This is a genomic window from Corynebacterium glyciniphilum AJ 3170 (assembly GCF_000626675.1).
Lineage (GTDB): Bacteria > Actinomycetota > Actinomycetes > Mycobacteriales > Mycobacteriaceae > Corynebacterium > Corynebacterium glyciniphilum.
In genome coordinates, this window is the sequence record NZ_CP006842.1 from 2,052,485 (window position 1) to 2,513,857 (window position 461,373).

The 461,373-nt window shown below is 64.3% G+C and carries 406 protein-coding genes, 3 tRNA genes, 1 other RNA gene, 5 pseudogenes and 1 riboswitch (2 of these 416 only partly in view); of the genes and pseudogenes, 161 read left to right on the forward strand and 254 right to left on the reverse strand.

The features are described from left to right. The 3 genes in view from CGLY_RS09640 to CGLY_RS09650 are tightly spaced (at most 16 nt apart) and all read left to right on the forward strand, a layout consistent with a single transcriptional unit that may run on beyond the window. Positions 1–459: the 3' portion of a BRCT domain-containing protein gene (locus CGLY_RS09640; RefSeq protein ID WP_038549044.1), read on the forward strand. 405 nt of this gene lie to the left of the window's left edge; only the last 459 of its 864 coding nucleotides appear in the window; its start codon lies beyond the left edge, outside the window; the stop codon is at positions 457–459. Positions 460–475: 16 nt separating this feature from the next. Next, positions 476–979 carry a hypothetical protein gene (locus CGLY_RS09645; RefSeq protein WP_052539982.1) on the forward strand — a complete coding sequence of 168 codons (504 nt, stop codon included), beginning with the start codon at positions 476–478 and terminating at the stop codon, positions 977–979. Then, a complete protein-coding gene (locus tag CGLY_RS09650; RefSeq protein ID WP_038549046.1) occupies positions 976–1,953 on the forward strand; it encodes a GTP pyrophosphokinase in 978 nt (325 codons plus the stop codon). Before CGLY_RS09645 ends, CGLY_RS09650 begins: the two co-directional genes overlap by 4 nt. Here the strand turns inward: CGLY_RS09650 and CGLY_RS09655 are convergent. The 7 genes from CGLY_RS09655 to nadA form a co-directional block, all read right to left on the reverse strand. Further along, positions 1,935–2,291 (reverse strand): RNA-binding S4 domain-containing protein, encoded by a 357-nt coding sequence (locus CGLY_RS09655; RefSeq protein ID WP_038549048.1) that lies wholly within the window; start codon positions 2,289–2,291, stop codon positions 1,935–1,937. The two genes, CGLY_RS09650 and CGLY_RS09655, sit on opposite strands and share 19 nt — an antisense overlap. A 3-nt stretch (positions 2,292–2,294) precedes the next feature. Then, positions 2,295–2,525, reverse strand: a complete 231-nt coding sequence (locus tag CGLY_RS09660) for a hypothetical protein (RefSeq protein WP_038549050.1) — start codon at positions 2,523–2,525, stop codon at positions 2,295–2,297. 20 nt (positions 2,526–2,545) lie between these two features. Further along, the gene (locus tag CGLY_RS09665) at positions 2,546–3,181 is read right to left on the reverse strand and encodes an IMPACT family protein (RefSeq protein ID WP_227590235.1); all 636 of its coding nucleotides are present in this window, start codon (positions 3,179–3,181) and stop codon (positions 2,546–2,548) included. Positions 3,182–3,189: 8 nt separating this feature from the next. After that, the gene (gene dnaE / locus CGLY_RS09670) at positions 3,190–6,753 is read right to left on the reverse strand and encodes a DNA polymerase III subunit alpha (RefSeq protein WP_038549054.1); all 3,564 of its coding nucleotides are present in this window, start codon (positions 6,751–6,753) and stop codon (positions 3,190–3,192) included. Positions 6,754–6,903: 150 nt separating this feature from the next. Beyond that, a complete protein-coding gene (locus CGLY_RS09675; protein WP_038549056.1) occupies positions 6,904–7,707 on the reverse strand; it encodes a hypothetical protein in 804 nt (267 codons plus the stop codon). A 98-nt stretch (positions 7,708–7,805) separates the two neighbouring features. Then, positions 7,806–8,711, reverse strand: a complete 906-nt coding sequence (gene nadC, locus CGLY_RS09680) for a carboxylating nicotinate-nucleotide diphosphorylase (RefSeq protein ID WP_038549058.1) — start codon at positions 8,709–8,711, stop codon at positions 7,806–7,808. Beyond that, positions 8,708–9,790 (reverse strand): quinolinate synthase NadA, encoded by a 1,083-nt coding sequence (nadA, locus tag CGLY_RS09685; RefSeq protein ID WP_038549060.1) that lies wholly within the window; start codon positions 9,788–9,790, stop codon positions 8,708–8,710. The genes nadC and nadA overlap by 4 nt, the downstream gene beginning before the upstream one ends. Positions 9,791–9,852: 62 nt before the next feature. Here nadA and CGLY_RS09690 point away from each other — a divergent pair, with 62 nt between their 5' ends. After that, the gene (locus CGLY_RS09690; RefSeq protein WP_052540854.1) at positions 9,853–11,025 is read left to right on the forward strand and encodes an amino acid deaminase/aldolase; all 1,173 of its coding nucleotides are present in this window, start codon (positions 9,853–9,855) and stop codon (positions 11,023–11,025) included. Continuing rightward, positions 11,022–12,329 (forward strand): D-arabinono-1,4-lactone oxidase, encoded by a 1,308-nt coding sequence (locus CGLY_RS09695; RefSeq protein WP_038549064.1) that lies wholly within the window; start codon positions 11,022–11,024, stop codon positions 12,327–12,329. Before CGLY_RS09690 ends, CGLY_RS09695 begins: the two co-directional genes overlap by 4 nt. On the opposite strand, the gene rarD is transcribed toward CGLY_RS09695, so the two are convergent. From rarD to lspA, 4 genes are read right to left on the reverse strand one after another with little or no spacing between them, the layout of a single operon-like run. Beyond that, positions 12,326–13,204, reverse strand: coding sequence for an EamA family transporter RarD (rarD, locus tag CGLY_RS09700; RefSeq protein WP_038549066.1), 879 nt, complete (start codon positions 13,202–13,204; stop codon positions 12,326–12,328). The two genes, CGLY_RS09695 and rarD, sit on opposite strands and share 4 nt — an antisense overlap. Then, positions 13,201–13,866: a hypothetical protein gene (locus tag CGLY_RS09705; RefSeq protein WP_038549068.1), complete on the reverse strand. Its 666-nt coding sequence runs from the start codon at positions 13,864–13,866 to the stop codon at positions 13,201–13,203. The genes rarD and CGLY_RS09705 overlap by 4 nt, the downstream gene beginning before the upstream one ends. Then, complete coding sequence (locus tag CGLY_RS09710) at positions 13,866–14,777, reverse strand: RluA family pseudouridine synthase (protein ID WP_038552388.1); 912 nt, start codon at positions 14,775–14,777, stop codon at positions 13,866–13,868. The genes CGLY_RS09705 and CGLY_RS09710 overlap by 1 nt, the downstream gene beginning before the upstream one ends. A gap of 26 nt (positions 14,778–14,803) precedes the next feature. Further along, a complete protein-coding gene (lspA, locus tag CGLY_RS09715) occupies positions 14,804–15,322 on the reverse strand; it encodes a signal peptidase II (RefSeq protein ID WP_038549070.1) in 519 nt (172 codons plus the stop codon). A 70-nt stretch (positions 15,323–15,392) separates the two neighbouring features. Here lspA and CGLY_RS09720 point away from each other — a divergent pair, with 70 nt between their 5' ends. Continuing rightward, entirely contained in the window at positions 15,393–16,328 is a 936-nt protein-coding gene (locus tag CGLY_RS09720) for a hypothetical protein (protein WP_038549072.1), read from the forward strand. Here the strand turns inward: CGLY_RS09720 and CGLY_RS09725 are convergent. Then, on the reverse strand, positions 16,325–16,909 hold the full coding sequence (locus CGLY_RS09725; protein ID WP_038549074.1) for a hypothetical protein: 585 nt from the start codon (positions 16,907–16,909) through the stop codon (positions 16,325–16,327). The two genes, CGLY_RS09720 and CGLY_RS09725, sit on opposite strands and share 4 nt — an antisense overlap. 80 nt (positions 16,910–16,989) lie before the next feature. On the opposite strand from CGLY_RS09725, the gene CGLY_RS09730 reads away from it, so the two are divergent. Then, positions 16,990–17,880, forward strand: a complete 891-nt coding sequence (locus CGLY_RS09730) for an asparaginase domain-containing protein (RefSeq protein WP_038549076.1) — start codon at positions 16,990–16,992, stop codon at positions 17,878–17,880. On the opposite strand, the gene CGLY_RS09735 is transcribed toward CGLY_RS09730, so the two are convergent. The 23 genes from CGLY_RS09735 to CGLY_RS09845 form a co-directional block, all read right to left on the reverse strand. Continuing rightward, positions 17,877–19,220: a DNA polymerase IV gene (locus tag CGLY_RS09735; RefSeq protein ID WP_038549078.1), complete on the reverse strand. Its 1,344-nt coding sequence runs from the start codon at positions 19,218–19,220 to the stop codon at positions 17,877–17,879. The genes CGLY_RS09730 and CGLY_RS09735 overlap by 4 nt on opposite strands. 35 nt (positions 19,221–19,255) lie before the next feature. After that, positions 19,256–20,584 carry an HNH endonuclease signature motif containing protein gene (locus CGLY_RS09740; protein ID WP_052539992.1) on the reverse strand — a complete coding sequence of 443 codons (1,329 nt, stop codon included), beginning with the start codon at positions 20,582–20,584 and terminating at the stop codon, positions 19,256–19,258. Positions 20,585–20,708: 124 nt separating this feature from the next. After that, positions 20,709–23,915: an isoleucine--tRNA ligase gene (gene ileS / locus CGLY_RS09745; RefSeq protein ID WP_038549080.1), complete on the reverse strand. Its 3,207-nt coding sequence runs from the start codon at positions 23,913–23,915 to the stop codon at positions 20,709–20,711. A 284-nt stretch (positions 23,916–24,199) separates the two neighbouring features. After that, on the reverse strand, positions 24,200–24,358 hold the full coding sequence (locus CGLY_RS17670) for a hypothetical protein (RefSeq protein ID WP_038549082.1): 159 nt from the start codon (positions 24,356–24,358) through the stop codon (positions 24,200–24,202). A gap of 39 nt (positions 24,359–24,397) precedes the next feature. Then, positions 24,398–25,417, reverse strand: a complete 1,020-nt coding sequence (locus CGLY_RS09755; protein ID WP_038549084.1) for a DivIVA domain-containing protein — start codon at positions 25,415–25,417, stop codon at positions 24,398–24,400. Positions 25,418–25,609: 192 nt separating this feature from the next. Continuing rightward, entirely contained in the window at positions 25,610–25,906 is a 297-nt protein-coding gene (locus tag CGLY_RS09760; RefSeq protein ID WP_038549086.1) for a YggT family protein, read from the reverse strand. Between the two features lie 6 nt (positions 25,907–25,912). Continuing rightward, complete coding sequence (locus CGLY_RS09765; protein WP_038549088.1) at positions 25,913–26,515, reverse strand: cell division protein SepF; 603 nt, start codon at positions 26,513–26,515, stop codon at positions 25,913–25,915. A gap of 70 nt (positions 26,516–26,585) precedes the next feature. Then, a complete protein-coding gene (gene pgeF, locus CGLY_RS09770; RefSeq protein WP_407080790.1) occupies positions 26,586–27,338 on the reverse strand; it encodes a peptidoglycan editing factor PgeF in 753 nt (250 codons plus the stop codon). Beyond that, positions 27,310–28,572 carry a cell division protein FtsZ gene (gene ftsZ, locus CGLY_RS09775; RefSeq protein ID WP_038549090.1) on the reverse strand — a complete coding sequence of 421 codons (1,263 nt, stop codon included), beginning with the start codon at positions 28,570–28,572 and terminating at the stop codon, positions 27,310–27,312. The genes pgeF and ftsZ overlap by 29 nt, the downstream gene beginning before the upstream one ends. A gap of 170 nt (positions 28,573–28,742) precedes the next feature. Then, positions 28,743–29,456 carry a cell division protein FtsQ/DivIB gene (locus CGLY_RS09780; protein ID WP_038549091.1) on the reverse strand — a complete coding sequence of 238 codons (714 nt, stop codon included), beginning with the start codon at positions 29,454–29,456 and terminating at the stop codon, positions 28,743–28,745. Positions 29,457–29,462: 6 nt separating this feature from the next. Continuing rightward, the gene (gene murC / locus CGLY_RS09785; protein ID WP_227590446.1) at positions 29,463–30,932 is read right to left on the reverse strand and encodes a UDP-N-acetylmuramate--L-alanine ligase; all 1,470 of its coding nucleotides are present in this window, start codon (positions 30,930–30,932) and stop codon (positions 29,463–29,465) included. Between the two features lie 48 nt (positions 30,933–30,980). After that, positions 30,981–32,081 carry an undecaprenyldiphospho-muramoylpentapeptide beta-N-acetylglucosaminyltransferase gene (murG, locus tag CGLY_RS09790; protein ID WP_038549095.1) on the reverse strand — a complete coding sequence of 367 codons (1,101 nt, stop codon included), beginning with the start codon at positions 32,079–32,081 and terminating at the stop codon, positions 30,981–30,983. 3 nt (positions 32,082–32,084) lie between these two features. Then, on the reverse strand, positions 32,085–33,542 hold the full coding sequence (locus CGLY_RS09795) for a peptidoglycan glycosyltransferase FtsW (protein WP_052539994.1): 1,458 nt from the start codon (positions 33,540–33,542) through the stop codon (positions 32,085–32,087). Then, a complete protein-coding gene (gene murD, locus CGLY_RS09800; RefSeq protein ID WP_038549097.1) occupies positions 33,539–34,981 on the reverse strand; it encodes a UDP-N-acetylmuramoyl-L-alanine--D-glutamate ligase in 1,443 nt (480 codons plus the stop codon). Before murD ends, CGLY_RS09795 begins: the two co-directional genes overlap by 4 nt. A gap of 32 nt (positions 34,982–35,013) precedes the next feature. Beyond that, positions 35,014–36,114, reverse strand: a complete 1,101-nt coding sequence (gene mraY / locus CGLY_RS09805) for a phospho-N-acetylmuramoyl-pentapeptide-transferase (protein WP_038549099.1) — start codon at positions 36,112–36,114, stop codon at positions 35,014–35,016. An 8-nt stretch (positions 36,115–36,122) separates the two neighbouring features. Further along, positions 36,123–37,643 (reverse strand): UDP-N-acetylmuramoyl-tripeptide--D-alanyl-D-alanine ligase, encoded by a 1,521-nt coding sequence (locus CGLY_RS09810; RefSeq protein ID WP_038549101.1) that lies wholly within the window; start codon positions 37,641–37,643, stop codon positions 36,123–36,125. Beyond that, entirely contained in the window at positions 37,640–39,235 is a 1,596-nt protein-coding gene (locus CGLY_RS09815; RefSeq protein WP_227590236.1) for a UDP-N-acetylmuramoyl-L-alanyl-D-glutamate--2,6-diaminopimelate ligase, read from the reverse strand. Before CGLY_RS09815 ends, CGLY_RS09810 begins: the two co-directional genes overlap by 4 nt. A 2-nt stretch (positions 39,236–39,237) precedes the next feature. Next, positions 39,238–41,127 (reverse strand): peptidoglycan D,D-transpeptidase FtsI family protein, encoded by a 1,890-nt coding sequence (locus CGLY_RS09820; protein WP_038552407.1) that lies wholly within the window; start codon positions 41,125–41,127, stop codon positions 39,238–39,240. Positions 41,128–41,401: 274 nt separating this feature from the next. Beyond that, a complete protein-coding gene (locus CGLY_RS16765) occupies positions 41,402–42,109 on the reverse strand; it encodes a hypothetical protein (RefSeq protein WP_052539995.1) in 708 nt (235 codons plus the stop codon). Beyond that, entirely contained in the window at positions 42,106–43,161 is a 1,056-nt protein-coding gene (gene rsmH / locus CGLY_RS09830) for a 16S rRNA (cytosine(1402)-N(4))-methyltransferase RsmH (protein ID WP_038549105.1), read from the reverse strand. The genes CGLY_RS16765 and rsmH overlap by 4 nt, the downstream gene beginning before the upstream one ends. Positions 43,162–43,363: 202 nt before the next feature. Beyond that, positions 43,364–43,795, reverse strand: coding sequence for a division/cell wall cluster transcriptional repressor MraZ (gene mraZ / locus CGLY_RS09835; protein ID WP_038549107.1), 432 nt, complete (start codon positions 43,793–43,795; stop codon positions 43,364–43,366). 467 nt (positions 43,796–44,262) lie between these two features. Then, a complete protein-coding gene (locus CGLY_RS09840) occupies positions 44,263–44,655 on the reverse strand; it encodes a DUF3040 domain-containing protein (RefSeq protein ID WP_038549109.1) in 393 nt (130 codons plus the stop codon). A gap of 131 nt (positions 44,656–44,786) precedes the next feature. Then, positions 44,787–45,224 carry an SAV_6107 family HEPN domain-containing protein gene (locus CGLY_RS09845; protein WP_038549111.1) on the reverse strand — a complete coding sequence of 146 codons (438 nt, stop codon included), beginning with the start codon at positions 45,222–45,224 and terminating at the stop codon, positions 44,787–44,789. 163 nt (positions 45,225–45,387) lie between these two features. On the opposite strand from CGLY_RS09845, the gene CGLY_RS09850 reads away from it, so the two are divergent. Beyond that, the gene (locus CGLY_RS09850) at positions 45,388–45,987 is read left to right on the forward strand and encodes a GNAT family N-acetyltransferase (protein ID WP_038549113.1); all 600 of its coding nucleotides are present in this window, start codon (positions 45,388–45,390) and stop codon (positions 45,985–45,987) included. Positions 45,988–45,996: 9 nt separating this feature from the next. Here CGLY_RS09850 and CGLY_RS09855 read toward each other — a convergent pair whose 3' ends face one another. Beyond that, a complete protein-coding gene (locus CGLY_RS09855; protein WP_052540860.1) occupies positions 45,997–46,986 on the reverse strand; it encodes a methylenetetrahydrofolate reductase in 990 nt (329 codons plus the stop codon). 129 nt (positions 46,987–47,115) lie between these two features. Between CGLY_RS09855 and CGLY_RS09860 the strand changes: the two genes are divergently transcribed. Further along, positions 47,116–48,240: a polyprenyl synthetase family protein gene (locus CGLY_RS09860; protein WP_038549115.1), complete on the forward strand. Its 1,125-nt coding sequence runs from the start codon at positions 47,116–47,118 to the stop codon at positions 48,238–48,240. A 3-nt stretch (positions 48,241–48,243) separates the two neighbouring features. Further along, positions 48,244–49,884, forward strand: coding sequence for an alpha-(1->6)-mannopyranosyltransferase A (locus tag CGLY_RS09865; RefSeq protein ID WP_038549116.1), 1,641 nt, complete (start codon positions 48,244–48,246; stop codon positions 49,882–49,884). Here the strand turns inward: CGLY_RS09865 and CGLY_RS17560 are convergent. Continuing rightward, on the reverse strand, positions 49,798–50,148 hold the full coding sequence (locus CGLY_RS17560) for an Rv2175c family DNA-binding protein (protein ID WP_081804054.1): 351 nt from the start codon (positions 50,146–50,148) through the stop codon (positions 49,798–49,800). The two genes, CGLY_RS09865 and CGLY_RS17560, sit on opposite strands and share 87 nt — an antisense overlap. Positions 50,149–50,335: 187 nt before the next feature. Here CGLY_RS17560 and pknB point away from each other — a divergent pair, with 187 nt between their 5' ends. Next, positions 50,336–52,546 carry a Stk1 family PASTA domain-containing Ser/Thr kinase gene (gene pknB / locus CGLY_RS09870; protein ID WP_038549118.1) on the forward strand — a complete coding sequence of 737 codons (2,211 nt, stop codon included), beginning with the start codon at positions 50,336–50,338 and terminating at the stop codon, positions 52,544–52,546. Positions 52,547–52,570: 24 nt separating this feature from the next. On the opposite strand, the gene CGLY_RS09875 is transcribed toward pknB, so the two are convergent. The 3 genes from CGLY_RS09875 to CGLY_RS09885 are packed head-to-tail and all read right to left on the reverse strand — an operon-like array spanning position 52,571 to position 55,678. Continuing rightward, complete coding sequence (locus tag CGLY_RS09875) at positions 52,571–53,959, reverse strand: class II 3-deoxy-7-phosphoheptulonate synthase (protein ID WP_038549120.1); 1,389 nt, start codon at positions 53,957–53,959, stop codon at positions 52,571–52,573. A gap of 43 nt (positions 53,960–54,002) precedes the next feature. After that, positions 54,003–54,500 carry a polyadenylate-specific 3'-exoribonuclease AS gene (locus CGLY_RS09880; RefSeq protein ID WP_038549121.1) on the reverse strand — a complete coding sequence of 166 codons (498 nt, stop codon included), beginning with the start codon at positions 54,498–54,500 and terminating at the stop codon, positions 54,003–54,005. 11 nt (positions 54,501–54,511) lie between these two features. Then, positions 54,512–55,678, reverse strand: coding sequence for an acyltransferase family protein (locus tag CGLY_RS09885; protein ID WP_052539997.1), 1,167 nt, complete (start codon positions 55,676–55,678; stop codon positions 54,512–54,514). Positions 55,679–55,746: 68 nt separating this feature from the next. Between CGLY_RS09885 and CGLY_RS09890 the strand changes: the two genes are divergently transcribed. After that, entirely contained in the window at positions 55,747–57,111 is a 1,365-nt protein-coding gene (locus CGLY_RS09890) for a glycosyltransferase 87 family protein (RefSeq protein WP_081803867.1), read from the forward strand. Here the strand turns inward: CGLY_RS09890 and CGLY_RS09895 are convergent. The 5 genes from CGLY_RS09895 to CGLY_RS09915 form a co-directional block, all read right to left on the reverse strand. After that, on the reverse strand, positions 57,014–57,796 hold the full coding sequence (locus CGLY_RS09895; protein ID WP_038549123.1) for a lysophospholipid acyltransferase family protein: 783 nt from the start codon (positions 57,794–57,796) through the stop codon (positions 57,014–57,016). The two genes, CGLY_RS09890 and CGLY_RS09895, sit on opposite strands and share 98 nt — an antisense overlap. Before the next feature lie 13 nt (positions 57,797–57,809). Continuing rightward, positions 57,810–58,781 carry an ROK family protein gene (locus CGLY_RS09900; RefSeq protein ID WP_038549125.1) on the reverse strand — a complete coding sequence of 324 codons (972 nt, stop codon included), beginning with the start codon at positions 58,779–58,781 and terminating at the stop codon, positions 57,810–57,812. 56 nt (positions 58,782–58,837) lie between these two features. After that, the gene (locus tag CGLY_RS09905; RefSeq protein ID WP_081803868.1) at positions 58,838–60,022 is read right to left on the reverse strand and encodes a glycosyltransferase family 4 protein; all 1,185 of its coding nucleotides are present in this window, start codon (positions 60,020–60,022) and stop codon (positions 58,838–58,840) included. Positions 60,023–60,044: 22 nt separating this feature from the next. Further along, the gene (locus CGLY_RS09910; protein WP_038549127.1) at positions 60,045–61,166 is read right to left on the reverse strand and encodes an NlpC/P60 family protein; all 1,122 of its coding nucleotides are present in this window, start codon (positions 61,164–61,166) and stop codon (positions 60,045–60,047) included. Between the two features lie 159 nt (positions 61,167–61,325). Further along, complete coding sequence (locus tag CGLY_RS09915) at positions 61,326–61,934, reverse strand: C40 family peptidase (RefSeq protein ID WP_038549129.1); 609 nt, start codon at positions 61,932–61,934, stop codon at positions 61,326–61,328. 422 nt (positions 61,935–62,356) lie between these two features. On the opposite strand from CGLY_RS09915, the gene CGLY_RS09920 reads away from it, so the two are divergent. Beyond that, positions 62,357–62,911 (forward strand): 3'-5' exonuclease, encoded by a 555-nt coding sequence (locus CGLY_RS09920; RefSeq protein ID WP_052539998.1) that lies wholly within the window; start codon positions 62,357–62,359, stop codon positions 62,909–62,911. An 87-nt stretch (positions 62,912–62,998) separates the two neighbouring features. On the opposite strand, the gene qcrB is transcribed toward CGLY_RS09920, so the two are convergent. The 4 genes from qcrB to ctaE form a co-directional block, all read right to left on the reverse strand. Continuing rightward, positions 62,999–64,645: a cytochrome bc1 complex cytochrome b subunit gene (gene qcrB, locus CGLY_RS09925; protein ID WP_038549131.1), complete on the reverse strand. Its 1,647-nt coding sequence runs from the start codon at positions 64,643–64,645 to the stop codon at positions 62,999–63,001. Next, the gene (gene qcrA, locus CGLY_RS09930; RefSeq protein WP_038549133.1) at positions 64,642–65,847 is read right to left on the reverse strand and encodes a cytochrome bc1 complex Rieske iron-sulfur subunit; all 1,206 of its coding nucleotides are present in this window, start codon (positions 65,845–65,847) and stop codon (positions 64,642–64,644) included. The genes qcrB and qcrA overlap by 4 nt, the downstream gene beginning before the upstream one ends. Beyond that, on the reverse strand, positions 65,844–66,752 hold the full coding sequence (gene qcrC, locus CGLY_RS09935; RefSeq protein ID WP_038549134.1) for a cytochrome bc1 complex diheme cytochrome c subunit: 909 nt from the start codon (positions 66,750–66,752) through the stop codon (positions 65,844–65,846). The genes qcrA and qcrC overlap by 4 nt, the downstream gene beginning before the upstream one ends. A gap of 72 nt (positions 66,753–66,824) precedes the next feature. Further along, on the reverse strand, positions 66,825–67,436 hold the full coding sequence (ctaE, locus tag CGLY_RS09940; protein ID WP_038549136.1) for an aa3-type cytochrome oxidase subunit III: 612 nt from the start codon (positions 67,434–67,436) through the stop codon (positions 66,825–66,827). Positions 67,437–67,904: 468 nt separating this feature from the next. Between ctaE and trpD the strand changes: the two genes are divergently transcribed. After that, the gene (gene trpD, locus CGLY_RS09945) at positions 67,905–68,996 is read left to right on the forward strand and encodes an anthranilate phosphoribosyltransferase (RefSeq protein ID WP_038552440.1); all 1,092 of its coding nucleotides are present in this window, start codon (positions 67,905–67,907) and stop codon (positions 68,994–68,996) included. A gap of 126 nt (positions 68,997–69,122) precedes the next feature. On the opposite strand, the gene ctaF is transcribed toward trpD, so the two are convergent. Together ctaF and ctaC are read right to left on the reverse strand one after the other, a co-directional pair. Beyond that, positions 69,123–69,554 (reverse strand): aa3-type cytochrome oxidase subunit IV, encoded by a 432-nt coding sequence (gene ctaF, locus CGLY_RS09950; RefSeq protein ID WP_038549138.1) that lies wholly within the window; start codon positions 69,552–69,554, stop codon positions 69,123–69,125. Positions 69,555–69,582: 28 nt separating this feature from the next. Continuing rightward, on the reverse strand, positions 69,583–70,695 hold the full coding sequence (gene ctaC / locus CGLY_RS09955) for an aa3-type cytochrome oxidase subunit II (RefSeq protein ID WP_038549140.1): 1,113 nt from the start codon (positions 70,693–70,695) through the stop codon (positions 69,583–69,585). 354 nt (positions 70,696–71,049) lie between these two features. On the opposite strand from ctaC, the gene asnB reads away from it, so the two are divergent. Beyond that, the gene (gene asnB / locus CGLY_RS09960) at positions 71,050–72,987 is read left to right on the forward strand and encodes an asparagine synthase (glutamine-hydrolyzing) (RefSeq protein WP_038549142.1); all 1,938 of its coding nucleotides are present in this window, start codon (positions 71,050–71,052) and stop codon (positions 72,985–72,987) included. A 90-nt stretch (positions 72,988–73,077) separates the two neighbouring features. On the opposite strand, the gene CGLY_RS09965 is transcribed toward asnB, so the two are convergent. Next, positions 73,078–73,434, reverse strand: a complete 357-nt coding sequence (locus CGLY_RS09965) for a HesB/IscA family protein (protein WP_038549144.1) — start codon at positions 73,432–73,434, stop codon at positions 73,078–73,080. Between the two features lie 126 nt (positions 73,435–73,560). Between CGLY_RS09965 and CGLY_RS09970 the strand changes: the two genes are divergently transcribed. After that, complete coding sequence (locus CGLY_RS09970; protein ID WP_038549146.1) at positions 73,561–74,265, forward strand: DUF3043 domain-containing protein; 705 nt, start codon at positions 73,561–73,563, stop codon at positions 74,263–74,265. After that, complete coding sequence (locus tag CGLY_RS16770) at positions 74,265–75,182, forward strand: nicotinate-nucleotide--dimethylbenzimidazole phosphoribosyltransferase (RefSeq protein ID WP_052539999.1); 918 nt, start codon at positions 74,265–74,267, stop codon at positions 75,180–75,182. The genes CGLY_RS09970 and CGLY_RS16770 overlap by 1 nt, the downstream gene beginning before the upstream one ends. A gap of 7 nt (positions 75,183–75,189) precedes the next feature. Here CGLY_RS16770 and CGLY_RS09980 read toward each other — a convergent pair whose 3' ends face one another. Continuing rightward, complete coding sequence (locus tag CGLY_RS09980) at positions 75,190–76,326, reverse strand: branched-chain amino acid aminotransferase (protein ID WP_052540866.1); 1,137 nt, start codon at positions 76,324–76,326, stop codon at positions 75,190–75,192. An 89-nt stretch (positions 76,327–76,415) separates the two neighbouring features. Here CGLY_RS09980 and CGLY_RS09985 point away from each other — a divergent pair, with 89 nt between their 5' ends. Next, complete coding sequence (locus CGLY_RS09985; RefSeq protein ID WP_038549148.1) at positions 76,416–78,020, forward strand: leucyl aminopeptidase; 1,605 nt, start codon at positions 76,416–76,418, stop codon at positions 78,018–78,020. A 9-nt stretch (positions 78,021–78,029) separates the two neighbouring features. On the opposite strand, the gene CGLY_RS09990 is transcribed toward CGLY_RS09985, so the two are convergent. Beyond that, positions 78,030–78,422: a hypothetical protein gene (locus tag CGLY_RS09990; RefSeq protein WP_038549150.1), complete on the reverse strand. Its 393-nt coding sequence runs from the start codon at positions 78,420–78,422 to the stop codon at positions 78,030–78,032. Between the two features lie 227 nt (positions 78,423–78,649). On the opposite strand from CGLY_RS09990, the gene sucB reads away from it, so the two are divergent. From sucB to CGLY_RS10010, 4 genes are all read left to right on the forward strand, one after another. Continuing rightward, positions 78,650–80,350 (forward strand): 2-oxoglutarate dehydrogenase, E2 component, dihydrolipoamide succinyltransferase, encoded by a 1,701-nt coding sequence (gene sucB / locus CGLY_RS09995; protein WP_038549152.1) that lies wholly within the window; start codon positions 78,650–78,652, stop codon positions 80,348–80,350. Positions 80,351–80,417: 67 nt separating this feature from the next. Next, positions 80,418–81,155, forward strand: a complete 738-nt coding sequence (lipB, locus tag CGLY_RS10000) for a lipoyl(octanoyl) transferase LipB (RefSeq protein WP_038549154.1) — start codon at positions 80,418–80,420, stop codon at positions 81,153–81,155. Positions 81,156–81,229: 74 nt separating this feature from the next. After that, positions 81,230–82,276, forward strand: coding sequence for a lipoyl synthase (gene lipA / locus CGLY_RS10005; RefSeq protein WP_038549156.1), 1,047 nt, complete (start codon positions 81,230–81,232; stop codon positions 82,274–82,276). A 65-nt stretch (positions 82,277–82,341) separates the two neighbouring features. Continuing rightward, positions 82,342–83,118 (forward strand): DUF4191 domain-containing protein, encoded by a 777-nt coding sequence (locus tag CGLY_RS10010; protein ID WP_038549158.1) that lies wholly within the window; start codon positions 82,342–82,344, stop codon positions 83,116–83,118. Positions 83,119–83,259: 141 nt separating this feature from the next. On the opposite strand, the gene CGLY_RS10015 is transcribed toward CGLY_RS10010, so the two are convergent. Beyond that, positions 83,260–83,808, reverse strand: coding sequence for an RDD family protein (locus tag CGLY_RS10015; RefSeq protein ID WP_081803869.1), 549 nt, complete (start codon positions 83,806–83,808; stop codon positions 83,260–83,262). A 334-nt stretch (positions 83,809–84,142) separates the two neighbouring features. Between CGLY_RS10015 and glnA the strand changes: the two genes are divergently transcribed. Continuing rightward, positions 84,143–85,579, forward strand: a complete 1,437-nt coding sequence (gene glnA / locus CGLY_RS10020) for a type I glutamate--ammonia ligase (RefSeq protein ID WP_038549160.1) — start codon at positions 84,143–84,145, stop codon at positions 85,577–85,579. 77 nt (positions 85,580–85,656) lie between these two features. Here the strand turns inward: glnA and CGLY_RS10025 are convergent, their stop codons facing one another. Continuing rightward, a complete protein-coding gene (locus CGLY_RS10025) occupies positions 85,657–86,811 on the reverse strand; it encodes an acyl-CoA dehydrogenase family protein (protein WP_038549161.1) in 1,155 nt (384 codons plus the stop codon). A 13-nt stretch (positions 86,812–86,824) separates the two neighbouring features. Further along, positions 86,825–87,982 (reverse strand): acyl-CoA dehydrogenase family protein, encoded by a 1,158-nt coding sequence (locus tag CGLY_RS10030; RefSeq protein ID WP_038549162.1) that lies wholly within the window; start codon positions 87,980–87,982, stop codon positions 86,825–86,827. 199 nt (positions 87,983–88,181) lie between these two features. Between CGLY_RS10030 and CGLY_RS10035 the strand changes: the two genes are divergently transcribed. Both CGLY_RS10035 and CGLY_RS10040 read left to right on the forward strand, forming a co-directional pair. After that, positions 88,182–88,844 (forward strand): NAD(P)H-binding protein, encoded by a 663-nt coding sequence (locus tag CGLY_RS10035; protein ID WP_038549163.1) that lies wholly within the window; start codon positions 88,182–88,184, stop codon positions 88,842–88,844. Positions 88,845–88,856: 12 nt separating this feature from the next. Next, on the forward strand, positions 88,857–89,039 hold the full coding sequence (locus CGLY_RS10040; RefSeq protein ID WP_038549164.1) for a GXWXG domain-containing protein: 183 nt from the start codon (positions 88,857–88,859) through the stop codon (positions 89,037–89,039). A 41-nt stretch (positions 89,040–89,080) separates the two neighbouring features. On the opposite strand, the gene thiE is transcribed toward CGLY_RS10040, so the two are convergent. After that, the gene (gene thiE, locus CGLY_RS10045) at positions 89,081–89,788 is read right to left on the reverse strand and encodes a thiamine phosphate synthase (RefSeq protein WP_052540001.1); all 708 of its coding nucleotides are present in this window, start codon (positions 89,786–89,788) and stop codon (positions 89,081–89,083) included. A 19-nt stretch (positions 89,789–89,807) separates the two neighbouring features. Beyond that, a riboswitch (TPP riboswitch) is annotated at positions 89,808–89,920 on the forward strand. Here thiE and thiO point away from each other — a divergent pair. The 4 genes from thiO (at position 89,913) to moeB (ending at position 93,299) form a co-directional block, all read left to right on the forward strand. Beyond that, entirely contained in the window at positions 89,913–91,073 is a 1,161-nt protein-coding gene (gene thiO / locus CGLY_RS10050) for a glycine oxidase ThiO (RefSeq protein ID WP_081803870.1), read from the forward strand. (Overlaps the previous riboswitch by 8 nt.) Positions 91,074–91,075: 2 nt before the next feature. Next, positions 91,076–91,312, forward strand: a complete 237-nt coding sequence (thiS, locus tag CGLY_RS10055; protein WP_081803871.1) for a sulfur carrier protein ThiS — start codon at positions 91,076–91,078, stop codon at positions 91,310–91,312. A gap of 5 nt (positions 91,313–91,317) precedes the next feature. Continuing rightward, positions 91,318–92,136, forward strand: a complete 819-nt coding sequence (locus CGLY_RS10060) for a thiazole synthase (protein WP_052540003.1) — start codon at positions 91,318–91,320, stop codon at positions 92,134–92,136. After that, complete coding sequence (moeB, locus tag CGLY_RS10065; RefSeq protein ID WP_144313663.1) at positions 92,136–93,299, forward strand: molybdopterin-synthase adenylyltransferase MoeB; 1,164 nt, start codon at positions 92,136–92,138, stop codon at positions 93,297–93,299. Before CGLY_RS10060 ends, moeB begins: the two co-directional genes overlap by 1 nt. Here the strand turns inward: moeB and CGLY_RS17390 are convergent. The 3 genes from CGLY_RS17390 to CGLY_RS10075 are packed head-to-tail and all read right to left on the reverse strand — an operon-like array spanning position 93,285 to position 95,665. After that, positions 93,285–93,554 carry a hypothetical protein gene (locus tag CGLY_RS17390; RefSeq protein WP_144313664.1) on the reverse strand — a complete coding sequence of 90 codons (270 nt, stop codon included), beginning with the start codon at positions 93,552–93,554 and terminating at the stop codon, positions 93,285–93,287. The two genes, moeB and CGLY_RS17390, sit on opposite strands and share 15 nt — an antisense overlap. Before the next feature lie 14 nt (positions 93,555–93,568). Continuing rightward, complete coding sequence (locus tag CGLY_RS10070) at positions 93,569–94,873, reverse strand: MFS transporter (protein ID WP_038549166.1); 1,305 nt, start codon at positions 94,871–94,873, stop codon at positions 93,569–93,571. Positions 94,874–94,921: 48 nt separating this feature from the next. Then, the gene (locus CGLY_RS10075; RefSeq protein ID WP_038549167.1) at positions 94,922–95,665 is read right to left on the reverse strand and encodes a sulfite exporter TauE/SafE family protein; all 744 of its coding nucleotides are present in this window, start codon (positions 95,663–95,665) and stop codon (positions 94,922–94,924) included. A 93-nt stretch (positions 95,666–95,758) separates the two neighbouring features. On the opposite strand from CGLY_RS10075, the gene CGLY_RS10080 reads away from it, so the two are divergent. Beyond that, complete coding sequence (locus tag CGLY_RS10080; protein WP_052540004.1) at positions 95,759–97,063, forward strand: glycosyltransferase 87 family protein; 1,305 nt, start codon at positions 95,759–95,761, stop codon at positions 97,061–97,063. Here the strand turns inward: CGLY_RS10080 and CGLY_RS10085 are convergent. The 10 genes and pseudogenes from CGLY_RS10085 to CGLY_RS10125 all read right to left on the reverse strand — a co-directional run bounded on the left by CGLY_RS10085 (position 97,002) and on the right by CGLY_RS10125 (position 108,147). Beyond that, positions 97,002–98,444, reverse strand: a complete 1,443-nt coding sequence (locus tag CGLY_RS10085; protein WP_038549168.1) for a PH domain-containing protein — start codon at positions 98,442–98,444, stop codon at positions 97,002–97,004. The two genes, CGLY_RS10080 and CGLY_RS10085, sit on opposite strands and share 62 nt — an antisense overlap. Beyond that, entirely contained in the window at positions 98,441–98,953 is a 513-nt protein-coding gene (locus CGLY_RS10090) for a PH domain-containing protein (protein ID WP_407080791.1), read from the reverse strand. The genes CGLY_RS10085 and CGLY_RS10090 overlap by 4 nt, the downstream gene beginning before the upstream one ends. A gap of 20 nt (positions 98,954–98,973) precedes the next feature. Continuing rightward, positions 98,974–99,756, reverse strand: coding sequence for a fructosamine kinase family protein (locus tag CGLY_RS17155; protein WP_038552471.1), 783 nt, complete (start codon positions 99,754–99,756; stop codon positions 98,974–98,976). 102 nt (positions 99,757–99,858) lie between these two features. Next, positions 99,859–100,245: pseudogene (locus tag CGLY_RS18090) on the reverse strand (NUDIX hydrolase); the annotation flags it as partial. After that, positions 100,167–100,862, reverse strand: coding sequence for a hypothetical protein (locus tag CGLY_RS10100; protein ID WP_052540005.1), 696 nt, complete (start codon positions 100,860–100,862; stop codon positions 100,167–100,169). The gene CGLY_RS10100 and the pseudogene CGLY_RS18090, both read right to left, overlap by 79 nt. Before the next feature lie 68 nt (positions 100,863–100,930). Beyond that, a complete protein-coding gene (locus tag CGLY_RS10105; protein ID WP_038549169.1) occupies positions 100,931–101,593 on the reverse strand; it encodes a biliverdin-producing heme oxygenase in 663 nt (220 codons plus the stop codon). A 101-nt stretch (positions 101,594–101,694) separates the two neighbouring features. Beyond that, positions 101,695–102,513, reverse strand: coding sequence for a heme ABC transporter ATP-binding protein (locus tag CGLY_RS10110; protein ID WP_038549170.1), 819 nt, complete (start codon positions 102,511–102,513; stop codon positions 101,695–101,697). After that, on the reverse strand, positions 102,510–103,568 hold the full coding sequence (locus tag CGLY_RS10115; RefSeq protein WP_038549171.1) for a FecCD family ABC transporter permease: 1,059 nt from the start codon (positions 103,566–103,568) through the stop codon (positions 102,510–102,512). The genes CGLY_RS10110 and CGLY_RS10115 overlap by 4 nt, the downstream gene beginning before the upstream one ends. A gap of 4 nt (positions 103,569–103,572) precedes the next feature. Then, the gene (locus tag CGLY_RS10120; protein WP_038549172.1) at positions 103,573–106,701 is read right to left on the reverse strand and encodes a bifunctional [glutamine synthetase] adenylyltransferase/[glutamine synthetase]-adenylyl-L-tyrosine phosphorylase; all 3,129 of its coding nucleotides are present in this window, start codon (positions 106,699–106,701) and stop codon (positions 103,573–103,575) included. A gap of 99 nt (positions 106,702–106,800) precedes the next feature. Then, on the reverse strand, positions 106,801–108,147 hold the full coding sequence (locus CGLY_RS10125; RefSeq protein WP_038552478.1) for a glutamine synthetase family protein: 1,347 nt from the start codon (positions 108,145–108,147) through the stop codon (positions 106,801–106,803). A 111-nt stretch (positions 108,148–108,258) separates the two neighbouring features. Here CGLY_RS10125 and panB point away from each other — a divergent pair, with 111 nt between their 5' ends. Continuing rightward, positions 108,259–109,095 (forward strand): 3-methyl-2-oxobutanoate hydroxymethyltransferase, encoded by an 837-nt coding sequence (gene panB / locus CGLY_RS10130; protein ID WP_038549174.1) that lies wholly within the window; start codon positions 108,259–108,261, stop codon positions 109,093–109,095. Between the two features lie 8 nt (positions 109,096–109,103). Here the strand turns inward: panB and CGLY_RS17395 are convergent, their stop codons facing one another. The 5 genes from CGLY_RS17395 to CGLY_RS10145 form a co-directional block, all read right to left on the reverse strand. Beyond that, a complete protein-coding gene (locus tag CGLY_RS17395; RefSeq protein ID WP_144313665.1) occupies positions 109,104–109,274 on the reverse strand; it encodes an SPOR domain-containing protein in 171 nt (56 codons plus the stop codon). Positions 109,275–109,327: 53 nt separating this feature from the next. Further along, positions 109,328–109,789: RNase P RNA component class A (gene rnpB, locus CGLY_RS16985), an RNA gene on the reverse strand. A 37-nt stretch (positions 109,790–109,826) separates the two neighbouring features. After that, positions 109,827–110,480: a histidine phosphatase family protein gene (locus tag CGLY_RS10135; protein ID WP_038552481.1), complete on the reverse strand. Its 654-nt coding sequence runs from the start codon at positions 110,478–110,480 to the stop codon at positions 109,827–109,829. Positions 110,481–110,485: 5 nt separating this feature from the next. Continuing rightward, positions 110,486–111,271 carry a zinc ribbon domain-containing protein gene (locus CGLY_RS10140; RefSeq protein WP_052540006.1) on the reverse strand — a complete coding sequence of 262 codons (786 nt, stop codon included), beginning with the start codon at positions 111,269–111,271 and terminating at the stop codon, positions 110,486–110,488. Continuing rightward, a complete protein-coding gene (locus CGLY_RS10145; RefSeq protein WP_052540008.1) occupies positions 111,264–112,511 on the reverse strand; it encodes a Nif3-like dinuclear metal center hexameric protein in 1,248 nt (415 codons plus the stop codon). The genes CGLY_RS10140 and CGLY_RS10145 overlap by 8 nt, the downstream gene beginning before the upstream one ends. A 107-nt stretch (positions 112,512–112,618) precedes the next feature. Here CGLY_RS10145 and CGLY_RS10150 point away from each other — a divergent pair, with 107 nt between their 5' ends. Next, complete coding sequence (locus tag CGLY_RS10150) at positions 112,619–113,806, forward strand: arsenate reductase/protein-tyrosine-phosphatase family protein (RefSeq protein ID WP_144313666.1); 1,188 nt, start codon at positions 112,619–112,621, stop codon at positions 113,804–113,806. A 31-nt stretch (positions 113,807–113,837) separates the two neighbouring features. Here the strand turns inward: CGLY_RS10150 and bsaP are convergent, their stop codons facing one another. The 5 genes from bsaP to map all read right to left on the reverse strand — a co-directional run bounded on the left by bsaP (position 113,838) and on the right by map (position 118,098). After that, complete coding sequence (gene bsaP, locus CGLY_RS10155) at positions 113,838–114,059, reverse strand: biotin synthase auxiliary protein BsaP (RefSeq protein ID WP_038549178.1); 222 nt, start codon at positions 114,057–114,059, stop codon at positions 113,838–113,840. Then, positions 114,052–115,050, reverse strand: coding sequence for a biotin synthase BioB (bioB, locus tag CGLY_RS10160; RefSeq protein ID WP_038549180.1), 999 nt, complete (start codon positions 115,048–115,050; stop codon positions 114,052–114,054). The genes bsaP and bioB overlap by 8 nt, the downstream gene beginning before the upstream one ends. Before the next feature lie 86 nt (positions 115,051–115,136). After that, a complete protein-coding gene (locus tag CGLY_RS10165; RefSeq protein ID WP_081803873.1) occupies positions 115,137–116,171 on the reverse strand; it encodes an SURF1 family cytochrome oxidase biogenesis protein in 1,035 nt (344 codons plus the stop codon). Positions 116,172–116,238: 67 nt separating this feature from the next. Next, positions 116,239–117,228 (reverse strand): HtaA domain-containing protein, encoded by a 990-nt coding sequence (locus tag CGLY_RS10170; RefSeq protein ID WP_158407386.1) that lies wholly within the window; start codon positions 117,226–117,228, stop codon positions 116,239–116,241. A 108-nt stretch (positions 117,229–117,336) separates the two neighbouring features. After that, complete coding sequence (gene map, locus CGLY_RS10175) at positions 117,337–118,098, reverse strand: type I methionyl aminopeptidase (protein ID WP_038549183.1); 762 nt, start codon at positions 118,096–118,098, stop codon at positions 117,337–117,339. A gap of 38 nt (positions 118,099–118,136) precedes the next feature. Here map and CGLY_RS10180 point away from each other — a divergent pair, with 38 nt between their 5' ends. Further along, entirely contained in the window at positions 118,137–118,412 is a 276-nt protein-coding gene (locus CGLY_RS10180; RefSeq protein WP_038549185.1) for a helix-turn-helix domain-containing protein, read from the forward strand. A gap of 176 nt (positions 118,413–118,588) precedes the next feature. Here the strand turns inward: CGLY_RS10180 and CGLY_RS10185 are convergent. Both CGLY_RS10185 and CGLY_RS10190 read right to left on the reverse strand, forming a co-directional pair. Further along, a tRNA-Val gene (locus CGLY_RS10185) sits at positions 118,589–118,664 on the reverse strand. A gap of 51 nt (positions 118,665–118,715) precedes the next feature. Then, a complete protein-coding gene (locus tag CGLY_RS10190; RefSeq protein ID WP_038549187.1) occupies positions 118,716–119,144 on the reverse strand; it encodes a DUF3052 domain-containing protein in 429 nt (142 codons plus the stop codon). Positions 119,145–119,496: 352 nt separating this feature from the next. Here CGLY_RS10190 and aceE point away from each other — a divergent pair, with 352 nt between their 5' ends. From aceE to CGLY_RS10205, 3 genes are all read left to right on the forward strand, one after another. Continuing rightward, positions 119,497–122,310: a pyruvate dehydrogenase (acetyl-transferring), homodimeric type gene (aceE, locus tag CGLY_RS10195; RefSeq protein ID WP_038549189.1), complete on the forward strand. Its 2,814-nt coding sequence runs from the start codon at positions 119,497–119,499 to the stop codon at positions 122,308–122,310. 78 nt (positions 122,311–122,388) lie between these two features. Further along, a complete protein-coding gene (locus tag CGLY_RS16775) occupies positions 122,389–122,766 on the forward strand; it encodes an acyl carrier protein (protein WP_081804056.1) in 378 nt (125 codons plus the stop codon). A 4-nt stretch (positions 122,767–122,770) separates the two neighbouring features. Further along, positions 122,771–123,634, forward strand: a complete 864-nt coding sequence (locus CGLY_RS10205; protein ID WP_038549192.1) for a serine hydrolase domain-containing protein — start codon at positions 122,771–122,773, stop codon at positions 123,632–123,634. On the opposite strand, the gene CGLY_RS10210 is transcribed toward CGLY_RS10205, so the two are convergent. Continuing rightward, on the reverse strand, positions 123,619–124,620 hold the full coding sequence (locus tag CGLY_RS10210; protein WP_038549194.1) for an SRPBCC family protein: 1,002 nt from the start codon (positions 124,618–124,620) through the stop codon (positions 123,619–123,621). The two genes, CGLY_RS10205 and CGLY_RS10210, sit on opposite strands and share 16 nt — an antisense overlap. A gap of 202 nt (positions 124,621–124,822) precedes the next feature. Then, positions 124,823–124,894: transfer RNA gene (locus tag CGLY_RS10215), tRNA-Asn, on the reverse strand. Between the two features lie 207 nt (positions 124,895–125,101). Between CGLY_RS10215 and CGLY_RS10220 the strand changes: the two genes are divergently transcribed. Next, positions 125,102–125,175 (forward strand) — tRNA-Ile (locus CGLY_RS10220). Between the two features lie 60 nt (positions 125,176–125,235). Here CGLY_RS10220 and CGLY_RS10225 read toward each other — a convergent pair. Next, positions 125,236–125,907, reverse strand: coding sequence for a response regulator (locus CGLY_RS10225; protein ID WP_038549196.1), 672 nt, complete (start codon positions 125,905–125,907; stop codon positions 125,236–125,238). After that, positions 125,904–127,058 carry a sensor histidine kinase gene (locus tag CGLY_RS10230; RefSeq protein ID WP_144313667.1) on the reverse strand — a complete coding sequence of 385 codons (1,155 nt, stop codon included), beginning with the start codon at positions 127,056–127,058 and terminating at the stop codon, positions 125,904–125,906. Before CGLY_RS10230 ends, CGLY_RS10225 begins: the two co-directional genes overlap by 4 nt. Before the next feature lie 406 nt (positions 127,059–127,464). On the opposite strand from CGLY_RS10230, the gene CGLY_RS10235 reads away from it, so the two are divergent. Beyond that, positions 127,465–127,872 (forward strand): hypothetical protein, encoded by a 408-nt coding sequence (locus tag CGLY_RS10235; RefSeq protein WP_038549197.1) that lies wholly within the window; start codon positions 127,465–127,467, stop codon positions 127,870–127,872. Between the two features lie 11 nt (positions 127,873–127,883). Here the strand turns inward: CGLY_RS10235 and CGLY_RS10240 are convergent, their stop codons facing one another. The 3 genes from CGLY_RS10240 to CGLY_RS10250 all read right to left on the reverse strand — a co-directional run bounded on the left by CGLY_RS10240 (position 127,884) and on the right by CGLY_RS10250 (position 130,151). Then, positions 127,884–128,183 carry a metal-sensitive transcriptional regulator gene (locus CGLY_RS10240; protein WP_038552496.1) on the reverse strand — a complete coding sequence of 100 codons (300 nt, stop codon included), beginning with the start codon at positions 128,181–128,183 and terminating at the stop codon, positions 127,884–127,886. A 145-nt stretch (positions 128,184–128,328) separates the two neighbouring features. Then, positions 128,329–129,033, reverse strand: coding sequence for an MBL fold metallo-hydrolase (locus CGLY_RS10245; protein WP_081803874.1), 705 nt, complete (start codon positions 129,031–129,033; stop codon positions 128,329–128,331). Then, a complete protein-coding gene (locus CGLY_RS10250) occupies positions 129,033–130,151 on the reverse strand; it encodes an S-(hydroxymethyl)mycothiol dehydrogenase (protein ID WP_038549198.1) in 1,119 nt (372 codons plus the stop codon). Before CGLY_RS10250 ends, CGLY_RS10245 begins: the two co-directional genes overlap by 1 nt. 165 nt (positions 130,152–130,316) lie before the next feature. Between CGLY_RS10250 and CGLY_RS17785 the strand changes: the two are divergent. Continuing rightward, a pseudogene (locus CGLY_RS17785) lies at positions 130,317–130,559 on the forward strand (hypothetical protein); the annotation flags it as partial. 156 nt (positions 130,560–130,715) lie between these two features. Here CGLY_RS17785 and dnaG read toward each other — a convergent pair. Next, a complete protein-coding gene (gene dnaG, locus CGLY_RS10260; protein WP_174411420.1) occupies positions 130,716–132,701 on the reverse strand; it encodes a DNA primase in 1,986 nt (661 codons plus the stop codon). Positions 132,702–132,866: 165 nt separating this feature from the next. Between dnaG and CGLY_RS10265 the strand changes: the two genes are divergently transcribed. Both CGLY_RS10265 and CGLY_RS10270 read left to right on the forward strand, forming a co-directional pair. After that, the gene (locus CGLY_RS10265) at positions 132,867–134,681 is read left to right on the forward strand and encodes a GMC oxidoreductase (protein WP_052540876.1); all 1,815 of its coding nucleotides are present in this window, start codon (positions 132,867–132,869) and stop codon (positions 134,679–134,681) included. A 25-nt stretch (positions 134,682–134,706) separates the two neighbouring features. Next, the gene (locus tag CGLY_RS10270) at positions 134,707–135,132 is read left to right on the forward strand and encodes a ribonuclease domain-containing protein (RefSeq protein WP_038549203.1); all 426 of its coding nucleotides are present in this window, start codon (positions 134,707–134,709) and stop codon (positions 135,130–135,132) included. Positions 135,133–135,136: 4 nt separating this feature from the next. Here the strand turns inward: CGLY_RS10270 and CGLY_RS10275 are convergent, their stop codons facing one another. Next, positions 135,137–136,441 (reverse strand): deoxyguanosinetriphosphate triphosphohydrolase, encoded by a 1,305-nt coding sequence (locus CGLY_RS10275; protein ID WP_038549205.1) that lies wholly within the window; start codon positions 136,439–136,441, stop codon positions 135,137–135,139. Between the two features lie 15 nt (positions 136,442–136,456). After that, entirely contained in the window at positions 136,457–137,125 is a 669-nt protein-coding gene (locus tag CGLY_RS10280) for a YdcF family protein (RefSeq protein WP_038549207.1), read from the reverse strand. Between the two features lie 50 nt (positions 137,126–137,175). On the opposite strand from CGLY_RS10280, the gene CGLY_RS10285 reads away from it, so the two are divergent. Next, the gene (locus CGLY_RS10285) at positions 137,176–139,251 is read left to right on the forward strand and encodes a TPM domain-containing protein (protein WP_081803875.1); all 2,076 of its coding nucleotides are present in this window, start codon (positions 137,176–137,178) and stop codon (positions 139,249–139,251) included. A gap of 156 nt (positions 139,252–139,407) precedes the next feature. After that, a complete protein-coding gene (locus CGLY_RS10290; protein ID WP_038549209.1) occupies positions 139,408–139,929 on the forward strand; it encodes a dihydrofolate reductase family protein in 522 nt (173 codons plus the stop codon). A gap of 34 nt (positions 139,930–139,963) precedes the next feature. Here CGLY_RS10290 and CGLY_RS10295 read toward each other — a convergent pair whose 3' ends face one another. Together CGLY_RS10295 and CGLY_RS10300 are read right to left on the reverse strand one after the other, a co-directional pair. After that, a complete protein-coding gene (locus CGLY_RS10295; RefSeq protein ID WP_038549211.1) occupies positions 139,964–140,557 on the reverse strand; it encodes a hypothetical protein in 594 nt (197 codons plus the stop codon). Positions 140,558–140,575: 18 nt separating this feature from the next. Next, on the reverse strand, positions 140,576–141,958 hold the full coding sequence (locus CGLY_RS10300) for a glycine--tRNA ligase (protein WP_038549213.1): 1,383 nt from the start codon (positions 141,956–141,958) through the stop codon (positions 140,576–140,578). 433 nt (positions 141,959–142,391) lie between these two features. On the opposite strand from CGLY_RS10300, the gene CGLY_RS10305 reads away from it, so the two are divergent. Further along, a complete protein-coding gene (locus CGLY_RS10305) occupies positions 142,392–142,808 on the forward strand; it encodes a Fur family transcriptional regulator (RefSeq protein ID WP_038549215.1) in 417 nt (138 codons plus the stop codon). A 19-nt stretch (positions 142,809–142,827) separates the two neighbouring features. On the opposite strand, the gene CGLY_RS10310 is transcribed toward CGLY_RS10305, so the two are convergent. The 16 genes from CGLY_RS10310 to CGLY_RS10385 form a co-directional block, all read right to left on the reverse strand. Then, complete coding sequence (locus CGLY_RS10310; protein ID WP_038549217.1) at positions 142,828–143,976, reverse strand: VIT1/CCC1 transporter family protein; 1,149 nt, start codon at positions 143,974–143,976, stop codon at positions 142,828–142,830. Beyond that, the gene (locus CGLY_RS10315) at positions 143,973–144,707 is read right to left on the reverse strand and encodes an isoprenyl transferase (RefSeq protein WP_038549219.1); all 735 of its coding nucleotides are present in this window, start codon (positions 144,705–144,707) and stop codon (positions 143,973–143,975) included. Before CGLY_RS10315 ends, CGLY_RS10310 begins: the two co-directional genes overlap by 4 nt. Before the next feature lie 16 nt (positions 144,708–144,723). Then, the gene (recO, locus tag CGLY_RS10320) at positions 144,724–145,536 is read right to left on the reverse strand and encodes a DNA repair protein RecO (protein ID WP_038552510.1); all 813 of its coding nucleotides are present in this window, start codon (positions 145,534–145,536) and stop codon (positions 144,724–144,726) included. A 46-nt stretch (positions 145,537–145,582) separates the two neighbouring features. After that, a complete protein-coding gene (locus CGLY_RS16780) occupies positions 145,583–146,101 on the reverse strand; it encodes a DUF4282 domain-containing protein (protein ID WP_052540012.1) in 519 nt (172 codons plus the stop codon). 58 nt (positions 146,102–146,159) lie between these two features. Beyond that, the gene (gene era / locus CGLY_RS10330) at positions 146,160–147,146 is read right to left on the reverse strand and encodes a GTPase Era (RefSeq protein WP_407080792.1); all 987 of its coding nucleotides are present in this window, start codon (positions 147,144–147,146) and stop codon (positions 146,160–146,162) included. Further along, positions 147,139–148,545 carry a hemolysin family protein gene (locus tag CGLY_RS10335; RefSeq protein ID WP_052540014.1) on the reverse strand — a complete coding sequence of 469 codons (1,407 nt, stop codon included), beginning with the start codon at positions 148,543–148,545 and terminating at the stop codon, positions 147,139–147,141. The genes era and CGLY_RS10335 overlap by 8 nt, the downstream gene beginning before the upstream one ends. Next, positions 148,538–149,131 (reverse strand): rRNA maturation RNase YbeY, encoded by a 594-nt coding sequence (gene ybeY / locus CGLY_RS10340; RefSeq protein WP_038549221.1) that lies wholly within the window; start codon positions 149,129–149,131, stop codon positions 148,538–148,540. Before ybeY ends, CGLY_RS10335 begins: the two co-directional genes overlap by 8 nt. After that, a complete protein-coding gene (locus tag CGLY_RS10345; protein WP_052540015.1) occupies positions 149,128–150,204 on the reverse strand; it encodes a PhoH family protein in 1,077 nt (358 codons plus the stop codon). The genes ybeY and CGLY_RS10345 overlap by 4 nt, the downstream gene beginning before the upstream one ends. 61 nt (positions 150,205–150,265) lie before the next feature. Then, positions 150,266–151,075 carry a 16S rRNA (uracil(1498)-N(3))-methyltransferase gene (locus CGLY_RS10350; protein WP_038549223.1) on the reverse strand — a complete coding sequence of 270 codons (810 nt, stop codon included), beginning with the start codon at positions 151,073–151,075 and terminating at the stop codon, positions 150,266–150,268. Between the two features lie 14 nt (positions 151,076–151,089). Further along, positions 151,090–152,238, reverse strand: coding sequence for a molecular chaperone DnaJ (gene dnaJ, locus CGLY_RS10355; protein WP_038552542.1), 1,149 nt, complete (start codon positions 152,236–152,238; stop codon positions 151,090–151,092). A 120-nt stretch (positions 152,239–152,358) separates the two neighbouring features. Then, positions 152,359–153,393, reverse strand: coding sequence for a heat-inducible transcriptional repressor HrcA (gene hrcA, locus CGLY_RS10360; protein ID WP_407080793.1), 1,035 nt, complete (start codon positions 153,391–153,393; stop codon positions 152,359–152,361). Between the two features lie 71 nt (positions 153,394–153,464). Beyond that, on the reverse strand, positions 153,465–154,700 hold the full coding sequence (gene hemW, locus CGLY_RS10365) for a radical SAM family heme chaperone HemW (protein WP_038549228.1): 1,236 nt from the start codon (positions 154,698–154,700) through the stop codon (positions 153,465–153,467). 67 nt (positions 154,701–154,767) lie between these two features. Next, positions 154,768–155,433 carry a hypothetical protein gene (locus CGLY_RS10370; RefSeq protein ID WP_038549230.1) on the reverse strand — a complete coding sequence of 222 codons (666 nt, stop codon included), beginning with the start codon at positions 155,431–155,433 and terminating at the stop codon, positions 154,768–154,770. Between the two features lie 154 nt (positions 155,434–155,587). Next, positions 155,588–157,414: an AMP-dependent synthetase/ligase gene (locus tag CGLY_RS10375; RefSeq protein WP_038549232.1), complete on the reverse strand. Its 1,827-nt coding sequence runs from the start codon at positions 157,412–157,414 to the stop codon at positions 155,588–155,590. 253 nt (positions 157,415–157,667) lie between these two features. Then, complete coding sequence (locus CGLY_RS10380) at positions 157,668–157,874, reverse strand: hypothetical protein (protein ID WP_038549234.1); 207 nt, start codon at positions 157,872–157,874, stop codon at positions 157,668–157,670. A 27-nt stretch (positions 157,875–157,901) separates the two neighbouring features. After that, entirely contained in the window at positions 157,902–160,067 is a 2,166-nt protein-coding gene (locus tag CGLY_RS10385; RefSeq protein ID WP_052540016.1) for a M3 family metallopeptidase, read from the reverse strand. Between the two features lie 81 nt (positions 160,068–160,148). Here CGLY_RS10385 and CGLY_RS10390 point away from each other — a divergent pair, with 81 nt between their 5' ends. Genes CGLY_RS10390 through CGLY_RS10405 form a run of 4 tightly spaced genes read left to right on the forward strand, consistent with a single transcriptional unit; the run spans position 160,149 to position 165,534 of the window. Further along, the gene (locus CGLY_RS10390; protein WP_038549236.1) at positions 160,149–160,844 is read left to right on the forward strand and encodes a TetR/AcrR family transcriptional regulator; all 696 of its coding nucleotides are present in this window, start codon (positions 160,149–160,151) and stop codon (positions 160,842–160,844) included. Positions 160,845–160,848: 4 nt separating this feature from the next. After that, positions 160,849–162,360, forward strand: a complete 1,512-nt coding sequence (locus CGLY_RS10395) for a carboxylesterase family protein (RefSeq protein ID WP_038549238.1) — start codon at positions 160,849–160,851, stop codon at positions 162,358–162,360. Positions 162,361–162,406: 46 nt separating this feature from the next. Then, entirely contained in the window at positions 162,407–163,621 is a 1,215-nt protein-coding gene (locus CGLY_RS10400; protein WP_038549240.1) for a MalY/PatB family protein, read from the forward strand. After that, positions 163,609–165,534, forward strand: a complete 1,926-nt coding sequence (locus tag CGLY_RS10405) for an ABC transporter ATP-binding protein (RefSeq protein WP_227590238.1) — start codon at positions 163,609–163,611, stop codon at positions 165,532–165,534. Before CGLY_RS10400 ends, CGLY_RS10405 begins: the two co-directional genes overlap by 13 nt. 145 nt (positions 165,535–165,679) lie before the next feature. On the opposite strand, the gene CGLY_RS10410 is transcribed toward CGLY_RS10405, so the two are convergent. From CGLY_RS10410 to CGLY_RS10425, 4 genes are all read right to left on the reverse strand, one after another. Beyond that, positions 165,680–165,889 (reverse strand): CsbD family protein, encoded by a 210-nt coding sequence (locus tag CGLY_RS10410; RefSeq protein ID WP_038549242.1) that lies wholly within the window; start codon positions 165,887–165,889, stop codon positions 165,680–165,682. A 77-nt stretch (positions 165,890–165,966) separates the two neighbouring features. Beyond that, a complete protein-coding gene (locus CGLY_RS10415) occupies positions 165,967–166,821 on the reverse strand; it encodes a 3-hydroxybutyryl-CoA dehydrogenase (RefSeq protein ID WP_038549244.1) in 855 nt (284 codons plus the stop codon). A gap of 92 nt (positions 166,822–166,913) precedes the next feature. Beyond that, positions 166,914–168,767 (reverse strand): BCCT family transporter, encoded by a 1,854-nt coding sequence (locus tag CGLY_RS10420; protein WP_052540018.1) that lies wholly within the window; start codon positions 168,765–168,767, stop codon positions 166,914–166,916. A 351-nt stretch (positions 168,768–169,118) separates the two neighbouring features. Beyond that, complete coding sequence (locus CGLY_RS10425; RefSeq protein ID WP_227590239.1) at positions 169,119–169,922, reverse strand: S1 family peptidase; 804 nt, start codon at positions 169,920–169,922, stop codon at positions 169,119–169,121. 124 nt (positions 169,923–170,046) lie between these two features. Here CGLY_RS10425 and CGLY_RS10430 point away from each other — a divergent pair, with 124 nt between their 5' ends. Further along, a complete protein-coding gene (locus CGLY_RS10430) occupies positions 170,047–170,649 on the forward strand; it encodes a DUF1990 family protein (protein WP_052540019.1) in 603 nt (200 codons plus the stop codon). 30 nt (positions 170,650–170,679) lie between these two features. Here CGLY_RS10430 and CGLY_RS10435 read toward each other — a convergent pair whose 3' ends face one another. Together CGLY_RS10435 and CGLY_RS10440 are read right to left on the reverse strand one after the other, a co-directional pair. After that, on the reverse strand, positions 170,680–171,627 hold the full coding sequence (locus CGLY_RS10435) for a D-isomer specific 2-hydroxyacid dehydrogenase family protein (protein WP_052540020.1): 948 nt from the start codon (positions 171,625–171,627) through the stop codon (positions 170,680–170,682). A gap of 87 nt (positions 171,628–171,714) precedes the next feature. Continuing rightward, entirely contained in the window at positions 171,715–172,467 is a 753-nt protein-coding gene (locus tag CGLY_RS10440) for a hypothetical protein (protein ID WP_144313669.1), read from the reverse strand. A 380-nt stretch (positions 172,468–172,847) separates the two neighbouring features. On the opposite strand from CGLY_RS10440, the gene CGLY_RS10445 reads away from it, so the two are divergent. Both CGLY_RS10445 and CGLY_RS10450 read left to right on the forward strand, forming a co-directional pair. Further along, complete coding sequence (locus CGLY_RS10445) at positions 172,848–173,135, forward strand: hypothetical protein (RefSeq protein WP_144313670.1); 288 nt, start codon at positions 172,848–172,850, stop codon at positions 173,133–173,135. 11 nt (positions 173,136–173,146) lie between these two features. Continuing rightward, a complete protein-coding gene (locus tag CGLY_RS10450) occupies positions 173,147–173,692 on the forward strand; it encodes a GNAT family N-acetyltransferase (protein WP_052540022.1) in 546 nt (181 codons plus the stop codon). Here the strand turns inward: CGLY_RS10450 and CGLY_RS10455 are convergent. Together CGLY_RS10455 and CGLY_RS10460 are read right to left on the reverse strand one after the other, a co-directional pair. Then, positions 173,674–174,561: a CoA transferase gene (locus CGLY_RS10455; protein WP_038549248.1), complete on the reverse strand. Its 888-nt coding sequence runs from the start codon at positions 174,559–174,561 to the stop codon at positions 173,674–173,676. The genes CGLY_RS10450 and CGLY_RS10455 overlap by 19 nt on opposite strands. A gap of 25 nt (positions 174,562–174,586) precedes the next feature. Then, entirely contained in the window at positions 174,587–175,024 is a 438-nt protein-coding gene (locus CGLY_RS10460) for a hypothetical protein (RefSeq protein WP_144313671.1), read from the reverse strand. 183 nt (positions 175,025–175,207) lie between these two features. On the opposite strand from CGLY_RS10460, the gene CGLY_RS10465 reads away from it, so the two are divergent. Genes CGLY_RS10465 through CGLY_RS10475 form a run of 3 tightly spaced genes read left to right on the forward strand, consistent with a single transcriptional unit; the run spans position 175,208 to position 178,614 of the window. Then, positions 175,208–176,029 carry a PTS sugar transporter subunit IIA gene (locus tag CGLY_RS10465; RefSeq protein WP_038552569.1) on the forward strand — a complete coding sequence of 274 codons (822 nt, stop codon included), beginning with the start codon at positions 175,208–175,210 and terminating at the stop codon, positions 176,027–176,029. A gap of 12 nt (positions 176,030–176,041) precedes the next feature. After that, on the forward strand, positions 176,042–177,646 hold the full coding sequence (locus CGLY_RS10470) for a PTS ascorbate transporter subunit IIC (protein WP_038549252.1): 1,605 nt from the start codon (positions 176,042–176,044) through the stop codon (positions 177,644–177,646). Between the two features lie 35 nt (positions 177,647–177,681). Further along, on the forward strand, positions 177,682–178,614 hold the full coding sequence (locus tag CGLY_RS10475; protein WP_038549254.1) for a 3-hydroxyacyl-CoA dehydrogenase: 933 nt from the start codon (positions 177,682–177,684) through the stop codon (positions 178,612–178,614). 7 nt (positions 178,615–178,621) lie between these two features. Here the strand turns inward: CGLY_RS10475 and CGLY_RS17790 are convergent, their stop codons facing one another. The 3 genes from CGLY_RS17790 to CGLY_RS10485 form a co-directional block, all read right to left on the reverse strand. Next, complete coding sequence (locus tag CGLY_RS17790) at positions 178,622–178,888, reverse strand: DNA alkylation repair protein (protein ID WP_227590240.1); 267 nt, start codon at positions 178,886–178,888, stop codon at positions 178,622–178,624. 21 nt (positions 178,889–178,909) lie between these two features. Next, a complete protein-coding gene (locus CGLY_RS17795; RefSeq protein WP_227590241.1) occupies positions 178,910–179,200 on the reverse strand; it encodes a hypothetical protein in 291 nt (96 codons plus the stop codon). Positions 179,201–179,328: 128 nt separating this feature from the next. Continuing rightward, positions 179,329–181,011 carry an alkaline phosphatase D family protein gene (locus CGLY_RS10485; protein WP_038552572.1) on the reverse strand — a complete coding sequence of 561 codons (1,683 nt, stop codon included), beginning with the start codon at positions 181,009–181,011 and terminating at the stop codon, positions 179,329–179,331. Between the two features lie 351 nt (positions 181,012–181,362). On the opposite strand from CGLY_RS10485, the gene CGLY_RS10490 reads away from it, so the two are divergent. Next, positions 181,363–182,382, forward strand: a complete 1,020-nt coding sequence (locus CGLY_RS10490; RefSeq protein ID WP_038549256.1) for a bile acid:sodium symporter family protein — start codon at positions 181,363–181,365, stop codon at positions 182,380–182,382. On the opposite strand, the gene CGLY_RS10495 is transcribed toward CGLY_RS10490, so the two are convergent. Continuing rightward, the gene (locus CGLY_RS10495; RefSeq protein WP_038549258.1) at positions 182,364–183,074 is read right to left on the reverse strand and encodes a hypothetical protein; all 711 of its coding nucleotides are present in this window, start codon (positions 183,072–183,074) and stop codon (positions 182,364–182,366) included. The two genes, CGLY_RS10490 and CGLY_RS10495, sit on opposite strands and share 19 nt — an antisense overlap. A 118-nt stretch (positions 183,075–183,192) precedes the next feature. Here CGLY_RS10495 and CGLY_RS10500 point away from each other — a divergent pair, with 118 nt between their 5' ends. Beyond that, entirely contained in the window at positions 183,193–184,599 is a 1,407-nt protein-coding gene (locus tag CGLY_RS10500; protein WP_227590242.1) for an MFS transporter, read from the forward strand. A gap of 66 nt (positions 184,600–184,665) precedes the next feature. On the opposite strand, the gene CGLY_RS10505 is transcribed toward CGLY_RS10500, so the two are convergent. Continuing rightward, a complete protein-coding gene (locus tag CGLY_RS10505) occupies positions 184,666–185,058 on the reverse strand; it encodes a hypothetical protein (protein WP_038549262.1) in 393 nt (130 codons plus the stop codon). A 209-nt stretch (positions 185,059–185,267) separates the two neighbouring features. On the opposite strand from CGLY_RS10505, the gene CGLY_RS10510 reads away from it, so the two are divergent. Then, the gene (locus tag CGLY_RS10510; protein ID WP_052540028.1) at positions 185,268–185,681 is read left to right on the forward strand and encodes a YccF domain-containing protein; all 414 of its coding nucleotides are present in this window, start codon (positions 185,268–185,270) and stop codon (positions 185,679–185,681) included. 47 nt (positions 185,682–185,728) lie between these two features. Here the strand turns inward: CGLY_RS10510 and CGLY_RS10515 are convergent, their stop codons facing one another. Beyond that, positions 185,729–186,382, reverse strand: coding sequence for a response regulator (locus CGLY_RS10515; RefSeq protein WP_038552578.1), 654 nt, complete (start codon positions 186,380–186,382; stop codon positions 185,729–185,731). 62 nt (positions 186,383–186,444) lie between these two features. Then, complete coding sequence (locus tag CGLY_RS10520) at positions 186,445–188,160, reverse strand: sensor histidine kinase (RefSeq protein WP_038549264.1); 1,716 nt, start codon at positions 188,158–188,160, stop codon at positions 186,445–186,447. Positions 188,161–188,317: 157 nt separating this feature from the next. On the opposite strand from CGLY_RS10520, the gene CGLY_RS10525 reads away from it, so the two are divergent. Further along, positions 188,318–189,769 (forward strand): CitMHS family transporter, encoded by a 1,452-nt coding sequence (locus CGLY_RS10525; RefSeq protein ID WP_038549266.1) that lies wholly within the window; start codon positions 188,318–188,320, stop codon positions 189,767–189,769. A gap of 10 nt (positions 189,770–189,779) precedes the next feature. On the opposite strand, the gene CGLY_RS10530 is transcribed toward CGLY_RS10525, so the two are convergent. Beyond that, positions 189,780–191,042, reverse strand: a complete 1,263-nt coding sequence (locus CGLY_RS10530) for a PspC domain-containing protein (RefSeq protein WP_038549268.1) — start codon at positions 191,040–191,042, stop codon at positions 189,780–189,782. A 136-nt stretch (positions 191,043–191,178) separates the two neighbouring features. Here CGLY_RS10530 and CGLY_RS10535 point away from each other — a divergent pair, with 136 nt between their 5' ends. The 7 genes from CGLY_RS10535 (at position 191,179) to CGLY_RS10565 (ending at position 197,267) form a co-directional block, all read left to right on the forward strand. Beyond that, positions 191,179–192,486, forward strand: coding sequence for an ATP-binding protein (locus CGLY_RS10535; protein ID WP_052540030.1), 1,308 nt, complete (start codon positions 191,179–191,181; stop codon positions 192,484–192,486). Between the two features lie 62 nt (positions 192,487–192,548). Continuing rightward, the gene (locus CGLY_RS10540) at positions 192,549–193,229 is read left to right on the forward strand and encodes a LuxR C-terminal-related transcriptional regulator (RefSeq protein WP_038552584.1); all 681 of its coding nucleotides are present in this window, start codon (positions 192,549–192,551) and stop codon (positions 193,227–193,229) included. Between the two features lie 19 nt (positions 193,230–193,248). Next, entirely contained in the window at positions 193,249–193,551 is a 303-nt protein-coding gene (locus CGLY_RS10545) for a hypothetical protein (RefSeq protein WP_144313672.1), read from the forward strand. A gap of 35 nt (positions 193,552–193,586) precedes the next feature. Next, the gene (locus CGLY_RS10550) at positions 193,587–194,015 is read left to right on the forward strand and encodes an SRPBCC domain-containing protein (protein ID WP_052540032.1); all 429 of its coding nucleotides are present in this window, start codon (positions 193,587–193,589) and stop codon (positions 194,013–194,015) included. Then, positions 194,012–194,926, forward strand: a complete 915-nt coding sequence (locus CGLY_RS10555) for a nitroreductase family protein (protein ID WP_038549272.1) — start codon at positions 194,012–194,014, stop codon at positions 194,924–194,926. Before CGLY_RS10550 ends, CGLY_RS10555 begins: the two co-directional genes overlap by 4 nt. 72 nt (positions 194,927–194,998) lie before the next feature. After that, entirely contained in the window at positions 194,999–196,732 is a 1,734-nt protein-coding gene (locus tag CGLY_RS10560) for an ABC-ATPase domain-containing protein (RefSeq protein WP_038549274.1), read from the forward strand. 106 nt (positions 196,733–196,838) lie between these two features. Next, positions 196,839–197,267 (forward strand): hypothetical protein, encoded by a 429-nt coding sequence (locus tag CGLY_RS10565; protein ID WP_038552590.1) that lies wholly within the window; start codon positions 196,839–196,841, stop codon positions 197,265–197,267. Here CGLY_RS10565 and CGLY_RS10570 read toward each other — a convergent pair. The 4 genes from CGLY_RS10570 to CGLY_RS10585 are packed head-to-tail and all read right to left on the reverse strand — an operon-like array spanning position 197,233 to position 201,464. After that, a complete protein-coding gene (locus CGLY_RS10570; RefSeq protein WP_052540034.1) occupies positions 197,233–198,072 on the reverse strand; it encodes a hypothetical protein in 840 nt (279 codons plus the stop codon). The genes CGLY_RS10565 and CGLY_RS10570 overlap by 35 nt on opposite strands. 32 nt (positions 198,073–198,104) lie before the next feature. Then, positions 198,105–199,472: a M20/M25/M40 family metallo-hydrolase gene (locus CGLY_RS10575; RefSeq protein WP_227590244.1), complete on the reverse strand. Its 1,368-nt coding sequence runs from the start codon at positions 199,470–199,472 to the stop codon at positions 198,105–198,107. Further along, positions 199,469–200,311: a MetQ/NlpA family ABC transporter substrate-binding protein gene (locus CGLY_RS10580; protein WP_038549276.1), complete on the reverse strand. Its 843-nt coding sequence runs from the start codon at positions 200,309–200,311 to the stop codon at positions 199,469–199,471. The genes CGLY_RS10575 and CGLY_RS10580 overlap by 4 nt, the downstream gene beginning before the upstream one ends. A gap of 55 nt (positions 200,312–200,366) precedes the next feature. Next, a complete protein-coding gene (locus tag CGLY_RS10585) occupies positions 200,367–201,464 on the reverse strand; it encodes a 2,3-butanediol dehydrogenase (RefSeq protein WP_038552599.1) in 1,098 nt (365 codons plus the stop codon). 155 nt (positions 201,465–201,619) lie between these two features. Between CGLY_RS10585 and CGLY_RS10590 the strand changes: the two genes are divergently transcribed. Beyond that, positions 201,620–203,068, forward strand: a complete 1,449-nt coding sequence (locus CGLY_RS10590) for a lipase maturation factor family protein (RefSeq protein WP_038552601.1) — start codon at positions 201,620–201,622, stop codon at positions 203,066–203,068. A gap of 374 nt (positions 203,069–203,442) precedes the next feature. Here CGLY_RS10590 and CGLY_RS10595 read toward each other — a convergent pair whose 3' ends face one another. From CGLY_RS10595 to CGLY_RS10610, 4 genes are all read right to left on the reverse strand, one after another. After that, entirely contained in the window at positions 203,443–204,045 is a 603-nt protein-coding gene (locus tag CGLY_RS10595; RefSeq protein ID WP_320406886.1) for a hypothetical protein, read from the reverse strand. 288 nt (positions 204,046–204,333) lie between these two features. Further along, positions 204,334–205,398: a Gfo/Idh/MocA family oxidoreductase gene (locus tag CGLY_RS10600; RefSeq protein WP_038549279.1), complete on the reverse strand. Its 1,065-nt coding sequence runs from the start codon at positions 205,396–205,398 to the stop codon at positions 204,334–204,336. A gap of 9 nt (positions 205,399–205,407) precedes the next feature. Then, positions 205,408–206,883 carry a GntP family permease gene (locus CGLY_RS10605; protein WP_038549281.1) on the reverse strand — a complete coding sequence of 492 codons (1,476 nt, stop codon included), beginning with the start codon at positions 206,881–206,883 and terminating at the stop codon, positions 205,408–205,410. 91 nt (positions 206,884–206,974) lie between these two features. After that, positions 206,975–208,420, reverse strand: coding sequence for a PucR family transcriptional regulator (locus CGLY_RS10610; protein WP_038549282.1), 1,446 nt, complete (start codon positions 208,418–208,420; stop codon positions 206,975–206,977). A 134-nt stretch (positions 208,421–208,554) separates the two neighbouring features. On the opposite strand from CGLY_RS10610, the gene CGLY_RS10615 reads away from it, so the two are divergent. Genes CGLY_RS10615 through CGLY_RS10635 form a run of 5 tightly spaced genes read left to right on the forward strand, consistent with a single transcriptional unit; the run spans position 208,555 to position 212,781 of the window. Beyond that, complete coding sequence (locus CGLY_RS10615) at positions 208,555–209,277, forward strand: 5-oxoprolinase subunit PxpA (protein ID WP_038549285.1); 723 nt, start codon at positions 208,555–208,557, stop codon at positions 209,275–209,277. Positions 209,278–209,307: 30 nt separating this feature from the next. After that, positions 209,308–209,547, forward strand: a complete 240-nt coding sequence (locus CGLY_RS10620; RefSeq protein WP_038549287.1) for an acetyl-CoA carboxylase — start codon at positions 209,308–209,310, stop codon at positions 209,545–209,547. A gap of 9 nt (positions 209,548–209,556) precedes the next feature. Next, a complete protein-coding gene (locus CGLY_RS10625) occupies positions 209,557–210,912 on the forward strand; it encodes an acetyl-CoA carboxylase biotin carboxylase subunit (RefSeq protein WP_038549289.1) in 1,356 nt (451 codons plus the stop codon). Continuing rightward, positions 210,909–211,799, forward strand: coding sequence for a 5-oxoprolinase subunit B family protein (locus CGLY_RS10630; protein ID WP_038549291.1), 891 nt, complete (start codon positions 210,909–210,911; stop codon positions 211,797–211,799). Before CGLY_RS10625 ends, CGLY_RS10630 begins: the two co-directional genes overlap by 4 nt. Further along, a complete protein-coding gene (locus CGLY_RS10635) occupies positions 211,783–212,781 on the forward strand; it encodes a 5-oxoprolinase subunit C family protein (RefSeq protein WP_038549293.1) in 999 nt (332 codons plus the stop codon). Before CGLY_RS10630 ends, CGLY_RS10635 begins: the two co-directional genes overlap by 17 nt. Before the next feature lie 28 nt (positions 212,782–212,809). Here the strand turns inward: CGLY_RS10635 and acnA are convergent, their stop codons facing one another. After that, on the reverse strand, positions 212,810–215,431 hold the full coding sequence (acnA, locus tag CGLY_RS10640) for an aconitate hydratase AcnA (protein ID WP_144313673.1): 2,622 nt from the start codon (positions 215,429–215,431) through the stop codon (positions 212,810–212,812). 119 nt (positions 215,432–215,550) lie between these two features. On the opposite strand from acnA, the gene CGLY_RS10645 reads away from it, so the two are divergent. From CGLY_RS10645 to CGLY_RS10660, 4 genes are all read left to right on the forward strand, one after another. Next, positions 215,551–216,231, forward strand: a complete 681-nt coding sequence (locus CGLY_RS10645) for a GntR family transcriptional regulator (protein ID WP_038549295.1) — start codon at positions 215,551–215,553, stop codon at positions 216,229–216,231. Positions 216,232–216,555: 324 nt separating this feature from the next. After that, positions 216,556–217,596, forward strand: coding sequence for a Bug family tripartite tricarboxylate transporter substrate binding protein (locus tag CGLY_RS10650; RefSeq protein ID WP_052540036.1), 1,041 nt, complete (start codon positions 216,556–216,558; stop codon positions 217,594–217,596). Positions 217,597–217,610: 14 nt separating this feature from the next. After that, positions 217,611–218,168 carry a tripartite tricarboxylate transporter TctB family protein gene (locus CGLY_RS10655; protein WP_038549299.1) on the forward strand — a complete coding sequence of 186 codons (558 nt, stop codon included), beginning with the start codon at positions 217,611–217,613 and terminating at the stop codon, positions 218,166–218,168. Then, entirely contained in the window at positions 218,169–219,755 is a 1,587-nt protein-coding gene (locus CGLY_RS10660; protein ID WP_052540039.1) for a tripartite tricarboxylate transporter permease, read from the forward strand. Here CGLY_RS10660 and mmuM read toward each other — a convergent pair. Beyond that, a complete protein-coding gene (gene mmuM / locus CGLY_RS10665; RefSeq protein WP_038549301.1) occupies positions 219,749–220,666 on the reverse strand; it encodes a homocysteine S-methyltransferase in 918 nt (305 codons plus the stop codon). The genes CGLY_RS10660 and mmuM overlap by 7 nt on opposite strands. A gap of 36 nt (positions 220,667–220,702) precedes the next feature. On the opposite strand from mmuM, the gene CGLY_RS10670 reads away from it, so the two are divergent. Then, entirely contained in the window at positions 220,703–222,115 is a 1,413-nt protein-coding gene (locus CGLY_RS10670) for an amino acid permease (RefSeq protein ID WP_038549303.1), read from the forward strand. A gap of 18 nt (positions 222,116–222,133) precedes the next feature. Further along, complete coding sequence (locus tag CGLY_RS10675) at positions 222,134–222,991, forward strand: hypothetical protein (RefSeq protein WP_038549305.1); 858 nt, start codon at positions 222,134–222,136, stop codon at positions 222,989–222,991. 18 nt (positions 222,992–223,009) lie between these two features. On the opposite strand, the gene CGLY_RS10680 is transcribed toward CGLY_RS10675, so the two are convergent. Genes CGLY_RS10680 through CGLY_RS10695 form a run of 4 tightly spaced genes read right to left on the reverse strand, consistent with a single transcriptional unit; the run spans position 223,010 to position 227,518 of the window. Beyond that, positions 223,010–224,437 carry an amidase gene (locus CGLY_RS10680; RefSeq protein ID WP_052540040.1) on the reverse strand — a complete coding sequence of 476 codons (1,428 nt, stop codon included), beginning with the start codon at positions 224,435–224,437 and terminating at the stop codon, positions 223,010–223,012. Then, positions 224,427–225,983: a sodium:solute symporter family protein gene (locus CGLY_RS10685; protein ID WP_052540043.1), complete on the reverse strand. Its 1,557-nt coding sequence runs from the start codon at positions 225,981–225,983 to the stop codon at positions 224,427–224,429. The genes CGLY_RS10680 and CGLY_RS10685 overlap by 11 nt, the downstream gene beginning before the upstream one ends. Further along, positions 225,980–226,228 (reverse strand): hypothetical protein, encoded by a 249-nt coding sequence (locus CGLY_RS10690; RefSeq protein WP_052540045.1) that lies wholly within the window; start codon positions 226,226–226,228, stop codon positions 225,980–225,982. Before CGLY_RS10690 ends, CGLY_RS10685 begins: the two co-directional genes overlap by 4 nt. A 6-nt stretch (positions 226,229–226,234) precedes the next feature. Continuing rightward, complete coding sequence (locus CGLY_RS10695; RefSeq protein ID WP_038549307.1) at positions 226,235–227,518, reverse strand: M20 family metallo-hydrolase; 1,284 nt, start codon at positions 227,516–227,518, stop codon at positions 226,235–226,237. A gap of 232 nt (positions 227,519–227,750) precedes the next feature. Between CGLY_RS10695 and CGLY_RS10700 the strand changes: the two genes are divergently transcribed. Continuing rightward, positions 227,751–228,899, forward strand: coding sequence for a helix-turn-helix domain-containing protein (locus tag CGLY_RS10700; RefSeq protein WP_052540046.1), 1,149 nt, complete (start codon positions 227,751–227,753; stop codon positions 228,897–228,899). A gap of 9 nt (positions 228,900–228,908) precedes the next feature. On the opposite strand, the gene CGLY_RS10705 is transcribed toward CGLY_RS10700, so the two are convergent. Both CGLY_RS10705 and CGLY_RS10710 read right to left on the reverse strand, forming a co-directional pair. Beyond that, positions 228,909–230,267: an aspartate aminotransferase family protein gene (locus CGLY_RS10705; protein ID WP_052540048.1), complete on the reverse strand. Its 1,359-nt coding sequence runs from the start codon at positions 230,265–230,267 to the stop codon at positions 228,909–228,911. Between the two features lie 34 nt (positions 230,268–230,301). Then, the gene (locus tag CGLY_RS10710) at positions 230,302–231,786 is read right to left on the reverse strand and encodes a CoA-acylating methylmalonate-semialdehyde dehydrogenase (protein ID WP_038549311.1); all 1,485 of its coding nucleotides are present in this window, start codon (positions 231,784–231,786) and stop codon (positions 230,302–230,304) included. A 140-nt stretch (positions 231,787–231,926) separates the two neighbouring features. Here CGLY_RS10710 and CGLY_RS10715 point away from each other — a divergent pair, with 140 nt between their 5' ends. The 5 genes from CGLY_RS10715 to CGLY_RS10735 all read left to right on the forward strand — a co-directional run bounded on the left by CGLY_RS10715 (position 231,927) and on the right by CGLY_RS10735 (position 239,297). Continuing rightward, positions 231,927–233,504, forward strand: a complete 1,578-nt coding sequence (locus tag CGLY_RS10715; protein ID WP_038549313.1) for a PucR family transcriptional regulator — start codon at positions 231,927–231,929, stop codon at positions 233,502–233,504. A 100-nt stretch (positions 233,505–233,604) separates the two neighbouring features. Then, positions 233,605–234,942, forward strand: a complete 1,338-nt coding sequence (locus CGLY_RS10720; RefSeq protein WP_038549315.1) for a sodium/glutamate symporter — start codon at positions 233,605–233,607, stop codon at positions 234,940–234,942. A gap of 86 nt (positions 234,943–235,028) precedes the next feature. Continuing rightward, positions 235,029–236,135, forward strand: a complete 1,107-nt coding sequence (locus CGLY_RS10725; RefSeq protein WP_038549317.1) for an alcohol dehydrogenase catalytic domain-containing protein — start codon at positions 235,029–235,031, stop codon at positions 236,133–236,135. Between the two features lie 316 nt (positions 236,136–236,451). Continuing rightward, positions 236,452–237,927 carry an APC family permease gene (locus CGLY_RS10730; protein ID WP_081803879.1) on the forward strand — a complete coding sequence of 492 codons (1,476 nt, stop codon included), beginning with the start codon at positions 236,452–236,454 and terminating at the stop codon, positions 237,925–237,927. Positions 237,928–237,989: 62 nt separating this feature from the next. Continuing rightward, positions 237,990–239,297, forward strand: coding sequence for a flavin monoamine oxidase family protein (locus tag CGLY_RS10735; RefSeq protein ID WP_038549319.1), 1,308 nt, complete (start codon positions 237,990–237,992; stop codon positions 239,295–239,297). Positions 239,298–239,319: 22 nt separating this feature from the next. Here the strand turns inward: CGLY_RS10735 and CGLY_RS10740 are convergent, their stop codons facing one another. Then, on the reverse strand, positions 239,320–240,294 hold the full coding sequence (locus tag CGLY_RS10740) for an AraC-like ligand-binding domain-containing protein (RefSeq protein WP_227590246.1): 975 nt from the start codon (positions 240,292–240,294) through the stop codon (positions 239,320–239,322). Positions 240,295–240,509: 215 nt separating this feature from the next. Between CGLY_RS10740 and CGLY_RS10745 the strand changes: the two genes are divergently transcribed. Next, positions 240,510–241,910, forward strand: a complete 1,401-nt coding sequence (locus CGLY_RS10745; RefSeq protein ID WP_081803880.1) for an aldehyde dehydrogenase family protein — start codon at positions 240,510–240,512, stop codon at positions 241,908–241,910. 11 nt (positions 241,911–241,921) lie between these two features. On the opposite strand, the gene CGLY_RS10750 is transcribed toward CGLY_RS10745, so the two are convergent. The 8 genes from CGLY_RS10750 to CGLY_RS10785 all read right to left on the reverse strand — a co-directional run bounded on the left by CGLY_RS10750 (position 241,922) and on the right by CGLY_RS10785 (position 250,060). Further along, positions 241,922–242,668, reverse strand: a complete 747-nt coding sequence (locus tag CGLY_RS10750; protein ID WP_038552633.1) for a vWA domain-containing protein — start codon at positions 242,666–242,668, stop codon at positions 241,922–241,924. After that, entirely contained in the window at positions 242,658–243,797 is a 1,140-nt protein-coding gene (locus CGLY_RS10755; RefSeq protein WP_038549323.1) for an ATP-binding protein, read from the reverse strand. The genes CGLY_RS10750 and CGLY_RS10755 overlap by 11 nt, the downstream gene beginning before the upstream one ends. After that, positions 243,794–244,102 carry a muconolactone Delta-isomerase gene (gene catC, locus CGLY_RS10760; protein WP_038549325.1) on the reverse strand — a complete coding sequence of 103 codons (309 nt, stop codon included), beginning with the start codon at positions 244,100–244,102 and terminating at the stop codon, positions 243,794–243,796. Before catC ends, CGLY_RS10755 begins: the two co-directional genes overlap by 4 nt. A 33-nt stretch (positions 244,103–244,135) precedes the next feature. Further along, positions 244,136–245,233, reverse strand: coding sequence for a muconate/chloromuconate family cycloisomerase (locus CGLY_RS10765; RefSeq protein WP_265101946.1), 1,098 nt, complete (start codon positions 245,231–245,233; stop codon positions 244,136–244,138). Between the two features lie 34 nt (positions 245,234–245,267). Further along, the gene (gene catA / locus CGLY_RS10770; RefSeq protein WP_038549328.1) at positions 245,268–246,119 is read right to left on the reverse strand and encodes a catechol 1,2-dioxygenase; all 852 of its coding nucleotides are present in this window, start codon (positions 246,117–246,119) and stop codon (positions 245,268–245,270) included. A gap of 269 nt (positions 246,120–246,388) precedes the next feature. Next, on the reverse strand, positions 246,389–247,303 hold the full coding sequence (locus CGLY_RS10775) for a dioxygenase family protein (protein WP_038549331.1): 915 nt from the start codon (positions 247,301–247,303) through the stop codon (positions 246,389–246,391). Between the two features lie 5 nt (positions 247,304–247,308). Further along, on the reverse strand, positions 247,309–248,406 hold the full coding sequence (locus tag CGLY_RS10780; protein WP_038549333.1) for a maleylacetate reductase: 1,098 nt from the start codon (positions 248,404–248,406) through the stop codon (positions 247,309–247,311). A gap of 157 nt (positions 248,407–248,563) precedes the next feature. Continuing rightward, the gene (locus CGLY_RS10785) at positions 248,564–250,060 is read right to left on the reverse strand and encodes an ATP-binding protein (RefSeq protein WP_038552636.1); all 1,497 of its coding nucleotides are present in this window, start codon (positions 250,058–250,060) and stop codon (positions 248,564–248,566) included. A gap of 161 nt (positions 250,061–250,221) precedes the next feature. On the opposite strand from CGLY_RS10785, the gene CGLY_RS10790 reads away from it, so the two are divergent. Genes CGLY_RS10790 through CGLY_RS10815 form a run of 6 tightly spaced genes read left to right on the forward strand, consistent with a single transcriptional unit; the run spans position 250,222 to position 255,418 of the window. Further along, a complete protein-coding gene (locus CGLY_RS10790; protein WP_038549336.1) occupies positions 250,222–251,394 on the forward strand; it encodes an acyl-CoA dehydrogenase family protein in 1,173 nt (390 codons plus the stop codon). Between the two features lie 32 nt (positions 251,395–251,426). After that, a complete protein-coding gene (locus tag CGLY_RS10795; RefSeq protein ID WP_038549338.1) occupies positions 251,427–251,789 on the forward strand; it encodes a hypothetical protein in 363 nt (120 codons plus the stop codon). A 24-nt stretch (positions 251,790–251,813) separates the two neighbouring features. Further along, on the forward strand, positions 251,814–253,136 hold the full coding sequence (locus CGLY_RS10800) for an aromatic ring-hydroxylating oxygenase subunit alpha (protein ID WP_052540050.1): 1,323 nt from the start codon (positions 251,814–251,816) through the stop codon (positions 253,134–253,136). After that, positions 253,099–253,647 carry an aromatic-ring-hydroxylating dioxygenase subunit beta gene (locus CGLY_RS10805; RefSeq protein WP_227590247.1) on the forward strand — a complete coding sequence of 183 codons (549 nt, stop codon included), beginning with the start codon at positions 253,099–253,101 and terminating at the stop codon, positions 253,645–253,647. Before CGLY_RS10800 ends, CGLY_RS10805 begins: the two co-directional genes overlap by 38 nt. A gap of 17 nt (positions 253,648–253,664) precedes the next feature. Further along, the gene (locus CGLY_RS10810) at positions 253,665–254,426 is read left to right on the forward strand and encodes an SDR family NAD(P)-dependent oxidoreductase (protein ID WP_038549349.1); all 762 of its coding nucleotides are present in this window, start codon (positions 253,665–253,667) and stop codon (positions 254,424–254,426) included. Positions 254,427–254,467: 41 nt separating this feature from the next. Next, complete coding sequence (locus CGLY_RS10815; RefSeq protein WP_038549351.1) at positions 254,468–255,418, forward strand: PDR/VanB family oxidoreductase; 951 nt, start codon at positions 254,468–254,470, stop codon at positions 255,416–255,418. A 109-nt stretch (positions 255,419–255,527) separates the two neighbouring features. On the opposite strand, the gene CGLY_RS10820 is transcribed toward CGLY_RS10815, so the two are convergent. Genes CGLY_RS10820 through CGLY_RS10830 form a run of 3 tightly spaced genes read right to left on the reverse strand, consistent with a single transcriptional unit; the run spans position 255,528 to position 257,769 of the window. Next, complete coding sequence (locus CGLY_RS10820) at positions 255,528–256,142, reverse strand: response regulator transcription factor (RefSeq protein ID WP_038552643.1); 615 nt, start codon at positions 256,140–256,142, stop codon at positions 255,528–255,530. Then, positions 256,142–256,384, reverse strand: coding sequence for a hypothetical protein (locus tag CGLY_RS10825; protein ID WP_227590248.1), 243 nt, complete (start codon positions 256,382–256,384; stop codon positions 256,142–256,144). The genes CGLY_RS10820 and CGLY_RS10825 overlap by 1 nt, the downstream gene beginning before the upstream one ends. A gap of 47 nt (positions 256,385–256,431) precedes the next feature. Then, positions 256,432–257,769 carry an amidase gene (locus CGLY_RS10830; RefSeq protein ID WP_038549356.1) on the reverse strand — a complete coding sequence of 446 codons (1,338 nt, stop codon included), beginning with the start codon at positions 257,767–257,769 and terminating at the stop codon, positions 256,432–256,434. Positions 257,770–258,129: 360 nt separating this feature from the next. On the opposite strand from CGLY_RS10830, the gene CGLY_RS10835 reads away from it, so the two are divergent. The 6 genes from CGLY_RS10835 (at position 258,130) to CGLY_RS10860 (ending at position 264,333) form a co-directional block, all read left to right on the forward strand. Beyond that, positions 258,130–259,305, forward strand: a complete 1,176-nt coding sequence (locus CGLY_RS10835) for a flavin reductase family protein (protein WP_038549358.1) — start codon at positions 258,130–258,132, stop codon at positions 259,303–259,305. A 52-nt stretch (positions 259,306–259,357) separates the two neighbouring features. Next, entirely contained in the window at positions 259,358–259,918 is a 561-nt protein-coding gene (locus CGLY_RS10840) for a nuclear transport factor 2 family protein (protein ID WP_038549360.1), read from the forward strand. Positions 259,919–260,156: 238 nt separating this feature from the next. Continuing rightward, positions 260,157–261,140 (forward strand): TRAP transporter substrate-binding protein DctP, encoded by a 984-nt coding sequence (gene dctP, locus CGLY_RS10845; protein ID WP_227590249.1) that lies wholly within the window; start codon positions 260,157–260,159, stop codon positions 261,138–261,140. Further along, positions 261,137–261,766 carry a TRAP transporter small permease subunit gene (locus CGLY_RS10850; protein ID WP_081803881.1) on the forward strand — a complete coding sequence of 210 codons (630 nt, stop codon included), beginning with the start codon at positions 261,137–261,139 and terminating at the stop codon, positions 261,764–261,766. The genes dctP and CGLY_RS10850 overlap by 4 nt, the downstream gene beginning before the upstream one ends. A gap of 3 nt (positions 261,767–261,769) precedes the next feature. Continuing rightward, complete coding sequence (locus CGLY_RS10855; RefSeq protein ID WP_038549365.1) at positions 261,770–263,101, forward strand: TRAP transporter large permease subunit; 1,332 nt, start codon at positions 261,770–261,772, stop codon at positions 263,099–263,101. A gap of 101 nt (positions 263,102–263,202) precedes the next feature. After that, the gene (locus CGLY_RS10860) at positions 263,203–264,333 is read left to right on the forward strand and encodes a class II histone deacetylase (RefSeq protein WP_038549367.1); all 1,131 of its coding nucleotides are present in this window, start codon (positions 263,203–263,205) and stop codon (positions 264,331–264,333) included. Between the two features lie 7 nt (positions 264,334–264,340). On the opposite strand, the gene CGLY_RS17800 is transcribed toward CGLY_RS10860, so the two are convergent. The 3 genes from CGLY_RS17800 to CGLY_RS10875 all read right to left on the reverse strand — a co-directional run bounded on the left by CGLY_RS17800 (position 264,341) and on the right by CGLY_RS10875 (position 268,097). Further along, complete coding sequence (locus CGLY_RS17800) at positions 264,341–265,291, reverse strand: helix-turn-helix transcriptional regulator (RefSeq protein ID WP_227590250.1); 951 nt, start codon at positions 265,289–265,291, stop codon at positions 264,341–264,343. Positions 265,292–265,305: 14 nt separating this feature from the next. Beyond that, the gene (locus CGLY_RS10870; protein ID WP_038549368.1) at positions 265,306–266,469 is read right to left on the reverse strand and encodes an MFS transporter; all 1,164 of its coding nucleotides are present in this window, start codon (positions 266,467–266,469) and stop codon (positions 265,306–265,308) included. A 68-nt stretch (positions 266,470–266,537) separates the two neighbouring features. Next, on the reverse strand, positions 266,538–268,097 hold the full coding sequence (locus CGLY_RS10875; RefSeq protein WP_052540052.1) for a GMC family oxidoreductase: 1,560 nt from the start codon (positions 268,095–268,097) through the stop codon (positions 266,538–266,540). Positions 268,098–268,538: 441 nt separating this feature from the next. On the opposite strand from CGLY_RS10875, the gene hisD (CGLY_RS10880) reads away from it, so the two are divergent. Genes hisD (CGLY_RS10880) through CGLY_RS10890 form a run of 3 tightly spaced genes read left to right on the forward strand, consistent with a single transcriptional unit; the run spans position 268,539 to position 271,379 of the window. Then, positions 268,539–269,852, forward strand: a complete 1,314-nt coding sequence (gene hisD, locus CGLY_RS10880) for a histidinol dehydrogenase (RefSeq protein ID WP_052540053.1) — start codon at positions 268,539–268,541, stop codon at positions 269,850–269,852. Then, positions 269,839–270,645, forward strand: a complete 807-nt coding sequence (locus CGLY_RS10885) for an SDR family NAD(P)-dependent oxidoreductase (protein ID WP_052540054.1) — start codon at positions 269,839–269,841, stop codon at positions 270,643–270,645. The genes hisD (CGLY_RS10880) and CGLY_RS10885 overlap by 14 nt, the downstream gene beginning before the upstream one ends. Further along, positions 270,642–271,379, forward strand: coding sequence for an HpcH/HpaI aldolase family protein (locus CGLY_RS10890; protein ID WP_038549370.1), 738 nt, complete (start codon positions 270,642–270,644; stop codon positions 271,377–271,379). The genes CGLY_RS10885 and CGLY_RS10890 overlap by 4 nt, the downstream gene beginning before the upstream one ends. Positions 271,380–271,419: 40 nt before the next feature. On the opposite strand, the gene CGLY_RS10895 is transcribed toward CGLY_RS10890, so the two are convergent. From CGLY_RS10895 to CGLY_RS10955, 13 genes are all read right to left on the reverse strand, one after another. Then, on the reverse strand, positions 271,420–272,409 hold the full coding sequence (locus tag CGLY_RS10895; protein WP_158407387.1) for a LacI family DNA-binding transcriptional regulator: 990 nt from the start codon (positions 272,407–272,409) through the stop codon (positions 271,420–271,422). Positions 272,410–272,537: 128 nt separating this feature from the next. Beyond that, positions 272,538–273,590, reverse strand: coding sequence for an ABC transporter ATP-binding protein (locus CGLY_RS10900; protein ID WP_038549374.1), 1,053 nt, complete (start codon positions 273,588–273,590; stop codon positions 272,538–272,540). A 24-nt stretch (positions 273,591–273,614) separates the two neighbouring features. After that, the gene (locus CGLY_RS10905) at positions 273,615–274,496 is read right to left on the reverse strand and encodes a nitrilase-related carbon-nitrogen hydrolase (protein WP_052540057.1); all 882 of its coding nucleotides are present in this window, start codon (positions 274,494–274,496) and stop codon (positions 273,615–273,617) included. A gap of 9 nt (positions 274,497–274,505) precedes the next feature. Then, positions 274,506–275,696, reverse strand: a complete 1,191-nt coding sequence (locus tag CGLY_RS10910) for a cupin domain-containing protein (RefSeq protein ID WP_081803883.1) — start codon at positions 275,694–275,696, stop codon at positions 274,506–274,508. Positions 275,697–275,782: 86 nt separating this feature from the next. After that, positions 275,783–276,781, reverse strand: a complete 999-nt coding sequence (locus tag CGLY_RS10915; protein ID WP_038549376.1) for a nuclear transport factor 2 family protein — start codon at positions 276,779–276,781, stop codon at positions 275,783–275,785. Continuing rightward, positions 276,778–277,524, reverse strand: a complete 747-nt coding sequence (locus tag CGLY_RS10920) for an alpha/beta fold hydrolase (protein WP_038549378.1) — start codon at positions 277,522–277,524, stop codon at positions 276,778–276,780. Before CGLY_RS10920 ends, CGLY_RS10915 begins: the two co-directional genes overlap by 4 nt. A gap of 7 nt (positions 277,525–277,531) precedes the next feature. Further along, a complete protein-coding gene (locus CGLY_RS10925; RefSeq protein WP_038549379.1) occupies positions 277,532–278,458 on the reverse strand; it encodes a carbohydrate ABC transporter permease in 927 nt (308 codons plus the stop codon). Beyond that, the gene (locus tag CGLY_RS10930; RefSeq protein ID WP_038549380.1) at positions 278,451–279,323 is read right to left on the reverse strand and encodes a carbohydrate ABC transporter permease; all 873 of its coding nucleotides are present in this window, start codon (positions 279,321–279,323) and stop codon (positions 278,451–278,453) included. Before CGLY_RS10930 ends, CGLY_RS10925 begins: the two co-directional genes overlap by 8 nt. 48 nt (positions 279,324–279,371) lie before the next feature. Continuing rightward, positions 279,372–280,679 (reverse strand): ABC transporter substrate-binding protein, encoded by a 1,308-nt coding sequence (locus tag CGLY_RS10935; RefSeq protein WP_081803884.1) that lies wholly within the window; start codon positions 280,677–280,679, stop codon positions 279,372–279,374. Between the two features lie 69 nt (positions 280,680–280,748). After that, positions 280,749–282,059 carry a histidinol dehydrogenase gene (gene hisD, locus CGLY_RS10940; protein ID WP_038549382.1) on the reverse strand — a complete coding sequence of 437 codons (1,311 nt, stop codon included), beginning with the start codon at positions 282,057–282,059 and terminating at the stop codon, positions 280,749–280,751. A 357-nt stretch (positions 282,060–282,416) separates the two neighbouring features. Continuing rightward, positions 282,417–284,078 (reverse strand): purine-cytosine permease family protein, encoded by a 1,662-nt coding sequence (locus CGLY_RS10945; RefSeq protein ID WP_038549384.1) that lies wholly within the window; start codon positions 284,076–284,078, stop codon positions 282,417–282,419. 14 nt (positions 284,079–284,092) lie between these two features. Beyond that, positions 284,093–286,114 carry a hydantoinase B/oxoprolinase family protein gene (locus CGLY_RS10950; RefSeq protein WP_038549387.1) on the reverse strand — a complete coding sequence of 674 codons (2,022 nt, stop codon included), beginning with the start codon at positions 286,112–286,114 and terminating at the stop codon, positions 284,093–284,095. 34 nt (positions 286,115–286,148) lie between these two features. Beyond that, positions 286,149–288,194, reverse strand: coding sequence for a hydantoinase/oxoprolinase family protein (locus CGLY_RS10955; protein ID WP_038549389.1), 2,046 nt, complete (start codon positions 288,192–288,194; stop codon positions 286,149–286,151). A 288-nt stretch (positions 288,195–288,482) separates the two neighbouring features. On the opposite strand from CGLY_RS10955, the gene CGLY_RS10960 reads away from it, so the two are divergent. After that, a complete protein-coding gene (locus CGLY_RS10960) occupies positions 288,483–289,586 on the forward strand; it encodes a transporter substrate-binding protein (RefSeq protein ID WP_038549391.1) in 1,104 nt (367 codons plus the stop codon). On the opposite strand, the gene CGLY_RS10965 is transcribed toward CGLY_RS10960, so the two are convergent. From CGLY_RS10965 to CGLY_RS10975, 3 genes are all read right to left on the reverse strand, one after another. Further along, positions 289,508–291,130: a PucR family transcriptional regulator gene (locus tag CGLY_RS10965; RefSeq protein WP_038549394.1), complete on the reverse strand. Its 1,623-nt coding sequence runs from the start codon at positions 291,128–291,130 to the stop codon at positions 289,508–289,510. The two genes, CGLY_RS10960 and CGLY_RS10965, sit on opposite strands and share 79 nt — an antisense overlap. A 146-nt stretch (positions 291,131–291,276) precedes the next feature. After that, positions 291,277–292,488: an ABC transporter substrate-binding protein gene (locus CGLY_RS10970; protein ID WP_320406887.1), complete on the reverse strand. Its 1,212-nt coding sequence runs from the start codon at positions 292,486–292,488 to the stop codon at positions 291,277–291,279. Beyond that, positions 292,481–292,999: a nucleoside deaminase gene (locus CGLY_RS10975; RefSeq protein ID WP_038552681.1), complete on the reverse strand. Its 519-nt coding sequence runs from the start codon at positions 292,997–292,999 to the stop codon at positions 292,481–292,483. Before CGLY_RS10975 ends, CGLY_RS10970 begins: the two co-directional genes overlap by 8 nt. A gap of 94 nt (positions 293,000–293,093) precedes the next feature. On the opposite strand from CGLY_RS10975, the gene CGLY_RS10980 reads away from it, so the two are divergent. Both CGLY_RS10980 and CGLY_RS10985 read left to right on the forward strand, forming a co-directional pair. Then, positions 293,094–293,999: a LysR family transcriptional regulator gene (locus CGLY_RS10980; protein WP_038549396.1), complete on the forward strand. Its 906-nt coding sequence runs from the start codon at positions 293,094–293,096 to the stop codon at positions 293,997–293,999. A 99-nt stretch (positions 294,000–294,098) separates the two neighbouring features. Continuing rightward, complete coding sequence (locus CGLY_RS10985) at positions 294,099–295,415, forward strand: amidase family protein (RefSeq protein WP_227590251.1); 1,317 nt, start codon at positions 294,099–294,101, stop codon at positions 295,413–295,415. Between the two features lie 114 nt (positions 295,416–295,529). Here the strand turns inward: CGLY_RS10985 and atzF are convergent, their stop codons facing one another. Together atzF and CGLY_RS10995 are read right to left on the reverse strand one after the other, a co-directional pair. After that, a complete protein-coding gene (atzF, locus tag CGLY_RS10990; protein ID WP_038549399.1) occupies positions 295,530–297,341 on the reverse strand; it encodes an allophanate hydrolase in 1,812 nt (603 codons plus the stop codon). Positions 297,342–297,355: 14 nt separating this feature from the next. Next, a complete protein-coding gene (locus CGLY_RS10995) occupies positions 297,356–298,921 on the reverse strand; it encodes an amino acid permease (RefSeq protein ID WP_081803885.1) in 1,566 nt (521 codons plus the stop codon). A gap of 138 nt (positions 298,922–299,059) precedes the next feature. Here CGLY_RS10995 and CGLY_RS11000 point away from each other — a divergent pair, with 138 nt between their 5' ends. The 3 genes from CGLY_RS11000 to CGLY_RS11015 are packed head-to-tail and all read left to right on the forward strand — an operon-like array spanning position 299,060 to position 301,490. Further along, positions 299,060–299,977, forward strand: coding sequence for a putative nucleotidyltransferase substrate binding domain-containing protein (locus CGLY_RS11000; protein WP_081803886.1), 918 nt, complete (start codon positions 299,060–299,062; stop codon positions 299,975–299,977). Further along, a complete protein-coding gene (locus CGLY_RS16790) occupies positions 299,974–300,747 on the forward strand; it encodes a Fic family protein (RefSeq protein ID WP_052540058.1) in 774 nt (257 codons plus the stop codon). Before CGLY_RS11000 ends, CGLY_RS16790 begins: the two co-directional genes overlap by 4 nt. Before the next feature lie 41 nt (positions 300,748–300,788). Continuing rightward, on the forward strand, positions 300,789–301,490 hold the full coding sequence (locus CGLY_RS11015; protein ID WP_052540059.1) for a TetR/AcrR family transcriptional regulator: 702 nt from the start codon (positions 300,789–300,791) through the stop codon (positions 301,488–301,490). Here the strand turns inward: CGLY_RS11015 and uca are convergent. The 4 genes from uca to CGLY_RS11035 form a co-directional block, all read right to left on the reverse strand. After that, on the reverse strand, positions 301,477–305,094 hold the full coding sequence (uca, locus tag CGLY_RS11020) for an urea carboxylase (protein ID WP_038549403.1): 3,618 nt from the start codon (positions 305,092–305,094) through the stop codon (positions 301,477–301,479). The two genes, CGLY_RS11015 and uca, sit on opposite strands and share 14 nt — an antisense overlap. 14 nt (positions 305,095–305,108) lie before the next feature. Then, a complete protein-coding gene (locus tag CGLY_RS11025; RefSeq protein WP_227590448.1) occupies positions 305,109–305,723 on the reverse strand; it encodes an urea amidolyase associated protein UAAP2 in 615 nt (204 codons plus the stop codon). Between the two features lie 98 nt (positions 305,724–305,821). Next, positions 305,822–306,679 carry an urea amidolyase associated protein UAAP1 gene (locus tag CGLY_RS11030; RefSeq protein ID WP_038549407.1) on the reverse strand — a complete coding sequence of 286 codons (858 nt, stop codon included), beginning with the start codon at positions 306,677–306,679 and terminating at the stop codon, positions 305,822–305,824. Between the two features lie 250 nt (positions 306,680–306,929). Beyond that, the gene (locus CGLY_RS11035) at positions 306,930–307,925 is read right to left on the reverse strand and encodes a nucleoside hydrolase (RefSeq protein WP_038552696.1); all 996 of its coding nucleotides are present in this window, start codon (positions 307,923–307,925) and stop codon (positions 306,930–306,932) included. A 94-nt stretch (positions 307,926–308,019) separates the two neighbouring features. Between CGLY_RS11035 and CGLY_RS11040 the strand changes: the two genes are divergently transcribed. The 4 genes from CGLY_RS11040 to CGLY_RS11055 all read left to right on the forward strand — a co-directional run bounded on the left by CGLY_RS11040 (position 308,020) and on the right by CGLY_RS11055 (position 312,174). Continuing rightward, positions 308,020–309,141: an ABC transporter substrate-binding protein gene (locus tag CGLY_RS11040; RefSeq protein ID WP_052540063.1), complete on the forward strand. Its 1,122-nt coding sequence runs from the start codon at positions 308,020–308,022 to the stop codon at positions 309,139–309,141. Between the two features lie 62 nt (positions 309,142–309,203). Continuing rightward, positions 309,204–309,956, forward strand: coding sequence for an ABC transporter ATP-binding protein (locus CGLY_RS11045; protein ID WP_081804061.1), 753 nt, complete (start codon positions 309,204–309,206; stop codon positions 309,954–309,956). Then, positions 309,953–311,581, forward strand: a complete 1,629-nt coding sequence (locus CGLY_RS11050; RefSeq protein WP_038549409.1) for an ABC transporter permease — start codon at positions 309,953–309,955, stop codon at positions 311,579–311,581. Before CGLY_RS11045 ends, CGLY_RS11050 begins: the two co-directional genes overlap by 4 nt. A gap of 2 nt (positions 311,582–311,583) precedes the next feature. Further along, the gene (locus CGLY_RS11055; protein ID WP_227590252.1) at positions 311,584–312,174 is read left to right on the forward strand and encodes a nucleoside 2-deoxyribosyltransferase; all 591 of its coding nucleotides are present in this window, start codon (positions 311,584–311,586) and stop codon (positions 312,172–312,174) included. Positions 312,175–312,288: 114 nt separating this feature from the next. Here the strand turns inward: CGLY_RS11055 and CGLY_RS11060 are convergent, their stop codons facing one another. Together CGLY_RS11060 and CGLY_RS11065 are read right to left on the reverse strand one after the other, a co-directional pair. Further along, on the reverse strand, positions 312,289–313,677 hold the full coding sequence (locus tag CGLY_RS11060; protein ID WP_038549411.1) for an FAD-dependent monooxygenase: 1,389 nt from the start codon (positions 313,675–313,677) through the stop codon (positions 312,289–312,291). 15 nt (positions 313,678–313,692) lie between these two features. Further along, complete coding sequence (locus CGLY_RS11065; protein ID WP_081803889.1) at positions 313,693–315,027, reverse strand: MFS transporter; 1,335 nt, start codon at positions 315,025–315,027, stop codon at positions 313,693–313,695. Positions 315,028–315,163: 136 nt separating this feature from the next. On the opposite strand from CGLY_RS11065, the gene CGLY_RS11070 reads away from it, so the two are divergent. From CGLY_RS11070 to CGLY_RS11085, 4 genes are all read left to right on the forward strand, one after another. Beyond that, positions 315,164–315,946, forward strand: coding sequence for an IclR family transcriptional regulator (locus tag CGLY_RS11070; RefSeq protein WP_038549413.1), 783 nt, complete (start codon positions 315,164–315,166; stop codon positions 315,944–315,946). 207 nt (positions 315,947–316,153) lie between these two features. Continuing rightward, on the forward strand, positions 316,154–317,233 hold the full coding sequence (locus CGLY_RS11075; RefSeq protein ID WP_038552718.1) for a cupin domain-containing protein: 1,080 nt from the start codon (positions 316,154–316,156) through the stop codon (positions 317,231–317,233). A 4-nt stretch (positions 317,234–317,237) separates the two neighbouring features. Then, the gene (locus CGLY_RS11080) at positions 317,238–318,095 is read left to right on the forward strand and encodes a fumarylacetoacetate hydrolase family protein (protein WP_038549415.1); all 858 of its coding nucleotides are present in this window, start codon (positions 317,238–317,240) and stop codon (positions 318,093–318,095) included. Then, positions 318,092–318,859: a maleylpyruvate isomerase family mycothiol-dependent enzyme gene (locus tag CGLY_RS11085; RefSeq protein ID WP_038549417.1), complete on the forward strand. Its 768-nt coding sequence runs from the start codon at positions 318,092–318,094 to the stop codon at positions 318,857–318,859. Before CGLY_RS11080 ends, CGLY_RS11085 begins: the two co-directional genes overlap by 4 nt. Positions 318,860–318,904: 45 nt before the next feature. Here the strand turns inward: CGLY_RS11085 and CGLY_RS11090 are convergent, their stop codons facing one another. Genes CGLY_RS11090 through CGLY_RS11115 form a run of 6 tightly spaced genes read right to left on the reverse strand, consistent with a single transcriptional unit; the run spans position 318,905 to position 324,381 of the window. Next, positions 318,905–319,666, reverse strand: a complete 762-nt coding sequence (locus tag CGLY_RS11090; protein ID WP_038549419.1) for an alpha/beta fold hydrolase — start codon at positions 319,664–319,666, stop codon at positions 318,905–318,907. Next, complete coding sequence (locus tag CGLY_RS11095) at positions 319,663–320,313, reverse strand: CoA transferase subunit B (RefSeq protein WP_038549421.1); 651 nt, start codon at positions 320,311–320,313, stop codon at positions 319,663–319,665. The genes CGLY_RS11090 and CGLY_RS11095 overlap by 4 nt, the downstream gene beginning before the upstream one ends. Continuing rightward, a complete protein-coding gene (locus CGLY_RS11100) occupies positions 320,310–321,035 on the reverse strand; it encodes a CoA transferase subunit A (RefSeq protein WP_038549423.1) in 726 nt (241 codons plus the stop codon). The genes CGLY_RS11095 and CGLY_RS11100 overlap by 4 nt, the downstream gene beginning before the upstream one ends. Positions 321,036–321,043: 8 nt before the next feature. Then, complete coding sequence (locus CGLY_RS11105) at positions 321,044–322,270, reverse strand: fumarylacetoacetate hydrolase family protein (protein ID WP_038549425.1); 1,227 nt, start codon at positions 322,268–322,270, stop codon at positions 321,044–321,046. 36 nt (positions 322,271–322,306) lie between these two features. After that, positions 322,307–323,167 carry a hypothetical protein gene (locus CGLY_RS11110; protein ID WP_038549426.1) on the reverse strand — a complete coding sequence of 287 codons (861 nt, stop codon included), beginning with the start codon at positions 323,165–323,167 and terminating at the stop codon, positions 322,307–322,309. After that, positions 323,167–324,381, reverse strand: coding sequence for a homogentisate 1,2-dioxygenase (locus CGLY_RS11115; RefSeq protein WP_038549428.1), 1,215 nt, complete (start codon positions 324,379–324,381; stop codon positions 323,167–323,169). The genes CGLY_RS11110 and CGLY_RS11115 overlap by 1 nt, the downstream gene beginning before the upstream one ends. 171 nt (positions 324,382–324,552) lie before the next feature. Here CGLY_RS11115 and CGLY_RS11120 point away from each other — a divergent pair, with 171 nt between their 5' ends. The 3 genes from CGLY_RS11120 (at position 324,553) to CGLY_RS11130 (ending at position 327,372) form a co-directional block, all read left to right on the forward strand. Beyond that, positions 324,553–325,173 carry a MarR family winged helix-turn-helix transcriptional regulator gene (locus tag CGLY_RS11120; RefSeq protein ID WP_144313674.1) on the forward strand — a complete coding sequence of 207 codons (621 nt, stop codon included), beginning with the start codon at positions 324,553–324,555 and terminating at the stop codon, positions 325,171–325,173. Positions 325,174–325,336: 163 nt separating this feature from the next. Beyond that, positions 325,337–326,773: a GntP family permease gene (locus CGLY_RS11125; protein ID WP_038549430.1), complete on the forward strand. Its 1,437-nt coding sequence runs from the start codon at positions 325,337–325,339 to the stop codon at positions 326,771–326,773. A 98-nt stretch (positions 326,774–326,871) separates the two neighbouring features. Then, positions 326,872–327,372, forward strand: a complete 501-nt coding sequence (locus tag CGLY_RS11130; protein ID WP_038549432.1) for a MarR family winged helix-turn-helix transcriptional regulator — start codon at positions 326,872–326,874, stop codon at positions 327,370–327,372. Between the two features lie 16 nt (positions 327,373–327,388). Here the strand turns inward: CGLY_RS11130 and CGLY_RS11135 are convergent, their stop codons facing one another. The 6 genes from CGLY_RS11135 to CGLY_RS11160 form a co-directional block, all read right to left on the reverse strand. After that, entirely contained in the window at positions 327,389–329,713 is a 2,325-nt protein-coding gene (locus CGLY_RS11135; RefSeq protein WP_081803890.1) for a cytochrome P450/oxidoreductase, read from the reverse strand. A gap of 210 nt (positions 329,714–329,923) precedes the next feature. Beyond that, the gene (locus CGLY_RS11140) at positions 329,924–331,270 is read right to left on the reverse strand and encodes an MFS transporter (RefSeq protein WP_038549433.1); all 1,347 of its coding nucleotides are present in this window, start codon (positions 331,268–331,270) and stop codon (positions 329,924–329,926) included. Then, entirely contained in the window at positions 331,267–332,730 is a 1,464-nt protein-coding gene (locus CGLY_RS11145) for an FAD-dependent oxidoreductase (protein ID WP_038549434.1), read from the reverse strand. The genes CGLY_RS11140 and CGLY_RS11145 overlap by 4 nt, the downstream gene beginning before the upstream one ends. Beyond that, a complete protein-coding gene (locus CGLY_RS11150) occupies positions 332,730–333,512 on the reverse strand; it encodes an SDR family NAD(P)-dependent oxidoreductase (RefSeq protein ID WP_038549435.1) in 783 nt (260 codons plus the stop codon). Before CGLY_RS11150 ends, CGLY_RS11145 begins: the two co-directional genes overlap by 1 nt. Beyond that, positions 333,505–334,332 carry an SDR family NAD(P)-dependent oxidoreductase gene (locus tag CGLY_RS11155; protein WP_081804063.1) on the reverse strand — a complete coding sequence of 276 codons (828 nt, stop codon included), beginning with the start codon at positions 334,330–334,332 and terminating at the stop codon, positions 333,505–333,507. The genes CGLY_RS11150 and CGLY_RS11155 overlap by 8 nt, the downstream gene beginning before the upstream one ends. Positions 334,333–334,340: 8 nt before the next feature. After that, a complete protein-coding gene (locus CGLY_RS11160) occupies positions 334,341–334,805 on the reverse strand; it encodes a nuclear transport factor 2 family protein (RefSeq protein ID WP_227590253.1) in 465 nt (154 codons plus the stop codon). A 185-nt stretch (positions 334,806–334,990) separates the two neighbouring features. On the opposite strand from CGLY_RS11160, the gene CGLY_RS11165 reads away from it, so the two are divergent. Both CGLY_RS11165 and CGLY_RS11170 read left to right on the forward strand, forming a co-directional pair. Continuing rightward, positions 334,991–335,683, forward strand: a complete 693-nt coding sequence (locus CGLY_RS11165) for an IclR family transcriptional regulator (RefSeq protein ID WP_038549436.1) — start codon at positions 334,991–334,993, stop codon at positions 335,681–335,683. Between the two features lie 151 nt (positions 335,684–335,834). After that, positions 335,835–336,737 carry a LysR family transcriptional regulator gene (locus tag CGLY_RS11170; protein WP_038549438.1) on the forward strand — a complete coding sequence of 301 codons (903 nt, stop codon included), beginning with the start codon at positions 335,835–335,837 and terminating at the stop codon, positions 336,735–336,737. Here CGLY_RS11170 and CGLY_RS11175 read toward each other — a convergent pair. Genes CGLY_RS11175 through CGLY_RS11195 form a run of 5 tightly spaced genes read right to left on the reverse strand, consistent with a single transcriptional unit; the run spans position 336,714 to position 344,015 of the window. Then, entirely contained in the window at positions 336,714–337,859 is a 1,146-nt protein-coding gene (locus tag CGLY_RS11175; protein WP_038549440.1) for an acyl-CoA dehydrogenase family protein, read from the reverse strand. The two genes, CGLY_RS11170 and CGLY_RS11175, sit on opposite strands and share 24 nt — an antisense overlap. 17 nt (positions 337,860–337,876) lie before the next feature. Continuing rightward, complete coding sequence (locus CGLY_RS11180; RefSeq protein ID WP_052540082.1) at positions 337,877–339,154, reverse strand: acyl-CoA dehydrogenase family protein; 1,278 nt, start codon at positions 339,152–339,154, stop codon at positions 337,877–337,879. Then, positions 339,151–340,758, reverse strand: coding sequence for an acetyl-CoA acetyltransferase (locus CGLY_RS11185; protein WP_052540084.1), 1,608 nt, complete (start codon positions 340,756–340,758; stop codon positions 339,151–339,153). Before CGLY_RS11185 ends, CGLY_RS11180 begins: the two co-directional genes overlap by 4 nt. After that, positions 340,759–341,565, reverse strand: a complete 807-nt coding sequence (locus CGLY_RS11190; protein WP_038549443.1) for a crotonase/enoyl-CoA hydratase family protein — start codon at positions 341,563–341,565, stop codon at positions 340,759–340,761. It lies immediately after the preceding gene. Continuing rightward, a complete protein-coding gene (locus CGLY_RS11195) occupies positions 341,562–344,015 on the reverse strand; it encodes a CaiB/BaiF CoA-transferase family protein (protein ID WP_038549445.1) in 2,454 nt (817 codons plus the stop codon). Before CGLY_RS11195 ends, CGLY_RS11190 begins: the two co-directional genes overlap by 4 nt. Positions 344,016–344,820: 805 nt before the next feature. Between CGLY_RS11195 and CGLY_RS17565 the strand changes: the two genes are divergently transcribed. After that, positions 344,821–345,063 (forward strand): hypothetical protein, encoded by a 243-nt coding sequence (locus tag CGLY_RS17565; protein ID WP_038549447.1) that lies wholly within the window; start codon positions 344,821–344,823, stop codon positions 345,061–345,063. A gap of 756 nt (positions 345,064–345,819) precedes the next feature. Here CGLY_RS17565 and CGLY_RS11205 read toward each other — a convergent pair. Further along, complete coding sequence (locus tag CGLY_RS11205; protein ID WP_158407388.1) at positions 345,820–346,605, reverse strand: GntR family transcriptional regulator; 786 nt, start codon at positions 346,603–346,605, stop codon at positions 345,820–345,822. 121 nt (positions 346,606–346,726) lie between these two features. On the opposite strand from CGLY_RS11205, the gene tkt reads away from it, so the two are divergent. From tkt to CGLY_RS11225, 4 genes are read left to right on the forward strand one after another with little or no spacing between them, the layout of a single operon-like run. After that, the gene (gene tkt, locus CGLY_RS11210) at positions 346,727–348,778 is read left to right on the forward strand and encodes a transketolase (protein WP_038549448.1); all 2,052 of its coding nucleotides are present in this window, start codon (positions 346,727–346,729) and stop codon (positions 348,776–348,778) included. A gap of 8 nt (positions 348,779–348,786) precedes the next feature. Beyond that, the gene (locus tag CGLY_RS11215) at positions 348,787–349,245 is read left to right on the forward strand and encodes a PTS sugar transporter subunit IIA (protein ID WP_038549450.1); all 459 of its coding nucleotides are present in this window, start codon (positions 348,787–348,789) and stop codon (positions 349,243–349,245) included. A gap of 5 nt (positions 349,246–349,250) precedes the next feature. Continuing rightward, positions 349,251–349,547: a PTS sugar transporter subunit IIB gene (locus tag CGLY_RS11220; protein WP_038549452.1), complete on the forward strand. Its 297-nt coding sequence runs from the start codon at positions 349,251–349,253 to the stop codon at positions 349,545–349,547. Positions 349,548–349,554: 7 nt separating this feature from the next. Continuing rightward, entirely contained in the window at positions 349,555–350,970 is a 1,416-nt protein-coding gene (locus CGLY_RS11225) for a PTS ascorbate transporter subunit IIC (RefSeq protein WP_038549455.1), read from the forward strand. A gap of 140 nt (positions 350,971–351,110) precedes the next feature. Here the strand turns inward: CGLY_RS11225 and CGLY_RS17805 are convergent, their stop codons facing one another. Both CGLY_RS17805 and CGLY_RS11235 read right to left on the reverse strand, forming a co-directional pair. Further along, positions 351,111–351,347, reverse strand: a complete 237-nt coding sequence (locus CGLY_RS17805; protein ID WP_038549457.1) for a hypothetical protein — start codon at positions 351,345–351,347, stop codon at positions 351,111–351,113. After that, a complete protein-coding gene (locus CGLY_RS11235; RefSeq protein ID WP_038552741.1) occupies positions 351,344–351,607 on the reverse strand; it encodes a ribbon-helix-helix protein, CopG family in 264 nt (87 codons plus the stop codon). The genes CGLY_RS17805 and CGLY_RS11235 overlap by 4 nt, the downstream gene beginning before the upstream one ends. A gap of 453 nt (positions 351,608–352,060) precedes the next feature. Between CGLY_RS11235 and CGLY_RS16795 the strand changes: the two genes are divergently transcribed. Then, positions 352,061–355,441 (forward strand): AAA domain-containing protein, encoded by a 3,381-nt coding sequence (locus CGLY_RS16795; protein ID WP_052540086.1) that lies wholly within the window; start codon positions 352,061–352,063, stop codon positions 355,439–355,441. A 237-nt stretch (positions 355,442–355,678) separates the two neighbouring features. Here the strand turns inward: CGLY_RS16795 and CGLY_RS11245 are convergent, their stop codons facing one another. After that, a complete protein-coding gene (locus CGLY_RS11245; RefSeq protein ID WP_038552747.1) occupies positions 355,679–357,190 on the reverse strand; it encodes a class I adenylate-forming enzyme family protein in 1,512 nt (503 codons plus the stop codon). A gap of 113 nt (positions 357,191–357,303) precedes the next feature. On the opposite strand from CGLY_RS11245, the gene CGLY_RS11250 reads away from it, so the two are divergent. The 4 genes from CGLY_RS11250 to CGLY_RS11265 all read left to right on the forward strand — a co-directional run bounded on the left by CGLY_RS11250 (position 357,304) and on the right by CGLY_RS11265 (position 362,316). Further along, positions 357,304–357,918, forward strand: a complete 615-nt coding sequence (locus CGLY_RS11250) for a TetR/AcrR family transcriptional regulator (protein WP_038549460.1) — start codon at positions 357,304–357,306, stop codon at positions 357,916–357,918. Next, positions 357,915–359,546 carry an acyl-CoA dehydrogenase family protein gene (locus CGLY_RS11255; protein ID WP_038549462.1) on the forward strand — a complete coding sequence of 544 codons (1,632 nt, stop codon included), beginning with the start codon at positions 357,915–357,917 and terminating at the stop codon, positions 359,544–359,546. The genes CGLY_RS11250 and CGLY_RS11255 overlap by 4 nt, the downstream gene beginning before the upstream one ends. Before the next feature lie 529 nt (positions 359,547–360,075). Then, the gene (locus CGLY_RS11260) at positions 360,076–360,975 is read left to right on the forward strand and encodes an SMP-30/gluconolactonase/LRE family protein (RefSeq protein ID WP_038549464.1); all 900 of its coding nucleotides are present in this window, start codon (positions 360,076–360,078) and stop codon (positions 360,973–360,975) included. 9 nt (positions 360,976–360,984) lie between these two features. Continuing rightward, positions 360,985–362,316: an MFS transporter gene (locus CGLY_RS11265; protein ID WP_038549466.1), complete on the forward strand. Its 1,332-nt coding sequence runs from the start codon at positions 360,985–360,987 to the stop codon at positions 362,314–362,316. A gap of 95 nt (positions 362,317–362,411) precedes the next feature. On the opposite strand, the gene CGLY_RS11270 is transcribed toward CGLY_RS11265, so the two are convergent. From CGLY_RS11270 to CGLY_RS11310, 12 genes and pseudogenes are all read right to left on the reverse strand, one after another. Next, a complete protein-coding gene (locus CGLY_RS11270) occupies positions 362,412–363,947 on the reverse strand; it encodes a class I adenylate-forming enzyme family protein (RefSeq protein WP_038549468.1) in 1,536 nt (511 codons plus the stop codon). Then, a complete protein-coding gene (locus CGLY_RS11275) occupies positions 363,944–365,071 on the reverse strand; it encodes a glycerate kinase (protein WP_265101947.1) in 1,128 nt (375 codons plus the stop codon). Before CGLY_RS11275 ends, CGLY_RS11270 begins: the two co-directional genes overlap by 4 nt. A gap of 8 nt (positions 365,072–365,079) precedes the next feature. Continuing rightward, positions 365,080–366,450, reverse strand: coding sequence for an MFS transporter (locus CGLY_RS11280; RefSeq protein WP_081803893.1), 1,371 nt, complete (start codon positions 366,448–366,450; stop codon positions 365,080–365,082). 48 nt (positions 366,451–366,498) lie between these two features. Beyond that, on the reverse strand, positions 366,499–367,695 hold the full coding sequence (locus CGLY_RS11285) for a thiolase family protein (protein ID WP_038549472.1): 1,197 nt from the start codon (positions 367,693–367,695) through the stop codon (positions 366,499–366,501). Between the two features lie 44 nt (positions 367,696–367,739). Then, positions 367,740–369,203, reverse strand: coding sequence for a CoA-transferase (locus tag CGLY_RS11290; protein ID WP_052540087.1), 1,464 nt, complete (start codon positions 369,201–369,203; stop codon positions 367,740–367,742). Continuing rightward, positions 369,203–369,961: a 3-oxoacyl-ACP reductase FabG gene (gene fabG, locus CGLY_RS11295; protein ID WP_052540090.1), complete on the reverse strand. Its 759-nt coding sequence runs from the start codon at positions 369,959–369,961 to the stop codon at positions 369,203–369,205. The genes CGLY_RS11290 and fabG overlap by 1 nt, the downstream gene beginning before the upstream one ends. After that, positions 369,958–371,034, reverse strand: a complete 1,077-nt coding sequence (locus CGLY_RS11300; RefSeq protein ID WP_158407390.1) for a LacI family DNA-binding transcriptional regulator — start codon at positions 371,032–371,034, stop codon at positions 369,958–369,960. The genes fabG and CGLY_RS11300 overlap by 4 nt, the downstream gene beginning before the upstream one ends. A gap of 137 nt (positions 371,035–371,171) precedes the next feature. Then, a complete protein-coding gene (locus CGLY_RS18095) occupies positions 371,172–371,348 on the reverse strand; it encodes an allophanate hydrolase-related protein (RefSeq protein WP_407080794.1) in 177 nt (58 codons plus the stop codon). A 100-nt stretch (positions 371,349–371,448) separates the two neighbouring features. Further along, a pseudogene (locus CGLY_RS18100) lies at positions 371,449–371,562 on the reverse strand (allophanate hydrolase-related protein); the annotation flags it as partial. A gap of 730 nt (positions 371,563–372,292) precedes the next feature. After that, a pseudogene (locus CGLY_RS18160) lies at positions 372,293–372,565 on the reverse strand (IS1634 family transposase); the annotation flags it as partial. A gap of 407 nt (positions 372,566–372,972) precedes the next feature. Further along, the gene (locus CGLY_RS11305; protein WP_052540095.1) at positions 372,973–373,980 is read right to left on the reverse strand and encodes an IS3 family transposase; all 1,008 of its coding nucleotides are present in this window, start codon (positions 373,978–373,980) and stop codon (positions 372,973–372,975) included. After that, positions 373,931–374,278, reverse strand: a complete 348-nt coding sequence (locus CGLY_RS11310; RefSeq protein WP_038549474.1) for a transposase — start codon at positions 374,276–374,278, stop codon at positions 373,931–373,933. The genes CGLY_RS11305 and CGLY_RS11310 overlap by 50 nt, the downstream gene beginning before the upstream one ends. 55 nt (positions 374,279–374,333) lie before the next feature. Between CGLY_RS11310 and CGLY_RS18165 the strand changes: the two are divergent. Further along, positions 374,334–374,540, forward strand: a pseudogene (locus CGLY_RS18165) (IS1634 family transposase); the annotation flags it as partial. A gap of 1,191 nt (positions 374,541–375,731) precedes the next feature. On the opposite strand, the gene CGLY_RS17405 reads toward CGLY_RS18165, so the two are convergent. The 3 genes from CGLY_RS17405 to CGLY_RS11335 form a co-directional block, all read right to left on the reverse strand. Continuing rightward, entirely contained in the window at positions 375,732–376,745 is a 1,014-nt protein-coding gene (locus CGLY_RS17405) for a hypothetical protein (RefSeq protein WP_144313676.1), read from the reverse strand. A gap of 4 nt (positions 376,746–376,749) precedes the next feature. Further along, positions 376,750–378,600, reverse strand: a complete 1,851-nt coding sequence (gene lepA / locus CGLY_RS11330; RefSeq protein ID WP_038549481.1) for a translation elongation factor 4 — start codon at positions 378,598–378,600, stop codon at positions 376,750–376,752. Positions 378,601–378,780: 180 nt separating this feature from the next. Next, entirely contained in the window at positions 378,781–379,209 is a 429-nt protein-coding gene (locus CGLY_RS11335) for a hypothetical protein (protein ID WP_038549483.1), read from the reverse strand. A 221-nt stretch (positions 379,210–379,430) separates the two neighbouring features. Between CGLY_RS11335 and CGLY_RS16800 the strand changes: the two genes are divergently transcribed. From CGLY_RS16800 to CGLY_RS11370, 7 genes are all read left to right on the forward strand, one after another. Further along, on the forward strand, positions 379,431–379,904 hold the full coding sequence (locus CGLY_RS16800) for a hypothetical protein (protein WP_052540098.1): 474 nt from the start codon (positions 379,431–379,433) through the stop codon (positions 379,902–379,904). Positions 379,905–379,931: 27 nt separating this feature from the next. Then, on the forward strand, positions 379,932–380,465 hold the full coding sequence (locus CGLY_RS11345) for a type II toxin-antitoxin system PemK/MazF family toxin (protein WP_052540893.1): 534 nt from the start codon (positions 379,932–379,934) through the stop codon (positions 380,463–380,465). Positions 380,466–380,498: 33 nt separating this feature from the next. After that, positions 380,499–381,167 carry an alpha-ketoglutarate-dependent dioxygenase AlkB family protein gene (locus tag CGLY_RS11350; RefSeq protein WP_038549488.1) on the forward strand — a complete coding sequence of 223 codons (669 nt, stop codon included), beginning with the start codon at positions 380,499–380,501 and terminating at the stop codon, positions 381,165–381,167. Next, positions 381,164–381,796 (forward strand): DNA-3-methyladenine glycosylase I, encoded by a 633-nt coding sequence (locus CGLY_RS11355; protein WP_038549489.1) that lies wholly within the window; start codon positions 381,164–381,166, stop codon positions 381,794–381,796. Before CGLY_RS11350 ends, CGLY_RS11355 begins: the two co-directional genes overlap by 4 nt. A 46-nt stretch (positions 381,797–381,842) precedes the next feature. Beyond that, positions 381,843–382,862, forward strand: coding sequence for a hypothetical protein (locus CGLY_RS11360; RefSeq protein WP_038549491.1), 1,020 nt, complete (start codon positions 381,843–381,845; stop codon positions 382,860–382,862). Positions 382,863–383,058: 196 nt separating this feature from the next. Next, positions 383,059–383,325 (forward strand): 30S ribosomal protein S20, encoded by a 267-nt coding sequence (gene rpsT / locus CGLY_RS11365; RefSeq protein WP_038549493.1) that lies wholly within the window; start codon positions 383,059–383,061, stop codon positions 383,323–383,325. 232 nt (positions 383,326–383,557) lie between these two features. After that, entirely contained in the window at positions 383,558–384,172 is a 615-nt protein-coding gene (locus CGLY_RS11370) for an alpha/beta hydrolase (RefSeq protein ID WP_038549496.1), read from the forward strand. 11 nt (positions 384,173–384,183) lie between these two features. Here the strand turns inward: CGLY_RS11370 and CGLY_RS11375 are convergent, their stop codons facing one another. After that, positions 384,184–385,197 carry an ABC transporter substrate-binding protein gene (locus CGLY_RS11375; protein WP_038549497.1) on the reverse strand — a complete coding sequence of 338 codons (1,014 nt, stop codon included), beginning with the start codon at positions 385,195–385,197 and terminating at the stop codon, positions 384,184–384,186. Between the two features lie 172 nt (positions 385,198–385,369). Here CGLY_RS11375 and CGLY_RS11380 point away from each other — a divergent pair, with 172 nt between their 5' ends. Beyond that, on the forward strand, positions 385,370–388,228 hold the full coding sequence (locus CGLY_RS11380; protein WP_038549500.1) for a PD-(D/E)XK nuclease family protein: 2,859 nt from the start codon (positions 385,370–385,372) through the stop codon (positions 388,226–388,228). Next, entirely contained in the window at positions 388,218–391,649 is a 3,432-nt protein-coding gene (locus CGLY_RS11385) for a UvrD-helicase domain-containing protein (protein ID WP_038549503.1), read from the forward strand. The genes CGLY_RS11380 and CGLY_RS11385 overlap by 11 nt, the downstream gene beginning before the upstream one ends. Before the next feature lie 17 nt (positions 391,650–391,666). Here the strand turns inward: CGLY_RS11385 and CGLY_RS11390 are convergent, their stop codons facing one another. Beyond that, positions 391,667–392,827: an acyl-CoA dehydrogenase family protein gene (locus CGLY_RS11390; RefSeq protein WP_038549505.1), complete on the reverse strand. Its 1,161-nt coding sequence runs from the start codon at positions 392,825–392,827 to the stop codon at positions 391,667–391,669. 96 nt (positions 392,828–392,923) lie between these two features. On the opposite strand from CGLY_RS11390, the gene CGLY_RS11395 reads away from it, so the two are divergent. Continuing rightward, on the forward strand, positions 392,924–394,108 hold the full coding sequence (locus tag CGLY_RS11395) for an acyl-CoA dehydrogenase family protein (protein WP_052540103.1): 1,185 nt from the start codon (positions 392,924–392,926) through the stop codon (positions 394,106–394,108). Here CGLY_RS11395 and CGLY_RS11400 read toward each other — a convergent pair. From CGLY_RS11400 to CGLY_RS11410, 3 genes are all read right to left on the reverse strand, one after another. Then, positions 394,092–395,621: an NCS1 family nucleobase:cation symporter-1 gene (locus tag CGLY_RS11400; protein ID WP_038549507.1), complete on the reverse strand. Its 1,530-nt coding sequence runs from the start codon at positions 395,619–395,621 to the stop codon at positions 394,092–394,094. The genes CGLY_RS11395 and CGLY_RS11400 overlap by 17 nt on opposite strands. Positions 395,622–395,813: 192 nt before the next feature. Next, entirely contained in the window at positions 395,814–397,229 is a 1,416-nt protein-coding gene (locus tag CGLY_RS11405) for an MFS transporter (RefSeq protein ID WP_081803896.1), read from the reverse strand. Between the two features lie 154 nt (positions 397,230–397,383). Next, positions 397,384–398,580, reverse strand: coding sequence for a helix-turn-helix domain-containing protein (locus CGLY_RS11410; protein ID WP_038549509.1), 1,197 nt, complete (start codon positions 398,578–398,580; stop codon positions 397,384–397,386). 151 nt (positions 398,581–398,731) lie between these two features. Between CGLY_RS11410 and CGLY_RS11415 the strand changes: the two genes are divergently transcribed. From CGLY_RS11415 to CGLY_RS11430, 4 genes are all read left to right on the forward strand, one after another. Beyond that, positions 398,732–400,414 carry an amidohydrolase gene (locus CGLY_RS11415; protein ID WP_052540107.1) on the forward strand — a complete coding sequence of 561 codons (1,683 nt, stop codon included), beginning with the start codon at positions 398,732–398,734 and terminating at the stop codon, positions 400,412–400,414. Then, positions 400,411–401,676, forward strand: a complete 1,266-nt coding sequence (locus tag CGLY_RS11420) for a M20 family metallo-hydrolase (RefSeq protein ID WP_038549511.1) — start codon at positions 400,411–400,413, stop codon at positions 401,674–401,676. Before CGLY_RS11415 ends, CGLY_RS11420 begins: the two co-directional genes overlap by 4 nt. 33 nt (positions 401,677–401,709) lie before the next feature. Beyond that, positions 401,710–402,774 carry an alpha/beta hydrolase family protein gene (locus CGLY_RS11425; protein ID WP_081803897.1) on the forward strand — a complete coding sequence of 355 codons (1,065 nt, stop codon included), beginning with the start codon at positions 401,710–401,712 and terminating at the stop codon, positions 402,772–402,774. 170 nt (positions 402,775–402,944) lie between these two features. Next, a complete protein-coding gene (locus CGLY_RS11430; RefSeq protein WP_052540109.1) occupies positions 402,945–403,958 on the forward strand; it encodes an alpha/beta hydrolase family protein in 1,014 nt (337 codons plus the stop codon). 15 nt (positions 403,959–403,973) lie between these two features. Here the strand turns inward: CGLY_RS11430 and CGLY_RS11435 are convergent, their stop codons facing one another. Next, complete coding sequence (locus CGLY_RS11435) at positions 403,974–405,800, reverse strand: NAD(P)/FAD-dependent oxidoreductase (RefSeq protein WP_038549513.1); 1,827 nt, start codon at positions 405,798–405,800, stop codon at positions 403,974–403,976. A 224-nt stretch (positions 405,801–406,024) separates the two neighbouring features. Next, complete coding sequence (holA, locus tag CGLY_RS11440; RefSeq protein WP_038549516.1) at positions 406,025–407,005, reverse strand: DNA polymerase III subunit delta; 981 nt, start codon at positions 407,003–407,005, stop codon at positions 406,025–406,027. A gap of 58 nt (positions 407,006–407,063) precedes the next feature. On the opposite strand from holA, the gene CGLY_RS11445 reads away from it, so the two are divergent. Then, entirely contained in the window at positions 407,064–407,420 is a 357-nt protein-coding gene (locus tag CGLY_RS11445) for a VOC family protein (protein WP_038552781.1), read from the forward strand. Between the two features lie 11 nt (positions 407,421–407,431). Here CGLY_RS11445 and CGLY_RS11450 read toward each other — a convergent pair whose 3' ends face one another. From CGLY_RS11450 to nadD, 6 genes are all read right to left on the reverse strand, one after another. Further along, a complete protein-coding gene (locus CGLY_RS11450; protein WP_227590254.1) occupies positions 407,432–409,444 on the reverse strand; it encodes a ComEC/Rec2 family competence protein in 2,013 nt (670 codons plus the stop codon). 115 nt (positions 409,445–409,559) lie between these two features. Further along, on the reverse strand, positions 409,560–410,450 hold the full coding sequence (locus tag CGLY_RS11455; protein ID WP_052540112.1) for a helix-hairpin-helix domain-containing protein: 891 nt from the start codon (positions 410,448–410,450) through the stop codon (positions 409,560–409,562). A gap of 94 nt (positions 410,451–410,544) precedes the next feature. After that, complete coding sequence (locus CGLY_RS11460; protein ID WP_038549519.1) at positions 410,545–411,801, reverse strand: DegV family protein; 1,257 nt, start codon at positions 411,799–411,801, stop codon at positions 410,545–410,547. Then, positions 411,798–412,448 carry a histidine phosphatase family protein gene (locus CGLY_RS11465; protein ID WP_265101970.1) on the reverse strand — a complete coding sequence of 217 codons (651 nt, stop codon included), beginning with the start codon at positions 412,446–412,448 and terminating at the stop codon, positions 411,798–411,800. The genes CGLY_RS11460 and CGLY_RS11465 overlap by 4 nt, the downstream gene beginning before the upstream one ends. A gap of 123 nt (positions 412,449–412,571) precedes the next feature. Then, positions 412,572–413,060 carry a ribosome silencing factor gene (gene rsfS / locus CGLY_RS11470; protein ID WP_038549521.1) on the reverse strand — a complete coding sequence of 163 codons (489 nt, stop codon included), beginning with the start codon at positions 413,058–413,060 and terminating at the stop codon, positions 412,572–412,574. 97 nt (positions 413,061–413,157) lie between these two features. Continuing rightward, on the reverse strand, positions 413,158–413,937 hold the full coding sequence (gene nadD, locus CGLY_RS11475) for a nicotinate-nucleotide adenylyltransferase (protein WP_038552793.1): 780 nt from the start codon (positions 413,935–413,937) through the stop codon (positions 413,158–413,160). A gap of 146 nt (positions 413,938–414,083) precedes the next feature. On the opposite strand from nadD, the gene CGLY_RS11480 reads away from it, so the two are divergent. Next, complete coding sequence (locus CGLY_RS11480; RefSeq protein WP_227590256.1) at positions 414,084–415,022, forward strand: YwiC-like family protein; 939 nt, start codon at positions 414,084–414,086, stop codon at positions 415,020–415,022. Here the strand turns inward: CGLY_RS11480 and CGLY_RS11485 are convergent. The 7 genes from CGLY_RS11485 to CGLY_RS11515 all read right to left on the reverse strand — a co-directional run bounded on the left by CGLY_RS11485 (position 415,012) and on the right by CGLY_RS11515 (position 424,903). Next, a complete protein-coding gene (locus CGLY_RS11485; protein ID WP_144313677.1) occupies positions 415,012–415,821 on the reverse strand; it encodes an alpha/beta hydrolase family protein in 810 nt (269 codons plus the stop codon). The two genes, CGLY_RS11480 and CGLY_RS11485, sit on opposite strands and share 11 nt — an antisense overlap. Before the next feature lie 203 nt (positions 415,822–416,024). Continuing rightward, complete coding sequence (locus CGLY_RS11490) at positions 416,025–417,365, reverse strand: glutamate-5-semialdehyde dehydrogenase (RefSeq protein WP_081803900.1); 1,341 nt, start codon at positions 417,363–417,365, stop codon at positions 416,025–416,027. A gap of 72 nt (positions 417,366–417,437) precedes the next feature. Then, entirely contained in the window at positions 417,438–418,745 is a 1,308-nt protein-coding gene (gene proB / locus CGLY_RS11495; protein ID WP_038549527.1) for a glutamate 5-kinase, read from the reverse strand. Between the two features lie 140 nt (positions 418,746–418,885). After that, on the reverse strand, positions 418,886–420,400 hold the full coding sequence (obgE, locus tag CGLY_RS11500) for a GTPase ObgE (RefSeq protein ID WP_038549529.1): 1,515 nt from the start codon (positions 420,398–420,400) through the stop codon (positions 418,886–418,888). A 184-nt stretch (positions 420,401–420,584) separates the two neighbouring features. Continuing rightward, on the reverse strand, positions 420,585–420,851 hold the full coding sequence (rpmA, locus tag CGLY_RS11505) for a 50S ribosomal protein L27 (RefSeq protein WP_038549531.1): 267 nt from the start codon (positions 420,849–420,851) through the stop codon (positions 420,585–420,587). A gap of 59 nt (positions 420,852–420,910) precedes the next feature. Beyond that, positions 420,911–421,213 carry a 50S ribosomal protein L21 gene (gene rplU, locus CGLY_RS11510; protein ID WP_038549533.1) on the reverse strand — a complete coding sequence of 101 codons (303 nt, stop codon included), beginning with the start codon at positions 421,211–421,213 and terminating at the stop codon, positions 420,911–420,913. A 294-nt stretch (positions 421,214–421,507) separates the two neighbouring features. Beyond that, on the reverse strand, positions 421,508–424,903 hold the full coding sequence (locus CGLY_RS11515; RefSeq protein WP_038549535.1) for an Rne/Rng family ribonuclease: 3,396 nt from the start codon (positions 424,901–424,903) through the stop codon (positions 421,508–421,510). 447 nt (positions 424,904–425,350) lie between these two features. On the opposite strand from CGLY_RS11515, the gene CGLY_RS11520 reads away from it, so the two are divergent. Then, the gene (locus CGLY_RS11520; protein WP_038549537.1) at positions 425,351–426,148 is read left to right on the forward strand and encodes a hypothetical protein; all 798 of its coding nucleotides are present in this window, start codon (positions 425,351–425,353) and stop codon (positions 426,146–426,148) included. Positions 426,149–426,165: 17 nt separating this feature from the next. Here CGLY_RS11520 and ndk read toward each other — a convergent pair whose 3' ends face one another. Both ndk and CGLY_RS11530 read right to left on the reverse strand, forming a co-directional pair. Beyond that, the gene (ndk, locus tag CGLY_RS11525) at positions 426,166–426,576 is read right to left on the reverse strand and encodes a nucleoside-diphosphate kinase (RefSeq protein ID WP_038549540.1); all 411 of its coding nucleotides are present in this window, start codon (positions 426,574–426,576) and stop codon (positions 426,166–426,168) included. A 34-nt stretch (positions 426,577–426,610) separates the two neighbouring features. Continuing rightward, the gene (locus tag CGLY_RS11530; RefSeq protein WP_038549543.1) at positions 426,611–427,288 is read right to left on the reverse strand and encodes a YoaK family protein; all 678 of its coding nucleotides are present in this window, start codon (positions 427,286–427,288) and stop codon (positions 426,611–426,613) included. Between the two features lie 109 nt (positions 427,289–427,397). Between CGLY_RS11530 and CGLY_RS11535 the strand changes: the two genes are divergently transcribed. Further along, positions 427,398–427,754: a GNAT family N-acetyltransferase gene (locus CGLY_RS11535; RefSeq protein WP_038549545.1), complete on the forward strand. Its 357-nt coding sequence runs from the start codon at positions 427,398–427,400 to the stop codon at positions 427,752–427,754. A gap of 47 nt (positions 427,755–427,801) precedes the next feature. On the opposite strand, the gene CGLY_RS11540 is transcribed toward CGLY_RS11535, so the two are convergent. From CGLY_RS11540 to CGLY_RS11565, 6 genes are all read right to left on the reverse strand, one after another. Next, positions 427,802–428,233, reverse strand: a complete 432-nt coding sequence (locus CGLY_RS11540) for a DUF4233 domain-containing protein (RefSeq protein WP_038549549.1) — start codon at positions 428,231–428,233, stop codon at positions 427,802–427,804. Continuing rightward, a complete protein-coding gene (locus CGLY_RS11545) occupies positions 428,230–428,880 on the reverse strand; it encodes an LOG family protein (protein WP_052540114.1) in 651 nt (216 codons plus the stop codon). Before CGLY_RS11545 ends, CGLY_RS11540 begins: the two co-directional genes overlap by 4 nt. After that, the gene (gene folC, locus CGLY_RS11550) at positions 428,877–430,403 is read right to left on the reverse strand and encodes a bifunctional tetrahydrofolate synthase/dihydrofolate synthase (RefSeq protein WP_038549553.1); all 1,527 of its coding nucleotides are present in this window, start codon (positions 430,401–430,403) and stop codon (positions 428,877–428,879) included. Before folC ends, CGLY_RS11545 begins: the two co-directional genes overlap by 4 nt. A gap of 9 nt (positions 430,404–430,412) precedes the next feature. Next, the gene (locus CGLY_RS11555) at positions 430,413–433,220 is read right to left on the reverse strand and encodes a valine--tRNA ligase (protein ID WP_038549557.1); all 2,808 of its coding nucleotides are present in this window, start codon (positions 433,218–433,220) and stop codon (positions 430,413–430,415) included. Positions 433,221–433,269: 49 nt separating this feature from the next. Further along, positions 433,270–433,659: a helix-turn-helix domain-containing protein gene (locus CGLY_RS11560; protein ID WP_052540115.1), complete on the reverse strand. Its 390-nt coding sequence runs from the start codon at positions 433,657–433,659 to the stop codon at positions 433,270–433,272. Positions 433,660–433,801: 142 nt separating this feature from the next. Next, entirely contained in the window at positions 433,802–434,440 is a 639-nt protein-coding gene (locus CGLY_RS11565) for a metallophosphoesterase (RefSeq protein WP_052540116.1), read from the reverse strand. A gap of 201 nt (positions 434,441–434,641) precedes the next feature. Here CGLY_RS11565 and CGLY_RS11570 point away from each other — a divergent pair, with 201 nt between their 5' ends. Then, on the forward strand, positions 434,642–436,021 hold the full coding sequence (locus CGLY_RS11570) for an NAD-dependent succinate-semialdehyde dehydrogenase (RefSeq protein WP_038549560.1): 1,380 nt from the start codon (positions 434,642–434,644) through the stop codon (positions 436,019–436,021). A gap of 218 nt (positions 436,022–436,239) precedes the next feature. Further along, entirely contained in the window at positions 436,240–438,177 is a 1,938-nt protein-coding gene (locus CGLY_RS11575) for a solute carrier family 23 protein (RefSeq protein WP_038549565.1), read from the forward strand. 14 nt (positions 438,178–438,191) lie between these two features. Here CGLY_RS11575 and CGLY_RS11580 read toward each other — a convergent pair whose 3' ends face one another. Genes CGLY_RS11580 through CGLY_RS11590 form a run of 3 tightly spaced genes read right to left on the reverse strand, consistent with a single transcriptional unit; the run spans position 438,192 to position 440,631 of the window. Further along, a complete protein-coding gene (locus CGLY_RS11580) occupies positions 438,192–438,491 on the reverse strand; it encodes a DUF7218 family protein (RefSeq protein ID WP_038549569.1) in 300 nt (99 codons plus the stop codon). Then, complete coding sequence (locus tag CGLY_RS11585) at positions 438,484–439,596, reverse strand: alpha/beta hydrolase (RefSeq protein ID WP_227590257.1); 1,113 nt, start codon at positions 439,594–439,596, stop codon at positions 438,484–438,486. Before CGLY_RS11585 ends, CGLY_RS11580 begins: the two co-directional genes overlap by 8 nt. Positions 439,597–439,644: 48 nt before the next feature. Continuing rightward, a complete protein-coding gene (locus CGLY_RS11590; RefSeq protein ID WP_038549577.1) occupies positions 439,645–440,631 on the reverse strand; it encodes a malate dehydrogenase in 987 nt (328 codons plus the stop codon). 319 nt (positions 440,632–440,950) lie between these two features. Here CGLY_RS11590 and CGLY_RS11595 point away from each other — a divergent pair, with 319 nt between their 5' ends. After that, a complete protein-coding gene (locus CGLY_RS11595) occupies positions 440,951–441,889 on the forward strand; it encodes a TetR family transcriptional regulator (RefSeq protein ID WP_081803902.1) in 939 nt (312 codons plus the stop codon). Between the two features lie 4 nt (positions 441,890–441,893). Here CGLY_RS11595 and clpX read toward each other — a convergent pair whose 3' ends face one another. Continuing rightward, positions 441,894–443,171, reverse strand: a complete 1,278-nt coding sequence (clpX, locus tag CGLY_RS11600) for an ATP-dependent Clp protease ATP-binding subunit ClpX (protein WP_038549580.1) — start codon at positions 443,169–443,171, stop codon at positions 441,894–441,896. A 290-nt stretch (positions 443,172–443,461) separates the two neighbouring features. Between clpX and purU the strand changes: the two genes are divergently transcribed. After that, entirely contained in the window at positions 443,462–444,337 is an 876-nt protein-coding gene (gene purU, locus CGLY_RS11605; RefSeq protein WP_038549583.1) for a formyltetrahydrofolate deformylase, read from the forward strand. A 116-nt stretch (positions 444,338–444,453) separates the two neighbouring features. Here purU and CGLY_RS11610 read toward each other — a convergent pair whose 3' ends face one another. From CGLY_RS11610 to CGLY_RS11620, 3 genes are all read right to left on the reverse strand, one after another. Beyond that, a complete protein-coding gene (locus CGLY_RS11610; protein WP_227590258.1) occupies positions 444,454–446,265 on the reverse strand; it encodes an FAD-dependent oxidoreductase in 1,812 nt (603 codons plus the stop codon). 216 nt (positions 446,266–446,481) lie between these two features. Beyond that, positions 446,482–447,129 (reverse strand): 3-oxoacid CoA-transferase subunit B, encoded by a 648-nt coding sequence (locus CGLY_RS11615; protein WP_038549589.1) that lies wholly within the window; start codon positions 447,127–447,129, stop codon positions 446,482–446,484. A 2-nt stretch (positions 447,130–447,131) separates the two neighbouring features. After that, on the reverse strand, positions 447,132–447,893 hold the full coding sequence (locus CGLY_RS11620; protein WP_038549594.1) for a CoA transferase subunit A: 762 nt from the start codon (positions 447,891–447,893) through the stop codon (positions 447,132–447,134). A 73-nt stretch (positions 447,894–447,966) separates the two neighbouring features. Between CGLY_RS11620 and CGLY_RS11625 the strand changes: the two genes are divergently transcribed. From CGLY_RS11625 to CGLY_RS16805, 10 genes are all read left to right on the forward strand, one after another. Beyond that, a complete protein-coding gene (locus CGLY_RS11625; RefSeq protein WP_052540117.1) occupies positions 447,967–448,764 on the forward strand; it encodes an IclR family transcriptional regulator domain-containing protein in 798 nt (265 codons plus the stop codon). A 55-nt stretch (positions 448,765–448,819) separates the two neighbouring features. Next, the gene (locus CGLY_RS11630) at positions 448,820–450,106 is read left to right on the forward strand and encodes an acetyl-CoA C-acetyltransferase (protein WP_052540119.1); all 1,287 of its coding nucleotides are present in this window, start codon (positions 448,820–448,822) and stop codon (positions 450,104–450,106) included. 48 nt (positions 450,107–450,154) lie between these two features. After that, the gene (pcaD, locus tag CGLY_RS11635) at positions 450,155–450,949 is read left to right on the forward strand and encodes a 3-oxoadipate enol-lactonase (RefSeq protein ID WP_038549597.1); all 795 of its coding nucleotides are present in this window, start codon (positions 450,155–450,157) and stop codon (positions 450,947–450,949) included. 23 nt (positions 450,950–450,972) lie between these two features. Next, positions 450,973–451,776, forward strand: coding sequence for an IclR family transcriptional regulator (locus CGLY_RS11640; RefSeq protein WP_052540121.1), 804 nt, complete (start codon positions 450,973–450,975; stop codon positions 451,774–451,776). 123 nt (positions 451,777–451,899) lie between these two features. Beyond that, a complete protein-coding gene (locus tag CGLY_RS11645) occupies positions 451,900–453,372 on the forward strand; it encodes an MFS transporter (RefSeq protein ID WP_081803903.1) in 1,473 nt (490 codons plus the stop codon). Between the two features lie 22 nt (positions 453,373–453,394). Continuing rightward, on the forward strand, positions 453,395–454,507 hold the full coding sequence (locus CGLY_RS11650; protein WP_038549601.1) for a Gfo/Idh/MocA family protein: 1,113 nt from the start codon (positions 453,395–453,397) through the stop codon (positions 454,505–454,507). Then, entirely contained in the window at positions 454,504–455,337 is an 834-nt protein-coding gene (locus tag CGLY_RS11655) for a sugar phosphate isomerase/epimerase family protein (RefSeq protein ID WP_052540122.1), read from the forward strand. Before CGLY_RS11650 ends, CGLY_RS11655 begins: the two co-directional genes overlap by 4 nt. Continuing rightward, positions 455,334–457,049 (forward strand): FAD-dependent oxidoreductase, encoded by a 1,716-nt coding sequence (locus tag CGLY_RS11660; RefSeq protein WP_038549604.1) that lies wholly within the window; start codon positions 455,334–455,336, stop codon positions 457,047–457,049. Before CGLY_RS11655 ends, CGLY_RS11660 begins: the two co-directional genes overlap by 4 nt. Further along, a complete protein-coding gene (locus CGLY_RS11665; RefSeq protein ID WP_038549607.1) occupies positions 457,050–458,513 on the forward strand; it encodes an L-lactate permease in 1,464 nt (487 codons plus the stop codon). 50 nt (positions 458,514–458,563) lie between these two features. Beyond that, complete coding sequence (locus CGLY_RS16805; RefSeq protein ID WP_144313678.1) at positions 458,564–461,131, forward strand: helix-turn-helix transcriptional regulator; 2,568 nt, start codon at positions 458,564–458,566, stop codon at positions 461,129–461,131. A 66-nt stretch (positions 461,132–461,197) separates the two neighbouring features. On the opposite strand, the gene CGLY_RS11675 is transcribed toward CGLY_RS16805, so the two are convergent. Continuing rightward, on the reverse strand, positions 461,198–461,373 hold the end of the coding sequence (locus CGLY_RS11675; RefSeq protein WP_038549610.1) for a shikimate dehydrogenase. The gene runs 688 nt beyond the window's last position; only the last 176 of its 864 coding nucleotides appear in the window; its start codon lies off the right edge, out of view — the gene reads right to left on this strand; it ends in the stop codon at positions 461,198–461,200.

The following is a 461,373-nucleotide window of genomic DNA, read 5'->3' on the forward strand; positions in this document are numbered from 1 at the left end:
GCCGGAACAGCGACATCGTCGGCGCCCGAGTCGACGCAAGAGACATCAGCACAGTCGTCGCAGTCGTCGCAGCCGTCCCAGTCCTCGCCACAACAGACCTGGCAACGCGTCGCGACACCGGACACCGTCCCGGAGGCCAACACCGAGGCCGACGCGAACGGACCGATCTTCGGACAGAACGTCACTGTCACCGGAGACTTCGCTCCGTACGAGAAGGGTGAGGTGTGGGACATGATCGCCGAAGCCGGCGCCACCGTGGGCAAGAACGTGACCAAGAAGACCACGCTGCTGGTCATCGGCGAATGGGGGTCGGTGACCAGCAAGGAGAAGCGTGCCCGCGAACTCAAGGACAAGGGCCAGGACATCACACTGTGGAGCTTCGATGAATTGCTCTCCGCCGTGGGAAAGTCCCGTCGCCCCGATCTGGACGAGGTGAAGGGAACCTCCGCGCCCTTCTAGGAGTCTCTCTACCGGTATGAACCGGAAACTCCATCTGCACGTCGTCACCACCGCGGCCGACCACGACCCCTATGACCCCACCTGCATAATCACCGTCCCGCTGGGTAGCGGTCTGGGTGCCACCGTGCAGGACGGTTCCCGCCGTCTCACCGTCGCCGACCTCGGAGATCGCCACACCAGTGCATCACTCCTGTGGCAGGACGCGGCCACCGAAATGCTCGCGACCCTCGGCAACCTCACCTCCGTGCACGGCACCGCCCTGCGGCACCGTGATGTGGATACCGGGATCCGGGAGATTGCGGTTATCGGGACCCCCTTCCCTGCCGCGGGGCTTCTCGCTCACCCTCTCCTTGCCGTGCCGACGCACCGCATCCTCGCCGACGGTCCCGGCCCCGCCCTGTTCTTCGTCACGGACAACCAGCAGCTGTTCATTTCGTCCGGGGCGACCCCCTCAGTACCCTGCACCGGGCCAATCGACATCTCGGAAGGCCACTGTCAGACGCTAGAGTCGGTGCCATGAAAGATTCCACCGTCCTGCGCGATTTCGACACGTGGCTCGCCGACCACCCCACGGTGGTTACGGACATCCAGAAAGTCCTTTCCGACGAACTGTCCGACGCGGGCATCGCCTTCGACCAGGTTTCAGTGCGAATCAAAGACCGCGGCAGCTACCTGGCCAAGATCCATGACACCGTCCACCCCGACTACCACGACTTCGACTCCGCCTACGACGTTCTGGGCGTCCGAGTCACCGTGTACACCACCGCAGACATCGTGCTGCTCGTGGGAGTGATGCGCAGTCTCTTCGACGTGGTCTCCGTGACCGACAAATCTGCCCAGACCGCAGAGCGTGGCGAATTCGGCTACGCCTCCTCGCATGTCATCGCCAGGGTCTCGAGTTCCACCATGCCGTCCTTGACCGACCTGGAGGGCAGGTTGATCGAGATCCAGATCAGGACGGTGTTGCAGCACGCCTGGGCGGAGTTCGAGCACGACGTGCGCTACAAGAATCCAGGGCACGAGATCAGTCCGGAGGTCCACCGTGCCTTCACCCTGGCCGCCGGTCTGATCGAGCTTGCCGACGAGCAATTCGACACTATTGCCCGTGCCACCAGCGCTGACGGCGACACGACTGATGACACCGAGCTCACCGCCACCATGCTACCGGGTGTGCTGACCATGCTCGCCGGCAATGAATACCCCATGTCCAAAGCCGACTACTACCGGTTCGCGGTGGACATGCTCGCAGCGAACGGGGTGACGACCATCGGTGAACTCACGGCCCTGTGTGCGCCAGAAGCACTGACCCAACTGCAGGAGACGATGGGCTACGGCTATCCTCCGGGACAGGTCCGTCTCATCGACGACCTGCTGTTGTTTACCTACGGGCGCGACCATATCCGCCGCACGGTGCATATCGGCGACCACGCCTCGTCGCGGCCGGGTCGCCTGGGCAACCGCTGGCAGCGGATGGGTCAGCGGCCGCGCAACTGATCGATCTGGCGACGCTCCCGCTTCGTCGGACGCCCTGCTCCCCTGTCTCGTCGAGGAATCGAGGCCAGGATCTCCTTCGAGGGTGGCGGCGGAGAGTGGTCCACGTAGCACTGCCGGGCCCGCGGAGCACCGACCCGTTTCGACACCAGTTCAGTGACTTCGACGACATACTCGCGGTGATGCACCCAGGCTCGCACCCGGTCCCCCACTGCCACAGTCTGGGCAGGTTTGACTGAGACGTCATTGACTTTCACATGCCCGGCACGGCAGGCGTCAGCGGCAGCAGACCGAGTCTTGTACAGACGGACGGCCCACACCCACGCGTCGATCCGGGTCACGGATCACCACTGGTCCTTGTGGTTGAGCACCTCACGGACCTTCACTACGTTCCACCCGAGGACCACCAGAGCGACCACCGCGATCGTCAGAAACAGTGCCGTGGCGGATGTCAGCACCGCCAGCACGCCCCCGGCGACCGCGATCCCCCCGGACACCTGGATCGACCGCGAACGTTTACGGACGTCTGCCTTACGACGTGCAACGGGATTGTCGGAGTAGTTGTCCATGGTCATGGCCCCGAGTCTACCCCGGTTCACCCCGCCTTGACGTCGTCCCAGTGGGACCCGTCCCGTACAACTTCCAGTGTGCCTGCTGATATTTCCCTGACAACGTCACCAGGGTCTTCTCCGGCAGCGACGGTGAGGGTCAACGTCACGGTCGGTCCGTAGGACGCCTCAACGTCCAGGCCGCGAGCCCGAAGTTCCGCCTCGATCTTGCCTGCCTCCGCGTGGTTGACCTCCAGAACCCACACATCCCGGGGCTCACGGCGCATTACCGTGACGTCCTCCAGGACGGCGCGGGTAGCATCCTGGTACGCGCGGACCAGGCCACCGGTGCCCAGTTTGACCCCGCCGAAGTAACGGACCACGACAACGGCGACATCCTGCAGTCCCGATCCGCGGAGCACCTCGAGCATCGGCTGTCCCGCCGTGCCCGCGGGCTCCCCGTCGTCACTCGAGCGTTCCACCGGGTTGGCCCCGTCGACGTGCAGGATGTAGGCACTGCAGTGGTGCCGGGCGTCAGCGAACCCGGCCCGGATCTCAGCCAGGAACGCCCGAGCAGCGTCCTCATCGGGCACTCTGGCCGCGCAGGCGATGAACCTGGACCTCTTGACCTCAGTTTCGGCTACCGGACGATCGCTGCCGGGGCGCAGGTACGCCTGACTCACCGGTTGTGTCACCCGAGGACGCCGGCCCAGGTCGACGCTTTGAGGTCACCCATCAACGACGACGTGCGGGCCACCCGGAGGTCCGGGGGCAGCATGTACTGCAGCTCCTCGGTACCGTCGGTGAGGGTGAGGTAGACGTCAGAGTCACCGCGGTTGTTGTGCAGCACGCCCTTCAGCCGGTCCATGTTGTCCGGGGTGCACTGGTCAATGCGCATCCGCAGCCTCAGGGGTACACCGGCACCGGCACCGACGGAGAGTTCCGCGAGCTTGAGGTCATTGCAGAACAGGCTCGTGCGGTCATCCCGGATGCTCACCTCGGCCTGGGCGAGGATGATGTTGTCCTCGGCGATCATCGGCGCAACCATTGAATAGGTCCGGGAGAAACACAACAGTTCGATCTGAGCACCGTGCTGGTCCTCGATCGTGACGATGGCCCAGGGGTTGCCCTTCTTGTCCACACGGCGGTCCACGCTGGAGATGATCCCGCCGACCTTGATCGTGCGCTTGTCCGGCAACTCACCGGAGATCACGGTGGTCAACGGCGTGTCGATCTGCGAATCCAGCGACGCCTCGAACCCGTCGAGAGGATGCCCCGAGACATAGAGACCGAGCATCTCGCGCTCCAGCGTGAGTTCGTGTTTGCGTTCCCAGTGCTGATCCGGGACATCCACCTTGAAGGCGTCGTCCTCCACCGCATCGAGCCCGGAGAACAGGTCGTACTGGCCACGCGCCGCCGCCTTCTTGGTCGAGGTGACCGAATCCACGGCGTCCTCGAATACCAGCATCAGGCCCTTGCGGGGGTGTTCGAGAGAGTCGAAGGCACCTGCCTTGATGAGAGACTCCGTGACCCGCTTGTTGCAGGCCGTGGCGTCGATCTTGTCGAGATAGTCGGAGAAGTCTCCGAAGGCCCCCTTCTCTTTCCGTGTCGCCACGATCGAGTCAACAACATCCTCGCCGACGTTACGGACAGCACCCAGGCCGAAACGGATGTCCTGGCCCACTGGCTTGAAGGTGTAGTCGGATTCGTTGACGTCCGGCGACAATACCTTGATCCCCAGGTGACGGCAGTCGGCGAGGTAGATCGCGGACTTGTCCTTCTTGTCCGCCACCGAGGTCAGCAGAGCCGCCATGTACTCGGCGGTGTAGTGCTCCTTGAGATAGGCGGTCCAGAAACTGACCAGGCCGTAGCCGGCGGCGTGGGACTTGTTGAACGCGTAACCGGCGAACGGGAGGATGGTGTCCCAGAGTGTCTTGATCGCCTCGGCGGAGAACCCGTTCTCCTTCATCCCTGCCTCGAAGTTCTCGAACTCCTTGGCCAGGACCTCCGGCTTCTTCTTACCCATGGCCTTACGGAAACCATCGGCCTGACCGGCGGTGTAGTTCGCGACCTTCTGCGAGATCCTCATGATCTGCTCCTGGTACACGATCAGACCGTAGGTCTCCTCCAGAATCTCCTCGAGTGCCTCGGCGAGCTCCGGGTGGATGGGCTCGATGGGCTTACGCCCGTTCTTACGGTCGGCGTAGTCCCAGTGGGCACCGACACCCATCGGTCCCGGCCGGTACAGCGCGAGCGCGGCGACGATGTCATTGAAGCCGGTCGGCTTCATCCGCTTCAGCAGCTCCTGCATGCCGCCGGAGTCGAGCTGGAAGATACCGAGCGTGTCACCGCGGGCCAACAGCTCGTATGATTGCGGATCGTCGGTGGTCAGGCCCTCCAGGTCGAGGTCCTCGTCCCGGTTCTTCTTGATGTTCTCGATGCAGTCGCCGATGACGGTGAGGTTGCGCAGCCCCAGGAAGTCCATCTTCAGCAGCCCGATGGCCTCACACGCGGGGTAGGGCCAGCCGGTGATGATCGCACCGTCCTGCTGACGCTTCCACATCGGGATGTGGTCCAGCAGGGGCACGGACGCCATGATCACCGCGCACGCGTGCACACCGGCCTGGCGGACGACGCCTTCCAGGCCGAGGGCATCGTCGTAGATCTCCTTGACGACCGGATCAGTCTCGATAAGGGTGCGGATCTCCGCAGCCTCCTGATACCGATCATGGTTGGGATCCATGATTCCGGACAGGGGGATGTCTTTAGCCGCCTGGGCCGGAGGCAGTGTCTTGGTGATCCGGTCGGCAATCTGGAAGCCCGGCTGTCCATGGTGGGCACGGGCAGCATCCTTCAGCGCCTGCTTGGTCTTCACCGTGCCGAAGGTGATCACCTGGGCGACCTTGTCCTGGCCCCAGTTGTCGGCGGCATAGCGGATCATCTCGCCACGACGGCGGTCGTCGAAGTCGATGTCGATATCCGGTGCCGAGGGACGCTCCGGGTTGAGGAATCGCTCGAACATCAGGCCGTGGTCGATGGGATCAATGTTGGTGATGGTCAGTGCATAGGCGACCAGGGCTCCGGCGGCCGAGCCACGACCCGGCCCGACGCGGATGCCGATGGACCGGGCATGCTTGATCAGGTCGGCGACGACGAGGAAGTAGGACGGGTAGCCCTTCATGTCGATCACGTCGATCTCGTACTCGGCGCGGTCGATGTACTCCTTCGGGATCTCCCCGCCGTGGAACCGTTCCTTGAGCCCGTCGTGGACCTCACTACGCAGCCAGGTGGTGGGGGTGTGCCCCTCAGGGACGTCGTAGTTCGGCATGCGGTCGTGGGTGTGTTCCTCCCACAGTTCGCCGTAGTCCTGGACGCGCTCAGCAATCCAGAGGGTGTTGTCACACCCGTCCGGGACGATCGGGTCCCAGTACTTGCGCAGCTCCTCAGCCGGCTTGATGTAGTAGCCGTCGCCGGAGAACGCGAAACGCCGCCCACCTTCATCGAGGGTAGGTTCGTCCATGGTGGCGCCGGTCTGCACGCACAACATGACCTCATGAGGCTTCGCCTGCTTCTGCAGGACATAGTGGCAGTCGTTGGTGACCAGCGGGGGCAGGTCGAGTTTCCGGCCGATCTCCAGCAGTTCGTCCCGGACACGCTTCTCGATCTCCAGGCCGTGGTCCATCAGCTCGAGGAAGTAGTTGTCCTTGCCGTAGATGTCCTGCCACATCGCGGCGGCCTCGAGAGCCTTGTCGAACTGACCGAGGCGCAGACGGGTCTGAACGTCACCCGACGGGCAACCAGTGGTCGCGATGATGCCCTCGGCATGCTCGGCGACAATCTCGGCGTCCATACGCGGGTACTTCGAGACCTGTCCTTCATAACTTGCCAGCGAGGACAGTCGGAAGAGGTTACGCAGTCCAGTGGCGTTCTCCGCCATCATCGTCTGGTGCAGGTAGTAGCCGCCGCCGGCGACGTCATCGCGCTTCTGCTCCGGCTCACCCCATTTGACGCGGTCCTTGATGAGGCGGGACTCGGGCGCCATGTAGCACTCGATGCCGATGATGGGTTTGATGCCGGCTCCGGTCATCGCGCGGTAGAAGGCGTCGGAGCCGAACATGTTGCCGTGATCGGTCATGCCAACCGCGGGCATCCCCTGGCGTGAGACTTCTTCGGCGAGCAGGTCCACCTTCGCCATCCCGTCGAGCATGGAGTACTCGGTGTGATTGTGCAGATGGACGAAGGAAGACTTCTTCATGCGGGACAGTCTACCGCCGGGGGCAAGTCGCCCCACCTGTGCGGTGCAGCCACTGGCAGACTCTCAGGCCGGGTGGCAGAGGCACGGGGCAGTTTCAGCCTCTTCAATGACCCGTTCCCCCAGCCTGGCAGCCGGATGCTCTGCCGCACGTTACAGATAAAGCCCGCCACTCACACCACGGGCGCACAGCAGAGTCCGCTCGACCTGTCCGGCACGGAACCCTTCATCACTCTGCTCCACGGTGACGCGCAGGCGTTCACCTGCCTGGGCATCGTCCGGCATACCGGTGACATCGACCCGGTAGGCACCGTCCCCAGTGTCGTCCGGAGTGGTGACGACCGCCCAACGTCCCATCCCGTTGGTGGAGCGCTCCCCGATCATGCCGAGCACCCTGTAAGGATCATCCGCCGACCCAATGTCCGCATACTCGCCGGTGACATCCTCGACCCCACCGAAGTAAAAGAGGTGTGCGCTGGGCATCCAGCCCTGGACCCCGTCGAGGCTGACTTCAGCCCAGTAACCCTCGTCCGGCAGGGTGGTGTTGTTCCACTCCCTCCCGGCAAGTTCCACAGACCCGGTGCGCCACACCTGGGAGACCTGTCCGGCCTCGAGGCTTGGCTGCGCCCTGATGATCTCGGGGGCCATCGCAGCATCGAGGCCGGCGACCCCGACCACAGCGCCCTCGTTGGAGAAATAGGTCTCCACCTGCTCGCCGGGCACCGTCACCTCGCCGGGCGGAGTGCCACTGCCACCGGGATCGGGTTCACCAGGAGCGATACTGCCTGACTCTCCACCGTCGTCGTTGTCGGCAGGCACCATGGTCTCGGTGACGGTGGTCTCCGAGGCACCGTCGTCTCGTATATCAGCATCGTCCCCGCCGTTTCCGCACGCCCCCAGTATCAACGCGGTGCATGCCCCCAGGGTCAGAACCGGTCCCCTTCTTCGGTCCCACATTACAGCTCACCTTCGATCATCATCGTGTGTTTCTGTACTACCCATACAATCGGGGTGACGTGGACAAACGTTAGCGACCTGCACCCGCAGGCGCCCCGCTACAGGTCCAACCCGATGTCCAACGCCGTGACCGAATGGGTCAACGCCCCCACGGCCAGCGAATCCACCCCGGCCGCGGCATACTCGCCGGCGACGTCCAGAGTCAGACCACCGGACGATTCCAGCAGCACACCCGGCGCGATCCCGTCGCGCATCCGCACCGCTGCCACAGTGTCGGGTACCGCGAAGTTATCCAGCAGCACCTGGTGTGGCGGCACGTCCACCGACAGCACCGCACGCAACTGGTCCAGGTCATCGACCTCGACCTCGCACCACAGTTCCGGGTTGTCCGCACGCACCGCCAGATAGGCGGCGACGACTCCCCCACCGGCGACAACATGATTGTCCTTGACCATGGCCTGGTCGGACAGGTTGTAGCGGTGCGGGGTCCCTCCGCCGTGCACGACGGCCCGCTTCTGCAGCAGCCGAAGCCCGGGCAGTGTCTTACGGGAGTCCCGCACGACGGTGCCGGAGCCAGGAACCGAGACCGCCTCCACCCATGCGGCGGTGTGCGTCGCCACGCCCGAGGCATGGGACAGCACGTTGAGCACGGTGCGCTCCAACTGCAGGATCGCCCGCACCGGCCCGCTCAGGGTTCCCACCACCGAACCCGCAGTGACCTGTCTTCCGTTCGCCACCGGCTCCTTCAGGTCCACCCTGCCACCAAGGACGGGGTAGGACGCGCCCGCCTCAAGTACCGCCTGGACGGCGTCGATGCCGGAAACGACTCCGCGCTGGCGTGCCACCAGACGTCCACTGCCGATCAGGTCCTCCGGGATCGTGGCCAGCGTTGTGGCGTCCCCGGAGGCAATGTCCTCCTGCAGCGCCGCCCACGCCAGAGCCGAGAACAGCGTGGGGTCACCGTCGAGCGCACCGAGGTCGGTGTCGGGAACTGTGACCGTCACTCGCCTCCTCCCGGCGTGCCGACCGAGATCATCCGTTCGACGGCCCGCCTGGCCTTGTCAGCGACGTCGACCTCGACGTCGACCTCGTCGGTTCCCAGCGCCAGGCACCGCAGCAACGCCGCCGGGGTGATCATCTTCATGTAGGGGCAGGACGCCCGCTCGTTCACCGGCGCGAAGTCCACCTCCGGCGCCACGCCGCGCAGCTGATGCAGCATACCGACCTCAGTGGCGACGAGTACCGTGCCGCGCCCTGCCTCACCGGCGGTCTTCGCACTGGTCAGCATCTCACCGGTGGAGAGCATGTGGACCCGTTCCGGATCGATCACCCCTTCCCCCGCCAGGTAGATCGCGGAGTTCGCGCATCCGCATTCCGGGTGGATGAAGAGGTCTGCGTCGGGGTTTTCCTCGGCACGACGCGCCAGTTCCGGCCCGGAGATTCCGGCGTGGACGTGACATTCCCCGGCCCAGACGTGGATGTTGTCCCGGCCGGTCTGGCGTCGCACATGGGCGCCGAGGAACTGGTCGGGGCCGAAGAGGATCTCCCGGTCCGCGGGCAGGCCCGCCACAACGTCCACGGCGTTGGAACTGGTGCAGCACACATCGGTGAGCCCCTTCACTGCAGCGGTCGTGTTAATGTAGCTGACGACCACGGCATCGGGGTGTTCGGACTTCCACTCCGCGAGTTCGTCTGCGGTGAGGGAGTCCGCCAGGGAGCACCCTGCGTCCTCGTCGGGGATCAGGACGGTCTTGTCCGGGGAGAGGATCTTGGCCGTTTCAGCCATGAAGTGCACCCCACAGAAGACGATGACGTCGGCGTCCGTCTCGGCGGCGATCCGTGACAGGGCGAGGGAGTCCCCGGTGTGGTCGGCGATGTCCTGGATCTCCGGCAGCTCGTAGTTGTGGGCCAAGATCACCGCGTTGCGCCGTTCTTTGAGACGACAGATCTCCGCGGCCCACTCCTCGTCGCCGACGACGCCCTCCCACCGTCCGATGTCGCCCTCGGGACCGGTGTGGCCCGGAGCGCGGAAGACCCTCTCCAACAGGGGACTCCCGAATTGTTCAACAGTCGTCACAGTCATGTCCGGTGATGATATCCGAAACCACCGCGCGCCGGGTGGTTTCGCGACGTATCCTCAACCTCGTGAGTACTCCACGACCCGCGGTGCGCGAGGCGGTAGCGCACCTTGACGCCCCGTTTTCCGTCCTCGACCTGGACAATGCGCTGGCCAACGCTGGCGACATGGTCCGGCGTGCAGCAGGCACCCCGATCCGGCTGGCAACCAAGTCGGTGCGTATCCGCCCCCTGATTCAGCGGCTGTTGACGATCGACGGCATCGCGGGGCTGCTGTCCTATTCCCTCGGCGAAGCGCTGTGGTTGGCGGACGAGGGCATCTGTGACGACATTCTCGTCGCCTACCCCAGTGCTGACCGCCAGTTGCTCCACCAGCTGATGTGCGGCGAAGCCTACCTGCGCTCGATCACGGTGATGGTCGATTCGGCGGAACACCTGGATTTCATCGACGCCGTCGTCCCACCCACCGAACGCGGGAACCTGCGGGTGTGTATCGACATCGATGCCTCCCTGGCGGTCGGGCCGGTGCATCTGGGCGCACGACGGTCTCCGGTACATACCGTCGGCCAGGCACGTGCCCTGGCCGAACTCATCAGTGACCGCGACGGTTTCACCCTGGTGGGGCTGATGGCCTATGAAGGTCAGATCGCCGGCACGACGGACTCCTCACCACTGGTCTCGGCAGTGAAGCGTCTCTCGGCGAAGGAACTGGCGGGACGGCGTGCCGCAATTGTCGCGGCCGTCAGCGCGGTGGACGGCGACCTGGAGTTCGTCAACGGGGGTGGTACGGGGTCGATCGAGTCCACCGTCGCCGAGGACGCCGTCACGGAGATCGGCGCGGGTTCGGGTGTCGTCGGGCCGGGCCTGTTCGACAACTACTCGTCCTTCCGCCCCCTGTCGGCCGAGTGGTTCGTCCTGCCGGTTGTCCGACGTCCGGCACCGGACTTCATCACTGTCGCCGGGGGTGGACGCATTGCCTCGGGTCCTCCCGGGGCCGACCGGGTACCGGTCATCGACTACCCACGGGGCCTGTCGCTGACCTCGGCAGAGGGCGCCGGCGAAGTACAGACGCCTTTGCGCGGCGACGTAGCCGCGGCGATGAACCTCGGTGACCATGTGTGGTTCCGCCACGCCAAAGCCGGAGAACAGGCCGAGTTCACCGACTCCGTGCTCGTCGTCAGTGACGGCGACATCATCGACGAATGGCCCACCTACCGGGGTGAGGGAAGGATCTTCACATGAGATGGCACAACTGGTCCGGCGGTCAGACTGCCGACCCGGCGCGTTTCGTCCAGCCGACAACCGAGGCCGAGGTCGTCGATGTCGTCCGTCGCGCGGCCGAGGACGGTCTGCGGGTCAAGGCAGTCGGTGCCGGCCACTCCTTCACCCCCGTCGCGGTGACCGACGGTGTCCTGGTCAACCTCGACCACCTCAGTGGCGTTGTCTCGGTCGACAGTGATGCCCTGGAGGTCACTTTCCTCGCCGGCACGCGATTGCGGGACGTTCCCGCCCTGCTACGCCCCCACGGCCTGGCCCTGGCCAATCAGGGGGACGTGGACCCGCAGTCCCTGGCCGGTGCGGTGAGCACCGGAACGCACGGCACCGGGCTCGGATTGACCGGATTCGCCGGGATGGTCCGTGGACTGCGTACCGTCACCGCCGACGGCTCCGTGCACGACGTCAGCCCCGGCGATCCACTCTTCGACCTGGGGAGAGTGTCGCTGGGAGCGTTGGGGATCACTACCCGGATCACGATGTCGGTCGTGGATTCCTTCGTCTTGTCCGCGGTGGAGAAAGCCGAACCGCTGGCTCCCCTGATCGATGAGTTCCCCACCCGTGCCTCGGTCGTGGACCACCTGGAGTACTACTGGTTCCCCGGCACCGACGTGGCGCACGTCAAGACCAATACGCGCTACAGTCTACGGTCTGCAGCCACCGCCGGTCTGCCTCGTCCGGTTCCGCGCTGGCGGTCGGTCATCGACGACGAGCTGGTCAGCAACGCCGCCTTCGGGGCGATGTGCGGACTGATGCACGTGGTACCGCGCACGACCGGAGCGATGAACCGCCTGGCCGCAGCGACGCTGGCACAGCGCGAGTACGCCGACACCGCGCACAATGTATTCGTCTCTCCTCGCCGGGTCCGGTTCAACGAGATGGAGTACGCTGTCCCCCTCGCTGACGCGACCGAGGTCCTCGCCGAGGTGCACCGGATCATCGACGCCTCACGCCTGCCCGTCGGGTTCCCCATCGAGGTTCGCTGCACCGCAGCGGACACCGTCCCGCTCTCGACTGCCAACGGGCGGGATTCCTGCTACATTGCGGTGCACCGCTACCACCGCGACGACTACCGTGAGCTCTTCTCCGTCGTCGAGCCGGTGCTCGTCGCCGCCGGCGGACGTCCACACTGGGGCAAGTTGCACACCCTCGACCACGCCGGCCTGGCCGCCGTGCACCCCGATCTGGGTGCTGTCGCTGACCTGCGCAACCGTGTCGACCCGGACGGGATGTTCCGCAACGCGATGGTCGACCGTGTCTTCGGCCTTTAACTGATCCGTCTCAACCGGTTCGTCCGGCGCGCATGCAGCAGCGTGTCGGTGATGAAGACCAGCAGAGCGACCCAGATGATGGCGAAACCGACCCACCGGGCCGGTTCAATGTGTTCCCCGACCACCAGCACAGCCCAGAGCATCTGCATCACCGGCGTGAGATACTGCAGCATCCCGAGACTGGTCAACGACAGTTCGTGGGCGGCGCGGGCGAAGCACAGCAACGGGAGTGCCGTGATCGCGCCCGCGGTGATCAGCAACAGGGCGTGGCTGACCCCGTGTCCGCCCTGGAGCATCGTGTTTTCGCCCTGGGTCTGCAACCACGCCAGGAACAGCACACCGATCGGCGCGAGTACCGCAGTCTCCGCCGTCAAAGACTGCAGTGGCGTCAGCGGTACACGCTTCTTCAGGAGTCCGTAGCCGGCGAAGGACAGAGCCAGGCCGAGCGACACCACCGGCGGCGAGCCCAGTGCCACCGTGAGGATCACAACGGCCACTCCCGCGATACCGACGGAGACCCACTGCAGGGCCCTCAGCCGCTCCCGCAGCACCAGCACAGCCAGTAACACGCTCACCAGCGGATTGATGAAGTAGCCCAGCGCAGCGTCGGCAACATGGTCATTGTTGACCGCGTAGATGTACAGCCCCCAGTTCCCCGCGATGAGCACCGCGGCCGCCGTGATACGCAGCCAAAGCGACAGAGGAATCCGTCGCGCCCACCGAAAACCGGTGGTGCACGCCATGACCACGACAACGAACGCCAACGTCCACACGAAACGGTGGGCCAGAATCTCCATCGGCACCGCCGGGCGCAGCAGGGGGAAGAAGGCGGGGAAGAACCCCCACATGAGGTAGGCGAGGACACCCCAGATCATCGGAGCTCCTCCCGGTCGGCCACGGTCACCGGACGCAACCCGAACCGTCCGTACGCAGCATCCGGCGGCAACGCCTCCACGGCGAGCACTCCAGGACGCTCACTGAGTGCCTGCAGGTCCGCAGATGTGCCGTGGACCAGAACGCCGAGAACGTCCAGGGAAGGGTCATCCAGCTCGACCCCCGCACTCGCTGCGACCTGTTCGCGGGTGGCGGCGAAGACGTCCGCGCGCCGGTGGCCGTCCGCCGGTTCCGGTATCTCCCACCGTGACTCCGCAGACAGCAGAGTGGAGACCCGCAGCGCGGGCATGCTGGAGAAGATCTCGGCGAGTTCATCCGGGTCGGCCGGCTGCTCCGGAGTCACCAGCGCCCACCGGGCGGCGTCGGAAGGTTCCGCGTCCTGCACCGATTCAGCGGCACGGACAAGATACTCGTCGACGGTCTCACTGTTGTCCGGCCCCAGGACGTCACCGTTGATCGCCTGCGGACGGGACATACGTTCCGAGCTCGCGAGAGCGATCACCGTCACCGCGAGACACACCAGACACACCACTGACAGCCACATGACCCACGCCGGCCGGCGGGTGTCCTCCCACTCACGCCGACGGCGTATCTTGCGGTCCGGCGCGATCCTGCGGGACGGGCGGGATCCGGAGGCCGCCATCAGTTCACCTCCCGCAGCCGGTCGAGAGCCTCGCGGAGATCCGCCGGGTACGGTGACTCGATGTCCATCCAGCTGCCGTTCGGATGGGTGAACCCCAGGTGGACGGCATGGAGCCACTGCCGGTCCAACCCGAGGAACTCGGTGAGCGCCGGGTCGGAGCCGTACATGGGGTCGCCGCAGCACGGATGGTGCAGGGCGGAGAAATGGACGCGGATCTGGTGGGTCCGACCGGTCTCCAGATGCACTTTCACCAGCGTCGCCTGCCGGAATGCCTCGAGAGTTTCGTAGTGGGTGACGGCGTGTCGGCCGTCCTCACGCACCGCGAACTTCCATCCCGCGCCGGGGTGCCGCGCGATGGGCGCATCGATCGTCCCCACCGTCGGGTCCGGATGCCCCTGGACCAGCGCGTGATAGGTCTTGTCCACGGTGCGGTCACGGAACGCCCGCTTAAGCACCGTGTAGGCACGCTCACTGGCGGCGACGACCATCACGCCGGACGTCCCCACGTCCAGCCGGTGCACGATCCCCTTGCGTTCCGGGGGACCGGACGTGGAGATGCGGAAGCCTTCCGCCGCCAGACCCGAGGTCACGGTCGGCCCCTCCCACCCGATCGTCGGATGCGCGGCGACTCCCACCGGCTTGTTCACGGCGATGATGTCGTCGTCGGCGTAGAGGATCTCCATCCCCTCGACGTGCTCCGCGGGCTCGTCGGCGAGGTCCCGCACAGGCTCGGGTAGCGTGACATCCAGCCATGCGCCGGCCACCAGCCTGTCCGACTTGCCTGCCGGACGGTTGTCCTGCGTCACGTCGCCCGCCTCGGCAAGCTCAGCGACGATGGTGCGAGACAGACCGAGCAACTTCGACAGTCCAGCGTCCACACGCATGCCCGCCAACCCGTCGGGCACCGGCATCATGCGGGTCTCCCTGGGACCTGCACTCACGAGGCCTGCACCTCCTGCTCCTCATCCCGCTCCTGTTGCCGACTCTTCTTCGGTTCGATGATCAGGGCATACACCAGGTACACCACGACCCCGACACTGATCGCAGCATCCGCCACATTGAAGATCGCGAAACTGCCGACCGACACGAAGTCGACGACATGGCCATGCAACCCACCCGGGTCCCGGAAGACCCGGTCAATGAGGTTCCCGGCCGCACCGCCACCGATCATCCCCACCGCAGCAACCGCCCAGGGGTTACGCACCCGAAACGCCAGGACGACGCAGATCACCACGGCAATCATCTGGATCACGGAGAACACCACTGTGGCCCCCTCCCCCATGGAGAAGGCCGCACCGGAGTTGCGGATCAGGTACAGCCGGGCGATGTCGCCGATCACCGGGTACGCCGTCGTCGGCTCGAGGTTCTCCACGACGAGCCACTTGGTGAGTTGATCGACGGCGACGATGCCGATCAGCGGGAAAAGCGCCCAGGGTCGGACGTTGAAAACAGTCACGGCGTCGATCTTATCGCGTCTCCACCTCTGGACCTCAGTTGGTGCGCCGCCAGTTGGTACGCTGACGGGCGTGCGCACTCTACGACGCGTGTCCCTGCGACGGGCACTTCTGCCGACACTGATGACCACCCTGCTGACCGGATCGGTCCTCACCGCGTGTTCCTCCGATGATGACGCCTCACCCGAAGCCCCCGTCGATGCCCCGGTCTCCGGGGTGTCCGTGACCGTCGACGACACCGGCGACGCCCCCAGGGAGCCGTTGGTCTGGTTCAGCGACCCCGGGGAAAAAGAGACGGTCTTCCGGGCGACGCAGGGCTGGGGCCAGACCACCGAGGGTGACGACGATGAAGAGGGAGAGGACGACCTCCCCTACGACGATGTCACCATGGAAGTCCCAGTTAGCGCGTCGAGCTCGACGGACGGGAATGAACTGGAAGCCACCGTGGTCGCCGGGCGTCCCACCGGAGACAACACCGACGGAAACGACGACCTGGCCACGGCCGAAGGGTTCACCATGAACCAGAAGTACAACCAGGACGGGAGGGTGACATCCCGTGGATTCTCCGCCCCGGAAGGCGCATCGGACGCAGCGCGGTCCAATGTGGAACGGTCTTTCACTCAGATGACGGACATACCGGTCGTCTTCCCCGCCGACGATCTCGGCGTCGGCGCACGATGGACCGTGACCGGACAGGTCGACGACCAGATGCTCGGGGTCTCGATGAGACAGGGGGTTACCTACACTCTGCTCTCACGAGAAGGGTCGCGCATCGAACTGGACGTCAATGTCGAACGCACCCCGTCAGTTCAGAGAATGTCGGGTTCCGACTTGACGGTCACCGATTCCAGCAGTGAATCCAACGGGAACATCACCGTCGACCTGCGCCGCCCGGTGCCCGTGTCAGGGATGATCGAGACCACGACCAGCGTGACGTACGGTGAGACCGACTCCGCGGTCACCGTGGTGCAGACCTCGCGCACGAGGTCGAGCTGGGAACCGGCTTAGGCCGCGGGTTCTGCAGCCGGAGCGTCACCTTCCGGTGCAGGGGCGTCACCCTCCGGTGCCGGGGCGTCCTCAAGGAACGGTGCACATGAATCGGGTACCTGGTCCGGCGCCACGTTACTGACCAGGGTGCACGCCCATTCCTGGGACAGCTTCCACTGGCCGTTGTCGTTGACAAATTTCACGCCGTCCATCCTCACCGGTTCGGCGTCCGGCTGAATGAGATTCATGGTCGCGGTGACCTCCTGTGGCGTGATTCCCGGGAGGATAGGATCAACGACCTCGAACGTTGCGCCGGACTCCTGCTGTGACTGCATCATCACGTCAAAGAGCTCCACGGCTTGCTCCCCGTTCTCCACGGTGTCAGCCTTCTCCTCGGCCGGCACGTCCGGGGCTACGGCGCGGTCAAGAATCTCCCCGAGTTCCTGGGCCGTAGGCAGCGGGGTCTGCTCGGTCGTCTGCTCGGCAGTGGTCTCGGCGGCAGTGTTGTCGTCGGCGTCGTCTGAGGAACAGGCGGTCGCGGACAGCCCGGCGGTGATGGCGATAGCTGCAGCGATAGCGCGGGTTCGCTTCAATGATCTCACGGTGACGAGGCTCCTTTTGCGTGTGGATGTACAACGGATGACGAGAGTCTACCGTCGATCAGACGGTAGCCTTGAAATCCGTGACTGACACGACTGCTGACACGCCCACCGTGCTCGCCACCGGCGGCACGATCTCCTGCGCCTCTGACTCTCACGGGGACCTGGTGCCCACCCGTGGCATTCGCACCCTTCTCCACGATGCCGGCATCCCCTGTTCCTCCGTGACGGCCCGGGACGTCCTACGGCTGGATTCGTCAACGATGGGGCTTGCCGACCTCGACGCGCTTCTCACCGAGATCCATGCCGCACAAGAACACGGGCCTGTGGTCGTCACCCACGGCACCGACTCCATGGAGGAGACGGCGATGGCCGTCGACCGTCTGGTCGGCGGCCGGGTCGTCCTCACCGGTGCCCAGCGCCCTGCGGACGACGCCTCGCCGGACGGACCCGGAAACCTCCGTGATGCCGTGGCAGCAGCGCCGCGCATTGACGCCCCGAGCGTGGTCTTCGGCGGCCGGACGTCGCCCGCCTACGGCGTCCGGAAGATCCACACCACCGCGGATGTGGCATTCGACGCCCCCACCATCCTCCGTCCGGCCCCTCTGTCTGTCGCACCAGTGCCGTTGGACGGTCTCCGCGTTGACGTCATCGCCGCGTACCAGGGCGCCGATCCCGCCGCGGTCGAGTCTGCGCTGGGCGCCGGGGCCGACGGTATCGTCATCGCCGCGTTCGGGTCAGGCAACGTGGGGGTCCTGGCCGACGGCGTCGCCGATGCCTTGGCCGACGGGTTTCCGGTGGTGGTGGCCAGCCGCGTCCCAGCAGGTGGAGTACAGCTGGTCTACGGCGGCGCCGGCGGCGGACGCAGTCTCGCCAGGGCAGGAATCCGGCCCGCCGGCGAACTCACGCCGCCACAGGCGCGGATGGAGCTCCTGTGCGAACTGGCGGTGAAACGCGCACAGCTGCTCCGCTAGCGAAGACTGTCCAGCGGGTCAGCAGGACGGAGATCCGGATCATCGACGGCCAGTGACCTCGCTTTTCCGGGGCCTGTCGACCGGGTCTCGAACCGCACGCTGACCACTCCTGCCCCGGTACCCTGGACCCAACCGTGCCCGAACTCCACGTGGTGCACATCCACAGTCGGGCGCCAGGACGCCGGCTGCACTTGGTGTTCTTCCGTCTCCTCGTCCGTCGCCCCATCGACCTCTGACTCGGTGGTGACCTCTGCTCCCGGGTCGAGCGAACCGGGTTCGGGGAAGAGAACGGCCTGCCGTTCCTCGGTGAGTCCGGAGAGGCTCACACCGACGAGCCGTACTGCGCCCGAGACCTCGGGACGCGGGACGACCGAGCGTGCTGCGGCGATGATCTCGTCCAGATCATCTGTCGGTGTGACCAGCGTCGTGGACCGGGTGTGAGCCTTGAAATCTGCGGTCCGGGTCTTCACCGTGACCGTCCTCGCTGCACGCCCGTCGCCGAGCAGACGGTGCCGTGCCGCAGTCGCCGCACGCACCAGGACCGGGTCCACTTCCACGGTCGTGGTCGCGTCAGTCTCAAGCGTGCGCTCCGCAGACACCTGCTTGGCCCGAGCGCGAGGAGCGACAGGTCGTGAATCACGGCCGCGTGCGTACCCTTGAACCTGCAGACCGACCGAGCCGAGTAATCCTTTGACGTCGATATCGTCCATGTCGGTGAACTCGCCGATCGTCGTGACCCCGACCTCAGCCAACTTGTTCTGTGCAACCGGGCCGATGCCCCACAACTCACCGACTGGACGAGACGCGAAAACCTCCGCCCGTCGTTCGATACCCACGACTGTCACACCATGGGGTTTGGCAAGGTCGGACGCCATCTTGGCATCCAGTTTCGTGGATGCCACACCGATGGAGCACGGCAGTCCGACCTCGCCGTCAACTCGGGACTGCAGATCCTGCGCCCAGCGCTCGACCTCCTGCGGAGTGCATCCCGCCAATGATTCGGGCTCAACGAAACCTTCGTCGACACTCAACTGCTCGACGGTGTCGCCTTCTCTACCGAGCAACTCGAAAACCTGTGCGGACACGGCGGAGTACACCGCGAACCGCGGCGTCACGACGACGGCTTTCCCACGGCACAGCCGGACCGCCTGCTGCATGGGCATAGCAGACCGAGCTCCGTACACACGGGATTCGTACGAGGCACCCGCAACAACCCCACGCCCTGACGCACCACCCACCAGGACCGGACGCCCGGCCAGCGTCGGCCTGGTCAACTGCTCGACAGAAGCGAAGAATGCGTCCATGTCGAGGTGGACCACCCACCGCTGCCTGGTGTTCATGCCTCCGATTCTAGGCAGTACGTTGTCCGGTGCCCTCAAAAAGGCACCAGCTCTTCCGCCTCCGCCGCGGCGGCTTCGATGTCTGCGAGCCACTGCATCCTCGCCTCGTTATGGCTCGCCAGCGTCCGGACCTTGCGGTGCAGGCGTGCATCAAAGTCAAGGACAGCCTCCGCCAACGGTCCTGTCGGCATCGAGACATAGACGTGCCCGTCCTCCACGCTGGTCCACCAGTCCGAACCGTCCGGATTGAGAGTGACGTCGTACAGGCCCCGCGTCTTGAGACTGTGACACCCGGGGCATAAGGAATGCATCGCCCACGTCGCAGTCTTCCCGCCCGGACAGGCGTCCTCAACGTCTCCGTCGACCCACCGGGCGACATGATCGAGCTGGGATGTGGCGGCAGGACTGTCGCATCCCGGGAACCTGCAGGTACCGTCCCTGCCGGTATCGGTCGCGCGCTGATGCTCGGACGGGGAGTATCCGGAGACCTCACTGTGACCGACGACGCACAGGTCTGTGACCCGCGCCATCCACCGCTCAGTGGCAACTTCATGCAGCCACGTACTCTCCAGGTGCATTCGGCCATTGTCCAGGTTCCGGTAGCAGTTCAGCGTGACAGCCACATCGCCGGCCCTCCCGTGAACCAGGTCAAGTAGCGCACGGGCCCGACTACACTTCCGGGCGGCTGCGACTGCGTCAATAATGCGGATCATGCCCACCCCCTCGTCTGTCGGAACGGTGACGTGGAACGTCGTAGCCGCATCCCGGCGTGCATCCACACCGAAATCGAGCTGATGCTGCGGCGGTGGTGGTTCACCTCGGCCTTCCGGGTCAAGAGGACGTGCCGACGGCTGGATCTCAGCAATGACCTGCTGCGCCAGCCGGCGCAGTGTAATCACTCCGGGCACCACCTGACGTGGCATGACAGGGGTCACTAGAGCCACGATGCCGCGCTCAACCTCCTCGAGGTGCTCGTCGTCCACCGCCGCGACCGAGTCAGCAAGCGCCCGGAGGTGATCAAAGGAGAACGCGCCACCCTGCAGGTGTCGCCCCAACACGCTCATCCGGGTGATCATCGTGCCAATGTCGCAGTAGGCCAGCGCTTTCCCCTTGGACACCCCGAGCCCCCCAGACAGCATCCTGACATGTCTGGACACCTCACTGGACGGCGTCGGCGCCGCGTCGCGCGCAATATCGAGTTCGAGTCGGTTGATCTCCCTCTTCGCGCTGTACATAACCTCCTGAGCACTCACCGCCCAGCACGGCTCATCAAGATTCTCCTCGACATATTCGACATCGCAGTCGAGACACAGCTCCTCGTAATCGCGTTCGATGACACCCAGATCTGCTCCGCCCTGCACCATGTTCTTCCCCTCACCGCTACGGATACCACCCTTAACCGCTCTCAAGTTTACCGAACGGGTGTTCGATACGCAAGGACGAAAAGAGCCCCCGAACAGTTTCCCTGCCCGGGGGCCCTACGTGCAGCTACGCCTTGACGAGATCAGCAGACACGCCGTCACCCACGTCGTGGGGCAAGGTCTCTCCGACAACCACCGACACGGACGTCGCCAACACTTCACCAGCGATCGTCTCGGTGTGTTCGTCGGCCCAGACCTTCTTCTCCTCCGGCACCGACAGCGTCAGCGTGATGCGGTCGGAGACGTCAAAGCCGGATGCCTTACGCGCATCCTGCACGCCACGGACCCGATCAGCGGCCCACCCCTCTGCCTCAAGTTCCGGAGTCACGGTGGTGTCGAGGACGACGAGGCCGTCCCCACCCGGGATCTCGGCAGTATTCTCCGGGTCGACCGCCACGAGCTTGCGGTTGAACTCGCCGTCGACCAGCTCGATGCCGTCGGCCGTCACCGTCCCGTCCTCCGCAACGGTGTAGTTGCCGGTCTTGACCGCCTTGATCACCTTCTGGACGTCCTTGCCCAGCCGCGGCCCGGCGGCGCGAGCGTTGACCACCACGTCGAAGCGCCCTACGGACGATACGTCGTCAGTCAGTGTTACATCCTTGACATTCACCTCGTCACGGATAATCGACGCGAAATCTGCCAACGCATTGGACTCGGGCAACGCCACGGTGAGCCCCGGCAGCGGGAGCCGGTTGCGCAACTTGTGCGACTTGCGCAACGACGACGTTGCCGAGCACACGCCACGCACCGCATCCATGGAGGCCACCAGTGCCTCGTCCGCCGGGAGGTCGTCCGCGGAAGGCCAGTCGGTGAGGTGCACCGAACGTTCGCCGGTCAAGCCCCGCCAGATGACCTCCGTCGTCATCGGCAGCAACGGTGCCGCAACGCGGCACAGCGTCTCCAGCACCGTGTACAGCGTGTTGAACGCTTCCGGGTGCCCGTTCTCGCCGGAGTCACCAGCCCAGAAACGGTCGCGGGAGCGCCGTACGTACCAGTTGGTCAACACATCACAGAACTGACGGATCTCATCAGTGGCGGAGGCGATGTCCGTCGCGTCCAACGCACCGGTGACCGCCGAAACAGTGTCGTGCAGCTTGGCCAGAATGTACCGGTCCAACACATTCGACGACGTGGTGTCCCGACGCGCCGGAGTGTGCGCGTACAGCCGCAGGAACGAGTAGGCATTCCACATCGGCAACATCGCCTGGCGCACTCCCTCACGGATGCCCTGTTCAGTCACAATGAGGTTGCCACCACGCAGGATCGGCGAACTCATCAGGAACCACCGCATCGCGTCCGAGCCGTCGCGGTCGAAGACTTCGTTGACGTCGGGGTAGTTCCCCTTCGACTTCGACATCTTCAGTCCGTCGTCGCCCAGCACAATGCCATGCGACACAACCTTGGTGAAAGCGGGACGGTCGAACAGTGCGGTCGACAACACGTGCAGGAGGTAGAACCACCCGCGGGTCTGCCCGATGTACTCCACGATGAAATCTGCCGGTGAATGGGAGTCGAACCACTCCTTGTTCTCGAACGGGTAGTGCACCTGTGCGAACGGCATCGAACCGGAGTCGAACCACACGTCGAGGACGTCCGGAACGCGACGCATCGTCGACTGCCCTGTGGGGTCGTCCGGGTTGGGCCTGGTCAGCTCGTCGATGTAGGGACGGTGCAGCGACTCCGGGCGCACTCCGAAGTCTGCCTCCAACTCATCGAGCGAACCGTACACGTCGATGCGCGGATACTGGTCGTTGTCCGACACCCACACAGGAATCGGCGAGCCCCAGTAGCGTGAGCGGGAGATGTTCCAGTCACGGGCACCCTCGAGCCATTTGCCGAACTGTCCGTCACGGATATGCTCCGGGATCCACTCGATCTGTTCGTGGTTCAGCTCCACCATCCGGTCCCGGAACGAGGAGACGGACACGAACCAGCTCGGCAGTGCCATGTAGATCAGCGGTTCACCGGAGCGCCAGGAGTGCGGGTAAGAGTGCTCGATGGTCTGGTGACGCACCACCCTTCCCGCAGCCTTGAGGTCACGGATGATGTCCTTGTTCGCGTCGAAGACCAACTGGCCCTCATAGTCGGGTACAAGGGAGGTGAACTTGCCGTCCATGTCCACCGGCACCACGGTGTCGATCCCTGCCGCATTGCAGGTGGTCATGTCGTCCTCACCGAAGGCAGGTGCCTGGTGGACGACACCGGTACCGTCCTCGGTGGTGACATAGTCCGCAGCCAGGACACGGAACGGCCGCTTCTCCCCCCACTCGGCGCGGTCCGCGAAGTAGTCGAAGATCGGCTCGTAGGTCAGCCCGACCAACTGCTCGCCGACGAACTCCGCCACCACCTCGGCAGCCTCACCCAGCTCACTGTTGTAGGCAGCCATCAGGTCCTTCGCCAGCAGGACGGTACGACCGACGACCGCATCAGCTCCGCCTTCGGCGACGCTAACCAGCACATAGGTGACCGACGGGTTAACTGCCAGGGCAAGGTTCGACGGCAACGTCCAGGGTGTCGTCGTCCACGCCAACGCTGACGCCTCAGCAAGCTCCGGGTGTGCCGCCAACGTCTCCACCGCGGCGGTGCCCGGGTGGGCGCCGGTGACCGGGAATGTCACGGTCAGAGTGGGGTCCTGGCGCATCTTGTAGGAGTCGTCCAGGCGGGTCTCCTGGTTCGACAACGGGGTGTGCTCCGCCCAGGAATAAGGCAGCACCCGGAAGCCCTGGTAGATCAGGCCCTTGTCGTACAGGTTCTTGAACGCCCAGATCACCGACTCCATGTACGACAGGTCCATGGTCTTGTACCCGTTGTCGAAGTCCACCCACCGGGCCTGGCGAGTGACGTATTCTTTCCATTCATCGGTATACCGCAGCACCGACGTCGCGCAGTACTCGTTGAACGACGCCAGGCCCATCTTCTCGATGTCGCCCTTGTCGGTGATGCCGAGCTGCTTCTCCGCCTCCAGCTCCGCGGGCAGGCCGTGGGTGTCCCAGCCGAAGACTCGCGGGACGCGGTAGCCGCGCATGGTCTTGTAGCGCGGGACGATGTCCTTGACATATCCGGTCAGCAGGTGACCGTAGTGCGGGAGACCGTTGGCGAACGGCGGGCCGTCGTAGAAGATGTACTCCGGCGAACCCTCACGGTTGTCGAGGGACGCCTGGAAGGTGTCGTCCTGCTTCCAGTAGTCGAGGACGGAGCGTTCCATCGTCGGGAACGAGCTGGTGCCGTTCGACATGTCGGTGTGCGGGTACGCTCCGCCGGCGGGGGTGGTCATCGCGGACTCCTCGTAAGGTCGTGTGCTTTGTCACGGTCCGCGGGGACGTCGCCTGTGCGGCAACGCGGTACCACCCCGCTTGGGTTCCCCGGCGACACCGCCGTGCCGGGAAATCCCGCTTGTTCCTACGGCTGTGACGTGCCGCGACGACGTCCGGTTCTACTCGACCCACCCCGTCCCGGGGCAGACCTTTCTTCCGGATCGCTCCCCGGTGATGGCCGGATCACTGCGATTGAAAAACCCCGCACGGCGGTGCGGGGCCGGTCAGATATGGAGTATACGCCTCACCGTCTCCGGTGGAGAAACAGGTCGACGACGAAAATGACGATTCCCACCACCGCCACCCCGATGCAGATCCACGCCCACAGCGCCGACCCCACGTACAGGGCGACGAGCAGGGCTAGGAACCCCAGCAGGGACATCAAGAGAGACAGTGCGAGCATCGTTACCGCCGTCCGCCGTTTACGTCGTAGACCGGAGAACTACTTCTCGCCGAAGTCGATGTTGGAGTTCGGGGCCGCGGTGCTGCGGCTGTTGAGCTCCTCCAACTGGGACTCCAGGAAGGTCTTCAGACGGGTACGGTACTCCCGCTCGTAGGTGCGCAGTTCCTCGATACGGCTTTCCAGCGCGGTCTGCTGCTTCTTCACCGTGGTCATGATCTCGGTGTGCTTGCGCTCGGCGTCCTGCTGCAGGGCATCCGCCTTCTCCTGGGCGGCGCGGACCTGTGCCTCGGACTGAGCGGTTGCGTCGGAGATCAGGGTCTCGGACTTCTGCGTTGCGTCTGCGACCAGCGTGTCAGCCTTCTGCTGTGCCTCGGCGACCGTCTTGCGCGCTTTCTGGTCCGCCTCGGCGAGCTGCTTCTCGGACCGCTTCTGCGCGTCAGACAGCTGCGAGCTGGCCTTGGAGTTCGCATCCTCGAGGGTGCGGTTGGCCTCACCACGTGCATCGTCCAGCATGGCCTGGGACTCGGACTTGGCGTCTCCGGTGAGTCGGTCCGCCATCTCCTGGGCCATACTCAGAACGCGGGCGGCCTGCATGTGGGTGTCGGCGTTAGCGGTGCCGGACTCCTGCGCCGTCTCCGTGACCGGTGCCTGGGCAGCGGCGGCCGCCGGGGCCTGAGCTGCCTGCGACGACGCGGCCTCGGCACGCTTCTCTGCATCGGCAGCCTTGTTCTCCGCCGCCGCAGCACGCTTCTCGGCCGTGGCGGTGGCGTCCTGTGCCTTCTTCAGCTCGGCTTCGAGCTCGGTGACCCGGGCACGGGCCTCCTCAAGCTCAGCCGCCACCTCGGAATCATCGGACGACGCAGAGGCAGCAGCCGGGGCCGCGACAGCTGCTCCCGACCCCACCTGCCCACGAAGGTCATCATTCTCGTCTTGGAGCTCGGCAAGTGTGTCTTCGACGAGATCGAGGAACTGGTCAACCTCGTCCTCGTTGTAGCCACGCTTGCCGATCGGCGGCTTGCTGAATGCCACGTTATGAACGTCAGCGGGAGTCAACGGCATCGGTAGTTCCCTTCACAGTCGATATGTTCCGCCGGCCGAGGAGGCCGGACAGCGAGTCAGTCACGATCTTATCAGCGACTACGTCCACAAGGCTTCAGGTTCAACCTTATGTGCAGTCTTTCAGGTCAGTTATACAGCAGGGGTTTTCCTACCTGCAAGAATGTCAGGACAGAAGCACACCCACACGGTCGGTCACGCCTGTGCGGCGATACTCATCAGGATCGTGATGAGAATCGAGATCCCGAAGAAGAGTACGAGAACCGACACATCCAGCGCCACCCCGCCCAGCCGGAGAGGCGGGATCACCCGGCGCAGGGGGCGGACCACGACGTCGGTAAGCACGAATACAGGCTCAGCGATCAGCGCGAACCGGCGCGACGGACGCCATTGGCGGGAGAAGGAACGGATCATCTCGATGATGACCCGTGCGAGGAGGATGAACCAGTACAGCCTCAGGAGCAGTGCGATGAGATAGAGAGTTGTGGCCACGGTGTTCTACTGGTCCTCCACCAACTGGTCGAGCTGGCTCTGGTCTAGGGTCACGGAGGCGGGGATCAGCGCGAAATTACGCAGCCCGCCGAGCTTCTTCAGTGTACCGTCCAGACCCTTCGCGAGCCCGACGGAGAAGTCCAGCACGCGACTGGCCTCGGCTTTCTCCATCCCGGAGAGGTTCAGGACGACGATATCCCCTGCCTTGAACTCCATCGCCAACTCCCCTGCCTGCTGGAACGAGCTCAATGCCAGTCGGACGACCTGCGGCTCGCGAGCGGGTGTCGCCGGCACCGGCGCGACAGGAGGCGTACTCACGTCGGCGCGGCGGGAGGGCCGGGCCGGGCGGTAGTCGTAGTCGGTCCGGTCAACTCGGTCGGTCCGGTCAGCACGACTCCCCCGGTCTGAACGTTCGGAGCGGTCGATCCGCTCACCCCGGTCACGGTCGTAGTCCCGCTCCCGATCGTCCTCGCGGTCCTGGTACCGCCCCGACTGCCGGTAGCCGCCCCGGTCCTCCTCGAACTCGTCGCGGTAATACGGGTCATCGAAGCTGTCAACGTCACCGAAGCCGAAGAAATCCTTGACCTTCCCGGTGATTCCGTCTGCCATGGTCTGTCTCGCTTTCTCTGGGATGTGTCGTACGCGGGTCGTCTGCTGTCAAAAATACCGGGAAGTGGCGTCAGACGTCGGTAATCCAGACCACCGAAGCCTGGCGTCCCGTCTGTCCTTCTCTACGGTACGAAAAGAAGTTCTCCTCGGAGATCGTGCTCCGCGGGTCCGCGTCGACTGACGTGATCCCGGCGCCGAGCAGCTGGCGGGTGATTCCGGCGCGGATGTCCAGGCCCGCAGTGCCCCGGGTCGTGGTCGTGCGGGATCCGGGCAACCGGTCCTCGACGTTCCTGGCCATCTCTTCGGGTACTTCGTAGTCCTCGCCGGCGGCCGCCGCACCGAGCAGTGCGTGGACCCTGGCGGGGACGGCGCCGAGCTCCGTCATCGCGGCGATCGTCGCCGGGACCACTCCGTTGCGCGCACCCATGCGTCCGGCATGCACGGCAGCGACAACACCGGCGTCCTCGTCGGACAGGAGGACCGGAACGCAGTCGGCGGTCAGCACGACCAGTGCGACGCCGGGCTCCCGGGTCACCAAGGCATCGGTGAACTCTACCGGCCCACCGTCAAGGGAATCGAGCAGTTCACCGGTGACCTCCGTGACATTCGGCGAGTGGATCTGCTCCATGTAGACCATCCGTTCGGGCGGTACACCGATCAACTCCGCCAGCCGCAGGCGGTTGGCCGCCACATCGGCAGCATCATCACCGACATGGTCGGCGAGATTGAACGAGGAGAAGTCTCCGGACGACGACCCACCGTGCCGGTCGGTCACCACCTTACGGACGCGACGCTCAGAGGAAGGTCGGGACATCGAGGTCATCATCCCCCTCATCACCACGGTCATCACGGCGGGTATCCCGACGGTCGCTGTTCGAGGTGAACAGCCCCGAGGAACTCGGCGACTCCGACGACCCCGGGACACCGGAGCGCGACCGGCGGGTGAAGCTGGTCGAGCCGGCGCTCTGCGGCTGAGCCTCGGTCCGTTGGGCGGCGGGGGCATCCTCACCGTTGAAGATACCGGGCTGGGACTGTTCGGCAGCGGGAGCGGTGCTGGCACCGTTCTCCGGCGCGCGGTGCTGGCCCCGACGCGGTGTGGAGGTCACGTTCGGCGAGTCATCGAATCCGGTGGCGATGACGGTCACACGAACCTCGTCGCCGAGCTGGTCGTCAATGATGGTACCGAAGATAATGTTGGCGTCCTCGTCCGCGAGATCCTGGACGATCGTAGCCGCCTCGTTGACCTCGAAGAGCCCCAGGTCGGACCCACCGGCGAAGGAGAGCAACACGCCCTTGGCCCCCTGCATGGTCGTCTCCAGCAGCGGGGAGTTTATCGCCAGCTCGGTCGCCTTGCGGGCACGGTCGTCCCCACGTGAACTGCCGATACCCATCAGCGCCGAACCTGCGTCGGTCATCACCGAGCGCACATCGGCGAAGTCCACGTTGATCACGCCGGGAGTAGTGATCAGGCGGGTGATGCCCTCGACACCGGAGTGGAGGACCTCGTCGGCCTTGCGGAAGGCGTCCATCAACTGGAGATCAGCGTCGCCCATCTTCAGCAGGCTGTCGTTCGGGATGACGATGAGCGTGTCGCAGACGTCGCGCAGCGCTTCGATGCCCTCAAGCGCCTGCTTGGAACGACGCTGCCCCTCGAAGGTAAACGGCCGGGTGACGACACCGACGGTCAGCGCGCCCTTCTTCTTGGCGATGTTCGCAACCACCGGTGCAGCACCGGTCCCGGTACCGCCGCCCTCACCACAGGTCACGAAAACCATGTCGGAGCCTTCGATGACCTCCTCGATCTGCTCCTTGTGATCCTCTGCCGACTTCCGGCCGACCTCGGGGTTGGCACCGGCACCGAGACCGCGGGTCTCGGCCTGACCGATGTCCAGCTTGGTGTCCGCATCAGTGAGCAGGAGTGCCTGCGCGTCGGTGTTGATCGCAACGAACTCCACACCCTGGAGATTCGCGTCGATCATCCTGTTCACGGCGTTGACACCACCGCCACCGACACCGACGACGGTGATCTTGGCGAGGTGGTTGTCGTAGAGGGTCATGGTGTGCGCTCTCTTTCCCGGTGTGCCTGGCGGTGCCTGGCGATGTCTGCCTGTTGTGCTGTCGCTCTAACTCTGCGACCAATTGTGTGTGACACGACGGTGATTTCCGCGGACATTTTTCTTGCGTGTCGTATCCCTCAACGTCGGGTTGAGACTTATCGAGGGTTATTTCAGTCCCGGACCGAGGGCAGCGCCGGGTTCGAGACATTCCACCGCTGTCCCTCCCTCGTGAGTACCACCCGTGTCGCCTCAGCCTTCTCCTCGGCACGGTCGGCGGAACCCCAGTACACCTCGCGTCCCTCGGCGAAGCGCAGGGTGACTTCCTCCGCAGACGACGCGTCAACCTCCTCCACTGTCCCGCGGAGCTCATCCGGCAGGGCCCCGAGCACCGTTCCTGCCGCTTCGAGGGCACCGGAATCATCGGCAGACGCCTGCACCGGCACAGCTCCCTCCGGGCTCTCGCCGCGGAGGAAGACGCGGCCACGTTCGTTGATCACCAGCGGGCCGTCGTCCCCGTCGACGACCCCGACAGCGTTGTACTCGGTGATGTTCACCCGGACGCCCGACGGCCACTCACGGGAGACGGTCACTTTCTCGACCCAGGGCAGCTCGGAAACGGACTTTGCTGCGTCACCGGTGTCAGCGAACAGCAGATTCTGTCCCTCCACCGGCGATGCCGCCGAGATGACCTGCTCCGGTGTGAGGTGCCCGGTCCCCTCGACCTCGATGGTGCGGACCTGGAACAGGGGACTGAACACGACCACGGCCGCCACGACCACGAGCAGGCCGAGCACCCCCAGGACGACGGCGAGCCTGCGCCGTCGACGGGGATCCCGCCGACTCTTCCGCCGAGCCCGCGTGGCACGGGTGTCACTGCTCGCCATCGGGAATCAGCCTTCGTCCGGGGCGGTTGCGTCGAGCACCCGCAGAATTTCATCGGCAAGCATCGTGACTGTCCCCGCCCCGACCGTCAGCACGACGTCACCGTCCTCCGCCACCTCTGCGACACGCGCGGGAGCATCGGCGAAGCGAGGTTCATAATGGACCTCCGTCGTCGTCCTGTCCACCCGGTCGGTGATAACCCGACTGTCCACACCCTCGACCGGTTCCTCCCGCGCGCCGAAGATGTCCAGCACCACGACAACATCCGCCAGGGACAACGCCTCGGCGAACTCCGCGGCGAAAGCCAGGGTGCGGGAGTACAGGTGCGGCTGAAACACGGCGACGACACGGCCGGACTGCCCGGTATCCTCGTGACGGGCACGCACTTTCTCACGCGCCGCCGTCACGACCGCGCGGACCTCGGTCGGGTGGTGGGCGTAGTCGTCGTAGACCTCCACCCCACCGACACGTCCGTGGTACTCGAAGCGTCGACGCACCCCGTCGAAGGACGCGACACCGGCGGCCATCCCGTCGACCGGGGCGCCGACCAGGATGCCCGCAACCAGCGACGCCACACCGTTGATCAGCATGTGCTGGCCGGGGGTACGCACGGTCACGTGGACGGTGTCCACGGAACCTGCGGTGAGCCGTACCTCCGCGTCGGTACCACCGTCAGACAGCGTGCCGGTCGACAGAATCTCCGCGGCCACGGGGACGGCCGGGTGAGCTGCAGCAGCGGCGGAGGTGCCGTAACCGAGCACGCGCACCCCCTCGGCGACATGGACCTCGCCCGCGACGATAGACTCCGCCAGCCGCGCGCTCCCGTCGTCGTCCAGGCACAGGACGAGGGCTCCACCGGGGACGACGCGTCCGGCGAACTGCTCGAACACCTCGCGGTAGGCCTGCTCTGTCCCGAAGAAGTCGAGATGGTCCGGCTCGATGTTCGTGACCACCGCGACCTCCGGCGAGTAGGACAGGAATGAGCCGTCCGACTCGTCGGCCTCCGCGACGAAGACATCGCCGGTGCCGTGGTGGGCGTTCGTCCCCGCCCGGTTGAGCTGTCCGCCGATGGCGAATGACGGGTCCATACCCGCGTGCTGGAGCGCAACCACCGCCATCGAAGTCGTCGACGTCTTGCCGTGGGTACCGGCCATCAGCACGGCGCGTCTGCCCTCCATCAGCAGTGCGAGGACGTCGGAGCGCCGCAACAGCGGGACACCGGCCTCACGTGCCGCCACGAGCTCCGGGTTGTCCTGCGGAATAGCGGCAAAGGACGTCACCACCGCGTCCGGCAGGCCGCCGTCCGGCATGCCCACCGTGAGGTTCTCCGCACGGTGCCCCACAGCGACGTCGGCGCCCGCCGCACGTAGCGCCAGCACGATCCGCGACTCCTTCATGTCCGATCCGCTGACCGACACTCCACGGTCCAGCAGGATCCGTGCAATGCCGGACATCCCGGCGCCGCCGATCCCGACCATGTGGACGTGACGGAGGTCTTCCACCGAACTCACCGTTGTGCTCACCTGCTACTCCCCTGCCTCACTGATGACGATCTGTGCGATGCGGTCCGCTGCGTCGCGGTGGCCGGCCGCCGCTGCGGCGTCACCGGCGCGCCGCAACCTCTCCTTGTCCCGCAGGAGCGGGACGACCTCGCGCGCGACACGCCCGGGGTCGAGCTCGGAGTCGGGGACGATCACCCCGCCACCGGCAGCGACGACGGGACGGGCATTGAGCTCCTGCTCTCCGTTGCCGTGCGGCAACGGAACGTATACGGCGGGCAACCCGCAGGCCGAGATCTCCGCCACCGTCATGGCACCGGAGCGGCACAGCACCATGTCAGCGGCCGCCAGCGCGAGATCCATGCGATCGATATAGGGCACTGCGACGTACGCCGGCGCCCCCTTCACCGAGGACACCGACGGTGCCTCGTTCTTCTTCCCGTACGCGTGGAGGACGCCGATGCCGGCGTCAGCGAAAGTACCCGCGGCTCCGCTGACGGCGCCGTTGATGGACGACGCACCCTGGCTCCCCCCGGTGACCAGCAGGACTGGCCGTTCCTGGTCCAGGCCGAAGAACTCACGCGCCTCATCACGCAGTGCCGGACGGTCCAGCGCCAGCAGTGAGTCACGGACGGGGATACCGACGACGTCGGCATCCAGGCCCGAGTCAGCCGTTGCGGCGAGAGCACGGCCCCCGAGCCGCACACCGAGCTTGTTGGACATGCCGGCCCGTGCATTGGCCTCGTGCACCACGATCGGCACACCCAGTGACTTGGCCGCCAGGTAGGCGGGGGCGGAGACATAGCCGCCGAAGCCCACGACCACGTCGGCCTTGAGGTCCTTAAGCGTGCGGCGAGTCCGCCGCAGCGCTCCGACAAGACGGAAAGGCAGCGTGAAAAGGTCTTTGTTCAGCTTACGCGGTACCGGCACTGCAGGGATCAGCTCAAGATCCACACCGCGGGCGGGTACAAGGGTCGTTTCCAGGCCCCGGGTCGTTCCCAGGGCAGTCACGCGGGCGTCCGGACGCACCCGCCGGATGGACTCGGCCACGGCGAGTGCGGGCTCGATGTGACCCGCCGTCCCACCGCCCGCGAGGACGACGGAGAGTGGACGGGATGAGGGGGACACGGCTTAACGCCTCCTGCGGTTGTGCTGCTGACTGGTGCGGTGACGGGGTTCCGGCAACGGTTCCCGGGCCCCACGGTGACGTGAGGTGCCGGGCCGGACCGGCTCTCCCGGCGGCGGCTGCCGTCGCCGGGTCACCGGTTCACCGTACCGCTTCGGTTGTTCACGGACGCGCTCACGACGCTCCTGCCCGGGCTTGTAGGGTTCCGGCTCCGGCAGGAACAGAATGCGGTCGATCAGCGGCCGTCCTTCATGCTGCATCGACGATACCGTGGCAGGTTCATGCCGGGCGATGTTCGCCAGCAACCCAAGAGACGCGAGCGTGACCACCGCAGAAGAACCGCCTGCTGAAATCAGCGGGAGCTGCACACCGGTCATCGGGAACAGTCCCACGACATAACCCATGTTGTAGAACGCCTGGACGGTGATGCCCATCGTCAGTGCCGCAGCCAGGAGTCGCAGGAAGGGGTCATTCTGTGCCATCGCGGTGCGGATGCCGAACCATGCCAGCACCCCGAACAGAATGACGACAAGTCCCGCACCGAGCAGTCCGAGTTCCTCGCCGATGATGGCGAAGACGAAGTCGTTGGCTGCCTCAGGGAGATAGAGCCACTTCGCGCGCGACTGCCCCAGCCCCTGGCCGAGCAGTCCACCGTCAGACAGCGAGAGGATCCCCTGCCGCGACTGGAACGTCGCGCCACGGGACGTCGCCTCGTCGAAGCTCAGGGTGAACGTCTCAGTCCAGGAACTGAACCGCGCGCTACGGAACGCGTGCTGGAGGCTGAAGATCACGCCTGCCACGCCGGCAACAGCGAGCACCGACATCAGTGCGGTCGTGCTGACACCGGCGAAGAACAGCATCGCAGCGACCACGGCAGCCAGTGACAGCATCATGCCCAGGTCATCCTGCAGGAGCACCAGGCCCAGAATCACCGCTGCGACGATGAGGAACGGGTTCAGGACAAAACGTGCTGAACTGCTCACCCTGGACCGGGCTGCCACGACGGCCGCACCCCAGACCGCCAGCGAGAACTTCGCCACCTCCGACGGCTGGATACCGACGCCGGCAAAACGGATCCAGGAGTTCGAACCGACCTCGGTTCCACCGACGCCGATCCCGGGGATCAGCACCAGAATCAACAGCACCACCGAGATCCCCAGGAAAATCACCGAGAGGTTACGCACGGTGGACGGCGTCACCCGCAGGAAAAACCACATACCGACGAGGCCAGCGGCCACGACGACGGCCTGCTTCATGAACTCGCCGAAGACACCGGTGTCGCTGTCGATGGACGTCACCATCGACGACGAGAGAACCATCGTCAGTCCGATCACGACGAGGATCACGGTCACACTCATGAGGACCTTGTAGTTGAACTGCGGCGTGTTCAGCACACGACGGAACTTTTCGCCGAGTCCGCGCCACGGCGACTCGGTGCGTCCGGAATCGTTCTTCACCGTCATCGGCCACTATCCTTTCCCGCCGTGCGTCCCGCCAGCTCCGCGAAGAGGTCGCCTCGCTGCGACATGCCCTCGTACATGTCCAGTGACGCCGCCGCCGGGGCGAGGACGACGCTGTCGCCGACGCCGGCGATCGACCGTGCCGCCGCAACGGCCACGGTCATCGCGCCGACCGGGTCAGTGTCGTCGACAACGGTCACCGGGAGATCCGGCGCCACTGCAGCCAACGCGTCTGCGAGGATCTGCCGGTCGACACCCAACACTACGGCTCCGCGGAGCCCGGGCGCGACCTCGGCGACAAGGTCGTCGACGGCCGCGCCCTTGAGTTGACCCCCGGCCACCCAGACGACACGGTCGAGGCCGCGCAGTGCGGCCGATGCGGCGTGGGGATTGGTCGCCTTGGAATTGTCCACCCACCGCACACCGTCGGTCTCGGCCACGACCTGGCCGCGGTGGGCCTGGACGCGGAAATCTGCCAAGGCCGCAGCGACCGCCTCTGCGGATACACCGATGCTGCGCGCCAGCGCCGCCGCGGCAGCGGCGTCAGCAACACCGGCCGGACCAGGCGGGGAGATGCCCTCGGCACTGGCGAGGTCTGTGAGCCGTCCGGTGGCCGAGTCGAGCTCGACGATCCGGCCGTCGCGCACTCCGGTGACCACGCTCACGGACAGGTCTGACGGCACGGCACCGGGATCGCCCGTGGTGAAGGCCCGATGGTCACCGGGGGCCGCCTGCGCGCCCGACGTGACGACCGGGTCATCAACGGCGATCACGGCAACCGCACCGGTGAGAACACGCATCTTGTCAGCGGCATAGTTCTCGAACGATCCGTGCCAGTCGAGGTGGTCCTCGGCGAGGTTGAGCACACATCCGGCGTCCGGTCCGAACTCCGGGGCCCAGTGGAGCTGGAAACTCGACACTTCGGCAGCCAGGACATCGATCCTCGGATCGGCAAGCAATGCCTCACCCGGTGGCGTTCCGATGTTGCCTACCGGCCGGGAGCGACGGCCGTCCGCCTGCAGGATCGCGTCAAGCATGGCCGTCGTCGTGGTCTTACCGTTGGTTCCGGTGACCGCCAGCCAGGTTCTTGGTTCACCGAACAGTGCAGCCCTGTCCGCCAACCAGGCTGCTTCGACATCGCCGATCACGGCCACCCCTGCCTCTGCGGCGGCGGCCGGGACCGGACCGTCCGGGCGCCACCCCGGCGAGGTGATGACAAGATCGATACACCCGTCCCCCAGCTGTGCCAGCGCTTCAGCAACAGTCACGGAGCGGGCACCGGTCTCCGTGCCCAGCGTCCCCGCGGCGACGATGTTGTCATCAGCGATGGTCAGCGCACACTCCAGGTCGCCCAGCATACGGGCCACCCCTGCGCCGGCCACGCCGGCGCCTGCGACGAGGACGTTACCGCCTCGCATCGCTTCGACGACCTGGTTCACCATGTGATCGTTCTCCTGTCGTGGGACTGTAGGTATCAGAGTGGTGAGTTACTCAGCCACTCGGAGTAGAACACCGCCACGCCGACGACGGCGAACAACGCCGACAGCAGCCAGAACCGGACGGTGACCGTGGTCTCCGCCCACCCCCCGGCCTCGAAGTGGTGGTGGAACGGCGCCATACGGAAGATGCGTCGCCCGGTGGTCTTGAAGGACACGACCTGGATGACCACGCTGGCCGCCTCCATGACGAACAACAGGCCGACGATGATCATCAGCAGCTCGGTCCGGGACGCGATAGACAGGCCAGCGACCAGGCCACCGAGGGCCAGCGAACCGGTGTCACCCATGAAGATCTTCGCTGGGGCGGCATTCCACCACAGGAACCCGACACAGCCACCCAGCCCGGCAGCGGCGAGCATCGACAGATCCAGCGGATCCCGCACGGCGTAGCATCCCGCCTCCGCGGCGCCGGAGCACGAGTTACGGAACTGCCAGAAGGTGATGACCACGTAGGCCGACAGGACCATCGCCGTGACACCGGATGCCAGTCCGTCGAGGCCGTCGGTGAGGTTCACGGCATTCGACCAGGCGGAGATGACCAGGTAGATGAAGATCAGGAAGAGGATCGTGCCGATGACCGCTCCGCCGACAGCGAGGTCGAGAGTGTTGATGTCCCGAGTGAAGGAGAGTTTCGTCGACGCCGGCTTCAACCCGTCGGCGTTGGGGAACTGCAGCACCAGGAAACCGAAGATCAAGGCGGTGACCAGCTGGCCCGCGAGCTTCGCCTTCGCGTTCAGCCCGAGATTCCGCCCCTTGACGACCTTGATGTAGTCGTCGGTGAACCCGAGTCCACCGAGTGCGAGTGTCAGCCCGAGGACGAGCCAGCCGGAGACCCCGGGGCCGGTGCCGTTGGTCACCAGGCCGACAAGTACCGCGACCACGTAGCCGGCGGTGATGCCCGCCAGGATCGCGATACCACCCATGGTGGGGGTGCCGCGCTTGCGCAGGTGCGATTTGAGTCCCTCTTCACGGATCTCCTGGCCGATGCCTTCCGCGGAGAATCGTCGGATCAGCACCGGGGTGAGGAAGATCGAGACAAAGAACGCCACAAGTGCGGCGACGATGATCTGTGTCATGGCTTGGGTTACCTGCTCTCTTCTTCGCCGACGAACAGACCTTCGGCGACACTCCACAGGCCGTCGGCGTAGGACGCCTTGACCAGGACGACATCATTGGGTTCGACGTTGAGGTCGAGGACGTTGACGGCGGCGTCGGCGTTCTCGACCTGGCGCACGGAAACGCCGTTAGCCTCCGCTGCCTCCGCCAGCGCACTCTGGTTGACCCCGTTACCCACGATCACGGCGTTACCGATACGTCGTTGGGCGAGGACTTCACCGAGGTGGGCATGCTCGTCACGGGCACCGTCCCCCAGCTCGGCCATCTGTCCCAGCACAGCCCAGCTCTGCACGTCAGAGCGACCTGCTGCGGTGTAGGCCAGGGCATCGATCCCGGCACGCATCGAATCCGGGTTCGCGTTGTAGGTGTCGTTGATGACGGTCACCCCGTCCGCCCGGGTCCGCACGTCCATGCGGTTCGCGCTGGCGGCGACATGACTGTTCAGAGCTCCGGCGACGGTGGCGGCGTCCAGACCGCATTCCATCCCGACGACGGCGGCGGCGAGGGCGTTGGAGACCTGGTGTGCGCCGAACACACCGAGCGTGACCTGTACCGGATCCCCGTAGGGATGGTGCATCGTGAACGAGGCGCGGGCGACCTCGTCCAAGGTGATGTCCGAGGCGTAGTAGTCGGCCGCGGCGCGCCCCTGCTCCGACATCGAGAAACGGATGATCCTCGCATCGGTCCGTGTCCGCATCGCCGAGACGTGGTCGTCGTCGGCGTTGAGTACGGCCAGCCCGCCGTCCACGGCGGACGGGAGTGATTCCACGAGTTCACCCTTCGCCCGCGCGATCGCCTCCCGGGAACCGAACTCGCCCAGGTGTGCCGTGCCGACGTTCAGGACGACACCGATCCGGGGCGGTGCGATCCGTGCGAGGTGCGCGATGTGCCCCTGGCCCCGGGCCGACATCTCGGCGACGAGGAACCTGGTGCTGCGCCCTGCCTTCAGTGCGGTATACGGGTGTCCGATCTCGTTGTTGAAGCTTCCGGGAGGTGCGACGGTCTCGCCTGCACGGGTGAGGACGGCTCCGAGGAGGTCCTTGGTCGAGGTCTTTCCCGCTGAGCCTGTCACACCCACGACGGTGAGCCCTTCCTCAGCGACCAGGGTGTCGGTGTTGTAGCGGGCGAGACGTCCGACCGCGGTGAGCACACGTTCGCCCACACCCTCCGGGTCGTTCTCGAGGTAGGCCGCATTGCGCTGGGCTGAACCCGCGACCGGATCGACGGAGTCCTCGGTCGCCTCACAGAGCAACGAGGGCTGCCCGACGGGACGTCCGACCATGGCCAGTGCCGCCCCGTCACGCAGTGCTCCCGGGACGAAGTCATGTCCGTCAACGCGCTCACCGGGCAGCGCCATGAAGACGCTGCCCGGGGTGATCCGTCGTGAATCGAACTCGACGGGCCCGGTCACGACAGTCTCTGCCGTGGCACCGTCGACCAGGTGTCCTCCGGTGACCTCGGCGATGGTGCCGCTTGTCATCTCAATCATCGTGTCGGTTCCTGTCTGTCCTGTCGGTCCCTGAGTGCTTGTGCAAGTACGGCCACGTCGTCGAACTCGAGGACGGTGTCACCGACGATCTGTCCGGTCTCGTGGCCTTTGCCGGCGACTATGACGATATCGCCCCGACGGGCCCAGGTGACTGAGGCCCTGATCGCGTCGGCCCTGTCACCGATCTCGCGGAGGTCGACACCCCGACTGTCTGCGATGTCCCGGGCTCCGGCGAGAACCTCGGTACGGATGTCCGCAGGTTCTTCATCGCGGGGGTTGTCGTCGGTGACGATCACGAGGTCCGCACCCTTCGCCGCCTCAGCCCCCATCAATGGGCGCTTCTCGTGGTCGCGGTTGCCTCCCGCGCCGAGCACCACGCCGATGCGGCCCCCGTGTCCCGCCCGGTCCAACTGGTCCGCGAGGGTCGTCAGCGCGGCGGCCACGGCGCCGGGTTTGTGGGCGTAGTCGACCAGTGCCAGGAACTCCCGCGGGTAGCGGGCGTCACCCTCACCGACGGTCACCGCCTGCATCCTGCCGGGAACGTGGAGGTCGCCGAGCTTCGGCGCCGCAGTGGGAACGTCGATACCGGCCTGTCCGGCACATGCCAGTGCTACGACGGCGTTCGCGACATTGAACACCCCCGGCAAGGAGAGCGGGAAACTGAAAGGGCGGTCGGGAAGCCCCGGGGCCTCCGGATGCGTCACCGTCACATGCTGCACACCGTCGGTCCCGATCTCGACCGAGTCGACCGACCATGACGCTGGTGCCACGCCGGTGGTCGTCACCGTCGTTGCGTCGTCCAGCGTCTCCGCCAGTTCCCGTCCCCACGCGTCGTCGACGCAGACGACGGACGCCGGGAGTACCCCACCGGGATCCTGCGGCACGGTGAAGAGAAGTGACTTCGCCTGGAAGTAGTCCCGCATCGTGGGGTGGAAGTCCAGGTGATCCTGGCTGAGGTTGGTGAAACCGGTGACATCGAAGTCCACCCCACGCACCCGGCCCATCACCAGGGCATGGGAGGACACCTCCATCACGACGTGGGTGACCCCCTCGTCGCGCATACGGGCGAAAAGCCCCTGGAGTGTCGGCGCTTCCGGTGTGGTCAGGGATGTCGGGACGGCGCGGCCGTTGATTCTGGTCCCGGTGGTCCCGATGAGGCCCACGCTGTGGTCGTCGAGCAGCATCCGCTCGATCATGTACGACGTGGTCGTCTTACCGCTGGTACCGGTGACACCGATCACCGTCATCGACCGCGACGGATGTCCGTGGATCTCGGCGGCGACTGGTCCGAGCCAGGCACGGCAGTCGTCGACCACCAGTGCGATGGTCTGCACACCGTCCGCCCGGAGCACCTTCAGTCCGTCTCCATCGGTGAGAACGCAGCTGCCCGCCGACTGGCCGGCGAAGGACGCCCCGTGGGCACGGGTCCCCGGCACCGCCATGAACATACCGCCCACCGCCACCGAGCGCGCGTCGATCGCGGCGTCCGTCACGAGGACGTCTCCGGCCCCACCGGGAACGGTTGACTCACCGAGCGCCACAAGACGCCCTCCGGTCAGGTCCGCGAGTGCGGACAGGGTGGGTGGTTTCACGGTCACTGCGCCTCCAGCGTCAGTCGGGGTGCTGCCTCCGGGGAAAGCGGCACGTTGTAATGGTCAAGCAGCCAGGACGTAATGTCCCGGAACAGCGGTGCGGCGGACTGACCACCGCTTCCGTCGGTCCCGCGCTCGGGGTCGTCCAGCATGATGGCGACAACGAAGCGGGGGTCGTCCGCCGGAGCGATCCCGGCGTAGGTGATCCAGTAGTCGGAGTTAGAGTACGCCCGCGTCTCGGGGTCGATCTGCTGGGCGGTGCCTGTCTTTCCACTGGTCTGGTATCCCTCAATACCGGCAGTCGGCGCAGTGCCCTGCTGGACTCCTGTCGGATCCGACTGGTTGACCGCGCGGAACATGTCGACCACCGTGCGTGCCGTCTCCGGCGAGACCACCTCCACCGATTCCGGCTCGTCCTGCGGGATGTCATTGCCGGCGGCGTCGGTCACCGACTTGATGATGCTCGGTGTCACCCGGACACCGTCGTTCGCCAGCGCCTGGTAGATACTGGCCATCTGCAGCAGACTCATCGACATGCCCTGCCCGATCGGCAGGTTGGCGAAGGTACCACCTGACCACTGCGACAGATCCGGAACATACCCGCTGGTCTCACTGGGCAAGCCCAGATCCGTGGCCTGGCCTATACCGAACTTCTGCACGTAGTCCCAGAAGCTCTCCTCACCCACGCGGTCCGCCAGCATCAACGTGCCGACGTTAGAGGACTTACCGAAGATACCTGTCGTGGTGTAGGGCACCACCCCGTGGTCCCACGCGTCCTTGACCGTCACACCGGACATGTCGATACTGCCCGGGACCTGCAGCACCTCGTCCGGGGTGGTCTTGCCGTCCTCGATGGCCGCCGCGGCGGTCATCACCTTCGCCACCGACCCGGGTTCGTAGGCGTCCTGCACAACCCGGTTACCGAAGACCTTGCCGTCCTCGAGCTGCTCGTCGATGTTGCCCTGGGGATTGATCGTGTCCGAGGTGGCCATCGAGACCACCTCGCCGCTCGTGGCGTCGAGCACCACGGCGGAGGCCGATTCGGCGCCGGACCTGTCCTTGGCCTGCTGTACCAGTTGCTGAATGTAGGTCTGGGCCTCCAGGTCAAGGGTCAGCTCGTAGGCGTCGCCGTCGACGGCCGGGTGTCGGTCGCGGGTCGAACCGGGGATGGCGAGGCCGTTCGCCCCGACGTCGACGGTGCGCGAACCATTGGTGCCCTGCAATCGGGAATCCTGGGACAGTTCCAGACCGAACTGGCCCTCATTGTCACGGCTGATCTTGCCGATGACGTTCTGCGCCACGGCACCGTTGGGATACTGGCGGATGTCCTGTCGTTCCACGGTGATCTCCGGGTATTCCTCGGAGACCTTCTCCGCGACATCAGGATCAACGTCGCGGACCAGGACTTCGTAGGTCGAATCGGCGGTGAGTTTGTCCCGGATGTCGTCGGCTTTTACCCCGTCAGCGTCGTCGGATGAGGACCCGGAACCCGAACTCGACTCAGACTCCGCATCGGGGTCGGTCTGGTTGTCGGATTCATTGAGCAACTCCGGCAGTCCTTCGGCGATCTCATCGATCCGTTCCTCCGGTGCGGAGACGCTCTCGGGATCAAGCTCATGACGGTCCTCCATGAAGGACTCGAGAAGGTGGGGGTGCACCGACAACGACCGAGCCTCCATGGTGTAGGAGAGCCGCTGGCCGTTCCTGTCGACGATACTGCCCCGATGGGCCGGCTCGGTGATCACCGCCGTGCGCTGTTCACTGGCCATCGCGGACAACTCCGGCCCCTTGACCAGCTGTACCCAGGTCAGTCTGAGCAGCAGTGCGAGGACCAGGACGACGACAATGATCAGCACCGCGGCACCACGCTTGCCGAAACTGGCGGCACCGATGTCGAGAGTCTGCCAGGAGTTCCCGGGAACCCCTGACCTGGTGGACCGGGACGACGGTCGCGAGGGACGCGAGGGTCGCTGAGGTCGGGGGTCACGTCCGGCGTACTGCCTTCGGTCCCTGTCCTCGGCCAATGTGACCTCTCCCTTCCACGATGCTCACCGCATGATCCTGTCGACCGGACATGAGACCCGGTCGATTCATCCCGTCCATTGTCCTAGCACGGGCACCGCACCCGGGGCATTGGACGCCGGGCGTGTCTTGTCGGCTGCGCCGTCAGTATGGAAGTTCGCCGGTTGAGTCGGAACCACGCTGCGCCTCGCCGGCCGGTGCCACAGAGTCACCGTCCGGGTTGTCGCGCCCGTTGCCTCCGTTGTCCAGCGCCTGCGGAGCCAGCCCCGGGACCTGCCCGGTAGCCTCCGGGTCACTGGTCGGGCGCTGCGCCCGGACGTCACCGTTGATGTCCGTGACCGGCAGGGTTGCCTCAGGGTCTGCGGCGCGGAGTTCGTTGACGTCGTCACCGTTGACGTTGAGGACGCCCGCCTGACCGGGGACGACCATTCCCAGACGCGATGCCTCAGCCGCGATGCGTTGAGTGGAGGACGCATCCTCCACATCGCGGTGCAGCGACTCCAGTTCATTGGACAGCGTCGTGCTCGTTGCTTCAGCCTCAGAGAGCTGGAAGGACTGTTCCGTCGTCTTTCCCGACAGATACATGGCGAAAGCAACTCCGGCGACGAACAGAGCGAGTAGGACCACCCAGGTCCGCACCACCGAGCGCTCAGCGGCGGACGGGACGGCGATTCGACGTCCCCGAACCGTCACCTGCTGCCTCGAACCTCGCCGCCGGACCGGACTGGCGTGGGTGCGGCGGGGATCCTCACGACGGGGTGCCGGAGTGACGACGGCGGACCTGTGATCGTCATTCCCGGTTACGCTGGTGCGTTGGCGGGTGCGCTGACGGGCTGCGGTGGCGGTGCTCATCTGGTTCCTCGCTGTGCGTCTCGGTGTGTCTGCTGAATGCGTCGGACTGCCCTGACCCGGACGGGCGCCGCCCGCGGGTTCTGCTCGATCTCCGCCTCGGAGGCTTTCTCCGAGCCTCGGGTGACAAGCTCGAAATCTGGGGCGTACTCGGGCAGCGCGACCGGTAGTCCCGCCGGCGTGTGGTCCACCGTCAGGTCAGTGAGAGCCTTCTTGACGATGCGGTCCTCCAGGGACTGGTAACTCATGAAAACCGCGACGCCTCCGACATGGAGACGTGCCGTTGCCTCGGGAATGACGGCAGCCAGAGAATCCAACTCGGCGTTCACTTCCACGCGAAGGGCCTGGAATGTGCGCTTGGCGGGATGTCCCCCGGTGCGCCGGGAGGCTGCCGGAATCGTGCGGTAGAGCAGTTCAACCAGGCGTCCGGAGGTCGTGAACGGCTCCGACTCCCGTTCCCGGAGGACGGCCGAGGCGATCTTCCCCGCGAAACGTTCATCCCCGTAGGACTTGAGGATCCGGGCCAGGTCCCCGTGTGCGTAGTTGTTGAGGATGTCCGCCGCAGTGGTGGGCAGGTCCGGGTCCATCCGCATGTCCAACGGTGCGTCCTGGGCATAAGCAAAACCACGGTCCGCCTGATCCAACTGCATCGACGACACTCCGAGGTCGAAGAGATATCCCGAGACACCGACCTCCCGGACCGACTCCGGAAGTTTTCCTTCATCCACCAGCGTGTCCAGCGCCTCCCCGAGACCGTCGAACCTGGTGCGGTGAGCGAGGAACCGGTCACCGAAACGCGCCAGACGCTCCTGTGCCTGCGTGAGCGCGGCAGGATCACGATCGAGGCCGACGACCACTGCCCGGGGGAAGCTGTCGAGAAAAACCTCGGTGTGTCCTCCCGCCCCCAGCGTCCCGTCGACGATGACAGGGATGTCCAGCGCTTCGGACGAGGTCACCCCCTCACCGACGAGCTCCACCATGCGGTCGCGCATGACCGGGACATGCCCGTGCTCGCCAGAGACGCGTGCGTTCTTGTCGTCATCGGCGACGGTCATCGAGGAGGTCCTTTCTTCAGGGGCGGTTGTCCGGTCCCGTTCACGTGGTCATCACAACGCCGCCGGGACTGTACACAGGGCCTCACCTGCACGGGCCCGTTTGATGTCGGGGAAGTACATCAAAACAAGGTCGTCCGCGCAGATGAGGGCCGGCACACAGTCCCACCGGCGTCGCGGGGGCATACGGCAGTCACAACGCCTGTCAGAGGATCCCGGCGAGCGAGTCGTCATCACCGTCGGCGAAAGTGGACTCGTGCTCCTCCAGGTAGGCCTCCCAGGCGGCAGCGTCCCAGATCTCGATGAAGTCGACCGAGCCGATGACGACGCAGTCCTTGTTGAGGCCCGCGTAACTCCGGTGCCCGGCAGAGAGGGTGATCCTCCCCTGCTTGTCGAGCTCCTGTTCATCGGCACTCGCCGCCAGATTCCTGACATATGCCCTCGCCTGCGGGTTCGCCCGTGACGCTGCCGCTGCTTTCGCGGCACGCACCTGGAACTCCGCTTTGGTGTGGACAGCGAGGCTGTGGTCCTGACCGTTGACGACGACCAGCCCGTCCGCCAACTGCTCGCGGAACTTGGCAGGCAAGGTCAACCGACCTTTGTCGTCGAGCTTCGGGGTGAAGGTGCCGAAGAACATGTCGGCCCCCTTCCCCGGTCATCCGGACATCTGAGACATTGTTGCCGTATGCGTTCTCTGTGAAGTTGTCCCGGGACCAATCTGCCCCAGTGCGCCCCACAGTACCCCACTTCCAACCACAGTGACTAGCCCACAAGCCACAGAAGGCCACAAAAGTCGCACAACACGTCATCCTGATGGAAGATGTCCGGGGACATCACCGTTCTGAACTGTGATTATATGAATTCAAGCATAGTGGGGGAAGGTGGGGACTTTTTGTCACCCCTGTCGCGAATGTCGGGAGGATCGGGACCTTTCCGCACACCTCGACCGGTCCGTGGGGGCCCGGTGGGGCATTGTGGGGACTACGGGAGCATCGGGGCGACAGGTCGTCGGGCATGATAAAACGGGCGGGCTCCGATCGATGATCGGAGCCCGCCCGTGAGTCGGCGCGTACGGCGGGCGAGGTTACAGCACCTCGCGGTGAATTATTCGAACCGCTTGCGGAAGCTGTCCTCCATGCGGTCGGCGACGCCGCCACTCTTCGGGCCGGGGCCCGACTTCCCGGAGGGTGAGCCGGATCTCCCGGCGCCGGAGCCCGATGACCCGGCCCCACGGAAGGCCAGCAACCCCCCGCCGAACATCACGAGAAATCCGACGACCCCGAGCGCGACAAACCAGAGGCTGTTCTGGGACAGTGCGATCCCGGCGATGAGGAGGCACACACCGAGGAGAAACACCGCTACCGAGCGGATTCCAATACTGAAGCCACCGCCGACCGGCCCGTCTCCCGCGGCCTGCCTGGCAAGGTTGGGGTCGTCGGCAATCAGCGCCTGCTCGATCTCCTGCAGCATGCGCCGTTCCTGTTCTGAAAGGGCCACGATCGTCCTCCCCTGAGGTGTCGGGTGTCGATATTTACCGGATGTTCTGTCTCTACCGTCTCAACGCACGATGAGCGGAAAAAGTTCCGTACTGATGCCATTAATCCTACCCCAGGACCACCCTCCGCCTGTCACGCAACCTCAGGCAGGTAGCCGACGCGACCACGGACAGCGTCAAGGAAGTTGCAGGCATCCTGGTACACCTCGGTCACCTGCTCTTCTGACAGTTCAGGAACCAGCCCCATCTCCACCTGAGCCACCAGCCGGGCATGGGGAGCAAAACGGAGACACCAGGTCTCCATCTCCTCGTCCCCGGTGAGCGCCCGCACCTTTTCCCAGGCGCTTCCCGGCGGTAACCGTCGCCGCTTCTTCCTGGCAAACTGGATGACCGCACCCGCAGCACGGAGCGCAGCACGGTACGCCCAGGTCAGCCGCTCCTCACGCACGAGATCAGTGCGGCTGAGCTCAAGTAGTCGCTCCGCCTCGATCACGAATGTCTCCGGCGGAACGGCCCCGCCCTTATGCGACCTGCTCATCCTGGCAACACTGCCGGTAGCTCCCTGTGCCATGACCGCCTCCTTCTCGGACCGTCCCGTCCACTGACCCGTGGTAACGCCTTTCACCATACGAAGGCCCCCGGACGTGAAAGCCGGACGACGCCACCCTATAGAACATGTGTTCTATTTTGCCCGTTTGTGTCAGCTCCGCCGCCCCGTTTGCCACAATGGAGAAGTGACCGACGACCACCAGATCAGCGTGTGCACCCTCCCGGTGCAGGACTATGTCCGCCGCATCGACCAGCTTGTCGACATTCACCTGAGGGCGATGTCGTACCCTCCGGAGACTTTCCACCAGCGTCGACAGCTGTGGTTGGACAATTCCCGGAAACCAGGATTCAGCTGCGTGGTCGCACTGTCTCACCCGACCCGATCCGCTCCGGACCCCGGACACTCGGGGCACCGCGCAGTCGGGGTGGCCTATGGTTTTCCGGGCGACCGTTCCAGTTGGTGGTACAGGGAAGTCCATCGCGGCCTGGTCTCCACGGGACTCAGCAACGACGCCGCCGACGCCCTGCTCGCAGACTACGACGAAATCTCCGAAGTCCACGTTCACCCTGACCACCAGGGACAAGGAATCGGGCGGAGGCTGCTCAGCACGCTGCTGCCCCACCTCCACCGACCGGTTTCACTGCTCTCCACCCCGGAAGTCGACGGCGAAGCCAATGCCGCATGGTCCCTCTACCGTGCCACCGGCTTCCGGGATGTCCTGCGGGGGTTCCGCTTCGGCTCCGACCCCCGCCCTTTCGGCATCCTTGCCCTCACGAGGGAGTGACGAGGGACCTTAGCGCACCATGTCCTGGCCCAGTTCGGGGCCCCACGCAGGCGCCATTCCCAGGTTATGGAGCACCTCCTGGGTCGCGCGGACATTGTTCATCGTCATGAAGTGCAGGTCGGGCGCCCCCTCCGCAATGAGTCTCTCCGCCATCCTCGACGTGACCTCGATACCTGCTTCACGGATCCCCGCGGCATTCTTCACTTCGTCGCCGGCGGCCGCACGGGTCAACAGCTCGTCGATATCCGTCGGCAGCGAGGCCCCGGACAGTTCCAACTGGCGACGCACCGACTTCAGCGAGGTGATCGGCATCAGACCAGGGATGATCGGTTTCGCGCCGTGCACGGGGTCAGCCGCTGCCAGTCGGTCCCGTAACCGGAGGTAATGGTCGACGTCGAAGAACATCTGGGTAATGGAGTAGCTCGCCCCTGCCTGTAGCTTCTGCAGTGTATAACGGGTATCGTCCTCCAGGCTCCCGGCGCGGTAGTGCCCCTCGGGGAAGGACGCTATGCCGATGTCGAAGTCGACGCATTCGGGCATGGACCGCACGAGTTCGATCAACTCGTGAGCGAAATTGAGCCCCCCGTCGACCGGCGTCCAGTCCCCCATCGGGTCGCCGGGCGGGTCCCCCCGCAACGCCAACAGGTTCGTCAGACCCAACGACGCGAACTCGCGCAGAATGTCCCGGAGCTCCTCTTCCCTGTGGTCGACCAGGGTGAGATGGAGCAACGTGGTCAACGGTTTCACCGCCAACCGGGACGCCACCCGCTCCGTCCGCTCCCTGCTTGATCCCCCGGCGCCGTAGGTGACCGAGACGAAACTGGCGCCGAGGTCGTGAAACGCCTCTGCGGCGGACCAGAGACGCTGCTCTGCAGCATCGTTACGAGGGGGCATAAACTCCACCGAAAAAGGCACGCGTCCAGGCGTACCCCACTTGAGGGTGTCTGCGACGGCGACCTGCAGGCTCGCCGGGGCGGGGCGGTGAATTTCATTGACCATAGGGCCCCATCCTAGAAGACCGTCCCCCGCGTCCGGCAGGTCGAGGTCTGCTTTCCTCACCCCGGTCCCTACTATTGGGTTGAACCGGACGCGAATGCGCTCCCCCACCTAGTTACGGAGGACCCACCGATGGCCGACGCCGCCCCGATGAAGACCTGGCACGTCGACGCTCCGCTGACCGACGTCCCCCCCGTCGTCGACGACACCCTCACGGAGTTCCTGGCTGCCCGGCACGCGGAGTTCGACGGCATCGATCCTGTCATCGCCCAGGGCATCAGCGAACTCGCGGGGTTCGTCGTCGGAGGCAAACGGCTCCGCCCTCTCTTCGCCTGGGCAGGTGTCCGCGCCGCCTTGGAAGGCGGGGGCGGGCGGCTCGACCACGTGACCGACGCCGACAGCCTGATCACCGCCGTCAGTTCCCTGGAGTTCATACAGGCGTGCGCCCTGATACACGACGACATCATCGATCACTCGGACACCCGGCGTGGGCGTGCGACCGTCCACCGCGCATTCGAGTCTCGGCACCGTCGCGACCAGTGGCACGGTGACGCCGGTGACTACGGTGTCAGTCAGGCGATCCTGGTCGGTGACCTCGCTTTCGCCTGGGCAGATGACATGCTCGCCGACTCCGGGATCTCCGCCGAGTCCCTGCTGCGTGCGCGCACGCCCTGGCGCGCGATGCGCACGGAGGTCATCGCCGGGCAAATGCTCGACATCTCCGTGGAAGCCAGCGGTTCTGAAGATCCTGAGGCATCGGCGAAGGTCAACACCTACAAGACCGCCGCCTACACCGTGGAACGACCTCTGCACCTCGGGGCCTCCCTCGCTGACGCGCCCGAGCGGACGGTACAGATGCTGCGGGCCGCAGGTCGAGACATCGGCATCGCCTTCCAGCTGGAGGACGATTACCTCGGGGTCTTCGGTGACCCGGTGGTCACCGGGAAGGCCTCCGGCGACGACCTCCGTTCCGGGAAACGGACATACCTGGCGGCGACGGCGCTCCGCGCCGCTGACGCCACCGACCCTGCTGCCGCAGCACGGTTACGGGCCGGCATCGGCACCGCCACGTCTGAGTCAGAGGTGGACGACCTCCGTGCAATCATCGTGGACTCCGGAGCCGCTGACGACACCACCGCACGGATTCGGTCTCTCACCGACCGCGCCATAGGGACCCTGCGTCGAGGCGGACTTGGCGCATCGGTCACAGAGGAACTCGTCACCGTCGCCGAACAGCTCACCGAGCGGAGGAGCTGAACCGTGTTGACAACGATCGCAGCCCGGGTCCGCGACATGCCGCGTCGCCGCGCCATCCTGCTCGGGGTGATCGGTTCAGTCCTGTTGGCGGTGTGTTCCCACTCGGTCGGCGCGACCCGCAACCGCGGAGGTGTCCTCCAGGAACTGGGATGGTCGAACCTGGGTTTCGGCCACCTCTACGGGATCGTCGTCGTGTTTATGTGGGTGGCCATCCTGCTGATGATCCTGTCGTGGATCGTGATCGGCGGTCGCATCGTCCGACTCGGCGAAACACTGGGAAACCGGACGGTCATCGCCTGGGTCGCACCGTTGTTCTTCGCCGGGCCCCTGATGAGCCGTGACATCTACTCCTACCTGATGCAGGGCACCCTCGCCCGGGACGGGCTCAACGCCTACGACGTCGGTGCCTCCGCCAATCCCGGTCGTATGTTCTTCGAGGTGAGCGGAGACTGGAGAAACACGACGACCCCCTACGGTCCTCTTCACCTGTGGATCGGCGAGGGCATCACTCGGATCATCGGGGACAACATCACCGCCGGGATCATCGTCTACAAGATCCTCTCGCTGGCCAGCTTCGCCGTCCTCGTCTGGGCGGTGGCCGGCCTGGCCCGGCGCCTCGGGTCCTCGCCCCACCTGGCCGTATGGATCGGTGTGGCCAATCCCCTGGCCGTCATCCACTTCATCGGCGGCATGCACAACGAGGTCACCATGATGGCCCTCGTCTGCGCCGGACTGCTCCTCGGCCTGCGGGCCGCACCGGTGCGCGGCCTGCTTTACGGTTCCGCTCTGATCGGCGCCGGCGTCGCCTTGAAGGCGACCGCACTCTTCGCACTGCCGTTCCTGGTCTGGGTGTTCGTGGCGCGACGTGCCGGCATATTGCCGGGTGAGGACGGCCCCCGTCGTCGCGTGCGCGAGATCCTCCGCGATCTCCGCCAGTTCACACCCGCCCGTCTGGCGACAATACTGCTGGGTGGACTGGGCTCCGCTGTAGTGATGCTGGCCTCCGTCGTCGTGATCACCTGGGCAAGCGGTCAGACCTGGGGTTGGGTCGCCGAGATCAGTGGGAACACCAAGGTCATCAACCCCCTCTCCCTGGCATCGCTGCTCGCCGGCTTCCTCGTGCGCCCGTTGAGCCTGATCAACGAGGAGATCTACTTCAACGAGATCGTCGCGGTCCTCCGGCCGGTCACCATGGCCCTGATGCTGATCGCACTCGTGGTCTGCTGGTTCATCTGGCGTCGCGGCCCGCGGGACGCAATGGTCGGTGCGACAGCCGCCTATGCGGTGACCTGTGTGCTCAATGCCGTCGTCCTGCCGTGGTACTACATGGCACCATTGGCGCTCTTCGGGGTCTGGGTCCGCGACCGCAGGGCGGTGATTGTCGTGGCCTGGTTGTCGATGGTCATGTCCATGACCTTCGACGGGGGCGGTAACAACCGTCTCTACTCACTGTGGTGGCTCATCGTCGTCGGAGTGGTGATGTGGTGGGCCGCCACCACATGCCTCAAAGACTCCTCCGGACGTTCCGACGAGTCAGCAGAGGATTCAGGCGAGGATTCAGGCGATGGCCATCGCCTGGGCGCGACGCATGACCTCCCTGGCGAGGTGGCCATGGAGCGCATCGACAGGGCGCCCCGGCAATGACCCGTCCTCGGTGAACAGGAATTCCAGGATCTCCTCGTCGGAGTAACCTCCGTCCGCCAGCAGGGCGATGAGACCGGGCACGAAGCGGTTGATCTCACCGGCATCGGTGAAGAACCGCGCAGGGATCTGCCGGACGCCGTCCACCTGTACCGCCACCAGGCGGTGACTGTTGAGGTCATCCATGATGCGGGTCACCAGGACGCCGAGCAGTTCTGCGGTTTCGGGGACGTTGAAGACCCGTTCGCCGGCCGGGAGCCCTGTCACTGGGGACGTAAGCTCGCGTCCCGCGACCGCACCATCGGCGGCGTGGTCGGACCCGGAGGTGACGTCAGGATTGTCGCTGTTGTTATTCGTACTCACGGCACCCACCCTATCCCGTCCTCCCGACTTTCCTGGACTGCCCCGTATACTTCCCCGGTAGCCGTAAATGAAAGGAGGCGGGTCGAACATCATGGAATCCCAGTTGCGCCCGGGAGACCTGTTGGACAACCGGTACCGCATCGGCGAGACAATCGCCCGCGGAGGAATGTCGGTCGTCTACCACTGCGTCGACACCAGGCTGGACCGCGACCTCGCCGCCAAGGTCCTTGATCCGGGATTCGCCCGGGAGCCCGCGTTCCGCGCCCGGTTTGAACGCGAGGCACGGGCCGTGGCGCGCCTGAACCACCCCTGCCTGGTCAACGTCTTCGATCAGGGCGTCGACCACCGCCCGGACGGGGACCATGTGTTCCTAGTCATGGAGCTGGTACCGGGAGGTACGCTGCGCGAGCTCCTCCGCGAGCGCGGCCCCATGCCACCCCACGCGGCACTGGCGGTGATGGGGCCGGTCCTCGAAGCACTCGCCCTGGCACATGAGGAGGGGATGGTGCACCGTGACGTGAAACCGGACAACGTCCTCATCCGCGATGACCACCAGGTCAAACTCGCCGACTTCGGACTGGTCCGCGCGTCTCGTCGCGACGTCACCTCTGGTGGCCCCGTGATCGGCACCGCCGCGTACCTCTCCCCCGAGCAGGTCCGGGGCGGGCATGTCGGCCCGGAGGGCGACGTCTACTCCGCCGGGATCCTGTTGTTCGAGCTTCTCACCGGACGGACCCCGTTCCGGGGTTCTTCGCCCGAAGAGACCGCGCTGATGCGGCTCGACAACGAGGTTCCCGCTCCGTCCACCCTCATCGCCGGGGTCCCCCCCGAACTCGACGATCTGGTGGTCCACGCCACTCGCCAGGACGCGGCCGCACGTTTCGTCGACGGGGGCGGTTTCTTGGCCGCAGTCCGGGACACCCGCCGGGATCTCGGTCTTCCCGATTTCCAGGTCCCCGCACCCACCGCCAGCGCCGTCCACCGCGCGCTGGAGGGGTCCGTCGTCTCGGACCGGTTGAGCTGGGACGACGACGCCATGGCCACAAGCATGTTCGCCGCCGGGACCACCGAGACCCGCGACGACCTCCCTGCGGCCCACACCGCCGAAACCAACCTCGTTCCGCAGGTATCGCCCACCCCCGACCCCGACTATCCCCCCGAGCCCCGCCACCTCCATGATGATCAGCCCCCCGTTCAGGAGCGCACACCGCCTCGCTCCCGGCCATTGACGAATCGCGGCGGCGGAGCCACGCTGATCTGGGGGATCCTGCTCGTCATCCTGGTGATCGGCGTCGCCGTCGCAGGCTGGTGGGTGACTTCCGGCCGGTACGGTGAGATTCCCCAGGTCCTCGGCCAGGACGTGTCCGGCGCCCGTGCGGCAGTCGAGGCCGCAGGATTCACCGCCACCGTCAGCGAAGTCTATTCCGACAATGACCCGGAAGAGACTGTGACCGGAACAGATCCCGACGCCGGCGAACGCGCGCTACGCGGCGATGACGTGGCGGTCCTTGTGTCCCAAGGTCGCCCGACCGTGCCCACCCCGGGAGCGACCGACAACCTCTCCGCCTACCAGACAAAATTGTCCGACAGGACTTTGACCTGGACTGTCGGTGAATCCGTGTACTCCGACGACGTCAGGTCCGGCATCGTGGCCGAGGTGACCCCCCGGGCAGGACAGACCGTGGACACAGGAACAGAGGTCACCGTCAAGGTCAGCAAAGGTGCCAGGCCGGTGAAGGTGCCGGACGTTTCCGGTATGTCCGAACGTCAGGCGCGGCGGGCGATCGAATCCGCCGGGTTGGAGGTCGGCGACGTCGAGCGCCGATTCGACGAGGACGTCGACGGCGGTGACGCGATCGGCACCGACGTCGACGCTGGAAGCGAAGTCCCGGGTTCCTCCGCTGTCACCCTGATCCTCTCCAACGCGATCACGGTACCTGACCTGGAAGGCATGAGCGCCGACGAGGCCGCCGACGAACTGCGTGACCTTGGCCTGTCTCCCGGTGCCGGCGACGGAGTGTCCGACACCTCCGTCTCGCGCGGCGATATCGCCGCACAGGAGCCCTCGGCAGGAACCCGGGTCGATCCAGCCGAGTCAACGACTGTCACACTGCGGGAATCGACCATGGTCCGGGTGCCCTTCGTCATCGGGCGGTCAGTGGACAGCGCGACAAAGGCCCTCGAAGACGAGGGCCTGGAAGTCGCGGTCGAGGGCCGGGAGGACGGGCGTGTGATCACGCAGTCGCCGGGACCGACCTCACGCGCCGCTGTCGGCGACACCGTCACATTGCGGACCTTGTAACTGCCGCCGGTGCTCCGGCGGCAGTTACTTACGCAGCATCTCAGCCACGAGGAAGGACAGCTCGAGAGCCTGCTGGGTGTTCAGGCGGGGATCCACCACCGTCGCGTACCGCGACGGCAGGTCCAGGTCGGTGATGTCCTGCGCTCCACCGACCACCTCGGTGACGTCCTCACCGGTGAACTCGATGTGCACACCACCGGGGTGCGAACCGGCGGCGCGGTGCACCTCGAAGAACCCCTGGACCTCATCGATGATGCGATCGAAGTCACGGGTCTTGTAGCCGTTGGAGGACGTGTAGGTATTACCGTGCATCGGGTCACACTGCCAGATGACCTTGTGTCCGGTCGCTTCAACGGCCTCAACGATCGGAGGCAGGACATCCCGGATTTTGTCGTATCCCATCCGCGTGATCAGCGTCAACGTACCGGGTTCATTCCGGGGATCGAGCTTCTGGACGTAGGCGACGGCCTCCTCCGGTGTCGTCGTCGGCCCGATCTTCACGCCGACCGGATTTCCGACCATCGCCGCGAAGGCGATGTGGAAGTCATCGAGACCACGTGTGCGCTCCCCGATCCAGATCTGGTGGGCGGAGAGGTTGTACAGCACATCCTCGCCGTCCTCCCCATGTGCCAGACGGAGCATTGCACGCTCGTAGTCACGCACCAGGGCCTCATGCGAGCAGTAGATGTCCGCCGTCTGCAGCGTGGAGTCGGAGACACCGCAGGCGCTCATGAACTCCAGACCACGCTCGATCTCCCCTGCCAACGCCTCGTAGCGGGCCCCGGCGCGGGAGTTGGCGACAAATTCACGGTTCCACTCGTGTAGCTTGGCCAGGTCGGCGGTGCCCGAACTGGTCAGGGCACGTACAAGGTTCATCGCGGCACCCGAGTTGGCGTAGGCACGCACCATGCGGGACGGATCGTGGCGCCGTTCCTCTTCGGTGGCGCCGATGCCGTTGACGAGGTCGCCGCGGTAGTTCAACAGCCCGTTGGAGTCGCGGTCCGCGGACCGCGGCTTCGAGTACTGACCGGCAATACGCGCCATCTTCACGACAGGGGTGGAGGCACCGTACGTCAACACCACGGCCATCTGCAGCAGAGTCTTGACGTTGCCGCGGATGTGTGGCTCGGTGTTGGACTCGAACGTCTCCGCACAGTCGCCCCCCTGCAGCAGGAACGCCTTGCCCCGCGCAACATCTGCGAGCTGCGTCTTGAGGCGGCGGATCTCCGGAGCCACGACGATCGGCGGCACCGACTCCAGGATCTTGCGCACGCGGTCGGCATGGCCCTGATCCCACGACGGCTGCTGCTTCGCGTCGCGTGCGATGGTGTCCTGAAAGACCCGTTCGAGGTCGCCGGGCAGCGGCGGCAGATCAGGAAGCTCTTCGAGAGGTGCGTCAATTGTCCAACCCATGCGCGTCATCTTACGAGACGCCGTGCCCGAATGGTGAACTGCCCTATCTTGACAGGCGGAACTTCACCAGATTCGCACGTGCATCCTCGAGAGCATCGTGTGCCCGCGCCGGCGGATCCGGCAGTTCGGGCCGTCCCGCCGACTCCCACAGCTGCTTGAGCTCACGGGTGAACCGGGGAAGCTCCTGGGGAAGTTGTGTCATGTCACCCCACAACTGCGCCAACGCCACATGATCGTAGGCACCGACCCATGCCCAGAGCTCCGGACGTCGGGATGCCGGCAACCAGTCGCCCTGCCGGTGGCCGGGCACCAGGAAAGTGAACAACCGCGAACGGATCTCGGCCCTGGACATCCACACCGGGTCGGTGCGTGGCGGCAGTAACGGCAAAACGTTGCGGCGCACCCAGTCGCCGGCCTTGCGCTCCTTGAACTCGGTCGAAACCGCGTAGAACTCCCGACCGTCCTCAGCCACTACACCAATCGACACCAAGTCGATGGTCGTGCCGTCTTCGATGAACTCGGTGTCGTAGAAATATCGCACGGCACGTAAGTCTAGACCCGGACCCTCACCCTGCTTTCTTCACGGTCCTTCGTGTCTGCACGGCGCGGCAGTGCCGGTGGGTGCAGAACCCACTTGAGCACCGGCGTCCTACCCACGAGGTAGAAAAGGAAACCAGTCACTGCACAGGTCAACAGACCGGTGATGATCAACGCGTTCGTTCCTCCCAGGAAGCCCCAGAGGACCGGGTCGGATTCGATCAGGGCAGGAACAATACGATTGTTGACGAGATGCAGGGCCGCGTGGTGGGAGACGTAGATCGGCAGCGTATTACGTCCGATCGCGGCGATACCGGTGGACAACCCAGGCGTCCGGGAGATCCACGTTGCCACGAGGATCCCCATCGGCACAGCAGTGACGATACGGACCAGGGCAAGCAGGCTCATGACCGACGCTTCGCCAGTGGACCAGCCGTCCGGACGCACGTAATCGGCAGCAAGGGAGTAGACCCACTCCCAGCCGACGAAGACCAGGACGGACGTCGCAACGACCGCCAGATTGCCGGCGTAGGCGGAGATCCTGAAGAAGAGGTGGCGGAAATGCAGGCCCAGGAAGAATGCCGGAGCGTACTGGGTGATGTGCGTGATCTCGGGGTAGGAGGTCCACCCTGCAACCGCGACCACCAGAGCCGGGAGGAACGACAATGCGACAGCCCCGACCGGTGGTATGCGCCGTAGTACACAGGCGAGGATATTGAAGATCATCAGGACGTAGAGGAACCAGATCCCCGGGTCCCCCAGCAGAATCGCGCGTGCAAGACTGGCCCAGCTGAGGTCGTCGGCCATGTTGAGCCGGATCCCCGCCTGTACCGGAGTGAAGACGAGATAAGGTACCAGCAGAAACCAGAGCCTGCGGTACCACAGATCCCCCAGCGTCCTTTCGATCACACGGTGGGCGAACAGCCCCGAGATCACGAAGAACAGCGGCATGCGGATCGGGTCCATGAATTCGTTGAACCAGTTCCAGGCGGTCGAGGTCCCGCCCGGAACGCCGGTGACCACATGCATGTAGCAGACACCGATGATCGACAGTCCCTTGGCGCAGTCGGCCCACAGGAGCCGATTCGTCGCACTGCTCGCTGAAGTACCCGCGTCACGAGGCGAAACGGGGTCGCGAGTGTCGCGGGTGTCGACGGACGGGGTTCTGGAAGTGTCGGACACGGGACTCCAGGGTGCCCGATCAGCACGGAAGAATCAATTGAGTGTGCCCTGATATAGAGTCAATCATTGTGGAAAAACGCAGCACACCGTCACACCGCCGACGTACCGTCATCCGCTGGTACGTCGGCGTCGTCATCACCGTGACCGTCATCGGCATCCTCCGGTTCGTCCTCAGCGACGACACCTTCACCTACCATTTCGACTACGACATCTACCGGGGTGGCGGGCGTGCCGTCCTGGACGGGACGCCCCTGTACAGCGATGGTTTCCGGGCACAGGGCATCACCCTGCCTTTCACTTACCCCCCGTTGTCCGCCCTCGTGTTCGCTCCCCTGGCGCTGGTGTCGGGAACACTGGGCTACCTCACATTCACCGTACTGAGCATCATCGGTCTGGCCCTGACCGTGATGATCGTCGTCCGTGCGCTTGCCACAGAGCACGTGGCACGCACACTGCCGACCCCCACCAACCGTCAACTCGTCCTCACCGCACTCATGGCGCTTCCTGTCGCCGTATGGCTCTGGCCCGTCACCCACACACTGGAGTTCGGCCAGATCAACATCCTTCTGATGCTGATGGTGGCGGCGGACCTGCTTCTCCCCCGCACTCCCTGGCCGCGGGGGATGCTCATCGGATTCGCGGCAGCGCTCAAGCTCACCCCCGCAGTATTCGGCCTGTACTTCCTGCTGCGCCGACAATGGGGGCCGGCGATAACCAGCGTGGTCTCCGGCATCGGTGCCACCGCTGCCGCCTGGCTGGTCCTGCCGACCGACTCCCGGCAGTACTGGACGGAGACCATCAGTGACCCTTCCCGCATCGGTGGGCTCGCCTACTCCGCCAACCAGTCCCTGCGCGGATTCCTGGCTCGTTTCACCGGTGACCCGCTCCAGACGACACTGTGGTACATCCTCGCCGCAGTGACGGTCATCGCCGTGGCCCTGGTCATGCTGCGTCTCATCACCGTCGGTGCACTGACTGCCGCCGTCTGCACCAACGCTTTGCTGGCGCTGCTGGTCTCCCCCGTCTCCTGGGCGCATCACTGGGTGTGGGTCCTGCCGATGCTGCTGGTCGTCGGTGTGTCACTCTGGACGCACCGACGCACCCGCACCGCTGCCCTCCCCCTCACCGTTCTCGCGCTACTTCTGGCGCTGACCGCCACGGCGTTCCCGGTGCATGTGTACCTTCCCTCGGCGCACGGCGCCGAGGAAGACTGGGCGTGGTGGATGAAGATCCTCGGGTCCGAGTACGTTCTGGTCGCCGTGGCCTGGCTCGGTGTCGCAGGTGTCCGTCCGGGGATCCTGCGCCCGGGCGGTGGCCGGAACCGAGACCGCGACGTCAGAAATGATGGTGGAAGAAGCGGGGACGAGGCTTCGTCCCCAACACCCGCCCCGCCCCCGGTTCCGTCCCCTCCGGATACCCCTTCCCAGCGGTGAGCGACTCCTTGACGTCGGCGGCGTAGACGCTGTCCACATACTCCTGGCCAGACAGTTCCGCCAACCTCTCCATCGTGTAATCCGTCAACGCCCGTGCACGGGCATAGTCGTCATCCCCGTGGTCGGCGAAGTCCGCGGGGTCGATCGGGTCACCGACGACGACACCGACCCGGTGTGGGCGAAGCATCCAGGAACCGGCGACATTTGCCTTCTCGGAATCGATCATCGCGACCGGATACACCGTTGCGCCGGAGGCGAGCGCGATCCTGGCCATCCCGGTTTTCCCACGGTACAGACGACCGTCCGGTGAACGGGTGCCTTCGGGGTACATTCCCAGCGGGTCGCCCTTCTCCAGCACCCTCAGCGCCGTCTCCAAAGCGGCGTCCTGCGAGTCCTTGTCCTTCCGGTCGATGGGAACCTGGCCGACCGAGGAGAAGAACCACTTCTGGATGCCTCCGGCGAACCCGGGCGTAGTAAAGTACTCTTTCTTCGCCAGGAACGTCAGCTGGCGCTTCGAGAGCAGTGGGAAATACAGCGAGTCCATCACTGCCAGGTGGTTCGAAGCCAGGATCACCGGCCCCTCGGCGGGGATCTTGTCCAGGCCACGGGCGAATGGCCGGTTGTAGAGCCACAGCCACGGTCCGATGACCACATTCTTCAACCACCAGTAGGTGCGGTTCTGCACTGATCTATCCCTTTCACGAGCCGGTCGAGGACGGACTCAACTGAGTCTGCCCGGCAAGAAGCGCTACGCCGATCATACCTGCCTCCGAGCCCAGGGAAGCCGCTTCGACGCGGGCGAGCGGACGGAAACCGGCGCCCACCACGGACGCCTCCATCTCGGCCCTGGCCCCGGGCAGGTACAGGTCTGCGTCGGCGGAGACGCCGCCTCCCAGGACGATGAGCTCGGGATCGAGGATCTCCTGCACAGCGGAAAGACCCCGGCCGAGCCACAGGGCGAAGTCGTCGATGACCTCCTTCGCCAGAGGATCGCCGTCTCTGGCGAGCCGGACGACGCTACGCCCCGTGATCTCCTCCGGCCGGGAATGGAAGATGCCGGCGAGCATACTGTCCGGGTGACGCCCCGTGGCGATGTACTCCAGGGCAGTCGTCTCCAGTGCGCTGCCGGAACAGTAGCGTTCCAGACACCCCCGTTTCCCGCACGGGCACGCACGCCCCCCGGGGACGACGGTCAGGTGCCCGAACTCGGGTGCGGTTCCGTAGGCGCCGCGGTACAGAGAACCATCATGGACCAGGGCACCCCCGATGCCCGTCCCGACGGCGAAAAGTACCCATGTCCCGGCGTCACGGCCCGGGCCCAGGATCTGCTCACCCCAGGCCGCAGCGTTGGCGTCGTGTTCCAGGACGACGGGCAGTCCGAGACGCCGGGACAACCGGTCACGCACGTCACGGTCACGCCACGGCAAGTGCGGGGCAAAGCGGACCCGCTCCTGGTCGGCGGTGATGAATCCGGCCACGGCGAGCCCGACCGCACCGACGGTGTGACGCTGACGGAGAGTGCCGACCGCGTGCGCTATCGCGGTCTCGAGGGAGTCGACCGTGGACGGGGTGGGAAGCTGCTCGATGTCCAGCACGTGCCCAGCCGGGTCGACCACGGCGGCACGGAGATTCGTTCCCCCGATATCGATGCCGATGGTCAGTTGCGTCACTTGTCCTCCTGTACGTCGCGCACCGGCGTCCCGGCACAACCTGTCCAGGCTATCGGTCACACCCGCCAGTTCCAACTGTGGCGGCCCGGTCGACCCGCGTCACCGTCAAGTACCGAGACGAGCTGCGCACCAAGGACGTCCCAGTTCCATGCGTCCCGGACGTACGACTGACCGGCCGCGGCATACCGGCGGGCCCGCTCGGCGTCCGTGAGCAAAGTCGACACGGACTCCGCGACGGCCGCAACGTCCCCTCCGTCAACGACATCGCCGGTGACACCGTCCTGAACGGTCTCCGGGGCCCCGCCACCAGATCCCGCGATCGTGGGAACCCCGCACGCCTGGGACTCCAGGAACACGATCCCCAGGCCTTCCACGCTGAATCCTCCGCCCTGTGTACGGACAGGCATGGCGAAAACGTCCCCGGCACAGTAGTGGGCGACGAGCTCCCCGTGGTCGACGGGACCGGTCACCGTCACGCGGTCAGACAATCCCAGCCCCGCAGCGTGCCTAGCCAGCTTCCCGGCATAGTCGCCGGGGCCGACAATCAGCAGGTGCGCGTCCGGAACACGGGAGAGGACGTCCGGCATCGCGTCGACCAGGGTGTCCTGGCCCTTCCTCGGTACGACGCGCGACACGCACACAATCACACGGCGACCGTCGATTCCCAGGCGGCGACGGACCCTCTTCCGCCCGGCGGGGTCGGGGTGAAACACCGAGCTGTCGACACCACCCGGCATCGGCTCCCACGCCACATCCGGGCCGAAGGCAGAAGCGAACCTGTTGCGCGCGTACCGGGACACGTAGGTCAGGCAGTCCGTCCTGCGACCGATCAGCCAAAGAACACCGCGTCCTCCGGGGACCATCGACCACCCCACTTCATGACCGTGGGTCGATGCCACGACGCGACGTGCCCCGGCCTTCCGTGCCGATCCCCCCATCAAGGCCAACGGAGTTGACGAGCCGAACCACACGGTATCGATCCCTCGCTGCCGAACCACCTCAGCCAGCCGACGCGCCGTGGCCGGAGTCGGCAACATCACCGAACGAGGCCAGCGCACGACATCGAACGGCAACTGTGCGTCATAGGCTGCGGCCGCGGACGCATCCTGAGTGGAGGCGAAAACGGTCAGCCGACCGGGTTGCCGGCGTTCGAGCTCCGCGCAGTAGTCGCGCAGGTAACTCTGGATGCCACCCACCGTCGGTGGAAAATCGTTGGTGACGAGCAGAACGCGGGAGTCCACAGCGGAGGCGGCCAGCGAACGATCAGTAGCGGGCAGCGCCGGCGAAGGGCATACTGTCAACGCTCACGACCTGGACCGGGATACCGTAGTCGGAGGCGTGGACGATCTTGCCGTCGCCGATGTACATGCCGACGTGGGTGACCCCGGGGTAGAACCCGACGATGTCACCGGGTTGAAGGTCGCTGCGCGAGACCGAGGTCCCCCCAGCCACCTGCGCCGAGGAGGTACGCGGAACCGACTTACCGATCTGCTGGTAGGCCCAGAACATCAGACCCGAACAGTCGAAGGAATCCGGACCCGTGGCGCCCCAGGAGTACGGCGAGCCCAGTTTGCTCATCGCAGCACCGACCGCACCGCCTGCGGTACTGACCGCGTCACCGACGCTTCCGACCGTGCCGAGAAACTCCTCGACGTCGATGTCGATAGGACCGTTGCGGTCCACCCAGCGCTGCTTCTGCTCCGGGCTGAGGCCGTCTACGGCGGTGGAGATGTCTTTCTTCATGCCGTCGAGGTCACGGGTCCGCTCATCAAGCTGTCCCTGGCGGATCTCAAGTTGGTTGAGTTGAAAATCCGCAGAGGCCTTGGAGCGGTTCGCCTTGGACTCCAGGTCCGCGGCGTTCTTCAGGCCGTCCTGGAAGGACGAGAGGGTAGTGGTGCGATCGGCGTTCAAGGCGCTCGCAAACGCCCGTCGGTCAATCGCATCCTGCGGGTTTGCAGAGCCTGCCATAGCCGAGACCGGATCGATGACGGCGCCGCGGTAGAGAGATTGTGAGAGCTCCATGACCGGCCCACGGTTGGCTTCGACGTCAGCTCGAGCGCGCTGAGCTTCCGCCGAGTAGTGCTCTGCCGCACGGTTCGCCCGGTCGAGCTGCGCACGGGTGTCGTCGAGTGCACGGGAATTCTCCTGCACCTCGTCGCTGGCCTCCTGAGCTTGACGTGAGACGTCGGCGAGCCGCTGCAGGAGCCCGTCGGCGTCGTCCGGGAGGGGTGAGGTGTCAATGGCGTCAGCAGCGGCCGGCGCGGCGGGATCCGCTGTGACGACGGAGGTCGAGGCTACAGTGAGCGCGACTGCCGTGCCGATGCCGACAACCAGGCGGGTTGACGTGCCGCGGGTGGACCTACGGTGCCCGGACGGGCGGATCATGCTCACTGTCTCTGAAACCTCTTCGCTTGTCTCTCTATACAACGTCGATATACTGCCACAACAGAGCCGCGGAACCGTACTCAGACACACGGCTCGCCCCGACAGGGGGTACCACGGTGGGCACCGCCTCATCGGGGCGACGAGTCACGGTCCGACGTCCTAGAAACGGACCGCGTTGTTGACCGGCATGTAGTTGAGGTCGTTGACCTGAACCGGGGAGCCCTCATTGAGAGCCTGGACGACCTTACCGTCGCCGATGTAGATAGCCACGTGGGATGCGCCCGAGTAGTAGGAGACGACATCGCCAGGCTGAAGGGAGTCAAGGGATACCGGGGTACCCGATGCCGCCTGCTCACCCGAGGTACGCGGGATCGACTTGCCGACCTGCTGGTGTGCCCAGCTGGTGAGCCCGGAGCAGTCGAAGGCGCTCGGGCCGGCAGCGCCCCAGGCGTAGGGCGCGCCCTGCTTGGACAGTGCGGCGTCGGCGATCTTCTGGCCGACGCTGTTCGGAGCGGAAACAGCATCGCTTCCGTCCACGGAGGGTGCGGAGGCCTGGCCGGCCGCCGCGAGGAAGGGCTCCACGTCCACGTGCTGCTTGGCCAAATCCACGGCCTCGTTCGGGACATCGACACTGATGTCGGTGTTCGGAACCTCGACGGTGACTGCCTGAGCGGTGGCAGGCAGGGCGATGACGGCGCCCATACCCACTGCAGCAACGGCAACTGCGTTGCGGCGGGAGTGGTCCTTCTTCATACGGTGCTTGCCCATGAGGGATGTAGCCTTTCCTGATTGCTGTCGGGGAACCGGTAGCGTCGCGTCGCTCCCCTTAAGGTCACGAGAAGATTACGAAACGTGACGGACCTTGTCCAACCACAGAACCGTGACCGCGCCGTGAGCGCTTCGTTATTTAACCGTTATCGAATCGCAACCAAAGCTTGACCCAATGTCCCCGACATGACCGAAGGGCCACCCGCACCCCACTCACCTGGGACGATGCCCTCGCGAATGATGTCGTCCACCCGCTTCCCCCAGAACAGCGGCGACTGTCAAAAACCCTAGTGTGATTCTGGTCACACTTCAGCGCTGCTCCATGTTCACTGCCCCACTAATCACATCAGCCACACTGCCCGACACCGACGCCGTTCCGGTCGTGCGGTTCATGTCCGTGCGACACCGTAGACTTCCTATCTGTGACAACTTCGCTCCGCCGTAGGCTCGACGCCGCTCTCGCTGACTGCGTCATCATCGACTGCGAGACGACAGGCCTCGACCCGGCGGGATCAAGGATCATCGAGATCGCTGCACTACATATCCACGACGGCAGTCCTGCAGATGAGTTCCACACGCTCGTCGACCCCGGATCGCCTCTCCCCGACGACATCACCAGTCTCACCGGGATCACGTCGCAGGACCTCGACGGGCAGCCTGCCTTCATCGACGCGCTCGACCTCATCGCATCCCTCGTCGAAGGGAGGACCGTGGTCGGCCACAATGTCGCATTCGATATCGCGTTCGTCTCCGCCGAGTGTCAGCGTAACGGCGCGCCGAGTCCACTGGACTACTCTGACGTAGTCTGTACGGCCACCACCGCGCGGTCACTCATCCCCCGGGAACAGGTCGGCCGCTACCGTCTGGCGACACTCGCCGACGTCCTGGACCTCCGGCACAAACCGTCACACCGGGCGGTAGATGACGTACTCGCCACCGCGGACCTTCTGAGGCACCTTCGGGAACTCTCGCGCTGAGGAACCCCTACGACAGACGACACCCCGTCCTGCCGGCACATTGGGTGCGCCGGCAGGACGGGGTGTCCGCCTCATACAGGGAGAGGATCAGGGATTCTCATGTCCCTCGTCGCCGAGTTTGCGACGGTTCTCCTCCTGGAGACGCAGCAGCATCTCCTTGTGCTCGTGCTCGTTGGCTTCCTCGATCTTCTCCACCTGGGACACGATGTCCTCGGGGTCCGGAGAGAACAGGGAGCCACGACCGGGCTGGCCGGCGAAACCGAGCTGGTTGAGCCGCCTGGGCACCTGGGCACCTGCGTAGTCGAGCGGAATCGGGTGGCCGTGCTCGTCGACCGGGCCGAGAGGCTGGTGAACCTCGATGAACCCGCCGGAGGGCAGCTGCTTAATCGTGCCGGTTTCGATACCGTGCTCCAGCACCTCACGATCCGACCGTTGGAGACCAAGGCAGATCCGGTAGGTGACGAAGTAGGCGATCGGAGGCAGCATGATGAAGCCGATACGACCGATCCAGGTCATGGCGTTCAGCGAGATGTGGAAGAACACCGCAACATGGTCGTTACCACCCGATATCGTGAGGATGGCGTAGGCGACCAGTGCCATGATACCCAGCGAGGTACGGACCGGGACGTCCCGCGGACGCTGGAGCAGGTTGTGGTGCGCCGTATCCTTCGTGAAGCGCTGTTCGATCCAGGGGTAGGCGAAGAGCAGCATCACCAGGATGCCCAGCAGGATCGCGACCCAGACCACCGCGGGAACGGTGTAACTACCGAGGTACAGCTCCCAGGCCGGCATGATTCGGGCTGCGCCGTCTGTCCACAGCATGTAGATGTCGGGCTGCGAACCGGCAGAAACCTGCGACGGGTTGTACGGGCCGAGGTTCCAGATCGCGTTGATCTGGAACACGCCTGCCAGCAGTGCGACGAAGCCGAAGGTGATCAGACCGAATGCCGACGAGTGCACGGCGAACACCGGAATCACGCGGGCGCCGACGACATTGCGCTCGGTACGGCCGGGTCCGGGGAACTGGGTGTGCTTCTGGTACCACACCAGGGCCAGGTGAGCCGCGATGAGCGCGAGCAGGATCGCGGGAATCAGCAGGACGTGGGCGATGTACAGACGCGGGATGATGATGTCACCCGGGAAATCGCCGGCGAACATGATCCAGTGGAGCCACGTGCCGATGATCGGCAGCCCGATGATGATGGCCGACATGATGCGGAGACCGACGCCCGAGAGCAGGTCGTCCGGCAAGGAGTAGCCCATGAAGCCCTCGGCGATGGACAACAGCAGCAGGACGCAGCCGATGATCCAGTTCGCTTCACGCGGCTTCCGGAAGGCACCGGTGAAGAAGATACGCATCATGTGGACCATGATCGACACGGCGAACAGCAGTGCCGCCCAGTGGTGCACCTGACGGATGAACAGGCCGCCGCGGACCTCAAAGGAAATATTCAGGGCCGTCTCGTAGGCGCGGGACATCTCGACACCGTTGAGAGGCGCGTACGCACCCTGGTAAATGACCTTCGACAGGGACGGGTCGAAGAACAGTGTCAGGTAGACACCCGACAGCAGCAGGATGATGAACGAGTACAGGGCGATCTCACCGAGCATGAACGACCAGTGGCTCGGAAAGACCTTGTTCATCTGCTTCCGAAGGCCACCTGCTGCGGTGTAACGCTCATCGAAGTTGTTGGCCGCCTGGGCCAGGTGGGAAGGCTTTGTGGGTGTGCTCATGACTGACGCTCCCAGAAGGCAGGGCCGACGGGCTCGACGAAGTTCTTGTCCGCGTACAGGAACCCGTCTTCATCGACGTTGATGGACAGCTCGGGCAGGGCACGTGCAGCCGGACCGAACACCGGCTTACCCCAGTGCAGAGCATCGAACTGCGACTGGTGGCACGGGCAGAGAATGCGGTTGGTCTGCTGCTCGTAGAGCGAGGTCGGGCAACCGATGTGTGTACAGATCTTGGAGTAGGCGTAGTAGTCGCCGTAGTGGAAGTCCTCCTGACCCTCACGCTGGACCGCCTTGACAGCGTCAGCATGGCGGAGGCGGATCAACATGACCGCATTACGGGAACCGTGGATCGAGTGCATCTGCTCCTCGTACACGTCGCGCTCGGGGTTGAAGTCGTCATGGTCATTGACCATGTCCTGCGTCATAGGGAACACAGTCTCCATGCCTCCGGCGTCGAGATCCTCGGGGCGTACACGGATCAGACGGTTCACACCCTGCGTGCTCCAGTGTCCGTGGTGCTCCTCGGCGATGGCGCCCGTGTCGCGGCCGAGGTACACCTTCTCGCCGTCATTGACGAGCGTCCAGCCGGTGGTCCACAGTGTGCCGTCACCGTCGATGCCCATCGCACGGGGCTTCCACGGATTCTTGACGATGCCGCCCAGAGGTAGCGCAATCGCCACACCCGCCAGCGCCACGCCGGCGCCGCCGAGACCCATCAGGACCTTGCGGCGCCCCAGAGTCGACGTCTTCCAGGCGTCGTTGAGCAACGCGGTCATCGTGCGGCGGTCGACCTCGTCGGACGGCCCGTCGTGGCGCTTCTGGACCGCGATCTCCTCGGGAACGAACTTCTTGGAGAACTGGACCGCACCGATGCCGAGAGTGATGATCGACAGGCCCGACGTGACTCCCAGCAGCGGGGTGTAGAGCGAGTAGACCCAGAGACCGTCCTCAGCGAGGTGCTTGTACTCCCACGGCCAGAACAGGTAGACGGCCACAAATGCGAGCCCGAAGATCACGGACAGCGCCCACCAGAAACCGACGCCGCGGGCAGCACGCTTTTCGGCGGGATCGCCCTCGACCGGGAAACGCTCCTTGCGGTAGGCGACGGTGACGTCGTCCATCTCCGTACCGAGGCGGGCGAGCTCCTCGTCGCTCATGCCCTTGATCTCTTCTTCAGAGTAGGTGCTCTTGATCTCACTCATGACCGGGTTCCAATCCACATGGCCGCGCCGATGAGCACGACAATCCCGACGATCCACATCAACATGCCCTCAGTGACCGGGCCGATCCCGCCGAGTCCGAGTCCGCCGGGGTTCGGGGTCTCCTTGGACGACTTGATGAAGGCGATGATGTCCTTCTTCTCGTCGGCGGTGAGCTGGCGGTCCGAGAACTTCGGCATGTTCTGGGGGCCGGTGAGCATGGCCTGGTAGATCTCCTGCTCATTGGCTGCGTCGAGATTGGGGGCGTACTTACCGCCGGACAACGCGCCACCGCGACCTGTGAAGTTGTGGCAGGACGCACAGTTGAGCCGGAACAGGTCAGAACCGCGGGAGACGTCCGACGGATCGATCTCTCCGTTGTTGTTGTGGGAACCCCGCAGGGAATCCATGGCGATAGTCCCGTCCTCGTCCTTGACGATTCCGGGGCCGCCGCCGTTGGCGTTGACGTATGCAGCGAGGGCGAGAGTCTGCGCCTCGTTGAAACGGGCGTCCTTACGGTCAGCCTGCGCCTCATTACGCTTCATCGGCATACGACCGGAGTGGACCTGGAAGTACACAGCACCCTCGCCGACGCCGACCAGGGAAGGACCGCGATCCTCGACGCCCTGGAGGTTGGCGCCGTGACAGGTGATGCAGGCGACCTCGTAGATCTCCTGCCCCTGGGTGATCATCGACTGCGCGTCCTGTTGCGCGGTCGCTGACTGCGGGTCGGGAGTAAAGGCCTGGGCGACCAAGCCGGCACCGGTCAGACCGAGCACGAGCGCGAGCGCTCCGGCCATGGTCCGGCGCAGTTTACGTCGGGTACGACGCTTCTTGCCTGTTGTGGATGCCGGGGTGGAGTCCACCACCGGGTTCTCCCCCTCGGGAGTTGGATTGTTCGTATCCATCTTGTTCCCTTAACTCGTCATTTGGAAGGCGATGGGCTTAACGGCCGAGCGTCACACATCGGCCCGTCCGGCCTACTGGATGAAGTAAATGGTGATCCACAGTCCGATCCACACGACGTCGACGAAGTGCCAGTAATAAGACACGACGACGGCGGCGGTGGCCTGGGCCGGGGTGAACTTCGACTTCACCGTGCGAAGAATCACCACGACGAAGGCAAGCACGCCGGCAAGGACGTGTGCGCCGTGGAAGCCGGTGGTGATGAAGAACACCGACCCGTAGACGCTGCTTGAGATCGTGGTGCCGTGCTGCACGAGGTGGATGTACTCGTACGTCTGGCCGGCGAGGAAGATCGCGCCGAGGACGATGGTGAGTGCATACCACTTCCGCAGACCGAACACGTCGCCACGCTCCGCGGCGAACACACCCCACTGGGCGGTGAACGACGATGACACCAGAATCACGGTGATCGCCAGAGCGAACGGCACGTTCAGCTCGGTCGGCTCGGAGGGCCAGTTTCCGTTCGAGTTCGCCTTCGAGACGAAGTACATCGCGAACAGGCCCGCGAAGAACATCAATTCCTGAGACAGGAACACAATCGTGCCGACGCTGACCATATTGGGTCGGTTCAGCGTCACGGCACGCTGTGGTGCTGCCATGCTTTGGTTTCCAACTGCGCTCGTCACGCGTACAAGTATGACCGACCCTGGCCCCCTAGTCGATTCGCGCCCCCGGCGAGTTACGGGGTTTCTGTAAAACCGCTGGTAGTCGCTTCATGTTTCCTGGCAACTCACCACAAACGGGGTTAGTCGGGAACTCTTTGGTCTGAATTACGACGACGACGCATCTCCGCAGGTTGATCACCCACGGCGTCCCATCGGACCCCCACCCCACCGCGCCCGCGATGCCGCCCAACCACCCCCGTTCAAGGGGGTGGCGGATCACCGGGTACCCTGGCACGGCAACCACGCCACCGGACTCCCAGTAGTCTACCTGCAGGGCACCAGGGGGAACGAATCTCTGCACCTCGCAACCCCCGCCGGGCCCCCACCCGCCACCACCCGTAATAGGATGGGTCCGTCCGTTGCCGCTCACTCACGACCGGCCGGATACAGACATCCAACTGCGAGAGGACGACACCGATGCCGGACGATCTGAGTCTGACCACCCCGGACCACATCACGCCGCTGGGCTCCGACCGACTACCGGAAAGCTATTTCACCTGGCCGGGAGTACTCGACCGTATCGGTCGGCACGAGGAGCTCAGCGAGTCTCAGATCACCTGGGCAGTCAGCCGCATCATGGAGGGCGGCGCAACCGACGCGCAGCTCGCCGCCTTCGCATTCGGGCTCCGTGTCAAAGGGATCACGGCTGCCGAACTCTCTGCGGCCGCATCAGCGATGCGCGCCTATGCCACTCCCGTGGATTTCAGCGACATCCCCGATGCCGTCGACATCGTCGGCACCGGCGGCGACGGCCATCACACCGTGAACATCTCCACCATGGCCTCTTTCGTCGTCGCGGCGACCGGAGTACCGGTGGTGAAACACGGCAACCGTGCGGCGTCGTCGAGATGCGGCGGCGCTGATGTCCTGGAGGTACTCGGACTCGACATCGACCGCTCCCCCGAGACGATCCATAAGGACGCCCTGAAGACCGGGTTCGCCTTCATGTTCGCCAAGACCTACCACCCCGCGATGCGCTTCGCCGGCCCGGTGCGCTCTGAACTGGCCGTCCCTACACTCTTCAATCTGCTCGGCCCGATGACGAACCCCGCAGGACCGAAGTTCGGCCTCATCGGATGTGCCTTCCGCGACATGATGCCCATCATGGGTGGGGCATTCGCCCATCAGGGCGTGCGGGCGCTGATCGTGCGGGGGCTCGACGGCATGGACGAGATCAGTGTCTGTGCCCCGACAGAAGTTGTTACGGTCGATGAAAAGGGACGGACCGGCGAGTTCACCATCAACCCACGTACTTACGGTCTCGACGTCTACGACGACGATGCTCTCAAAGGCGGGGACCCCCAGTACAACGCGGACATCGCCAGACGTCTCATGGCCGGCGAAATCACCGGGGCAGTCAAGGATGCCGTCCTGATTAACGCGGCCGCAGCCCTGACTGCCGTACATGGCTGGGAGGGGAATGACCTGAAGTCGGCGCTCACCACCCAACTCGCCGTGGCACGCGAAGCCCTCGAATCCGGTGCCGCCCAGCAGAAGATGAACGACATCATCAACCTGTAACCCCTGCGGCGCCACGGCACACGGAAGGAGCACCCGCGAGGAAGATGCGGGTGCTCCTTGTCTTTGGTGTCTAGGCTGTCTTTCTGCGCCTGCACCCTGCCGTCACCGACGCGACGGCTGCACGAACTACTCCTTCTCGGGCGGAAGACCGTACTGCAGGTTGAGCATCGTGGTGGCCCAGATGAGCATCGCAGCGCCCAGCAGGATCACCCAGATCAGGAAGAAGGCGATGCCGTACCCCATAATCACGATGGCCATGGCCATGATGAACGGCCACCCGGAGTGAGGTGAGAAGAATCCGAGCACTCCCGCCCCGTCCTCGATCTCGGCTTCTTCCCAGTCCTTCGGCTCGATGTCTGCCTTGGAATTGGTGAGGTGGAAGTACACGCCGAGGAAAAGGGTCAGCAGCGTCGCCAGGACAAGCCCGGTGCCACCTGCCCACTCAATACCCTGCTGATTCGCACCGTCATTGAGCTGCGACGTCGCGTAGAAGTACACGACCGTCATCACTGTGAGGAACAGTGCGAGTCCGTACATCAACTTGGCTGTCTGCCGCATTGTTGTCTCCTAGTGTTTCTTCGCCGACTTAGGCGGAACGGTCGATGTAGTTGTCGCCCTCGACTCCCCGGGTGGAATCACGGCCGGGAAGGAAAGGCTGAGTCGAGGTGGCGTAGGGATCCTCGCCGATCTCCGCCAACGCCTGAGAATTGGTGGCCTCCGGGTTGGCCTCACGGTAAGCGATGTAAGCGGCGAAGTTCTCCGGGCTCACGGCACGGACCTCGAAGTTCATCATCGCATGGTAAGTGCCGCACATCTCAGCACACCGACCGACGAAGGCGCCTTCGCTGTCGATGCCTTCGATCTGGAACCGCCGCTCGGACTGGTTCGCCTCAGGGTGCGGGAACACGTCGCGCTTGAAAAGGAACTCCGGAACCCAGAACGAGTGGATCACGTCAGAGGAAGCCAGATTGAACTCGATCGGCGTGTTCGTCGGCAGAACGAGCACCGGGACCTCCTCGGAGGTACCGAGAGTCTCGATCTGATCGTAGTTCAGGTACGTGAAGTCTTCCTTCGACTTACCGTGGATCGGGCCGACGGACTTGCCGTGCTCGTCACGGTCATCCTGCGGCACAGCGGCGTTCGCCTCTGCAGCCTCGGCCCGCTCCGCATCCTCGCCGACGTATTCCTGACCGTCCTCGGTGAGATCGCCACTGACATTGCCGTAGCCGAACTTCCAGTTCCACTGGTAGGCGGTGACGTCGACACTGACCTGCGGGTCCTTGTCGAGTGCAGTGACCTTGTCCTGGGTCTGCACCGTGAAGAAGAACAGTCCCATGACGATCAGAACGGGGATCACGGTCAGCGTCAACTCGAGTGGAACGTTGTACGCGGTCTGCCGGGGGAACTCCGGCTTACCCTTCTTGGCGGCCCGCTTGTCGCTGTCGCGGAAGATCACCACGAACATGAGGGCCCACATAATGATGCCGATGACCCATGCGACGACCCAGGTCCACACCCAGAAGTTGCCCATGGACTGGGACTCCGGGGTGATTCCGTCGGGCCAACCCATGCGCAGGGCATGGAAGAATCCGTTGTCGGGGGGTGCGACATCGCAGCCGACCAGGGCAAGGGAGCCAAGTCCCAGCACTCCGGCGAGGCCGAGCTTGCGACCTCTTCCGTGAACTTTTCGCTGTTCCACGCGAGTATGCCTTCCTCAATCACACGTCGTGTTCATCGGGACCATCATGTCCGTCGCCTGCAGAGGACGGACACCGGCCCCGTGTCATCTCCCGACAATAGTGCATGGAGGGGGATGCCCCTGCATCATGCACATCATTGTGATTCTCTGTCGGCCCTATTCGGGGTTGCTGGACAAGAGCTGGATGACCACGCCACTGCTCGGCATGTCCCGTCTGGGTCAGCGCGACCTCGACGAGTAGTCTTGTGTGCTTACGCACGCGCACGCGGCCGGCATCTCACCGTCTCGTCCCTCTTACCTCGGGGCCGGACACGCCGGCTCCCCACGACACTTACGGAGATGACCCCAGAGCACATGTGTGGACTTCTTGGAATTCTGACGGCACAGGGTGACGCCCCCCGTTTCGTGGACACGACCGCCCGGGCACTCCCCTGCATGCGGCACCGCGGTCCCGACGAAGACGGCACCTGGAACGATGATGACGTGGTCTTCGGCTTCAACCGACTGTCGATCATCGACCTCGAGCACTCGCACCAGCCTCTCCAGTGGGGCCCACCCGAGCAGCCGAACCGCTACTCGATGACGTTCAACGGCGAGATCTACAACTATGTAGAACTCCGGGAGGAGCTCCAGGCCGAAGGCTACGACTTCGCCACATCCGGAGACTCCGAGACAATCGTGGTCGGTTTCCACCACTGGGGCACAGAGGTGGTCAACCACCTGCGCGGAATGTTCGCTTTCGCGGTGTGGGATTCTGTCGACCGGACAATGTTCCTCGCCCGCGACCCCTTCGGCATCAAGCCGCTGTTCTATGCCACGACAAGTACCGGCACCGTTTTCAGCAGTGAGAAGAAGTCCGTCCTGGCGATGGCCGATGACATCGGTCTCGATCTCAGCCTTGACGGCCGCGCCGTTGTCCACTACACGGATCTGCAGTATGTCCCGGAACCGGAGACCCTGCACGCCGGCGTCCGGCGACTGGAGTCCGGATGCCACGCCACCCTCCGCCCCGGAGGACCAGTCAGGGCCGTGCGGTACTTCGAGCCGACGTTCCCTGTCACTCCTGTTCCGTCGGGACAGGAGCACGCGCTTTTCACCCGGATCGCTGACGCCCTGCAGGACTCTGTCGCCAAGCACATGCGCGCCGATGTCACCGTCGGTTCCTTCCTCTCCGGGGGCATCGACTCCACCGCCATCGCCTCCCTGGCTAAACAGCACAACCCGGACCTCGTGACCTTCACCACTGGTTTCGAGAGGGAGGGCTACTCAGAGGTTGACGTCGCGGCGGAATCCGCAGCGGCGATCGGCGTCGAGCACGTGGTCAAGGTCGTCTCCCCCGAAGAGTTCGCGGCCGCCGTCCCGAAGATCATCTGGTACCTCGACGACCCGGTCGCCGATCCAGCTCTGGTCCCCCTGTACTTCGTCGCCGCCGAGGCACGTAAACACGTCAAGGTCGTCCTGTCCGGCGAAGGCGCGGATGAGCTGTTCGGCGGGTACACGATCTACAAGGAGCCCCTGTCCCTGGCGCCGTTCGACAAGGTCCCCTCCCCGATCAAGAAGGTCCTCCGTACACTGGGCGATGCCTTGCCCGACGGTATGCGTGGCAAGTCACTCCTCCAACGCGGAACTACCCCGATGGAGGAGCGGTACTATGGCAACGCCCGGTCGTTTAACTATGAGCAGCTCGAGCGCGTACTCCGCATCGCTCGCCCCGAGTGGGACCACCGCGAGGTAACCGCACCGATCTACGCGAAATCCGAGGACATGGACCCGGTGGCGCGGATGCAGCATCTTGACATGTTCACCTGGCTACGCGGAGACATCCTGGTCAAGGCGGATAAAATCACGATGGCCAACTCGTTGGAGTTGCGTGTCCCGTTCCTCGACCGTGTCGTCTTCGATGTCGCACGTACCATCCCTCACGAGCTCAAGGTCGGTAACGGGACCACGAAGTATGCCCTGCGGCGTGCTCTGGAGCTCATCGTCCCCGAGCATGTCATCAACCGGAAGAAGCTCGGGTTCCCTGTCCCCCTCCGGCACTGGCTCGCCGGTGACGAACTCTATGACTGGGCGAAGAAGAACATCGAGGACTCCGCCACCGATCACATCTTCGACAAGGCCCAGGTGCTGGCCATGTTGGAGGAGCACCGTGTCTCGATGAACACCGGCTCCGGCCCCGACCACTCCCGACGCCTGTGGACCGTGATCGCCTTCATGATCTGGCACGGCATCTTTGTCGAAGACCGTATCCACCCGGACATCGATGAACGGGACTACCCCGTGCATCTCTGAGCTCCTTCCGGCGCGCCACCACGCTGAAACGGCAAGAACTCCCCTTCCTCTGTGCGAGGGCGGGGAGTTCTCGACTACCGGGCAGGTCCGTCAGCTGAAGGAGTCGCCGCAGGCGCAGGAGCCGCCTGCATTCGGGTTGTCGATGGTGAACCCCTGGGACTCGATCGTGTCGGAGAAGTCGATCTTCGCTCCCGTCAGGTACGGAGCGGACATTTTGTCTACGACCAGACGGACGCCCTCGACGTCATCGATAAGGTCACCGTCCAGGGTGCGGTCATCGAAAAAGAGCTGGTAACGCAGGCCAGCGCAACCACCCGGCTGAACGGCGATGCGCAGAGCCAGATCGTCGCGACCCTCCTGCGCGAGCAGACCGGCGGCCTTACCTGCAGCAGCACTGGTCAGTTCGACGCCGGTGGACTTCTCAGCGGTCTTTTCGGGAGCAGTCATCATTTCCTCCTCAGTAATGCGGATATGCCCAAACTACTCGTCAACAACCATGAAATCCAGTGATCTATTCCCGACAGGCTCACCCGCGTTGGTACCGGCGTCCGCTCGTGCTCTAGCCTGTGAGGTGTGAAACTCCCGTGGAAGAAAGATGATGACAGTGATGTCGCCGACGGCGACGTCACCTCGGCAGGCAACTCCCTCGCCGACGAGGACGCCGCGCCGACGCCGAAGGGCTACACGCCCAAGAAGGGGCGCCCGACACCGAAGCGTAACGAGGTCGAACGTTCCACCGGCGTCCGGCGGGTCCATTTCGATGCTCCGATGACTCCGAAAGAGGCTCGTCAGCGCAAGAAGGACTTCAAGAACTCCATGTCGAAGGAGGAGTTCAAGGAAGCTAAGCGCAAGCAGCGTGAGGAGGCGGCGGAGTCGCGCCGCAAGGCCAATGAGCGGATGATGGCCGGCGACCCTGATTACCTTCTCGCCAGGGACCAGGGCAAGGAAAAACTCCTCGTCCGCAACTACGTGGACTCCCATCGTTACCTGATGAACTACTTCCTGCCTATCGCGCTGGTCGTTGTCGTCGTCATGATCCTCGGCACCCGTATGCCGCTGATCGCCAATTACATCAGTCTGTTCATGCTGGTGGTCATCGTTATCCTGGTGATCGAGGGCCTGTTCCTTGCCCGGAAGGTCAATCGGCTCGTCAACGACCGCTTCCGTGACAACACCTTCGGGAAGTGGGCCATCGGCTTCTACGCGTTCACCCGCGCCACGATGATCCGCAAGATGCGAACGCCCGCGCCCCAGGTGAATATCGGCGACGCGGTCTGATGTCAGAACAGCCGCTTCTCCAGCAGCTCGGCGTCTGGGCCGACCGCACCGGGTACGCCGGGATCCGGGAGAGCGACGAGGCTACCGGTCCGCGGCCGGAACTCCTGCTGGCTGCGGGGGACCACGCCGTCGCTGCACCGTCCTCAGGCCTGGAGAGCCCTGTTTCCACACTGCCCTGGGGCCACGCACGGGCGGAAACTGACCGTATCGAGGGCGGAGAATCCCCGCTCTGCTCGCTGGCGGCCCAGCAGGGGGTCGAGGTCTCCGTCACCGGTCCCCCCGCCTCATCCTCCGGCGCGGACGGGAAGGGGCGCATGCCGTCACAGTGGGTGGATGCGGGACGCGAGCTTGCAGATGCACGTGCGGATGCTGCAGTTCCCCTGATTATCACCGGCACCGTCGGGACAGGAGCGACGACGACTGCCGCCGCGCTGATCGGCGTGCTGTGCAATGTCGAGCCGGTGAAAGTCGTCGGCCGCGGCGGAGGTCCGGTGCCGGTCAGTGACGAGAAATGGAAGCACAAGACGGTCGCCATCCGTGATCTGATGTTCCAGGCACGCCAGCACCGTCGGCGTCCTGTCGATGCGGCGGCGGTGCACGACATCCTCGATATTCTCGGCACGCCTGACACGGCCTTCATGGCGGGACTGCTGGCTCAGTCAGCCACTCGCCGCACACCGGTCATCCTTGACGGCGTCACCGGACTCGCCGCGGGTCTTCTCGCAGACGCCCTCACGCCGGGAGCGGCCAGATGGTGGCTGTTGCCCGACGCCTCATCGGAGCCCGGTGCCACAGTCGCCGGGCGCCGACTGTCGCTCTCCCCTGTGTTCGGCCGTCCCCTGGGCGCACCCGCCGCTGCCGCGGGCCTTATGGTTCTCCCGCTCCTGGACGCGGCCGTGTCTCTGGGGCAGCTGTAGTATCCCGTTACGCCTGAACCAGCGTGTGATTCCAGGAGTGGGTGTCCTCCCCGGTGCCGCGCTGGATTCCGGTCAACCGCTCGCGTAGACGCATGGTGATCTCCCCGGGGTTTCCGCCGTTGATCTGGAACTCGCCCGTCCGGTCCTTCACCGTGCCCACCGGAGTGATCACGGCGGCGGTGCCGCAGGCGAAAGCCTCAGTCATCTCCCCGGAGGCCGCGGTCGCCCGCCATTCATCCACTGTGAACCGGCGTTCCGTGACCTTCAGGCCTTCGTCGGCGGCGAGCTGCAGCAGCGAATCCCGGGTGACACCGGGCAGCAGAGAACCGGAGAGTTCGGGGGTCACCAGTTCCGCCGGCTCTTCGCCCTGTCCACCGAGGATGAAGGCGAGATTCATCCCGCCCATCTCCTCGATATTGGTGTGATTCGCCGCATCCAGCCACACGACCTGGTCACACCCCTGCTTCTCCGCGTAGGACTGGGCAGCGAGAGACGACGCGTAGTTCCCGGCGAACTTCGCCGCGCCGGTGCCGCCGGGTGCCGCGCGGACATACTCAGTAGACAGCCAGACGCTGACGGGAGTGACCCCGCCCTTGAAGTACGCGCCCGCCGGAGACGCGATGACGTAGTAGCTGTAGCTCACGGACGGGTGCACCCCCAGACCGACCTCGGTGGAGATGATGAAAGGACGCAGGTAGAGCGCTTCCTCGCCACCGGAGGCAGGAACCCAGTCCTTGTCCACATCAACGAGCTCACTCAGTGATGCGAGGAAAAGCTCCTCCGGGATCTCCGGCATCGCGATACGGCGAGCGGAAGACCGGATTCGCTCAGCGTTCTTGTCCGGACGGAAGGTGGCGATCGACCCGTCCGGCTGGCGGTACGCCTTGAGCCCCTCGAAGATGGCCTGACCGTAGTGAAGCACCGAGGTCGCCGGATCCATGGCGATCGGTGCGTAGGGAACGAGCCGTGCATCGTGCCATCCGGCGTCCTCAGTCCAGTCGATGACCACCATGTGGTCGGTGAAGTGCCGGCCGAACCCGGGATTCGCGAGTACGTCAGCGATCCTCTCGGGCGGAGTGGGATTCTCCGTCAGCGTACGGGAGAAGGTGTCGGACGTGGAGTTGGCGGGCGCGGAATCAGACATGGCCTGTATCTTAGACCCGTCGGTGCCGGTCCGGAACACATGCCCGGCAGGACGCTTGACGACGACTCCTATCAAGCTTGAGGTGAGCGATGACATCCACAGGTCTGCCCCAGGGCACCATGCCTCCGTTGGAACTTCTCATGGACGCCTCGGCGGTCGCCGACGCCGACGTGGACATCCTGGTGATCCCGTCATTCTCCGGGGACAACGGAATCGAATTGTCCCTGGGGTCGGCCCCCGGCTCCCCCTTCGACAGGGAAACACAGGTATCCATCTGGAAGTCCCTGGTCGACATCGGTGCGCGCGGGCGGGCGGGTGAAACTCACCTGCTTCCCGCCGTCCCCGGAATCGCGGCGACCCGCCTACTGGCAGTCGGACTCGGGGACGCGGACGCCCTGACGGACGAGGGGCTACGAACGGCCGCGGGCACGGCCTCCCGAACTCTCGACCGCCTGTCCCCGTCCATCGGGGACGGGAGCGTGGCAGCACTCAGCCTCCTGGGAACCCTGGGTGTCGGTCCCGCGACCGAAGGACATGGCCTGGGCAGCTACATGTACACCGGGGCAAAATCCCAGGACGCGCAGGCAGCCCGCATCAGCCGTCTGATCATCGCCCCTCCGACTGCCCCCCGCGCCGCCGAGTCCGCCGCGACGGACTTCTCCCGAGCGTGTGTCGTCATCGAAGCTGTGACCTGCGCCCGCGATCTGGTAAACGCCCCTGCGAACATCCTCTACCCGGATAGTTACGCACGCATCATCTCAGACCTGGGTTCCCAGGCCGGGCTTACGGTGGAGGTCCTGGATGAGCATCAGCTCGCCGAACAGGGGTTCGGGGCCCTCGTGGGCGTGGGCCAGGGGTCCCCCCGCCCGCCCCGCCTGGTCCGTGTGTCCTATCGACCTGACCACCCCGAGGCCACGGCCATAGGGGCACTGCCACACGTCGCCCTGGTCGGCAAAGGTGTCACTTTCGATACCGGTGGTATCTCACTGAAACCCTCACCCAACATGGGCACCATGATCTCGGACATGGGCGGTTCCGCAGCCGTCGTCGCAGCGGTGATTGCAGCGTCGGAGCTCGACCTGTCCGTATCCGTGACCGCGACGGTACCGCTGGCTGAGAACATGCCCGACGGTACCGCTGTACGACCCGGGGACGTTCTGCGCCATTACGGCGGACTGACCACAGAAGTCCTCAACACCGACGCCGAGGGCAGGTTGATTCTCGGAGACGCCATCGCCCGGGCCTGTGAGGATCGCCCCGACTACCTCGTGGAGACGGCCACGTTGACAGGTGCCCAGGTACGTTCGCTCGGAGACCGGACACCCGCCGTCATGGGCACTCCCGGTTTCCGCGACCGGGTTTCCGCCCTTTCCCGTGAGGTGGGCGAAGGAGCGTGGCCCATGCCCCTACCGTCAGAGATCGCCTCCGACATCCGGTCCGATGTAGCCGACCTGCGCAACATCCCCAGCAAAAGCTGGGGAGGCATGGCTGCCGCAGGGCACTATCTCGCCGCCTTCATCCCGGAGGGGCTGCCCTGGGTCCACCTGGACGTCGCAGGCCCCGCGTACAACACCACGGCACCGTACGGCTACACCCCGCGACGCGCGACGGGAGTGCCTGTCCGCACGATTATCGCCGTCTTGGAGGACATTGCCGGCGAAGCCGAGGGTGCCTCCTCCACGGCCGCGGAGTAGCCTGACCACTCACTCGCCTTCGGCACGGCGCTCTTCGAACCGGGCCCTGCGTTCCTGCTGTTCGAGACGTTTGCGAATGATCCGGTCGCGTTCGATCCGGTCCCTCATCCGTTGGGGGTAGCCGGTTTTCTCCGCATCGAAGAGCCGGACGCCGGTGGCCGCGATGACGTCGTCGATACCGCGGGGCCCGCCAATGCGCCGACGGGTCCAGTCACCGGCGGCGTCCACGAAGACCACGGACATTTCATTGACCAGTGTCTCCGGTTCGACGAAGCCCTCCACGCCGTCGTGTTGCATTGCCCACTGACGCAGGTAGTCGAGGTCTGCGGGCCGCGTACGCCCGCCCGGCGCCCGCGGTGGACGGGGGCCGGAGCGACGTGAGCGACCGAATAAATTGAACACACCACAGAGTCTAAGGGATTCCACGGCACCGCTGCGACCAGCTTGTGCCCTCGGCGACGGGCCCCTGCACGGGCGGCATGGGCCGACCCCCTCCGGCAGGACGCCGCCTACAGCGCTACCATATATAGTATTCGGTCAGAGACCACTTCTCTGCTTTCTCTGCGTACTGCGGACCGATCCACGTACTCCACATCTGTACCCCGTCGTTAAATAGGAGCTTCAACACCATGGCGCACTCCGTCGAAATGCCCGAGCTGGGCGAATCCGTCACAGAAGGCACTGTTACCCAGTGGCTGAAGAAGGTCGGCGACACCGTGGAGGTCGACGAACCTTTGCTCGAGGTCTCCACGGACAAGGTCGACACGGAGATCCCCTCCCCCGTCGCCGGCGTACTGCTGAAGATCATCGCCGACGAAGACGACACCGTCGACGTCGGTGCCGTCATCGCGGAGATCGGTGACGAGGGTGAAGAGAGCGGGGATTCCGCCTCCGCTGACGAGGCCCCCGCAGAAGAGCCCGCCGAGGATACCGAGGATGCTGGCGCAGACGACGACTCGTCCGATGAAGAGGAAGAATCCGCCCCAGCCTCGGCGTCCACCAGCGGCGGTGCAGGCACCGATGTGACGATGCCGGAACTCGGTGAGTCGGTCACCGAGGGCACCATCACCCAGTGGCTGAAGAAGGTCGGCGACGACGTCGAGGTCGACGAGCCTCTGCTCGAGGTCTCCACGGACAAGGTCGACACCGAAGTTCCTTCGCCCGTCGCCGGCACCCTGCTGGAGATCCTCGCTGACGAAGACGACACCATCGATGTCGGTGGCGTGATCGCCCGCGTGGGTGACGGAAGTGCAGCCGAGGAAGCTCCCGCCAAGGAGGAGAAGCCGAAGGAGGAGCCCAAGCAGGAGAAGAAGGAGGAGCCTGCAAAGGCGGAGGAGCCCAAGGAGGCGCCGAAGCAGGAAAAGGAGTCTCCGAAGCAGGAGGCAGCGCCCGCATCAGATGCCGGCGAGCCGTCCGACGGCAACCTGCCCTACGTCACCCCGCTGGTGCGCAAGCTCGCGGAGAAGCACGGCGTTGATCTTTCCACCGTTGAGGGCACCGGCGTCGGCGGACGTATCCGCAAGCAGGACGTCATCGCTGCCGCCGAGGGCGGCACTGCGAAGGAGTCCGCGCCAGCACCGGCGAAGGGCGTCGACCCGGAGAAGGCCTCCCTGCGGGGCACCACCCAGAAGGTCAACCGGATCCGGGCGATCACCGCCAAGACCACCCTGGAGTCCCTGCACGGTGCGGCTCAACTCACTCAGGTCCACGAGGTCGACATGACCCACGTCGCCGAGCTCCGCAAGGCGTCGAAGGCCGCGTTCCAGGACAAGCACGGCCAGAACCTCACGTTCCTGCCGTTCTTCGCGAAGGCCATCGTCGAAGCACTTGTCGCTCACCCGAACGTCAACGCCTCCTACAACGCTGATACCCAGGAGATGACCTACCACGGCCAGGTCAACCTCGGTATCGCCGTGGACACCAAGGACGGCCTGCTCTCCCCGGTGATCCACGATGCCCAGGACATGTCACTGCCTGAACTGGCCAAGGCGATCGCAGATATCGCCGACCGAGCGCGGAACAAGAAGCTCAAGCCGAACGACGTCAGTGGCGGCACCTTCACGATCACCAACATCGGCTCCGAGGGCGCACTGACTGATACCCCGATCCTCGTTCCGCCGCAGGCAGCCATGATCGGCACCGGTGCTATCCGCAAGCGGCCAGTCGTGATCACCGAAGACGGTTCCGACAGCATCGCGATCCGCAGCATGGTCTACCTGCCGATGACCTACGACCACCAGATCGTGGACGGCGCAGATGCAGGTCGGTTCCTGACCACCATCAAGGACCGCCTGGAGAACAGCGACTTCACCTCCGACCTGGAGATCTAAGTCCGTTACCCTCCCCTCTCCTACCCCGCCACCGCGGTACCGCGGTGGCGGGGTAGAGTCGTTAGGCATGGGATATCAACGCGGATCCATCCGAATGTCGGACGCGCCTGTTGTCGTTGACAACCTCGGGACGGTGGACTACCTGTCGACCTGGGACAAGCAGGCCGCTCTGGCCCGTCAGCGTGCAGACGGGCAGATCGAGGACACCGTCCTGCTGCTGGAACATCCGCCGACCTACACCGCGGGCAAGCGCACACAGCCGGAGGATCTGCCCACGAACGGCCTTCCCGTCGTCGATGTCGACCGGGGCGGCCGGATCACCTGGCACGGCCCCGGACAACTCGTCGCCTACCCGATCATCAAACTGGATGATCCGATCGATGTCGTCGACTACGTCCGGCGTATCGAGGAGGCGGTCCTGGCGACCTGTCGTGACATCGGCCTCGACAACGTAGGACGGGTGCCTGGACGCTCCGGCGTATGGCTTCCTGCGGGGCTCCGACGTGGCGAGCTTGTCCCCGCACGCAAAGTGGCGGCGGTGGGGATCCGGGTGACACGGGGAGTCACCATGCACGGCGTCGCGTTGAACTGCGACAACACCCTGGAGTACTACGACCACATCGTGCCGTGCGGGTTGGCGGACACCGGTGTCACGACCCTGTCGGAGGAACTGGGCCGGGAAGTCAGCGTCCCGGATGTGACCGAGACCTTCACCGGTCATCTGCTCGCCGCACTGGACGGGTCACTGGAAATGTCCGACGATGACGTGCCCGAGGAGCTCGCCCACGGCGCCCTGACGTCCTGAACAGGCATTTTAGGATGTCCTCCGCGGCTGGAGTCAGTTAGCGTCACTGAACGATGCAGCGTAGGGTGGGGGCCGTGACTGTTACATCAGACGGACGACGACTTCTCCGCATCGAGGCGAAGAACTCCCAGACACCCATCGAACAGAAGCCACGGTGGATCCGTACCCAGGCCAAGATGGGCCCGGAATACCGTGACATGAAGAACCGCGTCTCGGGCGCCGGACTTCACACGGTCTGCCAGGAGGCCGGGTGCCCCAATATCCACGAGTGTTGGGAAGAACGCGAGGCCTCCTTCCTGATCGGTGGCGACACCTGCTCCCGTCGATGTGACTTTTGCCAGATCAAGTCGGGTAAGCCGAGTCCGTTGGACCGGGACGAGCCTCGCCGCGTCGCCGAGAACATTCGCGACATGGACCTGCGGTACGCCACCATCACCGGCGTCACCCGTGATGACCTGGATGACGAGGGTGCCTGGCTGTACGCGGAGATCGTGCGGAAGGTGCACGAGCTCAACCCGAACACCGGCGTCGAGAACCTCACCCCTGACTTCTCCGCCAAGCCCGACCTGCTGGCCGAGGTCTTCGAGGCACGTCCAGAGGTCTTCGCCCACAATCTCGAGACCGTGCCCCGGATCTTCAAGCGGATCCGTCCGGCGTTCCGCTACGAGCGGTCACTGGAGGTCATCCGCGCGGCCCGCGACTTCGGGTTGGTGACCAAATCGAACCTCATCCTCGGTATGGGTGAGACCGCCGAGGAAGTCCAGTCGTCACTGACGGATCTGAAGGACGCCGGCTGCGACATCATCACGATCACCCAGTACCTGCGTCCGACCTCGATGCACCACCCGATCGAGCGGTGGGTCAAGCCGGAGGAGTTCATGGAGCACTCCGAGTTCGCCAAAGAACTGGGATTTGGTGCCGTTATGTCCGGTCCCTTGGTCCGGTCGTCCTACCGGTCGGGTCGGCTCTACGCCGAGGCCAAGGCCGCACGTGGTGAGGCGCTTCCCGAGAACCTGGCGCATCTGGGTGACACGCTGGGGTCCACCACCAGTCAGGAAGCCAGTACGCTGCTGGAGAAGTACGGGCCGTCCAAGGAGACCCCTGTCTCGTCCGCGCGCTGATTGTTCCCACGCCCCGGCGGATGCCGTTGACGGCCCTGGGGCCCCGATGTTCTAAGGTAGGCGGTATGGCGAAGGATCCCCGGGAGAAAGAAAACAAGCGGCTCGAGAAGGCCGCCAAGAAGTCACGGCGCAAGCAGACACGAGGCCAGATGTGGCAGGCCTTCCAGATGCAGCGCAAGAAGGACAAGAAGCTCATCCCCTACATGCTGCTGGGCTTGCTTGGCCCGGTAGTGATCATGTTGGCGCTGAGCCTGGTGCTCGGCTGGTGGTGGCTTAACCTCATCGTCGGTATCGCCATCGGCGTAATGGTCGCCTTCTGGATCTTCTCCCGCCGGCTGCAGGCCGGTGTCTACGATCAGATCGAAGGTGAGGCAGGCGCCGCCGGCTGGGCGTTGCAGAACCTGCGTGACGGTGTCGGCGTCAAGTGGATCACCGAGACCGCGGTGGCCTCGAACACTCACATGGACGCCGTCCACCGGGTCGTCGGCGTTCCCGGCGTGATTCTCGTCGGTGAAGGCAGCCGGCACCGACTTAAGCCGATGATGGCGCAGGAGCGGAAGCGACTCTCCCGCATCCTCGGCAATACGCCCATCTACGACGTGTACATCGGTGAGGGCGACGACGAGGTGCCGATCCGCAAGCTGCAGAACCACCTGGTCCGTCTCCCCCGCAACATCAAGAAGAACCAGGTCGACGCGCTCAACAGCAAGGTTGAGTCGATTGCCCGTCTGCACTCACGTGAGTCGATGCTCCCGAAGGGGCCGATGCCACGCAACGCCGCGAACCCGGCCGGCGTCAACCGTCGTGCCCGCCGCGCGGCTCAACGTAACAAGAAGGGCTGAGTCTGAGGCTAAGACGACCCCGGCGCCCTGATCGAGGAATCTGATTCTGGTCACCGGGGTCTTTCTGCGCGCTCTCGCCCCCTACCCTGCCCGACACAGCCATGGTGTCTGGCATGACGGCTTTCCTTCTAGCTCCCTGGTCTACCGGGTCCGGATCACAGCGGTTCCGGTGGCCCGGTCATGCATCCCGCGACTGTCGGTGTCCTGGATCAGCGGCGGGAACAAGAACACCGTGAGTACCGTCCGGACCACGGACCGGATGAGACCGACACGTTGATCCGGGTCATCCACCCGGGCGACACCGATACCCATCGCCGCGTGACCGGGAGACTGTCCGAACAACCACACGGTGACGATCCTCCAGATCACCCACACCATCAACACCACCGTCGAGGTTCCCCCTAGAGCACTTGTCGTCTGGGTGATGAAGAAAGCGATGCCGTAACAGATCAGCCAGTCCACCAGCAGGGCAAACACCCGCGGGAACATCGTTGCGACTGATCCGGGGCCTGAGGCCGGCAGTCCCAGCAGTTTTCCGGGGTATGAACTCAGGTCATGAGGGTCCTCGTACTGCCCCGGCACCTGTGGGCCTTCCAGCCAGCTCGGCTGCCTGGCGCGTTCTTCTCGGAGCCCCTTCCGTCGTTGACGGCGGTCGTCCCCGGTGCCACTGTTCTTCTGCCGTTTCGCCATGATCCTCAAGCGTACCGGCACTGTGACCGCCCCCCAATTTCGTGGCGGACCACCCCGACTGTGCACACCCGGGGCCCACTGCCCGTATCCTAGAGGTCAAGCCCCGACCGGGGACTACCGGAATCGACCGTGGCACCGGCGAAAAGGTGGTTCGTATCAGTGACGAGCGACGACGAGCGACACCGCCTGACCAGTTACACGCCGGTAACATTGGATTGACACTAGGGCAACAACCCCAGAATATGGTTGTTCACGACGCACCCGGAAGGGTGAATCCCCTCGTGAGACAACGAAACAACGAGTTGGGTCGAACATGACTGCAAGGAGTCCAGAAGTGGCATTTAAGACGGCCGAAGAGGTCACCAAGTACATCGCGGACAACGACATTGAGTTTGTCGATGTCCGATTCACGGACGTACCCGGCGTGGAGCAGCACTTCACCATTCCCGCCTCCGCCTTCGACGAGGATGCCATCGAGACCGGCCTGGCTTTCGACGGATCGTCGGTGCGTGGTTTCACCACCATCGACGAGTCGGACATGAACTTGCTGCCCGACCTCGCGACCGCCAAGGTCGATCCCTTCCGCAAGACCAAGACCCTGAACGTGAAGTTCTTCGTCCACGACCCGTTCACCCGCGAGCCCTTCTCCCGCGATCCCCGCAACGTCGCACGTAAGGCCGAGGAGTACCTCGCGTCCACCGGCATCGCCGATACGTGCAACTTCGGCCTCGAGGCAGAGTTCTACCTCTTCGACAAGGTCCGTTACTCCGCCGAGCAAAACTCCGCCTTCTACGAGGTCGATTCCAACGAGGGCTGGTGGAACCGCGGCAAGGAGACCAACACCGACGGCACCCCCAACACCGGCTACAAAACCCGCGTCAAGGGCGGTTACTTCCCGGTCCCGCCGTACGACCAGACGGTGGACGTCCGCGACGAGATGGTGAAGAACCTCGCCGCATCCGGTTACGATCTTGAGCGCTTCCACCACGAGGTCGGTACCGGTGGCCAGCAGGAGATCAACTACAAGTTCAATACCCTGCTGCATGCTGCCGATGACCTGCAGTCGTTCAAGTACATCATCAAGAACACCGCTGCCGCACACGGTAAGTCCGCCACGTTCATGCCGAAGCCACTGGCCGGCGACAACGGCTCGGGCATGCACGCGCACCAGTCTCTGTGGAAGGACGGCAAGCCCCTGTTCCACGACGAGGCAGGTTACGCCGGCCTGTCTGACCTGGCCCGCTACTACATCGGCGGTATCCTCCATCACGCCGGTGCTGTCCTGGCGTTCACCAACCCGACGCTGAACTCCTACCACCGTCTGGTCCCGGGTTTCGAGGCACCGATCAACCTCGTCTACTCCCAGCGCAACCGTTCTGCCGCCGTCCGTATCCCGATCACCGGATCGAACCCGAAGGCCAAGCGCCTCGAGTTCCGCGCACCGGACCCCTCGGGCAACCCCTACTTCGGCATGGCCGCGATGATGCTCGCCGGTCTCGACGGCATCAAGAACCGCATTGAGCCGCACGCCCCTGTCGACAAGGACCTCTACGAGCTGCCGCCGGAGGAGGCCGCCAGCATCCCGACGGCACCGACCTCCCTAGAGGCCGCGCTTCACGCGCTGGAGGAGGACAACGACTTCCTCACCGAAGGTGGCGTGTTCACCGACGACCTGCTGGAGACCTACATCTCCTACAAGTACGACAACGAGATCTCCCCGGCCCGCCTGCGCCCGACCCCCCATGAGTTCGAGCTCTACTACGACTGCTAGTTCTCGTCTCCGGCTCCGCCGACAGAAGAACCCCCGCTTCACCTCCTCGGTGGCGGGGGTTCTTCGTGCGTCGACCCTCAGCTGTAGGTGTGTAGTTCGTTGTGCATCAACGCACTCGGGGTCTCGGTGAGAGAGTCGGACGCGACACCGGCACCCCGCGCCTCAAGCACACCCCCGTAGAGTTGCTGGAAGCCGGTCAGGGCTGCAGCGTAGTGGCTGACAGCGGTCTCATAGGTGACCCCGATGCCTCCGTGAAGCTGGACGGACTCCTCAGCCACCACACGCGCCTGACGGGCCAAGAACACATAAGCATCGAGCGACGCCGCCTCCAACTCCTCCAGGGTCAGCTCCTCCGTCTGCGCCATTGCGGCGGCCCACAGCGCAGTGGACCGGGCAAGCTCGACATCCGCATAAAGCTGTGCGGCACGGTGATTCAGGACCTGGAAGTTGTTCAGGGTCACCCCGAATTGTTTGCGGACTTTGAGGTAGTCCACCGTCTGGTTCATGGCGGTGCCCATCAGCCCCACAGCGCGACCCCCCTGCACCACACGTGCGAGTGATACCGCGCGACGCACTGCGCGGTCGGTGTCTTCCGCACTCCCGCCGAGTCGTTCCGCCGAGGCGTCCTGGAAGGACACACGCCCCGTAGGCGCCCATTCTGCGTCACGGTGGACCGTCACCTCGACCCCATCCCCCGGGGTGACGAGGTACACGCCGAACGCACCGTCCTCAACGGCGGTGACGAGGAAGGCATCGATCTCGCCGGGGGCGACAACCGCGCGCTTCTCACCCGTCAGCCGTCCACCGGTGACGGTCGCTGAACGGGGGTCGGCCCATCCTGTACTGGGTTCGGCGTGGGCGAGGGTCACCAGACGCTGCCCCGCAGCGAGCGGTGGCAGCCACGTCGACTTCTGATCATCAGACCCGAGGTCCTGGAGCAACCATGCCGGAACGTAGGCGAGGTCAGTGACCTGCTCGGGGGCCGCGAGCTCGCCGAGGGCCTCCGCTGCCGCATAGGCCTCACCGACGCCCGCGCCGGCACCGTCGTAGTCTTCGTTGATGACCAGTGCGGTCACTCCGAGATCGGCGGCCTGGCGCCAGAGATCACGTCGGAAGTCCAGGGCCACCTCGGGTGCGTCTGCACCGGCGGTGGGGTCCCCGTCTGCACCGGCGAAAACGCTCCGGACGGAGTCAGCGAGCATGCGCTGTTCATCTGTCAAGGAAAGGTCCATGGTCGTGGTACTCCTAAAGTCCGAGGATGCCCTTGGCGATGACGTTCGCCTGGACCTCATTGGTGCCTCCGTAGATGGAGACCTTACGGTTGTTCAGGTATTCGACGACCGGGTCGCCGTAGACGCTGGAATCGTCGACGGTGATCTCTACGGCGTCACTGCCGAGTGCCTCCACCGCCAGTTCGTTGAGTTCCTGGAGAATCCGGCTCCCCTCGATCTTCAGCATCGAGGACAGAGGGCTCGGCTTTCCATCCACACTGGCGGCTGTGACCCTCAATTGTGTCGACTCGACCGCTTTCAACCGCAGCTTCACGTCGTAGAGACGGTTGCGGAAGAGTGGGTCATCCAGCACGCGGCGGCCACCGCGGGTACGCTCGGCGGCCATCTCCACCAGGTCAGCGTAGTGCCGCTGACTGGTGCCGACCTGGGTGATGCCGTTGCGCTCATTGCCCAGCAGGAACTTCGCATAGGTCCAGCCCTTGTTCTCTTCCCCGACGAGGTTCTCGGTGGGGATTCTGACATCGGTGAAGAAGAATTCGTTGACTTCCACGGAACCGTCGATGAGCCGGATCGGCCGACGTTCGATGCCGGGGGTGTCCAGGTCGACCAGTAGGAACGAAATACCCTGCTGTGGCTTGGGCGCGTCCGGATCTGTGCGGGCCAGAAGGAACATCCACTCTCCGTACTGGCCGAGTGTGGTCCAGGTCTTCTGGCCGTTGACCACATAGTGGTCGCCGTCCCGGACCGCCGTGGTCTTCAACCCCGCGAGGTCCGATCCTGCACCCGGCTCCGAGAATCCCTGCGACCACCAGATGTCCAGATTCGCTGTCTTGGCCAGGAAGCGTTCCTTGATGGCGTCGCTTCCGAAGGCTGCGATAACGGGCCCGACCATGCCGGTGTTGAACGCCAACGGCTCCGGGATACCGGCCCGTTGGAGCTCGTTGGTGTAGATGTGCCGTTGGATGGGTGTCCAGTCCTGGCCACCATGTTCCACGGGCCAGTGAGGGACGGCGACACCGTGTTTATTGAGAATACGCTGAGAGTCGATGATGTCGTCGCGTGTGATGTGGCCGGCACGTGTGCGTGCACGGATCTCCGCAGGCACCTCAGCAAAAATACTGCGGAGTTTGTCGCGGAAGGCAACATCCTCCTCGGAAAGCTCGAGATTCACGGGCACTACTCCTTGACTATGTCTTGAATCACCGTTCAGCATGGACGTGACTCACATTACTACGTCTCGCGCCTCCGTGGGAGTCGGACCTGTGAGAGGACATCCCGAGGAAATCAGCGGTACAGGAATAGGCGACGCTCCCCACCTGTTGTGTCGACCAGACAGTGATCATCACACCAACTCTCACAGGAGGAAGATCATGACGGACGTTCTTATCATCGGAGGGCACGGCAAGGTGGGTCTTCTCGCCACCCCGAAGCTGGTCGACCACGGTTTCTCGGTGACGTCCCTGATCCGCAACCCGGACCAGGTCACCGAGATCGAGTCTCTGGGCGCAACCGCACTGCTCAAGGATGTCACGCAGGTGACCGCGAGCGATTGGGACGGTATCCTGGCCGGTTTTGACGTCATCGTCTGGACGGCCGGCAACGGAGGCCGCGGCGGCCCGGAGGTGACCTATGCGGTCGACCGAGACGCTGCCCTCGCCGTCATCGACTCTCTCGAGAGGCTCCGAGATTCGGGTACCACTCCCCGCTACCTCAATGTGTCCTACGCCGGGGCACGGGACCACACCGTCCCCGAGACAGACAGCTTCTTCCCGTACGCGGACTCGAAGAAGACCGTGGACGACCGACTGGTCGCAACGGAGGGGCTGGACTACGTGATTCTCGGGCCAGCGACGCTTACTGAGGATCCCGCCGAAGGAGTTGCCCCGGTCACCGCCGATCTCGACAGGTCAGACGCACACACCGCACGTGAACTCGTCGCCGATGTCATCGTCGAGTTCGCTGGCCGGGAGGACCTCCCCGGACAACGCACCGTCGAATTCGTCGACGGCACCGCCCCCGTCAGCGAACTCTGACACGATGGGGACATGCCCCGCGACGCTGAGCTCACCGCTGCACTGAGCCGTTTTGATGCGCTGCCCGCAGTCACGGTCGACGAGCTGGTGGGCCGATGGCGCGGCACCGAGATCCCCACAGGACATCCTCTCGGCGTCGTGGACGTCCGGTACACGTCGCGTCCATACGTTCTTATACTGCACAGGGAAGATTGAATCGTACCCTCCACCTGTGTCCCGACTCAGGGCTGGCCTGACTAGGTCGGCAGTTGCCTTTTCAGCTCTGACGCGGCCTCGCGTGGATTCTGCGCCTCGGTAATCGCCCGGACGACCACCGCACGTCGAGCGCCGGCGGAGAGGACGTCCGGCAGGGTGTGCTGGTTTATTCCGCCGATCGCGAACCACGGTTTCGCACCGGACGCCACACCTCCCCCGTCACCCACCCTTTCGGCGGTCCGGGTCAGAAGCCCCAGCCCCGTCGCTGCGCGGCCGGGCTTCGTCGGTGTCTCCCACACCGGTCCCGTGCAGAAGTAGTCCAGGTCGGGGTCACGGACCGCCGCCTCCGCCTGCTCGGACGAGTGGGTCGACAACCCCAGGACAACGTCCGGTCCCAGCAGCCTACGGGCCTGAGCCACGCTCAGATCGTCCTGGCCGACGTGCAGCACATCGGCCCCCACCAGGGCGGCGATATCCGCCCTGTCGTTCACCGCGAAGAGGGCGCCGTGCTCAGCGGCGACGTCGGCGAGCACCTCTATCGCGGCCACTTCATCACTGGTGTCGAGCGTCTTGTCGCGCAACTGGATGATGTCGACTCCCCCGTCATAGGCGGCATGGAGGAAGTCCCGGAGGTCGCCCTGTTCCCGGCGCGCCGGTGTACAGAGATAGAGCGAGGCGTTCTGCAGGAGTTCTCTGCGTCGTGTCCCTGCCGCGGTACCGGGGGTACCCGTGCACTGATGTAGGTCCATATGGTGTGATGGTAGCCGTTACGCGAACTACGGGAGCCTCCGACGCCGAGGCTGAGAGGACCGGACGCCACCGGTCGACCGTCGACACCTGATGCGGATCATGCCGCCGGAGGAAAGAACGCACATGCGCGAGACACTTGTCGTCGGCGCCGGGATCGCCGGGCTCAGCGCAGCCTGGTATCTACGGCGCGCCGGCCACACCGTCACCGTCGTCGACCCTGATCCGGGCAACGGTGCCAGCCACGCTGCCGCCGGCATGATCGCGGCGGTCAGTGAAGTCGTCCACCAGCATGACGCCATCCGGCCGTTGATGCTCGCCTCTGCGGCGGCATACCCGCAGTTCATCGCCGACCTTGAACAGACCGTCGGACACCCCGTCAGCTACCTGCCGACCGCCACACTGGGCGTGGGCGCCACCCCTGGTGATGTCGCCGCCTTCCGGAACCTGTCCGACGTCCAACGTGCTGCGGGGATGACCGTGGAGCAGCTGACCGTCCGCCAGGCACGTCGGGTGGAGCCGTCCCTGGCGCCCGGCATATCAGGTGCATTTCTTGTCGCCGACGACCACCAGGTCAATCCACGTACATTGCTCGGCGCCCTCGCGGAGGCGGTGTACTCCCCGACCGGGGAAGGTCCGCAGGGGCGGCTCGTCCGGCGGCAGGTGACCGGTGTCCTGCGCGACGGTGATGTGGTCACCGGCGTCCACCTGGCCGACGGCAGGGAGTTGCAGGGTGATGCCACCGTCTTGTGCCCCGGGATGTCTTTCCCGGATATCGACGGCCTTCCCGAGGCCCAGTGCGTCCGGCTGCGCCCGGTACACGGGGATATTCTCCGGGCGCGGGTGAAACCGGGCCGCCCTGGGCTGCTGGAACGTACGGTGCGCGGGCTGGTCGACGGCAGACCCGTCTACCTCGTCCCCCGCGCTGACGGGGAGATCGTCATCGGGGCGACGGAACGTGAGGACGGCTTCGACGGAGTTTCCCTGGAAGGCGTCCACCAGCTACTCCGGGATGCTCAGATCCTTGTGCCGGGTGCGGCAGACCTGGAGCTCACCGAGATTATGGCGCGTGCCCGGCCCGGTACCCCGGACGACCTTCCGTACCTGGGCGGCGTCCCCGGCGTGGATGGTGTCATCGTCTCCACTGGATACTCCCGTCACGGCGTACTGCTCGCGCCCCTCTGCGCCCGACTCGCCGCCGTACTGGCGTCCGGGAAGACTCCGGAGAACCGCGGCCGCCACGATGCCACACTCCTCAGCACCACCTCCCTGGAAAGGACACCATAGACATGCCGGACAACATCACCAGCGTCACCGTGAGGGTCAACGGGAGAAAGCGTTCCGTGAGCTCCACAACCACCGTCGGTGACATCGTCTCCGACGTCACCGGCCAGGATCCGGAGACCGAGGCGTTGGGGCTCGCGGTCGCGCTGGACGCCACGATCGTCCCCCGTAGCCGCTGGTGCTCCGCCCCCGTCCACGACGGTGCCGAGATCGAGATCATCACCGCCATGCAGGGAGGCTAGACATCATGACCACGCAACAGCCGCAGACAACACCACTCACCATCGGCACCTCTCCCCTGACCTCCCGGTTGATCATGGGGACCGGTGGGGCGACGTCCCTGGAAGTCCTGGAACAGGCGCTCGTCGCGTCGGGAACATCGATGACCACGGTGGCGCTGCGCCGGTTCAATCCCACGACGGGAACCTCACTGTTCGGACTCCTCGACCGTCTCGGGATCGATGTCCTCCCGAATACGGCGGGCTGTTACACCGCCCGGGACGCACTCCTCACCGCCCGGCTGGGGCGCGAAGCGCTCGGCACACACCGGGTGAAACTGGAGATCCTCGCCGACGACCGGACGTTACTGCCGGACGTGATCGAACTCGTCGACGCCACTGAGGAACTCACCGCCGACGGGTTCGAGGTATTCGCCTACACGTCCGACGATCCTGCGACAGCCCGGCATCTCGAGGCTGCCGGCGCAGTGGCAGTGATGCCGCTGGGGTCCCCCATCGGAACCGGTCTGGGAATTCTCAACCCCCACAACATCGAGTTGATCTGCGACCGGGCGAATGTCCCGGTGATCCTCGACGCGGGTATCGGCACCGCCTCAGACGCGGCACAGGCCATGGAGCTCGGCTGTGACGGCGTGCTTCTGGCCAGTGCGGTCACCCGTGCCCAGGACCCGGCATCCATGGCCGCGGCAATGCGGCATGCCGTCGAGGCCGGGCGTCTGGCGCGGAGTGCCGGACGTATCCCCCGCCGCCCCTGGACGCAGGGCGCTCTGGCGTCGTCCGCACCGGACGGGTTGATCGGCAGCGGGCCGGGTACGGAGGCGTCATGATGACCGGCCCGCTCACGGTCCCGCTGATCGAGCCCGGGGCGGAACTCACCGCGGAGGAGCTCTCACGCTACGCGCGTCATCTGACGCTCGACCAGGTGGGGATGACCGGTCAGCGTCGGTTAAAGAACGCCCGCGTTCTCGTCATCGGTGCCGGCGGGTTGGGGTCTCCGGCGCTTCAGCACCTCGCCGCCGCCGGGGTGGGCACGCTCGGCATCGTCGACGACGATGTGGTGGAGGTGACGAATCTGCAACGTCAGGTCATCCACGGCGTCGATTCGCTCGGGGCGAGAAAGGTCGATTCCGCCGCTGCGACCGTTGCCCGGATCAATCCGCTGGTGACCGTCGAGCGGCACGCCGTGCGACTGGACGCCGACAACGTCATCGAGCTCGTCCGCAACTACGACATCGTCCTCGACGGCGCCGACAACTTCGCCACACGCTATCTCGTTTCCGATGCCTGCACGCTGACCTCCACGCCCTGTGTCTGGGGTTCGATCCTCCGCTTTGAGGGGCGGGTCTCGGTCTTCTGCTCAGGGCCGTCCCATGACGGAGTGACCTACCGCGACCTGCACCCGGACCTCCCGCCACCGGGTTCCGTGCCCAGCTGCGCCGCCGGTGGGGTCATCGGTTCACTACCGGGAACCATCGGCTCGCTGATGAGTACGGAGGCAGTCAAACTGATCACCGGGTGCGGGGAGCCGTTGTACGGACGTCTCCTCCTCCACGACGGTCTGTCGATGACCTTTCGCGAACTACGTATCACTATCGATACTGATGCTCCACCGGTGACTGCGGTGGAGGACATGGTCCAGGTGTGCACGACCGATTCTCACCCGACGGTTTCTCCTGAGGATCTGGACGCCCGGATGCGGGCGGGAGCTGTCCTCGTGGATGTCCGTGACGCCTGGGAACGTGACGTGGTCAGCATCCCAGGTGCTGTACCCCTCCAACTGTCTGCACTGGAGGAAATCGGTGCCGCAGCCCTGCCGACGGCGCTACGCAGTCGCGATATCATCTTCCACTGCAAGTCGGGCGCCAGGTCGGCCCGTGCTCTGGACGCCGTGGCACCCCATTTCGCCAGGAGGGAGGAGAACGTCGCGCATCTGGAGGGCGGAATCCTGGCCTGGGTCCGCCAGGTGCAACCGGGATCACCGACGTACTGACCGCCCGACTAGCTCCCGCACCGGAATATTGAGCACCGCGCCCTGCGCACCTACCGACAAAATCGAGAACGACGAGCCGACCGACGCCACGGACATGAACGACCCCAGTGATGCCGCGGACATCGACGACCCCGCGCTGGCGAAGGATGCGAAAGAGCCCGCCGAAAATGCGGACAACGCGGAGAATGCCGAGCGCCAGCTCAGTGCGCTCAACAGGGAACGGTCAGAACGAAAACTCGCGATAGAGGATGCCACGGTGTTCTCCTACGTCACAGGTCGGCCCGGTTGTCCTCGACCATACGCCACCGCTGCATTGTCACCCTGCTGACCAACAGCCCGATGAACCCGAAGATCCAGACCACCCCGAGTGCGCACCAGGCGACCCTGAAATCGGCCCAGGCGTAGTCTCCTCCGTCAGAGACGGCGTCGAGCACGAAACCGACCGCCTGCGCAGCGACCATCGCTGCCAGGAATCCCCCCATGTTCGACAGACCCGTCGCCGTGGCCGTGAATCGTCGGTCGACTTCCTCACGGACGGTGTCGAATCCGTAGTTCGCGGCGGGGGCCAGCGCCGGCACGAAGATGTTGATGACCGCCACCGCCGCGAAACTACGGGGATCCGGCGACATGAAGAACATCACCCAGGATGCAGCGACGATCAGCGTCGCCACCATCACGACCTCGGGACGCCGTCGGCCCGCCCGAGCAGATACGACCCCCATCAGTGGGCCGACGAGAACGCTGACGACCATGTTCACCACCAGGATCCCCGAAGCCTGGGACTCGGTGAGCCCCATTCCGAGGGTCATCAACGGAACGCCCCACAACAGCGTGAAGACAACCTGGCTCATCAACGTGAAGTGAATGAAGAACCCCAGCCAACATGCCGGTTGGCGGACAACGAAGGACAACGTTGCACCGATGCTGTTCCGAGCCCCTGCAGACGTGCCGACGGTCGCCGCCGGGGTCGGGTCCGGTGAGTCTGCGACAACGACCCAGGTAAGCAATGCAACCAGGACGCTGCCCGCCCCCAGCGAGATGAACGCTGTCGACCACCCCTGGGAATGCAGCAGCATTGAGAACGGTACGGCGGACATGAATTGTCCGACATACCCCAGTCCCCCGGTCAGCTGGGTGAAGACCGGGGTTTTACGGATCGGTATCCAGGCGGGCAGGATACGCATGACCGACAGAAACGCCGTGGCATCTGCGGTCCCGACAATCACCCGGGCCAGGATCGCAACGGGAAATGAGGACGTCACGCCGAGCAGGACCTGACCGATACCCATCATCAGGGCTCCGACGACAAGCATCCGTCGTGCGCCGAACCGGTCGATGAGCATGCCCATCGGGATCTGGGCACAGGCGTACACGCCGACCTGTACGGACGTGAAGACGGCGAGACGGGACGCGTCGATCTGGAAGTGCTCCATGGCCTCGACCCCCGCGACACCCATCGACGTCCGCCCGGTGATCGCCAGGATGTAGGCAATGACACCGGCGAACCACACCATCAACGCGCGGCGGCTGAGACGGTCGGAAGGAGCAGGTACTTTTGCAGTGGAGTCGGGCACGTATGCCCACCTTAGACCCCGGTAGCTCCTGCCATGGTTCCGCCCCAATCACATGAGTGACAGGATCCCCCGCACCAGTACCGTCACACCACCCAGCGCTGCCATAGACACGGCAAGCATCCGTGCCTTCTCCCGGTCAATCCGGCGGCTGAACACCATTCCCACAGCGATCCCGATGACCATCGCCACCACCGCTGCCGGCCAGATACCCCAGGGCTCACTGGAGATGTCGCCCGCCCCCGTGAAGTACTTGATGGCGAAACTGACCAGTCCGGAGACGATGAACAGCGGCTGGAGGGTCGCCGCGAAGGTCCGCTGATCCCAGCGGGACGCCTGGGCGTACACCGTAATCACCGGCCCTGCCACACCGGCCAAGGTGTTACTGAATCCGCCAATCACACCGGATACCGCCGCCGGGAGTCTTCCTGACACAGCGGGGATGAACCGTTTGCCGAAACTGGTGACCCCGAGCGCGATCAACAACAGTGCTCCGACGACGACCTGCAGCACCGCCGGTGACATCACATGGATCAGCCAGGTTCCGGGAACCGCCCCGAGAACCATGACGGAACCGATCAGGGCGAATTTTCCCCAGTCGACGTCTCTACGCACAGTCACCGTGGACATCGCGGCATTGATCGCCGCGAGTGCGTTGATCACCATGATGCCCTCGACCGGACCGATGGCGATGCTGAGCACCGGGCCGCCGATCAGTCCGACCCCCATACCGGAAACCCGCTGCATGCAGGACCCGATGAGGATCGTGACGAAGACCAGCAGTATAAGTTCCATTCACAACAACTTATACGCCGCCAGCGTGTCCCCGGACGGGCGGGGGCACCGGGGCAGGGGGCGTCTCCGATAGGATTCGTGTCTGTGAGATCCATGAGTTCAGCGGCCGCAGCACGCTCCACGCCCCGGCGACGGTGGCTGTCCCACCCCGTCGTCGTCGCGGTCGGCTGGCTCATCGCCCACCTGGTCCCCGTCGTATGGATTCTCTCTGCCGGGACCTCTACCGGCGACATCCGTTATTACTTCAGGGGACTCACCGGCATCGAACCTGGTGCCATGGACGAGTACCCAGAGGTCGGCACCTGGCCGGCACGTCTCGTCGAGCGGATCACCACACTCGGCGGACAACGAGCCGACACCGGCGCGGAGGACGCATTCGTGGTCGGCTTCATCACCCTGTCAGCGCTGCTCTCTGCCCTCTTCACCTGGTATCTGTGGCGGTCAGGCAAGGGAACGGTCTCCTGGTCGGCTTGGTTCTGGATTCTGTTCGCCGGTATGTCCGGGCCGATCTTCCTCACCCGTCTGGATATCTTCCCGGGCCTGCTCGTCGCTGGCTTCGCAGCTCTGTTGCTGGCGGGTTCCCGCTGGTCACACCTCGCGACTGTCCTGCTCGCTGCAGCGACGATGATGAAGTTGTGGCCCGGCGTGCTGGGGGCTGCCCTGGTCGGCGGGATCCGTCGGACGGCGACATGGGTCCGGGTGTGCTGGTTCTTCGGTTCGTTGGCAGCGCTGTGTCTGGTCGTCGTACTCGTCGGCGGTGTCGACCGCCTCATCTCCCCGCTGACCTACCAGGGGGACCGCGGCTTGCAGGTGGAGTCCATCGCTGCGACACCGTGGGTTCTCGCCTCCGCGTTCACGCGCGGCGACGGCGATACACCCTGGTCCATCAGTTACGCGACCTCCAAGAGTTACGAGATCGCGGGGCCCGGCGTTGACGTCACATTGACGGTGATGACCCTACTGACGGCGGCAAGCATCATCACCGCCGTGCTCTGGGCTGTGGTACGGCTACAGCGGGATGACTGGACACCGATGCGCGCGGTGGCGTTCAGCGTGGCCCTGATCATGCTGATTATCGTGACCAACAAGGTCTTCTCCCCCCAGTACCTGGCGTGGGTCGCCCCGGTGGTGGCGGTCGCGCTGCTGGCGTCCCGCCGTCGAGTGGTCACCGTGATTGCGGTGGAGATACTCGTCTCGGCGGTGCTGACTACCCTGGTCTATCCCGTGTTCTACGACTGGCTGATCTTCAATCCCCCGTATGTGGTCGCCGCGGTTGCACTGCTACTACGCAACGTGGCAGTCGTCGTTCTGGCCGGCACCTGCCTCTGGTGGGCCTTCACTCCGGGCGGGCGGCGTGTGTCTCCGGCTCAGGAAGTCGCCGGGCACGCAGTCGGGTGACGAGGTCGACGGCATCTGCGGTCGAAAGGTCGCGCCCCGCCATCGACACCGGCCCCGGTACGATGTCGAAGCGCACCCCCGCCAAGCCCAGCGCTTTCTGCACCGGCCCCCGGCGATAACTGAGCTCCTGGATATGGGCCGGGGCGATCACCGACACAGCACGGCGGAACAGCCCGTGATGGGAGACCACCGCCGTCAGCTGGCCGTTCCCACCGGCATCCGACACCAGGGTGGTGCCTTGGCGCGTGCGGTCAACCGGCGACACCCAGCGGGCATTCTGTGGGCTCAGGTAGGTGCGTGTGCTGGGGTAACCGTCGCGGGAACGGCCCTCCGGATGCGCTACGGCGGCAATGGCCCCGCTGTCCAGCGGCGTGAGTGTGTCAAGCACATGGAGGGCGAGCGGCAGGTCACCAACCGGGAGAACAGTGGTCGTCGAGCCTCCTGATTCAGACTCCGCACCGTATCCTGCCACGTCGACCCGAACTTTCCACCAGCCGAGCAGTCGCCACGCTACGGGTTGCGACACCTCCACCGCATGGACGCGGGCCAGAGGGACGGACTGCCGACGTCGTTCCGTCAGGCCAAAGGTGATCCCCAGAACATCGCCGTCGAGTGTAGCGGTGAATCGCCAGCTGGTGTTCAGCACTCCCCAGACCCATGGCACGGCACCGGCGAGGACCGGCAGCAGCACCGCCAGTCCGACGGGGGTAGCCAAAGCGACGACGGCACCTGCCACCACCAGCACGGTGGCACCGGACAGTGCGGCCGCCACAAGGGAGCGGGTGATCGGAATCGTGGGGACGACAACACTGCTGTGGTCCTTCGCCGCCTCCTTCCTCTGGTCCGACTGGTCCGGGCCACCGTGGACGAGCGCGAGCAGGTGGGAACGCAGGTCCTCAGCGTCCTGGCGCGGAAGATACTCCACCGCGACGGAGCTTCCCGATCCTCCGGCAGTCTCCACTTTGACCCCGGCGAGGCGGAACAAGCGTGGTGCCAGCGGCTCCACCAGGTCGACAGCCTGGACGCGGTCGAAGCGAGCCGTGCGGAGTTGTCGAGAGACCACTCCTCGTCGGACGGCGATCTCCTCCTCATCGATCCGGTATCCGGCGGCCCTCCACCACGGCAGCGAGACGACCCAGCCAATGAGGAAGATGACCGGAATCGCCACAAGGACCGCCACGACGACCAGTGCCGTCGGCAGCGGGGAATCCTCCAGCAAGTCGCGCAGTCTCCCCAGGGTCTCCGCCTGCTGGGCAGCGATGACGGCGACGATACCGACGAGAACCGCCCACATGCGCAGCAGCGGGCTCAGCGGGTGGACGCGACGCCACTTACCGTCGGCCGCGTTGTCGGTCGCATTGTCGGTCGCGTAGCCGGTCACAGTCCGCTCATCCTCTCCCGCGCGGCGACGGCGAGGCGGTCACGCAGAGCGTCCGCATCAGCGGCGGCCAACCCCACCACTGTCGAGTCACTCGTCGAGGACGCGGTGTGCAGTTTGACCTGTTTAATCCCGAAGGCTCGTTCCACGGGGCCTGAAGTGACATCGACATACTGGATTCTCCCGTAGGGCACCACGGTGAATGTCCACCACAGTCGCCCTTTGGTGATCAGTAGCTCGTCCTCGGTCTCCAACCACCGCTTCCGCGACGCCTGGGCGGGGATGAGCCAGATCTGCCAGATGAGCAACGCCACCAATACTGCGGCTACAACCCAGAGAATCGTGGAAGCGAGACCTGGGACGATCAGCGCGGCAATGACCGCTGCGATCACGGGCACGACCGTCCACGGCAGATCCGACACATAGCGGGCGGGCACGTATCGTCCGGACACCCGGTGCATCGAGTCAAGGAGGGCCAGGGGCGAAGAAACCTCGGGGGTCTGATCGGTCATGGCCCCAGTGTCGCATATCCCTAGAGCGACAAAACGTGCCGGACGGTTGACGCCGCCTCTGCGACGTATCCTCCGCCGAACACCGCCGCGTGAAGGTAGAGCACGTGGAGCCTGTGCAGGGGCAGCAGCTCCCGCCATCCTGAGGGCAGCTCGGCTGCTTCGGCGTAGGCATCGAAGATCCGGTCAAGGTGCGGAGCACCGAACATACTGAGGAAACCAAGGTCAGTCAGCCCGTGACCACCGTGGGACGACGGGTCGATGAGAACCGCCCCCTGCGGAGACCACATCAGGTTTCCGGACCACAGGTCGCCGTGCAGCCGTGCCGGTGGCCTGCCGTCATCGAAGTCACCCGTGGTGAGCCTTTCGAGCAGTAAGTCTGTCCCCCGGATTCCGCCGGGGACGCGATGCGCCAGCGGCGCCAGCACCACGTCGGCGTAGTAGGACCCCCACGTCGGGTGTGGGGCCAGCGGCAGTTCAAGCAGGCTGTCGTTCGGCCCCTGGTATCCGGGTCCGTGCCAGCCAGCCGGCCCCGACCCGAACGACGCTGCCCCACTCGCATGAGTGACGGCGAGACGGCGTCCGAACTCCTCTGCGGCCGGTGCGTCGGGTCGGGCGGAGGTGACCCTGCGTAACAGGAGGTTTCCGGCGTCCGTCCGAGCCCGCACGCCGGCGACGGGCACCCCACCATGCCCTGCGGCGTCGTGGAGCCAGTCCAGGCAGGACTGCTCCCAGGCACCGGGCCGTCCCGGATTGTGCTTCTTAAATGTCGTGGCCTCGACCAGGTGCGGGAAGGTGGTGAACATCAACGGTGCCAGCGGATGTGCAGGATCGTCGGGCGTGTGATCGGGTGTCCCCACCGGCAGCCACCGGGCATCAGCGATTTCGGCGGCGACGACCGGGGAGACGTCAGCATCTCCAGAATGCATGAAGAGGTCGGCGGTGACTGCCTTCCCCTCTTCATTGGCGGCTGGGGCGGTGAAGGTCCCGATGAATTCAAGGGAGGATGGTGGAACGTCGATTCCGGTTTCTTCACCGACTTCGCGGACCGCCGTAGCACTGGCCGGTTCACCGGGCTCGGGTTTCCCGCCGGGGTACTGGTACAGACGGGTGCCGTGTTTGCGGACGGTCAGCACCTCACACCCACCTGAAGCATCAGGAGCATCGCGGAGAAATGCGACGGCACTGACACGGATTCCGTCGCCTGGCGCCGCACTCACCGGAGAGCACGACGGATCGTCGACACCGTGACAGCGCAGCTGCTTTCCGCATCCCTTTCGTGGTAAGCGCGACACACGTCTGCACCGTGCTGCATCAGGAGCAGCAACGCCACGCTGAGTTCCTCGGAGAGCAGTTCGAGGGCTTCCTCGTCACGCACCACGGCAGCGACAGCGCTCTGCAACGCCTCTAGATCATGCCCACCGACCCCGGGGGCCGGGCAGGCCCGGGAGATAAGCAGCCGCAGGTAAGCATGAGCCACCAGGCCGATCGCGTTCCCGTTGTCCTGCAGTTCAGCGATATGTCGGCGGAACTGCAACATCGACGGCATGGTGACGTGCCGGTCGCGCCACCGGGCAGTGGCGTGTGCGCGGTCCAATGCTCCGGAGAACTGATCTGTGGCACCGGAAAGCCCTGAGCACAGGGATGCCAACGAGACTGTGTCCACAGCCAGTCCGGGAGTGGACAGCGACGAACGTAGGATCCGCAGTCCCTCCCAGTGCTGCTCGAGGTAGGCGGCCCGTCCGGCGAACGGTAACGTACCGTCGCCCATACGCTGGAAGACGGTCGAGCGTTGAACACAGTTCAGAGCGGAGTCCCCCGCAACATTCAGGAGGCCAACGACCTGGGCGGTATCAAGCGGCGGCAGCGCGTCATGGATACCGACATGGGCACTGGAAGTCTGCTGTTGCACGTTAATCACCGTCCTGGGATCCCGGGATGTACCGCTACGCGGCCTGACATATATTTCGTGAGCCTACCCTAATGGAGCTGGGTGGGCCAGCGGTGCTCCAGTACCCTGCGAAGCCCCTCGAAGACCCCGGAGTTGTAGGCGAAGGCGGCGCGGGCGGCTGTGAGAAGACGGTGCCGTTCCTCGTCACCGAACTCCATCGCATCCAGCGCCCCACGGTAGGCGTCCCGGTAGCGCTTGGGTTTGTCGATGTGCGGGAAACGGTAGAAGGCCGTGGCCGACTCATCCACACCGTAGTGACGCGACATGAGCCGGCCGATGACCTGGCCGCCCGCCAGATCACCCAGATACCGGGTGTAGTGGTGGGCGACGAGTGCCGGGACGTCACGTTCCCGGCCGATGCGCTGCAGTTCGGCGACATACGCGGCCGTCTCCGGGAGCGGAGCGGCGCCCACGGTGCCCCCGAGCGCCCGGAGATCCTCCTGCAGTACCGCACGGCGGTCCAGCAGACGGTCCGCGACCGCGCCCAGACGGGAGTCACCCGTACAGGCGTCGACCGCATCCTCCAGAGCCGAGTAGAACAGATACGCCTGTTCCTGGAACGAGACGAACGCGGAGGCGTCCAGACTTCCGTCCAACAGCCTCTCCATGAACACGGAATGTTCCGCGTTCTCATGGGCCTGCCGGGTCTCCTCCCGGAGCTCCTCGGAAAGCAGGGTGGTTGCCGTCGCCATTGTCGCGTCTGTTCCTGTCCTCGGTTGTTCGCGTTCGATCAACATCGTGTACAGGCCATGCTAACAATGGAGACCCTTACCCGGATCATCCGAAAGTTTGATCAGGTGGCCGACGGAGTCGGACGGATCCACAGTTCGCCGTGTATCTCATCGACACTGACCGGCCACTCGTAGACCCGCGACAACCTCTCGGTGGTGCAGACCTCAACCGGCGAGCCGACCGCGTCGATCCGCCCGTCGCCGAGCAGAGCCAACCGGTCGCAATACTGTGCAGCCAGATTCAGGTCGTGGAGAACCACGATAACCCCGACTCCCCCGGCAGCGATGCGCCGCACGGACCGCATGGTGCGTTCCTGGTGCCCGATGTCCATGGCCGCGGTCGGTTCGTCCAGCAGCGTGCAGCGGGCCTGCTGCACCATCACCCGGGCGAAAGCCACGCGGGCTCGTTCGCCGCCCGACAGCGTGGTCACATCACGGTCCTGCATCTCCAGCATGCCGACGTCGCGCAGGCAGGTATCCACCAACGCGTGGTCCGCCCCGCGGTCCTCACGTTCATTGGCTCCGCGGCTCCCCACCCACGCTGACCTTCCCATCTCCACGACGTCCCGGACCAGGTGCGCGAACGACACCCGTGAGTCCTGCAGCATCACCGACCGCGTCCTGGCAGCCTCCCTGACCCCGTACCGCCGGTAGGGACTTCCCGCCAGAAGGACCTCGCCGGACACAGGTTCAATGTCGCCGGAGAGCGCACCCAACAAGGTCGACTTGCCGGCACCGTTCGGCCCGATCAGGCCCAGAACCTCGCCGGCGTGTAGATCGAGATCGATACCGTGGAGAATTTCGGTGCCGTGCCGCCCGTTCCGCGAACCACCGACCGTGACGACCACCCCGTGCGCGGAAAGAATTACCTCTTCACTCATCCGACGACACCGCCCTTCTTCAGCATGCGGCGCAGCAGGATGAAGAATGTCGGCCCGCCGACAAGCGCGGTGAAGATTCCGATCGGCAGATCGGCGAAAGCAATCAACGTGCGCGACGCCAGATCCGCGAGCAACAGCAGCACAGCGCCGCCCAGAGCCGACAGGGGCACCAGCCACCGGTTCGCCGGTCCGGTCAGCTGCCGCAGAATATGAGGCACGATCAGACCGACGAAACCGATAATGCCAGCGAAGCTGACGGCCAGGGCAGCCAGAGCCGTCGACAGACCGATGATCGCGACCCGCATCACCGCTACATTCACCCCGGCATGCCCCGCCGCGCGTTCCCCGAGGCTGAGGACATCCAGCCGTCCTGCGATGGCCACCGATCCGAGGAGACACAGAACGACCGGCAGAGCCACGATGGCGACCTGGTTCCACTGGGCGCCGTTGAGTGAACCCATCTGCCAGAAGATCACCTGCTCCCGCGACGATGTCGGAGCCAGGAAGACCAGGAAGGAGATCGCCGCCCCCGCGACCGCGTTGACCGCGATGCCGGTGAGTATCAAGGTCAGTACCCTGACTTCCCCGTTGATCGACGCGAGGCGGTACACCGCAACCGTGGTCAGCACGCCGGCGAGGAACGCCAGCACCGGCACTGTCGCCGTGCCCAGCACAGTGATGTTCAGGACGATCGCGGCAGCGGCGCCCACCCCGGCTCCGGAGGTGACACCGATGACGCTGGGTTCAGCCAGCGGATTGCCGAACAGTCCCTGCAGGAGTGTTCCCGCGACCGCGAGAGCGGCCCCCACCAGCAGGCACAGCATGATCCGGGGAAGACGAATCTGCCAGAGGACATTCGCGGCCCTGGCCGCTTCCCCCGTGCTTTCTGTGTCACCTAGCCCGGGGCCGTGTGTCAGGGCCGACCAGACCTCGGCCGGGGACAAGGTGAACTGACCGAGGACGAGATTAACGCCGACCGCCGTGAACAACAGGACCACCAGCACCACAAGGGTGGTCAGCCGCGTCGCCCGACGCCGTGTGAGGGTATCCGGCATCCTTCTAGTCACCGAACTCCGCGTCCGTGACCTCTTCACCCCAGAACACCCGGTCCACCACCCGGCGCGCACGTCGGGTGGTCTTCAGGTAGTCGTCGAGGAACCCCTGCGAATCCTCCGGGTCCCAGTTCGCCGCCGCAGCGATATTGACCAGCTGCGGCCCGGGCCCCGGGAGCTGGTCGCGTCGTTTGGCGTCAGCGAGAATGATCGCGTTGCGCGCCCGGGTGGCCACGATCCAGGCGTCCCGGAGTGTGTCGACATCAGCTTCGGACAACAGGCCTGCGATCCGGATCTCCTCGAGGACCTGCAGTGTGGACGTGTTGTGCAGATTGGCGATGCGGTGGCAGTTCTGCATCGTGAGCAGCTGCACAGTCCACTCGATGTCAGTGAGACCACCACGTCCCAGTTTGGTGTGCGTGTACCGGTCCGCGCCGCGTGGCAACCGTTCACCGTCGACGCGCGCCTTCATCCGGCGCACCTGTTGGACGGTCGTGCGGTCGACTCCCCCATCGGGGTAACGGAACTCGTCGATGGTCCGCAGGAAACGGATACCGAGATCCTTGTCACCGGCAATCCACGTCGCACGCAGCAGTGCCTGGTACTCCCAGATCTCACCCCACCGCTCGTAGTAGGCGCGGTACGACGCCAGCGTGCGCACCGTAGGACCACTGCGCCCTTCAGGCCGCAGGTTCAGGTCCACCTCCAGAGGCGGATCCTGCGACGGACGCGACAGCCGGGTCCGGAGCCGTTTGGCGATTCCACTCGCCCAGGTCACAGCGTCCTGGTCGGTCCCGGCTTCACCGTCACCGTCTTCGTCGACGGCATCCTCGCCGTCCATTTCCTCCGGGATAGGTTCACAGACGAACATCACGTCGGCGTCGGAACCGTAGCTCAATTCCGCGCCGCCCAGTCTCCCCATGCCGATCACACTGATCAGAGCGGGTGCGTTGCGGTGGTTCTCGTCTTCCCACGCCCGGATCTCCGCGCGCAACGCTGCCTCGAGAACGGCGTTCCAGATCAACGACAGAGAGCGGCAGACTTCCGGTGTGTCGATCAATCCCAGCAGGTCGGCGGAGGCGATCTTCGCGAGCTCGGTGCGACGCAGCGAGCGTGCCACGGCGATGGCCGCATCCGGGTCACGGTGGCGTCCCGCCGCAGCGACGAGAGAGTGACTGCGCACGGAGGCATCGTGCTCCAGCAGTTTCGGGCCGTTGGCCCCGTCCGACAGCATGCGTACCGCCTCCGGTGAGGCGATAAACAGGTTGGCGATGTACGGCGAGGTCCCGAGGATCCGCATCAGGCGTTTGCCCACGATGTTCTCGTCGCGCAGCAACCGCAGGAACCATGAACGGTCGAACGCAGCCTCCGACAGCTTCCGGTACGCCAACAGGCCGGCATCCGGGTCGACGGTGTCGGACAACCACTCCATCAACGACGGCAGGATCATCGCCTGGATACGGTCCTTGCGGGTCGTTCCCGAGGCCAGCGCCGACAGGTGGTCCATAGCGCGCGACGGGTGCAGGTACCCCAGAGCGGCGAGCTGACGCTTCGCAGCTTCCGGAGTGAGCCGAAGTGCGTCGACCGGCATATTGACCACCGAGGACAGCAGCGGTCGGTAGAACAGCTTGTTGTGCAACTGCCGGATCTGGTTGCTGACCCTGCGTACCTTGGCCGACAGCGCGGCATCCGCGCCTTCCTGGCCTTCTCCTCGCACACCGGCGGTGCGTGCCAGGCGGAGTCGTCCCGCCTCATCATCCTGCTCAGGAAGGGCGTGGGTGCGCCGGAGGTGCTGCAGCTGCAACCGGTGCTCCAGCAGTCGCATGTACTCGTAGCAGGCGATCAGGATCTGCCCGTCCTCACGGCCGACGTACCCGCCATCCACCAGGGCGGTAAGTGCCCGGACCGTGGAGCGCACCCGGAGGGACTCGTCGACACGGCCGTGCACCATCTGAAGCAGTTGGATAGCGAACTCCACGTCGCGCAGCCCGCCGGGACCCAACTTCAGTTCCAGGGGAAGCAGGTTGTCCGGGACGTTGTCGATCACCCGACGACGCATCGCCTGCACATCAGGTACGAAGTCCTCCCGCTCGGCGGCACTCCACACCATCGGTGCCAGCTGTTCGACATAATCACGGCCCAGGTCCAGGTCCCCGGTCATCGGGCGCGCCTTGAGCAGCGCCTGGAACTCCCAGGTCGAGGCCCATCGCCGGTAGTAGGTGAGGTGCGACTCCAGGGTGCGTACGAGCGCACCGTGGCGTCCTTCGGGCCGAAGTGCGGCATCGACCTCAAAAAACACCCGGCAACCGATGTTGATGAATTCTCCGGCGAGTCGGGTGGTCTGGGCGTCCGCAGGTTCGGCGACGAAGATGACGTCCACGTCCGAGATATAGTTGAGCTCCCGTGCGCCGCACTTACCCATGGCGACCACCGACAGCTTCGCCGGGACCGGCCCGGACGGATAGACCGTCGCGGTGGCAACTGCCAGTGCCGCGGTGAGCGCGGCATCAGCCGCGTCCGCCAGTCGCTCCGTGAGAACCTCGAACGGCAGTGGGTCGGCCGTCGGCTCGCTCCCGCCGAACGTGTCCGCCAGGTCAATCGCGGCGATCCGGGCGAGAACCGTGCGGTAGGCCGTACGCATCGCCCGGTCGGCGTCCACGCCGGTCACTGTGGCACGGAGGAGGAGGGAATCACCGTCGTGTCCGTCGACGCGTTCTGCCCCCACCGCGGTTGTGAGCGCCTCCATGACCTCGTCCCGGCTGGGCAGGTCACCGGCAAGTTCCGGCCAGATGCCGGGATTGGCGACCACGTGGTCTCCCAGCAGGGTGGAGCCGCCGAACAGCGCGAGCAGCCGCACCCGGAAAACAGCGTCCCCGTCGATCTTCTCCAGCAATGCCGTCGAGGACGTGTCGCTGTCGCGGTCCTCACCGTCGCGTCCGTCGAGGGTCTCGACCAGTCGGACCACCGCGTTCAGCGCCCGGTCCGGGTCCCCGGTAGACGCCAGGACGCTGAGGACGGGGCGGTGCTCCTCGTCGTCCCACCCGAGCCTTGCGAGGTCATCGGGCGCGGACGGCCTGGTCAACCCCAGGGACACCGGGGATGGAACTCGACGACGGGTGGTTCGCGGCTGATTCACCGGGGGCTCAACTCCTGGGCTGTGGCATCGTGGTGGCGCACTGGGCTCCGTACCATCGTAGTGGATGCCCGGCTACCGGTTCCGACGTCGCCCCAGGGGTTAGAACTCCAGGTTGTGCGCCAACTCCCACGGAGTGACCTGGGACTGGTAGGACTTCCACTCCTCCCACTTGTTGCGCAGGAAGTACTCGAAGACGTGCTCGCCGAGGGCGTCGGCGACCAGTTCGGACTTCTCCATCTCGCGCAGGGCGAGATCCAGGTCCGTCGGCAGGTCCTTGTACCCCATCGCCATACGCTCCCGTCGGGTCATGCCCGCCACGTCTTCTTCCACCGGCGGGTGCAGTTCATATCCTTCCCGGATACCCTTCAGACCGGCGGCGATCAGCACCGCGTAGGTGAGGTAGGGGTTGGCCCCCGAATCGGGGGTGCGGATCTCAACCCGGCGCGACGAGGGCTTGTGCACGGTGTACATCGGCACGCGGATCATCGCCGAACGGTTCGAGGCACCCCACGTCGCTGCGGTGGGGGCCTCCGCCCCACTGGTCAAGCGTTTGTAGGAGTTCACCCACTGGTTCGTCACCGCTGAGATCTCCGGAGCATGTTCCAGGATTCCGGCGATGAACGACTTCGCTGTCCCCGACAGATAGAACTGGTCGTCCGGGTCGTGGAAGGCATTGTTCTCACCCTCGAACAGCGACATGTGGGTGTGCATGGCCGACCCGGGATACTCGTGGAAAGGTTTCGGCATGAACGTCGCCCGTACGTCATTGCGGGTAGCGACCTGCTTGACCATGTAGCGGAAGCTCATCACGTTGTCCGCCATTGACAGGGCGTCGGCGAACCTCAGGTCGATTTCCTGCTGCCCCGGACCTGCCTCGTGGTGCGAGAACTCCACCGAGATACCCATAGACTCCAGGGCCGAGATCGCGTCCTGGCGGAACAGCGGGGCAGCATCGGTGACCGCCTGGTCGAAGTAGCCCCCGGTGTCCGCGGGAACCGGGCGCCCGTCCGGGCCGTTGCCGTTCTTCAACAGGAAGAACTCGATCTCCGGGTGGACGTAGCAGGAGAAGCCCTCGTCTGCCGCGTTACTCAGCTGACGGCGCAGAACCTGGCGCGGGTCCGCCCAGCTGGGCTCACCGTCGGGCATTGCGATATCGCAGAACATCCGCGCAGTGAGCACCTGGTTGTCGCCACCTGCAGTGTCCAGCGGGAGGATCTGGAACGTGGACGGATCCGGCTTCGCGATCGTGTCAGACTCCACGACGCGCGAGAACCCTTCGATAGAGGAACCGTCGAATCCGATTCCTTCGGCGAACGCGCCCTCAAGTTCCGCAGGGGCGACGGCAACTGACTTCAGGTATCCCTGGATGTCCGTGAACCACAGACGGACGAAGCGAATGTCCCGTTCCTCAAGCGTGCGGAGGACGTATTCCTGTTGGCGACTCATGGCCACCATGGTAACGCCCACCCCGACCGACAGCCCCTTTTTCCGGGCCCGGCGGACGGGTTGTTACACATCGTTAACACCTGCCCGTCTGACGTGGCACAATGTCGTGACATGGCTGACAAGAAAGAGACCACCGGATACCTCGCCCCCACCCGTCAGGTCCGCATCGGCGACCTGCGCAAGCGCAAGGGATCAGGCGACAAGTGGGCGATGCTCACCGCCTACGACTATTCCACCGCACGCGCGTTCTCCGATGCCGGCGTCGAATGTCTCCTGGTGGGCGATTCTGCCGCCAATGTGGTCTTCGGCTATCCCCAGACCCAGCAGATCAGCCTGGATGAAATGATCTACATCGCGGCGGCCGTGGTCCGTGGTGCGGGCAACGCCCTGGTTATCGCCGACCTTCCGTTCGGCACCTACGAAGCCTCCGACGAGCAGGCCGTCCGGTCGGCCGCGGAGATGATGCGACGCTCCGGCGCCGCCATGGTCAAGATCGAAGGTGGGGTACGCATCGCGCCCCGTATCCGGGCGCTGGTGGCCGCCGGCATCCCGGTCTGCGCCCACATCGGCTTCACTCCCCAGTCGGTCAACGCCCTCTCCGGCTTCAAGGTTCAGGGGCGCGGGGACGCCGCTGATCAGTTACTCGCCGACATCCGCGCCGTCGCCGACGCCGGTGCCGACTTCGTTGTCCTGGAGATGGTCCCGGCAGATGTCGCCGCCCGCGCCAGCGAGTCCGTCGACATTCCCACCGTCGGCATCGGCGCCGGGCCGGACACCGACGCGCAGGTGCTCGTCTGGCATGACATGGCGGCACTGCCGGCCGACGGCCACCGTCCGAAGTTCGCCAAGCAGTGGGCGCAGGTCGGGGCGGAACTCACAGCCGCTGCCGCGTCCTACAAGCGAGAGGTCGCCGAGGGGACCTTTCCCGCCGCTGAACACTGCTTCTAGTCCCGCCTCTAGTCCTCGTCCCACTCGTCGGCGGCCTTGGTCCGCTCTCTGGCGATCTGGAGGGCATGCTCAGCTTCATCGCGGGACGGATACGGGCCCATGCGGTTGTCCCACCCGGAGGTTTTTCCCTGTGTGACCTCACCGCTGGAGGTGTCGAAGTACCACTGTTGATCGCTCATGCCATCACAGTGTACCCGCGTCAGGCAGTCTGCGTGCGGTGGCGGCGACGGGGGTGCCGAGAGGGCCTGTGAGCCGGATTCTGTGCCGCACCCCGGTGTACAGGGCACACCGTGCGCGGCGGCGATCATCCATCTGGGTCAGCCGTCACCGACTGCCTCAAGCGGTCTACCTGCCCCTTCACCGGCGAGCAGCCGACGGGGCACGGCCACACCGTGGTCCTCACGAAGAGGTACGGTCGCGGCCACTTGACCTTGCTCCCGGTGGGGTTTACCTAGCTACACCGGTTACCCGGCGCACTGGTGCGCTCTTACCGCACCGTTTCACCCTTACCCTGGTTCCCGGACGGACCGGTCGGCCAGGGCGGTCTGTTTTCTGTGGCACTTGCCCGCGGGTCACCCCGGGTTGCCGTTAACAACCACCGTGCTCTGTGGAGTCCGGACTTTCCTCGACGCCGGGCGGACGCCGCCACATGGGCGGACGCAGTCCCCGGCACCGCGATCACCCGGCCCTCTCGACGGATACAACACTAGCACCCGCCTGGGCCCCGACCGTCACCGCAGGTAGTGAGTGTCGTTGACCTCGCGGACCATCGAATGGCCCGGATAGAACTCGGCGACGGACAACCCCGCCAGGTCCAGGTGCAGGGTGGAGTACATCGTGGAAGGAACCTGTAGCGCGTCCCGCAGAATCGCCTTGATCGGCGAGACGTGGCTGACCAGCAGGACAGTACCGGTGCTTTCCAACCCGCCCACCAGAGTGCTGCACCGTTGTTCGACCTGGCTCATGCTTTCACCGCCGAGGGTGGGCACGCAGGTGTCGGCGACCCAGGCTGCATGTTCCTCGGGCCACCGCCGGTGGACCTCATCGAAGGTGAGCCCTTCCCACCGTCCGAAATCGGTTTCGATGAGGTTCCCGTCGGTCTCCACATCCAGTCCCAGCACCCGCGCCGCAGCGTCCGCGGTCTGCCGGGTACGGGTCAGCGGTGAGCAGATGATGCGGTCGATCCCCTCTCCCGCGTCCTGACGTGAGGCCAGGTAAGACGCCGCCCGGCGTGCCTGCTCCTGACCCAGGTCCGTGAGTTCCGGGTCACTGCGTCCCGAGAACACCCCGGCGGCGGACATCGCGGTCTGCCCGTGTCGCAGAAGGAGAACGCGCACCGGATCACCCCGGTCACCGATCCACCCCGGCCTCGCCCGACTGGTCATCACGATCAGCTCGCCGGGTGGATCTGATCGGCGAAGTCAGTGTACGACCCGGGATCCGGCAGCAGCATCGTGTCACATTCGGGGCAGGACGCCGGGGTATCGTCCGGCGCCCGCAGGATCTCCGCCAGAGAGGCCCTGTCCAGGCTCATGAAGCAGGCCCTGCAGACCGAACCGGTCAACGTCGCCGCCCCGACACCGTTCTCCTTCTCGCTGCGTTCATAGCGGCGCAGGAGGTCCGACGGCAGCTCGGCACGCAGCGCAGCGGAATGGTCCTTCAGGGATTCGCACTGGCCGGAGAGCTCACGTTCACGTGCATCCCGACTGCGACGTGACTCATCGAGCGCAACGACAGCACCCTCCAGTGCACGGGCACGGTCGGCGTCCGCACCACTGCGGTGGGTCTGCGCCTCGGCAGCAATCGCCTCTTCCACCTCCTGCAGACGGCGTTCCGCGACGGCCAGGTCATGGGTCAGGTCGCGGCGACGTTCACCGTCGACCGCCGCACCCAGAGACTTGATGTCGTCGCGGCGGCGGGCGCGCAGTTTCGCCGCGTCCTGCCGCATACGCTGCAGCCGCGTCTCATCGTCGCCGGCCGCCTGGTCCGCGGTGACCTTGGCGCGGCGCTGGACGGCCACCTCCTGTTCGAGTCGTCGGACGTCATCAGAAACACGGACCTCGGCGAGCTCTGTCCTCAACGCCCGCCACCTGTTGTCGACGTTCATCAGGTCGTTCACGACAATGCGTGCGGGACGCCTCCGGGTGGTGTCAGAACCGGTCGGAAAATCAGGCATGGGGATGTGCTCCAGACTGTGGTGACGGTGCGTGGACGGTCCACGGGTCGGTACGCAGGTCGATGACGTCGGCGGACAGCCGGGGATCCGCCGCAGCGATGATGTCGGCTGCCTGCGAGCACCAGGGGAACTCGCTGGCCCAGTGCGCTGTGTCGATGACCGCGCAACCTCCGGCACGCAGATGCTCGTCCACCGGATGGTGCCGCAGGTCAGAGGTCACGAAACAGTCGACATCCAGTTGTGCCACCGTACTCAGGAAACTGTCTCCGGCACCGGAGGAGACCGCGACCCTGCGGATCATGCGCTCGGGGTCACCGGCGGCGCGCACCCCCCACCGGGTTGCCGGCAGGCGGTCGGCGACACGACCGGTGAACTCGCGCAACGTCATCGGGGTATCCAGATCCCCGACCCTCCCGATGCCGAAAGCGACCTCCGGGTCCTGGGGCACACCGACGGTCTCGGTGATGTCGTACGCGGGTTCCTCGTACGGGTGTGCTTCCAGGAGGGCGGACAGCACCACCGCACGCCGCGACCGTGGTGCCACGAACTCCACGCGTCGCTCCTCCACCCGTTCCAGCCCCCCGGGGCGCCCGATGTACGGCGAGGCTGCACTGCCCGGTCGGAACTGTCCGGAGACCGGTGACTCGAAGCAACATTCGGTGTAGCGGTCACCCGCCGTCGTGCCGCCTCCCGCGGCGAAAACCGCCGACTTCACTGTCTCGGTCTCCGCAACCGGGACTGTGACACCCCATTTGTCCAGCACTGGAGGAGATGCATCCCCACGAGCTGCGCGGACTGCCGCGGTCGCTGCCGCTGACGACGCACCCAACGGGGCTCCCGGGGTGACCCCCAGCAGCTCCGCCAACCGGTCATTGACGCCGGGGCGTGCGGCGTCTGCACTGGTGTGCGCCGAATACAGTGCAATCCCCTCCCGGATCAACCGGTGCACGATCCGCCCCTTCGGGTGGTCGGCGGGCACCCCGGTGACCCCACGCATCAGCAGAGGGTGATGCACCAGGAGGAAGTCCGCCCCACGTGCGACCGTCTCCTCGACAACGGCATCGGTGCAATCCAGCGCGACCACCACCCGGCGGACCGGCGCGTCTGGATCACCGCAGACCAACCCGCAGGCGTCCCACGATTCCGCCAGCTGTGGCGGGTAGGCGTCCTCGATGATCGACACGACCCTGGCCACCGTGGCGGCCGGTTCACTTGCCTGTTCAGGTGCTTGTTGACTCACACCGACAACGATACGTGTCCGCTCACCCCTGTCACGTCCAGGACACGACCAACAGTAATCGACCCCGGTCGTAGCCTGCGGCGCGGGATTCTGGCACCCTGGAATCCGTGACGGACGCACATGAGCAAGCAGGTAACGGCAGCAGGACTCTACTTGTCGACGTCGACGGGACCCTCGTCGACTCCTATCCCGGCATTCGGTCGAGTTTCCTGCACGCCCTTGAGGACAATGATGTGCCGGTACCCGGGGAGGACCTGCTGCGACTCATCGCTGGTCCGCCAATGGTCGACACCCTGCGCAACCTGGGGCTCGAAGGTGAGCAGCTCGAAGCGACCGTAGCCAGTTACCGCCAGCACTACGACGGCGGCGGATGGCTCGAATCCGCCCCTTTCGACGGCATCGAGGATCTGCTGCGCTCGTGGAAGGACCAGGGTTACACGCTGTCGACGGCGACGTCGAAGTCACTGAGTTCGGCGACACGACTGCTCAAACACTTCGACCTCTACGACTACTTCGACGTCATCGCCACCGCCTCCGACGACGGCGAGCGACGTGCCAAGGACGCCGTCGTCGCCTACGGTCTGGAACAACTCGGCGCCCCCGGCGGCCCAGTGACCCCCGCCGCCGAGGGAGGCCCGTCCCACCGGGACAACCTGCTGATGATCGGTGACCGGATCCATGATGTCGACGGGGCGCGGGCCTACGGCATCCGCACTGTCCTCGTGGACTGGGGTTACGGTATCCGGGACGAGCACAGGAAAGCCGACTACTCTGTCGCCGACGCCGCGGAACTCGGGCGCCTGGTGGAGGAATGGTCGGACGAGCGTCCGCATATCTGCGTGGTGTGCACCGGCAACATCTGCCGGTCTCCGATGGGCGAGATCATGCTGCGACAGGCGCTGGGGGAGGCAGGACTCGCCGATGACATCCGCCTGAACTCCTGCGGAACCGACGGTTGGCATGTCGGTGAGGCCGCCGATCCGCGGGCGGTCGCGCGGCTGCGACAGGACGGGTTCAACGGCTCCGGACACCGGGCCGCCCAGTTCGGCCCCGAGCACCGGGACGCCGACCTCTTTCTCGTGATGACAGCTGCCCACCGTAAGGCACTGGTCAAGCAGGGGGTCCCGGAAGACCGGATCGCCCTGTTCCGCAGTTTCGGTCCCGCCGGCGAGAAAGAGGTCGAGGATCCGTACTACGGGGGCAAGGACGGTTTCGCCGAAGTCTCCCGCCAGCTTGCCGAGGCGATTCCTGGGGTTGTGGAGTGGGCACGCGACCGGGTTGCCGCCAGAGACTGACCGGGGGTGCTGAACGGCACAGGCGTAGCGCTCAACGCAGTTCGAACTCCGCGGAGTCGAGTGTGCCGTGCCGCGAGCATGTCGTCGTCCATCCGTGAGGGGTGACCTGCGCAACGGTCCGTCGTCCGCACGCTGCACAGTACCGGGGAACGTCCAGTCCGGCTTTCTGCGCCGGGGAATAGTCGATGACCTCCCCGCGCCCGATGTCGGCCCCCGTGTACGGGTCGAAGGGGCCGGTTCCACGGTCAGACACTGCGGCTCAAAACCTTGATCGGGAGGTTCAGTCGCCCCACCATGTCCATGTCCTGCTCAGCCGGCCGTCCGAGCGTGGTGAGGTAGTTGCCCACGATGACGCCGTTGATTCCACCGGTCAGCCCCTGCTCCACACCGAGATCCCCGAGAGTGAGCTCACGACCTCCGGCAAACCGTAGCGTGGTCGCAGGCATTGCCAGACGGAACATACCGACCGCACGGAGTGCGTCTTTCCCGTCCATGACAGGCATGTCAGAGAAGGGGGTGCCGGGACGGGGGTCCAGGAAGTTCAGGGGAACCTCGTGGGGGTCAAGGTCCGCCAGCTGGACGGCGAACTCGGCGCGCTGCTCCAGCGACTCCCCCATTCCGATGATTCCCCCGCAGCAGACCTCGATCCCCGCGTCCTTAATGAGCATCATCGTCTCACGCCGGTCCTCCCACGAGTGGGTCGTCACGACTTTCGGGAAGTAGCTGCGCGCCGTTTCAAGGTTGTGGTTGTAGCGGTGCACGCCAACCGCCTTGAGACGGTCAACCTGGTCCTGGGTGAGAATGCCTACCGACACCGCAACATCGATGCCCTCGACGTTGGCGTAGATCTCCTGGACAGCCTGCTCGAGCTGGATCATGAGCCTCTCGTCCGGACCCTTGACGGCGGCGACGATGCAGAACTCCGTGGCCCCCGTCTTCGCCGTCTGCCGTGCCTGCTCGATGAGTTGCGCGATGTCGAGCTTCGTGGAGCGGACCGGGGAGTCGAAGAGACCCGACTGCGAGCAGAAATGACAGTCTTCCGGGCAGCCACCCGTCTTCAGGCTGACAATGCCCTCCATTTCGATCTCCTCCCCACACCACCGCACGCGGACTTCATGCGCCAGGGCCAGCAGGTCCGGGATGCTCTCGTCGGGGAGGTTGAGAATGCGGATGAGGTCGTCATAGTCGAGCCCCCGGCCTTCGTCGAGAACCTGGGCGCGTGCCGTCGTGAGGATGTTGTCCATGGAGACACCCTAACTTGAACACCGTACAAGTTCCACCGGAAAAGTATATTCGAGGACAAATACCAGGTAGACGCGCCCAGAACTGCTCAGAACCGCTCCTGGTCCCGCGCGTTCCTCTTCTCATGGAACCGGGTCCGCGATCCTCCGTAACGTGCCTCAAGTTTGCCGGCACGCGACTGCGCCGCCGGAGCGTCGTCGCCCCTCGCTGAGGTGGTTTTCTCAGCATCGTCCCCGGCGCCCGCCACCGCGCCTGTGGTCTCGGGCACTGCGGCAGCCACCTCGTCTCGCCGACGTCGGCGTTCACGTACCTCCGCCCACACGAAGTACACCAGCCCCAGCGGAACCATGACCCCGAAAGCGATCCACTGAAGCCCGTAAGACAGGTACGGCCCCGAATCCAGATTCGGCAGATCCAGTGCCGACAACTCGCCGCTGGGATCCGCCACCGGCACCGACGCTTCGTCGAGCTGGACGTAGTCCGCCGCAAGGTCGACCCCCACCGCATCCCCCACCATGGACGTATTCATGCTGTAGACCTGCAGCCGACCATCAGAGGTCATCGGGGGGTTGGCGGGCGGAGCCTCGGACATCCTCACGAAACCCGTGACCGTCACCGGTGTCGACACCGCCTGCAGGACGTTCGGGGCAGCAGTGCCCTCAACCGGACGTGCCCATCCCCGGTTGACGAGGACCGTCGGCCCACCGTCCAGCCGGAAAGGTGTCAGTGCGTGGTACGCCGGCCGACCGTCAACGGGACGGTTCCGCAACAACACCTCGTCGTCAACGAGGAACCGCCCCTGCATCTCGACACTGGTCCATTCCTTCTCGACGCCGGCACTGGAGCCGTCGCCCGGTAGGACATCCGAGGCCGGGACCGGGTCCGCCTCCAACCCGGCACGGAGTCGGTCGTTGAATTCATTGGTGTCATGGTTCTTACCCAGCTGCCACGGCGCAAGCACCGTGAAAGCGACATAGGCGAACGCCACCACCACGACTGCAGTGATCACCCACCCCGGGGTCAGGAAAGACCGCCAGCCCGCCCGCCGACGCCGTCCGGCCCCGGCAGAAGAAGAACGACCGGACGGGGAGGCAGACTCACGCTCAGGAACTGGCTCAGACACCTCTCCGAGTCTAGTACCGTAGGCCTCCCCCGGGACAGTCGGCAGAAACTCCTGCCTGGGCTCACCGTCAGCCGTGGTCTCCGGACCGACGACGCCGAACGCCGAACCAGCCTCCGAGTACCACCACGAGCGCCACCACCGCCGTCGGTATCGCCGTCGACGGAGTTGTCAGGAAGGCTACGACGGGATTCTCGTCGTCCTGACTGCTGTCACTGCCGTCAGAACCGCCGTCAGCGTCACGGATAGTGACGTCACCGCCGTTCGGGTCGTTGTCCGAGGTTCCGTCACCGTCGTCGTCCGGCATTGCCTCAAGCTCAGGCCCGTCACCCTCGCACCCGTCGGCGAGCGCCGCCTGGAACGTCAGCGGATCCATCTCCGCGCCAGCTTCGTAGAACTCCCCCATCGCCGTCGAGCCCTCCGGTGTCAGCGTGGCGCCAGCGTCACCATCGACGATGCCGTCAGTGACGCTGTCCTGGGAGTCACCGTCCGCGGGGGACAGGGACGCGACATTGATGCGACCGTAGTTGTGAGGTTCGCCGTCGGTGTCATGTGAGGTGACGTCGGCGATGAGCATCCCGTCGTCACCGGACATGCGGATCTCCGGATTCGCGACGGTCATGTCGAGAACACCGCCATGGCCGGTGAAGTTGACCGAACCGGCGAACACCAGCGTCACGTCGGTCACCGCCCCGTCCACCACGGATACGACGCCGTCGTCTCCGCTGAAGACAAACTCGCCGTCGCTGAAGACAGCCCCATCCCCCGAGGTCCACCCACCGTTGGCGATACTGGAGGTGATGTAGCTCCTGAATGATTCGCGTACACCCCACCCCATCCGGGCGTCGACGACCCTGTTCGCGGTGGAGTCCTGCGGGTCGCAGGACGTGTCGGCCTCAGCCGCCGGGGAGGGCTGCGCGGCGGCAGGCGCCGGAGCGAGGACGGCCGCAGTACCAACTCCACTGAGGGAGGTCAGAATAGCTACCGAGCCGGCGGAGACGCTTCTCGCAACGTGACCGCGCAGGACATCGGGCAGGAAAAGGGGCAAGACAGAGACCACTGGTGACACATTCCTCAGGATGTCGCAGACCATCTACATTCAGTTAGGCAAGGCTACATCCCGGCGAGTAGAGCAGCCAATCGGGCGTCCCGCGGAACCGGCCGGACATTAGGCCGCAGTCAGGATCTCCCCGCCACCGGGACGGATGACCACCGTGTGCTCAGAGTGCGCGGAACGTGACCCGTCGGCCGTGACAACAGTCCAGCCGTCGTCTCCGACATCCACCCGGTCTGTGCCGGCGAACCACGGTTCAATCGCGAACGTCATACCCTCCTGAAGCTTCAAGCCACGGTGCGCCTTGCCCACGTTCGGGATAACCAGGTCACCGTGCATGTGACGTCCGATGTCGTGTCCGCCATACTCGGCGTTCGGTCGAATGCCGTAATCTTTCGCGACCTTACCGATCGCGTGAGAAATGTCGCCGAGCCGGTTTCCGGCCTTCGCCGCCGCTATACCGGCGTCCAGTGCGTCCCGGGTCGCCTCGATAAGCCGTTCATCCTCTTCCCGGGGCGTGCCGCAGATGACGGAGACAGCGCTGTCACCGCACCAACCGTCGAGGCTGAGGGCGAGGTCGATGCTCAGCAGATCACCGTCGGCAAGGACGGTGGAGTGCGGCAGGCCGTGGAGGGCGCCGTCATTGAGGGACAGACAGACGGTGTTGCGGAACGGACCGTCACCGAAGTCGGGATCGTAGTCCCAATAGCAGGACACCGCCCCGGCGACCCTGATCATCTCACGGCAGCGGTACTCCAGGTCCATGAGGTTGACACCCGTTTCCACCATTCCACTCAGGTCATCGAGGATAGTGGCGACCAGTCGCCCAGCTTCCCGCATTTTCGCGATCTCTGCCGCAGTCTTGATGTCCACCATGGACGGTACAATAATACCGGTAGACGAAAGGAGCAACCGTGGTCAGGAATCCACTCACCGAGTCAGAGATCGAGGCGGGACGCCGCATCGGCCAGGTCCTGCGGGACGCCCGGAACCGCGCCGACCGGACGCTCGCTGCGGTCGCGGCGAAGGCTGGCATCTCCGCTGAGACGTTGCGCAAAATCGAAACAGGACGACTCCCCTCCCCCGCCTTCGGCACGGTCGTGCGACTCTGCACCGCTCTTGAACTGGATGTCCGCGCCATGGCTGACGCCTGGGAGCGCCGCGCGGCAGGGGCCACTCCGGCAGTGTGACCCCGCCACTCAGCATCTTCAGCCCGATAGAGCGAATGATCCCCGGATGACGTGCAGTCGCCGGCCTCGGCGATGGGGGAACATAATCTCCGCAGAACGTAGTCAAAAAGTAGTCACGGAGGCCGTTTCCGGCGGAGACCAGGTGTCCGACGTCATTTCCGTTGGCTGGTCAGTAGTGGTGCGCACTGACGGGTTCGAACCGCCGACCTGCTGGGTGTAAACCAGCTGCTCTTCCAGCTGAGCTAAATGCGCGTCGTCCCCATGCGGTCTCAACAGGACCGCTCAACGGGAACCTCTAGAACTCTAGCGCTTTGTGCCGCCAGGTACCAGACAGGCCCCCTGCCAGCTACCGAGACGCGTCGATGTCGTCTGCACGAGTCCCGCAACCTGGGCGGATTCAGCGATCTCACCGGGCTCTACCGTCCCGGGGGTACCCGCGGCCGGGGTCAGCAGCCAGATCCGACCGGAATCTCCGAGATTCCTTGTCGCGTCGACAAGCCCGTCGACGAGGTCACCGTCGCCGTGGCGCCACCACAGCAGGACAACGTCGACCATCTCATCGGTCTCTTCATCCAGAAGAGCTTCCCCGATGACCTCTTCGAGGCCCTCACTGATCGAGCTGTCAGCATCTTCGTCCCAACCGAGCTCCTGCACGATCTGGCCGTTGGTCACATCCAACATCTCTGCCCAGTCCTGTCCTTCGTGCACTGCTGCGCCGGAGGCGTCTCCCACTTGCGGTTCCCTGACCTTTCCTCTGATATTTCTGGTGCCATTACTTGTTGCACCCTCTGTGAGGGTACTTCGCGTAGATCTTCCGAGTGGCATATTTCACCATTCGTACGGAGCCTCGACACAGCGCGAGACGCGTCGAACGCGACACCCGCAGTTCAAGGCACCGATCTCCCCTGCATAGTAGGGGAAGTATCTGGTCATGGCTAGACGAGGAGCCAACTTCACCGCCATCGCACTGGAATTACCCGCCAGGGTCTTCCGTAGTATCGGACAGTGACAGACCGTCGACAGGCACCGCAGTCGTAATCCTGAACTGCGGGGCACGTCCTTTCCCGTACCCAGGAGGAGCGTCATGACAACTGCATCCAGCAGGTCACCCAAGTCCGACTCGTCGGACAGTAATTTCAGCAGTATCCGCGACGGCGTCGCATCATATCTCCGGGATTCCGACCCCGAGGAAACCAGGGAGTGGATGGATTCGCTCGATGGGCTCCTCGGGGACGCCGGCCCCGAACGCGCCCGATACCTGATGCTGCGCCTGCTGGAGCGTGCCTCCGCCAAGCGCGTCCCGATGCCGCCGCTGCTCTCGACGGATTACGTGAATACCATCCCCACGACCATGGAACCGGAGTTCCCCGGTGACGAGGACATGGAGAAGCGCTACCGTCGCTGGATCCGGTGGAACGCCGCGGTGATGGTTCACCGGGCACAGCGCCCCGGCATCGGTGTCGGCGGCCATATCTCGTCCTACGCCTCTGCCGCAGCACTCTACGAGGTCGGTTTCAACCACTTCTTCCGCGGTAAGGACCACCCCGGCGGAGGCGACCACGTCTTCTTCCAGGGTCACGCCTCCCCCGGCGTCTACGCCCGTGCCTTCCTCGAAGGTCGGCTGTCCGAAGAGGAAATGGACGCTTTCCGCCAGGAGAAGAGCAAGCCCGGTAAGGGGATGCCCAGCTACCCGCACCCGCACGGCATGCCCGAGTTCTGGGAGTTCCCGACGGTCTCCATGGGCCTCGGCCCCATGAACGCGATCTACCAGGCGCGTTTCGACCGCTACCTGCACGACCGCGGCATCAAGGACACCTCCGACCAGCACACGTGGGCCTTCCTCGGTGACGGCGAGATGGATGAGCCGGAGTCCCGCGGCCTTATCCAGCAGGCCTCACTGTATAACCTGGACAACCTCACCTTCGTGGTCAACTGCAACCTGCAGCGCCTTGACGGACCTGTGCGCGGCAACACCAAGATCATCCAGGAGCTCGAGAGCTTCTTCCGCGGTGCCGGCTGGAACGTCATCAAGGTCGTCTGGGCGCGCGAGTGGGACGACCTGCTCGCCAAGGACAAGGACGGCGATCTCGTCAACGTCATGAACTCCACGCCGGACGGCGACTACCAGACCTTCAAGGCCAAGGACGGCGCCTACGTCCGCAAGTACTTCTTCGAGAAGAACCCGGAGACCGCGAAGCTTGTCGAGGACATGACCGACGAGGAGATCTTCGCTCTCCGCCGCGGCGGGCACGACTACCGCAAGATCTACGCGGCCTACCAGCGTGCCCTGGAGACCAAGGATCAGCCGACGGTCATCCTCGCCCACACCATCAAGGGCTACGGCCTGGGCCACAACTTCGAGGGCCGCAACGCCACCCACCAGATGAAGAAGCTGGCGCTGGAGGACCTGAAGCAGTTCCGTGACAAGCAGGAGATCCCGATCTCCGACGAGGAGCTGGAGAAAGACCCCTACCTGCCCCCGTACTTCAACCCGGGACCCGACTCGCCGGAGGTGCGGTACATGCTCGAGCGCCGCGAGGAGCTCGGCGGGGCCGTCCCGGAGCGCCGGAACTCCTACACTCCGCTGCAGGTCCCCGAGGTCAAGGACGTCGCAAAGAGCGTGCTGAAGGGCTCCGGCAACCAGGAGGTCGCCACAACCATGGCACTGGTGCGCGCGCTCAAGGACCTGATGCGCGACCCGGAGATCAAGAAGCGTCTCGTGCCGATCATTCCGGACGAGGCCCGCACCTTCGGCATGGACGCCTGGTTCCCGACGTTGAAGATCTACAACAACCACGGACAGAACTACACGCCGGTGGACGCTGACCTGATGCTCTCCTACAAGGAAGCCACCACCGGACAGATCCTGCACGAAGGCATCAACGAGGCCGGCTCCGTCGCATCGTTCACCGCCGCGGCAACCTCCTACGCCACCCACGGCGAGCCGATGATCCCGCTGTACATCTTCTACGCGATGTTCGGGTTCCAGCGCACCGGCGACGGTATCTGGGCCGCCGCCGACCAGATGGCCCGTGGCTTCCTCATCGGCGCCACAGCCGGACGCACCACCCTGACCGGTGAGGGGCTGCAGCACATGGACGGCCACTCGCTGCTGCTGGCGGCCACCAACCCGGCAGTCGTCGCGTGGGACCCGGCCTTCGGTTACGAGATCGCCTACATTCTGCGGGACGGTATCCAGCGCATGTACGGCGACGGTTCCGGCGAGGACAACCAGGGCGAGAACGTCATCTACTACCTCACCGCCTACAACGAGCCGGTCCATCAGCCGGCCGCGCCGGACGACCTGGACGTGGAGGGTCTGCTCAAGGGCATCTACCTCTACTCCCCCGCCGACCGGCTGATCGGCACCGGGGCGAACTCGACCGGCGACGCAGGTGCGGCCCCGGAAACCGACCTGCACGCCAACATCCTGGCGTCCGGCGTCGGTGTCACCGAGGCCATCCGAGCCAAGGAGATGCTGCGGGAGAGCTACGACGTCAACGTCTCCCTGTACTCGGTGACATCCTGGACTGAACTCGCACGCGAAGGTGCAGCACTGTCCCGCGACGCCCTCCGCCACCCGAGCGCCGAGACCCGGACCCCGTACGTCACCGAACTGCTGAACAAGGCATCGGGCCCGTTCGTCGGCGTGTCGGACTTCGCCACGGACCTGCCGGAACAGATCCGCGCCTATGTCCCCGGCGACTACTCGACGCTGGGCTGCGACGGCTTCGGCTTCGCCGACACCCGTGCCGCGGCGCGTCGGTTCTTCAACTCCGATGCCGAGTCCATCGTGGTTGCCGTGCTGTCCGCCCTCGCCCGTGAAGGCAAGGTCAGCTGGGATGATGTCAACGATGCCGCCGACGAGCTGAACCTGACGGACCCGACGAAGGCGTAGCACCAGTCCTCGGGCCACCTGTTGGTAATGTGGTGCCCGACAGATACGGGACCACAGAACCCAGAAAGGTCGATGTCCGTGGAAATCTCATCGGATGCCCGAGACAAGCTCGCCGAGAAACTCGGCGGTGACCCCGCCGCGTCCGGAGACGGGGCCGCCAAGGGGACGCGTCCGTCCCGCAACGCCCGCAGCGCCTCAGTCGACCCGGTGACACGGATCTCGATGATCATCGAGGACGCCACTGGCGTCGACGTCGACGAGATCAGCGCCGACAGCGACCTGACCGACGACCTGCACATCGACTCGGTCTCGCGCATCGACATCGCCATCCGCATCGAAGATGCTTTCGGCGTACGGGTCGAGGAGGAAGACCTGGACGCCGCACGCACCGTCCAGGACATCGTGCGGTTCGTCGAATCCCGTTCCCCCCGTACTGCCCAGACAGAAGAACCGTGACTGTATGTCCGTGCAGGAGGCTCTCAGTGACGTCGACACCTGGCCGGCGGACGCGGTAGCTGCGGGCGTTCTCAGCGATGGCGCCACATTGACACACGGGGACACCGCGAGAATGTTCCCCTTGGCCAGTGTCAGCAAGCTAATCACCGCCCACAGTGTTCTCATCGCCGTAGAAGAAGGCGCGTTCAGCCTGGACGGAACCGTCGCCGACATCAATTCAGAGTACGACGCCTCCGTCGCCGGCCCTGCGGACGCCACGGTACGCGACCTGCTCAGCCACGCCTCCGGTGTCGGGATGCAGTCGCGGCAGCGGGAGAAACCGGCCCGGTCACGGCGGATCTACTCCTCCGCCGGATACGAGATCCTCGCTGACCTCGTATCAGCCACAGGAATCCCGTTCACCGACTACACACGTGCAGCCCTGTGTGAGCCGCTGGGCATACCTGCAGACACGCTGGATCTCTCCGGCTCTGCCGGCCACGGTTTCAGGGCCTCGCTCTCGGCCCTTCTCACTCTCGCAGCCGAGTTCCTCTCCCCCAGGCTGCTCTCCACCCAGACCTGGGACGGTGCGCTGTCGGTGCAGTACAAGGAACTCGACGGCATCGTCCCGGGGTACGGACGCCAGCATCCCTGTCCCTGGGGGCTGGGGGCCGAGGTCCATGGCACCAAGTCGCCGCACTGGATGGGGCAGACGATGCCACGGGACGTCACCGGCCACTTCGGTCAGTCGGGAACGTTCCTGTGGTTTCACCGCCCCACCGGTCGAGCTGCCGTCGTCCTGACCGACCATGATTTCGGCCCGTGGGCAAAAGAACGGTGGGACGGGTTCAACGACCGACTCTGGAATGAGCTTCAGCCGAGCAACTGATCGAGCCTCGCGTAGCTCATCTCCATCCCGTCCACCATGCCGGTGCCGAGAATCATGTCGCGGGCGGCCACGCCCGGATAGGTGACAACCAATGTCAGCAACGTTCCGTTCGCCACCGGGGAGAACGTCACCTCATTGCGGGTCTCTGGTCCGTCCTCGACCGGTGTTCCGCCGCCGTCAGTCATCATCTCTGTGGTGACAATGCGGTAAGGCTCCTCGGACTCCAGAACTGTGCCGGTGAATCCGAACGCTTCTGCTTCCTGTCCATCCGCGGCCACATCCTGGACCCAGCCGAACCGATAAACTTCGCCGACCGTGGTAGTCACGTCGCATACCGGCATCGACCAACCGTCCGGACCGAGCTGCCAACGCCGCAGCACATCAGCATCATGGTGCGCCCCCCACACCTCCTCCACAGTTCCAGGAAGTACGCGGTTGATCCTGACGAGGGTGTCTTCGAGGATCGTCAACTGAGTCTTGGATCCGGGAGCGACGGGATCAGGGGCCGCAAGCACAGCGTCAAGCTGACTCAGCGCCGCCTCCATCCCTTCGGCCATACCCATCTCGACCATCTGCTGCATGTCCGAGTCACTGGCGAACGACGTCACCATGGTCATTGCCGACCCCTGGTCGGTGGTATCGAACTGGAAGGACATCGTCATCTCAGGTGTCTGCGGATTCGGCGTGCCGGACTCGTCGGCGAAGCCGTCCCGAACCGTGAACGAGTACGGTGCGTTTACGTCGGTGAAGGTCCAGTAGCCCGCCGACCGGTCGCCTTCTGGACCTGTCATGAAGTAATGGGAGCGACCACCGACAGCGACATCGTGTCGGGGGAAGGTCGCGGGATAGGTCGGTGGTCCCCAGAAACGTTCCAGCTGATTCGGATCAGCGAAGGCGTTCCAGAGCCTACCCACCGAGACGGGGTAGTCGGCGACGATCTCGATGGTCGAGTCATCGGTGTTCTTGGTGACAGTACGCACAGGCATGGCGGGCGCTCCTTCAGCGGGAGATCCAGTATATGCACAGCGCACTGCACCTGAATAGGGCCAGTTCATGCCAATGTGTGCGCGGCTACCGGGATCATCGTTACACGGCCAGCGTTCAGAGGGTTTCAGTACGCTTGCACTGACGAGCCCCCCTCCGAATCGAAAAACCGCCGACCACAATGTGGTCGGCGGTGAGGTTCTGCTCCTCCAGCTGGACTCGAACCAGCAACCCTTCGATTAACAGTCGAATGCTCTGCCATTGAGCTATGGAGGAATACTGCGGCCGGGGATGTGCTCTCCCCTGCAACGGAATGGAACTTTACAGAGCGCGGCGCAAAGGATCAAATCACGGCCCCCACCTGCAGCTACACAGGACACGGACGGTCGCGGCAAATGAGGTGCCATCGGTAGTGACGGTACTCTCACTGATCAAGGGGCACCTGCCGGAAGCGATACCGGCCGTATGCTTAAATGTCGTAACGGGGCTATAGCTCAGTTGGTTAGAGCCGCGGACTCATAATCCGCTGGTCGCGGGTTCAAGCCCCGCTGGCCCCACAGTGTGAACGGGCAGTGCTGAGAGGCTATCGTCCCCGCGCGGACGGTAGCCTCTCGGCGTCAGCGCCCCGGGCCCGATCCTGGTGTTATCAATCCCGACTCGTAGGCCAGCACCACCAGCTGCGAACGATCGCGGGCATGCAGTTTAGACAGCAGTCTACTGACGTAGGTCCGCGCCGTCGCAGGGCTGATATGAAGACTCACCCCAATCTCCGCGTTCGATTCCCCGAGGCCGATTCTCGACAGGACTTCTCGCTCCCGATCCGTCAGACCAACGAGCAATTGCGGGCGAACCTGCTCATCACGCTCTGCTGCGAGTCTCTCCAGTACCTTGGTCGTCACCGACGGTGACAATAACGACTCCCCCTGCGCGACAACCCGGATAGCTGCGCGCAGGTCGTCTGGTGTCACGTCCTTCAGCAGGTAGCCGGACGCTCCGGCGCGGATCGCGGCAGTGATGTCATCGTCCTCGTCAAAGGTCGTCAGGACGATCACACGGACACCCTCCAGGGTTGGGTCCGCAACGACCTGGGCCGTCGCAATAATGCCGTCCATGCGCGGCATCCGAATGTCCATCAGCACGACGTCTGGCCGGTGCTGGCGGATGACCGCGAGCCCGGTTTCCCCGTCAGGTGCCTCGGCGACGACGGCAATGTCGCCCTCATGCTGTGACAGGGAGCGCAATCCGGTACGGACAAGTTCCTGGTCATCAACGAGCACGATCCGAATCATGATTCCAACCTTGTCGGAAGCGTCGCGGCGACGGTGAATCCACCGTGGGTCTGTGTGACCAGTCTGCCACCGAGGATCTTTACCCGCTCCTGCATACCGGTTAACCCGAGACCCCCGGGTCTGGTGCCGGAATCGGAGACGCCTTTCCCGTTGTCGGACACCCTAACGACCAGCATCGAGCCGTGGGCGGACACAGTGACCTCCACGGCGGAAGCTCCGGCATGCCGCAGTACATTGGTCAGCGACTCCTGAATGATCCGGTACGCCGTAGCATCCACAATCGGCGAAAGCTCATCTGCCGCGACGTCGACGTGCGTCGTAACCTCCAGACCGCCGGCCCGGGCCTCCTCCAACAGCCCGCCGAGGTCCGCGAGGGAATGGACGCCCCGCGGATTAATGTCCGGTTCCGAACGCAGCAGCCGCAGCATCGTCCGCAGTTCGGTGAGTGTGGCCGAAGACTGCGCCCTGATCTGATCGACGGCGGCGGCAGCCGTCGGGTTCCCGTCACCGAGAGCGTCGCGTGCCACCCCGGCTTGCAACGAAATGACGGACAGGCCGTGCCCGACAGTGTCGTGTAGTTCACGGGAGATGTGCTCACGCTCCAGGACTTTGTTGAGACGAGCGATCTCCTCCTGCTGTGCGACGTACAACCGTCGGGCATGGAGTCCGTAGCCGAGAGAGACCGCGGCGGCGATCAACGCGAGAGTGGATACGGATTCGGTTCCGAGGAGGTATCCAATCGGCTGCGGGTCGTCGCGTACCCGGAAAGCAAGAGACACGACGAAAACCACGCTGCCCCCAGCTACTGCCCACGTCACCAGACCCCGCTCCGCAGTGGAGAACAAGGCCGCAACAACTGGTAGCGCCACGCCGATGGGCGGGTACTCCAACGAGTAGTAGGCGAAGGTGCCCAGGATGCTCAGCCACAGCACGGTCAACGGAAAATGTCTGCGAATAAGGAGTACGCCCCCGAAGGCCGTGACAAAGATAAACGCTCCCAGATCCGGACGATGATCCATACCCACCTGAGACAGCGCGACGACACTGACCAGCACCACGGCGACGACAACCGTCATGGCCGCATCCACCGCCCAGCCGGGGACATCTCTCCCGAGAGAGCGGTCGATTTCCTGGGCACTTTGAGCGCTCACATGACCAACTCTATCGCGCCATCCAGTGGACTGACCTGGGCCACACACTCGCCTGGACTTCGTAGGCCGCCACCCGGAAACGGTACCGGTCACCAGTGCAGTGAGAAAACGCGTCAGGAACCGTACAGGAACAGGAACGAGAATCCAGATGTCCGCAGCTGCTCCCGCCAGGCCCAGCCGGAACAGTAACGGATGTGGGGCCGATACGGCACCTATGTGCCGAAGAGGCCCGGCGAGGCTGTGACTTGCTCATGTGGGTCACGTTAGCGAGACGAATCCGCTGTGACATCCGCCTGAGGTCTCGGTCATTGTCGCTTTTCGACGTAGTCAGCTGTCACCCGACGACGACCGACGACGAGAGCGCAGTCCGATGACGGCGCCTCGGCGGAGCAATAGCGTTCAGAGCATGTCTTCCCTCTCGTCCCCTCGCCCGTCACTCAACTGGTTTCTGATCATCGTCCTCGGCGTCTTCGCACTAGTCAGACCGCTGGTGCGCATCATTGCCTCGCAGACAGGCACCGAGCTCCCCGCTATCATCCCTGTCGCTCTGACACTCGTCGTTACCGCCGGCTGGGTGGCTGCAGCCGTGGCAGCGTGTGTCGACTCCCCCGTTCTGACACTGACACTGGCGGGACTGACCTACGGGGTGCTCGCAATTCTCTTAAGTGCGGTCCTATCCCCGCTACTTGACGGTTCACTGGACGGCCCCCTTGCACAGCCGATAGCCATTGTCCCGGTTCTCCTGCTCAACGCCGCATGGGGTGCGATTGCAGGCGGGTTGTCAGCACTGCTGCTGCGTCGGCGCCGCGACTGATCAGAGGACGCCTACTTCAGCAACCGACCGACCGCCGCCGAGACCTCATCGAGCTTTTCCATGGCCTCGTCCTCACCCTGCTGTGCCGCGTGCAGCACACAGTGCTGCATGTGGTCATCCAGCAGAGCAAGTGCGACGCCCTTGAGCGCAGACTGAACAGCGGACACCTGGGTAAGCACGTCGATACAGTAGGTGTCCTCGTCGACCATGCGGTGCAGACCGCGGACCTGCCCCTCAATACGCTTCAGGCGGGCGAGGTAGCGCTTCTTGTCCGCGCTGTAACCGTGGGTCTCATCACCGTCACCAGATATGCTCGCATGCGGGTCGCAGCCGCACCCGGACGTTTCCACGGATGTTTCCACGGAAGTTTCCTCAGTGAGTAGATTGTCGGGCACGTTCTCTCCTTCGTTCAGTCCCACTCAGTGGTACACACCATACCCCTAAGGGGTATTCCGATCAATAGCCTCGGGCGATCCACTCCTCCAAATGAGGCGCCTCATCACCAATCAACGTCGCATCACCATGCCCGGTATACACCTCCGTCTCCCCCGGCAACGTCAACACCTTCGACCGCAACGACTCAATAATCGTGTCGAAATCACTAAACGACCGCCCCGTCGCCCCCGGACCACCAGCAAACATCGTGTCCCCACTGAGCAACACCCTCGCCTCCGGCAGATACAAACAACACGACCCCGGCGAATGCCCCGGTGTATTAATCACCCGCAACCGCGTACCGGCGATATCAAACACCTGCCCATCCACCAGATCCTCATGCCCGACCCCCGGATGCGTCTGGTTCCACAACATCTGATCACCCGGATGCACATAGATCTGCGTATCCAACCGCTCCGCCAACTGCGGTGCGACGGTGATGTGATCATTATGCGCGTGGGTGCAGATCACCGACCGCACCGTCCGATCCCCCACCGCCGCCACGATGGCCTCGGCGTCATGGGCGGCGTCAACCACAATCACCTCATCATCATCACCGATGACCCAGATGTTGTTGTCGACCTCCCACTCACCGCCGTCCAGGGCGAACACCCCGTGGGTCACGACCCGATCGATGCGCAGCCCCGACCCGGACACCCCGGAGAAACTCCGGCTGGCCCCCGCACCGGTCTGCGCATTGTTGCCCTCACCGTTGCCCTGTGCCATCACAGCTCCACCACCGAACGCAGCACCGAACCCTGCTTCATCTTCGCAAACGCAGACTCCACCGCATCGATACCGACCCGCTCATCAACAAAATCCCCCAACGGGAACCGACCCTGCAGATACAACTCCGTATACATCGGGAAATCCCGCTCCGGCAGACAATCGCCGTACCACGACGACTTCACCGCACCACCCCGCGAGAAGATATCCAAAAACGGCAACTCCAGGGTCATCTCCGGGGTCGGCACACCCACCAGCACCACCCGCCCGGCCAGATCACGCATATAGAACGCCTGGGTAAACGTCGCCGGCAGACCGACAGCATCCACGACGACATCGGCACCGACACCACCGAGGATCTCGTGGACAGCCTGCACCACCGGCTGATCCTCACCACTCGCCCCAGCATCACCGCCGAGCGAACCCGGGTTGATCGTATGCGTCGCACCAAAACCCTTCGCCCGCTCAAGCTTGGCGTCCGACAAGTCCACCGCGATGACCGTCGTCGCCCCGGCCAACCTCGCACCGGCGATCGCCGCCATCCCGACACCACCGCAGCCAATGACCGCCACAGTCTCACCACGGGTAATCTCACCGGTGTTCACCGCCGCCCCCAGACCCGCCATCACACCACAGCCCAACAGACCCACCGCCGACGGATCAGCATCCGGATTCACCTTCGTGCACTGACCCTCATGCACCAACGTCTTCTCAGCGAACGCGCCGATACCCAACGCCGGCTCCAACTCCGTACCATCAGCCAAGGTCATCGACTTAGACGCATTGAACGTATCAAAACAGTACTTCGGCTCACCCTTCTTACACGCCCGACACTCCCCGCACACCGCACGCCAGTTCAACACCACAAAGTCACCCTCAACGACATGGGTGACCCGCTCACCGACAGACTCCACAACCCCGGCAGCCTCATGGCCCAACAGGAACGGGTAATCATCACTGATACCACCGTCGCGGTAGGCCAGGTCGGTGTGGCACACCCCGCAGGACTGGATCTTCACCACCACATCATTGACCCCCGGATCCGGCACGACAATATCGGTCAGTTCGACCTCGGCACCTTTACCCCGGGCGATAACACCCTTGACCGTTGTACTCATCTGTTGAATCTTCCTCTCATCGTGCAGACCTTCGTTCTTCCGTTCAGGATACGGATGATTTCCGTCGAGCGCGGTCGACTGTCAAGGTAGGCTGGTGCCCAGAGCGAACCCCAGAGTAAACCAGGCCTACACTCATCTCATTGAATCCCCAGGAGAGTATTTTTCATGATCCAGCTGGTCATCGGAGCTGCCGCCGGTTACGTTTTCGGCACCAAGGCCGGACGACGCCGGTACGAGCAGATCCGGCGCGGCTATGAGGCTGCGGTCAACTCCCCCGCCACCCGGCGCGCGGTGCAGGCCGGACGTAAGGCCCTGGCTGACCGCCTCGACCCCGACCCACGCATGCGGGAACTCCGCGATCTCCGTGGTGCAGACGACCTCCACGGCGACGCCGTCCTGGAGAATGACGCTGTCGACCACGAAGAGGACGTCTACATCGAGGGCGAGCAGGCCCGCATGCGCGACGGAAAGGGCCGCCGCGTCAGCGACCAGGACGGCACAGGGGGACCCGTCCAGAAGCGGTTCGACCGGTTTACCCGGCGCCGTTCCTGAGACCGGAGCCTCTCAGCCGCGCAGATCGCCGTAGTTCTGCGCCTGTTCCTGCAGTGTGCGACGGTACTTCTCCAACGCCATCAGGTCAGCGAAGGTGTTGTTGTACTCCTGCTTCTTACGCCCGCCCTGGTCGGGACGCATACGCTGCATCCGTGACTTCAACTCGGCGATCTCCATGCCGACCCACCGTTCCTCCATCCGGGCGACCACCGCGCCAGCGTAGAACTCCAACCGATCTCGCTGGCACCGTGGTTCCTCCACCGCCAACTCGCTGATCACCGCCCGGCACATCACGTCGTCCGTGGCTGAACTGACGGCATCCAACCACGCTGCCCCAGCGGCGTGCCCGTCCTCGGAACCGACCGAGCCGACGCCCCCCGCCGCCGCGATTGCCGTCGCTACAGCGACGTACGTCGGATGCTCGAAAGAATCAGGCAACAGACCGTCCGCGTCCGCCCCGACCATCTCCGGCTCCTGCAGCATCAGCTTGAGTACCTCGCGCGCCGGCTCCAGGTGGATGTCAGCAGGATCAGGACGACTGAGCATCGAGGTGACATTCGATCCGGAGGCTGCACCTGCCTTCTCCGCCTCTGCGGAACGCCGCGCCAGCCGTGCCACACCCTCCTTGAGCTCCGGCCCCTGGCTACCCCGCCGGCCCTTTGCTGCTTCGGCGCGGACCTGACTGACCACCTCGGTGGGGTCAGGCCAGCTCAACCATCCGGCGGCCTGGCGTGCGTACTCGTCACGCAGTGCATCGTCCCTGATACCGGCGAGTACCGGGACGATCCGGCGCATTGCTTCCACGCGGCCGTCGATGTGGTGGGTGTCGTAACCGCGGATGACGGTCCGGATCACGAACTCGAACATCGGGATACGGTCGGCGACGATCTCCCGTACCGCGGCGTCACCTTTCTCCATCCGCACGTCACAGGGGTCCATCCCGTCCGGGGCGACGGAGACGTAACTGCGGCCGGTGAACTTCTGGTCCCCCTCGAAGGCACGCAGCGCAGCTTTCTGACCCGCTTCGTCGCCGTCGAAGGTGTAGATGATCTCGCCACGGAAGAACTGGTCGTCCACCATGAACCGACGCAGCAACTGGAGATGGTCCTCACCGAAGGCGGTCCCGCAGGCAGCCACAGCGGTCGGCACCCCGGCCGCATGCATCGCCATGACGTCCGTGTATCCCTCGACCACCACTGCCTGGTGGTCCGACGCGATCGACTTCTTGGCCAGATCGATCCCGAACAGCACCTTCGACTTCTTGTAGAGCAGTGTCTCGGGGGTGTTCATGTACTTGCCGAGGTTGTCGTCGTCGAAGAGTTTGCGCGCGCCGAACCCGATGACGTCGCCCGCCACGGAACGGATCGGCCACAGGAGGCGACGGTGGAACCGGTCGATCGGCCCCCTGTTGCCCATCCTGCTCAGGCCGGCGTCCTCGAGCTCCTTGAACTCGAAACCACGACGCAACAGATGCTTGGTCAGGGTGTCCCACCCGGCCGGGGCATAACCGCACCCGAACGTATCGACGATGTCCCCCTCGAATCCCCGGTCCCGGAGAAAGGCTCTCGCCGTCTCTGCGCCGGCGTCCTCCTCGTCGTGGAAGCGCTCCATGTAGAACTCGTGTGCGGCGCGGTTGGCCGCCACGAGCCGCTGTCGCGTCCCGGGTTCAACCCGGTTGACCGGCCCGCCACCCTCATAGTTGATGCGGAAACCGATGCGCTCGGCACACTGCTCCACCGCCTCGGGAAAACTGACGTGCTCCATCTTCATCAGGAAGCTGAAAACGTCTCCCCCCTCGCCGGTGGCGAAACAGTGGAAGTAGCCCTTGTTCGGCCGAACGTGGAACGACGGGGTCTTCTCGTCCTTGAATGGGCTGAGCCCCTTCATCGAGTCCACGCCACCCGGCGTGAGCTGGACATACTCGCCGACCACCTCCTCGATCGGGGTTTGCTCCCTGATCGCGGCGATGTCGGTGTCCGGAATCCGCCCTCGTGCCATGTCGACCATGATAGCCACCGTCCCGACGAAGTCCCCGATTCGCCTGAACTCGCCCTCACGGCGTCCTAGGATGGCTCCTATCTGTTGCAAAACAGTATCGACGACTACCGCACACCGTTCCGGGGTGACTACCGGACCGCGGTGTGGAGAGAAGAGCAGTGCACCATGAGCAACACCCACTATGACGTCCTGATCGTCGGGTCCGGATTCGGCGGATCCGTGACCGCACTCCGTCTGACTGAAAAAGGGTACAAGGTCGGCATCATCGAGGCCGGGCGTCGCTTCGCCGACCATGAATTCGCCAAGAACAGCTGGCATCTCAAAGAGTTCCTCTGGGCGCCGAAGCTCGGCTTCTACGGTATCCAGCGGGTCCACCTGCTGAAGGATGCCATGATCCTCGCAGGTGCCGGCGTCGGCGGTGGTTCACTGAACTACGCCAACACCCTCTACAAACCCGGTGAAGACTACTTCCACAGCCCCGCCTGGGACCACATCACCGACTGGGAGGACGAGCTCTCCCCCTACTACGACCAGGCCCGGCGCATGCTCGGAGTGGTGACGAATCCGACGGTCACCCCGGCTGACCGTCTGTCGAAGAAAGTCGCCGACGAGATGGGGGTCGGCGACACCTTCCGGATGACCCCGGTCGGGGTGTTCTTCGGCAAGAAAGTAGGACTGGAGGGCGAAGAAGGCGAAACCGTCGCAGACCCCTATTTCGGTGGAGTCGGGCCGGACCGGACGGCGTGCACGGAATGCGGCGAGTGCATGACCGGTTGCCGACACGGCGCGAAGAACACGCTGTTGAAGAATTACCTCTATCTCGCCGAGCAAGGAGGCGCAACGGTCCACGATCGGTCCACCGTCACCGGTATCTCCAAGGTCGGCGCGGACGAGGACACCGGATGGACGGTCACCACCGAAACCACCGCCCCGTTCTTCGGCAAGAAGAAGCGTCGGACGTTCACCAGCGACTACGTGGTCATGGCCGCCGGAACCTGGGGCACTCAGAACCTGCTCCACCGTGGAAAAGAAGACGGCACTCTCCCCCGGATCTCCGACCACCTCGGGCAACTCACCCGAACAAACTCGGAGGCACTACTGGGCGTCGGTTTGGACAAGCCCGACCCCGACCACGACTTCTCCCGCGGTGTGGCGATTACCTCCAGTTACTGGCCTGCCCCGGACACCCACATCGAACCCGTGCGGTACGGCAAGGGTTCGAATGCGATGGGCCTGCTCCAGACGCTGGTCACCGACGGGGACACGACGTGGCCGCGCTGGGTCGAGTTCCTCCGCCAGTTGGCGAAGAATCCGTCTGCCGTCAAGCTGGTCCTGGATCTGCGGGGCTGGTCAGAGCGAACGATGATCAACCTGGTGATGCAGGCACGTGACAACTCCCTAACCACGAGTCTGAAGACTTTCGGACCTGTCCGCTTCCTTACCAGCAGGCAGGGAGAAGGCGATCCGAACCCGACCTGGATCCCTGAGGGTAACGACGCCACCCGCCGTGGTGCGGCGCACTTCCCCAAGGCGGTCGCCGGCGGAGTGTGGTCAGAGGTCTTCAATATCCCGTTGACCGCACACTTCCTCGGCGGGTGCACTATTGCGGACTCGCCCGAAGACGGCGTTGTCGACCCCTATCACCGTGTGTGGGGGTACCCCTCGATGTTCGTCACCGACGGGGCGTCGATCACGGCGAACCCGGGGGTCAACCCGTCACTGTCGATCTCGGCGAATGCGGAACGGGCAGCCGCGCTCTGGCCCAACAAGGGCGACAGCGACCCCCGTCCGCAGCAGCGTCAGTCTGTGAATTCCTACGAGCGGATCACACCGGTTCGTCCCGACAAACCGGTCGTCCCCGACAGTGCCCCCGCCGCGTTACGACTGCCGATCACCCCAGTGTCCTCCAGCCGGTCGAATACCGTGCCGAAGATCGAGCCGGAGGCCACTCCTGCGGTCACACCGGACGTGAACATCTAGGCGACGTGTGATGTACTGACGTGCTGTGAGCACTCGGAACAACAAACTGACCGGCGGGTTGGCCGGTGCCGCCGGCGCGGCAGTGATCCTCGTCGCAGGGTACTTCGGGCTCGATGCCGTCACCGGTGACGGTGACCCCGGTGCTACCGGGGACACCTGCTCCGTCGCGTCGCTCCCAGGCCAGGCGGACGAGGTCATCGACTCCATTCTCGGCGACGGTGACTTCGACCATCCTGACCACGACGGCAAGCACTTCGGTAACTACGAAGGACGGCTTCCCGACGAACCCGGCAGCTACTACCGGGAGTACACCGTCTCAACACCGGGGCTCGACCACCGTGGAGCACGCCGGATCGTCGTCGGTGGCGGAACCGACACCAATCCCGATGTCTGGTACTACACCGCGGACCACTACGAATCTTTCTGCTCGATCCCGGACGCGGAGGACTGAACTGTCAGCCCCAGGCTGCACTGATCGCCGACGCAGAGCGATCCAGTCGTTCGAGCCGCGCCTCCGTGAGTGACGCGACCTGGTCAATAACCACCCGCATTTTGGCTGCATCGGTCGTAGCCGCCTCCCACCACGGGCGGAACAACAGGTCGAGGCTGCCTGGTGCGCCCTGGGCAAGATAGTTCGTGACGCGGAAGATCCGGTCCCGCTGACGTTCCTGGTCCGCGAGATGACGGTGCTCGTCCATCACATACAGCACAGCCAGTGACTTCAGCAGCACCACCTCGGCCTTGACCTCAGCAGGAATGACCAGGTCCGCAGCATAGCGCCCCAGAGGAACGCGTTGATCGCCCTCACTGGACAGGTTGAGATGCGATTCACGCGTGGCTGTGACCGACGCGGTGACGAAGCGGCTGACCAGCTCACTGGTCAGCCCTTTCAAAGCGGCAAGGTCCTGGAGGGTGCCGTGGAAGTCGGCTGCACGGGCGACCGGGGGCATCCGTCGGAGCCGGTCCGCGGCATCGAGCAGTTCCTCGGGGTCACCTCCGAAAGCCCGGGCGCCTTTCTCCGCCAGTGTCGCGAGCTCCACAAGATCCCACAGCACGTTCATGCTGATCCGCCCGGAGACGATGCCGTCCTCGACATCGTGCACCGAATAAGCGACGTCGTCCGACCAGTCCATGATCTGCGCCTCGAGGCATTTGCGTCCGTCCGGCGCACCGTCCCGTATCCACGTGAGGATGTCCAGGTCGTCGGCGTAGCAGGAGTACTTCATACGGGGTGCGCCGTCGGGCGCCGTCGGGCCCCACGGGTATTTGCAGGCGGCGTCGAGGGATGCCCGGGTCAGGTTCAGCCCGTAACTCTGGCCGTCCGGACCAACGGTCTTTGGTTCAAGCCGCACCAGGATGCGCAGCGTCTGTGCATTCCCCTCGAAACCGCCGCACGACGCGGCGGCTTCATCCAGGGCACGCTCGCCGTTGTGCCCGTACGGCGGGTGACCGATGTCGTGGGTCAGACCGGCGAGGTCGGCGAGGTCCGGGTCCACACCGAGGGTCTTGCCGATGCCGCGGGAAATCTGTCCGACCTCGAGAGAGTGGGTCAGGCGGGTACGTGGGGTGTCGCCCGATCCGGGTCCGACAACCTGGGTCTTGTCTGCGAGACGGCGCAGCGCCGCGCTGTGGAGCACCCGGGCGCGGTCGCGGTCGAAATCGTCGCGGGCGTCGGGCACTGCACCGTCGACTCCGAGTGATTTCCCGGGCACACTGATGATGCGCTCCAGGTCGTGGGCGGTGTAGCCGTACCGTTGCACCGTGATCTGTCTCCTCTAGCTCTCGTCGACGGTGTAGTCACCGCCGCCTTCCTCCGTCGCACGGTAGTACAGCAGGCCACCGGTCTCGTGGATGATGGCGTCAAGTTGCTCCTTCCGGCTCGACACCGCCGGCCCCTGCCTCGTCGGCGAAGCGTGTGCATCCACGCCCTGGTCCCCGACCATATTCGTCGCGCGCAGAGAATGGTTGGGATCGGTGACGACGAGAACCCGTTCCCAGCCGTTGTCCTCGGCCACCGGCGCAAACGCCTCTGCCGAGCCGAGCGTGTCCATCCCCTCGTTGACCTCGGTGATCGCCTCGTCGGGGACCCCCTTGTCCCGAAGGTAGATCGCACCAGCCTCTGCCTCAGTGTAGGCGTCTCCCTCAAGCTTTCCGCCGATGGTGGTGATGTGTGAGGACACTCCCTCTTCATAGAGCTCCACCGCATGATCGAGACGCGCGGCGAACCACTGCGACGGCGTGCCATTGTACTGGGCAGCACCCAGCACCAGGATGGTGTCCGCGCCGGCGCGGTCGTCCTGGCGGGCATAGGCCCAGACGTGTGCAGCTGTGGCGAGGGTGATGACCAGGCCGATGACGACGGTGCCGATGATCATGTAGATCAGTCCACGAATACCCGCACCGACCGTTCGTCCCGCGGTGCTGCCAATGGTTCTGCCGTTCATGCGACTAAGACTACGCACCCGAGTTCGGGGATTTCGTTATTGTGGGATGCATGTATGCTGCGAATCACCCCAGGCCCGCCTCCCGTATCCGACTCCGACGGTTCGCCGCCTCCGTCGCCGTCGCCGGAGTGGCTGGTCTCGGCGTCGGTGCCGGCGCCGCTCTGGGGTTCGGGACGGCAGCTGCGGAGCCCTCACCCCCTGCCGCTGAGGCAACTGTCCTCGCACAGGGGGCGGCGACAGACACCGATTCCACCACCGACATCACCCTGGATTCCCAAGTTGTCGACCAGGCAGGCGTGCTGTCGGACTCCGAGCGCAGCTCCATCGAGGAGACGCTGGAGAAGGGGCCGTCCGAAACCGGCGTGAAAGGGTACCTGGTGTACGTGGACAACTACTCAGGGGACCTGGAAGCCCTTGCCGGGGAGCTGAGGACCCAGGACCCTGCCAACAATGTTCTCGTCACCGTTGTCAACGTTAAATCTGAAACGAATGGACAGATTGTCACCAGTCCTGGCAGCCGTGTCCCGACCTCCGTGTCGAGCGATGTTTATTCAGCAGGTATGGACAACCTAACAGGTGGTAACTGGGCTTCCGGTGGTCAAGCGATCGCCGATGTCGTAGCCGACGTCACTCCGGCTTCCACCTACGCATGGGGTGGCGCCGCAGCAATTGTCGTCGTCGGCGGCGCAGGTGGCGCGATCTGGTACACGCGGAAGAAGAAGCGCGAGAACGAAGCAGAGCAGCTCGAATCCGCTCGCACCATCACGCCGGAAAACACTGACGACCTCTCCCAGCAGCCCACCCACGTGCTGCGCACCCTGGCCAGCGAGGAACTGCACAGCACCGACGAATCGATCCGCAAGGGCCACCAGGAACTCGATACCGCCGAGGCAGAATTCGGGGAGGAACGGACCCGCGACCTCCGCAAGGCCCTGGACGTCTCAAAGAAGGCCCTGGCGAAGGCCTATGACACCCACCAGCGTCTGCAGAATGGTCTGGTTAGCGGCGAGCACGAAGAACGCGCACAGTTGATCGACATGATCTCCTCGTGCGGGACAGCAGAGCAGAATCTGCGGGATCAGGCTGAGCGGTTCGCTACTCTGCGCGAGAAGCTGATCGACGCTCCTGAAATCGTCGACAAGTTCTTCCAGCAGACAGTAGAGTTGCGCTCGCGTATCCCCCGGTCCCGCGAAATCCTGGACAACCTGGCCAGCAAGGTGGATCCCGAACTACTTGACTCTGTTTCCGACAATCCCGACATTGCCAAAGCAGAGATCACTGAAGCCGAGGCAGCCATATCACGTGCTCGCGAGCTGCTGAACCTGCCTGCTGGCCAGCAGGGGGAGCTCATCGATGCGGCCAGTGCCGCGCACCTGGCCATCAGCCAGGCTGACAGTCAGCTGTCCGCTGTGGAGCATGCGGAGTCGCAGCTCCAGGAGGCACAGAAGAACCTCGATTCACTGATCCAGGAGGTCGACGAGGAGATCACGGAAGCCACCCATCTCGCAGCCAGCAACGCTGAGATTGACCGCGCTGAACTGGGGAAAGCGGTTGAACGTGCCAAGAACGCACTCGATGCAGCCAGGGAAAAGGGCGACAGGGACCCGCTGGGAACCTACTCAGAGCTCCTTGACGCCGACGGTGAACTCGATATCCAGCTGGATGAGGCCCGCGGTGCTGAGAACAACTACCAACGTACGTTGGGAATGGTGGACCGCACCATCGCAGAGGCGACGAACCACCTGCGGGCGGTCGAGGACACGATCCACACCCGCGGGCGCATGATCGGCGTTGAAGCCAGGTCCTCCGCCCAGTCAGCAGCTCAGGCCCTCGATGCCGCGCATAAGCAACGGGACACCCAACCACGTGCGGCATTCACGGCCGCACAGCAGGCGAACGCTCTGGCACGCCAGGCATCGCAGATGGCTCGCCGAGACATCGACGACTACAACCGCCGCAACAACCACTACGGCGGAGGCGGTGGCGGCGGAAACCTCGTCGCCGGTATGCTCCTCGGTTCGCTCCTCAGCGGGAACGGCGGTTTCGGTGGGGGCGGATTCGGCGGAGGATTCGGCGGCGGGGGCGGCGGGGACTTCGGTGGTGGTGGCGACTTCGGCAGCTTCTAGGCTCCCGACTCCTGTCACGGATTACGTCTCCCACCTCCGGCGACCTGGGGTTATTCTGGATCACCGCCGCACTCGGGCGTAATCGGCAACTTGAGGTGACGCAGGAGCAGGCTGGCTAGCTCTCCCACCGAGGCAAAAGTCGCTAGCCTGGCCCACATGACGACCCACTACTTCACCGCGTCCAGTCTCGACGGGTTCATCGCCACGACCGACCATTCACTCGACTGGCTGACCTCCCAGGACTTCGACTGGGACGGGCCGATGTCCCCTACCAGCTTCGTCGAGGGTGTCGGTGCCATAGCGATGGGCGCCACCACCTATGAATGGATCCTGGCGAATGATGACGGGTGGAGCTACAACGTTCCCGCCTGGGTATTCACTCATCGTGACCTTCCCACCGTCGACGGCGCAGACGTCCGCTTCACATCGGCATCCGTCACCGATGTGCACGCACAGATGGCGGAAGCCGCCGGGGAGAAGAACATCTGGATCGTCGGCGGAGGGGACCTGGCGGGTCAGTTCGCTGACGCCGGGCTTCTCGACGAGGTGTGGATCCAGTACGCGCCTGTCACCCTCGGAGACGGCGCACCGCTACTCCCCCGTCCCCTCAGCATGGAGCTCCTGGAGACAGTGAGAAACCGGGCGCTAGTGTGCGCCCGGTTCGAAGTCGTTAAGTGACTTCCCCACCTAATCCTCTGGTGGGGAGAGCCGCTCAGAGGAAACCGAGGAAGTACAGGATCAGGAACGGCACCAGGATGATCAGGAAGATCGACAGGCGCCAGGTCGCGGACAGTACCCGTGTCTCCATGGCGTGACGGGCCACCCATGACAGGAACACCTGGACATCCAACGGCAGCTTCTCACCCTCCCCCTCGAAGGAGACATGGACGTTCTTGAGACCACCGTTCTCTGAACTGAACTGACCGATCTTCTCCGCCTTGCTGAGATCCAATGGTGCATCCTGCTCGGAAGGAGCCCTGAACAGAACGAAATCTTTCTTGTTCTCGGCGTGGATCAGGACCCGGTGCCGGTCGGCGGTGCAGCTGATGTTCTTGGAGGCACCGAAGGTCTTCGCATCGCCGACGGCGGTGAACACCTGCGAGCCCGTGGCTTCACCGGTCGTCGCCGTCATCGCCGGGCCTTTATCCGCATCGAGCTGCCAGGTGTCTCCACCGAAGCGGATCGTGGCGACTTCCCGTTCCACGGAATACTCCCCCACCCGGTCCATGTCGCTGGGCAGGCCTGCGTAGATCGGGAAGGTGTGTCCGTCGGAGGGAACCGTCCAACGGATGTCAGGGTTCGGCATGTCTCAGTTCCGTTCTGCCTAGCAGCCCGCGAGTCGTTCGGCGAGGTAGCCCTGCAGCTTATCCAGGCTGACCCGCTCCTGGGACATGGTGTCGCGCTCACGCACAGTGACCGCGTTGTCCTCCAGGGTGTCGAAGTCGACGGTGACGCAGAACGGCGTGCCGATCTCGTCCTGGCGACGGTACCGGCGACCGATGGCACCGGACACGTCGTAGTCGACATTCCAGAGACCGCGGAGCTCCTCGGCCACCTTCTCCGCAGTGGGAGTGAGAGTCTCCTTCTTCGACAGCGGCAGAACAGCCACCTTGACCGGTGCGAGACGACGGTCCAGACGCAGGACGGTGCGCTTGTCGACTCCACCCTTGGTGTTGGGCGCCTCGTCTTCGAAGTACGCGTCCACCAGGAAGGCCATCATCGCGCGGCCGAGACCGGCGGCCGGCTCGATGCAGTACGGGATCCACCGCTCGCCGGTCTCCTGGTCAAAGAAGCTGAGATCTTCGCCGGAGTGCTCAGCATGGGTCTTCAGGTCGTAGTCCGTACGGTTGGCGACGCCCTCGAGCTCGCCCCACTTCGAACCGGCGAAGTTGAAGGCGTACTCCACGTCCACGGTGCGCTTGGAGTAGTGGGAGAGCTTCTCCTGCGGGTGCTCATACAACCGCAGGTTCTCCGGATCGATACCGAGGTTGACGTACCAGTTGAAACGGTCGTCGATCCACGTCTGGTGCCATTCCTCGTCCTCGCCCGGCTTGACGAAGAACTCCATCTCCATCTGCTCGAACTCACGGGTGCGGAAGATGAAGTTACCCGGGGTGATCTCGTTACGGAAGGACTTTCCGGTGTTCGCGATGCCGAAGGGCGGCTTCTGACGGGCCGATCCCATCACATTCTTGAAGTTGATGAAAATACCCTGTGCGGTCTCCGGACGCAGATAGTGCAGGCCCTCCTTGTCATCCACCGGGCCAAGGTAGGTCTTCAGAAGACCGGAGAACTCGCGCGGCTCCGTCCACTTTCCGGGCTGGCCGGTCACCGGATCGTTGATGTCGGCGAGACCTTTCGGCGCCTCGTGACCGTGCTTCTCCTCGTACGCCTCCAGAAGGTGATCGGCACGGTACCGCTTGTGGGTGTACAGCGATTCCACCAGCGGATCCGTGAACACCTCGACGTGACCGGACGCTTCCCAGACCTGCGTCGGCTGGATGATCGAGGTGTCCACACCCACGACGTCCTTACGGGAGGTGACCATGTGACGCCACCACTGGCGTTTGATGTTCTCCTTGAGCTCGACGCCCAGCGGACCGTAGTCCCAGGCGGAGCGCGTGCCGCCGTAAATTTCACCTGCAGGGAACACCAGTCCCCTGCGCTTGCAGAGGTTGACGACGGTCTCGATGTTACTTGCGGCCATGGGCTCGGGGCACTCCTCGTTGACGGTGGGGTTGACGGTCGTTCAGACAATCACGCCCATGATACCGGGACAACTACGGCGGGGCACCCCCGGGTCACGCACCCCGACCCGGCTCCTCAGAAAGCATAAAAAAGGACCCGCGAAAGGGGGGGTTATCGCGGGTCCCGGCCACGCTGTCCTCCGAAGAGGATGGGGCCTTGTTCCCCGTTTGATGGGATGGACTTAGGGGGGGGACAAGCCATCCCTGGGGAACTGGCACTAATTTACGGCGGCTCTGCCACCCCTGTCAAGTCCGCCGATCCTACCTCGAATAAGCCACTCTCACCTGCGCATTCCGGGGCCCAGGAAGGGTTCCGGAAAACACCTTCCCGACCGACGTCCGAATGCCGTTCCGTTCCCTCCGCGCGCGCGAACGGTTAGGGTGGAGAGCACGATGAACACTCCCCGGATCGGACAGCGAAACACCCGCCAGCGTGCGGCAGTGGTCGACACGCTCGAAGGGATGACCACCTTCGCCAGTGCGCAGGACATCCACGCCACCCTCAGCGAACGTGGCCACAAGGTCGGTTTGACGACGGTGTACCGCACCCTCCAACAACTGAACACCCAGGGGATGATCGACACGCTGCAGGACGACAGCGGTGAAATGCTCTACCGGAGCTGCAGCTCCGTGCATCACCACCATCACCTGGTGTGCACGTCGTGCAGAAAAGCGGTGGAGATCGACGGAGGTCCGGTGGAACGGTGGGCCACGGATGTCGCCCGTCAGCACGGCTTCGTGATGACCGGACACACGGCCGACGTCTTCGGACTCTGCACCGACTGTGCCCGCAAGCAACGCCTAAACTGAGCGTCGCCTGGAGCTCTCCCTATGCTGCGGCAACGTCGAACAAACTTCCCAGGGCAAATGTCACGGCTGCCGCGCCGAAACCGATCGCCAGCTGTCGCAATGCCCGTTTCCAGGGAGACATCCCCGACAGCAGTCCCACCAAGGCACCGGTAACGAGAAGGACCACTCCCACCAGCACGCAGGACAGGACGATCGCCGGTAAGCCCACCAACCCGAGTATCAACGGAATCACCGGGACCAGCGCACCGACCCCGAAACACAGAAAGCTCGAGACGGCCGCCGACATGCCGGAGCCACCGTCCTCGGCGGTCTCCGCAACCTCAGCATCCTCAGTGATGTCGCCCTCCGCGGCGGAACCTAATCCACCGGCGAGCTCAGGATCAGCGTCCAGGCCGTCAGTGGCATCCTTGATCTCCTTGAGCCTGGACAATTCGGCGAATACGTGCCGCGCTTTACGTCCGGCCGACTCCGGGTCCATCCCACGGGCCCGGTAGACCAGCTCGAGTTCATTCCGGTCCACATCCAGCTTCGGCACCGCCGTGCTGGCATTCGGGTCCGGGGTCGATGCTTCCAGCAGTTCCTTCTGGCTCGTCACCGATACGTACTCGCCGGCAGCCATCGACAGCGCGCCAGACAGCAGGCCGGCGATACCGGCGGTCAGCATCGTCGCCTGCCCGGCGCCGGCACCGAACATCCCCAGTAGGAGAGCCAGGTTCGACACCAGTCCGTCGTTGGCACCGAAGATCGCTGCCCGGAAATCCCCGGACATCTTCGCTCTGCCCCGTGCCGCCAGTCCCCGGACGATCTCGGCGTGGATCGCCTCATCCGCCGCCATCTGTTCGGTAGCGTCCTTGTCGGACAAGTAGTGGTTGCGCGACTCCGCGGACTGAAGCAGTGCCAGAACGAACACCGACCCGAACCTACGCGCCATCCACGCCATCAGTCTGGTGTTCAGACCGGCCTTGCGCGGCAACCCGACCTCATCCCCCAGTCGTGCCCGCCAGTACTCCTCATGGCGGGACTCTGCTTCGGCGATTCCCAGCAGGATCTCGCGTTCCTCACCGGTGCGTTTACGGGCGAGCTCCCGGTACACCGCCCCTTCCGCCCGCTCATCAGCCAGGTAGCGCCGCCACCGGTTGAGTTGGCGACGGGTCGGTTCGTCGTTCATTTCACACCGCCGAACCGTCGGTCCCGTTTCGCATACTCCAGTACCGCTTTCTGCAGATGATCCGGGGTGAAATCAGGGAACAGGACGTCCTGGTAGACCATCTCGGCATAGACCGACTGCCATGGCAGGAAGTTCGAGGTCCGCTGCTCACCGGATGGGCGTAGGAACAGGTCCACGTCCGGCATACCGGGATCGTTCATGAAGGCCGACACGGTTTTCTCGGTGATCTCGCGGGGCTTCAGTCTCCCCGCAGCGACTTCAGCGGCGATCGCGCGCGTGGCGTCGGTGATCTCCGCCCGCCCTCCGTAGTTCACGCACATGACCAGGGTCATCCTGGTGTTGTGTCGGGTCTGTTCCTCAGCTTTCTGCAGTTCCGAGATCACCGACCTCCACAGCCGCGGGCGCCGTCCCGCCCAGACGACGCGCACACCCTTCGCATCGAGTTCATCGCGTCGCCGCCGCAGCACATCGCGGTTGAACCCCATGAGGAAACGTACTTCATCGGTGCTCCTGCGCCAGTTCTCCGTAGAGAAGGCGTACGCAGAGAGGTAGTCGATCCCGAGTTCCAGGCATTCGTCGATGATGTCCATGAGGACACCTTCGCCACGCTTGTGCCCCTCCGTGCGTGCCAGCCCCCGGTCCTGCGCCCAACGGCCGTTGCCGTCCATCACGATCGCAACGTGGCGGGGAATGAACTCAGCGGGGATCTCGGGTCTACTCACGCCCAACATTGTGCCAGACGGTGCGTCACAGAGATGAGAATGCCCGACACGGAGATTCCGTCTGGTTCTTCACATGAGCGAGAAGAAGCTCGTGGGCGATACTCAGCACCCGGGTGCCGTCCGCCCCGTCGGCGACGGCGCCTACTGCTGCGAGGTCGCCAGACCGCCCCCGGGACAGCAGCCAGAGAACCCTGACGGATTGTGCGGGAGGGGTGAACGCCCCCGGCGGGCGGCACGTCGTGCACACTGCCCCACCGGCCAGCGGGTGGAAGGCAGAATGTGGGCCGACCCGTCCGCACTGTGCACAATCCACCAGACTGGGCGCCCAGCCTGCCATCCCCAACGACTGCAGGACGAACCGGTCCGCCTGAGTGCGCGGAGGAAGCCCCGATCCGGAAAGGCCCGTGTCCCGTACCGCCGGCGACGCCAGTGTTGCAAGCGCCTCGTCGAGCCCGTCGAACACGTGACCCGCTTCTTCACCGGACCCCTGGACGGTCAGTTCCGCAATCTCCAGCATCGCCACACCGGCGTAGTACCGGTCGACGTCGGTACTGATCTGGGGTGCGAATGTGTGAACGGTGACAGCATCGGTGACATTGGCCAGACCACCGTCCGGCTTCGAGCGGTTCCGTCCCGGGTAGATCTGGACATTCACACGACAGAAGCGGTCGAGACGGGCACCGAAGCGTGACTTGGACCGGCGGATCCCTTTCGCGACGGCGCGGACCAGTCCGTGTTCCCGGGTGAGCAGTACGACAATGAGGTCGGCCTCGCCGAGTTTGTGGGTACGGACGACAAAAGCCTCGTCCCGGTACTGGGGACGAGGGCTTCTGGACATGGTGACCAGTGTACGACCGGAGTCCGTGTACTGGTCGCGCGAGGTGTCAGTACCGTCCGGTCTGGCCACCCGGGCGCTCGAGCAGTCGCTGGTCGATCGACTGCGCGGACTGCGCGATCCGGATGTTGGAAAGGTAGAACTCCAGCATCATCCGCAGCGACATCAGCATGAACAGCATGCCGATCGTGAGGATGACGACACCGAACAGCCCGAGAACGAAGCCACCGACACCGAATTCGCTGGCGGGTGCAATGAGGGCAAAGAGCACATAGCCGACCCACAGTAGCGCAATGAAAGCGAAACCCAGGGCGTAGGCGAACTTGATGATTGACGGCGTGGCGTACCGGGTGAAGCTGAAGTCGAACAGAGCGGAGAAGAACGAGTCCTGGTTCGCTCCCCCGTCCGGCGCAGTGGGGTATGCGCCGGGACCGGGCTGCGGCTGAGCGCCGAAAGACGGGTAGCCTGCCCCTTGGTTCGCCGCATCACCGGAGGGATTACTCCAACGGTTGGCGCGGTACTCGCCGTTGGTGCTGTTGTCGCTGTTGTTGTCGCCGGGGGCGCTCATGAAAGTCTCCTGGAAGCGTCGGGGGAGGTTAGATCACGCCGACATTATCACCGTGGGCTCAGAACCCCAGGCGTCCCAGTTGCTTGGGGTCGGACTGCCAGTTCTTCGCGACCTTCATCCGCAGATCCAGGTACACATTCTGCCCCAGCAGGTCCATCAGGCTCTGCCGGGAGTTGTGGATGATCCGTCCCCACCGGCGGTTGTCCTTGCCCCGCAGGATACGCTTCTGCCCCTCACGTTCCAGGAAGATCACGGCGTGGACGTCCAGGACCCCTTCACGGTCCTCTGACGGCAGCACTTCGTCGATCTGGACGGCGACCGAGTGCGGCAGTTCGTCGTGCAGGCCGGACAGCGCTGCTTCCCTGATCAGTTCCGACATCCGGGTATCCCTGTCATCATCGGTGACATGGTCGTCCGGGTAGAGCTTCGGCCCCTCCGGCAGTAGACCGCTGACGACGTCGAGCAGGACATCCAGCTGCACTTCACCGGTGGCGGAGACAGGGATGACCTCTCCCCCGTCCAACAGGTCGTGCAGAGCCATCAACTGTGCGCCGACCTGGTCCTTGGACGCCTTGTCGAGCTTCGTGACGATGCCGACGACCGGGGTCTTCGGCGCAGCCTTCCGCACTGCGTCCAGTATCCACCGGTCGCCGGGGCCGATCTTCTCGTCGGCCGGGATGCACAACCCGATGACGTCTACGTCGGCGTACGTCTCTTTGACGACCTCATTGAGCCGCTCGCCCAACAGGGTGCGTGGACGGTGCAACCCGGGGGTATCGACGACGATGATCTGGGATTCCGGACGATGTACGATCCCACGGATCGGGTGCCGTGTCGTCTCCGGCTGGTCAGCGGTGATCGCGATCTTCTCGCCGACCAGGGCGTTGGTCAAGGTCGATTTTCCGGTGTTGGGGCGACCGACGAAGCTGACGAATCCGCTACGGAAGCCCTCCGGCGCGCTGAAGTCGATGGCTGGTGCTGCGACAGCGTCGGACGGCAGGTCTGTCTCATCGGGGAAGTCGGGAAAATCCGGGGTGTCACTCATGGTCGATCCTGTCTCTGGTGTTGTCCGGCACGTCAGTGTCCGGTGTGTGTTCCGATCCCGTGTCGGGATCGTCGTGCAGTTCATCGTCTCCGTGGGCAGGCTTCGTCGGTCCGGAGACCACCACGGTGCGCACCTTGATCCGGCCGCGTCGGTCGCGTCCACCCTCGCAGGTCAGGTGGAGGCCCGCGACGTCGAGTTCGGCGCCCGGCAGCGGGACCTTACCGAGTTCGAATGCGGCCAGCCCGGCGACGGTGTCGACCTCGTCCTGGATCTCGTCGGAGAACTCCAGACCGACATCCTCGTAGAGTTCGGCGAGGTCACTGAGGCTCATCCACGCCTCCACGCGGTAGACCCCGTCGGTGATCTTCTCCACTGGCACATCGTCACCGTCATCGTATTCATCACTGATCTCACCGACGATCTCCTCCAGGATATCCTCGATGCTGACCAGGCCCGCCGTTCCGCCGTACTCGTCGACCAGCACAGCGATGTGCACCTGGTCGCGTTGCATGTCCTCGAGGAGGTCATCGAGGTTGCGGGAGTCCGGGACGAAGACCGGCTCCCGCATCATGTCGTGGACGGGCACTGCACGGTCGGCGGTGGAGGCATCGTACGTGGCGGCCACAAGGTCCTTGAGATACACCACGCCGACGATGTCGTCGACGCTCTCACCGACCACGGGGACCCGGGACAACCCGGACCGAACGCACAACCGCACCGCCTGCGCGGCGGTCTTGTCATCCTCGATCCACAGAATCTCCGGTCGTGGCACCATGATCTCCCGGGCAGTGGTGTCCGCCAGATCGAAGACCGACTGGATCATCCGTCTCTCATCGATCTCGACAACGCCACGCTCCTGGGCGATATCGACCATCTCCCGCAGTTCGATCTCCGTGGCGAAGGGACCTGCACGCAGCCCGCGTCCGGGGGTGACCACACCACCGAGCCAGACCAGGACCCTGGACAACGGTCCGAGGATCTTGCGCACCACCACGAGCAGTGTCGCCGAACGCAACGAGACGCTGTACGGGTTGCGCCGACCCATGGTCCGGGAGACAACGCCCACGACGACATAGATCAGAAGCGTGACCACGATGATCGACACGGCGATCGACCAGCTACGCTCCCCCACCATGTCCAGCGCGACGACCGTGACGAGGACGGCCGCCGAGGCCTCACAGACCGTACGGAGCAGGACCAGAAGGTTGATGTAGTCCGGCCTGTCACGCACCACCTGCAGCAAACGGGACGCCCCCGGCCGGTCATCCTTGACCAGCGATTCCACCCGTGCCAGCGACAGTGAGCTCAACGCGGTCTCTGTCGAGGACAGCACTCCCGCCAGGGGCAGGATGACAAGCAACGCCACGACCGCGGAGAGAATAACGGGTAGATCAGGCATCGGCGGGAGGCTCGCTGTACGGCGGAGGGACCGGGTTCACCCACCGGTCCGTCCCGGCGTCGGAGGCGCTGGGAAAGGCCGCCGCACCGCTGGGCTTCGGTCCGTAGGAGATGCCCCGCTCCGCCTGGGAGTCGTACCAATTGACCAGGATCTCGTTCTGCAGCGCGAACATCCGCTGCTCCTCCTCCGGCACGACATGGTCGAAACCGAGCAGGTGGAGCACGCCGTGGACCGTCAGCAGGTCGAGTTCGTGGGCCAACCCGTGGCCGGCGCGTTCTGCCTGACCCCGTGCGAACTCCGGGCACAGCATGATGTCGCCGAGAACGCCCGGTCCCGGCGGCGGTCCGTCCTTGCGGCCCCACCCCGGTGTCAGTTCATCCATCGGGAAGCTCATCACGTCTGTGGGCCCGGGGAGGTCCAGCCACCGTACATGCAGGTCGGCGATGGTCTCCAGATCCACGATATGGATGGACAGCTCCGCCGACGAGTGCACGTCGAGACTCCACAAGGCGAAGCGCGCGACGTCGATCAACTCCTCCTCGTTGACCTCTCCGAAACCCGACTCATTGAATACCTCGATACTCACCGGTTTCTCCTCTCCTCGCGGTCCTGACGCGCCAGTTCCGCTTCCGCAGCCTGATCAGACTCATAACGTTCATAGGCCTGGATGATCCGTCCGACAAGGTGGTGACGGACCACGTCGGTGGTGTCGAATTCGGTGACCGTCACCCCGTCCACGCCAGAGAGGATCCGATGCGCCACGCTGAGGCCGCTGGCCTGGTGGTTCGGCAGGTCGACCTGGGTGAGATCGCCGGTGACCACGATCTTGGTCCCGAAGCCCAGACGGGTCAGGAACATCTTCATCTGGGCGGGAGTGGTGTTCTGTGCCTCGTCGAGGATCACGAACGCCCCGTTGAGTGTGCGGCCACGCATGTAGGCCAGCGGAGCGACCTCGATGACACCGGACTCGATGAGCCGCGGGATGGTCTCGGGCTCCAGCATGTCCCGGAGCGCATCGTAGAGAGGTCGCAGATACGGGTCGATCTTCTCACCGAGTGTCCCCGGAAGGAATCCGAGCTTTTCACCCGCCTCCACGGCGGGACGGGTCAGGATGATCCTGTTGACCTCACGCTTCTGCAGCGCCTGCACCGCCTTGGCGACGGCAAGATAGGTCTTGCCGGTGCCGGCCGGTCCGGTGCCCACCACCACGGTGGAGGCATCGATGGCATCAACGTAGCTGCGCTGCCCCACCGTCTTGGGACGGATGACCTTGCCCCGGTGCTCGACGATGACCTCGCCGGTCACCGAGGCCATACCGGCAGAACCCGCGGCCCCGTCCGTCGGCAGCGACTCCCGCGCCTCCACGTCGGCCCGACGGTCCGTCTCGTCGACGAGGTCTATGGTGCGGCGGGTGAGGTCCGGGGTCACCTCAGAGCCGCGAACCGCCATGGCTTCGAGCTCGCGCAGGACACGACGGGCGCGGGCAACCTGGGACGCCTCGCCACGCAAGGTGACATGATTCCCCCTGCTGAGCAGGTCAGCGTCGATGTGGTCCTCGATAATGCGGAAGTTCTCGTCGGCGAGACCCGAGACCGTCTGTGCGGTGTCCGGATCGAGTTCGACAGAGGTGGAGGCGATACGCCTTGGTGGTTGCTTCAAAATGCTTCCGGGTTCTCCTGTGAATATGTGGAACACGTGGCCACGTGTTGATACATGAAGCTTAGCGTGACCACCGTGTGGTGAGCACGCCGATGGCGCCCAGTGCAACGGCAGCGGCCGTCGCGGTACGCAGCACCTCCGGGCCGAGTACGACCGACTGGCCGGCCTCCCGTCCGTCGTGGGCTGAGGTGACAGCGTTGATCTCACGGTCGCTGATGCCACCCTCCGGGCCGATGACAAGAACCACTTCGTCGACGTCGAGGTCGACCTGGGCCAGCGGTGTGGCCGCTTCCTCGTGGAGGACCAGGACACGGACCGTCGGCGGGTCGGCGCCCTCGGATACGTCCCAGGGCCGTGACGCGAGGTGCTCCTGGAGATGGCCGATGTCGGTGAGCAGGTCTCCGACATGAGCCCCGGACAGGCGACGCGACTGCTTCATAGCCGCGACCGCCGTCGCGGACCACCGTGCGTGGGCCTTGGCGGACTTGTCCGATTTTCCTCCCTTGCCCCCGGTCCACCGCGACACGCACCTGTCCGCCTGCCACGGAATGATCCTGTCCGCCCCCGCCTGTACCGCGAGGTCGACGGCGAGCTCTGCTCGCTCGGACTTCGGAATCGCCTGCACAACCGTGACCCGCGGGCGGGGATCACGCCCGGCGATCCGGTGTCCACCGGCGACGGTGCCGTCACCGGTCCAGTGACCTGCCACCCCGACCCCCGAACCGTCGGTCAACACCACGGGCTCGCCCTGGCGCATCCGCTTCACCGAGGCATGTCGAGCCTCGGCGTCCGGGAGGGTGAACGCGCCGCTCTCCCCCACCCGGGCCAACTGGCTCACAAGGTCGGGGACGACGAAGACAGGATCGGTCACCGCACTGCCACCCGTTACCGGCCGAACTTCTGGCGCAGCCGGGAGAACAGCCCACCAGAGTGCTCGTCCTCACTGGACTGCACTCCTGCGACGTGCTTGGACGTGCCGCGGAACTGCTCGAGCAGTTCCCGCTGTTTCTTGTCGAGGTCGGACGGAACGGTGACATCGACGTGGGCGATGAGGCTGCCGTACCCCTCGCGCCGCAGATGCGGCATTCCTCTGCCCTTCACCCGCACAATCGCCTCCGGCTGGGTACCGGGCTCGACGGCGACGGTGGCCACCGAATCGTCGAGCAACGGAACGTCCACGGACGTTCCCAGGGCGGCGTCGACCATGGGCACGTTCACGGTGACGTGCAGATCGTCAGCGTCGCGAAGGAAGTACGGGTGCTCCTTGACCTGTACCTCCACGTACAGGTCACCGGCGGGACCGCCACCGGGGCCGACCTCGCCCTCCCCGGACATACGGATGCGCATCCCGTCGCGGATGCCGGCGGGAATCTTCACCTCGATGTCACGACGGGCGCGCACGCGTCCGTCGCCGGCGCACTCCTGACACGGGTCCTCGATGATCTCACCCACGCCCTGGCACCGAGGGCAGGCGCGAGCGACCTGGACACGCCCCAGAATCGACTGCTGGATCTCCATGACCTGGCCCTGCCCGTGACACGTCGGGCAGGTGACCGGGTCCGACTTGGACTCGGAGCCGCTGCCGTCACACACCTCGCACAGGACGGCAGTATCCACGGTGACGTCCTTCGTGACACCGGCGAAACAGTCGTCGAGGGTCAGCTGAAGCCGCAGGAGGGCGTCGTTGCCCGGGCGCACACGGGAGACCCGCGGCCCTCCGCCTGCACCACCGGCGCCACCACCGAAGAATGCGTCGAAGATGTCACCGAATCCGCCGCCGCCGAACCCGCCGGGACCACCGCCGCCACCGGGGCCCTGCTCCTCAGGGTCTCCGCCCGCGTCGACAATCCGACGCTTCTGCGGGTCGGTCAGTACTTCCTGTGCCAGGGACGCCTCACGGAACTTCTCCGCGGCCTCGTCGGACGGGTTGACGTCCGGGTGGTACTTGCGGGCCAGGCGTCGGTAGGCCTTCTTGATCTCGGCGTCCGACGCATCACTGCTGACGCCGAGAATTCCGTAGTAGTCACGTGCCAAGGTGGCTGATTCCTTCTCACCGTAATTGGGGTCTGTCCTGTGTCCGGCACGGATACGTTCCATGCGGACGTCCAGGGCTCAGGCGAGCCCCGGAAAACACCCCGACAAGTGTAGTACGTCCTACTCGCCGGCGAGAATGCGGGAGACATAGTGGCCCACCGCCTGCACTGAACTGATCGTCCCGGGGTAGTCCAGATACGTCGGTCCGAGCACTCCCATGCCGCCCATCACCCCTTCACGGGTGCCGTAACCGGTCGAGACCACGGCGGCGGACTGCAGTTCAGCGGTACCGTTCTCCTCACCGATCGTCACACTGACACCGTGGTCCCGGGCTGCGGAGAGCAACCGCAGGACCACGACTTGTTCCTCCAGCGCCTCCAGCACACTTTCCAGCTCTCCCGCCCGGACCAGGTTCGGGGTGCCTGCCAGAATCAGCCGGTCCGTCGGACGCTCCAGCATTGTCTCCACCAGGACGGTCGCACAGGTCAGGGCGGGGCCGCGGAGTTGCGGCGATACTCTGTCATCGTCCCCCGCCGCCATCTCGGCGATGGCCGCAGACGCATCGTCGAGGGTGTGCCCGACCAGCGTCTCATTGATCAGCTGACGCAACTTCGGAAGATCCTCCGCAGCCAGCGGTTCGCTGAGGTCCACATTGCGCTGCTCCACCTGACCGGCATCCGTGATCAGCACGAGCAGCAGCCTGGTGTTCGCGAGCTGCACGATCTCGCAGTGTTTCACCCGTCCGCGCCGTAGGTCCGGGATCTGCACCACGGCGACCTGGCGGGTCAGCTGAGCAAGCAGCTGCACGCTGCGACGCAGGACGTCTTCCATGTCGACCCCGTCCTCCAGGAACCCCAGGATCGCGCGACGCTCCGGTCGGCTCAGCGGTTTGATCTGCGCAATCCCGTCCACGAACGTACGGTAGGCCTTCTCCGTGGGGATCCGTCCCGAACTGGTGTGCTGCTGGACGATGTAGCCCTCGGACTCCAGGACCGCCATGTCATTGCGGATCGTCGCCGATGAAACGCCCAGACTGTGCCGCTCCACCAGCGCCTTCGACCCGACCGGCTCATGCGTGGAGATGAAATCGGCGACAATGGCGCGCAATACCTCGGAACGTCGCTGTTCCGTACCGGTCATAGCCCTAGCCGCCATCAGGTTCACTCCCTTTCTACTGATCTCAGTATGCCAGCTGACCCTCATTGTCCCACGGACACCGTCGCTCGTCAGGCCTCCTCGGCAAGCAGGATGTCGGTGATGATCCCGTCAGCCAGCAGGCGCCCCCGGTCGGTCAACCGTGTCCGTCCGTTGTCCCGCTCCAGCAGCCCCAACCCGACATGATGGTCCACGGCGCGTCCCGCCGCCGCGAGCACCTCGTCCGGCAACCCTTCGCGAAGCCGCATCCCCAACATGACCCGCTCCGTGTGCAGGTCGTCGGTTCCCAGCGGTTCGACGGTCGTGACCGGACTCGCTCCCCGACCGATCGCTTCTGCGTAACGCCGGGGCAGCTTCGCGTTGACCAGACGCGTCACACCGCTCTCAGCTGCTCCAGCGGAGGTCGGCGAGACGGTATCCGAAACCGGAGTCACGCCCCGCCCACTGACCGGATCAGTCACCAGCCGCACACACCCGTGGGCCCCGGGGCCTGCGCCCCACCACTGCCCCGAACGCCAGTAGACCATGTTGTGACGACACTCGCCCCCGGGTCGCGACCAGTTCGACACCTCGTACCACTGCATTCCCGCAGCCCGAAGCGCCGAGTCGATCATCTCGTAGCGGTCCGCGTAGACGTCCTCGTCTGGCTGGGGCAGCAGCCCCTTCCGCACCTTCCGTGCCATGGCGGTACCGTCTTCGACGATCAAGGAGTAGGCGGAAACGTGATCCACGCCTGTGGACAGGACCTGGTCCAGGGTGAGCCGGAGGTCATCGTCGGTCTCGGTGGGGGTGCCGTAGATCAGATCCAGATTCACATGCTCGAATCCTGCCGCGAGGGCTTCCCGGGCGGCCTCAGTGGCCCGCCCCGGCGTGTGTGTGCGATCCAGGACCTTCAGCACGTGACCGGCTGCCGACTGCATCCCCAGGGAAATCCGGGTGTAGCCGGCCTCAAGAAGAGTGTCGAAGAACTCCGGTGAGGTCGACTCAGGGTTCGACTCGGTGGTCACCTCCGCCCTCGGTGCCAGGCCGAGACTTCGCTTTACCGCGGCCAGAACACGCGCCAGGCCGTCCGCCCCCAGCAGCGACGGAGTCCCTCCCCCGAGGAAGACGGTGGACGGCGGACCTGTGCGGTCCCAGTCCGCCGCGGCGAGGTCCAGTTCGGCCTCCAGCGAGTTCAGGTACGTCGACATCGACGAAGAACCTGACTCACCCGGTGTGTAGGTGTTGAAGTCACAGTAACCGCACCTGGTACTGCAGAACGGCACATGGATGTACAGGCCGTACCGGTCATCAGGAATGGAGGTCATTGGGTCCATGCTATCTGTCCGGTTCCACACCACCGAACCGGTAAGCGGGCGGAGCCCCTGTGAGAACTCAGCCGGCAGCGACGCGGCGTGACCGGATCTTGGAAAGCACCTGTTCCACCCGGGCACGTTCCGCAAGAAAGCGTGGGGGGGCTTCACCGCGCAGTTCCGCCACCAGCGCGGGGTGTTCGCCGATGACCGCGGTCTTCCACCGCACGACGACCTCATGGGCGTGCTTCTCCGCACGCGCCAAGGCCTGCGGCAGCAGGACGCTCTGCTCCTCCACCGCCAGACGGGTCTGCTCAACCGTCCACTCGGCCAGGTCTTCGAGCATGTCCGTGAGTTCGGCATTGCGCCGTCGCAGGTTCACCCGCAGTGTCGCAGTACTGACCATCGGAGACGGCGTCGCCTCCACCGGTGTGACCGCATGGTCCCGCAGGAAAGACAGCGTGCGTCCCGGGTGATTGTCGACGACGGTCGTCGCCGACAGTGATCCGGAACGGATACCCGAGACGAATGCCTGGCGGAGACCGTTGAGTTCGGCCAGCGCAGAACGGACCTCCGCCCTCCCCTGCGCCACCGCCTCGGCGAGCTCCAGCAGGCAGTCATCCACCAGTTCCTCGTCCCAGTCCGCCAGTGACTCGGCGAGATTCTCGATGAGTTCAGCCACCTCGTCGCCGATGTCGTAGACACCCTGGGTGAGCTCGCGCAGTCGCAGGCGGGCGGCGTCGTGCACGGATAGCTCCTCTCAGCAAGGTCAGAAGTCGTCGGCGGATCGTCAAGGGGTTGCGACTGAAAGACAGTGTAGGACATGGACAACCCCGGCCCAGGGAGGCTGGGCCGGGGTGATGCCGTTAATTGGAAGGGTGCGGGACACTCCCTGGTCGGGCCTACTTCGAGGTGTAGATCCAGGCGATGTCGTCGGCGAAGTTCTTCGACACGGCGTGCCGCTTCACCTTCATCGACGGGGTCACTTCGCCGTCATCCTCGGTGAAGTCGCGGGCACAGATCCGGAACTTCTTGATGCCCTCCGAGTGAGAGACCGTGTCATTGGCCTCGTTGATCGCATCCTGGATCTCCGTGCGCAGAACAGGGTTCCTGGCCAGCTCCTTGACCGGAGTGTCGGCGTTGATGCCGTTCCGCTTGCGCCACCCGACGAGGGCTTCCTCATCGAGAGTGATCAGCGTGCCGATGAACTTCTCGTTGTCGCCGACAACCATAGCCTGGGAGATCAGCGGCGCTGAGCGCAGGATGTCCTCCAGCGGGCCGGGAGACACGTTCTTGCCGCCGGCGGTGACGATGATCTCCTTCTTTCGTCCGGTGATCTTCAGGTGTCCGGTGGGCAGGAGTTCACCCAGGTCACCGGAGATCACGAAACCGTCCTCCGTGAACGACTCCTTGGTCGCCGTCTCATTCTTCCAGTACCCGTCAAAGACGACGGTGCCCTTCATGAGGATCTCACCGTCATCGGCGATCCGGATGGTGTTGCCACCGACCGGTTTCCCCACCGTGCCGATGATGTTGTCCGGCTCGAAGTTCACGGCGATCGCCGCCGTGGTCTCGGTCATCCCGTAGCCCTCGTAGATACGCACCCCGATCCCCCGGAAGAAGTGCATCAACTCCGGATTGAGCGCAGAGCCGCCGGAGATGCAGTACTGCAGTTCCCCACCCATCGCAGCCTTGACCTTGCCGTAGACCAGCTTGTCGAAGACCGTACGCTTGATCTTCTGCCCCACGGTGGGACCCGACGCCGTGTCGAGGGCCTTGGAGTACTCCACAGCGGTCTTCTCAGCCAGGGGGAAGATCTTGGCGCCGAGGCCGCCACCTTCGGTGGCTTTGGTCTTGACACCGGCGTGAACCTTCTCGAAGACCCGCGGCACCCCCAGAATCAGCTGGGGCTGTGAGCGCTGGAATTCCGGGACGAGAGTCGACATGTCCGCCCAGTGAGACTGTGTGGCGCCGCCGAGTGTCGCCGCCAACGACACAGCTCGGGAAAGCACATGCGCCAACGGCAGGAACGTCAGGGTCCGGTTGCCCTCCACTGCGATCCCACCGATCGGGTGGGTCAGGATAGCCCGGGCCTCCCCCAGCCAGTTGGAGTGCAGCAGCCTGCAGCCCTTCGGCCGCCCGGTCGTCCCGGAGGTGTACACCAGGGACGCCAGGTCAGAGGATTTCGTGTTCGCGATGCGCTCTTCGACGACATCATCAGAAACGTCCTTCCCCTCGGCGATCAGGGTATCGACGGCACCCTCACTGAAGGACAGAACGCGGTTGAGGTGGGCGGTTCCCTCAACAGACTCGCCGTCCTTGACGAACGTCCTTAATCGGGTCGCATGGCCGGACTTCTCGGCGATGCCGAACTTCGCACCCGAATCCTCGACGATCCATTCACACTGCGAGGTCGACGATGACGGATAGATCGGCACAGAGACCGCGCCCGCAGCCATGATCGCAAAGTCCAGCAGCGACCACTCGTAGCGCGTGTCCGACATCAGTGCGACGCGGTCACCGGGTTCGACGCCGTTGGCGACCAGGCCCTTGGCAACGTCGTAAACCTCCCGGAGAAACTCGTCCGCACGCACGTCGACCCACTCGAACTTCCGGGGGCGGCTGTACAGGATCGTCTGCGGACGCTTCAGAGTGTTCTCCCTGAGCACGGTCAGACAGGTCTCGTTCTCGCCGATGGTGTACAGCGCCTCCGAGGAGTACTCCTGCATGTCTCTCCAATCACAGTCTTGTCAAGGGGTAGCCCGGCTCACACACGGGAACCCGGTGTGTTCCGGTGCATTATCCTAGCCGATCCCTGTATCGGCATAAGCGAAAACGGAATTACAAGGGAACTCCGACAATTGTCGATGTCTTAGTACATATTTATTTCAGGGTTTACTCAGAAGAGGGAGGTAAGCAGCCACACCACGACGAGTAGGACGATCAGCAGAATGAGAGCCTGCCTGACCCTGGAATGGTGTTTCACCGGTTGTCTCCTTCTTCATGGGACGGATCGTCCACGGACGCAAACGCCCGTTCCTCGTCCTCAGTCACGGGCAGCACGCCGAATGCCACCTTGATCATCACTACGGCCGCAAGCGAGGCCAGCAGTACCAGAACGACCAGTGTCAACGGGGTCTGCAGCCAGAGAGGCAGGTCGAGGACCCATTGTTCAATGCCGTCAGTCACAACAGACAAGTTTACCTTCCCCGTGAACTACCGGCCTAGTCCATCGACGTCCATCGACCCCGCCAATCCCCGACGGTGCAACAGCGGTGCCACGCTGCGCTGCTTCCCCCGGAACATCCAGAAAGCATCATCGTAATCGATGGTCGCACCTCGGGACAGGATCATCCGTCGAAACCGGTCACCAGCGAAACGGACGTCGTCCGGATCAATCTCAACGACGGCTCCGGGACGGCCGCCCCCTTCATCACCGCGCGCGGCGTCGGTGTCGACAAACCCCTGGAAACCGTCAGCGTCGAGAACCTCCGCCCAGAGGTAGCTCCAGTAGTCCGCAGAATATCCTCCAGCGAAAATATGGTTGAAATAGGTCGAGGAATACCGGGGTGACAGCGCCGGCAGTACGTCTGCCCCGAATCCTGCAGACTCCAGGGCATCCTTCTCGAATGCCGCGACATCGGTGACTGCCGCGGCCTCCCGGGCACTGAGACGGTGCCACGCCAGATCCAGCCAACAGGCCGCCAGGTACTCGGACGTGGCAAACCCCTGACCCCAGGCGGCCTGTGCCCGCACCGCGTCCACCATCCGCCGGGGCAACTGCTCACCGGTGTCCACGTGCCGGGCATAGTTGGCGAGGATCTCCGGTTCCAGAGCCCAGTTCTCGTTGATCTGGCTGGGAAACTCGACGAAGTCCCGCGGCACGTTGGTGCCGGACAGGCTCGGGTACCGAACGTCAGAGAGCAGCCCGTGAAGCGCATGCCCGAACTCGTGGAAGACGGTGGCCACTTCGTCCGGGGTGAGCAGCGCCTGTTCACCCTCCGCGGGTTTCGCGATATTAAGGACATTCACTATCACGGGCATCTGCCCCAACAGGTTGTTCTGTTCGACGAAGCTGCTCATCCACGCGCCACCCCGCTTGCTCGGTCGTGCGTACATGTCGGTGAGGAGAAGACCGATCGGCACGCCAGGGCGCACCGGGTCGTCCTCAGCCTCCCGGACTTCCCAGACCTGCACGTCGGGATGATAACCGTCGAGGTCACGACGTCGCTCGACCGTGATGCCGTACAGGCGGCGAGCGGCAAAGAACGCACCGTCGCGCAGCACGCGCTCCAGGGGGAAGTACTTCTTCAACTCCGCTTCATCGACATCGAGGTCCTCGGCCCGGAGTTTGGCGGCCCAGTACGGCCAGTCTGATCCGGCCACACCACTCGCGGCGCCAGCTGAATCATCCGAACCTGCCTTGTCCACCGCCTTCTTGTACTCCCCCGCAGCGTTCGCAACGGCGGCCGGAGTCAGCTTCCCCAGCAGGTCATCGACCTCGACGAGCGAACCGGCGGTCTCCTCTTCCGCAATGAACTCCGCGTGGTTTGCGTATCCCAGCAGTTCGGCACGGCGAGCCCGCAACCGGACAATCTCGAGCAGGACCTCGGTGTTGTCCGCATCACCCCCGGATCCACGGCGCAGGGATGCTTCGTGGACGCGCGCACGGGCAGCGGGATCATCGAGCTCCTCGACCACCGGTTGCACGCTCGGCAACCCCAGCCGGACGAGCCAGCCGTCCTGTCCTGCCGCCGCCGCATCCTCCGCCAGGCGGGACTTGTGCGAGTCACTCAGCCCGGCAAGGTCGCCTTCCTCAGTGAACAGGACGGCGCCAGCTTCGGTGGCCGCGACGAGGTTACGGCCGAACCGGGTCGAAAGCTCCGCCAGCCGTGCGTCGATGGAACTCAGCTCGGTCCGCCCGGCGTCATCAAGTGCCGCTCCACCGCGCCGGAACCGTCGCAACCAGTAGGTCAGCAGTGCCTCGTTCTCACTGCCCTCCGGCTGCGGAGGGAGCGAGCTCACCCTAGCGAACAGGCCGGGGTTGAGATTGACACTGCTGATGTGCGCGGCGAGCTCGGGGGCGACAGTCTCTTCGGCGGCAACAATGTCGTCACTGGCGTCCGTTCCCGAGTAGTTGAAGATAATGGCGAGGACGCGATCCAGTAACTGTCCGCTGGCCTCGAGTGCATCCATCGTATTCTCCCAGGTGGGCTCCTCCGGGTTGGCGACGATGGCCGCTATCTCTGCGCTGTGATCGACAACCCCGGTCCGGAAGGTCGGGACAAGATCTTCGACAGAGATCGCGGCGAAGTCAGGAAGTTCATGGTCGAGTTCAGAGGGGGCGAGCAGCGGGTTCTGCTGAGTATTGTGACCGGTCATGCACGCCAGCTTAACGCCGTGCAGTTGGCGGGACCGGGGCCGGATACACCACAGGTAGTTATTTTCAGTAGGATATTCACCATGTCAGCCCCGGTAGAACTCAGCACGACCACTGCTCCTCACAACACCCCCCAGGACGACGCGACGGCCAAGCCCGCCCCGAAGCGCCGTGCCCGGAATCGGCGCGCCGACGGCGAGCGGTCCCGCCAACGCATCCTGGACGCCGCCACCAGCATCGCCACCGAGCGAGGGTACGACGGGACCAGTATCGCGGAGATCTGCCGGGAATGCGGATTACCGGCCAGCTCCCTCTACTGGCACTTCGAAGACAAGGACGACCTGATGTCCCAGGTCATCGGCAAAAGCTTCGATGCCTGGAACGCTGCCTGGAACATCCCTGAGGACGAGGACATCCTCCAGCACCTGCCGCAGATCGCCGAGCAGCTCCTCGATGCCCTGGAGAACCACCCGGAGTTCATCCGGTTGTGCCTGCCACTGGCGCTACAGAAGCGGAGCGATGACCCCGGACCCCGGCGCATGTACCTGGAGATGCGCGCCGATGTGATTCGTCGCCTCTCGGACATCGGTGCGACGCACTTCGGCTACGTGCCGGAGGCCCGCCGTACCGCCATCGTGACCTACATGGTGTCCGGTGTAGAGGGGCTCTTCGTTGACCACGAAATGAACCCCGCCTCCGACCTGCGTGAACAACTGGATCTGCACGCGATGGGTGTGATCGCCATCATCCTGCAGGAAGCCAGCCAGCACCCCTCCTGATCCCGTGAGAACTGATCCCGTCACCGGCGCCCCTCTGTTTCGCACGCCCTCCGGGGACGTTTCCGGATCATGGCGACGCACCCGCGACGGGGACACGGTCGCTGTCTTTCGTGCCGTGCCCGTCGCAGTACCCCATGCCGAGGGGCCCACGGCCTTCGCTCCAGCCCGCCCGGCGCCTGCCTGGTCAGGGACGGTGGATTGCGCGGACACGGCGGAACGGCGCGGCATGCGAGCCACTCACACCGCCACGGTGACGTGTCCGGCGGAGGTCACCGACCACAGTCATCCGGTCATGGTGTGGGTCCACGGCGGACGGTTCGAGACCGGCCACGCCGATGAACCGTGGTACGACGGCGCGGCACTCGCACGGGAGGGCTGTGTGGTGGTGTCACTGAACTACCGCAAACGTTTCGAGGGCTTCCTCCCGCTTGACAGTCTCGACGATAACGACGTCGCCAGCACTGGAGGTCACCGTACACCGGACTTTCGCGGTGTCGGGGATCTCCTCCTCGGCCTGCGCTGGGTCCGCGACGGCATCGCCGATGTCGGCGGAGACCCCGGCCAGGTCACGTTGGCCGGGCAGTCCGCTGGCGGAGCACTCGTCGCATGGCTGCTGACCGATCAGCGGGCGGCCGGCCTCTTCCACCGTGCCGTGATGATGTCGCCCGGCGCGCCACGCAGGGGGTGGACGCGCCGTCATCTCACGACCCGACTGGCACTGCGGTCACGTCGCCGCCCCACTGCTGAACGGATGGGAGCACTCTCCTCCGAGGAGCTCACGTCCGCATATCGACGTTTCGCCCGGCTGCATGCCGCGGACTGTGCTGTGGGGGTGTATCCGTTCTCGCTCGCCCAGATGCGGCCGGTGCCTGTCATTGTCGGCACGATGCACGATGAGTTCGTGCGCTTCCCCGGGGTCCGCCAGGTTGATACGGTACTGCGCCGGACGGTGGGCCGTCTCGGGCTCCCGCGGGTGGTCGAGGCCTGGCTCGTCGCCCCGGCGATGACGGGCCTTGGAGTTCCTCTGCGACACCTCGCGGCATGGTGTCGCTACGTTGCGTCCACGCCGCCGGTCCGACCGTTGGGCCGCACCGTCGGTGACCGTACTATCCGACGCTGGGCCTCCGCGTTCGCCGAGGCACTCGCCGATGCGGGAGCACCGGTCTGGGCCTATGAATTCCGGGGTGGCGACCACCTCGCCCAGCACTGCGCTGAGCTTCCGCTGCTCTTCGACACCCTGACGGCCGGACGGGCTGAGGTTGAGGAGACGTGTGGTCCCGATGCGGAGCACCGCCTTGGCGGCTCTGACGGCGTCGGCGCACAGTTCCGTTCCGCCATCGTCGCTTTCGTCCACGGAGGTCGACCGGACTGGGACCGCTTCCGGGGTCCGACGCGGCTCGCACGGATATTCGACATGTCCGGTGCGGCGGACTCCTCTCCGTGCACCCGTCAGTCCGAGGACCCGTGGCGGGCGGTCCGGACTCTGCTTGGACCGCTCTACGCCGGACGGCCGTAGAAGCCTGCGCAAGCCCGGGTCGTGGCAGGAGGTTAGAGTTGTCCCCATGGCTCTCACCTTTCCCGACCTCAATACCTTGCGCGCCCGCCGCACCATGAAATGGACGGCCTATGAGCCCGATGTGCTGCCACTATGGGTGGCTGAGACCGACTTCGACACCTGCCCTCCGGTAGCGACCGCCATTCGCGACGCGGTCGATCGTGAGTACTTCGGTTATCCCGAGCTGGGCGCAGGTTCGCGTCATCTCGCCGAGGCCCTGGCGTCTTTCTCTGCGGCACGGCACGGTTGGACGATCGACCCGGCGAATGTGACGGTTGTACCGGACGTTGTCAAGGGGATCGTCGTGGCCGTCGACAATCTCACCGCTCCCGGGTCGTCGATCGTTATCCCCCTTCCCGCCTATCCCCCGTTCCAGAAGGTGCCCGCCGCGACACGGCGTCCGGCGACATATGTCCCTATGGGGTCCGGTGCAGACGGCGGAGCCGTGTTTGACCTCGATGCATTGGAGCGTGCGTTCACCTCGACGGACAATCCGAACGGGGTAGGCAGCATGATCCTGTGCAACCCCTTCAACCCGCTCGGGCGTGCCTTCACTGCCGCCGAGTTGCGCGACGTCACAGACCTGGCCGCGAAACACAATGTGCGGGTGATCTCCGACGAAATCCACGCGCCCCTGGTGTACTCGGGCAACCACGTCCCCACGGCCACAGTGTCGGAGACCGCTGCCGCGATCACGATCACTGTCACCGCCACCTCGAAGGGATGGAATACCGCCGGGTTGAAGTGCGCCCAGATCATCAGCACCAACACAGAGGATTCCCGCGAGATCGGACGGCTGTCGAATCTCGTCACCGGTGAGGCCTCCACGATCGGGCTAGCCGCAGCCACCGCCGCTTACACCGACGGACGCGAGTGGTTGGCGGAAGAGGTCGACTACCTCTCCGGCAACTGGAGTTATCTTGCCGAACGCCTGCCCGAGGTTCTCCCCGGGATCAGGCTTCCGAAGGAGGAGGCGACGTTCCTGGCCTGGCTGGATGTATCCGAGGTCGACCGTCTGCGTGGGCAGGACGGGTCAGTCACCGCCCCCGCCGCGCGGTTGCGCACCCTCGCCAGGGTCGGCCTGAATGAAGGTACGGACTTCGGTCCGACAGGCACCGGCCACGTTCGGCTGAACTTCGGTACATCCCGCGACATCCTGGACGAGGCCCTTGACCGCATCGCCGAGACCGACCTGCGGAGCGGAGACGCGTGCGAAGTCTGACCCGCATTGTCAGCTCCATGAAGGAGCTCTGGCCGTACTACACAATGGTCATCGTGGCGGCACTGGCGACAGTGCTGCTCTCACTGGCGTCACCGTTCCTGATCAGCCATGCCACCGACACGATCGTGTCGACGGTGAACGGTTCGACCCCGATGGAGACCGCGACCCGCACCGTCATCGCCGTCGCGCTCGGACTGCTTGCCGCCGAACTGGCCCACACGGTGATCCACAACATCGGCGGCTGGTTCGGCGACGTCATGGGCATGCGGATGCGGCAGATCCTGTCCAACCGGTACTTCGCCAAACTGTTGTCTCTGCCGCAGAGTTACTTCGACCGGCAGATCACGGGCACAGTCATCTCCCGGCTGGACCGGTCGATCATGGGGTTGACCCAGTTCCTCCAGGCGTTCGCCAACAACTTCTTTTCGATGATCCTCACTGTCATCGTGGTGCTGGGCATCTCCGCCTGGTATTACTGGCCGCTGGCCCTGTTGCTGGTGATCATCTTCCCGATGTACCTGTGGCTCACTGCGTTGACCAGTAGACGCTGGATGCGGTGGGAGAAAACCAAGAACGAGCACATCGACACCGCCCAGGGAAGGTTCGCCGAGGTTGTCGGTCAGGTCAAGGTCGTGAAGTCTTTCGTCTCCGAACTCCGCGAGCTGCGGCTGTTCCAGACGCACTTCGCCGAGACCGTCGATGTGACGAAACGTCAGTCGCGTTGGTGGCACATGATGGACATCTTCCGGATGGCCGGCATGAACCTGGTCTTCTTCGCGATCTACCTGGTCCTCTTTCTCCGTACGCTCAACGGGTCATTCACCATCGGCGAACTGGTCCTGCTGGTCCAGCTGGTGGCGATGGCGAAACAACCCGCGACGATGATGAGCTGGATGGTCGACTCCGCACAGCGGGCGGCTGCCGGCTCCCGGGAGTACTTCGAGGCCATGGACGAGCTTGAGGAACCGACGACTTCTCCGGTGCTGCTCACCGCCTCACGCGAGTACGGCCCGTCCGTCGTGGACGAGCGAGAGGTAAGGGACGCGGTTCCGTCCCCGCCGGCCATCGTCCAGGAGGACGGTCGCCCCGGGGAAACCCCGGTGTTCGAATTCGACGATGTGACCTTCGGCTACGACCCGGGCGATCCAGTCATCCACCACGTCAGTTTCGCCGCGGGAAACAACGAGAAAGTCGCCCTGGTCGGCGAGTCCGGTGGCGGAAAATCCACCCTTGTCAATCTGTTACTGGGGCTGTACCGCCCCACAGGGGGCACGTTGAAGGTCTGCGGCCACGACATCCGTGAGCTCTCCGCCGCTCAGTTGCGGGGCATGGTGGGCGTCGTATTCCAGGATGCCTCCCTGTTTTCCGGGACCATCCGCGAGAACATCGCCTACGGACGCCCTGGCGCCACCGATGAGGAGATCCTTCAGGTGGCTGAGCGTGCCAACGCTGATGCCTTCATCCGGAACTTCACCGCCGGCTACGACACCCTGATCGGGGAGCGTGGCCTGCGACTGTCCGGCGGGCAGAAGCAGCGTATCGCCGTGGCACGTGCCATGTTGAAGGACGCCCCGATCCTGGTGCTGGACGAAGCCACGTCCGCACTGGACACCCGTGCCGAGCGGGCGGTCCAGGCCGGACTGGAGGAACTCATGGTCGGGCGGACCACCCTGGTGATTGCTCACCGTCTCTCCACGATCGCGACGGTGGACACCATCGTGACCCTGGACTCAGGACGCGTCGACGAGATCGGTTCCCCCGCTGAACTGGCGACCAGTGGCGGCATCTACGGCGAACTCCTGCGCCTCACAGCCAGTTCCTCCGAGGAGGACCGTGCCCGGCTGCGCAGGTTCGGTTTCCACAGCGACGGAGGCTCTGAGGGGGACGACATCGACACCGGCCCCGAGGCATAGCGCCTGGGGTCGCTGTCCGCTTGGTCTCACCATGCCAACGGGCGCCGCTCACCCGCCGAGGCGACCGAGAAGACCGTGCTGACACAACAAGAACCCCACCCCCGGATCCGGGGGTGGGGTTCTTCATCTCAGCTGGAGACTGCGATCAGTTGTCCTTGAACTTTCCGATGACTTCGTTCGCCTTGTCGGTGGCCTTGTCCTTGACGTCCTCGAACTTCTGCTTCGCGTCCGACTTGACCTGGTCGGCCTTGCCTTCGTTCTTCAGATCGTCATTGCCTGCGGCGTCACCGGCGGCTTCCTTCGCCTGACCGGCGGCGTCCTCTGCCTTGTTCTTGATGTCGTCGAACCCTGACATTAAAGCTCTCCTTCGCTGTTGACGTAAAAAGGCTTGCACCGACGACTGTAGTGAAACATCGACCGGTGTGCAGGAATCTATGCGTAGTCGTAGAAACCCTTGCCGGACTTACGTCCCAGGTGCCCTGCCTGGACCATACGACGCAGCAGCGGCGGGCACGCGTAGGCCGGGTCACCGAACTCTTCGAGCATGACATCCGCGATGAACGCGCACGTGTCGAGACCGACCATGTCCGCCAGGGTCAGCGGCCCCATGGGATGGCTGGCACCGAGCTTCATACCGGTGTCGATGTCTTCCTTGGTGGCAACCCCCTGCTCGACCATGCGCACCGCCGACAGCAGGTACGGCACCAGGAGGAAGTTCACGATGAAACCGGACCTGTCCTTGGCCTGGATGGCGGTCTTGCCCAAGACCTCGGTGGCATAGGTACGGGCGGTGTCCACAGTCGCCTCATCCGTGGTCAGGGCAGGGATGACCTCGACCAGCGGAAGCACCGGCACCGGGTTGAAGAAGTGCAGACCGATCACCCGGCCAGGATTCTCGGTGGCCGAGGCGATCGCCTGGATCGGCAGCGAGGAAGTGTTCGAGCACAGCGGTGCCGTCTTGTCCTCGACGATGGCATCCAACTGAGCGAAGACATCCTTCTTGATCTTCTCGTTCTCGATGATCGCCTCCATGACCAGTTCACGGTCGGCGAAATCCTCGAGCGAGGTAGTGAACCTCAGACGCGCCAGTGCCGCGTCACGGTCCTCGTCACTGAGCTTTCCACGCTCCACTGCCTTGGCCAGCGACTTCTCGATCTTCGTCTTGCCGAAGTCCAGAGCGTCCTGCGTGGCTTCCCACACCAGGACATCACTGCCGGACTTGGCCGCCACCTCTGCGATGCCGCCACCCATCTGGCCTGCCCCGATCACGCCTACCCGCTGAACCATGTGAACTCCTTAGTTTTCCGTAACATGCCAGGGCATGCTCAGTCATGCCCTGGCGACCAGCTTTCCTACATTGCCAGCCTATCCCCGCCGCCTTACCCTGACCGGTTTTCGTCCGGATCGGTGGCACCAGACTCCTCGGTGTCACCGAAATGCGCAGGATCTGCCTTTCCGACGCTGCCGACGACCCCGAGATCACCCGCCACATACGTGTTGCCCGGCACGATGAAATTGCCCTCCTCGTCGTACGTCGCCACGGGGAGTTCGTCACCGGATTCGTCATAGCCGGGGGCGGGTCGGCGCTCGTTCTCTTCCAGTGCTTCGGGGCTGTCCGTCTTCTCCCACTGCCTGGTCTTGGGCTCCGGCCTGGCGTGGTAGTCATTGTTCATTCCCTTGAGGATCGAATACATCATCACGAAGAACATGAGGAAGAACGGCAGCCCGATGATGATCGCCACCTCCTGCAGGGCTTCTATGCCGGCTTCAGGTGACATCACCAGAATCGCCGCAGCAACAGCGCCGATGGACACCGCCCACAGGACGCGCTGATACGTGGGGGTGACGTTCTCCTCACCGACCGCGAACATGTCGGTCACCAGCGCTGATGAATCAATGGACGTCACGAAGAATATCGCCACCACGATCAGGGCGAACCCGCTGACCACGGTGCTCCACGGCATCGTGTCGAGAAGGATGAACAGTGACGATGCAGCGTCCCCGTCCTCGACGACGGGGCCGGACACGCTTCCCGGGTTCTGCCGTTCGGCATTCAGTCCTGCGTAACCGAACACGGCGAACCACACCAGGATGAACAGCGCCGGCAGCGCCAGCACGCCGCCGACGAACTCACGGACAGTACGTCCCTTGGAGATTCGCGCCACGAACATACCGATGAACGGCGACCAGCAGATCGTCCAGGCCCAGTAGAAGACCGTCCACGTGCCCTGCCACCCTTCCGTCGTTATCTCGTCGGCGTCGGACCAGAACATCAGTTTCGGCAGCCACTCCGCATACAGGGACGCCGTGTCCATCGTGCCGCGCAGCAACATCAGCGTCGGCCCGGCGAGAAGGACGAACAACATCAGCATGACGGCCATGACGATGTTGATATTCGAGAGTTTCTTGATGCCTTTGTCCAGCCCGGCAGCAACCGACCAGCTTGCCGCTGCAACGATGACCACGATAATTCCCACCAGGAGGAGGGTCGAGTTGTCGATACCGAACACTGTCCCCAGTCCGGACTCAATCTGCAGGGTCCCGAGGCCGAGGGAGACGGCGATACCGAACACCGTGCCGATGATGGACAGGGCGTCAATGAGTTTTCCGGGCCAGGAGTAGATGGCCCCGCCCAGGATCGGGGCGAAGATCGAGGACACCCGTGGTGGCAGGTTGCGCTTGTAGATGAAGTACCCGAGTGCAAGGCCCGGCAACGCAAAGATGACCCACATATGGATACCGAAGTGGTACATCGTGAACCCCATCGCCTGGTTGACGGCCTCATGGGACATGGGGGCCTCATTCTGCATGGGGACATTCACCGCGTGATTGATCGGCTCCGCGACACCCCAGAACATCAGCACACTGCCCAAGCCTCCGGCGAACAGCATGGCGAACCAGCTCTTCAAGGAGTACTCGGGCTTCTCTCCGTCCGGGCCCAGCCTCATCCGCCCGAAATGACTGAAAGCCAGAGCGACGAGGAACAGCAGCGCGATAGTCACGCCACCGACGTAAAGCCAGTTCAGGTTCGTCATCAACCAACCGGAGACAGTGGAGAATGAATCCCGTGCATTGTCGCCGAAGATCACACAGACCGCGACGAAAAGGACGATGAAACCGGCGGACACCCAGAGGATGAGCCGGTCCGGTCCTCGCTTTGTCACCTCCTCCCCTGTGTCGCGGCTGGCCACCGTTTCGCGGGCGACAGGTAAGCGGTCAGGCGAAGAAGTCACATCATATCCGGTTCCTCCGGACTGCGACCGAACGTAGCGTCGCACCCGGATGGTTGAGGTCAAGTGGACAACTGTTCTCCGAGTCTACAGAGAAATCTCAGGCTCATCACCAGTCTCTCGCAGACACAAGTCACCCCCGGCTCCTGACGAACCGGGGGTGACTTGCTGACGTTTCAAGAGGAGAATGCTCAGCTGCCGTATACGGGTCCTTTCGGGACGACCATCCTGGATATCACCTCAGCACCTGAAGTGGCGATGGTTTCGACACTACGACGGTGACGTTGGAGAACCCTGACAGGCCGCTGGAATGTCTGTCGGAGCTGACGTGGACCTCTGGATACGCTACATCCGCTAGATGCGGTCGAGGTGTTCGCGCGTCCCGTCGAAGGTGTTGAACAGGACCGGAGTTCCGTTGGACAACGTGCCCACGATGTGACGCTTCCCGTCTTGACCGGCGACGTGCAGCGGGCTTCCCGAGTCGCCTCCGATCGCCGGGATCAGCGCCGTGATCTCCTGGGTTTGAGCATTGACCGCGAGCACGGGGCCACAGGTGCGACCCGACATCGTGCCGTCCTTGCAGACGATGCTGCCCACCAGGTTCTGACTCACCGGAACCGGGTCGCCCAGCGGCTGGCTCGTGCCACGCAGGACGTCGTCGAGCACCGGGATACCGGTGTCGGCGGTGCTGGACACCTGGCCCGGGTTCGGAGTCACCGAGTCGTCGAGACGGAACCATGAGAAGTCGTCGAGCCCGGCGAACGGTTCGAAGGGGTTCGCGGTGCCTCCCCGAATCACTCCACCAGCGGCGACGTCCTCATTGTCCGCCAGCAGGCGACCGTCCTTGGTGGAAATCTTCACCACCGGTGAGCCGATCTCCTCCTGGTTGAGACAGTGCCCGGCAGTGACACCGTAGAAGGTGCCGTCTCGCTCAGCGACCGAATTCAACGTACAGATCGACTCCCGTCCGTCAGCTGTGGTGATGATGATGCCGTCACCAGCATGAGTCGACGTCTCGGCCGCTGCGGTGGCTGGCAGTGCCAGGGCAGATCCACCAGTCACGAGTGCGACGGCCATCGCTCCCGCGGACAGGATTCTGCCGATCGAGCGCCGAGGACGGCGGCCGGAGCGTTCGGCTGTCACGGTTGTTCTACGCATAGTGCTGTTCCTTCGCTGAGCCGGGAGCGGTACGTAGGGGATTGTAGCGTGTCGCGGATACACATGCTCTCAGAGCAGAAAGTAACAGGGCCCGGTGACGGACGGTACCGGTAGCCTTGTTCCCATGTCACTTCGCCGTCCGTCCTCCCCGCCGAAACCCCCGGATCGTCCTCAGACCGAACGTGACCTGACTTATCCGTCGGACTTGACCGGGCTGTCCGCGTCGATCCAGGACATTGACGACTACCCTGCGATCGCTGAACGGCTCTACAGAGAAGGGTTCCACCACCTCAGCCACAGCCGCGTCATCGGACACGGGGCAGCCGACCGCGACCGGGCACTGACAAACCTGTTCTCCGGGCGGGCGCATCATGTCGCCGGTGCACCATTGCACCGTGGTGGGCCTCCCCTGTCCCCGGACGCGCCGGTTGCCGTGGGCGAGGTCGTCACCGTCACCCCCGGCCGGGGTCTGCTGACCCCACTGGACTCGCCCTGTCTGATCCTGACGGCAGGTCCGTCCTCGATGGTCTACGGGACACTGCCGGGCCACGTCGAATGCGGCGAAGAGTACTTCGGGGTGTCGCTCAACGATGACGGGACGGTCACCGCGACGGTCAGCGCCTTCTCCCGCCCGGGACGCCTGATCACCCGGCTCGGCGGCGCGCTCGGCCGTCGCATCCAGGCCAGGATGGCATCCGCCTACATCAGGGGCATTGCCGCGTCCTGAGCATCCCCTCTGGTTCCGCGGTTTTCAGTCTCAGTAGCCTTTGGCCGGATCCAGTTCTGTCGGCATACGCTCACCGGCGAGGAATGCCTTGTAGTTTTCGGTAACCGGCCCAGCCAACTGGGCGTCCATCGATGCCCGGGTGTTCGCCGAATGAGTGGTGATAGTGACATTGTCCCTGTCCCACAGTGTATGACCGTCGGGGAGGGGTTCGGGGTCGGTCACGTCAAGACCCGCCCCGCCGAGCTGACCTGAATCCAGAGCAGCGACAAGGTCCTCGGTCACCACGACGGGGCCCCGGGCGACATTGATCACCGTGGCTCCGGGCCGGAACGCCGAGAAGAGACCCGCGTCGAACAGGCCCCGCGTCTCGTCCGTCAGAGGCACGGCGATCACCGTGTGGTCGGCCGCGGCGACAGCATCCTTGAGGTTGTCGATCGAGACGGTCCGTACGGCACCCTCCACCGGGTGCCCGGTGCGGTTGACAGCGAGAACGTCGGCTCCGAAGGGGGCGAGCATCTCGATGAGGTGGCGGCCGATCCCTCCGGCGCCGACGACCGCGACGGTCGCGCCGTGCAGCCAACGGGTGTTCTCGTCGACATCACGCCACACGGACCAGCTGGCCGCACGGGCGATCTTCTTGTGCATGTGGGTGACGGACAGCAGCAACGCGACGGCGCTCTCCGCGACCTGACGTCCGTAGACCCCCGAGGCGTTGGACCACCGACGGTCCCCCTCTTGGCCGGCTGTGATGACTCCCTCCGCGAAAAAACCCTCGATGCCCGCCTGGCACAGCTGGACCCATTTCACCCGATCGGGGAGTTCCGGAAAATCTGCCGGAGCGACTCCATGGCAGATGAACGCATCTGCCTCTGCGAGATCGTCGACGAGTACGGCTCCGGCGTTCTCCAACGCAGCCCGTGTCTCGGGCAGGGGGAACCTGGAGGTGAAGATGTTCAGGGGCGTTGTTTCTCGGGTCATACATCCAGTCATACCTTCTGCCCCGTTACGACCGCCCCGGCACCCCCGAACGCACCCCTGAACATCCGGTGTCGCCGTCCGTTATGGTCAGCCGAGTCGCTCACGAAGTTGATCGAGGGTGTCATTGAGCTGGTCTTCAAGGCCTGGGTCGAGAGTCGGAAGGTCAGGAAGATTGCTGGGCAGATCCTCCAGCTCTGACGGGATTTCGATGTCACTGGGCAGCTCGAACGGAGGAGCCGCCGGATCATCATCGGTCGTCTCCTGGGGAGCCTGCTCCTGGGTGGTTTGCGGGGCCGGCTGCGTCGTCGGACCTGGAGCGGTACTGCTCTCGTCGTCCCCACCGAACACAAAGATAACCAGGATGAGTGCGACGGCGACCAGTGCGGCGAGGACCAACAGGATCACAGCCAGAACACCTCTGCGCTTCTTTCCCCCCTGAGGACCGCCCTGCGCGGCACCGAACTCCGGCTGACCGTACTGCGGCGCCGCATTCGGATCGTCGTACGGCTGCTGGTAGTACGGCTGCTGACCATAGGCCCCCTGGTCGTAGGGTTGTTGGTCGTACGGTTGCTGGTCGTACGGTTGCTGGTCGTACGGCTGGGCAGGCGGGATCACCTGCGTTTCATCGGCGTTGCCGTGACGGTACTGCGGTGGCTCCGGTGACGGCGGTTGAGTGCCACCAGACCACACCGTTGTCGGGTTCTCGTCGGGAGGGACGTCACCCGACCCTTCCCTCCTGGGGCCTTGTGCCGAGCCCGAACGGTCCCACGCCGTTGTCGGAGTCTCGTCCTCCGGGCGCTCGCCGTCCCCCTGCGTACCCCACCGACCGTTCGGGCTCATCGCCACGTCCTTTCCGTCTGGGTACGGCCATCGCCACCGTGCCCGGTCCACGAAAAGACTACCTCACCGCCCTACTGGTCAGCGTGACGACGGACCACCCCACGGATCCGCCGTCGCCATGGGAAGATGCGCCATGATGTCACCGGTCTACTCTCCTGCCATACCGTCGCCGGGTGCAGCGGGTCGCCAGCCCCGTCCGACACACCGTCCGGGGCACGTCAGATACTGTCCGGGGCGTCCAGGCACCCCATGTTATCCGTATCCGGGGTTGCCCATGTACCAACCCGCAGGTCTGACCCACTATGCTCAATGGCGAGTACATACGGGAGGACGTGACTACCTCCTGCTGATCCACTGCTGACTCACTCAGGAGAGATGAGATGACCCGCACCCGCCGGACCACTGCCCTACTCGCTGCCGCTGTTCTGGCGCTGGGGGCGACCGCCTGCCAGCCGCCCAGCGAGAATGACAGCGAGCGAACCGCTCCGTCGACCGAGGTCACCCCGGACAGCGGCTACGAGGGTGCGGGTGCTCCGACGAGTTCATCCGCCAGCGAGTCCGCTGATCCCTCTGAAACAGATAGCATTTCCGGCGCCGACGGAGCGCCCGACACTGTCGGCGACACCGAACCCTATGCGCCGGGGGCTCAGACGTCGCCCGTCTCATAGACGCGTTGGCCGTGTCATTCTCCCCGGAGGACGATCTCGGCCCTGCCCGTATCGCCGCTGCCTCCGACATTCCGGCTATCCAGGAACTGGAACGAGAAGCCGGCGAACCCTTTCGATCGGTCGGGCTCGACACCATAGCAGATGACGAGCCACCAACTACGGCCGAACTCACCACCGCTGTCGCCGAGGGGCGTGTGCTGGTCATCGACAGCGCCGGGACGCCCGCCTCGGGTCGTCTCGCTGCATGGCTCTGGGTAGGAATCGCGGACGGCGACGTCCTGATCGAACAGGTGTCAGTGGATCCGGCTTGCCGTGGACAGAGATTCGGGACCCGGTTACTCTCCGTCGCCCTGGAGAAGGCACGTGTCCAGGGCTTCCCTGCGGTATCTCTGACAACATTCGTCGACGTTCCGTGGAACGGCCCCTTGTATCGCCGACTCGGTTTTATTCCGCTCGCCGACGACGAACTGGGGCCCGACCTCACGGCGATCCGGGAGGCCGAACGGGCGGCAGGACTGGACGTCGCGCTGCGCCAGGCCTACCGCCGGGTAGTCTGACCGTCGCCGGTCTGTCCGTCCCGGACGCCGGTGACCGGCAGTTCGTGTTCCAGCGCCCATCTGGACCAGTAGTCCACGGAATGTTCGCGGAAGAAGTCCGTCAACTGATCGACAGTCACCTCCAGTGGAGACTCCAGTCCCATCGCTTCAGCGAGTGCGACAGCGAAGTGCGGTTCGATGGCGGCGACCGCGATGTACCCGTCCCGGGCCGGGTACATGCCGTAAAGGGGGAAGCCTCCTCCAAGCACCGCCCCGGAGCCGGAGAGCCCGAACCTCGTCGACGCCGCGAAGTCATCCACAACCTGGGCCAGGCCGGTTTCACGGAACTGTCCCTCCCCCGACATTCTCGCGCGGAACAAGGCAGCGAGACCGTCAGCGACGGCGCGCTCTGCGCCGCCAAGATCGGCCACCGGCAAAATCGGCATCACCGGCACTCCCCCGGACACCGCGATTGTCCCGGCCTGGGCCTGATAGGTCAGATCATGACCCGGTGTGTCAGCGTCATTGCCCTCACTGCCGACGATGGCCACCTGTGACAGCTGCGGGTACCGCACGTGCAGGGTGTCCCAGTCGAGACCGAGCCCGGCCAACGCACGCGGACGATGCGAGGTGATCAACAGGTCCGCATTCCTGAGATACCCGTCGAGCTCTCGCCGTCCTGCTTCGTCCTTGAGGTTCAGCGTCACGGTCTGCTGGCCGTCCGTGAAATGGGCATAATACCCGGGTGCCGCGAGAGCCAACGGATCCCCGGAAGGCGGCTCCACTTTCGTCACCGAAGCCCCCAACCGGTGAAATCGGTGGGCAGCAGCCGGTCCCGGCAGGTTCACAGCCAGCGAGACGACGGTCACACCAGTCAGGGGTCGATCCATGGTCAAGATGCTACGCGGTCCGGGCTCACGCCACCGTCGTTTCCGGAAGAAGAATGGATCCGGCCATCGCCACGAAGAACGCGGCGATAATGACCACTGCAACGGTCTTCCAACGCCGCAGCGGCAGCACCGGAAGCTCCTCGGGGGGAGCGAACATCGCCTGCTCATCGCGAGCGAGAAGCTCCCAGTTCGCCTGATACGCCTGGTGGGACACCATCCATTCAGACAGTGTCTTCGAATCCCTCCCGTTGCACACCAGCCAGTAGGCGCCCGGAATGAACATCATCGCACCGAAACCGATACTCAGTAGTGCGTCGGCCACGAGGCTGCCTGTGTCTGCGGACAACAGCGACAGGACCATGAGCACCCCCAGGACAACACCTGCCCATGCGAAACACTTTTTGACCATGGTCGGCCGGTACTTCCGTAACCGTTCCCGTGGGTCCATGGCGGTGGTGCTCACGTACGACGTCACGTCCTCCGGGATTCCCTGCCCCGGTTGGCCATACGGGTTCTGCGTTGAATAGCGACGCTCTCGATCCACTGCACTTCCTCCTCGAACGGTGTTGTCCCTCCGAGACTACGACACACCATGGACATGGCCCGAGCCTTCCCGACTCTGTTCACCACCGATAGTATGTGCCCCATGAGCACCCTCACCTCACTCCTGTCCGAGAACCGGATTGCCCTGGATGTCGATGCCGTCGACTGGAAAGCCGCCGTCTCCTGCTCCGGGAAGCTCCTGGAGGACACTGACTCCATTGACCACGCCTACACCCAGGCAATGATCGATTCCGTGGTGGACAACGGGCCGTACATCGTCGTGGCCCCTGGGTTCGCCTTCGCCCACGCCCGTCCCAGCGACGCCGTCCACGAGACCGCCCTGAGCTGGGTGCGACTGGCTGAACCGGTCGCTTTCGGACATGAGAAGAACGACCCGGTCACTCTGGTGGTCGCACTGGCGGCGACTGACGCGACCACGCACACCAGTGCCATGGCACAACTGGCCAGAGTCGTCGGACGGACCGCGACCCGCACGAAGCTGGATGCGGCGCAGAGTCCCGCGGAGATCCTCGCCATCCTCGACGGACGGGACGGACAGGACGGACAGGACGGACAGGACGAGAAACCCGAGACGTCCTCCTCCGTCGCAGAAGGGGGACGGTATCCCGGGGGCAACTCACGCAACCACATCCTCACTGTCTGCGGGAACGGGCTGGGCACCAGCCTGTTCCTGAAGAACACCACCGAGGACGTCCTCAAACGGTGGGGATGGGATGCGCTGATCTCGGTGGAGGCCACGGACACCATCTCCGCGAAAGGTAAGGCGAAGGATGCCGACCTGATCCTCACCTCCGGTGAAATCGCGAAGACGCTGGGTGACCCCGGCATACCGGTCCGGGTCGTGGAGAACTTCACCAGCACCCGCGACGTCGATGCAGCGCTGCGTGCGCTCTACGCACTGTAAAGGAGAACCACCATGGACTGGTTACTCGCCATCCCGCAGTTCCTCGTCAACGAGATCCTCGCTGTCCCGGCGTTCCTCATCGGTATCTTCACCGCCATTGGCTTGATCGCCATGCGGCGCAGTGCCGGACAGGTCGCCGGAGGTGCCATCAAAGCGGTGCTGGGATTCCTGCTCATCGGCGCCGGGGCCACCCTGGTCACCGCCTCACTCGACCCGCTCGGCGTGATGATCGAGGGGGCCACCGGCATGCACGGCGTGGTCCCCACCAACGAAGCCATCGCCGGGATCGCACAGGAGGAGTTCGGCTCCCAGGTCGCCTGGCTGATGATCCTCGGCTACGTGGTCAGCCTGCTGTTCGCGCGATTCACCCCGCTGCGGTACGTCTTCCTCACCGGGCATCATGTGCTGTTCATGGCGACGATGATCACCATCATCCTGGTCACTGCGGACTACGCGGACTGGATCGTGGTCGGTCTGGGCGCGGTCCTGCTCGGCGTCCTCATGGTCTCTCTCCCCGCCCTGGCCCACCCCTGGACCCGGAAGGTGACCGGAGACGACTCAGTCGCGATCGGACACTTCGGCACCGCCGGCTACATCGCCGCCGGCGCAGTCGGCAAGGCCGTCAGTGGAAAGGGAACCAAAGCGTCGCCGTCCGCCGAGGACCTCAAAGTCCCGGAGGGCCTCAGGTTCCTGCGGGATTCCATGGTGGCCACTGCCCTGTCCATGGTGCTGATGTACCTCGTCCTGGCTATCCTGTACGTGGTTCGCGCCGGTCAGGACGAGGCGTTCACGGCCTTCGGTGACGACTCGGTCGCCACCGACATGGGGAACTACCTGATGCAGGCCGTCACCCAGGGCCTGCAGTTCGGTGTGGCTGTGGCCGTCATCCTCTTCGGTGTCCGCACGATCCTCGGCGAGCTGGTCCCCGCGTTCCAGGGCATCGCCGCCAAGGTCGTCCCCGGTGCCATTCCTGCCCTGGACGCCCCGATCGTGTTCCCCTACGCCCAGAACGCTGTGCTGATCGGTTTCATCTCCAGCTTCTCTGGTGGCCTGGTGGCGCTCGTCATTCTGTCGACGTGGCTGAACCCGGCGTTCGGCGCGGCCCTGATCCTCCCCGGCCTGGTTCCGCACTTCTTCACCGGCGGCGCTGCCGGTGTCTACGGCAATGCGACAGGTGGGCGCCGGGGAGCGGTCGCCGGTGCCTTCGTCAACGGCGTGATCATCACCATCCTGCCAGCGTTCCTGATCAACGTACTCGGTGACCTCTCGGGAGAGAACACCACATTCGGCGACGCCGACTTCGGATGGTTCGGTCTGCTCATCGGCAATGCCCCTGCAGGTGCGTGGGGTCTAGTCGTCATCGTCGTCGTGGCTGCCGCGGTGTTTGTGGCTGCGTTGTTTGTCCAGAAGAAGCTCGTGGACGGACACTGGGATGCCGCGCCCGGGCGGTCCGGCGGAAGCTGGATCGGTGAGGGGACGGGGACGGGGACGGGCTCCGACAGCTCCTCAGACTCAGTCAGCGAGGCCACGCCAGCCGGACCGGCTGACGGAACCTCGTACCCGAAGATCGCACCGCCGAAGGGCGCCCCGGTCCCTCCCCCGCCGCCCGGGGCATGACAGGCGTACGCCATGGCAGGCGTACGTTGGCGGGCATGAGTGAAAACACCATTGGCAACAACCAGGACCTCAACAATGTCACTGTCCTGGGAACCGGCGTCCTCGGTTCGCAGATCGTGATGCAGGCCGCTTACGCAGGAAAGAACGTCGTCGCCTACGACATCGGCCAAGAGCCTCTTGACAAGCTCCCCGACCGGTGGGAATGGATGCGCGGATATTACACGACCGACGTCGCCGACTACACTCCCGAACTCTTCGACGCAGCGATCGACCGGATCCGTACATCCACTGACCTCACCGACGCCGTCAGCGACGCTGACGTCGTCATTGAGGCGGTTCCCGAGAATCTCGGGTTGAAGAAGAAAGTCTGGTCGCAGGTCGGACAAGCTGTTCCCGACCACACCATCCTGCTGACCAACTCTTCTTCACTGCGTCCCTCTGACTTCGCCGACGCCACGGGGCATCCGGGCCGTTTCCTGGCGCTGCACTTCGCCAACCTCGTCTGGAAGTACAACACCGGTGAGGTGATGGCGACCCCGAACACGGACCATGCCGTGTTCGACCGCACCGTAGCATTCGCCGAGGAGATCAACCTCGACGCCATTCCGATCCGCAAGGAGATCCCCGGCTACCTGCTCAACAGCCTCCTGATCCCGTGGCTGAATGCTGCAGCGGGACTCTATGTCGCTGAAGCCGCCAATCCTGCCGACATCGACCGTGACTGGAAGATCGCCACCGGAGCACCGACCGGTCCCTTCGAAGTCTTCGACACCGTCGGTTTCAACGTCTCGGTGAACATCACCCGTGGAAACCCCGATGCCACTGAAGCGGAGAAGGCCTTCAGCGACCTTCTCCAGGAACGTGGGATCGACAAGGGCAAAGCAGGGCTCGGGGACGGCGTGGGATTCTACGAGTACGACGCCGAGGGAGAGATCGTCCGCCCGAATCCGGACTGGGAGATTTACTGAGCCCGTCTTACCGATCCGACTGCCGTGACACCATCTCGGCGATCCATGCCGAGGCGTACGGGGACGTGCAGTTCTCCGGCGTCGGATAATCCTTGAGGACGCCGAGACGCTCACCGATCGACACGGCACGGTCCCGGAACTCCGGGTAGTGGATGCCGATCTGAGCGAGACACTCGTTCGGCGCCCACTGCAGTCGTTCCTCACTGTCGGCCATGGTGCTCTCAATAGTGTCGAACAGACCGTCAATCTCCGCTGAGGACACTTCGCCCCTCACGCTTGACCAGCCTCTGCATCGTCACCGCCCACCCGGCGGAGGCGACCGTCGGATCAGGGTCGTCGAACCACCGTGCCGGGAGCGCTCATCGGTACGTCCACTCTCCATCACCACGTAGCTCAGCGACCAGGTGTGGACTTTCGGGATTCGGGCATCGCGCAGCATCTCGTCCATGGTGTCGGCGTCCAGCACTTTCGGACGCACCAGGAGGGCCGCGGCCAGTCTGCATTTGGAACCGCTAGTCTGCCACAACGCCATACCGATGTCGTGTTTCACCGCAGGCGGGCGACCGGTGCCTGTCTCTTTCGCCACCGTGACGACGATTGACCTTCAGGATGTCCGCGCCGGCCAGGCGGGACAAGGTGCCCCGGACCTCGGCGACAGCGCTGTCGACCACCGACCCGGGAGTGGGGTTGGTGTCTGGCCTGCCGCCATCCTAATCACGCCGGGGTGTAGACCGTCCGGGACCGGTCGAGTTCTTGTCCGGCAGGACGAACCCCGGGGTCATCCGCGAACGTCTGCCGGCTCGTCGTGTACGTGACCGGGGCTGACGGGCCGAGGACGTCGCCGTGGTACCAGTCCACCTGGGTCCGTGACGGGTCCACATCGACCACCATCATTCCGTGTCGGCTCAGGTCGACGTACTTGTACCAATGGTCCACATCCATGAGCAACCCTTCCCCCAGCCGCAGAGCCTCCCTGACCGCAGGTGCCGCGGCACTGGTCGGAACAATCGAATCGAAGGCGCTCGCAGCGGTCACCGACGGGACGATGAACTCCGCGGCCGCCACGGTCGTGTCCCGGCCCAGCCGATACTCTCCGGCCTGCGCGGGGATATCTGCAGCCCACGAGGAGTGGATGTCACCGGTGAGGAAGACCACGTTCATTCCACGACCGTGAGGCCCGGACCCCCTGTTCATGATGACGTCGATGATGCGCTGGCGTTCCACCATGTACCCGTCCCACTGGTCCGTATTCAGTGCAATTCCGTCCGGCGGCAGGCCGATCTTGTCGACCAACCAGTCATGCAACCGTGGATCCAGTGAGTGAGGCAAAGTCATCGGAGCGAACATCACCGAGTTCCCGACCAGTTGCCAGGTGGTCGTCGAGGTCGTCAGGACGCCCGCGAACCAGTCGAACTGGTTCTGTCCCATCATCGTGCGGCCGTCCGCGGCAGCGGTGGCCGGGGAGCTCTGCATGTCGCGGTAAGTGCGAAGGTCGGGGAGGATGAGCTCTGCGAGCGTACCGTAGCGTAGGTGCCGGTAGAGATGACGTCCACCGTCCGTGCCGAACCCCTCTCCCGCACGAACCGGCATCCATTCGTAGTAGGCCTCGGTCGCAGCCTGCCTCACCGCCGCGTACTCCTGCGCCCCGCCGTAGTCGGAATCCCCGGTGGCACCGTCACGCCACGCATTGTCGAAAAACTCGTGGTCATCCCAGATGCAGATCATCGGCTTAGCGGCATGCAGGTCTGCGAGGTCAGGGTCTCGGTGGTAGTGCCCCTGTCGGATCCGGTAACCGACGAGTGTGCGGGTACGTTCGCGCGGTTCCACGGTCCGTACTGTTGTGCCGTAGGCCGCGCCGTATTCCCCGGACTCGTATTCATAGGTGTAGTCGCCGAGATGCAGGACGAACTCAACGTCGTCGCGGTCAGCAAGCTCACGGTAGGCACGGAAGTGTCCTGCCTCGTAGTTCGAACACGAACACACCCCGAAGCGGAGGTGGTCCGGTGCGGCGTCGTCCGCCGGCGTCGTCCGCGTTCGACCCGTGCGGGATACCTCACCTGCGGACGGACCGTCCACCACCGTGAACCGGTAATAGTAGGTGGTGGACGGGGCAAGTCCCGTGACATTGATTTTCACGGTGTGGTCGCGGTCCGCTTCGGTGGTCATTTCCCCAGCTGCGGTGGCTACGTCAAAGCTGGCGTCTGTGGACACCTCCCAGTACACACGGGTCGGATCCCCCGCACCGGAACCCGGCGTGGCCTGAGATACCGGCGTCACCCGGGTCCAGATGACGACGCTGTCGGGCCAGGGATCTCCGGAAGCGACGGAATGCAGGAAGGCTCTGCTACCAGGTGCCCCGCCATTGGCAGTGGCAGTCGCCGCGGACCACCGGGACATAGTATCTCCGACAGCGAGCCCGGCACTGGCAACCACGGCACCGGTGAGGAAACGCCGTCTCGTCACGCCCGTCCCGACAGTCGCAGGTGGTGTCGTTGTCATTGGCCACATCGGCACAGTGTGATTCTCCGTCTCTGATCCGGGTCACCGGACGGCCTCCGGTCACCTCGACGGAGGTTCACAGTAATGGCATCTCGACGTTTCTGCTGTTCAGAACCATATTCTTTTGCCGACTGTTGGCCAGATATTCATCCGCGATTCAGTTATGCCACCAGACACACTTCTCGCTGTATGAGATTATGTCATTCATATTTTGGGAAACTGCATGATCTACCATTAGATTCGGACACCATGACGAATCAGGACTCCCTTCCCGCCTCGGAGGATCGTTCGGCAGCTGTCGCCGTCACGGCCTTCCCTCTGTTCATCCTCGCCGGCACCGTCATCGCGTTCTTCGCTCCGGATCCGTTCCTCCCACTGACGGACTACATCAACCTCTTCCTCATGGTCATCATGTTTGCCATGGGATTGACGTTGACCGTCCCGGACTTCAAGATCATCGCCAAACGCCCTACCCCGGTGATCATCGGTGTAGTCGCCCAGTTCGTCATCATGCCGCTTCTGGCGATCGCCGTCGCCAAACTCCTGGGACTCAACCCCGCGCTCGCCGTCGGACTGCTCATGCTGGGGTCTGTTCCTGGCGGGACCGCCTCCAACGTGATCGCCTACCTCGCCAAGGGGGATGTGGCCGTTTCAGTCGCCATGACCAGCATCTCCACCATCGTCTCCCCTGTCATGACGCCGGCGTTGATGCTCCTGCTCGCCGACACGCGTACAGACGTCGACGGTGCGGGCATGGCGTTGACCCTCGTGCAGACCGTGCTCCTACCGGTCATCGGTGGGCTGGTTATCCGCACCTTCCTCAACAGGTGGGTCGACAAGATCGCCCCGGTACTGCCGTGGCTGTCGATCATCGGCATCGGTGGCGTGGTCTTCCCAGCCGTGGCGACCAACGCCGAACGCCTGGCACAGATCGGCCTGATCGTCTTCGCCGCCGTCCTGCTGCACAATCTCGGCGGCTACGCCCTGGGATACCTGACCGGCCGGCTCTTCCGCCTTCCAGAGCCTGTCAACCGCACCATGGCCATCGAGATCGGCACCCAGTCCGCCGGACTCGCCTCCGGTATGGCCGGGCGGTTCTTCTCACCCGAAGCGGCACTTCCGGGTGCCGTCGCCGCGGTAATGCACAACATCACCGGTGCCGTCTACGCGGCCCTGGTGCGCCGCCGCCCCATCCACGGACAAACGGCGGCACCAACCCCCGGCGCCGCGGCAGAAAACACCGCGGCAGATCAACCGACGATGTCGTAGCTGTCGGCAGTCACTCGGGTGGTGACACCGTCAGCCGTGATCAAGGCAGCGTCAGGCTGAGTCAGGTCAACCACGAACCGGTCGCCGACGCTGGTGACACTGCCGTCGTCCAGTCCTCCCGCATGGTTGACGCCCGCCACATTGCCCAACAGGGCATACAGTTCGGGGTCTCCGCCAGCACGGTAGGCGACTCCGTTGGCGTCACCGCCACGCGTAGCGTCCCAGCCCGCATGGAAGTTCTCCGCCTGGCACCCCCAGTCAAAGCCGTCGGCTTCCTGACCGTCGCGGAACATGCAGATCATGGTGTCCTGACCATTCAGCGGAACGGTGTAGTCAGCCATTTCGACACGGTTCTGCTGAGGTGCCCCGCCCTCGGGCTGTGCCTGCGGTTCGGGGGACGGCTCAGGAGATGGACCACCGTCGTCGAGAGGCGCTGCCCCCGGGGTCGGCTGCGGAGCTGATTCCTTCTCCGCGTCCCCATCAGGGTGCTGTTCGCGCGTCATGTCGCCGGAAAGTGCGGCATCATCCGGGTCCGCTGTGACAGCTCCGCCACTGCCCTGCGCCTCATCGACGCCTGCTCCGTCATTGTCACAGGCGGTGAGGAAAAGCCCGGCGGCGGTCACTACAGCGAGCCCTGCCGCGGGCAGGAGCTTGACTCGTCGAGTTCCGATCACATCACGCACAGGGCTCATCTCCAGTATCTGTAGTTCACAGCAGTGTCACCACCACCGTGCCATACCAGTCCGGTACCGCGCTACAGAATGCTCTACGGTGCCGCCTCGCTACCGGCGTTTCGCTACGATGGAACAAATGGCGATGTCAGTCTTCCGGGACCGCCGCGGCCCCATCCTCATAGCGATCATGCTGTCTTCCGCTCTCATGGCGGTGGATGCCACCGTGCTGGCAACGGCAGTCCCCAGTATCGTTGCCGACCTCGGCGAATTCTCCCGCTACCCGTGGCTGTTCTCCGGCTATCTGCTCGCCCAGGCCGTCACTGTCCCGATGTTCTCGAAACTCGCGGACACCTACGGGCGCAAGCCAGTGATCCTCACCGGCATCGCAATCTTCGTCCTCGGGTCCGCCCTCGCCGTTTTCGCTCCGACGATGACCGTCCTGATTCTCTGCCGAATCGTGCAAGGAATCGGGGCGGGAGCCGTCCAACCGATGGGTCAGACCATCGCAGGCGACATCTACACCGTTCGCGAACGGGCGAAAGTGCAGGGGTACCTTGCCAGCGTCTGGGCCATCTCCTCCATGCTCGGCCCACTGATCGGTGGTTTGTTCTCCCAGTACGTGTCGTGGCGCTGGATCTTCGTGATCAACATCCCTCTGGGCCTGCTCGCCGCCGTAATGGTGTGGCGCAATTTCCGTGAGCACGTCGAGAGGACACGGCATCGCATCGACATTGAAGGCGCCCTCGTCCTCACACTCGGTCTGACCCTGCTGCTGCTCGGCCTACTGGAAGGCGGGGAAGCATGGGCCTGGACCTCGACGGCGTCGCTGGTGTGCTTCGCCGGGGGGATCGCCGCACTGGCATTGTTCGTGTTCATCGAACGCCACGCCGCGGAGCCGGTGGTCAACCTGCGACTACTCTCCCGCCGACTCATCGTGCATGCCGTGGTGATCTCAGCCGCGATCGGTGGGATTGTGCTGGGACTGACGAGTTTCGTGCCCACGTACCTCGAACGCGCCGCCGGCGCCACGCCCGTGGCCGCCGGTATCGCCGTCGCAGCATTGACCATCGCCTGGCCATTAGCCAGTGCAAACGCCGGTCGAATCTACGTTCCCCACGGATTCCGCGCCTCGATTACGCTAGGGTCCTCGATCGTGATGGTCGGTACACTCCTGTTGCTCCTGGTCGTAGGCCAGCAGAACATCTGGCTCATCGTCGCCGTGGCGATCGTCCTGGGGTCCGGGCTTGGTTTCACCGCAGCACCGAACGTGGTGGCTGCGCAGTCGTCCGTCGGCTGGTCGGAGCGCGCCGAGGTCACCGGCCTGACAATGTTCGCCCGCTCTGCCGGCAGCGCCATCGCCGTGGCGGTGTACGGCACGATCTCCAACGCCATCATCTCCAATGGCAGTGGAGACTCTGATCCCGCCACCGTGGTCGATGCGACCACCGGCGTCTTCTACGGCGTCGTCGGCGCCGCGCTGCTCCTGCTCATAGCTGCATGGACATTGCCGAAAGTGCAGGGCTCCCAAGACAGAGACACGTAGCAGCTAAGAGAGATCTCGGAGACATGCGATCAATCCGGACAGATGCCCCGCAAGTCAGGGCGCAGGTCAGCCTGATTGCCGCACCGGCGACAACGGCCCCAGAGCCACCTGCCCGCGGCAGTACGACATCAACGGCGTCGGCCTGTCGTGCACACACTGGCCCCCGTGCACCTTGTCCGCCACCTCCTCGCGTCGAACTTCCAGCGCAGCGGAACTGATCGCCGACCACAGGGACGTAGCAGTGACCAGGTTGCCGCAGTCCAGGATGAACCGGCTCCCACGACGGGTCAACGACACCGCGCCCGCCTCCTCGGCCTCAGTGTCCTCGACAACCAGCGGCGTCACAGTACACAGCACCTCATCAGTGACATCAGCCAGAGCAGTCAGCGCGGTGATGCCGGTGGTGGGTTCAGTGGTGTAGGTACTGGTCGTGACGTCCCCTCCTTCGAATATGAACACTGTATCGCATGACCCAGACATGCCAACGAAGAAAATGTCATCGAATCGAACCTGTGTTCTACTTCCGGACTAGCAGCCAGGCCGACATCCTGTCGCACCCCGCCCCTGTAATGGGCAGGCACCCCGACCGGAAGCTCAGGGATGATGACAGCAGCACCGGAAGAACCTGGCCCATAACCCCACGGGGAACGACACCTAGAATCGGACCCATGAAAATTCTGCGCGTCATCCTCAATATTCTCTGGCTGGTCACCGGTGGTATCTGGCTGTTCGTTGGCTATGTCGTCTTCGGCCTCATCGCCTGCATCTTCATCATCACCATCCCCGCGGGCGTCGCGTCGTTCCGCATGGCCAGCTACGCCCTGTGGCCGTTCGGTCGCACCGTCATCCGGAAGAACGGTGCCGGCGTCGGTTCCGGACTGATGAACGTCGTATGGTTCCTCGTGGCGGGACTCTGGCTCGCGCTCGGCCATATCGCGACCGCCGCTCTGCAGGCGATCACCATCATTGGCCTCCCCCTCGCGTGGGCAAACGTCAAGATGATCCCCGTGACCTGCTTCCCCTTCGGCAAGGCCATCATCCCGGACTCTTCGACACAGGTCATCCCCGCCCCCGGGTCCTGAGTCCGGGGTGCCTGTCAGTCCACCTCAGTGACACGATGACCTGCCACTCACCACCCCGCACCGCTCGAGCGAGCGTACAGGTGCTCCGGGCGGCCGGAACTGCCGTAACGCAGCCGTACGGTCACCACGCCGCGGCCGGCCAACGCCGACAGGCGCCGCTGGGCCGTCGCCCTAGATACACCAGCCACCTCAGCCACCTCGGCAGCAGACCGCTCTTCCGTCCCGAGCGCGTCGAGGACAAGGTCCTCGGTGGTGCTGCCCGCCGCCGTCACCGGTTGAGATGTCCCGTGCATCACGGACAGCGCTCGGTCAATCTCCTCCTGCTTCAGCGGATGGGGCGTTGTCATGAGCTTCCGGTACCTGCTGAACCGTTCCAACCGGTCGACCAACGACTGACGGGTGAACGGTTTGACGAGGTACGCGTGGACACCGGCCGTCAAGGCACGGCGAACGGTCGCCGACTCAACGGCCGCGGACAGGACGAATGCATCTGCCCCGCTGCTTCGTACCAGTTCAATCCCGTCGCCATCGGGCAGGTAGACATCCGCGAGAACGAGATCCGGCGACTGCGCAGCCATCGCCGCCCTCGCCTCGGCGCAGGTACCTACTGTCGCCTGCACGCCGAACCCCGACACCCCGGAGACGATGTCCGCATGGATTGAAGCGACACGGAAGTCGTCGTCGACGACAAGAACCCGCATGTCGCGTGCGCTGCGTGTGCCTCGCCGGGGGTCCCGCGATTCCGGTGGTGTGGAGTTCGACGTCATTGATGTCCCTTACCTTCGTCACTTTCATCTGTCATGTCGTCCGGTTCCGTCGTGAAGACGCCAGGCAGACGCACGCCGAATACCGCACCCTGCCCCGGGGCCCCACCGCCCGGGTCGATGACCCAGAGCACACCGTCACGGCGGGCCACCAACTCGCGGGTCAGCGTGAGACCAATGCCGTGGCCGTGGACGGTGTCACCGTCGACGTCGGCCCCGGACTGCTGTCTCCGGTCCGCGCTGGAGTCCGGGCCGCTGTCCAGCCCGTCACCGGAGTCAGACACCACCACGGTGAGCGCGTCTCCATCCTGCATCGCCGTCACCTCGACCCACGGGTGGTTATCCTCTGCCGCCAACGCCGCAGTGACCGCATTGTCCACCAGGTTACCCAGTACCGTGGCAACATCCTCCACCGCTCCCGGTCCGTCAATGACGTCGATAACCAGTGTCTCCTCCCCTACTCTCAGGCTGACTCCGCGCTCGCTGGCTTCCATCGCCTTTCCGCCCAGGAATGACTGGAGGAAAGGCTCGCCGAGAAGCTCGGCGCCCTGCAGGGGGAAATTCACGGGCCCCCGGTCGGCCATGTCCTGGAGGAAGGAGCGTGCGTCGGCCACCCGTCCTGCGTCGAGAAGGCCCGATGCCGCATGTATCCGGTTCGCGAACTCGTGTCGCTGAACACGGAGTGTGGCCCCCATCGCCTGCACCGTACCCAATCTGTGTGTGAGAGCAGCGAGATCGGTTCGGTCCCGTACGACAACGACCGTTCCGAGATAGCGCCCCGCCCTCGTCACCGGATGGGCATCCAGATAAAGCACCCGTCCACCAACGACCACATTGTCGAAAGACACTGACCGCGCCGTCGACGGATCGTGGCGTCCGAGTCCCTGGAGTTCCTCCGCGACCCGAGGCGGCAGGCCAAGGTCCCCCACCGACGTGGTGCTGGGGCCGTCTACACCGACCGGGCCAATGCCGAACAGCCGCGAGGCCACCTCATTGAATACCTCGAGACCGCCCTCTGCGTTCACCGACAGCACGCCGTCCTCCACCCCGTCCAGAACCGCCGACTGGTGACGGACAAGCTCTACGAGGTCCTCGGGCTGCAGACCGAGCGTGAGCCGCTCCCACCGTCGTTGCATCAGCACACTGGCGACGACACCGATAAGGAGTGCGGTCACTCCGGCACTGCCGACGCCGAACAGGACCAGAGGCAGGTCGTCGAAGACACTGGCCCGCTGAAAACCCACACTCACCTCCCCCACCGGTGCACTGTCGGAGACGTCGCGCGCGGAGTCGTCCGGGGCATACACCGGTACCTTCGCGCGAGCGGAATGCCCGAGGGTGCCTGTCTCCCAGGCGGTCACCTCCTCGCCGCGCAAAGCAGCCTCATGATCTGTGCTGACCCGCTGACCGATCCGTTCCGGGTCCGGGTGCGCCAACCGGATTCCGTCCGCATCGGTAATGACCACGAACAGAGCACCTGTGCGGGCCTCGACACCCGCAGCGAGATCGGCCAGGCCTTCTTCAGGGTCGCCTACAGGCACCTCGGTGCGCACGTAAGGGTCCTCCGCCACAGACCGGGCGATGGAAACCGCGGAGTTCATCGCCTGCTCTTTCAGTCGCTCGACCGACAGCCAGGCGAAAATGCCGGAGCACACCGCCACGACGGCAAAAACCGTCAGCAGCTGCAGCAGAAGAACTTTCGTCGAAAAACGCACGTCAGGAAGTCTACGGCACAGTAATCCGTCGCAGTGAACACAATGCGCACAAGTCATTGATTGCACACAAGATGATCTAACGCACAGAACCATCGTTATGTGTCGCCGATCACTTTAGGCTCACCCTGTCCGGTCAGACACACCTGAAGGAGTTGCGATGACCACCGCAGACAGTCTGCTGCTGGCGGCAGACTACAACCTGAGCCACACCCCGTCCGACGGTATCCTCGTCGCCCTCGGGTTCCTCATGATCCTCACGTTCATGGCACTGATCATGACCAGTCGCATGACCCCCATGCTGGCGCTGATCCTCGTGCCCACCATCTTCGGCCTGATCGGCGGTGCCGGTCTCGGTATCGGTGACATGGTGATGGACGCCGTCAAGGACATGGCACCGACGGCAGCCCTGCTCATGTTCGCGATCATGTACTTCGGCATCATGATCAACGTCGGACTGTTCGATCCACTGATTAAGTGGATCACCCGGATCCTGGGCAACGACCCGGCGAAGATCGTCTTCGGCACCGCCGTGCTAGCCGGTGTCGTCTCGCTCGACGGTGACGGTTCCACGACCTACATCATCACCACCTCGGCAATGCTTCCCCTCTATCTCCGCCTCGGGATGAGCCCCGTCATCCTGACCTGTGTCGCCGGCCTCGTCAACGGCACGATGAATATCGTCCCGTGGGGTGGCCCGACTGTCCGCGCCGCGGCTGCCCTCGGTGTCGAGCCCTCTGAGGTTTTCGTCCCGATGCTGCCGTCCCTGGCAGCGGGTATCGTCATCTGCTTCGTCTTCGCTTGGCTCATGGGCCAGGCGGAACGCAAGCGTCTCGGACGCCTCGAGACGTCCCACCTGACGGGGATGACGGGACGCTCCAGCGGGAACGGTGACGGCACAACCGACGCTGAGGCCGGCACGGGCGGCGGAGCTTCGATGCACACCTCCATGGCCGACACCATGCTCGACCCGAACCGTGCCACCCTGCGGCCGAAACTGCTGTGGTTCAACCTCGTGCTCACCATCGCCGTGATGGTGTTGCTGGTGGCCGACCTCTTCCCGCTGGCATACGTCTTCATGGTGGGCGCCGCCATTGCGCTGACAGTGAACTTCCCCCGGTTGAAGGACCAGGCCAACGAGATCGTCTCGCATTCCAGTTCCATCGTTGCCGTCGTCGGCATGGTGCTCGCCGCCGGCGTCCTGGTCGGTGTGCTGGACGGCACCGGCATGGTCACCGCGATGGCGGAGTGGATCACCTCGATCATCCCCGAGTCCCTCGGTGGGTACCTGGCGCCGATCACCGGCCTGCTGTCCATGCCGATGACTTTCTTCATGTCGAATGACGCCTTCTACTTCGGCATCCTCCCCGTACTCTCCGAGAGCGCGGCACACTTCGGGATTGAACCAGTGCAGATGGCACAGGCCTCGATCACCGGACAGCCGGTCCACATGCAGTCCCCCCTGGTTCCCGCGATCCTTCTCCTGGTCTCCCTGGCCAATGTCGACCTGGGTGCCCACCACCGCAAGGTGCTCTGGCGGGCAGTCGTGGTCTCCCTGGTCATGCTGGCCGTCGGCGTCCTCGTCGGGCCGATCCCGTTCCACGTCGGATAACCGGGTTCAGTCAGCTGATCTGGTCGAAGCGGACCTCGGACATCGTGGCGGTAACATTCACTGTCACCGTGTGTTCCGTGTCTCCCCGACCTTTCACCAGCGTGTTGTCGAAGGTGTCGCAGTCGACGTCACTCATCGTGAGCGATTCGCAGTTCAACCGGACGCGGTAGGACGGACCGTCCGTGGTCTCCGGGAAAATCATCCCCACCGACCCCATGGTGGTCGTCAGGTCGATCTCGCTGTCCTGGTTGACGGCCACCCCGGTGAAGTCCAGGGTCGGTGAACTCATCGTGTAGCTGTAGTCGCGGTAGTCGTCCAGCGTCCGGACGTTCTCCGTACCACCGGTGAAGGTGCCGGAGGTGGAGCTGCCGTCCACCGAGGTGATGCCACCCCACCGCGGGAACAACACCGCTCCCAGTGCGATGGCACCGGCGACGAGGGCGAGGATGACCGCGAGCACCGCAGCGACGACCAGGGCTTTGAGCCCGCGACGCTTCTTCTTCGGTTCCCCCGACGAATGCCCGGCTTCAGCAGGGTCGGGCTCACCGGGGTCCGGCAGGTCCCAGGCGAACGGCGCCGTCCCCAACGGGTCCCACGACGGGGGTTGGGTACGCGGGGGCTCGAAACCCGGCGCGGCGGCGACGCCGTCCAGGTTGATCGTCGGTGACGGCTCATCCGGAGTGGCGGTGGCGTCCGCGGAGGCGTCGTAGGAGGCGGTGGACGACGCAGCGGGTGCCGTGGGTGACGACGACCGGTGGTCGTCCCGGTCAAGCAGGCCTGCGGGAGCCACCGGCTGGCGTTCGTACAGCAGCCACCAGGCCACACCGGTCAGTGCAGCGGACACCACAAGGCCGGTCAGGGTGATACCGCCACTGAAGATACCCCCGAAAACCAGGAACACTGCACCGACGATCAGCGTTCCGATCGCGAGGGAGCGGTCCTCGCCGTAGCGAGGGTCCCGCTCCCCGCGGATCAGCACATCCAGCGGGGTTTTCGGGACCGTGTAGCGCCGTAGCACCAGGAGGGCGATGCCGTAGACCCACAGGCCGACGCCGCCGAGGAAGGCCGTCAGGACGAACACCAGCCGCACCAGTAACGGAGAGACCTGGTAGCGCACGGCGATGCCTTCACACACCCCGAAGAACCAGGACCTGGTCGACTGACTGCGCGGGAAGCGGACGGGGCGGGTCTCCCACATCCGACGGACGGTGGACTCGAAGGTGCCCCGGGGGTTGCCCGTGCCCGGGGTCGTTGACTGTGTGCCGTAACTCATGGTCCTCATTCTTCGTGGACCTCCAGCCAACCACATCGGGGATGCCCCGGATATCCACCCTGATCCTGCCGCTCCCTCCGAATCTCAGGGTGGTCCCCGATACCCTGAGCCGTCCGGTCCTGGCAGTCTTGGGCACATGTCTCACCTTCCAGTCCCGAACGGACGGTCCTCCGCGCGCCCCGGAGGACGTCCCGGCGCGCCGGCTCCTGACCTGTTCCGGGTCGCCGACGGCAAACTCATCGCCGGTGTGTGTACCGGGCTGGCGGCTCACCTGGGTGTGCGGCTCACCGTCGTACGTCTGATCTTCGCGGTGGCAAACACGGTTGCGGGGGTCGGCGTGATCGCCTACGGCGCACTGTGGGTGTTCACCACGCGGGTCGCGTCCGCCAGCGAGGCGTCCACTACCGCGGCCGTCTCTTCGGTCCGTCATCGCGGTCTGGACCCTGGTCTCATCAACCGTCCGGTGTCAAGGGTGGATCGTCTGCTCGTTGTCCTCGCCATGGTTCTTTTCACGGCCGGGGCAGCGACCAAACCCCAGGTTGCTGTGAGCGCTCTTCTGCTGGCAGGTGGAGTGCTCCTGGTGTGGCGGACATTCGGGCCGAACGCCCTCGCCAGCGCTCCCGGGCAGCAGGGGCCGCCGAGCCGGGTGCCGGGCGGCCTGCAGTGGATGAGCCTCGTCGGTGGCCTGGTGCTGCTGGCGATCGGCATCGGCTACACCGTCTTCGGTATCCGGATCGACGATGCCGCCACCGACGGCACCGGCGGGGTGATCATCCCTGCGCTCATTGCCGCGGTCGCGCTGATCGCCGGTCTCGTCGTGGTGCTGATTCCCCTGTGGCTGCGCCTGTGGTCCATGGCGAACACCACCGCCCGCGAACGCGCCGCCGAGGAGGAGCGCGCACGCATCGCCGCACGTATCCACGACTCTGTCCTGCAGACACTCACACTGATCCAGAAGAAGTCCGGCGAACCCGAGATCGCGCAGATGGCCCGTAGCCAGGAGCGGCAGCTCCGTCAGTGGCTCTTCGCTCCCGGCGAGTCCGTACGTACCGAAACCCTGTTCGGTGCGCTACGTGTCGCCTGCGGCGAGGTCGAGGACACCTTCGGCGTGCAGATCCGCCCCGTCATCGTCGGCGACGACCGGGACACCGACGACGCCTCGGTCGCGCTGTTGCTTGCTGGTCGCGAGGCGATGGTCAACGCCGCGAAACACTCCGGCTGCCAGGAGGTCAACGTCTATCTTGAGGTCACCGACGGCGGCGGAGTGGAACTGTTCGTGCGCGACCGTGGTCCCGGCTTCAGCGTCGAGGGCATTCCCGAGGACCGGCAGGGGGTGCGCTCGTCGATCCTGGACCGTATCCACCGTGTCGGAGGTAGCGTGGAGATCGACTCGGGGCAGTTCGGCACCGAGGTGACCCTGAGGTTGGAAGGACAGACACGGTGACGGAACCAGAGACGGGCACCAGGACGGATGCGGTGTCCGTGTACCTCGTCGACGACCACTCGATGTTCCGTACCGGGGTGCGGGCGGAGTTGACCGGACGTCCGGAGATCCAGATTATCGGAGAAGCCGGTTCCGTCGGTGACGCCGTCGAGGGTATCCGGGAGACCAGGCCCCAGGTCGTACTGCTGGACGTCCACATGCCCGACGGTGGCGGTCTGCAGGTGTTGCGTCACCTCCAGAATGGCGGGGACGCCGCTGACCGCGCTGATGACGGACCACGGTTCCTGGGCCTGAGTGTCTCCGACGACCCCACTGACGTGATCTCCCTGATCAGAGGTGGTGCACGGGGCTATGTCACCAAGAACATCAGTGGGCAGGAGCTCGTCGACAGTATCCTGCGGGTACATTCCGGCGATGCGGTGTTCTCCCCTCGTCTCGCCGGCTATGTCCTCGACGCGTTCACGGTCGGACCACCGGATGTGCCTGATATACCGCCGACCGATGCTTCAGAACCGGTGCCGTTGCCCGCCGACGCCGACCAGAGTGTCCTCTCGACCCTGACACCGCGGGAGAAAGAGGTTCTGCGGCTGCTTGCACGCGGCTACACGTACCGGGAGATGGCCGAGCGGTTGTTCATCTCGGTGAAGACGGTGGAGACTCACGTCTCCAACGTTCTGCGCAAGACCCAGCAGACCAACCGACACTCCCTGTCACGGTGGGTGTCCGACAACAGACTGGGATGAGCGTGTAGAAGTGGTGGGCATGAGTAACCAGAACTCCAGCTACTCCAGCTACACCGTCAACGTCGTGAAAGAGGACCGCGAAGACCTCGACGCCCGCGACGTCTCAGACGACACGACGGACGTCGAAACAGCGGGCACAACCTGGTGTGCCGCCGTGGTGGGCGTCGACGGTGCCGTCGTCTGGGGAGATGACTTCGAGAACCTCGAGACCGCGGTCCGCGCGAAGCTCGCTGACCTCGTCCCGGGTGAGGAGCCCGAGCTCACCTGGCAGATCGACAGCGGCGCCGAATCGTCCCGCCAGGTGCCGTTGAACCCGATGTGACGACTGTAACGACTGCAACGACTCTGAGGACGCGCATGGATCCTGCGACGATCACACTGACCGTGCAGCTGCCGACGACGCCGACCCGGGCGTTCCGCGCACTGACACGTTCGTCACAGCTGCGCCAGTGGTTCGGCGACGTCCTGGACTACGACCGATCCCTGCTGGTCTTCGGCGCCGGCCGGCAGCTCACCTTCATCTCGGACGGGACGATCGGGCAAGGACAGGTGACCGTATTCCGTCCTCCGTCGGTGCTGGAATACAGCTGGAACAATGAGACCCTGCGCTTCGACCTGGACGCTGAGGGGGAAGAAACCTCGCTCACCTTCACCAACACGATCCACGGTGCCGAAGCCGCAGTCATCGCCGATGCTGCAGGCCCCGAGTGGGAGGAGGCCCTGGACCGTCTACGCGCCCTGTTCATCGAGCCTCCCACCACTGTCGACTCTGGAGGAGTTGAATGACCGACCGTCCCACCCCGGATGAACGCCTGACCGACCGCTACGGCCGGGCACAACCGTGGTCCCCGACCGAATGGAACGACACGCTGGAGACGATCACCGCACACCGCTCGGTGCGTCTGTGGCAGGACAGGGAGGTTGACGACGCCGTGCTGTCGACGATCCTGGCCGCCGCGCAGTCCGCGCCGTCCTCGTCGAACAAGCAGACCGTGTCGGTGGTCGTCGTCCGGGACCGCGCGGTGAAAGAGCAGCTGGCGAGCATCGGCAAGAGGATGTCCTCGCATGTCGCCACCGCACCTGTTCTCCTGCTGTGGCTGGTGGACTTCTCACAGATCCGCTTCCACGCCGCGCAGGCGGAGCAAGCCGAGACCGGTACGCTCGGCGACGCCGAGGAGATCCACGGTGTGTCTTCCCTGCCTCCCCACGACCTCGGGTCGCTGAACTATCTGGATGAGCCCGTGACCTCCGTGCTGGACATCGGAATCGCCTCGCAGACCGCGGCGGTAGCGGCCGAGTCCCTGGGGCTGGGCACGGTGTACCTGGGTTCGATGCGCAATGACATTGGCACGGTCCAGGAGATCCTCGGCATTCCCCAGGACGTCGTTCCGTTCCTTGGGTTGGCGATGGGATACGGCGACCCGGAGGAGAATGCCGGGGTGAAACCACGTCTGCCGATGGAACTGGTCGTCCACCACGACCGGTACAACACGCGATCCGACGAGGCCGGTGCGCGGGAACGGGCCCGGTTGCTCGCCGACTACGATGCGGCACTCGCCGGGTATTTCGCCCGCTACGGACAGCACCCGACGTGGTCCAACCAGACCCTGCACCGGGTGTCGCAGAAGGCCGCCACGAAGACGAAACGCCACCTGATCCGGCAGTTCCTGGAGAAAGCGGGGTTCGGGCTGAAGTGACTCCCCCGCCATCGACATAGCAACTCCACGGGTCGGTCGCACCAACCTGTGGAGTTGCTAGGCTGCGGAGCCATGGCCCTCGGCGACAATCATTCCGACAGGAACAACGACCTCAGAAATACACTCACCAGCCTCGACGGCTCCGGGTACGGCGGTTACAAGCGCCTGCGCGGCACGCACCGGATCACGACGTCCTCAGGGACGCCGGTGACGCTGTCGGTGGACACGGTGCAGTCCGACCCGTTCGCACCGCCGTCGTTGGTGCAGGTCAGCGTTCCGTTCTCTGAGACAGGCCTAGCGGCGACGCTGCTCGACATCGACATCCCGGTGCGGGATCATCTGACCCGCCGTATCGCTACCGCCCTGCGTGGGCACAATCCGTCCGGCGGTAAAGGTTCCGGTTTCCTCGCCGTCGACACTCCGGGTCAGCAGGTTATGGATCGCAGCAGCGTCGTCATCTCCGTACCGGACGACCGGGTGACCGTCCGGCTCGAGGTTGCCCTGCCCGCACAGGGGCGGCGGATCCGCGGGCGGGCTGCGGCGTCACTGCTCTGCGAGGTACTGCCTGCCGTCGTGCAGGAGGCACTGCTGGATCTGGATGCCGCCGCGCTCGATGCGGTGGAGCTGGCTCACGAAACCTACCGGGACCAGGAGTTCCTGCGCGCAGCACTGGGCAGAATGGGACTTGTCGGCTTCGTGGCCGACGGGTCCCTCCTACCCCGGGCGGCAGGCAACTCCCAGCGCCCCCTCACCGAGGCCGTGCCCTTCTCATCCCCGGCATCCCTGCGGCACAGCGTGGCACTGCCGTCGGGACGAACCGTCACCGGCCTCGGCGTCCCGACAGGCGTGACTTTGATCGTCGGCGGCGGCTACCACGGAAAATCCACCCTGCTCAACACACTGGAACTCGGTATTTACAACCATGTTCCCGGCGACGGCCGTGACTACGCCGTCACCGACGGCGATGCCGTCGCCCTGCGGGCAGAGGACGGACGCGCCGTCACCGATGTCGACATCTCCCCCTTCCTGCATGATCTCCCCGGCGCGGGGTACGCCCCGGACACGCGGTGCTTCTCCACGACGAACGCCTCGGGTTCCACCTCCCAGGCCGCCGGACTGGTCGAGGCACTGGACTGCGGGGCGACGTCACTGTTGATCGACGAGGACACGTCGGCGACGAACTTCATGATCCGCGACGACCGGATGCGCGCACTCGTGCCGTCGGCGAAGGAACCGATCACTCCCCTGGTGGACCGCGTCCGCTCGCTGTGGGAGGACCACGGGGTGTCGACAGTGCTTGTCGCGGGCGGATCAGGCATGTTCATCGACGTCGCGGACACGGTGATCATGCTGGACAACTACCGTCCGGTCGACGTCACGGCTCAGGCGACGGACCTCGCTGAACCGACGGCAGGCGGTGGGCTGCACCGGCCTTCTCCACGAGCCCCGGGCCGCACGACATTCTCGTCACCGGGCCGCGGCGGCAAGGGCCCACGTCCACCACAGGCGAAGGGGCTGCGGTCGATCCGCGTCGGTGAGGAGTACATCGATCTCTCCGCTTGGTCGCAGCTGGTCGACCCGTCGCAGACCAACGCCATCGCCGCGGCCCTGCGGGGGCTGGAGTTGGACGGTTCCACCCCACTGTGCGACCTGGTCGATGCTGTCGTCGAACATGTCGGGCGCGACGGGCTGGACGCCCTCTCCGCCCACGGGGCAGGCCGGCACCCCGGGCGTCTGGCCGGTGTGCGCCGCCATGAGATCGCCGCTGCGGTCAACCGGTACCGAGGGCTCAGGACCCGAAAATAGGCACCTTCCCGGGGACGCTCACGGGGCGAATCGCGTTCCCGGAATGGTGCACATTTCCCGCAGGAATGCCCGGACGCCCCCGGGCAGCGAGGTTAGGATGAAGTCCATGACGACCCCAGCACAGATCCGCAAGGCAGCGCTCGCCCTCCCCGACGCCGTGGAGGTCGAGACGTGGGTTTTCGCAGTCCGCGGCGCACCTTTCGCCACTGTCACCCCGGAGAAGATCCTCCAGACTCCGGGCGGCGAGGACATCGCACTGGACGATGTCAACGGTATGGAGTCCAATGCCCTGGTTCGACAGGGATGGTTCGCCGTCGCCCCGGACGAGCTGGCGGAGAGGCTCCGGACCGCGGACAAGGCGGTCGCAGGACAGGTGGGTGACCTGCCCCGAGCCATCGGCACTCCGGCCACCAGGGCGCTGGTTGAGAGGGGGATCACCTGTCTGGCTGACCTGCAGGGTGTCGCGGTAGACGAACTGGCGTCCTGGCACGGGGTCGGGCCTAGGGCTGTACGGATCCTGGGGGAGTCGCGATGACGACGCCATCCGGTCCGTAGCAGATCTCACCCGCGTCGAGTTCGACACTGCGCCTGGCGTTAGGCACCGAGCAGTCCCACTCCCCCACCGTCATCGCCAGGGTGTTGCCACCGCCCTCGGAGTCACGTCGTTCACGGTAGTCGTCGATGACCTCCTGTGCGCCGAGGCAGGATACGGACCCTTCACGGACCTTGACAAGAGTGTTCCCGGACGCAGCTCCACACATCGTTCCCACCGCCACTGGTTCGTCGGTGTCACTGTAGTCGCCGTCGATACCCGCAGGACGGTCAGAGTTCTCAGGGGTCTCCACATGGTTCTCGTGGTCCAGGACGTCGCCGGTGAGCGTCATCGCGCTGTCGTCTCCACTAATGTCCAGGGTTGTCTCTCCGACGGAGCAGCTCAGTTCAACATTCTGGCTCATCCCGCAGGAGGCGTCTCCCACGGTGATCCGCTGGCCGGAGTCCAGAGCGGCAGGGGCAGGCGGAACCCCTTCGACCATCGTGTAGGTGATCCCGTCGGCGGTGATCCTCGCAGCGCCGGGACGTTGCCGCTCGAACGGAGGCACCTCGATGTCCGGAGCATCGTCCGGCACACGTCCGGTGCAGGTGACTGCGGCTTCGGTGTCGATGATGCAGATGCCCGTCCCCTCATCACCGGTACGGTAGTCGAACAGTGTCGTCCCGCCTCGCTCGAAGGCAGCCGGATCGACATCCTCAAAACTCTCAGACTGCTCCGCGAAGGTCGGTGTCGGCGCATCCTCATCCCCGGAGGAACAACCGACGATAAGGAATATCCCCGTCGTCACGACAGACAATGTCCTGATTCTCTGAAATCTCCTCACAGGAATCTGTCTACCAGGCCGGCGTATGCCCTGACCGTCAAATCCAGATCCTCGAGATGGAGGTGCTCGTCATGGGTATGCAGCTGGGCATTGACCTCGGCGAGCGTCCGGTCACGGGCATTCAGGGCGAAGCCGTAACCCACCCCTCCCAGCCGTCGACCGAATCGCAGGTCAGAGCCGCCGGCGGCGAGTACCGGGACCACCGCGGCGTCAGGGAAAAACTCCCCGACTGTCTGCTCGACTGCCCGGTACAACGGCGAGTCTGTCGTGGAGACTTCCGCGGGCTCCGAGATCAGCCGTTCGATCTCCACTTCCCCGGCGAGATCACCGAGAGCGTCACGCAACTCGGCATCGACATCCTCATCGCTCTGGCCGGGCAGCGGACGGATGTCCAACTCGAGGTGAGCACTGGACGGTAGGACGTTGATCGCCTGCCCGGCGCGCAGCACCGTTGGCGCGACGGTCAGGTGTGACACCGCGTCGGCATAGCGAGCCAGGTCGCCGAATTCCAGGTAGGCGTCGTCGTCAGCGCCAGTGAGCAGGGCGTCCTGCACCTGCGGATCGAACCGGAACGCTTCGACGAACCCCTGCCACAGCGGGTCTTGCGACACGGCGGGACGGTGCGCGGCGATGCGTCGGGCGACCTCGGCGATCCGGGCGACGGTGAAGTCGCGTCCGAAGGGCTGCGACCCGTGCCCGGCATCGCCGGTCACGTGCAGGCGTCGTTGCGCCGCACCTTTCTCCCCGACGACGACCACCACGGCGTCCGACCCGTCACTGGTGGGCAGGTGCGATCCTCCGGTCTCGGAGATGCAGTTACGCCAGCTGAACGCAGCGGGATGTTCCTCGGACAGCCACTTCGCGCCGAGTCCGCCGCGAGCCTCCTCGTCGGCGACACCGACGAAGGTCAGCGTCCCGCGGGGTGGCGCCCCTGCTGCGGCGGCGCGGGCGACCTGACGGGTGACCACCGCCATGGGGGCGGTGAGTCCCAGCATGTCGACGGTGCCGCGCCCGTAGATCTTGCCGTCGATGATCTCCGCGCCGAAGGGGTCCACCGTCCACCGTGCGGCGTCGACGGGGACAACGTCGGTGTGGCCGAGGAAGGTCAGCGGTTCGGCGTCCGGGTCACTGCCCTCGACCGTGACGATGATGCTGGTACGTCCCGGGCGCGGTTCCAGACGGGTGATCGTCACCGCATCACGGACGGCGGGGTCGACGGTGAAGAACTCCTCCAGGGCGTCGGCGTTGCGCACCTCCTGACCGGAATCGGGGGTGAGATCATTGACGCAGGCATTGCGCACCAGCGTCTGCAGCAGCGCCAGGGATTCGGCGAACAGGTCGGTACCGGTCACGTTGTCAGTCACTTCAACGCCTCCGGAACGAACCAGTAGTTGTCTTCGCCGCGGCTCTCCAGATAGTCGGCGAACTCATCAGACCGGTACGCCTCGGCGACGGCATCAGCCCACTCGGAATCAACGTCCTCGCTGCGGACCACCGCGACGAGTTCAAGTTCGGGTAGCAGTTCCTCCTGGAACAGCTGCAGCTCCGGGTCCACGCCGGACGCATACGCCATGGAGCCGGGGATGACAGCCCAGTCCACATCGTCGAGCCCGCGGGAAATGAAGCCCGAGTCGAGGGTGCTGATGTCCAGATTGTGGGGATTTTCCGCGATGTCCTCGGCGCTGAGCTCGGTTTCGTCGGCATCATCGTTCAGGGTCAACCATCCTGCCTGGGCGAGGATGCGGTACGCGCGCGAAGCATTCGACGGATCCTCGGGAATCGAGACGCTCTGGCCATCCGCGATCTCGTCGAGACTGTCGTGATTCGACGAATACAGCCCGGCCGGAACAGTGGGAATGGGCGTGATCGATGCCAGGTCCGCCCCTGCATCCCGGTTGAATGCCTCCATGTAGGCGGTGTGTTGATCCACGTTGAGATCGACGCTGCCCTCCTGCAGCGCAATGTCTGCCTGCTGGAGTTCAGTGAAGTCGTCGAAGGTGACCTCGTACCCGTCCCCCTCAAGGATCGGGACGACCCCCTCGCGGAAAAGCTCACTGTACGGCCCCGGGGATGTGCCGACGCGGATGGTGCCGTCCTCCTGTTGTGCGCCGTCATCGGCGCAGGCAGCAACGCTGACGGCGAAGCCGGCGGCCAGCGCCGTCGCTCCGGCGGTGCGCAGGATGTGGCGGGTGGTGATTCTCATGATGGTGGTCTCCTGGTGGTGTATGAAACGTCGTCCACACACCACACTAGACCACTCAGTCTATGCCGTTCCCGGAGGGGGACACCAGGATCTTGACCGCGGTTTCATTCCGGTTGATCAATGTGTCGAAACCTTCGTCCACCAACCCGTCCAGTCCGATCTTGCCGGTGATGAACGGCGACAGATCGATCTTGCCGGACTCCACGAGCTCAATCGTCTTCGGATGAGAGTTGACGTAGCCGATCGTGCCCCGCACGTCGAGCTCCTTCATGACCAGCTTGTGCATGTCGAACTCAGACCTGTGACCCCAGATCGACACCACGACCAGCACACCGGTGGGGCGCAGCGCGTCCATCAATGTGTCGAGGACAACCTGCACGGACGTGCACTCGAAGGCGACGTCCGCTCCCACGCCATCGGTGAGCGTGGCGACCTCGGCGACGACGTCGACCTCCGACGGGTTCAGGACGACATCCGCGACGCCGGCGTCCAGGGCTTTCTGGCGGCGTAGTTCCGAGAGCTCAGACATCACCACGCGCACCCCGAGCGCTTTGAGCACAGCCGCCGTGAGCAGTCCGATCGGACCAGCGCCACCGATGAGAGCGGTCTTGCCTGCCGGGGACGCCCCGTCGGCCGAGAGGCCGGAACGCTCGACAGCGTGGTAGCCCACCGAGAGGGGCTCAATCAACGCCGCCTGGTCCAGAGGAACGGAGTCAGAGATCTTGTGGATCCACCGTCGGCGCACCACCACGTTCTCCGACAACCCGCCACCGCGGCCGGCCAGACCGATGAAGTTCATGTTCTCTGAGAGGTGATAGGTGGTGCTGTCCGGGCCGGTGTCCACGTCGTCGGCAATGATGTACGGCTCCACGACCACGTGATCGCCTACCGCCAGGTCGTCGATCCCCTCGCCGACCTCACTGACGACGCCGGAGAACTCGTGGCCGAGGGTGACTGGAGCATCCTCGCCGGAGATCGGGTGCGGCTTCCCACAGGCCGGACAGAAGATCGGCCCGTCCAGGTACTCGTGGAGGTCGGTGCCGCAGATGCCGCACCATGCGACGTCGATGCGGGCGGTGCCGAATTCGAGCGGTTGCGGGTCGATGTCCTCGACCCTGATGTCGCCGCGGTCATAGAAACGTGCTGCTCTCATGGTGCAGTCCAGTCCTTCCGGAGAATTGCGGGACCACATGGGTCGGCGGCCCCGTGCACTTTCCGATGATAGTCCGTCCGCAGCGGTACGGGCCCCCTCATCGACCCCTCTCACCCCTGCCGTTCCAGACCGGAGGAAGAGCTACGGTGGAGATCATGAATGGTGTCGCGGCCGTGGATTTCGAGTTCGCCCGCCAGATGCTTCAGCGGGGCATCGCAGTGCTCTTCATTCTCGGATTCCTGTCCACACTGAACCAGTTCCGCCCGCTGGCAGGTGAGCGCGGACTACTGCCGGCACCGGATCTGCTTCTGCGCGCGCGTGAGATCGAGCACGAACGCGGACAGAAGATGCTGCGTCCCACTCTGTTCCGCTGGGCAGGCTACACCGACCGGCGCCTGGCTCTGGTGTGCTGGGCGGGTACGACGGTGGCGTTTCTCCTGGTCGCAGGAGTACCGCAGCTCGGTCCTCCGTGGGTCCCGATGCTGTGTTTCCTGGCCCTCTGGTACGGCTACATGTCCGTGACCAGCATCGGCCGGACGTTCTACGGATTCGGCTGGGAGATGCTGTTGTGCGAAGCCGGCTTCCTCGCTGCGTTCCTCGGGTCGAATTCACAACCGCCGACGACGGTGACGATCGTCCTGATGATGTGGCTGGTCTTCCGGCTGGAGTTCGGGGCGGGGATGATCAAGGTACGGGGCGGTCGGGAATGGCGCGACCTCACCGCCTTGATGTACCACCACGAGACCCAGCCGATGCCCGGTCCCTTGAGCAGGACCGCACACCTGATGCCGTCCTGGTTCCACCGTGGCGAGGTCGTCGGCAACCACGTGACGCAGTTGGGCTTGACCTGGCTGCTGTTCGTTCCTTTGCTCAGCCTGGCGATCGATTCACCCTGGCCCCTGCTGGTCGGGGCAGGCACCGCCGCGGTAGTGATCGTCACGCAATTGTGGCTGGTGGTCACTGGGAACTTCGCTTGGCTGAACTGGGCCACGATAGTGCTGGTCTTCTCCGCGGTCGGCATTCCCGGTTCAGGTTCGGCCGACGCCGACATCCCCATCTACTGGGTTGTGGTGACCTCGGCGGTCTTCATCCTCTACGTGATTCTCAGCTGGCCTGCGGCACGCAACCTGTTCTCCAGGAACCAAGTGATGAACGGTTCCTTCAACCGGTGGCAGCTGGCCAACGCCTACGGCGCCTTCGGCACGGTGACGACCACACGCACCGAATACGTCATCGAAGGCAGCGCTGACGGGGTGACCTGGCAGGAGTACGGTTTCCGCGGAAAACCCGGTGACGTCCACCGGCGGCCGCCACAGATCGCCCCGTACCATCTGCGACTGGACTGGATGATGTGGTTCCTGCCTCTGGGCGGGATCGACCGATGGTTCATCGTGCTGCTGCACCGCCTGCTGGAAGCGGATGCCCCGACACTGAAGCTGCTCGCACACGACCCTTTTCACGCTGCCCGTCCGACGGCGGTGCGGGTGGTCTCCTACCGTTACCGGTTCTCCACCCGCGACGAGTTCACCGCCACCGGGGACCGCTGGGTCCGGGACCGTCGTTCCGTCCTGATTCCTCCGATGACGCGCGGCTCCTTATACTGACGCTGCTGCCGGTCCTGATCTCCGATGTCCGTACGGGATGAAGGGGTAAATTCGGGTCAGCTGGCTTGATCTTCACTGTGTGTGACGGGAGTTGCGCTGACATGACCGTGCGCCGGTTGTGCCCTTCCACAGGCCAGGAAAGTGTGTAGTTCATGACGAAGAGCAACTGCCCACACTGCAGAAATCTGCTATCCGTTCGGCGTATAAGAAGCTGGCCATGGGCTCATCCCCGCTGGCGCGGGGATGAGCCCACCGGATGTCCTCTAGCGCCGCCACCGTCGCCGTACTCCCCGCGCCAGCGGGGAGGAATCGAAAGTGTGTCACGAGGGGATCTGGCGGCGAAAACCTCGTCCTCGGAGCCAGCCGTCAGGCACTTAACTACCGATCCCCGTGCACGCCGGTGACGTCGCCGCCGCTGCGATCAGCCCTGCCGACAGGCCGTCGATGTAGCGCTCCTTCTCGGCAGCGGTGAGTCCGTCAGCTCCCCCGCCGGTGGCGCTGCCGAATTCATTGTAGATCCACGGTGTCTCCGCGATCAGGGAGATCACGGGAAGGTTGCCCTCCCACAACGGCTCCCGCCCGCTAAAGGAGTTGTCACGCACCGGAACTTCCCCGCCTTCGAGCACCGACCGTGCACCGGCAACGACGCCGGACAGCCGCTGCGATTCCGCGGCCATCTGCGGATCGTCAAAGGTGACGGTGCGGTGCTCACCACCGGCGTCCGTCCCCGCACGGTATCCGCCCTGACGTTGCGGGAAGATCGCCGACTGCTCAGCGCCCGAGGTTGTGTGGATAGACACTCCCATGAACGTGCCGGCAGCCGATGCCCGGTCAACGCGCTCGCGGTAGGTCACGTCATCGTCGACAGACGACTTCAGCACCTCCGTGCCGATCCCTACGAGGGCGAGCCGCGATTCGACGGCACGGGTGATCTCGAGAGCGTCGGCGTCCTCATCGCCATTGGGGTAGTCAATCATGCGGACGCCGGTAACCGGGTCGAACTCGTCGGTGTCTTCTCCGTTATGGCCGGGATCCAGGGCGATGACACATCGAGGGCCAGCGCTGCTTCCCGCTGACGACCCCGGCAGAGAGGACTGAGCGTGAGCGCTGGTCACCGAACAGACAGCGACTCCGGCGACGGCGACGAGGGCGGCGGAGACTACACGGCGGGAGTGGCCCCCCCAGGGAAGAATACTGCATAGGGAAAGTATAACGCACAGCTAAATCTGTGCTTACACTCATATCGATCGACGACCCGTCGTCGGCTACGCCGTCCCCCGGGCGAAGGCCTGTTCGATGATCTCAAGCACCCGGACCGCGTCCGCCGGATCGACCGGCAGTGGACCCGTGCCGTGGATGCTGGCAGCGAGGCCCCGGTAGAAGTCAGAGTAATCACCCACCAGCGTCTCGACCTGCCGGGACCGCTCCCCGACACTCACCGTGCCCCAGTTCGCGGACGTCGTTGTCCCGTAACCGGGGTCCCCGGGACGCACACCGTCCTTCAGCGCCTGTTCCTGGCCGTCAATTCCCCAGCTGGTGTACCCGGCCTCTGATCCGACGACCTGGAACCGTGGGCCCAGGTTCGGACGTACCGCACTCATCCACAGGTGGGAGCGGACCCCGGAAGTATGGCGCAAGGCGAGGAACGCGTCATCCTCGGAGTTGGTCTGCCTGCGACGCTGGTCGATCTCGACGTGCATGTCGAACTCACCGTTGGTCGACGCCACGGGACCGAACAGTTGGAGCGCCTGGTCGATAATGTGGGATCCGAGGTCGTAGAGCACTCCGGCACCGTCCGCAGGGGTGCCTGCGGTCTTCCAGGAGTCCCGTGGGACGGGCTGCCACTTCTCGAAGCGTGACTCGAAGCGACGCACCTCCCCCAGTGCACCGTCGTCGACAAGTGAACGAACGGTCCGGAAGTCGCCGTCCCACCGTCGGTTCTGGAAGACGGTGAGGCAGCGCCCCGCCCGCTCCGCACGCGCAATGAGGTCGCGGCCTTCATCAGCCGTGGGGACGAACGGCTTATCGATCAAAACATGCAGACCGGCGTCGAGAGCGGCGGTAGCCAACCCGGCATGGGTCGCTCCGGGCGTGCCGATCACGACGAGATCGAACTCGTCAGCGCGGGACCACACCGTCTCAGCGGAATCGAGCAGTTGGACGTCCGGATACTCCTGCAGCGCGTCCGCACGCCGCTGCTCGTTGGTGGTGACCACAGCCGTGAGGTCGAAGGCAGGGTCGGCGGCGATGAAAGGCGCGTGGAAGATGCGTCCGGACAGGCCGAAACCGAGGACAACGGTGCGGATCGGTGTGGTGTGTGAGGTGCTCATGTCCCCCTTCTACACGAAGACGGAGATCAGCAGCGCCATGAGTAGACCGAAGACCGACACCAGCGTCTGCACTGTCATATGTGTCTTGGTTGCCTGGCCGAGCGTCATGCCGAAGGATTCCTTGACGAACCAGAAGCCTGCGTGGTTCACCCAGTTCAGCCCCACCGACCCCGACCCGATGGCGATGACCACCAGCGACACGTAGGCCGACGGCATACCGGCGACCAACGGAGCGAGGATACCTGTGGCGCTGACGATGCCGACGGTGGCTGAACCGGTGCAGAACGACAGGATCAGACCAATCAACCAGCCGAGCAGGATGAGGTTCATGTCGAAGCCCGAGACCACGTCAACGATGGCATCGTTGATGTCCGACGTCTTCAGCACGGAGTTGAACATGCCACCGCCCGCGATGATCAGGGCCACGCCGGCGACAGACCCCAGGGAACTGCCGAAAGACTTCTTCACGTCCGCGCCACTCATCTTCGCAGAAAAGCTCAACACGAATGCAGCGAACAGAACACCGATGAACATGGCGATGACGGGCTCTCCGAGAAGGGCAGCCGGAGTCTTCAGCGAGGAGTTCGGCGCTACCAGATCCACCACAGTCTCGAAGAGCATGAGGACGACGGGTACCAGAACGCACACGAATGCCAACCAGGTAGGCACGGGGCGCAGGACGTTGCCAGACTCTTCACCACGTCGCGGTTCCTCCACCGGGGAAGAACCGTGCTCACCACCGGCGTTACCGGATGCGGCGCTCGCGGACAACTCTGCCGCGAGTTCCGCCGGAGTGGTACCGGTGTACTGGCGCACCAACTTGTCCTCCGGCTCCAGGGAGATCCGCGGTGCGATGAAGTGACCGTAGACCGGCCCGGAGAGGACGACAGCCGGCACTGCGCACAGCAGTCCCAGCCCGATCGTCAGCCCGATGTTGGCGTCCAGACCGTTGACAGCGATGGTCGGCCCCGGGTGAGGGGGAAGCATGCCGTGCAGGCAGCTCAGTGCGGCGATGGCGGGGATGAGGACTTTCAGGTACCAGGTCTTCGGGCGTCCGGCGGCGACGTCGAGGCGCAGCGCGACGCCGTAGATCACCGGCATCAGGACGACGAGTCCGACCTCGAAGAACATCGGGATGCCGATGAGGAAGGCGACCGCCGTCATCACCCAGGGTGCGGTGCGCGGAGAACTGTGGTCGACGACGAGGTCGGCGATACGCCCCACTGCTCCGGAGTCGGCGAGCAGACGCCCGAGCATTGCGCCGAGAAAGACGACGAGACCGGTCTCCCCGAGAGTCCCGCCTGCGCCGTCGATGAGCGTCTCAGGGATATCCGCCATCGGCAGACCTGCGGCGACTGCAGCAAAGAAGGAAACAACCGTGAGTGCGAGGAAGGGGTGGAGTTTCGTACGCCAGTTGATCAGGAAGATCAAAAGGATGATCGATACAGCCAGAACCCCAACCAGATAAGTTGGTGAATCATACATGGAGGCCGAGATTACACCTGCCTCGAACTCCGTCCTGTACCACTCCCCTTCGACGTGTGCGACGGTCTCGGAGACGGCACGGTACCCAAGCTCAGCGGCCTAGCAACTCCAACAGACGCAACGCCGTCACACACAACGCACGCCCCTCAGGGTCTGTCAGATCCACCCCCAGCTTCCGTTCGACCCGGCGACGATTCGCCAACAGCGTATTGCGATGGACCCCCAATACCTCCGCTGCTCTAGTCTGCGTATCGGTGGACAGGAGCGCCTCGAGGGTCTCGAAGGCCCGCCGCCGGTCAGACGATTCAAGGAGGGGCCTCAGCACGGCAGTCACCAGCGACGGCCGGAACACCTCGGGCAGGAGACTCACAACATCACCCAGGTCGGGCACACCCTGGATTGTCACGCCAGGTGTTGTCTCGCGCCCCACTTGAATACGGAGGGACAGAACAAGATCTTCCGGGGTCTCGCACATCGGCCCCACGAGCACCGAGTCCCCGGCTGCGGGGTCCACGGACGGTGCCAGGATCTCCGGAGTCCGCCACCCCTCTCCTTGTCCGTCATCTGGCAGGACCATCAGCAGGAACCCTCCTACCGTCACCAGCAACGCCGACCTCTCGCCCGACGACAGGGCTGACTCCACCCGATGCGCCAGGACGCTGCGCCGAACTCCCGACCGGGACGCTATCCGCACCCCGCGCATTCCCTGGGTCGGGTCCACTCCTGCTTCTGACAGCTCCGAGACGACGAACGGCACAAGATCGGCATCCGGATGCTGGATCATTTCAGCGGTGCGAGTTGCGCCCGCCGAGCCAAGTTCCTCGAACTGGCGGGTCAGCGCCATGCCGAGGATTGCTGCGGCGGGTGTCAGGAGCACCCTCATCTCCCGTCCTGCCTCCGCGGGGACGACAAGCGTCCACGTCGTCTCACCACTGATCGAGAGGGGGATACTGAGCTGTCCCGTTTCTCCGTCCCCCGCTTTCTCACCGCGTCCGCCTGCGACAACAAAGCCTGTTTCGTCAAAGACCGTCACCGTTGTACCTGCCTTTTGCTCGATCAACTCGACCAACCGGTCGACACCCTCATTCCTCGAAGCGCTACGGGTGCAGACCGTGGCGATATCCCAGGCCTGCCGTGACTCCCAGTAGCGTTCGCCGGCGATCGCCTGATTCACGCTGTGCTGGAGATGAAGAAACGGCATATCGGCGGCGACAGTGAGCACAGGAAGACCGAATGACCGCGCTGCCCCGATCAACCCCTCCGGCACACGCGCGTGAGGTTGCCCGATACCGAAGGCCAGGGCAGGAACATGTGCACCGACAAGCCGCTCGACGTACGCCTCCCAGATGCGCCCGTCCTCAAAGTTCATCGCCATCCCCGTGGTCAACAACAATGTGTCCGGTTCAAGATAAGCGGTGGGATCCAACTGCTCGGCGGTCACCACCGTCCGGACAGGACGGTGAAGCTCATCATCCGACGACGGAGTGGCGAGCTCCAGGTTCAGCGACGGATCAGCAATCAGGTCGACAATCAGCATGAATCAATGCTCCCTTGGCTCGTCAAGGCCACTCTTCCTTGTGCATACTGCGCAAAATCTGGTCACCAGATAGTGCACTTTCGATATTCTACGCGTCGTTTCTCGGAACTAATGTCCATAACGAAGGAGGAAATGTGAGCACAACCACAATCAATGCAGATCTTGGCGAAGGTCTCGGTCTTCACGCATTCGGCAACGACGAACACTTGATGGAGGTCATTGATCTCGCCAACGTGGCCTGCGGTTTCCATGCGTCGGATCCGCAGATCATGGACCGTACGGTGGCCCTGGCCAAAGAGCACGGGGTCTCCGTGGGAGCCCACCCCGGGCTACCCGACCTCGCCGGTTTCGGTCGCCGGGCAATGGCGCTCTCCCCGCACGAGGTGGAGAACATCGTTCGATATCAGGTCGGGGCACTCAGTGGCTTTCTTACTGGCCACGGTGTCCCCCTCAACCACATCAAACCCCACGGTGCCCTCTACGGCATGGTCGGTCGCGACCCCGAACTGATGCGCGGCGTAGCCAGAGTGGCGGCCGATTACGGCGTCCCCGTTCTCGGGTTGGCGAACACCGCGCACAAGACGGTGTGCGACGAGTTCGGTGTGCCGTTCATCGCCGAGGTGTACGTCGACCTCAACTATGACGCAGACGGGACACTGATCATCGAACGCACCCCGGCGCCTGCGGTCCCGGACGAGGCGGCAGCGAGAATCCGCTCCGGGCTGACGCAGGGCGTCATCCAGTCGGTCGACGGTGGTGACCTTCAGGTCACCTTCGACAGCGTCTGTGTGCATTCCGACCCACCCAATGCCGTTGACGTCGTCCGTGCCGTCCGGTCCGCCATCACATTCTCATAACCACACCTGCATCCCCAGAGAGAGGCCCTCATGTCAGAGATCAAGTCCCCCTTCCCCGGCGTCTTCTACCGCAAGCCAGCCCCGGACAAACCCAACCTGGTCAACGTCGGCGACATGGTTAGCGCCGGTCAGACGGTCGGCGTTATCGAGATCATGAAACAGTTCAATGAAATCAAGTCTGATGTCGCCGGCGTGATCCGGGAATTCCGCGTCGACAACGAAGGCATGGTCAACCCAGGTGACGTCATCGCCGTCATCGAAGAAGAGTAGGGCAGGAACATGAAGAAGCTTCTCATCGCCAACCGTGGCGAGATCGCCGTCCGGATCATCCGCTCTGCGAGGGAGGCAGGGATCGAGACAGTCCTCACCGTCAGTGAAGCAGACGTGGACTCGGTGGCGGCCCGCCTTGCCGATGCGACCATCACCATCGGACCGCCGCCGGTCACCAGTTCCTACATCAACGTTGACGCGGTCATGGAAGCGGTCAGACGGTCTGGGGCGGACGCGGTCCACCCGGGTTTCGGCTTCCTGTCAGAGAACGCGGACTTTGCGCGCGCGGTCGGTGAAGCCGGGGTGACCTGGGTCGGCCCGTCGCCCGAAACGATCGAACTGATGGGAAACAAGTCCGAGGCCCGCCGGGCAGCGCGGGAGGCCGGTGTTCCGACCCTGCCCGGTACCGACGGCGCGCTCAAGGAGGGAGACGATGCCCTGGCCATCGCCAACGCAATAGGATATCCACTGGTGGTCAAAGCGTCCTCTGGAGGCGGAGGACGAGGAATCCGTCTGGTCAGCTCACCCGATGAGCTGCTTTCCACGATCGATGTAGCCCAGGCTGAGGCTCGGGCAGCCTTCGGCGACCCTGCCGTTTACCTAGAAAGGTTCATCGAGAAAGCGCGACACGTGGAGGTGCAGGTCATTGGCGACGGCCACACGGTGATCCACCTTGGAGACCGTGACTGCACGATGCAGCGACGCCACCAGAAGCTGCTGGAGGAAGCTCCCGCCCCAGACCTTCCCGACGATGTACGGGAAACTATCCGTGAATCTTCGGTACAACTCGCCCAGAATTGCGGATACTCTGGTGCCGGTACCGTCGAATTCCTCTACGATCCGGTCCGCCGAGAGGCGGCCTTCATCGAAATGAACACCCGGATCCAGGTTGAACACCCTGTCACCGAGATGGTGACAGGTACTGACGTCGTCGCCGAACAGATCCGGATCGCCGACGGCAGAGGGTTGTCTCTCGCACAAGACGACGTGAAGTTCGACGGCCATGCTTTCGAGGTCCGCATCAATGCCGAGGATCCCTCGAACAATTTCATGCCGTCACCGGGGACGTTGACTGTGGTGACGTGGCCACGCAGTGGGTCAGTACGGATCGACACCGGATTCGAGGAAGGATCAGTCGTCCTCCCCTTCTACGATTCCATGATCGCGAAGATCATCGTCCACGCCGACACCAGGGATGCCGCACTCACGTCACTTCAGACGGCCCTGTCCGAACTCCATATCGAGGGCGTGTCGACCACCCGCGCCCTCCTTGCGGCGCTCGCGACCACCCCTGAACTTCGCGAGGTCACCCACTTCTCAACATTTGTCGAAAAGCACCCGGAAATCCTGGAGAGCCTGTCATGACACGCGCGCGCTACACATACGGAGGGGACGAATTCCTGTTCGTAGAGGTATCCGAAGAGATGAGCCTCGCTGCGAACTTCACTGTCACCCTGATTGCCCGTGAACTCCAGGAACATCATCTCAACGGCGTCATCGAAATCTGTCCCGCCAATGCCTCATTGCTGATCAGGTTCAACCCGGAGGTCATCGCGCCCGGCGATCTCGAAGACTCCGTTCGCTCGATCGAGGAGAAGGTCACTGACTCCGCAAACTCCGTCGTACCGACGAGGATTATCGAGGTGCCGGTCTGGTACGACGACCCGGTAACGGCCGAAGTCGTCTCCCGCTTCAGGGAGGGCTACCACCAGGACCCGTCCGGCAACGATCTGGACTACGCCGCCACGGTAAACGGCCTTGAGGATGCCTCCGCTTTCATCCGAGCACACCACCAGTCACCCTGGATCGTGTCGATGGTCGGTTTCGTGGCAGGCCTCCCCTTCATGTACCAACTCGTCGACAGGGAGCACCAACTCGAGGTCCCGAAGTATCTCTCCCCCCGCACCGACACCGCACCTCTGACGGTGGGGCACGGCGGTTGCTTCGCGGTGATCTACTCCGTCCGCGGTGCCGGTGGCTACCAGATGTTCGGTATCGCTGCCGCTCCCATCTACCACCCGGAGCTCCAGGGAACCGATCAGGAGGACCAGATGATCCTTTTCCGGCCCGGGGACATCGTGAAGTTCCGGCCGGTCGAAGAAGCTGAGTACCGGCGGATACAACAGGAAGTTGAGGCGGGGTCTTTCCGTTACAGGCAGGTCCCGATTGACTTCGACATGGAGCGTGCCTTGGAAGAAGGTGCGGTCTACAACACCGAACTCGTGGAGGCACTCAATGTCGACGGACGCTGACGACATCAACGGAACGATCCAGGTCGTCTCGCCCGGACTCTTGACGACCGTTCAGGATCTGGGCAGATTCGGCTACTACCACCTGGGAATTCCTCAAGGCGGCGCGCTCGACGCCTGGTCTTCACGGTCCGCCAACGCACTCGTCGGAAACGACGCGCACGATGCGGTGTTGGAGTGCACCTACATGGGCCCCTCTCTACACTTCTCCCGTGACACGGTGATCGCCGTCACCGGAGCACCGGTAGCGACGATGGTGAACAACGAGCCCGTCGCGATGTGGTCGCGCGTCCTCGTTCCTGCCGGCGCAACAGTCACGTTCGGCCTTATCGAAGCCGGAACACGGTTCTATGTGGCTGCGAAGGGTGGCATCGATGTTCCCGTGGTTCTGGGTTCTCGGTCGACCTACATTCCCGGCGCACTGGGCGGCATCGACGGTCGGAAACTCGAGGCCGGAGACGTTCTACCTCTCGGACCGGCATCCACGCGCCCCGGTTTCCCGGAGGTTCCGGAGGAGCTCCGGCCGGAGTTCAGCACGTCCCAGAACGTCCGGATTCTGATGGGCCTCTACGATCACAAACTGACGGAGAGGGGGAGAGAGAATCTCCTGTCCGGTGAGTGGACCTTGACTCCGGTGGCCGACCGTGCCGGGCTGCGCTACAGCGGCCCTGGTGTGGAATGGCGTGATTCTCCTCAGCCCTTCGGCGCCGGTGCCGATCCCTCGAACATCGTCGACGCCGGATATGCGGTGGGGTCGATCCAGATACCTGGCGGGACCCAACCGATCATATTGCACCGGGACGCCGTCTCAGGTGGCGGATACGCCATGATCGGCACCGTCATCAGTGCCGACATGGATCTTGTTGCCCGTGCGACACCGGGGACCACGACCAGGTTTATCGAGGTGACGATGGAGGAAGCTCTCACTGCGCGGCGAGCCTATGCCGAACGGCTGGAGCGGCTGAACGAGCTCACCGGCCAATGACCTCTCAGCCCGCGGAGGGGCCACGGCGTCACACCGTCGCGGCGGCGAGGATCGACGGAATCACTCCGCCGGCTCGGAGTAGCTCAACTTCCAGAGCAGTCTCCACGGCTGCGGTCGCAGCGAACGACTCCACGCCCGACGCTCCCCGCCGATGGACGACGAACTGAACCTCCCCCTGCGGGACCATGTGGTCGCCGGGCAGTATGTCCACCGTGTCCCCCGCCCGTAGACCCTGCGGACCCGACAGATGGGTGTGAAGAGCAGTGTCCACAGTGACCGGGAGAATACCCATACCGATCAGGTTCGACCGGTGGATCCGTTCAAACCCGACAGCCAGAACGGCCCGGACCCCCAGAAGATACTGGGCTTTGGCCGCCCAGTCCCGGGACGACCCCATACCGTAGCGGTCACCAGCAACCACGATCACCGGGTCGCCGGCGTGCCGGTACCGTTCGGCCGCGTCCCATACGGGCATCCCCTCCCCTGTCGGTCCGTGCACCGTCCAGGCACCGCGTGACCCGGGGGCGAGGACATTCTTCACCGCTCGGGCCGAGAACGCTCCGCGGACCATGACCTCCCAGTTGCCACGGCGGGACGCGAAGACGTTGAGGTCGTCCGGCATCTCGCCACGGGCGACAAGATACTCCGCAACAGCACTGTCGGAAGGAATCGCACCGGCCGGCGAGATGTGGTCGGTGGTGATGTCGTCACCGAGAACCAGTAACGGATATGCACCTGCCACCCCCTCCAGAATGCCGACTCGCTCGTCCCCGTCATCCTCCGTGCGTGCAAAGGGCGGCGGCCGGAGCATCGTCGATTCCGGCTGCCACGGAAACAGCGGAGTATCCGGCACCTCGAGACGTTCCCACATGGTGTTATGCGACGCTACCCGAAAGTCTGCCGCGAAATCCGCCGGGTCCACGGCGGCGGCCACCGTCTCATCGACGACCGCTGCACTCGGCCACAGGTCGGCGAGGCGGATGGCGCGACCGTCATCGCTGATGCCGATCTGGTCCGTGGTGATGTCTGTGTCCAGGTCTCCCGTAAGAGCGAATGCGACGACCAGGGCCGGGCTGACGAGGAAGCCGATGTCGAGGTCCGGGTGGATACGTCCGGGAAAGTTGCGGTTGCCCGAAAGTACCGGACCGGGGACGATACTTCCGTTCTGCCGAGCCTGGCGCACCCGGTCCGGAAGCTCACCCGAGTTACCGATGCAGGTTGTGCAACCGAAACCCACGATGTCGAAACCGACGAATGACAGGTCCTCAAGCAACCCCGCACGTCGGAGATAAGACACCGCCGCCGGCGATCCCGGTGCCAGGGAGGTCTTCACCCACGACGGTGGCCGGAGACCGAGCTCCCGGGCGCGCCGAGCGACGAGGCCGGCCGTGATGATCAGACGCGGATCGGTGGTGTTCGTGCAACTGGTGATCGCCGCGAGAGCGACCGGGAAGGCGGGCATGGCACCGTCACCCCGCTCCGGGGCGACTGGACCGGTCTCCTTCGCCAACGCTTCCGGGATCCGCGAGACCGCGAGGTGATCCTGGGGTCGACGCGGGCCGGCGGCACTCGGCCCGACGGTATCTAGGTCGAGGGTGGTCGTCCGGGTGTACTCCGGCTCGGCACAGGGGTCGAACCACAGACCAGTAGCCTGGCAGTATGTCCTGACGAGGTCGATGTGCGGTTCCTCGCGTCCGGTCATCCGCAGGTAGTCGAGGACGGCGTCATCGACCGGAAAGAATCCCGTCGTGGCTCCGTACTCCGGTGCCATGTTCGCAACGACGGCGCGCTCTCCGACTGACAGGGAGGACACGCCTTCGCCGAAGAACTCGACGAACTCACCGGTCACCCCCAGTTCCCGCAAACGGTGGGTAATGACCAGCGCGAGGTCGGTGGCAGTGACCCCGTCCCGGAGCCTGCCGGTCAGCCGGACGCCAAGAACGTCCGGGATTCGCATGGTTGTCGGTAGGCCGAACATGACCGTCTCTGCTTCCAGGCCTCCAACACCCCATCCGAGAACTCCGAGACCGTTAATCATCGGTGTGTGGCTGTCAGTGCCGATCATCTGATCCGGAATCACCCATGGCCCGTCCTCCCGGATCTCGCTGGTCACCACGGTGGCGAGCTGCTCGAGATTGATCGTGTGCATGATGCCGGTCCCTGGCGGATTGATGTGGATGTTGGCCATCTGTGCCGACGCCCAGCGCAGGAAGCGGTAGCGCTCCCGGTTCCTCCGGATCTCCTCGGTGAGATTTCTCATTGGGGCGTCACGCCGGGCATAACTCTCCACAGCCAGTGAATGGTCCACGGAGATCTCGACGGGCAGTGCCGGTGAAATCGTCTCCGGAGAGTGGCCTCGCCTGGAAAGCTCATCACGCATCGCCACCATATCGACCAGAGCTGGGGTGCTGGTGGTGTCATGCATGAGGAGCCGCCCCGGCTGAAAGTGGATCTCCGCCTGGCTGGTCCGACCGTCCACCCAGTGGCGCAGCGCCGCGAGCATGGTGTTGCGGTCGTCGCCGGAGATACAGCGTCCGACATTCTCAGCGAGCAGACGAAGCACGACAGGCCATCGCCCCGCCTCAGGCCCCAGCAGCTCAGACGCTGAACAGAACCGGTGCGCTATGCCGTTGACGGTGATCTCTCCCACGTGACATCCACTTCTTCCCGGTCAAGTTACATCTTATAATCTATAGAGTGTAGCCGGATCGTCGCGTGTCCGGTAGCATTCCTCTCCAGTAACTCCCCGACGAAAGGCCCGGGTCTCCCGTGTCGACCAACCAGTTTCCCGGCACCTTCACCAAGAACGACTATGCCTACGCCCAGCTGCGCACCCTGATCCTCAGTGGCGAACTTGCCCCTGGCTCCCGCATCGACCAAGGGAAACTCTCCGGTGAGTTGGGGGTGAGCACCACTCCGCTCCGGGAAGCAATTCGCCGACTGACAAGTGAAGGGCTCGTCCAACTCGCCGCGCACCGGGACGCCCGGGTCACCGCGGTCAGCGCCGATGAAGCTATCTACCTCCTTGAAGTGCGTGAGTCCCTCGATCCACTCGCCGCTGGCCTCGCCGCCGAGAGGCGCACCGACGACGAGCTGGCCGAGATCCACGACGCCGCCTCAGCGCTTCGTCCCCTGACCCTTCCCACCGGGGAACCGGAAGAAGACGCATTACAGGCGCATCGCCGATTCCACCGGGCAATCTACACCGCGAGCCACAACCCTGTTCTCATCGACGAACTGGACCGCCTCTGGGACAAAGCGGACCGCTACCGTCTCATCGGCCTCCGTACCAGAGGCGACTCGCCGTCAGACGCGTCCCGGATCGACAACGAACATCGCACCCTCGTCATAGCCATCGACGACAGGGACCGCACTCAGGCGGACTCCACGATGCGCGAACACATTCGCAACAGTCTCGGCCATCGCGCCGTTGACATCCTGTCCCACTGACCACGCGACACCGCCCCCACGGTTCAACTGTCGTCATAACATTCCTGGATGGTAATCCTCCTGCGCACGATACTGCGGGGGTGAACGCGCTACACCCGGTGTCACCCCCGGATTCCACCCGTAGATTCACCACACAACAGCCAGCCTTTACACAGGTCAACGACAGGTAGTCGTGCGGCCCGCGTCCCCCTGACGCCCCCGTCCGACAGTGCCACCGGGCATCATCACGCGCTCACGGAGTGCAGATGTATTCGTGATCACAACAAAGGGGTATCTATAGTTCACCTCACTCTGTACACCTCGTCTACGAAAGGCCGCCGGGTAATGCCAACACCTCCCGCCGACGACCACCCTCCGTCCGACTCTGAACGATCTACGTCCTCCCCCGTCAAGAAAGCCGTCAGCGTGATCGCTGCAGTAGTCGGCGTCGCCCTCGTCGCCTTCGGTGTCGTCGACGCCAACAACTCCACCGCCGGCGCCAGCGCCCGATCCGCACTCACGCTCATCGCGCCGGCCAATGCCGGCGGTGGTTGGGACAGTACGGCCCGCGAAGCACAGCAGGCTCTGCGCAGCGAAAGCATCGTCAACAACCCGCAGGTCGTCAATGTCCCCGGTGCCGGCGGCACCATCGGCCTCAGCCAGCTCAGCCAGATGAGGGGTGAGGCGACGACGATGATGATCACGGGCATCACCATGCTCGGCGCCATCCACATCAACGGCTCGGGCATCGACCTCGACGATGTCACCCCCATTGCACGCCTGACCGATGACTACGATGTCGTCGTCGTCCCCGCGGACTCCCCCATCAACACCATCGATGACCTTGTCGACGCCTGGCGCGCCAATCCCACGAACTTCCCCTTCGGTGGCGGCTCCCTCGGCAGCCTCGACCAGATGATCATCGCCCAGATCGCCGGGGAGGCGGGAATCGACCCGACCTCCGTGAACTACCTTGCGCATTCAGGTGGCGCCGAACTGGCTACTGCGCTGCTCTCCGGAACCATCACCGCCTCCGTCAGTGGATACGCGGATTTCGAGGACCAGATCGAGGCCGGACGTCTGAAGATGATCGCGATCTCTGCGCCGGACAGGGTGGAGGGTATCGACGCGCCCACCCTCGTGGAGTCCGGCTACGACGTGGAACTGACCAACTGGCGAGGCATCGTCGCCCCGCCGGGGATCACCGACGATGAACGGGCGGACCTGGAGGCGATCGTGGACGAGATGATCACGAGCGGCACCTGGGACGACGCCCTGGAGCGCAACAACTGGACCGACACCTCCCTGATCGGCGACGACTTCGCGACCAACCTCGACGAAGAAACTACCGTCGTCGACGGTATCTGGTCGGACCTGGGTTACTGACGTAAGGACACGAGATGACTTCCACCACTTCACTGCCGTCCGACCGTCAGTCCTTCATGACCGGACGCGGCTCGCTCTACCTCGCCGGCATCCTGGCACTGTTCACCGCCTACATCAGCTACGGCATCCTCACCATGGATGTCCCGGACTCCGCCCAGTCCCCTGGCCCGAAGTTCTATCCGACCCTGCTCGTCGTCGCGACCACTGCCATCATCATCGGCCTGGTGGTCAACGCCATCCGCAATCCTGACATCGAAGAAGGGGACACCCGCTACGTCCCGCCGGTCGGCGAGAACCGCGACGAAGCCATGATCCAGGCTTCCGGCCGACCCGACACCCGCAACCTGATCATCGCCATCGTCAGCTTCCTGGTGTTCGCACTGGTCCTCGAACCTGTGGGGTGGGTGATCTCGGCGGCACTTCTGTTCTGGGCACTCACCCTGACGTTCAATGCGAAGAAACCACTGATCAAACTGGCCGTGGGTCTGGTCGTCTCCTGTGCGATCCAGGTAGCGTTCTCCATGGGCCTCGGTCTGGCGCTGCCGGCCGGCATTCTGGGAGGTCTGTTCTAAATGGATTCACTGTCACTCCTCATGGGCGGCTTCGGTGAAGCATTCAGCCCCATGAATCTGCTGTGGGTGTTCATCGGTGCGCTGCTGGGCACCGCGGTGGGCGTCCTGCCTGGCATGGGGTCGGCGATGGCCGTCGCCCTGCTTCTCCCGATCACCTTCACCCTCGACCCCACCGCGGCCTTCATCATGTTCGCCGGCGTGTACTTCGGCGGTCTGTTCGGTGACTCCACCATGGGCATCCTGGTCAACACTCCGGGAGGTTCAACCGCGATCGCGACCTCCTTCGAGGGATACAAGATGACGTTGACCGGAAGAGCGCCACAGGCTCTGGCGACATCAGCCATCGGCGCCTTCACCGGTGGCCTCATCGCCACCACACTCGTCGTCTTCTTCGCCCCGAAACTTGCCGAGCTGGCGGTGCACTTCGGCCCCGCCGAATACTTCGCCCTCGCCGTCTTCGCCTTCCTCGCATGCTCCGCAGTAGTGTCGGACTCCCTGATCAAGGGACTCGCCTCACTGATGATCGGCTTGCTGATCGCCACCGTCGGTATCGACGGCATCTCCGGCACCCAGCGCTTCACCGCCGGTGTCCCCGAACTGTTCGACGGGATCAGCATCATCGTCGTCACCGTCGGCATTCTTGCTCTCGGCGAGGTATTCCACACCATCTACGAGCGCCGCAGACCCAAACCCCGCCCCTCGGTGAAGGTGACCGGCAGCGCCTACCTCAAGTGGCGTGACTTCAAAGAGGCCCTGCCCGCCTGGTTCCGTGGCGCCGGTTTCGGTGTGCCCTTCGGCGTCATTCCCGTGGGCGGCGCCGAGGTTCCGACATTCATGGCCTACGCGACGGAGCGTAAGCTCGACTCCCGTCGCAAGGAGCCGCAGTTCGGCAAAGGTGCGATCCGCGGTGTCGCAGCCCCCGAAGCCGCCGGTAACGCCACCGCCGGTACAGCCATGGGTGCGCTTCTCGCTATGGGGCTACCGACCTCGGCGACCGCAGCCATCATGCTCGCGGCATTCCAGCAGTACGGTATCCAGCCGGGTCCCCTGCTCTTCGAACGCAACGCCGATCTCGTCTGGCCGCTGCTGGCGTCGCTGTTCGTCGGCTTGTTCGTGCTGTTGATCCTGAACCTGCCGCTCGCCCCCATGTGGGCGAAGCTGCTGCTCATCCCACGGCACTACCTCTACCCCGGTATCGCACTGTTCTGTGCGCTCGGTGTCTACGCCACCTCGGCGGCGATGACTGACCTGCTGCTCGTTCTGGTCATCGGCTTCGTCGGATTCCTCATGCGGCGCTACGGTTTCCCGCTGGCTCCGATCATGATCGGCGTGATCCTCGGACCGTTGGCGGAGACGAGCTTCCGTAACGCCCTGCTCTCCTCCGGTGGTTCCTACACTTCGCTCATCGACTCCCCGATCACCTGGGTGCTCTACGGCATGATCGCCATCGTGATGATCGCGGCAGGCTACAAGCACTACACCAACCTCCGCGCCAACCGCACCGCCCGACGCCACGCCCAGCGTGCAGCTGAGATCGATGCCGGTGCCCCAGACGACACAGCCGACCGCACGACGACCGGTCAGTAGGCAAGCGCCCGGTCCCGCACCGCGGCGATCTCCCGCGGTGTCACCCGGCAGCATCCGCCCAGCAGGCGGACGCCTGCCTCCAGGAAGTCCGGGACCGACTCCAGAAGTCCCGGACCACCATCGTTCTGCCGGGGAACCCAGACGCGGTGCGCATGATCCCACCGCTCGCCACTGTTCGGATAGGCGATCAGTGGCAGGTCGGTGTGTTCCGCCAACCGGCGGGCCCCGGCAAGGACGTCTCCCACCGAACCACAGTTCACGCCGACAGCGCGGATCGCGGACGACGATGACGCGATCGCGGCGACCTCCCGCACATCCGTTCCGTCGCTCAAGACGCCGTCGCTGCCGGGCTTCACCGTTACGCTCAACAACGCCGGAGTCCCGGCGCGGTCCAGTTCCCCGGCCAGTGCCTCGACCTCGCGGATCGACGGAACCGTCTCAGCGAGCAGGACGTCCGCCTCCGTGTCTGCGAGGATGTCGACCCGTCGACGGTGCCACGCCGCCAGCTGCGCAGTGGTCAACCCGTAGTCACCGTCGTACTCAGTTCCCCGGCCCGGGCCAGCGCCGTACGGGCCGACTGACGCGGCGATGAGCGCGTCCGTCCCGCACTGCTCCGCGGCAGCGACTGCCAACCTCACACTCTGCCGCAACAGCGAGTCCGCAAGGTCATCTGCCTCGGACGCCGCCACACCGGCCGCGAGGAGTCCGTCGGTGGTCACCTCGTAGGAGCAGGTCGTTGCGACATCGGCACCGGCATCGAAGAAGTCGCGGTGGGCGGCGGTGACCTCGTCCGGGTTATCGCGCAGGATCTGGGCGGACCAGAGCGAACCGCTGATGTCGTTGCCGCGGTCGGCCAGGCGGGTGCCAAGGCCGCCGTCGAGAATGAGACGGGGAAGAACGGGGTCTGTCATCGGGCCCACTGTAGACCTCCCCGTACAGTGTCTGCCATGACCGCACCGCCCGAGAACTCCTCCCTGCAACGCACCATGTCGTCACGACATCTCGTGATGATCGCGCTGGGCGGAGTGATTGGATCCGGGCTCTTCGTCTCCTCGGGCTACACCATCGACCATGCCGGCCCCCTCGGTGCGGTGATCGCCTACGGCATCGGCGCACTGGTCGCATGGCTGGTGATGACCTGTCTCGGGGAGCTGGCCGTGGTCTACCCCGTGTCCGGTGGATTCCACGTGTACGCCACCCGTAACCTCGGCCCTGCCTGGGGGTTCACCACAGCCTGGTTGTACTGGCTGTGCTGGGCAGTGGCGTTGGGCAGCGAATTCACGGCCATCGGCATCCTGATGCAGCGGTGGTTCCCTGATATCCCGGTCTGGGTGTGGTGCGTGGTCTTCGCCATCGTCCTGTTCACCCTCAACGCCATCTCCTCACGGGTCTTCGGCGAGTCGGAGTTCTGGCTGTCACTGATCAAGGTCATCGCCGTCGTGGCGTTGATCGTGGTCGGCGCAGCGTCCATCGTCGGCATCAACCCGCTGACGGACGATGGTGCACTCGGACTCGGTAACTTCGACACCCCCGACGGCCTGCTCCCCACCGGCATCGGCGGCATCCTGATCACCACCCTGGCCGTGTTCTACGCTTTCTCCGGTACCGAGCTGATCGGCGTCGCCGCCGGGGAGACGAAGGACCCGGAGAAGACGATTCCGCGGGCGATCCGTACCGCCGTCCTACGGCTGACCGTCTTCTTCATCGGTGCGATCGCCGTCATCGCGACAATCATCCCCTACTCCCGGGCGGGGTTGGACGAAAGTCCCTTCGTCACCGTCTTTGATGTCGTGGGACTACCGAGCATGGGTGACGTGATGAACTTCGTGATCATCACTGCGCTCCTGTCCGCAGGCAACTCCGGATTATTCTCCTGCACCCGCATGCTGCATTCCCTGGCATCCGAAGGGCAGGCGCCGAAAGCGCTGGCACGGACGACGGGACGCGGCATCCCGATGCTGGCACTGTGCGTATCCATGCTCGGTGGTCTGGCCTCACTGCTGTCCAGTGTCGTCGCTCCAGGGAGCCTGTTCATCGCCCTGGTGTCGGTAGCCGGGTTCGCGGTAGTCGCGGTGTGGATCGCCATCGCCGCCTCCCAGATCGCTTTCCGTCGCCGCTTCACCGCCGCGGGTGGACGCGTCGCCGACCTCGCGTACCACTCACCCCTGTTTCCCTGGGTACCCGGTGCGGCGTTGGTGCTGCTGGTGATCTCCCTGATCGGGGTAGGATTCGATCCCTCACAGCGTGCGTCGCTGTACTTCGGCGTGCCATTCACGGTGGCGTGCCTTGCGTACTACCGCTGGCGGCACGGCCCCGGAGTATTCCGCCCGGCAACCATTGCAACCACGGCAACCACATAGTCTTGGTAGCGTGAACGGATGTCCTCTCCGTCGGCCCGGTCACGAGCCCTGGACCTGGTTGCCGCCGTGCGCGACCATCCGGATCAGCGCCGCGCATTGATGATGTCCCTGTACGAGGATTCCTCACGCGAACGTCCTCCCCGCCTTCCGTACCGACGGGCGGCACTGGCATTCATGGACTGGCAGGTCCACCGAGGTCTCCTCGACCCGGCCACCGGAAGCCCATGGTGGCGTGCGGTCAATGAGTCACTGCTCCTCGACACCGCGGAGGCCCGGAGCCTGGACTCGGAGCATGGCGCGACGCCCTCCTGCCCACCAGTCGGTCTCGGGATGGAATTCATCCGGGCCCCCTCAGCTCAGACGTGGTACCGCGCCCACAACGCGTCCGTCGTCTCCGCCTATCTCCGGCATGCCGACCTGGCGGTGACCGAGACTCGGGCGGAGCGGTTCTTCATCAACCTCGTACTGGTCCGCGTCCTGTACGCTCATGCCCTGGTGACGGCTCCTCGAATGGCGTTGGGGTGGTGCCACCCTCTCTCCCCGCTGCTCGGCGATCCCAGACTGGGGATGACCGGTATCTTCCTGTCCCTGTCCCGCGTCCTCCCTGACCGCTACCCCTTACGAGGCCCGCTTGAGGTCTACACCGCCGCTGAGCACAGCGTCGGAAGATTCCTCGACGTAGGAATGATCACTCCCCGGCTCCGGGACCTTTACGCCTGGTCGGCAGACGAGCTGCGGCAACCGGCTCTGAATGATCTGCTCACCGACGGAGTCCCGAGCTACGCCTGGCTCCCCACGGATTCGGCTCCGTGGCTGCCGACGCCGACCCGGTTGGACCGGCTGGCCCGACGGCTCCTTCCACCGCAGTCGGAATGAACGGGGATGCCTCAGCCGTCACCGCGCGTGGGGGTGCTCCCAGGGCAGAGCACGCTCCAGAACGAACCCGGCGCGGAACACGGCCTGTTGATCGTAGGCGTTGCCCACCAGTTGGATCCCCGTGGGAACGCCGCTGTCGCCAACGCCGGACGGTACAGCCAGTGCCGGGTGCCGGTTGGCGATGTTGAAGGGTACCGCCATGAAATCAGCCCAGTAGTGCTGACCGTGGTTGTCGACGGACACAGTGGGAGCGTGCGCCGGCATCGCACTGCGCGTCGTCACGGGGGTGACAAGCACACTGGCCCCCTCGAGCAGTCGTGCCAGGCTCCGCCGTATGTCGGATTCCCGGGCGAATGTCTGGTAGAGCGGCATCCTCGACGCCGCAGCCAGCGTGTGGTCGATGAACTGGACGATGTACGGCGACACCGCGGCACCGGAACGCTCGATCTGGTCGGCCATTCCGGGCGCCAGGGTATGGCCGTAGTGCGCCATCGCCACGGCCATGATCTCGCTGGTGTCCCAGCACGGTTCCCGGTACTCGATGGTGGCGCCGTTGTGGCGCAGGGCATCGGCTGCCGACTCCACGCCATCGAGGATGTCGTCGTCTACCGCGTAGTCCCCGAGCCGCCGGGACACCACGATGCGCTGGCCCTCGACGCTCCAGCCGCCGGCGGGTTCGGTGACTGGACCGAAGGGCACGCTGTGCGGATCGTCGGGATGCTGGCCGGCGATGATGTTGTGCATCATCAGCGTGTCCCCCACTGTACGGGCCATCGCGGAATCACTGCGGTACCAGTCCATGGTCGAAGGGTGTAGTCCGGGGACGACACCGTAGGGCGCCTTGTACCCGACGACACCGCAGAAGGACGCCGGGATCCGGGTGGATCCTCCGATGTCCGATCCCGTAGCCAGTGGCGCGTACCCGGCGGCTAATGCCGCCCCCGATCCACCGGACGATCCACCGGGTGTGCAGTCCAGGTTGTAGGGGTTGCGAGTGACACCGTGTGCCAGGGACTCCGTCATCGTAGCTGCGCAGAATTCGGGGTTCGTGGTCCGGGCGATCGGGATCGCCCCGGCGGCGCGCAGCCGGGCGACGACCGGATGATCACGATCAGCGCGTACAGCGGTCGCGGGCACCGCCTGGTCCACCCGGTGCCCGGCAAGCGCGTGCTTCTCCTTGACCAGGACCGGGACCCCGAGCAGCGGACGATGCCGAACGACGTCGGCTAGACCTGCCTCCGCGTCCCAGGTCGCATCCGCCTGTTCAGCGGCGATGAGTGCCTCGTCATCCAACATCTGTGTCACTGCATTGAGGTCGCCGTCGAGCCGGCGCACACGGTCCAGCTGTCCTGCGATGACGTCACTGGGGCGGGCGGTACGGTCGCCGTACCGTACCAACAGTTCCGCGGCGGTCCACGTGCTGTTACACGTGCTGTTATTCGACATCCGGCTGCACCTCCGACGGACTGGCGGACCGTGACCGGGAAGCCCGGTAGCGACTGGAGTAGGACGAAGGAGCGGAGCCCGCTGATCCCGGCGACACCGGCGGGAAACCGCGTACCGCGCGGGGGCTCAGGCGCTCGGGCACCTCCGGTCTGCTGGTGGTCGGCGTTGCCGCGGACACCATCACCACCACGGCAATATTCGCCAGGAGCCCCAGTACTCCTGGGTTGATGCCCCACACGGAGATCCCGCTGAAGGTGCACACGATGACGATCACCACGCCCACAGTGAGTCCGGAGAGCAGGCCAGTGGCGTTGACTCTGGTTGTCCTCGTGCAGGACAGAATGTTCACCGGCGCCAGCTGGGTCAGGCCAGCGTAGGTGAGCAGGTAGAGATTGGCCATCAGGTCCGGCCGTGCCAGGGACAGGCCCAGCGACAGCAACAGCACCAGACCAGCTGCCATACGACCGACCGTCAGCTGGCGGTGGTCCGATGTCGAAGCCGGCACGAGGTTCGATGAGATCAGCGTGGCGATGGACAGCACGCAGTGGGCGGCGGGGACGATGGCGCAGGAGATCCCGGCGATCAGCACGCATCCCATCAGCCAGCCCGGCAGTGAGTCTGCCGCGAGGGACAGGATGGCGGAATTTTCCTCCCCGTCCCCGACGACGACGTAGCGTGCGGCGTAGAACCCGATGACGATGGGAATGAACGTCGCCAACGTGTACAGCGGCAGCATCACGTGGTTCTTCGAGACGGCTCTGGACTTGTTCGCCGACAACACGGCGGGCCAACTTTCCGGCAGAGTCATCGCCCCGAGGCCGATGCCGCTGACGATGACGCTGGTGATGAACCAGATGATGCCGTAGGTGCCGGTGCCGGACTGGACGGTGAACAGCTCCTGCGCTTGATCCATCACTCCGCCGATACCGCCGTCGCCGACGTAACTGACGAGGACACCGGCTAGAACCACGACGAGAGCGACAACCATCGCCACATCCTTGAAGTAGGCCACGGTGGCTACGCCGCGAAGGCCTGCCCAGGCCACGAACAGGAGGATGAGGATTGTGGAGACCACCATGCTCGCCGTTCCTGCCGATTTGTTTCCGGTGGCGAAGGAGACCATCGTGCCGAGACCGACGATCTGCACCTGCACGATCGGCATGAAGAAAACCACACAAACCACGGCGACGACCTTCCCCAGTAGCGGGCTACGGAACTGGTGGCCGGCCATGTCTGCGTTGGTGTGGTAGTTGAAGACCTTGCCGAGCTTCCAGATCACCGGGCCGATGAGGAACATGCCGACATATCCGAGGACCAGGTACGCCGGCAGGTACGTGGCGGATACCCCTCCCAGAACGGTCAGTCCGGACATCCCGAGGAAGGTGAAGCTGGTGAAAATCGCACCGGCCTGGAGGAAGAAGGTCGTCAGACTACTCATTCCCCGGTTGCCGATGGACCACCCGGTGTGGGTGTTGAGGGACTGTCGTCGTCCCATGAACGCGAGGGCCGCGATCAGTGCGATCCCGATGACTGTCGCCGCGATCATGCGGTGGCCTCCGTAGTGGTCGTGTCCGTGTCGTATTCACCGGGAATCTCGTCGGCGAGTTCCGGTTCGTGCCGGTAGAGCAGGCCCAGGATCACGGTGGTGAGGATCGCCCAGCCGCCGACCCAGAGCACCATCACCGGTAGACCGAGGATCAGCGTCGGGGTGTTGATGAAGGGAAACACCGGTGTCAGTACGAGGGCCAGCACCGGGAAGGCCAGAAGCCAATGTTGTGGTGTCAGATGCACAGCGGCCTACCTTTCTGCGGAATGGAGGGGTTCGCCAGGGGCGACGTCATCGAGAGCTCCGTCAAGAAGTCTGGTGACGACACCGGTGAGTACGTCGAGACCTCGGAGCATGTCATCATCGGTGGAGAATTCACGTTCGCAGTGCGATACCCCACCGACGGACGGGATGAACATCATCACCGACGGCGCGATCCGGTTCATCGCCACCGAGTCGTGGCCGGCCATAGTCTCCAATCTGCGTACGTCCACACCGACGTCCGCGGCAGCCTTCTCGGTCAGCTCGACTCCGGCGAGGGGGAAACGTTGAATGTCGCGGACGTCGAAATCCTCGGTACCGATCGCGATGTCCCGCTCCTCGGCGATCCGGGCGATGCCGTCGAGCAACGTCCGCCGTGCCGAAAGGACATCATCGACGGTGCGGGCACGCAGGTCGATGACAAACCGGACCTCCCGAGGTACGACGATCGGGGAGTTGGGTTCGACATGGAGTTCGCCTACCGAGGTGACGATGGACTCATCGTCGTAGTCATGGACGATGTCCTCAGTCATGACGACTATCTTTGCCGCGGCGACGAGGGCGTCGTGGCGGTCTGCCATCACGGTCGCCCCGGTGTGTGACTGCTCTCCGGCGACGGTGACGACGAGTTTCTGGGTGTACCAGCTCTGAGTTACTGCACCGATGGCGGTGTCGTCCCGTTCGAGCAGACGGCCCTGTTCGATGTGGATCTCGGCGTAGGCGGCGACCACCGGAGCCGGATCACTTCCCAGGCAGTCAATGGATTCAAGCGCCTCACGGACGGTGACGCCCTTGACGTCGGTGACGGCGAGCAGCTGGTCACGGTCCATGATCCCGGCCATCCCCGAGCTCCCCATGATGGACGGGGCAAAGCGCGCCCCTTCCTCGTTGAACCAGTCGACAACGGTGAGGTTGTGGTGGGGGGTAATCCTGTGAGCCCGGACATCACGGTTGACCCTGGCGGCCGCGTGGAGCGAGGCGACAACGCCGTACGTTCCGTCGAACCGTCCTCCCAGTGGCTGACTGTCCAGGTGGGATCCGGTGAGCACACTGGGCGCCCCCTGGAACCAGCGGTAGGTGGCGTACTGGTTCCCGAGGCCGTCGATTGTGACGGTCATCCCCAGTTCCCGGGCACGGCGGCGGAACCAGGCACGGACATCCCCGTGCTCCTTCGTCCCCGCCTGCCGGTCGATTCCTCCCGCCGGCGTGGCGCCGTAGCCGGTGGTGTGGTGAAAATCTGCGAGGAAACTCTCATCGGTGGTGTCTTCTGTCATGACCGCTCGCTTTCCCTGGTGCGGTTAGTGGGTGCTTCGCCCGGTTGTCAGTCGTTTTCCCGGAGCAAGTGTAAGCATGTGACTGTGATGCGGACCATAGTCACCGTGCACTCGGTTTCATCTCATATATTGTGCATCGAGCACATGATGCGAGGTCCAGAGGCCGAGAAGTGCCGCGTGCCTCTGGGCGTGATGCACTACATTGCCCAGAGAGCTCGGGGTACCGTGAGGTATGGACGTCTTCGATCTGGACCGTGAACACAGTCGCGACCGGTGGCGGTCACTGCTGGAGGAGCTGGCCGAACTCGAGGAACAGTTGTCCGTGGAGTTCATGGAACAGATTCAGCGTGGCGCGCGCTACTACGACGGAATTCCGGAACTGCAGGACCTGTGGGACAACGCGGTCCTGGCCTTCCGCTACCTCATCACCGCACTTCTCGACCGTCCGATGAGCGAAGATCTCGCCTCATTTCCCGCCGGCGTCGGTGCCCGACGAGCCAGGCAGCGGATCTCTCTGGAGAATGTCAGCTCGGCGGTTCGTACCGACTTCCCCATCATCTGGTCGGTACTGTTGCGATGCGCCCGGGACCGTGGCGATCTGGTGGTGCTTGCGCTCCACACCGAGGAACTCTGGAGCGTGGTCGACCGCTTCGTGGTGGCTATCCAACGTGGTTATCTCGACGAAAGCCTGATCATGGCACGTTCTGACGTGATTGAACAGCAACGGAGTCTGGCCACCATATTCACGGACACCACGGCAACCTCTGCCGACCTCGAGCATGCTGCCCTGGTACTCGGTATCGACAACGACGCCACATTCTGGGTTCTCGGCACGGCGGACGAGGACGACATGGGTACCGTCGCGGAACGTCTCGAACGCCGTTCAATCAGCGTGGTCGAACACGCCCGTTACGGTGGAGGCCTTCTCCTCGCCGGCACGGGCCCGTGGCTGGACGACGATGCCCTGGCCACCGACGTTCTCGACGGGATCCCGGGAGCGGCGCATCCCAGGCCCGTCACGCTGAGCGGTGTCGTCGCGGCAACGGCGACCGTACAGATGCTCGTCTCGCTCGGTCAGGAAGCGGCAACGCTACGACGGTCCTGGGCCGGGTTGTCGATCCGGCAGCTGGCGACTGTCGAGGCTGACTTGCGCGACGTCGTGCTCGGTCCACTCGAAGGCGTCCCGGACAGAGACACCATCGTCAAGACGGTACTTGCCTACGCCAACACTGGGTCGTTCGCTGCAACCTCGGCGGCGTTGTACTGTCACCGGAACACTGTTCTCAACCGCGTCAGGAAGTTCGAGGAGGTGACCAAAATTGACCTGCGCCACCCCCGTTCCCTGGCCCTGGTACAGCTGTGCCTCCTCCCGCCTGGCTGAGGTCTGCTCTCACTTCACGTACTGGTCCAGCAAACCCAACGCCTCGTCCGTGATCTGCAACCCCCGCACCAGCTCCTCCTCCGAAATCACCAACGGCGGAGCGACATGCACCCTGTTGAAATGCATAAACGGCCACAACCCCCGGACCTTACACGCCGCAGCAAACTCCACCATCGGCGCATTAGCCTCACCAGCAGCGTTAAACGGCACCAACGGCTCCCTAGACTCCCGATCACGCACCAACTCAATCGCCCAGAACAACCCAACCCCCCGCACCGCGCCGACCACCGGGTGACGCTGGGCAAGATCCTCCACAAACGGACGCACCACACGCTCCCCCAGGTCCCGCACCCGCTCCAGGACCCCGTCGTCCTCCATCACACGCAACGACTCAACACCCACGGCACACGCCAACGGATGCCCCGAATACGTCAACCCACCCGGGAACGCCCGATGTGCGAAGGTTTCCCGGATCGCATCACTGATCACCACACCACCCAACGGCACATACCCCGAATTCACCCCCTTGGCGAAGCTGATCAGATCCGGTGTGACATCCCAGTTATCCACCGCGAACCACTGCCCGGTCCGACCGAACCCGGCCATGACCTCATCAGCGATATATACGATGCCATAGCGGTCACAGATCTCCCGCACACCAGCCAGATACCCCGGAGGAGGCACGAGAATACCGTTAGTGCCCACCACGGTCTCCATGATGATCGCCGCAATCGTACCCGCACCCTCCAGAATGATCTGCTGCTCCAACTGCTCCAGAGCCCGATCCGACTCCTCCTGCGGACTGGAGGAATAGAACGGCGAACGGTAATCATACGGCCCGAAGAAATGCACCACCGACGAATCCGACGGCTCATTAGCCCACCGCCGCGGATCCCCGGTCATACTGATCGCCGTCGACGTCGACCCGTGATACGAACGGTACATACTCATCACCTTGCGTCGCCCGGTATGCACCCGCGCCATACGCACCGCATTCTCATTGGCCTCAGCACCACCATTGGTGAAGAACACGTGGTTGAGATCCCCCGGCGCCACCGCCGCGATCATCGCCGCCAGCTGCGACCGGGCGTCATTGGCAAACGCCGGGGCAACCGTGACCAACCGGTCAGCCTGATCCTTAATCGCCGACACCAACCGCGGATGCTGATGGCCCAGATTGGTGTACACCAGCTGCGAGGCGAAATCGAGATAGTCATTGCCCTCATAGTCAGTGAACACCGCCCCCGAGGCAGACTTCACCGGCACCGGGGCGATCTCATCCTGGGCCGACCAGGAATGAAACACATGGGCCTTGTCCATCGCCCGGATCTCAGCACCGGTGGTCGGACGGGACGGAAACACACTCATCACACTCACACTCACTCTCTGTAGCGACCAGGCACTAGTTGGTGGGGAACCCCAGATTGATCTGCGACTCACTCGGCAGCGGCCAGCGTTCGGTGACCACCTTGCGCCGGGTGTAGAAGTTGAAGGACTCCGGGCCGTACATGTGGGTGTCACCGAACAGCGAGTCCTTCCACCCACCGAAAGAAAACGCCCCGATCGGCACCGGGATCGGCACATTGATACCGACCATGCCCACCTCGATATCGAAGGTGAACTGCCGGGCCGTGCGCCCGTCGCGGGTGAACATCGCCGTACCGTTGGCGTACCGGCTGGAGTTGATCAACGCCACCGCCTCGTCGTAGGACTCCACCCGCACCACCGACAGCACGGGTCCGAAAATCTCCTCGTCATATACCGCCATACCCGGGGTCACGTTGTCGACCAGCGTCGGACCGGTGAAAAAGCCCTCCGCCGGCAGATCATGCTCGCGCCCATCCACCACCACCGTGGCATCCTGCTCAGCGGCGCCGGCGACGATGGACTCAATCCGGTCCCGCGACACCTCCGTGACAATCGGTCCCATGTCAGCGCCCTGCTCCACACCGTTGCGCACCCGGATATCCCCCATACGCTGGGCGACCTTGTCCACCAACTCATCGGCAATATCACCGACAGCCACCAGTACCGACACCGCCATGCACCGCTCACCGGCCGAGCCGTAACCCGCCGAGATCGCCGCATCCGCGGCCGAATCCAGATCAGCATCGGGCATCACGACCATGTGGTTCTTCGCCCCACCCAGGGCCTGCACCCGCTTACCGTTGGCCGCCGCAGTGGTGTAGATCGACTTGGCGATCGGGGTGGACCCGACGAAACTGACCGCCTTGATCCGCGGCTCCTCCAGAATCGCCTCCACAGTCTCCTTGTCGCCGTGCACGACATTCAGAATGCCGTCGGGCAGACCGGCCTCACGGAAGGCCTCAGCAATCCACAACGCCGCGGACGGGACCTTCTCACTGGGCTTGAGGATCACCGCATTGCCCGCGGCAATCGCGGTGGTGATCATCCACAACGGCACCATCGCCGGGAAGTTGAACGGGGTGATACACCCCACCACCCCCACCGGCTGGCGGATCTGGGAGACATCCACCCCACCGGCAGCCTGCTCAAGGAACTCACCTTTCATGTGGTGCACCAGCCCGGCACAGAACTCGACGTTCTCCAACCCACGGTCAATCTCCCCGGCAGCATCATCGAGCACCTTGCCGTGCTCGGCAGTGATCACCCCGGCAAGTTCCCGTTTGCGTGCGACGATGATCTCCCGCAACCGGAACATCACACCAGCACGCTTGGCCATGCCCGTCGCCCGCCAACCGGGCTGAGCGGCCTCGGCAGCATCCACCGCCGCTTCCACAGTGGACACCGAGGCAAACGGCACCTGCCCGGTCTGCTTACCCGTAGCCGGGTTAAACACCTGCCCGGTGCTCTGCCCATCTGTGTTCTTGGCCCCACCGATCAGGTGGTACAGCTTCTCGGTCATGCTCGGTCATCTCCTGAAATATTGGGGGACTGTCTAGGACCTTCTGAGTCTGTGAAACGGTCCTGTATTGGTCGTGTCCCCATGAACGCTACGGTCGGTTGTTGTCGACGGGAAGCTACTTTCTGTGGCACAGTTCACCCATGACTGAACAGAGTGTCCATCTGAGTGTGATGTCTCTCCGGGAGGCTCTGGCTCTCCCCGCATTCCGCGACTCCGGCGTACGTATCCTGCATGGTGCCGATAAACTCGACCGCGCCGTGCGGTGGGTCCACGTCGCCGAGTCTGCGCGGGCCGGACTTCTGCTCAGCGGCGGAGAGCTCCTGCTGGCCACCGGCTCCGGGTGGAACGAGGACGCAGTCTCCCGCCGTGAATTGATCAGCTCGTTCCAGAGCGCCGGGGCAGCGGCGCTGGTACTGGAGATCGGACAGGTGTGGGCGGCGGTTCCCGACGATGTTGTCGAGGCCTGCAGAGAGCTGGACCTACCGCTGATCACCACTGGATCGGAGATCAGGTTCATCGATGTCAGCGAGCAGGTGCACGCCGCACTGTTGCAGCAACAGGTGTCCCGGGTCGAGGCGATGCAGGAGGTCGCGGAGATGTTCACCGCAATGATCGTTGACGGCGTTCCCCCGCAACAGCTCATCGTCCAGGCTTCACGCCTGCTCGGTTCCCCGCTGGTGTTGGAGGATCCCGCACACCGGATGATCTTCCACACGGAAGGGATTCAACCGCCTGCCGACCTGCTCAACGAGTGGCAGAGCCGGTCGCGTCGATGGGAGAGCGTTCTCGGGCAGACCGGAACCCTCACCGAACCAACAGCCCTACCGGGTGAGGAGGGCCGATGCATTGATGTCACAGCGCGCGGCACACACTGGGGTCGGCTCATACAGATCGGATGGTCAGAGTCTCCCGCTGGAGCCGGCCATGTGCTACGTCACGCGGCAACGGCTCTGGCAGTCGAGCGTCTCGGCTCTTCGCGTCCGTACACGTGGGAAGATCTCCTGAACCACAGCGTATTGGACAGACTGACAGGCAGTCAGTTCACCTCGACAGACGGCATGGCAGCCGTTCTCGAAGCCAGCGGCTTTCGTACACGGAACCGAACACTACTGGCGATAGAAGTCCGCGGAGCCGTAGACGCCGCACGGGTGCGGGAGATTACCGCGCGGACAGGATGGGACGTTCTCGCGGCCCGGGCGACAGAACACCCGGGCCGGGTGTGTGCGGTGGTATCCGCCCCCTCCGGCGGAGACGTCTACACCACGCTTGCCGCGGCCACCCCATGGGCCGACGCACAGCAGGGCAACGGCGTCGCGCTGCTCGTCTCACCCGTCCGCCACGATGTCCCCGGACTGGCACGTGCGGTGCGCGCCTTGGCCCGGATCCCCCATGCCGCCCCCGGAATCACCGCCACGGGCACCACCGCCGTCGCCGCTCTCATGGACGAGCTCAGTGACGATGTACAGGTTCGTCACTTCGGCGACCGGCTCCTCGAGCCGCTGAGGGAGCACGATGCCAGACACAGCACAGATCTGATCCAGACGGTACGTGCGGTGGTGCGACATCCCACGTCGCGTTCCGCGGCAGCTGCTGAACTGCACCTGTCGCGAACGTCGCTCTACTCCCGCATCAACACAATTGAACGGCTTCTCGGCGCTGATCTCGCCCAGGAAGACACACAGTTTGCCCTGGGCCTTGCCCTCCGGACCATGCGGTGAAAACACCTAAGCCCCCTCCCGCTAGGATAGCGAAGTTCCGGCCTGCCACCCGTCGTTCTCAGGGGCAGGCTATCTGACGTCGAACATTCCAGGAGGCCATGTGGAGTACACCCCGTTCACGCTGCTGACAGATGTCGGTTGGATATCGCTGCTCCTGGTCATCGGTAACCTACTGCGCCGACATGTGCCCGTCTTCCGTTCACTGCTACTGCCCAGTCCCATCACCGCCGGACTCCTGGGCCTGCTCCTCGGGCCACAGGTCCTCGGCGTCATCGGGCTGTCAGACGCCATGGGCGATTACACGACCTTGCTGATCGCGTTGGTCTTCGCCGCCATGCCCTACTCCATGCGTTTCGACCGGTCGGTACGGCGTGGCGCCAAGACAATGTGGTCGTTCTCGACCGGGATGTTCCTGGGTCAATGGGGTGTATTCATCCTCCTGGGAGCCGTACTGTTCCAGCCGGTCTGGGGGACGGAGGACTGGTTCGGCATGATGCTGCCCGTCGGTTTCGTCGGAGGATTCGGGACCGCGGCCGCCGTGGGCTCATCTCTGGAAGCCGCGGGTGCCACAGCCGCAAGTTCGCTGGGTTTCACCTCAGCGACGGTCGGTACGCTTGCCGCGATCGTCGGTGGCATCATCATCGCGAACTGGGGTATCCGCAGGGGAAAAACAACCGAGCTTCCGGCGGCACTGCCATGGGACCTGCGGTCTGGTTTCATCGACAAGCTCAGTGAGCGTCCCTCCATCGGAAAGGCAACGACGAACCCGTCTTCGATCGAACCGTTGGCGCTGCACCTCGGCGTCCTGGTACTTACCGTGATGGTGGCCCACTACATCACCCAGGGGATCTCGCATCTCTTCCCCGATGTGTCAGTGCCACTGTTCGCGATGTCCTTCGTCGTCGGGATCATCGGTCAGCTGTTACTGCGGGCCGTCCGCAAACCGAACTACCTCGACAAAGATACCGTCTCCTCACTGTCCGGCGCTTCCACGGACTATCTGATCGCGTTCGGTATCGCTTCGATCGTGCCGGCTGCGATCGCCGACTACTGGGTCCCGTTGGCCATCCTCTTCGTGCTCGGCACCGGGTACTGCGTCTTCTTCTGCTGTGTCGTTGCACCACGCTTCTTCGGCGAGCACTGGGTGGAGCGGGGTCTTTTCGGATGGGGCTGGGCCACCGCCGCGGTGGCCACCGGTATCGCGTTGCTGAAGATTGTGGATCCAAAGATGAAATCCGGAACGATGAACGAATACGGAGTGGCGTACGTGGGATTCGCCCCGTTCGAAATCGGGATGACGATCATCGCACCAATGGCAGTCATCGCGGGCTGGACAATGGGGTTGGGGGCCGCCTCTCTGGTCCTCGCAGCGGCGATCCTTGCCGCGCCGTGGGTATTCCACTGGTTGCCCCACCACCAGCACTCTTCGCGTGTTTAGGGCCGGAACTTCCTGACGAGGAACAGGGACTCTAATGTAATTCAGCAAATAAACATTCCACCGCACCACCAGTAAAGGCCACACAGATGAGAATCACCGGAGCTGTACTCGAAGAAATCGGACGCCAACGCCCCTACACCGAGAGCCAGCCGATCACCATCAGCGAACTCGATCTTGACTCACCGGGGCCTACCGAGGTTCTGGTCAAGATCGAGGCTGCAGGACTGTGCCATTCCGACCTTTCTGTCGTTGACGGTAACCGGCCCCGCCCCGTACCCATGCTGCTCGGTCACGAGGCCGCAGGGATCGTCGTCGAAACCGGTTCTGTGGTCGATGACCTGGAACCGGGTGAACGCGTCACCATGACCTTCCTGCCCCGGTGTGGGGAATGCGACGGCTGCAGAACTGACGGACGTCTGCCCTGTGAACGTGGCTCCGCATCCAATACCGCAGGCACGCTGCTGCACGGCACCCGTCACCTGCACCGCCAGGGCGAGGTCATTCAACACCACCTGGGCGTGTCGGGGTTCGCCACATACGCCGTCGTCGACCGTGCTTCCCTGGTGAAGATCGGCAACGACGTTCCCCCGGAGATCGCGGCGGTGCTCGGGTGCGCCGTCCTGACAGGTGGTGGCGCGCTACTCAACGCCGTCCAGCGCGACGGCCACGAGTCCGTCGTGGTCGTCGGTTTGGGAGGGGTGGGGATTTCCGCCCTGATCTCTGCAGTCGCGGAGGACAAGGGCGACGTCATCGCCGTCGATGCGCTGCCGGAGAAACTGGAACTCGCCAAAGAACTCGGCGCCACATCGGTCTACACTCCTGCTGAGGTCGTGGAGCAGGGCATCAAGGCAGACCATGCTCTGGAATGCGCCGGGCACCCCAAAGCCTTCGAGACAGCCTTCGCTGCGACGAAGCCGGGTGGACGCACCGTCACCGTCGGACTGCCCCACCCTGAGGCAAAATCGGGGATACCGACGGCTGTCGTCACCGGTGAGGCACGCACCATCATCGGCAGCTACCTCGGGTCAGCGGTGCCCCAGCGCGATATCCCCACGTTCGCGGACTGGTGGCGCTCCGGCAAACTGCCGGTGGAGAAACTGATTTCCCGGACCATCCGGCTCGACCAGATCAATGAAGCGATGGAGGAACTCGCAGAGGGACGAGCCGTCCGGCAGGTCATCCTCTTCGACTAGGAGAAGTCACGTCTGGCTGCGGATCCGAGCTGCACCCGGCGTCTCGATGAGCGCGTGTGGCCCACCACACCGGCGCACACAGGGTCTACCTGTGTTCGGCCGCCGCTCCCCCTGGTGCCGGACCACGCGGCGTGTGCGGCTGCAACGTCGCACGCTCCGCACTCGCAGAACTCCAGGCGGCCGCAAGCGCTTCTGCCGAAAGCACTCCGGCACCTGACACACCCCTGGCCAACAACCCCGCACTACAGGCAAAGAGTCCGCATGTGTCCCAGGTCATACTGAGAGCACCATGGACCCGTAGAGCGGAGAGCATCACATGACCGACAACAAGACTTTGAAGAAGGGGCGCCTCGGCACGCCTGCGCTAGTCTTCATGATCATCGCGGCCTCAGCACCACTCACCGTTCTCGCTGGCGGGGCACCGACCACATTCGCAGTCTCAGGCCTCCTGGGACTTCCCGTGGGCTACCTGGTACTCGGGGCGGCCCTCATCATTTTCGCGGTCGGCTACTGTGCGATGAGCTCCAGGGTGCACAACGCCGGCGCGTTCTACGCCTACATATCCGAAGGCCTCGGCCCGCGCCACGGTATCGCCGCCGCGCTCCTGGCACTGGTCGTCTACAACATGCTGCAAGTCGGACTCTACGGACTTTTCGGGTTCTCACTGTCAGCAGCACTCGCCACCTGGACGGGGCTCAGTGTCCCCTGGTGGGTGGCAGGAGCCGCCGGATGGATCATCGTCGCACTCATGGGGGTTAGCAACGTCGATCTTTCTGCCAGGGTGCTGGGAGTGCTGGTGTCGCTCGAGTTCCTGGTCGTCCTGGTTGTCATGGGCTTCGCACTACTGAACTCATCAGAGGGGATCAGCGCCGACTCCGTCCTGCCTGAGCAGTTCCTGACACCAGGGGTGGGCGTGCTCCTCGCATTCTCCATCGCTGCATTCATGGGCTTCGAGTCCGGCGCCATCTATTCAGAGGAGTCGAAGGACCCGAGCAGGACAGTTCCGCGGGCGACCTATATCGCGGTCAGTATCATAGCGCTCTTCTACGCGTTGTCCACCTGGGCACTCACCATGGGAGTCGGCCCCTCATCGGTCGTCGACGAGTCACGGGAGTACGGCCCCGACCTGGTGTTTGTGTGGCTCGCTGACTTCTCCCCGCTGCTGTCTGACGTTGTCCACCTGCTTTTCGTCACGAGTATTCTCGCCGCCCTGGTCGCATTCCACAACGCGGCAGCGCGCTACTTCTTCGCGCTCGGACGCTCCGGGGTGCTCCCCCGACGTTTAGGAACACCGGGCCAAAACGGAGCACCGGTGGCCGGCTCAGTCACACAATCCGCGATCGGTGTCATCGTTGTCGTCATTTTCGCCCTTGCCGGACGCGGTTCTGAACTAGGAGAGCTTTTCCCGGTCATCACTCTTTTCACGTGGTTCTCGACGGCTGCAGCATTCGGCCTCGTTTTTCTCCTCGCCGTCACCTCATGCGCGGTGCTGGTCTGGTTCCGCCGGGATCACCACGGTTTCAGTACCTTCACCCGGGTCATCGCACCTTTCGTGTCGGCTGTATCCATGCTGATCGTCGCAATCCTCATTCTGGTTAACTTCGACATCATGATCGGCGAGGAGTCTCCCCGAGCAATGGTTTTCATCATGCCCGGCATCATTATCGGCGCAGGAGTCATCGGAGCACTCTGGTCCCTGCGCTTCCCCAATGAGACCGTAGACATGGATGCCCTTCCACATCTCCCAGAGACACGGTCAGAGCCACGGGAGACAACAACCGCGGCGCCGTGAACCGAACCAAACCCCCTTCAGGGAAAAATAGTACGTAGAAAGCCACGAACAAGGAGAACCCCATGAGTAAGAAAGTCGTCGTCGTAGGAGCAGGTTTCGCCGGTCTGGTTGCCGCGCGCGAACTGCAACTCGCAGGAATTGACGTGGAAGTGGTCGAAGCTCGCGACCGTATCGGCGGGCGCGCGTGGACCGATGAACGCATGGGCGCGAAGCTGGAGCTCGGCGCCACGTGGGTCCACTGGCACCAACCTCATATCTGGTCGGAGATCACGCGGTACGGCCAAGGAATTTACTCAAGCCCGCACGTAGACACCGCCTACTGGATCAGCGCAGGTAAGGTCCACTCCGGCACCGAAGAAGAAGTCGACCAGAAACGGGTCCGGGCGATGAACCGGATCTACGACGGATCCCGTGAATTCTTCCCTAACCCCTACGAACAGCTCTCTGCACTGGAAGACCCGGACCTCCGGGAAAAGTTCATCGAGGCCGACTGGAAGAGCGTCTTCGACGAGCTCTCCGACGGAGAATTCTCACAGGAAGAGATAGATCTGACGGATGCATACTGGTCCGGTGGATTCATCGGAGAACCGCGACAAGGTTCGTCGTTGATGGCGAAACAATGGGCCGCACTGTGCGACCACAATATGGCTGCAGTGGACGCACAGACTCTCGGGTACAAACTGAACAACGGGATGAGAGGACTCTACGACGGTATCGCCAGAGATCTGAAATCCCCGGTACGACTCTCAACACCAGTCTCCGGAGTCACCCACACGACATCTGGCGCGACAGTCATGCTCTCCAGCGGGGAGAAGATCACCTGTGACGCAGTCATCATGACGGTTCCAGTAGGCGCCCTGGGAACGGTGGAATTCGATCCTCCGCTGCCAGAAAAGATGAGCAGGGTCGTCGACGAGAAATGGAACTCCACCGGGGCGAAGATCTGGATCAAGGTCAAGGGTCATCACAGTATTATGGGCATGGCACCGCAACCGGCCCCGATAAACATGCTGCGTTCCGAGGTGTTCACCGACGACTCCACCATTATCGTAGGATTCGGTGCGTACCATGACAAGCTGGACCTCAATGACCCCGCCTGCGGTCAACAGATCATCGACCACTGGCTCCCCGAACTGGAAGTCATCGAGTGCACCGGACATGACTGGGTCTCCGACCAGTGGAGCGGACAAGCATGGGCGACACCCCGCAAGGGACAGTTCACCGACAGTTGGCATCACTTCCGGGACACCGGCACACGTCTCCACTTCGCCGGATCCGACTGGGCAAACGGGTGGCGTGGTGTCTGCGTTGACGGAGCACTGGAGATGGGCGTGTCGACGGCCCGCAATGTTGTGCACGAGCTCAGCTGAGCACGCCTACCGTGACCGAATGTCACCTGTGCAACCGCGTGCGGTATGCGCGCGGTGACTCGCCGTACTCGGAACGGAATGCTTTCGAAACGTGTGAGGCGTCGAAGAGACCATGACGGGCGCTGATCGCCTGGACCGTCTCACCCCGCAATTGCGGGTCAGCCAGATCAGAATGGATCGCGCTCAACCGCCGGGACCGGATATACGAGGCGACGGTGAGTTCCTGTTCGGCGAAGTGGGTGTGGAGGCTGCGGACTGAGACATACAGTTCGCGTGCGACGGTACCTGGTGACAGCTCCGGGTCCGCCAAGTTGGCGTCGATGAAATTCACGGCGCGATGAAAAACAGCAGACGGGGTGGCTTCTCCCGTTGTCGTACTGCCGCCTCGCTGAGCATGATCAGCAAGCACCGTGACCAGGACGTCCAGCGACGACCGGATGAGAGACTGGCCGTGTGCCCCGCGCAGCTCATCAAGGTTTCCCGCCAACTGCCGGAACAGCGGGACGGCAACCTTCCCGAGCCCCTTGTCATGCGAGATCGGGGTGGCCGTCACTGCCTCGATCTCGTCGTCCCTCAGTTGTATGTAGGACCGTGGGAAGAACACCACGAGGCTGCGCTGCCGTCCCGGGAACTCCAGGCTGTACTCGCGTTCGCCGGTGTAGAGAGCGAGATCACCTGGATGCAGTTCACACGTCCGACCGTCCTGCGTCAGTACACAGCGTCCCTCCAACTGGAGACTGAGCTTGCACATGGGGGTCCCCCGTCCCTCTCCTCCCGGGGGATGCACCGGCCCTACGGCGGTGACGTCCGGATGACCGACGGTATGAGCGTCGGTGAGCATGTCGAAGAGTTCTACATCTCCGAGGTGCAGGTGCCGTGCTTGAGCAGTGAACCCCGGCGACGGGCTGCTCACGCGGATCCCACTGAAGTTCCGGGTAATCAAGTCAGTCCACTGCATGAAATCGTGTGATCGGGTTGTCTCCACGCCGGTCGTCATCTCTTCCTCCTGCCGCGGGGCGTCTGCGTCCGGTTACGTCGTTCCGGACACCTTTAAGCCTAAAACGATCGATGCACGCTACAGAACAAAAAGCCTGCACAATAAAGCAATTCCTTACCCTGCCCACCCGGCAGAATTGACTCCACCACGCGGTTAGCCCGAGAACTACAGTGACCGTGCCGAACAGTTTCGTACCGATCTGAGGAGGATTGGACATGTACACAGACCTACTGGACGCCATTGGAGCCGGTTCCACCGATGGGCGGGGGATTCCAGACCCAGCCACCGGTGATGTCATCGGCTATGCGCCCCGCCAATCGGCTGATGACCTGGATGCGGCCGTCGCCGCCGCTAAAACGGCCCAACCGAGCTGGGATGCCCTGGGGCACGAGGAACGTTCGAGACTTCTGGTAGCTGCGGCCGCCGTTGTCGAGGAACGAGGCGAGGACCTTGCTCAACTGCTCACACGGGAGTCGGGCAAACCACTCAACGGGCCGAATGCCCGTATGGAGGTGGCGATGTGCAGCGACTGGCTGCGTGCGACCGCACGTTTCGACATCCCGCAGGATACGCTGGTCGATGACGAAGACGCCCACGCCACGATGTCCTATGAACCGATCGGTGTTGTCGGGGCGATCGGACCATGGAACTGGCCGCTGATGATCTCCGTATGGCAGTTCGCAGCCGCATTACGTATGGGTAATACTGCGGTGGTGAAACCTTCGGAATATACTCCTCTCAGCGTTCTGTCGCTGGTACATGTCATCAACGAGGTGCTTCCCGAGGGCGTTCTGCAGGTGGTCTCCGGCGGCCGCGAGGTCGGAGCACGGCTGAGTGAGCATCCCGACATCGGAAAGATCATGTTCACCGGCTCCATCGCCACCGGTCGCGCGATCGCCGCTGCCAGCGCATCCACCCTCAAACGGCTTACTCTGGAACTCGGCGGTAATGATCCGGCAATCATCCTCGACGACTGTGATCCGCGCGCCATCGCCGAAGACCTCTTCTGGGGAGCGTTCATCAACACCGGGCAGACATGTGCCGCCGTCAAACGTGTCTACGCCGCCGACGCCATCTACGACGAGCTCTGTGCATCACTGGCGGAGATCGCCAGCACGGTTCCGATGGGCCCCGGAGTCGACGAGAATAATGTCCTCGGGCCTCTGCAGAACCCGGCACAGCATCGAATCGTCTCCGAGCTCGTCGAGGCTGCACGCACCGGCGGCGCACACATCCTCACCGGTGGGGACCCGACAGACGGGCCCGGGAACTTCTATCCGGCGACCATCGTCACCGACATCTCCCCGGACAATCCGTTGGTCACCGAAGAACAGTTCGGCCCCGCGCTTCCGATCGTCCGCGTCAAAGACGTCGATGAGGCTGTCGAACTCGCGAACTCACTTGACGTCGGATTGGGCGCATCCGTGTGGTCTGCTGACCGCGAGCGCGCGGTGGAGGTCGCCCGTCGGGTCCGAGCGGGGACGGTCTGGATCAACGGCCACGCGAAACCGGACCCGAGGATACCGTTCGGCGGGATCAAACAGTCCGGTTACGGACTGGAGTTCGGGGCTGAGGGGCTAAAGGCAGTGGCCGTACCGAAGGTGTACAACGGCTGACCGTCCGTCGGTCACAGACGGACCTCGGACCGCAGGGTGCCAGAGTTCATCTCCGACAGTCTGACACATGGTCCGTCGAGCTGTTCTGCCAGCGAGTACGCCAGCTCTCTCCTCACCTTCATCCTGCCCTCACAGTCGATGACGAGGTTTCCTGACAACCCGGCACGCACGATACGTCGGCACGCCGTCGCCAGTCCCGGGGTCCCGGCGTCGGACGTGTCTTCACCATCCGTCATCACCACCAGTAGTGCCCTACGCCCAGGTTCGCGCCGGTGCTCACGCTCGAGAAGGTCCAGGGCCATCAACAGCCCCTCCGCCAGAGGGGTTCGTCCCCCGACAGGCATCTCGTCCAGCCGACGCCGGGCAGTATCCACTGAACTGGTCGGAGGAAGAACCAGTGTCGGGTTTCCACCGTTGACGGCAATAACCGCGACCTTATCCCGGCGCTGGTAGGCATCGGTCAGCATCGAGGTCACCGCGCCAGTAACCGCGCGGACTCGGGAGCGGGCGGACATCGACCCTGACGTATCCACGACGAATACGATGAGGTTGGACTCACGTCCCCTGCGCAGCGACCCCCTCAGGTCTTCGGCACGAACAGCGACGAGACCATCGGTCACGGCTGCGCCTCGGTCAGCGGCAGCCATGACCGTGCCAACCAGGTTCACCCCGTGGCCTCCCTTGACCGGACGAATGTCGGCACCATGAGAAGTATGTGCCAGCGAACGGCGCCCGCTAGGCGCATCCTCATGCCCTATACGGTCCAGCCGAAACACCCGCGGATCGAAAGGGTTCGCCGGAACCGGCGGTACCTGCCTTCCCGGTCGACTGCGGACGTGCCTGTGAAGCACCCTGCATCGCTTGTTCATCGGACGGTTTTTCACTGTCGACCAGCACCTCAGCCCCGGTCTCCTCATCAGCGGATTCGCTCGCCGGTCCTCCGGTCTCATTGTCCTCGAAGAACCGTCGTGCCTCCTCGAGGGTTTCGCGTACTTCCCGCTCCTCCATGTCCGGAGCCTCGAATGGCTGCCGGCGTCGACGATGCGGCAGAGCAAGCCGAGCTGCCACGTCGATATCGGCATCGAGCACTCGCCGCCGTCCCTCCCACGCTGCATGAGCGACGGCGGTGCGGCTGATCACTAGGTCTGCGCGCATTCCGTCGACCTCGATCCTGGAGCACAACCAGGCGATGTGGTTCAGCACCGCATCCGGCAGAACAACCTCCCTGACCAGTCGACGTGCCCGGTCAATCCGCTCCGCGATCCGGAGATCGTCTCCCTCCCATTCAGCCACCATAGCGTGAGGGGCGTCCTCGAACGCGAGACGACGGCGAATGATCTCCACCCTGGTCTCCGGACGCGTCGACGCTGCGACGTCCACGGCCAATCCGAAGCGGTCGAGCAACTGGGGCCGCAACTCTCCCTCCTCCGGATTCATCGTGCCGACGAGGACGAAACTTGCCGGCGAGCTGTGGGAGATTCCGTCGCGTTCGACTGTGACACGTCCGGTAGCCGCAGCATCCAGCAGCGCGTCCACGAGGTGATCCGCCAACAGATTCACCTCATCGACATAGAGAACCCCGCCATCAGCCTGTGCCAGCAGCCCTGGACGGTATTCAGCCCGTCCGGTGGTCAGGACGGTCTCCATGTCGAGAGAGCCGACGACCCGGTCTTCCGTGGCTCCGACCGGGAGGTTCACCAGGGGGGCGTCACCCAACAGTGACGCAAAGGCGCGGACCGTCGTCGTTTTCGCGGTCCCCTTTTCCCCTCTGACGACCACACCACCGATACGCGGTGAGATTGCGGTGAGAATCAGGGAGAGCCGTAGGTCGTCCTGCCCGACGACGGCAGAGAACGGAAACAGTGGTTGTGGTGTGTCAGCCGTCATTCGTTCGCCGTCCCAGATACCCCAGGCGAGATGTCCGAAGGATGATGCGCCAGTGCAGTGACACTGCAGGACATGTGGCGGAACAAGGGGAGGTTCCACAGGATCTCATGAAGCTCGTCGGCATCCTCGACCTCGAACACCGAGTAGTTCGAGTACTCCCCCGCAACTCGCCAGATATTGCGCCACACCCCCCTACGCTGTAGGTCCTGAGAATACTCCTTCTCGCGAGCGATGGTGTCCGCCGCGACATCAGGGTCGAGGTCGTACGGGATTGAGACGTCCATACGGACGAGGAACAGGGCCATGGTCGGCCTCCTTGGTGTAGTCGGTGGTGTTTCTCATTCGCGGGTGAAGTGGTTGATTGCTGCCCAATCCGGGTCGAGTCCGAGTCCGGGCCCCTCGGGGAGGGTGAGGCGCCCGTCGGCGTACTCCAGCGCGGTGGTGGTGTAGGACTCCCGCAGCAGCATCGGCCCGAACAGCTCGGTTCCCCAGCTGACAGCGGCTACCGCGCAGGCGAAGTGCAGCGACGCGGCGGTACCGAAAGGCCCCTCGAGACTGGTGGCGCCGTGACAGGCCAACCCTGCAGCCTCCGCCACCGCGGCGGTCTTCAACGACTCACGCAGCCCACCGAGTTTCGTGGTCTTCAGCGCGATGACATCGGCAGCCTCCGCACGCACGACAGCCAGGGCGTCCGCCGGGGAGCACACGGACTCATCGGCCATGACCGGTACACCGGTCCGTCGGGTGATCTCACGGAGAGTAGCCAGGTCATGCGCAGGAGTGGGCTGCTCGAACAGGTCGAAGCCGGCGTCGGCCAGCCGCGGCAGGTGTGTCAGAGCCGTCATCCGGTCCCATCGGGCGTTGACGTCGATCCGCAGCGACACCTTGTGGCCGACCTCACCGGCGAGCCCGACGAGACGGTCGACATCACGGGCCGGGTCACCAGCACCCATCTTCAGCTTGAAGCTGCGGTGGCCGTGGGAGGCGATCCGCTCCTCGATCTCGGCGACGGCGGCCTCCACAGGCAAGACACCGAGCGCCCAGGTGACGTCGACACTGTCACGAAACCGGCCACCGAGGAGGTCACGGACGGGCACACCCAAGGTCCGTGCCCACGCATCGTGCATAGCGACGTCACAGGCCGCCTTCGCGAACCGTGCATTGGCCACGACCTTCTCCATATCGGCGAGGACGCCGGCGAGTTCATCGACCCGCCGACCGACCATGACCGGGGCAAGGTAACGGTCCACCAGGGGCTTCATCGTCTCCACCGACTCGCCACCCCACCACGGACCTCCGGGGACCACCCCCTCGCCCAGACCGGTCACCCCGTCGGCCGTGGTGACGCTGACCAGAAGAATGGACTGCTCGGTGGCGGTCGTGGTGGCAAACCCGTGCGGCCGGATCAACGGCACGTCGAGGATGCGTGTGTCCACCCGCTCAATGGTCAGACCCGCCGTCGTCACTGTGTCAGTCCTCCTTGTCGAGGGCGAAGCTGTAGTCGACGACGTTGTTGTCTCCCTCGGTCTTCGGATCCAGCAGAAGCTCCGGCTTTACTGCCGTGGCGACATCGTTCTCAATCCACTTCCCGCCCTTGAAATACAGCTGTGTGGTGATCTCACGGTAACCGGGGTGGGTGACGCGCAGGTGCAGGTGCGCCGGACGCCACGGGTGGCCGCCGTAGGACTCGACGAACCAGCCGGTCGGTCCGTCATGCGGAATCATGTACGGAGCCGGCTGGAGGGTCTTGATCTCGTACCGTCCCTCCTCATCGGCAACGATCGTGCCTCGGAGATTCCACTCCGGGATATCGGGCGCGAACTGCGAATAGTAGCCGTCCTCATCGGCGTGCCACAGTTCGAGGTGGGCTCCTGCCAGGCCGTTGCCGTCAATGTCGGTGACCTGGCCCCGGAAAATCAATGGAGTCGCGGCCTTGTCCTTGTCCCGCATCGGCATCTCACAGTGGGAGGGAAGTTCCGGAGCATCGGGAACGTAGTACGGACCCTCGATCGAACCTTTCGTGCCGGTGTACGCGTGCCGGTTGTAGTTGATCTCTTCGATGTCATGCTCGAGGAAAACATCAAGCCACAGCGGCCACTCCCCGTACTCGCCGACATCGATCATCCACTGTTTGACAACCCGGTACTCGTCGTATGTCACCTCGTGCTTTCGTGCGACATCACCGATGGCGCCGAGAAGGTCCTTGTAGATCGCGTTTGCACGCTCCCTGGACGTGTCAGCACTGACCCGGTTCTTCTTGAATTTATCGGTCGCGGCATTTCCGGAACCGTGGGCGGTGGGATTGTCTGTACCCGTAGTCATGGTCTCTCCTCATGGTGGTGCGGCTGCGATTGGAACAATTTCCACTGTGGTCCGCGACACATCGCCAGTCAATGAAAGAAAAACACTCCCCCCGGATACCGGGCGTCCCGTGACAGCATCGGAAAGAAGAGAAATAGCAGTTCAACCACTACTGTTCGGTAAGAATCTTCCCCCACTGCAGAAAAACCCCCGCGAGCGATCTACGAGAATCACTCACGGGAGTAAAGATTTCCCCACCCCTGTACCCGATACCCCGGCCGGATGCGACACTAGGTAATTTCTTCTGGCGCGAGAACAATGTCGAATCGCGCGCGGCTCCATTCCTGTCCGTCCAGTCTCCGCCCGTCGGGGGTGGGAGTTTCCGGAGACTGCTTCCGGAAAGGCTTGATCAGCGAGTCCTTCACCCCGAAGACCGAATCACCGATCTCCAGCTGTGGGTCCCCCTCCACGAAGATATGGGTCACAAGAGTCCGCAGTCCCGGCGCTGTGACCATAAAATGCAGGTGTGCCGCACGCACCGGGGACCGTCCGACCGCGCTGAGCATCTTCCCCACCGGGCCGTCATAGGGGATCGGGTAGGGCACCGGTGTGAGCCCCCAGAACCGGAAGGCCCCGTCTTCGTCACTGTAGAGGCAGGCGCGTCCGGCGGTACGACCGTCGCCGTACTGCACGTCGTACATACCGTCCTCGTCGCATTCCCACACCTCGATCCGGGCGCCAGGTACCGGTCTGCCGTCCGTGTCGGTGACCGTGCCTTCGACCCACGCAGGCTCGCCTACAGCACCGGCTGCGATGTCGCCGCCGAGAGGTACCTCCGGAGCATCGTCGACAAAGAATGGGCCGAACACGGTAGCTTCCGTTGCGTTCCGGTACGCCTCGTTGTTGACGGCGATCGTCTGCATCGAAACACCGAGTGTGTCGGACAGCAGGATGAATTCCTGGCGGGTGTCATCCGTGATGTGTCCGACAGCGGTGAGGAAGTCAATGGCGTACTTCCACTCGTCTTCACTCAACCGGACCTCACGGATGAACGAGTGAAGATGCCGGACCACCCCTTCCATGATCTCGCGTAGCCGCGGATCGGTGCAGCCGGAGAATGAGTCGAGAACCCGACGGAGCACATCCTCCTCCACCTCAACCTGGCGGTTGGGGGCGCTCCCAGGGGTCGTTTCAGATGTAGTCATGATCGTCACTCCTCGGTAAACGTGTCTCGGGGGTCGCTACCGTCCAAGGCTGCATGGAGGAGCCTGGTCAGCGCCATCTCGCTCACCGGACGGGGATTCCCTTCCGGAACGTGCTGTTGAATGATGTCCACCGCTGTAGGTATGTCCGAGCGCCTGAACCCGTAGTCAGCCAGCCTCTGCGGGGCAGAGATCCGCTCTCTCAACTCGGCGAGCCCCGCAGACGCATCGCATCCTCCCAGAGCTTGTGCGATCCGCGCTTCTGCGGCAGGGGCGTACGGCGCGTTGAATTCCAGCACATAAGGCAAAACCGTGGCGTGGGTCTGCGCATGGGGCAGGTCGAATGTTCCTCCAAGTACGTGGCAGATCTTGTGGTGGAGACCGGATCCCGCAGACGCGAAGGCAACGGCGGACAGATAGGCGCCATAAAGGACCCGGTCCCTCCCGGTGACGGACCCCGGCTCGTCGACGAGCAACGGCAAGCCTTCGCCGAGCACACGGATCCCCTCCACGGCCATGGCGGCATTGATCGGGTCCGCCCGGGGTGCCCAGAGCGAATCCACACAGTGGGCTAGACCGTTAAGACCGGAGGCCACCGACATGTCGACGGGAAGCGACAACGTCAGCCGGGCGTCGTATATCACCGTCACCGGCAGTACCGAATCGTCCACACCGGTGGTCTTGCGCTTACCTTCGGTCAAGCCCCACACGTTCGTCGCCTCGGAACCTGCGTAGGTGGTCGGGACGGCAACGACACGTTGCCCACCGGTCAGTGCGACAGCTTTCGCCAGCCCCGTGGTGGAGCCGCCACCGATACAAACGAGGAGGTCTGCCTCCACCTCACGTGCCACAGCGCGTGCGGCCTCCGCCGTCTCCACAGGAACATGCATCGCAACATCGGTGTGCCATACAGCCACGTCGACCTCTGCAGCCACCTCTTCAGCGAGCGACCGCTCCCTCTCCGACACGATGACCATGATTCTTCTGGCCTTCAGGCGGGCAACTTCGTCGGCAAGATTCGACCGCGCCCGCCCGAAGCCGAACAACACCCTCTGCCCCAACGTCACATGATCGAATACGAGCGAGGTCTTGTTGTCCTGCGGCATCCTGGTCTCCTTAGGCCTGTTGATCTGGCTCCCACTGTGACCCCCGGGGTCACGCGCCACAACAACACACCAAGCCATCTTTAGCGGATACAGAGAAACCCCCACCCCTGGATGTGTATGCGGTACGCCGGGGAATCGACCAGATCTCACGGAGGGCTCAAGGGGAACTCAACGGGAAGCTGATACGGACAGCCGTCCCGCGTGGGTCGTTGGACTCGTAGGTGATGTTCCCCCCGTGCCGTTGGACGATGTGCTCACAAATCACCAGCCCTATACCCGAACCGTCACTCTTCGACGAGAAAGCGCCCGCGGCAAGCATGTCCGCCGGTGCCCGCGACATTCCTCTCCCCCTGTCGCGGACGACAACTGACGCAGCGTCGTCCGTCATTTCTGTCGAGACGACCATGTACTTCTCCTCGGTCGTCGGCAGCGCGATCTCGTCGATAGCGTTCACACAGATGTTGATGATGACCTGCCCTATCAATACGCTTTCGCCGACAATCGTGGGCCGCCCGGCGCACAGGTCGGTGATCACCTCGACACCTTTGTCCTCGGCGCGCAGTCTCACGAAGTAGAGGCTCTCCTCCACCGCGTCGTTGAGGTCGACAACAGTACTGACGTTCTCGATACGGCGGACATACTTCTTCACCGATGTCACAATGTCGGACACCCGCTCCAACTGCGACCGTGCCTGTCCCAGACCGTACTCAAGATCCTCCGACTCACGGTGGCTCACCCTGAGGCGACGCCGCACCCCATCGAGGTAGTTCGTGGCCGCCGCAATCGGCTGCCCCAGATCGTGAGCGAGGATCATCGCCATATCCCCCATGGCGTTGTACCGGCTCATGTACTGCAGGTTCTTCTCCTGGTACGCATTCCGTCGCTCCCACTCAACCTTGCTCGAGATGTCTCTGACGGTGAGAACCCGGATACAGCTTCCGTCTAGGACGACGTTATCGAGAATGCCGGCCAGCCAGCGCACTTCACCGGAGTCACTGGAAACCTTCATCCGCACGGTCACCGCACCGTCCGGCTTGCTCATTTCCGCCACGATGAACATGTCGTCCAGCGGAGTATCGATGTCAGCCAGTTCATCGAGACGCTGCCCGAGCATCTCCTCCACCGACGAGCCCAGCAGCTTCGCGGCGAACGGGGACACATCCTCCACCCGGTAGTCACGGTCGAGCAACATCATCCCGGATGAGGTGTGCAGCATGAGCCGATCCAGTGAATCCTCCACCCATTTACTCGAGTCCGGAACCACATCAGCCTCGTGCAGCACCCGAAACTCGACGAGAATGACGTCCGCGGGGCCGTCGTCGTCAGCCCCCGTGCCAGGAAGTGTGACAAGCGTGGCGACAGCGTCTGTCATGAATTCGTCTCCGTCACGATTAGCGTACTTCCAGAGTCTCTTGTTGCTGCCGTAGACCACCGCCGCCTGCAGCCACGCCGTGCCCATCGAGCGCCGGTAACGCGGATCCTGTGAGCTCATGTGATGCGCCTTCAGCGAGCGAAGTTCCTCTACCGTGTAGCCGAACTCCTCACATGCTGTCCGGTTCGCCCAGAGGATACTCTTCGACTTCGCATCGTGGACCAGCCATCCATTAGACGAACTGTCCGCCAGAAGCCGGAAGCTCTCCGCATCGAATTCCATGGTGACCACTATAGGTCTGCTGGAAAGTACCTGGAAGACCAGGAGAACCGGCAGGGAATAAGGATTCCTGTACCCGGGGCACGGGATTTCCCAATAGTCAGGGAGCACAGCAGAAACATAACGTCGGACGTGAATAATTCACCGAGACTTCTGGAGGACTAGTGCTACTCGACCGAGTTCGATTCACCACCAAGGCGGCTCCGGCGGGTCAGGCCCGGCAGGCTGCGTTCGACCACGCGCTGTCAGTCCTCCATGAGCGTAAGGACGAGTTCACTCAGCTCGGACATGTCCCCAAGGATTATATCGATCTCCTGGTGGAGGCTGGACTGTACCGTGCATCGACGCCAGCGACGTTCGGCGGTGAGCCCCAGCCCCCCGCGGATTTCATGCGCGATATCGAAAAGATATCCACCATCGACCCCTCTACCGGTTGGGTAGCCAGCTTCGGGTCGGCGCTGACGTATTTCTCCGCGCTACCCCGAGGGACGCAGGAAGAACTGTATGGGAAAAGCGTCGACATCGTTTTCGCCGGCGGCATGTTCCCGATGATAGAAGCGGAGCGGGTCGACGGTGGTTGGATCGCCAACGGGACCTGGTTCTTCGCTTCAGGGTGCAAGGGTGCCGATATTCTGGGGATCGGCCTACGTGGTGGACCGGAGACCGCAGGACGCCCGCTGACGGCACTCGTCCATCCGGAGGACGTCGAGATCGTCGAAAACTGGGACGTGGCGGGTATGAAATCCACCGGATCGCACAACGTCCGAGTCACCGACCTGTTCATCCCGGACGAGCTGACCTTCATCCGTGGAGGCGCACCGACGATCGATGAACCTCTGACCCGTTATCCTGCACTCGCCTACGCCGCCCAGGTCCTGGCGGTGACCGCACTGGGCGCTGGCCGGGGTGCACTGGACTTTGTCCGGGACACCGGCTCGGCGAATGCATCGGTCACCGGTGGCCCCGCCAAGGGAAACCGCCCGGTCTACAAACTCGGACTCGCACACGCCGAAGCTGAGCTTCGCGCCGCGCGAGCCCTCTTCTACGAAACCACGGACACCGTCTGGAACAAGGCCGTCGCCGATGAGGTCATCACCGTCGAGGATCAGGCTCTGCTCCGGATCGCCGCCTCCCATGCTGCCCAGATGGGGCGAAAGGCAGTGATGACGGCTTTCGACCTCGCTGGGACCGGAGCCATCTTCAATGGGCACCCATTGCAACGTTTCCTGCAGGACGGGCTCGTCCCTGCCCAGCACGCGATGCTCCAGGAGAACACCTTCGAGGCCGGAGGGGCCCTCCTTCTGGGGCTGGAATCGACGATCCCCAGCTTCCCGTGACTTTTTCCCACAACCTACCGAGAAGAGTAACCATGTCAGATTCACCACTGCGCACACTGTTCTGCGTCGGAAACAACCAGAACTTCTTCGATCTCCCGAAAGACGACATCGGCAAGGTCTGGGTCGCCACCCAGACGTTCCTGACCCAGCTCCGGGACATGGACGGAATCGAGATCATCGGGACATTCGATGACGACGCCCACATGGTCGGCCCGTCCACGGGGTGGCCCTGGACGTTCTACATCCTGGCCGACGTCCGGGACCAGCCGACGGTGAAAGATGCCTGCAATCTGCTGAGAACCGTCAGAGTCGAGGAACACGCCCTGTGGCGTTACTTCACTATCGAAGCCCGTATGGGCAGGGAATTGACCATCCGCGATGATGTCACGCTCTGACACCCCTTGAGAGAGGACGGAACCATGACTATCCCTACAAAAATCCCGAGCCGTTCGCAAAACAATTTCTCCGACCTTGTCGACGACGACCGCGTGGCGGGACAGCTCTACACCGATCCCGAGATTTTCCGGGAAGAGATGAAGAAGATCTTCTACCGCACCTGGGTCTGGGTCGCGCACGAAAGTGAAATCCCCGAGTCGGGCTCATTCAAGACCACCTGGGTAGGCGACCAGCCGGTGATTGTCAACCGTGACCGCAAGGGAAACTTCAACACCTTGCTCAACCGGTGCAGGCACCGGGGTGCCACCGTCTGCGATCAGCGCAGCGGCAAGGCCAACGGCTTCACCTGCCCCTATCACAACTGGTCATACACCCATGACGGACGTCTGCGCGGTATCCCCTACCCCGACGGTTACGAAGGGTTAATCGACAAGAAAGACTTCGGGCTGCAGAAGCTTCGCACCGAAAGTTACCTCGGAATGATCTTCGCCACCTTCAACGACGATGTTGAACCTCTCGAAGACTATCTGGGCGATGCGAAGATCTGGATGGACCGCTTCTTCAAGCAGACCAACGGTTTTCCCTGCAAGGTCATCGGCACCCATAAATTCCGGTTCAAGGGCAACTGGAAGATCCAGTTGGAGAACACCACGGACGGCTATCATTTCCCGATGGTGCACAAGTCATGGATGGCCTCCGTAGATTCTGAAACGGCCGACATGATGTCCTTCATGGACGACCCGGCTGCGGAAACCCACGCACTCGGCCATGGCCACAGCGTGAGTGTCATGGCCACCGCCCACATGGACCTGGACGACGATGACGGGACCGAGGAGATTCAGCCGCGGTTCAACCACATCGTCAAGGAACTCGAAGAGACCGGGGAAAGCCCGGAGAGAATTCGACGCTATATGCGCTCGATGCACGGCTGCGGCTTCAACCTGAACATGTTCCCCAACATCGCCATGTCATCAGCTTTCTTCCGAGTACTTATCCCCATCTCCGTCGATGAGACGGAGATCTGGCACATGGCTCTGGGTATGGACGGGGGGCCGGAATCAGTCAACCGCGAGCGGCTCAGAATCCATGAGCACTTCCAGGGCCCATTCGGATTCGGCAGTCCGGACGACTCCGAAGGGTGGGACCGCGTCCAGATCGGAGCGGGTGGAAACCCGTCAATGCCGATCATGATCAATCGTGGACTCGGTCGCGAATACACCACTGACAACGAGAACTGGCCGACCTCACACGTCACCGATGAAACGGGCATGCGTGAGGCCTACTACATGTGGAAGAGGATGATGAGCAGTGACGACACAGACAACACAGACAACGCAGACGTCTGACAGCGCGGTGCGCCCGATGTCCCCCTTTCTCTCTGATACCCGGGTTCAGAGAGCGATCGAACTGATCTGGTACGAAGCCGCACTTCTCGACCGTAAGGACTACCCCGCCTGGGAACAACAGTTCACCGAGGACGGGTACTACATCGTCCCGGTCGACCCGGAGACGGAAGACTTCGAGAACTCGCTGAACATGATCTACGACGACGCACGCATGCGGCATCTCCGGGTCGAACGTCTCATCCAAGGATTCTCCCCCAGTGCGGTCGCAGCGGCGACAACCGTCCGTACTGTGTCACGGTTCGAGGTCCTGGAGCTGTCGGACAGCGAGATCGTGGTTCGGTCAGCGCAGATCATCACGGCGCACAAGCGTAACGAGACCCGCAACCTGGGCGCCGAGCTGACCCACCGTATCCGGCTCACTCCCGACGGCGGCACTGACCTCATCATTCAGAAAGTCGCCCGTCTCATCGACAGCCAGGACGCCATCGGCGCCGCCGGCTTCCTGATCTAGAAAGGTCCGTGGCAGATATGACTGACAGCCCACACCAACAGCAGCCTGGGATCGCCCTGGTCACTGGCGCAGCCGGTGGACTCGGTAGTTTCATCACACGCCGCCTCCATGCCGACGGCCACAAGGTGGTCGTGACAGGTCGCAACATGGAGAAGGCGGCAGCACTCGCGGAGGAACTCTCCTCCGACGGTTCCACCGCGATCGCGGTGGAGCTGGATGTCTCCAGGAAAGAAGGATTCACCAACGCTCTCGACCGCGTCACCGACCACTGGGGAACCCCGTCCATTCTTGTCAACAATGCTGCTGTCACCCGCGCCGCCAATGCTCTCGAGCTGGACACCGACGAGTTCGATGAAGTGCTCACGACGAATGTCAACAGCATCTTCTTTGGGTGCCAGGTCTTCGGCCCCGCCATGGCAGAGGAGGGGTACGGACGCATCGTCAATCAGGCGTCCCTTGCGGGCCAAAACGGGGGAACAGCGACCGGCGCACACTACGCCGCGTCCAAAGGCGCGATACTCACGACGACGAAGATCTTCGCCAAAGAGTTCGCCAATGCCGGGGTCACCGTCAACGCCATCTCGCCGGGGCCTCATGATGTCTCGATCGTCCATGACACCGTCGGTGACCGGATGGACCAGGTCGTCGAGGGGATTCCGGTGGGGCGGCTCGGCAGTCCCGACTTCATCGCCGACACCGTGTCGCTTCTGACGCAACCGAACGCCTATTTCGTCACCGGTGCCTGTTGGGACATCAACGGGGGCCTGTACCTCCGGTAGGAAATCTCCGTTTCACCGCACTATCACGACAGGGAAGAACAATGGGACTCAAGGAAGTCGTCGTGGCCGACATCGTCCACGAGACGCCGACCATCATCTCCATCTACCTGAGCATGCCGGACGGCACGCCCATCGGGCATTACACGCCCGGGGCGCACATTGACGTCGAAGGGCCGACCGCCATCACGCGGCAGTACTCACTGTGTGGTCGGCCGGACGGTGACGACGCTTACGTGGTAGCGGTAAAACGGGAGGACGATTCCCGAGGCGGATCCGCAGCGCTGCACACTCTCAAGGTCGGGGACCGGCTCAAGATCTCTGAACCTCGCAACCTCATCGGGTTGGCAGGGGAGGCGACGCACCACATCCTCATCGCAGGGGGCATCGGTATCACACCCATGCACAGCTTGGCCCGTTACATGGATGTCCGTGACATCAGCTTCGAACTCCACTACTTTGCCTCATCCGAAGAGGATGCGGCGTTCCTCCCGATCCTGCAGGAGAAGTGCCCGGAGAAGCTTCACGCCCATCTGGGAATCAGCAGGGATGCCCAGACCGGAATCCTGGAACAGCTGCGCGACGATGCGCCGGACGGGAGCCATGTCTATCTGTGTGGGCCGCAGGGATTCATGGACAAAGTTACGGGCATCGTCTCACAGAGATTCAACGACACTGAGATCCACTTCGAGAACTTCCATGCCGGGGATCAGGTGGATGAGTCGGAGAACACGACCTTCGTCGTTGAACTCGAAGGCGAGGAATATGACATTCCCGTGGACCGCAGCATCGTGGACGTCCTCAACGACAATGGCGCTGAGATCGACACGTCCTGCCGAGAAGGAATCTGCGGCACCTGCATCATGGAGGTTCTTGAGGGCGTCCCCGATCACCGGGACAATGTGCTGACCCCGTCGGAGCGCGAGGCAAACGAGACGATGGCGGTATGCATCTCCCGGTCGAAGTCGCCAAAACTCGTTCTCGACTACTTCTGACCCCGGCCTCCCGATGCCTGCAGCATACCGCGGCTCCCGCGGCGGCGCCGCGGCGGCGCCGCGGGGTTCGTCGCAGGGTTCGTCGCAGGGTTTCCGGACGCCAGGTGTCTTACAGCGGGGTCCCGTACCGCAGAATGTCGCGGACGAAGGTGCCGATGCTGTCGGCACCGGTCTTCATCTTGATGCGTGTGCGGTGGACGTCGACCGTCTTGACGCTCATTCCGAGACGTCGACCGATCGACTTGCTCGGCAGGCCCTCGACAACCATGGCCAGAACCTCTTTCTCACGGGGTGTGAGCATCTCTACCTTCTGGGAGACATCGGTCATACTCCGGTAGCGGTTGAACTCCTTCTCCGCGTTCTCCACCCCCAACTGGACAGCATCGAGCAGTTTCTGAGGATCGTAGGGTTTCTCCAGGAAGTCCTGCGCCCCCGCCTTGATCGTGTCCACCGACATACGGATATCCCCGTGCGCCGACACGAAGATGATCGAAACATATGGGGCGATATCGGCGAGCTTCTCCTGCAGGCGAGGGCCGCTCATCTCCGGCATCCGAACGTCGAGGATGATACATGCCGGACGGGTCCGGTCGAATCGGCCGAGAAACTCGGCGGCACTGTGGCACACGATGCTGTCGATACAGGCACTGTCCAACAACCATGCGACGGAGTCGCAGAGGCCTGGATCGTCGTCAACGATGTAGACGACCGGCGAGCTGTCCATCAGTCCCACGCTGCTTCTGCAGTCCAGTAATGCATGCCGAACTCACTGACATGATGTTCCCAAGGGGTGGTGCGTACCAGGTCAGGCTCTTCTCGACGGACCGAGGCGTCCGCGGCTTCGGGCCCGTCTGCCTCCACGGTCCAGTGCACCCAGTTGACTTCGCGCCCGAGTTCGTCGTGGACGAACAGGTCGACGTGATGCCAGCCGTAGGTGAACTCGTCTCCGTAGCAGGTGAGGAACATTCTGTAGTGGTTAACCGGGCGTGGACGGATCAGAGTATCGGGTGTGACTACCATTTCATCTCCTTGAGAGCGGGGGTGCCGTCAGTGTCGCTGTACGAGGGAAGATCCCGGAGCAGCGGTTCCAAGACTGCCCCGAGTTGCAGGAGCAAGCCCTCGCTTCCTCGGGGACCGATGATCTGTATCCCCAACGGCATTCCTGTACCGGTACGTGCACCAGGGACGGTGAGCACGGGAAGTCCGAGCAGTTGCCATGGACGGCTTAATTCCGGGGAGCCGGTCCCGGTGGACATTGCCGGGGCCGGCCCCTTGGCGGCAGGGCCGATGATCACGCCCGTCTCTCCGAGGCAACGACTCAACGCGGTCAGGGAAACGTCCCGGCGGAACAACGCGTCGGTGAGCTCCCGCTCACCGACATCGTCGCCGTCATCGAACAACTGGCGGAGCTGAGCACTCACCTTCGTCCTCGACGGCCCCAACCGCGCTCCCAATCCTGCAGCCGCCTCATAGGCCATGACCGTCTTGTGGTCGTCAACCAGAGTCCGGATATGATCATCCCAGTTCAGGGCGGTAGATTCGATGTTGAGCTCGTCAAGTAACCCGGGGACGGCCCGGAGGAGTTGCATCATGGTGCTGTCCAGGTTGAGCATCCCAGACCCCTCCCACAGGAAAACTGTGGTGTCCGATACGTCCGCTACGTTGAGGCTCTCGGGTTTCGTGCCGTCCGCCACCCCGTTGAAGAAGGCGTGGTGGACGAAAGACAGGTCATCGACAGTACGCGCCAAAAAGCCCAGTGAGTCCAATGTGTCGCTCAGACCGGTGACCCCGGCGAGGGATGTCGTTCCCTGAGTGAGAACCAGGCCTGCAGCTCCACAAAAGGACGCCGGCCGGGTCAACGATCCTGCGGTCTGCGTCCCGAGGGCAAAAGGGATTGTTCCTGCACCGACCGAGGCCGCAGAGCCACTCGATGACCCTCCCGGTGTCGCTTGATCGTTGAACGGGTTCGTCGTCGGTCCGGGCGAAAAGTAGCCGTACTCTGTGGTCACGGTCTTACCTTGTATCGTCGCACCGAGGTCCCTCAGACGTGCGACGCAGTCGGCGTCCCGGACCTTCGGCCTAACATCAGAAACCGGTGTCCCACAGCGGGTCGGATATCCCCGCACATCGATGATGTCCTTAACCCCCACTGACAGCCCGGCCAGCGGGCCGTCGACTGGGACGGCACCAGGCTCATCGAGATCTGAGAGCTCGACCCACGCCTTCAGGCGAGGTTCATATCTCGTGATTTCCCGGCGGTGCTGGTCGGCGCTGTCCCTGGCCGTGACATGACCGTCGTTGACGGCCCTCACCCGGTGCTCCACCGACTGCAAACGGTGCGCGAGCGTCATGCTGGTTCCTTCCTCCGAAGATCTGTCTCCGTGACAGCGTCACTCGTCAACAACAGACTGTGATGCCAATCACTCATGGATCTTGTGGAACACAAGATTATTACACTCACCCATGCGACGCCTACTTTTAGAGCGTAAAGGTAACCCTGACATAAATAGAAAGGCTACCCTTGCCTTATTTATATCAGAATTCATTGTTCGCCTACCGGCACTTTGCCTTCATCGGGAGATCGACAAGATAAAGGTTTCCCGCGTGGTGCCGTAAGTCCACCCTGCCCTAGCTTTATGTCGTAACCGGAAAACAACTCTCCACGGGACCGCTGAAATATAGCCGGAGACCGCGACAAAGGAGTAACCGACATGAGCGATCACCCCGTCTCCACACAATTCGATCCCCGAACGTTCAGGAATGCCATGGGCCATTACCCCACTGGTGTCGCAGTCGTTACAGGACGGGCCCCCGACGGAGAACTTCTCGCTATGGTTGTCGGAACATTCTCATCAGTGTCACTTGACCCGCCACTGGTATCTTTCATGCCTATGAAGGCATCGAAGACGTTCAAGAAAATGCAGCAGTGCTCCTCATTGTGCATCAACATTTTCGGAGGCGAACAGGAGTCCGAGATGCTGTCCATCGCACAGCGATGGCAGAACAAGCTTGACGGTATCGACTGGTACCCATCCCCCGGCGGTGACCCCATTCTCCGGAACTCCATCGCCTGGATTGACACCACCATCTCAGAAACAATCGAGGCGGGCGACCACTGGATCGTCCTGTGTCGAGTCCACGACCTGGAAGTCACCAATCCGGTCGCTCCCCTCCTGTTCTTCCAGGGGGGATATGGGAGTTTCGTCGGGTCCACCATGATGGGACGGCTACGTCACGACTCGCTTCCCGCGATCCACGCCGCTCACGGTGCCGACAACGAGCTCGAGACACTCGCTGAATCAATCGGTTGCGAGGTCATCGTCTATGCAGCGTTGAGCGAGGACGAGTTCGCAACAGTCTATTCGGCGCTGGGCCCGGGGGTATCCCCCGAGCACCGTTTCGCCAGCCGGGTACCGATCGTGCCACCCATCGGCGACACATATCTCTTCGACAAGCCCCAGGAGGTCCGCGACCGGTGGCTCGCCAAGCTCGGCGACCCACCCGACGAGGTACGCAGGAATCACTGCCGCCGCCTGGAGATGCTGAACGACAAGGGATACGTCATCTCCCACCTGCCCGAGGAAGGCAGTGCTGCGTATGAGCAGATGATCGAGGCAACGAAAGAGTACCTCAAAGGCCCCCTGACCCCGTTCGCGGAAAGAACGATACGCGAACTGATCGGGAGCACCACCGTGGACTACACCCACAGAGAGATCACTGCCGGGGAACGCTACAACGTCGGTTCCATCGTCTTTCCTGTCCGTGACCCCGCCGGGGAACACACGATGACCCTCCGCCTGGCCCAGCTTCCCCAGGGCGTCGACGGAGCGACTGTCACGGACTGGATAGCCCATGCGCAGGCTGTTGTCCGAAGCATCGAGGACTGAATGCCAGTCCTTTTCACGGATCCCACCACGAAGTCACCCAAGGAGTTCCACCATGCAGGAAAACACCCACGCGACCATCGAAAGGCTCGCCGCCCGCATCGACGTTCTGGAGGCCGAAGCTGACATTCGCCGCGTACAGGCGCGCTACATGATGCTGTGCGACACCCCGTGTCCCGTCTACCCCCCAGTGAGCGACCCGGAGCGCATCGAACTCGTCCTCGATCTCTACACCGACGATGCGGTGTGGGAAGGAGTCGGCGAATACTACACCGGCCAGTTCGGACGAGCAGAGGGCAAAGACGCGATCAGGGCTCACTTCAACCGGTTCTGGCCCGAGAACCAGGACCCCAAGCTCATCCTCAACGCACACTATCTGACCTCGGAGCAGATATCTGTCAACGGCGACGAAGCCGAAGGCGCCTGGATTCACATGCAGCCATGGTTGTTCTCTGACGGCCATGCCCTCCTTCGTTCCAGCCGACTCAATAACGCGTTCCGTAAAGAAGGCGGCACATGGAAGGTCACGCGGACGCGCACCGAGAATGTTTTCATCTCGGACCTCCCCGATAATTTTGCCGGGAGCTACCCTTCACAGTCAGTACTCTTCAAGTAAAAAGTTCGTTACATCTGGCGGCGGTCCGTGATATCACGGGCCGCCGCTTCACCGTAAGGAAAGTTCCTATATCGCAGTGCACTGATAGCCCCATAGCATAAACCGCACCACAGACTCCGATGACACCACTGCAGGAGGCAGGATGCTCGGCACACTAAGAAAAAGACTGTTGGCAATACTTCTCGTCCCACTTCTCGTGGCTGGCTGTTCGACTGCTGCTGATGAGGACAACGGTGATGTGACGATCACCCTCGCCAGCGGTTTCGCGAAGAATCATTCAAATAATGAGGGCGTCTTCATGTTCATCGACCGCCTGAAAGAGTCCGCCCCCTGGATCACCATCGATTTCAAGGGCGGTCCGGAAGTCATGGCCCCAAACCTCCTCATTGAAGGAGTTTCTGCCGGAGTATTCGACATGGGGATCATGCCCGGGGACTACTACGTCGACCAGGTCCCGGCGATGGAGCTTGCCCGATTCACGCCATTCACTCCGATGGAAGAACGCGACAACGGTGTCGTCGAGATCTACGACGAGATCCACCGCGAGCAGCTCGGCGTCACCTATCTCGGACGCGCAGTCGCCGGCATGCCACAGGTGATCCTGAGTCGGGACAACATAGATGGTCTAGACCTCCGGGGAGGGTCGTACCGGACCTCGTCAGCAACCTCCGGCATGGTCAGTCGTATGAACGGGGTACCCGTCGACCTACCGGGCGGAGAGGTCTACACCGCACTGGAACGCAACGTCGTCTCTGGCGCCACCTGGGCATCCGTCGGGCCCTCGAGCCTTGGTCTCGAGGGAGTAGTCAACCATGATCTCGCTCCCCGCTTCTACGAATCAGTCGCCAATCTCCTGATGAACGACCGCGCATGGGACCGTCTCGATTCGCGGACCCAACACGCGTTGACGGAAACACTGGCGGAAACGGAGCCCGACATCTTCGCTCACTACCTTGACCGAACGGTGGAAGAGACACAGCAATGGCATGACGCCGGGGTTCAGGAGACACGCCTGAACGAAGAGGACTCCGAAGCCCTGCTCAAACTCGCCTATGTCGACGGCTGGGAGGACCTCGACTGGGATCGAATCCTCACGACGTCCCCGGCCGCTGCGGATCTGCGGGAAGCCTACGATGTCCCGCTCGAAGGACGTGGCTACGACCGCGTCCCCGGAGGCGCCTTCGTTTCAGATACCGAGGAGCTTCAGGAGGACATGCAATGAGTTCGACAACTCCCCACACCGATGGCCGGTTTTCCCCGGCCGACAGCGCCGAGGAAGTGCTCGAGGCACTGCCGGACACCGTCAACGACACCACCGATATTTCCGCCCGGACCTGGTTGCCGGAGCGCCTCCTCGAATATCTCGGCGCCATCGTGATCCTGGTCCTGACCGTATTCATCGCCGTCACCGTCGTGATGCGCTTCACCGGCCACGGGGTCCTCGGCGCAGTCGAACTGTCCGCGTTGGCGATGGTACTGATCACCGTCCTCGTTATCCCGGCCGCGACCGCTGCCGACGATAACTTCAAAGTCGAGATTCTCGACATGTTCAACCGGCCGGTTCTCGTCGTCATCGGTCAACTCATCGGCGCGGTTGTGCAGCTCGTCGTGGCGCTGTTCCTGACCTTCAGCGCGCTGGAACTCCTCATCAATGACTGGACCACAAAAACAACCATGGCGGGCGAGCTGGCGCTCCACCGGTATTGGCTGTCTCTGGCCGTCTTCGTTGGCTTCGCGGTCATGCTGCACGCCACGGTCTTCTACCTCATCCGATCGATCAGAACGATCCGGGCACGGGTACGGAAGCCCACCGACCAATCCACCGCATCGAAACGAGAGGAGGGGTAGATCATGGAATGGTATATCTTTCTTCCCGTCTACATCCTGGCACTGATCCTCGTTCTGTTCCTGCGCATTCCCGTCGCTTTCGGCATCTTCGCGGTCGGAATCGTCGCATCACTCCTGATCTTCGGTGACATCGAGGTTACTTCGCGCCTGCTCAGCCTGAGCGTGATCAGCTCGGTCAACAGTTTCACATTCACCGCGATCCCACTGTTCATCCTCATGGGCGATGTACTGTTCCGCGCGCGGATCGCGCAGGATGCCATCGTCGAAATCGCCAAACTTCTCCGACGCGTCCCCGGGCGCCTTCCCATGGTGGCGGTTGCCGGCGGTAGTGCTTTCGGCATTCTCTCCGGTTCCTCGCTGGCGAACACGGCACTCCTCAGCCGTACGCTGCTCCCGCAGATGAAATCGGCAGGATATGAGACCCGACTCTCCGCAGGCTCGATCCTCGCCGCAGGCGGTTTGGCGATGGTGTTTCCACCGAGTGCGCTCGCCATCCTCTGGGGTGGTGTCGCCAACGTCTCCATCGGTCCGCTCCTCATCGCAGGAATCGTACCTGGCATCCTCATGGCACTCGGGTACGTGACCATTGTCCTGTGGAAGAGCAGGAAAGCCGCAGTCGGTGACTCGTCGCCGGATGCCGCACAGAATCTGCCCCCGCGTCGCACCGGCGCCGAAATCCTCCGAGGCTTTCTCAGCAATCTCCTGCTACCCGGCATCATCGCGGTCACCGTGCTTATGGTGATCTTCACGGGAATTGCAACTCCCACAGAAGCCGCGGCCTTCGGCGCTCTCGCTTCGATCATCCTCGCCTTCGCCACCGGTAGGTTCTCCGTCAAGGAACTCCTGGGGGCTGGCGTCGGAAGCATCCGCATCACGGGGACGATCTTCATCCTCGTCATGGCGTCCACCCTGTATGCCCAGATCATGGCTTACATGGGCGCCACTGCCGGCCTCGTTGCGTGGGTCTCGAGCAGCATTGCCAACGGCGCCTTGATGATCTTCCTGATTGTCGCTCTGCTGGTGATTCTGTCGTGTTTCATCGACCAGGCGTCGATCATGCTGATCACCGCACCGCTGCTCATGCCGATCGTGACACAGTTCGGTTGGGATCCCGTATGGTTCTCGATCATCGTGCTCGTGACCCTGCAGATCGGCAATATTTCGCCGCCGTTCGGAATGGGGCTCTTCGTCATGAAGTCCACGGCGCCCTGGTTGCCACTGTTCACGATCTACCGCGCAGCCGTCCCGTGGATCGTCTCAGACCTCGTCGTCGTCCTCGTTCTCTGCTTGTTGCCCTGGTTGGTCACCTTCCTTCCCCAACTCATGGCGGGCTGACCGGAATACCGTAGTTTTCCGGTACAGCGTTAGTTTCTCCAGGAAATACAGTGGGACCGTCTCCCCCACCCCCATGACACCACCAGATTCGGAGAACCACCATGGCATCACAACGACGAGTCGGATACCTCTGGGACACCCTCTACGGATGGGTGGATAGCGGTAGCGGCGGCTTCACACCGGCCGACCCTTCCCTCGGGCTCCAACCCATCAGTCACCACATCGCTCATGCAGACACCAAGCGACGGTTCCATGAAGCTGTCCAGGTCTCACCGCTGGCTGACGTCCTGTCACCACTGAAAGCCGGGCTGGCTCAGGAAGACGACCTCCTCCGCGTCCATACCACCGAGCATGTGGAGTGGATCCGCTCCCAGTCGGACAACGTGAAGGGCGGCGACGCCGGCGACGGTGCCAGCCCACTCGGACGAGGGGGGTACGACATCGCACGCCGGGCTTCAGGTGGAGCGATCGAAGCCGTGCGCGCCGTGGTGAACGGCGACGTTGACACTGCCTACGCACTCATCAACCCACCCGGGCACCATGCCGAGCGGGCGCGGGGAATGGGTTTCTGTCTGTTCAACAACGTCTCCGTCGCCACCGCATATGCACGCGATGTCCTCGGGCTCTCGCGTGTGGCGATCGTCGACTGGGATGTACATCACGGCAACGGCACACAGGACATCTGGTGGGAGGACCCCAGCGTCCTCACCATCTCGTTGCACCAGGACCGGTGCTTCCCACCGGAATCGGGCTTCCGGGAAGACAACGGAGTGGGCGCCGGAGGGGGTGCCGCCCTCAACATCCCCCTCCCCCCAGGCAGCGGCAACGCCGTCTACGAGCGCGCCATGCGGGATGTCGTCATCCCTGCACTCGAGGCGTTCCAGCCCGAACTCATCGTCGTCGCCAGCGGATTCGATGCGTCGGCCATGGATCCTCTCGCCCGGCAGATGGTCACTCAGCGGGGATTCAAAATGCTGACCCGCCTGCTTCTCGATGCAGCTGATTCGTTGTGTCAGGGCGACGTCGTCTTCATCCAGGAAGGCGGCTACAGCCCCTACTATGTTCCTGTCTGCGGTCTCGGAGTCCTCGAGGTCCTCACGGGAGTCGACACGGGATTCGGGGACCCGTACTCCCCTGTCCTGGATCCCCAGGGCGTCGATGATCTGTACGAACACCAACGCATCGAGGTCGCGGAGGCCCAGAAGCTGGTGAAGAACGTTCCCCGCCCCTGACTGCCGCTTACCCTGAGCCCCCTCGGATGATCTGTCCGAGGGGTGCTCTGTCTGGATGGGGTACGTACAGTCCTGCCCCGAGAGCGATGACCACGGCCTCGAGCCTGCTTGCCGCTCCCAGCTTCTGTCTGAGCGACCCCAGGTACGACTGGACGGTCCGACGGCTCAGATGAAGTCGTGACGCTATCTCCGCGTCAGCGGCGCCACAGCACAATGCACTGAGCACCTGCAGCTCTTGGCGTGTGAGTCCACGCATCGTCGCGGGATCGACGGGCCTCGCCACTATTCTCCCCGGCTGCGCCACATCGACGATGACGAATGACCCGTCGACCTCCCACAGGTGTCCGATGAATGCGAGAGGGCTCCGACAGAAGTCGCGGAGGTGTCTCGCAAAGTCCGGATCCGCCAACAACCGCTGTTCAGTGTCCGGACGACCCCCTCCACGCCAGGGCTCGTCGCTTCCTGGAAACATCGCGACAACGCTTCCGAACAATCCGGACACCGCGAGTGCCGCTTGTCGGGGAGCTCCCTCAAACGCTCTCGCCGTCCTGCTGGAGAAATGTGCCATTCCCACAGGTCCCTTGTCATGGTAAAGAACCAGGGACATCCCCTCCTCGAACCCTTCTTTGGCGAGATGCTCCCGGAACAGTCGGGACGACGTGAAGTCCCCTCCCACGCCGGAGGTGGAGATCGTCGGAGGAAGCGGGGCATCATCACTCACCTCATATGTGAAGCGACGAGCATCTTCAACCGGAAACATGTGAGCCAATGCCCACGCCGTGTTTGCCGAGTAGCCCATCCTGCACAGCTCCTCGGGTTTCAGGCCGTGGCCGATCCGCAGGATCTGCGCCGCATCATACGGGATGAGCGGGCGGAGGAGATGCAGGGATGTTGCCAGGTCAATGCGCAGTTTGTCTAGGTCGACCCTGTCGACCCTGTCGACCCTGTCTCTCTCCACGGTCGCTCCCCTCACTACATCTTCACGGTGCCGCCTCGGCGTCCACCGACCACGATACCCACGCAGGTGGCGAGGCATACCACCGCAAACACCGCGTATACACTGAACAACCTCGATGCTCCTCCTGCACCGAAGACAGCACCGCCGACGACCGGACCGAGAAACGAGCCCACGTATGCCATGGCATTGGTGATGGCGATGACGGTTCCACGGAGCGGTGCAGCTACATGGTTGGTTGCGGCGGCACTGATCAGGTTCTGGGTCGAATGACCACCGATCCCTAGCAGTGCAACGAACAGGGTCGCGGCTGCCATCGCTGTCGGGCCAGTCATCAACCCGACCAGTCCGATCACCGTCAACACCGCACAGACGACGGCGACACGGGCCGGACCGACCCGGTCACCGGCGGTCGCGGTAAACCACGACCCGATCACCGCCGCGCCGGTGAGGACGAAGGTCAGAGTGAGCGCCTGCGTCAAGGTGAATCCGCTGCTCCGCATCGCCTCAGCGAGCCAGGCGTTCAGGCCCAACCAGGTCACGAGATTGGTGACGCTGGCGAGCGCCACGAAAACCACGAGGACCCGGGTGGTCGGATGGAACAGCGCGGTGAGTCGACGGAAAGGCGCGAGCGTGGAGTTCCGCACCTCGTCAGGTTCCCGGATGTGGCCCAGCAGTGAGATGATCAGGATCACCAGTGTCAGGACTGCGCCAGCCCAGTAGTTGGACCGCCACCCCCAGTGGGGCATCAGGAAAATGCCGAACAACGACGCAAAAACACCACCGATCGGTACGCCGGCGGTTGTCAGTGTGATCACCAGGCTCGCCCGGTTCGTTGTCGCATGGTTGCGTGCCAGTGTCATCGCCGAGGTAAAAGCTGCCCCGATGCCGATACCGGTCACCACTCGAGCAATCCCGATAACCGCGGCATTCGGTGCGACGGCGACAAGAACCGAGCCGAGTGCGAACACCCCTACTGCCACCGACATCAGTCGGTGCCGTCCCCACCTGTCCGCGAGCGGGCCGCTGACCAGGATACCCGTCAAACCACCGGCATAGACGACACCGCCGATGAGACCGGTGGTCGCAGGGTCGATGGCCAGACCGGGGTCGTCCAGGAGAAGCGGGACCGTCACACCGAAGGTGATCAGGTTGTAACCCTCCATCACCACGACAACCATGCAAAGCACGATCACCGCCTTGCTCGACAAGGGTTGCTTGACACCCGTTGCGCCTGTTCGCGAGGTAATCACAGTGGTTCTCCGATCATGGTGGATGTGTGCTCCGCGCTGGTTGTGGAGTCGCGGATGATGAACTCCGCGGCACGTTCTCCGATGAGAATCGCTGCGGCATTCGTGTTTCCCGTCGTCACCAGGGGCATGACCGACGCATCTGCCACCCGGAGTCCGCCAAGACCGTGCACGGAGAGGCTCCTGGGATCAACGACGGAGGCTCGATCCACCCCCATTCGGCACGTTCCCACCTGGTGGTGATACGTACTGACATGCGACCGCACGTAGCGTTCGAGAGCCGAGTCCTCATCCGGAACGCTCTCGCCCGGGTAGATCTCGTGCGCACCCCAGGCCGCCAACGCATCCGTGCGTCCCATCAGCCGGCACTGTCGCACGGACGCGATGAGCGCACTGACGTCGACATCGTTGTCGAGTGCCGAGAGATCGATCAGGAGTTCATCTGTCAGGCCCGGCCCCGACAGCCGCACCGACCCCCTGGCGTGTGGACGAATCAATCCTGCCACCAGAGAGAATCCATTCTCCGGTCCAGCCATGTCGTCGAGATACATCGGGATGGAGAAATGAATCGGCTGAGTGTCCGGCACCGCGATATCCGGCCGGCTCCGCCAGAAATGATGTGTCTCCGCAACCCCTGTCGTCGACGCTGGGACCGGAGTCGACGTCGTGAAGACCACCGGAACCAGGAGGTGGTCCTGAAGGTTCCTTCCGACGCCGGGCAGGTCGAGCAGTGGGGCCACACCCACGGAGGTCAGCTCTCCCGACGGCCCGATACCGGACCGCAGCAGGATCGCGGGTGACCCCAACGCTCCCGCGGCCAGAATGGTCTCCACACCGTACAGAGTCTCCGACCGACCTTCACGGAGATACTCGATCCCGGTCACCGTCCCGTCCTCTGTGATCAGACGCTCCACCTCGGCACCGGTGATGACCGTGAGGTTCTCGTGGCCTAGGACCGGTTCAAGATAAGCGTGCCAGGTATTGAACCGTTTCCCGTCCCGGACATTCAACTGCATCCTCGAGATGCCCTCAGGGGCTCCGTCGTTGTAGTCCTCATCCAGCGGAAGGCCGATCTCCGTTCCCGCATGGAGGATGCTCTCCTGGATCGGGTTGACGTCGTACTCCTGAGCCACATCCAGGAGGCCGTCCCTTCCCCGCAGGTCTGAACCCGCTTTATCGAACTTCTCTATCTTCTGGAAAATGGGGAGGACGTCGGCCCAGCTCCACCCCGCGCACCCCAGGTAGGACCACGTGTCGTAGTCCGCCTCTGCCCCGCGACACCAGATCGTCCCGTTCAGCGCGTGCGATCCACCGGTGACTTTGCCGCGCGGCAGGTGTATTCGTCGCCCGTCACAGTGTTCCTGCGGGACCGTCTGAAAATCCCAGTCTTCAGGCCCGTGCCACAGCCCGACAGACGACCAGACATCCGCGATCAGCGGGTTTTCGTCGTACCCTCCAGCCTCCACAAGGGTCACAGGCTTACCGGCGTCAATGAGTCTGCGCGCGATAACGCTGCCCGCGGATCCTGCGCCGACGATGATGTACCCGGTTCTGTCCATGTTCTCCTGCGACTTCCGTATTCTCTGCGTCATGTGGCAGCTCTCTGTGGCACACACCACAACCCTTGTCTGAAGAACAATAATCAGTGGTCACGGCCCCGAGTTGTCCGAGAGCGCTACCCAATTGGCCTGGAGTGACAAGAGGGCGCCCATCCCCTGCACACCCGCCCCGGCATATCGCTGATCAGCGTAGTCATATGAACGTGGCCAAACTACGGTTGCGCACGGAGACAACAACGGACCAACCCCTGGGACACTCATCCTGAGATCCGCTCGCCTCAGAATAAATCTGACCATAGAACACCTTTCTAACTGGGGATATATCGATTCCATGTCGACGGAGGGACGGCAGATCAGACCAGCCCATGGCGACATCACACATAGTTTGTTAGACTTCACCAATCACATGTACATGCGTATGCATTAGACCGAAAGGCTCCCATGAGGATCATCAAGCAGGGACAGCAGAAGACGTTCGCCGATACCACTCAGGCGAACATCGAGAAGGCCGTCGCAGACGCTCTCCAGAACGTCCGTGACAACGGCGACGCGGCGGTCCGAGAGCTCTCCGAGAAGTTCGACGGCTGGACACCAGAGTCTTTCCGCCTCACCGACGAACAGATTGCCGGCTACATCGCTGAACTGGACGAACAAACGCTCGAGGATCTGCACACCGTACAGAACAACGTGCACAGGTTCGCCGAAGCCCAGCTTGCGACGATGCAGGACCTTGAGGTCGAAACCCAGCCGGGGGTCTTCCTCGGACATCGACACGTCCCTATCGCAGCCACCGGGGCATATATCCCCGGCGGTAGATACCCGATGATGGCTTCTGCTCACATGACGATCATCACGGCGAAAGCTGCAGGGGTTCAACGAGTCGTGGCCTGCACCCCACCGATCCACGGCGAGGTGCCGGCCGCCACAGTTGCCGCCGCGCACTTTGCCGGAGCCGACGAGATCTACGTTCTCGGTGGGGTCCAGGCCATTGCCGCCATGGCGATCGGCACCCCCTCCATTGAGCCGGTCAACATGATCGCCGGTCCAGGCAACGCCTTCGTCGCAGAAGCCAAGCGCCAGATGTTCGGTGAGATCGGTATCGATCTGTTCGCCGGTCCGACTGAGGTGCTGATCGTCGCCGACGACACCGCCGATCCACTCACTGTCGCAGTCGATCTGCTCTCCCAGGCCGAACACGGCCCGGAGTCCCCGGCCGTGCTGGTCACCACCAGCGACCGCGTGGCCCGTCAAACGGTGGAAAATATCGAGAAGCTTCTACCGGGCATGCCGACCGGGGACACGGCCGGCCAGGCCTGGCGCGACTACGGCCAGATTATCGTGTGCGACGGGGAAGAAGAGATGTGGGAGGTGTCCAACGGATTCGCCTCCGAGCACGTCCAGATCTTCACAGCGGAGCCTAGGGACGCCCTCGATCGTATGCACGACTACGGTGCCCTGTTCCTCGGTGAAGGGACCTGTGTTGCCTACGGCGACAAGGTAATCGGCACCAACCATGTCCTGCCTACGCTTGGCGCTGCCCGCTACACCGGCGGACTCTGGGTCGGAAAATTCCTCAAGACCTGCACCTTCCAGGAGGTCCGTGATAACGACGCCTCCGGTGAGCTGGGCCGACTGTGCGGGCGGGCGGCGCGTGTGGAGAACTTCGACGGCCACGGTCGCTCCGGCGATCTCCGGGCAGCCAAGGCACTCGGCGACTCCTTCGACTGGCTGGAGAACGTCGATGTCCACGCGTGACACCCCCGCAAATGCAGGTCAGGATGGCCGCCTCTACCCTGGCACCGCAGTGGTCACGGGCGGTGGAAGCGGACTGGGATTCCATATCGCCACCGCCCTACGGGCCGAAGGATATCCCGTGGTGATCACGGGTCGTAATCCTGAGAAACTGTCTGCGGCCGCCGACGCACTCTCAGCGACCGCTGGACCTGAGATCCGCGGTATTGTCTGCGATGCTTCTGACCCTGACGAGGTGTCTGCACTTGTCGAGACACTCACTGACTCGACTGTCTCCGTCCTGGTCAACAACGCCGGTATCGGAGGACCGGTCACGCCCCTGGTGGATATCGACCCCGCCGAATGGGACGAGGTGATCGATATCAATCTCCGGGGTGTGTTTCTCATGTGCCGCGCATTCGCTCCCGCGATGCAGAAGCGCGGAAACGGATTCATCCTCAATATCGCCTCCGTGACGGGCAAACGGCCCCTGGAGAATCGCACTCCCTACGCCGCCAGCAAAATGGCCGTGATCGGACTGACGACCACCCTCGCCTTCGAGTTGGGACGGCACGGCGTCATGGTCAACAGTCTCTCCCCTGGACCGGTGGACTCCGAACGCATGGACCGGAACTTCGAACGCGAGGCTGCCCTGAGCGGGAAGAGTATCGAAGAGGTAGCCGACGCTTTCGTTTCGCGGTCCGCCCTCAACAGAATGGTCACGATGGAAGAAGTCGCCCGTGCCGCAGTTGCAGCGCTTTCCATCCCTGGCTTGACCGGCTCGGACATCGACGTTTCCGGAGGAATGATCGCATGAAATTCGACAGGACCCTCAGAAAGCGCATCGCCGCCGGCGAGTCTGTCTCCGGTGTGCTCCTGCGCATACCCAATGAAGAACTCGTGGAGGTCGCCGCGTGCAGCGGCGTGGACTTCATCCTCCTCGACTGTGAACACGGTGCCGACGACGCCGTCGCGGTGCGGCAGCACATCGCCGCGGCGGCGATATTCGGCGTCGAGACCCTGGTCCGCATCGGGTCGGGTGACCGTTCCCTCGTCCTGCGAGCCACCGATGCTGGCGCGTCCGGAATCGTGGTCCCCCACGTCGACGACCAGGCCCAGGCCGTAGAAGCCGTCCAGTGGGCCCGCTACCGCCCGCTCGGCGACCGAGGCTTCGCTCTCTACAGCAGAGCCGCCCACTACGGCACCATTTCGGCATCTTCACATATCCGACGGACCGACGAAGCCATGCTTCTCTTCGCGATGATCGAATCACCCGTCGCCGCCTCCCGCAGCTCCGACATCCTTGGCGTCCCCGGTATTGACGGGTACATGATCGGCACCTCGGACCTCAACGCATCCACCGAACCTCAGGATTCTACGGTGGAGGAATCCATCGGTCGCGTCACTGAGGCGGGTCGGCACCTCTCTTCGATACGGATGGACATCGTCAACTCCGCGGAACAGGCGGCGTCGGCGAAGGCGGACGGCGCCAGGATCGTCGTCTACAACACCACCGCACTGCTGGTGGACATGTTCGGCGCGCTACCCTGACCGGCTCTCCTCCCCGGACCACCTGTCACGGGTAGACCCCTCAGGGACCGACGGGCAGGGAGGAGCGTGTGACGAAATAGCTCGTCACATACTGGGTGCGGTATTCCGCCTCCGGAGCTGCGATCCGGTCAAAGAGCAGGTCGACGGCCATCCGCACCAGGTCATTGAGATCGAACCCCACCGTCGACAGTGAGAAAACCGGCCACGCAGCTTCTGGGAGATCATCGAAGCCGACGACGGCCACGTCGTCGGGAATCGACACCCCCGTCCTCACCGCTTCATTGACTGCTCCAATCGCCACCACATCATTACCGCAGACAATGACCTCCGGTGGGTCTTCCAATGCCATCAGTGTCCGGAATCCTCCACTCCCGCTGACGACGTCAAAATCGCCCTGCGTCCGGTAGGACGAAGGAACGACAATTCCATGCTCCCCCAGAAGGGCGAACAATTGCTCGGCGCGCTGAGTACCGGTTGTTGCATTGCCCGGCCCCAACACCGCCCCCACCTTCGAATAGCCGGCAGCGACAATCTTTTCCACCATTTCGGTGAGACCGACGGTGACATCAACTACGGCGGCGTCGGCCGGCACTGCCGGCGCTACTCGATTGAAATAGACGAAAGGGACCGAACGTTCCCGGAGTTTATAGGGCACCATCGAATCTGTCGTCGTCGTGGCCAGAATCACTCCGTCGAGACCGAGCGAGGATATTCGGGTAATCACCGCATCAACATCCCCGTCATCCGCGATCAGAACGACCTCATGCTGGCGCTCACTGACACGTGCCACCACCGGGCCAATCATCCGGTGATAGAACTCATTTGTCAGGTCAGTGACCAGAAGACCAATCCTGCTTGTCCTGCCCGAAGACAGCGCCCGCCCCGCAGCACTGGGAACATACCCCAGTGTCCTCGCAGCATCCTCGACCTTGGCGCGCGTCTTTCCGGAAACCCGTGGGTCTCCCCGCATCGCCCTGGAGACTGTGGGCTGCGACACGCCCGCGAGCCGTGCCACATCAAAACTCGTCACCATTGCAGTTCCTCATCATCTCGTCATCACACGGGTTCGGGGCGCCATCCAGTATTACCGTCCATCCGTCGGCGTCACTGAATATGGTGCCATCGTACCTGCACTGTACTCATTGACGAGACGCGGAGTCACGCAAGACGTTGTTCATTGTCACCATCGAAGAAGAGCATCTTTTCCGGCTCGAAAGAGAAATAGACTTTCTCGCCGCGACGCGGAATTCTCCCCTTCTGACCACGCGCCACCAACGGGTAGCCGAGCGCCGTCGTACAGTACAGGTAGTCATCCGCACCGAGTTCCTCCACCATGTCCACCGTCGCCTCAATTCCGTGGTCGGCGATGGACAGGTGTTCAGGCCGGACGCCGACGGTGACGCTGTTGCCGGCGCTCGGAGGCACGGCAATCGGTTCTCCGCCAAGCAATACCTTCCCATTCTCGTCCACATCTCGGGTGAACAGATTCATTGACGGTGACCCGATAAATCCGGCGACGAACGAGTTCACCGGATTCTCGTAGAGCTCCGAGGGTGGGGCACACTGCTGTAGGACACCGTCACGGAGCACCGCCACACGGTCTCCCATTGTCATGGCCTCCACCTGGTCATGGGTGACGTAGACCGTGGTGGTGGCCAACCGGCGCTGCAACCGCGCGATCTCAGTTCTGGTCTGCACCCGCAGCTTGGCATCAAGGTTCGACAACGGCTCATCCATGAGGAAGACCTGCGGTGCCCGCACGATGGCACGTCCCATTGCGACCCGCTGACGTTGTCCGCCGGACAGCGCCTTCGGCTTACGGTCGAGAAACTTCGTCAGGTCCAGCATCCTCGCCGCCTCTTCGACCCGTTCCCGGATCTCGGCTTTGTTGACCTTCGCGATCTTCAGAGCGAATCCCATATTCTCCGCAACGGTCATGTGCGGGTAGAGCGCATAGTTCTGGAAGACCATTGCTGCATCGCGGTCCTTCGGGGCGATGGTGGTGACGTCCTTGCCGCCGATGAGGATGCGACCGGAGGTCACCTCCTCCAGCCCCGCGAGCATGCGCAGAGTGGTGGATTTTCCGCAACCGGACGGGCCGACGAGGACGAGAAACTCACCGTCCTCGATCTCCAGGTTGATGTTGTCCACACTGGGCTGCTTGGCGCCCGGGTAGACAAGGGTGGCGTTTTCGTAGGTGATCGATGCCATGATGTTTCCTCGCTTGTGTGTTACTTAGGGTTGTTCGTCGGCGCGCACCGGGTAGAGGTCCGGCCGTCGGTCTGTCAGTGCATGATTGTGGTCGCTCAGCCGACGGTCTCCGACGTTCCCGAGATCTGCGACCAGAAGAGCCGGTCGCGCAGGCCGGACGATATGCGGCCCCGCCAACGGAACACCGTCATGACCGACGATAATGCTTCCACCAGTGAATTCCTCTCCCCGTTCATGCCCGCACCGGTCCGCGACAGCGATCGGTATGCGGTAGTCGGCCGCGTGTGCGACCACCTTGTGCACCTCGATGGGCCAGCCGCCGGGAAGTGCACCCTCCGGGCCGGTGCGCAGAGGCCAGTTCACCGGGGCTGCGAGCACATCGGCCTGCTCTTCTGCGGCTGCCCTGACCATTTCGGGGAACTCGATGTCGTAGCAGACCGCGGTAGCGACTCGCCCGATCGACGTCTCCACGACCAACGTGGCCCGCTCGCCCGCCGTGAAGTACCGGTGTTCGGCGTCCCACAGGTGTGCTTTCCGGAACACACCGACGGTGTCCCCGGCATCAACAACCACCGACGCGGAGTAGAGCTTCCCGTCTGTCCCTCGTTCTGCGAGACCGGCGACGATGACGACGCCGTGGTCGGTGGAAAGCCTGGAGAGCAGGGTGGTCCATGGTCCAGGGACGAGTTCCGCCAGGCTCCATGCTTCGTCGGTATCGGCGAAGTGGTACCCGGAGTTGACCATTTCCGGTAGCACAATCAGTGCAGCCCCAGCCTGCGCCGCCGCGCTGACGGCCTCGGACACCGCCGAGTACGCCATGCGCGGGTGCTCGACGTCCACCGGGACCTGTGCGCACGCCACCCGAAGCACCGGGTCCACCACGTCCACCACGTCCACCGTGTTCACTTCAACCCGCTACCGCAGTCCGATACTGGCAAGCACCGCTGCCGGAGCCACATAATGGTTCGGGTCCAGGGCAGCGCCAGCATCCGCTGCCGCCTGCTCGACCTCGGTGTGCCAGTCGATCTCGACACGCTGGTCCCCTGCCGTGACCACGAAGAGGTCCGCCTCATCTGCTGCCGCGGAATCTCCCGTACCGTCCGGCAGGGCAGTGCAGCGGAAAGCACGCCAGACTCCCGCCGGAATCGAGAGAGTGTCTCGCTCGCCGAGGCTGACGACTGTCTCCTCCGCACCGTCGTTGAGCACGACGTCCCATGTTCCGGATTTGACCGTGATCGTCTCTGCGACACCGACACGGTGGCGGAGCATTCCCTCCCCGACCGGAGCGCTGAGCCAGGCGGCGCAGAAGGAGTGCGGTTCGGTCAGCGACGGTACCTGACGGCGGTCCTCACTCAGCCCGTAGCCGATAACCGTCGCAAACCTGCCGCGTCCGCCGGGGAGCACGGAGCACAGGAATGCGTGGTCGGAATAGCGCCGGTCCTCCCTGGTGACCACCCGTGTCCGGAACTCCTCCGGTGTGAACACATCGAGGTCGTCCAGGTACGTCTGGTCGAGCGGGGTAATCCGTTCATCCTCCGACGGAGCTGTTTCACCGATCGTCGTGTCCACCAGCTGGTTCTCACGGGTGAGGTAGAGGCCGAAACCCTCGGCATCCTGCAGGACCTTGGGACCCCAGATGATTCCGCCGGTGTCGTCGCGTCCCAGCACCGTGTAGAGAATGCCGTCATCGGGTCCGATATTGGTGAAACCACGGAAGATCCAGGTGGGCACGGAAATCACGTCGCCATCCTCGGAGATGTAGTTGCCCTGTTCGCCGTCCGGTCCCCACCGGAGACGGAAACGTCCACCGAGGTTGAGGAACACCTCGGCGGTGAAATGCAGATGGAGGTTGTTCGACACGTCCGCGGGCATCCCAGCAGCACCAAGCTGGTAGCCATGCGGTGTCGCGAGATTGACGAACTGGTTCGAACTCTGAGACACGCCGGGGCCGACGAAGGAGTAGTTGTCCTTGCGGTCGGAGCCGGGCGTCTTACAGTCGATGAAGGCCGCCTTGCATGGCACCCAGTGGGTGAACCGGATGAGGCGGGCGTCGAGATCCTCCGGGGTCATGGTGGTGGAGGCGGTTGTACTGGTCGGGGTTGACATGTGCGATCCTTTCGGGTCAGGGGTTCCTGTGGTCAGTCAGTCGTCGGAACGCAGTCGTGGGGGCTGCTGTAGTCGGGAGGGGTTCGTCAGTAGAGGTTGTCGAAGCGGAACTCCTCCTCTCCCCGGCCTGCGTTGATCTGCGCGAGCACGCCCACCCAGTCGAAAATGCGGACTTCACGCACGATTCGACCCTCGTGGATCTGGAACTGGGAAGCGCCGAGGATGTCGACCTTCTCTCCGGTCAGCGGGCCGAAGAGCTGGGCACCGGTGTAGTGCCCGCTGAGCTTCCACGACACCGCGACGCGGAGGCCGCCGTACCGGGTCTCCTCATTGGTCTGGATGTCCCGGACCTCGACGGTGCAGTCCGGGAAGGCGCTGACCAGTTCAAGGAGATTCTCCTGGTAGGCCTTGGGTCGGACGACCGTCTTATCACCGACGGTGTTGAGGATGACGTCCCGGTCAAAATACTCATCCATCTTGGCGAGGTTTCTCCGCGACCACACGTGGTGGATCATGTCGACGACCATCTGGCATGCCTCGGGATGGTTATTCTCCCGCGGGCCGGAGTCGCCCTCCACCAACGGGTTCTCGGGCGCAGGCCCGGTCAGCGACCCGGAGTAGCCGACATAGGGCAGGCGTGCAGCAGCTTCGGCGGGATCGGTCCCCAACTGCAGGCACTGAGCCAGAGAATCGCGCACGACCCACTCCTCCACCATGCGTCCCTCGCGGTACAGGCAGTTGGCGATGGTGCGGCTACGCACAATGCGCTGCCCTTCCGGCGACGCAACGTGGTCGATACCGAGGACGAGGTGGGAGCTGAGAAATGCATCGTCACCCCGTTCCTCCCAGACAACGTCCTCTGCCAGACCGATGTGATCAGGGACGGCGGCGATACGCATCGTCGTGCCCTGAACGACCTGCTCCACCCCGACAGCGGTGCCACCGGGACCGTGGACGATCGAGTCGGCCTCGTAATTGTCGTAGATGTGCTCGATGTCGCGCTGGACCCAGATCCGATCGGTGACTTCCCGGATGAACTCATCAGGGTCGGAGTAGGGCTCGTAGGCGATCTTCTTGAGTGTCATGGTGTAGTGCATGTCCTTTCGATGGTTGTTCGTGAGAGTTGGAGCAGGATGTCGATTGCCGAGGTGACGGCGTCGGGCACCTCGACGGGGATCAGGTGACCGACACCGTCGAGAACGGTGAGCTCGACCGCCGTATCGTCCGGCAGCGTGTCCCGGATCTCCTCGTGGTTGGCCACCGGACACAACGCGTCCCGGTCGCCAGCGAGGATCACGGTTGGTATGCGACACCGGCGGAGCCCGGGACGGGCATCGGTCCTGGTCTGCTGGAGCCTCAGCTGACTGACGAGGGTGTCGGCCGTGAGGTCTCCTGCGCTGTCCGTCACCATGACCGACCAGTCGTCGACGGTCGGATCCGAGAGGAGCAGGGACAGGATCGACTCCTGGTACTCGCGCGGCCCCGTGCCGCCAGAGCGGTAGCCGGTGCCGGTGAGTCCTTCGATCGTGGCCTCCCACCCCTCGAGTTGTTCTTGGGTCGGTGACCTCGCATTCGTGGCCATAAGCATCAGCCCGGCCACTCTCTCCGGCGCTCGGGCCGCCACGTGCATCGCAACGATGCCGCCAAGGCTGAGCCCACCAAGAATGAACCTGGGCGGAAGCTCGGCAAGGAGGCGTCCGATTACCGCTTCCATGGAATCGTCCTGCGGTGTCACCAGGATCGTTCCCGCGGGCAGATCGCACCGGGACCACATCCTGGGAGACAGGTTCATTCCGGCGATGAGCACGACCGGGGTGTCGGTGATCATGGTGCCATCACCCCTTCACCGACCCGGCCGACAGGCCGGCAACCAGGTACTTCTGCGCGAGGAATGCGATGGCGACCACGGGCAGGGTCAGCAGGATCGTCGCCGCACCTGCCTGCTGCAGCATCGGCAGGGTCTGTCCCAGCTGGGTGGCGATGAACACCGGCACGGTCTTGGAGTCGACGTCGGTCAGGATGATCGCGGCGAAATACTCCTGGAAGGCGAAGAGGAACATGAAGATCCCGGCAGTGAGAATGCCCGGTCCCATGATGGGGATGAGCACCCGCCTGAGGGTCTGGAACCTGTTGCAGCCGTCCATCAACGCGGCCTCGTCAAGTTCCTTCGGTATCTCGGCGAAGAAGTTGCGCAACAACCAGATGCTGAAGGGCTGGTTGATGGCGATCAGTGCGGCCGAAATCGCCCAGATCGAGTCGTAGATGCCGATACTCTTGGTGAGTTCGTACAGCGGGAGAACGACTGCCGGTCGGGGCAGCGCGCGGAAGATCAGGGCGGTGATCAGGAGCACCACCGACACCCACCCGGGGAAGCGGGACAGGGCGTAGGCCGCCGGAATGCCGATGACCAGAGCGACGACGGTGGAGATCACCGCGACGATGGTGGTGTTGATGAGGTACTTGTAGAAGTCGGTCCCCTGCCACAGGGACTGGAACGCCTGCATCGTCGGCTCGTAGATGAACTTCGGCGGGTTGGCGAACGCAATGTTCAGCGGTTTCGTCACCGACAAGAGCGTCCACAGGAACGGTGCCAGGCAGACCAGACAGACCGCCAGCATCACCAGGCCGATGACGACGACGCGCCATCCGCTGGTCTCACCCTTGTCCAGGAACTTCCGGCGCTTCTTCGGGACGGGGCCGGAGGAGTCGGCGTCGGTGATTGTGGGATTGTGTCTCGGATCTGGGGTCACGATGTCAGTCACGACCTCTCGCCTCCTTCAGGATGCCTCGGATTGAGGGATACAGCAGGATCATGATCACGATGATCGACAGCACATTGACCGCACTTCCGAGGCCGAGTTGGGGTGATCCCTCGCGGAAGGCGATGTTGAAGACATAGAGCATGACCGACTCGTTACCGATCTGCGCAGCGGACGGAGAGAGCGGGATCAACTGATCGAAGACCCGGAAGATGTCCATCGTGAGGATCAGCAGGACAAACCCCATGATTCCGCGGATACTCGGGATGATGATGTGCCAGTGCCTCTGGAAGAGATTCGCGCCGTCCATCCGTCCTGCTTCGACGACTTCCTTCGACACACCCTGAAGGCCGGCGAGGATCATCAGCATGGCGAACGGCAGCATGGACCAGACGATGTTGGACATCAGCAGGAGGCGGTTGGGCCACACGTCGGTGAACCACAGGATGTCGAGACCGGTGACTTTCGAGATGACGAGGTTGACGATGCCGCCGAAGTTGGAGTCGAACAGCCACGAGTAAGCGGCGGAACCGACAACGGACGGGATCACGTACGGGATGAGCATGATTCCCAGGACGATCGGTCTCGGCCAGGTCAGCCGGTTCACCATCACAGCCAGGACGTAGGCGAGAACGACGACGACCGCGGTCGTGGTGATGGTCAGCCCTGTGGTGAACACCAGGGCTTTGAGGAATCGGCTGTCTGTGAGTGCCTGGGTGTAGTTCTGCAGTCCGACCCAGGACCCTGGCGATCCGTAGGTCACCTCTTCGAAGCTCCACCGGAGAGTCTTGTACAGCGGGATGACCAGCAGCCCGAACATGACGATGATGCTCGGGGCGACGAAGACCCAGAATTCACGTCTCTTCACGATGGCTCCCTCCTTCCTTCTCGGTACGCAGGTGGTCTCTGGCGCGGATCAGTACTTCTGCATGACGCGTTCGGCGATCTGCTGCATCTCGCGCATGCCGGCGTCAATGTCCTTCTGCCCGGAGATGATCTGGGCCAGGACGTTGATGGTCTCGTTGTTCATGTCCGCTGCCCACGGGACGAGCTGTGGGTCCGGGGCTTCTGAAATCGCGGTCTCCACAGCGTCGGCGTAGTCCATGTTGTCCTGGTTGGCGATACCTTCCCGGGCCGGGTAGGCGTCGGGGATCGACGCCTCGGAGGCTTCTTCCGACACGGAAGCGCCGATGAGGTTGAACAGCAGTTTGTTGTCCACCTTCGTGTTCTTCGGGATCGACCAGCCGTCGATGGACACCTGCGAGTAGAGCTTTCCGCCGTCCTCCACCGACGGCGGCGCGGCGAAAGCGAACTGGTCGCTGAAGGACGTCTGGTTCTCGTCCTGCAGGTCGGCCATGCGTCCGGAGAACATGATCGCCATGGCCGCCTGGTCGTTGAAGAGCTGCTGCTGGACCTTCGGCTGGTCGAAGGTGAGCGCCTGCGGGTCCATGTACGGGGTCAGTGCCTTCATCGCCTCGAGCGCCTGGCGGGACTCGTCCGAGTCGAAGTTCGGGCGGCGAGTGTCCTCGTCCACGTACTGCTTACCGAGAGATCCGAGTGCCGCGACGTAGGCGGTTCCCAGGTCACTGGACGACAACCACGGCAGCGCAAGCGGATTCTCCATCTTCCCGGAATCCTGGATCTCCTTGGCTGTCTCCTCCATCTCCTGGAAGGTGGTGGGGACCTCGAGTCCGAGTTCGTCGAAGACGTCCTGGCGGTAGACGAAGGTGAAGGCCTGTGCCTGCATCGGGACGGCCCACAGCTGGCCATCGTAGCTCAGGCGGTCCTTGAGGTCCTGGCTGATGCCGTCCAGATCGTACTGGTCGGTGAATTCGGTGAACAGGTCGTCCAGCGGGACAAGCTTGTCCTGGTCTGCGTAGCCGGGAATCACGAAACCGTAGCTTTCGATCAGATCGTAGGTTCCGTTGTCGGTCCCCAATGTCGCCTGGGTGCGCTGCACCTGCCCGGCGAAGTCGATGGGCTCGTGCTGGACGGTGACATTGTCCTTTGAGCAACTGTTGACCATCGAGTTGGTGTACGGGTCGATGGCCGAAGAGTTGTACGCCAGGACGTTGACCGTTGTCGGCGAGGACGGGTTGTCGAAGTCACAGGCGGAGGTTGCCGCACTGTTCGAGGGGCTGTCGCTGCCGGCACCGCACGCGGCGAGGGCCAGGGACGTGATCGTCAGTGCCGCTCCTGTCTGGAGGAACTTCATCGTTTTCATGGTTCTCTTCTTTCTGGGAAGGAAAGGGAGGCATCCTGTACGGCGGTCACGCCGGTCCGGACGCCGGAGTCACAGTCGGTCGAGCCGCAGCTGTGCGCTGTCACGGTGGCCGGGCATCTGTTCGAAGTCGGCGATGGTGACCACGGGCGAGGCCTGTGCATGGGTCGAGGCCTTCGTCGCACGCTGATAGGTGAGTTGTTTGAGGAAGCCGAGGACGGACAGTCCCTCGGTGTACCGGGCACCTCGGGCAGTCGGGAGCACGTGGTTGGTGCCGGACATGCCTTTGTCGGCGTAGGCGACAGTTGACCAGGGCCCGAGGAAGAGCGATCCGTAGCAGGTGAGCCGGTCGAGCCACCAGTCGAGATCCTCTGCCAGCACCTCGAGGTGTTCGGGTGCCAGCAGGTCCATCGCCGTCGCTGCCGCCTCACGGTCCTCGACGACGTAGATGGAGCCGAAGTCACGCCAGGCCGCTCCCGCGATCTCCCGGGTCGCCAATCCTTCAAGCTGATGGTCGACTTCGGACGCCACTGCCCGACCGAGCGCCTCGTCGGTGGTGACCAGGCAGGCCGGGGACTGCGGTCCGTGTTCGGCCTGCGCGAGAAGATCAGCTGCGACCATCTCGGCATCGGCGGACGCGTCAGCGAGGACGGCGACCTCTGACGGGCCGGCGAGAACGTCGATGCCGACGGTCCCGTAGAGTTGCCGCTTCGCTTCGGCGACGAAGGCGTTCCCCGCCCCGACCACCATGTCCGACGGATTCCCGTCCAGTAGCCCGAAAGCCATCGACGCCAGTGCCTGGACACCACCGAGAGCGAAAACGCGGTCACCGCCCGATACGTGGGCCGCGTAGAGGACGGCAGGGTGGGGCCGACCGTTCCTGCTCGGCGGAGTGCACGCTACGACATTCGGCACGCCGGCAGCACCGGCGACCCCGACAGTCATGAAAGCACTGGCCAGAAGGGGGAATCGCCCGGCCGGAAGGTAGGCGCCGACGTTGTTGACGGGGACGTAGCGCTGGCCGCACACCACGCCGGGGATGACCTCATCCTCGAAGTCCACGAGACGCTCGCGCTGCATTCTGGCGAATGTCCTGGTGCGCTCGGCACCGGTGTCGAGGGCCGCACGGAGGTCGTCGGGGAGCTCGTCGGTGGCTTTGCGCATCTCTTTCGTGGACACTTCGATGTCGCCGTCGAAGCCATCGAGCTCCTTGGCGTATCGCCGGACGGCGTCCATGCCGTTGCGCTCAATGTCGAGCAGCATCGATGACACGGTCTCCACGACCTTCGGATTGTTCTGCTCGGCGACGTCGTCCCCCGCCGGTTCCTTGATGATGGTGAGCGCTCCGGGGATGCGCTTCTTGTCACTGCTGTTCAAATGCATACGTGAAGCATACAGATTCCTTTTCCGAACAACACCACCTATGTCACTCTTTTTCTCAATTGTGACATATGCCATAATATTCCACGGACACTCCCTCGCGAAAAACCACAAAATACCAGTTCAGTAGCATATCCCTTCCGCGGGCAGCCACGGCGACCACACTCAGCGTCGCCCCTGCGAGAACCTTTATTTAGCATAGGCGAACCTCATAGACGCCCAGAGAAGGTCATACATACGCATACATTTGTGGACGGTGATGTCCGCGAACACGATATAATCGCAGCCATGCGTGGCAGGCCGGTCCTGCACGCCATGACGCTCCAACCCGAGCGGGTTGGAGCATCGGAACACTCTCTGTCAGCGTCTCTCCCCGCAGAGCCTTGCCTCGTGATCGGCGGCTCTCTGAAACTCAGGGTCGTCAGAGGCACACGCCAGACAGATGGCGGCGTGGTTATGGGAAGGGTCCCTGTCCATCTCAAAGGCCACGTAGGAGTCACCGCAGCGGTAACACTCCACACGTGCTTCCCACGGGTCCTCGCCTGCCTCGGATACCTCGATCCGGGGATCGTGAGGACGCTCCATGACGAACCAGGTGGGCCTGGCAAATCTCAGAGCGACGGCGTAGATGGCTCCCGCAAGCACGAAGGCAACCGGTGGGGCCCAGACGGCCGCGGCGTTCCCACCGGAGGCCACCATGGCCACTCCCACGACAGCGGAGCACACCCAGGCGGTCGTGCCTGCCGGATTGACCGCGGGAACCCTCCCCGGTCTGATCTCCACCCTGTTGTAGGCAACACCGGTCCGTCTCATCCAGGCGACATGGACCAGCATGATCGCTACCCACCCGACGATGAACGCACCCTGGTACTGAAGGGACACGTTGATCCAGGTCAGGACGTTGGTCAGCATCATGAGGTACACAATCACGGCGACCACCCCAAGCCAGAAGACCCTTGGCATGGACCATTTCACCGTGCGTGCGAAGAAGTTCTGGAAATTAGTGGACGAGAGGTAGAAGTTTCCTGCGTTGACCCGGGTCTGGGAGGCCAGCACCCACACGAGCCCCCAGACCCCCATCATGCCGACGACCCCGACAATGGCAGACTCCTCGCTCAACGGGCCGTCGATCTCGATCGTCTCGACAAGGAACATCCCCACCGCGGCATTAACCAGCAGCGTGACCACGTAGTACGGGGCACCGAAGATGACCTTGCTGTTGATCTCCGCGTCCTCGTTCTTTCCGTACCGGGCAAAGTCCCACACCATCATGGTGACGACCCACACTCCCATATAGATGACGAAGGCGTACCACCAACCCGGTACCCCGAGGTCGGAGGCTGATGCCGGGGGCCCGGTGAGCCAGTCGTTGCTGTAGCCGTATTTCACGATGGCCCAGACGACCGACCCAATGAGTCCCAGGATGTACAACGGCAGCAGGACGCCGTTGAGCTTGTCCAGCCATGCCGTCACACCTCGCCACGCGAGCGGCGCCTGGTACAGCACAACCACCAGTGCCCAGACGGAGAGTGGTGCGACCCAACCGCGGTCGGCGAAGAACGCGTGCAGCGCGGAAGCTACGATCGCCCCCTCCGCTACCACGTAGTACATGATCGTGATGCCAAACAGCGCAGCGGCGAACGCGGAACCCACACGTCCGAACATAGCTCGCGAGAACTGGGACACACTGGTCCCGGACTCGTTCGCCACCTTTGAGGCCACTTGGTTGATCAGTCCGTAGGCCACGACAGACAGCGCGATACCGATCAACGAGTTCACCGTACCGACGCTCAGGGCAACAGTCGCCCCGACCACAACGAAGAACATCGCGCTCATCAACCCCGTCCAGACCATGGCGGTGGACATCTTCCCGACCCGCCAGGACCTGGGGACGATATGGAGCGAATAATCTTCGGCGGCGTTCTTCGCCAGGACGCTGGGATCATCTGTGTGGACAATGCGGAGGGGAGGAACGTCGGCGCGATGCTGTCCGGCGTCTGTATGAACGTGTGGAGTGGTCATGTCATCCTCGTTCCTCAGACGGTCACAGTGACGGTCGACGGATGGTTACGCAGCGTGCCCTCAACAAACGCGGTCTCCGGGTCGTCGGTCCAGTGGACGGTGGTGCGACGGGCCAACATCTCCCGGAACTGGCGGGTGGACTCCTCCAGCACTTCACCGCTGCCCCAGTCGAGGATCACCCCGTAGCGACGGATGCAGTCCATGTCGGTGATGAGCTTCTGCCGGTACTCCCCAGAGACCTCCTGTGGGTCGCGTGCCATCCACTCGCGGCGATGTGTACGGATGTACGCACGGGCCTTCTCCGTCGCCGACCCGTCGATCTCGTACTCGAAGATCTCCGGGTCGACGAGGTTGACGACCACACCGTAATCCTGCTCAGCACGCTCCACCGTGACGTAGCCGTCGATGACGTCCTCCAGTACGGCGGCTGGGTCACGCTGCAACGGGTCCCCGAGCCCACCGCCACCTGCAGAAGGGCGAGTGAACCGATCGCCGGATTTGATGGGTACCGCGGCAAAGATGGAGCCGAGATAGCGCTCGTCTTCAGTGCCCTTGTTCAGCCACACACCGTGCGGGATCGACGGCAGTCCTCCCCACAGGCCCCAGGTCACCGACCGTTCACGGTCGCAGCAGTAGGACATCACCGTATTGTCAGACGCCCACAGGTGCCCGCCCTTCTCGGCTCCGAGACCGCCACGGTACTTTCCCGGCCCACCCGAGTCCGGGACGAGGTCGTGGCAGGTCGTCAACACCGGTGCGAGGCGTTCCTGCCCCTCGAATGGCTGGGTACCGTACTGGACGCCGAAGATCGGAGCAGACGCGTTATAGCCGTCAGCACCGTTGCGGGCTCCCCAACCACCCATCATCCAGTCGTACCACATGAAACTTGGGGACTCGTCGAGCCGGTTATCCTTCCCTCCCACCAGGAGGTACTCCAAGTTGAACGTCGCTGCCATGGCTCGGGACGGTTGGATGTCCGACCAGATCTCGAACACGGAATTCATGATCTTCTCGAAGGGCCCGGAGCAGAAGCCCGCGCACGGACGCGGCCACTCCGCGTTGACCACCGAGCCGATCGGCCCGAGGTCCGCGGTGACAACCCGGTAGAAGCCCGAATTCAGCGGAATATCGGGGAACTGCATTTTGGTGCCAGCTACAATACCGGCGAACGAACCGCCGAAACCTGCATTGAGCATCGAGGAAATCGAGGCGTGGGACTTCGAGAGGTCGTAGTGCACCCGGTCCCCCTCAATGATCATCTTCATAGTGACCGGGATGAGCCCCTCGTCGAGGGCCGGGTCCTGGTCAATGTAGTCCTCGGTGTACCAGACACCATCCGGCAGGTCGGCGATCTTCGCCCGGGTGAGCTCCTCCACGTAATCCTGGACCTCGGCCATGGCCGTCTTTACGGTCTCCACACCGTACTTAGCGCACAGACGCTGGATCTCACGTTCGGCGACCTTCGTGGCCTCTGCCTGCGCCTGCATGTCACCGATGATGTCCCGTGGGTTGCGGGTGTTCTTGGCGATCAGGTACGCGACGTCGGTGAGGAACTCCCCCTTACTCCACAGACGGGTCGGCGGGATGCGTAGTCCCTCCCCCATGTGGTCAAGAGCCTTGACATTGAAGGAGCCGGGAGTCGCGCCACCGACATCAGCCCAGTGCCCGTTGGCCTGTGCGTAGCCAAGGAGCTCGCCCTCGTAGTAGATCGGACGGATGATGCGCGTGTCGTTGAAGTGGCTGCCACCTTCGTACACGTCGTTGATGACGAAAACGTCCCCTGGATTCATGTCGTGGGCGAAGTCACGGATGACGGCTTTGGCGGTGTAATGCAGGGTGCCGACGTGGGCGGCGATGTCGCCGGTCCCCTGCATCACGGTGTTGCCCTCCAGGTCGCAGAGGGCCGAGGAGAAGTCCCTGGAATAAATGACGAACGAGTAGCAGGTCCGTAGGATCTGCTCGGCCATCTGGTCGACGGTGTTGACGAAAGCGTTCTTGAGGACCTCGAAAGTCACGGGGTCGAGCGAGGTAGGCATGGTCTTGTCCTTCTTTCGGTGTGGTGGAAACGGGTCAGGGGGCTGTGGTGAGGATGAGGTGGTCCCACTCGTCGACGCGGGCGGTGGTCTGTGGGGGGACGACAGTGGTGGTGTCGAGTTGGTCGATGATGCAGGGGCCGTCGATCACGGCGCCGGCGGGCAGGTCCGTTCGGTTGTAGATCGGTGTCTCCACCCGGGCTGTCTCATCCGGGAAGAGGACCTGCCGGACCTCGACCGCCGTGGGCGTGAACGTCGACGGGTCGATGAGCTCGGCCGGTTGCTCGTCGGCGTGCGCGGTCAGTCCGATCGCCTTCACCTGCAGCCGGTAGATCTCGACACCGGTGTCGCGGTTGGAGAAGTTGTGCTCCTTGAGGTGCGTCTCGTGGAACTTGTCGATGACCTCGTCAAGGCTCGTGATCGGGACGCCGACGTCCACGGAGATCGACCGCCACTGTCCCTGATAGCGCATGTCGATCGAGTACTGGAACACCATGTCGTCATCCTCGACATGCTCTGCGGTCAGGCGGTCCCGCCCTTCCGCCGCCAGTTCGGCGAAGGAGGTGTTGAGTTCATCCAGGTCCGCGTCCTCGGCGTTGGTGAGGTACATCTTCGTCAGGTCATGCTGGATATCGACCAGCAGACACCCTGTCGCCGAGGTGACGCCGGGGTGAGGCGGCACTATCACCGTGGGGATACCCAGGTCTTTGGCCAGGTAGGCGACGTGCAGTGGCCCTGCCCCGCCGAAACCCACGAGGGCGAAGTCGCGGGGGTCGTGGCCCTTACGCACCGAGATGAGTCGGATGGCGTCCGCCATGTTCGCGTTGGCGACCTTGATGATCGACTGGGCGGCCTCCTCTATACCCAGGCCCAGCGGCTCGGCAATGCCCGAGATGGCCTCTCGTGCTTTCTCCACGTCAAGCTGTTTGACACCTCCGGCCAGAGAGACACCGACGGTGCCGAGGACCAGGTTCGCGTCGGTGTTGGTCGCCAGCTCACCGCCGTCGCCGTAGCAGGCGGGTCCAGGGGTCGACCCAGCCGACTGCGGACCCGAGCGCAGGGACTTCGCATCATCGAGCCAGGCGATCGACCCACCGCCGGCACCGATGGTGAGAACCTCGATCGACGGGAAGCAGATCGGGAAGCCGAACTGCACCGACCAGGTGTCGGTGGTGCCCAGGACACCGTTCTCGGTGAGGCTGACGTCGGTGGACGTGCCGCCCATGTCGAAGCCGATGGAGTTCTCGAAGCCGCACTTACGTCCGATATGGCGGGAGGCAATCGCACCTGCGGCGATGCCGGACGCGGCGAGCCGGGCACCGTAGGTCTCCGCCATCTTCGGGGTCATCACTCCCCCACCGGAGTGGAGCAGCAGGACGTCATTGTCGTAGCCCGCGTCGGTCAGGCGCGACTCCAGCGTCTTGGCGTACGGGCCGATGATCGGCACCAGGGCCGCGTTGGCGACGGTGGTGTTGAAACGCTCGTACTCAAAGATTTCGGGAAGGACGTCGGAGGACGTACACACCGGAACGCCGGGCAGTTCCTCGGCGAGGATCTCGGCCATGCGCTCCTCATTGACCGGGTTAGTGTAGGCGTTGACGAAGCAGACCGCCACGGTCTCGACCCCGCGGCGGCGCAGGACGCGGGCGACCTCGCGGGCACCATCCTCGTCCAAGGCGGTGAGGACCTCTCCGTCGTAACCGACGCGCTCACTGACGGTCAGCCGGTGACGGCGCGGAACGAACGGCGCTGCAACCTCGTTGTAGGGGTCCCAGTCCTCCCGGTCACCGCGGCGAATCTCGATGACATCGCGAAAGCCCTCGGTGGTCACCATCGCGACCTTCGGGAAGTTCCGGGTGATCAGGGCATTGGTGGCGATGGTGGTGCCGTGGGAGAACAGGTCGACGTCCTTCCACTCCACGCCGGTAAGGGCCATCCCCTTGAGCACGCCGTCGATCGGGTCAGCCTGGGTAGGGTACTTGGCCGTGATGATCGTGCCGTCCGCCTGCTGGACGTAGACATCGGTGAACGTTCCACCGATATCGACGGCGGTACGGACACCGGGTTCGATGGTTGATGTCATGGGGGCCTCCTTGTGATGGTTCTCTTGTTTTCTGTCGTTCTGGGACAAGAACCAAACCTAGAAAGCCCCCGGGATCAGCAACAATGGTGCACCTGTACGGAACCGACGGCACCGTCGTTGTGGATGTCCACAATGCGCTGCGCAAGGCTACCGGCACACACCTGCGACAATCGAAGCCACCACAGAACAGTGCGGGAAGCTTCGCGAAACACAATCGTCACCGTTGCTCATCAAGTCGTAACAGCAGGACACACAGCCGTCACTACTGCGAGGCATAGGCTGAGGCATATGCGCATCGGTCTTGTCTTCTCCCTCACCGGCCCCCGCTCCGATGTCGGGTCCACCATCGCCGATGGGGCACTGCTGGCCGTCAGGGAGATCAACACCGCCGGAGGCGTACTCGGCGAACCCCTGGAAGTCGAGGTTTTCGATACCTGTTCCGAAGTGTCCCGGGCGCCCCTCGGAGTACGGACCCTCGTCCAGGACAGACAAGTTGACGCCCTGGTCGGCGGCTACATGTCCGCCTGCCGGGTCGCCATGCTGCCGGTGCTACGGGAACTCGACACCGTACTGATGTACCCGACGTACTTCGAGGGCGGGGAGAACGACCCCCACGTCTTCTACTGTGGTGCCGCACCGAATCAATTCCTGCCCGACTACCTCTCGTGGATCGCCACGCACCTCGGCCACCGGATATACATCATCGGCTCGGACTACATCTACCCACGTGTCCTGTCGGAGGAAATCCGTCGCACTGCCGCCACCTGGAATATCAAGGTTGTCGGCGACTCCTTCGCACCCCTTGGAGAAACCGACTTCCGGGACGCCGTCGCCGAGATCACGGAACGAACAGACTCCTCGCGACCGGACGTCGTGGTCTGCAACCTGGTGGGTTCTGAGTCCACGTCCGCGTTCTACCAGCAACTCCATGACTCCGGCTGCGGTCTTCCTGTCGCCGCGACAGTCACCACCGGAGTCGATCTCCGCGCCATGAAACGAACGAGCGGTGACGGCCACTACATGGTCGCGTCCTACCTGGCAGGAGTGGTCTCCCCCAACAACATCACATACCGGTCCGCCCTCCACCAGTTCCGCGGACCGGTTCCTGCTCACGCTGCCCAGGTCAGTGCCTACAATGCGGTCCACATGCTCTCGCTCGCAGCGGACCGTGCCGGAGATACGTCAACCGAAGCGTTGGCTTCGGCGCTAACGCATGTGACGTTCAACGGAAACCCGACCGGTACGCCCTTTCGATTCCAAGCTGACCACTACAGCATCCACCCGGCGATCATCGGCGAGTCCGACGGTCACGACTACCGCATCATTGCCGAATTCCCACCTACTCCGGCCGAGCCCTGGTGGGGGATGTCTCGCAGCGTCAACGCAAGGTAGAAGTCGACCCGATCTGCTGTCACATGCAGGTCCCGCCCCGTCAACGCCTCGATCCGCTGCAGGCGGTAGCGCAGCGTGTTGGTGTGCACTCCCAGCACTTCCGCGGTCTCCGCCATCCTGCAGTCAAGGAGAAGGTAAGTACGCAGGGTTTCGACATAACTCGAACCGCTTCGTCCGTCGTTGCGTAACAACGGTGCGAGTACCACGTCTGACAAGGTCGAGGACGCCTCCTCCGAGAGGAGACCTGCGACAAGAGGGACCTTCATTCTGGCTGGGAGGCCCCGCGTATCCGATGTCCGGGCGGTTTCCGTCTCCGCGCGGTAGAGTTCCCGGTCCAACATCTGGCCGGCACTGACCAGTGCGTGGACAAGATCGTCCGGCGCGGTGAGGACACAGGAACTGGTACCAATAGCTACCGGGCGTGCCAGGATCGGGGCGAGGCGAACGCCGAGGCTGTCGAGCGCGGAATCGAGCACGGCATCGCGGACAGATCCCGTCCTCGGGATCAGGGCGAGTACACGTCCCTCCCGAGTCGCAGCGACCGCAGGTTTCAGTGACGCGAGAGCAGCGTCATGGACAGCACTTTCAACGGCAGTGCACCCGGCCGAGTCGACGTCCTCCACATTGATGACCAGGGCAGTGACGCGACAGCCGGGCGGCAGGCCCAGTGTTTCCGCCCATGGCCCGACGGCTGAGGAGTCTCCGGTGATGAGTTCACGCATGAACGTGTGCTCCATCATGCTACGGGTGCCACGGGAAACCGCTGCCTCCGCAACCAGCTCCCGACAAGCAGCCACGACAGCGGCCACCGGACGGTGTGGCCATGCTGTCGGAACACTCCTGGTGAACAGCAACGAACACCCTGGCCTCCCCACATCCACGCGGGCCACCCTGCCTTCATACGGCAGATCTTTCACCGCCATCACCGGACAGTCCAGGGCCGCCGACCGGAACGCGGGAGACAGGGTGACGAAAGGATTGACCAGAGCACCGGGAATGTCGAGATGAAGTTCTGCGCCAACGGACCTCGCTCCCTCATCCAGTAAGCGGAGGAGTCGGGCGAGATGGTCAACGCCGTCTGCCGCAGGCGCGAGGGACGATGTCGTGAACTGCCTCCTCAGCTCGGTAGCAACGAGGGCCCGGAGACTGTCAAGTGTCGGTCCTCTTCCCTTCGCCCCGGCAGACGGGTCCAGCTGCTGGGTGAGCAGCGGCAGACCGTGCCGGGAGCACAATTCGATGAACCATGACTCTGCTTCGCCACCGAGCACGATCCCCGCGGCACGCTGTCTCGTGGCAGACGCGACGAGGGATGCGATGAACTCCTGCGATGTCGCTGCTATCGGTGCTGTCAGTGCTGGCGGTAGCACCAGAAGCCGATCGCGCAACGGACCAGGGGCTGAGGTGATAGGAGCCTCGATATCCGCTCTGTCTACCAGGTAAATTCCTGTGACGTCCCGACCGGGACGAGCAGTCTCGCCCACGATCGACAACCCGGCGGCTGTCACCACGGTATTCAACGACACCACAGTGGACCACACCTCCATGTCGCCATCCGTGTCCGGTTTACCGTCATACGGGTTTACCGTGCTGTACCTTTCCGGTCAGTACTGGATGACTCTACGTCCGCCAGATTTCCTGCCAGTTGCACCGGGGAAAGCGCCGCATTACAGCGGTCAGGGGCATCGGCGGTTCATCTCTTCCGCAACGTGACCGCCGTGTCGAGGAACTCATTGGTGTAGAGATCCTCGGAGATCAGCCCGTGTGCGACCGGTGTTCCCTGAACGGCGAAAATCGGCCCAAGCTGGTCGACTAACGTCGACACCCGGCTTCCGTCGAAGGAGCCGAGGGTCCCGTCCGTACCATTGGCGACCAACCCCTCATCCCGCATCGTCGTCGCACCGTAGTCGGCGATGTCCACACCGTAAATCCAGCCCGCATTGAACTGGTCGACCACGTCAACGATGAAGCTGTTCGTGTCCTCCGGCGTGTCCATGTAGTCCGCCAGTCCACGCTGGAACACCGGGACTAGGCCCCTGAGACAGTCAGACTGTGTCTCGAGTTGATCGGCCTTCACCGCGAGGGTGGACTTGTAGGTCTGGAATCCGGTGTCGTGCACGAGCTGGTAGTCCACCGGTCGCATCCAACCCTCGACCTCGTGCTCGTACTGGTAGGGCTCGGTGGACGAGAACCCCTGCTGTGCCTTCTCGCCGTCTGACGCGACGAAGTTCGACGGCGACCCGTCGTAACTCGAGTCGGTCTGCGACTCGTCGAGGATGCCTTCACCGATGAGGTACTTCATGTACGTCTCGTCCGAGAAGTACAGGACGTCCACTCCCTCATCGCCGAGGTCCTCGATCGCATGCACGTCAGGGTGGGTTTCAGGATCCCACATGATCATGTGCGGGCTCTTGTCCAGCGTGGACATCACTGACACGGTGGGCATGTCAGTCGAATGCTGAACCGCGGAATCCATGTTGACGTAGCCAAGCATGATGTCCGGATCCTGGTACATCAGTGACGTCACCGATTGATTCCCGATCGCCGGACCACCGGAGCGGATCTCAAGGTCGACACCCGTGTAGCCGTTGTCGCCGTCGAACAAAGGCCCCGTAACACGCTTGGCGTCGGCATCGACGGTGACAGCGTCCGCCCCCTCACCTGAAGCGTCGAACAGTTCGTAGAGATGGGCCTCCTCTGCTCCGGGGAACCAGTCGACCTGCACGGTGACAGTGTCTGGACAGGATGCTGAAAGATCTGTGGAGCCGATCTCACCGTCGTAGGGCGACGGCGCGTCACCACCGGTACACGCGGTGAGGGCGACGAAGGCACCTACGGCGAGGACGGACGCGGAAGGAACTCGACGGCTCCGGCGACGTAAGGGTTCATTCATGTGCTCAGTCACAGAACTGCCCCTCCCGGTGGTTCCAGAATCCGAGGTGGGGCTCGGCGGCCTCGTCCTCGAGCAGCGGCCCGACGATGTCGACGGGACGTAGACCCCTCGACGCAACCTCGCGGCACGGCAGATCCATCGTCGGGTTCTCCGGGTCATCACCGGTCAACGTGGACAACCGCTTCTCGGAGAGTGCATAGACGATGCGTCCAATGCCGGTCCAGTAGACCGCTCCGGTGCACATCGCGCAGGGTTCGGCACTGGTGTAGAGGGTGGCGTCCGTCAGCTCCTCCAACGGGCGAAGCCGCGCGGCCTCGGCGGCGGCGCTCAGTTCCGCATGCTGTGTGGGGTCCCCCTCCGGCGGCATGGAGTTGTTTCCACGGCTGACGATAACGTCGCCGTGCCTGTCCACCACGATCGCGGCGAATGGGTGTCGTCCCCGATCCCGGGACACCACGGACAGGGCGATGGCACGACGAAGGAATGCCAGATCGGTCTCGGATTGGTCAGTTGCTGTTGTCATGGAGTCGGACACTATGGAGTCCACGATAATGTCGGAAGTGAGGAACCATCGACATAACCGATGGATCCCCCCTACCGGTAGTAAACTTCCCGGCATGCGACTCACCCTCGAACAGGTCGAGGCCTTCGTCCTCGCCGCACGCCACGGCTCCTTCTCTGCGGCGGCCCGCCAGATGGGGCGGAGTCAGTCCACCGTGAGCACCTCAATCGCCAACCTCGAGATCGCCCTAGACACTGAACTCTTCGACCGGTCTTCGAGGTTCCCGGCGTTGACCTCGGCCGGAACTGCTCTACTACAGGAGGCCAAGGCGCTGTACAACCGCGGTATCGAGTTCGAACGGCACGGCGACGCCCTCGCCGCCGGTGAACCCCCGAGCATCACCGTCGCCGTCGGCGTCCCACACCGACAGGTCACGGCCGTGTTCGCCCAGTTCGCCCGGGCCTACCCGTACGTGGATCTGACGATCAAGAACCCGGCGAACGGCGACGTCACCTCCCTGGTGATGCAGGACGAGGCACTCCTCGGCATTGCCTTCGCCGTCCCGGAGTACCCGGAGGAGATCGCCTTCCGCCAGCTGGGTCGACTGATCATTTCCCACGTGGTCCACCGGAGCCACCCGCTGGCCACGGTGGACCACCCGTCCCTCGAGGACATGAGAGACCACCGGCATCTGGCGTACACCGCACACGCGGAGTCGCTGCCGACAAGTGAGTACCTCCAGTCCACTCAGACCTGGCACTCGGACAGCTACCAGTCGTTGATCCACCTCGCGCTCGCCGGCGTGGGCTGGGCGACAGTGCCCCGCCAGCTGATCCTCGACGAGATCGCCGCCGGGGAACTCGTCGAACTGGACCTGGGTGCCTACCCGTTCACCGACTGGAACGTGAACGTCGACGTCATCTGGCGTCGTGCGCGACGGTTCCCGCCGGTCGAAGAATGGCTGCGGCAGCAGTTGTGCCGGCACAGGGTGCAAGAAGTCGGCAGGCGACATCTGGAGTGAACGCGGCGCTTACCTCGCCGTCACTGAGGTGAAACATCTCCGGGCCACACTGGGTGCCACCAACCACGCATTCCCCGACCCGGCCCTCCGGAGGACACCATGCCCGCCAAACCCACCATGTCCCGACGAACATTCTTCCTCTTCACGGGAATGTCCGCGGCTGGGGCTATGGGCCTGGCCGCCTGCGGTTCCGACGACCCAGGCAACGCCGCATCGACGACGTCCTCGGATGCCACACCCTCCGGTACCGCCGGCGCCGATGTTGACACCACCGTCTGGCGTGAGTACGGCACCCCACTGGCGGAACCGACAGGCTCCGGCATCCTCGACGGAGGGACGGTCGCCGTCAAGGACCTGTACGCCGTCGAGGGACACGTCATCGGCGCCGGTAACGAAGAGTGGCTGGCACAGGCACGACCAGAATTGTCGTCCGCTCCCGCGGTGACCGGCCTGCTGTCCGCCGGTGCGGCGATCGCCGGCATCGCTAGGACTGATGAATTCGCCTACAGCCTCGCCGGGACGAACGGCCACTACGGCATCCCGCCGAATCCCACGGCACCCGACCGCATTCCCGGTGGGTCGACGTCCGGATCCGGGGCCGCCGTCGCCCTCGGGGAAGCCACCATCGGCCTGGGCACGGACACCGGCGGTTCCATCCGCATCCCAGCGTCCTACCAGGGACTCTTCGGGATAAGGACGACTCACGGCGCGATCTCGCGGGAGGGGTTGATCCCCCTCGCCCCGTCCTTCGACACCGTCGGCTGGCTGACGTCGACCCGGGAAGCGCTGTACGAGGTGGCGGATGTCCTGGAACCCGTTCTTCCCGAGACCGTCGACGTCGACCGCGTGGTCTACGCGCGATCCCTCCTGGACATCGCTGATCCCGAGGTGGCAGGAGCGGTGGAGGACGCACTGCGGAACTGGTCCGGTGACCTTCCGGTGGAGGAGATCCAGTTTGACGCGGCGGTGCTCCCCGACTGGGTGGGGGCTTTCCAGACCCGGCAGGGCTACGAAGCCTGGCAGGCCCACGGCGCCTGGATCGAGGAACACTGGGACTCGCTGAACCCCGACGTCCGGTCCCGGTTCGAGACGGCGGCCGGGTACACCGACGCGGACCTGACCTCCGCTGACCGGACGCTCGACGAGGCCCGCGGCATCATCAACGACGCCCTAGGAAACTCCGTGCTGATCCTGCCTTCCGCGTCCTCCGTCGCACCGGACCGGGAAAGCGCTGAGCTGGGCGGCGAGACGATCGAGACCGCACGGGCTGACACGTTCCAGCTGACGTGCCTGGCCGGGATCACCGGCCGTCCGGCGGTCAGCAGTCCTCTGCCGGTGGACGGGCCACCCATGGGGATCTGCGCGGTGGGGCCGCGGAACTCCGACCGTGCGCTGGCGCGGCTGGTCACCGTGTAGGCGCAACGCGGAGTTCGCTGGCACCGCAGATGTAATGCCGTCTGCACACCCACAACCACTCGGCAGGGCGGGCCCGCCGACGTACCCGGGCAGTGCCGTTCACTATCGCGTGCATCAGCTCCGGCCTCCAGACCGCGCCGGCGACACATACTCCCGCCACCCACCGAACCTAGAGATATCCTGCGCTCCCTCCACTGCCGCCGGCTGACAGGTGAACCCGGTGACCTGCCGACCGTCCGACAACGTCACCCGCCCCAACGCCATCGGTGCAGGGAGGCCAGCGAGGAAACGTCCGAGCCCAGTGGGGGTAATTAGCCACTCCTCCCCGAGGATCCTGTGTCCACCCTCCACCGGACCGGTCAGTCCAGGTTTCGGCGGCACCGTATCCAGCGCATACAAGTGGTAATCGGCCGTCGTCTCCACGTCACCGACGAAGGCCGCCCCCAGCGCCCGCAGTTCCCAGTTGAGTGGCTGGCCACGCAGGTGCGCACCGAATACGACCACCGGCACCGCATTGACGTTGGCACCGTCACCCCCACTCACCGTCCACGACGTCGACACATCCTCCGGGCACGCAGCACCACCGAACAACGATGCCACGCCGCCCACCACCCCGTCCTCGAAGGCTCGGCCGAGGATGGTGACACCGAAGTTTGCCGGCAACCGTGCGCTCTCCCCGTCCTCGGGCCGTCCGCTGTCATCCACAGTGGTCCATGGCACGGCGACCCCGCAGAGGTCCAGCAGGTTGCAGAAGTTGGTGTAGGTGCCCATCGCGGAGTTCACCCCGACCGGGTCGGCTTCCACAGCGGCGATCGTGGGATGGAATGGCGCAGTGGGAACAACGACGACATCCACACCATCCCACTCCTGCATCGCAGCCCGTCCCCGCTCCGCGAGGAGTCGCCGGGCACGCAGGACGTCGGCGCCATTCCACTGGGTGGCACCGGTGACGATGCTGGCGACGGTCGGGTCGAGCCCCGCGCCGGCACCACGGTTCCCGCCGTCGTCGGCAGACGCCGCCTCGACGAACTCCCCCACCGCCTCAGCGCGCTCTGCGACCAGGGCGGAGTCGTACAGCATTCGGGCGGCCTCGAGCGCAGGGGCGAGGTCGATGATCCGGATCTCACAGCCGGTGGCGCGCAGATGCTCCACCGCCCCATCGAAGGCCTCCCGCCACGACGCCGACAGACCGGGCAGGTCTGCGGGAGCACCGACCACCGGCGTCGTCGGCGCGGTGAACCGTACGTCGGACGGCCATTCGCGGGATCCGGTCGAGGCCATCACGCCCATGACTGCCTCAGCGTCTGCACTGCTCCCGGCAAACACGGTCACGCAGTCGTAGCTTGCACACGCAGGCACAACCCCCTCAGTGGAGACCACACCCACGGTCGCCTTGATACCGACGATGCCCTGCAACCCGGCCGGCACCCGTCCAGAGCCTGCGGTGTCGGTACCCAGGGCCGCGTCGACAATCCTCGCGGCCACCGCCACCGCGGACCCCGACGACGATCCTCCGGAGATCCGCTCCGGCACAGCAGCGTCGCTCACCGCACCGTAGGGAGAACGGGTGCCGACGAGTCCGGTGGCGAACTGGTCAAGGTTGGTCTTCCCGATCACCACCGCGCCGGACGCTCGCAGTGCCGCCACACAGGCGGCGTCCTGCGCCGGCCGGTAGGCATAACCGGGGCAGGCGGCAGTGGTGTCGAACCCTGCCACGTCGATATTGTCCTTCACCGCAATGATCATCCCGGTGAGTCGGCCGTCGGGTACCTCCCGGAAAGCTGTGTCCACCGCGTCCCGAGCGTCCTGGTGGGACAGGAGGGAGATGAAAGCGTTGGATGCATCGTCCTCGGCGAGGGCACGGTAGGCACCGTCCAACGCGCGGTGGGCGTCATCCTGTGTCCTGAAGGTTCTGAATGTCGTCATGTCACTCACGGTCCTCACTCCCCCACTTTCACAGGTCGCGGGTGCGCTTTGGTCCATGGGAACGCCACCAGTCCGGCCAGCACGCACACCGCAACCGCGATTGGTCCAGCCCACTGCATCCAGGGCATATCGCCGGAGGGATTATAAATCTCGGCGCGCGGCCACGACAGGTTGATGACCATCAACGCCCCGTAGCCCACGGCGAGGGCGTTGACCAGCACCCCGATCCTGCCCAGGGTGAACAGCGGCCGGCCTTCGGCGTCGGTCTCCTCGCCGCGCTTACCGGGCCAGCCCTTGAACCGCTGGACCAGCAGCGGCCCGGTGACCATGAGATACGCGAGGTAGATCAGGATGATGCACACGCTGGTCAGGGTGGCGAAGATAGCGTCGTTGCCGACGTTGACCAGCAGCACCAGCAGGCAACCGACGCCGACGAGGATCGACGGCAGAATCGGGGTGCCGGTCCGCGAGTTCACGTGAGCGAGGCGCTTCGAGGCAGGCAACCGCCCGTCGCGGGCCATGGAGAACATCAGGCGCGACGCCGCGGTCTGGATCGCCAGGGTACAGATCAGCACGGCGATGGCGACGTCGATAAGCAGGACCGTCCCCCACGGTGAAGAGAGCACAGCGTTGAGCACGTACGGCAGCCCCTGCTCGGCCAGCTGCCCGTCGGTCAACGACGGAGCTGCCATGAGCGCACCGATAATCAGCAGCCCACCGCCGAGAGCGGACAGCGTCAGTGCCTGTCGAATTGTCTTCGGTGCGACCCGACGCGGGTTCTTCGTCTCCTCGGCGAGCTCACCGGCGCTGCCGAAACCGACCATCACGTAAGCGGCCATCAGCCCGGAGGCGATCCAGGCCCAGATGTAGCCGTCACCGCCGGAGGCCCCGGTGTCGAAGACCACGTCCGGCCCGCGGTTGGCGTGGGTAAACAGCACACCGATGATGGCCACCACACCCACAAGTTCGCAGATCACCCCGATGGTGGTCACGTAGCTCATCCACCGCACGCCGAGGCAGTTGATCGTGGTGGTGACCACCAGCAGGATCGCGCCGAGCAGGACGGCATTGGACGCACCGGATGGTGAAGCTAGTGCAGGGTCGTCGCCGATGATCTGAAAACCGGACCAGATGTTCGGCAGCACCACCTGCATGGCGATCGCTGCGGCGGAGGCGGTGACGATCTGGGCGAGGATCATGAACCAGCCGCCGAACCAGCCGAGGACTTCGCCGCCCATACGCCGGGACCACTGGTAGATCGCGCCGGAGACCGGGTAGCGCGCGGAGAGTTCCGCGAAACACAGCGCCACCATATATTGACCGAGGAAGACCACGATCCAGGTCCAGAAGAAGGCAGGTCCGCCAAATCCGAACCCCAGACCGAAGAGCTGGAAGATGGTGGTGAGGATGGAGACGAAGCTGAACCCGGCGGCGAAGGACGCGAAACGGCCGAGATTACGGTGCAGCTGCTGGTCGTAACCGAGGGAGCCCAGGTCATCAGCGTCAGCGGTAGCCGCAACAGTGCCGGATTTAGGCGGCAACGATGACCTGGATGATGTTGCGGAGGTGTGTGTTGACATTCTTATGGCGTCCTCGGGTCGGGAGTTTCTGTCGTTTGACAGCTATTCAAGCGACCGCATGTTTCCCCTGGATGTCGGTGAGGTTGGTTCCCGGTTTCTCTTCTCTCCGGCAGCACCACCGGATGGCACAATGTACTCATGCCTCTCGGTAACCTCCGTGATCCCGATCTCACCGCGCTACTCGAGCAGCTTCGCCGCGACCGAGCGCAGGGGCGCGCCGCGACCGAGGTCACCGGAGAATGGTCGGCGGCACTCCGCGGACGCCTCGACGACAACCTCGCCGCCACCGGCTCGGTCGGTCGCGGCGAGGCGATACCGTCCTCCGACCTCGACGTGATCCGCGTAGGTCCTGGTCCCACGCCGAGACTCGACGTCCTGCTGAACGCCGGGATCCGCGGTGACGCCAACGGCGTGCAACCCACCGGACATGCGCTCCCGTCCACCGTCGAGCAGTGGCGTCAGGATGCCTGCACATGGATGGCCCATCCGCACCAGAATTCCGCCGTGGTGCGGCTTGGTCTCCTCGCTGACGCGAACCACTCCCTTCGGACCGCCGCCACCGAGGACTTCCGCGACTCCCCCATGCTTGCAGACATGCTGCGCGACGCCGTGTCGACCTGCCCACCCCGGCTGACAGGCCTGTGGCGCAAGAACTCCGTGAACCTCAAGTCCGAAGTCCTTACCCCAGTGGTCAAAATCGCCAGATGGTCCGCGTTGGCGTCCGGCAGCAGCGAACTGTCGACCTCATATCGTCTCGCCACCACGGATGCTCGCTATCTCGACTCCTCCATCGTCCAGGACCTGCAGCAGGCTTTCGCTGACGCCCTCTCACTCCGGGTGGACTTGGACCTGGGGGTGACCGATGACCAGGTCTTTCAGCGCTTCGGGCGCATCACGGTCACCGCGCTGCCGCAAGATGCCGCACATCGCCTGCGTGCAGCGGCGGCCACTGTGCGCGGTAGCGTACGCACCCTGCGTTATCTGCTGTCTACCTCGGCATTCAGCGTCGATACCGCCGGTAAAAGTCCCGCAGACAAGCCAGGTCGTGACGAGTGAACCCCGCACGACTGCGTGACATCGAGACAGCTCAGCGCATCGAGGGGTGCCACTTCACCAGAGGATTCCGCCAGATACTCTCCCAGGTTGCTGAAGGAGCCGCAGACGTCGAGGAAGCCGTTATCCGCGAGATCCGTGCCGCGAAGGACACTGACCGCTCCCTCGATCTCCCCCGCGTCCCGCGCTGGCGTCGCATGTTCGGCACACCCACCTACTGTGCCCCAGGACACCGTGTGCTGCGCAACCTACCAGGACTGACCTCGCCGGTCCTGCTCAACGACCTTACCGGTCGGCTCTGCGCCCTGCGCATGGTCGCAGGAGACAGGGGTGCGGACGTCGTCAGTGACGCCACCGGCCTGTTGAAACTACACGACGCACTTTTCGGCGACGTGTTCGCCTGGGCAGGCCACCTGCGGTTCGTGAATCTGTCGAGCCAAGGCATCGCTTTCGCCCCAGTTCCCGCCATCGACCACCACTTGGCTCTCGCCGTCGATGACCTGATGATCTGTCGGGGACATCAGGCGAACGGTATACCGATCCCGCTGGAACCGCTGTGTCGGTTCCTCGCCGAGTACCTGTGGTGCCATCCATTCCGCGACGGCAACGGGCGCACCGCAATGGCGTTGCTGATGTCAATGACCTCACCCGGCGCGCTGTCGTCCGTGGGGCCGGATGAGTGGTACGCCGCCTCGGCGCAATCCCTCAGAGCACCGGGTTTTCCCGACCCTGAGCCGTGGGTGCCGATCCTACGACGTATGTTGGATCACTGATACCAGACCACAATCGCCCCCTGTCCGCGAGGAGCCCTGACGTGCCGGAACCGTCCGTGAAGTCGTCCGTGAAGCCCCAGAACAAGCCTGAGCCCCCGCGCAAACCGGGACGCCCCCGGGCGTCCGCGCCCCGCTGGGACGGCACCGACACCAGTGCCGAGCTGCTGGACGCCGCCGCCGAACTGTTCACCACCGAAGGTTACGGGTCGGTGAGTACTCGACAGCTTGCCGAGGCTGCGGGCATCCGTCAGGCTACGATCTACCACTACTTCCCAGGAAAGAAAGGACTGCTGCTGGCACTGCTACTACAGACCGTCGAACCGTCGGTGCAGCTGTCCCGGTCACTGCTGGACCCGACCAGCACTGCCGATGGCGCTCCCGGGTCCCCCATGTCCCCCGCCGACATTCTGCGCCACCTCGCCGCCGAGGACGCCTACCTGCTGCTGACTGACAAATGGAACCTGGCCTCACTCTACGGCGCCCCGGAAATCCGCGACCCGTATTTCGAGCAGTTTCACGCCCTGCGTGCCGAGCTGCGCGACAGCTACCGCAACCTCGCACGCTGCGTCGCAGGAAATACTGCCCTTCCGGACGAGCACCTCGACCTGCCGTTCTACATGGTCGAGTCAGTGATACCTCTGCGTGCCGAGTCGTCGCCCACCACCAGCGAGGACACGGCGGCAGCACGTTCAGTAGCCGATGCCGTGGCACGCTCAGCGGTGGGTGTCCTCACGCCGGGCTGATGCTGACCAGCACCTGCCCCTGACCGACCTGCTCGCCGACCCCGGCGAAGACACCCGAGACCACCCCGTCGCACTCGGCGAGGATCGGGGTCTCCATCTTCATCGCCTCCAGCGACGCCAGCCGGTCGCCGGCCTTCACCGTGTCACCCTCGGCGACGACGAGCTGCCACAACGTCGACGGCAACGGCGCGTACACGCCGTCGGAGCCCTCCGGTACCTCGATCTCAGTGGCGTCCTCGACCACCTCGGGTTCATCCCTGACCTCGAACTCACCGGAGACGCGCCAGCGCTCCTTCTCCTCGTCGAAGGCCGTGGCCTGTGTGGCACGGAACTCGGCGATGGAGTCGGCGTTGTCGTCGAGGAATCGGCGGTACTCGGCGTAGGAGAAGGCGCCTTCCTCGGTGTCGACCACACCGCGTCCGGCACCGGTCTCGGCGCGCATGTCCATCAACTTCTCGTGGGAGACCGGATACCACTCAATGCGGTCGAAGAACCGCAGTGCCCACGGGTTCCCCTGAAACAGTCCCCCAGTGCGGAAGCGATTCCACACCTGCGTCGTGCGGCCCACGAACTGGTAACCGCCGGGGCCTTCCATGCCGTAGATGCACAGGTAAGCACCGCCGATGCCGACAGCGTTCTCCGGGGTCCAGGTCCGCGCCGGGTTATATTTGGTGGTGACCAGGCGGTGACGGGGATCCAGCGGGGTGGCGACGGGCGCGCCGAGGTAGACGTCGCCGAGGCCGAGAACCAGGTAGGACGCATCGAAGACAGTGTCGTAGACGTCCTCGACCGTCTCCAGGCCGTTCATCCGGCGGATGAACTCAATGTTCCAGGGGCACCAGGGGGCGTCGTCTCGCACGCCGTTCATGTAGCGCTCAATCGCCAGGCGAGTCTGCGGGTCGTCCCAGGACAGCGGCAGGCGGACACGTCGGGACGGCACCTGGAGTTCCTCGGTGTCCGGGATGACCTCCTCGATACCGCGCACCACGGCAACCATGTCGCTCGGCAGGACAGTGTCGGGGTCGACGTGAATCTGCAACGACCGGATGCCCGGGGTCAGGTCGATGACGCCGTCGATCTCTTGGTTGTCGATCCGCTTCTCGATCTCGGTCATCAGGGCATGCACGCGCATGCGTAGCCCGATGTCGAGGACGAGGTCACCGAACTCGACGAGCAGGTTAGTGTCACCGGCGCGACGGTAGGTCACGGCGGGACGCCCGTCGGTGGCCTCGTCGTGGGCGAGGACCCCGTGGTCGCCGTCGCCACCAGATACGATGTCATCCGGACTAACGCAGTGCTCGACGGTTGCCGCGGCGTCAGTCTCACGCACGGGTACGAAGCGAATCGTGTCCCCGGGACGTAGCTGGCCGAGCTTCCACAGGTCACCGCTGGCGACGACGGCGGGACAGACGAAACCGCCGAGGCTGGGGCCGTCGGGGCCGAGGATGATCGGAGTGTCGCCGGTGAAGTCGAGAGCACCGACCGCGTAGGCGTTGTCGTGGATATTCGACGGGTGCAGGCCTGCCTCCCCGCCGTCCTCGCGTGCCCAGGTGGGTCGCGGGCCAATGAGGCGTACACCGGTGCGCGCGGAATTATGGTGCACCGCGTAGTCGGTGGCGTAGAGGGTGTCGATGTCCTCGGGTGTGAAGAACTCCGGGGCCTCGTGCGGGCCTTCTGTCACCGCGATGCGCCAGTGTGTGGTGATCTCCGGGCGCCGTTCAGTAGGGATAGTGGACGGCGCCGGGGCATCGTCGGCGACCGGCGCGGGACGCAGGACGTCGCCGGCGCGCAGGGCACGTCCGGCGTGACCACCGAAGTTGCCGAGGGTGAAGGTGGACGCCGAACCGAGGTACTTGGGGAGGTCGAACCCACCGCGCACGGCAAGGTAGACGCGCAGCCCGGCCTCCGACACGGTGCCGATGCGCAGAGTCTGCCCGGCATCCACAGTCACCGGGGACCATTGCGCTACCGGGTCGCCGTCAATAGTGCAGCTGACCGGAGCACCAGTGATACAGATGACGGCGGCGTCGGAGAACCGCAGGGTGGGCCCCGATGACGTGCACTCCAGCGCTGGGGCACCCGCGGGATTGCCGACGGCGGTGTTGGCCTCGCGGAGGGATAGATCGTCCATCGGGCCCGACGGCGGGACACCGACCTGCCAGTATCCCTTGCGCCCGGGCCAGTCCTGCACGGTAGTAAGCATGCCGGGAGCGACGACGTCGATACGCGGATCCGGGTCAAACGTGGCGGCTAGGGTGAGGGTGGAGTGTGTGATGGTACGGACCTCAGCGGCTGCGTCGGTTTTGCCGGTCATAGCGCGCAGCAGACCGAGGTTGGTGGTCACCCCGTCGATGCGGGTGTCACCCAGGGCAGTATTCAGCAGGTCGAGGGCCTTATCGCGGGCACCGTCACGGTCGTCAGCGTGTGCGATGACCTTGGCGATCATCGGGTCGTAGAAGTGGGGGATCTCCAGGCCGGTCTCGACCCAGCCGTCGACGCGTACCCCGTCGATCCCCTCGGGGAAGACGGCGTTGGTGACCAGGCCGGGACTGGGCTCACAATTCTTGGCGGGGTCCTCGGCGTACACGCGGGCTTCCACCGCCCAGCCGGTGGGCTGTGGGTCGGTGTCGAAGACGCCTGCATCCAGCCGCCCCTGCGCCAGCGTGAGCATCCAGTCGACGAGATCCACACCGTAGACCTCCTCCGTGACGGGATGCTCTACCTGCAGGCGAGTGTTCATCTCCAGGAAGTATGCCTCCTCACGGGACGGATCGTAGATGAACTCCACGGTGCCGGCGGAACGGTAGTCCACCGAAGCAGCCAGGGAGCGGGCCGACTCGTGGATCCCACGACGCACGGCCTCGGGGAGGTCGGGAGCCGGAGCTTCCTCGAGGACCTTCTGGTTGCGGCGCTGCAGGGAACAGTCGCGGTCACCGATGACCGCGACGTTACCTGTGCCGTCGCCGAAGACCTGGACTTCGACGTGGCGGGCGGGCCGTACCAGACGTTCGAGGAACACCCCGCCGGAGCCGAAATTCTTCGTGGCGATCTTCTCCACCGCCTCGAAGGCCTCGACGACCTCTGCAGCGGTGGTGCAGGCCTGCATGCCGATGCCACCGCCGCCGCTGGATGCCTTGACCATCACCGGCAGGCCGATCTCCTCGGCCTGGGCCACAGCGTCCTGCGCGGTCTGCAGCAACCCGGTGCCCGGCAGCATGGGGACCCCGGCAGCGTTCGCGAGCTCGCGGGCGGTGTGCTTGACCCCGAAGCTTTCGAGCTGTTCGGGGGTCGGACCGACGAAGCGCATGCCGGCGGCCTCGACGCGGCGGGCGAAGTCGGCGTTCTCGGAGAGGAAGCCGTAGCCCGGGTGCACCGCACCAGCCTTCGAATCGGCGGCGACGGCGAGGATCTTGTCGATGTCGAGGTAGGATTCCGCTGCCGGCCCGGGGCCGAGCACGTGGGCTTCATCGGCCTCCCGGACGTGCGGTGCAGCGATGTCGGCCTCGGAGTAGACGGCGATGGTGCGGATGCCGCGGGCGCGGGCGGAACGGATGATGCGCAGGGCGATTTCGCCGCGGTTGGCGATGAGCAGGCTGTCAAACATGTCTAGTGGTCCTTCTAGGCGGCGGCAGTTGCGGGGCGGGTGACGGTCATCCGCAGTGGGGTGCAGTTGAAGTCGTTGCAGGGGTTGTTCATCTGCGGGCAGTTGGAGACGATGACCAGCACGTCGCGCTCGGCACGTACGGCCACACGACGACCCGGAGCGGACATGCCGTCGACAATGCCCAGTGTCCCGTCCTGCTCGACAGGAACATTCATGAACCAGTTGAGGTTGGAGACCAGGTCACGCGGACCCATCCCGTACTTACGCGCCTCGACGAGGAAGTTCTCACGACAGCCGTGGTCGTGGTGAGTGTGGTGGCCGTAGCGCAGCGTGTTGGATTCTTTGCCACAGGCGCCACCGATCGTGTCCTGGCGGTCAACTTCGTTGGCGACTACGGTCATCAGTGGATTGGCCAGGTTGGACTGCAGGACGGTGCCGGTGCGCACGTAGACATTGCGCTGCTCGGCCAGGGTGTGTGGGACGCTGTAGCGCTCGGCGGTCTCTGCGGCGTCGTAGATCAGGCAGTCCGCGGACTGGTTGCCACCGACATCGATGATGGTGAGGACATCGCCCTTCTTGACTTCTGCCGACCAGCCGTCGCGGGGCGCGACGATCTCGTCGAGGATCATCGCGCCGGCGACGGCGGGTTCGCTGTAGTCCAGGACGCTGTCGGGTGAGTGGATGGCACCGGGTTCGACGGTGGAGTTGATGGCGGTGGTTGTGGTCATCAGAGGGCCCTCGCTTCAATGTAGTCGACGGTGTTGAGGTAGGCGCGCTTGTTCTCCGGGGACATCTGCTCGCTGGGTCGGGTGGGCTCGCCGCGCCAGGCGTGGACACGCAAGGGCCCGTTCACATAGCTCTCTTCCGGGGCGAGGGGATGCGGCGAATTCGCGATGAGGATGATCAGGGGCATCTCTGCGACAAGGTCCACATGGGTTCCTTCCCCTGCTCCGCCGGTGAAAGCGATGGTGCCGTCTGTCTCCACGTGGGTGCCTTTGAAGAAAGAGATCGAGGGTGGAAGGTCACGGGGCGCGAGGCCGTGTTTGGCCCCGGCCTGCTCGAACAGGCCCTGCCCGGAGGGATAGATGCCATGAATGGCAGGATCGCCGTACTTGCGGGCGGTCTGGGTGTCGGTCATAGTGCCGCAGAAGGTGTCGTGGTGGGCGGAGGAGTCCTCGACGACAGTGGCCAGCACGCGGCCTTCACCGGAGAGCAGTGGGTGGCCAGTGGTGACGTAGGCCTGCCAGGGGATCTTCACGGAATCGGCAGCGTTGTAGCGTTCCCAGGGCTCCATAGCGTTGAACAGCAGGACGTGGGCGCAGGTAGTGCCGTCGACATCCTCAAGGCGGATACGGGTTCCGCGGGCCACGACCTTGTGGGTGTAGCTGCCGGGGCCGACGGTCTCTGCCCAGGTGAGTCTGTCCGGGTCGACATCGTCCGGAGTGTATGGGCTGGAGTTCGCCGGGACGTAAGGCATGTAAGGGTTGGTCCGTGTGCCCTGCGCGCGGGCATCGCTGCGGGCATTGGTCACGCTGTCGGTGACGTGGAGATCCCGTGCTCTCTCTTCTGTACTGGTGGTGCTCATCGTCTCATCCTTTGAGTATCTGTCGTTTGATCGATACTCTGACGATGATGATGGGCTTGTGTTGCCGATCAGTACGAATGGTGTTTCGTAGTGGTTAAAGGTTTCACCGCAGCACCACTACGTCGAATCATCGCCTTTCCAGGTAGCAAAAAAGACATAAACGGTGCCTGGAAGGGCGATGATTCGACGTAGGGAGTGGAAACGGGCACACAGGAGCGTGGTATCTGTCGGGGTGACCTTCCGACACCCGCTACAGGCTCAGCAGCCGCTGCCGGAGTACCTGCGGAAAACCGTCGGCGGACTGCAGGACGACCCGCACATTCGCGCCGTCGACATCCACGCCCTCCGAGCCCGCGGCACGCTGGTGCCGCAGATCGCACACGGTCTGCCCCCTGCCCGGGCCGGTGGTCGTGTCCACCTCGACCGGAACCCTTGGCGCCCGAATCAGCTCCACCTCCCCCACTGCGATGGCGGCGGCCAGAGGATCATGCAGGGCGCAGCACCGTCGACCAAAAACGCCCTGATAGAAGTCAGCGTAGTAGTCCAGCATCTGACCGATCGCCGCCACGACCGGCGTGGAAGAGTGCTGCAGACTCTCAATATCGGTGGTCTCGAAGGTGTTGACCATCGTGGTGTCCAGCGGAACCAGCGTGACCGGCCAGGATGCGGAGAGCACCTCCTGCGCCGCCTCCGGGTCGTGACCGATGTTCGCCTCCGCTACGGGTGTGATGTTGCCCGGCACCATCGCGGCCCCACCCATCACGGTCACCTCGGCAACCCGGTCGACGATACCGGGGTCACGCCGCAGCGCCAACGCCAGGTTCGTCAGCGGCCCAACGGCGAGGATGCGCAGCTGCCCCTCGTGCTCACAGGACAGTCGCAGCAGCAGATCGACGGCATCGACGTCCGCCACACTGGCCGATGTCGCAGGAAGCACCGTCTCACGGGTGCCTCCGACACCGTCCTCACCGTGCACCCGTACCGCACCCCCGAAGAAAGAGCCGACCAGCGGGTCGGATGCACCGACCGCGACCGGAATGTCGTCGTGTCCCGTCATTTCCAGCAGACGCAGGGTGTTCTCTGCGCCACCCGGCGCGTCGAGGTTTCCGTGGACGGAGCCTACGCCGACCAGCGCCACGGTAGGCGTGGCCAGCAGGTAGCCGAGGGCGAGGGCGTCGTCAATGCCGGTGTCGCAGTCAAGGAAGACCGGGATCCGGGGTTCCGTCGATTCAGTCACAGTGCTCATCTCCATATGCTTCCGTATGCTTCCGTATTCGTCTGTGTTCTTCCCTGACCGGACTCATCGTGCCAGTGTCCCGTCCGCCCCGTACAGTGACCCCATGACGTTCACCCGGAGACCCCCGGGAGCCGACGACGCCTCCACCTTGGCAGTCGGCCCCGCCATGCGCCGACACGGCACCGCCCGCCGCACCAGCACCGTCCTCACCGCCGTCCTGGCTGTCACCGCACTCGTTCTGAGCGGATGCGCTCTGCGGGGTCTCGACGATGACGCCCTACGTATCCAACTGGCGTTCGTGAAGAACTCGCAGAACGCCGGCGAATACATCGCCGACCATGACGGCTACTACCGCGACGCGGGGTTTTCCAAAGTCGACCTGATCGCCGGGCCGACTGCGGTGGAGCAATCGGCGGCGACCGGGCACGCCACCGTCGCCGGATCAACCGCACTGGGCACCGCCAATGCCATCGATTCCGAGGGAATGCCGATCAAGATCATCGGGGCGATCTACGCGAGGAACGCCTTCACCATCATCTCCATGAACGGGCCCTCCGCGATTCGCACGCCAGCTGACCTCGAGGGCGCACGCATCGCCGTGACGCCAGGAACCGCCCAGTCGATGGTGGAGGGTCTCGCCCGCGCCAACGACATCGACCCGTCCACCATCACGTTCGTCCCCGCCGGTGAAACCGCCGTACTGACCAGTGGCGAGGTCGACGGTTTCCACGGTCTTACCGCCAACCAGCTCATCGATCTGCAACGCGCCGGTCACGACGTCGTATCCCTGGACCTGGCCGACCACGGCATGCCTTTCGCCGGTGCAGCCTACGCGGTATCCCAGGAGAGCATCGACGGCAACCGCGAGAACCTGAAGAAGTTCCTCGAAGCATCCATCCGAGGCTGGAGGGAGGCCATTGACGACCCTCGACGCGGGGCAGAACTGGCCACCGACATCTACGGTGCCGACCTGGGCCTGGACCCTGAAAAGGAACTCCTGCAGGCCGAGGCACAGATCGAGTTCATCGACAACGACCAGACGGCTCCCGGCGAACTGTTCCGACTCACCGACGACGCCATGGCCGAAAACGTCGAGTCCCTGCGTCTCAGCGGCATCGACGTCAGCACAGACGAACTGTTCGACATGAGCCTGCTCGACGAGGTCTACGAGGAGAACCCCGACCTCAGAGACCCCGTACCCGCCGACCCGAAGGACGCAGCGTGACCACTCCCGACACCACAGGCGCCGCCGCGCCCAGCGGCATCCGACTCGACAACCTCACCAAGATGTTCCCCGGCGGGGTCACCGCCCTGGACTCGGTAAGTCTGGACATCCCCCACGGCAGCTTCCTGGCCCTCGTCGGCCCGTCCGGCTGCGGCAAGTCCACCGTCCTGCGCATCCTCGCCGGACTGGAGGACCCCACGGAAGGCTCCGCCACCGTGCATGACCTCACCCCGAAGGAGCTGCGCAGCCGCCACGAACTCGGCATCGCGTTCCAGGACGCCGCCCTGCTCCCCTGGCGCTCGGTCGCCTCGAACATCCGGCTGCCCCGCGAGATCGCCAAAGCCCCGTTGCCGGACGATGTGCTCGCCGACCTCATCAGACTGGTACGACTCGAGGGCTTCGAGGACTCAAAACCAAGCCAGCTCTCCGGCGGCATGCGCCAGCGTGTCTCCATCGCCCGCGCCCTGGCCGCCGATCCATCCGTCCTGCTGCTCGACGAGCCCTTCGGCGCGCTGGACGACATGACACGTCAACGGATGAACCTGGAGCTGCAGCGCATCTGGACGGAGAATCCGGCCACCACGCTTCTAGTGACCCACGGGATCGCCGAGGCGGTGTTCCTCGCCGACTCCATCGCCGTGATGAGTGCCCGGCCCGGCACCGTCCGTGAGATCGTCGAGGTCGACCTGCCCCGGCCCCGCACCCCCGAGATGATGCGGACCCCGGAGTTCCACGCGATCGTCGACCACGTCTCCGACTTACTGTTCTCCTTCGAGAACACTCCGGACACGCCCGAAACCCGGGAGGCACCGTGACGCGGCCGCGCGCAACCTCCGGAGTTCGTGGAGCTCGCGGCGCTGCCGGGGCTCGCAGCACCGTCAACGTCCTACTTGTCCTGGTCGGCGTCCTCGCGGCCTGGTGGATCCTGGCGGCCACCGTCCTGCGGCCGCTGGAGACCATCCCCACCCCCGGCGAGATCGTCTCGCGTATCGCCGACGACGGGCTGACCTTCTACTGGGTCAACCTCAAGGTCACCGCCATGGAGGCCGGTCAAGGCTATCTGCTCGGCGTCGGACTGGCGATCGCCGCGTCGGTGCTGGCACTGCTGTTCCCCCGGCTGCGCGGGATCGTCATGCAGGTCGCGGTGATCACCTACTCCCTGCCGATCATCGCCGTGGGGCCGGTGATCTACCTGATGATCGGTGCACCGTCCAGCGGCGACCCGTCGGCCACCGCGGTCCTTCTCTCAGCCCTGGCGATCTTCTTCACCACCGTCGTCGGGACCCTGCTCGGACTAGACGCCGCCGACCAGCGCTCCCTCGACCTCGTGGACGTCTACGGCGGGTCGCGACTGACCCGGCTGATGAAGGTGCAGCTCATCGCAGCCGTGCCGTCGATCCTCACCGCGCTGAAGGTTGCGGCACCGATCTCCGTGCTCGGCGCGATCCTCGGTGAGTACGTCGGTGGCGTGGACCGTGGACTCGGGCCGGCGTTGTTGAACGCACAGCAGGCGTCGGACGTCTCGCGCACGTGGGCCCTGGCGTTGGCGGCGGCGTTGCTGGCCGGCGCGTGGTTCGCACTGATGGCGCTGTTGTCGCAGTTGGTCACCCGCCTCGGCTGGGGCGTCACCGAGGTGTCGACCACAGCGACGAAACGCACTCCGCGCTCGCCCTGGGCCGTCACCGGCGATGTTGTCGTGTCCCTGGTGGTCATCGGCGCGGTGTGGACCTTCGGTCTGCGCCTGTTCGGCATCTCCCCGTTCGTGGGACGCACTCCGGCCGAAGTGGTGGGCTATCTCGCCGACAACAGTGACAGCGCCGACGGGCAGAACCACTTCCTGGCCCTGCTGCCCGAGTTGTGGCGCACCCTGCTGGATACCGGCATGGGCTTCGTCCTGGGCCTGGCGGCGGCCGTTGTCGCGGCATCGTTGTTCCTGGTCTTCCCCACGCTCGAACGGGCGTTGATGCCGCTGGCGCTGTTCTTCCAGTCGGTTCCGCTGGTCGCGATCGCCCCGGTGCTGATCATCATCTTCGGACGCGGCCAGTTCACCGTGGCGATGATGGGGGCGATCATCGTGTTCTTCCCCGCGCTCGTGAACATCGGTTCGGCGCTGAAGAACGTACCTCCGGCGCTGATCGACCTGGTGCGCACCTACGGCGCAGGACGGGCCGGGGAGCTGGTGAAGATACGGGTCCCCGCCTGCCTTCCCGCCATCTTCGCCGCAGTCCGGATCGCCATTCCGGGCGCGCTGTCCGGGGCGTTGCTGGCCGAGTGGTTGGCGACCGGTCAAGGCATCGGATCCGTGGTGATCACCGCAGTGGGCAGTGCCGACACCGATGTGGTGTGGGCGTCAGTGACGGTGGTGACAGTGACCGCACTGATCCTCTACGGGGTGGCGGCGCTGTTGGAGAACGCCGCACGGAAGCGGTGGGGAACATAACGATGACGGAAAGACGAATGGAGATGAGCCGGGAGATGGCGACAGAGATCAAGGTGTACCTGGCCGGCCCGGAGGTATTCCTCCCGGACGCCGCGCCGGTCGTCGAAGAGATGCGTCGACTGTGCCGGGAGCACGGCCTGACGCCGATTGCGCCGCTGGATGCCGGGGTCGACGGTGACATGGACGGCGGTACCGGCGGAGTGTCGGCACCGGTCAGCGGCGCGCCGGACCCTGCGTGGATCTTCGAGAAGAACGTCTCGCGTATCCGTGCCTCAGACGCGGTCATCGCGAACGTGAACCACTTCCGGGGGTCGGAGCCGGACTCGGGGACCTGCTTCGAACTCGGCTACGCCCACGCGCTGGGCAAGAAGCTGTACATCTACTCCGACGACGGGGCGACCGCCGTCGACCGGGTGCGGGAGTTCTACGGTCCGGTCGACGAGGTCGCCGGTGAGCGTCCGACGGATCCGGACGGTACGTTCGTCGAGAACTTCGGCTACGCGGTGAACCTGATGATGGCCGTGCCGGCGGTGACGGTGAACGGCACCTTCGCTGACGCGGTAAAGGTGGCCAGCGCTGACCTGCTGGGCTGAGCTGGAGCTGGAGCTGGAGCTGGAGGAGCATCTTCTCATCCGGCCGCCGGCACGTGTCACTGCCGTTGTGGCGTCGGTATGGAAGTCGTGAGACTGACAGTCCGATTCAGCATCTCAGCTTTCCGCGCCTGCGGGATCACGAGCGTCCGAGTGCCCACCAACCACCCGGTAACGCCACTCCCGCAACTCCCGAGGAACGATCCCCAGACTCGGCTCCTTGATATGTGCCCGAGCAGAGGGGTCGTATCTCCATAGCCAGTCGGTGTACTGGTACCAGTCGTTCTCTGCCGCACGGAACAGGGCGTTGCGCACAATCCGCCCGGTTCCCTCGAGATGCCAGAGTTCGCCCCAGAAGCGGCTCGTAGTCTGAATTCGGCTGCATCTTGGCAGTCGCTCGGCCTGAACTTCCTCCAATACCGACGCCCAGTCGAGTTCTTCGGAATCTCGTGCCGCATCCGCAGCAAAATCGGCGACGCAGTCTGCATCTTCCATGGCCATGACCGCCCCCGAAGCCAGATATTGCAGAGTCGCATGGGCTGCGTCACCGAGGACGATGATGTTGCCGTCGGTCCAGTTCTCCAGAGGAGCGTGGTCGGCCATCTGCCACCAGCGGTTCGTCCAGAGATGCTGGATCCGTGCCGAAACCTGCGGTGAGCAATGATCATAGGCATCCTCAAGTTCGTCCGGATTGCCCCAGTCCCCGGGTATTTCTCCGTTCTGGTGTCCTGCGAGGTAACGTTCAGACCGGAAGACCCCCACCTGATCGAGAAGTTGGCCACCCTGCAACGGGTACTGGATGAAGTGACAGTGCGGCCCGATATGCCCCACCACGTCTTCCAGCCCCTCGAGCGGGTCCCCCTCAGCCTCAACCGTTCCGCGGTAGGAGACATAACTGCTGGGCACCGGCGCATCATCACTCAGTTCGGCACGGAACCGTGAATGAATACCGTCGAAAGCGAGTAGGACATCGACCTTGACCTGCTCGGTCACCTCGTGATTACAGTCGTTCTCGCACCGACGCGTGAGATCCACCACCACCCCGTGTGAAGCATTACCCGCGCCGACGATCGTCATACCGGTATGAAGTTCAGCACCCGCGGCCACAGCAGCATCAATCAAACACGACAACAGGTCACTGCGGTGGATCACCATGTAGCGACCACCGTAATGTTCCTGGAAGCTCTCTCCGAAGTCCATCGTGAGAAGTGGTGCGTCGGTGAGCGCGTCCCGGAATCGCATGCGTTTCGGCAGGAAGCCACGTTCGATCAGGCTGGGGAGCACCCCCCACCGTTCGAGGATTCGCCAACCGTGCGGGCCGATCTGCAGCCCTCTTCCGACCTCCGCGAACTCAGGTGACCGTTCATAGAGACGGACAGCCGCGCCTTTTCGCGCCAGGGCCAGTGCAGCAGCCGCCCCTCTGATCCCACCACCGCAAACTATGACGTTCGCGCCGGTCAATATGTTGTCGCGATGCGACGGACTCGTTTGCTGTGTTGATGCCATGGTGATGCTCCCCTCTCAGTTATGCGCAACGGTGGTCGCGGGTTGGCGGAAAATGCGTTGGACCAGTACAAGGAAGATGCAGGAAAGGATCGCCGCACCCCCGAAAAGGACGTAGTTGGAGTTCACCCCCAACCCCCAACCGAGGAGCCAACCGGCGATTTGGGGTGCCGCGATGGCCCCGATGCGCCCCACCCCCAGAGCCCAGCCCAGAGCCGTACCCCGCAGTTCCCGTGGGTAGTAGCCTGAAATCGCGGCGATGATGAGTATCTGTGTGCCGTGGGTCCCGACCCCGGCAAGCACCATGATCACGTAGACCCAGACGACAGAGGGCGACGTCAGCAGCAGAAGCAGCGCAACGCCGGCAAGCATCGCCGCGACCGCGCCCGACCGGGCGGGACCAAACCGGTCGCCCGCCCAGGCGGTGACCACCGATCCGAGGACGGCCCCGAGGTTCAGTGCAAGAGTGAGGTTCAAGGCCGCGCCTAAGTCATAGCCAGACTCCTGCATCAGTTTGGGCAACCAGGTTCCCAGCCCGTACCACGCGAGCAGGGTGAAGAATGTGGCCACGGCAAAGAGCACCGATCGCCAGAGCAGATCCCCACGCAGAATCGCGGAGAAGCCTGGGTCCACGGCAAGATCCTTACGGTGTCCGGGCCCTCTGTCCGAGGGGATGTACTTCAGTGCCAACGGGAGTCCGATGACCAGGGGGATCACCGCGAACATGAACATATAGCGCCACCCGTACTCGGGGTGGGAAGGCACCACAAACTGGGCTATCACCGCGGCGGCAGAACCCCCCAGCGGCACGCCCGACATCATCACCGTGGACCACGCCGTCCGGTACCGGGTGGGGACGAGGTCCGCCACCATGGCGTTGACGCTGGGGACGAGCCCTCCGAGGCCAAGCCCAGCCAGCAGTCGCATGAGGCCGAAGACCCACGGGTTCCCAGCGACCGTGCACAGGAGCGTGAAGACCGAGAGCACGAGCACGGACCCGATGACCGCAGTCTTCCTGCCGACGCGGTCGGAGATTCTTCCGACCAGGACGGCGCCGAGCGCCATGCCGATGAAAGCCATGGACCCCAGTGTCCCTGCCTGGCCGGTCGTCAGATTCCAGTGGTTCATCAGAGTGCCCTGTACCGTCCCGTAGACGATCAGGTCGTAGCCATCGAAGACCACGAAGAACCATCCAATGAGGACGGCTACCAGGGTTTTACCGCGGATGCCCATGACCCGCGGGCCCCGCCCCGGAGTTCCATCCGGTACCTGGTCCTGGCCGTAGCCAGTGCGAGTGCCAGGCCTGTCGCTGTGCCGCGGATGCCACCCCGCGGAATCAAGAGTGTCGGTCATCGTGTGCCTCCAGTCATCGGTGCTGTGTGCGAATCATTCCGTGGTCATCCTCTGTGTGATGTGAATTACACTCAAAGAGATTCCGCTCAGCGGAATCTTCCCTCACCCCATTTGTCACCCAGTAGAGGATGGTGCCGTGAAAGACACCGATACGCCCGCCACGACTCATGGAGCCCGCCCCCGAGACTTCATGACCTCAGTCGACACTGCACTCCAGCTGATCTTCCTCTTACGCGACAACGGCCTGGTCACGGTCACTTCCGCAGCGGTCCTCCTGGAGACAGCTCCGTCACGGATCCACCGCACCCTTCAGATGCTGGTCTACCGCGGCTTCGCCTCCCGAAACGCTTCGCACGGCTACCTTCCGGGCCCTGCACTCTTCGCTACCAGCCTGCCGCGGGGACGTGGGACGGTACTGGTTGAGGCCGTCGCACCGTACCTCGAAGCCATCGCCAGGGAGACGTCGGAGACATGTCACGTGGTGACCTTCTCCGGAGCAGACACCCATTTCCTGTTCAGCGTCGAAGGCAGCCACAGTGTCCGCTGCTCCGAACGCCGCGGCCAGGTAATTCCATCCATCCGCAATGCCGGTGGACTGGCCTACCTCGCCACACTGTCCGGATCCGAACTCCGCGCGCTCTACCCCTCCATGAATGAGGAAACCATGGAGGAACAGCGCCGGGAACTCCACCGATTCCGGCAACAGGGCTTCGCCGTAAATCGTGGCCGCTTCGAACCCGAGATCCGGGCGGTCTCCGTACTGCTGGTCAATGACATCGGAGACCCTCTGGGAGCGGTCAGCGTCGCCATCCCATCAGCTCGGTTCCCCAAGGTGGTTGAACATTGCGTCTCTGTACTGCTACGCCACGCCAGAGACCTCAACCGGGCCGTTGGGACAATCCGCAACGTCGACCGATGACAGCCCCACCCCCGCATTACGCATAGCGGAATTATGTTGGGTTCGTTAACAACAGTTTCTATGGTTCAGCTCATACCGGTAGGACTTCCGAAACCCCGGTTACTCACCCCGTCAGGAAACAGCTCCCAAGGAAGGACGGTCGCCGTGCCCACCCCCACCACAGACCACTCCGGGTCCCCGGGCCCGACAGTCGCAGTCAGTGACCCGATGAACACCGTCACTGACTCACCTGAACAACAGGCGAAACTCGACGAGATGTACGCGCAGATGAAAAAGCTGGACCTCATCCCTCTCTGGACGCAACGTGCAGACCTCATGCCTGACGTCCCCGACCCCGTCGCAACAGCACAAAAGTGGGACTGGCAACAACTTATCGAGGTCGCGCGTCGCGCTGGCGACCTCGTGCCGGTCGGACGCGGCGGTGAGCGCCGAGCGATCGCTCTCGCCAATTCCGCTCTCCACGGCAACGCCTTTATCGCGCCGACACTCTGGGCGGCGATTCAGTACCTCGGCCCCGGTGAAACTGCACCGGAGCACCGCCACTCGCAGAATGCCTTCCGGTTCGTCATCGAAGGCGAAGGTGTGTGGACGGTGGTCAACGGTGACCCGGTGGCCATGCGACGGGGAGACTTCCTCGTCACGGCCGGATGGAACTTTCATGGTCACCACAACGACTCCGGTAAACCGATGGCATGGCTGGACGGACTCGACATTCCGTTCCAGCAGCAGATGGACACCGCCTTCTTCGAAGAGGGGACGGAGAGGGTCACCGATGAATCCACCCCAGAGACCTCTCGCGGAGAACGGCTCTGGTGCCACCCCGGCCTGCGTCCCCTGGCCTTCCCTGGCACACAGACATCCTCCCCTATCCCGTGTTATCGATGGGAGCACACTGATGCCGCACTCACAGAGCAGCTGGCGCTCGAAGATGACGGATATTCAGGGACCGTGTCACCCGGCCACGCAGCCATTAGGTTCACTAATCCGACGACCGGTGGCGACGTGATGACCACACTCCGCGCTGAATTCCACCGACTGCGCGCTGGCGCGTCCACCACAGCCATCCACGAGGTCGGCAACCGTGTTTTCCAGGTTTTTGAGGGTAGTGGCACCGTCCTCGTTGAAAACGAGGAGTTCACCGTGTCCACCGGGGACGTGATCAACGTCCCCTCCTGGAAGCCATGGTCGGTCAGGACCGACGGTGGCATGGACATCTTCTCTTTCTCCGACGCCCCGATCTTCGAAGCACTCCACCTCTACAGGACTTATCAGCAGGAAGGTATCTAAGAACATGCGCCTCGCCACCATCCGTACCAACGGAACCACTGCCACCGTCCGTATCGACTCCATCGAGGACACAGCCGAAGATTCCGGCACCGTTGCTCACGGCACGACCATCCCCGGATACGACACTGTCGGCGATCTGCTCTGCGAGGAGACCTGGGAAGCCATCGCCTCCGATGCCGCAGGCGATCCCGTCGCCATCACAGAAGCCGACTTCGCTCCGGTTGTCCCCGCCCCGCGGAAAATCGTGTGCGTCGGCCTGAACTACGCCAACCACATCCGAGAGATGGGCCGTGACCTGCCTGCCAACCCGACCCTCTTCGTGAAGTACCCGGATGCTCTCGTCGGCCCTTACGACGACGTGAATGCTCCGCCCTACGCCAACAGCGAACTCGACTGGGAGGGAGAGCTTGCCGTGGTCATCGGGAAACAAGCCCGACGCGTGTCGGCCGCCGACGCTGAGAACCACATCGCCGGATATGCCGTGATGAACGACTACACGATGCGCGACTACCAGTACCGCACACTGCAGTGGCACCAGGGCAAATCCTTCGAGAAGACCACCGGATTCGGGCCGTGGCTGACGACAAAGGATTCATTCGCCTTCGGCGGTGAGCTGGCCACTTACCTCAACGGCGAAAAGGTACAATCCACTCCGACCGATGACCTCGTGTTCTCCCCGTCAGATCTCGTGGAGTACATCTCCCACATCTACCCACTGGATCCGGGCGACGTGATCGTCACCGGAACACCCGGTGGTGTCGGCCATGCCCGTGATCCCCACGTGTACATCGGGGACGGGGACACGGTCGAGGTGGTGGTCGAGGGCCTCGGGTCCGTCCGCAACACCACGGTGTTCGAATGACTGGCAGCTTCCACGACCTCCCCCTGGAACAGCGCCGCCTACTGGCTAACCGGGGGACGTCCCACTACAGCCGACACCTCTCGCTACTCTCCCCCGAGGAGTACGGAAGCGCGAGCGGGCTCGAAGGCTGGGACCGGGCACACCTCATCGCTCACGTCGCCTACAATGCTGCGGCATTGTGCAACCTCATGGAGTGGGCACAGACCGGCCTTGAACACCCGATGTACCCGTCCTCTACCGCCCGTGACGAAGAAATCGAAACAGGGGCTACCCTGATCCCTGACGCGTTACGGAATCTGCATGACCACACCGTTGCCCGGTTGCGTGTCGCCTGGGACGAAACATCAAAGGATGCCTGGGAACACGAGGTGAGGACTGCCCAGGGGCGAACGGTCCCTGCCTCGGAAACGCTCTGGATGCGTACCAGGGAGGTGTGGATCCATGCCGTCGATCTGAACGCTGGCGCCCGATTCTCCGATATTCCCGAAGTCATTCTTAGCACTCTGTTCGAGGAGATTCCTGCCAAATGGCGATCGACGGGTACGGGTGCAGACCTGGTACTGGTCAACGAGGATGACGGCACCCAGATCGAGGTAGGCGACGCCCCTGATTCTTTCTCTACCTCCGCTGACCAGCGACGTGTGGTCAGAGGAACGCTCGCTGGAATCGTCCGCTGGGCAGCAGGACGCGGCGGTGTCGCTGTTACCGCGACCAACGGTTCTGGAGAATCAACCTCAGTCCCCCAACCACCACGTTGGTTGTGAGAGCCGCAATTACGAACTACCCATCGGTCCGCTGACCCAACGACTCTACGTCACTGACCACCTAAGGAACTCTTCTATTCTCGCGCCGAGGTAGAGCGGCATCTCGTACATGGAATAGTGTCCGACGTTCGGAAGGACCTCCAGTTCGAGACCAGGATAGGTCACTCCGAAACTCGATCGCACGGCGTCAACGGTGACCGCTGGGTCCGTAGCCCCGACGAAAGCCTTCACGGGGAGGTCCCGGCTCCCGAGTTCCTCAAGAAAATCAGCGTCGGCCCACGCTCGGAAGTACCCACCGACAGCGGCATCGGCCGAGGCGTTCCGGGTCTCCTCCGCCAGTCCTCCGGTAAAGCGTGGAGACAGGCTATTGCCTGTCGTGATGTCGATAATCGTCTGCCGCGCACCGATATCGAACTCGGCGGACTCAAAAAGTGCCCGCTGTTCTGGAGGCATCGGAGTCCCTGCCGCACCGACCGGTGAAATCCCCACCATCGATTCGATCTCGCGAGAAGTATCCGCGAGCACCCGCTGCATAAACACACCACCCATCGAATGACCAAGCAGTGAGATTCTCGAGTGTGGAAGAGCCTCAAGCACCCCACAGATGTCCGACGAGACCTCGTCGACGGTGAATTCGCCGGACGTACCCTGCCGGCGCCCGTAGCCTCTGTAGTCGGGGAATACCCAGGTGAACTCGTCACCGTCCAGGTAGTTCTCCCATGGTCCCCAGTCTCCTGCATGACCGAACCATCCGTTCAGGCACACGACGGCGTGGTCACCTGTTCCACGTGTTCTTGTCGAGTTCACCGGTACTCCACTCCTGCCTCCACGCGGAAATCAGCCTCGGTCTTCGCCCGGACGTCGTCCACGCTCACTCCGGGTGCAAGCTCGGTGAGCACGAGCCCGTCCGGGGTGATGTCGAAGCAGGCGAGATCGGTGATGATCCTGTCCACCACCCCCAGGCCGGTCAGCGGCAACGAACATTCCCGGCGGATCTTCGGCGCCCCGTCCCGGGTGACGTGGGTGGTCATCACGACGACCCGTGGTGTACCGGCCACCAGGTCCATCGCCCCGCCCATCCCCTTGACCATGTGTCCGGGCACCATCCAGTTGGCGAGGTCACCGGTGTCAGTGACCTCCATCGCCCCGAGGACGGCGACCTTCACATGACCGCCACGGATCATGGCGAAACTCGTCGCCGAATCGAACACCGATGCGCCGGGGACCAGGGTCACGGTCTGTTTGCCGGCGTTGATCAGGTCAGCGTCCTCCTCGCCCTCCACCGGGAAGGGCCCCATACCGAGGATGCCGTTCTCGCTCTGCAAGGTGACGTGAACTCCCTCGGGCACGTGGTTAGCGACCAGAGTGGGCATTCCGATCCCGAGGTTGACGTAGTCGCCGTCACTGAGTTCACGAGCGGCTATCGCCGCCATCTCATCCCGTGTCCAGCTCATGCCGTAGCCTCACTTTCTTCACGGGAGCGCACGGTGCGCTTCTCGATCGGTTTCTCCCTGGGCGTTGCCTCGATGACCCGCTGAACGAACACACCCGGTGTCATCACCGTATCCGGCTGGATCGCACCCCGTTGCTCAAGGTGCTCGACCTCGGCAAGGGTGACGGCGCCAGACGCTGCACACAACGGGTTGAAGTTCTGTGCGGTCAAGCGGTAGACGAGGTTGCCGTCCACGTCCCCGTGGGCGGCATGGACCAGCGCGAGGTCAGCGACGATGCCGCGTTCCTGGACGTAGGTCCGTCCGTCAAACTCCGCGGACGGTTTCCCCTCCGCCACGAGTGTTCCCACGCCGGTGGCGGTGTAGAACGCAGGAATACCGGCCCCTCCGGCCCGGAGCCGTTCGGCCAACGTCCCCTGTGGGGTGAACTCGACCTCGAGTTCACCGGACAGGTAGAGCTCGGCGAACCGCTTGTTTTCTCCGACGTAGGAGGCTATGACCTTGTTCACCTGGTTGTTCTCCAGGAGAACGCCGAGTCCCTGACCGTCGACTCCCATGTTGTTGGAGACAATGGTGAGGTTTGTCGCCCCGGATTCACGTAGGCCGTCGATCAGGTCGAAAGGGTTGCCGGACAGGCCGAACCCTCCCACAGCGACAGTCATACCGTCGCGGGCGTACCTGGCGACGAGTTCCGCTGCCGTTGCCTCAGTTGTCTTCCGTGCCATCGGCGCTGTCACACCCCTGTCGCGGGACGGATCGTTCCGACGCACTCCCCGAAGTCGACGGTCTGGCCGTCGGCGCCGGGAGCGGTGGCACGCATCGTCACGGTCTGACCGTCCTGGAGGAAGACCATTTCCGTACCGTCCTGGAGCTTCAGCGGTTCCTTGCCTCCCCAGGACAACTCCATGAACGACCCACGGCTGTTCTTCTCAGGACCGGAGACCGTACCAGATCCGAACATGTCGCCAGGTCGCAGTGAACCGCCGTTGATCGTCATGTGAGCGAGCATCTGCGGCGCGGTCCAGTACATCCGTCGGTACTCCGGACGGGACACGACCTCGCCGTCGACCTCCACCTCGAGGTGGATGTCCAGGCCCCAGGGCCCGCCGGCGTCGGCACCGTCCTTCAGGTAGTCGGCGAGCTCGAACTCGCGTTCCGGAGTGTCGACACGGGCGCGTTGCAGGGCATCGAAGGGCACGACCCAGGTGCCCACCGACGACGCGAAAGACTTGCCGAGGTTCGGCCCCAGCGGAACATACTCGAAATTCTGGATGTCGCGGGCCGACCAGTCGTTGAAGAGGAAGGCACCGAAGATGTAGTCGGCCGCGTCCGCGACCGAGACTTCGGTACGTGCGGGGGCTCCGGCGCACACGAAGCCCATCTCCGCCTCGATGTCGAGGCGCTTCGACGGGCCGAAGTCGGGTGCGCTGTCGGGCACGGGGCGTAGTCCCTTAGGACGCACCACGTCCGTCCCGGAGATCACCACGGTGCCGGAGCGGCCATGGTAGCCGACAGGGAGGTGCTTCCAGTTCGGCTTCAGCGCCGCCTCGTTGGGCCGGAACATCTTGCCGATGTTGGTGGCGTGGTCCTCACTGGCGTAGTAGTCCACGTAGTCGGCGGGGGTGAACGCCAGGTTGTAGCTCACGTGGGAAGCATCGACACTCGACGCCTCCACGGCGGTGTCGCTGCCCTCGGCGGACATCATCTCGATGAGCCACGCCCGGAGGGGACGCCACACGTCAGGGCCGCCGGAGAGGACACCGTCGAGATTCGGGGCGGTCACCGCCTGCACCACCTCGGGGCCCAATCCACCGACGGCCTCGGCGAGCGCTGCGATGTCGATGATGCGGTCGCCCAGGCGTGTCGCAAGGTACGCCCGTCCGTCAACGGTGACCGAGGCGTACGGGAGATTCGCGGTACCGAAACCGTCGGTGGCGAACTTCTCTGCTGCAGTTGTCATGGGTTGTGGTCCTTTCAGAGGAGGTTTCTCGGCCGTTCAGCTGTGGGAGGATTCCGGCTCAGCGAGGCCGGCGAGGGCATCGTCATCGACACCGCCGAGTTCATTGAGCGTGGTCAGAGGTTCGAGGACGCTGCAGGCACCGAAACTGACAAAGCTCGACCGCCAGTCCCCGTCGGCCTGCACCACGCTGAGAAGATCCGGTCCGTCGTCGCTGCCGAGTAGGACTTCGGCACGATCCGACTCCCCCGCACGCAGGGCGACCACGGCAGCGGCGATGTTCAGGAAACCGAAATGATCGAGCACCTCGCCGTCCCCCTGCTCGGAGTACCGCAGTGCACGGTGGAGTCCGGCAGTGAGCTTGAATCGTAGGTTTGCGTCGACGGCGGTGTGCAGGACAGCGAGGAGTTCGGCCGAGCTAGGGTACAGCGACCGGCTGACGCCACCGGTCCGGAACTTCAGGCCGAGTCCGTTGTCCCGTATCCACCTCAGTCGGTCACTGTCGACCAGGGTGAACGGCAACTCGATCCAGACCGCAAGACCGTCACGGTCGGCGGCGAAAGCGGATGCGGCGGCGAGCTGCTCGTCCAGCGTGGTGTCGCCGTCCGAGTCCACCTTGAGTTCTACGGCGGCGACGCGGGTCGTGCGGGGCATGGTGTCCAGAAGTGCGGTGACGTCGCCGAGTCGCCCCGCGGGCACAACGACCGACACGTCGAAGGGCACGCCATCGGCAAGCCGCGACGCTTCAGCAACGTCTTTCAGAGGCAGGACGAGCGGTCCCGTGAAACGGGCCGCCGACAACCCCTGGTTCTCCAGGTGCTTGGCGACCGCGTCCGGCAGGGATGCCAGTCCCGGCGGGAAGACGGCAGCATCGTCAATGAAGGTCTCGAACACTCCCATCACTCCCCGAGCCAACGTCCGCCGGTCCACGAAGACCTGTAGGACAGATCATTTACTTCGAGTCCTGCCTCTCCAAGCTGGAGGGGCTGGAAGGTGTCGACCATGACAGCGAGTTCGTCGAAGTACTCCTTGCCGATGGACGCCTCAGCAGCCCCAGGCTGGGGTCCATGCGGGTGCCCACCGGGGTGCAGCGAAATCGACCCTTTGTTGATCCCGGACCCTTTCCGGGCCTCGTAATCGCCGTCCACGTAGAACATGACCTCATCAGAGTCAACGTTGGAGTGGTAGTACGGCACCGGGATAGCGTTCTCGGCGTAGTCGACCTTACGCGGAACGAAGTTGCACACCACGAAGTTGTGCCCCTCGAACACCTGGTGGGAGGGAGGCGGCTGGTGGACCTTACCCGTCAACGGCATGTAATCATTGATGTTGAAAACCCAAGGGTAGAGGCATCCATCCCACCCTATGACGTCGAAGGGATGCGTCGGCAGAACGTGAATCGACCCGCTGATCCCGGACGGGCCGCCACCGCGGTGCTTGATGTAAAGCTCGACATCTGTTTCAGATCCGTCGGCTAACTGGAGCTCCTGCGGACCACGAAGATCCCGCTCACAGTACGGCGAATGCTCGAGAAGCTGGCCATGCCGGGAGAGATAGCGCCGGGGCGGGCCGATGTGGCTGTTCGCTTCGATAAAGTACAGACGCGCGTCCTCACCGTCACGCAGCACCCAGCGGTGGATCGTGGCACGGGGGATGTTGATGTAGTCGCCTTCGGCAACCTCCAGCGGCCCGAACTGGGTCTCCACCAGTGCGGAGCCACGTTCGACGTAGACGAGCTCATCCCCCAGGCCACTCTTGTACAGAGGCGAGGTGGTGTTGACGTGCGCATAGCTCAAGCGGACATCGGAGTTGCCCATCACCAGTCGACGACCGCGGACAGCGTCCGCCCCGGTTCCGTTGGCTGCACCGTCAAGGTCGTGCAACTTCAGATGCAACGGGACCAACGGGTCATTGGGGGTCAAGGTGTGGTCAGGGAGATCCCAGGTACGCGCATCAACCATCGCCGAGGGGATACCGGTGTGGTAGAGCAACGACGAGTCGGAGGAGAACCCCTCTTCCCCCATGAGTTCCTCGTAGACCAGGTCGCCCTTGTCGTTCCGCAGTGCGGTGTGCCGGTGCTTCGGGAGGCTCCCGAGCTGTCGGTAGTAAGCCATGCTGTCCTCCTTAGGAAATGACTGTGGCAGCAAACGTACACGATATTGGTTAAGTTGTGAAGTACTTTCGACGAGAGATGCGCGCCGACCGCAGATCAATCACCCGTTACCGGAGTCACGGCTGGCAATTCACCGGGAAGGACATACCGAGGTCGCGATACTGTGGTGACCATGGCCGACCACGACAACGACAGGTCACGAGATGACACCTCCGACGCTGCGCACCAGATGCACCTGGCTGAGCCGACGGCAGCGACCGCCCGGCCCCGGTACGACGGTGGGCTGGATTACTGGAACTTCGTCGAGCACGTCCGTAGTCGGCTCGCGAACGAATCACCCAACTCGGACCATGCTGCGACAGCGGTGATCCTCGCTCTGGTCCGCGGGGCGACGACGTTCAGCAACACCATGGAGTCGACGATCCATCGCCCAGCAGGACGCAGTTGGGCCGGTTACCAGCTTCTTTACACCCTGTGGCTGGCGGGCGACATGTACCCTTCCGAAGCCGCGACCCTCACCGGGACCAGCCGGGCCGCAGTGTCCGGCCTGACCGCGAAAATGACCGAAGAGGGACTCCTCACGAAGATCCCAGCACCCGAGGATGGGCGAAGTCACCTACTCCACCTCACCGAACGCGGTGTCAAGGAGGCTCGTACCCTTTACGAGCGGCAGAACATCCAGGAGACCCGGTGGGCAGACGCCCTGACCCGGGAAGAGCGGTCGATCCTGCTGATCCTCATGGACAAACTGCTTAGCGGCACAGCGGCGAGCGAGGCGCGCCAGCGCCGCTGACACGACCGACGGCATGACAAGCCCTGGACGGAGCCGTCAACACATGTCGAGAAACTAGTTCACATATTGACTTGTTTCTGTGATGTGAATAACATCCGGCACTACGTTCCCCGCCCAACCTTCGGGTGAGGGCCCCGCCTCCTCCCCTGCAGAAGGGACCCCCATGGTTCTTGCATCAATCGGCGTCATTCTGGCGTTGCTCGTCCTCATCGTGTTGGCCTACCGTGGCCACTCCGTCATCGTCGCCGCACCGATCGCGGCCTTGATCGGAGTGCTGTTCTCCGGTGCTCCACTGATGGCGTCCTACACACAGATCTTCATGCCAGCAGCTGGCAACTTCATCGTCAACTTCTTCCCGCTTTTCCTCGTCGGGGCGATTTTCGGAACACTGATGTCGGCATCGGGATACGCCGACCATCTGGCACAGTGGATCTCGAGGTTGGTCGGCGCAAAAAAGGCGATTCTCGCCACGGCGATAGCCACTGCGCTGCTCACCTATGGCGGAATCTCGGCTTGGGTCATCGCATTCACGATTGTCCCGGTCGCCAACTCCTTGTTCAGAGAAGCGAATATCCCCCGCCGGCTGATGCCGGCCGCGATCGCACTCGGTATCTTCACCTTCGCTACTGCAGCTCTCCCCGGCAGCCCCCAGATTCATAATGCAATTCCAACAAGGTATTTCGGGACCACGACGTACGCTGCGCCCGTCTTCGGCATCATCGGCGCCATCGTCACCTTCGTTCTGGGCATGGCGTGGCTGGAGTACCGCACCCGCAAGCTTGTCGCCGCGGGGGAGGTCTACGAAGAACCCAGCCATCAGGAGACGACCGTCGCGACAACCATGACGACCACGAGCACGTCCACCAGCTCCCCATCCCGGTGGCCGGACCGGGCGACAACGTTGCTCGGTCTTCGTGGACTTCTTCCGATCCTCATCGTCGTCGGGATGAATCTTCTGTTCGTCTACGTGCTGTCCAAGAAGATGGACTTCGCCTACCTGGCGGAGGACAAGTTCGGCAACACCGACATCGGTGCGGTCATGGGCACCTGGTCCGTCGTCATCGCGATGGCCACTGCCATCCTGGCGATCTTCCTGATGAAACCCGGCATGTTCTCCACGTACATCAAAGGTCTTTCCGACGGCGCGAAGAACGCTGTCGTTCCTGCCTTCACCACTGCGTCGGAGGTAGGTTTTGGTGCAGTCATCGCCTCACTGGCGGTTTTCGCGGCGCTGCAGAACAGCATCTTCGATGTCAGCAACAACCCGGTCGTGATCGGCGCTGTCGCCACTGCCGTGATCTCAGGATTGACCGGTTCATCGTCCGGCGGTCTCACCATCACTCTCGAGACATTCGGCGACCAGCTGGCGCAAATGGCGACCGACCAAGGCATCAGTCTGGAGCTCCTCCATCGGGTAATCGCCATGGCCTCGGTTAGTTTCGACTCTCTCCCCCACAATGGTGCCATCGTGACCCTACTTCTGGTCTGCGGGCTCACTCACCGTCAGTCCTACAAGGATGTCGGCATGGTCACCATCGTTCCCCCGCTGATTGGCGTTCTTGTGGTGATGGGGCTCGGTGCAGTGTTCCCCACGATCTGACCCCAACTCCGATCAGCGAGATCCTCCCACTGCCACGTCAGTCCCGCACGGTTCACCCGTGTGGGTTTCTCGTCGTTTCCGCCGCTAGAATCACCCCTATGCCCCGAGAGAGTTTCACCACCGGCCCCGAGTACTGGACTTTCATGGACCGGGCGCGGGAGAAGCTCGACGAACGCGATATGCCGTCAACCCGGATGCTCCTCGCGCTCAACCGCTCCTCAGAGGTCGTCAAGAACACCCTGGAATCCCAGGTGCACAAGAAATACGGATTGACGTGGCAGGGATTCAAGTTTCTGTTCGTACTCTGGGTGACCGGTGAACTCGAACCGCACCGTACTGCGGAACTGACCTACCTCCGGCGCGCTACGGTGTCCTCGTTGGCGAATGCATTAGAGGGGAGGTTGCTCATCACAAAACGCCCGTCGGATTCCGACGGACGTTCGGTGATACTCGCTATCACGGGGGCAGGTGCGGAACTCATCGAAAACGTGCTCCGGGAACAACAGGATAAACTGTCGCAGTGGGCGTCACCGCTGACGGCCACCGAACAGCAGATCCTCGTCCTGCTTCTAGAGAAACTCCTGTCCGGACAGCGCTGACGCCACGATCTCGTCGTCACAGGTCAAGGGTCAGCGGCTTCCCCGCACATGACCGTGACACACACGGCATGATGACCGCACCCGACTGCTTCTCCCGCACCGAGAGAACGTCATCACGATGGTCGATGTCGTCCGGAGTTTCTCCCGTAACCCCCAGAACGCATGTCCCACAGAGTCCTTCACGACAGTCTGCGTCGACATCGAAACCCGATGTCTCGAGTACCTCAAGAAGTGTTTGTTCCTTCGGCACTGTCAGCACCTTGGCGGTGGAGTTGATCGTGACCTCGAACGGTTCGTTCAGAGAGACGTCCACCGAGGAGGTTGATTGGAATGATTCCCGGGTGACAGTTCCCTCCGGCCATGAGGAGAAGACATCCAGCACCGCGGCCGTCAGGCGGTCCGGGCCGCAGGTGCACACCTGCGTTCCCTCACGGAACTCCTCGACGATCCCCGGAAGGTGCAGTCTGGTTCCTTCATCGGAAACGTGGAGAACAAGATGCTCCCCGTGGTCGGTGCGGAGTCGGTCGAGGTAAGCAAGCTTCTCCCTGGTCGGTCCACAGTAGTGGATGGTGTAGTCGATCCCCCGGGACTTCGCATCATCGGCGAGCGCAAGAATCGGGGTGATACCGATACCACCGGCAATCAGAATCCGGCGGTCCACGTCGACGTCGACCACAAAGTTCTGTCGTGGGCCACGGATACGAACAGTCGCCCCTTCGGCGACATTCTCGTGGATCCATCGCGAGCCACCACGCCCATCCGGTTCGAGGGCGACCGCTATCTCCCAGGCTTCGGAGGAACTCCCACACAACGAATAGCGCCGGCTGACATCCCCGGCATCGATCTCGACATGGGCCCCAGGTTGCCAGCTGGGAAGCGTGCCGCCGTCTGGGACCAGGCTTATGCCGACGATGTGCGCGGTGAGCTGCCGTACCTCCTTGACGAACATGGTCCGGGTCCGCAGCTCCTTGCTAGGCCCGTTGAAGACAATGTCCGGCAACTCCGGAGTTGTCCCCGTCGTGTCCTCCTTCCCGGTGTCCGCGTCCCATTGGACCCACAGGTGCTCAGGCCCGCGGAAGGAGGTATTCGGAACAAACTCAAACTCCTGATCCACCAATCTCATGGAGGGGAATCTGCTGGTAAGTTCCTGGAGAATCACCTGAAGCTCCAGGCGGGCCAGATTCTTCCCGAGACACTGATGACTGCCGAACCCGAACGTGAGATGATCAGTGGAGTTGTCCCGGTAGAGGTCGATGGTATCCGGGTCGCTGAAATGCCGGGGGTCACGATTTGCCGCTGCTGAGACGATGAGCAACCGCTCCCCCTCATCCAGCCTCTGCCCGCCCAACACTGTTGGTTTCGTGGTGATTCTTCTCCAGGCAGCAACACCGCCACTGAGTCGGAGGCATTCCTCAATCGCATTGGGAATCAACTCTGGTTTCCGGACGAGCTCGTCCCACACCGAGCGATTCTCCAGCAGAAGCTTGATGGCGTTGGACGCAGAGTGAGCGGTAGTCTCGTGGGCCGCGACGATACCCGCCATCATGATGGAGTGAAGATAAGAGTCCGTCACGACCTCGGGTTGTTCCTTCTGAGCCCGGATACTGTACGGCATCCACCCTGGTGCTTCGGGAGTCTCCCGTAGTTCGGCCAGGATGTCACCGGCAAGATTCCAGAAGTTTCCGACGTTCTCGGCGATGTCCTTCTGCTGCTCTGGACTCGGCCGTCCCCAGGTATTCACCGTGTGTGCCACGGAGTACCGACGCAACATGTCCATGTCATGTTCCGGCACCCCAAGGAAGTGGAAGGCCACGGTCAGCGGGACCTCCCACAGAAGATTATTGACCAGGTCGGCACGTCCCTTGTCGGCGAACCTGTCAATGTAATCAGTGACAAGTTCGCGGACCATCGCCTCCTCGCCCTTGAGATGGGCGACGTCGAAAGGCCCAGCCAAGGCCCGACGTCGTGCAGTGTGCGCTGGTTCGTCCTCGTTCACCAGTGTCCGACGCATCCCATAGCCTTTAGCTTCCAGGATCGCCTGCGCCTCGGGAGTGGCCGGGGTCAGCTTCTCCAGTGCGACGGACGCTGAGTAGGTGGATTGGTCACGGAAAACCTCCTGCACATCTTCGAACCGGGTGACCACCCAGTACCCGAGCTTCTCCGAGTAGAAGATCGGTTCGTTCTCTCTGGCCCACGCGCACGCTTCGCCGGGGTTCAGCTGGTAGTCCATCTCGAAGGGGTCAAAGTCCTTCGACGCGGAGCCCGAGTGGTACGGGCACTTCGAGATATCAGGGTTGGGCTGGGCTGTGGTGTCGTGGGTGCCTGTTGCACTCGGAACCATGACGCGGATCTCCTCTCATCGTTACCCCGGGGCACCGACGCCTCTAGCCGGGTCTTCACGAGGTAAGAGCAAGGGTAATCCAGATCACACAATATAGTCAACATATGTACTATATTTTCCAGGATCGAGCAGCTTGTAAGCCCATATCCCCCCGCATTACGGCGCTATGACACAAGAATTATGATACTTGTGTTTATCACTTTTCACTGATCAGTCAGCTCGCAGAACGATCCCTCGGCTTTCCTTCACGAAGAAGACAGCCCCCAGGCTCAGGAGCGCCGTGAAGACGAAATAGGCCGCGGGCGCCAGGGTGCTCCCACTGACATCGATCAACCATGTCGCGATGAATGGCGCCGTCCCACCGAGGAGGGTGTTGCTGACATTGTTGCCCAAGGCAAGGCCGCTGTAGCGTACCGATGCCCGAAGCATCTCCACGTAGGTCACATAGGAACAGCCGTTCACGACCGACACAGCGATGAACAGCACCATCTGCCCCAGGAATGCCTGCCACACGCTCCCGTTGGACATTAAGATGAAGCAGGGGAACCCGAGCAGGACCGCCGCGATGGTCCCGGTGAAGAGGATCGGCTTACGCCCGTACCGATCCCCGAGGTAGCCCGAGATCGGTAAGGTGGCCACCCCGGCGATGAGCGCCACCGATGTCGAGAGGAACGCGACCGTCGGTGAATGACCGCCAGCTGTCTGCAGATAGGTCGCGGCATAAACCGAAGCGATGTAGTACCCGCCGGTAATGACCGCTCCGAGGAAGATGATGACGATGACTTCTCGCCATGAGGTGGACAGCAGTTTGGCGATCGGGATCGCCTCTGTCTCCCCCTCCTTCTTCAGTTCCTTGAACTGTGGGGTCTCATCAAGATGATTCCGGATCCAGATACCTATGACGCCCATAACCACACTCAATAAGAACGGAATACGCCAGGCCCACGAGAGCACGGTTTCCGGATCGAACATCGAGTTCACGGCCAGTGCGACGAGCGAGGCCAGCAACGATCCCAAATACGTTCCGGAATTGACCAACGATGTCTGCAGAGCTCGGTGCTTGGGTGGTGCCTGTTCAGAGACAAAGGCGTTCGCACCGCCTAACTCACCCCCGGCAGCAAAGCCCTGGAGGCACCGGCAGAGGACCAGGATGATCGTGGCCCACACACCGATGGTGACGTAGGTCGGAATCAGCCCCATGACGAAGGTGGCGATCACCATCAGGAAGATAGTCCACGTCAGCGCCTTCTTCCGTCCGTATTTGTCTCCGATATGGCCGAAGTAGATTCCACCCGGCACCCGGAGGAAGAAGGCCACCGCGAAGGCGGCAAATGTGCCCAGCAGCGCCGCGGTGTCATCGTGGGACACGAAAAACAGGGCGGCGATCGCCGTTGCCATGTAGCCGTAGATTCCGAAGTCGTAGTACTCCAGGACGGTGCCGACAATCGCACCGCGAACTACTTTCGCTGTGGACTGAGTCGGTGCAGGGGCATGGTGCTCCCGTCCGGGATCCGCGCCCCGGGGGCCACGAACGGTTTCGTTGTTGTTGAGAGTCATGTCGTCTCCTCAGTGAGTGACTCAGTAGATGCTCCGCGGCCGGATCCCCGGTGCTCGGCGGCGCTGTGTCCTGCGGTCCGTCCCATAGTGATCGCGTTGGCTACGGCGTTCCCCCCGCCGACATACGTCGACCCGAGGACCCCTCCACCGGCTTCCCCGGCAGCGAAGAGTCCGGGGACGGGCCGCCCGTAGCGGTCGATCACTCTGGCTCGTGCATCGATCTCCGGGGCCGCGTGCGTGCACACCAGTTCCGCCGGGAGATACCTCGCGGCATAGTACGGAGGGGTGTCTAGGGGAGCGATCGGCTCCGACGCGCCTTTGGCAGCCAGAGAATCGGTCCGCAGAAAGACAGGGTCCTCGCCGGCAGGAAGCTCCTCATTCCAGGCTGCGACCGTGTATTCCAGTGCTTCGGCCGGGACGGTCATCTTCTCGGCTAGTTCGGCGAGACTGTCGGCGCACAGCAGGCGACCTGCTGCAACCTCTGCCAGGATGTTGTCGGCGTTCCAGTCGACGTACCCGCCCGGCAGTGATTCTCTCGCCGTCTCGTCGAATATCATCCAGGTTGAACCACCCTGACGGTCGATGAGCCCTGGTGACACAGCGTATGAGGCGTCCTCGTTCATGAACCGTCTCCCCGCACTGTTGACGTGGATCCGTGAACGAGGCGGGAATCCCGCCTCCCAATGGTGCCGGGACTGGAAATAGGCCGTGGGGAGCATCAGCCCGTAGCCCTCGCCCGCTACCGCAGCACCGACCTGCTCACCGAAAGACAGATGGTCACCCCGGCTTCCCGGACCAGCGGCCACGAACAGTGACTCTGCAGCTCGCAAGGCGTAGGGATAGTATTTTTCGAGTAGACCCCGATCACGGGCAAACCCTCCGCTGGCGATGACAACCGCAGAGCAGTGGATTTCCTCGTCATCGACCACCACGCCTCTAACGCCGTGAGGGTCAGAGAGCAGTGACTGAACGCGGGTGTTCAACACGATGTCCACCCCGGCCGAGCGCGCAGCCCGTTCCAGCACCTGGACCAGGCCGTATCCCTGGCCGTTCGGCACATGTCCCCGCCACAGGTCCTCGACGCCCGCCTGGCACAGCCCGGGCATGTGGGCATTGGTGGATTCGTGGGCCGGGACCTCGACACCGAGAGAGATGAGCCACTCCAGCGCCGGGCCTGCACTCTCGCAAAAGGCTCGGATCAACCCCGGTTTGAGCAACCACCGGTTAAGGTCCATATAGTGCTGAAAGAACTTCTCCGGTGAATCCTCCACGCCGAGCTCAGCCTGCACACTTGTACCGGCGGCGGTAAATAGACCTGCCGAGAGCTGCGTTGACCCTCCGAGAGTCTCCTCCGCTTCAAAAAGGAGGACTGATGCACCTCGTTCGGTCGCGGAGACCGCTGCGGACAACCCTGCACCACCTCCGCCGATGATGATGACATCCCATGTCTGATCATCCATCAGAACGTCCCTCCTGATTCATTGGTGATCCGGTGGTACAGGCCATTGGATGTCAGACCACCGTCAATGGCGATCTCCGCACCGGTGATGTAGCCGGACGACCCCGACAACAGGTATGCGACCACGTCACTGACCTCGTCCAGAGTGGCCATCCGCCCCCAGGGCACACTGCCGAGTGACGCGTCGACAAAGGCCCCTGAGTCTGCCAACAACTGTGTGCCGACCAGACCCGGGTGGATCGAGTTCACCCTGATTCCCCCCGCGGCGAATTCGCCGGCCGCAGACTTCGACAGGCCTCTCAAACCCCATTTGCTAGCCGCGTACGCCGGAGAGAAGTAGCCGACCAGACCCGCGATGGACGACACGTTAACAATTGATCCACCGCCGGCCTCCGACAACAGGTCATGCGCTGCTTTCATCCCGTAAAAAGGTCCGGCCAGGTTGACACGCAGTGTCTGCTCCCAGATATCGTCCGGGGTATCGAGGAAACTGAGCCTGCGGCTGATACCCGCGTTGTTCACCAATCCGTCCAGCCTGCCCAGGTCACTACGTATGGCGTCAATTACCGAGCGCCATGCCCCGGGGGAGCCCACGTCAAGTTCGTACCCGCTCGCCCGGCCGCCGGACCCGGTGATGGAGTCGACGACCTCCGCTGTGTCTGTGATGTCCGCGGCACAAACATGCCATCCGTCGGCGGCGAGGCGCTCAGCATGATGGGCACCCATACCGTTGGCGGCCCCGGTGACGAGCACTGTGCGTACTGTTGTCGCGTCGTCAGACATGACGGGACCCTCCATCCACGGCGATCGAGTGCCCCGTGATGTACCGGGCACTGTCAGACAGCAGGAACAGCAACGGGCTGGCGACTTCCTCCGCCGATCCGAGGCGGTGCAAAGGAACACTGGTGAGCGCATTAGCCAATGCCTCGGGGTCCTCCCTCACCCACAGGGTCATAGCCGTGTCGATATACCCCGGAGCAATCGAGTTGACCCGGATCCCTTTATCGCCTAGTTCAACCGCCATCGACTCGGTGAGGTGCGCGACCGCTGCCTTGGACGTGCAGTATGCACTCCTGCCGCGACGCACACGGAGTGCAGAGACCGAGGACATATTCACGATCGCCGCACCCTTCCCCATGTGGCGGGCTGCCGCCTGTGCCCCGAACAACACTCCTTTGACGTTGACGTCCAGGACCGCGGAGATCTGCTCATCATCAACATTCTCCAACTCTGCGAAAGGAAAAATACCCGCGTTATTCACCCAGTAGTCAAGGCCACCGAACGAGGACACCGCTGCGTCCGCTAGGTCATCGAGCTGTTCCCTGACTGTCACGTCCACCGGATGAGCAACAGCCCTGGCAGAAAGCCCCACCTCAGAGGCTTCCGCGTTAATCGTGTCGATCGTCTCGGCCAACTGATCCCGGTTGAGATCAGCTGCGAATACGTTCACCCCTTGAGCGACCAGACGACGAACAAACACCGCCCCCATGCCCCGGGCCCCACCTGTCACGACCGCGATCTTGCCCTTCATCTCGGGATAGTCGACCGCCGCGGGCGCCGACTGTGTTGCCGTGGGTATCCCGAATTCTCCGTAGGTATCCATGCCACTCCTCATTGTTTGCGATTCCTGTCGTTGCCGTCCCCGCGTCCCGCCGTTGTGCCGGCATCGACACGTACTGTCCGTCTCGCAATATCGACCTGTTCCCCGACTACGCGGAGTTCGTCTTCCACCGTCGTGACCCTGACGATGGTGGGTATCCCGTCAGGACCCGTGGCAACGATGCTCAGATACGCTCTGGCGCACCACCTCCCGTCGTCCTTCCGGAACACCATCGGGTTGGTGACGACGTGGCGTTGAAGGGGCCCCGCCGCTCGTGAATCCGTATATATCCGACGAGCGAAGGTCTCAAGTGCCTCCCTCCCACTCACAGGGTCGGGATAACTAGGCGAGACAAAGAGGCCGTCCGGCGCAAAAGTCCTGGCCCATGCCGAGGCATCGCCCTCGTCGATGGCAAAACTCTGTCTGCCGTAGAGCTGCCCGACCTTGGAAAACATCCTCTCGATCGTGTCAATCACCCGTGCTCCTTCCAGAAATCCAGATCGTCGATCGGCTTGGTAGCCGTATCAGATACGACGATTCGTGCTATATTCGCACGCCGCGTGCGAATATCAACAACACTAAGTGATCTGCATTACATTTGTCGAATGTAATATTTCCATGACAAGATTTATGGGACAGTGACGTGCACGAAGGAGACTCCATGACCGACAATGACCCCCTCAAACGAGGTTCAAAGACCCTGGACAACGGGCTTCAGGTCCTCGAAGTTCTGGGGGACTCCCCGAATGGGCTGACCACGACTGAACTGTCCGAGCGACTCAGTCTGCACCGCACTGTCACCGACAGACTGGTGAGAACGCTGGAGCACCACGGTTTCTGTCGACGAACACAGGAGAAGAGGATTGTGCTCGGCAACGGGCTGGTCGCCCTGGCCAACCGGGTACAGCAGGACCTCCGCGGTACCGCACGACCGATCCTCGAGGACTTGGCGGAAGAACTCCAGGTCACTACGCACCTGGCGGTCCAAGAGACAGAGGACACTGTCCGGGCGCTCATTGTCATTCCTCCGCGACACTCCCGTATTCACGTCGGCTTCCGCGAAGGGCAGGTCGACCCGATCGACCGTGGTTCGGCCGGATTGGCCATCATGTCAATGCGGGAGAAGCAGCCTGGTGAACGAGACGAGGTCGACACAGTGCGTGAACGCGGCTATGCGGTGACGAAAGGAGAAGTGACCCCGTCGGTGACGGGCATATCCGCCCCGGTTCCCTATCGGAACGAACCCGGACTACTCAGCGTGGGCATCTCCGTGTTCGAGGCCACCGATGAAGCGCATCTCGCGACCGCAGTGGTTGCAGCTGCTGATGCCTTGGGACGCGAACTCCTGCGCTAGTCGCACCGTCGACCGAGACTAAATCTGGGGAACATCCAAAGCTACATGATCCCTAGAGGTAGTACTCGGCCCTATGACGCACACGACTACGCTGACCAACAACGCTCATCCTGTTCCACGGGCCCACCGACGCGGAGGACACCACCCACCCATGAACATCGACCTTCACCAGCTCGAGGTGTTCGTGGAGGTGTCCCGCACCCGCAACGTCGCCAGAGCAGCAGATAATCTGGGGCTGACCTCCTCTCCGGTGAGCCGCACGCTGCGCACCCTCGAGCACCGCACCGGCCCCTTGTTCCACCGCGCGCACCATGACATGCAGCTCACCGAGCACGGACGCACGCTGTTGGGAACCGCGGTGAGTATTCTGCAGCTATCGCAGGTTTTCGAAGACAAAGCCAGCGGTATCGAACGGACGTTGCGCTACGGGGCAACCCCCTGGGTTCCCGACGCCTACGCCGATGCCTTCCGTACCGCCGTCGGCCTCTCCGGCATCACACCGGAAGACGCTGCGTCCGAGGTCTCCCTGGAGCTCCTGAACAAACTCCAGTTCGGGGAAATCGACATGGCCCTGGTCCATCTACCCGTCAACCTGCCCGACATCAGCTCACTGGTTATCGGTCGCTACACCTTTGACCTCATGGTCGCCGCCGACGACCCCCTCATCACCGTGGCAGAAACCGGCCCGGTCCCGCTGGCAGCGCTCCGCGGCCGGAAGGTCGTGACACTCCCCTTCTCCCAGATGCAGCCGGCGTCAGGCGACAATGTGCACGACTGGTTTTCCCAGGCCGGGGTCACCGACATCACCGAAGTCGGTTTCAGCGACTACGCCGTGCTCACGTCCCGCCTGCCCCGGACCCACGAGGTCAGTATCGGTGCCCGCGGGCATTCCCTCAGTCACGTCCGTGGCGCCGACAGCAAAGTGGTGATGCTGCCGGTCGCAGACGAACAACCATGCTTCGAGATCGGTGTGGTCTGGCGTTCCGGGGCAACCGCCCGGCGCGAGGACATCGACCGCGTGGTGGCCGCGCTAACGGACCGCTTCCGGAGTTGAGCCCGCGCCGATGCGCCGGGCGAGGTTCGCACGGTGGAACTGGGCGTCGCCGAACAACACCTGGTCGGCTCGTGCCCGCTTGAGATACAGGTGCGGGCTCGCTTCCCAGGTGAACCCCATTCCGCCGTGGAACTGGATATTCTGGTGGGTTGCCGTCACCGCTACATCAGTGCAGATGCCGGCAGCCAGGGAGGCGGACGCCGGCAGCTCCTCCGGAGCGTCCTGCGCGGCCCACAGCGCGTAGCGGGACGCCGACGCCGCGGATTCGACGTCGACCAACACGTCCGCCGCCATGTGCTTCAGCGCCTGGAACTCCCCGATCGCCTGACCGAACTGCACCCTTTCCTTCATGTACGCCACGGCGTCCTCCAGTGCCCGGCGGGCGACGCCGGCCTGCTCGGCCGCCAGCCCCACCGACGCGACGTCCAGTATCCGGGACACCTGGCCCCACCCCTCGCCGTCTCCCAACGGAGTCGCCGGTGCCTGGTCGAAGCTCACACGGGCGATGCGCCGGGTGGGGTCAAGGGCGGAGAGCCCCTGCGTCGTGACACCGTCACCGCCGCGCACGATGAACAGCGAGATGTCGTCCCCGGACTCCTGACCGGTGCGGGCCGGGACGATGAAGACTCCGGCGTTCTGTCCGTCGATGACCTCCGGACAGGTGCCCGACACGGTCCAGTCGTCGCCGGACTTCTGTGCGGTAACCGTGACACCGGATTCGTCCCACCGTCGGTTCTCTCCGGGGAACGCGAGCGTCCCGACCAGCGATCCGTCCGCGATGCCCGGCAGGAACTCCTGCTGTGCCGCAGCGTCCCCGGACTCCAGGATGCTCATACCGGCAAGGACGACCGTGGCGAAGTACGGTGCACAGAACAGCGCCGCGCCGGCTTCCTCCAGCACGATGCCGAGTTCGGTCCAACCGAAGCCCTGCCCGCCGTATTCCTCGGGAACGGCGATGCCCTGCAACTGGAGTTCGCGGGCCATCCGGTCCCACACCTGCGGGTCATATCCGGTGTCGGTGTCCATGTCCTGGCGGACCTGGGATTCCGACGAGACAGTGGCGAAGAAGTCCCTGACCACTGTCTGGAACTCGTCCTGCTCCTCAGTACGTGGTGCAAACATGTTGTTGTTCTCCTGTTCTACTTCTCGCCGGACTGGTCGCCAGACTGTTCACCGGTCTTGTCGCCACTGAGGCTTCGGTTCACGGCCTTGCGGACGTCCCGGAACGGCACGCCCTTGTCAGGTTGTGCCCCACGAGGCAGGCCGAGGACCCGTTCACTGATGATGTTGCGCTGGATCTGGTCGGTGCCGCCACCGACGGAGTTGAAGAAGCCCATCATGAGGTCGTAGGACGTCCGGTAGGCGACGGGGTCACCGGTCGTCGCATCCTTGTCGTACTGCAGGCCCCGGGTTCCGAGCAGACGGAACTCCAGGTCGGATGCCCCGTGGAGGATCCGGGAGTTCGCCAGCTTGCCGAGGGACGCCAACGGCGATCCACCACGCGAGCGGTTCTCCATCTTCGCCCTGGCCTGGGTCCAGTCGTTGGTCAGCCGCCAGGTGTGGATCTTCATCAGCTCGTCGATGATCACCGGATCATCCACCCTGTCGGCGGTGCGGGCCGCATCGACGAGATCGTCGCTGCGCGTGAACAGCGAAGAGCGTGCACCGGACTCCGCGGTGTCCCGACCCACCTGGGCCATCTCCCCCATGCCCCTGCGCTCGGCACCGAGCGCCGACTGCAGGACCTTCCAGCCGTTGCCTTCACCGCCGATGAGGTTCGCCACCGGGACGACGGCATCGGTGAGGAAGACCTCGTTGAACTCGGAGTCACCGGTCATCTGCCGGATGGGCACGACCTCGACACCATTCTGCTGCATGGGGAAGATGAACAGGCTGATCCCGGCGTGTTTCGGCACGTCCCAGTCCGTCCGGGCGATGAGGATGGCGAAGGTGGCGCGGTGACCGTTGGTGGTCCACACCTTCTGGCCGTTGATGATGTAGTTCTCGCCGTCGTCGGACAGCTCCGCCCTGGTCTGGATGCTGGCGAGGTCCGAGCCGGCACCGGGCTCGGAGTAGAGCAGACAGCCCAGGTCCCACTCGCGGGTGATCATGGGACGCAGGAGCCGTTCTTTCTGTTCAGCCGTGCCGTAGTCGGTCAGCGCTGCTCCGGGCAGCAGCAGCCAGGAGACCTCGGAGAACGGCGCCACGTCCCGCGCCCCACCGGGGGCACCTGCGTCGTCGAAGGCCCGGAGCACTTCGCGGGCCTGGTCACGGGTGTAGTCGCGTCCGAAGTTCTCCGGCCCCCAGGACGGCACCCCGTAACCGGCGTCGACGATCGCATTACGCCAGGTGGGGCCGTCGGTACCGGTCCAGTTGTCCCTGATCCAGGACGCCGTCTCGTCGTAGATGCCGCTCATGCCTGTGCCTCCTCTGTGGTGCCGGTCGTGTCGCGTACGATGCCGCGGATGATGTTGCGCTCGCCGTCCTGCCCGATCTCCAGCGTCGCGCCGAAGACCGCGTCCGAACTCAGCAGTTCGATGACCTCGTCGGATGCTGCGTCGCCGGGACCTCCGGGGCTTCGGGCCTCGCTGACCGCGAGGACCCGGGCATTGTCCGGGGTGCGGGCCACGACGATGCCGATCCAGTCCCGGTTCAGGTCGGTGGTGACCGTGTAGGACTCGAGCGTCGCCGGGCCGGAGTAATGCTCCACGATGTCAGGGGCGGGTACGGCATCCAGTGCCTCCTGCAGCGGCCGGTCGTCCCAGTCGGTGAACTCCACTGGCGTGGTGGAGTACACCCCGGAGGAGTACTTCGTCATCCACCCGCCGTTGGCGCCGACGAACCCGAAGGTCCCCGGATTCCTCCGCAGCCGGTCGACCATCTCGGCGATGGCATGCATCGAGTAGTTGTTGCCCGCCCCGCCGAAGAACGGCAGCCCGCCGGTGAGGGTGAGGCCCCGCGGGTCGTCCGGCGCAATCCCCAGGGCATCGCAGATGTTGAACACCGGGATCGGGAAGCAGCTGTACAGGTCCAGGAACGCCAGATCATCGGCGATGATCCCGGCGCGCTCGATCGCCGTAGTCGCCGACAGCACCGATGCCGGGGACACTGACAGGTCCGCGCGTTCGGTCACGGTGCGTTCGGTCAGGTCGCTGTAGCCGTGCAGGAAGACCCACCTGTCCTGCGGGATCCCGAGCTCCCGTGCTTTTCCGACCGAGGTCAGCAGGACCGCCGCACCCTGGTTGACCTGGTCACGGGCGACCATGAACCGCGGGTAGGGGTCGGCGATGAGACGGTTGCGCTCGGTGACGGTCGCGAGCTCCTCCGCCGTCCGCTCCGTCGGGGCGGCGGCGTACGGGTTGGACGCCGCGACCTGGGTGAAGGGTGCGAACAACTCTCCCATCGCCGTCGCGTAGTCCTCGCGGTTCATCCCGAGACGCCGGCGCCGGGCATTCTCGAAGACGGCGTACTCCGGCGGAGCGCCGAGAAGTCCGTGCCGGACCTCGTAGGGCACGTGGAGGTCATCGACCTGCATACCCCGGTCCTCCAGCTGCCCGCCGACATTCTCGGTGAAATCGGGGGCATCGTCGCGTCCTGCCAACGCACGCGCGGTGGAAATCGCCTCGGAGCCGGCCAGAAGCACCACCTCGGCGTCCCTGTCGGCGATGGCCCCGCTGAACTCGGTGACGAGATGCTGCGGCCCCTGCCCACCGACGACCTCGAGGACGGCACGCCGTGGGTCCGCGCCGATCCGTGCGGCGATGGAGCGAGCGATATTGTCCGACTTCCCCAGCGGTGCGACCGCCCCGGGCGTGGAGATCTCGAACTGCCGGATGACGGCAATGGTGTCGATGGCGGCGGCGACGGTCGGGTCGAGGCCAGCATCCTGCACCGCCCTGCGGGACGCTTCCCCGGCGAGATCAGCAGCCGACCAGCGGTGATAGTCGTCGGCGGTGACCGGATCAGCGGCCTGTCCGACACCCACGAGGACGGGGGTACGGGGGTCAAGTGCGTCTGTCATTTATTCTGCCTTCCATTCCGGGGCGCGCTTCTGCGCGAAGGCGGTCATGCCTTCCCGTGCGTCGGCGCTGCGGATCAGTGCCGCACTCTCGGTGTCGTTGCGTGACCAGTCCTCCTTCTCTGCATTGACAGCGCCGTCGGTGATGCCGTGCGCCACGCGTTTGGTGGCCTGAACCGACAGCGGTGCATTGCGGTTAATCTTGTCCGCCAGCTCCAGGGCGGCCTCGACCACCTGGTCCTGCGGGACGACACGGTTGACCATGCCCAGTTCATAGGCACGGGCCGCGGGGATCGGCTCAGCGGTGAGCATGGCCTCCATCGCCACCTTCAGCGGGATCTGACGGGGCAGGCGGAAGGCACCGCCGGCGGCGGCCATGATGCCGCGGGTGACTTCCGGTAGACCGAAGGTGGCGGTGTCGGCGGCGACGGCGAGGTCGCTGGCCAGCGTGATTTCGGTGCCTCCGCCGAGGGCGAAGCCGTTGACCGCGGCGATGACCGGTTTGGAGATCCAGTGCTTGACAAAACCGGCGAAACCCCAGCTCTTCAACGGTTCCTCGGTCATGCCGAGTTCACCGGCAGCCGCTGCCTTGAGGTCGGCGCCGGCGCAGAACGCCTTGTCACCGGCGCCGGTGACCACGACGGTGCGCACGCTGTCGGTGTGTTCGGCCTGTTCCAGTGCTTCGCCGAGTGCGAGGGCGAGGTCCCGGTTCACGGCATTGCGTGCTTTGGGACGGTTGAGGGTGATGAGCAGGGTGTGTCCGCGTTGTTCGACGAGGACGGGGGTAGTGGATTCAGCGGATTCAGTCACTGCGGTGCTCCTGTGGTGGTGGGTGTGTCTGATGGGTGTGGTTCAAGGGCGCCGCAGGTGACGAGGGCGTCGATCGTGTCCTCATCGAGTCCCAGGACGTCCCTGATCACCTCGCGGGTGTGCTCACCCTGCAGGGGTGCCGGCTGCAGCCGGGCGTCCCCGAGGCGGAGGCTGTGTCCTTCGGAGGCGAGTGTGGGGAACGGCTCGGTGAACTGGGGCTGGGTCATGGTGGTCAGCAGCCCCCTCTCCGAGAAGTCGTGGTCATGTCCGATGTCGGCGAAGCGCATCATGTGCCCGGCGGGGACGCCGGCGTCCTGCAGTTGGCGTTCCGCGGTGATCGCTGTGCGCGAGGACGTCCATTCCCGGAGTGCGCCCTCCAGTTCCTCATTATGGGCGAGCCGTCCAGTTAGCGTGGCGAAACGATCATCACTGATCCATTCCGGGTGGCCGATGGCGCCGGCCAGCGCAGCAAAGCGCTGGTCACCGTGCCCGTCGACGACGATCCACTCGTCGTCCCCTGCCGCAGGGAAGAGTCCGCGCGGGGCGTCCTGCGGGGCGCTCAGCGCGGCGAGACCGGAACCCGGTTCCAGAGTTTCGGCGGCAAGATGGCCGGCCATCGCGGCGAAGATGGCGTCGACCTGGGCGGTGGTGACCACCCCGCCCCGTCCGGTGCGCGCGCGGCGCAGCAGCAACGCGACCACGGCGATGGCATTGAGCCGTCCGACCACGTGGTCCGGGTAGATGGTGATGGTGTCGCTGTAGCCGTCGGCGTCGCCCGGGTAGCACCACAGTGCCGACAACCCGGACGCCGCGCGGACCAGCGGTCCGTAGCCCATCTTCGTCGACCAGGGGCCGGTGTCTCCATAGGCGGAGGACTCCGACAGGACGATCCCCGGGTTGATCTCCTGCAGGGTGTCGTGGCCGAAGCCGAGGCGCTCGAGTGTGCCGGGTTTGAAGTTGGTGAGCACCACGTCCGCCTCCGCGACGAGCCTGCGGAGGAGGTTCTTACCGTCCTCGGTGGTGAGGTCGAGTCCGAGGCTGCGCTTGTTGCGGTGCCCCCAGGCGAAGCTCTTGGTCATCTCCACGCCGGGCGACATCTGTCGGCATCCGTCGGGGAAGCTCGTGGATTCAATCTTGATGACGTCGGCGCCGTAGTCGGCGAGCAGGCGTCCGGTTTCCGCACCCATGACAATCACCCCGAAGTCCAGGACGCGCAGGCCGGTGAACGGGAGGTGCCGGTCCTGCTCGTCCGCTGCGGGAGCATGCCCGGGGACGACCGGGGCGGTGACCGGGGCGGCGAGCCAGGGGCCGTCCTGCGGATCGTTGTCGACGCGTCCTCCTGCGGTATCGGTGATCCCGGTGCGTACACCGTCGATGGTGTACACCCCGGTCGGCACGGTGGCGACACGGCCGTCGGCGAGCGTGAGATCACTGAAGCTTCCGTTGGCGCGGAAGGCGGGTTCATCGACGACATCCGAGAGCTCGTCGATGGATGTCACCGGCACGCGAAGCTCTTCGCCCTGCCGGACGGCCTCCTCCGTGGTCATGCCGGCGAACAGGTCGCGGTAGTGGGCGAAGATCCTGTCCTTCTCTTTCACACGGTAGGCCGGGCGGTTGTACTCGGGTGTGTTGAACTCGTCCGGGTGGCCGAGCCAGGTCAGCATCGCCTGCCACTGGCGTGGGGACAGCACGCAGATACGCACCATCCCGTCGGCGGTGGGAAAGATCGGGTACAGGGCACGGGCGTCGGGGCGCCCGTGCGGGACATCGAAAGGGTCGATACCCGTGCGCCCCGACCCCTGCATTCCCATCGGCGGGTCGAAGATGTGGGCCAGCGCATCCAGTGTGGAGAAATCGATGACGTCTCCGGTGCCGGTGCGCCGCGCGGTGTAGTAGGCGGTGATGGTCATCCACACCGCCTGCGGCGCGACGGCCCCGGCGACGAGGAAGGACGGCGGCAGCAACGGCTCCTCCCGGTCCGGCAGCCCGGAGCGCGACAGGATCGTCGACAGCGCGAACTGCACGTCCGGGGTGGACGTCCAGTTCTTCTTCGAGCTCTGTTCCCCGAAGTCGCTGAGGACGGTGACGACCGTGCCAGGGTGGGTGTCCGCAATGGTCGTGGGGTCGACGAGGTTGCCGGTGACGTAGTCCGAGAGTCTGCCGACCAGGACGATGTCCGCGCCGTCAATGAGGGCATCGAGGTCGGCCTGAGCCCGCGTACTGGCGGGGTCAACGGTGGTGAAGCGTTTCGTGGCGTTGGCGATCTCGAAGGTCAGGCTGGTATCGCCGGAAAGCACGCCCTCGTTGCGGTCCGCGGAGCCTCCGGGCGGTTCGACCCGCAGGACGTCTGCCCCGAGGTCGGCGAGGTACCGGCCGACCATCTGGAACTCGCCGTCAGCGAGGTCAAGGACCCGGACGCCTGCCAGCGGTGGATCGACGGTGTCTGTCATCGTGGTTCTCCGTCCTTCCCGGGGCGCGGTGCGCACCCCTTCTGTCTTCAAAACTACGAGGGGACGGACGGGCGCGCGACGCAAATGATGGAGACCGGACATGGCAGGTGGTGAGCGGTGGCCGTGCTAATTGTTGGGACGTTGATTGTCGTTTCCCGGATGAGAGCAGCGCCGACGGAGAAGGAGTAACTGTCCGGATGCTGACGGAGGAGGAGCTGGCGATCACGGAGTAGGTGAGCTTCAGGTGTCGAATTGTCGCCGTCCCAGGTAGGGATTCGACCGGATTCCCTACCTGGGAGGGTGATGACCCGACATCGGACTCCTCCAGCGAATGATCATGGGGAGGTGCCGACGAGTTCTTCGGTGAACACCGTGATGATTCCGGCCTCGCCCCAGGCAGCGAGCAGATGATTCATCACTTCAATCTCGTCCGGCGGGGCGCTACCGCAAGTCGTGCTGATCCCGACGACACCAGGAAGGCGCGGAAGCTATGGTCACGGGGCATCGTCCCCATGCTGACGGAGAGTCACGGGGGCGTCGATGTCTTCGAAGAACGCTACTACGTTCCTGCCTTCCAGTGTCGATCATCGCACCGATGAGTGCACCGAGCCTCCCATGCGGTACTGCGCAGATCGGGGAGGAAGAAGATTGAGGCCCTTGGGCGGTTTCCACCTCAGGTTGCTGATGGAGTGGTCCGTTCCATGGCAGGGGTAAGAAAAGTAATTAATACCTACCCACCAGCCGCACCGAACTGTACTGTCATGAACGTCGTTCAATTAGCAATCGCTCACCTGGAGGGATACCAATGACAACGCCTCTCCATTTACAGATCATCGCTGGCACCATCGCCATCGCTCTCGCCCTCGCCCTCGCCCTCGCCCTCGCAATTCTAAGACCAACCGCGCTCGCGGATACCACGACCGGAAATACCGGCGAAGCCGTGTCCGACATGCCCGACGGCATCTCGTCACGATCGGCACACGGCGATGTTCTCGCACCGGGAATCCTCTGCGTCAACTACGTACATGTGTACGGTCCAGGAGCATAGGTAAAGAAGGTCGACGTCGGCGTCAGGTCTACAAATCTACACCCACTCCAGGACGCCGCATCCAGTGCGAAGGTACAAGTCGCCTACACAAAGTCGAGTAAGCGAGATACTCGGTCTGCCACGGCCCCCAACTACACCTCCCCGACTGACATGCTGCGGCCTGGCGATTACTTCGACTTCAACTTCAATACTAGTCTAGACAACCGGAGCACCGTATGGGGGGCGAAGTAATGCAGGAAAACGTTGCTCACCGTGGGCCTGCATAAAAATCAAAAAGCAACCCGAGAGAGGAATAAGATGATGGAACTTGTGATAATCATACTTCCGATTTTATTTATTGCCCTCGTAGTTTTCGCCGTCGTCAAAATTCTGAAGAATCAATAGCTTCCGAAATCCCCCTGTTTTGGCTTTTCGGTCGCACCCGACGGCATATTAGCGTGGGACCTCACTGCCCTCCCCTCGGGCCGCCAGTGTGTGATCTCGACAGATTCCGCGATGGACGCAACATGAATTCAGCGGCCTCATCGGAGGTCCGCGCCACTAATCCTGTGTTCAACCCAGCACACGCGAGCACCATCTTCCAGGATCCCGAACTCCCGGCCTTAAAATGTTTGCCCCGAGTCATGAGCACTACCGTAATACGAAGCTACTGTCGCTTCCAGATGTCCGCTTTTCAGCAGCGTCCATCTTCGGAGCTCTGCTCCCGCCCATTCCCCGAGCCGCGACAACATATGCGGGAGATCGGGCGAAAGGAGGTCAGCTCGCGGAACCCCGGTTCTGCAACGTGAACGCCAGCTGACTGTACGCCGGGGTGTGGGTAGCAATACCGAAGGCAACGGGAGTCGCATCTGCGGTGAACACCGTGGAGTCCACGGCCAGCACACTGTCCCCCACGGCGATACCGAGGCTCTCGGCACGGCCCTGGTCCACCTGATCCAGGCGCACCAGCAGGTCATTGCGGGTGAGGACGACCCCGTAGGTGGTCTCCAGGAACTCGAACAGCGAACCGGTGGAGAAGTCGTGGGCCAGCACGGCGGGATATCGCGCCGCCGGCAGGTACGTGACTACGTGCTGATGCAGCGTGCCGTTGATATAGCGGAGCCGCTCCAACAGAATCAGCTCATCGGCGGGATTGAGCTCCAGAGCCTCGGCTGCACGCGCCGCCCGGGTGACCTCGTTAGCCAGGACCTCAGTGACCACGTCACGGCCGAGTTCCGCCTGTTGGCGGTGGAAGCCCGTCACGCGTTCGGCGAAGGTCTCGTGGATTTCCTCGGTGTACTGCGGCTCCGTGACGAATGTCCCCCGCCCCTGGATCCGCTCCAGCAGACCCGACTGGATGAGATCGTCCACGGCCCGGCGCACGGTGATCCGGCTGACGTTGTACTCCTCGCACAGCGTCGGCTCAGTGGGAATCTGCTCCCCGACCGACATCCCCTCCAAGCGTTGCTGCAGGTGATCGCGCACCGCAATGTACTTCACCGTCTCGCGTGCCATCGCTACCTCCAGCATGTCATTGTCCCCGTCAGGGTATCGCCATCTCATCGTCCCGAGTCGTACCCGGGGCCACAAAAGCTCTTGCGTCGAAAACCTTTCCAGCGCTAGAGTAGCATTCATCATGACGACCTGATGAATGATCGCGCCGTCGAGAACACGAGGAGGATAAATGACGACAACCGCTCCCCCGGGACTCTCACGCACCGGGAACGAGGTGGTCACCGCAGCCCGGCTTCTCGCGGCGGACGCCGTCGAGGCCGCGCAGTCCGGTCACCCCGGCGCGGCCATCTCTCTGGCACCGGTCGCGACCCTGCTCTACGGAAAGTACATCCGGCACGATCCACAGGACCCGCACTGGTTCGGACGGGACAGGTTCATTCTGTCCTGCGGCCACGCGAGCATGCTGCTCTACGCGCAGCTCTACCTCACCGGATACGATCTCTCCCTCGACGACCTGAAGAACTTCCGCCGTCTCGGGTCGAAGACCCCCGGCCACCCCGAGTACGGCATCACTCCCGGCGTGGACGCCACCACAGGCCCGTTGGGCCAGGGCTTCGCCATGGGCGTGGGAATGGCGATGGCTTTCGCACACCAGCGGGCGCTCTACGATGCCGAGGCCCCCACAGGCGATTCTCCGTTCGACCGCCACGTGTGGGTCCTGGCCTCCGACGGTGACCTGGAGGAAGGCATCTCCTACGAGGCGGGCTCGCTTGCGGGACGGCACCAGCTCGACAACCTCACCGTCCTCTACGACCGCAACCGAATCCAGATCGACGGCGCCACGGACCTCGCCTGGTCGGAGGACGTTGTCGCCCGCTTCGAGGCCCAGGGGTGGCGGGTCTCCACGGTGGCCCGCGCATCCGACGGCGACATCGACATCACCGCGCTCGACGACATTCTCTCCGCTGGGGGCGACCACCGGCCCCACCTGGTCGTCCTCGATTCCGAGATCGCCTGGCCGTCCCCCACGGCACGCGGCACCGCCGGTTCCCACGGCGCTCCGCTGGGCGCCGAAGAAGTCGCCGGCCTCCGGCGGGAGCTCGGCGTCGACACCGCCCCGTTCGACGTCCCGGACGCCGTACTCGACACCGCCCGCGAAGCGGTCACCGCCGGTGCTGAGCTGCACCGCCGGTGGGACGGCCAGATGGAGCAATGGGCCACAAGGAACCCTGCTCGTGCTGCCGACCTTCGTCGTGTCGTCGACCGGGGCATCCCTGGCGAGTTGAACGACAGCCTTCCCCGGTGGGAACCCGGGACCATGGTCTCCACGCGTGACGCGTCCCGCGACACCATCCAGGTCCTGGCGGAGCACCTGCCCGAACTCGTCGGCGGCTCAGCGGACCTCGCCGACCCCAACCGCACCGCCATTACATCCTCCGGCTCCTTTCTTCCCGAGGACGGCGGCCGGACGGGCCGCAACGTCCACTGGGGCGTACGCGAGTTCGCCATGGCGGCGGCCGTCAACGGTATGGTGCTGGCCGGCGGTACGCGGGTCTTCGCCGGAACGTTCCTCACGTTCTCCGACTACGAACGTGCCGCGCTCCGGCTCGCCGCGTTGATGAAACTCCCGTCGATCTTCGTCTGGTCGCACGACTCCATCGCGCTCGGGCAGGACGGCCCCACCCACCAGCCGATCGAGCACCTGGCGAGCCTGCGGGCCATGCCCGGGTTCACCTCGATCCGTCCGGCGGACGCCAACGAGACCGCCGCGGCATGGTTCGTCGCCCTGGAACAGGACGGGCCGGCAGGCCTGGTGCTGTGCCGCCAGCCCCTGAAGACACTGGGCATCGACCCGGACCGCATCGTCGACGGCGTCCGCCGCGGAGCCTACATCGTCTCCTCCGACAGCACCGCCGATGACCCCGATGTCATCCTCATCGGCACCGGCAGTGAACTGGAACTGGCGGTGGACGCCGCGACAACCCTGCGCGGCAACGGGTACGCCGTCCGGGTCGTCAGCATGCCGTCCCGGGACCTGTTCGACCGGCAGGACGATAAGTACCGTGACTCCGTCCTGCCTCCCCAGCTCCGTGCCCGGGTCGTCGTCGAGGCCGCCGCCACCTTCGGCTGGGGCGACATCATCGGCGACGCCGGTGTCGCCGTGGGGATCGACCACTTCGGCGAATCTGGCCCTGCCACGGACGTCCAACGCGCCTGCGGCATGACCGCCGAACGCGTCGTTGCCGCCGCCGACGAGGCGATGTCCCGATCGAGGAAATGAGGACCACCATGACCAGCACATCACCGCTCGCCGTCGCCGAGGACCACATCGTCCTGCGCGACGCTGTCCAGGGGTGGCGGGACGCCATAGAGATTGTCGGCGGCATCCTCGTCGACAAGGGCAACGCCACCCGCGACTACGTCGACGCCATGATTGCCTCGATCGCGGGGCCGAACGGCACCTACATCGACCTGGGTGCCGGCATCGCGCTGGCGCATGCCCGTCCGGAGAACGGCGTGCAGTCGACCGGGCTCTCCGTCCTCCACCTGGGCGAACCCGTCCTCCTCGCCGATGACCCGACGCACCCGGTCACCGTGTTCATCGCGCTGGCCGCCGTCGACTCTCGCGGCCACCTCGACGTCATGAAGAACCTGGCGCGGGTGCTCACCGACGAAGACCTCCGACAAACGCTCCTCAACGCAACCACCTCCGCGGACATCGTGTCCGCACTCTCACCGAAGGAATGACAGACATGAAGATTCTCGCAGTGTGCAGCACCGGCCTCGGTTCCAGCTTCATGACCAGGCTCAACATCGAAAAGGCCGTCAAGGAACTCGGCGCGGACGGCGTCGAGGTCGAACATGCCGACCTCGGGTCGGTCTCCCCCGGCTCGGCCGACGTCATCTTCGTCGGACGCGACATCTACGAGGCCGCGTCCGGCCTAGGCGACGTCGTCTCCCTGGACAGTCTCATCGACATGGACGAGATCCGCACCAAGACCGCCGAGGCGTTGACGCGGCACGGCGTGCGCTTCTCCGGCGAGGGGTGAGTCCGCCATGAACGGAGTACTCGAACTCCTCCTGGACATCTTCCGGGAGCCGTCCGTCATCGTCGCCCTCATCGCACTGATCGGCCTGTCCGTGCAGCGCAAGAAGGGCAGCGACATCATGAAGGGGACGATCAGGACGCTGGTCGGCTTCCTCGTCCTCGCCGCCGGTGCCGGGGTGGTCAGCGGTTCCCTGGAGCCGTTCGGCGACATGTTCCAGGAGGCCTTCAACGTCCAGGGCGTGGTCCCGAACAACGAGGCCATCGTGGGCACGGTGCTGGTGACCTACGGGTCTATCGCCGCGTTGATCTTCTTCTTCGGCATGATCGTCAACGTCCTGTTGTCGATGACCTCGACGTTCAAGTACATCTACCTCTCGGGCCACGTTGCGTTCTACATGGCCGCGATGATCGCGGTGATCTTCAAGGTCGCCGGCTTCGCCGACTGGGAGGCCGTCCTGTGGGGCTCGATCGCCCAGGGCCTGATCGTCACTGTCTCCCCTGCCCTGGTGCAGCCGTTCATGAAGCGGGTCACCGGCACCGACGACGTCGCCCTCGGGCACACCGGTGGCGCGGGTATCGCCCTGAGCGGCCTGGTCGCCACCGTCACCCGCAGCAAGAAGCACCCGTCGAAATCGACGGAGGACCTGAACCTGCCGTCCGGGCTGGGCTTCCTGCGGGACACCACGGTGATCACCGCCCTGTCGATGGGCTTGATCTATCTGATCGTGGCCTTGTTCGCCGGGTCCGGGTACATCGAGGACAACCTCAGCGACGGCACGAACTACATCGTCTTCGCACTGATGCAGGGCGCGACGTTCTCCGCGGGTGTGTTCATCATCCTCGCCGGCGTGCGCGTGGTGTTGGGCGAGATCGTCCCGGCGTTCAAGGGCATCAGCGAGCGCCTGGTGAAGGACGCCAAGCCGGCGCTGGACGTGCCGATCACCTTCACTTTCGCGCCGAATGCGGTGCTCATCGGTTTCCTGTCGAGTTTCGTCGGCGGGCTGCTGGGCATGGGCATCATGGCGATGGCCGGCACGACGATCGTGGTGCCCGGCGTGATCGCGCACTTCATGACCGGTGGCGCGTCCGGCGTGATCGGCAACGGTGTCGGTGGCCGGCGGGGCGCAGTGCTCGGCGCCTTCGTCAACGGCCTGGCCATCACGTTCCTGCCGCTGTGGCTGCTGCCTGTCCTCGGCGACGTGGGACTGTCGGACTCGACGTTCTCCGACGCCGACTTCGGTGTGGCGGGTCTGTTCCTCGGCTATCTGAACCAGGGTGGTGGTCAGACGGCCATCATCATCGGCCTGGTTGCCGCGGTGCTGGTGACCTACGCAGCGTCGTTCATGATCGGGCGACGGGGGCAGAAGGTGGACGTGGATGGTGCCGAGGAGGCGTCAGCGGAGTCTTCGGAAGCTGCGAAGTAGACGTCTCTTCCGCATCTGCAGGCAATGCCTGTACCCCTGCCACTGACGCGTCATCTGCGGCAGATGCCACTGCCTTCGGCGGCAAGGGTCAGCCGAGCGTTCCACACTGTCGTAACAATGACAGTGCAACCTCCCTGCCATTACAGAAGTCGGAGGTACTTCTTCCTTGCCCGCATGCAATGAATGAGCTCTTCGGTACCGTCGTCCCACAAGAGCACGACAACTTCCAGCAGTCTGCCGCTGCTATCGAAACCGAGACGCAGTACCCTCTGAGGATTCTCGTCGTCCAACCTCATGACAAGCACCGGCCAGGTAGCAGCCTCAATACCGTCCGTCTCAGAAATACCGTGTTTGAGCGCGGACGGCCGAACAATCATGCGGAACGGGCCCAGTCGCTCAGGGCAGCGCGAATCGCCTCTGAACGGTTGAGGTGTTCCTTGTCCGCCCGCTTCATCACTGCATCAAGCTCGGCGTCAGTGAGTCGCACGGGGACGACTCTGGAAGCCTCACTGCCGCGCGCTGGACGTCCGATGATCCGCTTCTGAAGCTCCTCGACGTCGTATCCCTCTTCTGCCTCGGCAACCCAGGCATCAACCTGTTCTTCAGAGACCTCTTCACCATGCATCTTCCTCATCATGGTCACTATCGTAATACGGAAGTAGTGGAACGGCTAGGGTTCACTGACGCATCGACGACGAGAACAAGCGACCACTCGTGGATCATCCTGCTTACCGGGACGCCGCAGCGTCTTCTCCGCATCAGAACATGCTCGTCCACGACGGACCACCTAGATAGCGGAATCCCACTGGCCTACGCCGACTATCCCACGGTCTCCCGAGTCGATGACGCGACACTTTCGACCCAGCACCACTGGCCGCGCGAAGGCGAATCGGACGCAACGGTGAAGAAGTCGCAATATCAGGCGAGACCCCCCTTGTGACCGTGAAGAAGGACGCCACGCACGATCCTGAGGAAAATCTCCTACTTCGCCGACGAAACTAGTGTCGAGACAGTAAGGTCCGGCATCAGCCGACCTACCACCGACGGCGGTCCCGTCCGTTCACCGTCACAGTTAACACGAAAGTCACCGATGGATCCCCTGCATCACCACATTACCAATTATCTCCGAAATATCCAGACCCGGTCAAATCTGCAGGACTACGAGTTCACCTCCGAGGAGAAGTTCGCGAGCATCACTCTCGAGACTCTACGTTCCGGGACACTGCCATACGACGTCACCACCCGCTTCATCCAGAAATCCTCGGCGGGCAAGAAGCCGAAACCGGTCGACGTGGTGGTCTCATTGGTCACCTTGCAGATCAGAGGCAGAAAGGAGGGGCTCCTGCTTCTCCCCGCCTCCCTCGATGAGAATGGGACACTGACAGCGGACCTCACGTCCTCTGAACCGTGGATCCCGGCCAGTCGGCTCACCACGCCAGGTATTCCCGCCAGCGGAGTAACGGTCGGAGAATTGTCGACATTCTGGCGTTACCGGCTCAATGACTGGCCTGAGGCGGTCTCCCACGTCGAATCCTGGGCAGATGCCGTGGATGCGTGCCTGGAGATGTTCAAGGCAGTTGGGAACGGTTCTGTCGAGGAAAATGCCATGGAGAACGGTGCCAAGGTCCTGTATGCGGACTGTTTCCTCTCCGCGGAGTCGGTGGTTATCGCCAACGGCGCGATCCTTGACCTCTACGGTCATCTCCTCTCACAGAAGGAGAAGGCACGGTTACCAGCCTACGAGCAGCTACTCTCGCTCGCCGAGCGTCCCCGCCATAGCTCCGACGTCATCGATGACGACACGTCCCGACTCCTCCAGACCGCTCTGGCATCCTGCGGCAGCATGAGCGACGGATTTCCTCTGACAGATTCCCAGCGCCGAGCGGTCCACGCCTTTCTCTGGGACGGTGGCGGTGACGTGACCGCCGTCAGCGGCCCGCCAGGGACCGGCAAGACCACCATGCTGCAATCCGTGGTCGCCAGCATGTTGGTCCGCCACGCGCTCGACGGTCGCCCTGCGCCCCTGATCATCTGCACCTCCACGAACAACCAGGCGGTGACCAACGTCATCGACTCCTTCAGCTCGGTGTCGAAGGACGATTCCGGTACGTTCGATCTCCGCTGGTTGCCCGGCGAAGATGCTGACAGCGACACCGGAGCCACGTCAGAACCCTTGTCTGCCCTGGCGACCTACTGTCCGTCCATGAGCAAGGCAAGGGAGGTCAATAGCAGGTATCTCGTCGAGGACACCCGGAAGTCCGGTGTCTACTCCCGGTACTCCACCCCGGACTATGTCGCCACTGCCACGGCCCGGTTCCTCGAGCAAATGCAGGCCCATGCGTCGAGCACCGGTGGTGTGGTCGCCGGCGCCCAGACTCTGGCCGAGGCCACGCAGGTCCTCCGCAAGGCGCTCCACCGCATCGACGAAAGCCGGTGTGTCCTACTCAGGGAGAAGGCAGAGGCCGAACTCTCCGCCGGGCCCCGGGTGAGTCGGTGGCTCGCCGCCGAGATCCGGGACGCCGAGGAACAGCAGAGCCTGTTCCGTGCCCGAGGCCTGTTCTGGAAGGCCCGACGTGACGAGGCAGAGGCGGCACAGCCACACCGGGACCCCTCCGATGACTTCTTCGTGATCGAGCAGAACTACACCGACGACGAACCTGCCCCACGCTTCGACACAATCGAGGAGTTCGTCACGTTCTACGACACAGAGGATGACCGTTTCTCCCAGCGTATCAATGCTCTTGACGCTGCACGCCGGCAGAAGGAACAGGAGGAGGCCACTGCCATGGCGATGACGCCTGCGGCGGAGCAGGCGCTGAACTGGCTCCGCAGACTCGGTGCCCTGACCGAGGTGGGGGAACAGGAGATCAGGGAATCCGTCAGCCTCCTCGATCTCGACAGAAGCCTCGACACCACGGTGCGGTACGCGGAGTTCTGGATCGCCGTCCACCTCTATGAGGCACAGTGGCTCTCGTTCGCCTCCGGGGTGGACGCAGACAATGCGGTCATCCCCGTTGCGGAGCGGAAACGGACGTCGCAGCGGTACATGGAGAAGTACTGGGGCCAGATTGCGGCCCTCACCCCGTGTTTCGTCATGACTGCCTACCAGCTGCCCAAGTACTTCAAACTCTGGACCAGGAATGAGGAGGATACGCGGTTCGACCTGGAGCGGGCGGATCTGCTCATCATGGACGAGTCAGGTCAGGTGGACACCTCCGTCGGTGCCGCCGCCTTCGCGGTCGCGAAACGGGCACTCGTCGTCGGGGACGTCCGACAGCTCGCCCCGGTCTGGAGCATCGACCCGGAATCGGACCGGCAGATCGCTTCGACCCTCGGCCTGGCCGACCAGTGGGAGGACATGACCTTCCGCGGGCTCACCTCGTCCGACCACTCCTCCGTGATGGCCGCCGCCGCATCGGCCAGTAACTGGTCCTACGGCGTGGACGCTGATCCGGGACTGTTCCTGTCCGAGCATTTCCGCTGCCATCCCGGCATAATCAACTACTGCAACGACCTGCTCTACAAGGGCATGCTGGTCCCCTCCCGTCCGGTCGAGGGGTACAAGCTGAAGGACCGGACCGTCAGCCCCTTCCTCGTCCACGAGGTAGCGGGCTCGGAGAGCAGGAGGTCGGGATCCAGCAGAGTAAACGACAGGGAGGCGAACACCATCGCCCACTGGATCAACGACAACTTCCGTTATTTCGCGGACATCTACGACCCGGCCGGCCAGTCGCCCGATCAGGTTGTCGGTGTCGTCACACCGTTCGCTGCCCAGGCACGGCTGATCTCACGGAAGATCCGTGAGATCGGTGGCCCCGCCCTGGGTAAGGCGGTCACGGTGGGAACAGCGCATCGGTTGCAGGGGGCGGAGCGCCCGGTGATTCTGTTCTCCTCGGTGTACGGGGACCGAGACCCCCAGGCAAGCTTCATCGACAACACCCTGGAGCTGATGAACGTGGCCGTCTCCCGGGCGAAGGACCTGTTCATCGTCTTCGGAGGAACAACCCGCTGGTCCGATCAGGGAGAAGTCTTCGGCCTCGTCCACAAACACGCGACGAAAAGTAACTGCGACTTCGCAGCGAGCGAAGTGGCCGAGCGGCCCGTCGAGCAGGACGCTCCCACTGCCGCAACAACGACTGCTACCGCAGAACCTACGTATCGGACCGTCAAACGGAGCGAGTCCATCGAAGCGGGCTACGCCATCGCCAGCGTTCTGGTCAAAAATCTGATTCTCCCCTCCGGTTCCACCGAAAACCCAACGGCCAAAGCATTCAATAAAGCCCTAAGGGACGCTGAATACATCGTCCGTGGTGAGCACGGCCCAGTTCCCACCGCTAAAGGGGCAGCTCTGGGAATCGCTGTCTACGAGGGTACGTCGAAGGACGGGGAACCCTACGTGAACCCGATCTACTCCCCGGAGGCACAGCGAGCGCTAGCTGACATGATCAACCGAGGTGAGATCGTTATATAAGCCTAACTGGAACAGTGCAACGGCTTGCAGTGTTCCCGGAGCGACCTCGGAGGTAGATCGCCAGGGACAGCCCCCGAGTCGTCCGAGACCGTGACGCTGGTGTAGTAGCACCGCATATTGTCACGGAGCCGCACACCCTTATACAGGGGTTCTCGTAAGTCCGTGAACCGTGGCAACGAAGACGCAGGCACCCCCATAGCCTAGGCTGACCTGACCAACGAGATCGTCGGGAATCCCTCAGGAGTTCACCTCGGCCCGGATCACGTGCTTCAGGAGTTTCCCCGACGGATTCCGCGGTAGCCCCCGGGCCACGATGACCTCGCGGGGGATCTTGTACTTCGCGATTCTCCCGGCAAGGTGTTTCCGCACCTCATCGACGCTGAGGTGCTGCCCATCCAAAGTCACAACGACCGCGACCACCGTTTCACCCCATTCCGGGTGCTGACGACCCACCACGGCGACGTCCCGTACCCCGGGGATCGCCATCACCGCGTCCTCGACCTCGGTGGAGTACACGTTCTCCCCACCGGTGATGATGACGTCCTTCTTCCGGTCCACAATGTAGACATACCCGTCAGCATCCACCCTGGCGACATCCCCGGTGCGGTACCACCCGTCGATGAACACCTCAGCCGTCGCGGCCGGGTCAGACATATACACACTCATCACCGAATCCGCGCGCATCCAGATCTCCCCCTGTCCGTCAGCATCGACATCCCTGCCCGCATCGTCGACGACCTTGAGGTCCACGCCGAACATGCCGCCCTTGCCGATGGAACCGGCCTTGATCAGCTGCTCTGACGGTTGGAGACAGGAGCCGGCCGGTCCCGTTTCGGTCATTCCGTACACCTGGTAGAAGTTCCCGGTGCCGTAGGCGTCGATGAGCATCCTCGCCTGATCCTCCCCCAGCGGTGCGGCACCGTAGATCAGCTTCTCCACGCTGCTGAGATCGAAGTCCCGGAGATCCTTCCCCTCTGCCTTAGCCTTCTGCACCGGCGCGATATAGGCGATCGGGGCGCCGAACACGGAGGTGATGCGCTCCTTCTCGAGCGTAGGCAGGAGCTCAGCGGCATCGAACTCGCGCATCAGCACCACGGTCCCGCCGATGTACATCGTGGTCAGCAGCCAGTCGTTCAGTGGTGAGGCATGCCAGATCGGCATGATCATCAGGAACCGTTCATCCGGGGTGAAATGCAGTGTATTGGCGATATTCGGCGACAGGGCGCTGATCCCGCGGTGGGTGTGAACGCACCCCTTCGGCGCGCTTGTCGTACCTGAGGTGTAGAGCACCTGAGCGTAGTCCTCGTCCGGTGCGACGCCACCGATGAAAGGAGCAGCCGCCGCGACGGCGCGGTCGAAGTCTCCCTCCTCCCACCCGGTCTGCATCCAGGTGATCTCCGGCCCGCCCTGTCGTGCGGTGTCAATGACAGCATCCGAGGCGACACCGAACACTCCCCCGGAATGCCGGACGATGTGGCTGATCTCCTCGGGCTGAAGTTTGTGGTTCGCCGGCACGAGCACCGCTCCCGCGCGCCAGATGCCGTACATCGCGACGACGAAGCCGGGGTCGTTCAAAGTCATCACCAGAACCCTGTCACCAGGTCGGACACCATTGTCGACGAAGACAGTCGCTGCCCGGTCTGCGGCCTCGCGCAGTTCCCGGTAGGTCATCGACCTGCTCCCCCACTGCAACGCGGGGTGATCGGGGCGACGTCGAACGGTGGCGTCGAGGGAATCAAGGAGGTTCATGGGGAGGCTGCCTTTCGGTGGTGGTGTGATGTAGCCTGAGTCACAGTGAACCATAGTTCACACCTTCACGAAAGAACCGTCACTTCCACCGACCAGAGAAGACATCAGGACGCATGCCCTACCAGCAGACCGAGAAAACCCGAGCGCACGCCCAGGGGCGACGCGACAGCATCCTCCGCGCCGCGACCGCCCTCATTTCGTCCGGTGGATTCGCGGCCGCTTCCGTGCGCGCCATCGCCGAAGAGTCCGGGAACGCCGCCGGCTCGGTCTACCGCTACTTCGACAACCGAGAGAAACTGCTGGCAAGCGTCTTCCGGTCGATCGCCGACCGCGAATTCCGCGCCGTTGAGTACGCGACAATGTCAGCACCTCCCGCTATCGGAGACCGCCTGTCGTCGCTCCTGGCCACATTCTCCACCCGTGCGCTGCGCAACCCGACAATGGCAGAGGCCCTGCTCTTCGAACCGGTCAACCCGCTGGTCGAGGCGGAACGACTCACCTTCCGCCGTCGCTACCACGATCTGGTCGTCACGGTCATTCGCGACGGCATTCTGGTCGGCGAGATCCCCGACCAGGACGCCGAGCTCAGCGCTCGTTCCGTCATCGGCGCCAACGCCGAAGCCCTCATGGGACGGCTCAGCCCCGAATCCTCCGTCACAGATCCCGACTATCTGATCGCCTCCGTCACCACGTTCTGCCTCCGGGCGTTAGGAGCACCACAACCATGACCACCCATACCGTGTTCAACCAGTCAGCGCCGCGCGTCGACGTCAACGAATTCAGCACAAACACCGCACTTCAGGATGCAGTCGCAGTCTTCGCACCAGACGCCGACACCGCCCGGTTAGGCGGTATCGGCGCGGAGGTCGGTTCCGCCTCCTACCAGCACGACGCAGAACTGGCGAACACCATCACGCCCGTACTCCGTTCCCACGACCGCTGGGGGCATCGCGTTGACGAGGTCGAATTCCACCCCGGCTACCACCGCATCATGGAGCAGTCCATCGGGTGGGGACTCCACACCTCGGCGTGGGCGAATCCCCACCCCGGGGCGAATGCGGAGCGTGCTGCGGCGTTCATGCTCGCCAGCCAAGTGGAGCCGGGGCACGGCTGTCCGGTCTCCATGACCCATGCCGTGGTGCCGGCATTGCGTCTGGCACCCGATCTGGCGACGGAGTGGGAGCCGAAGCTGCTGTCCACCAGTTACGACCCGGAGTTCCGCGACCCGGCCACCAAAGACGGCGTGATCTTCGGCATGGCGATGACGGAGAAGCAGGGTGGATCGGACGTCCGGGCGAACACGACCACCGCCACACCCAACGCGGACGGCACGTGGTCGTTGACCGGGCACAAGTGGTTCTGCTCGGCACCGCAGTCAGATGCGTTCCTGGTTATCGCGCAGGCCGCGGGCGTCCCCGGGGGTCTGAGCTGTTTCCTGGTGCCGCGGGTCCTTCCGGGCGGCGAGCGGAACGTGTTCCTGATCCAGCGGCTGAAGGACAAGCTCGGCAATAAATCGAATGCGTCGTCCGAGATTGAGCTCAACGGCACCATCGGCTGGATGGTCGGCGAGACCGGACGAGGGGTCCGGACGATCATCGAGATGGTCAACCGCACGCGGCTGGACTGCATCTACGGCACGGCGGCGGGAATGCGCCAGGTGGTGGCGGAAGCGGCGTGGCATGCCCGACACCGTTCTGCGTTCGGGGCGACGTTGATCGACCAACCTGCGATGACCACCGTGATCGCTGATCTCCAGTTGGAGGCTGAGGCGGCGACGTGGACTGCGTTGCGTCTGGCGTCGGCCCACGATGACGGTGCCGGAGAAGAGGACTTCCGACGGTTGGCGACAGCGGTGGCGAAGTACTGGGTGTGTAAACGGGGCCCGCACCATGCCTACGAAGGGCTGGAGTGCCTCGGCGGCAACGGGTACACCGAACTGTTCCCGCTGGCGCGCCGGTACCGTGAGCAGCCGGTCCTTGCGGTGTGGGAGGGCTCGGGGAACGTCATCGCTCTCGACGTTCTCCGTGCGCTGGTCAAGCAGCCTACCTCGGCGGAGGCTTTCGACGCAGAGATGGCGACCGCCCTGGGACGGGACGAACGCTACGACGCGCAGGTCGCCCGCATGCGTGGCCTACTGTCGGAGGTCGCGGCGCGCCCGGAGAGCGCAGAGAGGAACGCACGACGGCTGGTCGAGTCGATGGCCCTGACCCTGCAGGCACAGGTTCTGCTGACTCACGCGCCCTCGCATGTCGCTGACGCATTCCTCGCCGGACGGGTGGATCCGGTGACGCGGAGTATGGAGTACGGGACGCTGGGTGAGGGGGTCGACGTGGACAGGCTGGTCGATAGGGCGTGAGACGACCGTGACGACTGTTCTCCTCCTCACGGAACTCTCGACGTAGTTCAAGGCACCATATTCTGACGCTTCGGAATTCAGACTGGTGCTACGGCCTGCACAGATGAGAATTATCTCACCTTGGATCGTGTGCCCCCCTACCCACTGTCACGCATAGCGAGCAGAGGGCTCAGGTCATGCCCAGCAGGTGATCTCTCCCCTTCCTGCCTCCGCCGGAACAGGACCGTACCCGGTCTTCTTTCCCCAGGGCGTTAGGTCGGTTCGCTCGCTTGCAGGGCTCAGAGAGGCGCTTACGGGATGCCGACATAATCTGAAGTTGCTGCCAGGTCGTCTGACTGCCCCTCAATCACGCCGGGGACGGTTCAGAACTTTTGAAGACTTAACCATTGCTTACCCCTCCTGACATTCAGGACAATTCCTCCCCATAGCCGTGAGCTGTGATGTAAGACACAGCATCCGCCAGCGGACGGCTACGCATCACGGACAGCCGTCGAACAATCGGTCCACACCCATGAGGAGGAGTCAGCCCATGACTACGCTGCCAGCACCGCACATCGATGTCCTACTGGACATCAAGACCACACTCGGAGAGGGACCTCTCTGGGACACCGAATCCGACCGTCTGCACTGGGTTGACAGCGCCGACGGTCGGATCTTCCGCTCCACTGCAGACGGCAGGGAACTCCGGTCCTGGGAAGTCGGCGAACCGGTCGGATCCATCGCGCTCAGCGACGACGGTACCGCCTTCCTCGCCGCGCTCAAGTCCGGTCTCTACTGGGTCGACCAAGCGACCGGGGACAAGACCCTCATCACCAATCCGGAGGACGACGACCGGACACGTCTGAACGACGGAAAGACCGACCGGCAGGGACGTTTCATCGTCGGGTCCATGGACACGCTGGAGGACGAGCCCCTGGGTCGTCTCTACGCCTACTCTCCTGACAGCGGTATCCGTATCCTCGACGAAGGCATCATCTGTTCGAATGGCCCCTGTTTCAGCCCTGACGGGAAGACGCTCTACTTCAGTGACACCTGGACCGGCGACATCTGGCGCTACGACTACGACCCCGAGACCGGGGACGCCACCAACCGCAGCGTCTTCGCCAACGTCGACACCTCCCGTGGCGGTGCCGCTGACGGTGCGACGGTGGATTCCGAAGGGTACCTCTGGCAGGCACTAGTCTACAGCGGAGTCATCGTCCGCTACGCTCCGGACGGAACCGTCGACCGCACCATCGACATGCCGGTCCTCAAGTGCACCAGCCTGAACTTCGGTGGCCCCGACCTGGACGTCCTCTACGTGACGTCAATGGCGAAACCTCCGCTGCCCCGGTTCCCGGGCGACGGACAACAACGTGGGGCCCTTTTCTCGATCTCCGGTCTCGGTGTCACCGGTGTTCCCGAACGACGCTTCGCCGGAAACGTCTAGGAGGCACCCATGTTTACCCGAATGAAAACCTCTCTCAGTCAGATCCACCGCTACTCATGGGTCTCACTGTCCGTCTGCTGGCTGATCTGGATCCTCAACGCCTACGACCGGGAGATCGTGCTGCGCCTGGGTCCGTCGATCTCGGAGACCTTCGACCTGTCTCCGGACACCTGGGGCGTCATCGCGTCCCTCATTATGCTCGCCCTTGCCGTGATGCCGATCGCGGGATCCGCCATGAGCGACCGGCATGGCGGTGGACACAAGCGGGCGGCATTCCAGGTCCCGCTGGTCATCGGGACCACCGCACTGGCCTTCCTCTCCGGCTTCAAGACCGTCAGTCACAACATCGTCGCCTTCATCGCGATTCGGGTGGGTGTGAACCTCGGTGCCGGCTGGGGTGAACCCGTGGGGGTGAGCAACACCGCGGAATGGTGGCCCCGGGAACGTCGCGGATTCGCTCTGGGTGCCCACCACACCGGTTACCCGATCGGGTCACTGCTCTCGGGCGTCGCCGGAGCAGCCGTGCTCACATGGTTCGGCGACGACGGATGGTCCTACGCTTTCTTCTTCAGTCTCGTCTTCGCCGTGCCGATCATGCTGTTCTGGCGGAAATACTCCACCAGGGACAAGATCGACACCCTCTACGCCGACATCGAGGCAAAGGGGCTCACCGCCCCCGAGGTCATCACCGAAACCGACGAACGCCCGAAGGGCATTCTGCGCAAGGTTCTCACCACCCCGCAGATCACCGGCACGGCAGTCACCACGATGCTCACCCAGATCGTCTATATGGGGGTCAACACGGTCCTGCCGTTATACCTCCACAACATCGTCGGGTTGTCGCTGGCGGAATCGGCGGGGCTCAGCGTCGTCTTCACACTCACCGGCATTGTCGGCCAGGTCCTGTGGCCGACTCTGTCAGACCTCTTCGGACGTCGGGTGACCATCGTCATCTGCGGAATCTGGATGGCAGTCAGCGTGGGATGCCTCTACTTCGCCACCACGTCCGTTCTTGTCGTGGTGGTGCAGCTGGCGTTCGGTCTGGTCGCCAACGCGGTCTGGCCGGTCTACTACGCGACAGCTTCAGACGCCGCTCCTGAAGGTGGAACCTCCACGGCCAACGGAGTGATCACGACCGCCATGTTCATCGGCGGAGGCATCGCCCCTGTTCTCATGGGTCGTCTCGTCGGCCTCGGCGGCGGATGGGAGGAGTCGACCGGATACGTCTACACGTTCCTCTGCATGGCGGGCTTCGCGCTTATCGGTGCACTGATCCCCCTGTTCATCCGGCACGTGCGCCCTGCAGCGCCGGACACCGGCCAGGCCACTGCCGCCCGGTAGACGGTTGAGGTCCGACTCCTCCGTCGGACGACCCACACAGTAAACCCCCGACGGCGCAACGCCGTCGGGGGTTCGCTCTACGGTCAGCTCACCGCCTACCCGCCCGCCAGCAGTGCACGCACCGCATTCCGGTCCGTCTTCATCCCCACCGTCCGTGGGATCTCGTCGACGGCGAGGATGCGGACCGGCACGGCATACTTTGCAATACGTCCACGGAGTCGCCCCAGAAGCCCCCCGACATCAGTGCCCGGGCCAACCACCACCAGGGCTGCGGGAACCTCCCCGTAAAGCTCGTCGGGGATGCCGACCACGCAGGCGTCCTCCACGCCGTCGAGTCCGCACAGTGCGTTCTCCACGCTGTTCGGGTGGATCTTCTCTCCACCCCGGTTGATCTGGTTCTTCAACCGGTCCACGACGTAGAGGTACCCCTCCTCAGTGAGGTATCCCAGATCCCCTGTCGTCAACTCTTCCACGGCCATGAACTGGTCGTCGGCGTCCAGGTAGCCGGGTGAGACATTGGTGCCGGAGAGAGTGATCTCACCGACCTCGTCCGGCCCCAGTGCGGTCCCGCGCTGGTCAACGATGCGCACGCTCACGCCGGGCACGGGTGTCCCGGACGAACCGATGAACGGGGAGGATGCGGCGTCCTCGGGAAACACCGTGGCCGGTGAGGTCGTCTCCGTCAGACCATAGACCGTCCGGAAGGATGCCCCGGGCATGCGGTCCGTCAACCGCTGGATCCGTCCGGGCGGCATGTTCGCCGCACCGCACGCGAGCAGCCGGACACTGTCCAACTGTGGACGGTCCTCCGGCCAGTGCTCCACCATGAGCTGGAAGATCGTCGGCGATCCGTGGATATAGGTCGCTTCGACCTCCTCCGCCCACCGGATGAACGCCACCGGGTCGAAGCGACGCTGCAGATGAAGCGTCATCCCCAGGTAGACGCACTGCAGCGCGACGGCAACCACGCCGGTGACATGGTACAGCGCGGCACCGAAGACCATGCTGTCGTCTGCCGTCAGGTCAAGGGCGTGCTCGTATGCCGCAACAGCATGCATGATGTTCCGGTTGGTGAGCACCACCCGCTTCGGCGTCCCTGTCGTTCCCGACGTGAACATGTGGACAGCGGGCGCTCCGGGATCCGTCACGGCACCTGGCACCGGTCGTCCCGACGAAGCCAGGAGGTCCGACAGAGCCACGGTGGCGGGAACAGGGAAAACACTGTTCCCGATGGACCGCCGATCATCGGCGATGAGCACGTCGATCCGGGCTGTACGGATCATCCCGGCCAACTCGGCGTCCGAGAATTTTCCGGGAAGCATCACCGACGTCGCCCCGATCCGGTTCACCGCCAACAGTGCAGTGAGGAAACCAGACGAGTTGTCCAGGAGAAGCCCGACTCTCGTTCCGGGACGTGCGCCGATCGCCCACAGGTTCGCCGAGGCTGTCTCCGCCTGGTTCAACAACTCCCCGAAGGTCAGCCCGTCACCGGAGTCCTCAGACACCGCTGTCTTGTCCGGGTACCGTGACGCAGTGCGGCACAGCGCCCCCCACGCGCTGAGCGGCACCCGGCTGAACGTGCCTGTGGTCGCCTCGTACGGGCCGGAAAGCAATTCTGTCGCTGTCATCATTCTTGTGTCTCTTTCCGTATGTAGTCCGCAACGTTCACTCGTAGGTTCTTCGCGCCTCGCTCCAACGACACCTTGACGGGCACCGCGGGATCACTGATCTGCACCACTGCCCGGAACACCTCCGGGACAAGGTCGGATGCAGACGCTGACACCTTGCCCGCGAAGGCGACGGTCGCGACGCCTTCACGAGCCGCGGATGCTGCAACGACGGCCGGGGCCTTGCCGTGTCCGGTCTGGACGTCCACACTTCCCTCACCGGTGAGGACGAGATCAGCTCCGCGACACACCTCCGGGAAACCCACCAGATCCAGCAACAGGTCGGCACCGGACTCCATCCGGGCGCCCAGGACGGCGAGCAGGGCAGCACCGGTGCCACCGGCGGCACCCGCACCAGGGGTCTCCCGGACCTCCGCCAGATCGCTGTCGCCGTGATCGGCCAGCACCTGTGCCCACCGTCCGAGAGCTTCGTCAAGAGGCCGGACGTCCTCCGGCGTGGCTCCCTTCTGGGGAGCGAAGACCGCAGCCGCGCCGGTGGGACCACACAGGGGGTTGGTGACGTCTCCGGCGATGACGACCTCCACCTCCTTCCACCCGGGGTCCAGCCCGGACGTATCGAGACGGCTGGCCCGTGCCATACCGGCGGCATCGGGAGTCACCTCCTCGCCGTCACCGTCGACCGCACGGGCACCGAGAGCATGGAGCAGACCGAGACCGCCGTCGTTGGTGACGGAACCGCCGAGCCCGACGATGACCGTGGCCGCGCCGGCGTCGAGAGCGTGGTCCAGAAGCTCCCCGACGCCTGCCGTCCCTGCGGCCCAGATGTTGCGGCGCTCCGTGGGCACGAGGTGTATGCCTGCGGCTTCCGCAAGTTCCACCACAGCAGTGGACGTGGAGGGAACTAAACCCCACGTCGCGTCCACCGGTGTGCCGTCCGGCCCAGTCACCGTCGTTGTCCTGAGCTCACCTCCGAGCGCGCTGGTCAGGGCGAGGACGGTGCCTTCTCCGCCGTCGGCGATCGGGACTGCCACGACCTCTGCGGCCGGGTCCACATCGTGGATCCCGGCCGCCATGGCGGCGGCAGCCTCGACCGATGTCAGGGATTCCTTGAACGAGTCGGGTGCCACAACGAATCTCATGGTTCTGCCACTGCTTCCCGACCGGTGGCTGCCTTCAGCCCCCAGGCCAGCGCCGCACCACAGACCGCCAGGATGCTGATGAACCACAGGCCTGCCAAGGAGTTCCCGGTGGTTTCCTCGAGGCTGCCCATCACGGTCGGTCCGATGAATCCGCCGACCAGACCGCAGGTGTTGATGAAGGCGACCCCGGACGCCGCCGCGGCGCCGGAGAGGCGGTCGGTCGGGAAGGTGAACAGGATCGACTGGATGACAAAGAGCATGAACGCGGAAAGGCAGAAGCCGACCAGCGCGATGAGGAAACTGGAGGTGGCGGCGATGACCAGACCACCGGCGATGAGGACCAGCCCGCCCGAGACCATGGACTTTTTCCTGGTGATGTTGGTCGCGAAACGCGGAAGCAGAATGGAACCGGCCGCGGCGGCGATCCACGGCAGGGCGGTGATCAGTCCCACCGTCAGCGAGGACATGTCGTCGTTGTAGCTCTTGATCATCGACGGCAGGAAGTACGACAGGGAGTACACGGCGATCTGGTGGGTGAAGTAGATGGCGACGATCAACCAGATCTGCTTGTCCTTCAGCACGGGACCGAGTGCGCGGAGATCACCGTGACTGCTCTGTTCGCCCTTGTCCTCCGCCTTGAGCGCCCGGGACAGGTCCTCCTTCTCTGCGTCGGTGAGGAAGGTCGCGTCCTTCGGACCGTTCGGGAGCTTGAACCACACCCAGAAGCACATGATGACGGCGGGGGCACCCTCGATGAGGAACATCCACTGCCATCCGTGAAGTCCTCCGAAGCCGTCCATCTGCAGCAACAGTCCACCGATAGGTGCACCGATGACGTTGGCCAGGGAGACACCGAGCAGGAAGATGCCGATGGCCTTGGCCCTGGTCTTCTTCGGGAACCAGAGGGAGATGTAGAAGATGATCCCGGGGTACAGACCGGCCTCAGCGGCGCCGAGGAGCATGCGGACGATGTAGAAGGACCAGTCGTTCCAGACGAAGGCCATGCACATCGACAGCAGGCCCCAGGTCAGCATGATGCGGGCGATCCAGAACCGCGCGCCGACCCGGTTGAGGATCAGGTTCGAGGGAACTTCGAGGAAGGCGTAGAAGACGAAAAAGAGCCCTGCGCCAAGCCCGTAGGCGGCGGCGGAGAGGCCGATGTCGGTCTCCAGTCCCTCCTTGGCCATGCCGATGTTGGTCCGGTCGATGAAGGAGATGATGTAGGCGATCACAAGGATCGGCATGAGGCGGCGGAAGATCTTGGTGATCGTCACCTCGGTGCGTGTGTCGGGGGCTGTGTCGTCGGCTGGACCTGTCCGGCCGGAGGACCCGGTGGGTTCGGTGGGAGACGGACTCGTGGTGCTCATGGTGTCACTCTCTGTTGCGTGTGGTGGGCTGCGCTCGGCGTGTGCAGGTCAGACGGCCCGGACGATGGCGGCGACGGCCTGACCGCCTCCGATGCACATGGTGACCAGGCCGAATTCGCTGCCGGTGCGGTGCAGGTTGAGCAGGGTGCGGAGGGTGAGGATAGCGCCGGTGGCGCCGATGGGGTGGCCGAGCGCGATGGCCCCGCCGAGCGGGTTGACCTTCGCAGGGTCAAGCCCGAGGTCCCGGGAGACGGCGACCGCCTGCGAGGCAAACGCCTCGTTGAGCTCGATCCAGTCGATGTCCGCCAGTGACAGACCTGTCTGGTCAAGGACCTTCTCCACGGCATGCCGCGGCGCGTAGCCCATGATCTCCGTGCGGATTCCGGCCTTCGCGAAACCGACGAGCTCACCGATCGGGCCGACGCCGTCCGCGTCCGCGGTGGCTCGGGTGGTCATGACGAGCGCGGCACCGGCGTCATTGATGCCGGACGCGTTGCCCGCGGTGACAGTGCCCTCCGGGTCGAAGGCGGGTCGGAGTCTCGCGAGCTTCTCGACGGTGGTTCCGGGCCGGGGGTGCTCGTCGGTGTCGACGGTGGTGGTCTCCCGGCGTTTCCGTACCTCCAGCGGTGCGATCTCATCGGCGAAGAGGGCTGCCTCCTGCGCATCGGCAGCACGTCGCTGGGATTCGGCGGCGAACTCGTCCTGCTCCTCCCTGGATACGTTGAACTCGCGGGCGACGGCCTCGGCGGTGTTACCCATCGGGTAGTTGCCGAAGGGATCGGTGACCAGGGACAGCGTCCCGTCGATGACGGTGCGGTTCGACAGACGCCAGCCGTCGCGCGCACCGTAGTCGAGGAATGGCTGGGTGGACATGTTCTCCGAGCCCCCGGCGACCACGTACCGTGACTGCCCCGTGGAGAGCTCAAGTGCTGCACTCTGGACTGCCTGCAGTCCGGACCCGCACAGGCGGTTGACGGTCATCGCTGTCGAATCGTCCCGGGCACCGGCGGCGAGTGAGATCCGGCGTCCGAGGAAGGCGTCTCCGCCGACCTGGCCGACACAGCCGTAGATGAACTCGTCGACAGACTCCGCCGGAAGACCCGCGCGTTCAAGCGCTGCCGTCGTGGCGTGGGCACCGAGTTCGTGGTTGGGGACGGAGGCGAGCGCTCCGCCGAAGCTGCCCACTGCGGTACGGGCACCGGCGAGGAATACCGGACGATCGGGCTGAGGGTCGTATTTTGACATGGTTGTCTCCTGGGATGTGGTGGGTGAAGTGTGAAAAGTCGGTGTCAGCGCGGTGTGACGACGAAGGGAATGCGGCCGAGGGCGTCCTGCGCCTCGGGGGTGTCGTCGCATTCACGGAGTTCCCAGCCCGCGTCGGTGAGGGCGAGCAGGTAGTACTCGGTGGCGATGTACACGTTCTGGCCCTTACGGAGTGCCTGGGTGCCGGAGAAGCTGATCTGGTCGACGGTGTCGGTGAACTTGGAGTGTCGGCCGGAGACCGAAACCAGGAAGCAGACGGTTCCTGCCCCGTCGACAATGTCCATGAACCCGCCGCAGCCGATCGCGTTTCCGCCGAGGAAGGAGACGTTGATGTCTCCCCGGGGGTCGATCTGGCCGGCGCCCATGAACGTGATGTCCACTCCCCCACCATTGTAGAAGTCCATCTGCTGGGGGTGTCCCACGATGGCGGCCGGATGCACGGAGCAGCCGAAGTCAACGACGCCGAGGGGAAGTCCTCCGTACGTGCCGGATTCGACGGTGAGGTGGACCTCGGGGAGCAGATCGGCCTCTGCGAGTGCTTTGCCGACGGTGTCCGCCGGGATACCGGTGCCGACGTTGATGACGTCGCCGGGGTTAACCAGTCGCACGCCGCGGCGTCCGACATCGAGCCGGTGCTCCGGGGTCTCCTGGACCTCGAACGCGTGCCGGAGGCGATCGGGGTCCATGTGGCCGGAGACGAGGTCACGGTCGACCTCCGGGTAGCTGTCAGACTGCCGGTGGAAGGTCGCCGGGTCGGTGCAGACGACGGCGTAGTCGACGAGCGGTGCCGGGACGGTCACGTCACGGGCGTCGATGTCTCCCGGCTCGACGACATCGCGCACCTGCGCGATCACCACGCCGCCGCCGTTGTGGACGGCCTGGGCGATGGCCAGTGCGTCAAGGCCGGACACCTCGTCACGGTGGGTGAGGTTGCCGTCGGTGTCGACCGCGGAACCACGGATGAGGGCGACGTCGAGGTCGAAGGACCGGTAGAAGATGTATTCGTCACCGGCGACCTCAACAACCTGGACGTACTCACCGTCGGTCACGTGCGTCCGGGCAGACTCATTGATGAGTCCTGCCCCGAGGCGTGGGTCGACGTAGGTGCCCAGTCCCACCGTCGAGAGCTGACCGGGACGTCCGGCGGCGATGGCCCGGAAGAGTGTGGAGAGCTGTCCCTGGGGCAGGCACACACCTTGCGCTCGGTCCTGTCCGAGCATCTCACCGACCGGTGGGTTGAGCCCCCAGTGAGATCCGACGACACGGCGGACCATGCCATCGTGGGCGATACGGGCCAGGCCTGCGACGCGGTTGGACTGGCCGGCAGCATGGACCCATGTGAGGTCGTTGGGTGTGTTCTTCTCGAGGAAACTTGTCTCCACTGCGGCGATGAGTTCATCGGCCACGCCCATCATGGTCATACCGTCGCTGACGACGGTGGAACCGTCCGGCACGAGCGCCGGGACCTGTTCAGGTGTGATGATCTTCATCAGAGCTTGTACCCTCCGCCGATGTTGATGACCTCGCCGGTGACGTACGCGGCGTCATCCGAAGCCAGGAATGCGACGAGATTGGCGACATCCTCCGGCTGGCCCGCGCGGCCGAGCGGAATCTTGTCCAGTTGCGCGTCGAAGAGATGCTGGGGCATGCCACGGGTCATCTCGGTGTCGATGAAACCCGGGCAGATGGCGTTGGCGGTGATGTTCTTGCGTGCCAGTTCCTTGGCGATGGAGCGGGTCAATGAGACCACGCCTCCCTTGGCGGCCGCGTAGTTCGTCTGCCCAATGTTCCCCATCCATGAGGCGGAGGCGACGTTGACGATGCGACCGTACCCGTTGCCACGCATGTGGGTACCGATCTCCCTGCACATGTAAAACTCCCCGGAAAGGTCGACGGCGAGAACAGCGTCCCATTCCTCGTCGGTCATCTTGTGGAGCATGGCGTCCCGGTTGATACCTGCGTTGTTGACGAGGATGTCGATGTGCCCGAGTTTGTCAACGAGATCACTGACACTGTCCCGTACAGCATCGGGGTCCGCGACGTTGAGTTCCACTGCGAAGGAATCGTTGCCGCAGGCGTCCGCGGTGGCGGTCGCCGCGGACAGGTTGACGTCGGCGACGACGACCTTGGCACCGCGCGAGGCGAGTTTACGGGCGATCCCCTCACCAATCCCGCGGGATGCCCCGGTGACGACGGCGTTCTTTCCGGCAAGTGGGGCGTACCCGTGAGCTTCAACTGATGCAGTCATTTGTCTTCTCCTTCAAGTGATTCGTGTTGTTCGTGGGTCCCGCAGGTCGTTCCGATGTGGAGCCGGTGTGAATGGATGGTCTGGACGTCTGCGGGACGCCGCCCGGACGCAAGTTCGACCAGCTTCTGGATGGCACTGACCGCCATGCGGTGGGTGGGCTGAACGATGGTCGTGAGATCGATGTAGGGGTTGCGGAGACCACGGGCACCGTCGAACCCAACGACGGCGATGTCGCCGGGAACGCTGACACCGGCATGGACGAGCCGGTTGATCAGCCCCGTCGCGATGGCATCGGCACCGCACACCACGACCTCGGGAAGCGTGTCCTGCGCCAGCAGATATTCCGCAGCGATGTCGCCACCGACGATGTTGAGCTCGGTGGACATCACACGGTTCTTCGGGATGGTGATCCGTGCGGCAGCGGCGGAGGCAAGGAACCCCTCGATCCTCCGGCTCGTGGCGTAGGACCGGAACCCACCTGTGGCGATGGCGATTTCCTGATAGCCATGGCCGAGGACGTGGTCCATGAGGTCGCGGCCGGCCTGGTAGTCGTCGATCCCGTCGAAGGGGATGTCCTCCATCTGGGGAATCCTGCGGGAGAGCAGGACTGCCGGGACATGTCCGTTGCGCAGTTCCCGGACCCTTTCTCCTTCATCGAGGTTGAGGGTGCTCAGTATGATCCCCTTCGCCCCCGCCTCCGTCAGTGCCGAGGCCGCTCGCGTCACCCGTTTCGGGTCGCCGTCGCTGTTCGCGATGAGCACTTCCATGTCGCGGTCACGGGCGGCGCGGACAGCTTCACGGGCGAGTTCCGCGTAGAAGGGGTTCTGGATGTCGCCGACGACCATGCCGACGGTGCCACCGGTCGTCAGTTCGTTGGCGGGGACCCGTACACCCCGCCTGGACGCTTCAGCGATGATCTTCTGTCGGAGCCCGTCAGACACACCGGGCTTGCCGTTGAGCGCGTAACTGACGGTCGCCCGAGACACACCAAAGTCGCGTGCGAGGGCTGCAGCGCTGTCGGTGTTACCGCCGTGTGGTCCGGCTGCCGCCGTGGACCGGGATTGCTGGATCACGAGAGACATCGTGTGCTCTACCTCACATTCGACTTTCGGTGTGGAACGGAATACTTCCACTCGTCGAACATGTTAAGCAATCGTTCAGCGATTCAGACCGTGACGTGAGCTTTCACGTCTGCGGACCGGAGGTCCGTTCACCAAACGTCACTCACCTTGTGACACATACGCCCGCCCCCACCGAACGCGGAGATGTCCTCCGCCCCCTCCACTGCCACTGGCTGGCAGGTGAATCCGGCGACCTGGCGACCATCGGACAACGTCACCTGACCCAACGCCATCGGAGCGGGGAGGCCCGCAAGGAAACGACCCAACCCCGCCGGAGAGATCAGCCACGCCTCCCCCGCGATCCGCGCGCCCGTCCTCCACCGGCCCGGTCAGCCCCGGTTTCGGCGGTACGGTGCCCAACGCGTACAGACGGTAGTCGGCCGTGGCTTCCACGTCACCGACGAAGGACGCCCCCAGTGCGCGCAACTCCCGGTTGAGCGGCTGGCCACGCAGGTGCGCGCCGAAGACGACCACCGGCACCGCCTCAGGGCCGGCATCTACACTGGCAGCACCAGCCAAACACCTCCACTTCCCCCGATGAGCAACTATGCTCAATTCCCCGCATCCACAGTTCGCACGATTCCAGACTCTACGCCCGCTCGACAGAACGGAGCAAACCTACCGTAAGCGATGGAATATTTTTTCAAGTATACTATTCGCCATATTTGGAGAAATACACCCCAAAGCAAGAGAAAATACCACCGCGGAAACAACCTGAAATAATGGGTCGCGGAGATAGTTATCAAACGTGTCGGAAACCCTGAACAAAGTGAATATCATGACTGCCGTGAGGAAAAATACTGAACCCAAGAGGGGGACCACTGCCAAGCGAACTCGTTCCACAAAGACTTCAGCGTCCCTTCTTCCTCGAAATCCATTACGAAGATTCCGGCGAAACATCACGCGTACGAAGTAAGCGAGAAGAGCTGACTGAACCAATACAAATGGGGGAACCAAGAAGTACATAATATCCATCATCCGTCGATAGTCAGTCCAAGGTGCAACAGCCACACAGCCCATTGTCGTCTCCATAGCAATCGTGAACGCTTGACCCAAACGTCGCGCTATGTACTCCAAAACGAATGGAAGCATTAGTACCAAACCTTTCAGGAAAATAGAAACTGACTTCGAGCATCATTGGTTCTTCCGATTTTAGAGTGCGTAGCAGATGTGAAGCCCACCGGTGGATGACTACCTAACTTGGCTCAATTTAGTGTACAGTCCCCGAACCCCGTCGCTGGATTCCGTTCACAAGTTCGGATAACTCCGGCGGCAACGGCACTGCCGCCACCGCCTCATGCCCACCCACATTGATCCGCATCTCCCGATAACCACGCAGCTGTTGCACCAATCTCTTCAACGACCACCCCGACACCGACTCCAACCACCGCCCCACAGCCATCGTCAACACCACCACCACCAGATGCGTATCAATCGAATCTTTACGCGTATGGAACACCGGACGAGCCAGCAGATCCGACCTGACTTGGCTCAAGATCTGTCCTCGCGACGACGCCGGCGCTGTGACCTGCGCAGGAGGGCGCAGAATGGCTGAAAAGCCGTACTAGCCCGAATTTTTCATGAGGTGGCGATGAACCCCGTTCAGCGGGCCCAGTACCGCTGACACGCGATTAATACTACCGTAGGCATGCCTGCTTACCGGTCTGGACTAGGACCGGCGTGAAGCTGGTTTCCACAGTGTTTTCTTCGATGGTGGGGCAAGGGACGACAGCGACCAGACAGCGAACCAGGATCAGCGGTGGAGGCTACACCGCGATGTTCAGCGACCGTATCCGCGCCAGTGCGGCGGCCAGCAGGTTCGCGTCTTTGTCAAGCCCCGGGTTTTGTAGAGGGCGTGAAGCCATACTTTAGTAGTGTGAAGTAGTTGGGTCAGGCGACCCGTCGGACTCGTCGTCGATCCGCGTGCCCGACCGGGGCATCAGCCCCATCGATCACCGGGGCCCTCGGGGCCCGACCGTTGGGGTGAACAGCCTCAAACTCCGTCGGCGTCATCTGCGACAGCGAGCCGTGCGGACGCACCGTGTTGAACCAGTGCACCCACTCAGCGGTGGCGATTTCGAGGTCGTCGATACCGGTCCAGGGGCCCTTGTTCCGGATCAGCTCGTCCTTGTACAGCGAGTTTGTCGCTTCTGCGAGGGCGTTGTCGAACGAGTCGCCCTTGGACCCGACAGACGCGACAGCCTTCTCGTCATCCAGGGCGTTGCCGTAGCGGATCGAGCGGTACTGCACTCCACGGTCACTGTGGTGGATAAGCCCGCAAAGATTCTCGACACCTTGACGTTTGCGCAGGTATATACCCATCTTCAAGGCATCCTCGGCCAACCCGGTGTACAACGAGGTCGAGCATTGCCACCCGACGATCATTCGGGAGAACACGTCGATGACAAAGGCGACGTACACCCACCCGGAAAACGTCCGCACGTAGGTGATGTCAGCGACCCACAACCTGTCGGGCCAGAAGCTGGCGAAGTGCCGGTCGACCAGGTCGGCGGGGCATTTCTCCCGGGGTGCTGAGTGGGTCGTGTTCGGCGCGTTGGTCCGTCGTAGTCCGCTGATGCCCTCGGCGCCCATGAGGCGTCCGACCGTGCAACGGGCGACATGTCCGCGCTGGTGCGGATCATGGCGGTTGAGCATCGTCTGCATCTTCCTGGCACCGAGAACAGCGTAGTTGGCCTTGTACACCTGGCGGATCTCGTGGGTGAGTTGTTCATCACGGATGTCCCCGGCGGAGCTGGGGCGATGCTGGCGGGCGTAGTACGTCGAGGCGGCGATGTTCACCCCGGCGGTGGGCAGGACCCGGCAGATCGGCTCGATACCGTAGTCAGCCTTATGGGAGTCGATGTAGTCGCAGATCAGTGGTACGGGTAGAGCGAGCATCCGCCGCGAAAAAAGCCGATGCAGACTTCAGGATCTCGTTGGCTCGGCGCAGCTCGCGGTTTTCCTTTTCGAGTTCGGTCAGTCGTGCGGCGGTGTCGGTGTCGACGCCGGGGCGGTCACCGTTGTCGATCTCGGTGGTGCGTACCCAGTTGCGCAGGGTTTCTTTGGAGATGGAGAGCTGTTCGGCGACGCGGCCGACCGCGCCGCGGGCGGTGGTGGTGGGGTCCTTCTTGGCATCGAGGACCATGTGGATGGCTCTCTTTCGCAGCTCGTCGGGGTATCGGCGGGGTGCTGGCATGGCAGGGGTTCCTTTCTGTTGCTTGCCACCCTCCATCATTCCCGGGACGACTCAGGTAGTGATGTCCCCGTTGGCCGTGGGCCGCTGGCTGGAATCCGCCACGGGGTGTTCGTTGAAGAGATTGGTGCAACAGCTGCGTGGGTACCGGGAGATGCGGATCAATGTGGGTGGGCACGAGGCGGTGGCGTCGGTACCGTTGCCACCGGAGTTATCCGAACTTGTGTACGAGATCAAGCGGCGGGCCGTTGGGAAACCGTACTAATTTGAGCCAAGTCAGGTTGCATTGGGGTTCTTCCAATCTAGACCACTACATCTTGAGGTCGCTGATCCACTCCGGGCAACTCCGCGACCGGATCAACGCACTGTGAATCGCGAAGAGCCCGTTTCATCCGCGCTGGCGATGGCGTTCATTGTCGCCACTAAAAGCCACTTATAAATACGATGCCCCGGATAATCCAGTACATGCGGATGGCGGCACATTTCACTGTCTATAACCGTGTGGTTCTTAGTATCTTTTGGTCCTCGACGTAAGGACTTCCACCACAAAATCCAAAGACTTCGAGGGGAACGGAACCGGCATAGTTCAATTGAGATAGCCAACCCATACCTAAGAATACAAGTCCACTAACGATGGTTCTGATCACTTTTGTCGACAGGATTCAAAAAAATGCGAGCGACAGTAAATTAAACCAGGAATGCATACCTACAGGCTGGGATCGGAATACCTGCCACGCGCGGAAAAAAGCTGAACGGACCCCAATGAAGCTGAACAAAACGAGAATAAAATCGATGCCATAAAGAAAATCGCCGCAATCGTATCGTAGACTTCAATCCACGACGAGAGGCCCCCACCAGTAAGACTGAAAAACATATCAAGAACAATTCGTACCAGTATTGCTACCGATCCAATTGATACTGATATAAGTACCCAAGCGAATGAAGCCGCCAGGTTAGAGTATGAAGAATGGAGTAGAAGAAGCTCCCTTTGGTGAGCTCCTTCATCCCAGTAAAGAGGCTCCCCGTTCGATCCTCCATGATGACCCCGGAAGGCCCTAAATCTAGCTTTTGATGCCGAGTCCAGTCCGCCAAGAGCATAGATCGTAGGTATGGCAACTACCGCGAGAACTGTAGCTATAATGGAAACAAGTGCGGGGATCGACGCCGAGATGTCGATAGCGCCAACTCCGTAACGATCCGATCCGAATATCAATGATAAAATTAGCCCCAGAGTAAAAGTCGCGGGAAGCCCGTAACACCATCCGCGTTCAAACACTCCACACACATGATCGTTTGGCTTCTCCCCGTCTTCATTCCATACCAAACCGAGGTACTTTATTATCCCCCGCCAACGCGCACCGCTAAAATATCCGGTTTCATCGTAGCGGAAATCGTATTGCGACCTGAACTGCGAAATGAAAACATACTTTAAATTCACGCTTTACCCTTGGTAGAACTATACATAATTCAATAAATCAAAGGCCTGATCATTAAACTCGGATCGAACAGGGCGACGATCCTCCCATATGTAGTCCAATATCCCTTCTATAGCATCAATATCGATACCGAAGTTCGACTTACCGTCCTTCTTTTTGAGGATTACTTTCCTACGATGTTGGGCCGTTTTTGAAGAATTTGGTATAGCTACCTGAAACATCGAGTCGAGCCTCTGCGCGAGATTTTCGGTAGAGTTTTGCCTTCTCGCTACGAGGTTCGCAATCTCCTTCATTACGGGAGCCTTCTGAGAAGAGGCGATCCCCGTAGATATCACATCTCGATATTCCTTGCCCCTTTGTTTGGCCCCAGTTTTTGGCACCATTAATTCATACTCCTGCGGTTCATAATCATTCAGCCTTGCCGCAATAAAATCTAAACTCGATACGCGGTCGAGATTAATTTTTACCTTTGAATTGGTCCGCCGTTCGATTTCCGATTTCAGATAGTGCTTCAAAGCAGTCACCGGCGCCGTATTCGAGGCAGACTCAATAGCAAGAAAAAATTCATTTGCTCGCTGAGTATAGATAATAGCGCCCATCTGCGGCCTCATTTGATAAGAATCTCTTTGAGAACTAGACGATGTTGCACCTCCACTTTTTAGGTGCGCCGATCTGCTAAAATTATTATTCTTACCTTGCTCGATTTCGAAATCTATGTAGACGGCAGACGAATTTCTTCCGCTACTCGGAAGACTTGATTTCGGCACAGCGTTCGGCCCCATAGTACCTAGCGGAATAGAAGGAATACCGCCCGCTTTCAGCAGATACTCAGCGACTTTTTGGGCCCCAGGATAAGGGGAAACCAACGGGCCAATTGGTGTATCTACCCCCTTAGATAAGATATCGATCATTAGCCTGGGCACGTCAACAGATTTTCCACCCACAACTTTGACATATTGGGAGGCCCCCCAAAATTTTCCACCCACGGTTGTGTCTTCAATCTGCATGGACCATGTTGATTGTTTGTAGATCATCCTGCTATCCCTCGTCAGTACTCAGCGCAGCAACAAACGCCTCCTGCGGGACGGACACCGACCCGATGGACTTCATGCGCTTCTTGCCCTCCTTCTGCTTCTCCAGCAGCTTCTTCTTGCGAGAGATGTCGCCGCCATAACATTTGCTCAGGACGTCCTTACGCAAAGCGCGAATATTCGTCCGAGAAATCACCTTCGCGCCGATCGCCGCCTGCACCGGCACCTCGAACTGCTGACGGGGAATCAGCTCCTTGAGCTTCTTCGTCATCTTGTTGCCGTAATGCAGTGCATGGTCGCGGTGCACAATGGCACTGAACGCATCGACTGGCTCCCCCTGCAGCAGGATGTCCACCTTCACGAGGTCTGCCTCCTGCTCGCCGTTCTCCTCGTAATTCAACGATGCATAGCCCTTCGTCCGGGACTTCAGCATGTCGAAGAAGTCGAAGACGATCTCACCCAACGGCATCCGGTAGCGCAGCTCCACCCGGTCCGTCGACAAGAAGTCCATGTTCTTCATCTGCCCACGCTTCGACTGGCACAGCTCCATCGTCCCGCCGAGGAACTCCTCCGGCACGATCACCGTAAGATCGACCATCGGCTCGTAGATCTCCCGCAGTTTGCCCTCCGGCCAGTCCGACGGGTTCTGGACATGCATCTCCGTTCCGTCCTCCCCCACCACGCGGTACACCACCGACGGTGCGGTGGAGATCAGGTCCAGGTCGAACTCGCGCTCCAAACGGTCACGCGTGATCTCCATATGTAGCAGCCCCAGGAAACCACAACGGAAGCCGAAGCCCAGCGCGGTGGAGGTCTCCGGCTCGAACGTCAGCGACGCATCGTTCAGCTGCAGCTTCTCGATCGCCTCACGCAACTCCGGGTACTGGTTCGCCGAGATCGGGAACAGCCCCGAGTACACCATCGGCGTGGGCTCGCGATAGCCGGTCAGCGGCTCCGTCGCGCCGTTCACGGCCCAGGTGACCGTGTCACCCACCTTCGACTGGCGGACGTCCTTCGCGCCGGTGATGATGTAGCCCACCTCGCCGACACCAAGGCCCTTGGACTTCTCCGGCTGCGGGGAGATGATGCCGACCTCCTGCGCCTCGTGAGTGGCGCCAGTGGACATCATCTGGATCTTCTGGCGCGGCTCCAGCGTGCCGTCCATCATGCGGATGTAGGTGACCACGCCGCGGAAGATGTCGTAGACGGAGTCGAAGATCAACGCGCGGGCCGGGGCGTCCTGATCGCCCTGCGGGGCGGGGACGAGCTCGCAGACCTTGTCGATCATGTCCGGGATGCCCTCGCCGGTCTTCGCCGAGATGCGCATCACCTCCTCCGGCTCGCAACCGATGATGTTCGCGATCTCCAGGGCGTACTTGTCCGGGTCCGCGGCCGGCAGGTCGATCTTGTTGAGGACCGGGATGATCTCCAGGTCCTTCTCCATCGCCAGGTACAGGTTCGCCAGCGTCTGCGCCTCGATTCCCTGGGCGGCGTCCACCAGCAGGATCGCACCCTCACACGCCTCCAGTGCGCGGGAGACCTCGTAGGTGAAGTCCACGTGCCCGGGGGTGTCGATGAGGTGCAGCACCAGCTCCTCGTCCTTGTGGGCGCAGGTCTTCGGCACCCACGGCAGACGCACGTTCTGCGCCTTGATGGTGATGCCGCGCTCGCGCTCGATGTCCATGTTGTCGAGGTACTGGTCGCGCATGTCGCGCTCCTCGATGACCCCGGACATCTGCAGGATGCGGTCCGCCAGCGTGGACTTGCCGTGGTCGATGTGCGCGATGATGCAGAAGTTCCGGATCCGCGAGGGGTCAGTGAACGTCTCGCGGGCGTAGTTCTTCTGCTTGGGGGCCATGGGTGTCGTCCTCCTGGTGGTGCATGGTCCCGCCACGGATCGCCGCGGCAGGAAGATATCAGGCCGAGTCTACCGTGCCGTGGTATGTGCGTTGGTGTCGTATCGGTGTCTTCCTGTAGGGGCCACCACTCATCCGACTCATCCCGCTACCCAATGAGCGCACGGTAAGAGCCCATCGCGTCACCGCCGTCGGACGGCCAGCACCCCGCCAATAAGGGTGAACGCCACACCGCTCGTCCCTGCCAGTGCGGACACCCCGAAGGACAACGTCGAGGTCATCAACGCCGAGCGAACCGTCGACCCCTGGAGCGCAAGATCGCGGTTGGAGTCATCCATGTCGAGCTGCGCGTAGGTCTTGCCGTCGGTGGCCTCGAGAACGTGCCTCTTCACGGTTTCAGCCTGCGAGTACGCGCTCAGCGGACCGTCCACCCGGTCGCCGGCGAAGCGGTCAGCGTCGTCAGACACCGTGATGTTCTCGTCGATGAGCTCGGCACGAACGGTGAACCAACCGAAGATGCCACCTATGAGGAACACGATCCCGATGACGGCGACGAGGAGTCCGGCGATGCGGGGGACGACAGGAGATTTCGGGGTGCTCGGAGTGGTCATGACGGCCTTCCGGTGAGGGGCGCAGGTAGTTGACGTGACCATCAATACACGGGCAAGGCCATCCTGTCTATAGTTCTATACACAATCCTGCCGCGGACCCCTCTCCATTCCGATGCGCAGACGAGAATCGACCGCCGCGGCGACAACCCGACAACACTCCAGGACGTACCCCTGGGGGTAAAAGGCCACCACGACCCGAGGTCACACCCTATTCTCTACTCATGACATTCAGGAAACTAACTTGTTTCGCCGTCGTCATCGGCGGCGCCGTAGCCCTCACCGCCTGCGGAGGAGAGACTGAAGCGGAGGTCGCGGCCCCCTCGACAATCACCCTCACCGTCACCACCACGGTCGACCACACCACGACAGTCACGGAGACCCCGGAAGACGAGCCAGAACCAACCCAGGCATCGAGGGAGATTCCGGAACCGGCTCCAACGAACACCAGAGCATCAGGATCGTCGTCGACAACGTTCGGGGCGGGGACGCAGCTGGTGGGCAGCGACGTCCAGCCAGGGACCTACCGGAACACGGCAACAGACGGCTGTTACTGGGAGCGACTGTCCGGCACCAGCGGCGACTTCGAGGACATCATCACCAACGGATTCTCCGAGGGACAGAGCTATGTGACCATCGCGCCGACCGACATCGCCTTCAACTCATCGTTCTGCGGGACCTGGGAGCTCGTGGAGTAATCCGACCCCCGCGCTACAGTGGTCACCATGAATTCCGTACGGAATCCCCTGCGCCGGATGCTCGAGCGCTACTTCCACCACCGCGGCAATATGGACGACGGCCTGGCCGAACTCCACGCCAATCTCGGTCTCGACCAGTCCTCCCACACCGAGACCGCCGTCCGCGCCGTCACCGTCACCACCCCCACCGAAGACCACGCCCGACCGGTCATCTACGCCCCCGACATGGACGGGCAGGCCGACCCCGGTGAGGTCGTCTGGTACCACGTCCTACCCAACCGCGAGTCCACCCCCGAACTGCGCGCCTGCGTGGTCGTCGGGCGTAACCGCCACACCCTGCTCGGCATGCTCATCAGCTCCAACCCGGAGCACGCCGAGGACGACAATTGGGTCGCCATCGGTGCTGGCCTGTGGGACCCGCGCGGCAACGAGTGCTGGGCCCGCGCCGACCGCATCATCGAGATCCCCGAGGCCTCCATCCAACGCCGCGGCGTGTCCATGCCGGAACGTCGTTACGACCGCCTCGCCAACGCCCTGCGCCGCAACTACGGCTGGTCCTGACCCCACGCCCCTCCAGCTACCACCAGAGACAGAATGACTGACCAACCCACACTGTTCGACCTGCACGCCCCCGCCTCCGACCTACCCGACGGCGCCCACCACCGCTCCGCCTGGCTCGACAGCGCCCAACAACGCTGGATCCTCGCCCAGTACGCCGCCTGGGCCAAAGGCCCCGTCCCGCCACACTCCCCGGTGATCCACGGGCACCCGATGAGCGTCTCCATGCTCTGCCTCGGGTGGCACTGGGCGCCCGGCCGCTACACCCGGCGCGCCGTCGACGTTAACAACGCCCCCGTCCTGCCCGTTCCGGATTGGCTGGTAGAGCTGGGGCGTCGCGCGGTGGCGGAGACCACCGGCGACGCTGCCCTTGCCGCGTCCTACACCCCGGACGTCGCCCTGGTGAACCACTACCTTGACGCGGCGAAGATGGGCATGCACCGCGACGCCGACGAACGCTCCAATGCCCCGGTGGTCTCCCTGTCCATCGGTGACACCTGCCGGTTCCGCTTCGGCAACGCCGAAACCCGCAACCGCCCCTACACCGACCTGTGGTTGGCCTCCGGCGACCTGTTCGTCTTCGGCGGGCCCGCCCGGCAGAACTACCACGGCGTGACGAAGGTGTACCCCAACACCGCCCCCTACGAGCTGGAGATCCACGGCCGGTTGAACATCACGCTGCGTCAGACGGGGATGAAGGGATGAGCGCCCTGGTGACCGGACCGGACGGGTTGGCGCGTCCTGCGTGGGCGGAGTCGTCCGGACTGCTGCGCGGGTACTACGACACCGAGTGGGGCGTACCGGTCACCGACGAGCGTGGGATGTTCGAACGCATCAGCCTGGAGGCGTTCCAGTCCGGGTTGAGCTGGGCGACGATCCTGCGCAAACGTCCCGCCTTCCGCGCCGCCTTCCGCGGGTTCGACCCGGACGTGGTCGCCGACTTCGGTGAGGCGGAGTACGACACACTGATGCAGGACGCTGGCATCGTGCGCAACGCCCGCAAGATCCGGGCGACGATCACCAATGCGCAGGCCACCGTCGCGCTGCGGGGACGTTACGGCTCGGGCACCGGGTTGGCCGAGTTCGTGTGGTCCTTTCGTCCGGAGCGCACGCCGCTCCCTGAGCGCATCGAGGACGTCCCGACCACCTCACCGGAGTCTGTCGCACTGTCGAAAGCGCTGAAGAAGGAAGGGTTCGTCTTCGTCGGCCCGACAACGATGTTCGCCCTCATGGAGGCCGCCGGTCTGGTCGACACGCACCTGACCGGCTCGCACCGGCGCGGATGCTCCGGACTGTGGGACGCCGAGGGCGAAAGTGCCGGAGATCCCTGGTAGACACGTGTAATATCGTCTGCAAAACAGGAAGGCAGGCGAACACACGATGACGAAAAGCATGACCCCCTTCGAGGCCCTCGAGATCGAGATGTGGAGCCTCCGCAACGCCCGGGAACGCAACGCCACCGTCCCCGTCCTGCTGGACTTCGCCGCGCGACAACGCGACCTGCCGTTGACCGACGCCGTCGAGGCGACGATGCAGATCTTCCGCCGGTACCGCGCCCGCTACCGCCACAACGCCCCCACCACCGCACGCACCGCCCGCCTCGTCCCGGAGATCGAGGCCTACTCCAACGGTTACCGCGCCGCCGACGGTGCCGCGCGGGTCTCACTGTCGGAGACCTACGTACTCGACATCGACCTCATCGCTGATATCGAGGACTCCGGCTACCGGCAGAACGAGACTCCGATGCTCGCCACCGAGGACGTCTGGCCCACCCTCGTCAACCGTCTGCACAGCATCGGCATGGTCGTGGAGATGCAGGACGACCCGGCACAGGTCGAACGTACCGGCCCCTTCACCCTCAACGTGCACACCGCGCTGCCGGGCACCGTCCCGCCGGTGGACGTGGACACGTCCTCGGCGTGGTACGTGCTGCGCATCGCCCCGGAGCTCGGCGGCCCAGGCGCGGCCGACGCCCTCGCTGTCATCGCGGAGGTGTTGGGCCATATCTTCCTGGCGCACGCGCCGCAGGTCTGGTCGGATCCGCGCACATGGTCGGACAGTGCGATGCCGTGGCCGCCGGACGTGCCCACCACGAGTCACTGGTGGCTGCCGTCGCGTCTGGTGGACCCGGACCTGCTGACCAGCCGCCACTTCACCGAGGTACAGGCACAAGAGGCAATGACGGCGGGCATGGTGGCGTTCGCACGGGCCGGCCTAATCCCCCACCTGCCGGATTCGGGTTCCCTGGGCGCCGTAGATCGGTTGCCGAAGGAGTTCCGGTGGCGCGCGGTGATGAACGCCGCCGCGGAAATCGAGGCGATGCTCACCGGCGCCATGCCGCAGCGCATGGTGTACCCGCCGGCGGATGACCGGCGGACCCGTGACCTGAACGAGCCGTGACGAGCTCCTGACGCAGACAGATTTCTGCCCTCCCCGCTGAACTGGTAATGTTCGTCAGGTTGACCCGCGACCACTCGCGGCGTGTGCACCGCAACCGGCAGGACCTTGGGCCGGTTGTCAGAGACCGTGCGCACGGCTCACCCGGGTGGAAGTGGCGAACGATCACCGATTCACCGTTCAGAAAGAGGTAAGCCCCATGGCTAACATCAAGCAGCAGAAGAAGCGCGTCCTCACCAACGAGGCCGCCCGCAAGCGCAACCAGGCTGTCCGCTCCCGCCTGCGCACCGAGACCCGCAAGTTCGAGGCTGCCGTCGCCGCCGGCGACAAGGATGCCGCTACCGCACAGCTGCGCATCACCAACCGCCTGTACGACAAGGCTGCCACCAAGGGTGTCATCCACAAGAACAACGCGGCCAACAAGAAGTCCGGCCTGGCTGCTCAGCTGAACAAGCTCGAGGGCTAATCACCTCGTCCCTCAGTGCCCTGCTGACGCACCCGACCCCACCTCCGGTTTGCACCGGGCGGTGGGGTTTTCTGTCTGGGATTTGTGTTCGCGTAACATATGGGGGTGACCGTCGCCCACGTGCACCGCATGCCGCTGAGACGCCTGGCCACCGTCGGAACCGTCAGTGCGTTGGTCGGGGGAACGCTGAGTGCCTGCGGGAGCGACACCACCGGCAGCGACAACTCCCCCGGTGAGCGAGGGCAACGCCGACCCGGTGCAGAACTGGGCCGAGCTGTCCCTGCCCGAGGGCGACCATGATGAGGATACCCTGCCCCTGGTCGTCCTGCTGCGCGGCGGGGCGTTGAATGAGCGGGCCAACGGTGCCGATGACGTCCGCGACATCGCCCGCAGCCTCACCGCACGCGGCATGGCCGTCTACAACGTGGAGTACCGCGACCGTGACAGCGAAAATGGCGGCTGGCCGGAGACCTACACCGATGCCGCCGATGGCCTCGACCACATCCCCGAGGTGGATGAACAGGGCCCGGAGATCATCACCGAGGGTGCCACCGTGGTGGGCCACAGCTCCGGTGCACAACTCGCCACGTGGGCGGCGACCCGCGACAACCTTGACCCGGACGAGGTCGGCGCCGACCCGACGTTCACCCCATCCCGCGTGGTATCGCTGGCCGGGCCACCCGACCTCGAGTGGGACGTGAGGAATGGCGCCGACAACACCTACGAGGTGCTGGGCGGCACCGCCGAGCTGGTGCTTCTCGACGGCGGCGATCATGTGTCGTTCCTCAGGAAGGGAACCCCTGATTTCGAGCGCCTCATCGACATCGTTGTCGACGCGGCCGGGTAGTCGCCGGGTAGTTAATCCTCCCCGGCGAGCTGGGTGAGCACCTCGTCGAGGCTGTCGAGAGCATAGTTGGCGTCCGTGTAGCCGGCGATCGTCGACTTGCCCAGGCCGAAGACGTGGTCGTCCCGGGCGGCGTCCAGCGCCTTGAACGCGTCCATCTCCATGATTCCGTCGGTGTCCCCGTCCACGGATCCGTCCAGCAGGACGCTGTAGAAGATGACGTCCGAATCCCCGAAGGTGCTGCCGATCCGCTCGGTGGACAGGGTCTGCTCGTAACCGTCGGCGTCGCGGGTGGCGTCCTCCACCCCGTCGGCGAACTGCACGCCCACCGGGGTGATGATCTTGCCGATCATGCTGCCGGAGCCGTTGGCGCTGAACTCGCCGGCGTCCCACGCACCGAACATCGAGACACGGATGTCGGACACGATGTCGGCGTGCTTCTCGGCGAGTTCGGCCTGCCGCTCCTCGAGTTCCCGGGCTTTCTCCTCGGCCTCGTCGGTGCGGTTGAGTGCATCGGCGATCTGACCGACGCGTCCGTCCCAGTCGCCGCGGTCCTCGCCGCCATGCATGTAGATGTAGGACGGTGCGACCTCGCGGAGCTGGTCGACGACGTCCGCCTCGATCATGTTGGGCACGAGAATGAGATCCGGATCGAGCTGGGCGATCTGCTCGACGTCCACGCCTCCACCACCACCGATCTCGGGCAGGTCCTTGACCTTCTCGTACTGTTCGTCGGTCAGAAGGCCACGTTCCCAGTTGCTGGGCATCGCGGCAGGGGTCAGCCCGAGGTCCAGGAGCGCCTGCACGCCGGCGAAGTGCAGCGGGACGACGGTCTCCGGGGTGTCGACAATCTCGACCTCGTTGTCCTCGTAGTCGGTGACGGTGCGCATCTCACCGGAATCGGACGCGCCGGACGCGGCCCCGGTTGCGTCGGACGATCCGTCCGAATCGTCGGAGGAGCAACCTGCCAACACGAGTGCGAGGGACACCGCGATGGCGCCGACTATGGAACGACGGTTGAGGGACATGAAACTCTCCTGAATGTCTTGTGAAAGGTAACTGTCGAGAATCATCGCACAGGGAGGATGACTGAGGGTAGCGAAACCTATTTTCAAACACCGACGGCGACACCGTGTCCGACCGACCCGCTACCCTAAACTGAGACACGCGACACCACCACACGGAACCACGAGGAGCCACATGAACATCACCTTCGGCTGGGGTTACGACGGTGCCAGGTGGACCACACCCGACTCTCCCGCCACGGTGGGCTCGGTGGTTGTTGGCCCCACCCGGCTCATTGATCTGCTGTCCACCCGACTGGCCTGCACCGCACCGGAGGCCGATCAGCCGTTACGCATCGCCGCTGTCCGTGCCGCCCTGTCGAGCCTCGTTCCCGCACGCGCCGACGATGATCCCTTCGCCCGCAGCTTCCGTGCCGACCCGTGGTCATTGTCGCGGACCGTCCTGGCCTGGCGTGATGAGCTCGTCGCTGCCGGGTGGGACGGTGTGAAGGCCCGGGATGCCTCCCCGCGGATCGCGCTCATTGCCGAAGTCGATGCCCTGGCACGTGTTCATCCGGAATGGATGCCGGGTGCTGCCGACCTCACCGGGCAGGTTGCCGCCACCCTCACGGACCTCGCGAGCTCCGGTGCCACATGGCCCGTGGGCATCGGCACGTTGACCGTGGACAACGCTTTCGCCGACCTCCCCCCGATCTGGCGGTCCATCCTGGACAACCTCGCCGCCCTCGGCGTGCAGGTCGTCGAAGCTGCGGCACCCGGGCCCGTGCAGGATCTGCGAATTGTCACCACGGACACGGAATGGGACGCAGCCTCCACCACTGTCCGCCTGCTGGCGGACACGCTACTCACCCACCAAGAACCGGTGAGTGTCGTGGCATCCTCGGCGACCGACGTGCTCGACCGCGAACTCGCCCGGCGCGGCCTCCCCCAGGTCGGTGTGCGTGACCGCTCCACGGAACGGGCTTTCGCCCAGATCGTCCCGGTGTTCCTCGCGGCGGTGTCCTCACCGCCGGACGTGCACGCCATCGGCACCCTGCTGGAACACACGGTGACCACCACCCGCACAGACGACGGGACACTCGTCCCGGTGCGCCTGGTCCCCGCGAAACTCCGCACCGAGCTCATCCGTGCGCTCAGCAATCAGCCGGGCGTAGGCGGACCCCTGTGGAACGACGCCATCACCACCACCATCGCCCACTACGAGGGCAAGGACGAGCCCGAAGCCCACAAGGCCTCTTTGGCGCGGGACCTCGACCAACTCATCCGCGTCGATCCGCTGACGGAGCAGGACGACTCGGACGCCCCCGGCTACGACACCGCCCGGGTCGCCGACCACCTGGAATGGTTGGCCGACAGGCTGACCACACTCGCGGGGAACACCGACCAGGACCTCAAGGGCATGGCCCAGGGGACGAAAGCCGCCGCCGGCATCATCGCCGGGCTCGACGGCACCACCGTGTCCTCGCACGAGCTGACCAGCATCACCACGGACTGCACCGCCTCCGCCGCGACCTCGGCGACCAGTGGTTCCGGGGCCGCGGCATCGGAACGCCAGGACGTGGTCGCTTCCCCGTCCGCGCTGGGTGTCGGCACCTCCCCGGTGCTGTGGTGGCTCCCCGTCGACGACCAGTCCGCTCCCCCGCAGACCTTCCGACCCACCGAGATCGCGGCACTGCGCGATGCCGGAATTGAACTCCCCGACCGGGAAGCACTGTCGAGCCTGGTGCTGGACTCGCACCTGCGCGCGATCCGACGCCGTCGCTCGGTCACGGCCGTCCTCCCCGCGGAGGTGAACGGGGAGACGGCCGCACCGCATCCCGTCCTGACCTTCCTCACCAATGATGTTCAGGGCAAAGATGCCGCAGCCGACGGTGTCGATGTGCCGGCCGCCGAGCTCATCCCGGCATCCACCCACACACCCGCACCCACCGACCCGCTGCGTCCTGACCCCGTGGAGCGCAGCATTGATCCGGGTGAGCACCTGGTCCCGGACTACCTCAGCTACTCACAGTGGACATCGTTACTGGCACACCCGCTGGAATGGGTCCTGGAGCGTCAACTCGGCATTGCCGCGGCCGGGCTGACCTCCCTGCCGGACGGTAACCAGATGATCGGCACCTACCTCCACGCCGTGGTCGAGTCCATCGTGGAACGCCATCTCACCGATCAGGACGACCCGGGTACGGTCACCCCCACCGAGGATGAGGTACGCAGGGAACTCGAAGAACTGATGCCGCAGTATGCCTCCGAACTGCTACTTCCCGGGCACGGACGCGAACGTGGCACCGTCCTGGTCACCGGGCTGGCCTCGATTATGGGCCTGTTTACCACGCTGAATGCAACCGGTATCCGCATTTCCGGGGCCGAGGCGAAATACCGCACCGCCATCCCGAACAGCCGGGGGGCAGGTGGGCAGCCCGTCCAGCTCGGCGGCTACCGCGACCTGGACGTCATCCTGGCCGACGGGCGGGACGGGGTCATCGACCTGAAGTACACCAACTCGAAGAAGAAGTACCGGGAGTTGGTGGAGGAGGGCGCCGCGCTGCAGCTTGCCGTCTACGCCTACTCGGTGGCCGAAGACACCACGAAACTCACCAACACCCCCGTGGCCTACTACATGCTGAAACACGACCGGATGGATACCTCCTTCCCCGACTTCGGATCCCCGGAGATCCTGGAGGTCAGCCCCGGAGACATCGGTTCTCGCACCGCCGACGACCTGTGGTTCCGTGCGGTCTCCGGCATCAACCGGATCTTCGACGACCTGCGGGACGGACGAATCGCCGACGTCGGCAACATCCTCGCCCAGGGCAGCTGGGATGAGCTGGCCAAGGAACTACGGAAGGAGGCGAAGAAAAAGTCACCCGCCCCGGACGACCGCATCTCCGAATCGCCGTACAGCCCGGAGCAGGTCGCCCGCTACAACGACTTGATCGACATCGCCGTGCACCGGGATTTCCTGCCCACCGATATCACGAAGTACCACAGCTTCGGCCTGCTGACGGGCCTGACGGGAGACTACCTTGACCAGTAAATACACCGTCATCAAGGCTTCCGCGGGCTCCGGGAAGACCTACCGGCTGACCGAGGAACTCACCGAGCGTCTCGCCCGGGTGAATGCCGACGGCACCCCGGAGATCCGACCGTCGGATATCATCGCCACCACCTTCACCCGCAAGGCCGCCGCCGAACTGTCCGGACGCATCCGCGAACGGCTCGTTGACGAGGGCCAACTGTCGCAGGCGGCGGCGATGCCCACCGCACTGATCGGCACGGTGAACTCGATCACCGGGCGCATCCTGCAGGAGTTCGCCGTCGATGCCGGACGCTCTCCCGAGCTGGCGGTGCTCTCGGAAACCAGTCAGGCCCGCGCCTTCTCCCTCGCCGTCGACAACGACATCGCTGAGGCCGAGGACGCCCACCGTGAGCTGCTTGTCCGCATGGGTTACGACCTGGGTCCCACCGATGATCCGATGTACAACCCCGGGCGGATGAACTGGGGGAAGACCGTGCGGGACGTCATTGAGCTCGCCCGCGCCAACGACATCTCCCCCGACGATTTCGGGGCGCTGGCGGAGACCAGTCTGGACGGACTGTTCACCGCCCTCGACGACGCTGCTGCCGATGGTACGGCCGCCGGATCCACCTCCGATGCCCGCGGAGCTGTACTCGCCGCCGTCCGTGACGCGGTGACTCAGCTGCGTTCCGACCTGTCCGAGGGAACTATCAAGGGAAAGTCCGTTGGCCCGGTGGAGGAACTCATCGGTCCAGCGGAAAACTTTATCCTCACCCAGACAACTATCCCGGGTGCACGCGAACGCCTGACATGGAAGGAATGGTTCGCCGCAGCAAAAGGGGACGTCCCCAGGGCGACGAGGAAAGCGACGAAACCATGGGGGAAGGCCTTTGCTGACGCCGTTCCCGCCTCCGTGTTCGCCACCGATCCTGCGCTGCGCAGCGACCTGGCGGAGCTGACCCGGCTCGTCTTCACCACCGCCGCCACCTGCATGGGTGCCTACGACGACTACAAGAGTTCCCTCGGGCTGATCGACTTCGCCGACCAGGAGCAACTCACCCTGCACCTGCTGCGCGATGACTCCGACATCGGCCGGGCCGTGCGCGAGACCATTGCCGCCCGTTTCCGCATCCTCGTCGTCGACGAGTTCCAGGACACCAGTCCCCTCCAACTCGCCCTGTTCACCGAACTCGGCAACCTGGTGGACGAGGTCATCTGGGTCGGGGATCCCAAACAGTCCATCTACGGTTTCCGCGGCGCCGATCCGTCCCTGATGACCTCCGCCCTCGAGGCCATCACCGCCGAGGGGGGACGCACCGATATCCTGCACCACTCCTGGCGCACCCATGCAACCCCGCTCGACCTCAGCAACCGCCTGTTCTCCCGGGTCTTCCCCGGCGAACCAGACGCCGCCAACCCGGGGCTCCTCAACACCGAGGTGTGGTTGGACGTGCCCGAGCCACTCGCCGACAAGCATGCTGGCGACGATCCCGGGGACGTCCAGGTATGGACCCCTGCCCAGGGTGCCGTGTGGAACGCAAAAGCCCCCTGGTTCACCCGCATCGCCCGGGGACTACAGGAACTCGAGCAGGCGGAGGGCGTCCCCGACAAGGGCCGCGCCGTCCTGACACGGTCCAACCGGCAGGCCGATGACCTGCGCGTTGCACTGCGGGCATGGGGCATTCCGACCGAAGGCGGGGGAACCCCGCTGCTGGAGACCCGCGAGGGTGCCACCGTCCGGGCGGCGTGCGCCTGGCTGCGGGATCCGGCGGACACGCAGGCACTGGTGGAACTGATCGCCGTCCTCAACGAGCACCCGGCCCACATGGACTGGTTCACCACGCTGACCTCGGCGACGGAATCCCCTGACCTCGACGCCCGGCGCGCACATCTGGCGGCGTGGTCGCAGGACGAATCGTTGGCGGGCCTGGCTGCCCTCCGTCCGGCATTGCCACAGCTCACGGTCATGCAGACCGTCGTTGCCGTCATTGATGCCCTGGACCTGCGCTACAGGGTGGCATCCTGGAAGAATCCGGTCGACCGCACCGCGGCGATCAACGGGATCCTCAACGCGGTCACCGATTATGAATCGGATGCCGCGGGCGCCGGTCTCCCGGTCACCCTCAGCGGTTTCCTGACCTCCCTGGACCCGGATTCCCACGAGCGGGACAACACCGTGCCCACCACGTCCTCGGCACGGAATCCCGCTGCCATCGTGGTCAGTACGATTCACCAGGCCAAGGGCCTGGAGTGGGACACCGTGGTCGTGGCACCGCCACTGTACTCCGACCGTTTCCGCGCGGCCGGGGTGTGGGTCGATTCGCCGACGCAATTGTCACTGAGTGCACCACTGGCAGGACGCGAACTCCGCTTCTGGCCCGAAACCCTCCTGAACAGTGACGTGTTGAAAACAGCCCTCTCCGAGACCCCGGTACAGGAGGAACGCCGGGAGGCCGAACAACTCGAAGAAATGCGGTTGCTGTACGTGGCGATGACCCGCTCCCGGCGCCGCACCGTGCTTGCTCCACACCGGACACTCGGTGACCTCGCCGCATTCAAGGACACCGGGTTCGGGCTCAACGAGGTGTCGATGGTCGAGGACGCCGCCGGCGATGCTGACGCGGACGGCGACGGGACCCGGACCGGGGTGCAGGTACTGTGGCCGTCGCATGGCTCGGATGGTGATGAACAGGACTCCGACTTCGTCGACTGCGAGGTGCGCGCCATCTCCCATGACAAGTACGCATTCCTCGACATCCTCATGGCACGCGGCGAACGTCCACCCCACCCGTCGGCCCTGATCGATGATGAACGCCAACCTGCGCCGCGGGCCGCGGAATCGACTGAGACCGACATGCTGTCGGCCACCTTCACCGCGAGCGCGGTCGAGGCGACCCCGGAACGTGCCGGTGCTGCGACCATCACACTGCTCGCGGATCTCGGCGATGCCCTGGTTGAGGGCGGTGGAAAAGACTGGAACAAGGTCGGCGACTGCGTGCACTCCTACCTGGCCGCACCGCTGGATGACCTCACCGACGACCGAAAACACGCGTTGGTGGCCCGACTAGTGGAGTCATGGAATGTCGGTGACCGGGTCAGCGCAGACGATGTCGTGGAGGCCGGCGAACGGTGGATCACGTGGCTGCATGAGCAGTACCCCGGCGCGACCGTGGAATCCGAAGTGCCGTTTACCTGGACCAACGGAAAACACCAACGTGCCGAAGGGTGGCTCGATGAACTCGTGACCCTCCCCGACGGACGACGCGTGATCGTCGACCACAAGACTTTCCCCGGCGCCGATCCGATCACGCACATCCGGGACAACTACATCGGCCAGATGGACACCTACCGGCAGGCCCTGACCGACATCGACGGAGCAGAACCTGCCGCGATCCTGATCCACCTTCCGCTGGCAGGAAAGGTGGTGGAGGTTCGTTGACGACCCCGCCCCGCACATCACAGTCGCGGGTCACGCGCCAGATGGCTGGAGATCACCATCCGCTGGATCTGGTTGGTTCCCTCGAAAATCTGCATCACCTTCGCCTCCCGCATGTACCGCTCGACCGGGAAATCCCGGGTGTAGCCCGCGCCACCCAGCACCTGCACCGCGTCGGTGGTGACCCGCATCGCGTTGTCGGTGGCGACGAGCTTGGCCACCGACGCCTCCTTGCTGAACGGTTCACCCCGGTCCCTGATGCGTGCGGCGGCCAGGTACGTTGCCCGTGACGAGCTGACCGCGGCCTCCATGTCGGCGAGCAGGAACGCCACCCCCTGGTGGTCGATGATCGGCCGGTCGAACGTCTCCCGTACCTTGGCATAACCGACGGCGGCATCCAGGGCCCCCTGGGCCAAACCCGTTGCACAGGCCGAGATTCCCAACCGGCCCGAGTCCAACGCTGCCAAGGCAATCGCGAGCCCCTCCCCCTCCGTGCCGATCAGCCGATCGGCGGGAATCCGGGCGTCCTCGAAGACCAGCGAGGCGGTCGGGGAACCCGTGAGCCCCATCTTCTGCTCAGGGGGATCCACGGTGAGCCCGGGTGTATCCGCCGGAACCAGGAAACAGCTGATCCCCCTGCGGTCCCCGGGCGCCCCTCCGGTGCGGAGCATAACCGTGTAGAAATCAGCGTAGCCGGCGTTCGTCACCCAAGCCTTCGTCCCGTTGAGCACGTACTCATCCCCGTCCCGACGCGCGGTCGCCGCCGTCGCCGCGGGGTCGGACCCGGCCTGCGGTTCGGACAGGCTGTAGGCACCGACCTGTGTCCCGCTGAGCATCTCCGGGAGCCACCTCTGCTGCTGTTCCGGCGTGCCGTAGTTCGCCAGCGCGAAACAGCTCAGTGCGTGGACGGACACCCCCACCGCGACCGACGCCCACACCGTCCCGATCTCCTCGAGAATCTGCAGGTGGAGCTCCGACGGGAGCCCGAGCCCGCCGAGATTCCCCGGATACGCCATGCCGAGGACACCGACCTCGCCGAGGATCCGGTAGGCCTCGGCAGGGAAAATCCCGTCGCTCTCTGCACGGTCGACAAGGGGCGCGAGTTGTGTCGCGACAACGTCGCGTACCGCCTCGAGGATGTCATGGTGCTCCGGGTCGTCAAGAATCCGGCGAGCCGGCATGGTCCACTCCTTCACCAGGTTGCTTTCGTTACACTAACCTCACAGTATCGTTTTCCACCGTGTCGGAGACGTCCCGTCTGGTATGACTGGAGCACCATGAGCACCGCACCCACCGCCCCGTTCGACCTCATTGTCGTCGACTCGCTGCTCACCGACGACGAACGACTGCTGCGCGACACCGTCGCCGACTTCGCCACCCGCGAACTCGCCCCGAACATCGCCGGCTGGTACGAGGACGGCACCCTGCCGGTCAGTGACCTCGCCCCGAAACTCGGTGACCTGGGCGTCCTCGGTATGCACCTGGAGGGTTACGGATGCGCCGGTGCCTCCGCCACCGAATACGGGCTGGCCTGCATGGAGATCGAGGCGGTGGACTCGGGACTGCGGTCTCTGGTGTCGGTACAGGGCTCCCTGGCGATGTTCGCCATCCACCACTGGGGCTCCGAGGAGCAGAAGGAACACTACCTTCCCGGCATGGCCGCAGGCAGCACCGTCGGCTGTTTCGGGTTGACCGAGCCCGATGCCGGTTCCGACCCTGCCAACATGCGCACCCGCGCCACGCGGGACGGGGACGACTGGGTCCTCACCGGCACCAAGATGTGGATCACCAACGCCCCCGTCGCCGATGTGGCCGTCGTCTGGGCCCGGACCGAGGATGGGTACGCCGGCTTCATCGTCGACACCGACACCGAGGGGTTCAGTGCCCCGGAGATCACGCGCAAACTGTCGCTACGCGCCTCGGTCACCGGTGAGATCGTGCTGGACGGCTGCCGTGTGCCCGATGCGCGGCGACTCCCCCACGTTCACTCACTCCGTGGCCCGTTGACGTGTCTCAACGAGGCCAGGTACGGCATCATCTTCGGCGCCCTCGGTGCCGCCCGCGATGCGCTGTCCACCGCCCTGGGCTACGTGTCTACCCGTCAGGTCTTCGACAGCCCGCTGAGTTCGTTCCAGCTGACCCAGGCCAAACTGGCGGACATGGCCGTGGAACTCGACAAGTCCTACCTGCTCGCCCTGCAGCTCGGTCGGTTGAAGGACGCAGGTGAACTCGCACCCCACCAGATCAGCGTCGGCAAACTGAACTCCACCCGCGTCGCCCTGGAGATCACCCGCGAATGCCGCACCCTGCTGGGCGCGTCCGGCATCACCCTGGAGTACTCGCCCCTGCGCCACGCCAACAACCTCGAGTCGGTGCTGACCTACGAGGGCACCGCCGAGATGCACCAGCTGACCATCGGTCAGGCGCTCACCGGCGAGCAGGCGTTCAGGAACCGGAGCTGACCGGCGCCGTGGCGGTGGCCGTCGACTGCGCGGTCTTCGTCCGGGACCCATCCCCCAGCATCACCACGTAGTACAGCACACCTCCCAGAGCGGCCCCGATGATCCAGGCGAACCCGGACAAATCCTGCAATGCCGGCACCCACACTGTGAGCACGGCGAACACCGCCGCGATGCCCACCGCCGCCAGTCCCTTGAGGTTCCAGCCCTTGCGGTAATAGTAGGGGCCGTCCTGGTCCAGCGTGAACGTGTCCCGCAGGTTCACCTGCTTGCGGCGGATTAGGTAGTAGTCCACGACCAGTACGCCATAGAGCGGGGCCAGTACGGCACCCAGTGTGTCCACGAATGTCGGCAGACCGATGTCGTCGATCACCGCCACCCACAGTGCACCGATAATGAACCCCAGCGCGGCGGTGATGATCCCGCCCATCCGGAAGCTGATCTTCGAGGGCGCCATGTTCGCCATGTCATAGGCCGGCGGAATGAAGTTCGCCACCAGGTTGACCCCCACCGTGGCGACCAGGAACGTGACCGCCGCGATGATCGACAACACCACCGAATCCGCCTGGCCCACGATGTCGGACGGGTTATCCATCGGAGTGCCCTGACCGTCCTGGAACACCACGTACGCACCGGCGGTGATGAACAACGCCAGGAACGTGAAGAACGCCAGCGACAACGGTAGACCGGTGAAGTTACCCAACTTCATCGACTTCTCTGACTTCGAGAACCTGGAGAAGTCACCGAAGTTGATGATCACTGCAGAGAAGTACGCCACCATCGTGCCGATCACCCCCACGAAGGCCGACACCGCGGCCCACCCGGTCACATCGTCGCTGTTGAAGATCGACCCGACCGCAGGCAGCATCTCGGAGCCCGCCCGCACCCAGATCACCACGAGCAGCACGACCATCACCACGTACACCGCGGGGCCGGCGAAGTTCAGGAAGCGGGTGATCGCGTCGATACCCCTGCTGAACAGGGCAACCTGCAACACCGCGACAATCACGTAGGAGATCCACGACACCGCATTCATGCCCAGGAACTCGCCCGACTGCGGCGAATTGAAGGCGGCGTTGATCGCCAGGGCCACGGCAGTGGACGCGAAGTAGGTCTGTGCGCCGTACCAGAAGATCGCGACGATGCCGCGGACCAGTGCGGGGAACCGTGCCCCGAGCACACCCATCGACATTCGGGCCATCACCGCGTAGGGCACGCCAAGCTTCACACTCGGCGCGCCCGACAGGTTCACCAGCCAGTTGACGATGATTCCGGCGAGGATGATCGCGGCAAAGACATACCAGCCGCTGATACCCGCTCCGATGAACAGGGATGCTGCCAGGGTGTATCCGGCGAGTGACTGGACGTCGTTGGTCCAGACGTTGAAGATCTCGAAGGCACCCCATTTGCGGTGTTTCTTCGCGATCGGGGCGAGATCCGCGTTGAACAGCGCAGGGTCTGCGGTGGTGACGTCGATGTCAGTGATCGAGGTGGCTGGGTCGTCAGTGTCGCGCATAGGGTCCGCCGGATCTGTCGTCGTAGGGACTTTATCGAGAAACCACCCTAGACCACCGGTTATGACCCAGCACACATTTCTTGCTGGTTAACTCGCGGACCACATACCCGGACAGTCAACTACCTGCGCTCCACCCACGGGGCCGCCGGCTGCGGGGGTGTGCCCCAGGGGTGGCCGCGGTGCCGTATCAGGTCAGTGGCCGTGCGCCGAGGTCACGACGACATCATCCGTGACACGCCACCGTTCACCGATGAAGCCACCTGCTGCGGTGATCAACGAGATCACGGCGAGGATGACGATGGCCGGAGTCGAGGAAGGTTCGTCCTGAAGCCCCATCAGTGCGGTGGCGATGAACGGCAGGAAGCCCGTGATCGCCCCGGCGAGGTTGTACCCCAACGAGACGCCGGTGTAGCGCAGCCGTGCAGGGAACAGTTCGCTGAGCAGCGCCCCCGTGACAGAATAGGAGATGGTCAGCACGCCGATACCCAGGGAAATCGCGACGGTGATCGCGGCGATGTTGCCGGTGTCGATCAGCAGGAACAACGGCCAGGCCGCCAGCGCGGTCACGATGCCGCCGAACGCGACGACCTTACCGGGGCCGAACTTCTCGGCAACCCGTCCGAAAATCAGGACCACGACGATCTGCACCAACGCGGCGACAAGCGTCGCATTGACCACCGGCTGGCGTTCCACACCCAGTGTGCCGGTGGCGTAACTGACGACGAACGTGTTCATCACATAGAACCCGCCCACTCCGAGGAGAGCGACGCAGATAGCGACACACAACTGCTTCCAACCTGAGCGGAACACCTCGAAGGCGGAGGTCTTCGGTTGGTCGTCATTCTCCATGAGCTGGGCGAACACCGGCGACTCCTCGACCTGCAGCCGGATCAGCAGGGCGATGCCCAGCAGCGGGAAAGCAGCCAGGAACGGCAGTCGCCAACCCCACGCGTCAACGGAGTCGGACGGCAGCAACAGCACCAGAGTGAACGCCGCCGACGACAGCAAGGTACCGACCGGTGAGCCGAGCTGCACCATCGCCGCATACCGTCCGCGCTTCTCTGGCGGGGCGTGCTCGATGGCGATCGTGGTCGCACCGCCCCACTCACCGCCGACAGCGACACCCTGCAACAGCCGCAGCAGGGCAAGCAGGATCGGCGCGGCGAGTCCGATGTCGGCGAACGTCGGCAACACACCGATCACACCGGTTGCAGTACCGATGGCGATGATGCTGATGATCAACGTGGGACGACGCCCCACCCGGTCACCGAGCAGGCCGAACAGGAATGCACCGATGGGCCGGGCGACGAAGCCCACGCCGAAGGTCGCGAAGGACGCCATCGTGGCTGCGAGCGCGTTGAGATCCGTGAAGAACAGGTGATTGAACACCAGTGCTGCGGCGGTGCCGAACAGGAAGTAGTCGTACCACTCCAGTGCCGTACCGACGAAGGCCGCGCGGGCGATACGCGACACGTCTTTCGGGCTGACTTCTACGACGTCGGCGGTTCCGTCGGGACCAGGGCCGCCGGCGGCGCTGACCGCACCGTCGGGCGTGTGTGCGGTTGTCGTGGTGGGCCCGGCTGAACCCGGGCTGTCGTCATGGGCCACAGAACTTCTCCTCTTCTCGGGGGACGGGTGCGAGCGTAAACAGCACCTGGTGTCGCCAGTGAGGGCTGTCACATAACGTTGTCAAAGCGGTGGCCACCACCCGGCTACTATTGTGCAGATGCCCAACCAATGCGCTTCGTGACCGTCGAACTGCTCAGGAGGCGACGGGCAGGAGTAGGTGGACGATGCCCGCGTCTGCCGGTCGGGTGACGTCCAGACCGGTGATCCTGGCGAAACTGTTCAGCCGGTTGACCACGGTGTTGCGGTGGCAGTACATCGCCGACGCCGTGGCCTTCACCGTCCCGGTGCCCAGAAATGTCCGTACCGTCGACACGAGTTGATCGGACTCGTCCTGCACCAGTGCCCCGATCGCGTCGCTCTCGTCCCGGAGAAAACCGGGGACCATGCGGCCACGGATGTGCCGCAGCACGGCGCCGGGAAGTAGGTCAGCGTACGGGTGCAGTCGCGAGACTTCGGGGTGGGAGCGCAACATCTCCACCGCTCCCCGGGCCGTCACCCGAACCGCCGCCAGTCCCTGAACATCGCTGAACAGCACGCCGGCACAGTCGCCGATCATGGCGTCCAGCGGACGTGCTTTATCCGGAGGACGCAGGACGGCTAACGTCGGACCGATCTCATGTGCGAACAGCGTCCCGTCGGCGAGGTCGTCCCCGATTGCCGGCCGCACGGCACTGACGTGCTCGGGTGAGATCACGGCCAGTTCATAGGACGCGTCGACGTGCACACCCAGGCCGGTGGCGACGTCTCCGAGCACGTCGGCGCTGACGGGGCCTTCGGCGAACAACCGCGCCAGGTGACGTTGGTTGGCGATACTGACGTTCTGGGCGATCCTGGCCGACTCACGGATGAACTCCTCCCGCACCGAGAACGAGTACCGGTCGACCACGACGTGCACACGTTCAACGTGGTCGATGAGCACACCCATACGTTCTTCACCGGCATGCAGGCGAAGCCGCCGCCAGAGCACCGGAAAGTCCAACTGCACGGCGTCCACCAGGTCCTGCATCGCCACTCCCTGCCGGGCACGGAGACGTCCGAGTCGACGGGCGATCAGGTGACGGTCGGGGGCGCCCAGGGGTGACCGCAGACGGTCGATGAGGAAGACGAAAGTCTCCGCCGCCGAATCCGCAAGGTCCTTTCTGCTCACCAGATCCCCGGAATAGAGCCCGGAGGACAGCAGTTCCGACAGGAACTCCTCGACGAGAAGGGGCACCTCTTTTTCCAGTTCGTCTACCAGGGCGAGCCACTCATGGTCCTCTCCAGTGTCCTCTCCAGTGTCCTCTCCGGTGCCTGCTGGAGTATTGGAGTAGCCGGATGGTTCGGAGTGCATGTGCACAACCCTACGCCGCGTGACACCGACAGAATCACAGGGACCGTACCGGGATGCCCCCCACCGCGGGAGCGCGGACTTACGGTGCTGTGGACCACATCAACCGCCCGGCGGGTCCTCCCGCCTGAGACACCGCGAGGTGACTTCCCTTATGCCACTGCGTCCCGACACCGTCATCGAGAACGCCACCATCATCACCGGCGATCCGAACCGGCCCTACGCCAGCCGCGTCGGACTGTGGAACGGGGTGATCCTCGGCGTCGACGACGACCTCGACACCCTCGACGAGCCCGCCCACGTGATCGACGCGGCCGGCGCGACACTGCTGCCGGGATTCAATGATGTCCACGCCCACAGCGTGTGGTTCGGACAGACACTGATGGAGGCCGACCTGGGGGCCTGCAGGACGTCCGAGGAGGTCTACCGGGCGCTCGGAGAACGGGTGAAAGACGCCGGCGCCGAGTGGGTCATCGCATCCAACTTCCACCCCCTTGCGCTGCAGGACGGTCCGTTGCGCATCGACCGTCTCGACGACATCGGCGACGGACGTCCAGTCGTCATCAAGCACAACTCCGGCCACGCCCTCACGGTGAGCTCCGAGGCGCTGCGTCGTGCGGGTATCGCCCTGGATCACCCGGACCAGCCGGACGGCGGCGAAATCCGTGTCGACGAACATGGCCGTCCTACCGGACTCCTCGACGAGAACGCGATGCGACCGGTACAGGCGCTGCTGCAGCCGGAGTCAGAGACCCTCATCACCCGCGCCCTCGATCTTGCCACCTCCCGGTATGTGTCAGAAGGGTTGACCTCGGTGACCGACGCGGGCATCGCCGGCGGGTGGATCGGACACAGCCCCCGGGAGTTCGGTGCCTACCAGACAGCGCGCGACAAGCGACTGCTGAGCACGAGAATGCAGACGATGATCACCATCGACGCCCTGCACGACGTGGCCGGTGCTCCGGAGGATGCGACGGTGCGGTCACTGTCTGCCGGGGTGCGCACCGGTGTCGGCGACGAGTGGCTCCAGATCGGCCCGGCGAAGATCTTCACCGACGGTTCCCTGATCGGCTCCACCGCGGCCATGTCGCAGGACTACCACCACTGCACCCACCACCGCGGGTACTTCCAGGGCGACCCCGAGTTGATGCGGGATCATGCGCTCGAGGCCGCCGCCGGGGGGTGGTCGCTGGCCATGCACGCGATCGGGGACGCTGCCGTGGACTACGCCGTCGACGTCATCGGTGAGGCACGACGTCGCTTCGGCGTCCCCCGCATGCCGCACCGCATCGAACACGGCGGTGTGGTACGCGACGACCAACTGGCGGCGATCGCCGGGGTCGACGCGGTCCTGGTCCCGCAGCCCAGGTTCATCGCCGAATTCGGCGATGCCATGATCGACAAACTCGGGCCTGACCGCAGCCTGCTGTCCTACCCGGGCCAGCGGGTGCTCGACGCCGGAGTCGTCCTGCCCGGCAGTTCAGACCGCCCCGTCGCCGGCGGAGCGCCGCTGTCCGTGATCCAGGCTTTTGTCGAGCGGTGCACCGAATCCGGCCAGGACTACGGCCCCGCCGACCGGATCACCGCCGCCCAGGCCGTGCACGCCTACACCGTGGGGTCGGCGCAGGCCACCGGTTGGGCCGGCCGCAAAGGCCAGATCATCCCCGGCCAGCTGGCCGACCTAGTGGTGCTCGGCCAGGACCCGACCGATCCCGGCACCGACCCCTCAGAGATCGCCGACATCCCGGTCCTGGCCACGGTCGTGGGTGGCGAAACCGTCTTCGGCGACGAGCACTGGACCACCCTGTCACCCGCACACAAGGAGACACTCTTATGAGTACGTATGACACCACTGTTTCCCCGTCCACCGCAGGTTTTCTCGAGGACTTCGCCGCCATGTCGGCCTTCGGCGCCACACCCGGTGGTGGCATCGACCGGCAGGCGGGCACCCCGGACGACCGTGCCGTCCGGTCCTGGTTCTCCGACCAGGTCATCGGGCGCGGCGGGCGGGTGCAGTTCGACGAGATCGGCAACCAGTTCGGACTCTTCGAGCGCACCCCCGGCGCGCCGTATGTCCTGGTCGGTTCGCACATGGATTCCCAGCCGCTGGCCGGTCGATTCGACGGCTCCTACGGGGTCCTCGCCGGCCTGCACGCTGTGTCGACACTCGCCGCTGAAACACATCCCTCACGGAGCAGCGGCGTCAATCTCGCGGTGGTCAACTGGTTCAACGAGGAAGGCTCCCGGTTCGCCCCGTCGATGATGGGGAGTTCGGTGTACACGGGGTCGTTGGAGTTGGAGGAGGCGCTGGCCGCCACCGACCATGCCGGGGTCACCGTCGCGGAAGCACTGACGGAGGCTGACTGGACCCCGATCGTCCCGACCCCGGAGATCGCAGCGTACGCCGAGATCCACGTAGAGCAGGGACGGGTGCTGGAGGACACCGGCGCCACCATCGGGTTGGTGTCGGCCACCTGGGGTGCCAGGAAGTTCCGGGTCACCGTACACGGTGACCAGGGGCACACCGGGTCCACGCTGATGTCCGACCGTCGGGATGCGCTCTTCGGCGCCGCGCTGATCATCGCCGCGGTGCGCCGGATGACCGACGAGGTTCCCGCGGGTTCACTGCAGGCCTCGGTGTCGCAGATGGTGGTGGAACCCAACTCCCCTGTCACCATCGCCCGGGAGGTGACGATGAACCTTGATCTGCGCTCCCCCGACACCGACATCCTGCAGTGGGCGGAGGCCCGGGTGGCAGAGGTCGTCGCGGCGGCGGAAGCCGAGGCACATGTCCGGGTGGACCGACAGTTGACGCACCAGTGGTCGTTAAACCCGTACCCTGCGGAGGGTGTCTCCTTGGCAGGTGGTGTGGCCCGCGACCTGGGTTTCAGCCACCGCGAGGTCTATACGGTGGCCGGCCACGACTCGACGAACATGAAGGAGAAGGTCCCGACGGTGATGCTCTTTGTCCCCAGCGTCGAGGGCATTTCGCACAATGAGGCGGAGCTCACCCGGGACGACGACATGCTGGCAGGGGTGGAGGTGCTCACCGAGACCGTCCGTCGGTTGGCGGAATCAGTAGACTCCGGTGGAAACTGACGGACTCAGGAGACAGCCACAGGAGGGCCACCGGTGACATCGCGGACGCAGGGCACGATCCGGACCGTCGCCGTCCTGACCACGTCGATCCTCGGCACCGCAGTACTCGCTGCCTGTGGCGGGGACAGTGAAGGCAGCGGAGGCAACGACGGCAATGACGGCGGCCGGCACACACCGATCACCGCCGCGGACGGTCTGACGATTGTCGAGGACGCCCCGGATGACGAGACCGACGAGCACTTCGTCGAGCGCATCGTCTATCCCGTCGGACCGGACGGCAGTGGCAAGCCGAATCCGGAGGAGAACTGGGCGGATCTCTATCTGCCGACTGGCGCAGAAGAACCGGCGGGCGCAGGGGACACAGAGCTGGCCGAGGCCACTGTGCCACTGGTCGTGTACATCCAGGGCACCGGGTGGAACGGTGGCGCCCACGGGGCCAGCCATGTCGCCTCCGACCTGGCGTCCCGCGGAGTCGCGGTGATCAACATCGAGTACCGGGGTGTCAAGGAAGGCGCCGGGTGGCCGAAGACGTTCGAGGATGTCGCCGCGGCCCTGGACTACGTCCCGACCATCGGCGAGCACTATCCGCAACTCCGTGTCGGGGACGCGACCGTCGTCGGGCACAGCGCCGGCGGACAGCTCGCCGCGTGGGCCGGCTCCCGCGGCGACCTGGACGACGATGAAGTCGGCGCGCAACCGACGTTCACCCCGACCCGGGTGGTGTCCCTGGCCGGACCGCTCGATCTGATCCGTGCCGCCAACACCGGCGATGACAATATCGTCAAAGCCATGCAGGCCACCCCGGACGAACGTCCGGAGGAGTACGACAGCATCGACCCCATCCGGAACATCAACCCCGACGTCGCCGTCGTCGCTGTCCACGGCACCGACGACACGGTGGTACCGCAGGGAAACTCCGAACGGTTCGTGGATGCTGCCGTCGACGCCGGCGGCAGCGCCGAGCTCGTCCTGCTCAAAGACGAGGACCACCTGTCGTTCCTGAAACAGGACTCACCGCACTACACGCGGGTGCTGGACATCATCCGCCAGACCGCCACGCTGCCCCACGATGTCTTGGACGGCGACCAGTTCGACTGACCCGCCGATCGATATTCGCACCTGACACCTTCTCGCTAAGCTCAGAGTCACCTGCCTGCCCCGCCCCCGAGAGGAGCCTGTCCGCTGTGAGTCTGCCCTCGTGCCGCTGGTACCGTCCGTATCGCTCATATCGCCCGTATCACTCGTACCCCGCCGGTCGCGTTGCGTCCATGCTGGCCGCCACCGCGCTCACCGTGACCCTGGTGTCCTGCAGCGACGACAGCAGTTCCGGACGGAACGCCGACGGCGGGCACTCGTCCCCTCCGTCCGACACCATCGAACTGGACGGTGCGACGGTCGTCCCTGACGTGCCGAACGACGAGGTGGCCGACGGCTTCGTGGAGCGGTTCGTCTACCCGGTCCGCGAGGGCACACCGGATCCCACGCAGAACTGGGCCGACTTCTACCTGCCTGAGGGCGAACACGACGAGGACACCGTCCCCCTGGTCGTGTTCATCCACGGCGGAGCGTGGCACGGCGGCGCGCCCGGGTCACGACACATCGCCGCCGACCTGGCCTCGCGTGGACTGGCGGTGCTCAACGTGGAGTACCGCGACGTCAACGAAGGTGGCGGCTGGCCGCAGACCTTCACCGATGTCGCCGATGCGCTGGACTACATCCCGTCCATCGACAAGCGGCACCCGGAGATCACCATCGACGATGAGACCGTCGTCGGGCACAGTGCCGGCGCTCAGCTCGCCGCCTGGGCCGGCACCCGTGGCGACCTGGAGACTGGCACGCTCGGGGCGGACCCGAAGTTCACACCGAACCGCGTGGTATCCCTGTCCGGCCCGCTGGACCTGGTGTGGGCCGCCGAGCACGGCGACGACAATATCATCAAGGCCATGAAGGGCACTCCCGCCCAGTTACCGGAGCGCTACGACAGCATCGACCCGATCCAGAACATCAACCGGCATATTCCGGTCGTCGCGGTACACGGGACGGCGGACACCCTCGTCCCACCGGAGAACTCGCAGCACTACGTCGACGCGGTCACCCACGACGGAGGCAACGCGAAGCTGGTCATGCTGCGCGACGAGGACCACACGTCGTTCCTGAAGAACTCATCGAGACACTACAACCAGGTGCTGGAGATCATTCACCGCGTGACCACTCTGTCCCACGAGGAGCTCGGCACCCGGCTCGACGGCGGGACGACGGAGTTGGCTGAGGAGAAACCCTAGGAACCGCCTGCACCCTCAGGAGGTGTGGTGCACCGGCGCGAGCTTGTACACCGGAGTGTCCAGCCCCTCATGCCGGGCGGCGAGTTGCAGCGCGAGGTAGCGCGAGTAGTGGCGTCCCTGGTGCAGGTTGCCGCCCATGAACCAGAGGTTGTCCTGCTGGGTCGGCTTCCACATATTGCGCAGTTCGCCCTCCCACGGGCCGGGGTCCTTGGCGGTGTCAGAGCCCAGTCCCCAGCACTTGCCGACCTTGTCGGCGACCTCCGGGCTGATCAGCATCTCGGCCCAGCCGTTCATCGACCCGTATCCGGTGGCCAGCACCACGACATCGGCCTGTAGTTCGGTGCCGTCGGTGAGCACCACGCCGTCGGCGGTGTAGTGGTCGATGCCCACGCCACTGTGGAGTTCGATCGTGCCGTCGGCGACGAGTTCGGATGCGCCGACGTTGATGTAGTAGCCGGAACCGCGGCGCAGGTACTTCAGGAAGAGGCCGGACTCGTCCTCACCGAAGTCGAGCATGAATCCGGCGTCGTCGAGCTGGCGGTAGAAGTCGGCGTCCTCCTCGCGCACCTTGTCGAAGGCCTCCTTCTGCCCGGCGGGCAGCAGTTTGTACGGCCAGGAGGCGAAGAGCATGTCTGCGGTATCGGTGTCGATACCAGATTCGACGGCTTCCTCGGAGAACAGTGGCGAGGTGACGTGTTTGATGAATGCGTCGGAATTGACGATGTGGGTGGAGGACCGCTGGATCATGATCGGGTGTGCACCGTTGTCGTGCAGGTCCTTGCAGATGTCGTGGGCGGAATTGTTCGCCCCGAGCACCACGACCCGGCGCCCCTTGTCCGTCTCGCCGCCCGGATGTTCCGAGGAGTGCCGGATCTCGCCGCGGAAGTCCTCCTCCCCCGGGAGGGACGGCTTGTTCGGCACGCCGGACATGCCGGTGGCCAGGACCAGTTGGGTGGGATTGAGGACGACCTGTTCACCGTCGCGGGAGACGACGACCTCCCACGTACCGGTCGCCTCATCATAGGACGCTCGCTCACAGGTGGTTTTCGTCCAGTAGTCCAGGTCCATGATGCCGGTGTAGTGCTCCAGCCAGTCCCCCATCTTGTCTTTGGGGGTGAACACCGGCCAGGTCGATGGGAACGGCAGGTACGGAAGGTGGTCATACCAGACCGGGTCATGCAGGCACAGGGAATGGTAGCGCCCACGCCACTGGTCACCGGGGCGGTCGGACTTCTCGACGACGAGTGTGGGCACCCCCTGGTGCTTCAAACGCGCGGCCAGTGCGATACCACCTTGTCCACCTCCGATGATCAGGACGTAGGGCTGGTCCTCGTAGCCGAGGCGTTCCTTCCGCTGAGCTCGTTTGTCCGCCCAGTTGAGCTTTTCAGCGTCCGGGCCGTGTTCGACCCCCTTCGGACGGTTGCGACCCTTGGGCTCGGGACGGGTGACGAGTTCCCTGGCCGAGGTCAACAGCGTCCAGATCTTTCCGTTGCGCAGGCGGACAATGGCGCGGGCCTTGAACACCGGGGTGGTGAAGGTGACGGTACCGCGGGTGACGCCGTCTCCTTCGTCGGTGGCGTCCTCGACGACGAGGTCGGTGGCACCGATGCGGTCGTGGTTGGCCCGGACCAGGTCGGCGATGGCATCCGGGCCTTCCGCGGTGTGCAGGTTCCAGGTGAAGACGACGAGGTCGCGCCAGAACCCGTCCGGCTCGAACAGGTCTGCCACAGCGTCGGCGGCAGCATCCGGGTCACTGGTGTTCAGTGCAGCGGCGAAAGTGGTGAGCCAGTCAGCGACCTGCTGGTCGAGACTGGTGGCGGCGGTGTCGGTGGCGGCGGTCATGGACCGGTGTCCTTTCGTTCGCGGAAGCTGGAGAGCGAGAAAACGTGCCGACCCGATGTGCAGTGGGTCACATCTGGCCGACCCCGACTACGGTAGGAGCACCTCCGCCCCCTGACGACCGCACTGGAAACATCATTGTGCAGACATAAAGTTCACCATCGAAATGATCCCGGTCATGCGTCCACCACCCCTGCACCACCGGTCACCACGGGGGTGGCCGCACCTCACCCCCGGGCGAGCGTTGCGATGCGGCGGACGGCGTCCTCCACCGCCCACTCGGCGTCTGCTGCGTGACCCTTGACCCCGGCATCCAGCTCAGCAACAATCTGGACCGCCGCCGCAACGGATGACGCCGTCCAGGACCGCGCCGAACGTACCGTCTTCTCCAGTTTCCACGGCGCCATCCCGTACTCCCCTGCCTGCTGGCGGGGGTTTACCCGGGCGCCGTGCACCCGGGCAATGTCGCCGACCATTCCGGACAGCGCCGAGGCCAGCAGCACGGGATGCACGCCGAGCTGCAGCGCCCGGCGCGCCGACCCCAGAGCCTGGTCAGCCCGTCCGGCGATAGCGAGATCCGCGACGTCGAAGCCGGAGACCTCCGCAGATCCCTGGTAGTACCGGTGCACGGTCTCCTCGGTGACATGACCGTCGGTGTCGGCGACAAGCTGGCTGATTGCACTGGCTAACTCCCGCAGGTCGGTGCCGACGGAATCAAGGAGTGCGGCAGTGACATCCGGAGTCACGCGTACCTTATGGTCCCGGAACTCCTGTTCCACGAAACTCTGGCGTTCCCTGCCTTTGAGTTCCGCAGCCGAATGTACCTCGACCGCGCCTTTCGGCCCCTTCTTCGGCAGACTGGTGACCAGGGACTTCTGCCGTCCTTTGCCGGTGTGCTGGAGAATCAGCACCACGCCGGGGGCGGGATCAGTAACAGCCATCTCGATCATCGCGACGGAGTCCTTCGCGGCCTCCTCCACTCCGGTGACGACCACGATGCGATCCTCGGCGAACAGCGACGGGCTGAGCAGTTCGGCCAGTTCACCAGCGTTGAGTTCGGAGGTCTTGCGCATGTCGACCGGTAGATCATCGATCCCGGCGTGAGCGCGGGTCGCTGCGACGATGCGGTGCCGGGCCCGCTCCGCCAGAAAGCTGTCGGCGCCGACGATAAGGTTCACCGGAGCCGGTGGACGGGAACTGGTTGCCATGCGTGCCAGTCTATCGGTCAGCGGCCCGAGCGAGCGGGCGACCATCTATGCTGATGCCATGCAGGTTGAACGCGTGGTGCCGAATGTCGTGGTCGGCGATCTGCCGCGGGCTGTCGAGGAGCACACAGAGATCCTGGGGTTCGAGGTCCTCATGGACCACGGCTGGATCGTCACTCTCGGTGATGACGCCGGTCACCAGCTCAGTCTCATGACCGCAGATGCGACCGCCCCGGTCTGCCCGGCCGTCTCGGTCTTCGTCGACGATGTGTCCACCGCCCTGGAGCGCGTCCGTCGTGCGGGCCTCGAGATCATCCACCCGCTCACCGAGGAGCCGTGGGGTGTGACCCGCTTCTTCTACCGTGATTCGCAGGGCACCGTCATCAACATCGGCATGCACACACCGCCGGGCGACTGAGATAGGTTCAGTCACCTCCGCGATCCGCAGAACAGACCCCCGTCCACGATCCCGTCGGCGTACAACCCCTCGGCCGCCCCTTCCGCGCCGAGCACCACCGTGCCGTCCCGGAAAGGAAACGCCACCGGCACCCCGCCCGGTGTACGGCTCGGCATCCCCCGGCTCCGACCACACGCGGTCACCACATACAGCTCCGGACGCTCTGCACGCTCAGACGATTCCTCCTCGGACGACGCATTCAACCGGTACTCGTGCAGCATGACTGCCGCTTCATCAGTGACGACGATGACCTCAGCGTCCTCTCCTGCAGGTCCGCGGAGTATCTCCGGCCCGCCCGACGTCGTCGGACGCACGCCCAGATACCAGTCGACCTCATCCAGGTCATCGGCCCACACCCGCACCAGCGCCGCACCCTCGCCGGTCGCCACGGCATAGGGACCGGTCACCAGCACCCCACGCTGCACAGCCACCACCGTCCACACAGCTGCCACCAGCAACCCCGCGGCGGCACACCGACGCCATCGCCCCGACACCACCACCAGAACTACCCCCACCGCGACGACAACCACCACCCCTGCTGCCGTCGCACCGCCCGGGGTGTGCAGCACCGGTACGCGGGACAGGACCGCTGCGACGCTGAGGATCCACCACGCCGGTACCGCCGCCACCCACAGCACAGCCGTTGCAGCACCGGTGTGCACACCTGCGACCAGCGCGCCCAGCATGCCGATCACCGTCACCGGCGGAACCGCTGCGCCCACCAGCACATTCGCCAGCACCGCCGTCGGCGAAACCACACCCGTCATCTGCACGATCACCGGTGCGGTCACCAGGTCAGCTGCCAGACTCACCGACACCAGCCCCACCACCATCGCCTGCCACCGGGCGGGAGGATGATGCCGCCCCTGCCGCGCCGTCCTACGGTCCGTCCAGCCCTGCAGAATTCGACGGGTGATCAGCGGCGCGAGCGCCACGATGCCCGCCGTCGCCGCCACCGACAGGATGAACGCGTACTCGACCGCCAGCCCCGGGTCCACTCCCAGCAGTACGATCACGGCAGCAGACAAGGCGGCGTAACCGTGGGCCCGCCGAGCCGACAACGCCGCGACCAAGCCGACCACGCCCATCACCGCCGCCCGCAACACACTCGGTTCCGGGCCGACCAACAGTACGAACGCCACCAGGCACAGGAAGGCCACCAGATACCGCGACCACAACGGCCACCCCCACGCCGTCACCAGCACCAGCACACTACCCGTGACGATCGCCAGGTTCGCTCCACTCACCGCCGTCAGGTGGGTCAGTCCTGTCGCCAGGAACTGTTCCCGGGCCACCGGATCCTGCATGCTGACGTCCCCGACCACCATGCCCGGCACCAGTTCACCGGTTCCGCCCGGCAGGTTCTGTGCCGCATCCCGCAACCCGGCGCGCAGATGAGCAGTTGCTCCGGCGAGCCCGTCCGGTGCAGACACCACGTCCGGAACTCCCGACGCAGACAACTGTAGCGGGACCATGGCCAGCCGGTCTGTCTCCGCCGCAGTCGCTTCCACCGCCAGTGACGTCCCCGGCTGCCATGCCAGCATTCCGGCCTCGACATCCCGGGCGTCAAGGAACAGCGGCACTGTGCCCAGGCGGTCCACCTGCACCGTCAACAGGACGCTCCCGCCGGTCAGCTGTTTCGGCGCCGTGGCGAGTTCCACCGTTTCCGTCAGCCGTGTCGTTGTCCCCCTCAGCGCATGCTGATCCACCCGTGCCACCAGCCATGCCGCCCGGGCGGACCACGCAGCCGCCACCAGTGCGACGAGGGCGCTGGTCCGCACTACGACACGTAGCGGCCCTTCCGCCACCGTCGTGCCCGCGCGGAACGGCCCCAGACGCAGCACCCCTACTCCCGCGACCGTGCTCACGCCCAGCAGTCCTGCAGCCACCCACGGGCTGCGCACCATGATCGTCAACACCACGGCCAGCCACACCGCCACCGCCACCGGCACCAGCCGCAGGTCCGGGCCCCGGCGGCGTCGCATCACCTCAGGGCTGCCCGGATCTCGGTCCGGAACCGTCCACGGTGCCCCTGTGCCCGGCGGCGGCACTAGATCTGGGTTGGGACGCGACCGCAATGCTCTAGAATCCACGGACCGGTCAGACGGTGACGCTGTCACGCAATGCCTCGAACTTCGCCGGACCGATCCCCTTGACCTCCATGAGCTGCTCCACTGCAGCGAACCCACCATGGTTCTCCCTCCAGGCAATGATCGCCTCCGCCGTGGCCGGGCCAACCCCGGACAAGGACGTCAACGCCACGGCATCGGCGGAGTTGATGTTCACCATGCCGGACGCCGACGCACCGGAGTCGGCCCCGTCCTCCGCTCCTTGTCCCGGTTGCGATGAAGCCGGGCCCGCTGACGCAGGAGCCCCGTTCTCCTGAGCCTGCCCCGGGTAGAGCACCCGCGACCCCTCCGGATCAACCACGATCTGCATGCCGTCCACGACCGGCTCGGCGAGGTTGATCCCCTCCACACGACCGTCCCCCCGGACCCCTCCCGACCGGTCGATCACCTCGCCTGCCCGCGTCCCCGCATCGACGGTGACCAGGCCGGGGTTCTGCACCATCCCCTGCACCGACACCACCACAGGCCCCACACCTGCGGTGTCATCTTCCCCGCCTGCCTGGTCAGACTCACTACGCCCGCGGTCATCCGTCCCGGCGTCCCCCGCCAGTTCTACCCCGGGTTTCCCGGACACCACTGGTGACAGTCCGGACGCGACCTCCCCCTGGTCACCGCCGCCGCTGTCACCACCTGTGTCGTTGAATAGCATCACCCCTCCCACCACGACCACCAGGGCCGCGACTGTTGCCGTCATGATCCGGGCGGACCGGGGACCGATCGCGGTCCGACGCTCGAACCGGACATCCGCCAACTCATGGCCGGGCAGCGGCTGGGTCAGGGCCTCCACCCTGTCAGCCACCGCCCGCCGTGTGCCGCTGCCCCGGCGCTGTGCCGGTGCCCTGTGTTCTGCGTCTCCGCCCATGCGTCACCATGTAACTGCACGGGTGGACCTGGTCCCTCCCCGAAGACGTTGTCGGCGCAGGACGTTGTGGACAACAACCGACCTGTGGAAAACGTCAGTCCTGCACCAACGACACTGCCAGCGCCCCTGGCCCGGTGTGCACAGCCATCGCGTGTGAAATATCCACGACCGAGATGACCACACACTCCGGCAACTGCCCACGCAGGTTGGCGCGGAGCTCCTCGGCAGCGTCCTCCGCCTCCCGGTGGTGAACGGCCAGATGCATCGGCACCCTCGGCAAATCCCGCAACGGGACCTGCTCCTCGGCACGGCGACGCAACCGCAGCCGCTCATGCTCGGTTTTCTCCGACTTCTCGGCTTTGTCCGTTTTGTCTGACTTCTCGGATTTGTCTGCCTTGTCGGACCTGTCGCGGCCACCGAAGTTGAAGATCCGCGGCCGGTCCGGGGATTCAGGAACGTCGTCAGCATCGAGTGATTCGGGTTCGGGCTTATCCGAAACCGCGGAAGCGTTCTGCTCATCCCCGTCATCGGGGACATCGTCGTCGTCCGCGTCGTCCGCGTCGTCCGTATCGTGCCCGTTCCCGTCCGCCCGAACGACAACGTCCGACTCTGTTATCCGGGCGACCGTCTCCTCGGACGACTTCGCGTGCTCCGCAGTCGTATCCGCACCCTCGTCCGCCGTACCAGCGTCCTCACCTGTGTCGCCGTCCTCCGACGACGATTCTGACGGCAACAACGCCTCAGCGACATCACGGTATGCATTCGCGGCGAGGGTCACCATCCGCTCCATCGCCTTCGACCGGGTCCGGGTCTTCGCAGCAAGTTCAAGCCGCCCGCCCGCCAGGTGCATGATCGGCTTGATCGCCAACGCGGTCGACAGCAGTCGCTGGCCTGCGGTCAACCGCCCACCGCGCGCCAGCGTGTCCAGGCGGTTGACGAACAGCCAGAGCTGGCCGGTGTCTATGACGTGCTGGGCCGCGCCACGACACTCGTCGAGTGAACCACCCTCATCAGCGCAGCGAGCCGCGGCGATGGCCGCCTGCCCGATGACCATGCCTCCGGACATGGTGTCAATGACCTCAACGCGTCCGTCGAGAACCGCCGCGGCCTGCGATGCCGATGACCAGGTGCCTGACAGCTCCTTGGAGATGTGCAGTGCCACCACACCGTCGTCACCGCTGCGTTCCAGCAGCCGCGCATAGCAGGCGGTAAGTTCAAGGGCCCCCAGGCCCGCCGTCGTCTCGTCGTCCCCCTCGCCTTCGGCGTGGAAGTCCAGGACGGTGATGCCGTACTCCGTGGCCAAGGCCGGGGGCAGGCATGCCGAGGAATCGGTGACCACCAGTACACTCATCGTCCGGTCACCTCACCTTCATCCGCATTCACCACGGCAACCGGCATGGGTGCCGCGACTCCCACATTCCATCCTTCCAGGAACCAGCGGGGTGCGCGCCACACTGTGCCGCCGGAGCCCGGATCAGTGACATCACCGGTCGGGCGAGCCACAAGCTGGGACCAGCGGGCGTTCCCCAGCCCACCGAACATCGGGTAGTGCTCGGTCGGGATCCCCAGGAGACGGGACGTCAGTGCCGCGATCGTGCCACCGTGGGCGACGAGCATCACCGTACCGGCGTCCCACGCATCGGTGGCCATGAGTTCCTCGACGAGGCCCACCGCGCGGTCGGAGACCTCCAGACGGGTCTCCCCGTTCGGAGGGGCCCAGGTGGGGTTCAGCCGCCAGTGTGAACGCTGACCGGGGAACACCGCGTCCACATCCTCGTGGGCTTTGCCCGACCAGTCCCCCAGGTCGGTCTCCCGCAACCGGGAATCGGTGGTGTACTCCAGGTTCAGGGCTTCGGCGAGCAGGGCCGCCGTGTCCTGCGCACGCTGCAGATCCGAGCTGACGACCGTGCCGATCGGCCAGGTCCCCAGCTCTGCGGCAGCGGCCTCCGCCTCGGCGCGCCCCGCTTCAGTGAGAGGGGTGTCGAGCTGGCCCTGCATACGCCCGACAAGGTTGAACTCAGTCTGACCGTGCCGGATCAGAATCAACCGACGTTCGGGCAGACGTCTCCCCCCAGACGGGCCGGACGAGCCGGACTCTCCCGGGCGCACCGTCACCAGCTCCTAGAGCTCGTCCTCGTCGGGAGCCGGACCCGCCAGCGGCAGGTCGGCTGCACTCTGTGCCGCGAAGGGATCGTCGGCGTCGATATCCTCGGCGCTCACGTCGCTGGCCCAGAACCCGCGGTCGGCCTGTTCGACGCCCTCGACCTCCACGGTCGGGCAGTCACGGTAGAGGCGGTCCAGGGCGTAGAACTCGCGCTCGTCGCGACGCTGGACGTGCACGACGATGGTGCCGTAGTCCAGCAGGACCCACCGGTTGTCCCGGTGCCCCTCGCGCAGGCGAGCCTTCACACCCACCTCGGCGAGCTTTTCCTCGACCTCGTCGACGATGGAGTTGACCATGCGCTCGTTGTCGCCGGTGGCCAGCACAAAACAGTCCGCCAGTGGCAGACGGGAGGTCACGTCGAGGACAACGATATCCTCGGCGAGACGCTCGGAGGCGGCGCGGGCGGCGATTCCCGCATGGTTGATGGCGTCGGAACTAGCGGTCACGTGGTGCCGGATCCTTCATGAAAGTAGAGGACAGATGTTTTCCGCCAGTGATTCTACAAGCCGGACGTCGATTTACAGCATCAGGTGGGCAGTTCCGTCAGAACCATCCGTCGGGGAAGCGGTCGCTCTCCTCATCCGGGTTCCAGTCGACGTCCGGCTCGGCCGAGTCAGACGGATCAGAGGTCGGGTCGCGACCGTCCTCCGGCATCCCCTGCCCGGCACTGGCCCCGTAGGGGCTGACGCTCTCCTCGGTGTCCGAGACCGCCCACGGCAACCCACCGTGACTGTCCTGGTTACGCCGACGGTACAGGGCGGTTTTCCCGATGTACTGGACGACTCCGTCGGGTACCAGATACCAGACCGACCGCCCGTCGGCTGCCCGCTCCCGAATATCGGTCGACGAGATCGCCATCGCGGGAATGTTGACCAGACTCAACCGGTCAGAATCGACCTGGCTACGCAGTGCCTCACCAGCGTCGGCGAGATCATAACCGGGGCGGGTGACGCCGACACAGTGCGCGAGGTTGAACACATCCTCCCAGTGCCGCCAGGTCACTATGCGTTCCAGTGCATCCGCACCGGTGATGAAGTACAGTTCCGCGTCCGGATACCGGCGCTGGATGTCCTTGAGCGTGTCGACGGTGTAGGTGTCCCCCGGACGATCGATGTCGACACGTGAGACCAGAAACTGGGGATTCGCCGCCGTGGCGATGACCGTCATCAGGTAGCGGTCCTCCGCTGCGGTGACGACCTTGTCCCGCTTCTGCCAAGGATGTCCGGTCGGGACATAGATGACCACGTCCAGCCCGAACCGGTCGGCGACCTCGCTGCCCGCCACAAGGTGCCCGTTGTGGATCGGGTCGAAGGTGCCCCCCATCACGCCGATACGCTCCGGGGGTTTGTCCGGGAATCGTGCGGCACGCTGGTCCGGTCGGCGGTTCTGGCTCACGTCCGCCCATGCTACGGGTAAGTACCGCCCGAAAGGAACCACGGTCGACGTTTCCCCGCGATACGCTTTCCACTATGGCGATGAGAATGAACCCGTGGGTACCGAATCAGCACGGCGCGTGGCCGATGGTCGCGATACCGCCCCTTGTCGGGCTCTTCTGGTGCCTGAAGATCTGGGACGCTGTCTCCCCCGCCGACCGGGGCGAAGGCATGCACGGCACTGCCGGCATGGTGCTGACCTTTCTCGCGGTCACCGTCGCATGGGTGGTCGGCTACCTCGCGTTCTTCGCCGGAGGAATTCTGATGCGTGCCCGTAACGCCGCGATGCGCGGACGCGCTGTCGCGCCGACGCTGCTCTACGGCGCAGTCGCCGGCCTGGCGGCGGTACTGGCCCTGATACTGCAGCCGCACCTGCTGTGGTGGGCGTTCGTGTTCCTGCCGCTGATCGCGATCGCGGTCTATGAGACGTGGCGGGGGACGCCACGGTCGCTGGCCTCCGGGGTCGCCACCACGGCCGCGTCTGTATTCATCGTCCCGGTCGCCGCGACAATCGGCCTGGGAGCGAGCAATCCGGTCAGCGGCGGGGTGACATGGACGTCGAACCTGTTCACCCCGAAAGTGGTCGAGGCCCTGCCCTCCGCGGTGTGGGTGAGCTTCCTGTGGCTGCTGCTCTACACGGTCGGGACGATCTTCTACGTCAAGACCATGATCCGTAAGAAGGGTGACCCTGGCTGGCTGGCCGCGTCCCAGGTATTCCACCTGGCCGCGCTGATTATCGTGGTGGCCACCGTCGGTGTGCGGTACGTCCATTGGGCGGCGTGGATTGTGGCGGTGGCCGTGTTCGCGGTGGCCCTGTGGCGGTCCCGCGCGGTACCCGCATCAGCTGCGAAGGGCACACCGTGGCCGCCGAAGAAGGTCGGGGTCCGCGAGATGCCGCTGCACGCCGGTGTCGCTGTCGCCGCCGTCATGGCCGCCCTGTTCTACGACGGTCCGCTGATCCTGTTCATCGGATAAGACGGGCGAAGGCATCGGCCGCGGCACGCTCAGCAGGGCTCGCATCCGAGGGGTCAACCACCGCATCGCGGAAATAGGTTTCGTGTGCCCCGGCACCCTCATCGTCCTGCAACGCGAGAGCGACGGACCGCGGTCCGGTGTCGCAGGCGAAGTCGTCGGCGAGACAGTAACTGTGGACCGGGACCCCGGACATCGCTCCGCCACCGATGAGTCCCGGGGCACGGTGGAAGGGATTGCCGAAGTACACCGCGCCGCGCAACCGTCCCTCTGCGGCGAGTGCGTGCTGCGCAGGCGTCAAGGCAGCAACCCCCTGCGAGTACCCCAGACCGACATAGTCCGGACGGCAGCCGGTGGACTGCTCATAATCCTCGACCATCTCGAAACCCCCAGGCAGGCCTCTGGCCATCGAGTCCATGAACAGGCCCACCCCGTTGACCACCGTTGCCGGGTCCGGGTTCTCCCCCGCCTCACCGACAGGAAAGCGTGCAGGGTAGTGGTCGGCATCAATAGCCAACACCGTGCGGTCGTCCGGGTCGAAGAGATCCGGATGCACGGTGGAGGCGTAATCCAAAAACCGGTGGAGGGTCTCCCCCTCGTAGCCGTTCGAGTATCCGTTGGATGCCCCGGGTGCGTAGGTCTCGTTCTCCTCGCTGCCGCGGGCTGCCAGGGTCACAACCGAGGGACAGCTCTCTCCCGCATCCGCATCACGGGCTACGCCCGCGGCAGAGGTACCGACCGTGGCTGCGGAGACAGCCACCACGAACACGGCGAAGCTGACGACTCCATGAATTTTCCTCACGGATACAACTTTACTGACCGGCGTCCCCGTTCAGGGGACAGGGCTGCGGTACACACCGCACCTTGCACACCGGAGCCGTCCGAAGTATTACCGCTCTGCCGCGGTATAAGAATCCACGACCTGGCGTTTTCCGACATTATCTCCCCGGAAAGTGGTAACACTTTGCGGGCACGGGCCCCAGGCACCGCAGCCCACCGGCAGTGCTAGGGACGGACCTGTCCTTCACCGTTGACGATCCACTTGGTGCTCGTCAGCTCCGGCAGCCCCATGGGGCCGCGGGCATGCAGTTTCTGGGTCGAGATGCCGATCTCGGCGCCGAAGCCGTACATCTCGCCGTCGGTCCAGGCGGTGGAGGTGTTGATCATCACCGCGGCAGCGTCGACATTCTGCTCGAAGAACTTGGTGGCCTTGTAGTCGGTGGCGCTGATCGCCTCGGTGTGGCCGGTGGAGTACCGGGTGATGTGGGCGACTGCGGCCTCGACACCATCCACCACGGCGGCGGCGATGTCGAAGGAACCGTACTCCTCCTCCCAGTCCTTCTGCTCTGCCTGGACCACGTCGCTGACACCGAGGGTGGACAGCTCGTCCACCTCACCGTGGATGGTGACCCCGGCGTCCTGCAAGGAGGTCAGCACGCGCTTCTTGTCCTCGTCGGACAGCGCGGCGTCGAGCAGAACAACCTCAGTGGCATTGCACACCGAGCAACGCCGGGTCTTACCGTTGATGACCAGCTCAATTGCCTCGTCGACATCAGCGGACCCGTCAACGTAGAAGTGGCAGTTGCCGGTGCCGGTCTCGATGGCCGGCACCGTGGCCCCGGTGACCACGGCGTTGATCAGACCGGCGCCACCACGGGGGATGACGATATCGACCAGGCCACGGGCAGTGATCAAGTCCTGGACCGAGTCGTGGGTCTCGCAGGGAAGCAGTTGGACGGTTTCCCGGGGCAGTCCGTGCTCTTCACAGACGTCCTGCAGAATCTCCACGAGACGCGTATTCGAGTTCTGGGCCGATTTCGAACCACGCAGCAGCGGGACGTTGCCGGACTTCACGGCAAGACCGAAAGCGTCCACCGTCACGTTCGGGCGTGCCTCGTAGACCATGCCCATCACGCCGAGGGGAACGCGGACCTGGCGCATCTCCAGGCCGTTGGGACGGCGGGAGCCGCGGACGACGTCGCCGACCGGGTCAGCCAGGTCCGCGACCTGACGCAAGCCGCCGGCGATACCTTCGACGCGGGCAGCGTCGAGGCTGAGCCGGTCAATGAGCGACTCCGGCATGCCCCGCTCACGCCCGGCGGCGATGTCGCGCTCATTGGCTTCGAGGATCGATTCCGTCTCAGCGACAAGCCGGTCCGCGGCAGCGGTGAGCAGGTCGTTCTTCTGGGTGGTAGTCAGCGCGGGGCGCTGGGAGACCTCCCGGGCTTTCTGCGCCTTGGCGAGCACGTCCTCACGCTCGGCGGCGCGTACGGGAGTCAGACCGGCGGTGTCACCGGAGGTGGTGGGGGCGGCGGACGAGTTCTTGGCGGTGTTCACGTCGTTCATGACACCCCAGCGTACGTGAGGCCAGCGTGAAAATCACCCAGATTGTTGAACAATCTGGGTGAGGGGCTGATATCAGCTGGTCGCGCCGTACACCCGGGACTGCCGGTTCGAGTACGTCGCCATGTAGTCAGCGTGAATCACCGGACGCTGGGCGAAGTCCGGGAGGTCCGTCGTGGACTTGCCGACCATCCCTTCCAGAGTGGCCGAATCGTAGTTGACCTCACCACGACCGATCAGTTCACCGTCCGGGCCCACGATGTCGAGCACCTCACCCGAGGTGAAGGCACCATCCACCTGCACCAGCCCGACAGCGAGCAGGGAGTTGTGGCGTTCCATCGCAGCGGCCGCCCCCGCATCCAGGTGCAGGGTGCCCGCGGAATCCGCGGCATAGAGGACCCAGAACTTCCAGGCGGACAGACGGTCCTCCCGCGGCCAGAAACAGGTGCCGACCATTGCCTGGTCCAAAGCTGCACCGATGTTCTCCGTGGAGGTCAGCAGCACCGGAATCCCCGCACGGGAGGCCAGACGGGCCGCAGATACCTTTGCTGCCATGCCTCCGGTACCCAGGCGCCCCCCGTCGCCGGCGACGACACCACGCAGATCTTTGCTGCTCTTCACTTCTGCAATGAACCGGGCGTCCGGCTCGGCCGGGTTGCGGTCGTAGAGACCAGCCACGTCCGACAGCAGGACGAGCGCATCCGCGTACGTCAGATGGGACACCAGAGAGGCCAGCCGGTCATTGTCACCGAAGCGCATCTCGGACGTCGCCACCGTGTCGTTCTCGTTGACGATCGGCACGGCGCGCAACTGCCGCAGACGGTCGATCGTGCGCTGGGCGTTACGGGCACGGTCACGCCGGGCAGCGTCCGACGCGGTCAACAGCACCTGACCGATCGAGCGACCGTAACGTGCGAAGCTGCGCGCCCACTCCTGGGCCAGCAGCACCTGCCCGGCCGCGGCAGCAGCCTGCTTGGTAGCCAGGTCCGTCGGCTTCTGTGCCAGACCCAACGGGCCCATTCCACAGGCCACAGCGCCGGAGGACACCACGATCACATCGGTGTCTCGGTCCATCCTGGCCTCGAGCGCGTCGGCGATGACGTCGATCCGGTCGGGACTGACCAGCCCTGTCTCATCGGTCAGGCTGGACGAACCGATCTTGACCACGACACGCTTGGCGTTACGGATCGTCTGCCGAACATCGGAGCGGTGGCCGTACGCAGGGGAATCCTCACCGACCTCAGGATCTGGGAATTCCTTGGAGGTGGCGGGAATGACGGGGCCGGGCTGATGCACAGCGTCCGTCCCGAACTCCAGGGACGCCGGGTACTCGAATACCGTCGGCTCATCGGACATGTCGGAGGCATCAGTGGTGTCAGACATGCCCCTCATTATGTCCCAGCCGCACCGGTCCTCGCCACGAGACGCCCGACTGGCCGGTCAACCGACCACGTTGCAGAGAAGTATCCAGGATCGTCCCGTGTGAGCCACCCCCATGCCGCTCCCCCGAATGCGGGGGCCGGTCAGCCCTGCCAGCGCTCCCGGTCGGCCTCTTCTCCGTCGCCGAAATCGTACTCGTCGATCAGGCCGCGTCGCGCCTGAGAGGCACGCTTTCGCTCCTCGGAGGTCGAACGACCGGTGCGGTCCAGACGACGGTCGGTGCCGCGGCCGGACGGCAGCAGGTCGACGCCTGCCGCGGTCTGCGGCTCCCACTCGAAGGTGATGGCGCCGATGGTGACCTCGTCGCCGGCCACGGCACCTGCCTTGTACAGTGCCTCCTCGACACCGGCCTTGGCCAGGCGGTCAGCCAGGTAGCCGACAGCTTCGTCATTCTCGAAGTCCGTCTGGATGATCCACCGTTCCAGCTTCGAGCCCGCGACGATGAAGGCTCCCTCGAACTCCGGATCCTTGGAGACCTCGAAGTCGGCGAACCGGCCACGGCCCTTGCCACGCAGATGCTTCGGTGTAACCACCTGTGGCGCAACCTCCTCGACCGGGTGTTGCCGACGGTGCTCACCGACGATCTCCATCAGCGCATACCGCAGCGGATCCAGGCCTTCGTGGCTGGCTGTGGAAATCTCGAAGATCGGCCATCCGAACGCTTCCGCGAGCTCGGGTCGCATCAACTCGGCCATCTCCCGAGCGTCGGGAACGTCGATCTTGTTCAGTACGATCACCCGTGGACGATCACTGAGGTCCCCGAGACCCGCGTCTGCGGAGAGTTCGGATTCGTAGTCCTTCAGCTCAGTCTCCAGCGCCCGGATGTCATCGACGGGGTTACGGTCAGACTCCAGGGCGGCACAGTCCACCACGTGGACGAGCACGGCAGTGCGCTCGATGTGGCGAAGGAAGTCCAGGCCGAGCCCCTTGCCCTGGCTCGCGCCAGGAATCAGACCGGGGACGTCTGCGATGGTGAAGACATCGTGGGCGACGTTGACCACCCCGAGGTTGGGCTGCAAGGTGGTGAACGGGTAGTCCGCGATCTTCGGCTTCGCGGCACTGAGCACACTGACCAGGGAGGATTTACCCGCAGACGGAAAGCCGACCAGTCCCACGTCCGCCATGGACTTCAGCTCGAGGGTGATGTCCTGAGCCTCGCCAGGTTCTCCGAGCAACGCGAAACCCGGAGCCTTGCGTGCCTTGGAGACCAGCGAAGCGTTACCCAGTCCGCCGTGTCCGCCCGCGGCCGCCACGAAGCGCTGTCCCTTGGTGGTCAGGTCGGCGAGCACCTCGCCCTTGCCATCGAGCACGACGGTGCCGGCGGGAACCTGGACGACCAGGTCCTTACCCCGCGCGCCGTGACGGTGGTCACCGGCGCCTGCGGCACCACGTTCCGCCTTGATGTGCGGGTGGAAATGGAAGTCGAGCAGGGTGTGCACCTGCGGGTCGACCTCCAGGACGACATCGCCGCCGTGCCCGCCGTTGCCGCCGTCCGGGCCGCCGAGCGGCACGAATTTCTCACGGCGTACCGAGGCACAGCCGTTGCCGCCGTCGCCGGCCTGCAGGTGCAGGACGACTCGGTCCACGAAGCGTGACATGATTGGACGCCCTCCAGTTCAGGCGGTTAAAAGGGGTGGTTGAAGAATCCCGCCGATCCTATCACCTGGGACAGACAGCGGTCGCAGTGCCGCAGGTCAGAGTGGCCGGACGGGCACGAGAAAGCCCCGGGACGTCCATGACATCCCGGGGCCGGCCTCAGAAGAACGCTGAGGACGTCGAGTACTAGGCCTCGACGGTCTCGTTCTCGACGATGTTCACCAGTCGACGGTTACGGCGGGTGCTGAACTGCACGGCGCCGCCCTTGAGGGCGAACAGGGTGTCGTCGCCGCCGCGTCCGACGTTCTCACCGGGGTGGAACGAGGTACCGCGCTGACGGATCAGGATCTCGCCGGCCTTGACCTGCTGACCACCGAAACGCTTGACACCGAGACGCTTGGACTCGGAATCGCGACCGTTGCTGGAGCTGGAAGCACCCTTCTTGTGTGCCATGGTCTTTTCCCTCCTCGGAAAAGGTGGTACCGCTGCGCGGGACGCAGCGATCGCTGGGTTTACTTGATGCCGGTGACCTTAAGGACGGTCAGCTGCTGGCGGTGACCGTAACGACGCTTGTAACCGGTCTTGTTCCGGTAGTGCATGCCGTTGATCTTCTTACCCTTGGTCTGGTCGACGATCTCGGCTGCAACGGACTTGTCGGCGAGCTTGTCACCGGAAGTGACGTCAGCGCCATCGACGAGGAGAACCGGGGTGAGAGCCACGGACGAACCCGGCTCTCCCTCGATCTTCTCGACCTTGACGAGGTCACCTTCGGCAACCTTGTACTGCTTTCCGCCGGTCTTGACGATCGCGTACATGGAAGGGCTACCCCTTTGTTTCTCTACTCGGCTCAGGCCGCCCCTCCACCGTCTGCCCCGGCGAAATGCGGGGCACGGCCTGAAAAGGCAATCTGACTGGACTTCATTGCTTATTTCACTGCGTTCGACGTCGACGACCCTGCGCCGGACATGCGGCGCGACCGTGGTTTCAGACAGAGACCAACGGTCACGATCGACCAACGGACGAACAGCGACGTTGCAAGGCTACCTTCCCACCCCAGGAAAACAAAATCTCCACAGCTTCTCCCGGGGCGGGAACGACACGCCGGTGATTTACCGTGCGCTGCGGACGACCCGTCGCCGTCCGCGACGATCGGACCGTACCTGCGGCACCGGTGCGGTCTCGGCCTGATCAGCACCGTCGGTCACCGCCTCGCCTTGCCGGGGTTCGTCCTGCCGCCGCGGGGCTTGCTTCCCGAGGCCGTAGTCCTCGGGTCGTGGTTCACGGTCCGACCGGGAGTTTCCACGGACCCGGCGCCGACGACGGGGCGAACGCTCGAATTCAGCCTTCGCCGTCGCAAAGTCTGCAGCTGGTGACTCGGCGGCATCCGGAGCTTCCCGTGCCTCCGACACGTCAGGCTGCTGTGCCTGCTCCGCCATCTCCGGTCGCTCGGCCGCAGGTGTGACGCGTCGGACGACCCGGCGCCCACGACGGTCCTTGCGCCTGGTGGTCTCCGCCTCGACATCGGAGCTGACCTCAGGCGTCGTCTGCCCTGTCGGCCGTGCCCCCGTCGTCTCAGCGGGTTCCTGCTGGACGATGTCGCGAAGCAACGCCTCGGTCGCGTCGTCGGTGCCGGCAGCATCGCCTGCGCCATCGATCTCGTCCGCGACATAGTCGGCGCCCGTCGGTTCGTCAGGATCTTCCTCACCGGCGCGGCTCAGCGCATGGGCGACAATGTCATGGACATCATCCGAACGGTGTCCCGTGTGGTCCTGTGCCGCGGCATGGACCGTCGTGGCCACCGTGGCCGTGGACTGCACGTCCTCCTGCGCAGGTGCCGGCGCATCCTCGATCGCGCTGTCTTCGTAGCGCTTACGGATCTCCTGCTCATGTCGGGCCTGTTTAAGTCCCTCACGTCCTCCGTGATCGCGACGCTCCGGTTGATCGTCGGCGTCATCATGCTGCACCGGATCATCGTGGAGGATGATGCCACGTCCCTGGCACGCTTCACACTCGGTGGAATAGGTCTCCACCAGCCCGGCGCCAAGCCGCTTCCGCGTCATCTGCACCAGTCCGAGGCTCGTCACCTCCGACACCTTGTGACGGGTCCGGTCGGCGGCGAGGAACTCCGTCAGCCGGCGGAGCAGCAGGTCACGGTTCTCCTCCAGAACCATGTCCACGAAATCGACGACAATCATTCCGCCGATGTCGCGCAGCCGCATCTGCCGGACGATCTCCTCGGCAGCTTCGAGGTTGTTCTTGGTGACGGTCTCCTCCAGGTTGCCGCCGGAACCCACGAAGCTTCCTGTGTTGACGTCAATGACCGTCATCGCCTCGGTCTTGTCGATGATCAGGTACCCGCCGGAGGGCAGCCAGATCTTCCGGCTCAGCGCGTTGGCGAGCTGGGCGTCGAGCTCATAGGCGGCGAAGACGTCATCGCCATCGTGCTCCTCCGGACTCCACTTGACCACGCGGTTCTCGAGATCAGGCGCCATGCGGTGCACGTAGTCACGGACCCGCTGCCACGACCTGCGGCCGTCGACGACCAGCTCGTTGAAGTCCTCGTTGAACATGTCCCGGACGACCTTCACAAGAAGGTTCGGTTCCTCGTACATGGTCACCGGGGTCGCGCCCTTCCGGGCGCGTTCCGTGTTCTCTTTCTCGGTGATATCGAGCCAGCGGCGGTGGAGCCGATCGACGTCCTCGGCGATCTTATCCTCGCTGACGCCTTCGGCGGCGGTACGGATGATCGTGCCGCCGTCTTCGGGGACCACGCGCTGCAGGATCGACTTCAGCCGCTTACGCTCCGCCTCCGGCAGCTTCCGGGAAATTCCCTGGGTCCGGCCACCGGGAACGTAGACCAGGTACCGCCCCGCGAAGCTCACGCGGTTGGTCAACCGTGCACCCTTGTGCCCCAGGGGTTCCTTGATGACCTGGACAAGAACCTGGTCGCCCTGTTTGAGCGCCGATTCGATCCGGCGGGAACGTCCCCGCACATGCTCGGAGCGCCAGTCGACCTCGCTGGCGTACAGCACGGCATTACGTCCGGTCCCGATGTCGATGAACGCGGCTTCCATGCTGGCCAGCACATTCTGGACGCGACCGAGGTAGATATTGCCGATGGTGGACTGCTGGTCGTCGCTGGTCACGAAATGCTCGACGAGCAGACCGTCCTCGACGACACCGACCTGGGTGGTCCACCCGTCGCCGTCTTGCCGCCGCGCATCACGCACGACCATGGAGCGGAAGATGTTCTCGCGGCGGGCGATGAACTCGGCACGCGTGACTGCCCGGTGCTTCTCGTTTCCCTGCTCCTGACGCCACCGGCGCTTGGACTCCAAGCGGGTGGACCCCTTGAGCTTCACCGGTTCATCGACGACGGGCGTCTGTTCTTCCGCAGTCTTGTTAGGTTCGTTCGGCACCTGTTCCTCGCTGTGAGAATGTGGCGCGTCATTGACCGCGGTTTGACCGCCGTCATTCTGGTCACCCTGGTCACCCTGGTCACCGCGTCCACGGCCACGGCCTCTGCTCCCGCGACGACGGCGCGAGGACGCTGTGCCGTCTCCGTTGGTCTCGCTGTTGTCCTCCCCGGAAGCTTCACCCTGGTCACCCTCGGTTGAATGTGACGTGACAGCTGCATCCCGCTGGCGTTCCCGGCGAAGTTCCTCCGCACCTGCCGCGGCACTCCGGGATCCCACGCGGCGGACGACGCGACGCCGCACCACTGGACGGGGTGTCTCAACCACCGGCTCTTGCTCGGGTTCCGGCTGCGGTTGCTGGACCTCCGGCTCCTGGTCCTTCGGTGTCTGCTTCTTCGGCGCCGGCTCCTGCACCGCGTTCTCCGCCGGGGTCTCCTGGGCGGCCGGACGGCTCACCCGCCGACGGCGGCGGCGACGGGACGCCGACCCCGCACTCTTCTCCTGCGGCGTCTCGACCGACTCAGACGGCTCAACCGGCTCGGACGACTCGACGGTCTCCGCCACCGGTGTGGCGGTGGCTGACTGCCGTGTCGGCTCCGCCTCGGGCTCGACAGGCTCCACAGGAGAAACCGGAGCCGCGGCCTTGCGGGTGACCTTGCCGGAGCGCCCTCCACGACGACGCGTCGGGGCCGACTGCTGTGCAGCCTCGGACTCATTGACGGTCTCGGGCTCACTGACTGCCTGGGGTTCAGCCTCGGGCTCCGGCTCGGCAGGCGTCGTCGCTGTCCCGGTCGCCTTCTTCGTGGCCGTCTTCGTGGCCGTCTTCCTCGGGGCTCGCTTCTTCGCGGGAGCCTTCTTCGCCGGCTTCCCGGCCGCGACGATCTCGCCGAGCACACGCTCCACCTCCGCCTTCGGCAGGGTGGAGGCTGCGCGCTTGTTCTCCACACCGTGCTCCCCCAACACGATGATCATCTGTGCGCTGGGAATCTCCAACGCCTTTGCGAGCGCATGGACCCGGACCTTCTCCCCCAGCTCATCACTCTTCACTCCTGCCGCTGCTGCGGCAAGTTCCTGGCTGGTATTCGCCATACTGTCTCCTCCATGGTGCCACGGGCAGGATGCGGATGTGATCGCCCCTCTCACGGACGCATCGCCGACACAGTGACAGATCTCCCGGAGGACAACGGGCGCTGTGATCGATCCGATCAGGTCGCAGCCACACAATGTCCGCAGTGTTTACTCTGTCCACCATGACCCGGCGCTACTCTCGCCGTGGCATAGATATTCGATGTTGTGTGCACAAGTTGTGCCTTAAAAACTTTCGGACATTCGGAGCACACCGCGACGAACCAGCGATACTGACGCTGCCAAAGGCGGTGAGAAGCAGTGAGACATCGTCTTCCGTCTCACATCGTTCGTCACACGCTCTCCGCCTCATGCGGGTGCTGCACGTGTCCCCCCTCATTGTTGCACACTGCGCCGCCGACGCCGTCCCCGCCACGCCTCACCCGACCGGAGCCGACTACGGTGGCTTATATGAGCGACAGCGTCCGCACTCTTCAGGAAATACACGCGTCCTTCTCACCTGCACTTCCGGGACGGATCATCGCGGCGGTTCTGCTCTCCGTTTTCTTCGGTGCCACGGTCTCCCCTTTGGCTGGGCCGTGGATCCTCTTTATCCTTGCCCCGGTACTGCTCGTCGGAATGTTCTACGTGAGCATCTCACTACGCGCCACGGGGCTGCGTGCCAACAACTACGCCCCCATGCGGGCCGACGACGAAACCCCCTCCTCGCTGGGAGGGACAATGGAGGAACCACGCAGTCCGAACCGGAGACTGCAGGTCTTCACCTATGTCGCCGGTCCGGCGATCTACCTGTTGATCTGGGCCGGCCAGTACATCAACTCAGCCACGGCACAATGGACGTACGCGGGCATCGTCACCGCCCTCACACTGGTCGCCTTCTGGCGTGCCTTTGTCCTGGAGGGCGCGGTGCCTGACGGATACCTTCCCCCGTCCCACGTCTTCGCCGCAGAGCCGGACTGGTCTCCCCACGACGACGCCGACGCGGTGGCCGCCGTCCTCCACGCCGTTCAGGCCGTGCCCGGCGGGCGCCAGGTACGCCGGGACGTTCTCACCGGACTGGCGCGTCCGCTCACGTCCTCACCGCAGGACGCGTCCGGTGTCGATAGGGGGCTGCAGGCCCTGACCGCACAGGGGCGCAGCGCTGTACTCCGGGAACGGAAGGACGCGACCACCGTTGTGGAATGGGTGACACTGACCACGGACGGACGCGACCATTACGAAACCTCCCCGCCGATGGCGGGGAGGTGACGGTATCGCAGAGCGGGTCAGAGGTTCGGGAACCAGATGCCGATCTCGCGCTCTGCCGACTCCGGCGAGTCGGATCCGTGGACGACGTTCTCGCCGACCGAGGTCGCGAAGTCGCCGCGGATCGAACCCGGAGTAGCTTTCGAGACCGGATCGGTGCCGCCGGCGAGCTGACGCCATGCGTCAATCGCGCGCTCACCTTCGACGATGCCGGCGATCATCGGTGCAGAGGTGACGAAGTCGACCAGGTCACCGAAGAACGGCTTGTCGGAGTGCTCGGCGTAGTGCTTCTCGGCGGTCTCGCGGTCGGCGACACGCAGGTCCAGGGCAGAGAGGGTCAGGCCCTTACGCTCGATACGGGCGATGATCTCGCCGACGAGGCCACGGGAGACGCCGTCCGGCTTGATGAGGATGAGAGTGCGTTCAGTCATGCGTGTCAGCCTACAGAACCCGGTTGAACGGAAGTTAAAGAGGCAACCCCCGGCGCCGGCGCCGGTCGCGGACCACTTGATTGGTCACCGTCACGACTATCAGGAACCCCGTCAACGGGTAGACGGCCACCAGACCGAGGTTGAAGAAGACCACGGCACCGACGATCGCGCCGACGGAGAGACACACCGCCATGAGCAACGGGTACACCCAGGCCGACACCCGTCCGCCAAAGAAGGAGTCCACGAAACGTTGCCCCGCCTTCACCAGCGTGCCGGTCACATAGGTCAGCGCGATACTGACCTCTCCGTCCCGTTCGAAGACCGAGTTCATGGCACCGATGCCCACAGACAACAACATCACCGCCAGCGTCTCGGAGCCTGAGGCCAGCGACACCGACGAGGCGAGGAAGACCAGGGACACAGCGACCAGAACCGCTTCCCGGGCACGGTACCTTCCCCACCGGCGGGTCACGAGCCGATGGACCAGCGCACCGCACATCACCCCGACCATGAACAATACGATGCAGCGGCCCGCCAGCCACATCAGTTCACTGTCATCTTCCACGATAGACACCGCCAGTCGGGTGCTGTTCCCTGACATGAACGACAGGAAGACTCCACCGTAGAACATGAATCCGATGGAGTCGGCGTACCCGGCGACGGCGGCGAGACACATGGCGAGGGCCCGTTCCCCGCGGCGGTAGGTATTCATCGGTGAAAATCGTACCCGCAGCGCCGGCATTTCCCTGATAGGTTTGACCCTGGAATGACATGACCACAGTACGGTGCCATGGCGTGCACACGGGAGAAGGAGAGACATCATGGGTGAACTGACCGATAGGAACGGCGACGCCGTCACCGTCCGGTTGACGTCGAAGGGGAACGCGTATGCGATCTACCTCGCGGACGACACCCGCGCTGGCGCGGCATATTTCGTCGACCACGGGTCAGAGCGCATCTTCCACCACACGATCGTGGGCGACGACTTCGCCGGCCGTGGTCTGGGCAGCATCCTGGTGCGCGAAGCACTGGCGGACACGAAGTCCCATGACCTCACGGTCGTTCCGTCCTGCCAGTTCGTCGCGTCATGGATCGAGCGCAACGGGTACGACGGCCCGGTCTCCTCCCCCACCCCGGAAACCGACGAGTACGTGCTCGAGCACGCTGGCGAATCCTGACCGTGACGGTCACCGACCGGTTTCGGTGAACTCCGGTCGGTTCACCGTCAGTCGCGGTCTTCCGCGACGTAGTAATGCTGGGCGGGGAGCAGACCCTTGTCCATTCTGCTCTTCACATTCGCACGGAGGTGGTAGGTGTACCACCACGCGAGGATAAACAGGACCGCTACAAAAAGCATCGTCGGGTGCACGATCACACCCAGCGCAGCGAAGACCTGCAGGCCGATGTTCATCTTGTCCGCCCACGGGCGGAACTGCATGAACGACGCCACCACCATCGCCACGCCAAGCACGGCGACGTAGGTCATGTTGAATACGGTGGCGTGTGCCCCGTCGTCGACGACACCGACGACCGCGAGCACCAGCAGCACCGTGATCGCCTCCATGAGCATGATGCCGGCCATCATGCCCTTCAACCCCTTGAACGGGTCGACCTGCATCTCATGGGCAGGCCCCAGAGGGGTGGTGTTGTCACTCACGGCATCCTCGTTTCGCCGGTCATCGCACCGGTGGTCGTATGAATCTTCTTCTGCGACCACTTTGCCGCAGCCGGGGTCCAGGAGTCCAACGCGGCACTCAACCCGGAGACCTCGGTGAGGTGGATGAGCCCGTCGCGGTGCTCGGCGTTGAAGAAACCACGGGAGACCATCTGGTCGATCATTCCGAGAAGCGGAGCCCAGTACCACTCCACGTCCATCAACGCCACCGGCTTGTGGTGGATCCCGAGAACCTGGGCGGTCCACACCTCGAAGAACTCCTCGAGTGTGCCGATGCCACCGGGCAGGGTGACCATGGCGTCCGCCGTCTCCGCCATCCTGTTCTTGCGTTCATTCATGGTCTCGACGATCTCCAGGCTGGTCAGCCCGGTATGGCCGGTCTCCCCGTCGTACAGATGCCGGGTGATCACACCGTGGACGTCCATGCCCTCGTCCAGTGCGGTGTCTGCGGCGACACCCATCAGCCCGACGGATCCGCCGCCGTAAACCAGTGAATGCCCATTCGCTGCCAAGTGTCGGACGACAGCGACGGTCATGTCCCGGTAGCCAGGACTGTCCCCACTGGCGGAGCCGAGGTAGAGGGCGACACGTTTCGGTGCGACCCGGCTCGCTGTCGCTGTGACGGTCACGCCGGATCCTTCCCGAACAAGGTTCTCGCGTCACCGGCGGTGACGACCGAACCGGTCACCAGGACTCCTGCTCCGGATACCTGGCTGTCGCCGAAGCCGCCGTCGTCCTCAGCGAGTTCCACGGCGAGTTCGACGGCACCGGGGAGGTTCGGCGCGACGTGGACACGCTCCTCGCCGAAGGCGTCCCGCGCATACTCTGCGAGGTCCTCGACATCGACCGCACGTGGCGAGGTGTTCTGGGTAACCACGATTTCATCGAGCACAGGCTCCAGTGCAGCGAGAATGCCGCGGGCATCCTTGTCTCCGAGTACACCGACGACGCCGATGAGGCGACGGAAGGAGAAATCCCGGTCAATGGCCTGGGCCAGTGCGCGTGCTCCGTGGGGGTTGTGGGAGGCGTCGATGAATACGCTCGGGGTCGCCCGCACCCGTTCCAGGCGCCCAGGTGAGCTCACCTGTGCGAAACCGCGCCGGACGGTCTCTTCGTCAAGCATGCGCCCGGCACCGGCACCGAAGAACGCTTCAACCGCGGCCAAAGCGGTGGCGGCGTTCCGAGCCTGATGGGCACCGGAGAGCGGCAGGAAGATGTCGGTGTAGACCCCGCCGAGTCCTTTCAGGGTGAGTGTCTGGCCGCCGACGGCGACGGTGGATTCGACGACGGCGAATTCGCTGCCGGCGCGCGCGACCGAGGAATCGGACTCGACGGCCTGACGCAGGAGCACCTCCAGGGCCTCCGGCTCCTGCTCGGCGATGACGGCCACGTTGTCCGGCGGGGTGAGCAGGTCGTCCGCGTCCCAGCGCTGCTTGATGATGCCGGCCTTCTCGCCGGCGATCTCGGCGAGTGTGTCGCCGAGGTAGTCGGTGTGGTCGAGACCGACCGGAGTGACCACGGCGACATCGGCGTCGATGACATTGGTGGCGTCCCAGCGGCCTCCCATACCGACCTCGACCACGGCGACGTCGACGGGTGCGTCGGCGAACGCGGCGTAGGCCATGGCCACGAGGATCTCGAACTTGCTCATCCGCGGTCCACCGGCGGCCTCGGACTGGGTGTCGACCATGTCCACGAAGGGTTCGATCTCCCTCCAGGTACGGACGTAATCCGCCGGGTGCAGTGGGACGCCGTCGATCGCGATACGTTCGGTGGCCAGCTGCAGGTGAGGGCTGGTGGTGCGCCCGGTACGTCGGTGGAATGCCCGCAGCAGCGCCTCCACCATGCGGACCACCGACGTCTTCCCGTTGGTTCCGGCGACGTGGACGGCCTGATAGTTCCGTTGCGGGTTACCGAGCAGATCCATGAGCTGACGGATGCGGTCCAGAGTCGGGTCGATCTTGGTCTCCGGCCACCGCTCGTTGAGTTCGGCCTCCACCTCCGCCAGTGCGGCAAGGTCCTCGGCAGTCACCGGGCGGGCGAGCTTGGCTGCATCCTCGTCGCTGTTCGCCGGCTCAGTGAGGTCGATCGGCAGATCGAGCCCGGTGGCGTTCAGTGTTGCTTCACCGAAGTCCTCGTTCTTGTCAGTCACAGTCGGGGGTCACTTCCCTGTCAGGTCGGAGAGTCGTGCTGTAATGCGTGCGACCTCGTCCACGGCGATACCGCGACGTTCCTTGATCTCGGCGACAACCTTCTCCGGGGCCTTAGCCAGGAAGTTGTCGTTGCCGAGCTTCTTGTCCGCACGTTCAAGTTCCCTGTTGGCCTCCGCGAGATCCTTCTCCAGTCGCTTGCGCTCTGCGGCGACGTCCACGGTGCCGGAGGTGTCCAGCTCCACCGTGATCGTCGCGTTCGACAGGCGCAGCTCCACCGACGCGGTCGGGGTGAAATCGCCGTCCGGGGCGGTGAGCTTCACGATCGACCGTACGGCGTCTTCGAGGTCGGCGAGGTCGGCCCCGGCAGCGTCAAATCGACCCGGAACCTTCTGCGAGGGTTTTACTCCCTGGTCGGCGCGGAAACGACGGACCTCGGTGACGAGCTTCTCCACATCGTCGAGACGACGCACGGCATCAGCATCGGTGGCCGCACCGCCGTTGGTGTTGGCAGCGGTCGGCCAGTCGGTGACGACGAGGCTGTCGGCGTAACCGTCCACCCCGTCGGTCAGAACTGTCCACAACGTCTCCGTGACGAAAGGCATCGAGGGATGCAGCAGGCGGAAGACCGTGTCGAGTACCCGCCCCAGCACCAGGCGGGTGTTCTCCCCGCGGGCGCGCTCTTCCTCCGTGGCGGCATCCCAGTCGCGCGGGATCTGGACCTTGGCGATCTCCAGGTACCAGTCACAGAACTCACCCCACGTGAAGCGGTACAGTGCCTCGTTCGCGACGGCGAACTCATAACGGTCCAGGTGGGCGTCGACGTGGACGCGCAGTTCCTCCAGTTTGTCGAGGATCCAACGATCCGGATCGGTGAGCTCGTCACGGGACGGGAAGGCGTCCTGTTCAGCGACGGGAAGGACCCGGGCACCGTTCATCAGCGCGAACTTGGTCGCATTGAACAGCTTGGTGGCGAAGTTGCGGGAGGACTGGGCGGAATCCTCGCCGATCGGCAGGTCAGTGCCGGGGTTCGCACCGCGGGCGAGGGTGAACCGCAGGGCGTCCGCACCGTAATCGCGGACCCAGTCCATCGGGTCGATACCGTTGCCCAGGGACTTCGACATCTTGCGGCCGTGCTCGTCACGCACCAGGCCGTGGAGGAAGACATCGGTGAAAGGCACCTGCGGGCGTCCCCCACGCTGCTCCGCACTGGTGCCAGCCTCGCCCGTGCCCAGTGCGGAGCCGGCGACGGTGTCGGCGAAGGTCGCGAACATCATCATGCGAGCAACCCAGAAGAACAGGATGTCGTAGCCGGTGACCAGTACGGACGTCGGGTAGAACTTCGCCAGTTCATCAGTGTTCTCCGGCCACCCCATCGTGGAGAACGGCCACAGCGCAGAGCTGAACCACGTGTCGAGTACGTCCTCTTCGCGGTGCCAGCCCTCGCCTGCCGGGGCGTCCTCGTCGGGGCCGCAGCAGACGATCTCACCGTCCGGCCCGTACCAGATCGGGATCCGGTGACCCCACCACAGCTGACGGGAGATGCACCAGTCGTGCATATCGTCGACCCAGTCGAACCACCGTGGCTCCTGGGAGGCGGGGTGAATGACGGTGTCGCCTTCACGCACCGCATCGCCGGCCATCTTCGCCAGTTCCTCGACCTTGACCCACCACTGCTCCGAGAGACGCGGCTCGATCGCTTCCTTGGAGCGCTCCGAGTGCCCGACCGAGTGGACGTACGGACTGATGCGCTTGACCACACGGCCCTGCTCCTCCAGTGCCAGGCGGATCTCCTCGCGGGCCTCGAACCTGTCCATGCCGTCGAACCGGGTCCCGGTGTTCGCGATGTGCCCGGCCTCGTCGATGACCTCGGGCATGTCGAGGTCGTGACGGCACCCCATCTCGAAGTCATTCGGATCATGCGCAGGTGTGATCTTCACTGCACCGGTGCCGAACTCCGGATCGACGTAATCGTCGGCGATGACGACCATGCTGTGTCCCTCGATGAACGGGTGCGGCAGACGAGACCCGATCAGGTCCGTGTACCGCTCATCCTCGGGGTGCACGGCGACAGCGACGTCGCCGAGCATCGTCTCGACACGGGTGGTGGCGACATCCACATGCGGGCCCTGACCGGAGGCGTCACCGTAACGCAGGGTGACCAGCTCACCCTCGTCATCGGAGTAGACGACCTCGATGTCCGAGATCGCCGTGCGCAACACCGGAGACCAGTTGACCATGCGCTTGGCGCGGTAGATCAGACCACGGTCGAACAGTTCCTTGAAAATGGTCTGCACCGCGCGGGACAGCCCGTCATCCAGGGTGAACCGCTCACGGTCCCAGTCCACAGAGTCACCGATGGCGCGCATCTGCGACTGGATGACACCACCGTACTGTTCCTTCCACTCCCACACCCTGGAGGTGAATTCCTCACGACCGTAGTCAAAGCGGTCCTTGCCTTCGGTCTCCTTGAGCATTCCTTCGACCTTGGTCTGGGTGGCAATGCCTGCGTGGTCGGAGCCCGGCAACCACAGCACCTCATGGCCCTGCATGCGCTTACGCCGCGCCATCGCGTCCATCAGCGTGTGGTCCAGCGCATGACCCATGTGCAGCTGGCCGGTAACGTTCGGTGGCGGCAGGACAATGGAGAACGGCGGACGGTCACTCGTGGCATCCGCATGGAAGTACCCGGCATCGACCCACCCCTGGTAGAGGGAGGATTCGACGTCGGCGGGGGTCCACTGCTTCGGGAGCTGGTCCGCCCGGTTACCGGTCCCGGAATTACTGCTGGCTGCGCTGGAGCTGGTCTGATCAGTCACGGTTGCACAGTCTAGTGCAGAGGACGGCCACGGTTGAGACCGGCTTTCATCACGCCTGGGCGTCCTCGCTCTCACTGTCTCTGACCACGGCGTGCGACCATACGATGTCGACATTCTGGATCTCTTCCAGCGTCGGAGGGTCCTCTGCGGAGCTGCTGCGCGGCTGCACCTTCCGGCCCACATCAGGTAACAGCACAGCCGGGGGCACGTTCAGCGCATAAGCCAGCTGATAGATCTTCTCCATCGTCGGGTTCAGGACACGTCCGTTCTTACCCGTGCCGTGACCGCGTTCAAAATTCTGCACCTGGTTCCGACTCATCCCCGCACGCTGGCCGAGTTCCTCCTGCGTCATGTCAGCATCGACGCGAAGCAGACGGATGCGGTGCGCCAGAGCTGACCCGTAGGTCTTCCAGTCGAGGTCTGGCGGCGGGGATTGCATACAAAAGAATGTGCCCGCACAGCAGAGCCGTGTCAGCACATTACACTGTGCCTGAACTGCTTCCCAGGGGATTCCATCTCGGTCTTTGACCGCACCGGAGCTTGCATGAACGTCGATCGAAACGACATCGACTGCTCATCGCCTAGCCCTGGCAGACGGTCGGGCACGTCACTGCCCGAGTCACGAGCTCCTCCAACTGCTCCGACGACACCGGCTTCAGGTCCGTGGCCTCCAGGCTGACGTTCACGTTCTTCGGACGCACCGGCACCGCGGAATGGGTGTGCCCGTGCACCGTGCAGTCGAAGCCGCCTCGAGTGGTCGTCCCTCCGCGGGCCGCCCATCGTGCCAGTGCCGGAGTCATGTACGGGTCCTCGACCTTGTCCGGCGCCGGGATGTGTGTCAACAGCACCAACCACCGTCCCACGCGGATCTGCAGTTCCAGCGACACAGCATCGAAGACGTCACGGTAGGCCGGTGTCCATTCCATGACCGACTCCAGACCGAACATCGGATGCACCCTGTCATGGTTGCCTGGTAGCAGGACCATGCGGAGGTCTTTCTCCACCTTCAGTCCGCCGAGCAGATCCAGGGCCTCGGCGTCACGACGCACCGATATGTCACCGAGGCAGATCAGCGTGGCACCGTCCGGTACGGCCCGGAGATTGTCGAGGATGACCTGGTCGTGCTCGGCCGTCTCATCGAATCCGCGCAGTTCCGACACTTTCCGGTGCCCGAGATGCAGATCCGACACCAGCCAGATGTCGTCACGGTGTGTGCTCATGAAAGTCAACGATAGTTGGCGCACACACCGTAGACAGGGTCACACCAGGGCGGAATCCGAGTCTCACGGCACCGAGTTACGCGACTCCACGGCTTCAGACTCGCACTCCGCCCATCGTCTCCAACCAGCTCCTGGCCCATATACCCGGGGCCACCCCAAGGGGCGTCGACAGTCACGTGCGCCAGGGGTACAACGGGAGCCATGAGCAATTTCAGTGTGAACAACCCGTCCACCGGCCAGACCGAAGACACGTTCACGAGGATCGAGGACTCTGAACGAGACGATATCCTCGACCGCTCCACCGCTGCCTACCGGTCCTGGCGCACGACCACCATCGACGAACGCGCCGCGATCCTGAACCGTGCCGCAGACATCTACGAAGAGAAGACGGACGACCTCGCCTCCTACATCGGTCGCGAGATGGGCAAGCTCGACAAATGGGCCAAGGCGGAGCTCGGCATTGTCGTCGACATCTACCGCTACTACGCCGAACACGCCCATGAGCTTCTCGCCGACAAGGAACTTGCCGCGCAGGGTGCGCAGCACACCTACGTCCGCAAGGATCCGATCGGACCGCTGCTCGGCATCATGCCCTGGAATTTCCCCTACTACCAGGTCGCCCGGTGGGCGGCACCGAACCTCCTGCTGGGCAACTCACTGGTGCTCAAGCACGCGTCCATCTGTCCGCTGTCCTCCCAGGCGTGCCAGGACATCCTGGAGGAGGCGGGCTTGCCGAAGGATGTCTTCCAGAACATCTACGCCTCCGGCTCGCAGATGGACGCTTTCGTCGCCGATCCCCGCATCGCAGGGGTGTCCCTGACCGGGTCCGAGGGTGCAGGTGCCGCGGTGGCGAAGACGGCTGGGGAGAACTACAAGAAGTCACTCCTTGAGCTGGGCGGCAATGACCCGTTCCTCATCATCGACGACGACAATCTCGATGCTGTCCTCGACCAGTACGTCGGCATCCGCATGTACAACACCGGCCAGGCATGCAACGCCCCCAAGCGGCTGATCGTGTTGGAGAGCTTCTACGACCGGGTCGTCGAGGGGTTGGAGAAGCGTATCGGAGCCCTGACGCCCGGCCCGTGGGACGACAAGAACGCCGATGTCGGCCCGTTGTCCTCCATCGACGCCCGTGATGAGATCGTCCAACGCCTCGCCGACGCGAAGTCCAACGGCGACGCCACCGTGCGTGTCGGCGGTGGCAGCATCGACCGCCCGGGGGCCTACATGGAGCCGACTCTGCTCACCGACGTTGACCCGAAGGCCGATGTGGGCTGCAACGAGGTCTTCGGTCCGGTCGCCATCGTCTACAAGGCCAACGACGTCGACGAGGCAGTGGAGATCGCCAACAACTCCGACTACGGGCTCTCCGGATCAGTCTGGGGCACTGACCTGAGGACCGCCGAGGACGCTGCGGCACGTCTGGAAGTCGGCATGTCCTTCGTCAACGAGGCCTCGGTGACTGCCGCCGGTCTCCCGTTCGGCGGCGTGGGGCGTTCCGGCTACGGACGTGAACTCGCCGAATGGGGTGTCGGCGAATTCGTCAACGACCATCTCGTGCGGGTCACCCCGCAGTAGACACCGGGTCTCTGACCCTGGTGCGACAGCAACCCCACAGGCCGGTGAGACCGGCCTGTGGGGTTGCTCTGTGCTTCCGTGACGGCCCCGGCCGCCCCCGGGGTACGGCCCGTCCACCGGGGGCGGTTCTGCTGTGACGGCCGCACCGCATATGCTGATCCGGTATCCTCCTGCGGGCGCTGACCCCGCAGACCGACGTTTCCGGAGAACACCCGCACATGAGTACCAGCGCCGACGCGCCCTCCGCACCACCCAAGCATCCCGTCGACCAGGTTCCCCCGAAGGGAAAACTGGCCGTCCTGTCGACCCAGCATGTGCTGGCCTTTTACGCCGGCGCGGTGGTCGTTCCACTGCTGATCGCCAGCGGACTGGGACTCGATGCCGAGACCACGATCCACCTGATCAACGCCGACCTGTTCACCTGTGGCATCGCCACACTGATCCAGTCGGTCGGGTTCTGGAAGGTCGGTGTTCGTCTGCCGATCATCCAGGGTGTGACCACCACCGCAATTTCACCGATCATCGCGATCGGTCTGGCGACCACCGGTGGCGAGGGCGGTGTCGAGGCACTCCCCGCCATCTACGGTTCGATCATCGTCGCGGGCCTGTTCACCTTCTTCGCTGCGCCGTACTTCGCGAAGTTCATCCGGTTCTTCCCACCGGTGGTTATCGGTACCGTACTGACCACGATGGGTATCACCCTGCTGGGCGTGGCAGCCAATGACATCACCAGCTTCGCCGAGGGCACGCCGGATGCCTCCGACATGGCCTATGCGGGCGTCACTCTGGCGGTCATCCTGCTCGCCCAGCGATTCTTCAAGGGATTCCTGGGTACCCTCGCCATCCTCATCGGCCTGGTCGTCGGCACCGGCGCAGCCGTCATCCTCGGCGACGCCGGTTTCAACGACGTCGGCTCGTCCGACTGGGTGGGCTTTACCACCCCGTTCTACTTCGGTGCCCCGGAGTTCGTTCTCACCGGAATCATCTCGATGTGCATCGTCATGCTCATCACCATGGTGGAGACCACCGGCGATGTCTTCGCCGCCGGCGAGATCGTCGGTAAACGGATCAAGAAGAACCACATCTCCGCTGCGCTGCGTGCCGACGGGTTGTCCACCACGCTCGGCGGCGTGCTGAACTCCTTCCCCTACACCTGCTTCGCCCAGAATGTCGGGCTGGTGCGGATGACCCGCGTGCGCTCACGCTGGGTCGTCGCCGGTGCTGGTGTGATCATGATCGTCATCGGCCTGATCCCCAAGGCCGGTGCGGTGGTCAGCGCCATCCCCGGGCCCGTGCTCGGGGCAGCCAGCCTCGCCCTGTTCGCCAATGTGGCGTTGGTGGGTATCCAGACACTCGGCAAGGTCGATCTCGCAGACAACCGCAATGCCGCGGTGATGACCATCTCCATCGGCCTGGGCATGCTGGTGGCCTTCAAACCGGACATCGCACAGCTTTTCCCCGACTGGGCCCAGGTATTCTTCGCTTCCGGAGTCACCACCGGCTCGATCGCCGCTATCCTGCTGAACCTGTTGTTCTTCCATGTGGGACGGCGTCCCTCCCCCGATGTGACGCGCGATGCCGGCGGGCGGACGATCACGCTCGAGGACGTCAACGCCATGGACCGTGGCACCTTCGTGGAGACGTTCGCCCCACTGTTCAACAACACGCTGTGGCCGCTGGAGAACGCTCACGCCGCAGCACCGTTCACCACCGTCCAGGACCTGCGGGACGCCGTCCAGGAAGCGGTTCTCACCGCCGAGCGCAGCGATCAGAAGGCTCTCATCCGCGACTACCCGTCCATGGCGGAGCTGCTTCTGGATCCGGAGGCGTCCAAGCGGATCTCCGGTTTCGCCGGTTCCGTTGCGCTGGAGAACCTGGACACGATGGACGATGTCGAGCAGGAGCAACTCGTCGAGCTGTCAGAGCGGTACCGCGAACGGTTCGGCATGCCGTTCGTCACCTGCCTGGGCCGACTGGATTCGCGCACGCAGATCATCAGCGAGGGAATCCGCCGACTGGAGAATTCTCCGGCCCAGGAGCATGTGCAGTTGCTCGGTGAGGTGGTGGAAATCGCCAATGACCGGTTCAACCACATGATCGCCGACGCCAACCCGGTCGCAGCCGCGTGGGAAAGCAAGTTCGACCACCTGGAGTGAGAACTCAGCGCGGCTCAGTTGTCGCGCAGTGCCTTGATCAACTCGTCCTTGGTCATTGACGAGCGGCCGGGGATGTCCAGCTCCTGGGCCCTCTCGTAGAGATCATCCTTGTTCCACTCGTCGTAGCTGGGCGAGTCCCCGCCACGGCGGCCCATCTCGGATCGTGACGTATTTGCCGCGGCGTTGGCGATGCGGGCGGATTTCTCCTTCGACGCCCCCTCGTCCCGGAGACGTTCGTAGAGCTCCTTGTCCTTGACCGACGGGCCGGGATCATCCTGGTCGTTCCGGTTCTTCTGTCCGTTCTTCTCAGCCATGCGTCCCGAGGGTAGTCCTCATGTGGGTGGTCGCGTCGGCCATCGCCCGCTGCGCCCCGCTCCACAACGCCACCGAGTTGACGAAGGGGTGGACCAGGCCGCGGTGTCGACGCAAGGTAACAGTCACCCCTGCGGATTCCAGCCGCCTGGCGTAGGCCTCCCCCTCATCCCGGAGAGGATCGAAACCGGCGACCGCGACATAAGCGGGAGCGAGCCCGGCGAGGTCAGGTTCCAGGAGCGGGGAGATCAGGGGATTGGTCGGATCCTCTGCCACGGTCAGATCACTACTTCTGCCGAGGTAGTGATGCTCGTACCAGTCCATCTGCGCGGCCGTGAGGTACAGGCCCGCGCGGCCGAATTCCTCGTAGCTCGCCGTCCGGGACGACAGGTCGGTCACAGGGACGAACAACTGCTGTAGCACAGGTTGCGCACGTCCATGCTCACGCAACCACAGGCAGCAGGACGCCGCGAGGTTGCCGCCGGCGGAGTCCCCGGAGATCACCAGGCGGTCGGTGTCCACCGTCGTACCGGCAACCGGGGCGCCGTCCTGGAGTGCGGTGAAGACAGCCGTGGCATCCTCCAGGGCCGCGGGGAAAGGGTGCTCCGGGGCGAGACGGTAATCCACGGCGACAACGGTGACGCCTCCCCCTGCGCACAGGCTGCGGCACGCGGCGTCGTGACTGTCGAGGGACCCGGTCACCCATCCACCGCCGTGAAGGTAGATGAGGGTCGGACGAGGCGGCCCGGCTGACGGGGACGACGGCTTGTCGAGGTAGATCCTGACCGGAACACCGGCGACATCGGTGTCGGTCACCTCGGCGACCCGGACATTGCCCGCAGCCAGGTAGGCCTCCCGTTCCACAATCCGGCGGGAGTGCACCGGTGGGACATCGACGATGTCGAGCGAGCTGACGACCTTGAGCGACAACAGGGTTGCCGCCACATCCGGATCCAGAACGTCACCGTCGCGGTTCCGGCGGAGTCCCCATTGTCGCCAGGCCGACGTGGGAAGTCTGCCCGTGACGGCTCCCAGCAGCCGGGCGCCGGCGGCGGTGACCGAATCAACGAGTCCCGGACGGAACTCACCGTTTCCGGGATTCACCACGCCTGCACTGTGATTCACATCATTTCGTCGACGCATCCACCTACTGTGTCACAGCATGCCCGCTTCGCGCACTGTATCGAGTTCGGAGGCGAGCTCATCAGCGGTGGTACGAATCCGCTCCTGTTGGCGCTCATCGAGCTCCAAGCCCTGGACGATTTCCCACCTTCCGTCGACTGACCGGCACGGGAAGCTGGCGAACAGTCCTTCGGGGATCCCGTAGGAACCGTCGGAGCGCAGGGCGACCGACACCCAGTCGCCCTGCGGGGTGCCGTTGAACCAGTCGTGCATGTGGTCCACGGCCGACGACGCCGCCGAAGCCGCCGACGAGGAACCGCGGACCTCGATGATCTCCCCACCCCGCTGCGCCACCCGCGGGATGAAATCCTCGTCCACCCACGTCTGCTCGAGGGAACCGGCCACGGGCTCACCGTCGAGCCGAAGTTCCGCAACGTCCGGGAACTGGGTCGAGGAATGGTTTCCCCACACCGTCATATTCGTCAGCCGGGTTGTCGACGTCCCTAACTTCTCGGCGAGCTGAGCGAGCGCGCGGTTGTGATCCAGGCGGGTCATCGCGGTGACCTGACCGGCAGCGAGTCCGGCGTGGGCATCGAGGATCGCAGCATTGGTGTTGGCCGGGTTACCCACGACCAGCACACGCACGTCCGGCGACGCGTTCCGCGCGATGGCCTGCCCCTGCGGTCCGAAGATCTTCCCGTTACCGATGAGCAGGTCGGAGCGTTCCTCCCCCTTGCCCCGTGGTTTCGCACCGACGAGGAAGACGGCGTCGGCTCCTGCGAAGCCCTCATCCGGGTCGTCGGTGACGGTGATGCTGTCGACGAGAGGGAAAGCAGAATCAGACAGTTCCATCGCCACCCCCTCGGCCGCGCGACGGGCGTCGGGAATCTCCAGCAACCGGAACGCCACCGGTCGGTCGCCGAAAGCATCACCGGCGGCGATACGGAACAACAGCGAATAGGCGATCTGACCGGCGGCGCCGGTGACGGTGACGGTGACGGGTGTGGCGGCTGTCGACATGGTGCTCGACCTCGTTCCTGGTTGGGTTTCGGTGATAGACCGGCATATGGTCGGTGCCCTCCCCAATGTAAACGTCTTCCACAATCCCTGCCCCCTCCCCCTGATCCGGTGCCCCCTCATTGGTGGGGAGTGCAAACATTGTGGTCAACTCGTTCGTTAGTAGCGCTTAGCATGGGTACCCCATGGCAACGTCAGACGAGAACACCGGCGTGCCGCGCCTTCGGGCAACCCCACCGGGTGTGTACTCGTACCGACCCCCTACCCCCGGGATCCATCCTGTGGGCAGGGAACAAGAGACCAGGCCAGGAGAGCCCTTGTGATGACCGACCCCGTCGAGCTGCCAGGCAGCCACCGGCGTTACGACTGCCCGCCGGACGAGTACCGGCTGATCCTGGATACCGCGATCCCTGAGCTGGTGCGTTCCGGACTGTCCGCGGACACCCGCGACATCGCGGTAGGCGCCGGTGTGCCGCCGACCCACCCGCTGCTGCGCGATACGCGCGTACTCTATGACGAGGCGATCCGTTTCGCATTCCGCCGTCTCTGGCCCCGCCCGGAGGACCTGGACGTCGAACGCCTGGTTCCTGCAGAGGCCGTCCGCTCGCTGGTCCGTACGGCCTACCGTCGCCACCGGGCCAATCCGGACGCGGTGCGGCTGATCATCTCGGAGAACGTGCTGTCACGGACCCACCTGGAAGGGCGGTCCGATGTCCTGGAGTCCTCACCGGTTGTCCTGCAGATCGACCGGGTGCTGATGCGCGGTCAGGACTACGGCGCATTCCGGCCCGGTATCTCCGCCGAGGACGTGTACGTGCTCATCACGTCACTGTGCTGCTTCCCTGCCTCACAGGGCACCATGTTCCAGTTGCTCTACGGCACTGACATGGACCATGCCGCAACCGTCGACGGACTCGAGAAACTCGCGTGTGACACTGTGCTGGCGTTCTTGACCACGTCGATGCCCACGACACAGGGTAGCTCCTACACCCACGCCGCTCCGACCACGACGACACCGTCGTCCGTCTCCGCATCGTTGTACACCGCAGGTGACGGTGGCTCGGTGGAGGAAGTCGTGACCTACCGTCCCGAGGATCTACCTGATTTCACCGAGCCGGAGGACGCCCCTGATACCCAGCCGTTCCCGCCCTACGACGCATACGCTGACGACCTCGGTGAGCAGGGCCTGGACGACCGGGACGGCGCTGACGATGACGACGGAACCGTTGACGACCACATCGCCGCACTCTACGACGACTAGGTGATCAGGCGCTGCGGCGGTCGCGTTCGGCGACCTCTTCGTGGGTGAGCAGCTGTGGTTCCGCCTCCCCGCTCACACTGGCGCCGGTGATGATGACCTCGCCGGTGTCCTTGTCATCAGGGATGGCGTACATCACCGGCAGCAGGAGGTTCTCCACGATCGACCGCAGGCCGCGGGCGCCGGTCTCCCGTTCGAGAGCCTTCCTGGCGATGCCGCGCAGGGCGTCGTCCTCGAAAGACAGCTGGACTCCGTCCATCTCGAAGAGCCGTTGGTACTGGCGCACCAGGGAGTTCTTCGGTTCGGTGAGGATACGCACCAGCGCATCCTCGTCGAGGTGCCCTACGTGGGTGATCACAGGGAGCCGGCCGATGAGTTCGGGGATCAGGCCGAACTTGACCATGTCCTCGGGCTCAACGAAGCGGAACGGATCCGGGTCTTCGTCGGACTTCCCGCGGATCTCTGAACCGAAGCCCACGCCCTTGCGCCCGCGACGCTCGGCGATGACCTTCTCCAGCCCGGCGAAGGCTCCGGAGACGATGAACAGGACGTTCTTCGTGTCGAACTGGATGAGCTCCTGGTTCGGGTGCTTACGGCCGCCCTGCGGGGGGACGGCGGCGACAGTGCCCTCGAGAATCTTCAGCAGGGCCTGCTGGACACCTTCACCGGAGACGTCGCGGGTGATCGAGGGGCTCTCCGACTTGCGCGAGATCTTGTCGACCTCATCGACGTAGATGATGCCCTGCTGCGCCTTCGCCACATCGAAATCTGCGGCCTGCAACAGTTTGAGCAGGATGTTCTCCACGTCCTCACCGACATAGCCGGCCTCGGTGAGGCTGGTGGCATCGGCAATGGCGAAAGGCACATCCAGCATCCTGGCCAAGGACTGTGCCAGATAGGTCTTGCCGGAACCAGTGGGGCCCAGCATGAGGATATTGGACTTGGTGAGTTCTACCGCGTCGTCGTTCCGACGGGCGCCTGCATCGTCCGTCTCGGCACGGATGCGCTTGTAGTGATTGTAGACAGCAACCGCCAGGGTGCGCTTGGCATCATCCTGGCCGATGACGTACTCGTCGAGGAAGCTCGTGATCGCCGCGGGATGCGGCAGGTCGGCAGAGTCACCGGACGGGGACGCGCCGGCGGCGAGTTCCTCTTCGATGATCTCGTTACAGAGCTCGATGCACTCATCGCAGATGTACACACCGGAGCCTGCGATCAGCTTGCGGACCTGCTTCTGGCTCTTTCCGCAGAACGAACACTTGAGCAGTTCGGCGCTTTCCTGCATCGATGGCATGTGAGACGAACTCTCCTGGGAAACGTGTCGGGAAACGTGTCGGCAATTCGTGGGTAACGCGTCCGGCCCATCATACCCCCGTGCCTCGCGCCGCGGCGTCCCGACACAGTGTCTCGGACCACCTGACGCGGGCGATGCACCGTGGTCCTGCTCGGCGCACATCGGGTAGCAGAGGTGCCGCGCGGCTGTCGGGGTAGACTGCCACCCGAGCAGCTGCCACTGACGAGCAACCAGCTGAAGAAAGTCCGACCGAGCCCGACCGAACGACCAGGAAGAACCCCTTGCCCCCGTCCATCACCTCCCTGACCGACCACGCCTGTCTGGTGGTCCACGGACCTGACCAGCCCGGTCTGGTCTCCGTCATCGCCGCACTGATAACCCGGAACAAGGGCAACATCATCTCACTTGACCAGCACTCCTCTGATCCGGAGGACGGCGGGTTCTTCCAGCGCATCGTCTTTCACCGTCAGAACCTCGTCACCGTCATGGACGACATCAGGGCTGACCTGGCGGAGACCCTCGACCCCTACGACATGGCGTGGTCGCTGTCCGACCGGTCCCAACCCAAGCGGATGGCGATACTGGCGTCCAAGGACGACCACTGCCTCCTCGACCTGCTGTGGCGCCAGCGCCGCGGTGACCTGCCGGTCACCATCCCCATGGTGATCTCCAACCACACCGGGACCGTCGAGGACGTCCGCTCGTTCGGGGTACCGTTCTTCCACGTCCCCTCGCAGGCGGGGCCGGACAAGTCCGAATCAGAGGCGGAGATCCTGCGCCTGCTGAAGGGAAACGTGGACTTCATCGTCCTGGCCCGCTACATGCAGATCATCTCCAGTGACTTCCTGGAACAGGTCGGCGTGCCCGTGATCAACATCCACCACTCTTTCCTGCCGGCGTTCATCGGCGCTGCCCCCTACCGCAAGGCGAAGGAGCGCGGAGTGAAACTCGTCGGCGCCACGGCCCACTACGTGACCGAGAACTTGGACGAGGGCCCCATCATCGAGCAGGACGTGGTGCGTGTCAGTCACAGGGACCACGTTCCCGACCTGAAGCGGCTGGGAGCGGAGGTCGAGCGCTCCGTCCTGTCCCGGGCCGTGCTCTGGCACGCCCAGGACAAGGTGATCCGGACCGGGAACACCACGATCGTGTTCTAGTCCCCCGCGCAGGACGCCAACGAAGCTAGAACGGCCCGGCGAGCCCACTGCGGTCCTGCTCGGGACTCTCGGTTCGACAACCGACATCTGGACAGGCATCCAGGACCGGTCGCCGATCAGGCGTGGTTCCGTACAGGATCCTGTACGCGGTCCGCTGCGTGCCGTCCCGCGAGCCACCCGAAAGTCAGGCCCGAACCGACCTGGACGCCCGCACCCGGGTACTCCGACCCCATGGCTCCCGCCGCATCGACGCCGGCAGCGTACAGACCGGTGAGCGGCACACCGTCGTTGTCCACCACCCGGGCGGAGGTGTCGACCCGGATGCCGTAGGTCGTCGCCAGTGGCGTGGGGTGCACGGCAATAGCGTAGAAGGGCGCCTCCCGCACCGGTCCGATGTTCGGGTTCGGCGCGTGCTCAGGGTCTCCAGCGACACGGCCGAAGAGCTTCTCCCCCTTGCCGAAGTCCTCGTCCACGCCGGTCTCGGCGAAGCCGTTGTAGCGACGTACCGTCTCCGCCAGCCCCTCCGGATCAACTCCGATGTTGCGGGCGAGCTCGTCCACGGTCGCGCCGGTGCGCAGGTACCCCTCCTTGATGTGGCGGCGCAGCAGAAATGCGGGCAGGTGCGGCATGGTGATCACGCCGAGTCCGTACCTGGACAGGGTCCGGGAATCCACGACCAGCCACGCCGGGACGGCCCGTTGATCCGGCTGGGCGTACATCGCCCGGACAAAACGGTGGTATGAACAGGACTCGTCGACGAACCGGCGTCCGGTGGAGTCGACGGCGATGATTCCGGGCTTCGCGCGGTCCCAGATATGGGGGAACACCGCTTGTGAGCCGTCCCTCCGGGTGGCGACGGAACTGGGGAACCAGAGCGCATTCTCACCATTGTCGGAGCCAAGGGAGCCCCCGACCGCCTCGGCCAGGGAGAATGTGTCGCCTGTGACGCTGTCCGCGGCACGGCTGTACTGCGGAGCCGGTTGTGGAAGAAGCTTTTCGCGCAGTTCTGCGGACTGTGAGAAACCTCCTGCCGCAAGCACCACGCCTCCGGTCACACGGACGCGGAGCATCCTGCCCCCGGTCGCCACGACAGCACCGGTGACCGCTCCCTCCTCCGTGGTCAACTCCACTGGTCGGGCGTTCGTCCAGATCTCTCCGTCACGGTCGAGCAAGGCGCTGTACATCGATGCGATCAGCGCATTGCCCATCACCAGGCGGGTACCACGGCGGTACCCGGAGGCACGGTCAGCGGCCCACCGGAATCCGAGTTTCAGCGCCAGTCCCACTGCCTTTGCGGTGGGGACGACCGATCTGGAGAACAACCCCAGCAGGGTCGCGACCTCAGGACGCCGCAGCATCAGTGTCCCGTTCATCAGGGCGAACTCCGGTACGGGCGGGCGAATGTCCCGGAATGCCCGTCGGTCGAGGGCACGCCCGTCGAAAGGTTCGGGCTCGAGTGCACGGCCGGTCTGACCCGTTTCGGGCAGCTCTGAGTGGTAGTCGACGACAGCTGGTGAGTGCAGAAACCGGACTCCGAGTTCTTCCATCTCTCTCAGCATCTGAGGCGCGCTGTCCAGATAGACACGCCGGAGATCAGGATCGGACTTGTCACCGACCAGGCGGTCCAGGTACCGCTCGGCACGGGCGCGGTCGTCGTTGTTGTTGTCGGAACGTTGGAAGGCATTGTCGGGAGCCCAGCATGTGCCCGCCGAATAGGCGGTGGTTCCGCCGACGTACTGGCTCTTCTCGACGACGAGGACTCTGAGTCCTCGGGCCGCCGCCGTCAGCGCTGCGCTGAGCCCGCCTGCGCCCGAGCCGACGACGAGCAGGTCGACGTCCCGGTCCCACGGGTGCTTCCCGTTCGCTTCTGCTGACTTTGTCGTCACTGCCAACGTCGCTGTCCCTTCATAGTGATGCGTGGTGGTCACTGTGCAGCCTAGGAAGGACGTGCCGGTACGCTGGCCCTTTCCCGTTCAACGGGACGGCGGGGGGACGGTGGGCCTGACTACTCTACGGATTCCGGGGGTGGCGGTGGGAAAGGCCCGGCCGTGCCTCCCGGAGAAGAGTTCTGCCCGCAGAAGTAAGTGTGGAGCGGTCCGACGTTCTGGCATTACAGACCGCGGACATGGTGTTCCGCGTGTCTGTCAGCGCACGGCGAAGGGCGCAGCGGTGATCTCCCGCAGCTCGTCGACGGTGACGCCGTCGGCGCATTCGACCAGTGTCAGCCCGTTCTCCGGGTCGACCTCGAACACCCCGTGGGATGAGACGATCAGGTCAACACACTTCGCCCCGGTCAACGGCAGCGAGCACTGCTCCACGATCTTCGGGGTGCCGTTCTTGGTGATGTGGTCGGTCATCACGATGATTTTCTGCGCACCGTGCACCAGGTCCATCGCGCCACCCATGCCCCGGACCAACTTGCCGGGCACCATCCAGTTGGCGAGATCTCCGTAGCAGGAGATCTCCATCGCGCCCAGCACCGCGACGTCGACCGAGCGGGAGCGGATCATGCCGAAAGACTCCGAGGAGCTGAAAAAACTCGCGCCCTCGTTGACAGTAATCGTCTCCTTGCCGGCGTTGATCAGCTCGGGGTCGACCTCAGCTTCGGTCGGGTACGGGCCCACGCCGAGGACGCCGTTCTCGGAGTGCAGGATGACATCGATATCGTCGTCCAGGTAGCCCGGGACCAGGGTCGGCATGCCGATACCCAGGTTCACATACTGGCCGTCCTGCAGCTCGGCGGCGACACGGGCAGCCATCTGCTCACGGTTCCAACCTTTTGTCTCAGCCATCGTCAGGCCTCCGAATTCTTGTCGGGACGGGTGGTGCGGTTCTCGATGCCGGTCTCCTGGGGGCCGACGTGCACCACGCGGTCAACGTAGATACCGGGCAGGTGAACCTCGTCGGGGTCCAGACGGTCGACCAGGTGCTCGACCTGCGCGATGGCCACGCGGGCACACTTGGCGGCCTCCGGATTGAAGTTCTGTGCGGTCTCACGGAAGACGAGGTTGCCCTGGCGGTCAGCCTTGTGGGCATGCACAAGTCCGACATCAGCCTTGATCGCGGCCTCCAGGATGTAATCCTCGCCGTCGAAAGTGCGGGTCTCCTTGGGCTCGGAGAACTCCGCGACGGAACCGTCCGGGTTGTAGCGCACGGGCAGCCCCCCGGTGGCCAGCTCGGTACCGACACCCGCCTTGGTGTAAAACGCCGGGATACCTGCGCCGCCGGCACGCATACGCTCGGCGAGTGTGCCCTGCGGGGTGAACTCCACCGAGAGGTCCCCACTGAGGTACTGCTGAGCGTAAATGCGGTTCGACCCGATGTAGGACCCGATCGTGCGCGCGACACGACGATCCTCCAGAAGCGTCCCCAGGCCGAAGCCGTCGGTCCCGCAGTTGTTGGAGATGATCGTAAGGTCCCCGACTCCCAACGTCCGGACCGCGTCAATGAGTACCGACGGGATACCTACCAGGCCGAATCCACCGACAGCGACAGATGCACCGTCGAAGAGGTCCGCCACCGCCTCGTCTGCTGTGCTGAATGTTTTGTCAAGCATATGGAAAACTGTACACTGGTGTTCGCGCAATGGACAAATGTTCGCTGCATGAACGGATGACAGGAGTAATCCGGTGACACACACAGACGGCAGACCATCCGGAGACGGCCCCGGGGGCCAGGTCCAGTCCTTCGTGCGCGGGCTCGCCGTGATCCGCTGCTTCGACGGTGAACACCCCCGACTCACTCTCGCCCAGGTCGCCGAACGGACCGGACTGGCGCGAGCCACGGCGCGGCGATTCCTGCACACCCTGGTCTCGATGGACTACGCCAACACCGACGGCACGGACTTCTGGTTGACCTCCCGGGTACTCGAACTCGGCCACAGCTACCTGTCGTCGTTGTCCCTGCCGGACATCGGTCAACCGCGGCTGGAGGAGCTTTCCCGACGCATCGGGGAATCGAGTTCCATGTCCGTCCTCGAAGGACGTGACGTCGTCTACGTCAGCCGGGTCCCGGTCCGCCGGATCATGGCCGTGTCGATCACCATCGGCACCCGCTTCCCCGCCTACGCCACATCGATGGGACGGGTACTGCTCGCCGACCTGAACCCCGTTGACCTCGACGCCTATCTCGACTCGGTCGCTCTGGAACCGTTGACCCCGCGCACGTGCACCTCCGTCGGCCAGCTGCGGGCCGAACTCCAGACGGTACGCGACCAAGGCTGGTCCCTGGTCGACCAGGAGCTCGAGGTCGGGCTACGGTCCGTCGCTGCCCCGGTCCATGGGCCGGACGGTCGGGCGGTCGCCGCGGTGAACGTCTCCACGCGCACCGAGGTGTACGGCATCAATGACCTGCACCGTGACATTATCCCCGAGCTGTTGGCGGCAGCACGGGCGATCAGCGGTGACCTCGCCGCACAACATCTGTGACCATCGACCACATACGACAGACCACAACAGTCCACGACAGCTGAGGAACTCACCCATGAACGACACCCCAACCTCCACCCCCACCACTGCTCCCGCGCCGACCGACGTGGTGCTGTGCTCGCCGTTGCGCACCCCGGTCGGCGCCTACGGAGGAGCTTTCACCGACGTGCCCGTCCAGGAGCTGGCCTCCACCGTCGTCAGCGCTATCGTCGAGCGCACCGGCCTGACAGCTGACTCCATCGACGACATCATCCTCGGCCAGGCCTCCCCGGATGGTGCCGCGCCCGCTCTCGGACGCGTCGTCGCACTGGACTCCGGCCTAGGTGACAGCGTGCCGGGCATGCAGCTCGACCGACGGTGCGGCTCCGGGCTGCAGGCGGTGGTCACCGCCGCCGCCCACGTCGCCACGGGTGCCGCCGACCTGATCATCGCCGGCGGCGCGGAATCGATGAGCCGCACCGGATACTCCGTCGACGGCTCCATCCGCTGGGGTGTCAAAGGTGGCGACCTCGTCCTCCACGACCGTCTGGCCGAAGGACGTGCCTCTGCCGGAGGTCGCCACCACCCCATCCCCGGCGGAATGATCGAGACCGCCGAGAACCTGCGCCGCGAGTACGGCATCACCCGCGAGGCTCAGGATGCACTGGCCGCCGAATCCCACCGACGAGCCGTCGCGGCCATCGATGACGGTCTGTTCGCCGACGAGATCGTCCCTGTGACGGTTCCGGGCAAGCGCCGTCGTGATCCGGAGACCGTCGTCGACCGCGACGAGCACCCGCGCCCGGGCACCACCACGGAGAAGCTCGCCGGCCTGCGGCCGGTGATGGGACGCCAGGACGACGAGGCCACCGTCACCGCCGGCAACGCCTCCGGCCAGAATGACGGGGCCGCCGCCATGGTCGTCACCACCCGGGCTCGCGCCGAAGAACTCGGGTTGGAACCTTTCGCCCGACTGAGCGGCTGGGCCGTGGCCGGAGTCGCCCCGGAGACCATGGGGATCGGACCGGTCCCGGCGACCGCGCGGGTCCTCGACCGCCTCGGAATAACCCTGGACGACCTCGACGTCATCGAACTCAACGAGGCCTTCGCCGCCCAGGCCCTGTCCGTGCTGCAGGAGTGGGGTGTTCCTGCCGACGATCCCCGGCTGAACCCGCACGGTTCCGGAATCTCCCTGGGCCACCCTGTCGGTGCCACCGGCGCCCGGATGCTGGTGACACTCTGCCACGAGCTACGTCGTCGCGGTAAGGATGGTGATGGTACGGACGGTCTGCGTGGACTGGCCACGATGTGTATCGGTGGAGGACAGGGACTGGCCGCCGTACTCGAAGCAGAACAAGCCTGACCGGCACCGCGCCACAGCACCCACCACACGCACACGAAGGAGCCGACCATGACCTCAACGAATTCTGGAACCTCTCCCCTCATCCTGCACGCCGACGCCTACGGCCCGGCGGATGCCGAGACCGTGGTGTTACTCGGCTCTCTGGGTTCTACGACCGAGATGTGGCTGCCTCAGCTCGACGGCCTCAGCACCAGGCGACGGGTCATCGCACTGGACCACCGCGGCCACGGGAGATCACCCATGCCACCGACCGCCTCCGGAAACTCGACGGTGCCGGATCTCGCCGCCGATGTCCTGCATACCCTTGACGGGTTGAATGTCGGACGTTTCACCGTGGTCGGGCTGTCCCTCGGCGGGGCGGTCGCACAGTACCTCGCGGCAACCAGCGACCGGGTGGACGCTGCCGTGTTCATCTGCACCGCCGCGAAGTTCGGCGAACCCTCCGGATGGGTCGAGCGGGCACACACCGCCCGCACCGACGGTGTCGGTGCCCTGGCCGACGCGGTGATCACCCGCTGGTTCTCCCCCGCCTACCGGGAGCAGAACCCGGCGACCACCGACCACTACCGCGACATGATCGCCGCCACCCCGGACGAGGGGTACGCGGCGTGCTGCGACGCCCTCTCGCAGTGGGACTTCACCTCCCGGCTGGGCGACATCACCGTGCCGACACTGGTCATCGCCGGTGAGCACGATCCGTCCACTGCTCCGGAGACGGTGAAGGTGATCGCGGACGGTATCGACGGTTCCTCCTATGCGGTCTTGTCGCCTGCGGCACATCTGCCGAACCTGGAACAACCGGAGACCGTCAACGGCCTGATCCGCGGCTTTCTGGCGGACTGACCGCCCGACGGAAGGAGGAGACAGTGGCGAATTCCCGCTCCGGTGAGTCGGTACTACAACGTGCCATGAAGATCCTGGAGTGTTTCGACGCCGACCGGCCCCGGTTGACGGCCTCACAGATCGCCGAAGCCACGGGGCTGTCCCGGTCGACGACCCACCGGCTCGTCACCGAGATGACCTCGGTGGGCATGCTGCAACGGCTCGATGACGGGAACTTGACGGTGAGCACCCATTCCTGGGAGACCTCGGTGCGGTGCAGCCCTCTCGAACAGCTTCGGGACCTGGCTAAACCTGTCCTTGAAGATCTGCACGCGCGGTTCAACCACCACATCTGTCTCGCCGTTCCGGATTTCGAGGCACTCAGCGTGCTCTACCTCGAGCATTATGACGCGGGATACCCGCTCCGGATCCTGAGCCGACACGCCTCCCGGTTGTCGATCCACAACAATTCGGCGGGGTTGACCATGCTCGCTTTCGGTGGCGAGAAAGCGGTCAACCGTGTCTTGAACGGCTCATTGCCTGACCGGGTGACAGGCGAACCGATGGACCCCGCCCGGATCCGTGCAGACCTGCTCCTGATTCGTCAGCAGGGCTACGGGCACATCGTCGGCGGCATGGTCACCGAAAACACGTCGTTCGCTGTCCCCTGTTTCAACCTGACCGACGGATCTGTGCAGTGTTCCCTCGGGCTCGTGGCACGGACCGACCAATGCGATCACGACGAGGTACTCGGCGCACTTATTTCTGCTGGCAGAACGCTTTCCGATGCACTGACCGACGCAGCCACCCCTGATATACCCCCGGCTCTCCTAGACAAGTCAGCCTGACCGTCCCCCCGTTGTCCCGTTCAACGGGAAGGGGGTCGGCAGCTGCGCTCCATGGAAATACGGTTCACAGTGTCCAACGCAGTGTGTTCCAGATCATAGAGCACCGCTGACATCAGACCCAGAATGGAGAGCACCGTGACATCAACTGCCACGAATGCCGAACGGGAACAACCGCACCAGGAAAAGACTCCGAAGAAGGCCGCCATGGCGTCCCTGCTCGGTTCCACGCTTGAGTACTACGACTTCGTCATCTACGGAACAGCATCCGCACTGCTGTTCAACCAGCTGTTCTTCCCTCAGGGCGACCCCGTCGTCGCCACGATCGCCTCCTTGGCCTCTTTCGGTGTGGCCTATGTGGCACGTCCCTTCGGAGGTCTGATCATGGGGCACATCGGCGACCGCATCAGTCGCCGTACGGCCTTGATGGTCACGCTGGTCATCATGGGTCTCGCGTCCGTGTCGATCGGCCTGTTGCCGACATACGAGTCCATCGGCATCTGGGCTACCGTCCTGCTGTTGATCTGCCGCATCGCCCAGGGCTTCTCCGCGGGCGCGGAGTCCGCAGGTGCCTCGACGATGACCATGGAGCACTCCCCCGAGGGCCGCAGAGCGTTCTTCACCAGTTCCGTGATGGCGGGCTGCTCCATCGGTAACGTGCTGGCCGGGCTGGTCTTCCTCCCCTTCCTCGCTCTCCCCGAGGACCAGTTGATGAGCTGGGGCTGGCGTATCCCGTTCCTGCTGTCCGCTGTGGTACTCCTGGTGGCGTACTTCGTACGTACGCGGTTGGAAGAGCCTGATGCCGTAGCCACCGCGGAGGAGAAGATCGGTGAGGATTCCAGCGCAGTGCATGAACTGCCGGCGATGGCCGTCCTCAAGACCCAGGGTGTGGACGTCGTCAAGATCGTCATGATCACCCTCTACTCGGTGATCCAGACCACCTTCAACGTCTACGCGCTGAGCTACGCCACCGAACACGCCGGCATCGAGCGTCCCACCATGGTGACGATCAATACCGTCGCCCTGGCGGTCTCTATCGCCTTCATCCCGTTCCTCGCCTGGGTGTCCGACCAGATCGGGCGCAAGCCCGTCCTCTTTATCGGCGCGATCGGCTCCGTGATCACCACCTACCTGTACTTCATGGCGATCAACGACGGGCATATCGCGTTGATGTTCACCATCTGCATTCTCAACCAGGGAATGTTCTACTCCTGCTGGAATGCGACGTGGACGATCTTCTTCCCGGAGATGTTCGCCGCCCCGGTGCGCTACACCGGAATGGCCATGGGCAACCAGCTCGGTCTGGTGATCGTGGGCTTCGTACCTGCCATCAACACCGCCATCTACGCCTGGGCCGGCTGGCAGGCGGTGGCAACCTTCATCGCAGTCTGCGTCGCCGTCAGTGTGGCGGTCATCATGACCTGCCGCGAAACGGCTTTTACTCCCCTCGACCAGCTGGGCCTGAAGAACACGCCGAAGTACACCCGGGCCGATCAGCGTGCGCTGATCGCGGCCGCAGGGACGCGCGAGCCCGGCGCTATCGCAGACATCGCTCCGGAAGACGGTTCCCGGGAACCTCTTCCCAGTAACGCCCCCTAGCCAACGAAAGAGAGTATTCACCATGTCATCGTCCACAGTCCCCAACGACCTCAGAGTCGGCATCGTCGGTTGCGGTGCGATCTCCCGTAACCATCTCGAGGCTTTTGCCGCCGCTCCGGGCGCCCAGGTCACCGTCGTCTGCGACATTGACCCCGACCGCGCCCGCCAGACGGCGGAGCAGTACGGCATCGCGCATGCGGTCGGCACCGTCGACGAGCTCCTCTCCACCGGAGTCGACATCATCTCGGTGTGCACTCCCCACCCCACCCACGAGGACGTCGTTCTCGCGGCAGCCGCCGCCGGAGTCCATATCCTGTGCGAGAAGCCCATCGCCGTAGACCTCGCTTCGGCACGACGCATGACATCCGCCTGCCACGCCGCCGGTGTACGCCTCGGAGTCCTGTTCCAGCGTCGCTTCTGGCCCGCCGCCCAGGAGATGAAGGCTGACCTGGTCGCAGACCGACTCGGCGAGCCGATCCTCGGGCAGTGCACCGTTCTGCTGCACCGTGACCCCACCTACTATTCCGCCACTCCGTGGCGCGGCACGTGGGACAGCGACGGCGGCGGGGTGTTGATGACCCAGGCGATCCACTACATCGACCTGTTGATCTGGATGCTGGGAGACCCGGTGGAGGTCTCCGGAAAAATCGCCACGTTCACCCACGACATTGAGGTCGAGGACACGGCCGTCGCAACCGTGACTTTCGCCTCCGGAGCACTGGCCACGATCAATGCCACCACCGCGGCGGACACTGCGCTGGGCGCCCGGGTTCAGGTCACTGCGTCTTCCGGCGCCACCCGCACCATCCTCGAATACCCCGAGGGCACCGACGGCCGGGCCGTCCTGCGCGCCGAGAACGGTTCGGTGAGCACCACCCCGGACTACCCGGACGATCTCGTGGCCAACGCGGATCTTCGTACCATCAACGGGGCGCTGATCCCCCATCACACCGCCCAGGTGGCCGACTTCGTCGCCGCCGTTCGAAACGGGTGTGCGCCGGCGGTGACCGGGCACGACGCCACCCGCTCACTGGCCGTGCTACTCGCCGTCTATGAATCATCGCGCACCGGCGCCCCAGTGCAGCTGACCACGGACATGGTCGTCTCCGGCGATGTCGAGGAGGTGACGGCATGAGGTCTCTCGGACTCGCCCCGCTGTCGGCATTGTCCGTCGCTCCCGACGAACTGGTACGGCTAGCCGCAGACGCCGGCTTCGACTTCGTCGGTCTGCGCGTCCTCGCAGTCACCGCGGAGGAACCGTCCTACGACCTGTCCCCCGGGTCACCTCTGCTGGCCGACACTCTGCGTGCACTCAGCGATACCGGCCTGTCGGTGGTTGACGCCGAATTCCTGCGCATCGACGCCGACACCGACCGCACCACCTGGTTACCGGCGCTCGAGGCCTCACAGGCCCTCGGTGCCACACGACTCACTGTCGCCGCCGGAGACGAGGATCTGGTCCGGCTGACCGACACCCTCGGACGTCTGGTCGAGGACGCCGCCGAATACGGAGTCATTCCCGCACTGGAGCCGATCTCCTACCGCAGTGTGCATTCCCTGCCGGTGGCTGCACAGATCGCCCGGGACACCGGCGCCCGGGTCCTTCCCGACACCCTGCATCTGGCCCGCTTCGACGCCACTGCGGCGGAACTGGCGCAGATCGGCGACCTTGTGGACATGGTCCAGTTGTGTGACAGCCCGGCGCACGCGCCGACCACCGTGGAGGGACTCGTCGAGGAATCCCGCGCACTGCGGCTGGCCCCGGGCGACGGTGACCAGGACCTGACGCAGTTCCTGCGTCCGTTGCCGCCGGAGCTCCCAGTCAGCGTCGAGGTGCCTCACGACAGCGAGCGTGCCCGTTGCGGCGACGCCGCCTGGATCCAGCATCTGTATGCCACGACCACACGTTTCCTCGACACATTGTCCACCCCCGAACCGACATCTCCCGGAGGCCACGCATCATGACAGAAACACCCGAGACCACCTATGACGCAATCGTCATCGGTTCCGGCGCCGGCGGACTCTCCGCCGCGGTGACCGCTGCGCACCACGGACTGTCCGTTGCCGTCATCGAGAAAGCGGACGTGCTCGGTGGGGCGACAACGTGGTCCGGCGGGTGGGCCTGGACGCCCGGCACCAGCTTCGCCCGGCGCGACGGTGTCGTCGAGGACACCGAGGAGTTCCGCACCTACCTGCGCTCTGTCATCGGTGACTACTACCAGGACGACAACATCGACGCCTTCCTCGACGCCGCGCCGGAGATGGTGGACTTCTTCCACACCCAGACCCGGCTGCAGTTCACCCCGGGCACGGCGATCAAGGACATCTACGGTGACCTGCCGGGGGCCGGCACCGGACACCGCTCGGTGGGACCGACCCCGTTCAACGGACGCAAGGTGCGTCCGGAAGTGCGGGCGAAACTGCGCCACCAGCTCTACGAGACGTCCTTCCTGGGAATGGGCATCATGGCGGGTCCGGACCTGAAGAAGTTCCTGTCGGCGTCGCGCATGGATGTGCGGGGTTGGCTCCACGCGGCCCGACGTGTCTTGGTGCACGTCTGGGACATGGTGGTGCACCGGCGCAATATGCAGATGGTCAACGGTGCCGCGATGATCGGACGGCTCGCCGCCTCGTCCGATGATCTCGGTGTGGAGTTGTTGACCGGCACGACAGCCCGTGATCTGATCACCGACGCCTCCGGGCGTGTCACCGGGGTGACCGTGCAGGGGCCGGACGGCACCCGCGAACTCATCGCCTCGCGCGGTGTGGTGTTGGCCACCGGTGGCTTCCCCTCGGATGTCGAGCTGCGTCGCGACCTGTTCCCCCGTACCCCCACCGGCCAGGAGCACTGGACGTTGGCGCCGAAGGAGTCCACCGGTGACGGTCTGCGGATGGCGCAGGCCGTCGGTGCGGCCGCAACGACGGATCTGAAGGCCCCGGCGGCGTGGTGCCCGGTGTCCGAAGTCCCGTACCTCAACGGCAAGGTCGGCACGTTCCCCCACATCATGGACCGCGCCAAGCCCGGGTCTATCGGTGTGGTGTCGACCGGTCGACGCTTCGTCAACGAGGCCAACGGCTACTACGACTACGTCGACGGCATGATCAACGCCGCCCCCGAGGGCGAGCCGGTGCAGTCGTGGCAGATCGCCGACTCCACGTTCGTGCGCCGCTACCCCCTCGGCATGGCGAAACCCTTCCCGGTGCCGTTGTTCCCTTATGTGCGCAACGGCTACCTGGTCAAGGGCAGGACGCTCCGGGAGCTGGCGGAGAGGTGCGGCATCGATCCGGACGGGTTGGAGACCACCGTGGCCGAGTTCAATGACAATGCCCGTCGTGGTGAGGACCCGGAGTTCCACCGGGGCGAAACGGAGTTCAACCGGTACGGCGGTGACCCGAAGGTGGTGCCGAATCCGTCGCTGGCTCCTGTGGAGAAGGGGCCGTTCTACGCGGTGAAGGTCCTGCCGGGAAGCTTCGGCACATTCGCCGGTATCTCGGCCGACGGGCGCGCCCGAGTGCTCGGTGAGGACGGTTCTCCGATCGCAGGACTGTACACGGCCGGGAATGACCGCGCGTCGATCATGGGTGGGTTCTACCCGGCGGGAGGCATCAACCTGGGCCCCGCACTGACCTTCGGTTACGTCGCCGGCCGGGAGATGGCCTCGTCCGAAGGTCGTTAGGTGGTCGACGTCGCGCTCTCGGCTGCTCCCATCGCACTGACGATCATCCTCCTCGTCACGCGACTGCCGGCCTGGTCACCTCCCGTCGCGGGTATCGCCGCGGCGACGGCGGTGAGTCTCATCGTGCTCGACGGCAGCATCGGTGATCTCGTCGCTGCCGCAGGGGGCTCCTGGGACACGCTACTGAAAGTGGCGGCGATTATCGGAGCTGGTGCACTGTTGGCGCGGGTGATGCACCACACCGGTGCCCAGGACAGCATCGCTGCCTGGCTGTCCCGTGGCGGCGCGTCCGTGGCAGCGGCCCTGCTGATGACTCACGGTGTCGTCCCCTTCATCGAATCGGTGACAGGGTTCGGCGTGACGATCCTCATCGGATTACCGTTGATGCTGGCCTGTGGATTCTCCCCGATGCCTGCCGCCACGATGGTGCTGCTGGGACTCACGGTCAGTCCGTGGGGGTCCATGGCACCAGGGACGCTGCTGGCATCAGACATCGCCGGGTCGTCACTGCGCGACATGGGGCTTGCATCCGCCGTTCTGTCTCTTCCGGTGTTCGTGGTGTCCGGGATCTTCATCGCCGTGATCGCCGGTCGCGACTCGTCGACGGACACGCATGCCGGCGGCGTCCGTATATCGCACTATCTCCGGTGGGTGGCTGCGGGGACAGGTTCTGCAGTTCTGCTCTGGGTCAGCATCTCAGCCGCGAACTGGGCTCTGGGAACACCCGTCGCCGGCGCGGCCGGGTCTGCTGTGGCGGCGACGTTCTGGTTGCTCGTTGTCCGCGGTGGCCGGTTTCTCCCTGCCCCGGGGACCTCCCTGTTGCCCTACGCGGTCCTGATGCTGGGAACGATTACCGGCCAATGGGCTGCGTCCCACATCGGTATCTCCCCCGTCGCCGCGGTGCTCGAGTCCCCGGCACTGTGGGCTCTGGCCGGGGCGGCGGCGGGCATACTGTTGTTCGCACCGGATGCCGGGACACGCATCACGCTGTCCACCGAAGCCGGAAGCATGCTGCTCCAGGTGGGTATCCCGACGACGTTGTATGTCGTGTTCGGCACCGTGATGGGTGCCGGTGGTCTGGCCGGTGCGCTCGCCGGAGCGCTCACGAGTCTGGGCATCGCATACCTGGGCCTCTCCCCCTTCGTCGCGGCCCTGTCGGGCTACATCACCGCGTCTGGCACCGGGGCGAACGCCATGTTCGGGACCACGCAGATCGCCGCCGCACATGCCCTGGATGTCTCACCGTTCTGGATGATGGCCTCACAGAACGTGGTGGCGGGCTGGGCGGTGGCTGCCAGCCCGGCACGCATCGAGCTCGCTTACCGGATGATCAGCAGAGACCAGCGCCGGGCAGGTGGGGACGGTCCTGTGCCGACACGGTTCGGCCTGCTGAAGGTCATAGTCCCGGCAGTACTGTTGACCACCGTGCTATGCGGTGCACTCAGCCTGGTGTTCCTCACGTGATGTTCCGCTGCACCGGGCCTGGTTCCACGCCCGGCCAGTAGACTGTCGGTGTGCCTACCGCCCACCGCGGAAGATTACCCCGCCTCCACCATCCCCAGGTCAGGGAGATCCTCGCCCATCAGCAGACTGTCACGCCCGGGAGCGGGCTCGTCATTGTCGTGCGTGACCTCTCCGGTGGCGGAGCGTCCGGAGTGCTTCATGATGTCGCCACCGGCTCTCCGACGTGGAACGTGGTCCGTACCCGCCTGTTATCCGGGCCGAATCGTCCGGGCGTCATGTCGCTGCCCGACGACTCCGCCGACACTCTGCTCCTCATTGAGGACATTGACCTGGCTGACACGGCGTCCCTGCGCCGTCTGTACGAGGAGGTCCACCGCGGCGACCGTCCCTGGCGCCTGGTGGTTGTCGCCACCATGAGCACGGTCGGCCCGGCCGGCACGGAAGGTGCCGACGGAGATGCACCGAGAGCGACATTCCGACTCGGGGATGTTGAGGTCGTGTTACCGCCGCTGACCGTTGAGAATGTCGGTGTGGCGGTGGAATCCTCGACCGGCGTGCTCCCGCACCCACACCTCGCGGTGGACCTGCACACCATGACTGGTGGCCGCGTCGATCTACTGGCCGAACTGCTCGATGGTGCCCCTGCCGATATCAGGGCAGGGCGGGCGCCCGCTGTGCCGGAATCCTGGTCAGCCGCCCTGTCCGCCGCCCTGAACAACGTTCTGAACAGCACCGATACGGGCACCACCAGTTCACCCGGGGCCCGACGACAACTCGTCGACCTACTCCGGGCGGTCGCAGTCGGCGGAGGACCATCCGCAGATCCCGTCCCCCTGCTCCTGCTGCGAGATCTGACAGGAGAGGTCACCGCAGCCAACGACAAGGTGTTCTCCCTGGTGCTTCGCGCCGTCCATGGACCGGCAGTCGAGTTCCGCGACCCCCGCCACCGCGCAGCCGTGCTGGAGCAGACCCCGCCCGCGGTGTGTGTTGATCTCCACAACCGTGCCGCACACGTGCACACCGACCCCGGGCGTGCCCTGTACCACCAACTCCAGACCGTCCTGGCCGGCGGGCCGGGGACGGTCGACAACGTTGTCTCGCAGATACGGAGCCTCACCACCAAGTACCGCAACCGGGGCGAATGGCAGTCTGCAGCCGAACTGTCATGCATCGTCCCTGGCTCTGTCGAGGCTGTCGAGGCTGTCGAGGCTGTCGAGGCACTGACTCTGTCGGGGGACCTGCCCGCCGCCCGGCTCTGGTCCCGGGGTTCCTTCGGACCGGCACCGTGCGTGTCCTTCCTGGCCATGCATGCCGGGGACCGCCGCCGGGCCTATGCCGTGCTGGACGACGCCGCATCCGACGATGCCGCCGGACCCGGTACCGAACGTCAGCGCGCACTGCTCTCCTTCGCCGACTGGGATCCTCACAGCATGCTCGAGCACGCCACCTCTGCCGACGACAACCTGCTCATCACCGTCGCCACCAGCATCATCGATGGCTCCGTAACCTCGACGGACCGGCCGGACGTTCCCCACCGCCTGGTCAACGGCTGGCTCTCCCTCGTCAACGATGATCCCCTCACCGCACGCGAGATGCTCTCGTCACCGCTTCCGTCACTGTCGCCCTCCCTACGGATCTGGCGGGACGCCTGGCTCGCCCGGACGCACTATGTCCTCGGTGATTTCGAAACGGCCCGCCGCACTGTCGAACGTGGGCTGGCCACCGGCGATGTCCACGGCAGTACGCTGCTCGACCCCGTACTGCTGTGGACCGGCGCTCAGGTTGCAGCCTTCCAGGGCGACCAGTCCGCCTCACGCCAGTACACAAGCCGGCTGCCCGACGACCCCGAATCATTCCTCATCCAACGGCTACCCGCCGCGATGAGTCGCATGATCACCACCGCCACCAGCAGCGATCTGGTGGCAGCGCTACGTGTGGGTGAGTCGCTCGCGAGAATCGGCACTGAAAAGGACACCCAACAGCCCGGATTCTGGCCGTGGGAAGACGTCTACGCCCAATGTCTGGTACGCGCCGGGAGGATACGTGCGGCCGACGCTGTCGTCACTGAGGCCGAACAGCGTGCGGGGACGCGCGGACTGGCCTCAGTTGCTGCGAAGCTGCGCGTCCCCCGCGGAAGTATCCTGCTGCGTCGCGGGGACGTCGATGCCGGTGTGCGGTGTTTCGACGAGGCAGTGGATATCATCACTGATACCCCGATGCGGGCCTATCAGTCCCGTATTCTGCTGGAATACGGTCAGGTGCTCCGTCGACTCGGTCGGCGTCGGCATGCCGACGAGGTGTTCGCTCGGGCCGAGGAGGTCTTCGACTCGATGGGGGCGCCTGCCATGGTCGAGCGATGCCGTCGGGAGCGCCGCGCGGCGGGAATCTCCGGCACAGCGACGGATGCCGCCGCTCAGGCGACGGGGTCCACCTCCGGCGGGCTCACCACCCAGGAGGAGCAGATCGCGGTCATGGCGGCGGACGGCTCCACCAACCGGGACATCGCCCGGGAACTGACGCTGTCGGCGAAGACGGTGGAGCACCACCTGACCAACTGTTACCGTAAGCTCGGCATCCGGGGGCGCACCGAACTGTCCGGTGCGCTGCAACGACGCTGACCGCCCGCGTGCTGTGCGGGGCGGCAAGGCCGGTTGCTGAGCGGCAGGGCCCGGTACGTGGCCAGATCAGCCCAATGAATAGAAGGTCTCCCGCATCCGGTCAGCGTCCGCGGGAAGACCGGTGAAGTGCTCGAACGCGTCCACCGCCTGGTACACGGCCATGTGCGTGCCGTTGAGGGTGCGACACCCCGCCGCTTCAGCCTCCTGCAGCAGCTGGGTGGACACAGGCATGTAGACCACAT

Bases quoted from the DNA above. Each gene is read 5' to 3' on its own strand.
- CGLY_RS10560 (WP_038549274.1), top strand. From the start codon at position 194,999: ATGGCCCTCGGCGACAATCATTCCGACAGGAACAACGACCTCAGAAAT.
- CGLY_RS10710 (WP_038549311.1), bottom strand. From the start codon at position 231,786: ATGACCGAGAAGCTGTACCACCTGATCGGTGGGGCCAAGAACACAGAT.
- CGLY_RS09845 (WP_038549111.1), bottom strand. From the start codon at position 45,224: ATGGCACAGGGAGCTACCGGCAGTGTTGCCAGGATGAGCAGGTCGCAT.
- CGLY_RS11225 (WP_038549455.1), top strand. From the start codon at position 349,555: ATGAACGGAGTACTCGAACTCCTCCTGGACATCTTCCGGGAGCCGTCC.
- CGLY_RS11455 (WP_052540112.1), bottom strand. From the start codon at position 410,450: ATGGGCGGAGACGCAGAACACAGGGCACCGGCACAGCGCCGGGGCAGC.
- CGLY_RS10265 (WP_052540876.1), top strand. From the start codon at position 132,867: ATGAGCAACACCCACTATGACGTCCTGATCGTCGGGTCCGGATTCGGC.
- CGLY_RS11530 (WP_038549543.1), bottom strand. From the start codon at position 427,288: ATGAATACCTACCGCCGCGGGGAACGGGCCCTCGCCATGTGTCTCGCC.
- CGLY_RS11220 (WP_038549452.1), top strand. From the start codon at position 349,251: ATGAAGATTCTCGCAGTGTGCAGCACCGGCCTCGGTTCCAGCTTCATG.
- CGLY_RS10975 (WP_038552681.1), bottom strand. From the start codon at position 292,999: ATGACAACAGCAACTGACCAATCCGAGACCGATCTGGCATTCCTTCGT.
- CGLY_RS11170 (WP_038549438.1), top strand. From the start codon at position 335,835: ATGAACATCGACCTTCACCAGCTCGAGGTGTTCGTGGAGGTGTCCCGC.
- CGLY_RS10490 (WP_038549256.1), top strand. From the start codon at position 181,363: ATGACGAATCAGGACTCCCTTCCCGCCTCGGAGGATCGTTCGGCAGCT.
- CGLY_RS11415 (WP_052540107.1), top strand. From the start codon at position 398,732: ATGCCACTGCGTCCCGACACCGTCATCGAGAACGCCACCATCATCACC.
- CGLY_RS10900 (WP_038549374.1), bottom strand. From the start codon at position 273,590: ATGGCATCGATCACCTACGAAAACGCCACCCTTGTCTACCCGGGCGCC.
- CGLY_RS11115 (WP_038549428.1), bottom strand. From the start codon at position 324,381: ATGGCTTACTACCGACAGCTCGGGAGCCTCCCGAAGCACCGGCACACC.
- CGLY_RS11130 (WP_038549432.1), top strand. From the start codon at position 326,872: ATGCCCCGAGAGAGTTTCACCACCGGCCCCGAGTACTGGACTTTCATG.
- qcrC (WP_038549134.1), bottom strand. From the start codon at position 66,752: ATGGATACGAACAATCCAACTCCCGAGGGGGAGAACCCGGTGGTGGAC.
- map (WP_038549183.1), bottom strand. From the start codon at position 118,098: ATGGTGGACATCAAGACTGCGGCAGAGATCGCGAAAATGCGGGAAGCT.
- CGLY_RS09860 (WP_038549115.1), top strand. From the start codon at position 47,116: ATGGCCGACGCCGCCCCGATGAAGACCTGGCACGTCGACGCTCCGCTG.
- CGLY_RS11660 (WP_038549604.1), top strand. From the start codon at position 455,334: ATGACAGAAACACCCGAGACCACCTATGACGCAATCGTCATCGGTTCC.
- CGLY_RS10605 (WP_038549281.1), bottom strand. From the start codon at position 206,883: ATGTATGATTCACCAACTTATCTGGTTGGGGTTCTGGCTGTATCGATC.
- CGLY_RS10745 (WP_081803880.1), top strand. From the start codon at position 240,510: ATGTACACAGACCTACTGGACGCCATTGGAGCCGGTTCCACCGATGGG.
- CGLY_RS10840 (WP_038549360.1), top strand. From the start codon at position 259,358: ATGCAGGAAAACACCCACGCGACCATCGAAAGGCTCGCCGCCCGCATC.
- CGLY_RS17805 (WP_038549457.1), bottom strand. From the start codon at position 351,347: ATGATTGTTCGGCCGTCCGCGCTCAAACACGGTATTTCTGAGACGGAC.
- CGLY_RS10115 (WP_038549171.1), bottom strand. From the start codon at position 103,568: ATGCCGGATACCCTCACACGGCGTCGGGCGACGCGGCTGACCACCCTT.
- CGLY_RS16770 (WP_052539999.1), top strand. From the start codon at position 74,265: ATGTCAGAACAGCCGCTTCTCCAGCAGCTCGGCGTCTGGGCCGACCGC.
- CGLY_RS09765 (WP_038549088.1), bottom strand. From the start codon at position 26,515: ATGGCAGACGGAATCACCGGGAAGGTCAAGGATTTCTTCGGCTTCGGT.
- CGLY_RS10675 (WP_038549305.1), top strand. From the start codon at position 222,134: ATGTCCTCTCCGTCGGCCCGGTCACGAGCCCTGGACCTGGTTGCCGCC.
- CGLY_RS10995 (WP_081803885.1), bottom strand. From the start codon at position 298,921: ATGTCAACACACACCTCCGCAACATCATCCAGGTCATCGTTGCCGCCT.
- asnB (WP_038549142.1), top strand. From the start codon at position 71,050: ATGTGTGGACTTCTTGGAATTCTGACGGCACAGGGTGACGCCCCCCGT.
- CGLY_RS09695 (WP_038549064.1), top strand. From the start codon at position 11,022: ATGAGATGGCACAACTGGTCCGGCGGTCAGACTGCCGACCCGGCGCGT.
- CGLY_RS17670 (WP_038549082.1), bottom strand. From the start codon at position 24,358: ATGCTCGCACTGTCTCTCTTGATGTCCCTGCTGGGGTTCCTAGCCCTG.
- CGLY_RS11285 (WP_038549472.1), bottom strand. From the start codon at position 367,695: ATGTCAAAATACGACCCTCAGCCCGATCGTCCGGTATTCCTCGCCGGT.
- CGLY_RS11215 (WP_038549450.1), top strand. From the start codon at position 348,787: ATGACCAGCACATCACCGCTCGCCGTCGCCGAGGACCACATCGTCCTG.
- CGLY_RS09965 (WP_038549144.1), bottom strand. From the start codon at position 73,434: ATGACTGCTCCCGAAAAGACCGCTGAGAAGTCCACCGGCGTCGAACTG.
- CGLY_RS16765 (WP_052539995.1), bottom strand. From the start codon at position 42,109: ATGAGCACCGCCACCGCAGCCCGTCAGCGCACCCGCCAACGCACCAGC.
- clpX (WP_038549580.1), bottom strand. From the start codon at position 443,171: ATGCAGGAAAGCGCCGAACTGCTCAAGTGTTCGTTCTGCGGAAAGAGC.
- CGLY_RS10110 (WP_038549170.1), bottom strand. From the start codon at position 102,513: ATGAGTGAAGAGGTAATTCTTTCCGCGCACGGGGTGGTCGTCACGGTC.
- dnaE (WP_038549054.1), bottom strand. From the start codon at position 6,753: ATGAAGAAGTCTTCCTTCGTCCATCTGCACAATCACACCGAGTACTCC.
- CGLY_RS10040 (WP_038549164.1), top strand. From the start codon at position 88,857: ATGCCCCGCGACGCTGAGCTCACCGCTGCACTGAGCCGTTTTGATGCG.
- CGLY_RS09915 (WP_038549129.1), bottom strand. From the start codon at position 61,934: ATGGGCAAGCACCGTATGAAGAAGGACCACTCCCGCCGCAACGCAGTT.
- CGLY_RS11025 (WP_227590448.1), bottom strand. From the start codon at position 305,723: ATGATCCTCGACGAGATCGTCGCGCCCCGCGACGGCTGGTCGGCAGAA.
- CGLY_RS11000 (WP_081803886.1), top strand. From the start codon at position 299,060: ATGCCTCTCGGTAACCTCCGTGATCCCGATCTCACCGCGCTACTCGAG.
- CGLY_RS11620 (WP_038549594.1), bottom strand. From the start codon at position 447,893: ATGCTTGACAAAACATTCAGCACAGCAGACGAGGCGGTGGCGGACCTC.
- CGLY_RS11465 (WP_265101970.1), bottom strand. From the start codon at position 412,448: ATGCAGGGCCAGCTCGACACCCCTCTCACTGAAGCGGGGCGCGCCGAG.
- CGLY_RS11060 (WP_038549411.1), bottom strand. From the start codon at position 313,677: ATGGCATCAACACAGCAAACGAGTCCGTCGCATCGCGACAACATATTG.
- CGLY_RS11140 (WP_038549433.1), bottom strand. From the start codon at position 331,270: ATGACTCTCAACAACAACGAAACCGTTCGTGGCCCCCGGGGCGCGGAT.
- CGLY_RS11335 (WP_038549483.1), bottom strand. From the start codon at position 379,209: ATGACCACTCCGAGCACCCCGAAATCTCCTGTCGTCCCCCGCATCGCC.
- CGLY_RS10205 (WP_038549192.1), top strand. From the start codon at position 122,771: ATGTCCGTGCAGGAGGCTCTCAGTGACGTCGACACCTGGCCGGCGGAC.
- CGLY_RS10445 (WP_144313670.1), top strand. From the start codon at position 172,848: ATGACCCGCACCCGCCGGACCACTGCCCTACTCGCTGCCGCTGTTCTG.
- CGLY_RS11380 (WP_038549500.1), top strand. From the start codon at position 385,370: ATGAACATCACCTTCGGCTGGGGTTACGACGGTGCCAGGTGGACCACA.
- CGLY_RS10315 (WP_038549219.1), bottom strand. From the start codon at position 144,707: ATGTTGGGCGTGAGTAGACCCGAGATCCCCGCTGAGTTCATTCCCCGC.
- CGLY_RS10920 (WP_038549378.1), bottom strand. From the start codon at position 277,524: ATGATCACCGACACCCCGGTCGTGCTCATCGCCGGAATGAACCTGTCT.
- murC (WP_227590446.1), bottom strand. From the start codon at position 30,932: ATGGTCGGGATCGGCGGCGCCGGGATGTCCGGCATTGCACGGATCCTG.
- CGLY_RS10075 (WP_038549167.1), bottom strand. From the start codon at position 95,665: ATGGAACTTATACTGCTGGTCTTCGTCACGATCCTCATCGGGTCCTGC.
- CGLY_RS11430 (WP_052540109.1), top strand. From the start codon at position 402,945: ATGCTGGCCGCCACCGCGCTCACCGTGACCCTGGTGTCCTGCAGCGAC.
- ileS (WP_038549080.1), bottom strand. From the start codon at position 23,915: ATGACCACCCCCGCCGGCGGAGCGTACCCGCACACCGACATGTCGAAC.
- CGLY_RS11095 (WP_038549421.1), bottom strand. From the start codon at position 320,313: ATGAGCTGGACACGGGATGAGATGGCGGCGATAGCCGCTCGTGAACTC.
- CGLY_RS10455 (WP_038549248.1), bottom strand. From the start codon at position 174,561: ATGGATCGACCCCTGACTGGTGTGACCGTCGTCTCGCTGGCTGTGAAC.
- CGLY_RS10400 (WP_038549240.1), top strand. From the start codon at position 162,407: ATGGCTCTCACCTTTCCCGACCTCAATACCTTGCGCGCCCGCCGCACC.
- CGLY_RS11615 (WP_038549589.1), bottom strand. From the start codon at position 447,129: ATGGCTGAGACAAAAGGTTGGAACCGTGAGCAGATGGCTGCCCGTGTC.
- CGLY_RS10545 (WP_144313672.1), top strand. From the start codon at position 193,249: ATGAGTAACCAGAACTCCAGCTACTCCAGCTACACCGTCAACGTCGTG.
- CGLY_RS11435 (WP_038549513.1), bottom strand. From the start codon at position 405,800: ATGACCGCCGCCACCGACACCGCCGCCACCAGTCTCGACCAGCAGGTC.
- CGLY_RS09650 (WP_038549046.1), top strand. From the start codon at position 976: ATGAAAGATTCCACCGTCCTGCGCGATTTCGACACGTGGCTCGCCGAC.
- catC (WP_038549325.1), bottom strand. From the start codon at position 244,102: ATGGCCCTGTTCCTCGTCCGTATGGACGTCTCAATCCCGTACGACCTC.
- CGLY_RS10225 (WP_038549196.1), bottom strand. From the start codon at position 125,907: ATGATTCGGATCGTGCTCGTTGATGACCAGGAACTTGTCCGTACCGGA.
- CGLY_RS16795 (WP_052540086.1), top strand. From the start codon at position 352,061: ATGGATCCCCTGCATCACCACATTACCAATTATCTCCGAAATATCCAG.
- CGLY_RS10430 (WP_052540019.1), top strand. From the start codon at position 170,047: ATGTCACTTCGCCGTCCGTCCTCCCCGCCGAAACCCCCGGATCGTCCT.
- CGLY_RS10630 (WP_038549291.1), top strand. From the start codon at position 210,909: ATGACACGCGCGCGCTACACATACGGAGGGGACGAATTCCTGTTCGTA.
- ndk (WP_038549540.1), bottom strand. From the start codon at position 426,576: ATGACTGAACGCACTCTCATCCTCATCAAGCCGGACGGCGTCTCCCGT.
- CGLY_RS10610 (WP_038549282.1), bottom strand. From the start codon at position 208,420: ATGCTGATTGTCGACCTGATTGCTGATCCGTCGCTGAACCTGGAGCTC.
- rpmA (WP_038549531.1), bottom strand. From the start codon at position 420,851: ATGGCACACAAGAAGGGTGCTTCCAGCTCCAGCAACGGTCGCGATTCC.
- dnaG (WP_174411420.1), bottom strand. From the start codon at position 132,701: ATGGCACGAGGGCGGATTCCGGACACCGACATCGCCGCGATCAGGGAG.
- fabG (WP_052540090.1), bottom strand. From the start codon at position 369,961: ATGACTGCATCAGTTGAAGCTCACGGGTACGCCCCACTTGCCGGAAAG.
- CGLY_RS10280 (WP_038549207.1), bottom strand. From the start codon at position 137,125: ATGAACGGCAGAACCATTGGCAGCACCGCGGGACGAACGGTCGGTGCG.
- CGLY_RS11205 (WP_158407388.1), bottom strand. From the start codon at position 346,605: ATGAGATGGCGATACCCTGACGGGGACAATGACATGCTGGAGGTAGCG.
- qcrA (WP_038549133.1), bottom strand. From the start codon at position 65,847: ATGAGTGAGATCAAGAGCACCTACTCTGAAGAAGAGATCAAGGGCATG.
- CGLY_RS10465 (WP_038552569.1), top strand. From the start codon at position 175,208: ATGAGCACCCTCACCTCACTCCTGTCCGAGAACCGGATTGCCCTGGAT.
- bioB (WP_038549180.1), bottom strand. From the start codon at position 115,050: ATGGACAACATCCTCACGACGGCACGCGCCCAGGTTCTCGACGAAGGC.
- mmuM (WP_038549301.1), bottom strand. From the start codon at position 220,666: ATGACAGACCCCGTTCTTCCCCGTCTCATTCTCGACGGCGGCCTTGGC.
- CGLY_RS11580 (WP_038549569.1), bottom strand. From the start codon at position 438,491: ATGGCTGAGAAGAACGGACAGAAGAACCGGAACGACCAGGATGATCCC.
- CGLY_RS10850 (WP_081803881.1), top strand. From the start codon at position 261,137: ATGAGTTCGACAACTCCCCACACCGATGGCCGGTTTTCCCCGGCCGAC.
- CGLY_RS11120 (WP_144313674.1), top strand. From the start codon at position 324,553: ATGGCCGACCACGACAACGACAGGTCACGAGATGACACCTCCGACGCT.
- CGLY_RS10890 (WP_038549370.1), top strand. From the start codon at position 270,642: ATGAAATTCGACAGGACCCTCAGAAAGCGCATCGCCGCCGGCGAGTCT.
- CGLY_RS11075 (WP_038552718.1), top strand. From the start codon at position 316,154: ATGAACACCGTCACTGACTCACCTGAACAACAGGCGAAACTCGACGAG.
- CGLY_RS10685 (WP_052540043.1), bottom strand. From the start codon at position 225,983: ATGATCGCGGCGACAGTCATCGGGATCGCACTGATCGCGGCCCTCGCG.
- CGLY_RS10730 (WP_081803879.1), top strand. From the start codon at position 236,452: ATGACCGACAACAAGACTTTGAAGAAGGGGCGCCTCGGCACGCCTGCG.
- CGLY_RS11260 (WP_038549464.1), top strand. From the start codon at position 360,076: ATGACTACGCTGCCAGCACCGCACATCGATGTCCTACTGGACATCAAG.
- pknB (WP_038549118.1), top strand. From the start codon at position 50,336: ATGGAATCCCAGTTGCGCCCGGGAGACCTGTTGGACAACCGGTACCGC.
- CGLY_RS10025 (WP_038549161.1), bottom strand. From the start codon at position 86,811: ATGGACCTTTCCTTGACAGATGAACAGCGCATGCTCGCTGACTCCGTC.
- CGLY_RS10590 (WP_038552601.1), top strand. From the start codon at position 201,620: ATGAATGGTGTCGCGGCCGTGGATTTCGAGTTCGCCCGCCAGATGCTT.
- CGLY_RS11460 (WP_038549519.1), bottom strand. From the start codon at position 411,801: ATGAGTGTACTGGTGGTCACCGATTCCTCGGCATGCCTGCCCCCGGCC.
- era (WP_407080792.1), bottom strand. From the start codon at position 147,146: ATGAGTGACACCCCGGATTTTCCCGACTTCCCCGATGAGACAGACCTG.
- CGLY_RS11515 (WP_038549535.1), bottom strand. From the start codon at position 424,903: ATGGCGAATACCAGCCAGGAACTTGCCGCAGCAGCGGCAGGAGTGAAG.
- CGLY_RS11290 (WP_052540087.1), bottom strand. From the start codon at position 369,203: ATGAAGATCATCACACCTGAACAGGTCCCGGCGCTCGTGCCGGACGGT.
- murD (WP_038549097.1), bottom strand. From the start codon at position 34,981: ATGGTGAACCAGGTCGTCGAAGCGATGCGAGGCGGTAACGTCCTCGTC.
- CGLY_RS11390 (WP_038549505.1), bottom strand. From the start codon at position 392,827: ATGCCGGCTCGCCGGATTCTTGACGACCCGGAGCACCATGACATCCTC.
- CGLY_RS10935 (WP_081803884.1), bottom strand. From the start codon at position 280,679: ATGAAAACGATGAAGTTCCTCCAGACAGGAGCGGCACTGACGATCACG.
- rpsT (WP_038549493.1), top strand. From the start codon at position 383,059: ATGGCTAACATCAAGCAGCAGAAGAAGCGCGTCCTCACCAACGAGGCC.
- CGLY_RS10495 (WP_038549258.1), bottom strand. From the start codon at position 183,074: ATGAGCCCTGTGCGTGATGTGATCGGAACTCGACGAGTCAAGCTCCTG.
- CGLY_RS10425 (WP_227590239.1), bottom strand. From the start codon at position 169,922: ATGCGTAGAACAACCGTGACAGCCGAACGCTCCGGCCGCCGTCCTCGG.
- CGLY_RS11355 (WP_038549489.1), top strand. From the start codon at position 381,164: ATGAGCGCCCTGGTGACCGGACCGGACGGGTTGGCGCGTCCTGCGTGG.
- CGLY_RS10725 (WP_038549317.1), top strand. From the start codon at position 235,029: ATGAGAATCACCGGAGCTGTACTCGAAGAAATCGGACGCCAACGCCCC.
- CGLY_RS16780 (WP_052540012.1), bottom strand. From the start codon at position 146,101: ATGAGCGCCCCCGGCGACAACAACAGCGACAACAGCACCAACGGCGAG.
- rplU (WP_038549533.1), bottom strand. From the start codon at position 421,213: ATGTACGCGATCGTCAAGACCGGCGGAAAGCAGTACAAGGTTGCCGAA.
- CGLY_RS10245 (WP_081803874.1), bottom strand. From the start codon at position 129,033: ATGGCACAGGGCAACGGTGAGGGCAACAATGCGCAGACCGGTGCGGGG.
- lipB (WP_038549154.1), top strand. From the start codon at position 80,418: ATGGGATATCAACGCGGATCCATCCGAATGTCGGACGCGCCTGTTGTC.
- CGLY_RS10810 (WP_038549349.1), top strand. From the start codon at position 253,665: ATGACTGACAGCCCACACCAACAGCAGCCTGGGATCGCCCTGGTCACT.
- CGLY_RS10515 (WP_038552578.1), bottom strand. From the start codon at position 186,382: ATGCGGGTTCTTGTCGTCGACGACGACTTCCGTGTCGCTTCAATCCAT.
- CGLY_RS10955 (WP_038549389.1), bottom strand. From the start codon at position 288,194: ATGACATCAACCATCGAACCCGGTGTCCGTACCGCCGTCGATATCGGT.
- CGLY_RS11445 (WP_038552781.1), top strand. From the start codon at position 407,064: ATGCAGGTTGAACGCGTGGTGCCGAATGTCGTGGTCGGCGATCTGCCG.
- CGLY_RS11520 (WP_038549537.1), top strand. From the start codon at position 425,351: ATGAGCGACAGCGTCCGCACTCTTCAGGAAATACACGCGTCCTTCTCA.
- CGLY_RS10855 (WP_038549365.1), top strand. From the start codon at position 261,770: ATGGAATGGTATATCTTTCTTCCCGTCTACATCCTGGCACTGATCCTC.
- CGLY_RS10290 (WP_038549209.1), top strand. From the start codon at position 139,408: ATGACGACCCACTACTTCACCGCGTCCAGTCTCGACGGGTTCATCGCC.
- CGLY_RS10835 (WP_038549358.1), top strand. From the start codon at position 258,130: ATGAGCGATCACCCCGTCTCCACACAATTCGATCCCCGAACGTTCAGG.
- CGLY_RS11085 (WP_038549417.1), top strand. From the start codon at position 318,092: ATGACTGGCAGCTTCCACGACCTCCCCCTGGAACAGCGCCGCCTACTG.
- panB (WP_038549174.1), top strand. From the start codon at position 108,259: ATGGCTGACAAGAAAGAGACCACCGGATACCTCGCCCCCACCCGTCAG.
- CGLY_RS10635 (WP_038549293.1), top strand. From the start codon at position 211,783: ATGTCGACGGACGCTGACGACATCAACGGAACGATCCAGGTCGTCTCG.
- CGLY_RS10235 (WP_038549197.1), top strand. From the start codon at position 127,465: ATGTCTTCCCTCTCGTCCCCTCGCCCGTCACTCAACTGGTTTCTGATC.
- CGLY_RS10680 (WP_052540040.1), bottom strand. From the start codon at position 224,437: ATGTCGAATAACAGCACGTGTAACAGCACGTGGACCGCCGCGGAACTG.
- CGLY_RS09810 (WP_038549101.1), bottom strand. From the start codon at position 37,643: ATGATTGAGATGACAAGCGGCACCATCGCCGAGGTCACCGGAGGACAC.
- hrcA (WP_407080793.1), bottom strand. From the start codon at position 153,393: ATGGCGGCTAGGGCTATGACCGGTACGGAACAGCGACGTTCCGAGGTA.
- CGLY_RS10555 (WP_038549272.1), top strand. From the start codon at position 194,012: ATGACCGACCGTCCCACCCCGGATGAACGCCTGACCGACCGCTACGGC.
- obgE (WP_038549529.1), bottom strand. From the start codon at position 420,400: ATGTCACGCTTCGTGGACCGAGTCGTCCTGCACCTGCAGGCCGGCGAC.
- CGLY_RS10800 (WP_052540050.1), top strand. From the start codon at position 251,814: ATGACTATCCCTACAAAAATCCCGAGCCGTTCGCAAAACAATTTCTCC.
- CGLY_RS10950 (WP_038549387.1), bottom strand. From the start codon at position 286,114: ATGCCTACCTCGCTCGACCCCGTGACTTTCGAGGTCCTCAAGAACGCT.
- CGLY_RS10820 (WP_038552643.1), bottom strand. From the start codon at position 256,142: ATGGACAGCTCGCCGGTCGTCTACATCGTTGACGACGATCCAGGCCTC.
- CGLY_RS10740 (WP_227590246.1), bottom strand. From the start codon at position 240,294: ATGACGACCGGCGTGGAGACAACCCGATCACACGATTTCATGCAGTGG.
- CGLY_RS10715 (WP_038549313.1), top strand. From the start codon at position 231,927: ATGACTGAACAGAGTGTCCATCTGAGTGTGATGTCTCTCCGGGAGGCT.
- CGLY_RS11655 (WP_052540122.1), top strand. From the start codon at position 454,504: ATGAGGTCTCTCGGACTCGCCCCGCTGTCGGCATTGTCCGTCGCTCCC.
- hisD (WP_052540053.1), top strand. From the start codon at position 268,539: ATGAGGATCATCAAGCAGGGACAGCAGAAGACGTTCGCCGATACCACT.
- CGLY_RS10985 (WP_227590251.1), top strand. From the start codon at position 294,099: ATGCCCGCCAAACCCACCATGTCCCGACGAACATTCTTCCTCTTCACG.
- CGLY_RS10390 (WP_038549236.1), top strand. From the start codon at position 160,149: ATGTCAGCCCCGGTAGAACTCAGCACGACCACTGCTCCTCACAACACC.
- CGLY_RS10785 (WP_038552636.1), bottom strand. From the start codon at position 250,060: ATGGAATTCGATGCGGAGAGCTTCCGGCTTCTGGCGGACAGTTCGTCT.
- CGLY_RS10825 (WP_227590248.1), bottom strand. From the start codon at position 256,384: ATGTTCCTCACCTGCTACGGAGACGAGTTCACCTACGGCTGGCATCAC.
- CGLY_RS11235 (WP_038552741.1), bottom strand. From the start codon at position 351,607: ATGATGAGGAAGATGCATGGTGAAGAGGTCTCTGAAGAACAGGTTGAT.
- CGLY_RS10885 (WP_052540054.1), top strand. From the start codon at position 269,839: ATGTCCACGCGTGACACCCCCGCAAATGCAGGTCAGGATGGCCGCCTC.
- CGLY_RS09740 (WP_052539992.1), bottom strand. From the start codon at position 20,584: ATGGTGCAGGGCGGAGCAGATCTGGGTGTCATCGAACGCGATTACGAG.
- CGLY_RS09910 (WP_038549127.1), bottom strand. From the start codon at position 61,166: ATGATCCGCCCGTCCGGGCACCGTAGGTCCACCCGCGGCACGTCAACC.
- CGLY_RS09780 (WP_038549091.1), bottom strand. From the start codon at position 29,456: ATGGCGAGCAGTGACACCCGTGCCACGCGGGCTCGGCGGAAGAGTCGG.
- recO (WP_038552510.1), bottom strand. From the start codon at position 145,536: ATGTCCAGAAGCCCTCGTCCCCAGTACCGGGACGAGGCTTTTGTCGTC.
- CGLY_RS11245 (WP_038552747.1), bottom strand. From the start codon at position 357,190: ATGAACCTCCTTGATTCCCTCGACGCCACCGTTCGACGTCGCCCCGAT.
- CGLY_RS11480 (WP_227590256.1), top strand. From the start codon at position 414,084: ATGGCGATGAGAATGAACCCGTGGGTACCGAATCAGCACGGCGCGTGG.
- CGLY_RS11080 (WP_038549415.1), top strand. From the start codon at position 317,238: ATGCGCCTCGCCACCATCCGTACCAACGGAACCACTGCCACCGTCCGT.
- CGLY_RS11590 (WP_038549577.1), bottom strand. From the start codon at position 440,631: ATGTCGACAGCCGCCACACCCGTCACCGTCACCGTCACCGGCGCCGCC.
- CGLY_RS10620 (WP_038549287.1), top strand. From the start codon at position 209,308: ATGTCAGAGATCAAGTCCCCCTTCCCCGGCGTCTTCTACCGCAAGCCA.
- CGLY_RS10540 (WP_038552584.1), top strand. From the start codon at position 192,549: ATGTTCCGTACCGGGGTGCGGGCGGAGTTGACCGGACGTCCGGAGATC.
- CGLY_RS11125 (WP_038549430.1), top strand. From the start codon at position 325,337: ATGGTTCTTGCATCAATCGGCGTCATTCTGGCGTTGCTCGTCCTCATC.
- CGLY_RS09710 (WP_038552388.1), bottom strand. From the start codon at position 14,777: ATGCCGGTGCCCGACGGGTTGGCGGGCATGCGTGTGGACGCTGGACTG.
- qcrB (WP_038549131.1), bottom strand. From the start codon at position 64,645: ATGAGCACACCCACAAAGCCTTCCCACCTGGCCCAGGCGGCCAACAAC.
- CGLY_RS10310 (WP_038549217.1), bottom strand. From the start codon at position 143,976: ATGAACGACGAACCGACCCGTCGCCAACTCAACCGGTGGCGGCGCTAC.
- CGLY_RS11375 (WP_038549497.1), bottom strand. From the start codon at position 385,197: ATGTCCCTCAACCGTCGTTCCATAGTCGGCGCCATCGCGGTGTCCCTC.
- sucB (WP_038549152.1), top strand. From the start codon at position 78,650: ATGGCGCACTCCGTCGAAATGCCCGAGCTGGGCGAATCCGTCACAGAA.
- CGLY_RS10585 (WP_038552599.1), bottom strand. From the start codon at position 201,464: ATGAGAGCAGCACGTTTCTATGACCGCGGCGACATCAGGGTCGAGGAC.
- CGLY_RS10780 (WP_038549333.1), bottom strand. From the start codon at position 248,406: ATGCCGCAGGACAACAAGACCTCGCTCGTATTCGATCATGTGACGTTG.
- lepA (WP_038549481.1), bottom strand. From the start codon at position 378,600: ATGGCCCCCAAGCAGAAGAACTACGCCCGCGAGACGTTCACTGACCCC.
- CGLY_RS10415 (WP_038549244.1), bottom strand. From the start codon at position 166,821: ATGGTTCAGCGGGTAGGCGTGATCGGGGCAGGCCAGATGGGTGGCGGC.
- CGLY_RS10510 (WP_052540028.1), top strand. From the start codon at position 185,268: ATGAAAATTCTGCGCGTCATCCTCAATATTCTCTGGCTGGTCACCGGT.
- CGLY_RS11350 (WP_038549488.1), top strand. From the start codon at position 380,499: ATGACTGACCAACCCACACTGTTCGACCTGCACGCCCCCGCCTCCGAC.
- CGLY_RS09705 (WP_038549068.1), bottom strand. From the start codon at position 13,866: ATGGCGGCCTCCGGATCCCGCCCGTCCCGCAGGATCGCGCCGGACCGC.
- CGLY_RS10945 (WP_038549384.1), bottom strand. From the start codon at position 284,078: ATGACCACTCCACACGTTCATACAGACGCCGGACAGCATCGCGCCGAC.
- tkt (WP_038549448.1), top strand. From the start codon at position 346,727: ATGACGACAACCGCTCCCCCGGGACTCTCACGCACCGGGAACGAGGTG.
- CGLY_RS10485 (WP_038552572.1), bottom strand. From the start codon at position 181,011: ATGTCCCGGTGGTCCGCGGCGACTGCCACTGCCAATGGCGGGGCACCT.
- nadA (WP_038549060.1), bottom strand. From the start codon at position 9,790: ATGACTGTGACGACTGTTGAACAATTCGGGAGTCCCCTGTTGGAGAGG.
- thiS (WP_081803871.1), top strand. From the start codon at position 91,076: ATGCCGGACAACATCACCAGCGTCACCGTGAGGGTCAACGGGAGAAAG.
- CGLY_RS10755 (WP_038549323.1), bottom strand. From the start codon at position 243,797: ATGACGGCTGACACACCACAACCACTGTTTCCGTTCTCTGCCGTCGTC.
- CGLY_RS11595 (WP_081803902.1), top strand. From the start codon at position 440,951: ATGACCGACCCCGTCGAGCTGCCAGGCAGCCACCGGCGTTACGACTGC.
- CGLY_RS11035 (WP_038552696.1), bottom strand. From the start codon at position 307,925: ATGAGCACTGTGACTGAATCGACGGAACCCCGGATCCCGGTCTTCCTT.
- aceE (WP_038549189.1), top strand. From the start codon at position 119,497: ATGACAACTGCATCCAGCAGGTCACCCAAGTCCGACTCGTCGGACAGT.
- CGLY_RS10470 (WP_038549252.1), top strand. From the start codon at position 176,042: ATGGACTGGTTACTCGCCATCCCGCAGTTCCTCGTCAACGAGATCCTC.
- CGLY_RS10080 (WP_052540004.1), top strand. From the start codon at position 95,759: ATGAGTTCAGCGGCCGCAGCACGCTCCACGCCCCGGCGACGGTGGCTG.
- CGLY_RS11630 (WP_052540119.1), top strand. From the start codon at position 448,820: ATGAACGACACCCCAACCTCCACCCCCACCACTGCTCCCGCGCCGACC.
- CGLY_RS10285 (WP_081803875.1), top strand. From the start codon at position 137,176: ATGTATGCTGCGAATCACCCCAGGCCCGCCTCCCGTATCCGACTCCGA.
- CGLY_RS11255 (WP_038549462.1), top strand. From the start codon at position 357,915: ATGACCACCCATACCGTGTTCAACCAGTCAGCGCCGCGCGTCGACGTC.
- rarD (WP_038549066.1), bottom strand. From the start codon at position 13,204: ATGATCTGGGGTGTCCTCGCCTACCTCATGTGGGGGTTCTTCCCCGCC.
- CGLY_RS10875 (WP_052540052.1), bottom strand. From the start codon at position 268,097: ATGGACAGAACCGGGTACATCATCGTCGGCGCAGGATCCGCGGGCAGC.
- CGLY_RS10960 (WP_038549391.1), top strand. From the start codon at position 288,483: ATGCGCATCGGTCTTGTCTTCTCCCTCACCGGCCCCCGCTCCGATGTC.
- CGLY_RS11650 (WP_038549601.1), top strand. From the start codon at position 453,395: ATGTCATCGTCCACAGTCCCCAACGACCTCAGAGTCGGCATCGTCGGT.
- CGLY_RS09875 (WP_038549120.1), bottom strand. From the start codon at position 53,959: ATGGGTTGGACAATTGACGCACCTCTCGAAGAGCTTCCTGATCTGCCG.
- CGLY_RS10210 (WP_038549194.1), bottom strand. From the start codon at position 124,620: ATGCCTGTGCGTACTGTCACCAAGAACACCGATGACTCGACCATCGAG.
- CGLY_RS10035 (WP_038549163.1), top strand. From the start codon at position 88,182: ATGACGGACGTTCTTATCATCGGAGGGCACGGCAAGGTGGGTCTTCTC.
- rsmH (WP_038549105.1), bottom strand. From the start codon at position 43,161: ATGACCGTCGCCGATGACGACAAGAACGCACGCGTCTCTGGCGAGCAC.
- CGLY_RS09985 (WP_038549148.1), top strand. From the start codon at position 76,416: ATGACATCCACAGGTCTGCCCCAGGGCACCATGCCTCCGTTGGAACTT.
- CGLY_RS11310 (WP_038549474.1), bottom strand. From the start codon at position 374,278: ATGCCAGCACCCCGCCGATACCCCGACGAGCTGCGAAAGAGAGCCATC.
- CGLY_RS10550 (WP_052540032.1), top strand. From the start codon at position 193,587: ATGGATCCTGCGACGATCACACTGACCGTGCAGCTGCCGACGACGCCG.
- CGLY_RS11040 (WP_052540063.1), top strand. From the start codon at position 308,020: ATGACGTTCACCCGGAGACCCCCGGGAGCCGACGACGCCTCCACCTTG.
- CGLY_RS11175 (WP_038549440.1), bottom strand. From the start codon at position 337,859: ATGTTTGCACCACGTACTGAGGAGCAGGACGAGTTCCAGACAGTGGTC.
- mraZ (WP_038549107.1), bottom strand. From the start codon at position 43,795: ATGTTCTTCGGCACCTTCACCCCGAAGCTCGACGACAAAGGTCGGTTG.
- CGLY_RS10535 (WP_052540030.1), top strand. From the start codon at position 191,179: ATGTCTCACCTTCCAGTCCCGAACGGACGGTCCTCCGCGCGCCCCGGA.
- CGLY_RS11145 (WP_038549434.1), bottom strand. From the start codon at position 332,730: ATGGATGATCAGACATGGGATGTCATCATCATCGGCGGAGGTGGTGCA.
- CGLY_RS16800 (WP_052540098.1), top strand. From the start codon at position 379,431: ATGACATTCAGGAAACTAACTTGTTTCGCCGTCGTCATCGGCGGCGCC.
- thiO (WP_081803870.1), top strand. From the start codon at position 89,913: ATGCGCGAGACACTTGTCGTCGGCGCCGGGATCGCCGGGCTCAGCGCA.
- CGLY_RS10475 (WP_038549254.1), top strand. From the start codon at position 177,682: ATGAGTGAAAACACCATTGGCAACAACCAGGACCTCAACAATGTCACT.
- CGLY_RS11105 (WP_038549425.1), bottom strand. From the start codon at position 322,270: ATGACAACTGCAGCAGAGAAGTTCGCCACCGACGGTTTCGGTACCGCG.
- ftsZ (WP_038549090.1), bottom strand. From the start codon at position 28,572: ATGACCCTCTACGACAACCACCTCGCCAAGATCACCGTCGTCGGTGTC.
- CGLY_RS10915 (WP_038549376.1), bottom strand. From the start codon at position 276,781: ATGACACTCAAGAAGATCGCCTACGAGCCCTACTCCGACCCTGATGAG.
- CGLY_RS11065 (WP_081803889.1), bottom strand. From the start codon at position 315,027: ATGACCGACACTCTTGATTCCGCGGGGTGGCATCCGCGGCACAGCGAC.
- CGLY_RS10385 (WP_052540016.1), bottom strand. From the start codon at position 160,067: ATGACCGGTCACAATACTCAGCAGAACCCGCTGCTCGCCCCCTCTGAA.
- CGLY_RS17565 (WP_038549447.1), top strand. From the start codon at position 344,821: ATGACAACGCCTCTCCATTTACAGATCATCGCTGGCACCATCGCCATC.
- CGLY_RS11305 (WP_052540095.1), bottom strand. From the start codon at position 373,980: ATGCTCGCTCTACCCGTACCACTGATCTGCGACTACATCGACTCCCAT.
- CGLY_RS11360 (WP_038549491.1), top strand. From the start codon at position 381,843: ATGACGAAAAGCATGACCCCCTTCGAGGCCCTCGAGATCGAGATGTGG.
- CGLY_RS10670 (WP_038549303.1), top strand. From the start codon at position 220,703: ATGACCGCACCGCCCGAGAACTCCTCCCTGCAACGCACCATGTCGTCA.
- CGLY_RS11400 (WP_038549507.1), bottom strand. From the start codon at position 395,621: ATGCGCGACACTGACGACCCAGCCACCTCGATCACTGACATCGACGTC.
- CGLY_RS11135 (WP_081803890.1), bottom strand. From the start codon at position 329,713: ATGGTTCCGAGTGCAACAGGCACCCACGACACCACAGCCCAGCCCAAC.
- CGLY_RS11180 (WP_052540082.1), bottom strand. From the start codon at position 339,154: ATGAGCGGCATCTACGACGAGACGGCGTCCTGGATCAGGGACAACTGG.
- CGLY_RS10910 (WP_081803883.1), bottom strand. From the start codon at position 275,696: ATGTCAACCCCGACCAGTACAACCGCCTCCACCACCATGACCCCGGAG.
- CGLY_RS11055 (WP_227590252.1), top strand. From the start codon at position 311,584: ATGACGGAAAGACGAATGGAGATGAGCCGGGAGATGGCGACAGAGATC.
- holA (WP_038549516.1), bottom strand. From the start codon at position 407,005: ATGGCAACCAGTTCCCGTCCACCGGCTCCGGTGAACCTTATCGTCGGC.
- CGLY_RS17395 (WP_144313665.1), bottom strand. From the start codon at position 109,274: ATGAGCGATCAACAGTGGTACTTCGACACCTCCAGCGGTGAGGTCACA.
- CGLY_RS11110 (WP_038549426.1), bottom strand. From the start codon at position 323,167: ATGGGAGTGTTCGAGACCTTCATTGACGATGCTGCCGTCTTCCCGCCG.
- CGLY_RS10700 (WP_052540046.1), top strand. From the start codon at position 227,751: ATGGACGTCTTCGATCTGGACCGTGAACACAGTCGCGACCGGTGGCGG.
- CGLY_RS10650 (WP_052540036.1), top strand. From the start codon at position 216,556: ATGCCAACACCTCCCGCCGACGACCACCCTCCGTCCGACTCTGAACGA.
- CGLY_RS10565 (WP_038552590.1), top strand. From the start codon at position 196,839: ATGACGACCCCAGCACAGATCCGCAAGGCAGCGCTCGCCCTCCCCGAC.
- CGLY_RS11490 (WP_081803900.1), bottom strand. From the start codon at position 417,365: ATGAACGACGTGAACACCGCCAAGAACTCGTCCGCCGCCCCCACCACC.
- CGLY_RS11030 (WP_038549407.1), bottom strand. From the start codon at position 306,679: ATGAGCACCACCAGTACAGAAGAGAGAGCACGGGATCTCCACGTCACC.
- CGLY_RS10295 (WP_038549211.1), bottom strand. From the start codon at position 140,557: ATGCCGAACCCTGACATCCGTTGGACGGTTCCCTCCGACGGACACACC.
- CGLY_RS11185 (WP_052540084.1), bottom strand. From the start codon at position 340,758: ATGACAGACGCACTTGACCCCCGTACCCCCGTCCTCGTGGGTGTCGGA.
- CGLY_RS10335 (WP_052540014.1), bottom strand. From the start codon at position 148,545: ATGCCTGATCTACCCGTTATTCTCTCCGCGGTCGTGGCGTTGCTTGTC.
- thiE (WP_052540001.1), bottom strand. From the start codon at position 89,788: ATGGACCTACATCAGTGCACGGGTACCCCCGGTACCGCGGCAGGGACA.
- CGLY_RS10500 (WP_227590242.1), top strand. From the start codon at position 183,193: ATGGCGATGTCAGTCTTCCGGGACCGCCGCGGCCCCATCCTCATAGCG.
- CGLY_RS09735 (WP_038549078.1), bottom strand. From the start codon at position 19,220: ATGAACACCAGGCAGCGGTGGGTGGTCCACCTCGACATGGACGCATTC.
- CGLY_RS10695 (WP_038549307.1), bottom strand. From the start codon at position 227,518: ATGACAGAAGACACCACCGATGAGAGTTTCCTCGCAGATTTTCACCAC.
- ctaF (WP_038549138.1), bottom strand. From the start codon at position 69,554: ATGCGGCAGACAGCCAAGTTGATGTACGGACTCGCACTGTTCCTCACA.
- CGLY_RS11250 (WP_038549460.1), top strand. From the start codon at position 357,304: ATGCCCTACCAGCAGACCGAGAAAACCCGAGCGCACGCCCAGGGGCGA.
- pcaD (WP_038549597.1), top strand. From the start codon at position 450,155: ATGACCTCAACGAATTCTGGAACCTCTCCCCTCATCCTGCACGCCGAC.
- CGLY_RS10140 (WP_052540006.1), bottom strand. From the start codon at position 111,271: ATGCCTGATTTTCCGACCGGTTCTGACACCACCCGGAGGCGTCCCGCA.
- CGLY_RS11575 (WP_038549565.1), top strand. From the start codon at position 436,240: ATGAGTACCAGCGCCGACGCGCCCTCCGCACCACCCAAGCATCCCGTC.
- CGLY_RS10435 (WP_052540020.1), bottom strand. From the start codon at position 171,627: ATGACCCGAGAAACAACGCCCCTGAACATCTTCACCTCCAGGTTCCCC.
- atzF (WP_038549399.1), bottom strand. From the start codon at position 297,341: ATGACGACATTCAGAACCTTCAGGACACAGGATGACGCCCACCGCGCG.
- proB (WP_038549527.1), bottom strand. From the start codon at position 418,745: ATGTCTGACACCACTGATGCCTCCGACATGTCCGATGAGCCGACGGTA.
- CGLY_RS11165 (WP_038549436.1), top strand. From the start codon at position 334,991: ATGACCGACAATGACCCCCTCAAACGAGGTTCAAAGACCCTGGACAAC.
- CGLY_RS10795 (WP_038549338.1), top strand. From the start codon at position 251,427: ATGTCAGATTCACCACTGCGCACACTGTTCTGCGTCGGAAACAACCAG.
- CGLY_RS10010 (WP_038549158.1), top strand. From the start codon at position 82,342: ATGGCGAAGGATCCCCGGGAGAAAGAAAACAAGCGGCTCGAGAAGGCC.
- CGLY_RS11345 (WP_052540893.1), top strand. From the start codon at position 379,932: ATGAATTCCGTACGGAATCCCCTGCGCCGGATGCTCGAGCGCTACTTC.
- CGLY_RS11560 (WP_052540115.1), bottom strand. From the start codon at position 433,659: ATGCAATCCCCGCCGCCAGACCTCGACTGGAAGACCTACGGGTCAGCT.
- CGLY_RS10595 (WP_320406886.1), bottom strand. From the start codon at position 204,045: ATGATTGACTACCCCAATGGCGATGAGGACGCCGACGCTCTCGAGATC.
- hemW (WP_038549228.1), bottom strand. From the start codon at position 154,700: ATGACCTCCATTCCTGATGACCGGTACGGCCTGTACATCCATGTGCCG.
- CGLY_RS11420 (WP_038549511.1), top strand. From the start codon at position 400,411: ATGAGTACGTATGACACCACTGTTTCCCCGTCCACCGCAGGTTTTCTC.
- CGLY_RS11395 (WP_052540103.1), top strand. From the start codon at position 392,924: ATGAGCACCGCACCCACCGCCCCGTTCGACCTCATTGTCGTCGACTCG.
- CGLY_RS10125 (WP_038552478.1), bottom strand. From the start codon at position 108,147: ATGAGTCGCCAACAGGAATACGTCCTCCGCACGCTTGAGGAACGGGAC.
- CGLY_RS10655 (WP_038549299.1), top strand. From the start codon at position 217,611: ATGACTTCCACCACTTCACTGCCGTCCGACCGTCAGTCCTTCATGACC.
- CGLY_RS10440 (WP_144313669.1), bottom strand. From the start codon at position 172,467: ATGAGCCCGAACGGTCGGTGGGGTACGCAGGGGGACGGCGAGCGCCCG.
- CGLY_RS11535 (WP_038549545.1), top strand. From the start codon at position 427,398: ATGGGTGAACTGACCGATAGGAACGGCGACGCCGTCACCGTCCGGTTG.
- CGLY_RS09855 (WP_052540860.1), bottom strand. From the start codon at position 46,986: ATGGTCAATGAAATTCACCGCCCCGCCCCGGCGAGCCTGCAGGTCGCC.
- CGLY_RS11645 (WP_081803903.1), top strand. From the start codon at position 451,900: ATGGAGAGCACCGTGACATCAACTGCCACGAATGCCGAACGGGAACAA.
- CGLY_RS09755 (WP_038549084.1), bottom strand. From the start codon at position 25,417: ATGCCGTTGACTCCCGCTGACGTTCATAACGTGGCATTCAGCAAGCCG.
- CGLY_RS10830 (WP_038549356.1), bottom strand. From the start codon at position 257,769: ATGACGCTCGCGCACCGTTTGCAGTCGGTGGAGCACCGGGTGAGGGCC.
- hisD (WP_038549382.1), bottom strand. From the start codon at position 282,059: ATGCATTTGAACAGCAGTGACAAGAAGCGCATCCCCGGAGCGCTCACC.
- nadD (WP_038552793.1), bottom strand. From the start codon at position 413,937: ATGGGGGGCACCTTCGACCCGATCCACAACGGGCACCTTGTGGCGGGC.
- CGLY_RS17405 (WP_144313676.1), bottom strand. From the start codon at position 376,745: ATGATCTACAAACAATCAACATGGTCCATGCAGATTGAAGACACAACC.
- CGLY_RS10015 (WP_081803869.1), bottom strand. From the start codon at position 83,808: ATGGCGAAACGGCAGAAGAACAGTGGCACCGGGGACGACCGCCGTCAA.
- CGLY_RS10250 (WP_038549198.1), bottom strand. From the start codon at position 130,151: ATGAGTACAACGGTCAAGGGTGTTATCGCCCGGGGTAAAGGTGCCGAG.
- CGLY_RS10300 (WP_038549213.1), bottom strand. From the start codon at position 141,958: ATGGCCGCAAGTAACATCGAGACCGTCGTCAACCTCTGCAAGCGCAGG.
- CGLY_RS10375 (WP_038549232.1), bottom strand. From the start codon at position 157,414: ATGCAGGAGTACTCCTCGGAGGCGCTGTACACCATCGGCGAGAACGAG.
- CGLY_RS11045 (WP_081804061.1), top strand. From the start codon at position 309,204: ATGTTCCCCGGCGGGGTCACCGCCCTGGACTCGGTAAGTCTGGACATC.
- CGLY_RS09660 (WP_038549050.1), bottom strand. From the start codon at position 2,525: ATGACCATGGACAACTACTCCGACAATCCCGTTGCACGTCGTAAGGCA.
- CGLY_RS10580 (WP_038549276.1), bottom strand. From the start codon at position 200,311: ATGAGAATCACCACCCGCCACATCCTGCGCACCGCCGGAGCGACGGCG.
- CGLY_RS10090 (WP_407080791.1), bottom strand. From the start codon at position 98,953: ATGACCGATCAGACCCCCGAGGTTTCTTCGCCCCTGGCCCTCCTTGAC.
- mraY (WP_038549099.1), bottom strand. From the start codon at position 36,114: ATGACACAGATCATCGTCGCCGCACTTGTGGCGTTCTTTGTCTCGATC.
- CGLY_RS09980 (WP_052540866.1), bottom strand. From the start codon at position 76,326: ATGTCTGATTCCGCGCCCGCCAACTCCACGTCCGACACCTTCTCCCGT.
- CGLY_RS10870 (WP_038549368.1), bottom strand. From the start codon at position 266,469: ATGGTTGTCGTGGTGATGGAGGGTTACAACCTGATCACCTTCGGTGTG.
- CGLY_RS10135 (WP_038552481.1), bottom strand. From the start codon at position 110,480: ATGACCAGTCGGGCGAGGCCGGGGTGGATCGGTGACCGGGGTGATCCG.
- CGLY_RS10980 (WP_038549396.1), top strand. From the start codon at position 293,094: ATGCGACTCACCCTCGAACAGGTCGAGGCCTTCGTCCTCGCCGCACGC.
- CGLY_RS10705 (WP_052540048.1), bottom strand. From the start codon at position 230,267: ATGAGTGTGTTTCCGTCCCGTCCGACCACCGGTGCTGAGATCCGGGCG.
- CGLY_RS09645 (WP_052539982.1), top strand. From the start codon at position 476: ATGAACCGGAAACTCCATCTGCACGTCGTCACCACCGCGGCCGACCAC.
- uca (WP_038549403.1), bottom strand. From the start codon at position 305,094: ATGTTTGACAGCCTGCTCATCGCCAACCGCGGCGAAATCGCCCTGCGC.
- CGLY_RS17155 (WP_038552471.1), bottom strand. From the start codon at position 99,756: ATGTTCACCACCTTCCCGCACCTGGTCGAGGCCACGACATTTAAGAAG.
- CGLY_RS11565 (WP_052540116.1), bottom strand. From the start codon at position 434,440: ATGAGCACACACCGTGACGACATCTGGCTGGTGTCGGATCTGCATCTC.
- CGLY_RS11450 (WP_227590254.1), bottom strand. From the start codon at position 409,444: ATGCGACGCCGCCGGGGCCCGGACCTGCGGCTGGTGCCGGTGGCGGTG.
- CGLY_RS10305 (WP_038549215.1), top strand. From the start codon at position 142,392: ATGAACACTCCCCGGATCGGACAGCGAAACACCCGCCAGCGTGCGGCA.
- CGLY_RS11270 (WP_038549468.1), bottom strand. From the start codon at position 363,947: ATGATGACAGCGACAGAATTGCTTTCCGGCCCGTACGAGGCGACCACA.
- CGLY_RS10060 (WP_052540003.1), top strand. From the start codon at position 91,318: ATGACCACGCAACAGCCGCAGACAACACCACTCACCATCGGCACCTCT.
- CGLY_RS10530 (WP_038549268.1), bottom strand. From the start codon at position 191,042: ATGAGTTACGGCACACAGTCAACGACCCCGGGCACGGGCAACCCCCGG.
- CGLY_RS10625 (WP_038549289.1), top strand. From the start codon at position 209,557: ATGAAGAAGCTTCTCATCGCCAACCGTGGCGAGATCGCCGTCCGGATC.
- moeB (WP_144313663.1), top strand. From the start codon at position 92,136: ATGACCGGCCCGCTCACGGTCCCGCTGATCGAGCCCGGGGCGGAACTC.
- CGLY_RS09675 (WP_038549056.1), bottom strand. From the start codon at position 7,707: ATGTGGGACCGAAGAAGGGGACCGGTTCTGACCCTGGGGGCATGCACC.
- CGLY_RS09795 (WP_052539994.1), bottom strand. From the start codon at position 33,542: ATGACGGTGAAGAACGATTCCGGACGCACCGAGTCGCCGTGGCGCGGA.
- CGLY_RS11410 (WP_038549509.1), bottom strand. From the start codon at position 398,580: ATGCACTCCGAACCATCCGGCTACTCCAATACTCCAGCAGGCACCGGA.
- CGLY_RS11150 (WP_038549435.1), bottom strand. From the start codon at position 333,512: ATGTCTGACGACGCGACAACAGTACGCACAGTGCTCGTCACCGGGGCC.
- CGLY_RS11195 (WP_038549445.1), bottom strand. From the start codon at position 344,015: ATGACAGACACCGTCGATCCACCGCTGGCAGGCGTCCGGGTCCTTGAC.
- CGLY_RS10965 (WP_038549394.1), bottom strand. From the start codon at position 291,130: ATGGAGGTGTGGTCCACTGTGGTGTCGTTGAATACCGTGGTGACAGCC.
- CGLY_RS10525 (WP_038549266.1), top strand. From the start codon at position 188,318: ATGACCACCGCAGACAGTCTGCTGCTGGCGGCAGACTACAACCTGAGC.
- catA (WP_038549328.1), bottom strand. From the start codon at position 246,119: ATGACTACGGGTACAGACAATCCCACCGCCCACGGTTCCGGAAATGCC.
- CGLY_RS10660 (WP_052540039.1), top strand. From the start codon at position 218,169: ATGGATTCACTGTCACTCCTCATGGGCGGCTTCGGTGAAGCATTCAGC.
- CGLY_RS11100 (WP_038549423.1), bottom strand. From the start codon at position 321,035: ATGGCACGGAAGACAACTGAGGCAACGGCAGCGGAACTCGTCGCCAGG.
- CGLY_RS10860 (WP_038549367.1), top strand. From the start codon at position 263,203: ATGGCATCACAACGACGAGTCGGATACCTCTGGGACACCCTCTACGGA.
- CGLY_RS10735 (WP_038549319.1), top strand. From the start codon at position 237,990: ATGAGTAAGAAAGTCGTCGTCGTAGGAGCAGGTTTCGCCGGTCTGGTT.
- CGLY_RS10600 (WP_038549279.1), bottom strand. From the start codon at position 205,398: ATGAGCACCTCACACACCACACCGATCCGCACCGTTGTCCTCGGTTTC.
- CGLY_RS10815 (WP_038549351.1), top strand. From the start codon at position 254,468: ATGGGACTCAAGGAAGTCGTCGTGGCCGACATCGTCCACGAGACGCCG.
- CGLY_RS10775 (WP_038549331.1), bottom strand. From the start codon at position 247,303: ATGACTACATCTGAAACGACCCCTGGGAGCGCCCCCAACCGCCAGGTT.
- CGLY_RS11265 (WP_038549466.1), top strand. From the start codon at position 360,985: ATGTTTACCCGAATGAAAACCTCTCTCAGTCAGATCCACCGCTACTCA.
- CGLY_RS11280 (WP_081803893.1), bottom strand. From the start codon at position 366,450: ATGAGCACCACGAGTCCGTCTCCCACCGAACCCACCGGGTCCTCCGGC.
- CGLY_RS10410 (WP_038549242.1), bottom strand. From the start codon at position 165,889: ATGTCAGGGTTCGACGACATCAAGAACAAGGCAGAGGACGCCGCCGGT.
- CGLY_RS11155 (WP_081804063.1), bottom strand. From the start codon at position 334,332: ATGGATACCTACGGAGAATTCGGGATACCCACGGCAACACAGTCGGCG.
- CGLY_RS10105 (WP_038549169.1), bottom strand. From the start codon at position 101,593: ATGGCGACGGCAACCACCCTGCTTTCCGAGGAGCTCCGGGAGGAGACC.
- pgeF (WP_407080790.1), bottom strand. From the start codon at position 27,338: ATGACCTCGATGTCCCGACCTTCCTCTGAGCGTCGCGTCCGTAAGGTG.
- CGLY_RS11570 (WP_038549560.1), top strand. From the start codon at position 434,642: ATGAGCAATTTCAGTGTGAACAACCCGTCCACCGGCCAGACCGAAGAC.